Origin of the sequence: Pantoea sp. Lij88 (assembly GCF_030062155.1) — a bacterium.
In the GTDB taxonomy this organism is placed as follows: domain Bacteria; phylum Pseudomonadota; class Gammaproteobacteria; order Enterobacterales; family Enterobacteriaceae; genus Pantoea.
On sequence record NZ_CP118269.1, the window covers coordinates 1,496,290 to 1,957,662 of the forward strand.

Here is a 461,373-nt window from a genome sequence, read left to right on the forward strand (position 1 = left end):
TCACCGTAGTGGCACTGAGCGATAGTGCTGGCGTTGACCGGCATCGCGTAGCTGTGGACGAAGTAGAAATAACAACCTTCGTCGATGCCACGGAACAGATGATTGCCCGCCTGCGCGGTAATCTGGTTCCAGCCCATGTGCGGCAACGGCAGGCCGTGCGTGTCCATTAACGAAACCGGCTCATCGATAATGCCCAGCGTCGGTACGCCGCCATTTTCATCGCTGCCGCGACCCAGCAACTGCATGCCCAGACAGATGCCCAGCACGGGCTGGGTACAGGCTTTCACCAGATCGATCAGGTCACGCTCTTCCAGCTGATTCATTGCCGCCTGCGCGGTGCCCACGCCGGGCAGGAACAGTTTGTCGGCGCGCAGTACCACATCGGGATCGCGGCTCACTTCCGGGGTGTAGCCCAGACGTTCAATCGCCCACTTGACCGATGAGAGGTTGGCGCAACCGGTATCCATGATCACCACGTTCATCACAGCACTCCCTTCGAGCTCGGCAGGGTATTACCCTCAACGCGGATCGCCTGACGCAGCGTACGACCAAAGGCTTTAAACAGGCTTTCGACGCGGTGATGGTCGTTCTTGCCTTTGGTTTTCAGATGCAGAGTGCTCATCATGGCGTAGGAGAGCGAGCTGAAGAAGTGTTCGACCATCTCAGTACTGAGGTCGCCCACGCGCTGATAGTTGAACTCTGCTTTAAACTCGATGTGCGGACGGCCGGAGATATCCAGCGCGCAGCGCGCAAGGCATTCGTCCATCGGCAACACAAAGCCAAAACGGCCAATGCCGCGTTTGTCGCCCAGCGCTTTCAGCAGTGCTTCGCCCAGTGCCAGACCGGTATCTTCCACCGTGTGGTGATCGTCAATGTAGAGATCGCCTTTCACTTCGATGTTCATGCGGAAGCCGCCGTGCACCGCAATCTGGTCCAGCATATGGTCGAAGAAACCCACGCCGGTATTAATCTTGCTGCCGCCTTCACGGTCCAGCCACAGTTCGACCCGCACCTGGGTCTCTTTGGTGTTGCGCTGCACCAGCGCATGGCGGTCACGCTGCGTCAGACGCTGCTGGATGGTCTGCCAGTTCTCCCCGTCAGCACCGTAGCGGATAGGCTGGATGCCCATGTTCTCCGCCAGCTGCACATCGGTCAGGCGATCGCCAATGACATAACTGTGAGCCGTATCCAGCGCACCTTCTTTCAGCCAGGCTTCCACCATTCTGGTTTTCGGCTTGCGGCAGTCGCAGTGATCGTCCGGCAGGTGCGGGCAGATCAGCACATCGTCAAATGCGATGCCCTGAGAGGTCAGAACCTGCATCATCAGATTGTGCGGACCATCGAAATCGGCCTGCGGAAAACGGGAGGTGCCAAGACCATCCTGGTTGGTGATCATCACCAGGCGATAACCGGCGGCCTGCAGCGCCAGCAGCGCCGGGATAACGTCCGGTTCAAATGCCAGCTTATCCATGCGGTCCACCTGATAATCTTCAGGCGGCTCAGAGATTAACGTACCGTCGCGGTCAATAAAAAGGGTCTTCTGGCTCATGCTTGCTCCACAGAAAAGGCTTGCAGCGCGGCGATCACTCGTTCGCACTCTTCACGCGTGCCAATGGAGATGCGCAGGCATCCCGACAGGCCCGGATTTTTGTTCTGATCACGCAGGATAATGCCCTGATCCCATAAGGTTTTGAAGACTTTTGGTGAATCGGTAAAGCGCGCCAGCACATAGTTGGTTTCACTGGGGAAAACCTGCTCGACGCAGGCCAGCTGAGCCAGTTCAGTCTGCAGCCAGCCGCGATTCGCATTCAGCTGGGCCACATGCTCACGCATCAGCGCAACGCCTTGCTCGCTCAGCGCCTGACCGGCCACATCGGCCACCGGTGTGGCCAGCGGGTAGGGCGCAATCACCTTCATCAGCAGGTCGATTACCGGCTTATTCGCCAGCGCAAAGCCGCAACGCAGGCCCGCCAGCGCAAAGGCTTTTGACAGCGTACGCAGGATTACCAGGTGCGGATAATCCTTCAGCCAGCCGGTCAGGGCCGCCTGCGGGCAGAATTCAATATAGGCCTCATCCGCCACGACCAGCGCTTTACCCGCGGTCATCGTCAGCAGCTGACGGATGTCATCCTGATTAATCAGGTTGCCGGTCGGGTTGTTCGGGCTGCAAAGATAAACGACTTTGACGCCGTCCAGCTGTTCCGCGATAGCAGGCAGGTTCAGCTGCCAGTCGCTGAGCGCCGGGACGGTGCGGTATTCAATGCCGATGGTTTCGGCGCTGACGCTGTACATGCCATAGGTCGGCGGACAGAACAGAATCGCATCCTGACCCGGCTCACAGAAGGCGCGCATGATCAGTTCGATGGCTTCATCCGCGCCACGGCTGACCAGCACCTGCTCCGGCGTTAAGCCTGCGTAAGCGGCGTAGCGCTGAATCACCAGCTTAGGCTGACACTCCGGATAGCGGTTCAGCGTCTGCTGCGACAGCTCAAACGGCACCGGCAGCGGAAATTCGTTGGCATTGAGCCAGACATCTCCGTTCCCACCCAGACGACGCGCCGACATATAAGGCGTCAGGGCGCGCACATTCGCGCGCGCCAGCTGCTCAATATCCTGACTCATGCTTGCTCCTTCAGTGCGGCAACGCGCAGGGTGACGGCATTTTTATGGGCATCCAGCTGCTCGGCGGCAGCCAGGGTTTCAATCGTGGCGGCCAGATTCAGGAAGCCCTGCGGCGTAAGCTCCTGCACCGTCATGCGTTTCTGGAAATCGGCCAGGCCCAGGCTGGAACAGGTCGAGGTATAACCGTAGGTCGGTAACACGTGATTGGTGCCCGACGCGTAATCGCCTGCGGACTCCGGCGACCAGTCGCCTAAGAATACCGAACCGGCGCTGGTGATTGACTCCACCAGATCGCGCGGCTGACGGGTCTGCAGAATCAGGTGCTCCGGGCCGTAGAGATTCGAGATGGCGACGCACTGCTCAAGATCGCGCGCCACGATCAGGCGGCTGCTCTCCAGCGCCTGACGCGCCGTGGCCGCACGCGGCAACTCCGCCAGCTGTTGCTCCACCGCCACCGCGACCGCTTCGGCCAGCTTTAATGATGGCGTCAGCAGAATCACCTGCGAGTCGGGACCATGTTCAGCCTGTGAAAGCAGATCAGACGCGACAAATGCGGGTGTGGCACCTTCGTCAGCAATCACCAGCACTTCAGAGGGACCGGCTGGCATATCAATCGCCGCGCCATCGAGTCGCTGACTCACCTGGCGTTTCGCTTCGGTGACCCAGGCGTTGCCCGGGCCAAAAATCTTATCGACGCGCGGCACGGTTTCAGTGCCGAAGGCCAGCGCGGCGATGGCCTGTGCGCCGCCCACCTGAAACACCTCTTCTACGCCACACAGCTGCGCGGCATAAAGGATCTCATCGGCAATCGGCGGGGGGGAACAGAGCACCACGCGACCACAACCGGCGATACGGGCAGGGGTCGCCAGCATCAGCACGGTAGAGAAGAGCGGGGCGGAACCACCAGGAATATAGAGCCCGACCGACTTCACCGGGCGGGTGATCTGCTGGCAGCGCACGCCAGGTTGCGTCTCCACATCCACCGGCGGCAGAATCTGCGCGTTGTGGAAGGTTTCGATATTGCCCACCGCGACGGCCATCGCCTGCTTCAGCTCGTCACTCAGACGGGTGCTGGCTTCTGCAATTTGCTGCGGCGTCACGCGCAGGTTTTCCACCTGCGCTTTGTCGAAGCGGGCACTGAACTCGCGCAGAGCGTCATCACCGTTCAGCTTGACCTGCTCCAGCACGTTACGCACCGTCAGCGTAACGTTTTCAGAGGCGGCGATGGCAGGACGTAACAACAGCGCCTGCTGCTGTTCGGGGGTGCACTGCTGCCACTCAATCGGGGTAGAAAAGGCCATGGCTTACTCCATCATCTTCTCAATAGGCAGTACCAGAATCGAGCTGGCACCCAGTGCTTTCAGTTTTTCCATGGTTTCCCAGAACAGGGTTTCGCTGCTGACCATGTGCATCGCCACGCGGCTGACATCGCCTGCCAGCGGCAGCACGGTCGGACGCTCAGCACCAGGCAGCAGGCTGATCACTTCTTCCAGGCGCTCACTCGGCGCGTGCAGCATGATGTACTTCGATTCACGCGCTTTAATCACGCCCTGAATACGGGTCATCATCTTGTCGATCAGCTCCTGCTTGGCGGCAGGCATCTCGCCGTCACGCTGAATCAACACCGCTTTAGAACGATAGATCACTTCAACTTCACGCAGGCCGTTGGCTTCCAGCGTGGCACCGGTGGAGACCAGATCGCAGATGGCGTCTGCCAGACCGGCGCGGGTCGCCACTTCGACGGAACCGTTCAGTAGACAGGTTTTGAAGCTGACGCCTTTCTTGTCGAGGTACTGTTTGAGCAGGTGCGGATAGGAGGTAGCGATACGGGATTTATCGAGGCATTCCGGGCCGGTGTACTCGGCATCAGTCGCCATCGCCAGCGACAGACGGCAGCCGCCGAAATCCAGGCGGCGCAGGGTGAAGTAGCGTGGATCTTCACCCTGGGCACGGCGCGAGAGCAGCTCTTCTTCCAGCACGTTTTCACCGATGATGCCTAAATCGACCACACCATCCATCACCAGGCCAGGGATATCGTCATCGCGCACGCGCAGGATGTCGATCGGCATGTTCTCCGCAAACGCAATCAGGCGCTGTTGCTGAAGGTTGATTTTAACGCCGCAGCGCGCCAGCAGTTCGCGTGAATCATCACTTAAACGGCCAGATTTCTGCATAGCTATGCGTAAACGGGTGTTATCTAACATGGTTCCTGTCCTCTTAATCCTGTCCTGAATGTGTGGTTGCATCAGCCCATAAAAAAACCCCCGGAAGACGATCTTCCGGGGGTTCTCTTGCGTTCACACCACTGGAAGATCTTGAAAGTCTTCCAGCACCAATCGCCTGAAAGACTAGTCAGGATGATGGTGGTGATGATGGTTGAACTGAACGCGTGTCATAATAATCTCGTCGATGAATGAGTATTCATTTGTGGGGTTTAACCTAGCGAAGATGGCTGCGCTTGGCAACACTTTTTTAAACAGGCGGTTCGGAAAGCGCTGAAACAGGTTGTTCTGGTTTGCAATCCGGGGGCAAACTACGGTGAAGTCAGGGTTGATGTTTCACGTCAGGAGTCAAAATGAAGAAGGTCGCGATAGTGGGACTGGGCTGGTTGGGTATGCCGCTGGCCACGGCGTTAACCGCGCGAGGCTGGCAGGTCACCGGCAGCAAAACCACGCCAGACGGTGTTGAAGCCGCACGCCGTTGCGGTATCGAGGCGTTCCAGCTGGAACTGACGCCGGAACTGCAGTGTGAGGCCGCCGATATCGAGCCGCTGTTCAACGTTGATGCGCTGATCGTCACGCTGCCCGCCAGTCGCACCGCAGAAGGCGGCGAAGCTTATCTGCAGGCGGTACAGAATGTGGTCGATACCGCGCTGGTCTATAAAGTACCGCGCATCATCTTTACCAGCTCAACGTCAGTTTATGGCGGCAGCTCCGGCGTTAAACGGGAAAACAGCCCGCTGAATGCAGAAACGATAGCCGGTAAGACGCTGGTCAAACTGGAAAGCTGGCTGCACGATCTGCCGGGGACCAGCGTCGATATTTTGCGCCTCTCCGGTCTGGTCGGACCTAAGCGTCATCCGGGACGCTTCCTGGCCGGCAAGCAGGATGTCGCCAATGGCTCGCAGGGTGTGAATCTGGTTCACCTGGATGATGTGGTTGAGGCGATTACACTGCTGCTGCAGTCGCCGAAAGGGGGGCGGGTATACAACCTGAGTGCGCCGAAACACCCTACGCGTGACACCTTCTATCCTGCGGTTACGCGCCAGCTGGGTCTGCAGCCGCCGCAGTTCGCGCCGGAAGCGGTTAAAGACAGCGGCAAGCTGATTGATGGATTACGCATCTGTAACGAACTCGGTTTTGAGTACCGCTATGACGACCCGGTAAAAATGCCACTGGAGTGACAGACGGCTGGCATGATTGCGGGGGCAGGGTGACCCCGCCTAACGGGTTGAGCGATCTGTTCGCTACATAGTTACAACATACTAAAAGCACTTAAACGACACGGCAGAATGTGCCCTGCTGAAAGAACGGGGTTAAGCAGGCCAGACAGGAACGTCTGGCCCTCAGCCTCATACGCCTAATCGATCCCTCAGTGCGTACCACACCGCGCCCATCGCCGTCAGTGGCACCTTAAACCGCCGCCCGCCGGGGAACGGCAGGTGAGGGAGTCGGGCGAAGGCGTCAAACCGTTCGGCATCGCCGCGTAGCACTTCGCTGATGAGCTTGCCGGACAGATGAGTACTGGTCACGCCATGACCGCTGTCGCCCTGCATGAAATAGACATTTTTCTCCAGCCGGCCAAACTGCGGCATGCGCGACAGCGTCAGCAGGAAATTGCCGCTCCAGCTGAAGTCCAGCTTTACGTTCTGTAACTGCGGGAACGTGCGGAGCAGCTTGGGTCGAATCAATGCTTCAATATCAGCCGGTTCCCGAGCGCCATAGACCACGCCCCCGCCATACAGCAGCCGGTTGTCTGCGGTCAGGCGGAAGTAATCCAGCAGGTAGTTGCAATCTTCCACACAGTAGTTGTCTGGCATCAGCGACAGTGCCTGGTCGGGTGTCAGCGGCTCGGTCGCCACAATCTGCGAACCGCACGGCATGCTTTTCCTGCTCAGGCGCGGCTCCAGTTGCGGTGACAGATAGGCGTTTCCGGCGAAGATGACAAATTGCGCGCTGACCTCACCCTGGGCGGTCTTCACCCGGTTAGGCGTGCCATAAACTACCCCTGTCGCCGCAGACTGTTCATAGATGCGCCCGCCATGGCGCCGGATGGCTTCCGCCTCACCCAGCGCCAGATTCAGCGGATGCAGATGGCCACCGCGCCGATCCAGCAGCCCACCGACGTAGCGTTCGGTGGCGACTTCGCGGCGAATGGCGCGTTCGTCCAGCAGCTCCAGATCGTGATTGCCATACTGCTGCCACAACGATTTCTGTTTTTGCAGATGCGCCATCTGACGTGCATTCAGGGCCGCAAAAATGCCGCCAGGCCGGTAATCGCACTCAATCGCATACCGCTTAATACGATCGCGGATAATCTCAGCGCCTTCAAACATCATACCGCCCAGCATACGGGCGCTCTCTTTGCCGTAGCGCTGCTCAATCACATCCACGTCGCGGCTGTAGGAGTTCACCACCTGTCCGCCGTTACGACCGCTTGCGCCAAAACCGACCCGCGCCGCTTCCAGCACGACCACGTCGTAGCCGACCTCGGTCAGATGCAGCGCCGCAGAAAGACCGGTGAAACCGCCGCCAATAATACAGACGTCACACTGAATGCTCTCCTGTAAGGTCGGCCAGGGCGCATGCGGATTGGCAGTCGCAGCGTAATAACTCTCCACGTAATTCATAACAACCTCCGGAAGCGCCTAAAAATTAGCTGGCGTGTGGGCACTGACAATGCGGCAGGGAATTTCAGCACTGTTGGTGAAGCTGTGCGGTAAGCCGGTATCAATCACATAGCTCTCTCCGGCAGAGAGGTGAAACTGCTGTCCGTTGATGATCAGCGTAATTTCTCCTTCCAGCAGCGTGCCGGTCTCTTCCCCCGGATGACGCAGTTTTTCGCCGGTGCTGGCGCCGGGTTGATAGGTTTCCAGCAGCATCCCCAGCGTGCGCTGCGCACGACCATTGTCGATCAGCTTCAGCGAAACGCCCTGGCTGCCAATCTCCAGCAGATCGCCGGGGCGCACAATCACCTTCGGCTCCGTATCCGCTTTGGGTTCAGAAAAAAATTCTGACAGCGACAGCCCATAGACTTTCAGCAGCTTCTGCAGGGTGCTGACCGCCGGGCTGACTTTATCCTGTTCGATAGTACTGATAGCGCTGTGGGTCAGTCCGGCCAGTTCAGCAACCCGGCGTTGCGACAGCCCCATCGTCTGCCGGATTTGTGCCAGCCGTCGTCCCGGTGCCAGCGTGGCATCACTCATCAGCTTTTCCCCTGTGATAGCGAATGGCGGCCTGAATAAAGCCGCTGAACAGCGCCTGCGAACCCGCCGTGCTTTCCGGCTGCCACTCGGGGTGCCACTGCACCGCAAGGGCGAAGGGATGATGACGCAGACTCACCGCCTCAATCAGGCCATCCGGCGCGCGCGCTTCAACGCGCAGCTGCGGACCAGGCTCACGAACGCCCTGATGATGCAGTGAATTAACTCTGAGCGGGCTGTTGCTGTCCAGCAGTGTCCCCAGCACGCCATCCGGTTCGATAGTGACCTGATGGGCTGGCGCATACTGCTGATCCAGTGGCAGCGTCTCATCTTCATGATGACGCTGAAACGGCGGCTGCTCACTGACCTCCCGCCACAGCGCACCGCCATTGGCGACGACCAGCTCCTGCATTCCACGGCAGATGCCGAACATCGGCATTTTGTGGCTGGTGGCCCAGGTGATCAGCGAAAAAGCGAGACGGTCACGGCCCGGATCGGCATGGGGCTCTTCGCCCGCCTCGCCATAATGCCAGGGTTCGATATTGCTGGGACTGCCGGTCAGCAGAAGGCCATCCAGAACAGCCATAGCGTTTTCTAATAGATGAGGCGCATTCATCAGACTGTGGGGCAGGGCCAGCGGTACGCCGCCCGCAAGGACAACCGCATCGATATATTTGTTGTGAACGGTCTGGCTCACGTGACCGCCCAGATTTTTCTGGCACATCACTACGCCAATCAACGGCTTGTCAAAAATAATGCCCATCTTACGTCCTCGCATCACTGTTCGAAATATCTACCGAAAGGGCACGTCTGGCGGTTAAGTGTGCAATATTTTTTCAATCTAGCAATCTGCAGGTTGTTCTTCAAACAGATTTGTTACATTTGCACACTTTTTATGTTGGCGCTATGTTAGTGGTGTGGCTGTTATTTTGAGCATTACGCAAACCTAATAGGGGCGGGTGAGATCATGACTAACCTGGTAGAAGTAGAAGACTTTATGCTTCACAGTGAAGAGAAACGAACCAGCGCGTTCCAGCATGAGGTGAAAGCCTGGCTGGAACGCCATCCTGAAACGCAGTATGTCGACATCCTGTTAAATGATTTAAATGGTGTGTTCCGCGGCAAGCGCATTCCGGTCTCTGCGCTGCCTAAGCTGGAAAAAGGGTGTTATTTCCCCGCCTCGGTGTTCGCCATGGATATCCTCGGCAACACGGTTGAGGAAGCGGGACTCGGCCAGTCACTGGGCGAACCCGACAATCTCTGTCTGCCCGTCTCCGGTACCTTAGTTCCCTCCGCGTCTGACCCTCAACACATTGCGCAGCTGCTGTTAACCATGTGCAACCAAGATGGCACTCCCTTTGACGTTGAACCCCGAAATGTCCTTAACCGGCTGTGGCAACAGCTGCGTAACCGAGGTCTGTTCCCGGTGGTAGCGGTAGAGCTGGAGTTCTATCTGGTGGACAAAAAGCGCGATGCCGAAGGTTTTATCCAGCCGCCATGTTCCCCCGGCAGTGATGAACGCAACATGCAGAGCCAGGTTTACTCGGTGGATAACCTCGATCACTTCGCCGATGTGCTGCGCGATATTGACGATCTGGCGCGTCAGCAGGGCATCCCGGCCGATGGTGCGCTGGCAGAGGCCTCGCCCGGACAGTTTGAAATTAACCTGCATCATACCCGCGACGTGCTGCGCGCCTGCGACCATGCGGTACAGTTGAAGCGTCTGATTCGTCAGGTGGCGGAAAATCACGGTATGACCGCGACCTTTATGGCGAAGCCGTATGAGGAGTACGCGGGCAGCGGGATGCATGTGCATATCAGTATGCTGGATGCCGCCGATCACAATGCCTTCGCCTGCGATGACGGCAGCGATTCACCGCTGATGAAACGCGCGCTGGCCGGTATGATCGACCTGATGCCGGCTTCAATGGCGCTGCTGGCACCCAATGTGAATGCCTATCGCCGCTTTGTTCCGGACGCCTATGTGCCGTTACAGGCCTCGTGGGGTCATAACAACCGGACCGTCGCGCTACGGGTGCCATGCGGTGATACCGACAACCACCGGATTGAGTACCGGGTTGCGGGCGCAGATGCCAATCCCTATCTGGTGGTGTCGGCTATTCTTGCCGGGATGCTGCACGGGCTTGATACGCAGCTGCCGTTGCCACATCCGGTCACCGGTAACGGTCACCAAGCTGAGGGGCTGGCACTGCCGATCCGCCAGAGCGATGCGCTGTATGAGTTTGACAGCAGCTATCCGTTGCAGAAGTTACTGGGCGAACGCTTTGCCAGCGTCTGGCACAGCTGTAAGCACCATGAACTGATGCAGTTTGAGCGGCTGATTACGTCTACGGAAATCGACTGGATGCTGAAAAACGCCTGAAACGCCGGTTTTCCGGCACTTATGCGCGCTTTTTTTGCATAACATGCCCCGATGGGTTGTATTTCTGCCACGGCTTAGGGCAGAATACGCGGCCTGCAAAATCAGATGATAACCGACGCTCCACGCGCCGGTTATTTTTTTGCATCCAGTTTTATAAGAGCGTTTTTGCTGACTTAACCGAGGCCGGGCACGCACCCGGATAGATAAACACTGAAAACACGCATAAGCGTGAGATTGAGGATTACAAAGATGGGGATGTTTTTCACTCTGCCAGCCAACGCTGGTACGCGTTTTCGTGATGACTACGGCGCCGCGTTAACCGCTAACCTTACTCCCTGTCGCTTAATGCGCAGTTGCCCTGTGACCCAGCCCAGCCAGGTTGTCGCACATGGGGGACTGAAGCATGTCGCTTAATACCTCCGCCGCACCGCAGCGTGCGCAGCTCAAAAAAACACTCACGTTACTTCCGGTCGTCATGATGGGCTTAGCCTACATGCAGCCTATGACCCTGTTCGATACCTTTGGCATCGTTTCCGGTCTGACCGATGGTCACGTCGCCACCGCTTATGCTTTCGCGCTGATTGCGATTCTGTTCACTGCCGTGAGTTATGGTAAGCTGGTACGCCGCTTCCCCTCTGCGGGCTCCGCTTATACTTACGCTCAGAAGGCGATCAGTCCGCACGTCGGCTTCATGGTCGGCTGGTCATCACTGCTGGACTATCTGTTCATGCCGATGATCAACATCCTGCTGGCTAAAAACTATTTCGAATCGCTGGTGCCGGGCATCCCGTCGTGGATTTTCGTGGTGTTGCTGGTCGGCTTTATGACGCTCTCTAACCTCAAGGGCATCAAAACCGTCGCCAACTTCAACAGTGTGATTGTGGTGCTGCAGGTGGTGGTCATGGTCGGGATTACCGCGATGGTGATCTACGGTGTGGCAAGCGGCGTCGGGTCCGGCACGCTGGTGAGCAGCCGTCCGTTCTGGTCTGAGAATGCGCATGTGGTGCCGATGATTACCGGTGCGACCATACTCTGCTTCTCTTTCCTCGGCTTTGATGGCATCAGTTCGCTGTCGGAAGAGACCAAAGATGCAGAACGCACCATTCCGCGCGCTATTTTCCTGACTGCGCTGATTGGTGGTGTGATCTTTATCGCTGCGTCTTACTTCCTGCAGCTCTACTTCCCGGACATCACCCGGTTCCAGCACCCGGACTCCTCACAGCCTGAAATCATGCTGTTCGTGGCCGGTAAAGCGCTGCAGGTCGGCATTCTGATCTTCTCGGTGGTCACGGTGCTGGCATCCGGTATGGCAGCGCACGCTGGCGTATCGCGTCTGATGTATGTCATGGGCCGTGATGGCGTGTTCCCGGAGCGTTTCTTCGGTTACATCCATCCAAAATGGCGTACCCCGTCGCTCAACGTGCTGCTGGTCGGTGCGATTGCGCTGATGGCGATTAACTTTGATCTGGTAACAGCCACCGCGCTGATTAACTTTGGTGCGCTGGTCGCGTTTACCTTCGTTAACCTGTCGGTCATCGCGCAGTTCTGGGTCCGTGAGAAGCGTAACCGCACGCTGAAAGATCACGTTCAGTATCTGCTGCTGCCACTGCTGGGTGCACTGACGGTCGGCGCGCTGTGGGTAAACCTGGAAGAGAGTTCGATGGAGCTGGGCCTGATCTGGGCCGCCATCGGGATTATCTACCTGGCATTTGTGACCCGCAGCTTCCGTAATCCGGTGCCGCAGTTCAGCGAAGAAGTGTAATTGCGCTCACGTTGCCGCCTTCCCGGTCTTCCGGCAAGGCGGCAACGATTTAACTGGCCAGTACCAGCTCCCAGCTACCCGCACTTAATAACTCCCGTCCTGCCTCACTCAGCTTTTTGTCGGTCACCACGACATCAAACCTCTCCAGCGGTAACGCCAGAAACGTCGCAATCCTGTTGTATTTCGAACTGTCACTCAGCAGCACCCGTTTACTGCTCACCTCACTCACCGCCTGCTTTACCGTCACTTTATCTTCATCCGGCGTAAACAGGCCCCGCGGTCCCCAGCAGGAGGCGGAGATAAAGGCAATGTCGATGGCGAGATGTCGCAGGCTGCGTGCTGCCGACTCCCCGACACAGGAGCGGTTCTCCCGGCACACGGTGCCACCTGTGTGAATAACCCGGCACTGACTCGCCTCCATCAGCAGGTTCGCCACCATAAAATCATTGGTCACCACCAGCAAATCATCCCGATCCACCACTTCCCGCGCCAGCGCTAACGTAGTCGTCCCGGCATCCAGATAGATGCAGCTATTACGCGGAATATGGCGGGCGGCGGTGCGGCCAATGGCGCGCTTCTCATCATTGTAGAGCGCGCTTTTCGTCAGATGTGACGGTTCAGCCGCCAGCCGGTCGGCAGAGCGCACGCCGCCAGACACCGATAACACGGCACCTTGCTCCTCCAGTTTCTGCACATCACGGCGTATGGTCATATGTGACACACCCAGCCGCTCTGTGAGTTCTGCAATACTCACTACGCCACGATCGGCGACCAGCGCCAGAATCTGTTGATGACGTTCAACCGGAATCATATCTGCTCCCTGATAATTATCATTTTTTCACATTATAAAGTATCTGCCGGTTAACCAGAACAAAAAACAACAGCGGATAGCCCGGCGGCACCTGCTTTTCTGCGGTCAGGTACTGTCGCAGCTGTAAATCCGGCAATGTTAAAAATTGTTCCCTTTCACATCGATGATGTTTTTTTGTGAGGAGAGACACATTTTTACCGGCAGGAAGCTGGCAGGATTAACAGTAACAAACAAATAATCACTTAATTTAACAGTGGAGGCGTAACGTGCCAGCTGAAAACATCTGCGTTATCGGGTTAGGTTCTATGGGCATGGGGGCCGCGAAGTCCTGTCTGCGCGCCGGTCTTAATACCTGGGGTGTCGATCTGAATCCTGCCGCGCTGGAGACTTTACGCCAGGCGGGCGCGCGGGATGCGCAGTCATCCGCCGCAGCCTTTGCAGACCAGCTCGATGCCGTTTTGCTGCTGGTGGTGAATGCGCAGCAGGTAAACGCCATTCTGTTTGGTGAAGAGGGCCTGGCGGCAAAACTCCGCCCCGGCACGGTGGTCATGGTCTCATCCACGCTGTCCGCCCTGGATGCGCAGCAGATTGAGCAGCGGCTGGCCGGACATCAGCTGCTGATGCTGGATGCCCCGGTTTCCGGCGGCGCGGCCAAAGCGGCCAGCGGTGAGATGACGGTGATGGCCTCAGGCAGTGACGCGGCCTTTGCACAACTGCAGCCGGTGCTGGATGCGGTCGCGGCTAAGGTGTATCGCGTGGGCAATGAAATCGGCCTCGGATCAACCGTTAAAATTATTCATCAGCTGCTGGCGGGTGTTCACATCGCGGTGGGCGCAGAAGCGATGGCGCTGGCGGCGCGGGCCGGTATCCCGCTGGAAACCATGTATGAAGTGGTCACCAATGCGGCCGGTAATTCGTGGATGTTCGAAAACCGCATGCGGCATGTGGTAGACGGCGACTACAGTCCAAAATCGGCGGTTGATATCTTTGTGAAAGATCTCAACCTGGTAGCAGACACCGCGAAGTCGCTGCACTTCCCGCTGCCGCTGGCCTCAACCGCCCTCAATATGTTCACCGAAGCCAGCAACGCCGGTTATGGACGTGAAGATGACAGTGCGGTCATCAAAATCTTCAGCGGCATCACGCTGCCGCAGGCAGGGGAGAAAATCTGATGCGTCTTGGTGTCATAGCGGACGATTTTACCGGGGCCACGGACATCGCCAGTTTTCTGGTGCAGAACGGCCTGACCACCATTCAGTTCAACGGCATCCCGGCCCGCGAGGAACTCACCGGGGCGCAGGCGATTGTGGTCAGCCTCAAAAGCCGTTCCTGCCCGGCAGAGCAGGCGGTTGCGCAGTCACTGGCTGCGCTGGCGTGGCTGCAGAAGCAGGGCTGTGAGCGCTTCTACTTCAAATACTGCTCCACCTTCGACAGCACCGCACAGGGCAATATCGGTCCGGTGACCGACGCTCTGCTGAATGCGCTGGGTGAAACGCAGACGGTCATCTGTCCGGCGCTGCCGGTGAATGGTCGTACCGTCTATCAGGGCTACCTGTTTGTCGGCGACCAGCTGCTGTCAGATTCCGGTATGCGGCATCATCCGGTCACGCCAATGCACGACAGCAACCTGCTGCGTCTGATGACGGCGCAGGCGACAGGCAAGGCCGGGCTGATCGCGGCGGCACAGATCGATCAGGGCGCAGCGTCAGTGCGTCAGGCGCTGGGCGAGCTGGCGGAGCAGGGGATCAACTACGTCGTGACTGATACCCTGCATCAGGCGCATCTGCTAACGCTGGGCGCGGCGCTGAGCGATATGCGGCTGGTCACCGGCGGTTCCGGGCTGGCCATCGGTCTGGCGCGGCAGTGGGCGACGGCTGAGTCCGATGCGGAAGCGGAGCAGGCAGGCCGTCCGCAGGGCGATCGCGCCGTAGTCCTGTCCGGTTCCTGCTCGCAGATGACCCATCGTCAGGTGGCCGCGTATCGCCAGCTGGCACCCGCCTGCGAAGTCGACATTGATCAGTGTCTGGAAGAGACAGAGGGCTATGCCCGGCAGCTGTGCGACTGGGTGGAAACAAACCGTCATCAGGCGCTGGCACCGCTGCTTTATGCCACCGCTGATGCGCAACAGCTGCAGGTGATTCAGCAGCGCTATGGTGCGCAGCGCAGCAGCGAAGCCGTTGAGCAGCTGTTCGCCGCCGTCACCCGTGAACTGAAAGCTCGCGGCTGGCAGCGCTTTATCGTGGCGGGCGGGGAAACCTCCGGTGTGGTGGCGCAGAGTCTGGGCGTGACGGCTTTCCACATCGGTCCGACGATTTCGCCCGGCGTGCCCTGGGTTCGTGACATCCATCAGCCGCTCTCTCTGGCACTGAAATCGGGCAATTTTGGCGATGAAGATTTCTTCCGCCGCGCGCAAACGGAGTTTACTTATGACTGAATCTTTCTCTTTAGCGGAGCAGCAGGCGCGTGACGAGATGGTGCGTCTCGGCGCCTCGTTCTTTCGGCGCGGCTATGCCACTGGCTCGGCGGGCAACCTCTCAATGCTGCTGGAGGATGGCAATCTGCTGGCGACACCCACCGGCTCCTGCCTCGGTGAATTAAAGGGTGAGCGGCTGTCGAAAGTAACGCCTGAAGGCGAATGGCTCTCCGGCGACAAGCCCTCCAAAGAGATTGCGTTTCACCGCGCGCTTTACCTGAACAATCCCGACTGCAGGGCGGTGGTGCATCTGCATAGCCACTACCTGACCGCGCTCTCCTGTTTACAGGGGCTGAACCCGGAGAACTGCATTCGTCCGTTTACCCCCTATGTGGTGATGCGGGTCGGTGATGTGCCGGTCGTGCCTTACTACAAGCCGGGCGATGGACGACTGGCTGAGGATCTGGCGGCGCTGGCACCGCGCTACCGCGCCTTCCTGCTGGCGAATCACGGGCCGGTAGTGGTGGGCAAATCATTACAGGAAGCGGCAGACAACACCGAAGAGCTGGAAGAGACCGCCCGTCTGATCTTTACTCTGGGCGACCGCCCGATCCGTTATCTCAATGATGCCGAAGTGGCGGAATTAAGGAGCCGATAATGCCGAAGTTTGCTGCTAACCTCTCGACGCAGTTTACAGAATACCCTTTTGCCGAACGCTTCGCTGCCGCGGCTGAGGCCGGTTTCACGGCGGTCGAATTTCTGTTTCCCTATGACTATCCCGCCACGCAGATAAAACAGTGGCTCGATGATAATCATCTGCAACTGGTGCTGTTCAATACCGCACCGGGCAACGTCGCGGCCGGTGAGTGGGGCGTTTCTGCCATTCCCGGACGGGAAGCGGAGGCGAAGGCGGACATCGATCGCGCCCTGAGCTATGCGCTGGCGCTGAACTGTCCGCAGGTTCACATCATGGCGGCGACGGTGCCGCCGGACGCCGACCGTCAGCGCTACGTTGAAACCTTTATCAGCAACATGCGTTATGCGGCTGAGCGCTTTGCACCGCATGGCATCATCCTGCTGATAGAAGCGCTTAATCCGACCACTAAACCCAACTATCTCTACGCCAGCCAGTATCAGACGCTCGAGATGGTCGAACAGATCGACCGGCCCAATGTCTTCACTCAGCTCGACCTGTTTCACGCGCAGCGGGTGGACGGCAACCTCAGCCATCTGATTCGCCACTATGCCGGGCGCTATCGCCACGTACAGATTGCGTCGGCCCCGGATCGTCACGAGCCGGACGAGGGGGAAATCAATTATCCCTGGCTTTTCTCACTGCTGGATGAGGTCGGCTATTCCGGCTGGGTGGGCTGCGAGTATATCCCGCGCGGCAGCACGACCGAGGGTCTTGGCTGGTTTGCTCCCTGGAAGATAACCGCCTGATTTAACGCGCTCTGAAACCGGTGTTCCGGCACCGGCAGGGCGCGGCTTGCCCTTTATCCGGCCTTTTACCTGCTATTTCTGTACACCGATAACCCAAAAAATATAACAATTTCTGAGGTTTACCATGTCTACCGCACTGCTGTTAGCCATAGCGACCGCCAGCATCGTGATCCTGCTGCTGCTGGTCATCAAAGCCAAAGTTCATCCATTTGTCGCCCTGTTAATTGTCAGCCTGCTGGTGGCTATCGCAACCGGCATTCCGGCTGAGAAAATCATGGAGACGATTATCACCGGGATGGGCGGCCTGCTCGGTCACATCACCATCATCATCGTGCTTGGTGCCATGCTCGGGGCAATTATTGAAGCCTCGGGGGGCGCTGAATCGCTGGCGCAACGCTTCAGTAAAACGCTGGGGCTGAAGCGCACCGTCGCGGCTTTAACCATGGCGGCCTTTATCCTGGGCATCCCGGTGTTTTTCGAAGTAGGCTTTATCATCGTCATCCCGCTGATTTATGGCTTCACCAAAGTCGCGCGCGTCTCACCGCTGAAATTTGGCCTGCCGATGGCGGGCGTGATGCTGACAGTGCACGTGGCGCTGCCGACCCATCCAGGCGCCGCGGCTGCGGCCGGGATCCTGCATACCGACATGGGATGGCTGATGATGCTGGGTATCGCGATTTCAGTGCCGGTCGGGATCATCGGCTACTACGTGGCGAAAGTCATGAATCGTCGCCATTACCATCTGTCAGTGGAGGTGCTGGAACAGTTGCAGATGGCGAAGCCTGAGGGACAGGAAAAGAAAAATGAACCGGCCCCGCCGGGTGCGCTGACCATCAGTGGTCTGATTGTGGTGCCGATTGTGTTGATTGTGCTGGGAACCCTGTCTCACACGCTGCTGGCGGAAGGCAGTCTGCTGCGTAACGTCATGACCGTGATTGGCACACCGCCGATTGCCCTGTTGATTGCCTTAGGGCTGGCGGCCTGGCTGCTGGGTGTGCGGCGTGGCTGGAGTAAAGATAAGCTGGAAGATCTGACTGGCCGGGCCATTCCTACCTCAGCCAGCGTGATTCTGGTGGCCGGGGCTGGTGGGGCATTCGGCAAAGTGCTGGTGGAGTCGGGCGTGGGTAAAGCGCTGGCGATCACCCTTGAAACGCTGCATCTGCCGCTGGTGCCTGCTGCATTTATCCTGTCGCTGGCGCTGCGTGCGTCACAGGGCTCTGCCACCGTCGCTATCCTGACCACCAGCGGGTTGCTGACTCAGGCGGTGACCGGCGTGACGGACATGCAACGGGTTCTGGTCACCCTGGCGGCCTGTTTCGGCGGCCTGGGACTGTCGCATGTCAATGATGCGGGATTCTGGGTGGTCACCCGTTATCTGGGGCTTTCGGTGGCTGATGGTTTACGCACCTGGACGGTACTGACGACGATAATGGGATTAAGTGGTTTTGCGCTGACCTGGCTGGCGTGGACCGTGCTCTGATTCAGCATGATCAGAAACGCTGACCCGGCAGGGGATGCCGGGTCAGATTATATCAGTGTTTCAGGAGACCAGCTCCTGGGCATACAGATAGAGCGCTTTAAGCTGCCCAACCTTTTCTGCATCCGCTTCATGCAGATTTGCCAGGCCTTCCAGCTCCTGCATAAACGCCTGCACGCGCTCAGCATTCAGCACCTCACGGCGATGCTGCAACCAGCGTTGCTGCTCGGCATCATCCAGCGTGCCGGGGAAGTTACGTGCCCGGTAGCGGAACAGCAGTTTCGCCACGCGCGCACTCTCAAAGCTCAGATCCAACGCAGGCAGATTGGCGGGTGCGGTCTGGCGGATAATATTCATCCCGGCGCGGTCGGCATCACTGAAGAACCCATCATAGAGCTGCGTGTCCACGTCGTCTGACGGCGTAAACGGCTCCGCTTCGGCAAACAGTGTGACCAGTTTCTCCCGCACATCGGGCTGCTGACGCAGCAGCGTCAGATTCGCCAGACAGTGCTGACGGTCAATGCCCAGCCGGGCCGCATCTTCCGGGCGCAGCGTACTGGCAGGCGCCAGCACCGGACACTTATTGATATGCACCAGTTTGACCGGCACCGGCGGCAGATCGCCGAGATCGTTTTTCGGCGTGTAAAGACGCTCACGCAGCGTGTCGGCATCCAGTTGCAGCAGCGGCGACATATCGCCCGCCAGATCCACCACGATCAGCGCATTGCGGTTATCAGGATGCCAGGCCAGCGGCACGATCCAGCTGGTGTTACCGCGCGCGGCACCGAACATGCCGGAGACATGGACCAGCGGTTTCATCTGCGGGATGTCGATCAGGTTCATCAGCTTGTTTTTGTTACGATGGGTAAACAAAAACTCAAACAGTTTTGGCTGCTTCTCTTTGACCAGCTTCGCCATCGCCAGCGTGGCATACACATCGGACATCGCATCGTGCGCATTTTCATGGGACACGCCGTTGGCTTTGGTCAGATGCTCCAGCCGGAAGCTGGGAAAGCCTTCTTCATTCTCCGGCCAGTTGATTCCTTCGGGCCGCAACGCATAGCAGGCGCGCATCACGTCGAGCAGGTCCCAGCGTGAGTTGCCGTTTTGCCAGGCCCAGCCATAGGGATCGTAAAAGTTGCGATAGAAGATATTGCGCGTCACTTCGTCATCGAAACGCACGTTGTTGTAGCCCACCACACAGGTTTGCTCTGTGGTGAACAGCTTATGGATGCGTTCAGCGAACTCTGCTTCGATCACACCGCGACTCATCGCGATCTGCGGAGTAATGCCGGTAATCATCACCGCTTCGGGCTGAGGCAGATAGTCATCTGGCGGACGGCAGTAGAACACTTCTGGCTCGCCGACCGGATTGAACTCACTGTCGGTGCGCAGTCCGGCAAACTGGGCTGGCCGGTCACGAGAGGGGCTGGTGCCGAAGGTCTCGTAATCGTGAAAGAGGAAAGTGGGCTGTACGCGGTCGTTATTCAAATTTCATATCCGTTCATTGCGTTCACTGACTTTATGAACAGAAAGCCCACGGCTTTCTGTTCGCTCTGACTCTCTCTGCGCGCAGCAGGCTAAGTTATGATCGTTCTGTCTGATGCGCGCTGACTGTGAAGTCTGCTGTGTGGGACATTATAGCGGCTCCTGACGGCGGCTGACCCAGCCTCGTATGGTAAACCATATTCCGGCACGTCTGAAGTTAAGGGTTAAGCCTGCCTGAAGTCTGTTTTGCCGCCAGGCAGCAAGGACAGCCGCTTCAGACGCCTGAACCCGGATTGCCGGAGCCTGTACCCGTTCCGAAACCGGAAGCCGTTACACATTTTTTCAATGCCGGGCTGACTCCTCCCAGGCCATTTCACAGTACCAACCCGCCTCTTATCTTCCCTGATGACGCCAGCCGACAGGGGTAAGCCGCCAGCCACGATCATCTGAGATCGGCCCGGTTCATACTTTTTTTCAATTTATTCAAACCTTCACAACGCTTTTGCCGTAAAACGTGCGGCTGTTTCCGTTTCGTTTTCAGAAATTTTCTCTCCCCTGCAATTAAGGATGAAGTGTTGAAAAGGCGTCTGCTGTTCACCGTTACCGCTACTGTTTTCTGGGCCTCGCTGGCACAGGCTGATGCGATCCCCTTTCCTGTGACGCCTCCGGCGATTGATGCCGCTTCCTGGGTGCTGATGGATGCAACCACCGGGCAGGTGCTGACTGCAGGTAATCCCGATGAACGCCGCAACCCCGCCAGCCTGACCAAACTGATGACTGGTTATGTGGTCGATCGCGCCATCGACCAGAAAAAAATCAGTCGCGACGACATGGTTACGGTCGGGAAAGATGCCTGGGGGGCAGGTAATCCGGTCTTCAAAGGCTCCTCGCTGATGTTCCTGAAGCCTGGCGATAAGCTGAGCGTCCGCGATTTAAGCCGTGGTGTCATCATCGATTCCGGTAACGACGCCTGCGTTGCGCTGGCTGATTACGTGGCGGGCAGCGAAGCGAGCTTCGTCGGCATGATGAATCACTACGTTGAGAAACTCGGCCTGCAGAATACCCATTTTGAAACCGTGCATGGCCTGGATGCGCCGGGTCAGTTCTCCAGCGCGCTCGATATGGCGAAACTGTCACGCGCCATTATTGATGGCGAGCCTGACTTTTATGCCATGTACAGTGAGAAAACCCTGAGCTGGAACGGCATCACCCAGAACAACCGTAATGGTCTGCTGTGGGACAATAATCTGCACGTTGACGGGCTGAAAACCGGTCACACTGAGACCGCAGGCTTTAACATTATCGCCTCGAATGTGGTGGGCAAGCATCGCCTGATCGCCGTCGTGATGGGCGGTAAAAGCTCGAAAGGCCGCGAAGAGCAGGCGCGTAAACTGCTGGTCTGGGGCCAGAATACCTTCGATACCGTTCAGCTGTTCCATGCCGGTAAGAAGATTGGCAGCGAAAACGTCTGGTACGGCAACCCTCATCAGGTCGATGTAGGTACCGCAGACGACGTTTATCTCTCTCTGCCGCGCAGCGAAGTGCAGAACGTGAAGGCGAAGTACGTTATCGATCGCAAAGATCTGGAAGCGCCGCTGAAAGCCAACGAAGTGATTGGTGAGATTCAGGTGATGGATAAAGATCAGCAGATTGCGCATTATCCGCTGGTGGCGCTGAGTGCCGTCGAACCGGCCGGTGTCATTACCCGCCTGACGGATTATCTCAAGCAGAAGTTCTGATAAGCTGCGTGTCAGTACTAAAACGGGTAGCCTGCGGGCTGCCCGTTTTCATATTAAGACCCGGAACGGGTGACTCAGAGCCGGTAAAGGTTACACAGCCGTAATCAGTTGTTTTTAACTTCCGGGCAGACATGTGAGACGGATGTTGATAATTGTAAGCGAACGTCAAATCTGTTGGAAATATCCCGCCTGCGCTAAGCCTGAGCCTCGTTCAGGGTTAAGATAGCCCCCTTATGTTCATGCAACCGGAAAGTCACTTTGCGTCCTGATAAGCCCATATCAAAACTGGAGTTCTGGTTTTATCGCCATTACCGCTCCGTCCACGGCGTGCGCATCGCCATCGCCTTTATACTCTGCTTCATCTTTGTCCGCGCGACCCATATCCCGGAAGGCACCTGGCCGCTGATTACGCTGGTGGTGGTGATGGGGCCGATCTCCACCTGGGGAAATGTTTTTCCGCGCGCGCTGCAGCGTATCAGCGGCACGGTGGCAGGGTCCATCTCCGGTCTGATTGCCCTGAAGCTGGAGCTGATCTCCATGCCGATGATGCTGGCCTGGTGCGGCATCATCATGGTGATCAGCGGCTACCTGACGCTGGGTAAACATCCCTACATGGCGCTGTTAATCGGGATTACGCTGAGCGTAGTGGTGGGTGCGCCAACCGGCGATTTCACCATGGCGCTGTGGCGCGGCGGTGATGTGATTCTGGGATCGCTGATGGCGTTGCTGTTTACCGCGATCTGGGCGCAGCGTGCTTACACCCACTGGCGCATTCAGCTCTCTGACGCGCTGGCGGAAATGGCCAAGATCTATCACGCCGGTTTCTCGCCGAATCTGGTTGAGAAGCCGCGCCTCAACAAACCACTGGGCAAGTTGCTGAGCAGCGTTATTAAGATGCGGGCGCTGCTGGAGCCATCGAGCAAAGAGACGCGCATTCCGAAGTCGGTGCTTGAAGCCATTCAGACCATTAACCGTAATATGGTTAACACGATTGAGATGCAGATTAATGCCTGGTGGGCATCGCGCGAGAGCCATCTGATCATGCTCAATGCGCCTGCATTACGCCGCACCCAGCAGATGACCGAGAACACGCTGCGGGCGCTGTCGGTGATGGCGATTGAGGGGGAAACGGAAGAGGTGATTGCCAACAGCCATGAGCTGACCGAAATCAGCGGTGAACTGCGACGGCTGATCGCCGACGCGGGCAGCGAGGGTCTGGAGGAGACGCCAATCTATGGCTACGTCTGGCTGACGCTGGAACTGGCGAAACAGCTGGAGCGGATGACCGATCTGATGCGGATGGCGCTGCGCAAATAATCACCTCAGACAATGACTTAATGTGAAACCGGGTTTCTTTGCGCTAAGATAAGAGCCAGTCTGAATTTAGCTGTGAAAATTGCTTACCTGGCGGGCTAACCGCTAAGCTGATCGTTTTGACTCTCTCCCTGCGTCAGCAGGCTCAAAGAAAGGTGCCATCATGGAAAATGCCAAGCAGTCATTTCAGGACGTACTGGAGTTCGTGCGTATGTTCCGCCGCAAAAACAAACTGCAACGTGAAATCGTCGACAACGAGAAGAAAATCCGCGACAACCAGAAGCGCGTTCTGCTGCTCGACAACCTGAGCGAATATATCAAACCGGGCATGAGCGTTGAGGCTATTCAGGAAATCATCGCCAGCATGCGTGTGGATTATGAAGATCGCGTAGATGAGTACATCATCAAAAACGCTGACCTGTCTAAAGAGCGCCGCGAGCTGTCTAAAAAGATCAAAGCGATGGGCGTGGGCGAACACCCGAAAGCGTAAGGGCAGAAAGCAGAGCGTTCCCGCGCTGTGCGTCCCCTGCGAACCCGCTTCCACTCTGGTGGAGCGGGTTTTTTATTGCCCGCCTCAGCGCGGCGTTATTTGCCTGCCAGCCGGCGGGCAATGCCCTGTAACTGCTGTGACAGCGCCACTAAATCGACCTGCTTATCCGCCGGCGGGGCGGTGGTTTCGCGAATCACCAGCGTGGTTTCCAGCACGATGCCGGAAGCCTCTTCACCCTGAAGCCGGGCCAGCATCCGCTCAACGCTCTGCGCGCCAAGAAAATGCAAATCCTGCCGCACCGTGGTCAGCGGCGGCTGATACCACGCACTCTCGGCGGTATCGTCATAACCAATCACCGAAATCTCGCCGGGAATCGCCACGCCATACTGATGCAGCGCCCGCATCGCACCCAGCGCCATCTGATCATTCGCCACCAGCAGCGCCTGCGGCAGATCGTCGGGTAGCTGTGCCAGCAGCGCCTGATAGCCTGACTGCGCGCTCCAGTCGCCGCGCAGGGAACAGTGCGGCGTTAACTGATGATCGGCCAGCGCCTGACGCCAGGCATGCTCACGCTGACGGGCTGACACCGAACGCAGCGGTCCGTTCAACAGACCAATCTTGCGATGACCCAGCGCCACCAGATGTTCCACGGCGGCACGCGCGCCAGATTCATTCGGGTACTGACACTGCGCGACCGCCGCCTGCGGTTCGACATCCAGAAACAGCACCGGCTTACTGCCACACAGCAACTGGATCTGCTGCGCCTCATCCGCATCCAGCGGCAGATTAATCAGCAGTCCATCGACCCGCTGTGCCAGCAGTTCATTGACGGTGGCGGCCGCATCGTTACCGCTGTCCATCGCGATCACCAGATGATAGCCCGCACGCGCAGCACGCTGCTGAATCGCCGAGGCGATCTGCGCGGGTGCCATCAGGGCCAGATCGCTGGTGGCAAGTCCCAGCGTGCGCGTCGCCTTGCCCGCCAGCTGCTGGGCTACGCGGTTGGGCACATAATTGAGCTGCTGCATCGCCGCCTCAACCCTGTCCCGCGTGCGGGCTGACACCTGTTCAGAACGATTTAAAACACGTGAAACGGTTTGATATGAGACGCCGGCCAGTTGCGCGACATCATCGAGGGTCACGGAGCGGGAAGTCATTGAACTCTCCAGAATATGAAGCGGCGAGTGTAGCAAATTTTCCTGTTACGCTGCTGCTGCTGGCCACACTTTCATCGACGCGCTGACGGGGCCATTGCCGCACCCGGTCAGCGCAGTCGGCCGTTATTTAGCGCTGTTGCAGATAGACCTGCAGATTCACATCCACCGCATTCAGCAGCGGCGTGGACAGGCCATTTCGTTTCGCCCGCAGCAGCAGATCGCCTATCACCTGATCGGCTTCGATATCAAAGCCCTGGGTGAGATCGCGGTACATGGAGGAGGTCATCGGCGTGGAGGGATTATTCAGTAGCTCAAAAATGCGGGCGGTGACCGCCGGACGTGGCTGATAGCCCTCGGCAGTGATGACGGACAGAATCTCCGCAAAAATTCCCTGTAGCAGTGCTTCACCGCCGCGCGAGGTGAGGATCTGCTGAGTATTACCGCGCGCCAGGCAGCAGACGGCGCCGAGCGTGCTCAGCAGCAGCCACTTCTCCCACAGCTCATCCATGATGTTATCGCTGAACAGGGTATCAACCTGGCAGTCGCGCAGCGCCGCATCAACCCGCTGCAGCCGCGCATCGTTGTTGCCGTCCAGCGCGCCGTATAACAGCTGATGCAGTGGCGTCAGCTGGATCACTTCCCCCTCATCGCCCAGCGTGGCGTTGATTTTGCACAGGCCGCCAATCACCTTATCTTCGCCGAAACGCTGTTGCAGCGTCGCGATGTGCCGCATTCCGTTAAGAATGGGCATGATCAGCGTGTCCGGGCCGACCGCAGGCGCAATGTCATCCATCACCTGATCAAGGGCAAAGCTTTTTACCGTCACGATGATCAGGTCATAGTGTCCCGTCAGAGTGTTTGCCTGGGTCAGTTGCGGCTGTAACTTTTCAGTGCCCTGTGGCGTCTGCAACACCAGACCCCTGGCCTGAAGCTGCTGATAACGCCGTTCGCGCACCAGAAAGGTCACGTCCTGACCCGCCTGAGCCAGTCGGGTACCAAAATATCCACCGGTCGCGCCGGCACCTGCCATCAGAATGCGCATCCCGCTCTCCCTCTGCTGAAAACCTCTACCTTAAAACGCCGTGAACGGGCTTACCAGTCTTAACCTCCGTTGAAGCACACCGGGTAGCATGAAATAACAGGTCAGGAAAGCGTGAGCAGGGCGTTGATGATGCAGAGAAATCAGATTTTCCCGTTCTGAGGGGCGAAACAGCGTATGCATTACAGCCGGGTGACGCCCAGCGCGGCGGCCTGCTGTTCCCACGCCAGCACGCCCTGATAATCGTCCCGCTGTACCGGGCTGAATCCGCCGATCAGGTTGTCGTCGCAGACGGCACGAAAGGCGGGGTCACTCACCAGCTGATGCAGCACCGTGCGTAACGTCTCCAGCCGGCTCACTGATGTTGAGGCTGCGGTGATCAGCGGCAATCCGGGGGCGGCTGGCGTCTCACCGATGATATGCAGGCCACGCAGTTCTTCAGGTGCATAGCGCGCCAGCAGCGCCCAGCTGACGCAGTCAATCGCCGCGACGTCTGCCTGTGAATTACGCAGCGCCGCCAGCGACTGACGGTGCCCGCCGCTCAGCAACATCTGCGAAAACGTCACGCCCTGAAGCGCGGCCACCAGACGCAGCGCGTTATAACCGGAGTGAGAGTCCAGGCTGTTCGCCACGGCCCGCTGGCCGTTGAAATCGGCGAGCGTCACCTGTTTATCCTGCGCTATCAGCCAGCTGCGATAGTCCCGGCCGCTGCAGCCCGGTGCCTGATAGTGAAAGGTGCCGACCAGCTGCACCGCAGGCAGCTGGCTGACCAGCGGATAGCCGCAGGTCTGACTCAGCAGCAGCCGGTTATCCTGCCAGTGTGCCAGCAGATCGTCAGGCCAGACGGGTTGCGCGGCGATGCCGTGCTGCGCCAGAAGGGCAACCATTGCCTGCATCAGCGCCTGTGTAGCAGGCGGATGAATCGCATACATCGGCAAAGCGAGCAGGTCATTCATGCATTTTCTCCCCTGAGCGGCCCGGATGGACATTGACGCCAACCGGCCTGGCCCAGAACTGACGCAGCCAGGTCCGATAGCCCGCTACCCGAAAACCGTGGTTGCGCTGATAGTATTGATCGCGGTCGCGCAGATAGAGCGGGCGCAGGCCATACCACGGAACGCCAGGCAGATCGTGATGCACTGAATGGTAGTTCAGATTCAGGAACAGGATGCGCCACGGCCAGGCCGCTTCATTATTCACCGAGCGCGCCAGCGGATCGTCCGCCGCACGATGCTCGTAAAAGGAACGTATCTTGGTCAGCGCCAGCGCCGGATAGCTTACCGACAGCAGATACCAAAGCGGTGAAAATCCCTGCCGCGCGATCCAGTAAAACAGCACCGTCAGCAGCATTCCGTGCAGCAACCACATGCAAATTGCAGGTCGATCAAGGCGGCGCAGTGCCTGGCACATCCCGCTGAGGGTCGCCGCCACATCCAGTAGTGGGCCGAGCAGCAAACGTCCCGGAAAGGTGTTACGCAGATGAACCAGTTGCTGCTGCCAGCGCGGCAACTGTGCCCAGCGTGCAGCGGAAAAATAGTACGTTTCCGGATCTTCTTCCGGCTCGGTCAGGGTGTGATTGTGATGGTGGGCCAGATGAGAATCGCGGTAGAGCCCGTACGGATACCAGACTGCCAGCGGCAGGGTGCCGAACAGCTGGTTTATTCGCTGCCAGCGCGTGGGATGGCCATGGATCAGCTCGTGCTGCAGTGACATATACCAGGTGGTAAAGACGATCAGCAGCAGGGTAGCGGGCAGTCGTCCCAGCGTCTGCCAGTTAAGCATCACTGAGAACCAGCCGCCGTAAATCACGCCCATCAGCAGCCAGGTCGGCAGTTCGCTGCGCCAGAGCCAGCTGCGCGCGCGTTGTTTCAGCCAGGCGCGCTGCTGTAAAGAGAGATAACCGTTGTGCATCGTTCACCTGACAGCGGAAGCAAGAGTCTGGAGAGTGAAAGAAAGGGCGGACAAAGACAAAGTGGATAATCTGCTTAGCTATGTCGAAATTCCTGAATATGGCGCTTAAAGATATTGACTATCAGTTGCCGCGCGGAGGGCGTAACCTTTCCCTATCAAAAATTACCTATAGCCCACAGGCGTTTAGCGCCTGTCAGGAGAAATACAGATGAAAAATATTGGCTTCTTATCCTTTGGTCACTGGACGCCTTCGTCGCAGTCCGCCACCCGCACCGCGCAGGATGTGTTACTGCAATCGATTGACTTAGCGGTCGCCGCCGAAGAGCTGGGCGCAGATGGCGCTTACTTCCGCGTCCACCATTTTGCCCGCCAGCTCAGCTCGCCGTTTCCGCTGCTGGCTGCCGTGGCAGCGCGCACCAAAACGATTGAGATCGGCACTGGTGTCATCGACATGCGCTACGAAAACCCGCTCTACATGGTGGAAGACGCCAGTTCAGCAGACCTGATCTCCAACGGTCGTCTGCAGCTGGGTCTGAGCCGTGGTTCACCGGAGCAGGTGATCGATGGCTGGCGCTACTTTGGCTTTGAACCGAAAGCGGGTGAAAGCGATGCGGATATGGGCCGTCGCCACACCGAAGAGTTTCTGGAAGTGCTGCGCGGCGAAGGCTTTGCGAAGCCGAATCCACAGCCGATGTTCCCGAATCCGCCGGGCCTGCTGCGCCCTGAGCCGCTCTCTGAAGGCCTGCGTGATCGTATCTGGTGGGGCTCCGGCTCCAATGCCACCGCAGAGTGGGCCGCAAAAATGGGCATGAACCTGCAAAGTTCAACCCTGAAAGATGATGAAACCGGCGAGCCGTTCCACATTCAGCAGGCGAAACAGATCCGCGCCTACCGTGAGGCCTGGAAAGCGGCAGGGCATCAGCATGCGCCACGCGTCTCCGTCAGTCGCAGCATCTTTGCGCTGGTGAATGATATGGACCGCGCCTACTTTGGCCGCAGCGGCAACGACCAGGATTCCGTCGGCTTCCTCGATGAGAAAACCCGCGCCATCTTTGGCCGCAGCTATGCCGCAGAGCCGGAAGTGTTAATTAAGCAACTGGCGCAGGATGAGGCGATTGCCGAAGCGGATACGCTGCTGCTCACCGTGCCTAACCAGCTCGGTGTCGCCTACAACGCCCATGTGATCGAGGCGATTCTGAAGTATGTCGCCCCGGAACTCGGCTGGCGTTAAGTCACAGAGCGCCCTGGATAAGCAGGGCGCTGTCTGATTGCCCGGACGCGCAGACAGTGCACGTCCGGGCACTCTCTTCTGTAAAAGCGCTTTATTCCTTCCCGTTTTCTTCTGCTCCATGCCCTCAGCGTTATTTCTGGCGATCCATTTCTGGCCTCGCAGAGCGCTGCCCATAATGCTTTTCCGATGCGCCCGATTCTCTTATTTGTGACTTTTAATTTATCTGGTCACGCGCTTCGTGAGCCGATTCCGGCGCCTGTTGAGAATCAATCTGCTTTCTGTCTGTCTCTCTAATCCCGTAATGCAGCGTTTTAACTGCCCCCTTATCAGTGGAGAGTCTCTTTCCGCAATTTGTGACCATTGACAATATTGGTCACATGATATGAGAATGGCGGCACTCTCCTGCTTACTGTTGAAGGTCATCTATGCTCAGGTTCATTCCTGCCACTCTGGTTGTTTGTCTGCTGCCACTGGCGCTGTCGGGCTGTCGGGATAACGCGTCCAAAGCGGATCCGCGCACCCAGCCGCCCCTGGTCAGGGTAACGAAGGTCATCAGTGCCAGCGACGGGAGCCGTGCCTTTAGCGGCGTCGTGGTTGCCCGGGTTCAGAGTGACCTCGGTTTTCGGGTCTCGGGCAAAATCCTCGAAAGGCTGGTGGACAGCGGCCAGCGTGTGAAGCGTGGTCAGCCGCTGATGCGGCTCGACCCGGTCGATCTTCGGCTGCAGGCCCAGGCAGAGCAGCAGGCCGTTGCCGCTGCGCAGGCTCGGGTCAGGCAGACCCGCGCCGATCAGGCGCGTTACCGCACGCTGGTGGCAACCGGAGCCGTTTCCGTGTCGGCCTACGATCAGATTCGGGCTGCTGCGGCCACCGCGCAGGCTGATCTGAAAGCGGCGCAGGCGCAGGCCAGCGTGGCCGGTAACGCCAGCGGGTATGCGCTGTTACTGGCGGATGACGACGGTGTGGTGATGGCCACACTGGCGGAGCCAGGGCAGGTGGTGAGTGCGGGCGAGGCCGTCATCAGACTGGCCAGAGCCGGACAGCGTGAGGCAAGCGTGCAGTTGCCGGAGACCCTGCGTCCGGCTGTTGGTAGTGAGGCGCAGGCCACGCTCTATGGTGCGGGCAGTGCGCCGGTTTCTGCCCGACTGCGGCAACTGGCGGATGTGGCCGATCCGATGACGCGCACCTATGAGGCCAGATATGTGCTGGAGGGCGCACTGGCGAGCGCCCCGCTGGGTGCCACCGTTACGCTCTCGCTGACGAATAAACCGGCGCAACCGCTGCTGCAGGTGCCGCTGGCTGCGATCTACGATGCGGGTAAAGGACCCGGCGTCTGGGATATCACCGGTCAGCCCGCCACCGTTGCCTGGCGGCCGGTCACGGTTATCGCGATCGGTGACGAGGCGGCCACCGTGACCGGTCAGCTTAACGCCGGGGATAAGATAGTGGCGCTGGGCGCACATCTTTTGCAGCAGGGCGATCGCGTGCGGCCCGATGACGCTGATGTTGCCGGGAGTCAGCCATGAGCCACGGACGCTTTAATCTGTCAGCACTGGCCGTGCGCGAACGCGCCATCACGCTATTTCTGATCATCCTGATTACCGTGGCGGGTGTGCTGTCATTTTTCGAACTGGGACGGGCAGAAGATCCGCCTTTCACCGTAAAACAGATGACGATTATCTCCGCGTGGCCGGGTGCGACGGCGCAGGAGATGCAGGATCAAGTGGCCGAACCGCTGGAGAAGCGGCTGCAGGAGCTGAGGTGGTATGACCGCAGCGAAACCTATACGCGCCCCGGCCTGGCTTTCACCATGCTCTCGCTGCAGGACAAAACGCCGCCCTCTCAGGTTCAGGAGGCGTTTTACCAGGCGCGTAAGAAGCTGGGCGATGAGAGCAGAAATCTGCCCGCCGGGGTTGTCGGGCCGATGATCAACGATGAGTTCTCCGACGTGACCTTTGCACTGCTGGCGCTGAAGGCGAAAGGGGAGCCGCAGCGCCTGCTGGTGCGTGAGGCGGAATCGCTGCGTCAGCGACTGCTGCATCTGCCGGGTGTGAAAAAGGTCAACATTATCGGCGAGCAGAGTGAGCGCATCTATGTGTCGTTTTCACACGATCGGCTGGCGACACTCGGCATCACCCCCCAGACGATTTTTGCTGCGCTGAACGACCAGAACGTCCTGACGCCCGCGGGGTCGATTGATACTCAGGGGCCGCAGGTCTTTATCCGGCTGGATGGCGCGTTCGATAAACTGGAGAAAATCCGTGAGACGCCGATTGTGGCGCAGGGCAGAAGCCTGAAACTGGCGGACGTGGCCACGGTGACCCGGGGCTACGAAGATCCCGCCACGTTTATGGTGCGCAATCAGGGCGAACCGGCGCTGCTGCTCGGTATTGTGATGCGTGATGGCTGGAACGGTCTTGAGCTTGGCAAGGCACTGGCGGCCGAAACGGCCAGTATTAACCAGGCGATGCCGCTGGGAATGACGCTGACTCAGGTCACCGATCAGTCCGTCAATATCCGCTCGGCGGTTGATGAATTTATGGTTAAGTTCGTCGTGGCATTGCTGGTGGTGATGGTGGTCTGCTTTGTCAGTATGGGCTGGCGTGTCGGGGTGGTGGTGGCGGCGGCGGTGCCGCTCACGCTGGCGGTGGTGTTTGTGGTCATGGAGGCGTCCGGTAAAAACTTTGACCGCATCACGCTGGGATCGCTGATTCTGGCGCTCGGCCTGCTGGTGGATGACGCCATCATCGCCATCGAGATGATGGTGGTGAAAATGGAAGAGGGCTATGACCGCATCAAGGCGTCGGCTTATGCCTGGAGCCATACGGCGGCACCGATGCTGGCCGGCACCCTGGTCACCGCCGTCGGCTTTATGCCCAATGGTTTTGCACAGTCCACGGCGGGTGAGTACACCAGCAATATGTTCTGGATAGTCGGCATCGCCCTGATCGCCTCCTGGATCGTCGCGGTGGTGTTCACCCCTTATCTCGGCGTCAAGCTGCTGCCTGCCATCAAAACGGTGGAGGGCGGTCACGCAGCCATCTATAACACCCGCCATTACAACCGCTTCCGGCGACTGCTGACCCGCGTGATTGCCCGTAAAGGCTGGGTGGCAGGCGTGGTGATTGCTCTGTTCATCACCGCGGTGCTCGGCATGGCTCTGGTGAAAAAACAGTTTTTCCCCACCTCGGATCGACCGGAAGTGCTAGTTGAAGTTCAGCTCCCTTACGGCAGCGCCATTGAACAGACCCGGGCTGCCGCTGAAAAGGTTGAGACCTGGCTTAAACAGCAGCGTGAGGCAAAAATCGTCACCACCTATATTGGTCAGGGACCGCCACGTTTTTATCTGGCGATGGCACCTGAACTGCCCGATCCATCCTTTGCCAAGCTGGTGGTGCTGACCGACAGTCAGGACGCGCGGGATGCCCTGAAAGCACAGCTACGTACCGCCATCGCCAGCGGCCTGGTGCCTGAAGCGCAGGTTCGCGTGACGCAACTGGTGTTTGGGCCCTATTCACCTTATCCGGTGGCATGGCGGGTGATGGGGCCGGATCCGGCACGCCTGCGCGTGATTGCTAATCAGGTGGAAGCGGTGCTGCGGGCCAGCCCGATGATGAGGACGGTGAACACCGACTGGGGCGCACCCGTGCCGACGCTGCATTTCTCGCTGGATCAGAACCGCCTGCAGGCGGTGGGGCTGAGTTCGAGTGAGGTCGCCCGGCAGTTACAGTTTCTGCTGACGGGCGTGCCTGTCACCACGGTGCGGGAAGATATCCGCTCGGTCCAGGTTGTGGGGCGTGCCGCCGGGGAAATCCGGCGCGATCCGGCTAAAATCGCCGACTTCACGCTGGTAGGTGCTGCGGGTCAGCGTATCCCGCTGTCGCAGATTGGTGATGTGCAGGTAAAAATGGAAGATCCCCTGCTGAGGCGGCGCGACCGCACACCGACCATTACCGTCCGGGGTGATATTGCCGACTCCCTGCAGCCGCCGGATGTCTCCACGGCGCTGAATAAAACCCTGCAACCGATCATCGCAACACTGCCTGCGGGCTACCGTATTGAACTGGCCGGTTCGATAGAGGAGTCCGGTAAAGCCACCCAGGCGATGGCACCGCTGTTCCCGATTATGATAGCGATCACACTGCTGATCATTATTCTGCAGGTGCGCTCTCTGTCGGCGATGGTCATGGTCTTCCTCACCGCACCTCTCGGGCTGATTGGTGTTGTGCCGACGCTGCTGCTGTTCAGTCAGCCGTTTGGTATTAATGCGCTGGTCGGGCTGATTGCCCTGTCAGGCATTCTGATGCGTAACACGTTGATCCTGATAGGGCAGATTCACCATAACGAACAGGAGGGGCTGGCACCCTTTGCTGCGGTGGTGGAAGCGACGGTGCAGCGCGCGCGTCCGGTACTGCTGACGGCAATGGCGGCGATTCTGGCGTTTATTCCACTGACGCATTCTGTGTTCTGGGGGACGCTGGCGTACACCCTGATCGGCGGTACGCTGGGCGGCACCCTTATTACGCTGGTGTTCCTGCCTGCGATGTATGCGATCTGGTTCCGCATTCGTCTGCCGGACAGCAAAACGGCAGTTGTGAAACCCGCGCGGTCGGAATAGTCTCAGGGTGACGGCTGCCGCTTCGCTGCTTTTTTTAAGCACAGCGGCAGCCGTCGATTCATTGTCTCAAGCTTTTGAAGAAGGTGCATAAAAAGGTAAAAGCTATCAAACATATAGGATGAGACAGGTGTGCGATCCTGAAAATCCTCTATAGAGTAGCGATGAAAATACAAAAAAGAGGTGTGACCATGAGCAATTCCGTTGATGAAGATGCAAAAGATGCAAAGCCTATTGTCGAAGCCGATCGCGAAGCGCCTGAGAGCAAATGTCCTTTTCATGCGGGTAAACCACCCCAGTCAAATCAGGCTCCGGGCGGCGGCACAACCAACCGCGACTGGTGGCCAAATCAACTCCGGGTTGACCTGCTGAACCAGCACTCATCCCGTTCGAACCCGCTTGATGAATCCTTCGATTACCGTAAAGAATTTGCCAAATTAGATTACGCTGCGCTGAAAGCTGACATCAAAGGGTTGCTCACCGAGTCACAGGCCTGGTGGCCCGCCGACTGGGGCAGCTATATCGGCCTGTTCATTCGCATGGCCTGGCACAGCGCCGGAACCTATCGCTCCGTGGACGGACGCGGTGGTTCGGGCCGTGGTCAGCAACGTTTCGCACCGTTAAACTCCTGGCCGGACAACGTCAGTCTGGATAAAGCGCGCCGCTTACTGTGGCCGGTGAAACAGAAGTACGGTCAGAAAATCTCCTGGGCCGACCTCTATATTCTGGCGGGTAACGTCGCGCTGGAAAACTCAGGCTTCCGTACCTTCGGCTTTGGTGCCGGACGCGACGATGTCTGGGAACCGGATATGGATGTGAACTGGGGCGAAGAAGCCGCCTGGCTGGAACATCGCCATCCGGAATCCCTGGCGCAGTCGCCACTGGGCGCCACTGAAATGGGTCTGATCTATGTGAACCCGGAAGGCCCGGAACACAGCGGCGATCCTGCCTCTGCGGCTCCGGCTATTCGCGCCACCTTCGGCAACATGGGCATGAACGACGAAGAGATCGTGGCACTGATCGCAGGTGGACATACGCTGGGTAAAACCCACGGTGCCGCACCGGCCAGCCACGTCGGCGTCGATCCGGAAACCGCACCGATTGAAGCGCAGGGGCTGGGCTGGGTTAACAGCCACGGCACGGGCGTCGGCGCAGATGCGATCACCTCCGGCCTGGAAGTGACCTGGTCGCAGACCCCAACCCAGTGGAGCAACTACTTCTTCGAAAACCTGTTCAAATATGAGTGGGTCCAGACGCGCAGCCCGGCGGGCGCGATTCAGTTCGTGGCAGCTGATGCGCCGGACATTATCCCGGATGCGTTTGATTCCACTAAGAAACACAAACCGACCATGCTGGTCACCGACCTGACGCTGCGTTTTGACCCGGAGTTTGAAAAAATTTCGCGTCGTTTCCACAACGATCCGCAGGCGTTTAACGAAGCCTTTGCCCGTGCCTGGTTCAAACTGACGCATCGTGACATGGGGCCAAAAGCGCGCTACATCGGTCCTGAAGTGCCACAGGAAGATCTGATCTGGCAGGATCCGCTGCCTGCACCGGTTTATCATCCAACCGTGGCAGATATCGCGCAGCTGAAAGAGAAGATTTCGGCCTCCGGTCTCAGCGTCAGCGAGCTGGTGTCCGTTGCCTGGGCTTCGGCATCGACCTTCCGTGGCGGTGACAAACGGGGTGGTGCTAACGGTGCCCGACTGGCTCTGCTGCCGCAGCGTGAGTGGGACGTCAATGCCGTTGCAGCACGCGTGCTGCCTGCGCTGGAAGCTATTCAGCGCGAAGCCCACAAGGCTTCACTGGCAGATGTGATCGTGCTGGCGGGTATTGTTGGCGTTGAGCAGGCGGCGAAAGCGGCGGGTGTCTCAATCGACGTGCCCTTTACGCCGGGCCGTGTCGATGCGCGTCAGGATCAGACCGATATTGAGTCGTTCAATCTGCTGAAACCGCGTGCGGATGGTTTCCGTAACTACGGCACCGGCTTTGGTAAAACCACCACCGAAAGCCTGCTGATCGATAAAGCGCAGCAGCTGACCCTTACCGTGCCGGAGTTAACGGTGCTGGTGGGCGGGATGCGTGCGCTGGGCGCTAACTTTGATGGCAGCCAGCACGGTATCTTCACGCACAATGTGGGATCGCTGAACACGGACTTCTTCGTGAATCTGCTGGATATGCGCACTGAGTGGAAAGCCACCGATTCAACCAATGAGAAATTCATTGGACGCGATCGCGTCAGCGGCGAAACCCGTTTCACCGCCACGCGTGCTGACCTGGTGTTTGGTTCCAACGCGGTGTTACGCGCCTCGGCGGAAGTCTACGCCAGCAGCGACGCCCGCGAAAAATTCGTCAAAGACTTTGTCGCCGCCTGGACCAAAGTGATGAATCTGGACCGGTTTGATATCTGATAGCTGTTGACGTTGTTAAATCTGAAACCCGCTAATGTCAGCGGGTTTTTTTATAGGTTTAAGCGGGGTTATTCTGCTGATTAACGCTTCTGCATCACGTTTAAATTTCGGTCACAGCCAATAGCGTGATTCTTCGGGCAACATAATCAAGCACAACTTCCCGCGGTAATTCAGGCATGTGACTTTCGGTATACGTGTCGATAATAAGCTGATGTTGACTCACCACACCGGAAAGCCATTTTCGAGCCAGAGCCGGGTTAATATCCATGCCCTGCGCAAGCAGGATAAAGTCTGCGCCCAGATACTCCCCGTACTCTGAATTTATCCCCGGCGCGTTTCCTCCATCATTTTCTTCCCCTTCAAGCAGGGGCAAAGCTAAATACTCACCGAATGCTGCAGGGTAGGGCACTACGCTGATAAAGTCATAAACCGGGGCCAGAAAGGGAGAATTCTTTTCAGGAAGGATGATGCCGATATTGCGCAGATGAAAATCATTGTTGCCCAGCACATACGCATAAACGATGCGCAAAAAAAGGTCGCGCTTACTCTTTAAACTATTGCTGACTCTGGTATTCAGGAATTTAGCGGCCCTCTCATAACTGATGGCTTTATTATTACCAATCCTGCCATATTTATCGCCGAGACCCATCGCGCCATCCAGCTGTTCCTGATGTAATCTCGCGTTTTCTGCCTCTGAACGGTCATATCTTTTGATAACAAACGCCAGTTCACGTGGCCGATTTTCATCATGTCTGAAAGCCATCAGCCCGAATGGGGGAACATCAAATTTCAGACGCTGCATAACGCACATGGTGGCATGCTCGTTTTCTGCAAGGTGCGGATATTCTTCCGGAGAGGGTTTCAGAATATAGGTGCCGTCATTGCTGACGACGACCAGTTCTCCTTTTTCCAGGCGAAGTGACAGTTTAGGCTGATAGCCTGAAATGCTCATCCCTTTCTGACGTTCGGGGAGTTCCTGAATAAACTGACTGCGTGTGAAAGGCAGCGTAAGAGCCACGTCCTGGCTACCCAACAGATGCCGGATGCCTTTAGATGAGTAGCCGGTTTTCAACTCTGATTCTTTAAGACGGTTCAAAGTGATCAGGCAGCGCTCTGCATTCATGGTGTTATCTCTTTGAAAACGACAGCCCCAAGCATATCGTTACCATTTTTCATCAGTAAACCGAACAGATCGTTATCATCAATTTTTTGAATTTCAGAATAGCGTTTTCGCAGCCAGCCTTCGGGCGCTAAACCTTTAAAGAAAGGATGCAGGTCTTCACTTAAGTAGGGCTCTGGCCTTACCGGCATACTGAGAGATATCGCACAGCCGCGATAGGCTGGCAGATAGCAGAAAGTATAACCACTTTGCTCTTCACTCAACGTTCCTGCCAGTTTGTTGTAAAGCCACACTTCTATTTTTCGAGCCATACTTTTATACCCAGTTCTTTAAGCAAGGCATAAAGATTGATTGCCTTTGCAGAAGATGGCTTAGCGATCAGTCGTTTAAATGTCGAGAGTGACACACCGATCTGAATCGCCATCTCTTCGTAAGTGATATTTTGTCGCTTGAGTTCACTGACCAGGAGTTGTGGCAGTGTCTCAACTGTCAGGGGACTGAACACCAATCGAGTGTCCTGTTCTTCCGCTTTTATTGCCTCTTCTACAACTTGTGCACTAAGAGCTAATGGCGCTAATACCTCTCTCCGCTCTGACTCCGAAAGGCTTATCAGCGAAGCTTTAATCTCATTAAGGTTCATTTTTGACCTTTTATGCAATTTCAGCACGTTTATGATATGACATAGCTGAACTATAATGCGGAAAAGGTCATTTTTGAACCATTGGTTGGTATGATTTTAAAATTTTAAAACTGGAGGGTAAATTACCCTGATGAAAGGTCATTTATGACCCTTTGAGCGCGGATTGAGGATTTTGATTTAAGGAACAAGAGATCAAGTGTCAGAAATGAACTTTTCAGGTATGGCTGTTTTGAATGGTTAAGTCTCAGCTAATAACGAAAGGACCGGTAATTCGGAAGGGAAAAGAACTAATCAGGTACAAAAAATTTATCAAAAGAATAGAAAGCAAAAAGCCCGCTCAGTTTCCTGAGCAGGCTTTTCAAATTTGGCTCCTCTGACTGGACTCGAACCAGTGACATACGGATTAACAGTCCGCCGTTCTACCGACTGAACTACAGAGGAATCGTTTGAACGGGGCGCATAGTAACGGCCACGCAGGGCCATGTCAAAGCTCTTTTTCATAAATTCGCGCGACTGCTGAAATAGTCGCCATAATGCTGTGTTAAGCCCCGAAAGCATGGCCTGCAGGACCCGTGAGAGCAGTTAAAAAGCAAACGACGAACTGAGGTGTTTATGAGGTGTTCTGGCGCTGCGTGGCCCTTGTCAGACCGCACTACGCATGATTTAACCGGATTGTTTTTTATGGCCGTCACAAAGTCTCCATTCTGACTTTGTCAGCAACAAATATGAAACGTAGATTCCATTTCAACCCTGAACTGAATATCCGGAGTTGAAATGAACAAAGTCAGAATCGGCATGATTGGCAGCGGCTATATCGGGCGCTGCCACGCGATTGCCTATGCCCAGGCTCCCACCGTGTTTACACTGAAAGGCGAAATCGTGCGGGAGATGCTGGCTGAGGTGAACCCTGAGCTGGCGGCCCGACAGGCGGCGACCTTTGGTTTTGCGCGTTCCACAGGCGACTGGCGCGCGCTGGTGAGCGATCCGGCAATTGATGTGGTGGATATCTGCGCGCCTAACTTCCTGCATAAAGAGATGGCGCTGGAGGCGATACGCCACGGCAAGCATGTCTATTCAGAAAAGCCGCTGTCGCTGAGCGTGGCGGATGCGCAGGAGATGGTGGCGGCCGCTGAGGCGGCAGGGGTGAAAACGCTGGTTGGCTTCAACTATATGAAAAATCCCACCAGCCAGCTGGCAAAAGAGATTATTGCCAGCGGCGAGATTGGTGATGTGGTGCATTTCTACGGCACCCATAACGAGGACTATCTCGCCAGACCGGAAACGCCGCTCGACTGGCACTGCCAGAAAGCGCTGGCAGGGCTCGGCGCGCTGGGCGATCTGGCAGCGCACATCGTCAATATGGCGCACTACCTGGTCGGTGACATTGCAGAGGTGAGTGGCGACATGATGACGGTGATTACCTCACGGCCTGACCCGAAAGCGCCTTCTCGGCAGTTACCGGTAGAAAACGAAGATCAGGCCAGCGCGCTGCTGCGCTTCCATAACGGGGCGCATGGCGTGATTGAAACCTCTCGCATTGCCTGTGGCGCGAAGATGGGACTGACCTACGTCGTCACCGGCACCAAAGGCACGCTGCGTTACACCCAGGAGCGTATGGCGGAGCTGGAGCTTTATCTGCATGACGACCCCGTCGGGCGTCAGGGATTTAAAACACTCCTGACCGGGCCGGCACATCCGGACTACGCGAACTTCTGTGTTTCAGCCGGGCACGGCATCGGGTTTAACGATCAGAAGACGGTGGAGATCCGCGACCTGATCAACGGCATCGCGGCGGGCGATCGCATGTGGCCCGATTTCGCAGAAGGATTGCAGGTGCAGAAGGTGCTGGAAGCGATTGCGCACTCCGCTGAGCAGCGCCGCTGGATAGAGGTGTAGTGCAGAAGCTGAGTGACAGAGAGTATTGCTGTTTCGCTGATTAACGCAGGCGGGCAGGGCGGGAAGCTGTGGTTTCCCGCCCGTATACAGTCAGATCAGACCGCTTTTCTCCCACCACAATTTATCCAGCGCATAGAAGCGATCGCGCTGACTTTCAGGCTGGTTAAGATCGCGCTTCCACGGCTTCGCCAGAATATAGTGCAGGTTCTTCACCTCATCACCCTGCCAGAGACCGCTGTGCTGGAACGGCAGCGTTTTTAACGCATTGTAGATATAGGAGAGCGGTTTCCAGCGATCGGCAAACACTTCGTTCAGCAGATCCTGTTCGGAGAAAGGATAGGCGCTGAGATCATCAATCGCGGCAATCCGTTTTTCCAGGGCGTCGAACGTCGCATTGTCAGGCTTCAGCACCAGAAAACCGCCGTTCAGATAGTAGTCAACGCTCTCCGGAGCCTGCTCACCGCGTGCCTGCCAGGTGTAGTGACACTGCTCAGGCTGCCATTCTGGCGGATAAGAGGCAATCTGGTTCGGATTACAGCGGCAGGCGTGACAGGCGGCCAGCGGGTTATCGCCCAGATCCAGGGTAAACAGCTCATCCATATTCTGCAGCACCAGCATATCGGCATCCAGAAACACCACACGCTGATAATCGGTCAGCTGCCAGGCGCGCAGCTTGGTCCAGACCTCACCGAACTGCGCCGAGGCGTAATGCTGATCCAGATCGTCGCGCGGATAGAGTGGCTCGACCGGTTTAATCACGCAGCCTTCATCCTGCAGAATCTGACAGTCAGCTTCTGATATCGCCGACGTGGTCATTACCACCAGCGGCCACTTGCTGTGGCTCTCCTGCAGCGAACGGTGCAGCGCTTTCACGCCCACCAGATAATCGGGTTGTGTTAACAGCGTTACCCAGGCAAACATAGCGTTCCTCAATCAGTCAAAAAGTGGCGTGATGTAGTCATTCCCCAGTCGGCCCTGCGGGTCGAGCTGGCTGCGCAGGGCGCGGAAGGCGTCCCACTGCGGATAGATCTCACGCCAGTTGTAGCGTTCTTCGTCGTAATACTTGCCCCAGTGCGGGCGCCCGCCCTCTTCGGCCAGCAGTTTCTCCACCTCGGTCAGGAAGTGCAGGCCTTCCTGTGACAGCGAACCATCGTCGGCGTAATAGACCACAAAGCCGAAAAAGCAGGTTGGCTGGCCAGCAGCCGGGCTGAGCCAGGCCGACGAGGCACCGGTGCAGCGCAGAATAATCGGGTAGTGCATATGCGGACGGTTTTCGGCATACCACAATTTGATGCGGCGAATGATGGCCGGGGTTTTTGCCAGCGGCACGCCGATTTCTACATTAATCTGCGGCACTGCGATGCCACGGCAGAAAAGCTGATAGATGTCACCGGTAACATCGGTGAAGTCGCGAAAGCGGGTGACGGTGCGGAACTGTTTTCCGCCTTTGCCCTGGATCTGCGTATCGCGGTGCATATGCGCCAGCGTCTGGTCGATGGTGTCATTAAGACTGTCGTCAGCTTCGCCCTCATGTTCGACCACCTGGCGACCCTGCGCTTCATAACGCTGACGCTCTTCGTCACTCGCCTCGTGGGCGTTCCAGACGTGCATCAGGTTGTCGTCAACAAACCACCAGGCTTTGCTCAGCGGATAGTCGTTGTTCCACTGCAGCAGATCCTCTTCCAGCGTATCGGCTGATACGGCATTTTTGTGGCAGGTGAAGATCTGAAACGGCTGGGTACGCAGGGTTACTGCGGTGACGATGCCCAGTGCACCGAGCGAAACCTGTGCCGCCGGGAAGTCAGCATCGCCACGGACAAACTCTCGCACGCTGCCGTCGGCCAGCACCATACGGATGGCCAGCGCTTCATCGGCAATCGAACTCTGCTGCAAACCCTGACCATGCGTACCCGTCGCCATCGCACCCGCCAGCGTCTGAATCGCAATCACGCCCGGCGATGAGGCCAGCATGCGATTCATGTCGGTGAGGCTGCGATAAACCTGCTCAAGCGGGGTCGCGCCACCAAAGGTCACGCTCTGCTCATCACTGGCAAGCTGGCCGCTCAATGCGCTGAGATCGAGCAGCACATCGTCATCAGCGACATGCAGCATCCTGCCGGGCGACAGCTTGCTGCCAATCACACGAATCCTGCCGCGAGACTCGCGGATGATTTTCTGTAGCTCCGCTTCACTGGCGGGGCGCTGAACCTGCTGACGGCGGCCAATTTGCGCGTTCTGCGCCCAGTTCCACAGCGCATCATCATCGGGTTCTATATGGGTCTGGCGAAGCGGATAGAGGCGTGCGTCTCTGCTCACAACAGCATTCCTTATTATTGCATTTTCATGACAAGTGTAACTAAGCGTAGACTATGGATAAGCGGAGCCCGGCTGGCGGGCATTTATTTGCGGATATAACGTAATGTTGCGGTGACAGCGAGCTGACGATTGCGGCGAATACTCTCTTCTTCGCTGTTATCAGGGCTGAACAGGGCGTTGAAGGTATAGCGGTTTGAAACGTGGTGAACACAGATACTGCTGATCAGGCGATGGACATCGATGGTCTGCACATCGGCAGTGAACACGCCCTGTTGCTGACCGCGTGCCAGAATGTCATCCAGCAGATCCAGCGCGCTGCGGTTCAGCGCTTTAATCTGCGGCGACTGGGTGATGTAGCGACCGCGCAGCAGGTTCTCACTGCAGACCAGCCGGATAAAATCGGGATGCTCAACGTGATAATCAAAGCTGGCTTCCACCAGCCGCGTCATGGCCAGTTCCGGCTCCATCGCAGCCAGGTTCAGGCCGGTTTCATGCTGACGTATCTGCTGATAAACCTGTTCCAGCACCGCGATGTAAAGCTGCTCTTTGCTGCCAAAGTGATACACCACCATCCGTTTCGTGGTCTGCGCATGCTCAGCAATCTGCTCAAGCCTGGCGCCCTGCATACCAAACTCAGCAAAGGCTTTCAGTGCGCCTGCAATAATGCGTTTTTTCAGCCCTTCAGGGTCATTTTTACGTTTTGTGAGTTCTGACATGGTGCTCAATAAGGTGATTTTGACCGGGGAATGTTAGCACAGTGTCCGGAGGCTGCCCGTAACCGCTTATGCGGCAACCTGGCACAGCCCGGACGATTACAGGTATAATCCCGGACAAAATTTCACAGGTTCAGAGACGACAATGACAAAACTCACCTTGCAAGAGCAGATGCTGAAAGCGGGATTAGTATCCAGCAAGAAGATGGACAAGGTTCAGCGGACCGCTAAAAAATCCAGAGTCCAGGCGCGCGAAGCCAGAGCGGCGGTGGAAGACAACAAAAAAGCGCAGCTGGAGCGGGATAAGCAGCTGAACGAGCAGCAGAAGCTGGCTGTGCTGTCGAAAGAGTACAAAGCGCAGGTCAAACAGCTGATTGAAATGAACAAAATTGCCGTGGAGAGAGGCAACATCAGCTTCAACTTCACCGACAATAATCTGATTAAAAAGATCATGGTGGATAAGCCGACGCAGACTCAGCTGATTAATGGCCGTCTTGCGATTGCCCGCCTCGCCGCTGACGCGAATGGAGAGAGCCAGTACGCCATCATCCCGGCCAGCGTAGCGGATAAAATTGCCCAGCGTGATGCCAGTGCCATCGTATTAAACAGCGCATTAAGCGAAGAAGCACAGGATGAAGATGATCCTTATGCCGATTTCAAAGTGCCCGATGATTTGATGTGGTAATGACGCGCTGATGCACTCAGAACGCGCTGGCGGCAGAGAGTTGCATCGCCTCGCCGCTGACGGGATGAACAAATGTCAGCTCGCTGGCGTGCAGCATCAGTCTCTCTGCCTGCTCCGTGCCAGGCAGTGACAGTCCGCCGTAAAGATCACAGCCCAGAATCGGATGCCCCAGCTGCTGACAGTGAATGCGCAGCTGGTGGGTGCGTCCCGTTTCCGGCGTCAGTTCAACCCGCGTAACCGGCAACACCTCTCCCTCTTTCCCCTGAAAATAACTGCGTTCCATGACCCGATAGCGTGATCGCGCGGGTTTGCCCTGTATCTCGCATATCACCATGCGGGGAAACTGCGCCGGATCTTTGGCTATCGCGGCATCAATGATCCCTGAGTCATCGGCAAGGTGTCCGCACAGCAGTGCCTGATAGGTTTTGCCAACGCTGCGCTGGCTGAACTGCTGGCAGAGGGCGGCGTTAATCGCCTTGTTGCGTGCGACGACCATCAGACCGGAGGTGCCAAAATCGAGCCGATGAACCAGCGTACAGCCAGGGAAGAGCTTCACCAGCCGATGATGCACTGAATCGAGGTTTTGTGGATTTTTGCCGGACAGGCTCAGCAGCCCGCTGGGTTTATTGATCACCAGCAGATGCTCATCCTCGAAGAGGAGGGCAATCTCATCAAAGCAGGGTGGGGCGATAAACGTATCGATAATGGCAGACATCGGGCAACCGGCTGGTAAAGGGCACAGGATGATAACCGATTGCCTGGTCGGTGACGACGCCGGACCAGGCGATTACTCTTCAGTAATGGCTTCGCCGCTTTGTGTGGAGAGCGACTGGCTGGCCTGATGCGTTGCGAATCCACCATGGGCAGCAAACACTGAGCATACTGTCGCGGCTAACAACGTGAGAAGAACAGAGAGTTTCATGGTGGCATCCCGTGCTGATAAGACCAGCCAGTCTGGCAGGAAGGACGGCAGAGACAAACAGAACAATCCGGAAAAAAACATTTAGTACATTCGATCAGGAGGTTGCGCGATTTTTAGTGATTAATTCGGGCAGTTCTCGCTTTTAGAACTACAGTCTCTGGTGAGGTTGTCATCAATTCGTACCAAATGGAGGATTTTCTGTGTTATTTCGAGACGACGAGAAAGGCCACGTCATTATTGGCGAAGCGGCACTCAGCCTTGCCCTGGGTGAGAAAGAAATCAGTATCGCATCACTTTTTACCCAACTGGGTTTTATGGCGAAATCTGAACGCAACGAAGATCGGCTGACAAAAATCTCCGAAGCCAGAAGCTGGCTGAGCAGTTTTAAGTCACCGTCGGTTGCTCAAAAGCAGGTGCCGTACCTGCAGACTCTTGCAGGCCTGAACGAAGAACTGAACCAGCAGTAACTGAACTGACGCCAGTGGACGTAGTCCGGCTCCGGCCGGAAAACGACGAAGCGGACGACCTCAACGGTTGCGCGAAAGCGTATACCGGCCGGAGAAAATGTCAGGGACGACACTTCTCTCGCCATCGCGTTATACCCCCACCATACGGCTTTTCCTCTCTCCCGAACCCGAAATACAATCCGGCGCGAAACTGAGTATGGCGGAAGAGGTTATTCCTCTGGGAACGCTCTTTCAGCCAGCCCCATTGACATGAGACTGGCTGGACAGCATCAGGCCAGATAAAGCTTCGCTAACCGTTAAAAGCTTTCCCAGCTGGCGTCGGCGGAAGCCGTTACCGGCATCGCGGGAACTGAACGTGGTGCCAGAGCAGGAACAGTGCGATTCTGGCCTGGAGAAAGACGGAAGATGGCCACCGTTTTTTCCAGTTCTTCTGCCTGAGACTCCAGAGAGCTGGCTGCGGCGGAGGACTCCTCGACCAGCGCGGCGTTCTGTTGTGTCGTGGTATCCATCTCAGTCATTGCCGTAGCGATCTGTGAAATCCCGCGATTCTGCTCGTCTGAGGCAGCCGCAATCTCACCCATAATATCTTTAACCTGACTGACCGAGCGGACGATCTCATCCATGGTGGTGCCGGCGCGTTCCACAAATTCAGAACCGTCATGAACGCGGTCAAGTGACTCGCTGATCAGCGTTTCGATCTCCTTAGCCGCCAGCGCGCTGCGCTGTGCCAGATTCCTGACTTCACCGGCAACTACCGCAAACCCGCGACCCTGTTCACCGGCCCGTGCCGCTTCAACGGCGGCGTTAAGCGCCAGGATATTGGTCTGGAAGGAGATGCTGTTGATGACGTGAATGATTTCGCCGATTTTTCCTGAACTCTGGCTGATGCTGTTCATGGTGACGATCACGTCACGGATAATCTCACCACCGCGTCCTGCATTCACTGACGCATCGGTTGCCAGCTGACTGGCGTGGTGGGCGTTCTCCGCATTCTGTTTCACCGTCGAGGAGAGCTCTTCCATACTGGCAGCCGTCTGAACCACGGCGGCAGACTGCTGTTCGGTGCGGGAGGAGAGGTCGGTATTGCCTGCTGCAATTTCTGCCGAGGCACGTGCCACGCTGCTGACGCCATCACGTACGTGGGTGATGATGTTCTGCAGGCTGCTGTTCATTGCATCCACCGCCTGCATTAGCTGGCCTAACTCATCACCCCGTGTGGTTTTCAGTGAGGTGGTTAAATCACCGCTGGCAATACGCTGCGCGGCATTCAGTGTCTCTTTCAATGGCAGCGTAATGTTGCGGGTAATCCGCCAGGCGATCAGCAGGCTCAGGATGACGCAGGTCAGTGCGGCAAACGCAATACGCCACTCCGCCTGTTTGATAAATTCAGCGGATAGCTGGGACTGGAAAGCAAAGGTATCGGCCACCGCCGCATTGAGGCGCTCTGCGGTGGTGCTCAGACTTGCAGATTCCCTTTTTTCTTTCTCTGAAGCATCAACATAGCGCGTCAAAGGCTCGCGCTGCTGCGCCAGAGTGCTGATCACATTCCGCGTGGCCTCATCGATATTGGGCTGGGCGAAACTGTCCAGTTGCTCACTCAGAGTGGTGATTGCAGTGTATTCCTCAATGACCGCCTTTCGGGTGTTCTCTGAGGGCTTGTCGAGAAAGGCTTTTTCAACATTGGTCGCATCAAACAGCGCAGCGGCCATGTGCATGACCGGCAGCGCCGCATCGGGTGCCAGAGCCATATCGAGTGATTCGAACTGATGCGCCAGGACAATCAGGGCGCCCGGCTTTATAGCCTCAAAGGCAGCGGATGTTGCTTCCGCAGACGACACGAACTTCTCACGCTGAATCTTATACTCGTTGAGTAGCTGACCAATTGCCGCGACTTTCTGCTGACCTATATCATCCCACCTGAATCCATCCAGCCGTTTATAAAGGGCATCTAACTCATGCAGGGCCTGAACGTTCTGCGTGGCAAATTTAGGATCTTTGGTGTACTGGTAGAGGGTGCGATTAAGGCGGGCCTTGCTTAACGTGTTGACCATCTCCACGGTAATGGTGCGCCGGGCAGAGTTGTCTTTAATACTGCGAAAACAATCGAAAGCGATAGCGGTAATGGCGAGGGAGGCAGCGATGACGATGATAAAGCCGACGCCCAGTTTTTTCCCGATTTTAATATTTGAGATGCGTTGAGCAAGACCCATGAGGTTCACCTTTATTGAGGTTTCAGAAGCAAAAAAAGCATTAAATAAATCCAAAGATGATCTTCTTATCGTCAGGGTGAAATTATTCTTTAAAGTTATTTCAGATTGTGTCGGAAATTAATTAATTAGATATATATTGTTTTTCCTGGTAATTATCTGGTTGCTAATCTTACGGAGGTTTGTGCTTAACTATATGAATAAATTGAATTAATTTAATGTAAGTAATGTTTTTTCAAATTAACCCTCATTTTTTGATATAGATCAAACTTATGGCTGTGAAAGCGCCTCAGAAAATAATGGCTATTTTCAGATGATGAATTTGAAGGGGCGATATATTTAAAATATGGCTCTGAGGAAATAATTCTCTGACACGATTCAGTCGCGTCTGCATTCAGAAGGGTTGCACGCAGAAGACCGGAAGACGCACCTCACATAGACTACTCATCAATGCTACCGATCCTGACTGGCATCCGATAGAGTAGAACACCGACTCTTCAGAATGAGCAAAGCCAATGCCAGATTACTGTTTCTATACGCAGGGAAAACAGACTGTTGCCCTGGCAAGATTAAGCGTGAATCGCGCCGCAGATCTGCTGGCGCAGGGATATAAGAAAGAGGTTGAGGAAGTGCATGCCGCTGATGAAAAGCAGGCCATTGCACGCTTTGCAGATATAAGAAAAGACAATGCGATTGATCGACACAACTTTCTGGCTGGTGCGGGCACGATGCCGTGGATTGGGGTGCTCACAGCGCTGGCTGCTTTTCTCTTCTGGCGTAAAAAATAAATCTGCTTCAAGGCAGATCTGCAGAAAATAAGCGACCGATGATCTGACCTTACCCGTGCATCGCATTAACACAGGAAATCCTGCACCGGCGCTACCTTAAAAGGACTTATATGAAAAAAATCATCCTGATGCTGCTCTCAGTTGCTTTAGCAGGCTGTACGCCTCTTGCTCCCAGTGAATGTAATAAAAAGACGGCACTCGAAACCTGCAGCTATAACCAATCAGGCAAAGTAGGGGACAAGGATATCTATGGCCAGCAGGCGTCGGGCATTAAGAAAGCACTGGATGCCGCATTAACAGAGCCGCACGCCTGGAATGGAAAACGCTGTAATGCCCATCTGGATTTTAAAATTGATGGCACCCTGGATAATTTCATCGTCAAAGGGGGCGACAGAGATTACTGCAAAGCGTTAATCGAGGCGGCAAAACGTGCCAGATTCCCGGCTTTCACTGACCAGCACGTTTTCGATGTGATGGGATCAGCTCGCTGGAATATGGAAGGGCAACCCTGACAAAGCTTACACCGTTCAATCGAAAAGCCCGCCCGGATAACCCCTGGCGGGCTGCCTGACTTAAAGCAACGCCTGTATCACTCTCTGATCCCATCCGTCATCCTTCAGCACATCAGCGACAGCTCGCAAATCCGTGCAGCTTTAGTGTCTGCTTAACAGACATAACGGAACCCCTTTCTGACATGTCATCAAACTTCCGGTTGCCGATCGGGAATTCACACACTGGCTAAAAAGCTTTAACTATAAGGAGTAACGTGATGGGCAGAACGCTGGAACAGCTTATTGCGGATGAAAAACCGGAAGTCGTTGCCGACGCACAGGCCATGGCGACAGAAATCCTGCTCAACATACACCTTGCCGAGCTGCGTGAGAAAGTGCAGAAAACGCAGGTGGAAATGGCGCAGGCGCTGGGCATCACACAGCCGACCGTGGCGGGTATGGAAAAGCCGGGGCGTGACCTGAAGCTTTCCACGCTCAAACGCTACGTCGATGCGGCTGGGGGGAAGCTGCGGCTGGTGGTGGAGCTACCGGATGGTTCCCACTACGGGTTCGTGGTGTAAGCCACTCAGGCAGAAAAGCCATTCCTTTTGTACAAAGGGCTATTTTCTCCTGCCTTGATACCGATCCATATCACTGTTAATTAATAATTTTTCAATGGCATTAACATAGACTGAATATTATTTTCAGCAATTCACTGCACTACGCCCTCTTCGGAAGGCGTCCGGAGTTTCACGGTAAGCTGTCCATTTAGGCAGCGCAGCTCGCTCCACAAAAGTGTTTCCTGACTGGTTTCGGTACAGACCTTTATAGTTTACAGGCAGGTTTTGTTGCAAAAGCGAAGGATGGGATAGCTTTCTGAATCCCTCATTCCAATAAAGTGACTGAAACTCTCATAGATTAAGAGGGTGTATGCTGCTGAAGCAACAGGCATGCAGCATCAGCAGTTTCTGATGTCTCCATTACAGAATCACGTCACCACTTTTTGGACCGATGATGTGTTTCGGCAGTATCTCTTCATTACTATGTGAGTGATAAGTGGTGGCGTTACTAAATTCGCCGGTTTGCGATAGAAGGGGGGCGTTCATATCTCAGTTAGCCTGAGTAAAAGTCAGGTCAATATAGTTTGTACGAGCTATACAATCATAATTTCGAAACAGGTTGTACGCTGTCCTGAGGCCAGCAAGCTAGTTTCGACCGTCAGGCGGCCATGACATTCCCACTAACTGCGATACATCGTTCTGTCAGGCAGGGTATGACATTGCTTGGCTTTGCCGCTGCAAGTTGTCTCGTCATAGTTATAAGCACCAACAAGCTATTTGACTTGTTCCCTACTACAAGAGTTAGCTAGGCTAGATGTGGCAAAAGAAATCAATTAAGAAATGGATACTTTTATTATTCTGGATAGCATTAGAAATGCGGAGTGATTTTTTTCAAAAAGATTAAGTGTGTTTCGTTTTTTACATAGTTAATTGTGAGTTAGAGGTCTAGTTTTACTACGGTGAATGGCGTCATAAATATCTGATGGCCCCCGACACTTTACTAGTAGAGGGCGTCTAAAGTTATTTATCAGCTGTTTTTTTGATTTTATTTATCACAGGCTATTTCCCTCAAGTCGGTAGCGGGGAAGCTATATTCAGCACGGTATGCTTCTCCTCTGGATAAATATACTCTACCGTTCGAATCGGAAATTACGAAAACTTTTATTTTTCCTTTTGATGTTTGTTTGTTTGTGAGGTTTTCAGGGATGGAATACTTAACCATATCACTGTGATTATAACATCTGTATTGGAATCCTAATCCTATTTGTCGTGTTATCCCTTCTGAAGTGCCATTTGAAAATGCTGTCGCTATGTAAAAAACACAAGTAAAAGAAAAAAACATATAGAATAATATTCTGTTTTTATTGTGCTTTATTCTTTGATGCACATCCGCTAATCCTACACCAGAAAGTAGAAAGGTAATTATGAAAATAAATAGGGCCTGTAAAATGCCATTGAAGGAAAGCGTGCTCTCTATTTTAAAGTTTAATGCAATAGAAAGGAATATAAGGAGTGTATAGCTAATGACTAAAAGCAAAGATGAAAGTATAAAGAGTGTGAGTGTCTTCTGAGTTTTTTTCCATGAAATATTTACTCCAAAGACAATGACATGCTCTATCAAGGCAAAGATAAAAACAACAAAAGGGAAAAATATTAGTTTAAAAGCGCATAATGATGCAGCAATGCTGCATAAAAAGAAAAATAAAAAATAATTTATTTTTATATGCTTTATTTTTGCATGCTTTTCTTTAATTAAAATGTGGAAGTAAAGGCTTCTTGCTATTATGGGCGAAATAAAAAATGCAAGTAAGAAGAATGCAATTATTAAAGATAATATAAAAAAAGAAAAAGCACCATAACTTATCAATAAATTAGGCTGTATTAATTCTGTGAATTTAACGCCATGTCCGTTTGCATAACTGAACAAAAACCATGCGCCTGTTGTAGTACAAATGAAAATAATAATGGCAATTATCTTGTCGGCGTTTTTTAAAGCAAAAAGAGTGTTTTTTTTAAAAATGTACTGCACCAGTAAATCTCCTCTATTTAGTGAATTGCTATTGGGCGGCTGACTAACTGACCTTATAAACATTCATATGATAAAGTACCTCACTATCCAGTGCAAACTCAAAAGATTTAATCATGCTTTCATGAAAAAAATCACCAATGCAGCCCACCATCGTAATGAAAAGCGGTGTTCGACATAACGTTCCGCTTAATAAAAGTCAATCGCGTGAGGTTCATTACGATTCGGATAATTAGTAGTGATTTTTAATCTATTTAAATTTGGGTGGTGTTTTTTGAGAGTGAAAATGAGGATTTTACATTTATTCTCCGTGGTGTAACTTTCACCTCAGACAATGCTTTCAGATCTTCTTTTACAGTATGGTGCGACTTTTTAAATTAATTCAATACTGCAGGTAAAGCACGGCTCACTGGAACGAATGAAGGTCAGGTGGGTAACTTTGACCGCCAGTCGGGTAAACTATAGTCCATGATAAACGTTAATTCGTATCATCAGCTCGGGAGTATGTTCAGAGGGTAGAGCTTTACTGAGAGCACGTTTACTTTAAGTGATTGCATCAAAGTTTTCTGACCAATGTTGTAAGTAATAATGGCCGACTGTCGGTGTGACGTAATATTGCGGTGGAAAACTTTCAAACTTAAATTAAGGTGGCGTAGCATCTTCACTAAAACTATTTTCTTAAAAGGCTAATTTTGGTACTAAAAAACGTGGGTTTTCAGTGGAAACATATGGCGTTTTACAATTTTTTGGAAATTTTTCGGTTCTAACAACCGGAAGGTTTAGATATGTAATTATCTGAAATTTATTTATTAGTACAAGCCACTTCATGCCAACCGTTTAAAAAATAAATACAATTATCCATCCCTTTTTTCTATTTAAAATAACAAAAGTCGTACCTTTTAAAGAGGATTCGTTATTTTATCACTCTATCATATGGCATCAGATATACAGACGATAGAGTAGCGTCCTAACATCATGTGGTGCTTATCATCAAATGAGCCAGTATATTTAGCCTTTGGCATGAAAAACCGGAAGTCGTTGCTGAAGCACAGGTCATGGCGACAAAAATGCTGCTCAACATTCACCTTGCCGAACTGCGTGAGAAAGTGCAGAAGACACAGGTGGAAATGGCGCAGGCGCTGGGCATCACACAGCCGACCGTGGCGGGTATGGAAAAGCCGGGGCGTGACCTGAAGCTTTCCACGCTCAAACGCTACGTCGATGCGGCTGGGGGGACGCTGCGGCTGGTGGTGGAGCTACCAGACGGCTCGCACTACGGGTTCGTGGTGTGAGCCACTCAGGCGGAAAAGTCATTCCGCCGTGACCGACAAGTTAAATGCAAAAAGCCCGCTCAGGTTTCCCTGAGCTGGCTTTTCTAATTCTGGCTCCTCTGACTGGACTCGAACCAGTGACATACGGATTAACAGTCCGCCGTTCTACCGACTGAACTACAGAGGAATCGCTTGAACGGGGCGAATATTAGCGGCGCTAATCCCGCTTGTCAAAGCCCTGTTTACTGAATTGCGTTCAGATGCTCGTAAAAGCAGCGGTTTGGTGATTTTTACCTGATTCTGATGGATTTTCAAACTGCCAGCAGGATCTCACTTTGTGGGCATTTCTCAGTAGATGTTAGAGGCATGTCAAAGTTTTGTTATTTGCCGATGTTAAAACAACCGTTTCAGTGCTTTTATGATAAAAATTTCAAAACGAGATTAGATGGAATAAATAAACTGCTTATCATCACGGTCGTCACCATTGTCCGGAAGTGAAACAGCATTTTGAAAGTAACTGTTTGTAGATCAAGTGATTGTGAAAAGGAGTGGTCGATCACAAAAATAGCCAGAACCTGAAGTCTTACCTCAAATTTCCCGAAACAGACGCCAGTCAGGTTGGATGAATGTAAAAGATATTTTTCATTCGCAGTCACAGCCGCTGAGCAAGTTAACAAATAAGAAGGGTCCCTATGAACATTAAAAAAACGATTGTCGCCTCACTGTTAGCCTGCATGTTACCTGCCGCGGTTATGGCAAAAGATATCTCCGTTGGCGTCTCGATGGCGCTGTTTGATGACAACTTCCTGACCATTCTGCGCACTTCAATGCAGAAAGAGATGCAGAAAGATGGCGTCAAAGGACAGGTAGAGGATGCAAAGGGCGACGTTTCACAGCAGCTGCAGCAGGTACAAAACTTTATCGGTCAGGGTGTTGATGCACTGATCGTCAACCCGGTCGACACCAACGCGGTGAAACCGATTATGGATCAGGCGAGTAAAGCGGGCATCCCGCTGATCTTCGTGAACCGCCGTCCAGGCGCTGAGCTGACGGGCAAAATGGCCTATGTCGGTTCCGATTCAGAACTGGCCGGACGCTTACAGATGGAAGCGCTGGCTAAAGCGATGAACGGCAAAGGTAACGTTGCCATCCTGATGGGTGACCTGGCAAACGAAGCCACCCGCGACCGTACCAAAGGCGTGGAAGAGGTTGCCGCTAAGTTCCCTGGTATCAAAATCGTACAGAAACAGACCGCCAAATTTACCCGTAACGACGCGGTGGATGTGGTCAGTAACTGGATGACGGCCGGTGATCAGATCAATGCCATCGCCTCAAACAACGATGAAATGGCGATCGGTGCGCTGCAGGCGCTGGGTAAAAACCCGGACAAAATCCTGATTGCGGGCGTCGATGGCACGCCGGATGCACTGCAGATGCTGAAGCAGGGCAAGATGGTCGCCACGGTATTCCAGGATGCGCAGGGCCAGGGTGAAGGTGCGGTGCAGACGGCGATCAAACTGGTGAAGGGCGAGAAAGTGCAGAAAATCATCAACATCCCTTACCAGCTGATTACCAAAGACAACATGGAACAGTTTACCAATCGTAACCTGAAATAATCGTTCCCGACCCAGCTGTACGGAGGTGATGTATGAACGCGTTTGCGCTTGAAGCCGAAGGCATCAGCAAGTTCTTCCCCGGCGTTAAAGCCCTCGACAATGTGTCGTTGCGGGTGCGTCCGGGAACGGTACATGCCTTGATGGGCGAAAATGGCGCGGGCAAATCCACTTTAATGAAGTGCCTTATCGGGATGTATCGTCCCGATAAGGGCACCATCAAAATTAAAGGGGAGCCGGTGCAGTTTCAGGACACCATGGACGCGTTGCGTTCCGGCATTTCAATGATCCACCAGGAGCTCAACCTGGTGCCTTACATGACCGTCGCCGAGAATATCTGGCTGGGTCGTGAGCCGATGAAGTTTGGTTTTGTCGATCACGCCCGACTCAATCAGAAGACGCAGGAACTGCTTAACCGCCTGAATATCCGCCTGAAAGCCGATCGGATGGTGGGCGAGCTGAGCATTGCGTCGCAGCAGATGGTCGAGATTGCCAAAGCGGTCTCCTGGGATTCAGACATCGTCATCATGGATGAACCGACCTCCGCGCTGACCGAAACCGAAGTCGCGCACCTGTTTACCATCATTCGTGACCTGCGCGAGCAGGGTAAGGCGATCATCTATATCAGTCACAAGATGGATGAAATCTTCAATATCACCGATGAAGTCAGTATTTTCCGCGACGGTACCTGGATCGCCAGCGATCAGACGGCGAAATATACCCGTCAGTCGCTGATTACCCAGATGGTAGGCCGCGAACTGACGCAGCTGTTCCCGAAATTCAACAGCGCCATCGGGGAAGAGGTGCTGACGGTCCGTAATCTCACCTGCAAAGATCGTTTCACCGACGTCAGTTTCAGCGTGCGCCGGGGTGAAATCCTCGGCGTCGCCGGACTGGTGGGTGCCGGTCGCAGTGAGGTGATGGAGAGCCTGTTCGGCATGGAGAGCTTCGACAGCGGCGAGATCTTAATTGATGGCGTGCCGGTGACGATCGACTCACCCTCAACGGCGATTGAGAAGGGCATGGCGTTTCTCACCGAGGACCGCAAAAAGTCCGGGCTGTTTCTGGTGCTGTCGGTGATGGAGAACATGAGCATCGTCAACATGCCGGAGTACAGCGGCAAAAGCGGTTTTGTCAGCCATGTGAAGATGGCGCAGGACTGCATGGACCAGATCCGTCGGCTCAATATCAAAACGCCGACCATGGATCAGATCATCAACAACCTCAGCGGCGGTAATCAGCAGAAGGTTCTGATTGCCCGCTGGCTGCTGGCGCAACCGAAGATTCTGATTCTGGACGAACCGACGCGCGGCATTGACGTCGGTGCAAAAGCGGAGATTTACCGCTTAATCAGTGAACTTGCCAACCGTGGCGTGGCTATCATCATGGTCTCTTCTGAACTGCCGGAAATCCTTGGCATGAGTGATCGGGTGATGGTGATGCACGGCGGGCGTATAACCGGCATCCTCGATAAAGAAGAAGCCGATCAGGAAACCATTCTGTCGTTGGCATCCGAGTGAGGCGCGAGACCACTATGAGCAATATGAAAGCTACTGCCACTCCGGCAGCCCCGCAGCAACCCTCTTTTTTTGCCAGTCTGCGTCATAAATTGCCGAAAGATACCGGCATTTTTGTGGTGATGGTGGGGATTGCGTTGATTTTTGAAATGTTTGGCTGGTATGTGCGTGACCAGTCTTTCCTGCTCAACACCAACCGTCTGATCCTGATTGTCCTGCAGGTGGCGATTATCGGGATTATCGCGGTCGGCGTGACGCAGGTCATTATCACCACGGGTATCGACCTCTCCTCCGGTTCCGTCATCGCCCTGGCGGCGGTCGTGGCCGCGAGCCTGGCACAGACTTCTGACAGCCTGTCACCGATGTATCCGTCGCTGGTGAATATGCCTGCGGTAATCCCGATCGCGGCCGGTATCGGCGTCGGTTTGCTGGCGGGTGTGGTCAACGGTGTGCTGATTACCCGTACCGGTATTCCGCCATTCATCGCCACACTGGGCATGATGGTGTCGGCGCGTGGTCTGGCGCAGTATTACACCCAGGGTAATCCCATCAGCTTCCTGTCCGACGGCTTTACTTCAATCGGGCAGGGCGCAATGCCAGTGGTGATTTTCCTGGTCGTGGCGCTGCTGTTCCACATCGCCCTGAAACATACCCGCTACGGTAAGTATGTTTACGCCATCGGCGGCAACATGACCTCAGCGAAAGTCTCCGGTATCAACGTTAATAAGTATCTGATCATCGTCTACACCATTGCCGGCGCGCTTTCTGGCCTGGCGGGTGTGGTACTGGCGGCGCGTGTCAGCAGCGGCCAGTCAAGCATGGGGATGTCCTACGAGCTGGATGCGATTGCCGCAGCCGTTATCGGCGGCAGCAGCCTGATGGGCGGCGTGGGCCGTATCACCGGCACACTCATTGGCGCTGTGATCCTCGGTCTGATCAAAAGCGGCTTCACCTTCGTGGGTGTGGATGCGTACATTCAGGACATTATCAAAGGGATGATCATCGTGGCTGCGGTCTCTATCGACATGCATCGTAACCGCAAAAAACGTTAATCAGCAGGCGTTGCCTTCTTCCGTATGCGGGAGAGGGCAACGGTTGCTTTTTCCCCTCCGGTAGCTATCAGCGATAAGAAATCCCGCTGATAGCGGTTACATTTTCCGGCCCCTTCGTCACGCTACGCGTCAGGCGCGGCAAGCCTTCATCAGGTGCAATACGTTTCCACTGCACTAAAACTGTACAGCCTGTCATCACTTTTCTGCACGTCTGACTCGCAGCGTCTGCACTGTCACAGTGCGCCTGACCCCATCCCCTTATCTGTTCAGGCATTCCTGATGCTTATTAACCCTTAAGAGGTAATCAGAAACGCTTATTTTCCGGGCCGTTAGGAAAAATCTGGCGGGTAGCTGGCAAGTGTCGTTTAAACCTGGCCTGCATCTTGCAAAATCTCTGTTATCAGGGCGATGGGGTCTAACCCATTTCGCTATTCGGGGTGAGTGACGGAGGCAAGATGAATTTAAGACGACTGAAGTACTTTGTGAAAATCGTCGATATCGGCAGTCTGACGCAGGCAGCCGAAGTGCTGCACATCGCACAGCCTGCACTCAGTCAGCAGGTGGCGACGCTGGAGAATGAACTGGATCAGCAGTTACTGATCCGCACCAAGCGCGGCGTTACGCCAACTGAAGCCGGTAAGATTCTCTATGGTCATGCGCGCACCATTTTGCGCCAGTGTGAACAGGCACAGACGGCGGTCATTAACGCCGGTCAGGTGCTGAGCGGTCAGGTGTCGATTGGTCTGGCACCGGGTACGGCAGCATCCTCGCTGACGATGCCACTGCTGCAAACCGTCCGCGATCAGTTTCCGGAAGTGTTGGTCTACCTGCACGAAAACAGTGGCAGCGTACTGAATGAGAAAGTGATGAGCGGTCAGCTGGATATGGCGGTGCTGTACGATCGCGCTCCCACAGCCGGTATCAACAGCATGCCGCTGATGAAAGAAGATCTCTTCCTGGTCGGCGCCACCGATTATCCGGGTGCCAGTGTCGATCTGGCGGATGTCGCGCAGATGAGCCTGTTCCTGCCGCGTGACTACAGTGCCGTGCGCAAGCGCGTCGATGAGGCATTTTCACTGCGTCGCCTGAGCGCGCGCATCATCGGTGAGATCGAATCGATTTCAACCCTGACGTCAGCCATTTCCAGCGGCATGGGCGTCACCGTGTTACCTGAATCTGCCGCCCGTTCACTGGTGGGTTCGACGGATGCCTGGATGTCACGCATCAATAGCCCGTCACTGAGCCTGCCGCTGTCGCTGAACATCTCCGCCCGGTTACCGCTGTCACCTTCTGCACAAGCCGTGAAGAATATTCTGCTGTCGCTGCTGAACAAGCCGCTGAATGAGGAGCGGGAGTTGATGTTAGTAGGGTAAGGGGGGCGCTTGCAGCGGGCTGAGGCAATGCTTTGCAGCGGGCTGAGGTCAGGGTTTGCAGTGGGCTAAGGTCAGGGTTTGCAGCGGGCTAAGGTCAGGCTTTGCAGCGGTCTGAGTCTGAGCAGGTTACGCCCGCCAGGCGGTGGAGAGTTTGAGGTCGCCTGTGCAGGCGGACGCGTCAAGGGGCGTACGCCCGCCCCTTAACAATCCCGGCGTCCGGCTGCCTCCGCGCCCCGTTTCACGGGGTACCTTCGCCACGCCCTTCGGCCCGCGGACTGTCCGGACTCGCCATCCCTGGCTCGTGACGTCCTCTCGCCGACGTCCTGTCGGCTCATCCTTACCTCCGGTTGTTCCTCAGCGCTTCGGACGCCTCTCCCAACCCCCCCGCCTGCAAAATATTTATGTTTTTTTAGTGCTGCGTTGTCTGCTGTCCAGTGACAGCTCCGGAAACGTAAAGCGATGAGATACCCCACACAAAAAGAAGAAGTAACAGCGAGGGGTTGGGGAGGCCGTCAGAACCGCTGAGCGGATGAGGGATTTCAGGACGAGCGACATGGATGTCGCGAAGAGGCGGGTTCGCGCCAGGGATGGCGCGTCCCGGCGGTCCGTGAGAAATCCGGAAGAGGCGAAGGGACCGCGAAGCGGCGGTGAAGCAGGCCGGAGCCTGGGGGTCAAGGGGGCGCGGCGACTGGCGCCCCCTTGTTGGTCGCCTGCAGAGGCGTTACTGAAACTGCCCGGCCCGCCTGGCGAACGAAACCTTCTCATAGCCCGTTCGCGCAGCAAACACCCCGGCTTTTTCACATGCAGCCTGCAAGGCGAACGAAACCTTCCCGGCGCCCGTTCGCGCAGCGAACACTCCCAGCTTCAGCTCCGCAGCAAGCCCGTTCGCGCAGCGAACACCTCAGCGCATCCGCGCAACCATCCCCCCTTTATTCCCTAAAGTCATAAAGCCAAATTTTTTAGTATTTCCGGTTATCAATAATAGTTCTTACCATCAGAGAATCAGATTATGTAAAGGGAGGTAAATATCGTGAATTTCCAGCAGCTTAAGATCATCCGCGAGGCGGCCCGCTGTGAGTTTAATTTAACGGAAGTCGCTAACACACTGTTTACCTCCCAGTCGGGTGTCAGTCGGCACATCCGCGATCTGGAAGATGAGCTGGGTGTGGAGATCTTTATCCGTCGCGGTAAGCGTCTGCTGGGGATGACCGAACCGGGCAAAGCGTTGCTGACCATCGCCGAGCGCATCCTGGATGAGGCGGGCAAAGTGCGGCGGCTGGCCGATGTATTTACCAATGAAACCAGCGGCATCCTGACCATCGCCACCACGCATACTCAGGCGCGCTACAGCCTGCCGAAAGTGATCAAGGCGTTCCGTCAGCTCTATCCCAACGTCCGGCTTGAACTGAATCAGGGATCGCCGCAGGAAATCGTTACCATGCTGCTGGCGGGTGAAGCGGACATCGGCATCGCCAGTGAAATGCTGGTCAACAACAGCAGTCTGGCCGCCTTCCCCTGGTTCAGCTGGCATCACGCCTTGCTGGTGCCAAAAGGGCATGAGCTGGTGCAGAACCAGCCGGTCTCACTGAGCACCCTCAGCCGCTATCCCCTCATTACCTACCGGCAGGGCATCACCGGCCGGTCGCGGGTTGACCGTGCCTTCCAGACGGCGGGTTTGAAACCGGATATCGTGCTCAGCGCTCAGGACTCCGACGTGGTGAAAACCTACGTCAAACTCGGTCTGGGTGTCGGGATCCTGGCCGATCAGGCGTGTGAAACCGAAGAAAGTGAAGAGCTGGAGCGTCTGGATGCCACGCATCTGTTCGATGCCAGCACCGTCTGGCTTGGCCTCAAGCGCGGTCAGCTGCAGCGCAACTACGTCTGGCAGTTCCTGGAACTCTGCAACGCCAACCTGTCGCTGGAGGAGATTAAACGCCAGGCACTCTCCTACAGTAACGACGACGAACCGGTCATCGACTTCCAGATTTAATCACACCGCGCATCCCGCCGGATGCGCCCCCGTTCCCGCACGGCATAAAATTTCAAATCAGCGCGAAAAATTCGCTCAGTGACCTTTCTCACCCTGCACAACAACATCCTGCGCTGACCCGGCGCGATAAAGTGGAATTAACTGACCACGAGGGGATGTTATGTCGCGATTAAAACTTACCGATAGCGATTTGCTGCGCCAGCAGGCGCTGTTTGCCGGACGCTGGCAGGATGCGCATAAGGGCGCCACGCTGCCGGTTATCGATCCCGCCACGGGCGAAACGCTGGCCACGATTCCGGCGCTGGGCCGGGCAGAGACGGAACAGGCGATAACCTATGCGGAAACGGTGCGCATCAGCTGGGGCAAAACCCCTAATGCCAGCCGTGCCGCGCTGCTGGAAAAATGGCATCAGCTGATTGTGGAACATGCTGACGACCTGGCGATCATCATGACCGCCGAGCAGGGAAAACCGCTGGCAGAAGCCAGAGGCGAAGTGCTCTACGGCGCCAGTTTTGTGAAATGGTTTGCGGAAGAGGCGCGTCGCATCTACGGCGACACCATTCCCGCGCCCAGCGAGGACCGTCGCATTCTGGTGCTGAAACAGCCGGTTGGGGTTGCCGCCGCGATTACGCCGTGGAACTTCCCGATTGCGATGATTACCCGAAAGGTAGCCCCGGCGCTGGCCGCCGGATGTCCGATTATCGTTAAACCGTCGGAGTTAACGCCGCTCTCGGCGCTGGCACTGGCGGTGCTGGCAGAGCGCGCCGGTTTCCCGTCTGGCGTGTTGCAGGTGCTGACCGGCCTGCCCACGGAGATTGGTGCGGCGCTGACTGAAAGCCGCACGGTGCGTAAAATCTCCTTTACCGGTTCGACCCGCATCGGGCAGTTATTAATGCAGCAGAGCGCCAACAGCATAAAGCGCCTGAGTCTGGAACTGGGCGGCAACGCGCCACTGATCGTGTTTGATGATGCCGATATTGAGATTGCGGTCGCCGGCGTCATGCTCAGCAAGTTCCGCAACGCCGGGCAGACCTGCGTCTGTGCCAACCGCATTCTGGTGCAGCGGAGCATCTATCCGCGCTTCACCGCCCGACTGCTGGAGGCGGTCGCCACCCTGAAAGTGGGCGATGGCTTTGCGCCCGACAGCACCATTGGCCCGCTGATCAACAGCCGCGCGGTGGAGAAAGTGAATGGTCACATCGACGATGCGCTCAGTCAGGGAGCAACCCTGTTGACCGGCGGCATGAGCCAGGGCAACGGCACCTTCGTGCAGCCCACGGTACTCGGTGAGGTCACGTCCGGCATGCGCATCGCCCATGAAGAGACGTTCGGCCCGGTCGCGCCGCTGTTTATCTTTGATGATGAAGAGCAGGCGATCGCGATGGCGAACGACACGCCTTACGGCCTGGGAGCCTATTTCTTTACCGAGAATATCCGGCGGGCGTGGCGGGTAGCGGAAGCGCTGGAGTTTGGCATGGTCGGCTTTAATACCGGCGCAATTTCCCTGGAGGTTGCGCCGTTTGGTGGTGTGAAACTCTCCGGTATTGGCCGGGAAGGTTCCCGCTACGGAATTGATGAATATCTGGAACAGAAAACATTTCACATTGGCAGTCTGTAATTAAATATTAATAGAACGCCAGCCGGATGATCAGGCTGGCGTTTTTTTTTGCCTGATGCTCAGGATAATTTCTTTGGCGTCAAATAATAGTCTTTAAAAACGAAAGAATTTATCAGGGATGTGAGACCGGTCGGTAAATCGGCGGGGACCTGGCACTGTAATGAGCAGCCTGACCCCTTATATCCGCTTTGGTGCAATTTCCGTGCAGGTTGCACCAGCAGGGCGCATAAATTTTGTGAAGTAAATCATCTGTTTAATTGTTCGGCAATTCCGCAAAAAATCCCCCGGCAATACGGCAGAAAATTTTTTTGCGCTGTTTTAAACGCATTTTTATTTTTTGCCCGGCTGGCATACTTTCTGCATTAGCTTATTAACACCGCAGAAATCGGCCGTTGTAAACGCTAATAAATCAGCAACTGATGGGTGTAACAAATAAGGAATTCTTCCATGTTAAGTTTCGACCCTGAAAAAGTTTCTCTTCCGGCTGGCCATTATATTGGCGGCCAGCACTGCCAGAGCCAGGGCGCAGCCTTTGAGGTTAAACGTCCCTCTGATGGCCGGGTTTATGCCACGCTGCAGGACGCTACGCCGCAGGATGTCGATCGCGCTGTTTCCGTCGCGCATCAGGCACTGAAAACCAGCGGCTGGTCCGGCTGTCCGCCGCGTGAACGCGGCCGTGTGTTACGCCGCTGGGCCGATCTGATTGAGCAGGACCCGCTGCTGGCACAGCTGGAAGCGCTGGGTTCAACCCGCCCGATCAATGACGTCGTACTACACGAAATCCCGTTTACCGCTGAAGCGATTCGCTTCTATGCCGAATGCGCTGACAAATACAGCGGCGACCTCTTTCCTACCCGCGACAGCAGCCTCGGCATGCTGATTGCCGAACCGTATGGCGTTATCGCCGCGATTACCCCGTGGAATTTTCCGCTGTCGATGGCGTCGTGGAAATGCGGACCGGCGCTGGCGGCAGGCAATGCGGTCGTCCTCAAACCCTCTGAACTCACCCCGTTTTCTACCGTGCGCATGGCCGAACTGGCGATCCAGGCCGGTTTACCGGCGGGCGTGCTGAACATTGTGCAGGGCAGCGGTGCTGTAACCGGCAGCGCGCTGGTGACCCATCCGCTGGTGCGCAAAGTCTCCTTCACCGGCTCGACCGTAACCGGAAAGCGCATCATGAGCGATGCCGCGCAGCACGGCATGAAACCGGTGACGCTGGAGCTGGGCGGCAAAAGTCCGCAGCTGGTGTTTGATGATGCGGGCGACCTTGAGGTGCTGGCCCAGCGTATTCTGCGCGGCTTTACCGCCAACGGCGGCCAGGCCTGTGTCGCGGGCACCCGTCTTATTGTGCAGCGCAATATTGCCGACCCGCTGGTTGAGCGGCTGGCACAGCTCTGCCGCGAACTTAAACCGGGTGTCACCTGGCACGAAGAGAGTCGCTACGCGCCGCTGATCGACGAACGTCAGGGCAACAAAGTTTGCTCGGTGATTGAGGCAGCAAAAGCGCAGGGCGCAGAGGTGCTGGTGGGCGGAGAGCGTTTTGCCGACACCGAAAACGGCTGGTTCTGGCAGCCCACGCTGCTGAGCCACGTGGCGCAGGATAATCCGGCCGTGCAGCAGGAGATTTTTGGTCCGGTGCTGACGGTGCAGACCTTTGACGATGAAGAGCAGGGCCTGGCGATGGCCGCCCACGACACCTATGGCCTCTGCGCCGGTGTCCACACCCTGAGTCTGCCGCGCGCGCTGCGTGCGATGCGCGCCATCGATGCGGGCACGGTCTGGATCAACCGCTATGGCCGCTCCGGCGACTTCATCATTCCAACCGGCGGCTTCCTGGGTTCCGGCATTGGGAAAGACTTAGGGCGTCAGGCGTTTCAGGCCTGCCAGCGCCAGAAGAGTGTACTCATCGATTTCTAAGCGCAACTGACAAAGACGAGGCTGTTACATGGCACTGTTTAAACCGAAATTCATCACGTTTGACTGTTACGGCACGCTGATTCGCTTTGATATGGCGGGCGCCGCCCAACGCTGTTTCAGCGATCGTGTCGATCCGGATGCAATGAACGCGTTTACCGCTGACTTTGCCGCCTACCGTCTGGATGAGGTGCTCGGCGCATGGAAACCCTATTACGACGTGGTCAGTAATGCGATTCAGCGCACCTGCAAAAAGTGGGGCGTGAAGTGGGACAAAGCCGACAGCGACTTTATCTACACCGACTGCGCCAGCTGGGGTCCGCATCCCGACGTGCCCGCCGGGCTGGCAAAAGTGGCTAAGGAGTTCCCGCTGGTGCTGCTGACTAACTCGATGAAAGACCTGATCCCGCATCACGAACCGCGTCTGGGTGCGCCCATCTATATGACCATCACGGCCGAAGAGGCGGGGGCTTACAAGCCACAGATGAAAGGCTTCGAGTACATGCTGGATAAGCTCGGCTGCGGCCCGGAGGATATCCTGCATGTCTCCTCCAGCTTCCGCTATGACCTGATGACCGCCCACGATCTCGGCATCAAAAATAAAGTCTGGGTCAATCGCGGTCATGAACCGGCGAACCCTTACTACCAGTACACCGAAATCAAAGATATCGGCGGCCTGCCTGGCGTCGTCGGACTCTGAGGAATCCCCCATGAAACTGGAATCGTTCTGGCAGGCCACCGCTCCGGCCTTTACCGGTGCCGCCCGTGAACCGCTGCCCGCACAGGCGGACGTGGTGGTTATCGGCGGCGGCTTCACCGGCGTCTCGGCGGCGCTTAACCTGGCGCGCAGTGGCATCAGTGTGGTGCTGCTGGAGAGTGGTGACGTGATGAGCCAGGCCTCGGCGCGCAACGGCGGCCACTGCAATACCGGTGTGGCGCAGAACTTCGCCTCGCTGGTGGCAAGTCAGGGTCTGGAGCAGGCCAGTCGCTTCTACCGGGCGTTTGACGATGCGGTGAGCTACGTCCAGCAACTGATCCAGGATGAAGAGATCGACTGCGACTTCCGGTTGTGCGGCAAGCTCAAGCTCGCCAGCAAAGCGTCGCATATGGCCGGGCTGCGGGAGGCGTATGAACTGATGCGCCGCACCGTAGACCCGGAGATCGAACTGCTCGATAAAACGGCGGTGCGCGATGAGATCGCCAGCGATGATTTCCACGGCGGCCTGCTGCAGAAGCGTGGCGGTCAGATGCACATGGGTAAATTTGGCATCGGGCTGGCGGAAGCGGCGGCCCGCAGCGGCGCGAAAATTTTCCCGCATCACGCCGTGACGAAGTTAGAACGCCTGCAGGGTTATCAGCATCGGATACACACCGCGCAGGGCACGATTCTGGCGGATAAAGTGCTGATGGCGACCGGCTGCTCCAACGTCGGCCCTTTTCCCTGGTTCCAGCGCCGTATTGTGCCGGTCGGCAGCTTTATTGTAGTCACGGAAGCACTCGACCCGGCGCTGCTGCGTCAGGTGCTGCCCAATAACCGGACCTATGTGACGTCGCTGAATATCGGCAACTACTTCCGTACCACCGCCGACAGCCGGCTGGTGTTTGGCGGCCGCGCGCGGTTTGCCGTCAGCAACCCAACCTCCGATTCGCGCAGCGGCGAGATCCTCCGCCACGCGATGACGCAGATGCTGCCGCAGCTGGGTAAAGCTGGGGTGGACTACTGCTGGGGCGGCATGGTCGACATGACCGCCGACCGTCTGCCACACGCGGGTGAACAGGATGGCCTGTTCTATTCGCTGGGCTACAGCGGTCACGGCACGCAGATGTCGGTCTGGATGGGGCGGGTCATGGCCGACCTGCTGGCCGAAAAACGCACTGAAAATCCCTGGCAGCGCGACGCATGGCCCGCGCTGCCCGGTTATCACGGCAAGCCATGGTTTTTACCGCTCGCAGGACTCTATTACAAAGCAAAGGATCGCCTTTCATAACGTCCCGTCGGGTGCTGGCCGCCAGGTGTCCAGCACCGCCAGAAAAATAATCCCCGGTTCGCCTGACTATTGAGGGTACAGAGATGAGTAAATTTGATAATAAAGACGCCGATGCGGTAAATCCGGCACTGACGCGCATGATCACCGAAGGCTCGCTGTCACGTCGCAGCCTGATGAAAATCCTCTCCGCAGGTGCGGTGATGAGCAGCGGCCTGATCGGTTTTTCAGGGGAAGCACTGGCGGACGACAAGCCGGTCACAGGCGGTAAACTGCGGGCGGCGATGTCGAATTCCTCGGCCACCGATACACTCGATCCGGCCAAAAGTAACAACAGCGCGGACTACACCCGCCAGTTCATGTTCTACAGCGGTCTGACCGAGCTGGATAAAAACCTGATGGTGCAACCGGCGCTGGCTGAGTCGCTGGACTCCAGTGACGGCATCACCTGGCATATCAAACTGCGTAAAGGGGTCACCTTCCATGATGGCAAACCGCTGACCGCCAAAGATGTCATCTTCTCGCTCAGCCGCCACAAAGATCCGGCCATCGCCTCTATCGCTTTTAAGCTGGCCGATCAGTTCAAAACGTTCACCGCGGTCAACGATAATGAGGTGCAGCTGGAGCTGAACAGCGCCAACTTCGACGTCCCTTACATGCTGGCGACACCCCCATTTTTAATTGTGAAAGACGGCACCACCGACTTCAGCAAAGGCATCGGCACCGGTCCGTTTATCTGCAAAACCTTTATGCCGGGTACGCGCACCATCGGCACGAAAAATCCCAACTACTACAAGCCGGGTCTGCCGCATCTGGATGAGGTCGAGCTGATAGGCGTCACCGATGCCGCAGCACGTGTTAATGCCCTGATGTCGGGTGATCTGCAAATCGTGTCCACGCTGAGCGCTGCGGACTGCAAGCGTATCAAAGCCACCAGCGATTTTGGCGTGCTGGAGAGTAAATCGGGCATGTACACCAACCTGATTATCCGCACCGACATGAAGCCGGGCAGCAACGAAGATTTTGTGCTGGCGATGAAATACCTGCAGCCGCGTGAAATGCTGGTGAAAACGGTGCTGCAGGGTTATGGCGACGTGAGTAATGACACCCCGGTGCCGCCATGGCATCCGCTCTACAACGCCGACCTCAAACCGCGTCCGCTCGACGTGGAAAAAGCGAAGTTCCACATCAAAAAAGCGGGCATGGCCGGCTCCACGATAGAGATCATCACTACGCCGAATATCGAAGGGGCGAACGAAGGCGGTCAGCTGATCCAGCAGATGGCGCGCGGGGCAGGACTCAATGTGAAAGTGCGACGTGTGCCGTATGACGGTTACTGGTCTTCGCACTGGATGAAAGATCCGGTGGGATATGGCTCGATTAACCCGCGTCCGACGCTCGACATGCTCTTCTCACAGTTTTATCTCTCTACGGCACCGAACAATGAATCGGGCTGGAAAAATCCCCAGTTTGATCAGCTGGTGGTCGCCGCACGCGGTGAGCGCGATCAGGCAAAACGCAAGCAGATGTATGGCGACATGCAGACGCTGATTTATGACCACTGCGGCACCATCATTCCGACCTTTATCAGCTCCACCGATGGCTACAGCAAAAAGGTCAAAGGGGTCGAGGCCTGGCCGTCAGGCATGATGATGGGCTATCGCTTCCATGAGTTTGCCTGGCTGACCGCCTGATCTTAGCCTATCCCATTAGGCTATTCATAAGGAGTACGCCGATGAACCGATACATGATGTTCCTGATTGCCCGGCGGGTTGGCGCCGGCATCCTGACTTTGCTTATCGTCTCGGCGGTGGTGTTTTTCATCACCAGCCTGCTGCCGGGTGACGCGGCACAGATGATCCTCGGCCAGAACGCCACGCCGGAAACGGTGGCGGCGTTACGGCAGCAGCTGGGTCTCGATCAGCCTTTGCTGATGCGCTATATCCACTGGCTGACAGGCATGGTGCAGGGTGACTTCGGCACCTCGTTTGCCAGCCATCTGCCGGTCTCACAGCTGGTGGCGCAGCGTATTCCCGCCACTTTTGAACTGGCGGGCATCACCACGCTGATCTGCGTGCCGATGGCGCTGATCATCGGCATCATTGCAGCGATGAATCGCGGTTCCCGGCTCGATCGGGCGCTGGTTATCGGCACCATGGCGACGGTAGCCGTGCCGGAGTTTCTGGTGGCGACGGTGGCGGTACTGATTTTCGCCGTCAAGCTGCACTGGGTGTCGGCGATGTCGTTCGGCAGTCCGGACAGCGACCTGCTCAGCTACCTCAAAGCCTATGCGCTGCCGGTGCTGACACTCTGTTGCGTGCTGGTGGCGCAGATGGCACGCATGACGCGGGCCGCCATCATCAATCAGCTCGACAGCCCCTATCTGGAGATGGCGCTGCTGAAAGGGGTGTCGCCGCTTCGCGCCGTGCTGCGTCATGCGCTGCCTAACGCGGTCGGCCCCATCGCCAACGCGATCTCACTCAGCCTCTCCTATCTGTTTGGCGGGGTGATCATCATCGAAACCATCTTCAGCTATCCCGGTCTGGCCAGCCAGCTGGTGGACGCGGTCAGTAACCGCGACCTGCCGGTGGTGCAGCTCTGCGTGATGCTGTTCGCCGCCTGTTATCTGGTACTGCTGCTGGCGGCTGACATTCTGACTATCGCCTTTAACCCGAAATGGAGAAGCGCATGAATACTCTCTTGTTGCCCTGGCGTTTCTTTCAGGCGCTCTCCTGGTCAGGTCGGCTGGGTCTGATGATGTCGCTGTTCTGGCTGCTGATGGCCGTGTTCGGCACCCCGCTGGCGCCGCACAGCATTGATGACATCGGCGGCGGCCCACTGATGGGCGGCCTGACAGCCGATAACCTGCTGGGCACCGACTATCTGGGACGCGACATGCTCAGCCGTATTCTCTATGGCGCGAAGTTCTCAATCGGTCTGGCGCTGAGTGCGGCGCTGCTGGCCAGCCTGATCGGCACGCTGCTGGCGTTGCTGGCGGCGGTGACGGGACGCTGGCTGGAGGAGTTACTCGGCCGCGTCAACGACGCACTGCTGGTGCTGCCGGGCAAGGTGTTGTCGCTGATGATCGTCGCAGTATTTGGCTCCTCGCTGCCGATGCTGATCCTGACGGCGGTGTTCACCTACTGGCCGGGCGCCTTCCGTATCGCTTTTGCCATGGCCAGCTCGCTGCGCAGCATGGATTACGTCCGTGCCTCACGGCTGCGGGGCGAGAGCCGCTGGTATATCGCCATTCATGACATCCTGCCCAACATGGTGCACCCGATGCTGACGGACTTTGGCCTGCGCTTTGTCTACATCGTGCTGCTGCTGAGCGGCCTGAGCTTCCTGGGCCTGGGCGTGCAGCCGCCGTACGCCGACTGGGGCACGCTGGTACGTGAAAATATGCAGGGGCTGTTTGACGGTTCGCCTGCGGTGCTGATGCCCGCGCTGGCGATTGCCAGCCTGACCATTGGCGCCAACCTGTTTATCGACAGCCTGCAGGCGATGCGTCCGATGACGCTGGCGAAGGAGGGAGCATGAACGTGACACCACATACCGCCATGCCGGTGATTTCGGTAGATAAACTGCGTGTTACCGCGCAGACCGATCGCGGCGAAGAGATCGACCTGGTTTCCGACATTCACTTTACGGTGCAGAAAGGCGAGGTGCTGGCGCTGATTGGCGAATCCGGCTCCGGTAAAACCACCATCGCCATGGCGCTGATGGGCTATGCCCGCAGCGGCTGTCGCATCGCCGAAGGTAACATTCACGTTGCCGGCACCGACGTTAACAGTCTGACGCCGGGCCAGCTGCGCGCGTTTCGCGGCAACAAAGTTGCCTATATCGCTCAGAGCGCGGCGGCATCCTTTAATCCGGGGATGAAGATCCTCGACCAGGTGATTGAGCCGGTCGTTATCCACGGCACCCTGACCCGTAAAGCGGCGAAAGAGAAGGCGATTGGCCTGTTCCGCGAACTGGCGCTGCCAAACCCCGAGACTATTGGCGACCGTTTCCCGCACCAGGTGTCGGGCGGTCAGCTGCAGCGTCTGATGACGGCGATGGCGCTGATTGGCGATCCTGACGTCGTGATCCTTGATGAACCGACCACCGCGCTGGATGTCACCACCCAGGTCGAAGTGCTGAAAGCGTTTCGCCGCGTGGTCGTGCAGCGTGGCGTCACCGCGATTTACGTCAGCCACGATCTGGCCGTAGTCGCGCAGATGGCTGACCGGATTCTGGTACTGCTGCGCGGCAAAATGGCGGAGTATGGCAGCACCGAAAATCTGATTGGTGCGCCAAAGGCGGAGTACACCCGTTTACTGATGGACGCCGCGCGGCAGAAAGAGCGGCCCAGCAACTGGTGTCCGGCCGCCGCCGATATTCATCCGCTGCTGGAGGTGCGCGACCTCAGCGCAGGTTATGGCCCACGCGGTAATGACGGCCATCCAAAAGTGCGCATTCTGGAGGAGATCAACCTCAAGCTCTGGAAAGGACAGGCGATTGGTATTATCGGTGAATCAGGCTCGGGTAAAACCACCCTGGCGCACGCCATTGCCGGACTCAACGCCCCCAGTCACGGCCACATCCTGTTTAACGGCCACTACATTGCAGGCGATATGCAGAAACGCCCTGACAACGAGCTGCGCCGCATTCAGTATGTGTTCCAGATGGCGGATACTGCACTGAATCCGGCCCACAGCGTTGAACGCATCCTGTCGCGACCGCTGACGCTGTTTCACGGCCTGAGCGGCGCGGCGCGCCAGCAGCGACTTTATCAGCTGCTGGATCTGGTAAAGCTGCCGCGCAGCGTGCTGTGGCGGCGTCCCTGGGCGCTTTCCGGCGGGCAGAAGCAGCGCGTCAATCTGGCGCGTGCGCTGGCGGCTGAACCGGACCTGATCCTGTGTGATGAAGTGACCTCGGCGCTGGATACCGTGGTCGCCGCCGCCGTCCTCGACTTAATCAGCGAACTGCGGCGCGAGCTGGGGCTCTCGGTGATCTTCATCAGCCACGACATGCATGCGGTACGGGCGGTGTGCGACGAAATTGTGGTGATGAAGAGCGGTCGTATCGTGACTCAGCTGGCACGCAGTGATTATGACAAGCCGACCAGCGAGCTCTATTTCGAGCGCCTGAAACGTGCGGTGCCGGAGCTGCGTCAGGGCTGGCTGGATGAGCATGAAGAGATTTTAAAAGCAGAGTGAGTTAACGCGCTCTTATTTACCCGCCTGCACAGCACTGATGCATTGCGCAGGCGGCGCGGGTCTGGCACAGCGGCGATAGTGCCCTGAGCCAGATCAGATACTGACAACAGAGGTCATCTTGTTATGCCTGCACCGATTCGTTATGTACAGGACAGTGCGAATTTCCCCGATTCCGCCGATGTGGTGGTGATTGGCGCCGGTATTGCCGGTGCCGCAGCCACCTGGGAGCTGGCGAAGCAGGGACTGAAGGTTGTGCTGATTGAAAAAGGCCTGGTAGGGGCGGAACAGTCGAGCCGCAACTGGGGCTGGTGTCGCCAGCAGAATCGTGATGAGCGTGAGCTGCCGCTGATTATCTATGCGCTGCAACGCTGGGGTGAACTGAACGACGAAACCGGCGAAGAGCTGGGATTCCGCCGCAGCGGGCTGGTCTACGCCACGCAGGAAGAGTCGGACATCGCGGCCTGGGATAAGTGGATCCAGATGGCAAAAGGCTATGGCGTAAACAGTTCGATTCTTACGGCGGAACAGGCCAAAGCGATGACGCCCGGCAGCACCACCCAATGGCGGGGCGGCCTCTCAGCACCCACCGACGGCCACGCCGAGCCACGCCTCGCTGCGCCTGGCCTGGTGGCGGGTGCGCTGAAAAAAGGTGCGCTGCTGTTTCAGCAGTGCGCGGTGCGCGGGCTGGATATCGCCGCAGGTCGGGTCAGCGGCGTCTGGACCGAACGCGGTCTGATCAAAACCAGCCGGGTTATCTGCGCCGCTGGCGCCTGGACCTCGATGTTCTGCCGTCGTCACGGCATCGACCTGCCGCTGGGCAATGTGATTGGCACCGCCTTCCGCACGCAGCCCATCGAGCAGGCGATCGCCATGCCGCTTTACACGCCGGGCTTTGCCTGTCGGCCACAAATGGACGGCAGCTACACCGTCTCCGTCTCAGGGCGCGGGCGTCTGGAGCCGGGCGCGCAGGGGCTGCGCTATGCCCGCCAGTTCTATCCGACCTTTAAAAGCCGCCGCAAGAATCTCACCCTGAATCTCGGCCTGTCGCCATTCTTCAACGGCCCGGAAGCGATGGGGAAATGGGCATTTGACCGCGAGTCACCGTTTGAGCGTATGCGTATTCTCGATCCGGCAGCAGATGCAAAAATCGTGGAAGAGGGCCTGGCGGCGATGCGGCGTGAATACCCGGCGCTGGCGAATCTTAAGCTGGCGCAGTCGTGGGGCGGCATGATTGACAGCACCCCGGATGCGATTCCGGTCATCTCTACCGTGGCCAAACTGCCGGGGCTGGTGCTCTCGGCGGGTTACAGCGCCCACGGGTTCGGTATCGGACCCGGAGCCGGACGACTGGCCGCCGACCTGGCGACTGAGGCTACACCGATCGTTGATCCGACCCCTTACCGCTACAGCCGTCTGGTTGACGGCAGCGGACTTGAAACGCCAGGCATGATGTAAGGAGAGCTGTTATGAGCCTGACTATACGCGCAATGACGCCCGACGATCTCGACCAATGTTTCACCTTAACGCAGGCGCTGAAATGGCCCCACCGACGCGAAGACTGGGCGCTGGCGCTGCAACTGGGCGAGGGCACGGTGATTGAAGAGCAGGGTAAGCTGATTGGCAGCGCAGTACTCTGGCGCTGGGGCGACAGTGCCGCCACGCTGGGACTGATTATTGTTGATAACCAGCAGCAGGGGCGCGGCCTGGGCAAACAGCTGATGCTGGCGCAGCTGGAAAAACTGCCTGACTGTAATGTGCGTCTGCACGCGACCGAAATGGGCAAAGGCCTGTATGAAAAGCTCGGTTTTGTCAGCTGCGGTGAAATCCGTCAGCACCAGACCCGTGCAGTGACCACACTGCCTGACGTGGTGATCCCGGCGGGACTGCAGCTGCGACCCGCGACCCGGCTCGATCACGCCACGCTGGTGACGCTGGATCAGCAGGCAAATGGCATGCTTCGTCCGGCGCTGATTGAGCATTTACTGCGCGACTGCCAGACAGTGATTTTAGAGGATGCGCAGCAGCAGATTCAGGGCTTCGCCAGCCTGCGCCGCTTTGGTCACGGCTGGGCGATTGGCCCGGTAATAGCCGCGGATTTCCCGGCCGCTCAGGCGCTGGTCGCCTCACTGATGCAATCGCTGCAGGGGCAGTTCCTGCGCATTGATACCGACGGTGCGCTGCCAATGGCCGCCTGGCTGGAGAGTCTGGGCATTCCTCAGGTCGATGCGCCCACCACGATGGTGCGCGGCACGCCCTGGACGCCGCAGGGGATGCAGGCGTTTGGGCTGATGACTCAGGCGATGGCCTGATGCATATCGTTTATAAATCGGAGCCGGAACGTGGCCGGATCTGGCAGCGCTGGCTGGCGGAACAGGCGCCTGACATTCAGCTGCATATCTGGCCCGAAACCGGTGATCCGGCACAGGTTGAGGCGCTGGTCGCCTGGCAGCCCCCCGCTGACATTCCGGCGCTGTTTCCCCGGCTGAAACTGCTGTTCTCGGTGGGAGCCGGAGCCGATCAGTTTGATTTCACTGCGTTGCCGCCCGACCTGCCGGTGATCAGAATGATCGAGCCAGGCCTGACCCAGGGCATGGTGGAATATGTCACCTTCGCGGTGCTCGGCCTGCATCGCGACATGCCGCGCTATTTCAATCAGCAGCGCCAGCAGCAGTGGCTGGCCCACGCCGCCTTACCGGCCGCGCAGCGTCGGGTGGGCGTGATGGGCCTGGGCGAACTGGGGCAGGCCGCGTTAGCGCAGTTGGTCGCGCTGGGCTTTGACTGCGCAGGCTGGAGCCGCACACCGCGCGAGATCCCTGGCGTGCGCTGCTGGCACGGCGCGGATCAACTTGCTGACTTCCTGGCGCACAGCGACATTCTGGTCTGCCTGCTGCCGCTGACTGACACCACACAGGGGTTGCTGAATAAGACGCTGTTCAGCCAGTTGCCGCAGGGCGCGGCGCTGGTGCAGGCCGGACGCGGTCAGCAGCTCAATCATGACGATCTGCTGCAGGCGCTGGAAAGCGGTCAGCTCCGCGCCGCAGTGATTGACGTCACTGACCCGGAGCCGTTACCGGCGGGTCATCCGTTCTGGCACCATCCCGCCATCTGGCTGACACCGCACATCGCCAGCCAGACGCAGAATGAGAGCGCCATCGCGGCACTGCTGGAAAACCTGCGGCGCTACCAGCGTGGCGAGCCGCTACAGGGTGTGATTGACCGTTCGCGAGGATATTAAAATGGAACATTTAGTGGCACTGCGCCGCGACCTGCATGCGCATCCCGAACTGGGCTTTCAGGAGCTGCGCACCAGCGACATCGTGGCGAATTTCCTGCAGGAGCTGGGCATTGAGGTGCATCGCGGTATCGGTAAAACCGGCGTGGTCGGGATACTGAAGAAGGGCAGCAGTGAACGCATGATTGGCCTGCGCGCCGACATGGATGCGCTGCCAATGCAGGATCAAAGCGGCACCGACTGGCAAAGCCGGGCAGAGCAGGTGAGCCATGCCTGCGGCCACGACGGCCACATGGTGATGCTGCTGGGGGCCGCCGAACAACTGGCGCGCGATGTCAGCTTTGACGGCAGTGTCTGCTTTATCTTCCAGCCCGCCGAAGAGGGGCTGGCAGGCGCAAAAGCCATGATCGATGACGGCCTCTTCAGCCGCTTCCCCTGCGAAGCCGTCTACGCCATTCATAACTGGCCGGAACTGCCGCTCGGCCAGGTTCAGACCCGGCCGGGTGCCATCATGGCGGCGGCCGACCGCTTTGATATCCGGGTGGTGGGCGGGGGCGGCCACGCCGCACAACCGCACCTGACCAGCGATACGCTGCTGGCGACCAGTGAGCTGGTGGTGCAGCTGAACACCCTGGTCTCTCGCGCCCTGGATCCGTGCGAAACGGCGCTGCTCACCGTCACCCGGATGCAGGGCGGCTTTTCGCACAACATGATCCCGGCAGAGGCAAACATCACCGGCACGGTGCGTACCTTCAGCCCGGCGGCACAGGATACGATCGAAACGCGGCTGCGTCAGATGGCGGAGCACATCACCGCCGCCCATGGCCTGCGCGCAGAAGTGAACTATCAGCGGTACTACCCGGCGACGATTAACAGCGCGGCGGAAGCGCAGTTTTGCCTTGAGGCGCTGACGCAGGCGGGCATCCCGGCGGAGGCCGCGCCCAAGCCCGCGCTCACCTCGGAAGATTTTGCTTTTATGCTGCAGGCGCGCCCCGGTGCCTACCTGTGGCTGGGATCGGCTCCCTGTAAGCCGCTGCACCATGCTGCTTACGACTTCAACGATGCGCTGATCCCGCATGGCGTTAATGTTTTTGTCACACTGATTCGTCAGGCGCTGGCAGAGAAATTTCCCTGCTGAATGCAGCGGGATTTTGACAGGAAATGCCGCTGCCCGGGCAATTACGGCAGCGTGAGAAACCAGCAGGTTGCGATACTTGAGCCAACCGAACGATACGTGGATGAGGGTTTAAAATGCAGAATGTCATGGCAGAGCAGCAAGCATATTCCGATAACAGCCTGTTACTGGATGCACGCGAGCAGAATGTGCCGCGCGGTGTCGTTACCGCCCATCCGCTGGTGATCGAACGCGCCAGAGGCAGTGAAGTATGGGACGTAGAGGGCAATCGCTATCTCGACTTTGTCGGCGGTATCGGCGTGCTGAATGTCGGTCACAATCACCCGGCGGTCGTCAATGCGGTGACCCGCCAGCTCGGTCTGGTGTCTCACGCCTGTTTTCAGGTGGTGGCCTATCCGGGCTATATCGAGCTGGCGCAGCGGCTGAACAAACTGGTCGGTGGCGATGAGGCGTATAAGAGCGTCTTCTTCACCAGCGGCGCCGAAGCGGTGGAAAATGCGGTGAAAATTGCCCGCTCACACACTCAGCGCCCCGGTATCATCGCGTTTGATGGCGCGTTTCATGGCCGTACCCTGCTGGGTGTCACACTGACCGGCATGTCCGCGCCTTACAAACAGAACTTTGGTCCGTTCCCTGGCGACATCTACCGTCTGCCATTCCCGAACCCGCTGCACGGCATTACCGAAGCGGACTGTCTGAAGGCGATGGATCAGCTGTTCGCGGTGCAGATCCTGCCGGAGCGTGTGGCGGCGATTATCATTGAGCCGGTGCAGGGCGACGGCGGCTTCCTGCCCGCCGGGCCAGCCTTTATGCAGGCGCTGCGTCGCATCACCAGCCAGCACGGTATTCTGCTGATCTGCGATGAAGTGCAGTCCGGCTTCGGGCGCACCGGCACGATGTTCGCCTTCCAGCAGCTGGGGATCAAACCGGATTTAATCACCCTGGCGAAAAGCCTGGGCGGTGGTCTGCCGATTTCCGGCGTGGTGGGACGTGCAGAGATCATGGATGCGCCAACACCGGGCGGATTAGGCGGCACCTACGGCGGCAACGCGCTGGGCTGTGCGGCGGCGCTGGCGGTACTGGATCTGTTTGAGCATGAGAACCTGCTGCAGCGCTCCTGCCAGCTCGGCGAGCAGCTCAATGCCCGTCTGCGACAGCTGGCGGATAAATATGCCTGCATCGGTGACGTGCGCGGCGTGGGCTTTATGCAGGCGGTGGAAATCCTCGACTTCGAAACCGGTCGTCCCGATGCGGCGCTGACCCAGAAGATCCTCGACAGCGCCTGTCAGGAAGGATTGCTGCTGATCAAATGCGGCCTGCATCGCAACACCATCCGTTTCCTGGCGCCACTGGTGACCACCGACTCGCAGCTGGAAGAGGCGATGCATATCTTCGATATTGCGCTGGCGCGCGCGACTGGGCGGCTGGGTTAAACCCGTATTCCTCATTGATTTTGTTAGGGTAATTTGAAAATCTCCTGCTGGTATAACCACTGCGAAGCGCTGGCGCGTTTACCGTAAAGCGTGTTATATCATCGGGAGGTTCTGAACATTTGATTAAGCGCCTGGCCCAACAGGCTCTGACAATGAGGGGGGTGCTATGAACGGCTTAATGAAACTCGACCGCATCGACATCAACATCCTGGTGCAACTCCAGAAAGATGGCCGTATCAGCAACGTTAACCTCGCCGACGCCGTAGGCCTCTCGCCCAGTCCCTGTCTGCAACGGGTCAAACGTCTGGAGCAGGCCGGGTTTATCACCGGTTACGAAGCGCACATTAATCTCACCCGCATTACCGATTCGGTGACCGTCTTTACCGAAGTCACCCTGTCCGGCCATCGCCGCGAAGACTTTATGAAATTCGAAAGTGCGATGCGCGACGTCGATGAGCTGATGGAGTGCCATCTGATTACCGGCGGCTATGACTATCTGCTGCGCTTCATTACCCGCAGCATTGAACATTATCAGGAAGTGATTGAGAAGATGCTCGATGCGCAGATCGGCATCGATAAGTACTTCAGCTACATCGTGATTAAATCCCCAATCATGAAAAGCAGCGTGCCGTTGCGATCGCTGATCGGCAAGCATAATTCGGTCGAGTTCGGCGCATAACACGCGGTCGCCCCTCTTTCACGTCCACGGGAGAGAGGGCCGTCACCGCTTATCCTGTTATCTCGCTGCATAATTTACCCTTTCTCTCTCCACGTCATTTAACGCTGTAATCTGCTCTATTCGCCTCAGCATAAAATTTCTTTCCGCTGCAAAATTCAGCTGCTGCACCCGGTTTTGTGGCGCGCTACAGCCTCAACCGTCGGGCGAACCCTTTTACACTGAATTCAACTGATACAAGGAGTTGTCATGGACTCATTACAGATTGCTGACCAGCAGTGGCAGCGCGATGCGTTCACCGTCTCTACCGATCGCCAGCGGCTCGACCTGGCCTGGATCCACATCCAGCTGGCGGAGAAGTCCTACTGGGCCAAAGGCCAGCCGCTGGCCAAAACCGTACGTGCGATTGCCGGTTCACTGCCGTTTGGCCTTTATCATCAGCAGGAACAGATTGGCTTTGCCCGACTGATCACTGACTACACCCGCTTCGGCTGGCTGTGCGACGTGATGATTGATGAAAACTGGCGCGGTCACGGGCTGGGTAGCTGGCTGGCGACCTGTGTCCGCGAACACCCCGAACTGCAGACGGTGCATCGCTGGATGCTCTCAACCCAGGATGCCCATCAGGTCTATCAGCGGCTCGGCTGGCGTGTGGTGCAGCACCCCGACACGCTGATGGAATTCCCCCCCTCCTGACACCGGAGTTAACCCGATATGCGATACCGCGTTGGCGTGGATATTGGCGGATCCTTTACCGATTTCGTCGTGCTCGATCAGCAAACGAACCAGATCCACACCCTGAAAGTCCTGTCGCGTCCGGACAAGCCCGGCAGCGAAATCGTGACCGGGCTGGCGCAGTTTCAGCAGCATCAGGGTATCGATCCCGCTGAGATTGGCTACTTCACCCACGGCACCACGGTAGGGATTAACGCGGTGATCCAGCGGCGCGGCGTGCGGCTGGCCCTGTTCGCTACCGAAGGCTTCTGCGATGTGCTGGAGCTGGCCCGGCTGAAAATCCCCCATATTCATGATCTTTTCTCGCGGCGCGCAGCCCCCCTGATTACCCGCGACAGAGTGTTTGCCATCCGCGAACGCAGTGACGCACAGGGCAACGTGCTGCTCGCGCCTGATCGCCAGAGCGTGCTCGACGCCATTGCACAGGCGCGCGCCGCAGGCTGTCAGGGCATTGTGGTGTCGCTGCTGCACAGTTATCGCAACCGGCACAATGAAGCCGCGGTGAAAGCGATTATTGATGAGGTGGCGCCTGAACTGCTGACCTCCTGCTCCGCCGACATCTGGCCAATCATCCGCGAATATGAACGCACCATCACCGCCACCATCAACGCCTACGTGCAGCCGATGGTCATTCACTATCTGGAATCCTTTGAGCAGGCGCTGCAACGGCTCGGCGTGAAGCCCCCGCCGCGCATCACCAAATCCAATGGCGGGGTGATGGGTGTTGACCAGGCGAAACGCGAATGCGTGCAGATGGTGCTCTCCGGCACCGCCTCCGGGGTGATTGGGGCCAGCTATCTCGCCAGCGCCTGCGGTTTTGACAAAATCCTCAGCCTGGATATCGGCGGCACCAGCGCCGACGTGGCGGTGATCATCGACGGCAAAGTGGCGCAGGGCAACGGCGAAATCATCGGGGATTTTCCGATCTTTATTCCTTCTGTCGCCGTCACCTCGGTGGGTCAGGGCGGCGGGTCGCTGGCGTGGATCGACGGGCAGGGCGTCTTGCAGATGGGGCCGGATAGTGCCGGTTCGCTGCCAGGGCCGGTCTGCTTCCAGCGCGGCGGCACGCAGCCGACCGCCACCGATGCCTTTGCCGCCTGCGGCATGATGGGCCACGGTGCGCTGGGTTATAACGCGGTCACAGTGGATGTCGCCGCGGCCTGTGCGGCCTGGCAGCCACTGGCCGATGCGCTCGATATTTCGGTAGAGGAGACCGCCGAGACCGCTATCCAGCTGGCGATCTCCAGTATGTACAGCGACACCAGCGGTCTGCTGTCGCGTTTTGGACTCGATCCGCGTGAATTCTGGTTCCTTGCCTTCGGCGGCGCGGGTCCGATGATGGGTTGTTTTCTCGCCCGCGAACTGAATATGAAAGGGGTGATTGTACCGCCGACGCCGGGCGTGCTCTCCGCGCTGGGTGGGCTGGTGGCGGACATCCGCAATGACTTTATCCGCACGCTTTACGGCGATCTGACACCGGCGCTGGCGGACACCTTAGCCACTGAAGCCGAAGCCTTACGGCAGCGGGCCTGCGGCTGGCTGGTGCAGGAGCACGGCAGCGACATGCCTTACAACCTGCAGTTCAGCGCCGATATGCGCTATCGCGGTCAGTCGTTTGAGATCGACGTGCCGCTGGAGGAGAACTGGCTGACGCAGGCGGATTTCACTGCGCTGCATGACGCCTTTGATCGCCAGCACCAGCAGCTGTTTGGTCACTGTGACCCGCAGGCACCGGTGCAGCTGATCAACCTGCGGCTGGTTATCGCTTCACCGACGCCGAAACCGGTAATTAACCCGCTGGCACCTGCCACGGAACCGGTGCCGGTACTAAAGCAGACCAGAGCGTGGATTGATGGTGGCTGGCATCAGGTGGATTTGGTGCTGCGTTCTGTGCTGCGCGCCGGACATCAGCTCATCGGCCCGGTCATCATCGCCCAGGATGACTGCACCACCTGCGTACCGCCCGGCATGGGCGTCACGGTTGATTCATTCGGTAATCTGCTGATCACGGCGAGCGAGGCATAACATGGCGATTGATGGACGTAACTTACAGATCCTGGCGAACTACTGCGCCGCCGCTGCCGATGCGATGGCCTTCACCCTGATGCGCACCGCGCATTCTACTTTTGTGAAAGAGACGGAAGATTTTTCCTGCCAGATTGTCAGCCGCAGCGGGCTGGCGTTTGCCTCGCCGCGCAGCTTCGGCGCGCCCTGGTACAGCGGTATCGACTATGCGCCGGTGCTGGCGCTGATTGAAGAGTACGCCGACGGTGATATCTGCATCACCAATGACGCCTACGCCGGGAACGTCGCAACTCATTCACCCGATATCCACATCTGGAAACCGGTGTTCCATGAGGGTGAAATCGTCTGCTTCGTGGTCGGTCATATTCATAACACCGACGTCGGCGGCGCGGTGCCCGCCTCGCTGTCGCGCTCGCTGACCGATATCGTGCAGGAGGGGATCCGCATCCCGCCGCTGAAGATCATGCGCCAGGGGCAGCTTAACGAAGAGGTCGCCAGCATCATGCGGCTCAACGTGCGGGTGCCGGACCAGAACTGGGGTGATTTCAAGGCGCAGCTGGCCTCGGTGAACGTGGGTGAGCGCAAAATACACGACATCATTGCCCGCTTTGGCATCGATGATTTCCTGCAGGGCATTGAGGGCATTCTCGATTACGCCGAAGCGCAGGCGCGCAGCATTATCAGCACCATTCCCGACGGGGAATACTTTTATGCCGACTACGCCGATGAAGATGGCGAGGGCGGTTATCCCTGCCGCATCGCCATTACTCTGCGGGTGCAGGGCGATCGGCTGGAGCTGGACTACACCGGCAGCGACCCGCAGCTGGCTTCGTCGCTGAATATGCCGACCGGCGGGCGCGAGCGGCATCCGCTGGCGCTGGTGGGCGTCACCTATGTGCTCTCTACTCTTGATCGGTCTCTGCTGCTTAACGCCGGTACGCTGCGGCCAACCCGGGCGATCCTGCCGCCGGGCACGGTGATGAACTGTGAAGCACCCGCAGCGGTGGGGATGCGCTCGCTGACCTGTGCGCTGTCGCAGATTGCCACTGTCGGCGTCTTCTCGCTGGCGATGCCGGACCGCCTGCCCGCGAATTCACCGGGTGGCAACTCGATTATGAACATCCGTACCCAGACGCAGAACCGCAGCGTGGTCGCCTCGCTGGGACCGGTCGGCGGCGGCGCGGGTGGCACGCCCCGTCACGACGGTCCCGATGGCTCCGGCGGCCTGTCCGCCTTCCTGAAAAACACCCCAATTGAGATCAACGAAGCGGAAGTGCCGATCCGTTTTCATCGCTATGGACTGGCGCAGGACAGCGCCGGAGCCGGTCGCTATCGCGGTGGCCTTGCGACTGAAATGGCCTTCGAGATTTTCTCGCCCAATACCACCATTACCGCGCGGAACCGTAACCGGTCGGTGTTTGCCTCGGCGGGCGTGGTGGGCGGCCAGAGCGGAGCGCTGTCCTACTTTCGTACCCGGCGTGACGGCGAGGTCATCAATCATGGCAATACCGATGTGATCCACTGCCAGCCGGGTGACGTGGTTGAAGTGCGCGGCCCCGGCGCGGGCGGTTACGGCCTGCCGTCACAGCGTGATATTGAGGCGGTTATGCAGGATGTGCACTGTGGCTATCTCAGCGTCGCGGCAGCCAGAGCGCAGTATGGCGTGGTGGTTGTTGATAATCGCGTGGATCGGGAAGCGACAGAACGCCTGCGCGCCGCCATGCCGCAGCAGGCCGCGCACCATTTTGATCACGGCGAAGCACGCAGTCGCTTTGAAACGCTCTGGACGCCACAGCGTTATCAGGCACTGACCACATTCCTGGCAAGCGCGCCGGTCAGCTGGCGTCACTTCCTGAAAACCCAGGTATTCCGGGCGGTGGCACGGATAGGCGAAACGGCGGATATGAATCAAATATTCAGTGATTTGCGTCAGCGATACCCAGCCATGGCGAACAATTAACGGCGATTGCGCATCGTCTACTACGCTTTAAGTCTGCAAGGACTACGAGGGGAAACGCGACGATGAGCATGAAAACCAGTGATTTTTTTGTCCAGCGCCTGAAAGAGTGGGGCGTCACACGCATTTACGGCTATCCGGGAGACGGCATTAACGGCGTGCTGGGCGCCATCCAGCGCGCGAACGCTAAAGGCGACGGCATCGAATTTATTCAGGTTCGCCACGAAGAGATGGCGGCCTTTATGGCGGCCGGGCACGCGAAATTCACCGGTGAGCTGGGCGTCTGCCTCTCAACCGGCGGGCCGGGCGCAACCCATCTGCTGACCGGACTCTATGACGCCAAAATGGATCATGCTCCGGTGCTGGCGATTGCCGGACAGGCGGAAGCGACCGCGCGGGGTGCCAGTTACCAGCAGGAGATGAACCTGGATCGCATCTTCTCGGATGTGGCCAACTTCGTTCAGGAAGCTTCAACCACGACGCAGGTGCGCCATCTGCTGGACCGGGGCGTGCGCATCGCCAAAGCGCAAAATGGCGTAGCGGTAATCATTATCCCTAAAGATATTCAGGATGAGGAGTGGCAGCCACCGCAGCATCTGCACGGGTTTACCCATTCCGGCAGCGGCTATCAGCGTCCTAAAGTCATTCCTTACGAAGCGGATCTGCAACGCGCCGCTGAGGTGCTTAACGCCGGTAAAAAAGTGGCGATTCTGATCGGTGCAGGCGCACGTAACGCCGCCGTTGAGGTGGTGCAGGTCGCCAATGTATTGGGCGCGGGCGTGGCAAAAGCGCTGCTCGGCAAAGATGTGCTGCCGGACGATGCGCCGTTTGTCACCGGCTCGATTGGCCTGCTGGGTACGAAGCCGTCCTCCGATCTGATGAAGAACTGCGACACCCTGCTGATGATTGGTAGTGGCTTTCCGTGGACGGAATTCCTGCCGGAAGAGGGCAAGGCGCGTGCGGTGCAGATCGACATCGATCCCGCCATGCTGGGCCTGCGCTATCCCAGCGAAGTCAATCTGCATGGCGATGCGGCTGAAACCCTGCGCGCGCTGCTGCCGCTGCTGGAGCACAAAGAGGATCGCAGCTGGCAGGAGGATATCGCGGTTCAGGTGCGGGACTGGTGGACGCTCATGGAAGAACGCGCCATGGCACCCGCGAATCCGGTCAATCCGCAGCGGGTAGTGTGGGAGATGTCGCCACAGCTGCCGGACAACGCCATTGTTACTTCGGACTCCGGCTCCTGCGCCAACTGGTTTGCCCGCGACTATCGGGTAAAACAGGGGCAGCGCGCTTCGCTCTCCGGCGGTCTGGCCTGTATGGGCGCAGCGGTGCCTTACGCGATTGCCGCGAAATTTGCCCACCCGGAAAAGCCAGTGGTGGCGCTGGTGGGTGACGGTGCGATGCAGATGAACAACATGGCCGAGCTGATCACCATCCAGAAATACTGGCAGCAGTGGGCCGACCCGCGCCTGATCGTCTGCGTGTTCAACAACCAGGATCTCAATCAGGTGACCTGGGAGCAGCGCGTCATGGAGGGCAATCCGCGTTTTGACGCTTCGCAGCAGCTGCCGGATGTGAAGTACGCTGAGTTTGCTGAGTCGCTGGGGATGATCGGTATCTTTATCGATAATCCTGACGATCTGGCGGGGGCCTGGCAGCGTGCCCTCAGCGCCGATCGCCCTGTTTTGCTGGAGGTGAAAACCGATCCGGAAGTTGCGCCGTTACCGCCGCACATCACCTTTAAGCAGGCGAAAGCCTTTATGGCGTCGATGGTGAAGGGCGATCGCGGCGCGGCGCAGATCATCAGTGACACCGCCAGCCAGCTGTTTCATAAAAAGCATTAAGGGCTAAGTGGGGCGGTCGCGCCTCGCTAACCTTGATCCCCGGATGCTTTCGCGTCCGGGTCTTAAACCCCTTTATCACACTCAACGGGAGTCTTGTTATGACTGCTCATTCCAGCCCTGTCTGGTTAATCTCGGGATGTTCGACCGGTTTTGGTCGTGAACTGGCGCAGCAGACCATCGCGCGTGGCTTTAAGGTTGTCGTGACGGCGCGTGACACCGCGTCCATTGCCGATCTGGTTGAGGGACACGACAACGCACTGGCGGTGGCGCTGGATGTGACCCGGCAGGCGAGCATCGACCAGGCAGTCAAAGCGGCACTGGATGCGTTCGGCACCATTGATGTGCTGGTAAACAACGCCGGTTACGGCTATCAGAGTTCAGTGGAAGAGGGTGTGGAAAGCGAAATCCGCGCACAGTTTGATGCCAACGTCTTCGGCCTGTTTGCCCTGACCCGCGCCGTGCTGCCTGCGATGAGAAAGGCGCGCAGCGGCCACGTCATCAACATCACTTCGGTGGCAGGCTTAATTGGTTTCGCCAGCTCAGGCTACTACTCTGCCAGTAAGCATGCGGTAGAAGGCTGGTCCGATTCGCTGGCACTGGAAGCCGGTCCACTGGGCATTCACGTGACCTGTGTCGAGCCCGGTCCGTTCCGCACTGACTGGGCCGGACGCTCACTGCATCAGACGCCGAGCACCCTGCCGGAATATGCAGAAACTGCGGCTGCGCGGATGAAAGCCACCGCCGAATACAGCGGCACTCAGAAGGGCGATCCGGCGCGGGCCGCTACGGCGATGATCGCCATTACCGAACATGCCAACCCGCCACGCCATCTGGTGATGGGTGCCTGGGGCCATGACGCTGTGACCAGCAAGCTCAAAGAGCGTCTGGCTGAGATCGAAGCGTGGAAACAGACGTCGGTAGAGACGGATTTTCCGGAGTAAAGGTGAGTTGCGGGTGGCGTGAAGTCGCCTGAGGATGAACCAGATGCGGTTAAAAATACGAAAGGCCCATTTATCGGGCCTTTAAACGCTAATCGGGGATTTTAGCTTGCTGCCTCTCGCGCGCATTCAGCTCTTTCAGCTTACGGCGCAACAGGGCAGATGAGGAACGTTTTCTCGCCTGAGCTAACTGGGCTTGAATGGCGGGCAGATCGGGCCGGGCCAGCCACTCTGCAATCAAAAGTGCCCTTAACTCTTTATATCGGGTTTCAACCGGAGCCAAAGGGGTTGTTTCATCGTGTGTATCATAAAACGACATAGCAAGCTCTCCCTGTAGTCACTACTTTATAAGCCTGGAAACAGTCCGGGATTAAAGGTTGCGGCGCTTTTTTCGGCAACCCTGTTCGGCGATTGTAGCGTAGTTCATTTTTTAACCCAAGCATGGCGTCATAAATCTCTTCCAGAGGAGTAGGACGATTGCGTTCAACGATCTCGCCTGACGCAGGCTGGAAAACAAAACCGCCGATAGAGAAGCTTTCATGGTGTGCCATTAACGCAAGTACTACGCTTTTTAAAACGACTGCACTGCCTAATCCGGGAATGCTGATGTGGCGAAAATCGCTCAGGCACTCCAGACCATCGAACACGTCAAAACAGACCTCAGCCAGGCCATTAACCGGAAAGGAGATACCGGGTGGCATCTGATATCCGATGCGGGTAAAGGTCTGTTCATCTATCCGGTCGCCAACGATGACAGTGTAAGTTTCGCAACCGACAACAAAAACGTAGCTGTGATAAATCTGGCGGTCATAAATGAATCTTTTTCGTCTGATTTCGTAGTTTTCGAGATAAATATCTTCTTCAATGCGCACTTCTCATCCCTGCCGTAGCGTATGAATCCCTGAAACTCGATTTTTCAGTTCCTGCTCAGCATCGTCAAACATCCCTGGTAAAAGTGAGGTTATTCATTCCAGCATTTCAGCCGCCGTTGCGGATTAACAACATCGTTTTGTAAGCCAGCCCGCAAACCATTCACCTATGACGCCCCCTTATCGCGCAGCCCTGCGCCATCATCGTGCTGAAAAAATAAACAGCTGCCCGCTCCCGACATCATAAGAATTCGATCTTGTATCCCAGCCCGTATTCCATCTGGCATCCCTGCTTCAGACCGAACCGTTCACCGTTATCTGGCACGCTTCATGCACTCGCTAACGGGTACACTTTTGGCGAGGTAACCCATGTTTGACTCCTTATTAGACGAAGATGCCACCACGATGGCTGCACTGATCCGCAGCGGGGAAGTCTCGGCCTGCGAGCTGACCGGGGCGGCGCTGGCGCGGATGGAGCGGCGGGAACCGGCGATACAGGCCTTTTGTACCCCGACGCCGGAACGGGCGATGAAACAGGCCAGAGCCGTGGATGACCGACGGGCGCGCGGAGAAACGCTGGGCGCGCTGGCGGGCGTACCGCTGGCGGTAAAAGATTTAATCTGCACTGCAAACGTCAGAACCACCTCCGGTTCTGCGGCCTACAAAGACTTCGTACCGGAAGATGACGACATTACGGTGGAACGCCTGCTGGCCGCCGATGCCATTCTGCTGGGCAAAACCACTGCGCCGGAGTTTGGCTACAGCGGCGTCGGGCACAATCCGCTGTTCCCGTCGCCGCGTAATCCCTGGAATCTGGCGATGACGCCAGGCGGTTCCAGCGCCGGTTCCGGTGCGGCGGTGGCGGCGCGGCTCTGCCCGATTGCGCTGGGCAGCGACGGTGGCGGCTCGGTGCGCATTCCGGCGGCGCACTGCGGTATTTTTGGTTTCAAAGCGTCGATGGGGCGGGTGCCGTTGTGGCCCGGCTGCCGTGATGAACGCTATCCTGGCGTGTCGAGCTGGGAGTCGCTGGAACATATCGGGCCAATGACGCGCAGCGTGCGTGATGCCGCGCTGATGATGTCGCTGATGGCGGGGCCGGATATGCGTGACCGCCACTCGATCCCCTGCAGCGACGTTGACTGGCTGGGTGCACCAGAACATCTGCCCGGCAAACTCCGCATCGCTTTCAGCGCAGATTTTGGTTATGTGGCCGTTGACCCGGAAGTGCGGGCGGTGGTCAGTGCAGCGGTGCAGCGCTTTGCCGCTGAAATCGGTGCGGAACTGGAGCTGGCCGATCCCGGCTTCCCGGATCCGGCTGCCGCCTTTGGTGCGCTGGTGGCGATGGAGAGCGACCTCACCGGCATGCGCCAGATGATGGCGGAACAGGGTAGCGAGATGTCACCCCATCTGGTCGCCATGCTGCAGCGCGACTGGCGGGCGGAAAACTTCACCGATGCCATCGCCACCCGCAAAGCGGTCAGCAACAGCCTGTGGCGCTTTATGCAGCGCTTTGATCTGTTGATCACCCCAACATTGGCAGTGCCACCGTTCCCGCTGGGGATGCAGGGACCGGAGATCATCGATGGCCGTATGGTCCGCAACGATCACTGGCTCTCGTTCTGCTACCCGTTCAACTTCACCGGCCAGCCCGCCGCATCCGTGCCCGCTGGTTTCACCGCCAGCGGCCTGCCCGTCGGCTTGCAGATTGTCGGACGTCATCTTGATGATGCTTTAGTGCTGGCTGCCAGTGCCGCTTTCGAGCGCATTCAGCCGTGGAATCACCTTCAACCCGGAATCGCCCAATGAAAAAGTCTGATACACCTGCGCTGGAGCAGGAGTTTGAACATGAGCCAGTGCCGCTGTCGCACCGCCATTCAACCCGCTCCGTCTCAGCCGTCTGGTTTGGATTCCCGATGATCCTGACCAACGCGCTGTTTGGCGGCATCATCACCTGGCATCTGGGGTTCTGGCCCGCGCTGATCGCCATTCTGCTGGGCAACCTGGTGCTGTTCGCCTATGTCGGCGCGCTAAGCTGGTACGCCGGTAACACCGGGATGAACTTTGCTTTACAGGCCAGACGCACCTTTGGCAGCAAAGGCTACATCCTGGTCTCCGGTTTCCTCTCCACGGTGGTGATCGGCTGGTATGCCTTCCAGACCGGCCTTACCGGCACGGTCATCAATCAGACCTTTGGCTGGAATGCGCTGGCGGTCACGGCCTTTGCCATGATCCTCTATACCGGCATCACGTTCCTGGGCGTGCGGGCGCTGTCGGTGCTGGGGATGATCGCGGCACCGCTGTTTGTGGTGCTGGGGATGGTGGCGCTGTGGCTGATCAGCAAACAGCACGACTTCTCCATCGTGACGCAGTGGAAGGGCAGCGCCAGCGCAGCCGGTGCGATGAGCATGGGCACTGCCGTCACCATGGTGGTGGCCGGTTTTGCCGACTCCGGCACCATGACCGCTGACTTTACCCGCTGGTCAAAGAATGGACGTTCAGCGGTGATTGCCGCATTCTCTGCCTTCCCGGTCGCGAATGTGATCTCCTATCTGTTTGGCGTGGTGATTGTGGCAGTGGGCGCAGCGGTTGATCCACTGACCAACGGCGGCAACTTCCTGCCGATGCTGATGGGGCACAGCGCCTTTCTGTCGGTCGTCGCCTGCCTGTTTGTTTTTATCAATCTGGGATCGGTCTGTACCCACTGTCTCTACAATGGCGCGGTGGGCTTCAGTCATCTGTTCAGCAGCAAAATGCGGATCTGGACGCTGATCCTCGGGGCCATTGGCGGCGTGCTGGCGCTGGCGGGCGTCTGGTCCTATTTCCTGGAGTGGCTCAGCCTGCTGGGAATGGTTGTGCCGCCGTTTGGTGCCGTGATGATTGTGGATTTGATCTTTATGGCGCGCATCAGCGAGCAGCGTCCGGCGCAGCGTTTCCGTGGCACCGCGTTTGCCGCCTGGGCGATTGGCAGCCTGTGTGCGGTTATCGCCCACGTGGCTTTCCCGCAGTTCGGTGAAGCGGTGATTGGTCTGGTGACCGCTGCCATCAGCTACAGCGTGATCACTAAAATGCGCATGCCGCGCCCGGTAATGGAGAACAGCAATGCCCGACTACAGCGTTAATTCAACCCCTTACGCATGGCCGTTTGACGGAAGCTTTACCCCGGCTGACACGGCGCTGGTCGTGATTGATATGCAGACCGACTTCTGTGGCGTCGGCGGCTATGTCGATAGCATGGGTTATGACGTGAGCCTGACCCGTGCACCCATCGCCCCGTTGCAGCAGGTGCTGGCGGCGATGCGCGCCCGGCAGTTTCCGATTATCCATACCCGTGAAGGACACCGTCCCGACCTCAGCGATCTGCCTGCCAACAAACGCTGGCGTTCACGACGGATGAACGCCGGGATTGGGGATGTCGGACCGTGTGGCCGTATTCTGGTGCGCGGTGAGCCGGGCTGGGAGATTATCCCGGAACTGGCCCCGTTGCCGGGGGAAGTGGTGATCGACAAGCCGGGTAAGGGTTCGTTTTATGCCACCGATCTGGAGCTGGTATTGCGCAGTCGCGGCATCCGTAATCTGATCCTCACCGGCATTACCACTGACGTCTGCGTCCATACCACGCTGCGCGAAGCCAACGATCGCGGCTTTGAGTGCCTGGTGCTGTCCGATTGCTGTGCCGCGACAGAGCGGCGGCATCATGAGGCGGCGCTGAGCATGATCCATATGCAGGGCGGTATCTTTGGCGCGGTCGCCACATCTGCCGCGCTGCTGGATAGCCTGGGCATTTAGCCGCGCTCAGGCTATCCAGACAGGCGGTTAACCCTGCTGATCGGGCGCGGATGATTTCATCAGCGCGTCAAGCTGATCGGCAGGCACCGCCTGACTGAACAGATAACCCTGCAACTGATTACAGCCCGCATCCGCCAGCGCCGACATCTGTCCGGCGGTTTCCACGCCTTCTGCCGTCACCATCAGGCCCATGGCGTGACCCAGTTTTACCACCGATTCAACAATCGCCACTGAATTTTCCGCCACGCCCAGCGACTGGGTGAACGAGCGGTCGATTTTGATTTTATCCACCGGGAAGGTGCTGAGATAGTTGAGGCTGGAGTAGCCGGTGCCGAAGTCATCCAGCGCAATGCGGAAGCCCGCTTCCCGCAGCGTCACAATGATCTGGCGGGCTTCACGTTCATCCTCGATTAACACCCCTTCGGTGATCTCCAGCTCCAGCCGCTTCGGATCACCGCCATGCTCGCCGACAATCGCCATCACCCGCTCAACAAAGCCGCTGGAGCGGAACTGAACCGGCGAGACGTTAACCGCCACCAGCAGCTCGGGAAAACGCTGCTGAGTGACACAGGCTTCCGCCAGCACCCACTCGCCCAGCGGGATAATCAGGCCGGTCTCTTCAGCTATCGCGATAAATTCGCCGGGTGCAATCAGGCCGCGCGTCGGATGGTGCCAGCGCAGCAGCGCCTCAATGCCGACCATCTGCTGACCGCCCACATCCATCAGCGGCTGATACCACACCTCCAGTTCCTGACGGGTCTGCAGCGCCGTGCGTAAATCGTCGGCGATGGTCTGGCGGGTTCGCACCGATTCATCCATCGCCCGTTCAAACTGACGATAGCGCCCGCGTCCGCCACTTTTGGCTTCATACAGCGCAATATCCGCTTTGCGCATCAGCTCCAGCCGATCGATGCCATCTCTGGGTGCCAGCGCCAGCCCGATGCTGGCACCGCTCCAGACATCGTTGCCGAACAGGGTAAAAGGCTGGGCCAGCTCGTCGATAATGCGCTGCGCCAGGCTATTCACCTGACCGATATTATCGACCTCCGGCATCACCACGATAAATTCATCGCCGCCGATGCGTCCCACGGTATCGCTGGCCCGCACGATACGGCTCAGGCGCTGGGCCACGGCGATGATCAGCTCATCGCCAGCGTGATGGCCGTGTGTATCGTTGACGGCCTTAAAGCGGTCGAGGTCGATCAGCAGCAGGGCGACACGCTGATCGTTGCGCGTCGCCAGCGCCAGCGCCTGGGTCAGGCGGTCTTCAACCAGCGCACGGTTCGGCAGGCCGGTCAGCACATCATGAAACGCCAGATGCTGTGCCTGTGCCTCCGACGCGCCAAGCCTGAGCATCGATTGCGAGAGGTTGACTGACGAGTTCCAGAGTCGCCGCACCATATAAAGGCAGAGCAGGGATATCGCCAGCACGGCCAGCCCGGTAGACGGCCCGATGGTGCGCAGCATCTGCGCACCCGGACGGGAAGGGATCCAGTTCAGATAGCCGACCGCTTCGCCCGCCTGCGCGATCAACAGATAACGCGCATCGGTGCCCTGCTGAGGCGAGCCGTCGGAGAAATGCAGTCCCTGAAGCTGATTGCGTTCTGCCAGACCCGCCAGGTAGCCGTCATCAAGAAATTTCAGGCTCACCAGCCGGTAGTGCGGCTGGGCGTCGCTGTCGCGCTGGATGTTACCCACGGCCAGCGCTGCGGCACGGTTCGTCACACGCGCATAATCGGCGTTATCCTGACGCGCCGGATCTTTTACCAGCGGGCTTTTAAGCACGTCACCAATCAGCGGGTCGTTGTCCGCGGCGGAGACCCGCTGACCTTCACGCCAGACTCTGACAATCTGGTTTTGCGGGTCCAGCACCATAATCAGCTGATGGCCGAACATCTCATACAGCCACTGTCCGATGTTTTCATCCAGCCACCTGCCGCTGTTGCCCTCCGCCAGATGCTGCTCAAAGGGCCCCCAGCGCGACAGGCTATGCAGCTGGCGCAGATGCTCATTCAGACTCTGTGAAAAAGAGGCTTCAATCATCCGTTGCTGCTGATGCCGGGCCTCGGCATTAGTCAGTGAGGTACCCACAAACAGCGCAGCGCCTGCACCCACAAATGTCAGCAACAGGATAGCCACCAGCGGCACCAGCACTTCACGCAGGAAACTGCGGCGAAAATCAGAGGAAAGTTTAATGGTGTTAATCATATTGTTGTTTTTCTCAGCAGCAGGGGAACAGAATAAAAACTAGCAGATGCTAATAAATGTTTCACGTTAACCGTTGCGGTTAGTGAGTCTGGCAACGTTTTTTGTTACCGCCAGGCCGGGAAAGACTGAAGAGTGGGTGCAGGAGAGTGTGCGCTTTGTATCAGTTATTTTAATGAAGATGGTATGGCAGGTAGGTGACATAGAGGCCGGGATTGTGCACGGTTCTCAGAAGCGGTGAGCCTGATGCGCAGAAGCAGTGGTCATCCCATTACCGCGCATTTCCTGCCAACTTCGTCGCTATGGTTCATACTCATGAGCGCTGATTGTGTTACGAACGGATAACCGTGATGACAACGGTTACTGAGTTTGTCACTTAACTGACAGCCTGAGGTTGTCAGCTGACTGTAAGGGAAAATAATGCCATTGTTATTCGGTGAGTTATCTGGCTTCCCCTCATGGGTGCCTGTTGTATTACTCGTCTCGCTTTCATTTGTTGTGGGTTTCCTGGCCCGCCTTATCCTGCTCCGGTTCATCCGCTACTGGCAGATTCGTGACAGAAAGCTGTTCAAATCCCTGGAAAAGCACCTTAGCGGTTCCATGTTCTTTTTTATCCCGCTATTAATGATCAATGTCGGGATTAATTACATCGATTTCCATCCTGAATCACTTGATCTGATCACCAATATCATCAACGTCTTTATTATCATGTCATTCTGCTCGGTCTTAATACGGCTGACCCACGTGGCGCAGGATATGCTGTATATCCGCTATGACATTAATATTTCCAATAACCTTCGTGCGCGTAAAATTCGCACGCAGATTATCTATGTCAAAAAAGTCGTTATCGTCATCCTGGTGCTGTTCTGTGTTTCGCTGATTCTGCTGAGCTTTCCCGGCGTCCGTAAATTCGGTACCACTATTCTGGCCGGTGCGGGTGTGGCCGGTATCATTATTGGCTTTGCCTTACAGAAGTCGCTGGTTAACCTGTTCGCCGGTATTCAGATCGCCTTTACCCAGCCCATCAAGATTGATGATGCGGTAGTGGTGGAAAAAGAGTGGGGCTGGATTGAAGAGATTAACCTGACCTATGTGGTAGTTCGCATCTGGGATCTGCGCCGTCTGGTGCTGCCGATCACCTACTTCACTGAGAATCCGTTTCAGAACTGGACGCGCAACAATGCCCAGATTTTAGGCTCGGTGTTTCTCTATGTGGATTACTCGATGCCGCTGGAGCCGCTGCGCAAACATTTTGAAAAAGTGCTGAGTGAAACCAAGCTCTGGGATCAGGAAACCTCTGTGCTTCAGGTGACTGACACCACCGAAAAAACCATGACCATCAGGATGCTGATGACTGCCCAGAACTCCCCAATCGCCTTTGATTTACGCTGTTATGTGCGTGAGAAGATGATTGAATTTATTCAGCAGAATTACCCGGAAAGCCTGCCACAGGTGAGGGCGTCGCTGACGGATAGCGGGTCGGAGAAGGTTGGGAGAGGGGTGATGGAGTAGGGCGTTTTAGGTATTGGGAGCGGCAGTTTGATGAGATGTGTGAGCATCCTGATGGCTGTTGCTCCCTTCTTTATTAATAGGATGTGGGCGCTGGTGGATGTGTTCGCTTTGTGCCAAAAGCGGACGTTTGCCACATGGTTCAAGCCCATTGAGTGGGAGAAACTCTTGCACATATGAGCTGAATACTAGATGTTACAAACGTCCTTGTTGTGATGTTCTCAGATGAGGGTATCAGTGTTTTAGATACTAAAAACCTGCCCTTTGACCATCATTAACTATTTAAATGTAATAAAGAAGCGGTGTGCTCCCTAAAGCTGGAAATTATTTCATTAACTTCCTTTTTCGCTAGAGTTATATCTTCTATAACAGGATGCTCTATGTCTTGCCAATTGCGTCTCTCACCACAATCAACTAATTCAGACACTTTACCACCTAATACTCTAACAAAGTCTTTATTCGAGACGGCAAAAAAACATGCTCCAGACTCTAAAATTATTGTGGGTGAAGCTTTGAACTTGCCAATTCCCTCAGGATATTCATCTTCTGGCGTGGGTTGTGGATAAGCCATTTCATACAGGTATTTAAAAGCTTTATCCGTAGGTGCGTTAAATATTTCGTCATCGATTGGCATAGCTACAAGCGCATTTTCATGATCAACAACATCATCATAATCAACGAATAAGGTCGACGTGCGGATGTCATTAGGATACATATTGCCGTTTAAAAAGAAATAAAAGAAACCATTCTTTATAGACTCGCCCCACTGGGGAACATGTTCAATCCAGATTGCAAAGCGATAGGGATCACCGAAAATCATAATATTCCTCTTTCGAATCGCTTAACGATTCCGAGAATTTGTGCTCGGAGCACATCAATACGCCCCCTGATTCTTAGTATTTTTATATAGTAATCACTCATTCCAAACATTCTCCGCATCAATATCGGGATAGCCTCGGCTTTTGATCATGTCTCTGGCAAACTCTGCAGGTAATTCAATAGCAGTAGCATTATCTCGTATTGACTTAACATCCTCTCGGGTCAATTCTCGTCCGGAGTCCATCTCTCTATCTTCAAGCAGTTCAGCAAGAGCAGGAATAAACATAATAGCCATGGTTTGCCAGAATTCATAAATGATTTAATTTTTAATTTTTGCATAGATAACATGTCAAAGCATACCCTCAGAGCCACTACACAATTGAAAAAATTCATATTTAAGTCTGTTCGTAAGGTGAAAGTATCCGCTTCTCGCTCATAGCGGACCTTAGCCTGCCGCAATTCATTTTTCTGCCAGAAGCGGACGCTGAAGCCGTAATACCATCTTTGCATGATGCAACAGATGACGGTATGTTCATATTTTTCGTAAGATAAACAAAATCTGATAGGGAATTCATCAACCAGCAAGGATAATTGCCCATGCCAACCCCCACACTTACAACAGATCGGTTGCTTTTAAAACCACTAGTCGCCGAAGATGCTAAGCAGATCCAGACGCTTTATCCCCGCTGGGAAATAGTCCGCTATATGGTGGCATCGGTCCCCTGGCCTTATCCAGAGAATTACGTTAATAACGTTGCTCTGCCTGACATGGCGAAAGGAATTGCATGGTTCTGGACTATCAGAAATCGTGAGATACCAGATAAAGTCATGGGCTTGATCTGTCTTTACGATGAAGAAGATAACAATCGTGGATTCTGGCTCGCACCGGAATATCAGGGTCAGGGCTATATGCGTGAAGCTAGTATTGCGGCTACAGATTACTGGTTCAACGTGTTGAATAAGCCGGTGTTACGCGCACCTAAAGCAGCCCTTAACAGCCGCTCTCAGCGTATTTCGGTCACTAGCGGAATGCAGCTTATTAAAACTGTTAAGAAGGATTATGTCAGCGGCCTTCTGGATTCTGATCTTTGGGAAATCACCCGCGATGAGTGGAATGCTCGAAAATTTCAATGATATCAGGAATATCACGTCCGCTTCTCGCTTATAGAGGACCAAACCCTTTTTCGACCCAGATTTGCACTTCAACACTCTCCGAAACCCCGCTGATATCGTCACTCTGACCTGACCGAATTGAGTGATGTGGTCGCTTTAAATTCCTGCAGGCAGAGCCAATACTCAGCATAAGGTTCATACCATCCATTACAGCCAATGGCATGGTCTGACGGCCGCCCATCACTAACCCCCAACCCTAACGATCTCCTCTACGCACTCAACAGGCGATAACCGCGCCGTATCCAGCTTCAAATGTTCTCTTTTCCATGGCTCATAAACACGATCCACAACGGCCTGCCAGTCAGGTACTTTCAAGCCTGGAATATCAGAGATTCTTTTCTCTACACGCGCACGATGCTGTTCAGGATTCGAACAGAGGATTTCTATTTCCAGAAAGGGAACACCTGAAGATATCGCGATATCCCGAAAACTATCACGCACCAGATTAAGGTCATTCACCGAGTCAGTGACAACCGGTAATCCCAGTTTCAGGTTGTCCCGTGCAAGCGCATACAGGATGAAATAGCCTTCCGGGCCAATGTGCCTTGAAGCTGCTGAACCATTACGCAATGCCTGTTCGATCGTATCGACGCGTAAATACACCGCTTTTAATTTTTCAGATAATAGTTTAGCGATCGTGCTTTTTCCGCAACCCGGAAGGCCACTAAAAATGTAGAGCATAACGACTCCTGTTTTAACCTGCGCTCCAGTGGTAAAGCAGGCAATTTTAGAAATCAGGCTGTGCGAAATCATCCCAACGGATTATGAATGAATGCCACCGTTTTCCCGCAGCGAACGTTGATGATTCTGCAGAGCTATTCTTCTGGCAAGGCTTTAAGGTCTGCTGAGATAATTGCCGGAAGGTGTTGGGTAATCTTTTCTACGGGCCAGTCCCACCAGGCCAGCTTCTCCAGTGTCGAAATGGTTTCATCGCTAAAACGCTGTTTGATAACTCTTGCGGGATTGCCACCCACAACCGAATAAGCCGGGACATCCGACGTGACGACAGAGCGTGACGAGATGATCGCGCCGTTGCCGATGTTAACGCCTGGCATAATCAGCGCCTGATAACCCATCCAGACGTCATTCCCAATCACCGTATCGCCTTTATAGGGCAGATCGCCGGGCTGAGGCTGACCGGCTTCCCATCCGTTTCCGAAGATGTAAAACGGATAAGTGGAGAAGCCGGCCATGCTGTGGTTAGCCCCATTCATGATGAACTGAACGCCTTTTGCGATAGCGCAGAATTTGCCGATGATGAGTTTGTCGCCAATAAACGGGAAGTGATAAAGGACATTGCGCTCGAAGTTTTCTGCGTCTTCAGGGTCATCATAATAAGTAAAATCACCGATGATGATGTTGGGGTTCTTCACCGTGTTTTTGATAAAACAAACCTGAGGGAAACCTTCCATTGGATGGGGATTGGCCGGATCCGGTCCGTACATTTTCTTTCCTTAACGCTTAATGAGTTCGTGCCAGTGTACACCATGAAGGCCGTCGTCCCTTGCGCCTAAGCCCGACCTTAGTCACCCGCTCATCGCGTAACTGTCCCGGCTGTATCATCCGCTTCGATTTCCTGTTTCAGACGTGAGTCCGGCAAAGAGTCAGCCGATATACAACCGTTTCTCAATTCTCTATGTGTGCAAAGAAATCTAAATCCTATAAATTAAATTCTTCTGCATTCTGATAAAGAGTTTTACATGCTGACAGGACTCAATCACATCACCCTCGCAGTAAGCAACCTGGCCAGTAGCCTGAGCTTTTATACTGGCACTCTTGGATTCATCCCCAAAGCTGCATGGGATCATGGCGCTTATCTCTCGCTGGGCGAACTCTGGCTCTGTCTCTCTGTGGATACCGTCTCTGCTGGAAATGATTACACCCACTATGCATTCACTATTGCTGGTGACGAATTCGAGGTGTTCGTTGAGCGATTGAGAGCGGCGGGTGTGACAGAGTGGAAGCGCAATAAAAGCGAGGGGAAATCTTTCTACTTTCTAGACCCCGATGGCCACAAGCTGGAGATCCATGATGGCGATCTTGAAAGTCGTATCAGAGCTTGCCTGACTCAGCCCTATCAGGGAATGACATTCTTCTGATGGACTGGCTCTTCGCCGGGCAGCGAAAATGACGCGCAAGCAGGCGCCATAACTTCCTGTGTGGCGGCTTCCTGCCTCATCAATCACACTTATAAACACCTGCACTCTCCAGCCCCCACATTCACCCCACCTTCACCCCCGCGTCACGGTTCTGTCATCTGCGTCCCTCAGGCTAACACCATCCCGCAGCGTCTTATCACTGCGTTCACACTCTGTAACCCGTGAGGATTTCATCGTGATGGAGTTATCCAGACATCCGACCACTGTTTATCAGGCTGTTGCCGCGCAACTGGAGCAGGCGCTGAAAGAGCGCTACCGCTGCGGCGACTATCTTCCTTCCGAACAACAGCTGGCCGATCACTATGAGGTGAACCGCCACACGTTGCGTCGCGCTGTCGATGAGCTGGTGCACAAAGGCCTGCTGCAGCGCCGTCATGGCGTCGGCATCCTGGTGCTGATGCGCCCGTATGACTATCCGCTGCATGCCCAGGCGCGCTTCAGCCAGAACCTGATGGAGCAGGGGAGTCACCCGACCAGCGAACGGCTGCTGGCAGTGCTGCGTCCGGCCAGCAACGACGTCGCCAGTGCGCTGGGCATAAACGAGGGCGACAACGTCATTCATCTGCGCACTCTGCGCCGCGCCAACGGCTTGCCGCTCTGCCTGATCAACCATTTCCTCGCCGACCTCAGCTGGTGGCCGCAGCTTCAGCAATTTAACAGCGGATCGCTGCACGACTTCTTAGTGGAGCACACCGGCAAACAGCTGGTGCGCACCCAGACGCGTATCAGCACCCGCCGTGCGCAGGCGAAGGAGTGCCGGCAGCTGGACATCGCGCTGCATGCGCCGCTGCTCTGCGTGCGGACGCTGAACAAAACCAGTGATGGCGCAGTGGCGGAATACTCCGTCAGCCTGACACGCGGCGACATGATCGAACTGACTCTGGAGCACTAATGGAACAGCAAACGGATCGCCAGCGCTGGCTGTCGGTGCTGGCGCACAGCAGCGCCGCCTTGCTTGAACAGCACTGGCAGGCGCTTAACCTCCAGCCCGAGTTCACCCTGATCCGTCCGGCAGAGATCGGGCTGACGCGGTTACAGGCGCGGATGGGGGCCACCGGCAAACGCTTTGTGATGGGTGATGCCACGGTGACACGCGCGGTGGTGCAGTTGGGCGACGGCACCCTGGGTTACAGCTATCTGCTGGGGCGCGACAAAGCCCATGCCGAACGCTGCGCCCTGCTGGATGCGCTGTTGCAGCAGCCGGAAACCCGGCCACTGCTGGAAGAGAAGATTATTACCCCGCTGGCGGCGTGGCGCGATGAGCAGCGACAGCTGCGCGCCCGTGAAATCGCCAGCAGCAAAGTGGATTTCTTTACGCTGGTTCGCGGAGATAACTGATGACTTTACTGGCAAGTTTTAACCATCCGGTGGCGGATGCACAGCGCGCGTTTCGCCGCATTCTGAAAGCGATGAGCGAGCCGGGCGTGATGGTCTCGCTGCCGCTGCAACAGGGCTGGGGCGCACTGTCACCGGCCGCCACGGCGCTGCTGCTGACGCTGGTCGATCAGGAAAGCCCGGTCTGGCTGGATGCCCAAATCGACAACGAACAGCTGCGCAATAATCTGCGCTTCCACACTGGCGCGCCCATCACTTCGCAGCAGGATGCACCGTTCGCCCTGAGCCATGCGACAGCGCAGCCCGATCCGACGCAGTTCGCGGCAGGTGACAATATGTCGCCGGAGAAAAGCACCACGCTGATCATCGAAGTGCCGTCGCTGAATGGCGGATTAACGCTGCGCCTCTCCGGCCCTGGACTGCGGGAAACCCGTGCCATTGCGCCACAGCTGCCGGAAAGCGTACTGGAATATCTGCGCACCCGTCCGCATCCCTTCCCGCAGGGCGTCGATCTGATCTTCACCTGTGGCGAAGCAATGATGGCCGTGCCGCGCACCACCGTTGTGGAGGTGTGCTGATGTATGTCGCGGTGAAAGGGGGCGAAAAAGCCATCTCTAATGCTCACCAGCTGCAGGCCGATCTGCGACGCGGCGATCGGGCAGTAGCCGAACTCGGCTGTGACCAGGTGGCGCAACAGCTGGGCCTGGCCGTAGATCGGGTGATGACCGAAGGCGGGATATACGATCCGGAACTGGCCGCGCTGGCGATCAAGCAGGCCAGCGGCGATCTGGTGGAGGCGATTTTTCTGCTGCGCGCCTATCGCACCACATTGCCACGGCTGGCGGAGAGCACGCCGCTGGCGACCGGCGCGATGCGCATTGAACGCCGCATCTCGGCGGTCTATAAAGATCTGCCGGGCGGCCAGGTGCTGGGGCCAACCTATGACTACAGCCACCGTCTGCTCGACTTCACCCTGCTGGCCAATGGCGAAACGCCTGCCGCGCCGCGTGACGACCGCTCGATGCCTGAGCAGTGCCCGCACATGTTCAGCATGATGACCGGGGAAGGGCTGGCTGCGGCAGAGGTGGATGACGGCAGCGAGCCGGTTGATATCACCCGCGAGCCGATGCGTTTTCCCGCCTCACGCGCTGCACGGCTGCAACAGCTGGTGCGCGGCGACGAAGGTTTTCTGCTGGCACTGGGCTACTCGACCCAGCGCGGCTACGGCCGAACCCATCCGTTTGCCGGCGAGATCCGCACCGGCACTGTCAGCGTCAGCATCTGTCCCGAAGAGCTGGGTTTTGAGCTGGATATTGGGGAACTGCTGCTGACCGAATGTGAAATGGTCAACGGCGTCGCCCACAGTGACGATGCCGCGCCGCAGTTTACCCGTGGCTACGGGCTGGTGTTTGGCCGTGCCGAACGCAAAGCGATGGCGATGGCGCTGGTGGACCGGGCGCTGCAATGTCGCGAGCAGAATGAGCGCGTGACCAGCCCGGCGCAGGACGAAGAGTTTGTGCTGTCGCACGCCGACAACGTCGAAGCCGCGGGCTTTGTCTCGCACCTCAAGCTGCCGCACTACGTCGATTTTCAGGCCGAGCTGGCGCTGCTGAAACAGCTGCAGCACGATTATCAGGAGCGCAACCATGGCTGAACTCACCGGCTATAACAACGGCTATCTCGACGAGCAGACCAAACGCACCATCCGCCGCGCCATCCTCAAAGCGGTGGCGATCCCCGGCTATCAGGTGCCGTTCGCCGGACGCGAGATGCCGATGCCTTACGGCTGGGGCACCGGCGGCATCCAGATTACCGCCAGCGTGATTGGCGATCAGGATGTGCTCAAGGTGATCGATCAGGGCGCAGATGACACCACCAATGCAGTGTCGATCCGCCAGTTCTTTAAGCGGGTCAGCGGCGCGGCGACCACCGAGCGCACCGCCGATGCCACCCTGATTCAGACCCGCCACCGCATCCCGGAAACGCCGCTGGAAGAGGATCAGATCCTGATTTTCCAGGTGCCGATTCCCGAGCCGCTGCGTTTTATCGAACCACGTGAAACCGAGACCCGCACCATGCATGCGCTGGAGGAGTACGGCATCATGCAGGTGAAACTGTATGAAGATATCGCCCGCTATGGCCATATCGCCACCACCTACGCCTATCCGGTCCGGGTCAACGATCGCTACGTGATGGATCCCTCGCCCATCCCCAAATTCGACAACCCGAAGATGCACATGATGCCCGCGCTGCAGCTGTTTGGCGCCGGGCGTGAAAAGCGCATCTACGCTTTGCCGCCTTACACCCGCGTGGAGAGCCTCGACTTCGACGATCACCCCTTCACCGTTCAGCAGTGGGATGAACCCTGCGCACTGTGCGGCTCGCGCCATAGCTATCTCGATGAGGTGGTGATGGACGACCAGGGAACGCGGATGTTTGTCTGCTCCGACACCGACTTTTGCCATCAGCAGCAGGAACAGCAACATGCACAGTGAACAGCCGCTGCTTGCGGTGAACCAGCTCACCCATCTTTATGCGCCGGGCAAAGGGTTTGAGCAGGTCAGTTTTGATCTCTGGCCCGGCGAGGTGCTGGGGATTGTCGGCGAGTCCGGCTCCGGTAAAACCACGCTGCTGCAGAGCCTGTCGGCGCGTCTGACACCGCAGCAGGGCAGCATTCTCTATCAGAATCGCGACCTCTATCAGATGAGTGAAAGCGATCGCCGTCGCCTGCTGCGCACCGAGTGGGGCGTGGTGCATCAGCATCCGATGGACGGACTGCGTTCGCAGGTCAGCGCGGGCGGCAACATCGGCGAACGGCTAATGGCGACCGGACAGCGCCACTATGGCGACATCCGCGCCGAGGCGAGCCGCTGGCTGCAGGCGGTGGAGATTGATGCCGGTCGCATCGACGATCTGCCGACCACCTTTTCCGGTGGGATGCAGCAGCGTCTGCAGATTGCCCGCAACCTGGTGACGCAGCCGCAGCTGATGTTTATGGATGAGCCGACCGGCGGGCTGGATGTCTCGGTGCAGGCGCGACTGCTGGATCTGCTGCGGACGCTGGTGCGCGAGCTGAATCTGGCGGTGGTAATTGTCACCCACGATCTCGGTGTAGCGCGGCTGCTGGCACATCGCCTGCTGGTGATGAAACAGGGGCGGGTGGTGGAGAGCGGTCTGACCGACCGCGTGCTGGACGATCCTCATCATCCTTACACTCAACTGCTGGTCTCTTCGGTGCTCAATTAAATGACGACTCTCACTCCGCGCCTGCGTGTAGAAAATCTGTGTAAAACCTTTGTGCTGCACAACCAGAACGGCGCGGCGCTGCCGGTGCTGCACAACGCCAGCCTGACGGTAGGCGAGGGCGAATGCGTGGTGCTGCACGGTCACTCCGGCAGCGGCAAATCCACGCTGCTGCGTGCGCTTTACGGCAACTATCAGCCCGACAGCGGCCACATCCGCGTCGCACATCAGGGCGAGTGGATCGACATGGCGCAGGCATCAGCGCGGCAGATTATCGCCCTGCGTCGCGACACGCTGGGCTGGGTCAGCCAGTTTCTGCGGGTGATCCCACGCGTGCCAACGATTGAGATTGTGATGCAGCCGCTGCTGGAACGCGGTGTCGATCGCGAATTCTGCGAAGTGCGCGCCGCCGAACTGCTGACCCGGCTGAATGTGCCGCAGCGTCTCTGGTCGCTGGCCCCGTCCACCTTTTCCGGCGGTGAGCAGCAGCGCGTGAATATTGCCCGTGGCTTTATCGCCGACTATCCGGTGCTGCTGCTGGATGAACCCACCGCTTCGCTCGACAACGTCAACAGCGAGGCGGTAGTGAGCTTAATTGAACAGGCGCGCGCCCGTGGTGCCGCCATCGTCGGTATTTTTCACGATCGGGCGGTGCGCGAGCGGGTAGCCGACAGGCTGCACCTGATGCACCCGATCGATACAGGAGTGCAGGCATGATCATCAATAACGTCAGACTGGTGCTGGAAAACGAAGTGGTGAACGGATCGCTGGAGTTTCGCGACGAGCGCATCAGCAGCTTCAGCGAAACCACCAGCCAGCAGCCGGGTGCGCTGGACGGCGAAGGCGCCTGGCTGCTGCCGGGGCTGGTAGAGCTGCACACCGATAACCTCGACAAGTTCTTCACCCCAAGACCGAAAGTGGACTGGCCCGCGCACTCCGCGATGAGCAGCCACGATGCGCTGATGGTCTCCAGCGGCATTACTACGGTGCTGGACGCGATTGGCGTCGGCGATGTGCGCGACGGCGGGCACCGGCTGGATAACCTCAGCAAGATGATTGACGCCATCCGTGACAGCAACCGCAAAGGGCTGAACCGGGCCGAGCATCTGCTGCATCTGCGCTGTGAACTGCCGCATCCCACCACTGCGCCACTGTTTGAAGCGCTGATGGGCACGCCGGAGCTGGCGCTGGTGTCGCTGATGGACCATTCGCCGGGCCAGCGCCAGTACGCATCGCTGACCAAATATCGCGAATATTATCAGGGCAAATATCAGCTCAACGACGCCGAGATGGATCAGTTCGAGCACGACCAGCTCACCCTGGCGGCAGAGTGGTCGCAGCCCAATCGTCAGGCAATTGCCGGACTGTGCCGGGAACATGGCATCGCCATTGCCAGCCACGATGATGCCACGGCGGCGCATGTGGAAGAGTCCCATGCGGCAGGCAGCCGTATCGCGGAGTTTCCGACCACGCTGGAGGCAGCGCGTGCCTCACGCTATCGCAACATGCAGGTGCTGATGGGCGCGCCTAACATCGTGCGTGGCGGTTCGCACTCCGGCAACGTCGCCGCGTGGGAACTGGCGTCACATGGCCTGCTGAATATTCTGTCGTCCGATTACTACCCGGCCAGCCTGCTGGATGCGGCGTTCCGGCTGGCGGATGACGAGCGCAACAGCCTCGGCATGGCGCAGGCCATCGCGCTGGTGACCTGTAACCCGGCCCGTGCGTTAGGGCTATTCGATCGCGGTGTCATCGCCGAAGGCTGCCGCGCCGACCTGGTGCTGGCGCACACCGCACACGGCTACCCGCACGTGCGGCATGTCTGGAGCAAAGGCCGGCAGGTGTACTGATGGCGCGGCTGATCTGGCTTACCGGGCCCTCCGGCTCCGGCAAGGATAGCCTGCTGGATGCGCTGCGGGAGGCACCGCCGCCGCGTCTGCTGATCGCCCATCGCTACATCACCCGCGCCGCCGATGCGGGCGGTGAAAACCATGTGGCGCTGACTGAGGCGGAGTTTGAACGTCGCGCTGCACTCGGTCTGTTCGCGGTGAGCTGGGAGGCGCACGGTTTCCGCTACGGCATCGGCTGTGAGACGGAGCAGTGGCTGCTGCGCGGGCAGAATGTGGTGGTGAACGGTTCGCGGCTGCATCTGGCGCAGGCACAGGCCCGTTTTGGCGCGCAGCTGCTGCCGGTCTGTCTGCAGGTGTCACCCGCGGTGCTGGCGGCGCGCCTGCGTCAGCGCGGACGGGAAGATGAGACGGAGATCGCCCGGCGGCTGGCGCGCGCCGCCCAGCCGCAGCCCGATAGCCTTCTCCTCAACAACGACGGCGCGCTGGCGGATACCGTCTGCCAGCTGCGCCAGATACTGGAGGCGCATCAATGAAACTCACTTTTCTGGGTACCGGCGGCGTTACGGCGGCACCGCTGCCGGGCTGCGACTGTCGTGCCTGTCAGCGGGCGCAGCGCAACAGCGCCCATGCGCGTGCGCCCTGCAGCGCGCTGATTGAGTTCGGCCACGAACGGATCCTGCTGGATGCCGGTCTGCCGCTGCTGGCGTCGCGCTTCCCGCCCGGCACCCTGACGCGCATTCTGCTCACTCACTACCACATGGATCATGTGCAGGGCCTGTTTGCGCTGCGCTGCGCTGGGGAGTGGGCACGCCGATTCCGGTCTGGGGCCCGCCCGATCCACGTGGCTGTGACGACCTCTATAAACACCCTGGCCTGCTTGATTTCCGTCCCGCCTTAACTCCGTTTGTGGCGCACGCCTTCGGTGAACTGCAGGTCACACCGCTGCCGCTGCAACACTCGAAGCTGACGCATGGCTATCTGTTCGACTGGCACGATACCCGGCTCGCCTGGCTGTGCGACACCTGCGGGCTGCCGCCCGACACCGCCGACTTTCTGCGCGGCCAGCCGCTGGATCAACTGGTGATTGACTGCAACGATCCGCCGCGTGCCGAGCCGCGTAATCACAATGATCTGACCCAGGCGCTGGCGATAGCAGAGATGCTCCGGCCGCGTCAGACGTGGCTGACCCACCTTAGCCATGAGATGGATAACTGGTTAGCCGAAAACTCCTTGCCGGAGGGCGTGCTGCCTGCCCGTGACGGCCAGACATTGCTGTGCGGCGCGCACTGGCCTGTCACAGTTTGATCATCTGACTGTCATCCCGTATTCATCGCGTCACGCCTTAATAACCGGCAGAACGCAATCAGCGATGACGGAGAACACCATGGCACAGGCACTTCTGAAAACGGTGGTCGATAACGATCTGCCACCGGCCAGCCTCAGCGGACAAAAAGTGTTGTCGGTGCAGAAACTGAGCAAAGCCTACGGCGACACGCAGGTGCTGGATCAGGTCAGTTTCGACCTGCACGCCGGTGAGCTGGTGGCGGTGATTGGCCGCTCTGGCGCGGGAAAATCGACGCTGCTGCACATGCTCAACGGCACGATTAACGCCACGTCCGGTGCGATTATCAGCCTGCATGAGGGCGAAGCGGATCGTAACGTGGTCTCGCTCAACAGCCGCCAGATGCGCGAATGGCGCAGCCAGTGCGGCATGATCTTTCAGGATTTCTGTCTGGTGCCGCGCCTCGACGTGCTGACCAACGTGCTGCTGGGCCGTCTGAGCCAGACCGGCACGCTGAAGTCCTTCTTTAAAATCTTCTCTGACCAGGACCGGGCGCACGCCATCGAACTGCTGCAGTGGATGAACATGCTGCCGCAGGCGCTGCAGCGTGCGGAAAACCTCTCTGGCGGGCAGATGCAGCGCGTGGCGATCTGCCGCGCACTGATGCAGAACCCGAAAATCCTGCTGGCCGATGAGCCGGTGGCGTCGCTCGACCCTAAAAATACCAAACGCATCATGGATGTGCTGCGTCAGGTCAGCGAGCAGGGCATCAGCGTCATGGTCAACCTGCACTCGATTGAGCTGGTGAAAAGCTACTGCACCCGCGTGATTGGCATTCAGCGCGGCGTGGTGCTGTTTGACGGCCATCCTTCCCGACTCACCGACAGCCTGCTTCACCAGCTGTACGGTGATGAACTTAACCAAATCCATTAACGTCCACAGCAAGAGAATAATTACGAATGAAACTGACTTCTTTAGCACTTCTGACCAGTGTCATGGCGTTTGGTGTCAGCGCAGCGGATGCGCCGAAACAGCTTAATCTGGGGATTCTGGGCGGGCAGAACGCCACCCAGCAGATCGGCGACAATCAGTGTGTGAAGACCTTCTTTGATAAAGAGCTGGGTGTGGATACCCAGATGCGCAACGCCTCTGACTATTCGGGCGTGATTCAGGGGCTGCTGGGCGGCAAGATCGATATGGTGCTGAGCATGTCACCGGCTTCGTTTGCCTCGGTCTACATTCAGGACCCGAAAGCGGTAGACGTGGTGGGCATTGTCGTGGATGACAAAGATCAGTCACGCGGCTACCACTCTGTCGTCATCGTCAAAGCGGACAGCCCGTACAAAAAGCTGGAAGACCTGAAGGGCAAATCATTCGGTATGGCCGATCCTGACTCGACGTCCGGCTTCCTGATGCCAAACCAGGCGTTTAAGAAAATGTTCGGCGGCTCGGTGGATGACAAATATAACAACACCTTCTCCAGCGTCACCTTCTCTGGCGGCCATGAGCAGGACATTCTGGGCGTGCTGAACAATCAGTTTGATGGCGCCGTCACCTGGACCTCATTGGTCGGTGACTATAACAGCGGCTACACCTCTGGCGCGTTTGGCCGTCTGATCCGCATGGACCATCCGGACCTGATGAAGCAGATCCGCATTATCTGGAAATCGCCGCTGATCCCTAACGGCCCGGTTCTGGTCAGCAACAAGCTGCCCGCTGACTTCAAAGCGAAAGTGGTGTCGGCAATTAAAAAGCTGGATAAGGAAGATCACGCCTGTTTCGTGAAAGCGGTGGGCGGCGAGCAGCATATCGGTCATGCGACGGTCGCTGACTATAAAAGCATTATCGATATGAAGCGTGACCTGATGAAAGGCAGCCGCGGCTAAGGCCGACGACGCCCTGACTGTCCCCGCTCAGGCGGGGAGAGCGGGACGCGGCAACCCCGCCGGCGTCCCGCTGCATTAGCGCCGGAGATCCCCCTTTGACCGAATTCGAACACTACTACCAACGCATCCGCCGCCAGCAGAAACGTGACACGCTGCTCTGGTCACTGCTGCTGGTGGCACTCTATCTGGCGGCGGGCAGGGTGGCAGAATTTAATCTGCTTACCGTCTGGCAGTCGCTGCCGCACTTCTTCGACTATCTGCATGAAATCCTGCCGGTGCTGCATCTGCCGCTGCTGTTTGCCGACGGTAAGACCGAAGGCTCGCTGGCTTACTGGGGTTATCGTCTGCCGATTCAGCTGCCGCTGATCTGGGAAACGCTGCAGCTGGCGCTGGCCTCGACGCTGGTGGCGGTGGCTCTGGCGGCGGTGCTGGCCTTTTTCGCGGCCGACAATACCCAGACGCCGGTCAGCGTGCGGATGACGATTCGCGCTTTTGTTGCCTTTCTGCGCACCATGCCGGAGCTGGCGTGGGCGGTGATGTTTGTGATGGCGTTTGGCATCGGGGCGATCCCCGGTTTTCTGGCACTGGCGCTGCACACCGTGGGCAGCCTGACCAAACTGTTTTACGAGGCGATTGAGTCAGCTTCGGATAAGCCGGTGCGCGGCCTGGCCGCCTGTGGCGCCAGCAAGCTGCAGCGGATGCGCTTCGCCTTCTGGCCTCAGGTTAAACCGGTCTTTCTCTCCTACAGCTTTATGCGCCTGGAGATTAACTTCCGCTCCTCAACCATCCTCGGGCTGGTCGGCGCGGGCGGCATCGGCCAGGAGCTGATGACCAATATCAAACTGGACCGCTACGATCAGGTGAGTATCACGCTGCTGCTGATTCTGATTGTGGTTTCGCTGCTGGACACGCTATCCGGCCAGCTTCGTCGCCGTGTGACAGGAGATCGGACATGATAAGCCACGTACCGGATGTCGCCCTGCTGAAGCAGCAGCATCGTGAACTGTTCGCCGCCCAGCCGCGCTATCTGCGCCGCATCGGGCTGATGGCGCTGGCCGTGCTGCTCTATTACCTCTATTTCTTCTCGGTATTTGGCCTGGAGTCGTCGCGCCTGCTGATGGGCTGCCAGCAGTTGGGGCGCTATTTCCTGCGAATGTTTGTCTGGCACGACTTCCTGAACTGGCCGTTTGGCTACTATTTTTCACAGGTGGGGATCACCCTGGGGATTGTCTTTGCCGGGACGCTGACCGCCTCACTGCTGGCGCTGCCGCTGTCGTTTCTGGCGGCACGCAATGTGATGCACGATCGGGCGGCTAAACCGCTGGCGTTTATGATGCGCCGCTTGTTCGACGTATTACGCGGCATCGATATGGCGATCTGGGGGCTGATCTTCGTGCGTGCGGTGGGCATGGGGCCGCTGGCCGGGGTGCTGGCGATTATCCTGCAGGATGTCGGCCTGCTCGGCAAACTCTACGCCGAAGGGCACGAAGCGGTGGAACGTTCACCGGGTCGGGGTCTGGGTGCCGTAGGCGCTAACAGCCTGCAGAAACACCGCTTCGGCATCTTCACCCAGTCCTTCCCGCAGTTTCTGGCGCTGAGTCTTTACCAGATCGAGTCCAACACCCGCTCGGCGGCGGTGCTCGGCTTTGTCGGCGCGGGTGGCGTCGGCCTGGTCTACGCCGAGAACATGCGCCTGTGGAACTGGGATGTGGTGATGTTCCTGACGCTGATTCTGGTGGTGGTGGTGATGGTGATGGATGTCATCTCCAGCCGCCTGCGTAAGCGCTACATCAGTGGGAAGCCGGTGCCGTTGTGGCAGCCTGCTGCGCGCGATTAAGGCGCTCGCTGCGCTGCCAGGCGCGCTGCAGCGCCTGCACCAGCTGTGCCTGCTGCCAGGGTTTCGCCAGCCGTTCGCACAGTGGCAGCGTCACCGGCTGGTGGCGCAGGTCCTGACCGCTGATGAGCAGCGTCGCTAGCTGCGGCCAGTTCTGCTGCGCCTGGCGGATCACCTCCGCGCCGTTAATCTCGCCGGGCAGCATCAGGTCGCTGATCAGCAGGTCGATATCTGGTGTCTGGCGCAGCAGCGCCAGCGCCTCTTCACCGTCGCCACACTCCAGCGTCAGATAACCCAGCTGATGCAGATGCTCACACAGCGTCTGGCGCACCGCCGGTTCATCATCCAGCACCAGCACCAGCCGGTTGCTGGCCGCGTCAATGTCTGCCGCCATCTCAGCCTCACTGGGGGCAGGCGGTGGCGGGGCGATGAGAGTTGCGGCGGCGGCGTCCGTCGCGCGCGGCAACAGCAGCCGCACCGTGGTGCCCTGGCCCGGTGCGGTTTCGAGTTCGATCTGCCCGCCTGACTGCCGCACAAAGCCGTAAACCATCGACAGCCCCAGTCCGCTGCCACTGCCGGTCGCTTTAGTCGTGAAGAACGGCTCGAAAACCTGCTCGCGAACCTCGGCCGACATGCCACAGCCGTGGTCGATCACCTCAATTGTGACTCTGTCACGTTTTTCACCGCCCTCCGGACGGCGCTGATTCCAGATGCGCAGCCGGATCTCGCCGCTTTGCCGGTTCATGGCATCGCGCGCGTTCACCACCAGATTCATCAGCGCATTTTCCAGCTGGCTGGCGTCGATCCAGGCGGGCCAGCCGGGACGTTGCGCATCAATAATCAGCTGCTGTCCCGGCAGCAATGAGTGCTGCAGCAATCCCTGCAGATTATCCACCAGCGTCACCACCGACACCGCGCGCGGATAGAGCGCCTGCTTGCGCGAGAATGCCAGCAGACGCTGCGTCAGCTGGGCGGCGCGATCGGCGGCCTGCCGCGCCCGCTCAATCCGGGTCGCCAGCGGGCCGGGCATCAGCTGGCCTTCGGTCAGCGCCAGACTGCCGATAATCACCGCCAGCAGATTGTTGAAGTCGTGCGCCAGTCCGCCAGTCAGCTGACCGACCGCTTTCATTTTCTGGCTGTGCTGCAGCGCCTCCTCCAGCGTTTTCCGCGAGGTCCGGTCCAGCACGGTATTGACCATGCCACGGCGCGGAATCGGACTGAAGCGCAGTTCCAGCGTGCGGCCATCGGCCAGCCGGATCTCCTGCTGTTCACCGGGATCGTGCAGATCGACCGCCAGCGGAGCCAGCAGTTGCTGATAGTGGACGCCGCGATGCAGCTCACGCGGCGCAATGCCGAGCAGCTCCGCATACTGGGCGTTCCACACCACCAGTTGACCGTTGTTATCGAACAGGGCAAAGCCGTCGCGCATCGCCAGGAACGTGGACTCCAGCTGATTGCTCTTCTCCTTCAGCAGCCGCGAGGTGTGGGCCAGCGAGGCGGTATTGCGGGCAAAGACGTTAAACGCCCGCGCCAGTTCGCCCAGCTCGTCGCGCCGTTGCAGTCCCGGCACGCTGACGTTCTGCTCACCCTGCGCCAGCCGCGTCATCGCCCCGGCAATCGCCGTCAGGCTCGACCCGAGGTTGCGATAGATATAGATCCCGGCATAACCGGTGATCGCCAGCGCCAGCACCACAAACAGCGCAATAAAGCCGATGATGGAATCCAGTTCGTGGTGGGTGGCCTGGGTGCGCGCCTCGCTTTGCAGCGCGACCTGCTGCACCGACGCGTTGATATCGTCGTTCAGCATCGCCACCAGCGCTTTTACCCGGTAGGTGGCGTAGGCGATGGCCAGATCGCTCTGCTCCAGCGCCTCCGCCAGCGGCAGCAGACGCTGCTGTGTGGCGAGCAGTCGCTGCACATTCTCGCCGGTCACGCCCGTCAGCGGCACGTTGCGCCACGGGGTCATGACCTGCTGAAGTTGCTCAATGACGGCGATGGGTGACGGCGTACGGATGGCGATGGTGATCAGCCGTTCGGTCTGCTCACGCAGTGCGGCATCCGGCAGCGTCCGCTGTTCCCGCTGCACCAGCTGGTCGATGTGACCGAGCAGAATCTGCGCCTGCCACAGGTCGCTCAGCATGTTATTGCGCTGCAGATGCCGCTGATGGCTGTTCAGCAGCAGGCTGTTAATCGTCTGCTCCAGCATCAGGCTGCGGGCGCGGATCCGGGCGATGCGCTCCGGCTGACGGGCCGCCAGCGGCGCACTGGCCAGCAGGCTCAGCGACTGCTGTAGCGCCTGCTGATTCTGCTGCAGCCGCTGTGATTCACTCTGATACTCCAGCGCCCCGACTACCTGTGACAGCCGGACCGCCGCCGTCGCCACGTTGGCGGTGTCGCGCGCCAGCGCCAGGCTGCCGTTCATATCCGCCAGCGTCTGCGCCTGTGCCTGCTCCTGAATCGCCCCGGCATGACGAAAGCCGATGATCGCCACCACGCTCACCATCAGCGTGACCGACACCACCAGCAGATTGAACATCAACAGGCGTCCACGCGCCCCGGCCTGCCACGGATAACTGCGCTGCATCCCACGACCTCTTAATCACTGCAACGATGCGCCGAGTATAGGAGCGTGATGTCAGGCGTTTATGACAAATATGAATGGCCGCTGACATTTTCCGTTTATCTGGTGTTGCTTTACTGGCGGCTATCCACAGTTCGCAGGAGCGAGGCGATGACAGCCACACCGATACTGGAAATGCGGGGAATTACCCGACGCTTCGGCAATTTTTATGCCCTGAAGGGGGTCGATCTCACGGTGTATCCCGGTGAGGTTCACGCGCTCATGGGAGAGAACGGCGCGGGTAAAAGCACACTGATGAAGATTCTGGCCGGTGCCTATACCGCCAGCAGCGGGGAAATTCTCATTGAAGGCAAACCCTACGCCCTAAAAGGGCCGAAAGAGGCGCTGGCTGCCGGGATTACCCTGATTTATCAGGAGATCAACCTGGCACCCAACCTGACGGTGGCGGAGAACATTTTTCTGGGCAGCGAAATCGCCCCCGGCGGGCTGGTGAAGCGGCGGCAGATGGCCGAAGAGGCGCAGCGGGTGATTGACCGGCTCGGTGCGCAGTTCAGCGCCTGGGATCTGGTCAGTCGTCTGAGCATCGCCGAGCAGCAGCAGGTGGAGATCGCCCGTGCGCTGCAACGCAACAGCCGCATTCTGGTGATGGATGAGCCGACCGCCGCGCTCTCTAACCGTGAAACCGAACAGCTGTTCGCGCTGATTAAACGGCTGCGCAGCGAAGGCATGGCGATTATCTATATCAGCCACCGTATGGCGGAGGTTTATGAGCTGTCGGATCGCGTCAGCGTACTGCGTGACGGCGAGTATGTCGGCAGCCTGACACGTGACCAGCTGAACGCCAGCGAACTGGTGCGGATGATGGTCGGACGGCCGCTCAGCGACCTGTTCAACAAAGATCGCGGGATCCCTTCAGGCAACATCCGGCTGGCGATTAATCACCTGACCGACGGCGGCAAAGTGCATCCCAGCAGTCTGGAAGTGCGGGCCGGGGAGATTGTCGGGCTGGCCGGTCTGGTGGGCGCAGGCCGCAGCGAACTGGCACAGCTGATCTTCGGCGTACACAAGCCGAAAGCGGGCGAGATCTGGATCGACGGCGAGAAGGTCACCATTCATTCACCGCGTGATGCGATTGCGCGCGGCATTGGCTTCCTCACCGAGAACCGCAAAGAGCAGGGGCTGTTTCTGGAGATGGCCGCGCAGGAGAATATCGTGATGGCCACGCTGGAGCGTGATGCCAGCATGGGGCTGCTCAACCGCCGCAAAGGGCAAACCATCGCCAATGAGGCGATTGCCTCACTCAATATCCGCGTGCCCCACGCTCAGGTCCGGGCGGGCGGTCTGTCGGGCGGTAACCAGCAGAAACTGCTGATCTCACGCTGGGTGGCGATTGGCCCGCGCATCCTGATCCTCGATGAGCCGACGCGCGGCGTGGACGTCGGCGCCAAAAGCGAGATCTACCGCATGATGCAGGAGATGGCGCGACAGGGCGTGGCGATTTTAATGATCTCCAGCGAACTGCCGGAAGTGGTCGGGATGAGCGACCGCGTTTACGTGATGCACGAAGGCACCATCGTCGGTGAGCTGGAGGGCAGCCACATCAGTCAGGAAAATATTATGACGCTGGCAACCGGTGCGCATAGCGCGTCAGCAGGCGAAATCTAAGGAGACCACCATGACACAACTGGCCCGCACCAAAGCGCCGACGCTGAAACGCGCCCTGATGGGCGATCTGCTGCAAACGGTGGGTATTCTGCCGATTCTGATCCTGATCGTGGCGGTATTTGGTTTCGTCACGCCGAACTTCTTTACCGAAGCGAACCTGCTCAACATCACCCGTCAGGCGTCGATCAATATCGTGCTCGCGGCGGGCATGACCTTTGTGATTCTCACCGGCGGTATCGACCTGTCGGTGGGATCGATGCTGGGCACCACGGCGGTAGTGGCGCTGGTGGCGTCGCTGGATCCGATGCTTGCCTCGCTGACCATTCCGATGGCGCTGGGCGCGGGTCTGGTGATGGGGCTGTTCAACGGTATCCTGGTCGCCTGGGCCGGATTGCCGCCCTTTATCGTGACGCTCGGCACCTACACCGCACTGCGCGGAGCGGCTTATCTGCTGGCGAACGGCACCACGGTAATCAATTCCGATATCAATTTTGAATGGATCGGCAACGGCTATCTCGGGCCGGTGCCGTGGCTGATTGTGATTGCCTTTGCGGTGATCGCCCTCTGCTGGTTCATCCTCCGTCGCACCACGCTGGGCGTCCATATCTACGCGGTCGGCGGCAATATTCAGGCTGCACGTCTTACCGGTATCAAGGTCGGCGTCGTGCTGCTGTTTGTCTACGGCATGAGTGGTCTGCTGTCGGGGCTGGCTGGTCTGATGAGCGCCTCGCGACTCTACAGCGCCAACGGCAACCTGGGCGTTGGCTATGAGCTGGATGCCATTGCGGCGGTGATCCTCGGCGGCACCAGTTTTGTCGGCGGCATCGGCACCATCACCGGCACGCTGATTGGCGCACTGATTATCGCCACGCTGAATAACGGCATGACGCTGATGGGCGTCTCCTATTTCTGGCAACTGGTGATCAAAGGCGCGGTGATCATCATCGCGGTCCTGATCGACAAATACCGTACCCGTCATCATGTGAGTTGAGGCTTAAAAGGGCGGATGCGCCATTCAGCCTCCGCCACCCAAAAAACGCCATTAAGCGGTTGGCACCTTGAAAACAGCAGGAGAAGGTCTATGCGTTTTAATCCGATTGTAACCGGGCTGCTGGCGGCAACGCTGTTCAGCACCGGTATGGCTCAGGCAAAAGAACTCAAATCTATCGGCGTCACGGTCGGCGATCTGGCTAACCCCTTCTTCGTGCAGATCACCAAAGGCGCAGAGATGAAGGCGCGTCAGCTGGCGGGCGATAAGGTAAACGTGACGCTGGTCTCCAGCGGCTACGATCTCGGTCAGCAGGTGGGTCAGATTGATAACTTTATTGCGGCGAAAGTCGACATGATTATCCTCAATGCCGCCGACTCCAAAGGGATCGCCCCGGCGGTGAAGCGGGCGCGTGACGCCGGTATCGTGGTGGTGGCGGTTGACGTGGCAGCGGATGGCGCGAATGCGACCATCACCTCCGATAACACCGAGGCGGGCGCGATGGCCTGTAAATATATTTCTGACCGCCTGAAGAACAAAGGCAACGTGGTGATCATCAACGGACCGCCCGTCTCCGCCGTGCAGAACCGTGTTGAAGGCTGCATGAACGAGCTGAAAACCCATCCGGAGATCAAGCTGCTCTCCTCCAACCAGAACGCCAAAGGCAGTCGTGAAGGCGGACTGGAAGTCATGACCGGTCTGCTCTCGGCTAACCCGAAAATTGATGCGGTATTTGCCATCAACGACCCGACCGCGATTGGTGCCGACTTAGCGGCGAAACAGGCGCAGCGCAGTGAATTCTTTATCGTGGGCGTCGATGGATCGCCGGACGGGGAAGAGGCGCTGAAGCGCAAAAACTCACTGTTCGTCGCCACGCCAGCCCAGGACCCGCAGGTCATGGCAGCCAAAGCGGTCGAGATTGGCTATGACATCCTGCAGGGCAAACCGGCCCCGGATAAGCCGGTGCTGATCCCGGTGAAACTGATCGATCGTAATAATATCGGCAGCTATCAGGGCTGGACGGTGAAATAAGCGTTAATGCGGCACCTCCGGGTGCCGCCCTCAGGAAGCCACCATGCAACGTTCAGAGGTTAACTATTACCTGCAACATACCCGCGAGTTCTTCCGTCAGCAGGATGTGCATCTGCCGCGGTGGGCCGATTACAGCGTCAGTCAGTGGCGCGCCCAGGATCGCGAGGTGGCACAGGAGATTCTGGCGCTGCGGCTGGGCTGGGATCTCACCAGCTTTGGCGCGGCAGATTTTATGCACACCGGGCTGACGCTGTTTACCCTGCGCAACGGCTCGCCAGGCGGACAGCCGTGGCATAAACCCTACGCCGAGAAGATCATGCACGTGCGTGAAGGGCAGCTGACGCCGATGCACTATCATCCGCGCAAGATGGAAGACATCATCAATCGCGGCGGTGGCAACCTGATTGTCGAACTGCATAACCGCGAGGGTGACGGACTGGCTGACTCGCCGGTGGCGGTGTCGCTGGATGGCCTGCGCCAGATCCATGCGGCCGGAACACAGCTGCGGCTCTCTCCGGGTGAAAGCGTGACGCTGGAGGCGGGCATCTGGCACAGTTTCTGGGGTGAAAACGGCTTCGGCGACGTGCTGGTGGGCGAAGTATCAATGCCCAACGATGACGAAAACGACAATGTATTTCTGACGCCGCTGGCCCGTTTCAACCCGCTGCATGAGGATGAAGCGCCGCGCTGGCTGCTGTGTAATGACTATGCGAACGGCTTTCTCTGAAACGTCTTTCTCTGAAACGGTGTGCAGGCCCGCCAGGGGTTACGCGGCAGGCTGCATTAACCCTGCGATCCGATCCCCTGTAAGGGTTCAGCGCCGGTCAGCCTGAGTTTTCTGATGCTGCGGGCGGGCGGCTCGCCGAACAGCCGCGCATACTCACGCGTAAACTGCGTCAGACTCTCATAGCCCACATCAGCCGCGACGGCGGCGACATTGCCCGGTCGCAGCGCCAGCCCTTTGCGTGCCTCGTAAAGCCGCAGGTGTTTCTGATACTGCAGCGGCGAGAGTCCGGTGCAGGCCCGGAATCCACGATGAAACGCCGACAGGCTCATGCCTGCAATCGCTGCCAGCGCCTCAATGCGAAACGCGTCGGCATAGTGCGTGCGCAGCCAGACCAGCGCCTTCCTGATCTTCGCGAAATGCCCGTTCACCTCCGCCGCCTGACGCAGCACGCCGCCCTGCGGACCCTGCAACAGCCGGTAAAGAATCTCGCGCTCGACTAACGGGGCCATTACTCCTATCTCATCCGGCTTTGCCAGCAGGCGCACCATCCTCAGCCAGGCATCCGCGAGCGCCTCATCCACCCGGTTGACTGCAATACCACGCTTCGTCACAGGAAGATCGGTGACGGGCATCTGATGCAGCAGATCGCTGATGGCCGCGAAATCGAGCGTCAGACGCACGGCCAGATAAGGTGAGGTTTCGCTGGCAGCGGTAATGTCGCCGGTGGCGGGCAGATCGAACGACGCGGTAAACATCTCCCCGGCGGAATAGCAGATAGTGAGGTCGCCTACCTGCAGCCTTTTTTCCCCTTGCAGGATCAGGCTGACAAACGGCGAATAGATTTCCGGCGGCAGGGCCATCGGCTGGCTGACGCGATAAAAATCCACGCGCGGAATCGTCGTCGCAGTCAGGTCGTCAGCCGCGCATGCCAGCACTTCCTCTCTTAACGCCTCAAAACCCTTCATGTCACGCGTCTCCGGCGGGATTAGCGCCTGTGGGAAGAAAAGCAGGAACAGGCAAATTTTAGGCAGAATTGCAGCCGCCGCGCAACCGGCTGAGGATTATGCTCGTTTTCTGTCCGTTTTGCAGGAAGACGTTTAATGAACATCAGAGATTCAGTGATCATGATTACCGGCGCCTCGTCGGGAATTGGCGAAGCCACGGCGCGCGCAGCGCTGCAGGCCGGTTCGCGGGTTATCTTACTGGCGCGACGTAAACAGCGTATTGATGCCCTGGCTGAGACGTCCGTCAATGCACTGGCGGTCGCCTGCGATGTCACCCAGGCCGACGAGATTGAAAATGCTGTCAGACAGGGGCTGGCACGCTTTGGCCGGATTGATGTGCTCATCAACAATGCCGGGCAGGGGTTGTTTGCCTCTGTTGAGGAGATTGATACGGCGGCATTCAGGGCGCTGCTCGACCTTAACCTGATTGCTCCACTGATGATGATGCAGGCAGTGATCCCGCAGATGCGGGAGCAGAGCGCAGGCAGCATTATCAACGTCAGCTCCGGCGCGACGCTGGCGACCTATCCGGGATCGGCGGCCTACACCAGTTCTAAGGCGGGACTGAATATGCTCTCGGATGTGGCTCGGCTGGATCTGGCTGACGCCGGAATAACTGTTTCCACCATCTATCCGTTTGTGACTGCCTCGGAATTTTATCAGTCAGTGAAATCGGGACAGGAGGTCGCGACTGAGCAGAGCGCCGCATTCGCCGCGTTCGCTCACACTCCGGAACGCGTGGCCGAAACGATTCTCGCCGTCATCACAAGTGGTGAAGCGCAGGTCGATCTGGTGCCGCGCGCGTATGGCGGGAGTGACGATGGGTAGGATCGGGCCGCTGTTCGCCGGCCCGGCGGGGTGACTCAGGCGATCTGGCTGGCGCGCAGCGCGGTTTCGGGTTTCATCACGTCAGCCGAAAAGACGTAACCCAGCCCGCGGATGGTGCGGATCAGATCGGGCTGATGTGGGTTGGTTTCGATTTTGCGGCGCAGTCGCATGATCAGCACGTCGATGGTGCGGTCAAAGACATCTAGGCTTTCGCTATGGGTCAGCTCCAGCAGCTGATCGCGGGTCAGCACTTTGCGGGCGTGACGCACCAGCGCGCGCAAAAGGGTATATTCTCCCTGCGTCAGCGGCACCAGCTCACGCTGCGGATTAAACAGCTGGCAGCGGCCATCGTCCAGTTGCCAGCCGCCAAAGCGCCAGCCCGCCTGTTCGGGATCGGGCTGCGCAATCCGTCCGCTGCGACGCAGGGCCGCACGGGCGCGCGCCACCACCACGCGTGGATTAAAGGGTTTAGCGATGTAATCATCTGCCCCCATCTCCAGACCCACCACCATCTCCGCTTCCGAACCCATACCGGTCAGCATAATCACCAGCACTTCCGGTCGCTGCCGCTGAAGCTGCTGCAACACCAGTAATCCGTTGGTATCGGGCAGCATCATATCCAGCATCACCAGCGAGATTTCCGGGTGCTCGCTGAGCATCGATAGCGCCTCACGTCCCTGATGACAGCGGTAGACCGTTAACAGATGTTCACTTAACGCATCCTGCAGGACATCGCAGACAGCAGGATCGTCATCCACCACCAAAATCGCTGGCTTCATGGCGCGGCCTCAATGTTACGAAAGAGTTAATTCTGGAGTCTACACAGGCCAGAAAAGGTTGCTGAAGCAGCGTGCTGAAACGTGACCAGCTTCGCCTGTGAGAGTGCGGAAGCGTGCGCTGGCGCAGAGTTTTTCGGGGTTGCTCTTTTACCGCAGGAAAACGATTGCGCGGGATCGGTGCATTGCACCATAATCGCGCCTCGTTTTGGTTAGGAATCTTCTTAGGCGTGTCCGGCTCTGCCAGGTAATCGATTGCGTCGGTAGATGGCATGGCAATTGCTTTGGGCAGTGGGTAAGGCAGGGATTTCAGGCGGTTCTGGCACGCAGGTATGCAGCGGCCGGTATCCATGTCCCGGAAACAGAATAAATCAGCATGCAAACCCCTTTGGCAAGAGAGACTGATGTCTCCTGTATCGAGAGATGATGATGTTAGAAAAACTATTCAAACTCAAAGCGCATAACACCACGGTTCGTACCGAGATTATCGCCGGGATCACCACCTTCCTGGCGATGGCTTATATTCTGTTTGTGAACCCCAGCATTCTGGGCGCAACCGGCATGGACAAGGGCGCGGTGTTTGTTGCGACCTGTCTGGCGGCGGCGATTGGCTGCGTGCTGATGGGGCTGATTGCCAACTACCCGATTGCGCTGGCTCCGGGCATGGGACTGAACGCCTTCTTCACCTACACCGTCGTGCTGCACATGGGTTACACGTGGCAGGTTGCGTTGGGCGCGGTGTTTCTCTCGGCGGTGATTTTCTTCGCGATGTCGCTGTTTAAGATCCGTGAGTGGATTATTGCCAGTATCCCGCTGCCGCTGCGCGCCGGGATTGGTGCCGGTATCGGTCTGTTCCTGGCGATCATCGCGCTGGAAGGGGCGGGCATCGTGGTCGATAACCCGGCGACGCTGGTGGGCATTGGCGATCTGACTAAACCGGGGCCGCTGCTGGCGATGCTCGGCTTTGTGGTGATCGTGGTACTGGAAGCCCGTCGCGTAACCGGTGCGGTGCTGATTGGTATTCTGCTGGTGACCTTTATCTCGATGGGCATCGGTCTGTCGCCGTTTGCTGGTGTCTTCTCTGCGCCGCCGTCAATTGCACCGACCTTTTTGCAGCTGGATATTGCCGGGGCGTTTAACGTCGGCCTGATCAGCGTGATTTTTGCCTTCCTGTTTGTCGATGTGTTTGATAACACCGGCACACTGCTGGGCGTGACCAAACGTGCCGGTCTGGCGGATGAGCAGGGTAACGTGCCGAAGATGGGCCGTGCGCTGATTGCCGACAGTGCGGCTGCGCTGTTTGGCTCGCTGCTGGGCACCTCGACCACGACCAGTTATGTGGAATCGGCGGCGGGCGTCAGTGCCGGTGGCCGTACCGGACTGACCGCAATTGTGGTGGGTGTGCTGTTCCTGCTGGCGCTGTTCTTCTCGCCGCTGGCTTCCAGCGTCCCGGTTTATGCCACTGCGCCTGCGCTGTTGTTTGTCGCCGTACTGATGGCATCGGGTCTGGCGGATATTGACTGGAAAGATATCACGACTGCCGCGCCGGTCACCGTGACCGCGCTGACCATGCCGCTGACCTATTCCATCGCTAACGGCATCGCGTTTGGTTTCATTACCTGGACGCTGGTGAAGCTGCTGAGCGGTCGTGCGAAAGAGGTGAATGCGGCGCTGGTGATACTGTCGATTCTGTTTGTAATTAAGCTGGGTTGGCTGAGTGCTTAACTGATGCCTGGCGGCAGGGATGCTGCGCTGGCGGCGGGCCTGCACACTGAGCAGGTTACGCCCGCCAGGCGGTGGGGAGTTTGAGGTCGCCTGTGCAGGCGGACGCGTCAAGGGGCGGACGCCCGCCCCTTAACAATCCCGGCGTCCGGCTGCCTGCGCGCCCCGTTTCACGGGGTACCTTCGTCACGCCCTGCGGCCCGCGGACCGTCCGGACGCGCCATCCCTGGCGCGAAACGTCCTTTCGCCGACGTCCTGTCGGCTCATCCTTGCCTCCTGTTGTTCCTCAGCGATTTGGACGCCTCTCTTAAAACCCCTGTCGGTGGGTTTCTTTGCCGGTAGGGTGGATTCCGCCCGCTTAAAGCGAGGAAGAACTGTCTTGTTTCGCTTTGTGGGCGGATGCCTCTCCAGAGGCCCCGGCTGCATGTTCTGTGTTTCTTCTTTTGTACCGGGTAGCTTCTGACTGCTGACTTCAGTCTGACTGGATGGACGCCAGTATAATAATGCCCGGCAATATCAGCACCCCACTGGACTGTTTTATCCGTTTTTACGCGAGCCAGCGGTGAGTCTCACCCATAAAAAAGGCTTCCGGAGGGAGCCAGATAAAGCCGTTGTTCAACATTTAATATATCCCTGGTGAAGGATATAAAAAGTTATCGACCCTCTTTCAGCCCTATTAAGCGCACCCGTTGTAGATTTTATTTGCCGGGCATCACATTTTTATTTGTGTGTGTTTATTTATCAGCCAGCTATGAAAGTGTTCGTCTGCAGACAGGGAGCGCTTTGCGAAGCGGCGCTGTCAGAGAGCTTCCTTATTAAAGAGATGCGACTTAACTGCAATTTATAAAAAAACGATGCCGCGTAAAATGATGGTTTCCCATCATAATCCATAAAATAAAGGTGTAATATTTACGTTATTATTTTATTCGTAAAAAGAATTTTTGATCGTGACTTCCTCTGACCAATCAAATCATGCACTTGCCGCCGTGGATTTTTACCAGCCCTAAAAAATATTTTAACAGCCTGCCTGCTCCTGCTTCATGTCGAAAATGATGTTACTCCTGTACCTGTTGTTACCAGCAAAATTGCCGATAAATTCTGAACGTGAAGCTGAAACTCAAACGTTAGTCTGAAAATAGTTACCTCAGTACGGTTCTGGAAGTTTCCGGATTTTTCTTCTGAGGTTTTCTCTGACAGCGTCACTGCTGAAGCTGAATCAGCGCTGGCGTTTACAACGGCAATAAGAGAGTGCAGGGTAATGGAATGCAGAAAAAATATGAACTCGTGAAAGACATAAAGATACGTACTGACCTGTTACTTTTGCAGCTCAGCGAGGGGACGTATACCTCACTGGATGCATACATTAATAATTTAACTCATATCAGGCTGGCTTATTGTGAATACAATCCCTTCACCACCGATCCTGAGTTTCTCGCGTGGTTACAGCGAAAAGATGCCACCTTTCTGCCTGAAATTGCCCTTACAGGCAGGCTGATAATGGCGCTGCAAAATTTTTTCAGGTTAGCCATCAACGCAACCTAATAAGATGAAAGTAAACAAAGTACTAATCACTCTTTTGATCTGCAGCCGCATCGGTTTGCAATAAGGATTCAAGGAACTTTCTCTGCTGTTCCGTCAAATCGAGTCGCTTTATCTTTTGCACAAGTTCTTCCGGAGGAACGTCACCATAGCCGTCGTTCTTTTTACGATACTGGTCGGTCGCCAGAGCATGATTAAGGACAGAGAACAGCACAATCCAGAACAGCGCACAGAAGATCATCATCAATATCCACACAGTTCTTCGGTTCTTTTTCAAAGCAGGTGCTCCGGTTTTGTATTAATCAGTCAGACTGGTTCTGCTAACCTGAATTTAAAGGGGCGTGTGAATCCAAATCTTTAAGCTGAAGCAGTATGCACGGCTGATTTATCGGAGCAATACAGCCATAGTGGCCTTTTTGATATCTTTTAGTGAAAAATGGAAGGGCAAATATATGAAATTGCATCACCTGCGCTATTTCATTGCTGTAGCAGAAGAAGGACACTTTGGCCGTGCGGCTGAACGCTTAGGAATTGGCCAGCCCCCCTTGAGTTTGCAAATACAGCGTCTGGAAAAGCGGATACAAATAAAATTATTTCATCGCCGTTCCAGAGGAGTTGAACTTACTGAAGGCGGCAAGGTGTTACTCAGGCATGCACGACATATTCTGGCTAATGTTGATGATGCGTTGAATGACGTGCAACGCTTCAGGCGAAGTGAAAGTAACGAAATAAATACAGGCTTTGCAGGAGGAACCTGGTTCAATCCGGATGTGGCCGCTCGTCTCCGCCAGTTTAAAAGTCATCACACTGAACTACTGATGAAGTCCGTTCTGGCGGGGCATGCACCTGACCTGATCAGGAAACTTCTGGAGGGCAATGTGGATGCGGCATTTATTCGTCCGCTTACGGATACGCTGGATGGTATTGAGCTTACACCGGTTGTGCAGGAGCCTTTAGCTGTTGTATTACCTGTAAATCATCGGCTTGCTACGGCAGGCGGCGTTATTTCGCTGGACAGGCTGGCACCTGAAAATTTTGTTCTGTGCGAGAGAAACAACATCGGAAAACTGTCTGATGACCTTATGGCTGCCTGTCATCAGGCGGGATTTACGCCCCTGTGCGAACAGTATGCACTGCAGGTTGAGGCGATCATTCCCATGGTCAGTGCCGGTTTTGGTATTTCAATTGTCCCTGATTCTTTGCGAAACAGTTTACATGGCGGAGTCGTCTTTTTACCGCTTCAAAACCTGAAACTCAATACGGCTGTCTTACTCGCAACCCGACATCGTGATGCCTCGCCAGCTATTCACAAATTCAGGAAGGCGTTTGCGACGGTTTCTGCTGCCACCGGCTAAACCGTTCCGGACGTTATTTGTAAGGTTATTTTATAAATGCGCCTTATTTATTGTCTGCGGCTAAAAGCGTAATAAAAAAATGAACATGTGTTTTCTTTTGCTTTTTTTGTCGGGAGATCACTTCCTGCATATAACAGCCAAAGAGTCTCTCTGAGAAAGATATATGGACTTTTTATGACATAACCAGCAGGTCACAGGATGCAGGGTGTCACGCCGTAATAATTTCCCAGGCCATAAATATAAGATATCTGATTGCTTTAAAGCCATTGCTGGTGCGCTGACAGCGCCCCGGACGTTTGTGATTTAGATAACAATCCTCGCAATGGGTTATTAATCCTGATGTAAGCCTTTTACGTGATAAGTATTTACTGAAGTCAGAAAGAGATATGCCGATATATCACCATCGCCGACCCCTTTAAGGAATTATAATGAAAATCTCCACACGCCTCGGTTCCGGATTTGGCACGTTAATCATCTTCTTTTCCATCTGTATCGTTGTCGCTATTCATTCTCTGTATCAGGCTAAAACCACCCTCGAATCGGTTGTTCAGGGCGACATGAAAAAAACAAAACTCATTAATGAGCTAACCCTGGCGCAGCGCGACATGGCGATAACCGTCAGGAACCTGTCACTCTTTTCTGATCAGGCCCTTATTGAGGCGCAGTCGGAACGCCTGGTGAAACTAAAAGCCAAATTTGCGGCCAGCAGAGATCAGCTGAATAAGATGATTAGCGCGTCGGGTGACAGTGAAGAATTTAAAGCGTTGACGAAAATCACCGACAGCGAGAAGAATGCCCTGGACGCCTTCAGCAATACCGTTCCACTGGCACTCGCAAAAAACAGTGATATCACCGTTAAGTATCTGCTGGAAATCGTCCGGCCTGCGCAGGTTCCGTTGCTTGACGGATTAACCCAAATGACTGAAATCCTGACTCAGCAATCAGAGGCTTCAGTGGCTCAAAACGCGAAAACGACAGAAAGTGCCTGCATCATCCTGCTGACGCTTTTAGCGGCGGCGATTTTGTTTGGCACAGGCACGAGCGTTTACCTGATTCGTAAACTTATGCAGGAACTGGGCGATGAACCTGGTACAGCGCGAAATCTTGCTTATGCCATTACCAACGGGGATCTGACCACGCCGGTCAGGCTGAAGAAAAATGATACGCTCAGCCTCATGGCTTCGCTGAACAGCATGCAGGTACGACTGCGCGATGTTGTTTCAGAGATTAAATCAGGCTCTTCTTCAGTAGCCCTTTCTGCGAATGAAATTTCAGAAGGTAATAATGAGCTGGCCTCCCGTACTGAACAGCAGGCGGCGGCATTGCAGGAGACGGCTGCGAGTATGGAACAGCTGACCGCTACCGTACAAAGCAACAGCAAAACGGCCAGAGAAACGGCTAACTCAGCAAGAGAGACCGCGTCGATTGCTAAAAAAGGGGAAACTGACGTCAAACGAATGTCAGACACCATGAGTGATATTTCTAAGAGTGCGACTAAAGTCAGAGATATCACCGCCGTCATAGAAAGTATCGCATTCCAGACCAATATCCTTGCCCTCAATGCGGCGGTTGAAGCCGCACGCGCGGGAGAAACAGGACGCGGTTTTGCTGTCGTCGCCTCTGAGGTCAGAACGCTGGCACAGCGAAGCGCTACCGCTGCGAAAGACATCAAGACCCTGATTGAACAGGCGGTCGGGCAGGTCGATTGCGGCGTGGCCGTCGCCAGTGATACCGGCCAGAGCATTCTGAAAGTCGTGCACAGGGTGGATGAACTGGCAGAATCCATGGATGCCATTGCGCTGTCGTCGGCTGAACAAATGCAGGGGATTACGCAGGTGAGCATCGCTGTCAGTCAGATGGATGGGGTGACTCAAAACAACTCCGCTCTGGTCGAGGAATCTTCAAGTGCGTCACAGTCACTCTCTGATCAGGCACAGTCGCTCCGGCTGATTGTAGAGACCTTTAAAGTCTGAATTGTCCCGGCATGGCATGCGCTTTGGCTGAATTCCAAAGCAAGAGGCCGGGACTGCCTGTCAGCAGTACCGGCCTCTGTCGCATCAGGCGGTTAAAACCCTACCTGAAAGGCGGCTCATTAAACGTCCGCAGCTTACGCGAATGCAGCTTGTCGCCCTCGGCGCGCAGCAGCTCAACCGCGTGGATACCGATCTGCAGATGCTCCGAAATTGCGCCCTCATAGAAGCGGTTCGCCTGACCTGGCAGTTTGATCTCGCCGTGCAGCGGTTTGTCGGAAACGCACAGCAGCGTGCCGTAGGGCACACGGAAACGATAACCCTGCGCGGCAATGGTGGCGCTCTCCATATCGACCGCGACCGCGCGGCTCAGGTTAAAGCGCAGTGCCGACGCAGAGTAGCGTAACTCCCAGTTGCGATCGTCGGTGGTCACCACGGTGCCGGTGCGCAGCCGCTGTTTCACCTCTTCGCCTGGCATGCCGCTTACCGATTTGGTGGCGTCATACAGTGCGCGCTGCACTTCGGCAATGCTGGGCACCGGGATGTCTGGCGGGAGCACGCTGTCGAGCACGTGATCGTCACGCAGATAGGCGTGAGCCAGCACATAATCGCCGATTCGCTGACTTTCACGCAGGCCACCACAGTGACCAATCATCAGCCAGGCATGCGGACGCATCACCGCCAGATGATCGCAGATGGTTTTGGCATTCGACGGGCCGACACCGATGTTAATCAGCGTAATACCCCGGCGATTCGGTGAGGTGAGATGCCAGGCCGGCATCTGGTGCTTCTTCCACGCCAGATCGGAAAGCATCGACTCGCTGTCGGCGGTGTCGGCGGTCAGCACGACATCACCGGCGCAGGCCAGACTGTCGTACGGCGTACTGGGATCGCGCACCTGCTCGATTGCCCAGCGCACAAACTCATCAACATAGCGGGTGTAGTTGGTGAACAGCACAAACGGCTGGAAGTGCTCGACGCTGGTGCCGGTGTAGTGACGCAGGCGCGCCAGCGAGAAGTCGGTGCGCAACGCGTCGAAATGCGACAGCGGGAATTTGGCATCGGCGTGGAACAGACCATCGGTGGTCTCATCGCCAATCTGCGACAGTTCGGTGGTCGGGAAGTGGCGCGCGATACCGGCGCTCATGGTGCGATCCAGTGACAGGTCGGAGCCGTCGATCACGTAAGGATAGGGGATCTCCTGGCTGGACGGCACCACGTCGATCTCCAGCTCATACTCCTTCTCCAGCATCTGAAGCTGTTCCGAAATGTAGTGACGCAGCAACGCCGGGCGGGTGACGGTGGTGCTGTAGCTGCCGGTGTGGGTGAAACGTCCCCAGGCTCGCGTGCGATTCTGCTGCGGACCTTCGCCGTGCCAGCTGATGCGCAGCTCCGGGTAGACAAACAGTCCTTTCGCCCGATCGGCCTCATCCGGCAGCGTGCCGTTTTCGGTAAAGGCTTTAATCGCCGCGCGCAGCGCATCGACGGCGCCATCGTACAGACGTTCAAGTTCATCCAGCGCCTGCTGGCTGGTCAGGTTTTTCCGTAGTGTCGGCATGGTTTCTCCTTCCATTTTTTTCCGCAATTTGCCCCAAGCTTAGCGGGTTTGTTAGAGAGATTGGTGAAGAATCTGTGATCGCCTTTTTTTTGCGCTAACGACGCAGAAAATCTGAGCAGTGCGGTTTTAAAAGAAAATCCGGCGCGCTGAAATCCATTAAGAAAATCTTTACTATTTCAGCAGAGATATCATCTCTTTCAGACGCTCTTCAGGTGACAGCAGTGAGGCAAAGCAACCCGCAGCAAAGTATTAACATCCGATCATAACCGCAGGGAAATAATCAGCTTTGCTACAGCGGGCGGGGCAGGGAGGCAGAATCTGCCGTTACGGGATTAAAAAGTTTGTAACCATGATTAATTTGCGCCGGAAAGACTTTGCATATTTCTCTGCCCCCTATCATCATTAGATCTCCTGTCCAGTCTCTTCTGATTTGGTAATCCTTTGCAAAATCCCGGCGTAGCAGTGATGCAGGCGATCAGGCGCACGGCGTGGTATCCGAAACGCCGCTCTTATCGCACGCTCTACTGGCGTGAAATATCGCCATTAGCAGTGCCTATCTTTTTCGAGAACGCCTGTGTGCTGTTGATGGGCGTACTGAGCACCTTCCTGGTCAGCTGGCTGGGTAAAGAGGCGATGGCGGGCGTCGGCCTGGCCGACAGCTTCAACATGGTGATCATCTCGTTCTTTGCTGCCATCGATCTCGGTACCACGGTGGTGGTGGCGTTCAGCCTGGCAAAACGCAACGGCAAGCGCGCCCGCGCCGCTACGCGTCAGTCGCTGGCCATGATGACGATTCTCGCCTTTGTGCTGGTGATCGCCATTGAGTTCTGGGGCCATCTGATCGTGGATGCGATAGCCGGTGCTGCCGATCCCAAAGTCAAAGCGCTGGCGCTGAGCTATCTGCAGACCTCCGCCTGGAGCTATCCGGCGGCCGCCATCACGCTGATCGGCAGCGGGGCGCTGCGCGGTGCAGGCAACACCAAAATTCCGATGCTGATTAACGGCGGTATGAACATCCTCAACATCATCATCAGTAGCGTGCTGATTTATGGCTGCTTCTCGTGGGAGGGGTTGGGGTTTGTCGGTGCCGGACTTGGACTGACTATTACCCGTTATATCGGGGCGATCGCGGTGATTTACGTGCTGATGATCGGCTTCAACGCCTCCTTGAAAATCACGCTGTCGAGCTATTTCCGGCGCTGGAACAGCAGCATTCTGATGGAAGTTTTGGGCATCGGTGTGCCTGCCAGTATCGAGTCCGTGCTGTTCAACGGCGGTAAACTGCTGACCCAGGTGTTCGTGGCAGGGATGGGGACCAGCGAGATCGCCGGTAACTTTATCGCCTTCTCGGTAGCCTCGCTGATCAACCTGCCGGGCAATGCCCTGGGTTCCGCCTCGACCATTATTACCGGCACCCGTCTGGGCAGGAATCAGGTGTTTCAGGCGGAACGCCAGGTGCGGCATGTCTTCTGGCTGGCGACGTTGTGTCTGAGCGCGATCGCGCTGCTGACGGTGCCGCTGGCCGGGTTGCTGGCGCGCTTCTACACCAGCGATCCGGAAGTGATTAATGTGACGAAGCATCTGCTGTGGCTTAACGCGCTGTTTATGCCGCTGTGGGCCGCGTCCTGGGTGCTGCCCGCCGGACTCAAGGGCGCACGCGATGCGCGCTACACCATGTATGTCTCGATGTTCAGTATGTGGGGCGCGCGCGTGGTGGTCGGTTACGTGCTCGGCATTGTGCTGGGGATGGGCGTCACCGGTGTCTGGCTGGGGATGTTCCTCGACTGGACGGTGCGCGGCATCTTCTTCTGGTGGCGACTCAACAGCGGCAAGTGGCTTAACCGCTATCGCAAGATGATCGCTAAAACAGGGTAGCACTCGCTTTATGCCTTCCCCCGGCACAGGGGGAGGGCGCTGAATCTCATCTCCCCATCCAAAAATAACATCTTCGTCACATCTCCAGACTTCCGATCCGATTTTCAGTCAGTTGCACAAAGCCAGACTCCTCAGACAGGATTAGCGTAATGCCTGCTGCGCACTGACGCAGACAATACTTATAAAGGTGACCCTATGATCCGTCTGAAAACGGCGCTGGCACTCCTGCCGCTGCTGTGTAGCTGCCCGCTGTGGGCGACAACCTTTGTCTATGTGTCGAATGCCGAATCCGGCACCGTTTCCCGCTATCAGCTGAGTGAGGCGAACGGCAGCCTGCAATGGCGGGGCGATACGCCTGCCGGGAAAAAGATCATGCCGCTGGCGGCCAGCCCGAATGGTAAACGGCTCTATGGCGCGCTGCGCAGTCCGCCTTATTCGATCATCAGCTGGCGCGTCACTGGGCCGCATGGTGATTTGCAGAAACTGGCGGTAACGCCGGTTAAGGCCAGCTTTCCGTGGATCACCACCGACAGGAGCGGGCGCTATCTGCTGGGGGCCTCTTATGACAGCGATATCGTCACCAGCAACCGGATTGATGACAAAGGGATTGTGACACCCCAGGTCACGGGCGAGGTGAAAACCGGGCCACACGCCCATTCGGTGATCACTGACGTCAGCAACCATTCGCTCTACGTTGGCAACCTGGGCGCGGATCGGGTGCTGCAATATGCTTTTGCCAGTGACGGGGCCATCACGCCGCTGGGGACCGGTTTTGTTCAGGGCGAGAAGAACAGCGGTGCGCGGCATTCGGTGATATCGCCGGACAATCGCTTCCTTTATAACCTCGCGGAGATGAGCGGCACTATCACGCAGTTCCGGCGCGCTGCGGATGGCACGCTGACGGAGCTGAAACGCTGGCCGAATGCGGTGGCGAAGAAATATAACCTGCAGCATGGCGAGCAGCGCCCGGCGGGCTATAGCGATCCGACACCGCGCATCTGGGCGGCAGACATCAAAATCACGCCGGACGGGCAATTTATCTATGTGAGCGAGCGCACCTCCAGCACCGTCAGCGGCTACCGGGTTGATAAACAGTCGGGTGAGTTAACACTGATCGGCAGCTGGCCGGTAGAAAAACAGCCGCGCAGTATCGCGATTGATGCGCAGGGCAAATGGCTGATCGTGAGCGGAGAGAAGAGCGCCGTGATTGGCAGCTATGCCATCGATCCCGCCAGCGGCGAACTGAAACGGATCGCTGAAGCGCCGGCCGGTAAAGGCGCGAACTGGGTGACGCTGATAACGCAGTAAACGTATGGGAGCCAGTGTCTGAAGCTGGCTACACAATCAGGCAGGTGGCTTATGCCATTTCCGGCATAAGCAGCGCAGAAATTTTTGCTTCAGATTGCGCGCATAAGCAGGTTTACTCAGGTCATCAACCGATGCGGAGAACCTGAGATGAAACAGAAACTGATAGCCTGGTTTGAACAGCTGCTGAACGGCTCTGCGGCGGATGCGCACAGCCATGACATTAACGTTGAACTGCTGCTGCCGCTCAGCCAGCTGTATGGACTGGAATATTATCCGGCTGTGCATCGTTACCATGAAAAATAATGGTTGTTTTGTCTGGTTAAAGGCCCGCTGCTATGCGGGCCTTTTTGCGTTCTGGGGTGAGATAACAACCATCAGCGCTCATTACGAAAAACAGCCACCTCATCGCCTTTCATCCCCCTTAATACCCCAGCGCGGTTACATGAATGAGTAATCCTGTGCGGATGAATAGTCATAATTGCGTGTTTTTGCATTCATTCCCTTAACATTCATAAAACCCCCCACTCTCAAAGAAAGTGGTCAAAAAGCGGTGAATTTGCCTTAGAAAACAATATGTCACTGGGAATTTTACTTTTTCCATCAGGAGGTTGTTATTTTAAGTCAATAAGGAACTTCTGATTATTAAGGTGGTAATCTGCACGCCTGTGCTTACACAAACCTTACAATAAGCGTTGTTAACCCTTCGATGAAAATGCCTGAAACAGGGAAGTGGCTGGTTTTCGGAGCCAGTTTGTTTATCAGCAATCTCATGGCTGCGCCGGTTACGCCTGGCGACCTTGACGCTATTCAAAATCAGCAGCAGCAGCGCCTGGAGCAGAACCAGCAGCAGCGTGATGCTTTAACACAGGCGCACCAGGTTGAGCTGCAAACAACGGCGTCGGCGCCTGCCAGCGGTCCCTGTTTTGATATTCGGCAGATTATTCTGCAACAGGCGACATTAATCGCGCCGGATAAGCAGGCGAAACTCGTCGCGCCCTATATCAATCAGTGTCTGAGTCTGGCGCGCATTAATCAGCTGGTACGCGACATATCAGAATGGTATGTCCAGCGCGGATATATCACCAGCCGGGCTTTCCTGACAGAACAGAACCTTTCTCACGGCGTTTTGACTGTCACCGTGCTGGAGGGAAGGCTGGAAGAGATTCGTTTGCAGGGGGCCAGTTCACGTCAGTTGAAAATGGCATTCCCGACCGGTGCCGGTCGTATTTTAAATTTACGCGACATTGAGCAGGGTATGGAGCAGATAAACCGGCTACGCACCACACCGGTTCAGATTGAAATCATCCCATCGGCTAAGCCCGGTTATTCCATTGTCAATCTGACCAGTAAACCTGAATTTCCTCTGACGCTGGGCCTGAATATGGACAACAGCGGCCAGCGAAGCACAGGCATTGGTCAGCTCTCCGCCTCGCTGGTGGGCAACGACCTGCTGGGTGTTGCCGATCGCTGGTTTGTCAGCGGTGGCCGCAGCAGCGCGTTCAGCGACTGGCGCGATGCGCAAAATTTCCAGGCGGGCGTCAGCGTGCCTTATGGCTATGGACTGCTGGATTACAGCTATAGCTGGAGCAACTATCACAGCCGCTTTAACGCCAATAATTTCGACTGGTATAGCAACGGCGATAACATCTCTAACCGCCTCAGCGGCTCGTGGGTGCTGTTCCGCAACGGGGATATCAAAACCGGTGTTCAGGCGGGTCTGAACCATTACGTCAGCCATAACTGGCTGAACCAGACGCTGCTGCAAAGCAGCAGCCGCAAAATGACCAGCCTGCAGATTGGCTTTAACCATACGCAAAAAGTCGCAGGCGGGGTTGCCACGATCAACCCGATGCTGAGCCGTGGGATGCCGTGGTTCAATGCCGAAAGCGACAGCGGTAAAAGCGACGATTTACCGAAAGCTGAATTCCGCAAATGGAGTGTCAGCAGCAGCTACCAGCGGCCGGTGACTCAGAAGATATGGTGGCTCAGCAGCTTTTACGCCCAGTGGTCGCCCGATCGTCTGTATGGCAGTGAACGTCTGACGATTGGGGGTGAGAGCTCGGTTCGCGGTTACAAAGAACAATACCTGTCCGGCGATGTTGGCGGCTACCTGCGCAACGAACTCAATTACACGCTGTTTACCCTGCCCGCCATTGGCGAGGTCAGTACCACGCTGGCACTGGATGGGGGGTGGCTGCAGAGCGACAAACAGGATCGCTATGCAGCTGGCACGCTGTGGGGCAGTTCGCTGGGGCTTGGCACCCGAAACGCCCACGTCTCTACTCAGCTGTCGCTGGGCATCCCCGTCAGCTATCCCGATTACCTTGCGCCTGATCGCCTCAGCGTTTACGCGCGTATTGGACTCGTTTTCTAAAAAAAGGCCCCGATTATGGATGATCAATTAGCGCTTTCACTGCCGCGTCGTCTCCTGAGCTATCTCATCTGCTCGATGATCGCTTTTCAGCCCCTGCTGCCCGCCTTTTCGGCTGCGATAACGCCTGTAACACAGGGTACTCAGGTCGATGCTGCCGGTAATGGCGTGCCGGTCATCAACATCGCGACGCCGAATGCGTCAGGCCTGTCACACAACCAGTATCAGAATTACAACGTCGGCCAGGAAGGGCTGATTCTGAATAACGCAACCGGCCGGTTGACGCAGACACAACTGGGTGGACTCGTTCAGAACAACCCGAATCTGAAAGCGGGGCAGGAAGCCCGGGCGATCATCAACGAGGTGGTCGGGGCCAACCGTTCCCAGCTTCAGGGCTACACCGAAGTGGCGGGTAAAGCGGCAAACGTTATGGTCGCCAACCCCTATGGCATTACCTGTAACGGCTGCGGTTTTATCAATACGCCCAACGTTACGCTGACTACCGGTAAGCCGCAGCTGGATGCACAGGGCAATCTGCAATCGCTGGAAGTGACGAAGGGTGCCATCAGCATTGAGGGTAAAGGGCTGGATGGCAGCCAGGCTGATGCGGTCTCGATCATCGCGCGCGCAACAGAAATCAACGCGGGCATTCATGCCAAAGATCTCAATGTGACGCTGGGCGCAAACCGGGTCGGTGCTGATGGCAGCGTGACACCCATTGCGGGCGCGGGGGCTGCGCCATCGGTCGCCGTGGATACCGGCGCGCTGGGCGGCATGTACGCAAACCGCATCCATCTGGTCTCCAGCGAAAATGGCGTGGGCGTTAATCTCGGCAACCTCAATGCCCGCCAGGGCGATATGGTGCTGGATGCGCAGGGTCGGTTAAGCATCAACAACAGCCTGACCAGCGGCACGCTGAATGCAAAAGGCAGCAGCATCGCCCTGCAGGGAGAACATAAAGCCGGCGGCAACGTCGCGCTGACTGCGCAGCAGGATATCGCCTTAAATGGAGCCTCGTTGGGCAGCGACGCCTCACTGGATCTCAACAGTCAGGGCAGTATCACGCTCAAAGGCAGCAGCGTAAAAGCGGGCCAGAATGTGCGGCTCAACAGTGGCAGCCAGAGTGTTGATAACAGCAGCAGCGGTAGTGCGGTAGACGCGCTACAGCTCTCTGCCTCATCTCAGCTGGACAATGCCGGGCAACTCGCCGCAGCAAAAACACTCGATATCCAGGCTGCACAGATCACTAACAGTGGCAGCCTGGCCAGTAATGGGGACGTGCAGGTTCGCACTAACACCCTGCAACAGAACGGTAAGCTGCTGGCACAGGGTAAAAATACGGTAGTAGTCAGTGGACTGCTGAATAACCGCGATGAAATCAGTGGCGGCGACCTGAACATCCAAAGCGGGAGCCTTGATAACAGTGGCAAGTTGATCGGTCAGCGTCTGCAAATCGATGCCCCAATCCTGAATAACAGCGGCGCGATGGTGAGTAATGGCGAAGTCGTGATTAACAGCGATACGTTGCAACAAAACGGCTCGCTTTCGGCCGGGGGGAACGCGCAACTGACCGCGCGTAACTGGCTGGAAAATCAGGGAGCCATCAGCAGTCAGAACGCCCTGATTATGAACAGCGCCCAGCTGCGGAACTCAGGGTCATTAATCGCACCCAATCTGACCCTGACCGCCGGTCAAATCAGTAATGGCGGCCTGGTTCAGGGCAATACGCTGCTCTCTTTCAATACCGGACAGCTGGATAACCTGGCTGCGGGCACGATCAGCTCCGATAACGATTTTGGGCTTGCGCTGCCCCAGCTTAATAACAGCGGATTGATCACCAGCGGCAAAACACTGACGGTCTCTGGCGAACAGCTGAATAACAGCGGAGAGATCAACGCTGCCAGCCTGAACACCACCCTCAAAAATTTACATAATCAGCAGGGCGGTAAATTGCTGGCTGATGATCAGCTCCGGTTGCAGGGTGATGCGCTGAACAATCAGGGAACGATGGCTGCCGGAACGCTGAAAAGTGATGTCAGCCAGGTGACTAACAGCGGGACGGTCCAGGGCGATAAGGCATTATCGTTGCAGGGCAGCGCGTTGACCAACAGCGGCACGCTGCTCAGCGCGGGCCAGCTGAGTGTGCAACAGCAGACGCTGGACAACAGCGGACTAATGCAGGGTAAACAGTTGACAGTGAAGGCTGACCGCTGGCAGAACAGCGGCAATGCCCTGAGCGAAGCCGACGCCGATCTGCAAAGCGGCACCCTGGACAATGGCGGCAAAATTCTGGGACAGCAGGGCATCGCGCTGAAAGCGAACCACACCGATAACAGCGGCTGGCTGATTGCCCAGGCGCTGACGCTGCGTGGCGACATGATTAACAGTGGCCTGATTCAGGGTAATCAGCAGATTACGCTGGCAGGTAACCAGCTGGACAATCAGCAGGGCGGCCAGTTGCTGAGTGACGGTACGCTGAAGGGTGACTTCACTTCACTGACAAACCACGGTGCCATGCAGGCCGGGGAGATGACGTTAAACGCCGGGACATTGCAGAACGGCGGCACAGTTCGCGTCGGCAAAGCCTTAAACGCTGTGATTAACGGTGCGCTGACGAACAGCGGAAGTCTGCTCAGCCAGCAGCAGATGAATCTGCAGGCAGCGGAGATTGATAATCAGGGCACCCTGGCGGCGGATAACCTCAGCCTGCATGCGCCAGTACTCAGTAACGCGGGTCTGCTGCAGGGCAACAGCACCTTAACGCTCGATCATCAGCAGATCCACAACCTCCATGATGGCCAGTTAATCGCCGGGAGTCCGCTGACGCTGACGTCAGATCAGCTGGATAACGACGGGTTGCTGCAGGTTAACGGTGCGCTGACGGTCAACGGTAACCGTCTCAACAACAGCGGACGTCTGCTGAGCGATGACCTCAATCTTCAGATTGCCGATACGCTGAATAACAGCGGAACGGGTCAGATCGTGACCGGCCATCAGGCCGATCTGCATGCGCAAACCCTCACGAATAGCGGCCAGATCGCAGCCGGGCAACTCAGCGCCAGCGGCAACACGCTGGAAAACAGCGGGCTGCTGCAGGGCGACGCGCTGGTGGATCTCGGATTTGCTCAGACACTCAACCACAATAATGGGCAACTGCTGAGCGGCGATCGGCTGAGCGTTAAGGGTGGCAGCGCGACCAATGATGGCAGCTGGCAGGGTCAGCAACTCGACCTCACGCTGGATTCTCTCGATAACCGCGGCAGCATCAATGGCATCAGCGGCTTGCGCGCTGACATCGCCAGCGATCTGATCAACAGCGGCACGCTGGTCAGTCAGGGCAATAGCGACCTGAATGCCACTACGCTGCGCAACAGCGGCAAAATAATGGCGAACCAGCTGGGGTTGCAGAGCACCAGCCTGAACAACGACGGTCTGTTACAGGGCAGCTCGGCGTTGGCTGCTCAGGCCGATAACATCACGCAATCTGCCGGCGGCAAAACGCTGAGCGGAGGAATACTGACGCTCAATGCGGGCCAGCTCAACACCCAGGGTGTGCTGCAGGGCGAGCAGACGACGGTTAACGCGGACAACTGGCTGCATCAGGGATCGCTGCTGGGCAGCAAAGACCTGAACGTCAGCGTCAGCAATGAGCTGCATAACACCGGCTCTCTGATGAGCCAGGATAGTGCGCAGATCGTGGCTAATACACTGAACAACAGCGGCTCACTGCTCAGTGAAGGGGCGATGACGCTGAACGGCGCTGCGCTGAATAACAGCGGATCGGTTCAGGGTAAAACCCTGACCATTACCCCGGCCAGCGTCATGAATCAGGGCAGCCTGATCGGTCTGCAGGCATTAACGTTTGCAGCAATGCCACAGATGGCCGGGCGAATGCTGCTCACGGCGCTGGCCGCGCCATCACGTCAGCTGATTAATAATCAGGGCGGATCGCTGCTGACCCAGGGCACGCTGAACATCAACGGTGATGACGTTGTGAATAACGGCAGCTGGCAGGGTCAGCAGATCCTGCTCAATGCCCGACAGCTGACCAATAATGGCGCGATCCAGAGTGCAGATGCGCTGCAATTGATTCTGGCGGATCGCCTTGATGCGGGCGCGGGCAGCAAGATTTCAGCGAATGGCACTGCGGCACTGCAGGCACTGACACTGACCAATCAGGGCGAATGGATTGCCAGAAACCTGACGCTACAGGGCGACACGCTAAACAATAATGGCGCCGTGACCGGTGTTGATTCGCTGTCGGTTGACCTTAATGGTGCACTGACCCAGCAGCAGGATAAAACGCTGCTCAGCGCGGGCAGGCTGACGCTTCAGTCATCCTCGCTCAATAATGCCGGACGCGTACAGGGCGGCAACCTGCAGATCACCACGGGCGCGGTGGATAACAACGGACGTTTACAGGGTGATAATAGCCTGCTGGTTAATGCTGGTGGACGCATTACCAACGGCGGCAACGGCGCCATGATCACGCAAAACGCTCTGACGCTGACCGGGCCAGAACTGTTCAACTATGGCCTGATTCAGGGTAACGGCAACGGTGTCGCGACGATAACCGGCTTAACGCAAAATGAAGGCCGGTGGCTGTCGGGTGGCGCGCAGACTCTCAATACGCCGCAGCTGAATAACAACGGCTGGTTACAGGCGTCGCAGCTGATTCTCAATGCGACCCATGCCAGCAACAACGGTACGCTGCTGGCCGACGGCCAGGGTACGCTGACCGGCAATGGCTTCAGCAACCAGGGCACAGCCCAGGGCGGTAACCTTGAGGTTAATTATCAGCAGGTAAACAACAGCGGCACGCTGTTGGGTAACAACCGGCTAAGCGTGATGGCCGCTCAGGTTGGTCAGCAAAGCAGCGGTCGCCTGTTCAGCGGCGGCGACCTGCGGGTTCACAGCAACGGCTTTGACCAGAGCGGGCAGGTTGTGGCGCTGGGTAACGCCACGCTGGAAATCGCTAATGGCTTTACCGGTCGAGATATTCTGGCGGCGGGCGGGCGACTCACCGTCAGCAGTAATGGTGCCATAGACAACCAGGGCACGATGCAGGGCGGCGCGCTGACGCTAAGTGCAGGCGGCGATCTCACCAATAATGGTCAGCTCACCACGGGAACAGGTGACAGCGCGTTAAGTGGCAATCGTATCGCCATGAACGGTAATGGCAGTCTGCAGGGCGGCGGGAATATCAATTTAGCCAGCCGTAGCGATATCACCCTGGGCGGTTTCACGGGTACGCTGGGCAATCTGACCCTCAGCGCACCGGGCAGTATTGTTAATACCGCGCTGCTCTACGCGGCGGGTAATCTCTCTCTGTTTGCCAACAGTATTAAAAACCAGCGCGGCGACGTGCTGGCCGGTAACAGCTTGTGGATGCAGCGCGATGCAGCAGGCAATGCGAATGGCGAAGTAATTAATACCTCTGGCACCATTGAGTCGCAGAACGGCGATATCACGATTAATACGGGGCATTTGCTGAATACAAGGGATGGGTTGAGTGTTTCTGAAACGCATAGCGCTTCAAACCAGACGGGCTTAGGCGTAGACCTGATAAAGGTTCCAATCTCTGAATTTAAACCAGAGGAATACGGGGTATTCGTAAACTCAAGGAAAACATGTGATTCATGGGGTAAAAATGGGCAAGGTTGTAAAACTTCAACAGCTTATTACTACGTACCAACAAAAGAAGCCGCGAGTAAGAATTTTTCATTATCTAGCACTACTATAAACGTCACCAGTAATGGTGGTGCAGCTCGCATAGCCGCAGGACGTGATATTAATATAAGGGCAGGTTCGTTTGATAATCAGGCCAGTAATGTTCTGGCGCAGAGGGATATCTCTCTCTCTGGAAATCAATTGAACAACCAATCCTGGCAGGCTGGGACACAAAATACTTATTTTAATTATAAGTATGAAGGGATACTGTTTGATTACGCACATCTATATACAAGTACTAGTGAAAACGGTTATCAACAGACTTATGCTACTACCGGCTCTCGCAATAAGCCTAAAGTAAAATCAATAACATATACACTTTCAGATCAAGGGACGAGTTTTACCCCTGGAGAGTTATACCGGTCGGTTATCCAGGCCGGCGGCAATGTCTCCGCTAACTTCAGCGGCGATATCAGTAATACCAGCACCACTGCGAATGCCGGCTGGAGTGGTAATACGCTTTCTGCCCCCGCTTTACGCGGCTTAACCGCTGCAGGCACCGCTGGCGCGCAGTCGCATCAGCAACTGGCCACCGCCGACAAAGCCGCAATCAATACGCCGCAATGGCGCGATCAGCTCCAGAATGCACTGCAGCAGGTTAATGGCGCAGGGACGCTGGAGAGCGCTTCACAGGGCAGTGCACCGCTGACGCAATATGCTGCGGCGGGTAAAAACAACGCGGCACTGGGTAAAGCCATCAACCTGACAAGCGCTGCTCAGGGGCCTGCGTCGCTTCATAACTACAAGGCCGCTGAGGTTGATATCAGCGCCTATCCGTTACCTTCTGGTCAGAACGGCTACTTTGTCGCGTCGAACACCAATAGCCGCTATCTCATTACCGTTAACCCCAAACTCAACGGTCTGGGACAGCTGGATCAGAGTCTGTTCGGCGAGCTGAACGCAAAACTCGGCAAACAGCCTGCTACCACGCCATTACAGGAAACCCGCCCTCAGTACACTGACGAGAATGCATTCCTCGGCTCCTCTTACATGCTGAGTCGGCTGAACCTGAAGCCCGATTATGATTATCGTTTTCTCGGCGATGCGGCATTTGATACCCGTTATGTCAGCAATGCGGTATTGAACCAGACCGGCAACCGCTACATCAATGGCCTGGGATCCGATCTCGCCCAGATGCGCTATCTGATGGACAACGCGGCAGCGGCGCAGCAGTCGCTGGGCTTGCAGTTCGGTGTTTCACTCTCTGCTGACCAACTCGCCTCTTTAGACAAGAGCATGGTCTGGTGGGAAGCCACCACGATCAACGGTGAAACGGTGATGGTGCCGAAGCTCTATCTGTCGACAAAAGATGTGGAAATGCGCGATGGCAGCGTGATTGCGGGGAACAACGTAACGCTGAAAGGCGGGAACATCACCAACACGGGTAGTAGCGTGATGGCCAAAAACAATCTGACCATCGACAGCCAGAACACGCTCAGTAACCTCAACGCCGGTCTGCTCCATGCGGGTGGCGATCTGCAACTTAGCGCGTTGAACGATATCAACAACGTCAGCTCGACTATCAGCGGTAAAAAGGTGGCACTGGAGAGTGTCAACGGTGACATCAACAACCTGACCACGTCGCAGCTCTGGCATCTGGATGCAGACAACGGTAAGGGTGCGAAGAAATCCTATACCGAGACCTTGAGCGGGCCAACGGCGAGCATCACGTCACTTGATTCTCTGAGCCTCAAGGCGGGCAACGATATTGCTGTCACCGGCGCTAACCTCAAAGCAGGTGGCGATCTGCTGCTGAACGCCTGGAATGATATTGCCATCACCGGTAATCAGAACGTCACTGGCAGCGCGCAGTCCGGTTTCGGAAGCCGCTGGCAAAAGGTTGATGCGACCAGCACAACCACGGTCAACACGGTCGGCAGCCAGATCGCCGCAGGCGGCAACATGGCGATGCAGGCGGGTCACGATCTGACCGTTACCGCCAGCAGCATCAACGCCGGTAAAAACGCGGCGCTGGCAGCCGGTAACGATTTGAATCTCAACAGTGCGACGACCAGCCAGAATGAGGTGAAGGGCAAACGTGAAACCCATTCGACCGGTCTGGATCGCACGACGCTGACCAGTGGCGGCGATTTAGCACTCCAGGCCGGACGCGATATTAATAGCCAGGCGGCAGGCATTGCCGCAGACAAAGACGTCACCTTACAGGCAGGGCGTGACGTCAATCTGCTGGCGGCTGAAACCGGTTCTGGCAATAGCTACAAATCGGGTAAGAAGGTTGAGATTAATGAGTCGGTACGCCAGCAGGGCACTGAAATTGCTAGCGGTGGGAGTACGACGGTTAAAGCGGGCAGGGATGTGGTCGCGGAAGCGGCGAGAGCGGATGCGCGCGGCGATCTTGCTGTCCAGGCAGGACGCGACGTAGCTATCACTACGGCAACCGAAAGCGATTATCACTACGACGAAGATACAAAAGTTAAGAAAAAGCTTTTCTCTAAAAAAACCACACACACAGTTCATGAGAACTCAGCCACGACTGAACAGTCTTCGGCGTTAAGTGGTAACAATGTCGCGATCGTCGCCGGACGTGATGTGGCTGTAACGGGTTCCAGCGTGGTAGGCGATAACAACGTTGCACTGAAGGCAGGACGTGATCTTGCGATCACTGCGGCCACCGAAGAGCAGCATAGCTACAGCCTGAAAGAAACCAAAAAGAGCGGCATGATGAGTGGCGGAAGTATCGGCGTGACCTTCGGTAGCGCTTCTACTCGCCAGCAGCTTAATCGCGACGGCACCACCCAAAGCCAGAGCGCCAGCGCCGTAGGTAGCACTGGCGGTAGCGTCACGCTGATCGCCGGTAATAATGCCCACATTAGCGGCTCAGATGTCATCGCTAAAAAAGATATCAGCGTGGTCGGCGGTTCCGTTGATATTGATACGGGCAATGATCTTGTCAGTCGTCGTCAGGTTTATGAACAGAAGAAAAGCGGCTTAACACTCCAGCTTACCAGCCCAATTACCGATGCCTTATTAAGCCTTGGAGAACAGGCAAAATCTGCCAGTGAGGCCGGCGACGGTCGGCTTAAAGCACTGGGTGCGGTAAAAGCTCTGGAAAGTGGCTGGGCGATGTCTGGCGGAAAAGCCATGCAGTCTGGCCAGGCTATGGCAAACGGCAATATGAGTGACGCAGGGATTAAAATTGAGCTCAGCGTTGGCGCGAGTAAGAGTAAATCCTCATCGGAATATAACGCCAATGCCGTTAAAGGTAGCTCGCTCAATGGCGGCGGCAACATTGCGGTGGTGGCGACCGGCGCTAACGGCAGCAGCGGTGATATTACACTCTCTGGCAGCGGCATTACCGGCAAAAATGTCACGCTGGCAGCGGCGCACGATCTCAATCTCACGGCGGCAACCAATAACACCGAACAGAAAAGCAGCAATAAGGCTTCCGGCTGGAGTGGCGGTATTCATGTTGCGATAGGTAAAGAAACAGGCATTGGCGTACAGGCCAGCGGTTTTATGGCCAGCGGCAAGGAGAACGGCAAAACCACCGATTACGTCAACAGCCGTGTAAACGCCAGCAATGACCTCACCCTGAGCAGCGGTAACGATACGGTGCTGTCTGGCGCGCAGGCACTGGGTAATCGGATTGTTGCTGATGTTGGTCATGATCTGACGATGACCAGCCTGCAGGATACCGATGATTATCAAAGCAAACAGCAGAGCGCCAGCGGCGGCTTCAGCTTCACGTTCGGCAGCATGACCGGCTCCGCTGGCCTCAGTCTGAGCCAGAGCAAAGTGAACAGTGAGTACGCCAGCGTCGGCGATCAGAGCGGCCTGTTTGCAGGGAATGGTGGCTATGACATCTATGTTGGCAACCACACTCAACTGAATGGCGCGGTGATCGCATCAACGGCGCAGTCCGCGAACAATGCGCTCTCCACCGGCACGCTGGGCTGGACAGACATCGACAACCACGCTTCTTACAAAGCCAGTAGCTCATCCATCAGCATGGGTGGGGGTAACGAAGATAATAAAATGTCAGGCGGTGCGATGCCCACCTCTGCTAATACCCATGGCAGTGCATCTGGCACCACCCGTTCAGCTGTGGCGGACGGTACCATCACAGTACGTAACGGTCAGGCTCAGACACAGAACGTCGCAGACCTGAGCAGAGATACCGATAACGCCAACGGCCATATCGACAAGATATTCGACAAGGATAAGGTTTCACGCAAGCTTGAGTTCGCACAGGGAATTCAGGAGCTGGGCCAACGTGTAGCAGGCGATATCAGCAGCTACAAAATGCAGAGTGCTGAAAATGAGACCAAAGAAAGACTGCTTAAAGCAAACCCGCAACTTGCTGGTTATTCAAACGAGGAATTAAACACTCTAATCGTAAATGATCCCGGCTATAGGGCCGTTGCAGAAAAGTGGGGCACTGGCGGCAGCTATTCCATGGCAGCAGCAGCTGTGACCGGCGTTCTGGGTGGCCTTGGCGCAAGTAACCTGGGTGCAGCCGCAGCTGGTGGGATGGCACCGTATATCGCCAATAAAATTAAGCACGCAACCAGTACATTTGTCGACGGACAGGAGCAGACTAACGTCCTGGCTAACACCATGGCTCACGCGGTCGCGGGTGCAGTACTGGCTCAGCTGGCAGGAAACAGCGCAACAGCGGGTGCTGCGGGGGCTGCAGGTGGCGAGCTGATGGCCAGAGCTATTCTCAGATCGATGTACCCCGGCAAGCAGACCAGCGACCTGACGCAGGATCAGAAGCAGATTGTCAGTGCGCTCGGCCAGCTGGCAGCGCAGTTGTCTGCGGGTGTGGCATCTGGTTCTGTTGAGGGTGGGATTCAGGGCGCGGTTGCAGGGAAGAATGCGGTTGAGAATAATACGCTGGGAAGTGATGATGAAGATGATGAATTCCAGTTGGAGCACGGCAATCGCCCTGTAAAAATTATTTCTTTTACTCCGAAGAGAATTGGAGTGGTGGATGATGATGGCGATGTGAAGGGAATGGGCGGGATAATCGCTGGCGGTGCTAAAGGCGCAGGTACGTCTCTGGAGCGTGGTCTTGCCTACGATAACCCATCTAACCTTATCCAAAGCCGTGTAAGTGAAATTCAGTCACAAATACCTGCGAACTCTCAAGGCCGAATAACTATGGGTGTTGCGGTAGTAGAGGATGCCAATGGTGTTCGCTCTGTTCTGGTCAGTACAAGTGAACCTCGTGGCTATCTTCGTCCTGGAGTTAGTTTGCAAGAAGGCGAAAAAGTAGTTGTTGGAACTGGCCATGCAGAAGCGGATATTGTCAGCTATGCCAACGCTAACGGATTGAAAGTTGTTGATATCGGTGCGACACGTCCTGTCTGTGCATCATGTCAGAACGTAATTGAGCCGACAGGGGCCAATGTGTCAACGCCATTAAAACCACTGCCAAAGGCTAAAAAATGATTATGCGTTTAGAAATGGTTGAGAAAGGACTTGTAGAAAAACTTAAGTTGGTCAGCGAGGAGCAACGAAGAGTTGCTGTAAAAGTGGCTTGCGAACTTGCTTTTCAGGCTTGTCCAGTAGATGTGCCTATTGTTGTTGAGTCTCTTAGGCAACTACAGTCTGGTAATAAACTCACAACCGATCAGGTTTCTGGGCTAGATGCTTTAGCTGCACAGTTAGATGAGAAGTATTTTGACTTGCAAGACAACCTGGATGAAGGACAAAGCTTAAATCCAGATGGTCTTCAGTTGTTTAGTCAAGCTCGTGCTGTATCGGCGCTGTCCTTAGCTGGTGGAGAAAATTCGCTTATGAAAGCGACCGAAGCAATATATGAAGCATCGTCAGCCGTTGATGATGGAACTCATATTTTCAAAGCAGTTCATTCGGTTTTGCCAGAGTTTTAATCATCGGGTATTTTGCTTTGGTTGAGATCCGGCGCACTCTTGCGCCGGTATTTTCAGTTTCTGTTGCGCCCTGATTGCACTGTTTTTGCATCCTTTCTGCAGTCAAGTTGCATCCCTTTCCACCCATACTGACGACCTACGGTCTACCTGCTCAATAAGCCCCTATTACCCACCAAATACGAATCTTGGTAGTCCTAATAGTTCGTATATAAGAGTTATGCCTTCGGGAGCAACGCCTGTTCCGGGACTAGAAAATGGATATTGGATATGCGTTAAGAATGGTCAACCAACAAATCCAGCTACAGGGGGGTACTGGTACTCGAGGAGAAACACATGTACTACTCCCTGCAAATAGGATGCCACCAAAAAGGTTAGGTTAAATGATTACTGAGAATGAACTCCATGAATTTGAGGGGGCGATATTTACTGGGGTTACAGTTGGAATAGGGTCGTTGGTTTTGCTGTTCTCATCAGGAACACGCATACTGATCCAGTGTCCCTTTAGATGTGAGAAAAAAACTCATTTCATGTAGGGCATGGCGAGGATATATCAACAAGTAATCTCCTATTTTCATATCTTAATCAAAGGGTTGATTTATGCTCTTTGCTAGATGGTGAAATATTAAAATTGTTCTTTGGTAACGAGAGCAATATATATATCGTTCCAGAAAACAACGGCTTTGAATCTTATGTAATCACTACAAGCCAGGGTGATTATCCTGTAATTGCTTACTGATTGAAATCCCGGCTATCAAACCGGGATTTTACTTTTATGAGTCAGTTACCCTTCAGTCGTCAGGCGGATGATCAACTGCCCCGGCCAGGTGATCACCTCGATCTTCTGCCCGGTCGTAAATCCCAGTGCTTCCAGCCAGCGGCCTTTAGTGGTCAGTTGTGGCAGCGGGTTCGGCTGCATTAAACAATACTACACCTGGCGGCCAGTTAGGCGGGACATTTTTGATAACTCGACTAACATCCTGCCTTCAGTGCAGGGTCGAGTGTGGCGAGAAGCTGATATAGGGTTAAATAATATTATGTCAAGAGGCAACCAGCCAGGCACAAGATTGTTATACTCAAATGATGGTTTGCTTTATATTACGACTGACCACTATGGCACTGCGACTTCAATTGGTAAGTGGAAGTGAGTATGAATGAAATGATTTTAGATGGTTCAGAAATAGAAAATGAGCAGGGCTTCCATAAGTTTATGTCTAAGTTATTAGATTTTGGCCCTTATTATGGAACTAATCTTGAGGCTCTTGGAGATCGTCTAAGTAATGACGTGGAAAGGCCAGTAACAATAATATGGATAAACTCTGAGTAATCTAAACAATATCTTGGTGAATGCTTTCATAGAATTGTTCAGATCTTCGAGCAATCAAAACAACAAGATATTAAATTTAATTGGTCTGAGAGATTTGATTATATCTTAAAGTAATTATAATGCCGGTCAGTTGGCTGGGTTCTTGGCTACTAAGCCCTAAAATCCTCATCTTTCCAGCATCAAAACTGAGCTCATCAGGTGCGATGGTGAGCTCAAATTGGTCGCATTAGTGACGGGAGAGTCTGGATGGCGCGTGTCGCTGTGCTTCTTAATGGAACTCCATATAAAAAGTAGAATCCTATGTTCGAGGCAGGAGACTTCGTTTAATATCTGCGAGTTGTGTTCAAGTACTGCCTGTCGTTGCCCAGCGTTAATCGATTTTTTTATTTTGCGCCTGCAAAATCAGGCGACGGAATTATCCATTAACAAAGGACAGCATAATAAGCATATTCCCGGCACAAATGAATATAAGATCGCATCTGAAGCAGGGTTTAATAAGAGTATACTTTTTGTTCCTGCGGAGTCATTGCTTCCAAAGTTAGGAACAGGGCAGCAAGTTGGCAATCTCCCTGTGGGGAGTCCAGGTTCAAAGGAAAGAATTAATTATGGTCAGAATATTGGTAATTATATCGATCCACAGACAGGGGTGTCGGCTCCAACGACTAATGGAATAGTCCATTACCGAAAGAATGGTGTTCATATTGTTCCAGCAAGACTATCAGAAGAGTGATGAAGGATTCTTATGAATAGTAATGATTATTTTAAGCTGTCTGCTCAGCGGGCTTTACTTGGAAATATAACTAATAATATTAGAGCAATATCGGCACTATTGGAGGGTGATGACATTACTTTAAAATTTTTTTATGATGGAATCATCAGTGAAGATGATGAAGAAAATGCTTCCATAGTAGAAACCAAAATTATTGCTGATCTTGATGATAGTTCAGTTGTTCATACAGTTGTCACAAGGCTGGATTATCCTGAGCCAATAAAATGCAATGGCTTTTTACTTTATCTTAGAAAAGAATAAACACTAAACCCCGGCCCTGGTGCCGGGATTTTATTTTATAAGCCAGCTAGTTATCCTTCAGCCGACAGACAGATGATTAGCTGTCCCAGCCCGGTGATCACCTCGATCTTTTGCCCAGTAGTAAAGCACAGTGCTTCCAGCCAACGGCATTTAATGGTGAGCTGCGGCAGCGGATTCGACTTACCTTTATTAGGCCAGCATCCCTCTTTGCCAGCACTGTTTCCAGTAAACTCATTTTATTATCCCCTGAATAGTGATTTGTTAAGCCTTTTTGCACGCTCTGATTTTGTGAATAATAAACAGCACAATTATTGAACCTACGGTGGCAATCGCAATGCTGTATATATTGAAACCACTGACATTGCTAAAACCCAGAGCAGTACTGACTACACCGCCAATCAGCGCGCCGATAATGCCCAGAATCATGGTCATGAAAATGCCCATGTGTTCTTTACCTCGCATAATACATCTGGCGATAATTCCGGCAAGCAAGCCGAACAAAACCCATGACAAAATACCCATCATCTGCATCCTTCTTTTTATATAAATTACAACGTGTTGAACAGTGGTTTAATTCATGAAATAAAAGCAGGTGTATCGTACGCCGCGTAGTATTTGTCTGGCAATCCTGTTTTTTTAATTTAAGTAAACGTATCGGAAACAATAGGAAAGTGATGATGAGCATTCTGGATAATATTAAAAATATTGGCGATGAGTTGTTAAGTGCTGTAGTTAAAAATGTTGAAGATAAACCTGCAAGCCCAGCAGCAGGTAATCGCACGTATACCGTTAAATCCGGTGACACGCTCAGCGCAATCGCTAATCATTTCTACAATGATGCCTCGCAATATACGAAAATCTTTGAGGCGAATAAAAATCTTCTCAGCAGCCCGGACAAAATTGCGCCGGATCAGGTGCTGAACATTCCTGAATAATATGTCGCCGGAAGTTTGGGCCAGCTGGTGCATAGATTGCCCGGCTGGTTTTTTTCATTTTAAGCCGTCGTATTGATCACGAAAATTTGTGCAACGGCAGGATATTTCAGGTGACATCAGGCAGGGCGAAAAATCGGGGTCACTGAAAAGCAAAAAACCCGCTCAGGTTTCCCTGAGCGGGTTTTTCTAATCTGGCTCCTCTGACTGGACTCGAACCAGTGACATACGGATTAACAGTCCGCCGTTCTACCGACTGAACTACAGAGGAATCGTTTGAACGAGGCGAATATTAACGGCGTCGCTCTAAGGTGTCAACAGCAAAAAATACATTATCATTCAACTGGCTAGCTTTAACGCAAAGCGATCGTGATTTAAGCAGTTTGAGCCGGTTCAGCAGCAATTCGGGTCAGCGGATCCTGCTGGTAAAACTGTCGCAGATGCTGATACATGGCGGGAAAGCGTTCGGCCAGCAGAACCGGGGCCGTAAAGAAATATTCAGAGAGCACAGCGAAGCATTCAGCCGGATCGCTGGCGGCGTAGGGATCGATAGTGGCAGCCTGTTCGCCCACCAGTTCGACCTCACTCTCAATCTCCGCCATCGCAGCATGCAAATCCTTTTCCCACTGTGCAACGTCACGCAGCGGTATCACCGGAACGCCGCTGGTATAACCGCTGCCGCGCGCGTCCAGCTTGTGTGCGACTTCATGAATGACCAGATTAAAACCGGAGAGATCGAAAGAGTCCTGAATATCGAGCCAGTTGAGGACTACCGGTCCCTGCGTCCAGCTCTGGCCCGAGTGAACGGCGGGCGCGCTGTGAACCAGTCCGTGCTCATCCTGCCAGTGATCGTCAACTTCGAACGGCTCGGGATAGATGAGCACATCGTGAAAACCGTCCAGCCACTCCAGACCCAGTTTCAGGACAGGCAAACAGAAGAGCAGGGCGATGCGCACGCTGCGCAGCTCATCCAGCTGTGCGCCTTCCAGCGGAACCAGTTTTTTCTGTTGCAGAAAGCGCTTCGCCAGTTCAACCAGCGCCTGTTGTTCGGCATCACTGAGCGGGCTGAATACCGGCTGAGCCAGACCCTGCTGCCACGGCAGCGCAGCCAGCATGTCGTCATGCGTTTTCCAGGGCCATTTAAACATCGCAACTCCCGCACAGAACCGGTCTATTTCGCTATCCTGACGCGCCAGACATAAAAATGCCAGCATCGAATGCTGGCATCAACTATCTGACTGCAGGGCTGAAGGCTGTCTATTCAACCCGTTAGCGCAACCGTTGTCTGTGATTCAACCCGCAAAGCGCAGGGCTGATGCATCAGTTGCGTTCGATGCGCTGAAATTCAATGACCCAGACCCACGGATTCACTTCCCAGCTGGTCGCGCCGTACTGTTTTTCCCAGGCTTTGCGATACGCCTCTTTGGGTGATTCAGAGTTGGCATTCATGGTGAAGAAGTTATTCAGGAAGTGCGAATCGGTCTGAACGCCCTCGGCCCTGATGTCATCTTCACTGATGTCCTGAATCTTCTCTGCACGGACGCCGGTAATTTCAAGGTTGATGCGACTGGCCCAGCGCGGCATATGGATGGCGGTCTGCCAGCCAAACTCTTCGGCCTCCGGCGTGCTCAGCGCATGCTGTCCCAGCTCATTGCTGTCGGCACGATACTGGCAATACTCCGGCAGGCGGAACGGCGTCGGGTCACGTTCATACTCGGCCAGATCGCTCTCTGGCACCATCGGGCCACGCCAGGTTTCACGCACCCAGAGTATGTCACCCGGTTTGCCATAGGGGCATTGGTAGCTGATGTCGGTCATCGACATCATTTTGTAGCCATGCAGATGGTTAGCACTCACATCGAAGGCGTGTACGCCTTCATGATGATCCTGTCCCGGACCGAAAGCCTGAGTTTTCATAATGCGCCGGGTTTGCGTTTGCTGGCCAACCAACAGGGCACGAACACGCTGTTCGGAAAAAAGAATCGGCCGTTCTTTCATTGATTACCTCTTTTTATTAGTAGAACCCGGTTACTGCTGTAAAAATCCATTTGCTTCACATCTGAGAGTTAGCATAAAAGCTTTAAATCATTTTGCTTAATAATTTGTCGGCTGACAGTCACTTTAAAATTGTCACGTTCGGTATCAAAAACCACCAAAATGCAAAAAGCGCACCAACGCTTTTTACACAACGGGCTGAACGCGACGAACAGCCCGGATACAGTACGTTATAACGATAAAAATAGGAACCTTTTCAGACTTTCTCACCTGTCATTGCGCACAGTTTTACAATTAATCGCGTGACAAAAAAAAGTTCAGCAGGGTCCATATAATCGTTTATGGGCCTGCCAAACATTACAGCTGTTAAACTAATTTTCTTAGCAGAAATTCACTGAGTAAAGGCTGAAAACCGCCAAAATTGCGGTTATTGTGTAACAGAGATGCTATACAGATGATCCAGATCTCATTTTTCTGCCCGAAAACGCTGGCAGCGCCGCTCTTTTCAACAGCACTGTAAAAAAAGTGTCATTAGCCAGTCGCTATGATGGCTTGCCGTTCGCGCACTGATCGCGACAGCGAATCTGCTGTCGATCACTACAGGGAGATAGATTATGTCACTCACACTCTGGCAATCTCGCTATGAAAGCTGGTTTCAGGCGAACTGGGTCCACGACGACGGCGCGCACGATATCGCCCATCTGCGGCGTGTCTGGATGAGCGCACAGCGCATTATGGAGAGCACACCGGCTGATCCGCTGGTCGTGCTGACCGCCTGCTATTTTCACGATGTGGTGAATCTTCCGAAGAACCATCCGGAACGTCACCTCGCCTCGACCTACGCCGCAACGGAAACTCAGCGCATTCTGCAGCAGGACTTTCTCGATTTCCCTGCTGAGAAGATTGATGCGGTGATGCATGCCGTTAAAACCCACAGTTTCAGCGCCGGTATACCGCCTCAGACGCTGGAAGCTAAAATCGTGCAGGATGCTGACCGGCTGGAGTCGCTGGGGGCTATCGGGCTGGCGCGGGTCTTCTACACCGCCGGAGCGCTGAATCGCCCGTTGTTCGACAGTCAGGACCCGCTGGGTAAAGATCGCGAGCTGAATGATGTTAAGTGGACGCTGGACCATTTCCAGAAGAAGCTGCTGCGTCTGCCTGAAACCATGCATACCGAAACCGGCCGCATGCTGGCTGAGCATAACGCTGATTTCCTGGTGCGCTATATGGCGAAGCTTTATGCCGAGCTGCAGGGCAATCTGGTGGGAATGGATGAGGGCGTGTTGCGGGACTTCACGCCTTTGAAAACCGAATATTAAATTTTTATGACAGTATGTTAATCGAAACGGTCATCCGGTAGCGTGTAGCGATAACAAAAAAGGAGCTGCCCGATGACCGAAACTGTTAATTTAACGATTAAAATTGATCCTGAACTTAAAGAAACGATTAAACAGCTGGCGCTGGAAAACCAGATTTCAATGAGCCAGGAAATTGTGCAGCGTTTGCAGGCCAGTCTGGAAACGCCTCAACATCCGGCAATTGATAATCAGGACATCACTGAAGAGGGCGCTGAGGAATCGGCGGCCACTGACGTGAAGGACGCTGGATTAAGCGCGAGCGAGTTGAAGCAGATTCGTCTGCTGCTGAAGAAGCAGAGCAAGAAGAAGAAATAAAACAGAAACCCGTCGCAAGACGGGTTTTTGCATTGAAGAAAGGCTGGACCGTTTCGCTATGACACTGTGCCTGCTCAGGGAACACGGTCAGATCGGAAAGACGCAAAAGCCGCCATTCATGGCATGCCCGGCCCGCGCGATTACGCACCTCATCCCTGAGGTGCGCCCGTAAACGGGCCAACGCTTTGCGTTGTTCAAAAACGCTCCCAGCGTTTTTGTCCATGGCGCGGGACGCTTTCCTCTTCTGACCGTGTTCCCTGCGAGTTGAGCTTATTTGTTGCTGTGAGAATCGTCAGATGTAAGTTCTTCATCAGCCTGAAACCCGTCGCAAGACGGATTTTTTATTTCAGAACGATTACGACTTCAGCTGACGAATATGTGGCAGCAGCAGCTGCGCGACTGCCGCAAACACTGGCACCACCACCGAGTTACCAAACTGCTTATAGGCCTGGGTGTCCGAAACCGGAATGCGGAACGGCTCGCGACCTGGCACATCGAAGCCCATCAGGCGGGCGCACTCGCGCGGAGAAAGACGGCGCGGACGACGCGCCATGTTATCCGCATCCTGAAACTCCGCTTCACCCAGCGCGCTGTCCCAGCCGCGATCGATCAGAATCTCTGAGCCATCTTTGTAGTAACGCGCCGACAGCGTCCGCACGCAGCAGTTAAGATTGCGCGGATCGTTGAGGCCAAAGCCAAAGCCATTGCCTTTCGCTTTGTGTTTCTTCGCATACTGGTAGAGGTAGCGCCACAGCACCGGCGACAGAATATATTTGTCGTCTGGTGCGTCCTCCAGCAGGCTCTGCAGGCTGGGGACCTGCGCCGGGTAGAAACGGCGGATATCGCGCAGAGTGAAATCCTGCTTTTTCAGATCGCGGCGAATCCCCACCAGCACGATGCGTTCGCGATGCTGCGGCAGGAAGTGACGCGCATCGATCACTTTGGCATCCGGGCTGCCGGCTCCGGCATCGGCCACGTCATAGCCCAGCTCATCCAGCGTCTCCATGATAATGGCGAAGGTGCGGCCCTTATCGTGGCTCTTGAGGTTTTTCACATTCTCCAGCACAAAGAAGGGCGGCTTCTTGGCAGCCAGAATACGAGCGACATCGAAAAACAGCGTGCCCTGAACCTGACACTCAAAACCGTGTGCGCGTCCCAGTGCATTTTTCTTGCTGACGCCTGCCAGGGAAAAGGGCTGGCAGGGGAAACCGGCCAGCAGCACCTGATGATCGGGGATTGCGGCATCAATCGCGCGGTAAATCTCTTCATCATTGGTCAGACCTTCCGGCTGCGTGACCTGACGGATATCGGTGTTGAAGTGATGTTCCAGCGGATCGCTGTAGTGATTGGCTTTATAAGTGCGAACCGCCTCTTTATTCCATTCACTCGTAAAGACGCATTTGCCGCCGATCGCCTCGAATCCTTTTCGGATGCCACCAATCCCGGCAAAGAGATCGATAAAACGAAACTCAGGATTATCATAATGGGCCGGTCGGGTCGGCAGCAGACTCTGCAACAGCGACAGCTCCGCCTCACACAGCGACGGCAGGGCGCTTTTACCCTGTCGAATCCGGTTCAGCAGGGCGGGTGTCCAGCAGGAGAATCCCGCCTGCTGCAGGCGGGCCGTGAGATCACGAACCGAATAGATTGCCAGCACCTGCTGAAAAAGTTCAGATGTATCAGCAGATGGAAGTGCAGCAGAGAGTGGTTCAGCGAGGGCGGCGGGATGCATGCGTTTTTCCTTAACAGTAAGGTGCCTATGCTATCACTCCAGACGCTGTGAGGAAATTGCCGGGATGTGCCCTGCGACAGCTCTCCGGAAAGTTCTGTTTTTGCGGCGCATGCTCCGAAGTCGTCCTGCGGCGGCTTTCGCTTTTCGTGGCGCAGACTAAAGTTACTGAACCAGCAAAAAAGGAGAGGTTATGGCTGATGTTCACTCCAGCGAAACACGCAGCAAAAATATGCGTGCCATTCGCGCTCAGGATACGGCCATTGAGCAACGTATTGCGCTGTTGCTGAAAGACCGGGGGTTCAGCTTTCGCGTGCAGGATAAAAATCTGCCGGGTCGGCCCGATTTCGTTCTGACAGAACAGCAGGCGATTATCTTTGTTCATGGCTGCTTCTGGCATCGGCATCACTGCTATCTGTTTAAAATGCCGGCGACGCGCACCGAGTTCTGGACGGGAAAAATCAACAGCAATGTTGAACGTGACCGGCGCTATGTGCGCCAGCTGCACGAGGGCGGCTGGAAAGTGCTGATTATCTGGGAGTGCGCACTACGCGGCAAGCTGCGCCTGGGCGATCAGGACCTGCTGGAGCGGCTGGAGGAGTGGCTGCTGGCGATGTCGGAGAGTGCCGAGGTCGACCATCAGGGCATCCATCATTACAACGCCGATTGCTAATCAGGGACATAATTGGTTAGATCGGCGCTTTCTCCGTGGCCAGGAGCCTGAAATGAGCAGCATAAAACTGACGGTAAAACGCCTTTACCAGATTCGTGACGAGCGGATGGTAAACACCAAAGCGACCGCGCGGGTCTACTGCGGCGACAGGCTTATCGCCACGGAGGAGATCACCGGCCTGACCGAAAGCCCGGTCAGCAAATACTTGCATGCTGAAGGAGCAGCGGGTGAGGCGGTGCGGGTTGAGTGGGATTGTGAGGGCATCGCCGAGATGACCGTTACGGAAATTGAGCGCTGCCCATGTTGTCAACATAACGAACCAGACTAAGGATAAGATTTTGGCAGGCACCAGTTTACTGACTTTACTTGATGATATTGCAACACTTCTGGACGATATTTCCGTCATGGGGAAAGTGGCGGCGAAAAAGACCGCTGGCGTACTGGGCGACGATCTGTCGCTGAATGCACAGCAGGTCACTGGCGTAAAAGCCAACCGTGAGCTGCCGGTAGTGTGGGGCGTGGCCAAGGGATCGTTCCTCAATAAACTGATCCTGGTACCGCTGGCGCTGATTATCTCCGCGTTTGCGCCCTGGCTGATTACGCCGCTGCTGATGATCGGCGGGGCCTATCTCTGCTACGAAGGCGTGGAGAAGGTGATGCACACGCTGCAGCAGGACAAGCAGAGCAAATCGCCGGAAGCGCGCAAGCAGCGGCTCGATTCGCTGGCGAATCAGAATGCGGCAGAGTTTGAGAAGAAGAAGATCAAAGGCGCAGTACGCACCGACTTCATTCTCTCTGCCGAGATCGTCGCGATTACCTTAGGCATCGTGTCGGAAGCGCCGCTGCTCAATCAGGTGATTATCCTGGCGGGCATCGCGATTCTGGTCACCATTGGTGTGTACGGTATCGTGGCCGCCATCGTAAAAATCGATGACCTCGGCTTCTGGCTGCGTGAAAAAACCTCACGCCTTGCACAGGGGATTGGCAGCGTGCTGCTGGCTGCCGCGCCCTGGCTGATGAAAATTCTGTCGGTCGTCGGCACCATCGCGATGTTCCTGGTCGGCGGCGGTATCGTGGTGCATGGCATCGCGCCGCTGCATCATCTGATTGAGGAAGTCAGCAGCGGTTTCAGTGGCTGGATCGCGATGCTGCTGAGCAACGGCGCCAACCTGGTGCTCGGTTTTATCATTGGGTCGATCGTGCTGTTAGTGGTCAACCTTATTGCCAGAGTGCGCGGAAAATCGGTATAAAGCGCACTGTGATTTACGGTCAGGAGAATGACGATGAACGACGACATGTTTGAATTTGATATCGACGCGCAGCTGGAGCAGGCTGAAGCGAAAGCAGAGAAAAAAGCCAGCGAAGTGCCGGATGATCTCGGCGACGAAGCCGATTGCGAAGGCTGTAAAATCTGACGTCAACGTCAATACTTCATCAAAGCGGATAAGTTTTTTTATCCGCTTTTTTTATTTTCCGCATATCCAGCTGATTAATTCCGAATTTGCCCTTTTTTTGCGTGCCTTAACAGGCAAGGGTCAGCTTTGCCTGCTATAAAGACAATAATCACTCAGGTTAGTAACATCCATTTAAGGAGCGCAACATGGTTTTCGCAATCAGTGAAGAAGTGCAGCACAAGGAACAGGGACAGACGATGGTAGTGACCGGCTTTGCGAGTGGCATGGTGGAGTGCCGCTGGTATGACGGTTATGCCGTGCGCAGCGAAGCGTTTCGTAGCGATGAACTCTGCGCCCTGAATCCTGCGCAGCAGCTGGCAAGCTGATAACATCAGGCCTGTGGGTCCTGCGACCCGTCAGGCCCGCTTTCTGCTTCTCTGTGGCCCGGCACACTCCCTGTGCCGCCTGTGTCAGACGTTACCGTCGTTATCCTCTTCCACGGCCTGATAGATACGCTGCAATACGTCCGGGAACGCGGACTGCACACGACTCCAGCTGGGGATAAACGGCTTATCGTTAGGACGTTCAATAAAGGCCTGTCCCGCCTCCAGAATCGACTGGGTAAACATCTCTACCGCCGCCTCTTCGACGTGCTGATCAAACTTCAGCCCGTTCATCGCCGCCTCGTGGTTATATGTCTCCATCATATCCAGCGCATTACGGTAATAAGTTGCCTTAAGGACACGGAACGAGTCGCTGGTCAGCGGCACGCCCATGGTAGCGAGCTTACGCAGCAGTGACTGGACGATATCGCTGCTCATACGTTTCAGGCCGCCGGTGCCATCATCTTCTGCCAGTGGCTGGTGCTTGTGGTCATAATTATCGGCGATCTCAACCTGGCATGACTGACGGGTGGTGTAGTTACGATAAATCTCCGACAGCACGCCAATCTCCAGACCCCAGTCGCCCGGAATTTTAATGCCGTTCAGCACATGCGTTCGCATGGCGAACTCTCCGGAGAGCGGATAGCGGAAGCTCGACAGGTAATCCAGATATTCTGAATGGCCATAGACTTTCTGCAGCGAACGCAGCAGCGGCCCGACCAGCAGACGGCCTACGCGGCCATTGAGCTTGCCATCCGCGACGCGTGCATAGAAGCCCTTACAGAACTCATACTGAAACGCCGGGTTAGCCAGCGGGTAGAGCAGACGGGCCAGCATGCCGCGCTCATAGGTCACGATATCGCAGTCATGCAGCGCCACACAGCTGGTGCGGTCCGACGCCAGCGTATAGCCCGTGCAGAACCAGACATTACGGCCTTTACCGGGGTTAGTGGGCGACAGGCCCTCTTTATCCAGCTCCGCATCGATTGCCTTCAGACGCGGGCCGTCATTCCACAGAATGCGATGCCGTTGCGGCAGGCGGGAGAAAAAGTCGCGGGCAAACAGGAACTGGTCGCGGTCGGCGCGATCCAGGCCAATCACGATCTCATCCAGGTAAGGCACTTTCGCCAGCTCATCGACGATTTTCGTCAGCGCCGGGCCTTCAAGTTCGGAAAACAGCGATGGCAGGATCAGCCCCATTTTGCGTTTGCGGGCAAAGCGTACCATCTCTTTTTCCAGCGACTCCACGCTACGGTGGGTGAGGTTGTGGAAGTTAGTGATTACGCCATTCTGATAAAAGTCACTCATCGCATCATCCTTTTAATACCCGTGGGCAGCTTATTGAGGTTGAGTCAAAAAATAGTCCAGCCCTTCACGCCAGCCTTCGGGGCCATGATGAGCGGTATGATAGACCTGCTGCTGGTCGGCCCGGCTGAGTGTGACCGGTGTTTTACTGTAGCCCTTAATGACCACGGCATAATCAACCGCATCCAGCATCGGGGCATCGTTAGGCCCGTCACCCAGTCCGATGGTGGTGCGTGTCTCTCCGGGTGAGTGCGCCAGCAGCCAGCGCAGCGCTTCGCCTTTGCCGCTGCCTGCGGGCATGACATGCCAGAAACGGCCGCCTTGGGTCAGCGCCAGGCCTTCCGCCCGCAGCGCGTCATGGAACCGGTCAAAGGCGTCGTTACTATCGCGCCAGACAATCACTTCAGACGCATCGCGCTGACGCGACAGTTCTGCATCCGCCTCGCTCAGACCGGTCATTGAAGAAATTTCCGGATCAGAGAAGTCATGGAAGCCGGTAAAACGGTATTCAGCTTTCAAAGCAGCCAGCCGCTGACAGAGGGCGTCATAGGTCAGCGCGCTGTCGGGCAGCCGGATCCGCTGCTGATCGTGGGTTTGCACCACAGCGCCGTTTTCAGCAATAAACGGTGAGCCGCTGATGCCGAGCCTTTTTTGCAGAGGAATGATCTCGGCTGCGGTTTTGCTGGAACAGATCACCAGTGGAATCTCATGCTGTTTCAGCGTGGTGAGCCATTCGGTGGCCGCATCCCAGCGATAGGTATGATGGTCAAGTAATGAACCATCCAGGTCGGTGATAATCATTAACGGCTGGTGGAGATTAGGCATTCACAGCTCCTTTCATCACGTTCGCGGCTAAAGCAGCGATTTTTCAATATTATAGTTGAATATGGCTCACACTTTTTTTCCTGCGCCGCTGGGGCAAATTCCAGGATAATTCTTAAAACCGGAGGACACCAAAAGAGGGGGATGCATGAAGTGTGCAACGTTAAGTCACTGGCAGGCGCGGAGTTTTCGTCACGATTGCGTGATAATTACCCGATATGTTGCAGAAACGTGCATATCTGATACTTGTTTCGGAGTCGGGATAGCGTAATCTGCAGAGGTGTTAAGAATTCCCTGGTGTAACGAATTGAATTTTTTACCCGGCAATCATGCCGGGTATTTTTTTGAAATCGATTTCATCAACGCAATTGTCAGGCGCGATAGTTAGAAATGTCGATTTCAAACGCCTCCGCCAGTTCGGTGTAGGAGTAGTAAATCTCTCCTTCTACTTCCAGCCGTGGCGTCTGGCCCTGATCCATAAACTCCCGTATCTCTCCTGACGTTCTGGCCTGAATCGCCGCCAGTAACCCCTCGACATCAACCTGTAAATCCGACGGCTGACCTTCGCTGTGCTGTTTTTCGTCTGTCATTTTCAGACTCCTGAGAGCAAACAGAATATTCAGTATAGAACGCGATGCAGAAAGGCGGGGACGGGCAGATCGCAGGCAAAAAAAAGCCCGCGCTGCGCGGGCAAAATCCTTGTTACTTTCAGGTTGTGGCTGCACCTATGGGGGTGGTGCAGTAGAAGGAGTGTAAAGGCCAGGCGCGTAAGAAGTCTTGCGGTGAAATGTTAAGAAATTGCAAAATTCCGGACTTACTCAGATTTACCTGACTTTTCGCCTGAACAGAGCAGATTCAGCTATAGTTATTGATAAAGCTGATTTTTATCAATACCTAAAGGAATGGTTATGGACATCTTAAGAATTATTATCGCGATTCTGCTGCCTCCGCTGGGCGTATTCATGCAGGTCGGTTTTGGCGGCGCCTTCTGGCTGAACATCCTGCTGACGATCTGTGGTTATATCCCCGGTATCATTCATGCCGTCTGGGTCATTGCCCGCCGCTAACGCGCTGCATCGGCACGGTTCTTCGTTTAGACTGTACGCAGTAAATAATCAGGAGAACCGAAATGAAGGTAAATGACCGCGTCAGCGTCAAAACCGATGGCGGCCCGCGTCGCACTGGCACCATTCTGGCGATGGAGCCATTTAATGAAGGCACCATGTTCCTGGTAGCGCTCGAGGATTATCCGTTGGGCATCTGGTTTTTTAACGAGACTCATCAGCCGGATGGCATATTCGTTGAGCCTTACCAGGACGCCTGAATCTGACGCGCATTAAAAAAGCCGCATTTCCGACTGCCGGAAAGGCGGCTTTTTGCTGTTGGCGACTAAGCGGCTGAGGTCAGCTGCTTAACGTTATCCGGCATGATCTCAGAAGGTTTCCCAGTTATCAGTACCGGCGGCCAGCGCAGGACGTGGCGCCAGCGCCGGGGTTTTTAACGGGGCAGAGGCGCGAGGAGCCGCACCTGCGGTCGCAGGTGAATCCTGCAGGCGGAATGCGGCTACCGCCTGCGTCAGTTTACCCGCCTGATCTTCCAGCGAGGCTGCTGCTGCGGACGCTTCTTCCACCAGCGAGGCGTTCTGCTGAGTCACGTTATCCATCTCGGTGACCGCCTGGCTCACCTGCTGAATACCGCGGCTCTGCTCGTCTGACGCCGCGGCAATCTCCGACATAATATCGGTGACGCGACGAACCGCTTCGACAATCTCACCCATGGTGCTGCCGGCTTCGCCAACCTGATGGGAACCGTCATTGATCAGCGTGACCGACTCAGCAATCAGCGATTCAATTTCTTTAGCCGCCTGCGCACTGCGCTGGGCCAGACTCCGCACTTCACTGGCCACCACGGCAAAACCACGACCCTGTTCACCGGCACGCGCCGCTTCGACCGCCGCGTTCAATGCCAGGATGTTGGTCTGGAATGCAATGCTGTTGATGACGTTGGTGATCTCAGCGATCTTTTTCGAGCTGCCGGAGATATTGGTCATGGTTTTCACGACGCTATTGACCAGATCACCCCCGCTGCGCGCTTTACCGGAGGCATCCGCTGCCAGCTGGCTGGCATGATGGGCATTCTCGGCGTTCTGTTTCACCGTGGCAGTCAGCTGTTCCATGCTGGCAGCCGTCTGCTCCAGCGCCGCCGCCTGCTGCTCGGTGCGCGAAGAGAGATCGGTGTTGCCGGCTGAAATTTCGCTGGAGCCCTGATAAATCGCCACAGCGCCTTCACGCACCGTACCGACGGTGGTCACCAGCGACTGCTGCATCAGCTGCAGATTATGGATCAGCGTACCAATCTCACTGCGCCCAAAGGGCAGGGGAGCGGAGGTCAGGTCACCCTGAGCAATACGTTCGATACGCATCACCGACTGACGCAGCGGGTTAATCACCACGCGGCGCAGGAAGACAAAGGTCAGCAGCACCAGCACCAGTGCAGCACTGAACGCCACGGCCATAGAGATAAAGCCGATGCGCGACTGCTGATCTGCTTCGGCGGTAATGGCATTGGCACGGTCAGTACGAATCTTAATCGCCTTCAGTAGCACCGCGTTATAGTCTTCGTCCAGCTTGCGGGTAACGTCGGTTTCCTGCGCGATAATGCCCTCGAAGCTGCCCTGCTTACCGGCCTCGATCATCGGTATCAGGCCTTTATTAATGTAATCGTTGAAACGTGCCTGCAGCGTGGCGTCCAGTTCCGTGTCAGCCGGGGTCTTCACTTCACGTGCCTGATAGACGGCGAAGCCATCCTTTGCCTGCTGAATCCGTTTTTCAGCCGCAGCCACGTTGGCGCGAAATGCGTCCATGTCACCAATACGTGCGGCGGCACCGGCCTGAATAATCGTCAGGCGCGCAGTACGCAGGTGGTTTGAACTGTTAGAGAGGCCCATTCGGACCTGAATCTCGTCCGTGGCATCATCGAGGGAGTGATTACCTAAAATCAGAAAGTAACTGGCGACACCTATACAGAGTGCGAACAGCAGCAAAATGCCGCCGAAGATCAGGCTAAACAGCGGCACCAGGCGGAGATTCTGCCAGATGCCAGCGCTTTTCTGTCCATCATTATCTAATGCAGTGTTCATATCCTTGCTCTCTTGAGGCTGTTGTTATAAGGCATAACATCGGCAAAAGAGCGTAAAGGGTTAGCGGTAAGAGTGAGATGTGGATCGCAATTTTGAGCAAAAAAAAACCGGCCATCAAGGCCGGTTATTCAGGTTTTACGATCAGCGAATATTAACGTAAATACCCGAGGTCACATTATCGGTCAAACGCACCACATGATAAATAACCTGCTTATTATGGGTTTTGATTTTGCGTTTAATATTACCTTTGTGTGACGATACCGTTTTGGCCTTAATTTGCATTTTATCTGAGATCTGGATGGTATCATGACCTGACATCCACATCTTCAGCATGTTTGACTCAGTCTGGCTCAGGGTTAATGGATGAACATCCATGCCCGAAGAGATGCGGGCAGACTGGTTAAGCTTCTTCTGCAAATAGGTTCCGAGTAAAGAGTCCAGGGTCGATGTCTTCATCGCTTTTGACGTAATAATCAGGTTCTTACGAACGTAGAGATATTCTTCAAAATGGATATTGCTAATCGCCATGAATATAAAGAACAGCGTATCGGGATGCTGCGTAATAATAGTGCGGATACGTTCACTGGAATCTGGCTCATGAATGAAACAATCTTCATTAATAAAGACGACACCAGGGTTTAATTGCTCACATTTTTGCTGTAGTTGCTCAATATCGGAGACAGAAGAGATATTTTTCTTCTTAACTCCTTTTAAAGACATATAGTCTGATAATCCCAGGCGTGTGTAGTTGCAGGAATCCATAATAATAGTTGGCATAATAGCGACCCTCACCAATTTGTTATCCGTTTAAATCAACGATGAATACGCGTTGCGGTACGAGAGAGATTTCTTAGATACTTTTTTATTCTGCTCGTGCAGTTTGGCAACGGGCAAACGCCCGTAAAAGTCTTCATCCCTGACCCGTTCTGCAAAAAATTTGTGCTGCCATGACGTCACACATTCTCCGGCAATGGCGGGGAATGCCAGTGAAGTGCCGGAGATTCAGTAAAGCTCATTTTTTTGAGAGCTGTGTCACTATCCCTGAAAACAGGGGGTTTTCTGATAGGACAATTCTCAAAAACATTTGTTTTACGAAAGTGTGATGTCTCAGCGTGCGTTGACAATGCCGGAAAAAACATTTTTTAACAAGAAAAATCACTTAAAGTTTTTTTTCTTGAAAATACAGTGTTTTGCCGATTTTACCTGCACATTCACAGTCTGACAGCTTCTGTGAACCACCCCACTAAAATACGCGAAGCCCGGTTTAATAAGAATTATTTTCAGACTCTGCGCACGTTTATCAGAATTTCCTTAGTTGCATTCTGGAAAACATGGTTCTGAAAATGCATGGATGGTTTTGCGATACTTAAGTGTCGTTATGCAAAGGTAGTTAGAAACTTAATGTTCAGGGGCGGGATAGTTCTGTCAGGAACACGGCGAGTAAATCAAATATTTCACCGAACAAACGCTCACAGAACGGGGCTAGCAGGGGCATCAGCAAGCTGATGGTTAAAATTCCGACTGATAAGGTAATCGGGAAGCCAATTGCGAAGATTGATAACTGTGGTGAAACACGGTTTAACAAACCCAGTACCAGATTTACCATGAGTAACAAAACGATTAACGGCAGCGCTAACATCATGCCGTTAAGGAAAATTAATCCGCCCGACTTCACCAGCGCCATAAACGCATTGGCATTTATCGGCTCACCGCCAATCGGCAGCGTATGAAAACTGTCCACCAGCAGAGAAATCAGCCACAGGTGTCCGTTAAAGGTCAGGAACAGCAGCATCGCCAGCATGTCGAGAAAACGGGCCAGAACCGGCATGTTCAGACGGCTGCCAGGATCGAAAAAGGTGGCGAACGAAATCCCCATCTGCAAACCAATCACTTCCCCGGCAAGGCGCACGGCAGCAAAAGCGAACTGCATGGTGAAGCCAAGCGCAATACCAATCAGCATCTGCTGAATCAGCAGCAGAAAGCCTGGAGGCGAAAACAGGGTGACATCGACAGCCGGTAACAGCGGCATCACCAGCCAGGTGATCATCACCGCCAGACCGATTTTGACACGCTTGCTGATGGATCGTTCATTGAGGATGGGTGCGGTGGCGAATAACGCCATGATGCGCACCAGGGGCCAGAAGAACTGACTGACCCAATGAACCAGCTGGCTGCTATCGAGAGTAATCATCAGCCGATGATGTAAGGCAGGTTGGTAAAGACGGTGCGGATGTAGTCCAGCAGCAGATTCAGCATCCACGGGCCGGCAATGATACCGGTCGTTGCGACGGCCAGGATCTTAGGAATAAAGGATAAGGTCTGTTCGTTGACCTGGGTCGCCGCCTGGATAAGGCTAATCAGCAGACCGCTGACCAGGGCTGCCAGCAGCAGCGGGGCGGCCAGCATCAGGGCGACGCGCATCGCTTCCTGTCCCATTACCATTACTGATTCGGGTGTCATGTGTTGCTCCGGTAAGAAAAGGGGGATCAGGAGTAGAAGCTTTGCGCCAGTGAACCGACCAGCAGTTGCCAGCCATCGACCAGAACAAACAGCATCAGTTTAAACGGCAGCGCGATAGACGCTGGCGGGACCATCATCATCCCTAATGCCATCAGTACGCTGGCAACCACCAGGTCGATGATCAGGAACGGGATAAACACGGTAAAGCCAATCTGGAACGCGGTCTTCAGCTCGCTGGTGACATAAGCAGGCAGCAGGATACGCATCGGCACGGCTTCAGGACCGGCTATCGGGGCGGTGTTCGCCAGACGGGCAAACAGGGCTAAATCGGCTTCGCGGGTCTGACGCAGCATAAACTCGCGCAGCGGCTGAGCACCTTTATCAATCGCCACATCCATGCTGATCTTGTCCTGACTGAACGGCAGATAGGCGTCCTGATAAATTTTGTCGAAAGTCGGCGCCATAATAAAGAAGGTCAGAAACAGCGACAGTCCGAGCAGCACCTGGTTAGGCGGCGCCGATGGTGTGCCCAGGGCGTTACGCAGTAAACCAAACACAATGATGATGCGGGTGAAGCTGGTCATCATCAGCAGCACGGCCGGGATAAAGGTCAGCGCAGTGATAAAGACCAGCGTCTGAACCGGCAGTGACCAGCTCTGACCGCCATTCGGCAGTGAGTGACTCACCAGGCCTGGCAGCTGGGCATGGGCAACCGGTGCCAGTAACAGCAGTGGCAGTAAAGGAAGCAGTCGACGCATCATTGTGGTTTTCCGGGACGTTTAACCAGATTCTGTAACAGCTGACGAAAATCCTGCGGCGCACTGTTTACCGGCGTCACAGAGACCGGTTCACCCGGCGGCAGCGTATGCAGATGGGTAATCTGCTGTGCGGTGACGCCCAGCACCAGACGTGCATCAGGGGTATCGATAATCACCACCCGCTCACGCTGGCCCACGGAGACGCTGGCTGTCAGTTTGAGCTCCTGGCTGCTGACCTTTTTCGGCGCAAAGCCGACACGGCGCGCCAGCCAGGCGCAGGCCAGAATCAATAAGATAATCACGGCTAACACGCTGCTGACCTGAGCCAGCATAGAGCCGGTCGAGATCGCCTGAGCGTGCGGTGCAGCCGGTTGCAGCGTTTGATTCTGGCTATTCATAATGTGACTCTTAGCGACTCAGACGACGCATACGTTCAGAAGGGGTGATGATGTCGGTGATGCGAACGCCATATTTGTCGTTCACGACCACAACTTCACCCTGCGCAATCAGATAGCCGTTGATCAGAATGTCCAGCGGTTCACCTGCCAGGCCATCCAGTGACACCACGGAGCCCTGCGCCAGACGCAGCAGCTCTTTGATGGTCATCTTGGTGCGACCCAGTTCCACGGTGAGTTTCACCGGGATATCCATAATCAGATCGATATCCTGCAGCGATCCAGCGACATTACCGCTGTCGAATGATTTGAAGACGTCGTCGGTCTGCGGCGCACTGCTGCTGCCGACCTGCTCATTCATCGCTTCAGCCCACAGATCGTCCGCAGAGACATCGTCAGACGGTTTATTACTGTCAGTCATGGGGCTGTTCCTCGTTCAGCGAATTCAAAATCGGGTTAATCAGGTGTTCGACACGGAGCGCGTACTGACCATTCATCGTGCCATATTGGCTGGTTAATACCGGGACGCTATCGACATGCGCGATAATACGTTCAGGTTTCTCAATCGGCAGCACATCACCGGGTTTCAGCTGCAGGATCCGTGACAGACGCAGTGAGGTTTCGGCAAAGTGAGCAATCAGTTCCAGCTCAGAGTGCTGCACCTGTTTGACCAGGTTGTCGCGCCAGTGGTTATCTTCCTGACGGGAGTTTTCGAGCGGTGGGTTCACCAGCAGCTCGCGCAGCGGTTCAATCATTGAAAACGGGATGCAGATATTAAACTCACCCACCAGGTTACCAATCTCCACCTGGAACGGCGTGTTAACCACGATGTCGTTCGGTGAAGTGGTGATGTTGGTGAACTTTACCTGCATCTCTGAACGTACATACTCGACGTCCAGTGGATAAATGGCCTTCCATGCGTCGCTGTAACCATCCAGCGCCAGCTTCAGCATGCGGCGAATCACGCGCTGCTCGGTATGAGTAAACTCACGGCCTTCGACTTTAGTCGGAAAACGTCCGTCGCCACCAAACAGGTTGTCGACAGCGATAAACACCAGGCTCGGTGAGAACACGACCAGCGCGGTGCCGCGCAGCGGCTTCAGGTGGATCAGGTTCAGGTTGGTCGGCACCGGCAGATTGCGGGCAAACTCGTGATACGGCTGAATCTTGATCGCCCCGACGCTGATATCCGGGCTACGGCGCAGCAGGTTAAACAGCGCCATACGGAAACTACGGGCAAAACGCTCGTTAATAATCTCCAGCGCCTGCAAACGCTCGCGTACCACACGGCGCTGGGTATTCGGATCGTAAGGACGAATATCGCCTTCCGGTCCGTTTTGTTTCTTTTCTTCTTCCGCGCTGCCGCTGTCGCCGTTTAAAAGGGCGTCAATTTCAGCCTGGGAGAGAATGCTATCGCCCATTGATTCACCTCAAAATGAAGGCAGTAAACAGCACGTCGTTTACAGCCTGCGGAGGTTGACCTTTTACCAGCGGGGGTGTCAGCGCCTGTTTGATTTGTTCAACAAGCGCCTGTTTTCCTTGCTCAGTCGCCAGCGCCGCAGCACTCTGACGCGAGAGCAGCAGCAGCAAACGGCTGCGCACCTCAGGCAGATAGTCATTCATCCGACTCCGGGACTCCTCATCGGCCAGACGCAGGGTAAAGCCTACGTACAGCACGCGGTCAGGATCGTTGTCGGGATTGACCAGGTTAACCGTAAATGTATCAAGTGCAAAAAAGACCGGAGCGGGAGGCGGTTCTACTTTCGCCACCTCAGGCTTATCGCCCTCATGTTTATTCATCATTCGCCAGACTGCATAGCCTGCCACGCTGCAAGCGGCCAGCGTCAAAATAAGCAACACTGGTATTAAGAGTTTACGTTTGCTGCCTTTTGCTTTCGCGTTATCAGACATGGTGCAGTTACTTCCTGTGAATTATAGGCAAGCCTCTCGGCTCACGAGACAGATTATCCGCGTCTTAAGTCAAACCAATGGGTAGATAAGACGCGGGTTTTACGCTTACCTTCAGCGTTTGCCGCTGTCAGGCGAAAGTATCGACGGCGCTATTGCCGCTGACGCGAGCCTGAAGGGCGGCGGGAACGGCGATCGGCGTAATGTCGGTGTCACTGTCCTGGGAGAGGGAGAAGCGGCCATGCTGTCCATCGCGGCGCGCCTCCTGTTGCTGCTGGAATTGCTGGCCCTGCGCGGAACTGTCACTGCTCACCTGACTCTCGCCCAGGTTGATACCGCTTTCTGCCAGCGCGCTGCGCAGCTGCGGTATCGCGGCTTCCAGCGCCGCTCTGACGTGGCTATGACCGGAAACCAGATTAATTTGTGCCTGGTCGTTATCCAGTTTCAGGCTGATCTGGATAGCGCCAAGGTCTGCCGGATGTAAACGCAACTCCGCGTTCTGCTGGCCATTGCGACTGAACATCACAATCTGCTGACTCAGCGCCTGCTGCCACTCGTCGCTGCCCAGCTGTGAATTCAGCGTTGGCGTTGACGGGGTGCTGATGGTCGCGGAGGCGGTCACCGGAGCAGGCAGGCTGCTGGCGGTGGCGACGGGCATTGCATTGATCGTGTTGTCGCTGACGCTGGCTTTGATCGCGCCCTGATCATCCGGCTTAATCATATTGCTCAGCGCCTGCTGGAAACTGCTGTCGAGCGTCAGGCCATTGCTGGTCGCACTCTGCGCGGCGTTGTTGTTCTGGCTGGCGGCCGCTGTGACGGCAGGTTTGCCCTGGGCGTCGCTTCTGGCTGACGACTTCTCATCATCACCCTCTGCGTGGCTCTGCTGTGCGCTGTTCAGCAGTTGCGTCAGCGAGGTCTGACTTTTCCGGCCGGTGTCGGTCTGGGCAATCAGCTCGCCCGCCTCACTGCTGATCGGGGTCGACGGCGTCGCTGGCGGCGTTACCGCACCCGGTAACATGGCGAACAACGCCTGCACATTCTGCATGTCGGTGGCGCTTAAGGGTGCCACGTCCGGCTTGTCTTTATCATCGGCTGATTTTGACCCAGCTTTAATATTTTCAGGTTTAATCAGGGCGGTCAGCGCAGCAGGATTATCCAGCGCCGCCATCAGGGCATTCAGGGGTGCCTTAGGGCGCGCTTCATCGGCAGTTTCTGCTTTAGCGTCAGCAGATTGCGCCACTTTGCCATGCTGTTTAGCCAGACCAAGCAGCTGGTTTCCCAGCGCAGTCAGAAAGTCCTTAGGCAGGGCATCTTCGCCCGCAGCAAGGTCGGTTGAGACTGATGGTTCCGCGTCGGTTTTAACCGACGCTTTCATGACAATGTTTGGCAGCGTAATCATTCGCCTCTCCTCGATGCGGCCCGTTGGGCAAATTCATCCATCCGTTTCTGATCGAGACGGTTTTCCTGTCGTAATGCATTTTCCGCTGCGCGCGTTATCAGTGTCTGATAGGCGTTAAGCCGTTGCTGTTTGTCGCGCCAGTTGATCAGTGCCTGCTCCAGTCGCTGATTCCAGTTGTTGAGCTGGTTGCGGTGCTGCTCAATCGCTTTTTCCAGCGTCTGAATAAACTGGTGGTAGTTCGTCCAGCGCGTGCTGGCGATTCCGGATGACATGTCATCGTTGAGCTTGTTGCGATACTCGTCCTGATAATCGAGCAGCATTGTCAGCTGCTCATTAGCGGCATGCTGGCCGCGACGCATATCGCCTAAATAGATGGCGGCACGTTCGAGATCCTGCTCCGCTAAGTCGCGCAGCGTATCGATGGCATTTGCAGTTTTCATTGCGTTACCTCGCGTTAATCATGGTGACTAGCCAAACAGCGCATGCAGATGCAGGCTGGCGTCGTCGTAATCGCTGCGCTCAAAAATGCCCTGTTGCAGGAAGGCTTCCATCTGCGGGTAGAGCGTGATCGCTTTATCAAGCATGGGATCGCTGCCGGCGGCATAAGCGCCGACGCTGACCAGATCGCGGTTTCGCTGGAAACTGGAGAGCAACTGCTTGAACTGGCGCACCTGCGCATAGTGGTTCTCATCGATCAGCGAGGTCATCGCACGGCTAATCGAGGCTTCAATATCAATGGCCGGATAGTGGCCCGCTTCGCCCAGCCGACGCGACAGCACAATGTGGCCATCAAGAATGGCGCGCGCGGAGTCCGCAATCGGGTCCTGCTGATCGTCGCCTTCGGTCAGGACGGTATAGAAGGCGGTGATCGAGCCGCCGCCGTCGATGCCGTTACCGGCACGCTCAACCAGCGCAGGCAGTTTGGCGAACACGGAAGGCGGATAACCTTTGGTCGCTGGCGGCTCACCAATCGCCAGGGCGATCTCACGCTGCGCCATGGCGTAGCGGGTGAGGGAGTCCATAATCAGCAACACATGCTTGCCGCGATCACGAAAATCTTCTGCGATACGCGTGGCGTAAGCGGCACCCTGCATACGCAGCAGCGGCGATACGTCGGCCGGGGCGGCGATGACCACCGAACGGGCGCGGCCTTCAGCACCGAGAATGTTCTCGATAAAATCTTTTACTTCGCGGCCACGTTCGCCAATCAGACCGACCACAATCACGTCGGCTTTGGTGTAACGGGCCATCATGCCCAGCAGCACGCTTTTGCCCACGCCCGAACCGGCGAACAGGCCCATACGCTGCCCGCGACCGACTGTCAGCAGGGCGTTAATCGCGCGCACACCGGTGTCCAGTACATCGGTGATCGGCGTCCGCTGCAGCGGGTTAAACGGCGGCGTGTTCAGCGGCGCACGATAGCCGGTATCCGGTGACGGCAGGCCATCCAGCGGTCGTCCACTGCCATCGAGTACGCGGCCCAGCAGCTCCGGGCCCAGCATCATCTGTTTGCCCGCCTGCGGATTCTCACCGTTCTGGCGCGCATAAACCCGCGCACCCGGTAAGATGCCGTCCACTTCTTCCAGTGGCATCATCAGCAGCTTCTGACCATTGAATCCCACGACTTCGCTTTCGATTTCGCTGATGGTTTTGCCATCGTTGCGTTCGATCACGCAGGTCGCACCCAGTGGCAGCTGTAAGCCGGTCGCTTCCAGCACCAGGCCGGTGGCACGGGTCAGGCGGCCATAACGGCGTACCGGTTGCACCTGGGCGATGCGTTTTTCAAAGGCGTCGAGCGAGCCAAGCCAGCGATTCAGACGGGTGGTCATTAAATTTCTCCAGGTGCTGCAAGGCGGCAGAGTTCCTGCCAGCGCGTCGCGACGCTGGCATCCAGGTCGCCATCTTCTGCGCTGAGTTTGCAGCCGCCAGGATGCAGGGTGCTGTCAGCGATCAGGCGCCAGCCATGCAGATCCAGCGTCGGGCCCAGGGTCTGCTCAATACGCTGTAAATCATCCGGGTGAACACGCAGCTGCGGTTTGCCACTGAACATCGGCTCCTGCTGCAGTAAACCCTGAATCTGACGGAGCAGGGCAGTGCCATCCACCGTGGTCGCCTGACCGATTACTGAGCGAGCCGCTTCCAGCGCCAGCTGCATCAGGCGGGCAGCGATGACGCTGTCCAGGGATTCCAGCGTGTTCTGGAACTCCGTGACCAGCTGCTGCATCCGCGCCTGAAGGGGCGCCTGCTGCTGCTGCGCATCGGCCAGACCCTGCTGAAAACCGGCGTCGTAGCCCGCTTTCTGCCCTTCGGTCACACCCTGCTGATAGCCTTCGTTGTAACCCTGGCTCTGTGCTTCTTTACGCATCTGATGCTGCAGACGTTCGAGCTGCTGTTGCTGCTCATCAACGCCCTCTTCAGCTTCATAGATTTCTGGCTGCAGCTCAGGTTCAGGCTCATCAAAGCGGCCTAAATCGCTGGGCTGCCACAGCTGCCAGGGGCGGGCAGAAAATGCATCAGACATAAGTTTCCTCGCCACCACCAATCACCATCTCGCCCGATTCGGCCAGGCGGCGAACCACCAGCAGGATTGCTTTCTGTTCGTTTTCCACTGCGGACATACGGACCGGACCACGGTTGGACAGGTCGTCGCGCAGGATATCGGCCGCACGGGCTGACATGTTCTTGAGGAACTTCTCGCGCAGTGGCTGTTCGGCACCTTTCAGTGCAACCAGCAGCTGCTCGGATTCCACTTCCTGCAACAGACGCTGGATGCTGCGGTCGTCCACGGCCACCAGGTTTTCGAACAGGAACATCTCGTCGATAATTTTCTGTGCCAGTTCGCCATCGAAGTCGCGTACCGCTTCGATAACCGCCTCTTCCTGCTGCGTTTTCATCAGGTTGATGATCTCGGCTGCCGTTCTCACGCCGCCCATCTTCGCGCGCTTGAGGTTGGTGCCATCCAGCAGGCCGTTCAGTACTTCGGTCAGTTCGGCCAGCGCGGCTGGCTGCACACCACCGAAGGTCGCGATACGCAGCATCACATCGTGACGCAGACGTTCGTCGAACAGCGCCACGATATCCGCAGCCTGAGCACGTTTGAGGTGCACCAGGATGGTCGCGATGATCTGTGGATGCTCGTCGCGAATAAGGTCGGCGGCGGCCTGCGGTTCCATAAAGTTGAGCGTTTCCATGCCGCTGGTGGTTTCGCGTGTTTCGAGAATGTCCTCCAGCAGGCTGGAGGCGCGTTCTTCGCCCAGTGCACGTGTCAGCACCGAACGCAGGTATTCGTTCGAGTTCAGGCTCAGCGCCGCGAACTGCTCGGCATCCGCTTCGAACTCGCGCAGTACTTCGGTCAGCTGTTTATGGGACACCTGACGCATGTTGGCCATCGAGGCGCTCAGATGTTGCACTTCACGCTGGTTCAGGTGTTTGAAAACTTCCGCGGCGCGCTCTTCGCCAATGGTCATCATGAGGATGGCGCTTTTTTCGGTTCCGGTCAGACTCATAGCTCTTTACTCATCCATTCGCGAATTACCAGCGCGACAACGCGCGGATCGTTTTCTGACATGTCGCGGATGCGTTGACTCATCACTTCTGCGCTCATGCGGTTGTTAGACTTACGTTCCTGATCCAGCTCATCTTTGCTGAGCTGCACATTAAAGGCTTCTTCTTCCGGCTGTTCTGTCGCACGAGCGGCAATGGCTTCAGCAGCGGCTTTCTCTGCGGCCTGTTTGCGAACCAGGTGCGGACGAACCAGTTTGCGATAGAGGATGAAGGCCACCAGAGCAATCAACAGCCACTTACCGGCGTTCATCAGCTGATCAAAGAAGGACTGCTGTTGCCAGAAGGGCAGGTCGGTGGTCACTGGCTCTGTCGTGTTGAACTGCGAGTTCACTACGTTGATGCTGTCGCCACGCGTCTGGGAGTAGCCCATTGCTTCGCGGGTCAGGTCTTCAATCTGCTTCAGCTGCTGTTCGTTCAGCGCAACGGCTTTGCCTTTATCATCTGCACGGAAGTTCACGACCACGGCAACCGACAGGCGCTGTACGTCACCCACGTTGACTTTGGTATGACGGATGGTGCGATCCAGCTCGTAGTTCACCGTGTCGTCACGACGCGAGTTGGTGGGTCCTGAGCTGGCCGGTGCGGTGCTGGTGGTCTGGTTAGCGTTATTCGCTGCGTTGTTCTGACCATTCGCGGCCTGACCGTTGGCTGCAGTGTTGTTAGGCGTCGTTACCGGCGCGGTGTTAGCGGGCGCAGGCTGGTTAGAGAGTGCGCCCGGCACGCCGCCCGGATAAGGGCTGCCTGACTGATCGCTGGTGCTGGTCTGACGTGAACGAATCGCTGAGTTCGATGGGTTCGCGTTAGGCTGATATTTCTCGTCGGTCTGCTCGGCGGTATCGAAGTTAATCTGCGCGGTAACCTGTGCATGCACATTGCCCTGACCCAGAATCGGATTCAGGATGGCTTCAATACGTTGCTGATAACGCGCTTCCACTTCAGAAGAGTACTTCAGCTGCGCATCATTCAGATCGCGACCGGCGGAATCAGAGCGGGTCAGCAGGCGACCGGTCTGATCGACCACGGTCACGTTGCCCGGCGGTAAACCGGCGACGCTGCTTGAAACCATGTGGGCGATGGCCTGAATCTGACCTTCATCCAGCGTACGGCCAGGCTGCAGCGTTAAGGTGACAGAGGCGGATGGTGCTTTCTGCTCACGCACAAATAAGGTTGGTTTTGGCATCGCCAGATGAACGCGGGCGCTTTTAACCGGGCCGAGCGATTCGATGGTGCGGGCCAGTTCGCCTTCCAGCGCACGCTGGTAGTTAACCTGCTCGCTGAACTGGCTGATACCGAACTTCTCTTTATCCAGCAGCTCGAAGCCTACCGAGCCGCCTTTTGGCAGACCCTGCTGAGCCAGACGCAGACGCAGTTCATGCACGTTCGCTTCAGGCACCATTAATGCGCCGCCGTTTTCGGCGAAGCGATAAGGGATGTTCATCGCCGTCAGCTGCGTGACGATGGCACCGCCATCCTCATCAGTGAGGTTGTTATAAAGGACGCTATAAGATGGCTGTTTCGCCCAGAGCACCATCGCGATCACAATTGCCATGACGGCAGCAGCGGCGATGACTAAAGGAATACGCGGATTTGCGCGCAGGCGAGCAAACAGGTCACCGAAGCCTTTCTTTTCTTGTTCTGTTGTGGCGGCTGTACTCGCATTCATGACCGTTTCCTGCCTGACGTAATTGACCGGGTAAGTTGAGATGGCAAAACAGACTCCCTGACCTGCGTAGATAAAATTTCCACTTCAATGCCAGGCATTATTAGGTGTTAAGTAAAATTCGATGCCTGGATAAGGTAGGGTTTTTGATGTCATTTAGCGGCTTTGTCTCATTGACAACGTGCTAACTTTTGCTCACATCAAAAATATCATCCTCTTTATAAGGTATCGTTCATGTCCATTCAGGCAATTGATGGCGTACTGCAGCAGCTACAGGCGACCTCACTGCAGGCCAGTAACCGCAGCAGTGAATCCCCTAATCAGATCGATTTCGGCGCAACCATGAAAGCGGCGCTGGATAAGATCAGCGAGACGCAGACCACCGCACGCACCCAGGCGCAGGATTTTGAGATGGGGAAACCCGGCATCGCCCTGAATGATGTGATGGTCGATCTGCAGAAATCTTCAATCTCAATGCAGATGGGGATTCAGGTCAGGAACAAGCTGGTGTCGGCGTACAGCGAAATTATGAATATGCAGGTGTAGTTACTGCTCTCACAGAGAAGAGTCTCCCTGCCTGAGAGAGGATAGCGTGCTGCATTGTCAGCAGCTATGCCGATTACGATGCTGAGTCTGTGACCCTGTACTGGCGGTAATACAGGCGTCATTGACTATACTGCTGTTTATTAAGGGCCGTGCAGCAGGGAGCTCCCTCTTCAGCGTAGTCGGCTCATCACCCATCAGCAGGACGCCAACTCATGCTTAAAAAACTTATCCTTGTCGCATCGTTAATCAGCTTATCCGCTCCAGCCTTTGCTGCTACGCAGTGTGGGCCGTTCAATCTCAAAGCCGATAAAAGTGGCTGGTTCTCAGTGAACGGGGAACGTGCAAAAACCCAGAAAGTGACGTTTGCGAAAGAGAAGGGCGATTACGACAACGCCACGGTCAAGCTGCTGGTTAAAAACAGTAAAGCGCCGGGGATGGTGGATATGGAGCAGACGATGCGCAATGGCAAAGGCTTGCTGAGGGCGGAAATCGTTCGCACCAGCCAGAGTCAGATCCGAATCCGGGGTGACTATGATTGCGAGCCGGCTAAGTAGGAAATGAACACTCCTGACATTGTTCTGGCCCTGAAGTGGGCCTGACAAAATTTTCGGTGAGAGAAGTGAGTAAGGTTGTCAGGTAACACCTGGGTCCTGAACGGCCTGACAACTGATTTCATTACCTGAGCATTCGGGTTGCATACCCTGCCACTCTCACCAGGCATCTGACGGGTTTTTTACACGGCGCGATCATCGCTGAACCAGTTGCACTGATATCTCATACTATTGGCTCATAGTAAAACGTCGCGCTGGTCTGATTCTGGCAGAATGTTGCAGTTAAAACCCCACGTGTCACATATCCACGCATCCGCCCAGAAGAGTCAGGCTTTGCCTTAAAATCAGGCCATAATTATTTTCTCTATCAGCTAAACCATCCTGGTTATTTTGTCGACTAATACTCTCCGGATATCGGCTGTCTCACTCGTTTTAATCAAAAAATTGCGCTTAATATTGCTCGCATTACTGACTAAATGTAAAATCTGTCTTTATATTAATCATCCAATATCCTGACGTATCAGCTTTTTATTGTCCGGCTATATTGTTAGCCAGCTTACTATAAACACGGAAAGTTTAACGCAGTAAATTACACCATCCATCAGGCTTAACTGAAGCCGGCCTCACAATGAGAGGTTTACTCTCTGATATGCTCGCCGGGCAGAGGTGACCTGATGAAAATTTTACTCCTTAAGTGCCTCTGATTATTATGATTTATGACTGCTTCTTATACTATGACGAAGACATCCTGCTTGAGATGCGTCTGAACACGCTTGAGCATGTGGTTGACCGGTTTGTGATTGTGGAATCGCAATATACGTTTACCGGCAAACGCCGATGCAAGCTTAATTTTAATATTGAAAAGTTTGCCCGCTTCCGCGATAAAATTATTTATGTCGTCAATGATATTGAGCCTGTATTTTATCAGCAGGCCTTTAAATCGAATAGCTCTCTGGTTAAAGCGGGCGAAACAGATCCCTGGGAAAATGAATCCACTGCACGTAATCAGATCATGCAGGGCCTGGTCGGCGCACAGGATGACGATATTATTATTGTCTCAGACGTCGATGAAATTCCCCGGCCTGAAGCGATTAAAGCATTCAGCCATCGTCATCTTTGCACAACGCTGCATCAGCAGTATTTTAATTTTAAATTCAATGTCCGGGTATTAAACAACGACGGTACACCACGCTGTGCCACACTAGCGAAAATGGTGACCTTTAAGACCCTGCGCACCTTTTTCCTGGGCCAGCCTGAATTGCTGCGCAACGTTAAGCGCCGGGGTACCCCGATCCGCGAAAGCTGGTGGCGCCGTAAGTGGCTCAATGTCCGGACAAAGGTGATTAAAGAGGGTGGGTGGCATTTTTCATGGGTCATGAGCGATGCGCGCATCAGTGAAAAAATGGCGACAATCTCTCATACCGAACATAACTGTCCTGAATTCAACAATCCGGATCACATCCGGCGCTGCGTTGAGAACAATATTGATATCTGGAATCGTCCGCGAAGGATGGAGATCGTGCCGGTTACGACTGAACACTTTCCTGACTGGCTGGTCGAAAATCAGCATCGGCTGGCGGAACTGATTAAATCCTGACGCATACCAGCGCGCCCAACGGGCGCGCCTCTTGCACATCAGCCTGCTTTGTAAGGATCTTTCTTATCATCCTGACTGTCATCGTTTTTACGCGGCACTTCGCCATGATCTTTCGGGGCATCGGTGGCGGGATGATCATCTTCTTCATAAGCATTACCGGCATGTGGCGCGGCTTCGGGCAGGCTTTTGCTGACATCACCTTCTTTCTTACGTTCTTCATTCGTATTGTGCTTAAACATATTTCACTCCTTTTGTCCCAGTCCCTTAAGTCTAGACCAGCCCTGGAATCCCGCATTCGTATCAGATTGACGCCAAAAAAAGCCCGCCAGAGGCGGGCTAATCGGAGTTTCTCTCATACTGAACACGTCATTTTTCGATGTTCGGGTGTGTACAGCATGATCATGCTAACGGGGAATTGATGCGGCTGAAATGGACAAACCTGTCGTCTCGCTTGCGGCAGGTCACATTGTCGATAAAACCATCGATAAATAAATTCGATTGAACGGATTAATAAAAAGCATATAGTGAGCTGCGTTACCAGGAGATAGAAATTATGTTACGAGACTATTTAAAGATTGAAGCCGAAGATCAGTTAATCGAACAACGTTCGGTGAGCCTGAGAAATCGTGGTCAGGAAGAGGTCACCGAATGGATTATTGTTAATCGCCAGGGTGTCAAAAAAGGCGGTGTAACCCTGTTCGATAAACTCAGTACCCGTCGCTCATGGCCGGTGAATTACCGTATTATGCAGACCGATCTGCAGGGCAAGGTGATCGTGGATCAACTCACTGACGCCCTCTGAGTGCCCGCCCGGACCTTCGTTGTACGATAAAAAGTTAACCCGCGCCTGCGGGTTTTTTTATGGCTGGCGATAACGGCGTAACTCCACCAGCGTACCCAGTAGCGTCAGGCTATCCCGGCTGGAATGCAGTTCGGGAAAATTGATATTTACCGGTGCCAGTTCAAATAGCGTGACGCCATCTTCACTGTTGCGCTGACGCCAGGTCCGGAGCAGGGCGACCTGTTGCTGCAATGCCAGCACGCAGTCGCCGGGCTGAGGTGCCAGGCTGGGATCGATGATCACCACATCATCCTTCAGAATCGCGGGCGTCATCGCCTGTTCTTCCACCCGGAAGGCAAAGCTCTGCTGCGAAAGCGCCATGTCGTTGTGCATCAGCAGTTCATGCCGCACAGAACGGGTGTCATTCAGCCATTGCGCGACATCGCGCTGCGCCAGCAATGGGATCTGGTGCATACCACCATAAGCACTTTCACTGAAAACAGGTCCATCCCCATCTATCAGAAAAGCCGGGGCGCAGCCCAGCGCTTCGGCGAGCCGTAACAGGTTCTCACCACGCGGCAGCGTCTCCTCTTTTTCCCATTGCGAAATGGCTACATGGGACACTTTTACCTGTTGTGCCAATTGCTTCTGCGTTAACTGCAGTGATTTACGTCGGAGTCGGATGCGGTCACCCAGCGTTTCGTTTTTCATCAGCTTGACTTTTTGGTTGAGAGTGACTTAAGTATACTTAAGCGTGGTATTTAAGCAATCTTAAATTTCAGGCGGAGGACGTGGCTTATCAGCACGCAGTGTGTTCCAGAGACCTTACCGGACAAAGGGGTGTGGCATGGAAAGTAGTCTTATTACCAGTATGGGTGCGTTAGTTCTGGGTGGGGGCGCAGCAGCACTGTTCTGGAAACCGTTATTGGCGGGTATTGCGTCAATCGTAACCAGTAATCGGGCGGGCGGCGAAATTATAACCAGTTACAAAGAGCAGGTGGTGTTGCTGAAAGAGAGCAACCAGATGATGCGGGAGGAAAATGATGAACTGCGCGAACGGCACGACAGGAATCTGCGGCGTATCTCGACACTAGAAACCGATCTTCGGTTAATCAGAAACGCGGTGGGCATTTTACTGGCTATGACCGAAACCGATCACAACGATAAATTTCGTAATGAGATTGATCGGCTTATCTCAACTCTGGAGGATCGCAGCGATGGCAACGATTAACAGCACCAAGGCACCTATGTCATATCGACGCAAAGTTATCCTCGGCTGCATTCTGCTGAGCTGTTCGATGATTTGCATCCTGATGACGATTATTTTTCTTTACGTGAGTAACACCGCAAACCGGCGGGTCGAGGAGATTCGTGCGGATTATCGCGTGATAGCCGCGCGGCGTGATGACAGAGTGGAACTGCTGACCGATCAGGTTTCAGCGTTGCAGCGTAAGCTCGATGTGATACCGGATCGCGTCGCCGAAAAGACGGTCACCAAAGTTAAAGAGGTCGTCATTGTCAGTGAGGCGCCTGAAGCAAAACCGGCTCAGAAACCATAACTTCCGATTATTCTTAGTGCGGCTTCGCTATTATCGACTAGTTTTAAATCTCCGGGCGACATTTGTATCTGAATGCAGGCCCGCTGATTGGCCGGTTGATGAACCGCTAAGCCTAATCACTTTGGATAACTGACCAGAAGGAAATTTAGCATGAGCGATTCAACAGAAACCAAGACCAAAACTGATTATCTGCGTGACGTGACTTCTCAGCTAAAAGAGATGCGCCACTATGCGCAGACCAACACCGAAACCCTTTCCAGCCATTGGTTAGCGTTTGATGCCGGTGAGTATAAAGATAAGACCAACGCCGACCGGATCGATGCGTTGCTGAACAAGCAGGGTAAACTGCTGGAAGACCTGGATGCCGCTATTCAGGACATCGAGATTGAAATTAATCACAGCGAGCAGGAGAGCTAAGTCATCTCCCGCTAACTGATGCGGTGGCCGTTAAGGGATTAATCGGCCACCAGCCACATTTCCGCTTCGTCGAACATCTCTTCAACAATCCGCGCAACTGTCGCTTTATCGTTCTTACTCAAATCCGTATCAATCGCGTTACGCTCCATCGGCTTGACCTTAACTTCGATGTCAGGGAACACCCGATGCACCCGCTTTTCCAGCTCCTCACGAATCATCTCGCGAGCACCCGGTAAACCGGCAACGTTGCGCTTGTCATAAATCAACTCAACAAACATGATGGCAATCCATTCAGGGCAAAATCGCTGACATATAATACTGTAAATAAAAACAGTAGCAAGGCAGTGCGCCCTATTTCGCGAAAAATTTTATGTCGCGTAAACCGCGATCTTCGACTAGCAAAATACGCACGCATCGCGACATAATGACGGCTTACTTTTCAGGAGGTCCGCGATGCGACAACTGGTAATTGATATTCTGCTAAAACTGGCAAAGATGGACGTCGATGCAAAAGAATTGACGGCGCAGCTTGAAGCGCAGTCCCTGCTGGTTGCAGCGCTGCTGGTGCAGGCGAAACAGGACAACTCGCTGACCATTTCAGAAACGGTACAGGATGCCATTATTACCGCTTCGCAATCCTCGACCGAGTTTCTGCAGTCTGATGTTGACCTGCTGCTGACGCACATTAATCGTCTGCTCGCCGTCGCAAGTTATGTAGAAGTGAAAGGCAAAGCCACGGAAGAGAGAGAGTAGGGCCGGAGAAAATTCGCCTCTGGAGATTGAAGCCCGGCAACATCTCCAGAGGCAGTGCAGGCACACTGTGGGTGCCAGACATCTTCAGCGCAGCACTGATTACAGCTCGTTTTTAATGCAAAATTCTTCCCAGCTCATCCCCAGTGACTCAGCATGAGACTTGAGATAGGTCTCGATCGCTTCAGCCGCCACCGCTTTATCCGGCTCAGCCAGCTGAATAGAGAAAATCATCCCATCCAGATTCTTCTGACGCAAAAAGGCCGCATAGATGCGTTCGGCATGCCATTCGCGCAGCTGTCGCAGTGACAGATTAGCGGCACGGGCATCGCTCTCGGTTAATTCATCCAGTGCAGACTGAAAGTCGGGATGCGCGGTAAAAAACATCTCGCGTGCCTGGGCATAGTAGGCTTCTGGCGTTTTCATATTCATATTCCTGAAAGTCTGTTGCAGCGCGCCAGTGTAGCGGGTTGTCTCCCGCTTGTCAGGCGTGGCAGAGAACCCCATCCGCCAGCGATTTGCCGGTAAAAACGCTGACTCCTGACCTTGCTGCCGGTGAAATTGCGCTGTAATCACAGGCTGCGTCGTGTTTGAACACCCAGATATCTTGCGTAACGCGGTGGAAAAATTATAACGTAGCCGCCATTGACGTGATCTTAGGGATTAAACATGAAAAAGTGGATGCTGATTGCCGCGATGGCACTGAGTGGCTGTGCGCAAATCAACGATTATGAAAACGCGGTGCAGACGCCGGCGCCCGCTGATCTGCAGGGAACCTGGCAAACTGTCGGCCCACAGAGCAGCCTGATCAACGACAAGGCGATAGCCAGCGTGATCATTAATGCGGATGGCAGCACGCTGGATTGTCGTCAGTGGATGCGGGTGATCGCGAAGCCGGGCAAACTGACGCGTCTCGACGGCGATTATGTCAATGTGACACGTCAGCTGCGGGTGATGCCGCTGGTGGTGGAGAATGGTGAACTGAGTTACGACCGGCTGACCCTGCGTAAAGTGGCGCGTCCGACCGTCGAGTGTCAGCAGGCACTGGATGAAGTGGCGAAGCAGCCAAAAGCCGCCGTGATTCAGAACATCGAACCGCAACTGCTGCGCACCCCGATTACAGAAAACAACGCGAAGTCTTAACCGCCTGTCCATAAAAAAACCGCCCCGGCCGGGCAGAGCGCACTTACGCTCTTGCCTGCCGGGGCGGTTTTCGTTTTCACGGCGTCACTAATTCTGCCACTGACTTACTCTGCAACCACCCAGACGCTGACGCTGCCACCGTTACAGGCAAATACCGCGGTGCCGTGCTCATCGGCGGTAACCGTTTCTTCACGGTTCCCCAGATGATCGCGCCAGACCTTACCGGCAAAACCTTCACCCATCGGCACGCTTTTTTCGCCCGCATCGCCGTTCGACATGATGACGACACAACCCGGCTGCGTTTCAGTGCCGCTGCGGCTGAACGCCACGCAGTTGGGATGATCGAAATAGTCGGTCTGTACGCCCCAGCCATACTGCTGGCGCGCCCGGATTAACCCTTCCAGCTCCGGGATCACCGGCATCTCAATTTTGTACGTCTCGCCGTCGCCGCCTTCATCTTCATAGGTCGCCCCGAACAGATCGGGATAGAAAATGGTAGGGACACCCTGTTCACGCAGCAGGATGAGCGCATAGGCCAGCGGTTTAAACCAGGCTTCAACCGGCGCTTCCAGCGACTGCAGCGGCTGGGTATCGTGGTTGGCCACGATGGTCACAGCATGCCACGGGTCAGCCACGACCAGCGAGTTGGCAAAAATCTGGCTCATATCGTAGGCGCTGCCTGCGGTGGAGGCCTGATGGAAGTTCATGTGCAGTGGCGCATCAAACAGCATGGTTTTGCCTTCCACCTGATGCACATACTCCTGCAGCTTCTCGGTTTCAAACGACCAGTACTCCGCGACGATAAACATCGACTCCTCAGCGACTTCCTGAATATGCTCGATCCACTCTTTGTAGAACCAGGCCGGGATATGTTTTACCGCATCCAGACGAAAGCCGGTGCAGGGTACCTGTTCCATCACCCAGCGCGCCCAGTATTTCAGCTCTTCCCTGACCGCGTTGTTGCGGAAATCGATGTTGGCGCCCATCAGATAGTCGAAGTTGCCCAGCTCGTTATCGACCTGATCGTTCCAGCCTTCGGCGGTGTAGTCATTGATGATTTTGAATACGCCGTTTTCGTCCGGATTTTCGATGTGGTCTACGCCGCTAAAGCATTTGTGGTCCCAGACAAATTTTGAATATTCTCCGGCGCGGGCCGGGAAGGTGAATTTAGTCCAGGCTTCGCATTCGACGACCTCGTCGTAAATTTCGTCGCGGTTATCCGGATTGACGCGGTTCACGCTGATCGCCTCTTTCTCATCAGCGCCCATTTTATGGTTCAGCACCACATCCAGCAGCACGCCAACGTTGTGGCTGCGAAGGGCTTCTGTCGCTGCCAGTAATTGCGTTTTGTCGCCATATTTGGTGGCAACGCCACCTTTCTGATCAAATTCCCCCAGGTCGAACAGATCGTAGCTGTCGTAACCGACAGAATAGCCACCAGAACCCCCTTTGTAACACGGTGGCAACCACGCCATGGTGATACCAATTTCGCTGAGCCAGGCCGCGCGATCGGCGACTTCCGGCCACAGTTTGCTGCCATCCGGGTAATACCAATGGAAAAACTGTAATAACGTTGGGTTTTGCATGTACCACACTCCAGGGGATGATGAAAATCAAGTATGGAGTAAGCGGCAGAAAAGAGACGCCGCGCAGAGAAATAAATCTGGCGGCGTAGCAGAGCAGGGGATCAGGAGAGGGTTTCGCGCGGTACCATGACTAAGCCGCCCTGACTGCTGTAGGCGGACATGACCGATTTCTGACGGGTGTTCTGACCCACCAGCGAGGCCAGCTCATCCATTCTCGCCTGCAGCAGACGTTTCACTTCGCATTCGTTATCCAGAATACGGCGCAGCACCGGGCGTAACTGCTCCTGCGTCTGCGACGAGGGCGATACGGCGTCTGTCGATTCAGCTAAGTTCTGCACCGCACTGACATACTCCATCTCCCTGCTGATCAATTCATCCCATTCGCCCTGTGCTGCATGACGCAGCATTCCCTGGCTGAGATCGAGTAACTGTTGGTAAACGGTAATCAGATGCGGTGCAGTAGTCATTAAACGGCGTCCTGAATCATTGAGTGAACCACTTCTTTCCACGCGTCCGCGATATTGCGCAGCAGGCCTTCGACCTCCTCGACCGCTGCAACATCATTGTGCAGGTTGGCATGCAACAGGCGACGCGTCATGTAGTTGTAAAGATCCAGCAGATTGTCTGCCAGCTCATCACCACGGTTTTCAGTCAGACCCTCTTTCAGGCCCGCTTCGATAATATTGATTGCTTTGGAAATAGAGCTGCCTTTGCCTTCAATATTGCCATCCTGCATAAACAGACGGGCGCGGATTAACGCGCTCAGTGCACCGTCGAACAGCATACCAACCAGCTGCTGCTGGGTGGCGCTCATGACGGCGCTTTCGACGCCAATTTTTGCATAGGCTTTGGTGCCTGTAGCGCTGTACATGGTCACTCCTATGATTTATTAGAACTTGAGGTATCGAACTGTTGTGTCAGATACGTACTGGTCGAGTTGAGTTTGCTGATGGCCATATCCAGCTGGGTAAACTGTGTCTTGTAACGTGCGATATCCGCGTCAATGCGATCGCTGGTGGTGTTATACAGGGCGGTTAAGTTATTCAGTGTCTTGCTGACGCCATCGGTAGCGGCCTGAACAATCCCTTTAGACGATAACCAGCCCGTGACGTTAGTCGCGATTTTTGTGGTAATACCGGTGGTTTTACCGTCGCCCACGATCATCTCTTTTACGCCTGCGGCATCTTTATCCAGCGCAGCGCTGACCTTCGTCGCATCAATTTTCAATGAACCGGTCTGAGGATCGGTGGTGATGCCAATCTGTCCCAGCGATTTGTAGGAAGAGGAGCTCTGCGCATTGGTCAGCATGCTTTTCAGCTGCGTTTCAATCGTGCGCAATGTGCTGTCACCAATCAGGGCACCATTACTGGAGTCCTGAGAGTCCGTATTGGTATCAACCTTGGTGTATTTGGTCAGGGTATTGAACTGATCCAGCAACGAGTTATAGGCATCGACCCAGGCGCTGATGGCGCTTGACGCTTTTGAGGTGTCTTTAGTAATCGTCAGCGTCTGAGCGCCCGTTGTCTGCGCGGTCAGATTTAAGGTAATGCCTTCCAGCGCATCACTGATCTGATTGCTGCTGTTCTCAATCGCAACGTTGTTGACCGTAAGCTGGGCATTCTGTGCCGCAACGCTCTGCGTCATCGGATTGCTGCTGGCTGAGGCATCAAAGCCCACAATTCCCTGCAGCGTGCTGTCGCCGGTGACGGCAATCGTTGCTACCGCATTATCGCTGCCGGTTTTGTTAGCACTCATGGAAAGGCGGAAGCTGCCATCCGACACCTTAATAATGGTAGCGGTGACACCGGCATTGGCGCCGTTGATAGCATCACGCATACCGGTCAGCGAAGTCTGATCGCTGGAGAGGGTTACGCTTTTGCTGGAACCATCTTTTAAGGTAATCGCGATACTGCGGCTGGCCACAGAACTGTCGCCCAGTGCGGCGGTGTTGCTGCTCTGCACGGAGGAGGTCAGAACCTGCGCCTGCGCCAGCTGCGTCACGTTAATGGCGTATTTACCGGCCACGGTGCTGCCAGAGGTCGTCGCACTAAATGACGTCGAGCTGCTGACCGCGGTGGTGGCGGTAAACAGGTCGGCACTGTTCAGCTTGGTGTTCGCGGTTTGGAACGTCGTCAGTGAACTTTTCAGCGTCGCATAGGCACTGAGCTTGGCCGTATAAGCCGTCTGCTGTTTAGAAATGGGTGTAAGTGCAGCTTTTTCAGCGGTGGTCAAACTGTCAAGCATGGTGCTGAGTGGCAGGCCGGAGCCCACACCGAGATTGCTTATACTAGCCATGTTAATTCCTTTATAAGGTCGACAGAGAAATTGATACCTGGGTTATCGGCCTTGAATAAGGAAAGTTTAAAGTTATTTGCCTTAGGGTAATGAGGTAAATAAGCACTATAGAGAAGGGTAATTCAGCGGCTAGAAAATTAATGAATTAAGTCTAAAGAAGTTCGGGCCGATGGCGATAACTTAAAACGTGACAGGTTGAAGCAGAAAAATTCGCCTGGTACTAAAAAAATTCTAAAGGTTGTTAAACGGCAGACGATAACAACTTTGACGGCGCTGAAGCCGGCGGGTTGAAGCCCACACCTTAACCGAAAGACTTGATTAACAGGAAAATTCATCATGGCCCAAGTCATTAATACCAACAGCCTCTCGCTGATCACTCAGAACAACATCAACAAGAACCAGTCAGCTCTGTCTACTTCAATGGAGCGTCTGTCTTCTGGTTTACGTATCAACAGCGCGAAAGATGACGCTGCTGGTCAGGCAATTGCCAACCGTTTCACCTCTAACATCAAGGGCCTGACTCAGGCTGCTCGTAACGCCAACGACGGTATCTCTGCTGCGCAGACTACTGAAGGCGCGCTGTCAGAAATCAACAACAACTTACAGCGTGTTCGTGAGCTGACTGTACAGTCTCAGAACGGCACCAACTCTGATTCTGACCTGTCTTCAATCCAGGACGAAATCAAATCACGTCTGAGCGAAATCGACCGCGTATCTGGTCAGACTCAGTTCAACGGCGTGAACGTGCTGGCTAAAGACGGCGCAATGAAAATTCAGGTCGGCGCAAACGACGGCGAAACCATCAACATCGACCTGAAGAAGATTGACTCTTCTACTCTGGGCCTGTCTGGTTTCTCAGTTTCTAAAAACGCACTGAAAACCAGCGATTCTATTACTCAGATTGGCGACACCAGCGGCAAAATGGCGACAGTTGACCTGTCAGACGTTGCTACCAAACTGGGTGTTGATGCCAGCTCTCTGTCACTGCACAACGTGCTGGACAAAGATGGCGCTTCAACCTCTAACTACGTTGTTACCTCTGGTAGCGATAACTACGCTGTTTCTGTAGATAAAACTGCAGGTACTGGCGGCAAAGTTGAGCTGAACACGACTACTGTTAAATACAATGACGCAGTTAACGGTGTTTCTGGCGCAACTCAGGCTGGTCAGTTCGTTAAAGTTGGCGCTGACAGCACCGGTTCTGCAGTAGGCTTCGTAACTGTCCAGGGTAAAAACTACGTTGCTGGCGCAACGGGTACTGGTACTGATGTTCTTGCGAACAGCGGTTCAACGACTCCTACTGATGTTAAAACCGGCGACACCACTCCTATCGAACTGAGTTCGAAAGGCGCAACTGTTGCTACCGCACAGTTCGCAGGTGCAGCAACTAACGATCCACTGGCTATGCTGGACAAAGCTATCGCATCTGTCGATACCTTCCGTTCAAGCCTGGGTGCGGTACAGAACCGTCTGAACTCAGCGGTGACTAACCTGAACAACACCACCACTAACCTGTCTGCTGCACAGTCTCGTATTCAGGATGCTGACTACGCAACTGAAGTTTCCAACATGTCTAAAGCACAGATCGTGCAGCAGGCTGGTAACTCAGTATTGTCTAAAGCTAACCAGGTTCCACAGCAGGTTCTGTCTCTGCTGCAGGGCTAATCGCCTACAACCCTCATTCAAAACCCCGCCTCGGCGGGGTTTTTTTTATGCGTATGATTAGCATGTTTTTACCCTGTTTCTCAGTCAATCGATCCCTCTCTGATAATTTATCCTGACAACATACCTTATTCTTTTAAGTGCCTCTGTTGAGCAGGTAAAAATGAAAAATATTACTGTTGTGGAACCGCTTTTTGTCAGTGCCTTTCAATGTATTGGCAGTGAATGTCGCGATCACTGCTGCAAAGGCTGGAATATCAATCTGGATAAGCCGACGGTTAATCGCTATTTAAAATCGTCGCAGATCGAAATAAAAACCCTGGCCGTTGAAAACATCGATATCACCCGAAAAAGCTATGCCAGTTGGGGCACCATGAAGCTGACTGCATCAGGCAACTGCGCGTTTATGGATGAATCCCGTCTGTGCAAAGTCCACGCCAGTCTGGGCGCCTCCGCACTGAGCAATACCTGCGCCACCTATCCCAGAAAGTCCCGAATTTTCAAAACTGAGCAGCAAAAGACCCTGATGATTTCCTGTCCTGAGGCGGCCCGGCAGTTGTTAACCTCACCTGATGCGATGCTATTTGAGGAGACAATTAAACCTCAGGCTGAAACCTTCAAAGCGAAAAATCTCGATCAGCAAAAAAAGTTGCTGAATCTAATGTGTCTGAATATTGTTAAAGTCAGTGCTGAAAAGCTTGATGAAGGGTTCTACGCGCTGACGAGTTTTCTGCTGGGTGCTGAAAGAATAAGCCCTGAAAAAGATTGGCTGGAACAGATGGAACGCCATTTTTCTGCCGTGCTCGATAGTCTGGCTCAGGGCCATATCAGACAGCAGCTTGATCAGGTAAAGCCTGACCATAACCTGCAATGGTCTTTACTGATGAGATTGCAGGGCTGGTTCGGCGGAATGACGCACAAGCGGGCATTTCCTACCCTCTATCACTACCTCAATAAGCTGATTTACATTCAGACTGAAGGCGCTAAAACCGACCATGTCAGTCAGCCGATGATCCGGCTGGATACCGTCTGGCAGAAACAGGTTATGCCGTGGCTGGCTGAACGTCCGTGGATAATGAATAACTATATTCAGTACCGCATTTATGAGGATTTTTTCCCTAACGACGAAAGTCGCAGCCCGTTGATGAGTTTGTATCTTCTGACGGCAGAATGGTTCCTGCTTAAATCACTGATAGCCGCCACTGTTGAATTAGTCGGAACCATTGATGAGGAAGATATTATTAATATCATTTACAGCTTCCACTCGATAACCAAACATAATCCAGAGTCGGTGATGGCGTTCGTCGCCGAGATTAACAAGGTTAAGGTCAATGACGATCTGTCACTGATTTATCTGCTGAAATAATCCCGGATGGCGCAGATTCAGGAACGTGCAGCAACCGCCTGTTCCTGCCTCGGCGGCTAACCGTAAACATCGCCGCTGGCGTGCCGGTTTATTTTCACACCGTCACGCCAGGGCATTGGTACGCGATAGTCAGTCAACCACTGTCCAGAACCCTGACCACACTGGTGCAGGCGCGTTTTCTCTCACCCCTTAACACCCAACCTCGTTACAGTTCCCCCTCAGACTGCCGATAACTCTCTACAGAACAACATCCTTAATGATTTTCACTTTGTGGAGTGTCTATGCGCTTCAATTATGACCTGTTACCGGGCGAGCGGCTGACCTTCGAAGAGATCGCCCGGCGTTATGCCTTGCAATATCCTGATGACAAAGAGTTAACCGCGCGCGCCTTGCTGAGTCCGTCAACCGGCCTGCGCACGCTGAAAATCCGTGCCGTTTTCGCGCAGGAGGAGAGCAACAGTCCGCTGGAGGATCTGCTCTTCATCACGCATGACAATGAACGTAAAAATTACCTGCGTCGCTTTGAGCACTACCTGAAGCAGAATCTCTCTTTTCTCTATTTCCGTCGCAGCGAGAACGAGAAGCGTGAAAACCTGTGGAAGGTGATGGGCAGCAGCCAGGTCTTCGCGATGATCGATCCGCAATCTGCCACGGCACAAAATCTGCTGAACAGTCGCGGCTACAAACTGGTGATGATGCATCAGGATGATGATGACGCTTACTGGCAGCTCTTCAGTCCGCAGGCGGATCCCTGTTTTCCGCAGTCGCAGCGCATTCAGTTCATCGTGGTCCTGAGCACGCCGCAGCACAAAGTCCCGGTGGCGGTCATGCCGGGAACGGAAGTCGGGCGTCGCGTCAAAGCACGGGTGTTGCAGCGCGCCAGTCAGGCGGAATTCAACGCCGGTGTCAAAGCCCGCTATGGAGCCTGTGTGATGACCGGAACCGAGCTGACCGAACGCCCCGGCTGGCCGTGGGTGGAAGCCTGCCATATCGACACGCTGGAAGGGGATGACGGCGTGCTGGCCGATAACAGTATCGATAACGGCCTGTTTTTACGCAGTGATTTACAGCGTCTGTTTATTAACCGACTGATTAGCATTAATGGTGAGTCGGGAGAGATTCAGGTGCATCCTGGCGAGGAGGCGCGACAGCATATTGCGCCCTGGTATCAGGAGCTGGATGGTCGTATCTGCAGCCTGTGGGCCGCTGTGCCACCCGCCACGCGGCAACGGCTGCGCGCCCGTCGTTAATTCCCGCTGATGAGTGCAGAAGGATCTGCACTCTGACGTAACAAAAATGAAATAGCCTCGTTTTACCCCGCCTATTCAGTCAATCGAAAACGCTACAGAATTGGATAATCATGCCGATAACTTCATTAACGCAGGATAGTCAACGTGAACGATTTCTATACCGCCGAAGGCGTGATGGACAAGCATTCGCTCTGGCAGCGCTACGTGCCGCTGGTGCGTCATGAAGCGTTGCGTTTGCAGGTTCGCCTGCCGGCCAGCGTTGAGCTTGACGACCTGCTGCAGGCGGGTGGGATAGGGCTGTTAAATGCCGTAGAGCGCTATGACGCGCTTCAGGGTACAGCTTTTACCACCTATGCCGTGCAGCGTATTCGTGGCGCCATGCTCGACGAGCTTCGTAGTCGGGACTGGGCACCTCGCAGCGTGCGTCGTAACGCACGTGAGGTGGCCGGAGCAATGCACAGAGTGGAACAGTCGCTGGGGCGTTCTGCTTCCGAACAGGAAGTGGCGCAGCAGCTGAATGTTTCCATGGAGGAGTACCGGCAGATCCTGCTGGACACCAACAACAGTCAACTTTTCTCCTACGACGAGTATCGGGAAGAGCACGGCGACAGCGCGGAGCTGGTGACGGAAGGCCATGAAGAGGCTAATCCACTTCACCAGTTGCTTGAAGGGAGTCTGCGTGAGCGCGTCATTGAAGCGATCGAAGCGTTACCCGATCGTGAAAAGATGGTGCTGACACTGTACTACCAGGAAGAACTGAACCTGAAAGAGATTGGCGCGGTACTTGATGTGGGTGAATCCCGTGTCAGCCAGCTGCACAGTCAGGCGATTAAACGCCTGCGGGCCCGACTTGCGGGAGCGCGCTAGCAGTATCAGTTCCTGGCGATTCAAAATTATAAGAAACCGGGGACTCAGTAATGGGAGCCAAGACCAAGGCCAGACCGTTAAGTCGTTATCTTAAAGACTATAAACACAGCCAGAGCAATTGTTCACACTGTGGCAAGGTATTAGATCGAATGGCGCTCGTTTTTCGTGGCCAGATCATCAATAAAGAGGCCATCGCTCGGATGGACCAGATGATTGATGAGCAGCTGTGGCTGAAACTTCAGCCCGAACTGACTGCGCTTTGTCGTTTTTGCAGTGATATTTTTTGCAATACCCATCCTAATTACTTCGACATTATGGCGTTCAAACAGTATCTGTTTGAGCAGACAGAGATGAGCCCCAGCACGATTCGTGAGTATGTGGTGCGTCTTCGTCGACTGGATGAGATGCTGAAAGCCAAAAATTTCCCGGCCGACAGGCTTAAAGGAAATAGCTGGCATCAGTGTCTGGAAAGCGATTTGCCTGATGCCGGTAATAACAATTACCGCATCGCGCTGCGCAAGTACGATCAGTTCTTAGGCTGGCAGCAGGCGTAAACCTGATCTGCACCGATTGCTCCCCCGCGTGCCTGCGGCACGTTCTCCCTTTGCCCGCCAGCCGGGTAAAGGGAAGGGGGAGCACGGCGCTTCTTTCTCCCCGCATTTTACTGCCTGTTTCCCGGCACCCGTTTGCCATCACGTTAGTCTCACCGCATCTGCGGACACCTGAATCAGGGTGATCCTTTGCGTATCTTCTGCAACACTATAAAGATGATTCCAGTGCCCGAACGGAGGCCGCATTGTCTTTACATCTGTTACACCAGTTTCCCCGTCTTGAACTGCTGGGCGCACCGACGCCGTTAGAACATCTGCCACGGCTCTCCGACTATTTGGGTCGCGATATCTTCATCAAACGCGATGATTTCACGCCCGTGGCGATGGGCGGGAACAAGCTGCGCAAACTCGAATTTCTGGCGGCCGACGCGCTGCGGGAAGGTGCCGACGTGCTGCTGACGGCAGGCGCGATTCAGTCCAACCATGTGCGTCAGACGGCGGCGGTCGCGGCCCGTCTTGGCCTGAAGTGCGTAGCGCTGCTGGAAAACCCGATCGGCACCCATTCTGAAAACTACCTGAGCAACGGCAACCGTCTGTTACTGGAGCTGATGGACGCGGAAGTGATCATGGTGGATGCGCTGCACAATCCCACTGAACAGCTGGCTGAAGAGGCCACGCGCCTGGAAGCACAGGGCTTCCGCCCTTACATCGTGCCGGTCGGCGGCTCAAATGCGCTGGGTGCGCTAGGCTATGTAGAGTGCGCGCAGGAGATCGCTCATCAGAGTGAAGGCGTGGTCGACTTTGCCGCCGTGGTCGTGGCCTCAGGCAGCGCCGGCACCCATGCCGGACTGGCGGTCGGTCTGGAGCATCTGCTGCCGGAGACTGAGCTGGTCGGCGTCACCGTTTCACGCCAGGTTGGGGCGCAGCTGCCGCTGGTTGAGCGGCTGCGTCAGTCGCTGGCAGAAAACCTGGAAGTGCAGGCTAAGGCTCCCATTACCCTGTGGGATGACTATTTCGCGCCGCGCTACGGTGAGCCGAATGATGAAGGCATGGCTGCGGTAAAACTGCTGGCGCAGCTGGAAGGGATCCTGCTGGACCCGGTGTATACCGGCAAGGCGATGGCCGGACTGCTGGATGGCATCAGCCAGAATCGCTTCCGTCGTGAAGGGCCGTTGCTGTTTATTCATACGGGCGGCGCGCCGGCGTTATTTGCTTATCATCCTTCGGTCTGAGACAAGCGAATAAAACAGTTTATACTCCGTGCGTTATCATTTTGAACGGGCAGCGATAAGCCGTGCTGCCCTTATAAGAACACACACACAATACTGTCAATAATGGGGTGAATATGTCCTTTTCTCGTGCAGGTCGTCAGATGGTGATGGGCGTCATGGCTGTGGCGCTGATTGCCGGCGTCAACGTTAAAACCTTTGCAGCGGAAAATCTGCTGAACAAAATTAAAGAGCGCGGCACGCTGCTGGTGGGTCTGGAAGGCACTTATCCGCCATTCAGTTTCCAGGATGAAAAGGGCAAGCTGACCGGCTTCGAAGTGGAATTCGCAGAGCAGCTGGCGCAGCACATGGGCGTTAAGGCGAGCCTGAAACCGACCAAATGGGACGGCATGCTGGCCTCACTTGATGCGAAGCGCATCGATGTGGTGATCAATCAGGTGACGATCTCTGATGAGCGTAAGAAGAAGTATGACTTCTCCACGCCCTACACGGTCTCCGGCATTCAGGCGCTGACCATGAAAGCCAACGCAAACACCATCACCAAACCGGCCGATCTGGCGGGCAAGAAAGTGGGCGTGGGTCTGGGCACGAACTACGAACAGTGGCTGCGTGAGAATGTGAAAGGCGTGGACATCCGTACCTATGATGATGACCCGACGAAATATCAGGATCTGCGTTCTGGCCGTCTGAATGCCATCCTGGTCGACCGTCTGGCTGCGCTGGATCTGGTGAAGAAAACCGGCGATACCATGGCCGTCGCGGGTGATGCCTTCTCCCGTCAGGAGTCGGGCGTTGCGATTCGTAAAGGCAACGACGATCTGCTGAAAGCGATCGATCAGGCCATTGCTGATATGCAAAAAGATGGCTCGCTGAGCAAGCTGTCTGAGAAATGGTTTGGCGCGGACGTGACGAAATAATGCAGGAAAGTCTTCAACTGGTGCTGGATTCAGCACCTTTTTTATTAAAAGGCGCGCTGTTTACGCTTCAGCTCAGCATCGGCGGGATGTTCTTTGGTCTGCTGCTGGGCTTTATTCTGGCGCTGATGCGTCTGTCGCGTTTCTGGCCGGTTCGCTGGCTGGCGCGGATCTATGTCTCGATTTTCCGTGGCACGCCGCTGATCGCTCAGCTGTTTATGATCTATTACGGCCTGCCGCAGTTTGGCATTGAGCTGGATCCGATCCCCTCTGCGATGATTGGTCTTTCCCTGAATACCGCCGCCTATGCTTCAGAGTCTCTGCGCGGCGCAATTTCATCGATTGAGCGCGGACAGTGGGAAGCGGCAGCCAGTATCGGTATGACGCGCTGGCAGACCCTGCGCCGGGTTATCCTGCCTCAGGCAGCACGCACCGCGCTGCCTCCGCTGGGTAACAGCTTTATCAGCCTGGTGAAAGATACCTCGCTGGCGGCGACCATCCAGGTGCCGGAGCTGTTCCGTCAGGCGCAGTTGATCACCTCGCGCACGCTGGAAGTCTTCACCATGTATCTGGCGGCCTCGCTGATCTACTGGGTGATGGCAACGGTGTTGTCTGCGTTGCAGAACCGGCTGGAACAGCATGTTAATCGTCAGGATTCGGAGTCGAAATGAGCGCCATCGAAGTCAGAAAGCTGGTGAAATCGTTTAACGGCCAGACGGTGCTGCACGACATCGACCTTGATGTAGCCGCAGGTGAAGTCGTGGCGATTATCGGTCCCAGCGGCTCAGGTAAAACCACGCTGCTTCGCAGTATCAACCTGCTGGAAGTGCCGGATAGCGGCACCATCCGTGTCGGAGAGATTACCGTGGATGCGGCGCTGGCCCAGAGCAAGCAGAAAGAGCAGGTGCGTCGTTTGCGTCAGCAGGTCGGGTTTGTCTTCCAGAACTTCAATCTGTTTCCGCACCGTTCGGTGATGGAGAACATCATTGAAGGGCCGGTTATCGTCAAACGTGAAGCGAAGGCGGATGCAATAGCCCGCGCGCGCACGCTGCTGGAGAAGGTCGGGCTGCACGGCAAAGAAGAGAGTTATCCGCGCCGTCTGTCGGGTGGACAGCAGCAGCGTGTGGCGATTGCCCGTGCGCTGGCGATGCGGCCGGAAGTGATCCTGTTCGATGAACCGACCTCGGCGCTGGATCCGGAGCTGGTGGGCGAGGTGCTCAGCACCATTCGCGCGCTGGCCGAAGAGAAACGCACCATGGTCATCGTCACGCACGAGATGAGCTTTGCCCGCGATGTTGCTGACCGCGCCATTTTCATGGATCAGGGACGCATAGTGGAGCAGGGCGAGGCGAAAGCGTTGTTCAGTAATCCTCAGCAGCCGCGCACCCGTCAGTTCCTCGACAAATTTCTCAATCAGTAACGCCACTGCCTTCCCCGGAAGGCAGTTTTAACCCGTTTAACCCCCGCGTTTTCACGCCCTTATTGGCGGCTGTCAGCATAATTTCCGCTGCAATATCACAGGTATTTATTCGGCCGTTAAACCTTTTGGCACATCTGACAAATCTTTTCCTTTCATCGGATATTTATTGGCGTTTACTGCTGCCACTTTCTCTTATTTATATTTTGTCGATTATCAAGCGCTATTATCCTTTGCTCTCGTGACGGCGCTGATTATTCACTTATTGCCCGGCTGATTAATAAGTGTAAGGAAACGTTCGGCTAAGTAAATAACTGTGGCAACAGGACCAGTCAGCGGCTTTTAAGAGTTTCGCTACATTCATCATCGGTTCAATGGCGAATAATCGCTGGATAATCATAAAAGCAATACTGATTTCCTCGCTTTTACTTACCAGCATTCTGACCTACACAGCAGGAGTCATTGAATGAGCCAGACTAAATCAGACCAGATATTGTGGGTAGATACCCTGAAGGGCGCCTGCATATTGCTGGTGGTCCTGTACCACACGGTTTTACCCGGCTTTGAAGGGACGATGAAATACCTTACTGCCGGATGGTTTCCCGCCGAAATATGGATACAGTTTAATACGGTTCTGTCGCCGCTGCGTATGCCCGCCTTTTTCTTTGTGTCGGGATTGCTGGCGACCAATGGCATTATTAACCGGCCATGGAAACAGGTGTTTACCAGCCGCATCACTAATCTCTTTTATCTCTATATTCTGTGGGGCTTTATTCAGTGGTGGTCAATTATCGGTATCTCTACCGAAATTACCGGCCAGCGTATTTCACAGAATCTGAATGCTGCCTATGCCGGTTCGTTATTCGAATTTCTCAAGCTGACGTTTATGGCCATGAGTACGTCGTGGTATCTCTATGGGCTGGGACTCTATTTCCTCTGCGCCAAAGTGTTCCGTGAATATAAACTGGCCCTGGTCGCGGTGGCGATCGTGCTCAATTATCTGGCGGTTGAGAAAATAATCCCGTTCTGGGGACCTCAGAGCCTGGCGCAATATTTCCTGTTCTTCCTGCTGGGAGCGTTCTGGAGTCAGACCATGTTGCGCCTGAGTGAATGGCGGCGGGAGAACCTTATGCCGTGGGCACTACTGGCGGCAGTGGCCGGGATTCATGTGATATTCGGCCTCGATAAGAGTCTGTTCCTGTGTGTGCTGGCGGTTTTGTTCAGCATCGCCGCCTGCCGCTGGTTGAATCAGCATTTCAGCATGCGCTATCTCAACTGGGTCGGCCGCAATACACTGCAGATTTACGTCATCCACCGTATTTTTATCGAGTTCTTTGGGATGTCCGCGATTCTGTTTGCGCAGCGGCACCATCTGTTTGAGCAGGCCTGGTTTTCGTTCCTCTGGGCCTGTTTCTATCCGGTGGCGATCGTGGGGATTTGCTCGCTGTGTTCAGTGGCGATCTGGTCGCTGACCAACCGCGGAGTGGGGCAGTCGCTGTTTGTGTTTCCGACTTTGGTTAAGCGGGCGCATGGCAGGGGATGAGGTTTGCTTTGCAGCAAGGTGGGCGGTAGCTTCCACCCGGAAGCGGGCAGGGTACGCTTAGCAGCGGGCTGACCCTGAGAAGGTTACGCCCGCCAGGCTGTGGGCAGTTTCAGGTCGCCCGTGCAGGCGGACGCGTCAAGGGGCGGACGCCCGCCCCTTAACAATCCCGGCGTCCGGCCTGCTTCACCGCCGCTTCGCGGTCCCTTCGCTTCTTCCGGATTTCTCACGGACCGCCGGGACGCGCCATCCCTGGCGCGAACCCGTCTCTTCGCGACATCCCTGTCGCTCATCCTGAAATCCCTCATCCGCTCAGCGGTTCTGACGGCCTCCCCAACACCCTCGCTGTTATCTATCCTCATAAGGTTTAATATTTTATCGCTATAGGTTTTTGGGATGGCCTGTGATTATCTGGCCGTCAGACTGCTCTGCATTCCTGAAATCAAAAAATATTACAGGCGTGGGTTTGGGAGAGGCGTCCGAAGCGCTGAGGAACAACCGGAGGCAAGGATGAGCCGACAGGACGTCGGCGAAAGGACGGCACGAGCCAGGGATGGCGAGTCCGGACGGTCCGCGGGCCGCAGGGCGTGACGAAGGTACCCCGCAGAGCGGGGCGCGGAGGCAGCCGGACGCCGGGATTGTTAAGGGGCGGGCGTTCGCCCCTTAATACGACCGCCTGCACGGAGGACCTGAAACTGCCCACCGCCTGGCGGGCGGAACCCGCTCAGTGTGAGCCCGCTGCAAGGCGAACGAAACCTTCTCATAGCCCGTTCGCGCAGCGAACACCCCGGCTTTTTCACGTGCAGCCTGCAAGGCGAACGAAATCTTCCCGGCGCCCGTTCGCGCAGCGAACACTCCCAGCTTCAGCTCCGCAGCAAGCCCGTTCGCGCAGCGAACACTCACCCCCCTTAAGCGTCACTGTTACCCAATCGTCATCAGACTCGCATTACCACCAGCCGCCGCCGTATTCACACTCAGCGAACGCTCGATCAGCAGACGCTCCAGCAGCAGATTGGTCTCGCCACGGGCAAAGCCCTGCACCGACACAATCGCGCCGTCACGCGCCGCAATCTGTTCGCACAGGGTGCGCAGCTGATCGGCATCGCCGTGATAAATCACCGCATCAAACTCCGCCGTTAACGGGTCACGCGCCAGCGTAATGCGCGCTTTCACCGCATCAGGCAGCGAGGCGCGCAGGGCGCGATGCAGCTCATCGTCCTGCCACAGCGCTTTACTGCCGACGCTGGTGACTGCCGCCAGCTGGATTAACGCATCCTGCTCGTTGTCCGCCAGACAGAGCACCTGATCGCGCGGCAACAGCGAGAAGGTGTTGCGCTCGCCCGTCGGGCCGGGCAGCAGACGGACGACGCCCGCCTGTGCCAGCTCGCCATAGTGGTGGCAGAGTTCAGCCAGTTCCGGCCTGTCTTTGGCCCAGTTGCTGAGTGCCTGATGCGGTGCCAGCAGTGCCTGACGCAGCGTGCTATCCGCCGGGCGTTCGGCATCCTGACGATCAAAGGTCAGACGCAGCGCGCTATCCGGGCGATGGGCCAGCAGGCGGTAGAGATAGAGCGGACCACCGGCTTTCGGACCGGTTCCGGATAAGCCTTCGCCGCCAAACGGCTGCACGCCGACCACCGCGCCCACCATGTTGCGGTTGACGTAAAGATTGCCGACCCTGGCGTTTGCCGTGACCTGCGCGATGGTCTCGTCGATGCGGGTATGCACACCCAGCGTCAGGCCATAGCCGGAGGCGTTAATCTGCTCAACCAGCTTCGGCAGAGTAGTGCGGGTGAAGCGCACTACGTGCAGCACCGGTCCAAAAATCTCTTTATCCAGATCGCTGACCTGATTCAGTTCGATCAGCGTCGGCTTAACAAAGGTGCCGCTGTTCCACTCCCTGCTGTCCTGCGGGTTATCCTGCACCGCCTGATAAACCGTGAAGCCCTTGTTACGCATCGCCTGAATATGGCGATCGATATTGGCTTTCGCCTCGGCATCAATCACCGGGCCGATATCGGTTGAGAAGCGCTCCGGATTGCCCATGCGGCACTCCGCCATCGCGCCACGCAGCATCTTCAGCGTATGGTCAGCGACATCTTCCTGAATGCAGAGCAGGCGCAGGGCAGAGCAGCGCTGTCCGGCACTGTCGAAGGCAGAGGCGACGATATCGATCACTACCTGCTCCGTCAGCGCGGAAGAGTCGACGATCATCGCATTCATCCCGCCGGTTTCAGCAATCAGCGGCACCGGACGACCATGCTGGTCAAGGCGACCGGCCAGATTACGCTGTAGCAGCGTCGCGACCGCAGTCGAGCCGGTAAACATCACGCCACGCACCCGGTTATCCCCGGTCAGCTGTGCGCCGACGGTTTCACCCTGACCCGGCAGCAGTTGCAGCACGCCTGGCGGTACACCCGCATCCAGCAGGATCTGAACCGCCTGCGCAGCAATCAGCGGCGTCTGTTCAGCCGGTTTAGCCAGCACGCTATTACCCGCGGCCAGTGCGGCCGCAATCTGACCGGTAAAGATTGCCAGCGGGAAGTTCCACGGACTGATGCAGACCACCGGACCGAGCGGGCGATGGGTTTCGTTGTCGAAATCGTCGCGCACCATTCCGGCGTAGTAATAGAGGAAATCAACCGCTTCGCGCACTTCCGCGATGGCGTTGTTGTAGGTCTTGCCCGCTTCACGCACCAGAATGCCAAGCAGCTGCTGCATCTGGCCTTCCATAATCTGTGCGGCGCGTTCCAGAATCGCCGCACGCTCCTGCGGCGGGGTGGCAAACCAGATCGGTCCGCTGTTCACCGCGGCATCCAGCGCCGCAGAGACTTCCTGCTCTGTCGCTTCACGGACCTGGCCCACGCGATCGCCTGGTGCCGCTGGGTTCAGAATGTCGCGCAACGCGCCCGCACCCGCTTCACCGTCGATCATTGGCTCGGCCAGGCAGGGTTGTGCCGCGCTGCTCAGCAGGGCACTGGAAAGTGAGGCGAGACGGTGTTCGTTGGCCATATCCAGACCCGCAGAGTTGACGCGGTTCTCGCCATACAGCTCGCGCGGCAGCGGGATCTTCGGATGCGGCAGGCCAATAGCACCTTCGCTGGCACCCAGTTTCTCGACGGCGGTTACCGGATCGGCCACCAGCTCATCAATCGGCAGCGAGGTATCAGCAATGCGGTTTACGAATGAGGTGTTGGCTCCGTTCTCCAGCAGACGACGAACCAGATAGGCCAGCAGGGTTTCATGGGTACCGACCGGCGCATAGATGCGGCACGGACGATTAAGCTTGCCGTCCGCCACTTTGCCAACCACCTGCTCATACAGCGGTTCACCCATGCCGTGCAGGCACTGGAACTCATACTGACCGGGATAATAGTTATTGCCCGCCAGCTGATAAATCGCTGCCAGGGTGTGGGCGTTGTGGGTGGCGAACTGCGGATAGATCAGGCTGGGCACGGCCAGCAGTTTGCGGGCGCAGGCCAGGTAAGAGATATCGGTGTAAACCTTACGGGTGTAAACCGGATAGCCTTCGAGTCCTTCCATCTGGGCGCGCTTAATTTCGCTGTCCCAGTAGGCGCCTTTCACCAGACGGATCATCAGGCGACGGCGGCTGCGCTGCGCCAGATCGATCAGCTCATCAATCACAAACGGACAGCGTTTCATGTAGGCCTGAATGACGAAGCCGATGCCGTTCCAGCCTTCCAGCTCTGGCTCGAAACAGAGTTTCTCAAGCATATCCAGCGACAGTTCCAGCCGGTCAGCTTCTTCTGCGTCGATGTTAATACCGATGTCATAGGAGCGGGCCAGTAGCGTCAGTGATTTCAGAATAGGGTAGAGCTCTTCCATCACGCGCTCATACTGTGCACGGCTGTAGCGGGGATGCAGTGCGGAGAGCTTGATGGAGATGCCCGGGCCTTCATAGATGCCACGGCCATTCGACGCTTTGCCGATGGCATGTATCGCCTGCTGATAAGAGAGCAGGTAGGCTTTGGCATCACCTGCGGTCAGGGCCGCTTCGCCCAGCATGTCATAGGAGTAGCGGAAGCCTTTCTCTTCCAGCTTGCGGGCATTGGCCAGCGCTTCGGCAATGGTTTCACCGGTGACGAACTGTTCACCCATAAGCCGCATCGCCATATCCACGCCTTTGCGGATTAGCGGCTCGCCACCTTTCCCGATAATGCGGTTCAGCGAGCTTGAGAGGTTGGCTTCGTTGTGGGTCGAGACCAGACGGCCGGTAAACAGCAGGCCCCAGGTCGCCGCATTGACGAACAGCGACGGGCTGCGTCCCAGATGTGACTGCCAGTTGCCGTTGCTGATCTTGTCGCGGATTAACGCATCGCGCGTTGGCTTGTCGGGAATACGCAGCAGCGCTTCGGCGAGGCACATCAGCGCCACACCTTCATGAGAGGAAAGGGAGAACTCCTGCAGCAGGCTTTGCACCATGCCAGCGCGTCCAGTTGCCCCTTTCTGGTGCCGCAGCTTGTCGGCGAGCTGGTAAGCCAGCTGATGGGTTTTCTCTGCCAGCGCCGCCGGTAAGCGCGCCTGCTCCAGCATCATTGGCACCGCATCGGTTTCCGGACGACGCCACGCGGCGGTCACGGCTGAACGGGTCACTGACTGAGGTAAAATCTGCTCTGCAAAGTCGAGGAACGGCTGGTGCGTCTCCTCTGGCTGGACATCATCGGACTCCGCGGCTGCCTGGGCAGAAAGCGGGAACTCCGGCACGGCATCGCCGCTTTCCAGCTGGCCCAGGTAGTTAAAGATCGCCTGTTTGATCAGCCAGTGTGGCGTGCGATCGATACGCTGCGCAGCCAGTTTGATGCGCTCGCGTGTCGCGTCATCCAGTTTTACACCCATGGTGGTTGTAGCCATGACTCCAGAGCTCCTTGATAGTGGTTCGATACGGCGTTGGCTGCACTATCACTTAAGTTGCAACTTTGTGCAACCGTGTTAAATGTGAGCCAGTTAACACCCTTTTAAAGTCGCCGATTGTTAAATTTTGCAATGCGGCACGGATATTGCTGCAAGATCCTCGCCAGGTTGGCAGGCCCGATAAAATGCGGGTTTCAGGCAGGTAATACGGTGGTGCAACCGGATAACTGTGAGCGAGTGCAACCTATCAGCACGTTTTCACAAACGGTTAGTGAAATCACTGTAACGCCTGTGTTAAATCCATTGTGCGCACAACGCCTTTCCGGCAGGATACCGCGCCGCTGGGACATGACTGACGCCCAGACGAAGAAAATCGGCCCGTTCTGCCCCGTTCCGGCAGGCGGGTAGCTGGCGATTTCTCTGGGATATCAAATAATAAGTGGAGAGACAGATGAGTGTAAGTACACCAATGCTGGTGACCTTTTTGGTTTATATTCTTGGGATGGTATTAATCGGTTTTGCGGCTTATCGCTCGACCAAAAACTTCGATGATTACATCCTCGGTGGCCGCAGCCTGGGTAGCGTGGTCACGGCACTCTCTGCCGGTGCATCCGATATGAGCGGCTGGCTGCTGATGGGCTTACCGGGCGCCATCTTTATCTCCGGTATCTCTGAAAGCTGGATTGCGATTGGCCTGACTATCGGTGCCTGGCTGAACTGGAAAATCGTGGCGGGTCGCCTGCGCGTTCAGACCGAGCATCACAACAACGCGTTGACGCTGCCGGACTTCTTTACCAGCCGCTTTGAAGACCACAGTAAAATTCTGCGTGTGATCTCCGCTATCGTTATCCTGGTGTTCTTCACTATCTATTGCGCCTCGGGCGTGGTGGCCGGTGCGCGTCTGTTTGAAAGCACCTTTGGTATGAGTTACCAGACTGCCCTGTGGGCCGGTGCAGCGGCGACCATCCTCTATACGCTGGTGGGCGGTTTCCTGGCGGTGAGCTGGACCGATACCGTTCAGGCGAGCCTGATGATTTTTGCGCTGATCCTGACGCCGGTGTTTGTGATTATCGCGGTCGGCGGCTGGTCCGATTCGATGGCGGTGATTGAGGCGAAGAGCCTGGAAAACCTCGACATGCTCAAAGGGCTGAACTTCGTCGCGGTGATCTCGCTGCTCGGCTGGGGTCTGGGTTACTTCGGGCAGCCGCATATTCTGGCGCGCTTTATGGCGGCAGATTCACATCGTTCAATCCGTACCGCGCGCCGCATCGGTATGACCTGGATGGTGCTCTGCCTGGCAGGTGCGGTCGCGGTGGGCTTCTTTGGAATTGCCTACTTCCAGAACAACCCGACGCTGGCAACCGGCGTTAACGACAACGCTGAGCGTGTCTTTATCGAGCTGGCACGCATCCTGTTCAACCCATGGATTGCCGGTATTCTGCTCTCTGCGATTCTGGCGGCGGTGATGTCCACGCTGAGCTGTCAGCTGCTGGTCTGCTCCAGCGCCCTGACGGAAGACCTCTATAAAGGCTTCCTGCGTAAAAATGCCAGCCAGAAAGAGCTGGTGTGGGTAGGGCGTCTGATGGTGCTGCTGGTGGCGCTGATTGCAATCGCGCTGGCGGCTAACCCGGAAAACCGCGTGCTGGGCCTGGTAAGCTACGCCTGGGCGGGCTTTGGTGCGGCGTTTGGTCCGGTCGTGCTGTTTGGCGTCTGCTGGAAGCGCATGAACCGTAACGGTGCGCTGGCGGGTATGATTATCGGCGCGCTGACCGTGCTGGTGTGGAAACAGTATGGCTGGCTGGGCCTGTATGAAATCATCCCTGGCTTCATCTTTGCCAGCATTGCGATTGTGGTCTTCAGTCTGATGGGACGTGAGCCATCAGCTGAAGCGCAGCAGCGCTTTGCCGCCGCTGAGGCCGAATTCCAGACCAAATAAGCGAAGCGTTAACCGGCAAGGCCCGTCCCGCAAGGGGCGGGCCTTTTTGTTACAAAGATAAATCACCCAAAGATGAAATTATCTCCGCCAGTAACTTGTTTTTTTCGCAGCGATAATGATAATCGGTATCGTTTACACTTTACCTGTTTTTACTGTTTATTGACGCTGCTTAACATTTAAGAGGTTGGCGATGTTTGTTCCTTTTCTCATCATGCTGCGCGAAGGGCTCGAAGCCGCGCTGATTGTCAGCCTGATTGCCAGCTATCTCAAGCGCACCCAGCGCACCCAGTGGTTCCCGGCGATGTGGGCGGGCGTGTTTATCGCCGCTGCGCTCTGTCTGGGCCTGGGTCTGTTCATCAATGCCACCACCGGTGAGTTCCCGCAAAAAGAGCAGGAGCTGTTTGAAGGCATCGTGGCGCTGATTGCGGTAGTAATTCTTACCTCAATGGTGTTCTGGATGCGCAAAGTCGCCCGCAATATCCGGGTCGAGCTGGAGCAGGCGGTCGATCAGGCGCTGCAACGCTCCGGCCGGGGCGGTCTGGCGCTGGTGCTGATGGTGTTTCTGGCCGTAGCTCGTGAAGGGCTGGAGTCGGTGTTCTTCCTGCTGGCGGCCTTTACCCAGGATGTCGGTTATGCGCCGCCGATTGGCGCGGTGCTGGGGCTGGCAACGGCGGTCGTGCTGGGCATGCTGCTCTACTGGGGCGGTATCCGCCTGAATATGGCGCATTTCTTCCGCTGGACCAGCGTGTTCATCCTGTTTGTCGCCGCGGGCCTGGCAGCCGGTGCGATTCGCGCCTTCCACGAAGCGGGCTTATGGAATCGCTTTCAGGATGTGGCCTTCGATCTCAGCAATACCTTATCGACCCATTCGCTGTTCGGCACCCTGCTGGAAGGGATTCTGGGTTATCAGGAGACGCCAAGCGTCAGTGAAGTGACGGTTTACTTCGTCTACCTGATCCCGGCGCTGATTCTGTTCTTTATGCCTGCGCGTCCTGCTGCGTCGGCCACGGTTTAATCAGACAATTTTTGGGCGCGTCCGCCGCGCCTGCAACTTAACAGGGAATATCGAGATGACAATGCGTTTTCGCCGCAAGGCACTGCTGCTTCCTCTGCTGGCAATCTCCGCTTCCGCGGCTGCGGCGGTTCCTCAGGTTACCGTCAGCGTTAACGACAAGCAGTGTGAGCCGATGAGCTTAACGGTCAAGGCCGGCAAGACTCAGTTCCTGATTAAAAACAACAGCCAGAAAGCGCTGGAGTGGGAAATCCTGAAAGGCGTGCTGGTGGTTGAAGAGCGTGAGAACATCGCGCCGGGCTTCAGCCAGAAGCTGACCGCCAATCTGGAAGCGGGCGAATATGAGATGACCTGTGGCCTGCTGAGCAATCCCAAAGGCAAGCTGATTGTGAAGGGCGAGGGCACCGCGACAGGCAGCACTTCCGCACGTATGCAGCTTGAAGGCCCGATCACCGCCTATAAAGCGTATGTGACAGAGCAGGTGAACCAGCTGGTAAGCAACACCCAGGTGTTCACGGATGCGGTTAAAGCGGGTGATGTGGAAAAAGCCAAAGCGCTGTTCGCTCCAACGCGTCAGTACTACGAGCGCATTGAGCCGATTGCTGAGCTGTTCTCCGACCTCGACGGCAGCATTGATGCCCGTGAAGATGACTACGAGAAGAAAGCGGCCGATCCTAAGTTCACCGGTTTCCACCGTCTTGAGAAAGCGCTGTTCGCTGACAACAGCACCAAAGACATGGCGGACTACGCTGATAAGCTGAACAAAGATGTGAAAGATTTGCAGGTGCGCATCAGTGAACTGGCCTTCCCGCCAGCCAAAGTCGTCGGCGGCGCAGCCGGGCTGATTGAAGAAGTGGCCTCCAGCAAAATCTCCGGCGAAGAAGATCGCTACAGCCGTACTGATCTGTGGGACTTCCAGGCCAACATCGATGGCGCACAGAAAATTGTTGAACTGCTGCGTCCTCTGGTGAGCAAAGCGAATCCGCAGCTGCTGGCCAAGGTTGACGCCAACTTCAAAAAAGTGGATGCGATCCTGAGCAAATACCGCACCAAAACCGGTTTCGAATCCTATGAGAAACTGACCAGCGCCGACCGCAACGCGCTGAAAGGACCGATCACCGCGCTGGCGGAAGATCTTTCATTACTTCGTGGCACCCTGGGTCTGGATTAATCATGAGTCGTAAGGAAGATGACGCGCAGCCAGCGCGTCGTCGTTTACTGAAAGGTCTGGGCCTGCTGGGCGGTGCAGCGGCCATCGGCGGCGGCTGTCCGTTCCATGCCGCGGCTGCAGACAGTTTTTCGCCGGGTACGGTGACGCCGCAGGCGCGGCAGCAGACGCAGCCGTTTTACGGTCAGCATCAGGCGGGCATCACGACGCCTCAGCAGGCTTCCATGATGCTGGTGGCGTTTGACCTGCTCAGCAGCGACAAAGCCGAGCTGAAGCGTCTGTTTCAGCTGCTGACCCAGCGTATCGCCTTTCTCACTGCGGGCGGTCCGGCACCTGCGGTCACCAATCCGCAACTGCCGCCGATGGATTCCGGCATTCTTGGGGCGACTATCGCGCCGGATAATCTGACGATTACCGTGTCGGTCGGCAATGCGCTGTTTGATGAGCGCTTTGGCTTAGCGCCTCACAAGCCGAAAAAATTGCAGCCGATGACGCGCTTCCCCAATGATTCGCTTGATGCCAGTCAGTGTCATGGCGATCTGCTGTTGCAGATCTGTGCCAACACGCAGGATACGGTGATTCATGCTCTGCGCGACATCATCAAGCATACACCTGACCTGCTTGGCGTACGCTGGCGTCGCGAAGGCTTTATCTCCGATCACGCGGCACGCAGTCAGGGGCAGGAGACGCCGATCAATCTGCTGGGCTTCAAAGATGGCACCGCCAATCCGGATACCCACAATCCTGCGCTGATGAATCAGCTGCTGTGGGTAACCGCCGACCAGGATGAACCGGCCTGGGCGCGCAATGGCAGCTATCAGGCCGTGCGGCTCATCCGTTTTCACGTTGAGATGTGGGATCGCACACCGCTGGGTGAGCAGCAGACTATTTTTGGACGCGAGAAGCTGAGCGGCGCGCCACTGGGGATGAAGCATGAACATGACGTCCCGGATTACGCCCGTGACCCGGATGGCGATGTGATTGCACTGGATGCGCACATCCGTCTGGCGAATCCCCGCACGCCAGAGACCGCCAGCAGCCTGATGCTGCGACGCGGTTACAGCTACTCGGCGGGTATCTCCGCATCCGGCCAGCTGGAGATGGGGTTGCTGTTCGTCTGCTATCAGCACGATCTGGAGCGCGGTTTCCTCACAGTGCAGCAGCGTCTGAACGGCGAAGCGCTGGAAGAATATATCCGGCCATTCGGTGGCGGTTACTTTTTCGTTTTACCCGGTATCCCCGACGCCAGCCATTATTTAGCGCAGTCGTTGCTGGAAGCCTGATTAATTTTCAATCACGGTGGGCGAGCCGGTCTCCGGCCGCCCACATTTCAGTTTCAGCGCTTTGCTTGCTGAGTTTAAACTGAGATTTCGCGGGTGTACTGCTTATATAAAATATGCTAATCCACTGTAATACAGGGTTTTTACATTTTGGCGTAAAAGAAATACCGACCCGTGATGAGCAATTCCTTTGCCAGCAGTTAAAATTACTATTGCAAACCTCTAACGAAATGATGCACTTTATTCAACAGGCGTAATCGGATGTGTCGATGTATCACACTGGAGTTCGCGCATGGGTCGAGTCTTTTATGGAACGTCACTGTCACTGAATAAATTGCGCCTGACCGCGAGGGCAATTCTGCCTCGTTATTTCTCCCTCTCCTCAACCTATTCTTTTGTCTTATCGCATCCTGTTTTATCCGGTGTTCAGCCTCGCCACTGCGTTGCTGCATACCCACTATCCTGTCCTGTCATGGCTCTAAAGGAAGCCAACTGAAACCTCTAAAGCGTTCACGTAATCGCAACGGGCCACCGGCCTCGCGCGGGAAATGAAACCAACTGAAAGGTGCCACTATGGGAAGACAGAAAGCAGTGATCAAAGCGCGTCGTGAAGCCAGAAGAGTGCTTCGTAGTGACTCACGCAGTCATCGTCAGCGCGAAGAAGAGTCGGTCACTTCGCTGGTGCATATGAGTGGACTGGATGCAATTGGCATGGCGCGCGATACGCGCGACCGGTTACCGATTGAAGCCCGTAATGAAGCTCAGGCGCACTATCTTAATGCCATAGGAACGAAACAGCTGATCTTCGCAACAGGTGAAGCCGGATGCGGTAAAACCTGGATCAGTGCTGCGAAAGCAGCTGAGGCCCTGATTAATAAGGATATCGACAGGATTATCGTTACGCGCCCGGTACTTCAGGCAGATGAGGATTTGGGATTCCTGCCCGGTGATATTTCTGAGAAATTCGCCCCTTATTTCCGCCCGGTTTATGACATTCTGGTTAAACGTCTTGGCGCATCATTTATGCAATATTGTCTGCGTCCGGAAATTGCCAAGGTAGAGATTGCGCCCTTCGCCTATATGCGTGGCCGCACCTTTGAAAATGCTGTGGTGATTCTGGACGAGGCGCAGAACGTGACCGCCGCGCAGATGAAAATGTTCCTGACCCGACTGGGCGAAAATGTCACAGTCATTGTTAACGGCGATATTACCCAGTGCGACTTGCCCGCTGGGGTGCCTTCCGGTCTCGCGGACGCGCTGGCGCGTTTTGAAGAGGACGAGATGGTTGGCATTGTGCGCTTTGGCAAAGAGGATTGTGTGCGTTCTGCGCTGTGTCAGCGCACCCTGCACGCATACAGCTAGCGTTTGATTGAGTAGAAGTGTAGCGCCCAAACCCGGCTCCGGCCGGGTTTTCTTTTCAGGGTTCAGGGCGGTGCCCGCGGTCGTACTCACATACCGGTCAGCGTGCAACAGGCAAAAAAAAGAGCCTGAACTTTCGTTCAGGCTCTTCTCAGAAGATGGCGGTGAGAGAGGGGTTCGAACCCTCGATACGTTGCCGTATACACACTTTCCAGGCGTGCTCCTTCAGCCACTCGGACACCTCACCAGATTTACTTCACTGACCGCGCTGGGTCAACGGGGCGGTACTATAGGGAGTCGGCTGAAAACGGTCAAGCACTATTTTCCTCTTTTGATCTATTCGCTTAAGCTCTGAACGAATCGATTTACTGCGGCATAAAATCGGATATTTATGCCGCCTGTTCCGCCCCCTCAGACGCTAAATCAGCTCTTCACCCGATTCGCGAAACTTTTACGCAGCTTCTGCAGCTTCGGTGGGATCACCGCCATGCAGTAGCCATTGCGCTGGCCCGCGCCTTCCCAGTAATCCTGATGATAAGCTTCAGCGGGATACCACTCTTTCAGCGGCTCAATGGTTGTCACCACCGGCACATCATGATCGGCCTGAGCACGGGCAATAGCGGCGCGCGCTTCTGCTTCCTGTTCTGCATTCGCCGGGAAAATCGCTGAGCGATACTGGGTGCCGATATCGTTACCCTGACGGTTAAGCTGGGTCGGGTCATGCGTGACAAAGCTGATATCCAGCAGATCGCCGAAAGTCACTTTCTCCGGATCAAAACCAATGCGGATCGCTTCGGCATGACCGGTTGCACCGCTGCAGACCTGCTCATAAGTCGGATTAGGACGGGCACCGCCGGTATAGCCGCTTTCAACCGACTCAACGCCGATCACATCCTTAAAGACTGCTTCGGTACACCAGAAACAGCCGCCAGCGATAACTGCGTATTCGATTGCCATAATAATTTACTCCTGTCAGGTCGAAAGAGGTGAATGGGGGCGCGGCAGACCGCTTTCAACTAGATCAGCATCTCCGGTTTAAAATCTCCGCTCTTATCCAGCATTTTGTCGCTCATCACGCTGAAGCGGCCTTCGCCCGTGTAGTGCAGGGTGGCGGGATATTCCGGCTGCTCGGCGACGTGCGCTTTCACGATCTCAAAAATAAACAGGTTGTAGTTAGCGACCATCGAGTCGTCATAGAGCTGACACTCAAAGCTGGCAAAGCATTCGGCAATCATCGGCGCGCCCACCACCTGAGCCGGTTCAGGTGTCAGGCCAAAGGCCTCAAACTTATCAAGCTGGTCGCCGTGGCTGTTACCGATTGCTACGACTTCATCGATCAGCGAGGCCGAGGGGATGTTCAGGACGCACTGACCGCTGTTGCGAATCAGTTCATGGCTGTGATTCATTCCGGAAATCATGCAGCCGACCAGTGACGGCGAGAACTCCAGCACCGTATGCCAGCCGAGCGTCATGATGTCGTGCTGATCCTGATACTGGGAACTGAGCAGCAGCACCGGGCCGGGTTCAAGATATTTGCGGGCTTTGCTGACCGGGAAAGCATATTTGTGCATGCGTTGGCTCATGGCCTGACTCCTTAAACGGAAGGGTGCCATTAAGTGTAGAGCACGCTGCGGGTGCAGCAGGAGCGCCAGAGGTAAGAAATGCGAGGTGGAGGGTGGCGTGCGGGATGAGCCGACATTTTTACCGGCCGTATCGCGAGCTTAAGGTTTCCTTAATATACCGTCGCGATACTGCCAGTATTAACTGAGGATAATGCTATGAAAACTGCTCCTGTTACCCTGTCTGCACCGGCTTCGCGTCCGATGAGCGAATATGCTGCACTGCTGATTGCCGCAGCCACCGTTGTTCTGTTCCTGTCTGCCTGGTTCACCGCTTAAAACTTAACGACGGCCCGGCAACCGCTTCGGTCGCGACGATTCCCTAAGAAAAACTGAAACCGGTGTAGCTGGACGATGCGGCTGACAATGCTCAGCCCGAGTCCGATCCCGCCGTAACGACTGTCCATCCGGATAAACGCTTTACTCAGCTCGCCACTTTTACTCTCATCAATGCCGGGTCCCTCATCTTCCACCACCATCATGGGGTGGGGAGCCGATAACAGCTGCACGCTGATCGTGCTGTTATCCGGGCTGTAGCGATGGGCGTTCTCGACCAGATTACGCAGCAACATCTTCAGCAGCGTGGCATCCCCACGCACAAACTGCTCCTGCGGCAGATCGAGCAACAGCGTCTGCTGATGCGCCTCCAGCATAATGCTCAGTTCTGCCTCCATCGGCAGAATCACATCTTCGATCAGCCCGACGTTCTGATAGGTGCCGGACGTAAATGATTGCCCGGCACGCGCCAGATTCAGCAGTTGCGACACGCTGTGTGTCATCTGATCCAGGCGCTGCACCAGCGGCTGAACTTTGACATCGCTGTTACGCTCGATCAATTCCAGATGCAGACGTAATCCCGCCAGCGGCGTGCGCAGCTCGTGTGCCACGTCGGCAGTAAACAGCCGCTCGCGTTCAAGACTGGAGTTCAGACGCGCAACCAGCTGATTGATCGCCTGAGTGACCGCATCGATCTCATGGACCTGACTGTGGCAGGCGACCGGTTCGAGATTCTCTTCGCTGCGACTCTCCAGTTCCCGCTGCAGCTGATACAGCGGCCGGGTGATCCACTTCACCGCCTGATAGCAGAGCAGCAGCGTCAGGGTAATCATCACCAGACTAGGCACCGCCAGGCTGGCCACCGCTTCATGCACTTCACGCTTTACGTGACTGTCCATGTTGCGCTTCTGCAACTGCGCTTCTACCAGAAACTGGATCTGCTCTTTACTCTCATGCCACAGCCAGACCACGCTGATCACCTGGAATACCAGCAGGATCAGACCAATGGTCAGGATGAGTCGAAAGCGCATACTGCGGTGATCGAAACGTCTTATCATGTTGCCTCGCGAACGCCATCCTGCGTCACCAGTGCATACCCAAAACCGCGCACGGTGCGAATGGCGCTTTTGCCAATTTTGTCGCGCAGATTATGAATGTGCACTTCCAGCGTATTAGTAGAAGGCTCCGTCTCCCAGTTATAGATATCCTGGTAGAGAATTTCACGGTGTACCGGGTTGCCTGCCTTGAGCATCAGCCGCGACAGAATCGCAAACTCTTTCGGGGTCAGATCCAGCAGCACATCATTGAGCATGATCTGACGATGCGTCATATCCAGCGCCAGCGCACCCACTCTGACATGACTGTCGCCCTGATTAACGTGTCGACGGATCAGTGCGCGGATGCGTGCCAGCAATTCATCCAGCGAAAACGGTTTGATCAGGTAGTCGTCCGCGCCAGCGTCGAGTCCGGCAATGCGCTCGTTGATGGTATCGCGTGCGGTCAGGATCAGCACCGGCGTCATCTTCTTCTGGCGCCGCAGTCGTATCAGGAAATGCAGGCCATCTTCGTCCGGCAGGCCAAGGTCCAGCACCACCAGACTATACAGGCCGCTGGCGAAGTGCGCTTCAGCATCCCGCACCCGCGTCACGCCGTCACAGACATAGCCTTCGCCTTCCAGCGCCAGCATTAGTCCCTGCAGCAGCAGGGCGTCATCTTCTACTATCAGTATCTTCATCAGGGTTGGCTCCGACACGACGTCAAAATATCATCCGCAGGCACATATTCGTGGGTCGCGGTGCCGGTTAATCCCAGCATGGTTGAAAACAGATTATCCTGTGAAAAATCATCTGTCGCCGCCAGTTTATTCAGACAGCCGCGATTAACCGCATAACGTTTCTGGTAATCGTCGGAAAGCCAGATCAGCAGCGGCACATGTTTCTGGGTATCCGGCGCGATAGCATAGGGCAGGCCATGCAGGTAAGCCCCATTTTCACCCAGCGATTCACCGTGATCAGAAAGATAGACCAGGCTGGTGGTGAAGCGATCCTGATGCGCACGCAGTACATTGATCGCTTTATCGACGATGTGATCCACATTGACCAGCGTGTTGTCATACGTATTGATCAACTGCTGTTGCGAACAGTCCTGAATCTGGTTGGTGTCACAGGTCGGCTCAAACTGGCGGAACTGCGGTGGATAGCGATGGCTGTAAGTCGGGCCATGGCTGCCAATGGTGTGCAGCACAATCACCGCGTTGCCTTTTAACTGGCTGATGTACTCATCCAGTCCGTGGAACAGCACGTCGTCATAACATTCGCCATCAATACACATGCCGGGCAGGTTGAGGCTGGTCATATCCTGATGCGGAACGCGATCGCAGGCACCTTTACAGCCCCCGTCGTTCTCATTCCACAACACGCTGATCCCGGCGCGCTGAATCACATCCAGCAAGCCTTCCTGATGCGCGGCCAGCACATCATCATAATGAGCGCGTGGCATGTTGGAGAACATGCAGGGCACGGAAACCGCTGTCGCCGTGCCGCACGAGGTGGTGTGCGGAAAATAGATCACATCATCTTTCGCCAGCAGGGGATTGGTCAGACGACCATAACCGCCCAGCGAGAAGTTTTGCGCACGCGAGGTTTCGCCCAATACAAGAATCGTCAGATTCGGCTTGCCGCTGGCGCGGCTGGGTTGCAGGTGCGCATCTTCACCGATACGAATCAGCGGCGCGTTCTGCAACTGCTCATGCTTATACCAGGAGAGCGTTGCCGCAATGCTGTTAGACGGGCTGAGCGCTTTGACCAGCTCGCGGTTGTTGCGGAACAGCGAAGCGTAATCTTTATAGAAGAGCAGGGCGACCAGCACGATCAGCGCCGCTGAAAGCAGCACGCTGAGCAGTCGCGCCAGCACGCCGCGCCACTGCTGCTTTTTGATGCGCGGCCAGAACACCAGCAGCGCCATCAGCACGCCTGAGGTGAGCAGGGTGAGCAGCAGCTTCGGCGTAATCAGCGCAAAGGATTCGGACGCGGTGGTATCCATCATATTGGTGATCATCGAGCGATCGACCACGATGTTATAGGTCTGAATAAAGTACTGCGCCGATGCGGAGAGCAGAATAAACAGTGCGGCCAGCAGCCGATCCAGCCAGACAAACGAGGCCAGCGTAATCACGATGTTAATCACGCTAAAGGCGACCAGCGGCATTGATAAAAACACCAGCGTGGTATGCAGGTTGTCCAGCGGCATCACTGCCAGTACCTGACGGTAATAGGCAATATTAAGGAAAACCGCGATATAAACCGCAGCCAGAGTCAGCAACGTCAGGCGGCCAATCAACGGCCTTTTCAGGGTAAACGCCATGTGAGCAGGAACCAGAGTAATAAAAGTGTCATGAGAGTGCGCTTTCAATATTAGGAATACCTTAAGAAGCTTAAGGTTTGAGGCTGGCCCACTGTACAGAGAACAAGACGACGGAAACTCCAGACAGCAGCGGATCGGTTACGGCCTGCTGCTCTGAAGCAGTGCAGAACAGGATGGGATGTTTATGCTGATTTAACCGCAGCGGCTGGCATGAAACCTGCATCTTTCTGGCATAACCCCTGTTAATGACTACACTTAATGTGAAGATGTTCTCAGTCAGGAAGTATTGTCAGCAATGCGCTTGCAAGTTTGAGGAGAGTGACCTATCCAATCACCGCGTTTTATCCCTCAATCACCGCTTTATCAGAATTTCCCGCTTGCTGACCAGACTGCGTCAGGACATTCTTGTTTTAACTCAATGATTTATTAAAATTCGATTTTCAGGAGAAGTAACGTGACTCAAGCGGCAGACACCCATGCCAGGTATCCGACATTAAGCAGCGGGCAGTACGCCTTCTTTTTTGATGTCGACGGCACGCTGGCAGCGATTCAGTCCCGTCCCGAAGCGGTATTTATTCCTGAGCAGGTCATCGCACAACTCCGGCAGCTTTCTGCACTCTCTGGGGGTGCGCTTGCGCTGGTCTCCGGCAGACCTATAGAACAACTTGATGCGCTGGCCGCACCGTGGCATGGCCCGGCTGCGGGCGTGCATGGTGCAGAGCGCCGTGATGCAGAAGGAAATCTGCAACGCATCAGCCTGCCGGTCGAGGTCGAACAACCGCTCAGAACAGAACTGCAGGCGGCAATGGCTTCCTGGCCTGGCACGCAGCTGGAGATCAAAGGCATGGCCTTTGCCCTTCACTACCGTCAGGCGATGCAGCATGAGCAGGATGTGATGCGACTGGCCGAGCAGTCCGTGAAGCGCTTCCCCGGACTGGCGCTTCAGCCGGGAAAATGTGTGGTTGAGATTAAACCCGCAGGTATCGATAAAGGCGCCGCGATTGGCGACTTTATGCAGCAGTCCCCTTTTGCCGGACGTACGCCGGTCTTTATTGGCGACGACCTCACTGATGAGAAGGGCTTTCTGGCCGTCAACGAACGGCAGGGCGTCTCGATCAAAGTCGGCGAAGGTTCCAGCCAGGCCGATTATCGGCTGAATGATGTCGATGCGGTTTACGGCTGGCTGGAAAGAACATTATTACTATTAGAGCAAGACAACGTCGGTAAGGAGTTTAGGTTATGAGTCGTTTAGTGGTTGTATCTAACCGTGTCGCCATGCCAGATGGGTCTAAAACCAGCGCTGGCGGCCTGGCCGTCGGTATTCTCGATGCACTGAAAAGCACCGGTGGAATGTGGTTTGGCTGGAACGGTGAAATCAGCGAGTTCACAGGCGAAGACGTTGAAGACGTCAGGGTTCAGGAGCATGAGGGAATCGAGTATGCCTCGTTCCCGCTGAGCCAGAACGATTACGATCTCTATTATTGCCAGTTCTCCAATACGGTTATCTGGCCTGCCTTCCATTATCGTCTTGACCTGGTGCAGTTCCAGCGTGAAGCGTGGGAAGGGTATTGCGACGTCAATGATTCGGTGGCGCAGCGTTTAAAACCGCTGATCAAGCCAGATGACATTGTCTGGATCCACGATTATCACTTTTTACCGTTTGCCGCCGCACTGCGTCGGGCGGGCATTAATAACCGCATCGGTTTCTTCCTGCATATTCCGTTCCCGACGCCTGAAATCTTTAACGCACTGCCTCCGCATAAAGAGTTGCTGGAAATGCTGTGCGAATATGACCTGCTGGGATTCCAGACCGAATCCGATCGGGTGGCGTTCCTCGACAGCGTCAGCCAGCTCACGCAGCTGCAGAATAAGGGCGATAAAAAGCATCGCGCCTTTGGCAACACCTTTATGACTGAGGTTTATCCGATCGGGATTGAGCCAGACAGTATTAAAGAGATGGCCGAAGGGCCGCTGCCGCCGAAAATGGCTGCCATGAAGAAAGAGCTGGGCGATGCTCGCAATATCATTGCCTGCGAACGTCTCGACTATTCGAAAGGCCTGCCTGAGCGTTTCCTTGCCTATGAAGCGCTGCTGGAGAACTTCCCGGAGCATCGCGGCAAAATCCGCTATTCGCAGATTGCGCCAACCTCGCGTGGCGATGTGCAGGCGTATCAGGATATCCGTCATCAGCTGGAGACCGAAGCAGGGCGCATCAACGGTAAGTACGGCACGCTGGGCTGGACCCCGCTTTACTACCTTAACCAGCATTTCGACCGTCGCCTGCTGATGAAAATCTTCCGCCTGACCGATGTGGGTCTGGTCACGCCACTGCGTGATGGTATGAATCTGGTCGCGAAAGAGTATGTGGCAGCGCAGGACCCGGACGATCCGGGTGTACTGGTGCTGTCGCGCTTTGCCGGGGCAGCCAATGAGCTGACCTCTGCGCTGATCGTCAATCCTTATGACCGTGATGAAGTCGCCGCCGCGCTGGACAAGGCGATTACGATGCCGCGTACCGAAAGGATTTCACGCTATAACGACATGATGGCGGTATTGCGTAAGAATGATATTACCGCCTGGCGTGAAAGCTTCCTGAAAGACCTGGAACGCATTGATCCACGCAGCGTGGATCACAACACGGCCAATAAGGTCGCAACCTTCCCAAAACTCGCCTGATCTGAGTCCGGGCTAAGGTAGTAAAAGCAGCGATAACCGCATGGCGGTATCGCTGCTTTTTTTGGACCCCGATCACAGAAAGCCCGTCGCGTATCTGTTATCTCGGTCTGCGGCATGGCATGCAGACCCTTAAAATAGCTGCTTAGTGTGGCCCGATTCCTGCTAGCGCAGCCGTAAACCCCGTCATATCAGGCTCTGCCACTTTCTTTACCTTCAATACTCAAGTTTTTCTTCATCCTGCCGATAGTGATAGTGCCAGCGCATAATCCCCTGTTAATTCATTCGTCTTTCTTATGTAACCCCTTGTTACAATGGGTATCGTACCCTGTACAGACCCCTGTAGCTGTTAACGCCAGGTTGCCATAAATCTTCCATGATGCCGTAGAAACCTTAACGGTTTCATTACTCACCCTCTGCGATACTCCCCTTAAGTAACTAATTTAAAAGCAATTACCTCCTCTGCTCTCCAGCATAATCTTCTGATAACTCTCGTTTGGCTGGTTCTAAATAGGGAGTTAAAACGATTAACACCTGATATTCATTCCGGACTGCTCAAAGCGTCGAATAGCGATAGTTTTACCCCCTATTAAACCTTTCTCAGGACCAATTGGACTTAAAATCGGCCTTTTTTGCTCAAAAAATGAGCAGCCGGTAAGAAACCGTAAAGCTTTGCTGAAGAAATTTGCGTTAAAAGTGTGATCTGCGTCACACTTTATCTAAAATTACGCTTCCCTGTCGTTGTATGTCGAAATCAGACGATATAGATTTGCCTTGTTTTCGGAATAGTCCTAAAAAACGTAAGAAGATGTCACGGAAGATGTCCGGAACTCGAAAATAGAATGGCATGGATTTTCGACCTTCGGTGGGTCTGAAACCCACAAAAACAGAAGGCGAAAACTGTGACATTAATGTTATGTGAGTTTTTTTTGCCATCTTTTGATTTAACAAACAGCAGCTCGAACCGCAGATTTTAAATCTGCGATACAGTTACGTCGCATCTCTCAGGATGGAAAAATAATGAACACCTCTGAAGTACTCAAACATATTTATGACCTTAACTTGTCTTATTTACTGCTTGCGCAGCGTTTAATTAACCAGGATAAAGCTTCTGCAATGTTTCGCCTCGGAATTGACGAGAAAATGGCGAACGCGTTATCTGAATTAACCTTGCCCGAGATGGTAAAAATGGCGGAAACCAATCAACTGGTTTGCCAGTTCCGTTTTACCGAAAGCAGCACTATTAATCGTTTGACGCAGGAATCACGCGTGGATGATTTACAACAAATCCACACCGGCATTTTATTATCGAGCCGTTTACTGCGTAATGCGTCTAAAGATGAAGCGCCTGCTAAAAAGAGAGCAATGTCATGAGTGAGAAAAGTATTGTTCAGGAAGCACGTGATATTCAGCTCGCCATGGAGCTCATCACGTTAGGTGCGCGCTTACAGATGTTAGAGAGTGAAACTCAGCTGAGCCGTGGTCGTCTGATCAAGCTCTATAAAGAATTACGTGGCAGCCCGCCACCAAAAGGCATGCTGCCGTTCTCCACGGACTGGTTTATGACGTGGGAACAGAACATCCATGCTTCTATGTTCTGCAACGCCTGGAAGTTTTTACTGAAAACGGGCCTGTGCAGCGGTGTCGATGCCGTGATCAAAGCTTACCGCCTGTATCTTGAACAGTGTCCTCAATCGGACGAGGGCCCGCTGTTGGCGCTGACTCGTGCCTGGACCCTGGTCCGATTCGTTGATAGCGGTATGCTGGAACTGGCTGATTGTAAGAGCTGCAACGGCAGCTTTATTAACCATGCGCATCAGCCTGTTGGCAGCTTTACCTGCAGCCTGTGCCAGCCGCCATCACGTGCCGTAAAAAGACGTAAACTTTCTGCAGAACCTGCCGATATGTTTCCACAACTGCTGGATGAACAGGTTAAACACGCCGTTTAAATTTGTTCGCATTGTGGAAGCCATCCAGCAGCGGTTAATACCGCTGCTTTTTTTTTGCTTGCGGTTCAGGAATAACACCTGCGGCTCTCTGGCTTAACTTCCACCAACACGTTACGGACGTAAGGATATTTTTGTGCTGATAATTATAGGTTACCTGATTGTTTTAGGCTCCGTGTTGGGCGGATATGCGCTGGTAGGTGGCCATCTGGGCGCGCTTTATCAGCCAGCCGAATTATTAATGATCGGCGGTGCCGGTGCCGGTGCATTTTTAGTCGGCAACAACGGTAAGTCGATTAAAAAAACCCTGAAAGCGCTGCCTAAGTTATTTCGCGGCTCCAAGTACAACAAAGCCGTTTACATGGATTTAATGGCGCTGCTTTATCGCCTGATGGCGAAGTCGCGTCAGCAGGGGATGTTATCGCTGGAACGGGATATTGAAGATCCGAGCCAGAGTGAAATTTTTGCTAATTATCCCCGCATTCTTGCCGATAAACAGTTAGTAGATTTTATTACCGACTATTTGCGCCTGATGGTGAGCGGCAACATGAACGCCTTTGAAATCGAAGCGTTGATGGATGAAGAGATTGAGACCTACGAACACGAGTGTGACGTACCAGCGCAAAGTATATCTGCAGTCGGCGATGGTCTTCCCGCTTTCGGTATCGTTGCCGCGGTAATGGGCGTGGTGCATGCGCTGGCTTCGGCCGACCGCCCGGCCGCTGAACTCGGTGCGCTGGTGGCCCATGCGATGGTGGGAACCTTCCTGGGCATTTTGCTGGCCTACGGATTCGTCTCTCCGCTGGCGTCGGTACTGCGCCAGAAGTGTGCAGAAACCACCAAGATGATGCAGTGCATCAAGGTGACCCTGCTGTCGAGCCTGAATGGATACGCGCCGCAGATTGCGGTGGAGTTTGGTCGTAAGACGCTCTACTCCGCCGAGCGCCCATCGTTCAGCGAACTGGAAGAGCACGTACGTAACGCTAAGAACCCGGCTAAACAGACTTCAGACGAGGCTTCATGAAACACGGCAATCGCCCAATTGTGCTGATCAAAAAGCGCAAACATAAAGGCCATGAAGGCAGCCACGGATCGTGGAAGATTGCCTACGCCGACTTTATGACGGCGATGATGGCCTTTTTTATGGTGATGTGGCTGCTCTCTATCGCCAACCCGCAGGAGCTGGTGCAGATAGCAGACTACTTCAAGACACCGCTTAAGGTTGCACTGACCGGCGGGGCGCGCAGCAGCGACAGCGAAAGCCCGATCCCTGGCGGCGGTGATGATCCAACGAAAAAGATTGGCGAAGTGAACAAAGTCGTCGATATGGACGCGCAGAAACGCAAGCTGGATGAAATTCGCCTTAACCGCTTGCGTGAGAAACTCGACCAGCTGATTGAAGCGGATCCGCGCCTGAAAGCGCTGCGCCCGCATCTGATCATCAACATGGTGGAAGAGGGGCTGCGTATCCAGATTATCGACAGCCAGAATCGCCCGATGTTTAAAACCGGTCGGGCCGAGGTGGAGCCTTATATGCGCGATATTCTGCGTGCAATTGCGCCCATCCTTAACGACATCCCGAACCGCATCAGCCTGGCCGGACATACCGATGATTTTCAGTATGCCAACGGTGACAAAGGCTACAGCAATTGGGAACTGTCGACCGACCGCGCGAATGCCTCACGCCGTGAACTGGTCACGGGCGGCTTAGATAGCGGAAAAATTTTACGGGTGTTAGGCATGGCCGACACCATGAGCCTGAAAAATCGTGGCGGTAATGATGCCGTTAACCGCCGCATCAGCCTGCTGGTGTTGAACCACGACACCGAAGCGGCAATAGAAAAAGAGAACGCAGAAAGTGATGCCGTCCAGATCAGCGATCCGGCGGCCATTCAACAGATTACCGCACCTGCAACACCAGGCAGCGCGGTGAATACAGCAGCCCCCTCACAGCCGAGGTGATTCCCGTGAGTATGGACATCAGCGATTTTTACCAGACGTTTTTTGATGAAGCCGATGAGCTATTAGCGGATATGGAACAACACCTGTTGGGCTTAGACCCGCAGGAGCCAGATTCGGAACAGCTTAACGCCATCTTCCGTGCCGCTCACTCCATTAAGGGTGGGGCCGGAACCTTTGGTTTTACGGTATTACAGGAAACGACTCATATCCTGGAAAACATTCTGGATGGTGCTCGTCGCGGCGAGATGCAGCTCAGCACCGACATCATCAACCTGTTTTTGGAAACCAAAGATATTATGCAGGAACAGCTCGATGCTTATAAAACCGCGCAGGAGCCTAACGCGGAGAGCTTCAAATATATCTGTGAAGCACTGCGCCAGCTGGCGCTAGAGGCCAAAGGTCTGCCGGTTGACGCACCGGCCAGTGTTGCTACTGCCAGCGCAGAGCCTGCCAGCACCAGCGGCCTGCGTGTCCGCCTGATCGATCTCAAAGAGAAAGAAGTCGATCTGATGCTGGAAGAGATGAGCAATCTCGGCACCCTGACCAACGTGCAGAAGGGCAGCACCACGCTGGATGTCTGCATTGATGGCGTGGGCAAAGATGACATCGTGGCGGTGCTCTGCTTCGTGATCGACGAAGCGCAGATCCGCTTCCCGACCGAAGATGAAGCCGTGGACGAGCCGGCGGCTGTTGCTGCCGTCGCTGCACCGGTATTGGAAGAAGTTCACACCGCGACCGTCACCGAACTGCCAGTGGCAGCGGTGAAGCGTGAAAGTAAGCGCGCCGCAGCCCCTGCTAAAGCGAGCGAATCCACCAGCATCCGTGTGGCGGTGGAGAAGGTCGATCAGCTGATCAACCTGGTGGGCGAACTGGTGATTACCCAGTCCATGCTCGCCCAGCGTTCCGGCGAACTCGATCCGGTGGCGCACGGCGACCTGCTGAACAGCATGGGTCAGCTGGAGCGTAACGCCCGCGATCTGCAGGAATCGGTGATGTCGATTCGTATGATGCCAATGGAATATGTCTTCAGCCGCTTCCCGCGTCTGGTGCGTGACCTGGCAAGCAAGCTCGGCAAAGAGGTCGAACTGACCCTGCTGGGCAGCTCAACCGAACTCGATAAGAGCCTGATTGAACGCATCATCGATCCCTTAACGCACCTGGTGCGTAACAGTCTTGACCACGGTATCGAAACCCCAGAGAAACGTCTGGTGGCCGGTAAAGTGGCCACCGGTAACCTGACCCTGTCAGCGGAACATCAGGGCGGCAACATCTGCATCGAAGTTTCTGATGATGGTGCCGGTCTGAACCGTGAACGTATTCTGGCGAAAGCGCTCTCTTCCGGCCTGCCGGTTCACGAGAACATGAGCGACGAAGAAGTCGGCATGCTGATCTTCGCACCCGGCTTCTCTACGGCGGAGCAGGTGACGGATGTTTCAGGACGCGGCGTCGGTATGGACGTAGTGAAACGAAATATTCAGGAGATGGGCGGTCACGTCGAAATCGCCTCGAAGCAGGGCAAAGGCACCACCATTCGTATCCTGCTGCCGCTGACGCTGGCCATCCTTGATGGCATGTCCGTTCGCGTCGCCGATGAAGTCTTTATTCTGCCGCTGAATGCGGTGATGGAGTCGCTGCAACCGCGCGCCGAAGATCTGAAACCGATGGCCGGTGGCGAGTGCGTGCTGGAAGTGCGTGGCGAATATCTGCCGCTGGTTGAGCTGTGGAACGTCTTTGATGTGCAGGATGCCAAAACCGAAGCCACTCAGGGCATCGTCGTCATCCTGCAAAGTGCAGGCAAACGCTATGCGCTGCTGGTCGATCAGCTGATTGGTCAACATCAGGTGGTGGTGAAGAACCTGGAAAGTAACTATCGCAAAGTGCCGGGCATCTCAGCTGCCACCATTCTTGGCGATGGTAGCGTAGCGCTGATTGTTGATGTTTCAGCACTGCAATCACTTAACCGTGAAAAACGTGTGGCTGGCGCTGCCGCCTGATTGATAACGAAAGGGTAAATAACATGAATGGAATGGCAACCGTGACAAAAATCGCTGGCGAAACCGTCGGTCAGGAGTTTCTGGTCTTCACGCTGGGCGACGAAGAGTACGGCATCGATATCCTCAAAGTTCAGGAAATTCGCGGTTACGATCAGGTAACACGTATTGCGAATACCCCTGAATTCATCCGCGGTGTCACTAACCTGCGTGGCGTTATCGTGCCGATTATCGATCTGCGTGTGAAGTTTGCGCAGCCCGATGTTGAGTACAATGAAAACACCGTGGTTATCGTGCTGAATCTGGAAAACCGTGTGGTTGGTATCGTGGTTGACGGCGTCTCTGACGTGCTGTCGCTGACGCAGGATCAGATCCGTCCTTCACCGGAGTTCGCTGTGACCATGTCTACCGAGTATATGACTGGTCTGGGTGCTCTGGGCGATCGCATGCTGATTCTGGTCGACATCGAGAAGCTGCTGAGCAGCGACGAGATGGCGCTGGTTGATAACCTGCGTAGCGCATAATCGAATCATTACGGGCCGGTTCTGGCTGGCCCGTGATAGTTCCACTGAGTAATAATTTCTTTTAAATCATATAATAAAGCCTCGTCTCCCCCTAATTTCCTGCTTTTACCTGCCGATAATCCCTGAGTCACTTTTTAATTACCTACTTTGTTCAGGGTTACTCATGTTTACGAAAATCCGTGTTGTCACCAGCCTGCTGCTGGTGTTGCTGGTGTTTGGTCTGTTACAGGCCTTATCCGGCTCCATCTTTTACTCCGCATTAAGCCACGATAAGCAAAGCTTCGCCGTTTCCCAGCTGGCGATGCAGAATACGCAGTCACTCAATGACGCTTATATGAGCCTTAACCAGAGCCGCGTCCTGCTGACCCGCATTCAGCTGCGTATCGCCACCAGTAAACTGGATGGTAAAACGCCCGATGTCGCCTCGCTGTTTGAAGACAGTCAGCGCTTCCAGCAGGCGGCAGCGGGTTTCTACAAGACGTTCAAAGAGACGCCAGATACCCCAGGACAGGATGCGGAACTTAACAACCAGCTCGACCAGCGCTTCGGCGACTATTCGGGTGCGCTGAATAGCCTGCAGAGTGCGCTTCAGGTCAATGATATGGCGGCAGCCGCAAAAGCCCCGGTGGCACCGAGCCAGAGTGCATTTTTAACGTTGTATCGTGAGTGGCGCGCCGATCAGAGTCACCTGAGCACGCTGGGCGTGGCAGAGAACAGCAGTGCTTACAGCCGTATGATGTGGATCCTCTCCACCATCATGGCCGCCGTGGTTGCGGTGATCGTGCTCTGCTGGTTTGGCCTGCGCAAAATCGTGATGACGCCGCTGAACAGCAGCATCAATCATATTCAGCACATCGCCCAGGGCGATCTGACCCAGCCGATCGTGGTAGAAGGGCGCAACGAGATGACCCAGCTTGCGGCCAGCCTGCATGACATGCAGCAGTCTCTGGTGCGCACCGTAACTAACGTGCGTGAAGGATCGGATGCGATCTTTACCGGCGCCAGTGAGATCTCTGCCGGGAACAATGACCTCTCTGCCCGCACCGAACAGCAGGCGGCCTCACTGGAGCAGACGGCGGCCAGCATGGAGCAGCTGACTGCTACCGTGAAGCAGAACGCCGAAAACGCCCGCCAGGCCTCACAGCTGGCACTCAGCGCCTCCGAAACCGCAGAAAAAGGCGGCAACGTGGTGGCTGGCGTGGTGAAAACCATGAGCGAAATCGCCGGCAGCTCGAAGAAGATTGCCGATATCACCAGCGTGATTGATGGCATCGCATTCCAGACCAACATCCTGGCGCTGAATGCGGCGGTTGAAGCGGCGCGTGCCGGTGAACAGGGCCGTGGATTTGCAGTGGTCGCGGGCGAGGTGCGTAATCTGGCACAGCGCAGCGCCCAGGCAGCCAAAGAGATCAAAGGACTGATTGATGACTCCGTGAACCGGGTCAATGTGGGTTCGCAGCTGGTCGGCACCGCCGGGGAAACCATGAGCGATATCGTCAGTGCAGTTACGCGCGTCACCGACATCATGGGCGAAATTGCCTCGGCGTCGGATGAGCAGAGCCGTGGCATCGATCAGGTCGGTCAGGCGGTCACCGAGATGGATCGCGTGACCCAGCAGAACGCCTCGCTGGTGGAGGAGTCCGCTGCGGCGGCCGCTTCGCTGGAAGATCAGGCCAGCCGGTTAAGCCAGGCCGTGTCAGTGTTCAGAGTCAAACGTGAAGCCAGGCAGACGCTGACAAAGCATCTGCCGATTGCTGCGCCCGCCACGGCGGCGCTGGCACCCCGCAAAGCCCTGACCGCCCCGGTCAGTGATACGCACTGGGAAACCTTCTGATGTAAAGCTGCGCATCCTGCGGGATGCGCAGCTACCCCCTTTATTCCTCTGCTTAAAGCCAAACTCAGCAGCTCCTGCTGATAAAATTAATTACAAAAGCCACTTCTCTCCTGAAAGCGCCGAAAAGCGTTAATTAATCCCGAAAACCCGCCGATATAGCCGCTGCACCTAAATTAACCTGCAGGGGAACATGATGTTAAAAAAAATAAAAGTGGTGACCAGTTTAATCGCAGTCCTGGTTATCTTTGGCGCGCTCCAGTTAGTCGCTGGCAGCCTTTTCTGGTCAGCTCTCAATAAAGACAAAGAGTCCTTCGCGCTGTCGCAGGTCTCTAACCGCAATGTCACCGAGATGACTGACGCCTATATTTCACTGAATAACAGCCGCACCACGCTGAACCGCGGCATGCTGCGCTTACAGACCAGCATGGCATCGCAGATGAACGGCGGTCAGCTTGATGAGCTGATCAATAAAGCCAATAAGCAGCTGGTGGAAGCCGATCGCCACTACAAAATCTATTACCATTTGCCTACCACGCCCGGTCTTGATGAGAAGCTGGGCGACAAGCTGGAAGCCGACTACACCAATTACGAAAACGGCCTGAAAGCGATGGTAAAAAGTCTACAGGCTCGCGACCTGGAAGGCATGTTCAAACAGAACATTGAGCAGAAGCAGGTGGCGATGCAGGGCAGCTATGACAAATGGCGCGCACTTCAGACTGCACTTTCCGATCAGGGCATGGAAAAGAATCAGAAAGCCTTCACCCAGATGATGTGGCTGCTGGCCACCATTGGCGTTGTAGTGCTCGCGGTGATTATTACCTGCTGGTTTGGCCTGCGTCAGGTGCTGATTCAGCCGCTGCAACAGCTGCTGGCACAGATTCGCGCTATCGCCTCTGGCGATTTGACCCAGCCAATTGTGGTTGAGGGTCGTAATGAAATGAGCCAGCTGGCGGCAGGCATCCACGAGATGCAGCAGTCGCTGGTGATGACTGTCGGTAATGTGCGTGACGGCTCTGATGCCATCTTCACCGGTGCCAGCGAAATCGCCGCCGGCAATAACGACCTTTCATCCCGTACCGAAGAGCAGGCCGCCTCACTGGAGCAGACCGCAGCCAGCATGGAGCAGCTCACCGCCACGGTGAAGCAGAACGCTGATAACGCCCGTCAGGCGTCGCAGCTGGCGCTGACCGCCTCCGAAACCGCGCAGCAGGGCGGTAAAGTGGTCAATGGCGTCGTCACGACCATGAAAGAGATCGCCGGTAGCTCGAAGAAAATCGCTGACATCATCAGCGTCATCGACGGCATCGCTTTCCAGACCAACATCCTGGCGCTGAATGCGGCGGTTGAAGCGGCCCGTGCCGGTGAACAGGGTCGTGGTTTTGCGGTGGTTGCCGGTGAAGTGCGCAGTCTGGCACAGCGCAGCGCTCAGGCCGCCAAAGAGATCAAAGGCCTGATTGAAGACTCCGTCTCACGCGTCAACAGCGGTTCACTGCAGGTTGAAAGCGCCGGCAGCACCATGAATGAGATCGTGGGCGCGGTGACCCGCGTGACCGACATCATGGGTGAAATCGCGTCGGCGTCCGATGAGCAGAGCCGCGGTATTGAGCAGGTCGGTGTGGCTGTGACTGAGATGGATCGTGTAACCCAGCAGAACGCCTCACTGGTTGAGGAGTCTGCCGCCGCTGCCGCTGCACTGGAGCAGCAGGCCAGCGTACTGACCCAGGCCGTCTCCGTTTTCAAAATTTCCCGCGCCTGATTTCCCGCCTTTCACCCTGGCGGCGGCGTAAAGCCGCTGCCATGCATAAAGTTCCCCCCGACTCCGCCGATAAATAAACACGAATCGCTAACCAATGAGGTGTTTATGTTTAGTCGTGTACGAGTCGTTTCCGGCCTGCTGTGTGTGCTGGCGCTGTTTGCGCTGCTGCAGCTTTTTTCGGGCGGAATGTTTTTCAAAACTGTCAGTTCAGATAAAGAGAATTTTGCCTACAACCAGCGCCTGAATACATTGCAACAGGCGATGGGCACCTCATGGGTTTCGCTTGTTCAGGCGCGCAACACCCTTAACCGCGCCGGTATTCGTTTTCTCCAGGATGCACAGATGTCGGGTTCGGGTGCCAGCGTAAAAGAGCTGGTCGCACTGGCGGGCCAGGAGCTGAAAGAAGCCGAAGTCAACTATCAGATCTTTAACGATAACCTGTCTGAAAAAGGCAAAACCGCTGAGAACGTCCTGACGTTACAGGCGAACTACAAGGCCTACCACGATGCACTGGCGGAGCTGATGGTGTTCTTCACCAACGGCAACTTCAAAGGTTTTGTGGATCAGCCAACGCAGAGTTTCCAGGACAAGTTCCAGAAAGATTACAGCGCCTGGCTTGAGCACAACAAAGTGCTGGCACAGCAGGGCGTGGAAGCCAACCAGCAGGCGTACAGCCGCTCCATCACCATCGTCATCGCCACGCTGGCCGTGACGTTACTGATGATTATCCTGGTGTGGAACGTCATGCGTTCCGTGCTTATTCGCCCACTGCGTCAGAGCATTGAGCATATCCAGCACATTGCACGCGGCGATCTGACCCAGCCGGTTGAGATTAACGTGCGAAACGAAATCGGTGAGTTACTGACCTCGCTGCAGCACATGCAGCAGGAACTGGTGCGCACCGTGCGGACTGTGCGTGACGGCTCTGATGCCATTTATACCGGTGCCAGCGAAATCTCCATCGGCAATAACGATCTCTCTTCACGAACCGAACAGCAGGCCGCCTCGCTGGAGCAGACCGCTGCCAGCATGGAGCAGCTCACCGCAACCGTGAAGCAGAATGCTGAAAACGCCCGTCAGGCGTCGAAGCTGGCGCTGACCGCCTCTGAAACCGCGCAGCAGGGCGGTAAAGTGGTGGATGGCGTCGTCACCACCATGAAAGAGATTGCGGGCAGCTCGAAGAAGATTGCCGATATCACCAGTGTGATCGATGGCATCGCCTTCCAGACCAACATCCTGGCACTGAACGCGGCGGTTGAAGCGGCGCGTGCCGGTGAACAGGGTCGCGGTTTTGCGGTGGTTGCCGGGGAAGTGCGCAGCCTGGCGCAGCGTAGCGCTCAGGCCGCGAAAGAGATCAAAGGTCTGATCGAAGATTCGGTTAGCCGCGTTAATACCGGCTCGGTGCTGGTAGAGAGCGCCGGTGACACCATGAGCAACATCGTCAGCGCCGTGACACGCGTGACTGACATCATGGGTGAGATCGCCTCTGCATCCGACGAACAGAGCCGTGGCATTGACCAGGTGGGCCTTGCGGTGACCGAGATGGATCGCGTCACACAGCAGAACGCCTCACTGGTCGAAGAGTCAGCCGCAGCGGCTGCAGCGCTCGAAGATCAGGCAAGTCACTTAAAACAAGCGGTTTCAGTGTTCAATATTGGTAAAGAATTTGTCGCTCAGGCCGTTAACAAGACAACGGCGATGAAAACTCTCCAGTCAGAAGCACCGTTAGCCGTTGGTCGTCCGGCTGCTGCACGCAGCGACGACAACTGGGAAACCTTTTAATCGCCCGTGGCCCGGTCGCCGTTAAGCCGCCGGGCATCGCAGCAGAAAAATAATGTATTCAGTTCGGGCCAGGTGCAGAGATGAAAAAATCGACAATTTTAGATCAAAGTGAGACGACAACGCTGCTGTCGCAGATGGTGCAGCGTTTACCGCTCTCCGATACGCATTTTCGTCGTATCAGCCAGCTGATCTATCAGCGTGCCGGTATCGTACTGGCCGACCACAAGCGTGAGATGGTTTACAACCGTCTGGTTCGACGCCTGCGTACGCTGAACATCGATGATTTCGGTCGCTACCTGGCGCTGCTGGAGTCCGATCCGAACAGTGCTGAGTGGCAGGCGTTTATCAACGCCCTGACCACGAACCTGACCGCGTTCTTCCGCGAAGCGCATCACTTCCCGATTCTGGCGGAGCATGCACGTAAGCGTCAGGGCAATTTCAGCGTCTGGAGTACCGCAGCGTCAACCGGCGAAGAGCCTTATTCGATCGCTATGACGCTGGCGGAAGCGCTGGGCACCGGACCGGGGAAGTTCCAGGTTCATGCCAGCGATATCGACACCCAGGTGCTGGAAAAAGCGGTGGCGGGTGTGTATCGCCAGGAAGAGCTGCGCACGCTGTCACCCGCGCAAATGCAGCGCTACTTCCTGCGCGGCACCGGTCCTCATGCCGGCATGGTGCGGGCGCGTCCTGAGCTGACCAACATGGTCACGTACGCGCAGCTTAACCTGCTGGCCAATGACTGGGCGCTGCCGGGTCAGTTCGACGCAATTTTCTGTCGCAATGTGATGATCTATTTCGATAAAGAGACGCAGGAGAAGATTCTGCGTCGGTTTGTCCCACTGCTGAAGCCGGGCGGCATCCTGTTCGCCGGGCACTCAGAAAACTTCAGTCAGATCAGTAAAGAGTTCTGGCTGCGCGGGCAAACCGTCTATGGACTGACGAAGGAAAGATGATGAGCAAAATCACCGTGATGTGCGTAGATGACTCTGCGCTGATGCGGCAGTTGATGACAGAGATCATCAACAGCCATCCGGATATGGAGATGGTCGCTACGGCGCCCGATCCGCTGGTCGCCCGCGATTTGATTAAGCAGTTCAATCCGCAGGTGCTGACGCTGGATGTGGAAATGCCGCGCATGGATGGCCTCGATTTCCTCGAAAAACTGATGCGGTTACGGCCAATGCCGGTGGTGATGGTTTCATCGCTGACCGGGAAAGGCTCCGAAATCACCCTGCGCGCGTTGGAACTGGGGGCGGTGGATTTTGTCACCAAACCCCAGCTCGGTATCCGCGAAGGGATGCTGGCTTACAGCCAGATGATTGGTGACAAAATTCGTGCCGCTTCCCGTGCCCGTCTGCACAACCGTGCAGCGATGCCGGTGCCCGCGACACTGAAAGCGGGTCCGCTGCTGAGTAGTGAGAAGCTGATTGCGATTGGCTCCTCGACGGGCGGAACCGAGGCGATTCGCCATGTGCTGCAGCCATTACCGGCGACCAGCCCGGCACTGCTGATTACTCAGCATATGCCACCAGGCTTTACCCGCTCCTTCGCCGAGCGTCTGAACAAGCTGTGTCAGATCACGGTGAAAGAAGCCGAAGATGGTGAGCGTATTCTGCCGGGGCACGCCTACATCGCGCCAGGCGCAATGCACATGGAGCTGGCCCGAAGTGGTGCCAACTATGTGGTGAAACTGAATGAAGGGCCACCGGTTAACCGGCACAAACCCTCTGTGGATGTGCTGTTTAAATCAGTGGCAACGTACGCAGGACGAAATGCGGTAGGGGTCATCCTTACCGGAATGGGCAACGACGGTGCGGCCGGGATGCTGGAAATGCACCGGGCAGGTGCCTGGACTATCGCCCAGAACGAAGCCAGCTGTGTGGTATTTGGCATGCCGCGTGAGGCCATCGCCACAGGCGGCGTGAGCGAAGTCGTAGATTTAAGCAACATCAGCCAGCACATGCTGGCGAAAATTAGCGCCGGACAGGCATTGCGTATTTAACAGGCCCGTCCCGCCGGGCGAGACAACTCAGGAGTAGATATGGCTGATAAAAACATGCGCTTTTTGGTAGTAGACGACTTCAATACGATGCGTCGTATTGTGCGTAACCTGCTGAAAGAGCTGGGCTTCAATAACGTAGAAGAAGCGGAAGATGGTGTGGATGCCCTCGGTAAACTGAAAGCGGGTGGTTTCGACTTCGTGATTTCCGACTGGAACATGCCAAACATGGATGGCCTGCAGCTGCTGCAGACTATTCGTGCCGACGCGGCAATGAGTTCGTTGCCGGTGTTGATGGTAACCGCGGAAGCCAAGAAAGAGAACATTATCGCCGCCGCCCAGGCCGGTGCCAGTGGATATGTGGTGAAGCCATTCACCGCGGCGACCCTGGAAGAAAAGCTGGGTAAAATTTTCGAAAAACTGGGCATGTAAGGGGATGTGATGAGCGACTTTCCGAAACCAACTGAGGATGCCGCGGCACCCGACATCATTGCACGCATTGGCTCTCTGACGCGCATGTTGCGCGACAGTCTGCGCGAGCTGGGGCTGGATAAAGCCATTGCCGATGCAGCTGAAGCCATTCCTGATGCCCGCGATCGTCTGGATTATGTTGTGCAGATGACGGCGCAGGCCGCCGACCGTGCGTTGAACTGTGTCGAAGCAGCACAACCCCATCAGGATAAGATGGAAGCCGGAGCAACGCAGCTGAAAGGGCGGTGGGATGAGTGGTTTGAGAACCCGATTGAACTGGGTGATGCGCGGGAGTTGGTGACGGATACGCGCGCATTCCTCACCGCCGTGCCAGAGCACACTGCCTTTACCAACAAGCAGCTGCTTGAAATCATGATGGCGCAGGATTTCCAGGACCTTACCGGTCAGGTTATCAAGCGCATGATGGATGTGATCCAGGAAATCGAGCGCCAGCTGTTAATGGTGCTGCTGGAGAATATGCCAGAAGTCAGCGCTGAGAAGCGTCAGGTCGGCAACAGCCTGCTGAACGGTCCGCAGATCCACAACGATGCACCAGGCGTCGTGGCGAACCAGGATCAGGTTGATGACCTGCTGGACAGCTTAGGCTTCTAGTTTTCGTCCGCCTGCGGGCGGGCAAAGCTGCTGCAAAACAGACTAAACAGGGTCACCTTCGGGTGGCCCCGTTCTGCATTGTCAGATCCATCCCCGAAAGAACGCCTGTTTCCCCCTTCTTATCTCCGCTTTAACTTAAGCCAGATTTGGCATTCTAAGCTCAGAATTCCTGCCAACCGAGGTTTGTCGTGGCTGAAGATAGCGACGAAGACAAAACAGAATCGCCCACGGCCCACCGACTTGAGAAAGCGCGTGAAGAGGGCCAGATTCCGCGTTCGCGCGAACTGACATCCGTACTGATGCTGCTGGCCGGCATCATGATCCTGTGGATGGGCGGCAACATGATGGCGCACCGGCTGGCGGCGATGGTCGCCACCGGACTCCGGTTTGACCACGGCATGGTCAGAGACGACAAAATTATCGTCAGCCATATCGGCAGCCTGATCACACAGGCACTGATGGCGCTGCTGCCATTGATGGGCGGTCTGGTGCTGGTGGCTATCGCCGCGCCCATGCTGCTGGGCGGTATTGTTTTCAGCGGTAAATCGATCAAGTTCGACCTGAAGAAGATGAGCCCGATGGCGGGGTTCAAGCGGATGTTCGCGGCGCAGGCCTGGACCGAACTGTTTAAAGGCATCCTCAAGACTATCCTGGTCGGCTCGGTGGGCTGGTGGTACATCTTCAGCCACTGGCCTGAGATGCTGCGGCTGATCAGCGAAGCCCCCGTCACCGCGCTGATTCACGGCATGGAGATGATTGCGATCTGTTGTTCGCTGGTGATGCTGGGGCTGATTCCGATGGTGGGCTATGACGTCTTCTGGCAGCTGCACAGCCACTTTAAGAAGCTGAAGATGTCGATGCAGGAAATTCGCGACGAGCATAAGCAGCAGGAAGGTGACCCGCACGTTAAAGGGCGTATTCGTCAGCAGATGCGTGCCGCCGCGCGCCGCAGGATGATGGCGGATGTCCCGAAAGCCGACGTTATCGTCACTAACCCGACGCACTACTCGGTCGCACTGCAGTACAACGAGAAGAAGATGAGTGCGCCGAAAGTCGTCGCGAAAGGCGCAGGCGAGATCGCCCTGAGAATTCGTGAACTGGCTGCTGAACACCGCATCCCGGTTCTGGAAGCACCGCCGCTGGCGCGTGCGTTATATCGACATACCGAAATTGGTCAGCACATCCCCGGCGCGCTCTATGCGGCTGTGGCCGAAGTGCTGGCGTGGGTCTGGCAGTCGCGCCGCTGGAAGCGCGAAGGCGGCCTGATCCCAACCAAACCAAAAGACCTGCCGGTTCCGGCAGAGATGGACTTTGCAGGAGAGAGTAAAAACGATGGCTAATAACCTGGCCGCAAAACTACGTTTACCGGGCAACTTTAAAGATATGCAGTGGCAGGTGCTGGCGGGTCCGGTACTGATCCTGATGATCCTGTCGATGATGGTTCTGCCATTACCGCCGTTCATTCTCGATCTGCTGTTCACCTTTAACATTGCGCTGTCGATCATGATCCTGCTGGTGGCGATGTTCACCCAGCGGACCCTGGAGTTTGCGGCGTTCCCGACGATCCTGCTGTTCTCTACGTTACTGCGACTGGCGCTGAACGTGGCCTCAACCCGTATCATCCTGATGGACGGGCACACCGGTGCCGCCGCGGCAGGACAGGTGGTTGAAGCGTTCGGCCACTTCCTGGTGGGCGGTAACTTTGCCATCGGTATCGTGGTGTTTATCATCCTCGTCATCATCAACTTCATGGTTATCACCAAGGGTGCGGGCCGTATCGCCGAAGTAGGCGCGCGCTTTGTGCTTGACGGGATGCCCGGTAAGCAGATGGCGATCGATGCCGACCTCAACGCCGGTCTGATCGGTGAAGATGAGGCCAAACGCCGCCGTGCTGAAGTGACTCAGGAAGCTGACTTCTACGGTTCGATGGACGGTGCGAGTAAGTTCGTTCGTGGTGATGCCGTCGCCGGTATCATGATCATGGTCATCAACGTCATCGGCGGCCTGCTGGTGGGCGTGGTGCAGCATGGTATGGATGCGGGCCACGCGGCCGAGACCTATACGCTGCTGACCATCGGTGATGGTCTGGTAGCGCAGATCCCGGCGCTGGTTATCTCTACGGCTGCCGGTGTTATCGTGACGCGCGTCGCCACCGATCAGGATGTCGGCGAGCAGATGGTTACCCAGCTGTTCAAAGACCCCCGCGTACTGATGCTCAGCGCCGGTGTGATTGGCCTGCTGGGTCTGGTGCCTGGCATGCCTAACTTCGTCTTCCTGCTGTTCACCGCCGCCTTACTGGGTCTGGCCTGGTGGCTGCGTGGTCGCGAAGCGCAGCCGAAGAAGAAAGTAGAAGTTGCAGGCAGCATCAGCAACAAGACGGCGGACACGCCAGCGGCCACCGAAGCGTCGTGGACCGATGTGCAGCTGGAAGATACGCTGGGCATGGAAGTGGGCTATCGCCTGATTCCGATGGTCGATCATCAGCAAAACGGTGAGCTGCTGGGCCGTATCCGCAGTATCCGTAAGAAGGTGGCTCAGGATGTCGGTTTCCTGCCGCCGGTGGTGCATATCCGTGACAACATGGATCTGCCACCTGCACGCTATCGCATCCTGATGAAAGGGGTGGAGATTGGCAGCGGTGATGCCTATCCTGGCCGCTGGATGGCGATTAACCCGGGCACGGCTGCTGGCAGCCTGCCGGGCGAAGCGACCGTCGATCCAGCCTTTGGTCTGGCGGCGGTCTGGATTGACAGCGCGCTGAAAGAGCAGGCGCAGATTCAGGGCTTTACCGTCGTTGAAGCCAGTACCGTCGTGGCAACCCACCTCAACCATCTGATTGGCCAGTTCGCCAGCGAGCTGTTTGGCCGTCAGGAAGCACAGCAGCTGCTGGATCGTGTGACTCAGGAGATGCCGAAGCTGACTGAAGATCTGGTGCCGGGTGTGATTTCGCTGACCACGCTGCACAAGGTGCTGCAGAATCTGCTGGTGGAGCGGGTGTCGATTCGCGATATGCGCACCATCATCGAAACCCTGGCGGAGCATGCGCCGGTGCAGAGCGATCCACAGGAACTGACCAGCGTCGTGCGTGTCGCGCTGGGCCGTGCAATTACACAGCAGTGGTTCCCGGGTAATGAAGAAGTGCAGGTTATCGGTCTGGATTCCACGCTTGAGCGTCTGCTGTTGCAGGCGTTGCAGGGCGGTGGCGGACTGGAACCGGGTCTGGCCGACAGGCTGTTAAGTCAGGCACAGGCGGCATTGCAGCGTCAGGAGATGCTGGGCGCGCCTCCGGTGCTGCTGGTCAATCATCCGCTGCGTGCGCTGCTGGCGCGATTCCTGCGCCGCAATCTGCCTCAGCTGGTGGTGCTTTCTAATCTGGAACTGAGCGACAACCGCCAGATCCGTATGACTGCCACCATCGGAGGCAAATAATGCGCTGGCTGGTGACTGTCCTGTTGATGATGCCGCTGATGGCTCAGGCGGCAGGGGGGGCCTGGAGCGCCTCGGCCAACGGCCCGCTGCTGGCGAATCGTGGCAGCTGGCAACGGGCGCAGCCCCTGACGCCACCCGCCGATGTCGGTGGGGAAGTCAGCATCATTAACTGGCGTTATGAACTGAGCAGACCGGCCCCGTCTGGCCTGGAAGTGCGGCTGTGCGGCGAGCAGCGCTGCACGTCGCTGGAAGGCGCCAGCGGCACCACGCGCGGGCTGGCCCACCTCAACGCCGGTGAGACACTGCACATGGTGTTTGGTTTTGCCGGAAGCGGGGCGCTGCCACCGGGTTTACGGGTGGTAAGCAGCGAAGTGATGGTGAATTACGAGTAAGGCTGTTGTTGCTGAATTGACTGAAGGGGAGCCAGAGATCGATTTCTGGCTCCCTTTTTCGTGACGGTTCTGGCGGTTAACTGAAGTCAACGCTGTGTCAGATGATTCACCCGCTTCACATCCCGTCAGGAGCTGTGTGCAAGTGCGCAGTTTTTTTCAGGCATTAACGCCCTTCATTCCCTCCTCCGAATAGCGACCGCCTTTGACTTCAATCTGCTGATGAATCGCATTCAGCATAAGGATGTCCTGCTCTTCCAGCTCGATATCGGCGGCCTTCGCATTTTCCGTGAGATAAGCGATCTGTTTGGTGCCGGGAATCGGCACAATTTTTTCATACTGTGCCAGTAGCCAGGCCAGCGCAATTTGCCCGGTAGTCGCGTCGTATTTCTCCGCCAGCGGCGTCACCGCGTTGAGAAGCTGGAGATTGTGATCGATATTTTCCTGCTGAAAACGGGCATTGTTTTTGCGGAAATCACCTTCGGCAAAATCACTGTTTTTGCGGTATTTGCCGGTCAGGAAACCTCTGCCCAGCGGCGAATAGGGCACCAGGCCGATACCGAGCTTTTTCACCGTCGGCAGAATGTCTTCTTCGATGTCACGCGTCCAGAGCGAATACTCCGTCTGTAATGCGGCCAGCGGATGGATTGCCTGTGCGCGATTCAGCGTTGCAGCAGAGGCTTCACACAGTCCAATCCGGGCAATTTTTCCGTCCTGCACCAGCCGGCTTAGACACTGCATACTCTCCTCAATCGGCGTCGCCGGACTGATACGATGCAGATAAAAGAGGTCGATACGCTCGACGCCCAGCCGCTTCAGGGAAGCATGACAGCTGCGGGTAATGTAGTCCGGCTGATTGTTGATCGTGCGGGCATAGGCCTCATCCGCCGGACGCTCAATGCCACATTTGGTGGCGACGGTGAATTTCAGCCGCTCAGCCTGACTCAGCCCGGCAAGAAACTGGCCGATCAACGCCTCGTTGTGGCCGCGCCCGTAGAGATCGGCGGTATCGATAAAGGTGATATCCAGGTTGTGCAGCTGGCGGAGCAGTTGCAGGGAATGCCGATCATCGGTCTGACCGTAAAATTCGCTGAGCCCCATCGCGCCATAGCCGATGGCACTGACGTCCAGACCCTGAGTTAACGTTCGCTTTTTCATTATCTCTCCTCGTAAGTGAGACGCGATTGTTTCACTCCGCGCGCAGGCAATGAATTGCTCTTTCCGTCATGCAAAAAAGGTATCAGCGAAGGGGCGCTGCCGACAAATCGGGGCGGCGGCAGGCAGAACGATAAAGGGAAACTGCGCCTCAGCGGCGCGGACGGGCAGAGGCTTCGCCTTCAGCAGGCTGCGTGAGTACTTTCAGCGCACGGAGCACCGCCTCATTGCTTTCATCGGCGCGAACAGCCGCATAAACATTAATCGCCAGCTGCTGCGCCGCGTTTTCTGTCAGCGGGCGATAACAGAGTCCTGCCTGGTTAAAGGTGCATTTCGACTGCGGCATCAGGGCAAAGCCCTTGCCTCTGGCGATATGCGACAGCATCAGCATAGAATCATCCGGCTCTTTCACCCGACTCAGCGTGACGCTGAGCGTGGCGAAGTAGCGCTCACATTTATCGTAAAACTGCGGATTAGCACTGCGGGCAAACCAGAACAGCGGCAGATCCGCCAGCGCCTCCAGCGAGACTTTCTCTGCCTGACTGGCCGGGTGCGCCGATGGCATCGCGACAAGCAGCGGCTCGCGGTAAACCCAGGCGTAGTAGACGGCCTGTTCCGCTTCCGGCCCTTTTTCTCCGGTGAGGATCAGATCCAGGCTGTTTTTCGCCAGGCTTTGCAGCAGTTGAGCGGAGGTCAGGCTGGGCATCTCCATCTCATCGCGGGCGTGAAAACCGGCGAGCTGCTCATTAAGCGGCGCGATCAGTTCAAAGTTCAGCGTGCGGGTCAGCCCGATGCGCAGCCGTGCGGCGGCGGGCTGGGCTTCCTGCTTTAAGGCACATAATGCCGAGAGGATCGCTTCTGCTTTCGCAACCAGCGCACGGCCGGATTCGGTGAGCGTTACTTCATGCGTTGTGCGGCTGAACAGCGTCTGCCCAAGCAGATCCTCCAGACTTTGAATCTGGCGGGTAAGCGGAGGCTGCGTCATGCTGAGCCGTTCTGCGGCACGGCGAAAATTAAGCTCATGCGCAACAGCCAGAAAGCACTGCAACTGTTTAATGGTGGGGAGGTGGCTGCTGATGAGGTGCGCGGCGACAGACATAACACTCTCCTGCTGCGGAGATTTCGGGGAAGTTCCGAGAGGATAACGGAGAGGGAAATCCCTCTCCGTGTCAGAGATTACATGCGCTCGACGGTGTCGATACCCAGCGTATCCAGACCCTGCTTCAGCGTTTTCGCCGTCAGCGCAGCCAGCTGCAGTCGGCTCAGACGGGTTTCTTCTGATTCCGCGCTGAGGATCGGGCAGTGCTCGTAGAAGCCAGAGAACAGGCCAGCCAGATCGTAGAGATAAGCACACATCACGTGTGGCGTGCCGTCACGAGCGACCTGAGTGATGACCTCTTCGAACTGCAGCAGACGGGTAGCCAGCTGCGCTTCGCGCTCTTCGCTGATCACGATCGCGGCATCCAGCGAATCGGCATCAATGCCCGCTTTGCGGAATACGGAGAGCACGCGGGTATAGGCGTACTGCATGTAAGGCGCGGTGTTGCCTTCAAACGCCAGCATGTTGTCCCAGTCGAAGATGTAGTCGGTAGTACGGCTTTTAGACAGGTCAGCGTATTTTACTGCGCTGATGCCGACCACTTCTGCCAGCGTTTTCACTTCCGCTTCGCTCATCTCCGGGTTCTTTTCACGCACCAGCGTGTAGGCACGCTGATACGCTTCATCCAGCAGATCGGAGAGCTTGATGGTGCCGCCGCTACGGGTTTTGAACGGACGACCATCTTTGCCCAGCATCATGCCGAACGCATGGTGCTCCAGCGGCACAGATTCCGGCACATAGCCCGCTTTACGCACGATGGTCCAGGCCTGAACCAGATGCTGATGCTGACGTGAGTCGATGTAATAGAGCACACGATCGGCTTTCAGCGTTTCGTAACGATATTTGGCGCAGGCGATATCGGTGGTGGTGTAGAGGTAGCCGCCATCCTTTTTCTGGATGATGACACCCATCGGCTCGCCTTCCTTGTTCTGGAATTCCTCCAGAAACACCACGGTCGCGCCTTCGCTCTCAACCGCTAAGCCTTTCTGCTTCAGGTCGGAGACGATGCCAGGCAGCATATCGTTATAGAGACTTTCACCCATGACATCGTTGCGCGTCAGCGTCACGTTCATGCGGTCATAGATTTTCTGGTTCTGACTCATGGTGATGTCGACCAGTTTCTTCCACATCTGGCGGCAATATTCATCGCCACCCTGCAGTTTCACGACATAGCCGCGCGCGCGCTCAGCAAACTCAGGATCTTCATCATACGTGCGCTTGGCTTCACGGTAGAAGCCTTCGAGATCGGCCAGCGCCATTTCTGCATGATCTTCATTCTGCTGCTTTTCCAGGAACGCGATCAGCATGCCGAACTGTGTACCCCAGTCGCCCACGTGGTTGGCACGGATCACGTTATGACCGAGGAACTCCAGCGTACGCACCGCTGCGTCACCAATGATGGTGGAGCGGACGTGGCCCACGTGCATCTCTTTCGCAACGTTAGGCGCAGAGTAGTCGACCACGATGGTCTGCGGCTCGGCCAGCTGCACGCCAAGGCGCGGCAGACTCAGCGCTTCACGGGCGTGGATTGCCAGCCAGTTGTGGTCCAGGAAGATATTGATGAAGCCCGGCCCGGCGATTTCAACCTTGCTGGCGATGCCGGTCAGGTCGAGGTGCTGAATCACCGTTTCCGCTAATTGTCGCGGTGCCTGTCCCAGCTTTTTCGCCACGGCCATAATGCCGTTAGCCTGATAGTCTCCAAACTGAACCCGGGCGGACTGACGAACCTGCGGTTCGCAATCGGCGGGTGCGCCGGCTAAAACCATTGCCTGACTGACTTTTGCGGAAAGAAGTGCCTGAATATTCACCGAGTTACCTTCATGTGCTGAACAAGGCCCGGACCAGAACGCCGGGCTGTCATCATCTTGCCTGAGCGCATCGCGTAACGGATAGGCAGAAACGGATGGGGCAGACAAAACGGAAAAAAAATGAGGGGAAAAGTATACGTGAAATGTGGGTGAGCGTCAGCAGTTGGATGAAGCGGGGAAACAGAGCTAAAGAAGATGTTTCCCGGAGGCGTTAACGACGTCGCAGATGACGGCGAGGGTTCTTTACGCTTTTATCTTCGCGCACCTTCCAATGGCGGGAAATTGCAAATCCCATCAGTGCGATCAGGACAGCGACAACGATGAGCATAGACATAGAGCCATTCCTTTTGGTTGTGTTAGGTCAAATTTATAGGAAGGCGGGGAAGGCTGCAATTGTTTGCCCTTCAAATGAGAGTTATCTTATTGTATTAAAGAAGTTGATTTAAATCATGAATTTAAGTCACTTTCATCAAGCAACTCATGGTCCTAAACAGGAGATAAATCCGAAATGAAAGATGTTATTATACGGTTTTGCGTTAAATTTCAGTCCAAATAAGATGAATCTTACCATTTTGTGACGCCGGGCACGCGGCGCACAATAAACCAGAGTGATTATAAAAGCTAAACAAATAGAGAGGATTTAGGGTGGTGGAGCGATCTTTTCCGGCAGAATTGGATGATTTAAAGACAGATTTAGCGCGTTTTGAAGAATCGTTGCAAAATTTTGCGCAGCGACTCGGTTTGCGCCTTAACGATCTGGAAGTGGACCATATTTCGGTTCGATGTCATCAGGACACGACGGCAATGCGCTGGCAGCAAGGCCTGCAGCAGATTGGTACTGAGTTTTCGACGTCAATCATCAACGGACGGCAGATTTGCCTGTTTAAACTCTATGATCCGCTGGTCGTGGCGGGCAGGGAGATTGATGTGGTTGAACTGCCGTGGCCGGGTGAAAAGCGTTATCGCCATGAAGGCTGGGAGCATATTGAGGTGGTGTTAAGTGGCGATCATCAGACGCTGGGCATGCGTGCGATGGCATTACTGTCCGATGAGGCGCTGACGCAGCCGGGGATTTCCTTTAAAACCAGTTCACCGCAGGGCGAGAATGAACGTCTGCCCAATCCGACCCTGGCGGTGACGGATGGACAGACAACGATCAAGTTTCATCCGTGGCGACTGGAGGAGATTGTCGCCAGCGAACAGGGTTAAATGCGGGCGGCCACGGCGCGCTTCAGACGTGCGACGGCCTCATCCAGCAGGGCGCGGGTACAGCCGAAATTGAGCCGGACAAACTGGTCATTGCCAAACTCGCGTCCGGCCGTTAAGCCCAGTCCGTGCTTCTCAAAATAGAGGGCAGGGCTGGCGACACCCAGCGCGCTGGCGTCGATCCAGGCGAGGTAGGTCGCTTCCGGCGTGGCGACTGACAGGCCGGTCATCTTATTGACCTGCGACACCAGCCAGTCACGGTTGCTGCGCAGGTAGGCATTCTGCGCCTTCAGCCAGAGCTCACCTTCGCGCCATGCGGCTGCCGCTGCGGTGAGTGCCAGAATATCAACGTCCGGCACAATGCCGCGTCGCAACCGGTTAAAGCGCGCACGCAGTTCGGCGTTCGGGATAATGGCGATGGAGGCACCCAGACCCGCAATATTAAAGCTCTTGGAGGGTGACATCAGCGTCACACTGCGCTGGGCCGCATCTTCACTCAGTGAAGCAAACGGAATGTGCTGAACGCCCGGTTCCAGCAGCAGATCGCTGTGGATCTCGTCCGAACAGACAATCAGATTGTGCTTCTGCGCAAATTCAAGCTGCGCCTGCAGCTCCTCGTGGCGATAGACGGTGCCGCCCGGATTCTGCGGGTTACAGAGCATTAACAGCCGCTCTTTTCCGGTTATCTGACCTTCAGCCGCAGCCAGATCCAGCAGCCAGCGTCCCTCTTCCAGCGTTAAGGGCAGATTGACCTGCTCCCGCTCTGCCAGTTTTGCCGCACCGCGAAACGGCGGATAGATGGGAGTCGGAGCAATCGTCAGCTCGTCAGGCGCCGTGAACGCCCGCACGGCGAGATTGAGTCCGGTCACCACGCCCGGCAACACCACAATCCACTCCGGATTAACGTGCCACTGATAGCGTGAGGCGATCCATGCTACGGCGCTGTCGATAAATGCGACAGGCGTGTCGCCATAGCCAAAGATCCCATGTTCGGCGCGGGTTTTAATCGCGTCGATGATGCAGTCAGGCGATCGGAAATCTGTATCTGCCACCCACAACGGCAGAATGTCCTGGTCCGCATATTTGTTCCATTTAAGGCTATCGCTGTGACGACGGTCTATCCGTTGGTCGAAATTGAATGCCATAGTTAACTTTCCCGGTAAACTCATTCCAGCAGCCAGACTAACTGATGAATCTGCCTTGAACCAGAGTCATGTAAAGGAGAAGAGAATGACCACACTGGAAATTTGCTGCTATGGCGTGGATTGCGCCGTGACTGCACAGGAGGCGGGCGCCGATCGGGTGGAGCTTTGCACCGCACCGCGTGAAGGTGGCCTGACCCCCTCGGCGGGCATGTTGAATGCTGCCCGGCGTGAGGTTTCGATTCCGGTTCATCCCATTGTCCGGCCACGGGGTGGGGATTTTTGTTACAGCTCACGCGAATTCGAAGCGATGAAATCGGACGTGGCGTTAATCCGCGAACTCGGTTTTCCTGGCCTTGTGATTGGGATGCTGGATGAAGAGGCCCACATTCATCATGGTCAGATGCGGCAGATTATGGCGCTGTGTGACGGCATGGCCGTGACCTTTCATCGCGCCTTCGATCTCTGCCACAGCCCTAAGCGCGCACTGGAAGAATTAACGGATTTGGGCGTGGCGCGGATTCTGACATCCGGTCAGCAGCAGAGCGCTGAAAACGGAATTGCATTACTCAGGGAACTTAATGAGACCAGTACTGGTCCTATTATTATGGCGGGTGCCGGCGTTCGTCTCAGCAACCTGCAAAAGTTTCTCGACATGGGGATTGATGAAGTCCACAGCTCGGCCAGTCGCCTGATGGCATCGCCGATGCGCTACCGCAAAGCGGGCGTCTCCATGTGTTCAGAAGCCGAAACCGACGAGTTCAGCCGCTACTGTGTCGATGGCGATGTGGTTGAGGCAATGAAAAGCGTGATGCAGATGAGCACCGTCCGGGTCGCCTGAACCACAACAGATTTTGCCGCGCAGCACGCCGATCATTGACGTGGTGTTTGCAAGTACCAAACCCCAGTACCGCTTGCTGGGGTTCTTTTTGTGTAAAGCACGCTCCATTTGCCGTGACATCGTTTCGCCCGATTCAATTAAAATTTCCTGCCTTACTTAATAATTAATGTCATCCAGGACTTTAAGGCATTGCGGTAGCCTTACGCTCGCTTTATCCGTTACGCTGGCGCTTTGTCGCATCTCCGATTTTAAAAAGGCGATGCAGGATAAAATCAATCGCCGCCGTTCATCCCCACAGCGTTTACACTGAAAGCAACATCGCCTGGAACTGACCCTATGAAACGCAATCACATTCTTGTTTTAAGCCTGATGCTGACTGCCTGTGCCGGAAGCGCTGCGGCCAGCGCCTGTAGCCCGAACAATGCGGCCGTTGCTAACAGTAATAACCTGATTCTGCTGGGCGGTAACGCGAAAGGCGCGGTAAAGCAGGTAATTGCGGGTGAATTTGGCAAAGATGTGAATTCGCAAAAACGGGTGCTGGGGCAGTTTGACGCCTGTGGCGATCTGACGGTCGCTGACGTCAGCTATGACAAAAGCGAACGCAACGTCATCCTCAGCATGGAGCAACACATCGCCCGGGTGCAGGGCGGCTGGGTGGCGGAGTATGCTTATCTGGTCAAAGTGCTGAAAGAGGGCAAAGAGGTCGTTGTTGATAACCGACAGGGCACGATTAACTGGCAGAAAGGCCAGCATGGCACTATCACCAGCGCCTCCGACAGATTTACCAGCATGGGTAAAAGCGGCTTTACCGACACCACCTATCGTTACGATCGCCAGCTCCGGCTGGAGAAGAGCATAGCGCGTGGCAGCGATCCGCTGACCAACGGTGAATTTCACTATCACTGGAACCCGAAGGGGCTGGTGACACGGACCAGCTCTGCCCGGGGTACGGATGAATACACCTACGATCCCCAGTGGCGTGAAGTCCGACTGAATGGCACGGCGAATACACCGCTGAGCACCATCCGCTCGGTCGATGAGTGTCAGTCCTGGGATGAGATCGGCAACTGTACTCTTAGCTACCTGCATGAGACCGAAATCTTCACGCGGGGCACCATCGAACGTCACCTCAGTTCCGCCTACAAATATGAGTACTGGGACCAGCCTGCGGCAGCGGATGAATAATCTCTGTGAGTGTCTGCAGCCTGCAGAGTCATTCCGTGGGGAGGTGCGGCGAGACGGGCGTTGTCTCGCCGCTGAGCCTTAAGGTTTGGTGGCGACCAGCACGGCGCGCAGCGGAGCCGGGTAGCCCTCAACCGTTTTGCCAGGGTCTTCGGGATCGAGGAATTCGGCCAGTGACTCGCTGGTCATCCAGTCGGTACGGCGTTGCTCTTCCGTCGTGGTCAGGGCGAAATCGACAATCCGCACATCGACAAAGCCGCTTTTCTCCAGCCAGCTTTTCAGCGCCTCGGCGGAGGGGATAAAGAAGACGTTGCGCATCTGCGCATAACGCTCACCCGGCACCAGCACCTGATTCACATCGCCCTCAATCACCAGCGTCTCCAGCACCAGTTCACCGCCGCTCACCAGCTGATTTTTCAGCTGTAGCAGGTGATCCAGCGGGGAACGACGGTGATAGAGCACACCCATCGAAAACACGGTATCGAACGCCTGCAGCACGGGCAACTGCTCAATACCCAGCGGCAGCATGTGCGCCCGGCGATCGTCATTCAGCAGCTTACGCACCGCTTCGAACTGCACCAGGAACAGCTGCATCGGATCGATGCCGACGACCAGATGCGCACCCGCGCCGATCATCCGCCACATGTGGTAGCCGCTGCCACAGCCGACATCCAGCACCGTGCGGCCCGCGAGTGAGGAGATGTGCGGCAGCACGCGCTCCCACTTCCAGTCAGAGCGCCACTCAGTGTTGATGTGAGTGCCATAGAGGAAATAGGGCCCTTTGCGCCACGGCATCAGGTTGCGCAGGAGTTTCTCAATGCCCTGACGATGGCGATCGCTGATGTCATCGCGGTCGGCGGTGACGCTGTGCAGCAGGTCGAGCTTTTGCGGCTCCAGCAGCGGGAGGTACTCCAGCGACTTGTACCAGTCACGGAAGTGCCCATGCAGGTTTTCACGCTGCCACTCGCTGATTTGCGCCGGTAACACTTCCAGCCACTTCGCCAGCGGACCTACCGCAATTTGCTGATAAAAACGGCCAAAGTCGATCATTTCAACGCCACCAGAGATCCAAAATTAAAGCACTGGAACCAGAGTTCGGCGTGCGAGAAACCGGCCTGTTTCAGGCGGGCTTTATGAGCGTCAACGCTGTCAGTCAGCATGACATTTTCCAGCATGCTGCGTTTCTGGCTGATTTCCAGCTCGCTGTAGCCGTTGGCGCGCTTGAAGTCGTGATGCATATTGAACAGCAGTTCACCAATCTCAGCATCTTCAAAACTGAATTTCTCCGACAGCACCAGTGCACCGCCCGGTCTGAGTCCCTGCCAGATTTTTTCCAGCAGCGCCAGACGCGCCGGCGGTTCCAGAAACTGCAGCGTAAAGTTGAGTACCACCAGCGAGGCGTTCTCAATTTCAATGTCGCGGATATCCGCTTCCAGCACCGTGACCGGCGTGTCCGCGCGGAAGGTATCCAGATGACGACGGCAGCGCTCCACCATCGCCGGGGAGTTATCCACCGCGATGATCTGGCAGCCGGGCACATGAATATTGCGGCGCACCGAAAGCGTGGCGGCACCCAGCGAGCAGCCCAGGTCATACACCCTGCTGTCCGGGGTAACAAAACGTTCTGCCAGCATGCCAATCATCGAAATGATGTTGGAGTAGCCCGGCACCGAGCGCTGAATCATGTCAGGAAAGACTTCAGCTACGCGCTCGTCAAAAGTCCAGTCGCCCAGTTTTGCAATGGGCGCTGAGAAGAGTTGATCGCGGTCAGACATATCGAAAATCCGAAGAGACGACGGAAAGGGCGCTATTCTCGCAGAAAGTGGGGCGGCCTGCACCCCTTAACCCAGGACGGGTTAATGGAGCGTCAGCACCAGTTCCCACGGCAGATAGATGAGGTTGAAGATCACCATGCCGCACAGTGAAAACAGCGTCAGGAGCATGCCATATTTGCGGCCTGCCATGGCGCTGCTGCGTAAACCCCATGCATGCAGCAACCGGCTGATGAAGAACAGCAGGCCGGTGAGATGTACCATCCAGATGTCCGCGCCGTTCATCTCCATCATCACCAGCAGCAACAGCGCCATCGGAATGGTTTCGATGGCATTGCCGTGAATGCGAATTGCCATTTTCAGGTCGTGATAGCCGCCATCGCCATAGGCCACACGGTAGAAACGGCGATAACGCACCACGTCCATCGTAAACTTCATCACCAGTAATGCACCCAGTACCACGTATAACGCGCTAATCATTGTGACTCCGGTATCCATCCGTAAAGTGGCTATTCTAGCCAGCGTAATGGGCGCTGTCCTGTGCAGTCATCAAAACAGTGACGTCTGTTGCGGCCAGTCCGGTCCGCTGCCAATGCCGGGATCGATCTGCTGCAGTTGCGGCCACAGCGCCTGCACCAGCGGAAACACCTGGCCCATATCGGGCGTGTGCAGAAACAGCATGGCGTCGCCCTGTTGCTGCCACTCCGTCAGCTTGTCACGCCAGATCTGAAACAGCGGCACGCTCTCTTCCACGCTGTCGCTGCCGATAAAACGCACCATCGGCTGCGAGCCGGTTCGCAGGGCATGCGGCGGCACTTTGGGCTTCTGCGACCGCGCGACCAGTGCCGCCGGACTTTGCGAAGTGGAGGCGTGAACCGGACGGCTGTCGAGCATCACGCGATTGATGCCGCGCGCCAGCAATCCGCGATTCAGCGCCCGCTCGGCATCACCTTTGGCGAAGAAAGCCGGATGGCGGACTTCGACGCCGTAGTGAAAACGGCGCGGCAGGCTATCGAGAAAATGCCATAGGTCGTTGAGCTGTGCCGGAGAGAAGCTGGCGGGCAACTGCAGCCAGTACTGGCCAATGCGATCGGCCAGCGGCTCCATCAGGCGCAGAAAATCGGTCAGCAGGTCATCGCTGTGCTGCAGCGCCGCCTGATGGCTGATGGTATTAGGAAATTTAAAGCAGAAGCGAAACGCATCGTGCGTCATATCGCGCCAGCGCATCACCGTTTCCGCATTCGGCAGCGCATAAAGCGTGGTATTTCCCTCTACACAGTGGAAGTAGCGGGCATAGTCCGCCAGGCTCTCGATACCCCAGCGTTTCCAGTGTGAATGCTGCCACTGGGGCAGGCCAATACGAAGTGTCACGCGCGCTCCTGGCGGCAGGTTAAGATACCCCATTATCGGCTATGGTCAGGCAGGGGGGCAAATGCAGACAGGAAATCGGCGCTTTGGCGCGGATCTGCTTATCCTGCCTGGCTTTTTCCATTATAATGACCGCCATTTTTGCGACAGCATCGCAACAGGTAACGCGGCCGGATGCTGTCAGCTGCAGCGGCGAAGTTAAAAGGATAGTGTTATGCGTACAGAATATTGTGGACAGCTCAATCTGTCTCATGTGGGTCAGCAAGTCACGCTTTGCGGCTGGGTAAACCGCCGCCGCGATCTGGGCAGTTTGATTTTTATCGATATGCGCGACCGTGAAGGCATCGTGCAGGTCTTCTTTGATCCCGATCGCCAGGACGTCTTTAAGCTGGCTTCTGAACTGCGTAACGAATTCTGCGTCCAGATCACCGGCACCGTGCGTGCGCGTGATGAAAAGAACAAAAACAGCGACATGGCGACCGGTGAAGTCGAAGTGTTTGCCCATGAGCTGAATATCATCAATCGCTCTGAGCCACTGCCGCTGGACTCCAATCAGATCAACAGCGAAGAAGCGCGTCTGAAATACCGCTATCTGGATCTGCGTCGCCCTGAGATGGTGACGCGTCTGAAAACCCGCGCAAAAATCACCAGCTTTGTCCGCCGCTTTATGGATGACGAAGGGTTCCTGGATATCGAAACCCCGATGTTGACTAAGGCGACGCCAGAAGGCGCACGTGACTATCTGGTGCCAAGCCGGGTTCACAAAGGCAAATTCTATGCGCTGCCGCAGTCACCTCAGCTGTTTAAACAGCTGCTGATGATGTCCGGTTTTGACCGCTACTATCAGATCGTTAAATGCTTCCGCGATGAAGATTTACGTGCCGATCGTCAGCCAGAATTTACCCAGATCGACGTAGAAACCTCCTTTATGACCGCGCCACAGGTACGTGAAATCATGGAGCGTTTGATCCGCAATCTGTGGCAGGACGTGAAGGGCGTTGATCTCGGCGAGTTCCCGCAGATGACCTTTGCGGAAGCGATGCATCGTTACGGTTCCGATAAGCCGGATCTGCGTAACCCGATGGAGCTGGTGGACGTTGGCGACCTGCTGAAAAACGTGGAGTTCCAGGTCTTCTCTGGCCCGGCTAACGACGAAAAAGGCCGTGTTGCCGCGCTGCGCGTGCCGACCGGTGCGCAGCTGAGCCGTAAGCAGATTGATGAATATGGCAAGTTCGTAGAAATTTACGGCGCGAAAGGCCTGGCGTGGATGAAGGTTAACGTCCGTGCCGACGGTCTGGAAGGCGTGCAGAGCCCGGTTGCCAAGTTCCTGAATGCAGAGATCGTTGAAGGCATTCTGAGCCGCACCGGCGCTCAGGATGGCGACATCATCTTCTTTGGTGCCGATCGCGCCAAAGTCGTCGCTGATGCCCTAGGTGCGCTGCGCCTGAAAGTGGGTCGCGAGCTGAACATCACCGATGAAAAAGCCTGGGCCCCGCTGTGGGTGATCGACTTCCCGATGTTCGAAGAGGACGAGGAAGGCGGTCTGGCCGCGATGCACCATCCGTTCACTGCACCAAAAGAGATGAGCGCAGAAGAGCTGGCTGCGGATCCGACCCGTGCCGTGGCGAACGCCTACGACATGGTGATCAACGGTTATGAAGTGGGCGGCGGTTCAGTGCGTATCCACAACGGCAAAATGCAGCAGACCGTGTTCAGCATTCTGGGTATTGAAGAGCACGAGCAGCGCGAGAAGTTTGGCTTCCTGCTGGATGCGCTGAAGTTCGGTACACCGCCGCATGCGGGCCTGGCCTTTGGTCTGGATCGCCTGACCATGCTGCTGACCGGCACCGACAACATTCGTGACGTCATCGCGTTCCCGAAAACCACGGCGGCGGCCTGCATGATGACCGAAGCACCAAGTGAAGCGAACCCGGCTTCCTTGCTGGAGCTTGGCATCCAGGTGGTTAAAAAAGAAAAGCCTGAGAATAAATAATGGGCTATAAACACCCGGTTTCAGTGCTGGTAGTCATTTCGGCGCGCGATACTGGCCGGGTGTTGATGCTGCAGCGGCGTGACGATCCTACGTTCTGGCAGTCGGTCACCGGCAGCCTGGAAGCGGGGGAGTCACCGCTGGCGACCGCGTGTCGTGAAGTGAATGAGGAGATCGGCATCGACGTGCTGACCGAGCAGCTGGAGGTGGAGGATTGTCAGCGTCAAATCGACTTTGAAATCTTTCCCCATTTCCGCCATCGCTACGCACCTGATGTCACTCATAATCACGAGCACTGGTTCCGTCTGCAACTGCCGGAAGAGCGTGATGTGACGCTGACCGAGCATCTGGCGTTTCGCTGGCTGGCACCCGCTGACGCTGCAGCATTAACCCGATCATGGAGTAACCGCCAGGCAATTGAAGAATTTATCTGAATGCTCGCCATCGCCCGGTATTCCGGCGGCGAATAGATTAAATTTTATGAATCTGGTGAGTTTTAACAGGACTACACCAACATATTGAACAGTCAGGCGTCATCCACGCCGCGAAGTTGTTCACCGCCAGCGCGAAGTCGCACACGTACGTGACGTGAAGATAATGCGCGACGCTCGTCCCTCAGGGCATGCAGGTTGTCACTCACCTGGTTGAGCACGGACGGTAAACAGGCTCGCAGCCGGATAGCCTGCACCCTGTAAAAGATCGGAGAAAATTTAAAATGGCAGGACACAGTAAGTGGGCTAACACCAAACACCGTAAGGCGGCGCAGGATGCTAAGCGCGGCAAAATCTTCACCAAAATCATTCGTGAACTGGTGACCGCAGCCAAGCTGGGCGGCGGCGATCCGGGCTCAAACCCGCGTCTGCGTGCAGCGATGGATAAAGCGCTGGCGAACAACATGACTCGTGACACCATGGATCGTGCTATCGCACGCGGTGTGGGCGGCGATGACAACGCCAACATGGAAACCATCATCTATGAAGGTTACGGTCCGGGCGGCTCAGCCATCATGATTGAATGCCTTAGCGACAACCGTAACCGTACCGTGGGCGAAGTGCGTCATGCCTTCACCAAAACCGGCGGCAACCTGGGCACCGACGGCTCCGTCGCCTACCTGTTTAACAAGAAAGGCGTGATCTCCTATGCGCCTGGTCAGGATGAAGACGCGGTCATGGAAGCGGCTCTGGAAGCGGGCGGCGAAGACGTTGTTACTTATGACGACGGCGCCATTGATGTCTTCACCGCATGGGAAGAGATGGGCACGGTGCGTGATGCACTGGAAGCGCTCGGCCTCAAAGCGGACACCGCAGAAGTAGCGATGATCCCGACGACCAAAGCCGAAATGGATGCGGAAACCGCACCAAAACTGCTGCGTCTGATCGACATGCTGGAAGATTGCGACGATGTGCAGGAGGTTTATCACAACGGTGAGATCTCCGACGAGGTGGCGGAAACACTGTAATGGCGTCTGTCGCCCTGTTAACCGGAGAGGCGTAATGTCGATTATTCTGGGTATCGATCCCGGCTCACGCATCACCGGTTATGGTGTTATTCGTCAGACCGGCCGCCAGCTCACCTATCTGGGCAGCGGCTGTATCCGCACCAATACCACTGAGTTGCCCGCCCGCCTGAAGCTGATTTATGCGGGCGTCTGCGAAATCATCACGCAGTTTTCACCCGATTACTTCGCCATTGAACAGGTGTTTATGGCGAAGAATGCAGACTCTGCGCTGAAGCTCGGCCAGGCGCGCGGTGCCGCGATTGTGGCTGCGGTTAACCACGATCTGCCGGTATTTGAATATGCCGCCCGTCAGGTGAAACAGACCGTGGTTGGCATCGGCAACGCCGAGAAAAGTCAGGTGCAGCACATGGTGCGAACCCTGCTTAAGCTGCCAGCGAACCCGCAGGCGGACGCCGCCGATGCGCTGGCGATCGCTATCACCCACTGTCACGTGGCGCAGAATGCGTCACGCATGAGTGAAAGCAAGCTGGTGCTGACGCGCGGACGGTTGCGATCGGGTTAGCGGTCATGGCTCAGGTCTCACTCTCAGGCTGGATATTCATCCAGCCTTTTTTATGATATAAAATCCGCCACATTCGTTAGTTAAGGAAGCATTCAGGTGATAGGTCGTTTACGGGGCAATATTCTGGAAAAGCAGCCGCCACTGGTGCTGCTTGAGGCACACGGCGTCGGCTATGAAATTTACATGCCCATGACCTGTTTTTATGAGTTGCCTGAACTTCAGCACGAAGCGGTGATTTTTACCCACTTTGTAGTGCGTGAAGATGCGCAGCTGCTGTTTGGTTTTAACAGCAAGCAGGAGCGCGCGCTGTTTCGCGAACTGATTAAAGTCAATGGCGTCGGACCCAAGCTGGCGCTGGCGATCCTCTCCGGCATGTCGGCACAGCAGTTTGTGACTGCGGTCGAGAAAGAAGAGATCGCGTCACTGGTGAAACTGCCCGGCGTCGGTAAGAAGACGGCTGAGCGTCTGGTGGTCGAGATGAAGGATCGCTTCAAAGGGATGCACGGCGATCTGTTTGGCGGCGATTCAGCGTTTACGCTGACCACGCCGAGCGCCGAGCCGGAAACCAACGATGCAGAAGCCGAAGCGGTTGCAGCGCTGGTATCACTGGGTTATAAACCGCAGGAAGCGAGCCGTATGATCAGTAAAGTCGGTCGACCGGATGCGGATTGCGAAACCCTGATCCGCGAAGCGCTCCGCGCCGCCATTTGAGGTAAGTCATGATTGAAGCCGACCGCCTGATCTCCGCTGCCAGTATCAGCGAAGAAGAGGTTATTGACCGCGCGATACGCCCGAAGATGCTGACCGAGTATGTCGGTCAGCCGCAGGTGCGTGAGCAGATGGAGATATTCATCAAGGCAGCGCAACTGCGCGGTGATGCGCTCGATCATCTGCTGATCTTCGGTCCGCCCGGACTGGGTAAAACCACCCTGGCGAACATCGTGGCCAACGAGATGGGTGTTAATCTGCGCACGACCTCCGGTCCGGTGCTGGAGAAGGCGGGCGATCTGGCGGCCATGCTGACCAACCTTGAACCGCATGACGTTCTGTTTATCGATGAAATCCATCGCCTCTCACCGGTGGTGGAAGAGATACTCTACCCGGCGATGGAAGATTATCAGCTGGACATCATGATTGGCGAAGGCCCGGCTGCGCGTTCGATTAAGCTCGATCTGCCGCCGTTTACGCTGATCGGTGCCACTACCCGTGCAGGCTCGCTGACTTCGCCACTGCGCGATCGTTTCGGCATTGTGCAGCGTCTGGAGTTTTATCAGGTTAAAGATCTGCAGCACATCGTGAGCCGCAGCGCCGCCTGCCTGGGCCTGGCGCTGAGTGACGAAGGGGCATTAGAGATCGCCCGCCGCGCACGTGGCACACCGCGTATCGCTAACCGTCTGCTGCGTCGCGTGCGTGACTTCGCAGAAGTGCGGGCAAACGGTGACCTGAGCGGTGAAGTCTCGTGCAGCGCGCTGGATATGCTCAATGTAGACAGCGAAGGGTTCGATTACATGGACCGTAAACTGCTGCTGGCGATCATCGATAAGTTTATGGGTGGGCCGGTGGGGCTGGATAACCTGGCTGCTGCGATTGGTGAAGAGCGGGAAACCATCGAAGATGTGATTGAACCCTTCCTGATTCAGCAGGGCTTCATTCAGCGCACACCGCGTGGCCGGATGGCCACGCAGCATGCTTACCGTCACTTCGGCATGACGCGCGAAGAGTAGTTACATGGCCGGTTTGCGCACCATGCTGAAGATAAACAGGATGGCGGCGCAGAGCACCACTGAGGGTCCGGCAGGCGTGTCGTAGAACGCGGAGAAGGTCAGACCGCCAGTCACGGCGATTACGCCGATGACCACTGCGACGGCCGCCATGCCTTCCGGTGAGCGCACGAACCGGCGTGCGGTCGCCGCAGGGATAATCAGCAGTGAGGTGATGATCAGCGCACCCACAAACTTCATCGCCACCCCAATCGTCAGCGCCGTGACCAGCATCAGAATCAACCGGGTACGCTGGATGTTGACGCCATCGACCTGTGCCAGTTCCGGGCTGATGGTCATTGACAGCAGCGATCGCCACTGCCACGCCATCACCAGCAGCACAATCACCACGCCGCCACCCATCATCCAGAGATCGTCCGGCGTCACCGCCAGCAGGTCGCCAAACAGATACGCCATCAGATCGACGCGCACATTCTTCATCAGGCTGACGACCACCAGGCCCAGCGACAGCGCGCTGTGCGCCATAATCCCCAGCAGGGTGTCGATAGCCAGATGCGGACGACGCTCCAGCCACACCAGCCCCAGCGCCAGGCAGACCGTCACCAGAATGACCGCGTAGTAAGGATTGACGTTCAGCAGCAGGCCAAAGGCCACGCCGAGCAGGGACGCATGCGCCAGGGTATCGCCAAAATAGGACATCTTGCGCCAGACCACAAACGAACCCAGCGGACCGGCAGCCAGCGCTAACATCACGCCGCCTATCCAGCCCGGTAATAACAACTCAATCATGATGAACCCTGTCCTTTGCGTAAAACGATACGTCCCTGAAGGTCGTGACGATGATTATGATGATGACGGTAGATCGCCAGCTCTTCAGCGCCGCGCGGGCCGAACATAGCGATAAATTCCGGATGCTGCGAGACCGCTTCCGGGGTGCCGGAACAGCAGATGTGGTGGTTAAGACACAGCACTTCGTCAGTTTTGGCCATGACCAGATGCAGATCGTGGGAGACCATCAGCACACCGCAGTTCAGTTCCATGCGTAACTGGTTGATAAGGTCATACAGCGCAACCTGACCGTTCACATCCACACCCTGTGTCGGCTCATCGAGCACCAGCAACTGGGGATGATTCAGCAGGGCGCGTGCCAGCAGCACTCGCTGGGTTTCGCCACCGGAAAGCCTTTGCAGCGGGGAATGGAGCAGGTGACCGGCCTGAACACGTTTCAGGGCTGGCAGAATCTCGGCGTTTTTGCTGCCACGCGTCAGACGCATAAAACGTTCCACCGTCACCGGCAGGGTCGGGTCGATGTGCAGCTTCTGTGGCACATAGCCAATACGCAGACCGGGATCACGCTGAACCGAACCGGTCGTGGGGGCAAGCAGACCGAGCACCACACGCACCAGGGTTGATTTTCCGGCACCGTTGGGGCCCAGCAGGGTGAGGATGCGGCCAGGCTGCAATGCCAGGCTGACGCCTGATAACACATTGCGCTGGTTAAATTTTATCGAAACGTTATCGAGTGTGACAAGTGAGGTCATAGTATTTACAGGTTGCACAGAATTTCGAATGTTATAATATCACATTCCACCTCACGGTCACGATGGAATGACGCAATATGTTACATAATAAAAAGGGCGCAATTTTTGCCTTAACCGCTTTATCTGTTTCAGCTTTGTTTACCCTTCCTGCCCAGGCGAATGTCGTGGCTTCACTCAAACCGGTAGGTTTTATTGCTGCGGCCATTGCAGATGGCGTTACACCGGTTGAGGTGCTGCTGCCGGACGGTGCGTCTGAACACGATTACTCCCTGCGGCCCTCTGATGCAAAACGCTTAAAAAACGCGGACTTAGTCGTCTGGGTCGGGCCAGAAATGGAAGCCTTTATGGCGAAATCTGCCGCTGAACTACCGGCCCGGAAAAACCTCGCGATGGTGAACATCGACGGGATAAAACCGTTATTGATTAGCGGTGCTGAAGAGGAAGATGAACACACAGCGGAAAAATCCGAAGATCGGGATGCTGAGGCTCATCACCATCATCACGGCGAGTTTAATATGCACCTGTGGTTGTCGCCAGAGATTGCGCGTAAAACCGCGGTTGCAATCCATGGAAAATTATTGGAACTTATGCCACAAGATAAGGCCAAACTTGACGCCAACCTCCAGCAGTTTGAGGTAGCTTTGGCGGACACGGACAAACGCGTTAGCGCACAACTTGCTCCGGTAAGAAATAAAGGGTATTTCGTTTTTCACGACGCTTACACGTACTTTGAAAAGCACTACGGTCTTTCGCCCACCGGGCACTTTACCGTCAATCCTGAAATTCAACCGGGCGCTCAGCGTTTACACCAGATACGAACACAGTTGGTTGAGCAAAAGGCGGTCTGCGTCTTTGCTGAGCCACAATTCAGACCAGCAGTCATCGATGCTGTTTCCCGCGGAACGCAGGTGCGTAAAGGCACGCTCGATCCCCTGGGCACAGACATCAGCTTAGCCAAAGACAGCTATGTGAAATTCCTCTCACAACTGTCGAGCCAGTATGAAAGCTGCCTGAATGGAGCATGAGGAATAGGTAAAAGTGCAGCAGATAGCCCGCTCTGTCGCCCTCGCATTTAATAATTTGCCGCGCCCCCACCGCGTAATGCTGGGATCGTTAACTGTAGTCACTCTGGCCGTCGCTGTCTGGCGGCCTTACGTTTATCATCCCACCGATGATGTTACGCCCATCGTTAAAAACATTGAGCTGGATAAGAACACCTTCCGCACGCTGTTACCTGAAGCCAGTGAGCCGATCGATCAGAGCACACCGGAACCGGACGAAGAGCTGCCTGCGGACGATGTCGACACCGACGTGCCGGATACGGCAGGGGTTCACGACTACACCGTGTCATCCGGCGATACCCTGAGCAGCGCCCTGAATCAGTATGGCATCGACATCAGCGACATTAATGCGCTGGTGATGAGCGATCGCGATCTGCGTAATCTGCAGGTCGGTCAGCAGCTGAGCTGGACGCTGGATGACGATGGCGGCCTGAAAACCCTGAGCTGGGAAATTTCCCGCCGCGAGACCCGCACCTATGAGCGCACCCCAGCCGGTGGCTTTAAGATGGATGCGGAGATGCAGAAGGGCGAATGGCGCAACAGCGTGATGCAGGGCGAAGTGCGTGGCAGTTTTGCCGCCAGCGCCATGCGTGCAGGATTAAGCGGGGCAGAAGCCAGCGCCGTGATCAAGGCGATGCAGTGGCAGATGGATTTCCGTAAGCTGCGTGCGGGTGACCAGTTCAGCGTTCTGATGTCACGTGAAATGCTGGATGGTAAGAGTGCCCAGAGTCAGTTGCTGGGTGTGCGCCTGCGTAGCGGTGGAAAAGACTATTACGCTTTCCGCGCTGAAGATGGCAAGTTCTACGATCGCAGCGGCTCTGGTCTGGCCCGCGGCTTTATGCGCTTCCCGACGGTTAAGCAGTATCGCGTCTCGTCGAACTTTAATCCGCGTCGTCTTAATCCGGTCACTGGCCGTATCGCGCCACATAAAGGCGTCGACTTTGCGCTGCCAATCGGAACGCCGGTGCTGGCGGTGGGTGATGGTGAGATCGTCGTGGCGAAGAACGGCGGTGCCGCCGGTAACTATGTCGCTATCCGTCATGGCCGTCAGTATATGACGCGCTATATGCACATGAAGAAAGTGCTGGTGAAGCCAGGTCAGAAAGTGAAGCGTGGCGACCGTATCGGACTGTCCGGCAACACCGGACGCTCTACCGGGCCGCATCTGCATTTCGAAATCTGGATCAATAATCAGGCGGTCAACCCGTTAACGGCGAAGCTGCCGCGCATGGAAGGCCTGACCGGCAAAGATCGCAGCGATTACATGGCGCAGGTGAAATCCTGGCTGCCTCAGCTGGGTCTGAAGTAAGCGAATTTCGTCAAATCGCGCAAAAACCGACGGTTTCCCGTCGGTTTTTTGCTATCTGGCGCAGGATGATTGCAAATTTTCAGGTCGTCACTATCATAAGCCGGTCATTGCTTGAGGCGAGTGCATGGAAACCCGTAAAAAAAATAACACTGAATTTATTCCCGTTTTTGAACGTTCTTTTCTCAAACCTAAGTACTGGGGCAGCTGGCTGGCAATTGGTGCGCTGGCGGGTCTGGCTTATTTACCGCCGAAAGTGCGCGATCCGCTGCTGGGCCGTTTAGGGCGTTTCGCCGGTAAGCTGGCAAAAGGTGCACGTCGCCGTGCGCTGATTAACCTCTATTATTGCCTGCCTGAACTCAGCGAAGAGCAGCGTGCCACGCTGGTCGATGAGATGTTTGCGACTGCACCGCAGGCGATGGCAATGATGACCGAGCTGGTGCTGCGCGATCCTGCACGCATCCGGCAGCGCGTTGAGTGGCATGGTCGTGAAATCATCGACCAGATGAAAGCTGAGCAGCAGAATGTGATTTTCCTGGTGCCACACGGCTGGGCGGTGGATATTCCTGCCATGCTGCTGGCGTCAGAAGGCCAGAAGATGGCGGCCATGTTCCACAATCAGAGCGACCCGCTGCTGGACTATGCCTGGAATACGGCCCGTCGTCGTTATGGCGGCCGGATGCATGCCCGCAACGACGGGATTAAGCCGTTTATCAGTTCAGTACGTCAGGGTTACTGGGGATATTATCTGCCCGATCAGGATCACGGTGCCGAGCACAGCGAGTTCGTCGATTTCTTTGCTACCTACAAGGCGACGCTGCCTGCCGTAGGCCGACTGATGAAAGTGTGTCGCGCCCGCGTGGTGCCGCTGTTCCCGGTTTATAACAGCGAAACGCACAAGCTTGAGATTTATGTGCGTCCGCCGATGGACGATCTGCTGGAGGCAGATGATCACCAGCTGGCTCGCCGGATGAATGAAGAGGTGGAAGTGTTTGTTCGCCCACATCCCGAGCAGTACACGTGGATCCTTAAGCTGCTGAAGACCCGCAAAGAGGGTGATATCGAACCCTATTCGCGCAAAGAGCTTTATCCACGCAAATAGAAAAAGGCCGCTTTCGCGGCCTTTTTTGATCCTGAAGTTTACGCGCTGAAAACTCTGAAACGGAGCAGGCTTTGCTACGGGCGTATGCTCCCATCGCTTTGACCAGGGTAGCCGTCTGAGAAAAGCGACTGCGCCGCTTTTTACAACGCTTCCAGCCTGCTGCGACGTTTACGCTCGCGCATAAACAGGATCACCAGACCAAACCACAGCACGCCGCTGATAAAGTTAATCAGACAGAACCACAGCGTGCCGCCACTGAAGTAGCCGCTTTTCGCCAGTTCAATTCCCACCGCCAGCGTCAGAATACTGATCATCCCCAGCATCGCCGCTACGCTGCCTTTGCCTTCATTGCTGGCGTAGAGCGTCAGGCGATAGAGTCCGGCATTCACCATGCCAGCACCAAAGGCGTAAAGGCTCAGGCCTGCAGTAATCAGCAGATAACTGTGACCGTTGAGCAGGCTTGCTACCAGCGCCAGGCTCAGGCCAATCAGAATCGGCCAGGCGGCAAACTTTACCGGCTGTTCAATCGGCACGCGTCCGGCCAGTTTACTCAGCGTCAGGTTACCGGCGATCATCGCCAGAAACACGGGTAGCTGCAGCAGCGCGTACTGCATGCGTGACAGACCTTCGTCATGCATCAGGATCACCGGTGAAAGGGCAACCCAGGTGAGGATCGGGATGAACACCAGCCCGATAGCAAAGGAGCCATACATCACCAGCCGATCTTTCATCAGTCGGCCATAGTTGCGCGCCAGATTGGGCAGGGCAATGGAGTGGCTGCGGTCGCCTGCGGTTTCGGGCATCACGCGCCATAGCACCACAAAAGCGAGCAGGCTGCAGGCGGCGAACAGCCAGAACATGCTGCGCCAGCTGCCCACGGTAAGCCAGGCGGCTCCGGCCAGTGGCCCTGCCAGCGGAGCCAGCAGCGCTACGTTGGCCATCAGCGCCATCATGCGCACCGCCAGCGCCTCATCAAAGGCTTCCTGAATCGCGGCATAGCCGACCGCGCCAATAAAGCAGAGGCTGATGCCCTGAATAAAGCGCAGGCTGACAAATTCTTCTATCGAGCTGACCCAGTGCGTCAGCATACAGGCGACAGCAAAGAACAGGATGCCGAACAGCATCACCGGTCGCCGGCCAAACTTATCGGAGAGCGGGCCCAGCAGCCATTGCAGCACCACACCACCAATGAGGTAGGCGGTCAGCGAGGTGGAAACCCATTCAGGGCCGACGGAGAACTCATTAGTGACAATCAGCATGCCAGGCTGGATCATGTCGTGAGCAATATAGGTAGCAAACTCGAACAGCACTAACGCCAGAGGAAAGAGTAAAATTCGGCCGGTAAGCTGGCTGATGGGCTGGAAACGGGGCATCTTGCCTCCTTGTCAGAAAAGAAAACGCGACTGCCAGGCAGTCGCGTCGTTGATTCTACACCGACAATGTAAACCCGGGCGCAATTAATCCACGCGCAGGACACGGGTAGTGTTGGTGGTGCCGGTGGCGCCCATCACATCACCCTGCGTCACGATGACCAGATCGCCGGAGACCAGGAAGCCTTTGTCACGCAGCAGGTTAACCGCATCGTGTGCGGCTGCCACACCGTCGTTGTTACTGTCGAAGAACACAGGTGTAACACCGCGATAGAGCGCGGTGAGGTTCAGGGTGCGTTCATGACGTGACATTGCGAAGATCGGCAGGCCCGAGGTGATACGTGAGGTCATCAGCGGGGTACGGCCCGACTCGGTCATGGTGATGATCGCCGTAACACCCTGCAGGTGGTTCGCCGCATACATAGAAGACATGGCGATCGCTTCTTCGACGTTGTCGAACTGCACGTCCAGACGGTGCTTGGAGACGTTGACGCTTGGAATCTTCTCCGCGCCCAGACAAACCTTCGCCATCGCCGAGACGGTTTCAGCCGGATACTGACCCGCAGCGGTTTCCGCAGAGAGCATGACGGCATCGGTACCATCCAGCACGGCGTTCGCTACGTCCATGACTTCTGCGCGGGTTGGCATCGGGTTAGTGATCATCGACTCCATCATCTGGGTCGCGGTAATGATGGTGCGGTTCAGCTGGCGGGCACGGCGAATTAACGCTTTCTGAATGCCGACCAGTTCCGGATCGCCAATCTCAACGCCCAGGTCACCACGCGCCACCATTACCACGTCAGAAGCCAGAATGATGTCATCCATCGCTTCCTGGCTGGCTACGGCTTCGGCACGTTCCACTTTAGCGACCAGTTTGGCGTCACAACCCGCTTCACGCGCCAGGCGACGCGCCAGGTTCATATCTTCGCCACAGCGTGGGAAAGAGACGGCCAGATAATCGACGCGGATTTTGGCAGCGGTGATGATGTCCGCTTTATCTTTTTCGGTCAGCGCTTCAGCCGACAGGCCGCCACCCAGCTTGTTAATGCCTTTGTTGTTCGACAGCGGGCCACCGACAGTAACTTCGGTGAACACTTTCATGTCCTGAACTTCCAGCACTTTCAGCTGCACGCGGCCATCATCCAGCAGCAGGATATCGCCTGGCACCACATCTGCAGGCAGGCCTTTGTAGTCGATACCGACGCGCTCTTTATCACCTTCGCCTTTACCCAGGTTGGCATCCAGCAGGAAGCGATCGCCGATATTCAGGAAAACTTTGCCTTCTTTGAAGGTCGAAACACGAATTTTTGGTCCCTGGAGGTCGCCCAGGATAGCCACATGGCGACCCAGTTTTGCGGCAATCTCGCGCACTTTATCGGCACGTAACTGATGATCTTCTGGCGTGCCGTGAGAGAAGTTGAGTCGTACAACGTTCGCGCCGGCAGCGATGATTTTTTCTAAGTTATTATCACGATCGGTGGCCGGGCCGAGGGTTGTAACGATTTTGGTTCTTCTGAGACGTCTTGACATCGAGGACTCCGTTAACTGATTAGCGTGTCATGGACTGTGGACACGGCATGGTTATCTATTCTATATGATCGATGGGTTGTGATACGACTCACATTGTAAATGTGATGTTAATTTTTTTGCTGATCATCCTCTTCCCGAATGGTGTTCTTTTCGTAACGCGACGCTTTCAACGCCTCTTTCACACGTTTCAGGTTTTCCCGGAAGGGCGCACCCCGTTCCAGGGTAAAACCGGTCGCCAGCACATCGATCACGGTCAACTGCGCCAGGCGCGACACCATCGGCAAATAGACATCCGTATCTTCCGGTACATCAAGCACTAAAGCTATCGCGGCTTCATGGGCAAGGGGTGAATCGGGAGAAGTGATGGCAATAACGGTGGAACCGTTTACACGGGCCAGGCGAGCCAGTTCTACCATATTTTTTGTACGCCCAGTATGCGAAATGAGAACAAAAACGTCACCGGCTCGACTATTTATGCAACTCATGCGCTGGATCACAATATCGTCTGACCAGATGACCGGCAGATTAAAGCGCAGAAATTTGGTGAAAGCGTCATGCGCTACCACAGCGGACGCACCCAGCCCGAAAAAGGCGAGTTTGTCGGCCTGCGCGAGCAGGGTCACCGCCTGTTGCAGCTGTGAACTGTCCAGTTGATCGCGAACCCGCTGCAGCCCGGCCAGCGCCGAGTCGAAGATTTTGTGGCTGTAGTTCTCTACCGTGTCGTCGTCTTCAACGCCCCGGCTGACCCAGCTGCTGCCTTTTACCAGGCTCTGCGCCAGTTGCAGTTTAAAGTCGGGGAAGCCCCGCGCGCCCAGTCGGTGACAGAAGCGGTTCACGGTAGGTTCACTGACGCCGGCAATGCCAGCCAGGGTCGCGATGCTGGAGTGCATCGCCGCCTGCGGTTCAGCCAGAATCTGCCGGGCGACTTTCTGTTCCGCTTTGCTCAGCGCAGCGAACTGCGCCTCAATTTTTTCCAGCATATTCATAAGCTGATGACCATAATCACTTTTATCAATTTCAATTATCACTGTCGCAGGAGTCGATTAACAGAGACTATATCGCGCCAGCACCTGGCAAGCGCAACGGCTGACAAGTCGATAACCGTTTTTTTTGGGATACTTTGACCAGTGCCAGATTTTTCTGACACCAACAGAAACAGAAAAAACCGGCAATCCGCACGCGTCATCACACGCGCTTAGCACATCCGGTACAGAGTTAATGCGGTTGACCCGGCGAGTCGGTTTACCTGGCGCAGGGAAAAAAGTACATTGTGCTGAAAGAAAATAATAACCTGGACCCGGTGGCAGAGGATGCATCACCACCGGACTATCCTGCAACGAGGAGAGGAAAATGGCGGTAACACAAATAGCCCAGGCATGCGATCTGGTGATTTTCGGTGCCAAAGGCGATCTTGCACGCCGTAAACTGTTGCCTTCACTGTACCAGTTAGAGAAAGCGGGTCAGATCCACGAGGAAACCCGTATTATTGGTGTCGGCCGTGCTGAGTGGGATAAAGCGGAATACACCAAAGTGGTACGTGAAGCGCTGGAAACCTTCATGAAGGAGAAGATTGACGAAGCGCTGTGGGACAAACTCAGCAACCGTCTCGACTTCTGCAACCTCGATGTGAATGACACCACGCACTTCCCGAAACTGGGCAAGATGCTGGACCAGAAAAACCGCACCACCATCAACTATTTTGCGATGCCACCGAGCACCTTTGGCGCAATCTGTCAGGGCCTGGGCACCGCGAAGCTGAATGCCAAACCGGCGCGCGTCGTGATGGAGAAGCCGCTGGGCACCTCACTGGAAACCTCGCAGGAGATCAACGACAGCGTTGGCGAATACTTTGAAGAGAGCCAGGTGTTCCGTATTGACCACTATCTCGGCAAAGAGACCGTGCTTAACCTGCTGGCGCTGCGCTTCGCTAACTCCATCTTCGTGAATAACTGGGATAACCGCACCATCGACCACGTGCAGATCACCGTGGCCGAAGAAGTGGGTATCGAAGGCCGCTGGGGTTATTTCGATAAAGCGGGCCAGATGCGCGACATGATCCAGAACCACCTGTTGCAGATTCTGACCATGATCGCCATGTCGCCGCCGTCCGATCTCAGCGCCGACAGCATCCGTGACGAAAAAGTTAAAGTGCTGCGCTCGCTGCGTCGCATCGATCAGACCAACGTGCGTGAAAAAACCGTGCGCGGTCAGTACACCTCTGGCTTTGTGCAGGGGAAAAAAGTGCCAGGCTACCTGGAAGAAGAGGGTGCTAACAAGTCGAGCGCCACCGAGACCTTCGTCGCGATTCGTGTCGATATCGACAACTGGCGCTGGGCAGGCGTGCCGTTCTATCTGCGTACCGGTAAGCGTTTACCGACCAAGTGCTCTGAAGTCGTGGTCTACTTCAAAAATCCTGAGATGAACCTGTTTAAAGATTCTTACTCAGAGCTGCCGCAGAACAAGCTGACGATTCGTCTGCAGCCGGACGAAGGTGTGGATATCGAGATCCTGAACAAAGTGCCAGGTCTGGATCACAAGCACAAACTGCAGACCACTAAGCTGGATCTGAGCTACTCCGAGACGTTTAACCAGTCGCACCTGGCGGATGCTTACGAGCGTCTGCTGCTGGAGAGCATGCGCGGCATCCAGGCGCTGTTCGTACGTCGTGATGAAGTGGAAGCCGCGTGGACCTATGTGGATTCCATTATCGACGCATGGGCTGCAGATGGCGACTCTTCTAAGCCATATCAGGCAGGTACCTGGGGCCCGGTGGCCTCGGTGGCGATGATCACCCGCGATGGCCGCTCGTGGAATGAGTTTGAATAACTGAAGTGATGATGAAGCCCGCAACGCGGGCTTTTTTTTCGCCCTTAAACCGGTCCAGTCGGAATGCGTAAAAATGAACTGCCGTTTCAAAAATGGTCGAAGGATGATAGACGCTCAGGAAGCGGATCATGTATGGTAGTGACGCAATTTAAAGGGCAGGAGCCGAAGCTCCATGACCGGGTCGCAATCCCGGTGTTATCAAGAAAGGGGAACTGATGAAAAACTGGAAAACGAGTGCTGAACAGATTCTGACCACCGGACCTGTCGTGCCGGTCATCGTGGTGAATAAACTGGAACACGCCGTACCGATGGCGAAAGCGCTGGTGGCAGGCGGTGTCAGAGTGCTGGAAGTGACGCTGCGTACGCCGGTGGCGATGGATGCACTGCGTGCGATGATCAAAGAAGTGCCGGATGCGATCGTCGGTGCGGGCACAGTGATTAATCCGCAGCAGTTACAGGAAGTGACCGATGCCGGTGCGCAGTTTGTTATCAGCCCTGGCGTCACCGAATCACTGCTGAAAGCAGCGGTTGAAGGGCCGGTTCCGTTGATTCCGGGTATCAGCACCGTTTCTGAGTTAATGACGGGTATGGACTACGGTCTGCGCGAGTTTAAGTTTTTCCCGGCAGAAGCGAATGGCGGTGTTAAAGCGCTGCAGGCGATTGGCGGACCTTTCCCGCAGGTGCGTTTCTGCCCGACCGGCGGCATCTCTCCGGCTAACTACCGTGACTATCTGGCGCTGAAAAGCGTGCTGTGCATCGGCGGCTCCTGGCTGGTGCCTGACGACGCGCTGCAAGCGGGCGACTGGGATCGCATCACCCGCCTGGCACGCGAAGCTGTCGAAGGCGCGAAGTAAGTGATGGCGGTGAGCCTCTGCTCACCGCACACCTTTACCCCTTAACCGTGACCGCGGCAGCACTGGCAACTGCACGAGCAATCGCCTGAGTGGTGGTGTCACCGCTGGCGAGCGCCACACCTAAACGACGCTGCCCGCTGATCTCCGGCTTGCCGAACAGCCGCAGTTGCAGACCGGCACCCAGCGCCGCTTCGACATTCACAAACTGCACGTTCTGGCTGGTCAGCTGCGGCAGAATAACGGCAGACGCCGATGGCCCATACTGACGAATCCCACCAATCGGCAGACCCAGGAACGCCCGCACGTGCAGCGCAAACTCTGACAGATCCTGCGAAATCAGCGTCACCATACCGGTGTCGTGTGGACGCGGTGACACTTCGCTGAATACCACCTCATCACCACAGACAAACAGCTCAACGCCAAACAGGCCATAGCCACCCAGCGCCTTAACGACCTGCGCAGCAACATCCTGTGCCCGCTGCAGCGCCAGGTCACTCATCTGCTGCGGCTGCCAGGATTCACGGTAATCGCCATCTTCCTGACGGTGACCGATTGGCGCACAGAAATGAATGCCATCGACGGCGCTGATGGTGAGGAGGGTAATCTCAAAATCGAAGTTGACGACCCCTTCAACGATGACGCGACCGGCACCCGCACGGCCACCCTGTTGGGCATAGTCCCAGGCTTTATCGAGCTGGCTGGCATCGCGGATAAAGCTCTGACCTTTACCGGATGAGCTCATCACCGGCTTCACAATGCAGGGGAAACCGATCTCTGCGGCGGCTTCATCGAAGCGTGCCTTGCTGTCGGCAAAGCGATAGCTGGAGGTAGGAAGCGACAGCTCTTCAGCCGCCAGGCGACGAATGCCTTCGCGGTTCATCGTCAGCTTTGCGGCACGGGCGGTCGGAACCACGCGCTGGCCCTGCTGCTCCAGCTCAACCAGCGTATCCGTGGCGATGGCTTCGATTTCCGGTACCACAAAATCAGGCTTCTCTTCGGCTATCAGCGCAGCCAGCGCCGCGCCATCCAGCATGTTAATGACATGGCTGCGATGGGCCACGTGCATCGCCGGCGCATCGGGGTAACGATCAACCGCGATCACTTCCACACCCAGACGCTGACACTCCAGCGCCACCTCTTTACCCAGTTCACCTGAACCTAATAGCATCACGCGCGTCGCCGCCGGACGCAGCGCTGTTCCGAGAGTCGTCATACATTCCCCTAAGCAGTCAAAATTCGCGCGCAAGTATAAACGAAAACGATTGCGTTCTCATCTTTCTCCCGCTGACACCACTTTTTGCCGTACTTTTCCCGCTCTGACGTTTCCTGACATCCTTTTGGTCAGGATAGCGGCTGACATCCTGAAAGGAGTGAATGATGAATAACTGGTTACAACAGATTCAGTCGGTGCTGGCGAAGAAGAGCGGTGAGGGCAAATCGGGCGGCAGCTTAAGTGACATGCTGGCACCCGGTGCGCTCGGTGGTCTGGCCGCGATGCTGATTTCCAGTAAGTCGTCGCGCAAACTGCTGACCAGATATGGCGGAAAAGCCCTGATTGTGGGCGGTGGCGCGGCCGCAGGCGCAGTGTTGTGGAATAAATATAAACAGCGGGTCAGCGAAGCGCATCAGAATGAACCTGACTTTGGCGTGGCGCAGACGCCCGTTGATCTGCGCGCAGAACGTCTGGTGACGGCGCTGGTGTTTGCCGCCAAAAGCGACGGACACATCGACGATCAGGAACGGGCAGCCATTGAGCAGAACATTCATCAGTCCGGTTACGGCCAGGATGCGGAACAGCTGATTCAGAAAGCGATGAACCGCCCGCTGGATCCGCAGTGGCTCGCCGCCGATGTGAAAAACGAGGAAGAGGCGCTGGAGCTTTACTTCCTCAGCTGTGCCGCCATTGACGTTGATCACTTTATGGAGCGCAGTTATCTCTCCGCGCTGGGCGACGCGCTGAAAATCCCTCAGGATGTGCGCGACGACATTCAGCAGGATCTTGACGCTGAAAAAGCCCGTCTGCCCGCAAGTTAATCCCCCCGATTTTCCGCTGACGGGTCACAGGAGGTGATTCGCCAGCGGCAGCTTCTCTCGTCAAATCTGGCTTCCGGCTGCTGAAGTGTTACGCTTACAGATCATTGCGTTCACGGAGACGGATGGATGAAAGCACCCATCGCAAAAAAAATACCCCATGAGATGACGCTGCACGGTGAGACGCGCGTTGACGACTATTACTGGCTGCGCGACGACAAACGCGAAAACAGCGAGGTTCTTGATTACCTGCGTGCCGAAAATAATTACGGCAAAAAAATCATGTCGTCACAGCAGCCGCTGCAGGACCGGGTATTAAAAGAGATTATCGATCGGCTGCCGCCTGAGGATCACTCAGTGCCCTATGTGAAAAATGGCTACCGCTATCAGAGTCGCTACCAGACCGGTAATGAATATCCGGCTTATTACCGCCAGCCGGCAGCGAGTGAGGAGTCCGGTGAATGGAGCCTGCTGCTGGATGCCAATCAGCGCGCCTCGCACAGCGATTTCTATACCATGGGCGCGCTGCATATCAGCCCCGATAACCGGGTCATGGCGCTGGCCGAAGATTTCCTGTCGCGGCGGCAATATGGCATCCGGTTCCGCAACCTGGAGAGCGGCAGCTGGTATCCCGAAGTGCTGAGTAATGCCTCATCCAGTTTCGCCTGGGGCAACGATTCGCGCACCGTTTACTATGTGCGCAAACACCCGCAAACGCTGCTCTCTTATCAGGTCTGGCGACACGAGCTGGGCTCGCCACAGTCCGATGATCAACTGGTTTATGAAGAGCGGGATGACACCTATCATCTCAGCGTCCACAAGACCACCTCCAAACAGTTCATCATGATTGCGCTCTACAGTACCAATACCAGCGAAATTCAGCTGATCGATGCGAACTTCCCCGATGCGCAGCCGCATGTCTTTCTGCCGCGCCGTCGCGATCATGAATACAGCATCGACCATTACGATCATCAGTTTTTCATTCGCTCCAACCGGGATGGCAAAAACTTCGGGCTGTATCGCAGCCGTTATCTGGATGAGTCACGCTGGGAAACGCTGATCCCGGCACGGGAACAGGTGGTGATGGAAGATTTTCAGCTGTTCCGCGACTGGCTGGTGGTGGAAGAGCGTCAGCGCGGCTTGACCAGCCTGCGCCAGATTAACTGGGCCAGCGGCGAGACCAGCGGCATCGCCTTTGACGATCCGACCTATGTGACCTGGCTGGCTTACAACCCGACGCCGCGTACCAGCAAACTGCGCTACGGCTATTCATCGATGACCACACCGACCACGCTGTTTGAACTGGATATGGATACCGGCGAACGCCACATCCTGAAGCAGAGCCAGGTTAAAGGCTTTAACGCGGAGGATTACAAAAGCGAACATCACTGGATCAAAGTCAGCGATGGCACCGAAGTGCCGGTTTCGCTGGTTTATCACCGTAAACATTATCAGCCCGGTCATAATCCGATGCTGGTCTATGGCTACGGCGCCTACGGCAGCAGCATGGATGCCGATTTCAGCGTCAGCCGCCTGAGCCTGCTGGATCGCGGCTTTGTCTATGCGCTGATACAGGTGCGCGGCGGCGGTGAACTGGGACAGCAATGGTATGACGGCGGTCGTCTGCTCAACAAAATGAACAGCTTTACCGACTTTATCGATGTCACAAATGCCCTGGTGGCGCGCGGCATCGGCCACCCGGAACGGCTTTATGCGATGGGCGGCAGCGCGGGCGGCCTGCTGATGGGCGGGGTGATCAATATGGCACCGCAGCGTTTCCACGGCGTGGTGGCTCAGGTGCCGTTTGTCGATGTGGTCACCACGATGCTGGATGAGTCGATCCCGCTGACAACCGGCGAGTATGACGAGTGGGGCAATCCCAGCGATCCGGAATACTACCGCTACATCCGCCAGTACAGCCCCTATGACAACATTGAGGCAAAGGACTATCCCCACCTGCTGGTCACCACCGGCCTGCACGATTCACAGGTGCAGTACTGGGAACCGGCCAAGTGGGTGGCGAAGCTGAGATCGATGAAAACCGACAATAACCTGTTGTTGCTCTGTACCGATATGGATGCCGGTCACGGCGGCAAGTCTGGGCGCTACAAAGCTTATGAAGGGATTGCGATGGAGTACACCTTCCTGCTGGGACTGGCGCAGGGCACCTTACCGCCTACTCAGGATTACTGAGACTCCGACAGATATTTATTCAGCGCCTGCCGCAATGGCGGGCGCAGGTCGCTGACATTATTCAGTACCCACTTCAGGTAGCCCGGATCCTTCCTCGCAATCACCGCAATCGCCTGGCCGCGATATTTGCCGAACGGCAAAATGTCGTCGCGCTGGGCTGCCGGTTGTGAACGCACAATCATCTCGGAAGCGCTCCAGCCGGAGGTCTCCATAATCCGGATCAGCAGTGCGGCCGTGACATAGCAGTCATAGAGCGCGCGGTGCGCATGCAGGTCAGCGGGTGGCGTCACATCCAGCTTCAGCGAATGACGCAGTGCCTGGTTGCCATATTTAATGCCCGGCCAGAGCTGACGCGCCAGCTGCATGGTGCAGATCCATTCACCGTACATCTCCGGCAGCATCCGGCGATCGAAGCTGGCGTTGTGCGCTACGTAAAAGGCACTGCCGTAATAGCGCGGGATCGCCTCTTCAATGGTCGGTTTTCCGGCGACCATCGCTTCTGTGATGCGATGCACCGCCATCGCCTGACGGCTGATAGGGCGGTCGGGCAGGGTGAGATCGCTCATCGGATTCACAATCTGGCCGTTGATCACATCCACGGACGCAACTTCAACTACGCCGCCCTGCAGTCCGCAGGTTTCGGTATCGATCACGCGAAACATCATTGCTTCATCTTCGGTTCATAAGGAAGGCGCGACAGGCTGAGTGACGCCTGGCGGTATTGCATCAGACGCTGACGGAACCAGTCACGCAGCGCTTCGGGCTGCTCCTGCGCCACCATCTCCGCAACGACCGGCATGTTATAGCGCTCTTTAAACGCCACGCCAGCTGCCGCCAAATCGACATTGATCTTGTCTTTCTCTTCCTGGGACAGCACGGCAAGGTTATGGCTCATAATATTCTCCTGACGATAGCCGGCAAAAGTAATGTTTTCGGCGGTCTGAATCAAGGATAAGGATCGCACCGCGGGCCTCGACAGTGCAAATACAGCAGCGTATCCTTTTGCCACGTTTATCGCCCTGGCGGCGGTTAAAAGGATGATATTATGCAGAAAAAACCCATTTCCCGCATGGTTATCGCGATAGCGGCAGCCGGACTGATGGCGTTCAGCTCGCTGGCGGCGGCGCACGCTCATCTCCAGTCTTCCCTCCCGGCGGCCAAAGCGCAGGTCACGGCATCCCCCGACGCGCTGACGCTGAACTTCAGTGAAGATATTGAAGCGGCGTTCAGCGGCGTCACGCTGCTTGACGATGCACAGAAGCCGGTCGCGACCGCCAAAGCCCGCGTTGAATCGGGTCAGAAAAACCGGCTGATTGTCGGCCTGCCTCAGCCGCTGAAGGCGGGCAGTTATCAGGTCAACTGGCATGTGCTGTCGGTGGACGGACATAAAACCGCAGGAAGCTATCGCTTTAGCGTGAAGTAACCCGGTGAATACCCTCTGGATCCTGCTGCGCGGAGTGCATTTCGCCGCCGTGATGTTGCTGACCGGCAGCGCCTGTTACAGCGCGCTGCTTGCACCTAAACGCTATCGCCCCCTGCTGGCGCAACGGTTAAACCCGCTGGTGAAGGGGAGTGCGTGGCTGGCGCTGCTGAGTGCGCTGGCGATGCTGGCCTGCCAGAACGTGTTGATGAGTGGCGACAGCACTAACCTGACCGATAGCGACATCTGGCTGGCGGTGCTGGGAACGCACTTCGGTGCGGTGTGGCAGTGGGAAATGCTTTTTAGTGTTGTGGCCGTTGTCGCGCTATTACTGACCGGAAAGCTGCGTCAGCAGGTGTTACTGCTGGCAGGCGTGCTGCAACTGGCCTGCATGGCTCTGATTGGTCATGCCGCGATGCGCGATGGGTTGCCCGGTCTGCTTCAGCAGATCAACCAGGCAATGCATCTGATTGCGGCAGCGTTCTGGGTAGGTGGATTGTTGCCCTTGCTGCTGTTGATGCGTGAGGCGCGCCAGATCGATCGCCGCAGCGACGCTATCCGCACCATGATGCGGTTTTCGCGCTATGGTCATCTTGCGGTCGCGTTAACACTGCTGAGCGGCGTGATAAACAGCGTGATGATCGCAGGCTGGCCACTCATGTGGCACGATTCACGCTACAGTGTGTTGTTGCTCTGCAAAGTACTGCTGGTTGCCCTGATGGTGCTGGTGGCGCTGATCAATCGATACTGGCTGGTGCCGCGCTTTCGCCTGCCGGGCAGCGGGACGCAGCAAAAATTTATTCGCATGACGCAGCTTGAACTGCTGCTGGCGTGTGGAGTGGTTGGGCTGGTGAGCGTATTTGCCACGCTGTCACCAGCCTGAATGTGGTTTAAGAGAGAAAAGGGTAGTTATGTTGCTGAAGAAAGTGATCCCCGCAATCCTGTTGTTATCCGTATGCGGCCAGGCGCTGGCGGCACAAATCATTACCGTCAGCCGCTTTGAGATCGGTAAAGAGAAGTGGCCGTTTAACCGTGAAGAAGTGATGCTCACCTGCGAGAAAGATGGCGCGATGTTTGCCATCAACCCAAGCACGCTGATGACATACCCGCTGAACGACATCGCCGATACGCTGTTTAAAAACAAGCAGGTGAAAGCGCAGCCGATCAGCGTGATTCAGGCCGAAGACAAAGCGCATCCGGGCCAGATGATGAGCCTGCAGCCGATTGTCGAGCGCACCCAGGCGCTGTGCGGTAAATAAACCTCTCGGGTGCAGCCTCGCGCTGCGCCCAATCACGGATTTTTGCCGTTGCGATCACAAACTGATCCGGTTTATGGCCCTGATCCCCGCGTTTGCTGGCATTTCCACCGCGCTGTTCTAACCTTAAGTTGCAAGGCGACACCGCCTTCATAAATGCCAACTTTTAGCGCACGGCTCCTTGAGAGCCATTTCCCTGGACCGAATATAGGAATCGTATTCGGTCTTTTTTTGTTTTTATGATTATAAATTTTTTTTGTGATTGTTACGAAATACCCTGAATTCATAATATTCAATCCATACCATCATATATTCCTGACCGCTCATTTCGCGCGCTTCAGCAAATACTCCCATTCATGCATTACATTGGATCAGGTCTTCATGAAAGGGATACCGTTACTGATTTCGATAACGCGGGCACAGTGACGATAATCATTCATCCGGTACCCATTGAGTGAAGGTGTGCTCAGAAACACAGTTCATACAGAAGGGGATGCAGGTATTTTCAGGTCTCTAGCGGACGGACGGGCAGCTATCGAAGAATGATTGTTTTATCATCCTGTGGCACTATAAAGCAGCCATTATCATGAACGAGGGATCGAGAATGATTTCAGGAACAGCAGCACAACAGGAACCCGGACGTTACTACACATTTGAGTCAAGATTGCCTCAGGGCGTTTTTTTTGAGATTCGCCCCAGCCATTTAACAGGAAATGCAAAGCCCATAACAGATGAAACCAGCGGTATGTGTATCGGTTATTCGGTCGCACAGGCTCCAGGTTTGTGGCAGATTTATGATGTTCAGGGGCATTTTGTCAGGCTGGAAGAAGCGCCACTTGAAACACCGCTAATTGATCCAACTGACATTGCATTATTAGCGTTGGGGGTTTTTCGTATTCTTCGTACCGGACGGGTACTATTTGAAGCTGGATCACGTGCAGCAATTTCCGTAAAAATTAGTAAGAGTACAGTATCTCTTTTACGTGGGCGGCTGAAATTCGGGCTACATGCGCGCAATCTTAAAATGACGGAAACAGCCGCAGGCCATATGTACGACCCCGCTCGATATGTTCCTTTACAAATTCAGGAAAGGGCTATTCGTTATGGAAAGAGAATGCCAGATCCGCGGGAAGGTAAGGGGATGTTTCGATACGAAGCAGACATTTATAAATTGCGTTTCGATAAGCAGCTTCGGGAGTATGTCCATCAGAAATATAAATTTGAGGTGATTGTCAGAGAATCGGACTGGACAATATCTCATTTTAAATATTTTCATTAACAAACAGGAACATTTTTTATGTTTGATATCAGGAATGAGGAATTTACTTTCGCAATTGCACCATTTGAACGCGTAACAGATGATGAAGCCGATCCTGTTAACCATCACTGGGATTGGATACAGTCCTGGATTGAATTCTCGGTAAGTGGTCTGAAAGTGGCGTTTAAGACGGAGTTCACTGTCGGAGAGTTGAAGATGTTGAAAAAAGAATTTTCAGCTTTTCATCAGGCGATAATTGAGCGGAAAAAGCTAAAGTCGTTTAAATATCATAGTGATATTCGTCAGCTTGATATGATACTGACAAATGAAAATACTATTGATAGCGTAACTATTGATTTTATTCTCCGACCGGAACCCCATGCCGACAGTGTTCAGGTGAAAGGTAGTTTTGGTCTTAATGAAAGCTATTTTCCCGACATTTTGAAGCGACTTGATGAAATGATTGAATGGCAGAATTAAGCCGCTGGTTGTTTATCATTTTGTATGAATCCGCCCGGCGGCGACTTATGCAGACTGACTTTTTTGGCCATTCAAAATATGAAGATCCTGTAAGGCTCACAGGCTGAACACTTTGCACTTATTTTATCTTCTGAACGGAGGTTCATTTAGACATTTATCCTAACACCCTGTCAGGAGGATGCTGTGGTTAATAAAGAGGGGAAAGTCGAAGTTGCATTTTATGGGAATGGCTAAAATGAAAAAATTCATACTGTGGCTGATAAAATCTTTTTCTGATTGTGTGTTTTTAGCAATCATGGTGTCAGGGTTATATTTATTTGCACGGTTTATTACTGAGCATGCAGCGGTTCCTTGCTTAGTATGGATAATTGCTGTTTCGTATGCATATGTGAAATTTTATTCAAGAGGTTAGTTGAACAAGTGTTTCGACAAATGTACTGTCATGACTCCTCTCAGAACCATCACAATGACTCCTCTCAGAACCCTCACAATGATTCCAGCTGGAGTCAGCACGCCGGACCTGCTGCGCGAGCAAACAACACCATCCCCCACCTCCACCCCCAAAAACCGACCCCACTCGCAAAAGCCGCAACAACCCGCCCAGACCCGCACCCAAAGCTAACCTGTCATCTTGTCATCACTCCGGTTTGGCTTATTCTGGACCTTCAATCAGAAGGAGTAACGTTTATGAAAGCGGCAATTGCTAACAGTGAACACAAGGTTGAAGTGGTAGAGAAGACGCTGCGTCCTCTCAAAACCGGTGAAGCCCGGCTCAGGATGGAATGCTGTGGTGTATGCCATACCGATTTGCACGTGAAAAACGGTGATTTCGGCGATAAGACGGGCGTAACGCTGGGTCACGAAGGGATCGGTATCGTTGAGGAAGTCGCGCCGGATGTGACCTCGCTCAAGCCTGGCGATCGGGCCAGCGTCGCCTGGTTCTTTAAGGGCTGCGGTCACTGCGAATATTGTAACTCCGGTAACGAAACGCTCTGCAGAACGGTCATCAATGCCGGTTTTACCGCCGATGGCGGCATGGCTGAAGAGTGCATCGTGGTTGCAGACTACTCGGTTAAAGTCCCTGATGGACTCGATCCATTCGCCGCCAGTAGCGTGACCTGCGCCGGTGTCACCACCTACAAAGCGGTAAAAGTGTCAGAGGTCAAACCTGGTCAATGGCTGGCGATTTACGGTCTTGGCGGGCTGGGAAATCTCGCCCTGCAATACGCAAAAAATGTCTTTAACGCCAAAGTGATTGCCGTTGATGTGAGTGATGGGCAACTGGCACTGGCGAAAGAGATGGGGGCCGATCTGGTGGTTAACTCGGCCAGCGAAGATGCGGCCCGCATTATTCAGGAGAAAACCGGCGGAGCACATGCAGCAGTGGTGACGGCGGTGGCCAAAGCGGCCTTTAACTCCGCAGTGGATGCAGTAAGAGCAGGAGGGCGCGTCGTGGCCGTTGGACTGCCGCCGGAAGCGATGAGCCTGAATATCCCGCGTCTGGTGCTTGATGGTATCCAGGTGGTGGGATCGCTGGTCGGAACACGAAACGATCTGGCGGAAGCGTTCCAGTTTGCGGCAGAAGGGAAGGTGGTGCCGAAGGTGACCAAAAGGAAGATTGGTGAGGTCAATGACATCTTCGATGAAATGATTCAGGGCAAAATCCGTGGCAGGATGGTGATCGACTTTACCGGTCAGCCAGCGAAGTAAAATACAGAGAATTGCGTCAATGCCCGCCGCGTGCGGGCTTTTTTATGCCTGTAATTTCCATCAGAGCACTTCAGAGCACAATCCCTCTGACTATTAATAAACCCGGCTTTATGTTTCATAATGTGATTTTCACTTGCACTTTACCGGTAACATTATAGTTTATGGGTGAAAACTGATTACACACATACGAAGGAGGGTTATTTATGGCGAAGCATCACTTACTGAAATCCATTGAAATCGCAGCAATTGTGCTATTTGTCCTGATACTGGCGTATCTGGCTATTACGGGTCTGATGTCATCAACGGGCATGGATCACGCCTGGCCTTATCCCACTAAGTAACTGAGTGCTGCACCAGGGAAACCACAAAAAACATAAATAAAAATGACCCTTATACAGGGTATAAAAAACCCCGCGATTGCGAGGTTAATCAGAAGTTACACCAGACTCACTGACAGCAGCGTCAGCTCTTCAGTCTCCAGCGACAGGCTTTTTTTCGTTTCAAACATATAGGCTTCCAGCGCCTCCTCAACATCGTCGCCCTCGATAAAGGCGTGCGTGGTGACATGATTTTCACCTTTTGGCTTAATCACGTACGAAACAAACCATTTCTTCTTTTGCATGATGCTTATCCTCTTCTTTAAGGGTGATGCCGCAAAGCGGCAACAGTGCGCTTGTCCCCGGCGGACATTCAGCGGCAGTGTGTATTCTGGCCGACCAGGGCTACTCCAGCGGGGCAGGATGCAGCAGATCAATCACGTCATCGATTTCATTGCTGGCCGCGTGGCGATCAAGGGCTACCGCGTAGTAGCGTCCCTTGCAGTAGTGCTTTGTCACCGCCACCCGATGGCCGATATCGCTGTCAGCTTCACCACCGGTCAGGGTTTGCAGGTGCGGCGGGATAACCAGCTCACTTTCGAGTTGTTCTGATTCAATAATCACCGCGCCACCATCGGTGGATAGCAGCAGATGCTGAATGCTCATGTTCTCTCCTCTGAGTCAGATTGCTAACCGGAAAAGTGTAGTCCACCTCAGCAGGCGTGCTGGCGGCGGCACTTAATCATTGCCCGTGCAGGGCTGCTAACAGCATCAGAGCCAATAAAAAAAGCCCCAGTCAGGGGCTTTTTAATCATGATTATCAGCGAACTCAGCTGGTCTGATCGGCCAGCTTCGGCTTCAGCACACGTTTACCAATCTGGATACCCGGCTTCTCAACATACTTATAGAGCAGAGAGGCCAGCGCGTAGGTCACCGGGATGGCGGAGACGCAGACGATCAGGAAGCGCATCATGTCGCTCTTAAACTCAATATCTGTGTGCGTGAGCAGTAGTGCAATCATCGGGATGACAATCAGCAGGTGTAGCAGGTAGACCGAGAACGACACGTCGCCCAGCCACGTGCTGAGACGGTTGTTCAGCAGCTTACGCGGCAGAGCAATCAGCGTTGCCATCAGGCTGCCCTGCGGGTATTGCCACAGAATCGCGGTCATACCGACAATCATCAGCGCTTCCATAATGATCTGCAGCTTAATCGCGCCCAAGCCCATCGCGACGCTCGCCACCGGGCCAAGCAGCGCAAAGGCGACGTAGAGCAGCGATTTACGGCGAACCGCTTCGGCCATCAGCATGCCCGCCAGGAACATGTTGAGCTTAATCAGGATCATGGAAGGCATCTCAAACGCCTCATAATAATCCGCCAGCACATACCGCCCGGCGCAGCAGAGCGCCATGATGCCAATCAGCGAGGCTGCATAACCAAAGCGCAGCGTCACCAGCATGATGAACGGGAACAGCACATAGAACTGCATCTCCAGCCCGATGCTCCAGTCAGGCAGCACGGTATTAAAACCATATTCAGGCAGCAGGCCGAACAGGAAGCTGAAGTGGGTCAGGATGTTTGCCAGCGACTGGTCGGTGTAACGCGACGATTCAGTGGCGGTGCCGGAATAGAAATGAGCAATAGTGTCACGCATCTCGCCAAACCACGGGCCATAAATCAGCGCGATGATTAACAGCAGGTAGTAGAGCGGGGCTATACGGAAGAAGCGACGGATCCAGAACTTCTTAATGGTCTCCGCGCTCTGCCACGGCTCTTTCTGCTGACGTTCGACATAGTTTTTCGCCATCAGATAACCCGATAACAGAATAAACAGATCGACCCCGATGCCAGGCGATGAAATGAGCGTGATGTGGCAATGAACCAGTAAGCTGATATGGCCAACCAGTACCCAGAGAGACGCGATACCGCGCAAGCCCTCCAGCTCCGTAGACCAACCTCGTGTTGCAGACATATCTGTTCCTCGTTTTTATCCGACTTTCGGCGCTCACTAAGCCTTAAGGCAAGAGATATGTAAACGGGCCTTTACAAAAGTAAGAAGAATCCGAGCAGAGGAAAATGGAAGAAATCAACCGGAATGGGGCGGTAGAGCACGGGAAGTTAAGGGCGTGCAGTGGCACACCCTTAACCAGGATTACTGAATGGGAAAGCCTGTCAGGCCAGCTTTAACAGGATCATACCGGCCAGCAGCAGCGTCAGTCCGGCCCAGCCTTTCCGATTCAGTCGCTGACCAAATAACACCCATCCGGCCGCGACAGTGGCGATAATCCCAAAACCACCCCAGACCGCATAGGCGATCGACAGATCGATACCTTTGACCGCCTGAGCGAGTGCGCTGAATGCGAGCAGGACGCAGCAGAGCGATAGCAGACCGTGCAGCGGTTTCTTAAACCCATCAGAATATTTAAGGAATATATTGGCGGCAATCTCCAGCACGATAGCCAGCGCCAGCCAGGCAGCGTGGACGAAATCAGCGATGACCATGATTAACCTCCGCTGATGATTGGGTGCCGGTCTTGATCAACACAATCCCGACGATCAGCGTCATCAGTCCGCCTGTTTTCATGGCAGACAGCGCTTCATCAAACAGCAGCACGCTGAATAACGTAATCAGCATGATGCCGATCCCTTCCCACAGGGCATAGGCCACGCCCAGCGCGATACGTTTGATGGCAAAACTCAGCAGAATATAAGAACAGGCAATCATGACCAGCATCAGCAGGTAGCCAGAATGGCTGCCGTTCAGGCTGGACCACTTCATAAAAAGGGTACCAATAATTTCAGTGATAATAGCGAGTGACAGTAAAACCCAGGCGCGCATGGGTGCTCTCCAGCAACGATAAATGACGACCTGCCACAGTAAGGGCAGACTCAGAACAGTGTCGAAGTGGTGAGGGGACTACAGGGCGTCACGCCAGTGCTGATCGGCGACGTTCCAGCCAGAAAGGAAAGTGGGGGAAAGGTATGACATGAACATTCTGCGCATAAAATTTACGACGCATCCACATTGTTGCTTCTCATCAGTGGACGGATAGTGCCTCCGGTTAACTACACGCCGGATTTATACCATTCTGCGCATCATGAAATCAACAGCAGATGCTGCTTCGTTTGATGTCGGTTAAGGTTTGATGATTCGGGAATAGAAGATTATGCGAAATGATGTAGGGGGAAAGGATGCCTGAAAGAGAGGATGCGCTGAACAGTGAAAAAAAAAGCCAGGCAACAGCGTGCCTGGCTTAATTGCGTGACAATGTCACGTATTATTAGGCGCGCTGCGGCACCGTGCGAACGGGCGCATCACCCGCGACATAGTAAGATGCCGTGCTGCGCGGCAGTGGTTCGCGTCCGCGAATCTTGTCGGCAATCTTCTCACCGATCATGATGGTGGTGGCGTTCAGGTTACCGGTGATGATCAGCGGCATAATCGACGCATCGACCACGCGTAATCCTTCCAGACCATGCACACGACCTTCGCCATCCACGACGGCCATCGGGTCGTTACCCATCTTACAGGTGCCGCACGGGTGATAAGCGGTTTCGCCGTGGTTACGCACGAACTCATCCAGCTGCTCGTCCGTCTGGCAATCCAGTCCCGGACTGATTTCACGGCCACGATACTTATCCAGCGCCGGCTGGTTGATGATCTGGCGCGTGATGCGGATAGCATCTCGGAACTCATGCCAGTCCTGCTCATGCGACATGTAGTTAAACAGAATGGCCGGATGACGACGCGGATCGCGTGACTTCAGGCGCACATGACCGCGGCTCGGCGAGCGCATTGAGCCGACGTGACACTGGAAGCCGTGCGCATCAACGGCGTTGGAACCGTTGTAGTTAATCGCGACCGGCAGGAAGTGATACTGAATGTTCGGCCAGGTGAACTCTTCACGGCTGCGGATAAAGCCGCCCGCTTCAAACTGGTTGCTGGCGCCAATACCGGTGCCGTTAAACATCCACTCTGCACCGATTTTCGGCTGGTTCCACCACTTCAGGGCCGGATAGATAGAGACCGGCTCTTTGCACTCATACTGAAGATACATCTCCAGATGGTCCTGCAGGTTTTCACCCACGCCCGGCAGATCGTGAACCAGCGGGATGTCGAACTGCTTCAGCAGCTCAGGCGAGCCCACGCCAGAACGCTGCAGGATCTGCGGCGAGGCGATAGCACCGGCACACAGCAGTACTTCACGGCGAGCGGTGACTTTGTTAATGGTGTTGCTGTCGCCCTGCAGATACTCCACGCCAACCGCGCGCTTGCCGTCGAACACAATGCGATCGGTGGTGGCATGCGTGATGATCTTCAGGTTAGGACGGCCTTTGGCCATATCGAGATAGCCACGGGCGGTGCTGGAGCGGCGACCTTTTGGCGTTACGGTACGATCCATCGGACCGAAACCTTCCTGCTGATAGCCGTTCAGGTCGTCCGTGCGCGGATAACCCGCCTGCACGCCCGCCTCGATCATCGCTTCAAACAGCACGTTGTTGCCCGCTTTAGGCGTCGCGACGCACACCGGGCCATCGCCGCCGTGGAAATCGTTCGGGCCGATATCGCGGGTTTCCGCTTTACGGTAGTAGGGCAGGCAATCCAGATAGCTCCAGTTCTCCAGACCAGGCTCGCTGGCCCAGTTATCGAGATCCATCGCGTTACCGCGGATGTAGCACATGCCGTTAATCAGCGATGAACCGCCCAGACCTTTGCCGCGACCACACTCCATGCGGCGATTATTCATATAAGGCTCTGGCTCGGTCTCATACGCCCAGTTATAGCGTTTACCCTGCAGCGGGAAGGCGAGGGCCGCAGGCATCTGGGTGCGAAAATCAAAACGGTAATCCGGGCCGCCCGCTTCCAGCAGCAGAACGCTCACGTTGCTGTCTTCGGTCAGACGGGTAGCCAGAACGTTTCCTGCGGAGCCGGCTCCGATAACAATGTAATCAAATTCCATTCGTCGTTCCTCAGGTTAAGTGATTAAAAGACTGACTGAAAACGCGTCAGCTCAACCTGCACGGACTTCACCTGGGTGTAGCTCTGCAGTGTCATCAGGCCATTCTCACGGCCAATACCGGAGTGCTTGTAGCCACCCACTGGCATCTCTGCGGCTGATTCGCCCCACGTATTGATCCAGCAGATACCGGCTTCGATCTGATGAATCACGCGATGCGCTTTATTGAGATCCTGCGTCACCAGTCCGGCGGCCAGACCAAATTCGGTATCATTGGCGCGGCGGATCACTTCTTCTTCGGTTTCGTAGCTCAGGATCGACATGACCGGTCCGAAGATCTCTTCACGGACAATCTTCATCTCATCACGGCAGTCGGTGAACACGGTCGGCGCAACCCAGGCGCCCTGGTCGAAATCGCCACCGGTCAGACGTTTGCCGCCGCACAGGACGCGTGCGCCTTCAGCAATGCCGGACTCGATGTAGCGCATCACGTTGTCGCGATGGCTGAAGCTGACCAGCGGGCCAAAGTTGGTGGCCGGGTCACGCAGATCGCCAGCCTTAATGCGGGCAACGCGTTCGCTGATTTTCGCCTCGAAAGCCGCCTGGAGCTTTGCAGGAATAAAGACGCGGGTGCCGTTGGTGCAGACCTGACCGGAGCTGTAGAAGTTCGCCATCATGGCGATGTCGGCGGCCAGATCGAGGTCAGCATCATCAAAGATGATCAGCGGTGATTTACCGCCCAGTTCCATGGTGACCTCTTTCAGCGTTGAACCTGCTGCATTGGCCATCACTTTTTTGCCGCTGACGACGCCGCCGGTGAAGGAGACTTTGTCGATGCCGGGATGCTCAGTCAGCAACTGACCGGTAACCGAACCGATGCCCGGCAGCACGCTGAACACGCCATCCGGCAGGCCAGCTTCGGTGTAAATTTCTGCCAGCTTCAGGGCGGTGAGCGGAGTCATTTCGCTGGGTTTGAAAATCATCGCATTACCCGCTGCCAGGGCTGGCGCGGATTTCCACAGGGCGATCTGGATCGGGTAGTTCCAGGCACCGATACCGGCGACCACACCCAGCGGTTCGCGGCGGGTGTAAACAAACGAGGTGTCGCGCAGGGGGATCTGCTGACCTTCCAGCGCCGGAACCAGACCGGCGTAATACTCCAGCACGTCGGCACCGGTGACGATATCGACCGCGGAGGTTTCACTGTAAGGCTTACCGGTGTCGAGCATTTCCAGCTCTGCCAGCTCATCATTACGTTCGCGAAGGATATCGACAGCGCGACGCAGGATGCGCGAGCGCTCCATGGCGGTCATCGCAGCCCAGACTTTCTGGCCTTTTCTGGCGGCAGCAACGGCGCGATTGACATCTTCCTGGCCTGCGGCATGAACCTCTGCCAGCACTTCGCCGTTGACCGGGTTAATCGTCTGGAACGTTTCGCCAGACGCTGCGGCAACATAAGCGCCATCAATGTAGAGTTTATGCTCGGTGAATCGGGACATGTTTTCTCCTTCCGTTATTCGTGCTCGCCAGCCAGTTGCTGACGGATGAATTGGGTGGTCAGTGTGAGGGCGATAGCGGGATCAAATGGCTTACCGCTCAGCGCGGCACGCAGCCAGAGACCATCTATCAGGGCTGCCAGTCCGTGTGCGGCCAGTCGCGCCTTTTCCAGCGGCAGTTCACGCCGGAATTCGACCACCAGCATTGAGTAGAGCCGCCGGCTGCTGACCCGCTCCAGGCGATTAAGCTGGGGCTGATGCATGCTGCTCGACCAGAAGTCGAGCCAGGCTTTCATCACTGCCGTGTGCACCTGGGTTTCATCGAAATTCCCGTCAACAATGGCACACAGGCGCTGATCTGCCGGGGCATTGGCCAGCGGTTGTAACCGCGACAGGACCGCCTCACGCAGTTGACGCGTCACATCACGCATCGTGGCTTCCAGCAAGCCGTTCTTATCTTTGAAGTAGTGACTGATGATGCCGGTAGATACCCCCGCCCGACGGGCGATCTGGGCGATAGTGGCATCATTAATCCCCACTTCATTAATCGTGCTCAGGGTCGCATCAATCAGTTGCCGACGTCGTATCGGCTGCATCCCTACCTTTGGCATAGCTCCAGCTCCACCCTCAAATCGAGCCCCTATTTAAACTTTTTTTGATTGCACGTTCAATATAAAAAGAAAATTTGTTAGGATGCTGTTCTCGAAATGTAGCCAAAGCGAAACGGCAATGAGTGCTAAAATTGGCTGGTTTGCCACAACGATTAACAGGGAGTGACAGAGCGAAACAGGGCCGCACGGCCGGAAAACCGTGAACGGCAAGCCTTATCCATTGCGTATTTTCAGGACATTAACCAGAGGTAATCGATGAATAATCCACCTGCCGGTGAAAAAGACAGACTCAATCCCGTTGTATTTTATACCTCTGCCGGATTGATTCTGACGTTTTCACTTGTGACGATTCTCTACAGTGAACTGGCCGCGAGCTGGATCCTCAAGGCGGTAAACTGGGTTTCCGCCACCTTCGGCTGGTACTACATGCTGGCTGCCACGCTCTATATCGTGTTTGTGCTGTACATGGCCTGCTCGCGCTTTGGCTCGATCAAGCTCGGGCCGGAGCACTCCAAACCGGAGTTCAGCGTACTCAGCTGGTCCGCCATGCTGTTTGCTGCCGGGATTGGTATCGACCTGATGTTCTTCTCGGTCGCCGAACCGGTGACGCAATACATGCAGCCGCCGGAGGGCGCAGGGCAGACTCTGGAAGCCGCCCGCCAGGCGATGGTCTGGACGCTGTTCCACTACGGCCTGACCGGCTGGTCGATGTATGCACTGATGGGCATCGCGCTGGGCTACTTCAGTTACCGCTATAACCTGCCGCTGACTATCCGTTCCGCGCTCTATCCCATCTTCGGTAAACGCATCTATGGCCCGATTGGTCACACGGTAGATATCGCGGCCGTGGTCGGCACCATCTTTGGTATCGCCACCACGCTCGGCATCGGGGTCGTGCAGCTGAACTACGGCCTGAAAGTGCTGTTTGATATCCCGGAAGGCTTTACCGCACAGGCTGCGTTGATTGTCCTCTCCGTGGTGATCGCCACCATTTCTGTTACGTCGGGCGTCGATAAGGGGATTCGTTTTCTCTCCGAACTCAACGTGATCATGGCGCTGGGGCTGATTCTGTTTGTGCTGTTCTTCGGCAACACCGAGTTCCTGCTGAATGCGCTGGTGCTGAACGTGGGTGATTACATCAACCGCTTCATGGGCATGACGCTGAATACCTTCGCCTTTGATCGTCCGACGCAGTGGATGAACAGCTGGACGCTCTTCTTCTGGGCGTGGTGGGTGGCCTGGTCGCCGTTTGTTGGCCTGTTCCTGGCGCGTATCTCTCGCGGTCGTACCATCCGTGAGTTCGTACTGGGCACGCTGATTATTCCGTTCACCTTTACGCTGCTATGGCTGTCCGTGTTCGGTAATGCTGCGCTGTATCAGATTATTCACGGCAATACGGAGTTTGCGCAGGAAGTGATGAACCATGCGGAGCGTGGCTTCTACAGCCTGCTGGCGCAGTATCCGGCGTTCAAACTCAGCGCCTCGGTCGCCACCATCACCGGGATGCTGTTTTACGTCACCTCGGCGGATTCCGGCTCGCTGGTGCTGGGTAACTTCACCTCGCGACTGAAAGACATCAACAGCGATGCTCCGAACTGGCTGCGCATCTTCTGGTCTGTGGCGATTGGGGTACTGACCCTGAGCATGCTGATGACCAACGGGATCACGGCCTTGCAGAACACCACGGTGATCATGGGACTGCCGTTCAGCTTTGTTATCTTCTTTGTGATGGCGGGGCTGTTTAAATCCCTGAAGATCGAAGATCACCGCCGTGCCAGCGCCACGCGTGACACCGCGCCTTATCTGGCTCATGCGACCGATCGCCTGACCTGGAAAAAGCGTCTGTCGCGTCTGATGAACTACCCTGGCTCGCGCTATACCCAGCAGATGATGGAAAAGACCATCTATCCGGCGATGCAGGAAGTGGCGAAAGAGCTGGAGCTGCGTGATGGCCGCGTCACGCTGGAAAGCGTCGGGGCAGATGAGGCCAACCCGATTGGCTATCTGGATTTGCGCGTCCATCTGGGTGATGAGCAGGACTTTATCTATCAGGTCTGGCCGCAGCAGTATTCGATTCCGGGCTTTACCTATCGCGCCCGCAGCGGTAAGTCGACCTACTACCGGCTGGAAACCTTCCTGATGGAGGGCAGCCAGGGTAACGACTTAATGGATTACAGCAAAGAGCAGGTCATCATCGACATACTGGATCAGTATGAGCGACACCTGAACTTCATCCATCTCAACCGTGAAGCACCGGGCAGCAACATCAGCTTCCCGAGCGTGTAAATCCGGGCCCGTCAGCTGACTGCTGGCGGGCTTTTTTTTGCCATCGGCTGGGTGCAATGCTCCGTCGCCTGCCGAAATCGTCTATCTTTAGGGCTTTGCTGGCCTGATGCCTGAAAAGCATAGACAGGGAGTCATGATGGGAAAAATCTTCAGTACGTTTCTGCCGCTTTATACGACCACGCTGCTGATGCTGCTGGGTTCCGGTTTGCTGACCACCTATGTCTCTTTACGGCTGGCCAGCGAGCATGTCAACGGCGCGCTGATCGGCTCAATCATTGCGGCTAACTACATCGGACTGGTGATCGGCGGTAAAGTGGGACACAACCTCATTGCCCGCGTCGGCCATATCCGTGCCTATGTTGCCTGTGCCGGGATCATTACCGCCTCCGTTGCAGGTCATGGGCTGACAGACTTTATTCCGCTGTGGGTCTTCCTGCGTCTGATCATCGGACTCTGCATGATGTGCCAGTACATGGTGCTGGAGAGCTGGCTCAACGATCAGGCGGAATCGTCCCAGCGCGGCATGATTTTCGGCTTATATATGGTCGCCACCTATCTGGGCCTCAGTGGCGGGCAGGTGATACTGAGCCTGCAATCCGGCTTTGGGGTCACCACGCTGCTGATAGTGGCGCTCTGCTTCGCGCTCTGTCTGGTGCCGATTGCGCTCACCACCCGCACCCACGTCAGGCCGATGACGCCCGCGCCGATGGAGCTGGGCTACTTTATCCGCACCATCCCAAAACTGCTCGGTACCACGCTGGTGACCGGCATGGCGATTGGCGCGTTCTATGGCCTGGCGCCGGTTTACGGCAGCAGCAAAGGCTTTACCACCAGCCAGACCGGTTACTTTATGAGTCTCACCATTTTTGCCGGACTGGTGTCGCAGTTTCCGCTGAGCTGGCTGTCTGACCGCTTCGATCGTCAGCGGCTGCTGTTCATCATCGCCATCCTGTTTGCCGTGGCCTGCCTGCCGCTGGTGGTGCTGCCGCATCTGACCTTCCACTGGATGATTGGCATCGCCTTTGCCGCCAGCATGATGCAGTTTGCCCTTTATCCGTTGCAGGTGGCGCTGGCCAACGATCAGGTCGCCGCCGAACGCAGGGTGTCATTAACCGCCTGTCTGCTAATGGCGTTTGGTATCGGCGCCAGTATCGGACCGCTGGTGGTGGGTGCGCTGATGGAGCCGCTGGGCAGCAATATGCTCTATCTCTTCTTTATGCTCTGTGCGCTGGTGATTGGCGGCCTCAGTTTTGTGCGTGCGCCAGGTCCGCTTCCGACGACCGAAGTGCCGCTGCCGCACGTGGTGATGCCTGACAGTCTGGCGACCTCGCCACTCGGTGCCGCGCTGATCCCGACCCTGGAAGAGGAGGTGATTCATGCGTCGATGGGCGGTCAGGAGCCGGAAGAGGAAGGCAGGAGTGACGAAAGCGCGGCTGACGCAGAAGCACTGGCCGATGACGTCCCTGGGAATGAGCAACATAAATAGCGTCGGCGGGGCATGATGTCCCGATCTGGCGCACTCCTGTCCGGTTGCTGGCTCGACATTCGGGCCGGTAACCGCGATGCTCGTGTTTACCCCTTTTCAGGAGTCACACCATGCTGGAACTTCGCCCCAACTGTGAACGCTGCGACGTTGATCTGCCGCCATCCTCTCTGGCCGCTCGCATCTGCTCGTTTGAATGCACCTTCTGCGCTGACTGCGATGAGCATCTCGCGCATGTTTGTCCCAACTGCGGCGGTGAACTGGTCCGCCGTCCGGTGCGTCCGGCAGAGAAATTGCAAAAATACCCGGCTAAATTGCGCAGCTGATCTCAAATGACGACAAATACGACTCGGGCAGAATAGCCTGTCGTACCTGTTGTCGTTAAGATGAGTTTCGTCCCTTAAAGAGCTACCACCTTAACTGAGTGCCGGAGATAAGCGCCGGGAGGGACGCACCTTTCACCTCTTATTCATCCCGCTTCGCCCCGCACCTTTTTACTCTCTGGCCGCTTCTTTGCGCTTAGCTTTTCCGTTCGTCACGCCAGTTCATGGTCAGCCCTGACTATACTCTGAGGATATTTTCAGCAGAGAGGCCGGATGCAGCGATGGATTACCACGTCCTGAATGGCGCAGAGTGGCGACGGATCTGGGTGGTGGGCGATATTCATGGTTGCCGCCGCGAGCTGGATGCGTTGCTGGAACAGCATCAGTTTGACCGGCAGCAGGATTTACTGATTTCGGTTGGCGACATCATCGATCGCGGGCCGGACAGTCTGGGTTGTCTGGCGCTGCTCAAGGAACCCTGGTTTCGCTGCGTACGGGGAAATCATGAGGAGATGGCGCTGTCGGCGTTGCAGGGGCAGAAAATGGCGCTCTGGCAGATGAACGGTGGCGACTGGTTCTTTCGGCTGCGCGGCGCAGCATTAATTGCGGCGCGTCACGCGTTGCAGCGCTGTCGTGAGCTGCCGCTGATACTTCATCTGCAATTGGGTGAGCGCATTGTTGTAATTGCTCATGCGGACTATCCGGCCAGGGAATATGCGCTGAATAAGCCACTCGACTGGCAACAGGTGGTCTGGAGCCGTCAGCGGCTGGAGGGCATAGAGTCAGGGGAGGAGGCGGGCATCCGTGGCGCAGAGGCCTTTTACTTTGGTCACACGCCGCTGAAACAGCCGCTGACGATTGCCAATCTGCATTACATCGATACCGGCGCAGTGTTTGGCAATCATCTGACGATGCTGCAACTCAAGTGAGTTAACGGAACAGGCGTCCGTCGCGCACCAGTTCGCGTGGATAGCTGTTCTTGATGCGGGTGCCGACTTTTTTCGCCAGCCCCAGCGGCTGCTGCTGATACGTCACAATCATCTCATTGTTCGCGGGGGCGGTTTCCGGATAGATGTCCCGGCCGCGATACCACTCCTCCGCCTCTGCCGCCGTCAGCTCGAAGGTCTGCGTCGCATCAGGTTTTGCCAGTGCGATCACGGCTTCATGCTGCCAGCGATAGCCTTTGGCAAAGGTCTCTGCCAGCTTCAGGCCAATGCGTGAGAAGCGCACTTTGCCCAGCAACGGGGTGACGGCTTTGGGGAACAGCCAGATCTCTTTATCACGCTGCCACAACTCCAGCGAGTCATCCCATTTAATCGAGACGGCAGCGGCGGCCTGGACGATCTCACTTTCCAGCTTGCGGCTGAGGTGTGAGAAGGGCAGCTTACCGACTTTGTAGCCCGGCACAGGGAGGGGCTCGACCGACGCGGTTTTACGCAGACGGGCGACAAAAAAGCCTTCGCTGTCGAACATCTGCGGGAAGACGTGCAGATATCCCTCGGGCGTCGCGGCCTGCTCTGCACCCTCAAACAGCCCACTGAGCGGCTCGACGTCAACCGCGTCCGGATAGCGCTGCAACAGCCAGCTAATCACCTGCTGATTCTCAATCTGATTCAGGGTGCAGGTGGAGTAAACCAGCGTGCCGCCAGGCTTGAGTGCGTGAAACGCACTGTCGAGCAGATCGCGTTGAGTCGCGGCGATCGCTTCGGTGCTCGCCAGTGACCAGTTTTTCAGTGCGTCCGCATCTTTGCGAATCACCCCTTCGCCGGAGCAGGGCGCGTCGAGCAGTATTGCGTCGAACTGTTCCGGCAGGGCGGGCCCGAAGACCCGGGCGTCAAAGTGCGTTAAGGCACTGTTGCTGACGCCGCAGCGGCTGATGTTGGCGTGCAGCACTTTCACCCGGCTGGAGGAGAACTCGTTAGCCAGGATAATGCCCTGATTACCCATCCGCGCAGCAATCTGGGTGGTTTTGGAACCCGGTGCCGCCGCCATATCCATCACCGCGCTGACCTCTGATTGGGCATCAAACAGGGCCGTCACCGGCAGCATGGAGCTGGCTTCCTGAATGTAGAACAGGCCGCTGAGATGCTCAGCAACGCTGCCCAGCGGCAGGCTCTCATCTTCCCGGCTGATCCAGAATCCCTCTTCGCACCACGGCACCGGCGTCAGCTGCCAGTCATACCCGGCGGTCTGGCTCAGGAAATCGGCCACGCTGATCTTCAGGGTATTGACGCGGATACTGCGGCGCAGAGGCTGCTGACTATAGGCGATGAACTGCGCGAAGCTCGCCTCATCGGGCAGGCTCTGACGCATTAATGAGAGAAAATCGGCGGGGAAAAACGAAGAAGCATCTGACACGGGCACATTCCAGTTAAGGCAAAGGCGGCAGTGTACCATGAGGAAAGAAAACGGGCAGCCAGGCTGCCCGTTTGAGAGAGTGAATAACGTGAAGGCTCAGGGAGCATACGCCTTTCGCAAAGACGCTAAAGACGCCATCCCAGGCATGCTCAGCGCGGGCGATTACGCACCTCATCCCTGAGGTGCGCCCGTTGCCGGGCCAACGCGTTGCGTTGTTGAAAAACGCTCCCGGCGTTTTTGTCCATGGCCCGCGATGCTTTGCTACAGGCGTATACTCCCATCGCTTTACGTTTTGAGCCGTCTGAAAGACGCGGCCAGTTCAGAGTAAATTAGCGCGGAGACGGAATCGCCGTTCCCCAGTTACGCCACTCTTTCGGCGCTTCATCCTGCAGCAGGAAGTGTTTATCCGGGTTCGCCTGTGGTGCCAGCGGCACCGTTGGTGGCGTCGCAAACTGAATGCCACCGCGGATAAACTGCTGGAAGGTCCCGGTTTTCACCACGCCGCCCACCAGGCCGAAGTCGAGGTTGTAACCGGACGCCTGCCAGAACACCGAGTTATTACGCACCAGATGCTGATACTTCTTGCTGATGCGCAGGGCGATCTGCACGCGATCCGCCATCGTACCCAGCGACGTGCCGGTCACCGTACCCACTTCCACACCACGGAACAGCACCGGCGTACCCAGCGACAGTGAGCCGGCCTCGGTGGCATCCACATAGATGTTCAGGCCATTGAGATAGCGCGAATCGGTAATGGTGCTCTCCTGCAGCTCGAAGGTGCGCACCGCACCGCCTTTGCCGGGATCCACGTTAACGTAAGGCTGCAATAGGGTTTCCAGATGATTCACACCCGTGGCGGAAATCTCCGGTGAAACCACCGAGAAACGGCTTCCAAGGCGGGCGAAATCATTCACGTACTCCGGATAGAGCACCGCTTTCGCGACCACCTGATTGTTATCTTTGCTCAGCGACAGCGACTCAACCTGGCCGACATTAATACCCAGATAACGAATCGGCATACCGGCAGAGAGCTTGCTGGCGTCATAGGTGTGCAGCGTAATCTGACTGCCCACCGCGCGTGCCGCAGTCTCAGACGGATAGAGCACGCGTTTTGCCCCTTTGGCCGACTGCGCACCACTCATATTGTCGAAGCTGATTGCGCCTTTCAGCGCGCGATTAAGCGGCGATGCCTGTACCGTCAGGCCGCTGCCGTTGAGGCTGACGCGTGCGCCACCCTCAGCCCAGAACACGCTTTCGCTGGTCAGCAGCTTGCGATATTCCGGCTGGATATGGACGGCAATATCAAAGGCATCAGCGCGCGGCGTAACTTTGACAATCTCACCCACCTGATACTTACGGTAAAGCACCACAGAACCGGCCTGCACATCAGGCAGACTGTTGGCGGTCAGCATCAGCGTGGTAGAAGGGCCATCGCCGGTAATGCCTTCTTCTGCTTTTTCAGCATCGGCAAACAGCGGATAGGCGCTTTTCGGCGCACCCTTTTTGCCCGGATCCAGCCGGATACCGCCATCCACCCATTCACGGGCGCTGGCACCTAATACCTGCATGCCATCCAGACCAAACTTCACATCGAGACGGCTGTTAACGACAAATTTGCTGTCGCCATGCACCAGGTCGCGATTTTCAGGATTGACCGCCACCACGAAGTTGACGCCATTTTCATCCAGTGAACGCGATATCACCTGACCAATCTGCATGCCATGCAGCATCAGCGGCTGGCCCTGGTCGATACCGTAGCTCTCCGGCGCGCTGAGTTTAACCGTCAGCACGTTGGGTTTCTGCAGCAGCGTCTCATTGGACGCCAGCACGGTGAAGTGCTGCTGCGGCTCGCCTTCGCCCGGCACCAGTTCCAGCGTATTGCCGGTCAGCAGAGAGCTGAGGCTGGTATCCGTCAGGCTGATTTTCGGGCTGTGCATCTCAATACGGGTGCCGCTGCGCATCAGACCCACCACGGACGGATCGATGGTCAGCTCGCCAGTGACTTTGCCGCCATCCAGCAGGTTCAGTTTGGTCAGCGTACCGACCTCAAGTCCCTGGTACATCAGCGGGGTGCTGTCGGCCTTTAGATTTTTGCCGTCAGGCAGATCCAGCGTGATCTGCACGCCGCGCTGACTGTGCGCCAGGTCGGGATAGAGCCGGTAATTCTGCTCAGCTTTGGCCGTTTCAGCGCCCGGAGGTGAGTCAAACGCAATCGCGCCATTGACCAGCGCCGCCAGACTCTCCAGCTGTACCTTCGCCCCGCTCAGGCTGACGTCGGCATTCACGCCCGACACGTTCCAGAAGCGGCTGGTGGTCTTCACCAGATTGATAAAGCGACGGTCAATCAGCACATCAATCGCCACGCCATCGGCTTTATTATCAATGCTGTAGTCATAGACGCGGCCAACCGGGATTTTGCGGTAATAGACCAGCGAGCCGGTATTGAGTGAGCCCAGGTCCGGCGCATGCAGATGGATCATCAATTCGCCGGTATTCACGCGATATTTAGGCTGGGTATCCAGCGCGGTAAACGCCTCGCTGGGTTTACCTTTACCTGGCATCATCCCGATATAGTTACCGCCGACCAGCGCATCCAGACCGGAGACTCCCGCCAGTGAGGCTTTAGGCGTCACCAGCCAGAACTGCGTATCCTCACGCAGCGCGTCGCGCATGTCGCTCTTGATGCTGGCTTTAATCTGGATGCTGCGATAATCGTCGCTGAGATTAATGCCCTGCACGGTGCCCACTTCCACGCCCTGATAACGGATCGGGGTGCGACCCGGCACGATACCATCCGCCGTCTGGAAATTGATGGTGATGGTGGTGCCGCGCTCCTGATAGTTAGTCCAGAGCAGCCAGCACGCGATCAGCATCGCAATGATCGGCAGCAGCCAGAAGGGCGAAATTTTACGCTTATTGCGCAGCGTTGCGTTAGTCGGTGTAGTCGGCGTTTCCTGTTGCATGTGCATCCCAGAGCAGGCGGCTGTCCAGCCACTCAACAGACATAATGGTCAGGATGACGGCCGCGCCAAAAAACAGCGCCGCCGGTCCCATGGTAAAAGCCAGCAGCTGATCACGGTTGACCAGCGACATGGTTAACGAAATCACGAACAGATCGAGCATTGACCAGCGGCCAACCCAGGTGACAAACCGCAGCAACCGGATGCGGGTTCTCAGTCCCTGTTCACAGCGAAAATGAATACTGAGCAGCAGGGTCAGCATCACCAGCACCTTAATAAAAGGCACCAGGATACTGGCAATAAAGACAATGGCCGCCACCGGAATATTGCCTTCACCCAGCCCCAGGATACCGGAGAAGATAGTATCTTCACGCCGCGAGCCGTTGAGGTACACCACGGAAATGGGCATCAGATTGGCGGGGATTAGCAGCACAATCGAGGCGATCAGCGCGGCCCAGGATTTTTGCAGGCTGTGGCGGCGGCGGAAATCGAGCGGCGTATGGCAGCGCGGGCAGCGGCCCCGTTCGTCAGGGATGCTGGTGTTGTGACAGTTCAGGCAGACCTGCATATCGTCGCGGGCCATATTGCCGGGGCTTTGCGGGTAGAAATGCTCCCACAGCTGCTCCATATTCAGGTGGATCATCGTCAGCACGCTGAGCACCGTCAGGGCGATATAAGCCGCCAGCCCGTAGCCAATCTCAAGCGAAGCATAGTCCTGCACTTTAATTGACGCCACGGCAATGCCGATCAGATAGATATCGAGCATCACCCACTCTTTGAGCTTCTCCAGCATCAGCAATACCGGTCGCAGGTTCATGCCGAGCCGATTGCCGATGCCGAGATAGCAGATGCCCGCCACCAGTGTTACCGGCGCGCCAATGGTGCAGAACGCCACCATAGAGGCCGTTAACACATCACCCTGCTGGGTCATCTGAATCACGCCTTCCAGCACGCTGGCATTAATGCGCATGCCAAGCAGCCGGATATCCACCAGCGGCAACGAGAAAGCAAAGGGCATTAACACGATCATGGTAGCGGCCATCGCCATAAGACGGGTCATCGACCAGTCGCGACCACTGAGAATTTCGGCGTTGCAGCGGGGGCAATGTGCCGACTGATGCGATTTCACATCCGGTAAGGAAAAAAGGGTATCGCATTGCGGGCAACGCTGATAACGTGCGTGAGGCAATGTCTGGCTGATAGCGTGAATTTTCATAGGGTGATGCAATCTTCGCTCTTCAGAAGTAACAGATATCGGTCATTAAGACATTGTCTGTGTGCCTGTCTCGGGCATCACGCTTCGATCCACAGAATGCTAAGGGTATAGCAACTAACGCTATGATTCACCTTGTGGCTCTGGATATTTAAAACTTATTTTTAACGAACGGACTACATCACCCCGTTCAGATGTCATTGGTAACGGTTGAATAATGAACAAAACTGCCTTTTACGCCGATTTGAATCGCGATATGCGCGCCTTACTGGCGGGAGAAACGGCGTTCCTCGCCGCGATGGGAAACTTCAGCGCGCTGCTGTACGAACGTCTCGATGGCGTGAACTGGGCAGGTTTCTACCTGCTGACGGAAGCCGATACGCTGGTGCTGGGCCCGTTCCAGGGCAAAATCGCCTGTGTGCGCATTCCGGTCGGTAAAGGTGTGTGTGGCACGGCGCTGGCAGAAGAAAAAGTGCAGCGCGTAGATGATGTGCATGCCTTCCCGGGCCACATTGCCTGCGACGCAGCCAGCAATGCTGAGATTGTGATTCCTCTGAAAGTGAATGGCACTGTGGTTGGGGTGCTGGACATCGACAGCGTGGAGTACAATCGCTTTGACAGCGACGACGAATCGGGGCTGGTCACACTGACTGATGGGCTTTGTGAAGTGCTTGCGAACAGCGACTTAGAAAAATATCTGCAGCTGACGCGCAGCTAATCGACTGGATCACATGGCATTTAGCGATGTTGTCATTATAATGTCGCCTGTTCATGCCTGCGCTGGTCGGCAAACCCGTTGTAATCAGGAAATTTCATGGAAAATCAACCTAAGTTGAATAGCAGTAAAGAAGTCATCACTTTTCTGGCGGAGCGCTTTCCGCACTGCTTTAGCGCTGAAGGTGAAGCGCGTCCGCTCAAAATCGGTATCTTTCAGGATCTGGTAGAGCGTGTTCAGGGCGAAATGGGTCTGAGCAAAACGCAGCTGCGTTCCGCGCTGCGTCTTTATACGTCAAGCTGGCGTTATCTGTACGGCATTAAAGCCGGTGCTATCCGTGTCGATCTCGACGGCAACGCCTGTGGCGTGCTGGATGAGCAACATGTTGAGCATGCACGCAAGCAGCTGGAAGAAGCGAAAGCCCGCGTCCAGGCGCAGCGTGACCAGCAGCGCGCTGCACGCCGTGAAGCAGGCGAAAGCGAAGAGGGCGCTGCACCGCGTCGTCCACGTAAGCCCGCAGCGCGTAAGCCTGCAGAAGGTGATGCTGCGCGTAAACCGCGTCCGCAGACCACTGCAGCACCGCGTGCGACCGCTTCACAGCATCGCAAGCCAGCCCCACGTCCGGAGCAGGAAGCCCGACCCATCACTGATACCTCAACTTTGCAACCCGGCCAGAGTATTAAAGTTAAAGCAGGCAAAAGTGCGATGGACGCTACCGTTCTTGAAGTATCAAAAGACGGCGTTCGGGTCCAGCTCGCTTCCGGCATGGCAATGATTGTGCGCGCAGAACACTTGCAGTTCTGAAACGGAGGCTAACCCCGGCATGAACACCCTTTTTAAAGTTGGACTTATTGCGGGCCTGCTTTTAGCAGGCCCAACCTTCGGTGCGGAGAACATTACGCGCGCCGATCAGATTCCCCAGCTTCACGAAGACCCGCAGGACCCAACGGTCAGTGAGCGCGTCACATCGCGCTTTACCCGTTCTCATTACCGCCAGTTCGATCTGGATCAGAACTTTTCAGCGAAAATTTTTGATCGCTATCTGAACATGCTCGACTACAGCCACAATGTGCTGCTGGCGTCGGATGTGGCGCAGTTCGCCAGCAAAAAAACCACCGTCGGCGATGAGCTGCGCAGTGGCAAGCTGGATCTCTTTTACGATATTTATAATCTGGCGCAGAAACGCCGTTTTGAGCGCTATCAGTATGCGCTGACGGTGCTGGCGCGTCCGATGAACTTCAGCGGCAATGACACTATCGACATTGATCGTGCTAAAGCACCGTGGCCGAAAGATGAGGCTGAGCTGAATGCTCTCTGGGATGCCAAGGTCAAATATGACCAGCTGAGTCTGAAACTGGCAGGCAAAGACGACAATGAGATTCGCGACGTTCTGACCAAGCGTTACAACTTCGCGATCCGTCGTCTGGCACAGAGCAACGGTGAAGACGTTTTCCAGCTGGTGATGAACGCATTCGCCCGCGAAATCGATCCGCACACCAGCTATCTGTCGCCGCGTAACACCGAGCAGTTCAACACCGAGATGAGCCTGTCACTGGAAGGCATCGGTGCGGTACTGCAGATGGATGACGACTACACCGTCATCAACTCGATGGTGGCAGGCGGCCCGGCAGCGAAAAGCAAAGCCATTACCGTTGGCGACCGCATCGTGGGTGTCGGTCAGCCAGGCAAGCCGATGGAAGATGTGATCGGCTGGCGTCTGGATGATGTCGTGGCAAAAATTAAAGGACCGAAGGGCAGCAAAGTGCGCCTGGAAGTGCTGCCAGCCGGTAAGGGGACGAAAACCCGAACTGTGACGCTGACGCGTGAGAAAATCCGTCTGGAAGATCGCGCGGTCAAACTGACGATCAAAAATGTCGGCAAGCAGAAAGTGGGCGTGCTCGATATTCCCGGCTTCTATGTCGGTCTTACCGACGACGTGAAGGTTCAGCTGCAGAAACTGCAGAAACAGAATGTCGACAGCGTAGTGATCGATCTGCGTACCAACGGCGGCGGCGCGCTGACTGAAGCGGTATCGCTTTCCGGCCTGTTTATTCCGAGTGGTCCGGTGGTGCAGGTTCGCGATAACAATGGTCGGGTTCGTGAAGACAGCGATAACGACGGCGTTGTTTACTACAAAGGTCCGCTGGTGGTGCTGGTCGATCGCTTCAGCGCCTCAGCTTCTGAGATCTTTGCTGCCGCGATGCAGGATTACGGTCGTGCGGTGATTGTCGGCGAGCCAACCTTTGGTAAAGGCACCGTTCAGCAGTATCGCTCTCTGAACCGCATCTACGATCAGATGCTGCGTCCGGAATGGCCTGCGTTAGGCTCCGTTTCTTACACCATTCAGAAGTTCTATCGCATTAACGGCGGCAGTACTCAGCGTAAAGGCGTCACGCCGGATCTGCTGATGCCAACCGGCGTAGAAGCGGCTGAAACCGGTGAGAAATTTGAGGATAACGCGCTGCCGTGGGACAGCATTAAAGCAGCCTCCTATACCAGAACCGGTGATGTTAAACCGCTGGTTGCGCAACTGACTAAGGAGCATGCCGATCGTATCGCTCAGGATCGCGAGTTCCAGTACATCATGAAGGACATTGCGCGTTACAATGCCCTGAAAGATAAGCGCAATATCGTGTCACTTAATCTTGCTCAGCGCGAGAAAGAGAACCACGAAGATGATGCGTCACGACTGGAGCGAATCAACGCGCGCTATCAGGCCGAAGGCAAAAAACCGCTGAAAAATCTGGATGAGCTGCCGAAAGATTATAAAGAGCCGGATCCGTACCTCGATGAGACGGTGAAGATCGCTAACGATCTTGCGCAGTTGGAGAAATCCCAGCCAGACGCGCCAGCGGCCAAATAATCCGCTGTTGCCAGAAAAAGCACCGCTAAGCGGTGCTTTTTTTTGCGCACGCAAAAGTTTCCAGTAACCAATGATTAGCGCGCGTGAAGCCGCCTGCAGGCTGGGTTGCTCGCCAGGCGTGTCAGAATGTAAAGTTATGTCTTTTTAGGCACTTAAACGTTAAGGTCGCTTGAAAAGCCGCCCAATGCTCATAGGATATGGATCCGCGTATAGGCGCGTGAACTACTGAGGAAGATTAACAAAAATGATGCGTATTGCTCTTTTCCTGATGACCAACCTGGCTGTGATGTTGGTATTCGGGCTGATTCTCAGCCTGACAGGGATCCAGTCAAGCAGTGTTCAGGGCCTGATGATCATGGCAGGCCTGTTTGGCTTCGGCGGTGCGTTTGTTTCACTGCTGATGTCGAAGTGGATGGCGCTGCGATCGGTTGGCGGTGAAGTGATTGAACAGCCACGCAACGAAACCGAGCGCTGGCTGGTGGATACTATTGGCCGTCAGGCCCAGCAGGCGGGCATTGCAATGCCACAGGTGGCGATCTACCACGCACCTGACATCAACGCCTTTGCGACCGGCGCGCGGCGTAACGCCTCACTGGTTGCTGTCTCAACCGGTTTGCTGCAGAACATGAGCCGTGATGAAGCGGAAGCGGTACTGGCACACGAAGTGTCGCACATCGCTAATGGTGACATGATCACCATGACGCTGATCCAGGGTGTGGTGAACACCTTTGTGATTTTCGTTTCCCGTATTCTGGCGCAGATCGCGGCGGGCTTTATGTCCGGCAACCGTGATGGCGAGGAGAGCAGCAACGGCAACCCGCTGGTCTATTTTGCGGTGTCGATGGTGCTGGAGCTGGTGTTTGGTATTCTTGCCAGCATCATCACGATGTGGTTCTCGCGTCACCGTGAGTTCCATGCCGATGCCGGTTCAGCGAAGCTGGTCGGTCGTGAGAATATGATTGCGGCGTTACAGCGCCTGAAAACCAGTTACGAACCGCAGGAGCCGAGCAGCATGATGGCGTTCTGCATCAACGGTAAGGGCAAATCGTTCAGCGAGCTGTTTATGTCGCATCCGCCGTTAGATAAGCGTATTGAAGCCCTGCGCAGCGGTCAGTATCTGAAGTAGCGCTAAGCAGAGCAAAAAAAGGCGACCCACGGGTCGCCTTTTCTGTTTCTGCCATCAGGCGCGGGTCTGCGTCATGCGTGACACGCTCACCAGCGCCGCCACGGCGGCAAAGCTGCCTGCCAGTAACAGCGAAACATGCGTGCCACGTTCATCAAACAGATTAAACATCAGCGCGACCAGCGCGGCTCCCATACTCTGGCCCAGCAGACGCGCGGTACCCAGCATGCCGCTGGCGCCACCGCTGCGATTACGCGGAGCAGAGGTGACAATCGTGTGGTTGTTGGGTGACTGGAACAGCCCAAACCCGGCACCACACAGCATCATGCGCCAGATAATATCGCCATCGACTGGATTTGCCGGCAGCCAGGCGAGCAGGAACAGACCGGTGGCGAACATTGCCAGCCCGATACCGCCCAGCAGCCCGGCATGTACCCGCTCAATCAGCCGTCCGGCAATCGGCGCGAACACCATTGTCGCCAGCGGCCAGGGCGTCAGCAGTAAACCGGTTGCCACCTCACTCCGATGCAGGACGTTCTGCAGGAAGAAGGGTAGCGAAACCATTGCCAGCATCTGCGCGCAGAAGGAACAGACCGAGGTGCCCATCGACAGGCTGAAAATCGGAATACGCAGCAGATCAACCGGCAGCAGCGGCACCGCCATATTCAACTGACGACGAATGAAGAACCAGCCCACGACCAGCAGAACAACCACCTCTGACAGCACCAGCAGATGACTCTGGCCCTGAGCAAAACCGCTCAGTGCGGAGATGATCAGCCCAAAGAACAGGGCGTTCATGATCGCGCTGGGCACATCGAATTTCTGTGCCGTGGCTTTCTGCGGATTATCGGGCAGCGTGCGCAGCGCCAGCCACAGCGCAATCGCACCCAGCGGAACGTTAATCAGAAACAGCCATTTCCAGCTTGCTACCGACAGGATCGCGGCGGCCACCGTCGGGCCTGCTGCGGTCGAAACCGCCACCACCAGCGAATTGATCGCCATGCCACGTCCCAGATAGCGCTGGGGATAGATAATGCGTATCAGCGCGGTGTTCACACTCATCAGCGCCGCACCGCCTAGCCCCTGCAGCACGCGGGCAAAGGTCAGCATGGTGAGGGTGGTCGAGAAGGCGCAGAACAGTGACGTCGCTATAAACAGCGCCAGGCCCGTCTGGTAGACGCGGCGGTAGCCCAGCATATCGCCCAGAAAGGAGAGCGACAGCAGCGAGACGATAATCGCAATCTGATAGGCATTCACAATCCAGATCGACTGCGCCGGACTGGCATTCAGTTCACGCGAAATGGTAGGCAGCGCAACGTTGGCAATCGCGCCATCCAGCACGGCCATGGTCAGGCCCAGCGCGATGGTGACGATAGCCAGATAGCGCTGACGAGTCGGTAATCCATCCTGAGGAGGAGAGAGTGTCATAAGTTAATTACTAAAGAGGGTGAATATCATCATGCTAATGAAATTAGCACTGAAATGCAGCGATCGCAGAGATAAAAAACTGTCTTAAAATATGACTTAACGGTTAAAGCATTGCTGCCATCCTGTGCCTCACTCTATACTGACAGTCCGTTCCATTTTTTTTGAAACAGATTTAACAAGGTGCGCGATGTCTTCTGCTGAAAATGATAAACAGCCCGATTCCGTCTCTTCGGTACTCAAAGTGTTCGGCATTCTGCAGGCGCTGGGTGAAGAGCGCGATCATGGCATCACTGAGCTCGCGCAGCGCGTGATGATGTCAAAAAGCACGGTCTACCGTTTTCTGCAGACCATGAAGTCGCTGGGCTATGTCACGCAGGAAGGTGAGAGCGAGAAGTACTCCCTGACGCTGAAGCTGTTTGAGCTGGGTGCTAAAGCGCTGCAGAACGTCGATTTAATCCGCAGTGCGGATGTGCAGATGCGTGAGCTGTCGCGTCTGACCAAAGAGACGATTCACCTGGGGGCGCTGGAAGAGGACAGCATTGTCTACATCCACAAAATCGACTCGCTCTATAACCTGCGGATGTATTCGCGCATTGGCCGTCGTAATCCGCTGCATACCACCGCGATTGGGAAAGTGCTGCTCGCGTGGCGTGACCGTAGCGAAGTTGAAGAGATTCTGCGGGAGGTGGAGTTTAAGCGCAGCACGGCCAATACACTGTTAAGCGCGGAGGCGCTGATTACGACGCTGGATCAGGTCAGAGCGCAGGGCTACGGTGAAGATAACGAAGAGCAGGAAGAGGGATTACGCTGCCTGGCTGTGCCGGTATTCGACCGTTTCGGCGTGGTGATTGCGGGACTCAGTATCTCGTTTCCCACCATCCGTTTTTCAGAAGATGCCCGTCAGGATTATGTGGCGATGCTGCATCGCGCCGCGCGAACGCTTTCATCAGAGATGGGCTATCACGACTACCCGTTCTGAAAACAGCGGGCCATCCGGCCCGCTGTTATTGCTAATTATCGATCACTTCTCCGCTTTTCTTCAGCAACGGACAATCCGTCACGCCCACCACGCCACTATCAGTATGCAGATACTGTGCACTGATCACGCCGCGTGCGGTCAGATAGCTGCACTGCAGGCCAAGTCCGGCGGCGTTCTTCGTACTGCCGGTTAACACGCCATAGCCGGTAAACAGCATCGCCAGCCAGATCACCGCCAGCAAGCCTATTGTGCGAATAAACAGTTTCATTGTGTCTCCTTGTGAAAGATAACTCAGCGCTCCACCTGGTGCTGCCGGTTATGATGATATCAGCATGCCTCGCTTTTCTGACGGGATCGATCAGAGATAACTGAAACGGCAAAATCTGCATTGATGTTAACCCCATTATCTTTTGCGATAGCGACAGGTAGAATGAACGGTTGTTAAATTTCCACTGAGTTTTACGAGGCAGTTATGAATGAGTTAGCCGCAAATACGGGACCCCTGGTCAGCTATGGCCTGCTGGTCATTATTTTGATTGTGGCGTTTATCGCCTGGTTCTTCGTTAACCGGGCCAGCGTGCGCGCCGGTGAGCAAATCCGTTTACTGGAGTCTTTGCTGGAAGAGCAGAAGAAACAGAATCAGCTGCTGCGCCGACTGATTGAAATGCAGCCCGGTGCCGGGGATAAAAAAACCGAAGACGATAGCGAGAAGCGCGACTTTATCCGGTTGATCCCGGAACGTTAATCACAGCAGAGAGGCGGGATGGTCTGGAAAAATCCGTGGTATGACCGCAGTAAAGCGCACCACACGCCAGAGGGATTTCGTAATCCCGAACCGGAGTCGCGCAAGCCTGGCGATCTGCAGCGCTGGCGCAGGGAGCGCAAAGCGCAGGGGTTGCCGCAGCCACCGCAGCAGGGCTATGACGCGTTTATCGATCAATGGTGGCAGCCTGCCGATCTCAGCGGCAGTGACGATCGCATCTGGTGGCTGGGACATGCCGCTGTGCTGTTGCGGCTGAACGGGCAATATATCCTGATCGATCCCGCGCTCTCGTCACGCGCCTCGCCGCTGTCGTTTGCCGGGCCGCAGCGAAAAACACCAGCGCCGCTCAGCATCGCTGACCTGCCGCGTCTGGATGTCGTGTTGATTTCTCACAACCACTACGATCATCTTGATCGGCAGACGGTTAAAGCCATTGTCCGGCGGTTTCCGCAGGCCACCTTTATGGTGCCGCTGGGTCTGGCGGAGTGGTGCAGGGCGCGGGGCGTGAAAAACGTCCATCAGCTTGACTGGTGGCAGTCGTTAACGGTCGGCGACCTCTGCTTTGATGCGGTACCGGCACGGCACTGGAGCATGCGAACGCCTCGCGATCGAAACCGTTCGTTATGGTGCGGCTGGGTCGTGCGCTCTGCCTGCGTGCGCTTCTGGTTCTCGGGCGACAGCGGCTTCAGCGATAGCCTGCTGGCGATCCCGGCCCGTCTTGGCCCGTTCAGCCTGGCCGCTTTACCGGTTGGCGCCTATGCACCCAAATGGTTCATGGCGAGCCAGCATATGGATCCCGACCAGGCGGTGGCGCTGTGGCAGGCAGCAGGCAGGCCGCTTACGCTGCCTATCCACTGGGGCGTGTTCGAACTGGCCGATGAGTCGCTGGATGCGCCACCGCAGGAACTGGCGGACGCACTGCGGCGGGCAAACGAGCAGAATGGCAGTTTCGCGCCCTGGCGAATAGGCGAAAGCCGTGGGCTGAATAATGGCAGCCAGGAATTATCTTAAAGCCTCCGGGATAAACAAATCCCGGCGGTTTTTTATCTGATATCAATTTTTCAAATCAAAAGTTAAATTTTTAATAAGTAAAATCGGCTTCGTTGCTTTTATTTGGAGCAAGGCTAATGTGTCTCTCCTGCTTTTGGTGCAAAAAATGTGTTATCTGTACCAAATAAAAGGCGCTGTACAGGATTGAAGCCCGGTTTTTGATAACTGTCACCGTTACCGCTTCGCTTATTAATTCTGTTATTGCCATATTTGTGAAATATTAATTTCTTATGGTATCCATCGGGTTAGCTCCGCTAACCGGGGCAGGAGAGGGCGCAGGCTGCACTGAGGCGTTATTCGCGCGGGTATTTGTAAACCTCAGATAACAGGCAATGTGAGCCTTCCGGCAATTATGTGCGCAGGCCTGCTGAGGGCTTAAAAATGGCTTGCCATTATTTTTAGGATATGTGATAACAATTCCTGAGTTAAACGAGGTACAGTTCTGTTTATGCATGGCATCTTCAGTAAAGAAGTACGAGTAAAGACGTTGACGTTGAATACCGCTTCCTTGCCGAACCTTAATTAGTGCCTCATGCAGTAATGTCTCTGGTTTTTCTGTATGACAGCCTCCGGGCTAAATAAACATCTAAAGGAATTTGCAAAATGGCAAAGATTAAAGGTCAGGTTAAGTGGTTCAACGAGTCTAAAGGTTTTGGTTTTATCACCCCTGCTGACGGCAGCAAAGATGTGTTCGTACACTTCTCTGCAATCCAGGGCAATGGTTTCAAAACCCTGGCTGAAGGCCAGAGCGTTGAGTTCGAAATTCAGGACGGCCAGAAAGGCCCGGCAGCAGTTAACGTCACTGCTATCTGATTCGACTCCGCCTCGGTGCATTGCACCCTGACACGGAATCTTAAAGCCCTGGCTCTTCAGCCGGGGCTTTCTTTATGCTTCCGATGCGGAAACGTTAAGGTTACACTGCGCCGCGTTATCTGATGCCGGAGCACCTTATGTCCCTGATTTGCCCTCTTTGTCACTCTCCTCTGACCTTCACCGACCGCAGCTGGTGCTGTGAAAATCGCCATCAGTTTGATCAGGCGAAAGAAGGCTACGTCAATCTGCTGCCCGTTCAGCATAAACGGTCGCGTGAACCGGGTGACAGTGCAGAGATGATGCAGGCACGACGGGAATTTCTTGAGGCGGGCTACTATCAGCCGCTGCGTGATCAGGTGGTGAGCCTCCTCACGCCGGTGCTGAATCAGCCAGCGTGCAAAATCCTGGATATCGGCTGCGGCGAAGGTTACTACACCGCCGCACTGGCCGAGGCGGCAAGCCAGGATGGGCAGGTCTATGGACTGGATGTGGCCCGGATGGCCATCCGGCTGGCGGCAAAACGCTATCCTGCGGTGCGTTTCTGCGTCGCCTCCAGTCAGCGTTTACCTTTTGCCGATCACTCTCTGGATGCGGTGGTACGCATCTACGCTCCCTGCAATGAAGCGGAACTGGCGCGCGTGCTGAAGCCGGGTGGACGGGTGCTGACCGTCACGCCCGGCCCGCATCATCTGCAGCAGTTTAAGGCGCTGATTTACCGCGAAGTGCAGTTGCATGTGCCGGAGCAGAAAGCCTATCCCGGATTCACGCAGGTGACTCAGCAAGCGCTGCGATACCCGATGGCGTTAACTGGCGCCGCGGCCACGACCCTGCTGCAGATGACGCCGTTTGCCTGGCGGGCGCGGGAGGAGGTCTGGCAAACGCTGCAGCAGAGCGAGCAGTTCAGCTGCGATGCCGACTTTAGCCTGACTGTGTGGCAGCGCGACTAACGCGCCTCTACCAGGGTGTTATAGATGCGCTCCAGATCGTCGAGTTGCTGCACCGCAATCAGCAGCCGACGCTGTTCCAGCTGAATCACCAGAATGCCATCCTCAGAGAGATTCATGCCCTGAATCCGCCGGTAATCGATCCAGACACCGGCGTAAAACAACCCTTCATTCTTCATCAGCAGCGTGGGCTTTCGCAGCCAGAAGAGCCAGAAGGCCAGAAAACTCAGCACCATCAGCAGTGAGGTGGTGAGCTGCGGGCCGTGATGACTCACGTTGTTCCACAGCAGGATCAGCAGCAGGCCGATGAAAATCAGGCTGTCGGCTTTATGCTGCCTGCGCAGCGCAACCCGTAAGCGGGTGGGTCCATGCCGGCGCGGCAGAACGGCCTCATGGTAAACGGCAAACCCCATCAGGGCGACGATAAAACACGCAATTACCGCGTCGGTCAAAGACATCACATCTACCTCAAACAGGGTGAGCTCAGCCGGATGTGGCTCAGCTCACCACGCTTAAAAGCCGGGAGCGAAGGCTCCCGGCCGGGTGAAATTACAGACCGAGCAGGCCGATCCAGTAACCAAAGATACCGATAGCAAAGAAGCCAACGATAATCCACAGCGCGTTTACTTTACGGCGTAACAGCCACATACAGCCAAAGGTCAGCAGCAGCGGCACAATGCCCGGCATCAGCTGATCGAGGATCGACTGTACCGTGGTGACGGTAGTCTTTCCGGTGGAGTCAGTGATGCGCGACACCACCAGCGGGATGTTAACGTGCGTCCACTTGTTGACCAGCGCCCCCATGACAAACAGGCCCAGAATCGAGGCGCCCTCCGTGAGCTTCTGCAGAAAACCGCCGCCCATGTCGCTGACGATGTCGATCCCTTTGCGATAGCCATACGCCACGCCGTAATAGCGGGTCAGCAGGCGCGCCAGGTTAAACAGCACAAAGAACAGTAACGGACCCAGCAGACTGCCGCTCATTGCGATACCGGCACCCAGCGCAGCAAACACCGGACGCACGGTACCCCAGAAGATCGGGTCGCCGACGCCAGCCAGTGGTCCCATCAGGCCGACTTTCAGGCCGTTAATCGCCGCGTCGTCAATGGGTGCGCCATTGGCACGCTGCTCTTCCATCGCCATGGTAACGCCCAGTACCGGCGCGGCCACATAAGGGTGGGTGTTAAAGAACTCCAGATGACGCTTAATCGCCTGCTTGCGCGCATCGTTGTTTTCCGGATAGAGACGGCGGATCACCGGCACCATTGAGAAGCAGAAGCCCAGCGCCTGCATACGTTCAAAGTTCCATGAACCCTGGAACAGGTTAGAGCGCATAAAGACGGCGCGGACATCGCCGGGCGTCAGTTTCTTTTCGACTTTCGTAATATCAACCATGTGCTCACCTGTTCCTTAATCGAGTTCGTTATCAAGATCGTTTGCGGCTGCTGCACCATTAGGTGCGCCCGCCACACGGTTGTATTTCGGGCTGAGCTGAATGTAGAGCACTGCCATGACCACACCAATCACACCCAGCGCCACCAGGTTAAAGTTGGTGAAGGCCGCGGTGACAAAGCCGAGGTAGAAGAATGGCATCAGGTAGCCTGCGCGCATCATGTTGATGACCATCGCGTAACCGACCACCACAATCATGCCTCCGGCGATATTCAGGCCGTTGGTGACCACTTCAGGAATTGAACTGAGCAGGGCGTGAACTGCACTGGTGCCGACCGAAATCGCCACAATCAGCGCCGGGATGGCGATACGCATCGCCTGTAACAGCAGGGCAGAGACATGGATCCAGGAGATGGCGGTGAGATTCCCTTTTTCGGCGGCTTTGTCTGCCGCGTGCTGGAAGGCCACGGTCAGCGTACGCACGATAATGGTCAGCACCTGTCCGGCGGCAGCCAGCGGAATTGCCAGTGCGATACCGGCACCGACGCTCTGACCGCCAGCAATGACCAGAATGGTCGAGATGATGGAGGCGAGGGCGGCATCAGGAGCCACAGCGGCACCGATGTTCATCCAGCCCAGCGCAATCATCTCCAGCGTACCGCCGATGATAATGCCGGTTTTCATATCACCCAGCACGATACCAATCAGGGTACAGGCCACCAGCGGACGGTGAAACTGGAACTCATCCAGAATCGATCCCATACCGGCAATACAGGCGACAATAAAAATCAAAATAATTTGTAGCGAGGTTATTTCCATCATACTTCTTGTCCTCAGCAGGATAACGACGAGCCCGGAAACGCAGGCGCAGAAGTGCTTCTGTTATGCGTTAACTTTCGCAATCAGATCCATCATCTTCAGTTTCTGGTCACTGGAAACTTTACGCACTTCCAGTTCGATATTGCGTTCATTGAGTTTGCGGAAGGCGGCAATATCTTTTTCATCAACCGAGACCGCATTGTTGACCTGGGTTTTCCCCTGGCGGAACGCCATGCCGCCGATATTCACCGTTTTAATATCCACACCCTGTTCCACGACGCGCAGAACATCGGTGGGATTGGTAAACAGCAGCATCACGCGATCCTGACCATACTTCGGGTTATTCCACACCCGCACCATTTTATCGACATCCACCACATGGGCCGTCACCCCTGGCGGGGCAACCTGCGTCAGCAGGGTCTTACGCACATGATCTTTAGCGACTTCATCGCTGACCACAATAATGCGCTGAACGTTGGTTTCTTTTGTCCAGCGCGTCGCGACCTGGCCATGAATCAGACGGTCATCAATGCGCGTCAGCCCGATTTTCATGTGATCGCCGGGTGCCATCGGCTTAGCCGGTTGCGCCGCAGCGGCCGGTTTGACCGCAGCCGGTGCCGGTTCGGCCTCTTTGGCCTTCAGAGCTTTAACCCCTTCACGGCCCGTCTCCACGGCGATGGCGACCAGTTCGTCAAAGCCGGGATCGTCATCGCGCGCCATCAGGGTTTCGACCAGCATCGGGATATTGACCCCGGCGATGACCTCATGCTGGGGTTTATCGACCACGATACGGCTGGCCGCATTAAACGGGCTGCCCCCCCAGGTATCGACTAAAAACAGGACCCCTTTGCTGGTATCCAGTTCTGCCAGTCGTGCCTGATATTTTTCAATCAGTGTTTCTGCATTTTCACCGGGGACAAAGTCTATCCAGCCGACATTGTCCTGCTCGCCCAACAGCATTTCTGCTGTTTTCAGCAGTTGTTCCGCTGCCCAGCCGTGTGTACCAATTACTATCGCAATGGTCACGTGCTACCTCCGTTCGCTTGAGATGCTCATCTGAGTCAATGAACTGTATTGAGACATGCTTATCTGTGTTACCGGGTGATTCGACCTGCTGTGATAGCGTCGAAAAAACAGGGGTTAACACCGTCAAGGCGGTAAAGTCGCGATTTATTTTAGTGATCGAAAAAATAAATTTTGTGATGTCTGTCAGTTATTCATTCCGTTAATTCGCCAGTTGCCTGTTTTATGCGGCCGATCATTCCTCATGCAGATTGTAAAAATAAGAAAATTTTTTGACGCAATTCCCCGACCTGATACATTAACGTTCTGTTTATTACTCAGGAGTAACGGGCTTCAGCCCACCTTTATGGATCGTCACCGACGTCGCTTAATCTGTTCTTTGCGCCTGCTGGCGCGTCACCCTTCGCCTCGCGGCGTTTTCACCGCTTTACCGACCTTCCGGATGTCACGCTTCGCTGCGCTGATAAGCACCGGCTCACTCAGTTCCCTGTTCTGGAGTCATAAATAATGGAATTTTTATTCGACCCCTCAATCTGGGCGGGTTTGCTGACGCTCGTCGTACTGGAAATCGTGCTGGGTATTGATAACCTGGTGTTCATTGCCATTCTGGCCGACAAACTGCCGCCAAAGCAGCGTGATAAAGCCCGTTTAATCGGCCTGTCGCTGGCACTGGTGATGCGTCTGGGCCTGCTGTCGCTGATCTCCTGGATCGTTACGCTGACTACGCCTCTCTTCAGCGTAGGCGGTTTCAGCTTTTCCGGACGTGATTTAATCCTGCTGCTTGGTGGTTTCTTCCTGTTATTCAAGGCGACCATGGAGCTGCACGAGAGGCTGGAGAACCGTCAGCTTGATGGTTCCGCTAATCGGGGATATGCCAGTTTCTGGGCTGTGGTGTTACAGATTGTGGTGCTGGACGCCGTCTTCTCGCTGGATGCCGTGATCACCGCCGTGGGTATGGTTAACAACCTGCCGGTGATGATGACCGCCGTGGTGATTGCGATGGGTGTGATGCTGCTGGCGTCAAAACCGTTAACTAACTTCGTTAATGCGCATCCGACCGTGGTGGTGCTCTGTCTGAGCTTCCTGTTGATGATCGGTCTGTCGCTGGTGGCAGAAGGATTTGGCTTCCATATTCCGAAAGGTTACCTGTACGCGGCCATTGGCTTCTCGATTCTTATTGAGCTGTTTAACCAGATTGCGCGTCGTAACTTTATCCGGCATCAGTCTAATCGTCCGATGCGTGAGCGCACCGCAGAGGCGATTCTGCGACTGATGGGTGGCCGTAACCGTGCCCAGACAGCCAGCAACAGTAATAGCACCAGCAACACCAGCAGCAGCGAAGAGGCTGCGCGGGCAGAAGCGATGCCGCAGGAAGCGTTTAAAGATGAAGAGCGCTATATGATTAACGGTGTGCTGACGCTGGCGTCCCGCTCAATTCGCAGCATCATGACGCCGCGCGGTGATATCTCCTGGGTCGATGCGAATCGCCCGGTGGATGAGATTCGCGGTCAGCTGCTGGATACGCCACACAGCCTGTTCCCGGTGTGTCGGGGTGAGCTGGATGAGATCGTCGGCGTCGTGCGTGCCAAGGAGCTGCTGGTGGCGCTGGAGCACGGCACCGACGTCGCGACTTTCGCCGCTAACACGCCGACCATCGTGGTGCCGGAGACGCTGGATCCGATCAATCTGCTGGGCGTGCTGCGTCGTGCCAAGGGCAGCTTCGTGATTGTCACCAACGAGTTTGGCGTGGTTCAGGGTCTGATAACCCCGCTGGACGTGCTGGAAGCGATTGCGGGTGAATTCCCGGACGAAGATGAAACGCCGGATATCATTGCGGATGGTGATGGCTGGTTAGTGAAAGGCGGAACGGATCTGCACTCGCTGCAGCAACTGCTCGACTTCCATGAACTGGTCAATCCGACAGAAGACCACGCCTCGCTGGCGGGCCTGCTGATTGAGCAGAAAGGGCAGTTACCGCTGCCTGGCGATGTGATTGATATCACTCCGCTGCACTTCCAGATCATCGAAGCGACGGACTACCGTATCGATCTGGTGCGTGTCACTAAAGATAAACCGCACGACGAGGATGAAGAGAGTTAATGCTTCGCGTTGTTGCTGAGGCGCTGCCGGTCTGACCGGCAGCCCTGAATCTCCCCGACAGCCGCTGCTTCAATGCCGCGGCTGTTTTTTTGTCTGTGAGGGGAGTAAGGGCTGTACGGCGCTGAAGCTGAAATTATTGGTGGACATCAGCCTGATGCAGTAACAGCCATGCCGGAAAATCCTGCAGCGGCATCGGACGGGCAAAATAGTAGCCCTGCAGATGATCCACGCCGCGTTCACGCAGGTAATCCGCCTGCTCAGCCGTTTCCACCCCCTCGGCCACCAGACTGATATTCAGGCGCTGGGCCAGCGAAATCACCATATCCGTCACCGTGGCGTTAATCGCATCAGTGCCGATGGCTGCAGTGAAAATCTTGTCGATCTTCAGCACATCGGGCTGCAAATCTTTCAGGTAGGAGAGCGAGCTGTGACCGGTGCCGAAATCATCGATCGCCAGCCGGACGCCGATATCATGCAGTTGCGCAATCACCGACTGATCCACCACCGGCAGGGCATCCCGCTCGGTAAGTTCCACCACCAGTTTTGGCACTGGCGTAGCCGGCCACCAGATGTTTTGCAGATCCTCAAGAATGGCGCGGTCACGGAAATGACTGGCGGCAACGTTGATGGCGATATGGAAGGCGGGATCCCGGGGGAGCTGGGGTAATTCTCTCACCACCTCATTCAGCACAAAGCGCGTCAGCGGCTTAATCAGATTCTGGCGCTCGGCCAGAGGAATAAAGACGTCCGGCGCCACCCAGCCCTGACGGGCATTATGCCAGCGCAGCAGCAGCTCAATGCCGTCGCACTCACCGCTTCTGCTGTTGATCAGCGGCTGACAATAAACCATGAACTCTTTGGCGGTGATGCCATAACTGATTTGCCAGCTCAGGCTCATGCGATTTGCGGTCGCCAGCCAGACGATATAGCCCATCAGCAGACTCAGCAGCAGCGCCAGCGGCAGCTGTGAGGGAAGTGTCGCCAGCGCCAGCCGGGTCGGAGAAGGGCCATAGAGGGTCAGCGTAAACGGATAGCGCAGCGAGCCCTGCTCATAACTCACTTCATCGTCTGACGCCACCGTGGACTCAATCATTGGATTGCCATACTCAAGGCTCTCTCCGTTGACATTAAAAACGGCGCGTTCCACCCACGGCAACTGCGGTTCCAGCAGATAGTTGCTCATCATTTCGATGTTAATCACCTGCAAAATGCCGGAGCGGTTGTCCTGGCTTTTTGGCGTCCACAGCATCAATATCGGCGAGCCTTTCAGCAGATATTGATCGGTTGAAAGCGTCATACGCTGGCCGTTATAGGCGAGGTCGGGATAGGTCTGGCTGAAGGGGATATTACGGGGTCCGTAAACACTGGAGCAGTAGAGCACATCGTTATCCACCAGCAGGATCGCCCGCAGCGTCTGCAGAGAGGAAATTTTTTCAATCAGCGGAAAACGCACATCGTTACAGGGAACGCCAACCAGACCCAGCGTGTTATTGGCGGACACCTCCAGCGGTGAAAACATCCGGTCAAACCGCATAATGGCTTTGTCGGCGAAATCCATCGCCTGCTGTTCGATACGTGACTTCTCTTCAATATAGCGAAAGGCCAGCGTTAATATCATCACCACAAGGGCGATTGAAAGTGCAATAAGCAAACGCTTGCGTCTGAATTGTCCAACAAATTGCTGGGCCATAAACATCAGTATCCACCTTCCCAAAAAGCCACAATAAAGCAAAAATTACGGGGTAAGTATCGGCACGGCCAGGTCAATATTGAGGCCGGAACAGAGAAAAGCGGGTCTGGTAAGCTGCATAAGCCGGACGGCTGTGCGGAAATCACTCTACCGTTTAATCCTGCGCTGAGATAGCGCAGGATACGGATTTTATTACGTTTGCACGTAATTTTAACATTGAATCGTTTCGCTTAATCACACTGTACTTTAATCGCCAGGCCACCACGCGACGTTTCACGATACTTCGCGTTCATATCTTTGCCGGTTTCATACATGGTCTCGATGACTTTATCCAGTGAGACGCGGGGGGCACTGGTGCGACGAAGCGCCATGCGCGCCGCGTTAATCGCTTTAACCGAGGCAATCGCATTACGCTCAATGCAGGGCACCTGAACCTGACCCGCCACCGGATCACAGGTCAGCCCCAGGTTATGCTCCATGCCGATTTCAGCGGCCACGCAGACCTGCTCCGGACTGCCGCCCAGCAGCTCAGCCAGACCGGCGGCCGCCATCGAACAGGCCACGCCCACTTCACCCTGACAGCCCACTTCGGCACCTGAAATCGAGGCGTTCATTTTATACAGCACGCCAATGGCGCCAGAGGCGAGGAAATAGCGCAGGAAAATATCGGGCGTCACCGGCTCGATGAAGTGATCGTAGTACGCCAGCACCGCAGGCACGATACCGCAGGCTCCGTTTGTCGGCGCGGTCACCACACGTCCGCCCGCAGCGTTCTCTTCGTTGACCGCCAGCGCATACATATTGATCCAGTCGATAACAATCATCGGATCGCTGGAGTGCTTGTCAGAGGAAGTCAGCAGGCGACGCAGTGAAGCGGCACGACGCGGCACGCGCAGCGGGCCAGGCAACACGCCCTCGGTATTCAGACCGCGATCGATACAGGCCTGCATCGTCTGCCAGATGTTGGTGAAATAGGCGTGGATCTCATCGCGGCTGTGCAGCGCCAGCTCGTTTTTCATCACCAGGCCCGAGAGCGACAGACCGGTTTCACGGCAGTGCGCCAGCAGATCTTTGGCGGAGTGGAACGGCCAGGGCACAGAGACTTCATCAAGTGCTGACTGACCGAAGTGCTCTTCATCCACGATGAAACCGCCGCCCACGGAGTAATAGGTTTTCGACAGGATCAGCAGATCGCCCGCGAACGCCAGCAGGCGCAGGCCATTCTCATGCAAAGAAAGGTTTTCACTGCGGAACACCATGCCGCCTTCACGCGGGAAATCGACTTCATGCGCGCCTTTCGCCAGCAGCAGTCGCTCACGCTGTTCGACATCTTTAATAAACGCGGGGATCGCATCAATATCCACGGTGTCCGGCGATTCGCCCGCCAGACCCATAATAATGGCGATATCCGTGTGATGGCCTTTGCCGGTCAGAGACAGAGAGCCGTAAACATCCACGGCGATCCGGGTGACGTCCTGCAGCTTTCCCTGTTCGCACAGCAAATCCACAAACTGCTTACCCGCTTTCATCGGGCCGACAGTATGCGAACTCGAGGGGCCGATGCCCACTTTGAACATGTCGAAAACACTAATCACAGGTGACACTCCTCACAATTATTCTCAGTCTGCCGGGGCAGTTTATGGCGCCCATAGTAATAGTCATGCACCAGGAAAGAGCAGCTTTTCGCATGAAATAAACTTATCTAAACCAATAGAAAAAATTATAGCGCAGCCCGGCAGTTTACTGACGGGCCATTGAGGGAAAAACAGGCAAAACGGGGTCAGAATGCGATCTGAGCACTCAGTGAACGGATAATTCCTGCGGTCATGCCCCACACCAGATAATCCTGATAGCGCGACAGCCAGACCGGATGACGTACGCCAGCCCGATGCACCTCCAGCGCGCTGTAGCGGCTGAGCTGCAAAGCCTCGGCCAGCGGCATCTCAAAGGCGCTGCTGACTTCGTCCGGATTAATCGTTAACCGCACATCGGCCGGAATAATGCCCAGCACTGGCGTCACCTGAAAGCCCGTGCTGCTGGTGACGGCAGGCAGCGCGCCTAATATCTCGACCTGCTGCGGATCGATGCCGACCTCTTCCTGCGCCTCTCGCAGGGCGGTGGCGATCAGCGAGGCGTCGGTGTCATCCTGCATCCCGCCAGGAAAGGCGACCTGTCCGGCGTGTTTGCGCAGGGCGTGCGAGCGCTGTGTCAGCAACAGGCCCGGTTCAGGCCGCGCGACGATCGGTACCAGCACCGCCGCATGGCGTCCGGAGAGGCGCTGCGTGCTGCGGGCAGGCTGCTGCAACAGAAAACGGCTGCGGAAAACCTCAAGCGTCAGAGCCAACTGAACCTCCTGTCTGTTCCAGAGCCGGTAAAATCCGGCTGACTTTGTCGAGCGTCTCCTGATACTCCGCCTGCGGATCGCTGTCTGCCACCAGCCCGCCACCGGCGGCACAGTAGAGCTGCTGACCTTCGGCGATCAGTGTGCGGATAGTGATGCTGGTATCCATCCGGCCACACAGGCTGATATAGCCGATACTGCCGCACCAGGCATTGCGCCGATGCGGTTCCAGCTCATCAATGATCTCCATCGCCCGGATCTTGGGCGCACCGGTAATGGAGCCGCCGGGAAAACAGGCGCGCAGCAGATCGGTGGCCTGCAGGCTGTCAGGCAGCTGTCCCCGCACCGTGCTCACCAGATGATGCACGGCGGGGAAGGGTTCAACCACAAACAGCTCCGGCACCGTGACCGAGCCGGGCATTGCCACGCGGCCAATATCATTGCGCAGCAAATCGACAATCATCAGGTTTTCGGCCCGGTCTTTTTCCGCATGACGCAGCGACTCTGCCTGTTGTGCATCGGCAATCGGATCCTCGCAGCGTGGCCGGGTACCTTTGATCGGTCGGGTTTCGATCTGCCTGTTATTCAGCGACAGAAAGCGCTCTGGCGACAAGCTGAGGATCGCACTGTCAGGCAGGCGCAGAAAAGCGCTGAACGGCGCGCGGTTAGCCTGATTAAGAAGCGTAAACGCCTGCCACTCATCACCCTGATAACCCGCCTGAAACCGCTGCGCCAGGTTAACCTGGTAACAGTCACCGGCCTGAATATAGGCCTGAACCGCGGCAAAGCGCGCCGCGTAATCGTCATAGGTCAGATTAGAGCGCCAGCGACTGGTCAGTGAAAAGGGCATGACGTCGCGCGCGGGCCACTGCGCCAGCCAGGCGGCGCGTGCTTCGGCGTTGTTCAGTGCCACCAGGGTCAGGGTTTGCTGATGATGGTCGGCAATCAAGGCCCAGTCATAGATCCCCACCGCCATGTCCGGCGTTGTGAGATCGGCGGCGGCATTTTGGGGCAGCGACTCAAACCGGCGGCCCAGATCATAACCAAACAGGCCCAGCGCACCGCCCTGAAACGGCAGGGCCTCGCTGGCCGCGGGCGTGATGCCCAGCGCATCACACTGCTGCTGCACCAGCAGCAGCGGGTCGGCCGTCGATTCGGTCGTGCCGGTCTCGTCGCTGACGATGGTGATCGCATCACGGGTCACCAGCGTGGCGCGGGGATCGGCGGTCAGGATATCAAAGCGGTTATCGCTGTGACTGGCCTGCGCGGAGGAGAGCAGCATCGCCCAGGGCAGATGGGCAAGGGTGGCGAAACGCTGAGTCAGCGCATCCGGGGTATAATCAAGCGTGAGGGTTTCAACAATCATCGGGCAGACAAATCAGAAAGCAAAGAGGCGGTCAGACTGACATATTTTTTCCTGACTGGCACCTGTTAGTTCCACGTGGGATACTGTCTGACCCAACGCAGGAGTGAAACATGTTTATTGGATTACCGGCTCTCTCACATGAGCAGCAACAGCAGGCCGTCGAACGTATTCAGGAGTTGATGGCGGGTGGTTTATCGAGCGGTGAAGCGATCGCCCAGGTGGCGCAGGAAATCCGGCAGAATCACAAGGGCGAACGTGTCAGGGCGATGTTCGACGACGAAGATGACGAACACGAAGAAGCGTAACGCCCTGAATTATTAACGTGCGGCGATAATTTTAATTTCGATTTTGTACTTTGGATTCAGCAGCCCGGCCTGTACGGTACAGCGCACCGGCGCATTGCCTGGCGAGACCCAGGCGTCCCACGCGCGGTTCATGGCAGGGAAATCGGCTTTATCCACCAGAAACAGCGTCGCATCCAGGATCTTACTTTTATCACTGCCGAGGCGGGTCAGGATCGCGTCAATGACCGCCAGCGCATTGGCAGTCTGCGCTTCAGCGTCGGCATCCAGATTCTCTGGCACACTGGTGTAATAGATCGTGTCGTTATGAATAACGGCTTCGGACATGCGATGTTCCGGGTCAATGCGGGTAATACTCATCGGTTTCTCCCTGGTTAATTGCGCATTAGCCTGGCACACTCCTGATATCGCTGTCACCCCTATCGCTTTACAGGCAACGTTCAACAATCGCCTGTCTGTCCGCCATCACATCCGGGGACATCCTGAATGTGGTGAAATATTTCACATCGGCTCCTTTTCGACGGGGCGAAACATCTGCAAATATCGAATCTTCCCAGGTAAAGACGCTGATTTCGTTGCCGTTCGGCTGGGTGTGGGTGGTGTTATCCCGTGCAATGACGCTGGTGGTGGACCAGCCGCGATAGATACAGTCGCTGAGCTGAGGAACGGTGCGGGTGCTTTGACCCTGAAAAACAGGTTGCTGCAGACGAGCCTGTTCAGGGGTAGGAGCCTGGCAGCCGCAGAGCAGCAGCACGCCAGCCAGAGAGCCGATGCGGACATAGTTCATAACGTTCCTCCGCCTGAGTCAGGCAGTCGGGTTAAGGCCATCTGCTTCACACCGCCTGATCAGCAATGTTAAGCCAGTCTCAGCACGTCAGCCTACGGGTGCCACATCCCAACGGTAAGCTGATTTAATCATTATAATCCGGGCCGTTGTTTCCTCGCGGCGTTCCTCTGCATTTGATAACTGCATCACACTGTTACGCGGGCAGTTTCTGAGATGGGCTATCCAACTGAAATGACATTATCGGGTGGGAAGAGGCGCGGAATCAGGGGCGCTACCGGATTAAAAATGTTATAAATCAGCCGTGAAATCGCGCCACAGGATGAGGAGTAGAGCATGGCGAATACGCAGTATCTGTTTTGGGTTATGGCTGGCGCACTGACGCTGCTGTTTATTGTTATCGCGGCGTTTGTGGGTTTATCCAAAGGCACCAGGCCGGGAGTGATTACCTTTGCGGTGCTGTTCATCCTCATGCTGGCAGGCGCGCTTTATATACATCATTAGCGCCATGAGGTGAGGTCGTTTTCAGTCTCTTACAGCAATTTTACGTCTGGCTCACAGTTCAGGCGGAAAATGTGCGGCCGGTGATAACGGTTAACTATGCTCAGTTGAAATAGCAGCACCGCTATTTATCACCGGAGGTAATTATGTCTGAACGTCCTGATTACGATGAACCGCTGCCAGATGATGCCGAAATCTATCCGGAAGATGAAGAAGATGATGAGGAAAACGATCCGTCAGAAAAGGATGTTTAGCCCTCAGAAAAGGCTGTCTGACGACGTTCTGATCTTCTGAATGCTGGCCTGTACCGCAAAACCGCGCAAAACCCCGTGTCGCGCCGTTTTGCGGCTTTTTGGGTTCTTCGCTTTGCTTCTTTCCTCGCTGTTTCAGGCTTATGCCTGCCGAAAATCCCATCCGGAAATTGCACCCCCCGTTAATTCCCGCAGACTGTCCGGTGTATTCAGATAAACGTCTAAAAAATCCGCTTAAATAAAGCGGGTTATTCAGCGTTGTTAATTTAATTAACATCGATGAAAAATTTAAACTCTTTATTTATTCTGATTTTGATTTACCGCATTTTGTCACCTTGCTGATTTTAAGGTGAGCGGAATATTATTCCTGCCGCAAATGAGCTTATTAAGCAGGGAAAAAATGAAACGACTAAAAATGTTAAGTCTGGCTGCGGCGATCTCTTTCATCAGCGTAGCGGGGGCGGCAGAACCGCACTGGACGTATGAAGGCAAAGCCGGTCCGGCGCACTGGAGTGAACTGAGCAGTGACTTTCATCTCTGTCATGAAGGAAAATCTCAGTCGCCCATCAATATCAAAGATCCGATTGAGGGACATTTACAGGCCCTCGACCTGGCTTACCATACGTCAGCCGAGAAAGTGATCAACAATGGTCACACGATTCAGGTGACCGTTGATGAAGAAGATGACTTTGTTCTGGACAGTGAAAAGTTCACTCTGCGTCAGTATCACTTTCATACGCCGGGTGAAAACCAGATCAATGGGGAAACTTTTCCCCTTGAAGCGCACTTTGTACACAGCAAAGCGGATGGAGATCTGGCCGTGGTCGCGGTGATGTTTAAAGTCGGTAAAGCGAATCCCGCGCTGGCACCGTTGATTGCTGCAATGCCGAAAAAGGAAAACCAGCAGATAACCATTAATCGGCAGGTCAATCTGCGAGACCTCTTCCCGAAAGACCTGCACTATTATCGTTTCAGCGGCTCTCTGACAACGCCACCCTGCAGCGAAGGTATTCGCTGGCTGGTGATGAAACAGCCGGTCACGCTGTCTCAGGTACAGCTCGACGCCTTTAAGCAGGCGCTGAAAACCACCAACAATCGTCCGGTGCAGCATCTCAATGGTCGGATGATAGTCGAGTAATCACCGCGCTTCATGCACCCTGTGCGCCGCAGATTCGCCTTCAGGCGTAACGGCACAGCGAGCAGGACTTTTCAGGCGGCCACTAGCCGCCTTTTTTCACGTCTGCCAGAGACGATCCCGGGTCACTGGCTGACGCACCTGAAACCCCTTAAAATCGCTAAGCTTTTGATAAATATGAATTTTGATTTGTTGATCCAATACTGACATAATTACAGTGTTTTTGCCGTTCTTAGTGAGGGTATGTGGCAGACGATTTTGCAGTGGATGGCGCTCTGGCGCTGGCGATCGCAGGCTTTAAGCCGCGTGAAGCACAACGTGAGATGGCGCAGGCGGTATCTGAAGCCGTAAAACAGCAGGGTGAACTGGTGGTCGAAGCCGGAACAGGCACCGGTAAAACCTATGCTTACCTGGCACCCGCCTTGCGGGCCGGTAAAAAAGTGATTGTCTCCACCGGATCCAAAGCGCTGCAGGATCAGCTCTATGGCCGCGATCTGCCCACCATGGTTAAGGCGCTGAAGTTCAAAGGGAAAACTGCCCTGCTGAAAGGGCGCTCCAACTATCTCTGTCTGGAACGCATGGAACAGCAGTCGATGGCGGGCGGCGATCTCACCGTGCAGGCGCTGACCGATCTGGTCACGCTGCGCAGCTGGTCCTCACAGACCGAAGATGGCGACATCAGTAGCTGTGGGGGTGTCACCGAAGACAGTCCGGTCTGGCCGCTGGTCACCAGCACCAACGACAACTGCCTTGGCACCGACTGCCCGCGCTATAAAGAGTGTTTCGTGGTTAAAGCGCGTAAGCGCGCCATGGACGCCGATGTGGTCGTCGTCAACCACCACCTGTTTCTGGCTGACCTGGTGGTGAAAGAGGGCGGTTTTGGCGAACTCATTCCTGAAGCAGATGTGATGATCTTCGATGAAGCCCATCAGCTGCCTGATATCGCCAGTCAGTATTTTGGTCAGCAACTCTCCAGCCGTCAGTTACTCGATCTCGCTAAAGACATTATTACCGCCTACCGCACCGAAGTGCGTGATGCGCAGCAGCTGCAAAAATCCGCTGACCGCCTGGCGCAATGCGCGCAGGATTTCCGCCTGTCATTGGGCGATCCTGGCTACCGCGGTAATCTGCGCGAACTGCTGAGCGATAACCAGATTCTGCGTATGTTCACCCTGCTGGATGATGCGCTTGAGCTGTGTTACGACGTTATCAAACTCTCCCTCGGGCGTTCAGCCCTGCTGGACGCCGCCTTTGAGCGCGCCGCGCTTTACCGTACCCGGTTAAAACGGCTGCGGGCGATTAATGAGCCGGGCTATAGCTACTGGTATGAATGCACCTCGCGTCATTTTATCCTGGCCCTGACGCCGCTCTCGGTAGCCGAACGCTTCCGTGAGGTGATGGATAATCGTAAAGCCGCATGGATCTTTACCTCAGCGACCCTGGCGGTCGATGAGAAGATGGCCCACTTCGCCGAGCGGCTGGGTGTGAATGCGGCAAAGAGCCTGATTCTGAACAGCCCGTTCGACTTTGCGAAACAGGCCCTGCTCTGCGTGCCGCGCAATCTGCCTGAACCTAACCGTCCCGGCGGCGCACGCCAGCTGGCCGCGATGATGAAGCCGCTGATTGATGCTAATAAAGGGCGTTGCTTCTTCCTCTGCACGTCGCACCTCATGATGCGTGAGCTGGCGGCAGAATTTCGCGCCTCAATGACGCTGCCGGTGCTGGTGCAGGGTGAAACCAGCAAAGGTCAGTTACTGAAGCAGTTTATCGACAAGGGCAATGCCCTGCTGGTGGCGACCAGCAGCTTCTGGGAAGGCGTGGACGTACGGGGTGATGCCCTGTCGCTGGTCATTATCGACAAACTGCCGTTCACCTCGCCGGAAGATCCGCTGTTAAAAGCCAGAATGGAAGATTGCCGCATTCGCGGCGGCGATCCCTTTACGGATGTGCAGCTGCCGGATGCGGTGATCACCCTGAAGCAGGGCGTGGGACGGTTAATCCGTGACACCGACGATCGTGGCGTGCTAGTGATTTGCGATCAGCGGCTGGTCTCCCGTCCTTATGGCGCGCTGTTTCTCAATAGCCTGCCGCCGACGCCACGCACCCGCGACATAGACCGGGCCATCGCCTTTATCCGCCAGCAACCCGAACCAGACGCGTAATTTTATGCTAAGATGCGCGCCGTTTTCTTTCTTCTGAGGTAGTCATGTCAGCCCGAATTTTAGCGCTGGATACGGCGACAGAAGCCTGTTCAGCCGCCTTGCTGAATCAGCAACAGATTGATGCCCGATTCGAGATCGCCCCGCGCGATCACACCCAGCGTATTTTACCGCTGGTCGAGGAGCTCCTGCTGGCGCAGCAGCTGGAACTGACCGATCTGGACGCGCTCGCTTTTGGTCGCGGCCCCGGCAGTTTTACCGGCGTGCGGATTGGCATTGGTATTGCGCAGGGCCTGGCGCTGGGCGCCTCACTGCCGATGATTGCGGTCTCTACCCTGGCGACGCTGGCGGAAGGCGCAGGGCGTCTGCACGGGGCAACCCGGGTGTTAACCGCTATCGATGCGCGCATGGGTGAGGTCTACTGGGCCGAATATCAGCGTGACGCGCAGGGTGCCTGGCAGGGCGAGGCCAGCGAAAGCGTGCTGTCACCCGAGGCGGCACTGGCGCGGATGCAGGCGCTGTCTGGCGAGTGGATGACCGCTGGCACCGGCTGGCAGGCTTATCCAGCTCTGCAGCAGGGACACAATCTGACCCTGACCGCCAGTGACGTTACCCTGCCTGCCGCACAGGATATGCTGCCGCTGGCGACCCTTGCGCTGGCGCAGGGGAATACGCTGCTGCCGGAGACGGCAGAGCCGACGTATCTGCGAAATGAAGTCGCCTGGAAAAAATTACCTGGTCGGTAAAATGCACGCAACTTATTGTTATGCGTCCAGTCTAAGTCTTTACCTAACGGGAGAACGTCTATGTCGTCAATGTGTGGTAAAGGGCTTTCAGGTCTGCTGCTGACCTGTGTGCTGGCGTTAACCGGTTGTGTCTCCATTCCTGACACGCTGCAGGGCAGTTCACCTCAGCCGCAGCAGGATCTGTTGCGGGTCATGAGCGATCCTTCGCTCTTTGTCGGGCAGGAATCGCGCTTTGGCGGCAAGGTCGTGAATGTCACTAACCTTAACGGCAAAACCCGGCTTGAGATTGCGGCGCAGCCGCTGGATGACAGCGCCAGACCGCGTCTGGGTGCGGCCTCGGTTGGACGGATTTATGCGGACATCCACGGCTTTGTCGATCCGGTGGATGTGAAAAACCAGTATGTCACGGTGCTGGGTACGCTGAAGGGCACGGAGCAGGGCAAAATTGGTGAGGCAGATTACAAATTTGCAGTCATCGATGTGCGGGGTTATCAGCGCTGGCGCCTTGCTCAGCAGGTAACGGCACCGCCTCAGCCGATGGATCCCTGGATCTGGTACGGCCCGACACGCCATCGCGGCGGATACTGGGGACCGAATCCCTACTGGGGCATGGTCAACAGCGGCCCGACAGAGGTCCAGACAATACTGACCGAGTAATGTACAACGGATTTTATCCAGCCCGGTCGCGGTGCTCGCTGCCGGGCTTTTTATTGGCCTGATTTCTTAGCACGAAATTTAGTGATGCACTTCGCAACCTCAACATGCCGAAACAGGCAAACTGGTACAATCAGTTAAAATATTGTTAACAAACCAGATTGGCTGAGGCAGCGATGGAAATACAACATAATTATCGGGGTGGATCCTTGAATAAGGTTTGGCTGAAACGCTACCCGGCAGATGTGCCTGCCGAAATAAGTGCAGATCGTTACACCTCGCTGGTGGATCTGTTTGAGCAGGCTGCAAAACGTTACGCCGATCAACCCGCGTTCGTGAACATGGGTCAGAAGATGAGTTACCGTCAGCTGGAAGAGAAGAGCCGCGCATTTGCCGCCTATCTCCAGCAGCAGCTGGGCCTGAAAGCGGGTGACCGCGTGGCCCTGATGATGCCTAACCTGCTTCAGTATCCGGTGGCCCTGTTTGGTGTGCTGCGCGCGGGTATGGTGGTGGTCAATGTGAACCCGCTCTACACGCCGCGTGAGCTGAAGCATCAGCTTAATGACAGCGGAGCCAGCGCCATCGTCATCGTTTCGAATTTTGCCCACACCCTTGAAAAAGTGGTGGCCGACACCGCAGTGCGTCACGTCATCCTGACCCGCATGGGCGATCAGCTGGCGCCGATAAAAGCGACGCTGGTTAACTTTGTCGTCAAATATGTGAAGAAGCTGGTGCCGAAGTATCATCTGCCGGGTGCTATCTCCTTTCGCCAGGTCCTCGAAGTGGGCGCCACGCTCGATTATCAGCGTCCGACCGTCTCGAATGACGATCTCGCCTTCCTGCAGTACACCGGCGGCACAACCGGCGTGGCCAAAGGGGCAATGCTGACCCATCGCAACATGCAGGCGAATCTGGAGCAGACCCGCGCGACCTACGGCAAAGTGCTGCGCGACGGTAAAGAGTTTGTCGTCACCGCTCTGCCGCTTTACCACATCTTCGCGTTAACGGTGAACGGTCTGCTTTTCCTGGAGCTGGGCGGTCAGAATCTGCTGATCACTAATCCGCGTGATATTCCTGGCTTCGTGAAAGAGCTGGGGAAATTCCCGTTTACCGCGATCACCGGCGTCAACACGCTGTTTAACGCGCTGCTTAACGATGAGCAGTTCAATAAACTCGATTTTTCCACGCTGCGTCTCTCTGCCGGTGGCGGGATGGCGGTGCAGAAGGTGGTGGCTGAGCGCTGGGAAAAGCTGACCGGACACTATCTGCTGGAAGGCTATGGCCTGACCGAATGCTCTCCGCTGGTGTCGGTCAATCCGTATGATATCAGCTGTCATACCGGCAGTATCGGCCTGCCGGTGCCCTCGACCGATGTGCGGATTCTGGATGACGCGGGCAATGAAGTGCCGCCGGGTGAGCCTGGCGAGCTCTGTATCAGCGGTCCGCAGGTGATGCTGGGCTACTGGCAGCACCCGGAAGCGACAGCGGAAGTGCTGAAAAATGGCTGGCTCCACAGCGGTGATATTGTTACCGTTGATCAGGAAGGCTTTATTCGCATCGTAGACCGTAAAAAAGATATGATTCTGGTCTCCGGTTTTAATGTCTATCCGAATGAAATCGAAGATGTGCTGATGCAGCATCCGAAAGTGCGCGAAGCCGCGGCGATTGGTGTGCCCAGCGATCTTTCTGGCGAAGCAGTCAAAGTCTGCATCGTGAAAAAAGATGCGTCGCTGACCAAAGAAGAGGTGCTTGACCACTGCCGCCGTCAGCTGACCGGATACAAGGTGCCGAAAATCATTGAGTTTCGTGATGAGTTACCGAAGACCAACGTTGGCAAGATCCTGCGGCGTGAGCTGCGCGACGAGGCGAAACCCGGCGCGAGCTGAATCCGGGCAGGAATTGAGGTTGAACGCCGGCATGTCCGGCGTTTTTATTGTGTTTAACATGGAGCGCCGCGCGTTGTTGGCTGCGGTGGAAATCAGACGTGAACTATTCCCTTATTGACCAGGATGATCAGCTGGCTGACGTGTGTCAGAAAGCGCGCCAGCACGCGGCGGTGGCACTGGATACCGAGTTTGTCCGCACCCGCACTTACTACCCGCAGCTTGGCCTGATCCAGCTGTTCGACGATCATCAGCTGGTGCTGATTGACCCGCTGAATATCCGTGACTGGTCACCGTTTATTGCTTTACTGACCGACACCAGCGTCACCAAATTCCTGCATGCCGGCGGTGAAGATCTGGAAGTCTTCCTGCACCGTTTCGGCGTGCTGCCAACCCCGATGATCGACACCCAGATTCTGGCTGCCTTCTCCGGACAGCCACTCTCCTGGGGCTTCGCTTCGATGGTGGCGCATTTCACCCAGGTGGAACTCGATAAAAGTGAATCCCGTACCGACTGGCTGGCACGTCCTCTGACCCAGCGTCAGTGCGAGTATGCGGCGGCGGACGTGCACTACCTCCTGCCGATTGCCCGTCAGCTGATGATCAACACGGAAGAGGCCGGCAACATGGCGGCGGCGCTCAGTGAGTGCGATAACCTGTGTCAGCGTCGTCTCGACAGCCTGTCACCGGAGGAAGCCTGGCGTGATATCACCAATGCCTGGCAACTGCGCCCGCGTCAGCTGGCGGCACTCCAGCGGCTGGCGTCCTGGCGTCTGAAACTGGCGCGTGAAAAGGATATGGCGGTGAACTTTGTGGTGCGTGAAGAGCATCTGTGGAAAGTGGCGCGCTTTATGCCGGGTTCACTGGGTGAGCTGGATCATCTGGGGCTGTCAGGCCACGAAATCCGTTTCCACGGCAAAACGCTGGTGGCGCTGGTAGCCGAAGCGGAGGCGCTGGATGAGAGTGACTTGCCGGCACCGCTGGCCAATCTGATCGATCATCCGCACTACAAGCAGGTGTTCAAGGCGATGAAAGCGCTGGTGCAGCAGGTCAGCGAGCAGAGTGGGTTCAGTCAGGAGTTACTGGCGTCACGACGTCAGATTAATCAGGTATTAAGTCAGCACTGGGGCCTGAAGCCGCAGGGACGTCAGCCGGAGTTACTCACCGGATGGCGGGGCGAACTGCTGAAACCCGGCATAGAAGAAATTCTGGCGGGGTGTTAACCGGTTAAATTTCCCCTGCCAGAGCGCAGGGGAAATTCAGGAAACGGTCAGCGTCATTTAGTCACTTCATCCGTTTCCGGTAGCGTCACGTTCAGCTCCAGAATTGAGATATCATCACCTTTCTGATCGAGCTGAACCGTCACCATTTCTGGATCGATCTTCACATATCTGCAAATCACTTCCAGAATGTCGCGCTTAAGTTGCGGAAGATAGTGGGGCTCACTGTCGCCCCTTCTCCGTTCTGCCACGATAATCTGCAGCCTTTCCTTGGCTATATTGGCAGTGTTCTTCTTCCGGGATAAAAAGAAATCAAGTAATGCCATGGTTTATCCCCCGAACAGGCGTTTCAGGAAACCCTTCTTCTCTTCTTCGATAAAGCGGAAGGGGCGTACTTCACCGAGCAACCGTTCAACGGTATCGGCATAGGCTTTGCCAGCATCAGATTCGCCGTCAAGAATCACCGGCTCGCCCTGGTTAGAGGCACGTAACACCGATTGATCTTCAGGAATCACGCCGACCAGAGGAATGCGCAGGATTTCCAGCACATCTTCCATGCTCAGCATATCGCCACGGTTCACCCGGCCAGGGTTATAACGGGTCAGCAGCAGATGCTCCTTCACCGGGTCCTGACTGTTTTCAGCGCGACGGGATTTGGATGAGATGATGCCAAGGATACGGTCGGAGTCACGGACAGAAGAGACTTCCGGGTTGGTGGTGATAATGGCTTCATCGGCAAAGTAGAGCGCCATCAGTGCGCCGGTTTCAATCCCTGCGGGTGAATCGCAGACGATGAAGTCGAACTCCATTGCCGCTAAATCGTTCAGGACTTTTTCAACACCTTCACGGGTCAGTGCATCTTTATCGCGGGTCTGCGATGCAGGCAGGATGTAGAGCAGTTCGGTGCGCTTGTCGCGAATCAGCGCCTGGTTCAGTGTGGCATCGCCCTGGATGACGTTGACGAAGTCGTAGACCACACGGCGTTCACAGCCCATGATCAAATCCAGATTACGCAGACCGATATCGAAGTCGATGACAACCGTCTTTTTGCCTTTCTGCGCTAAACCGGTGGCGATGGCCGCGCTTGACGTGGTCTTACCAACGCCCCCTTTACCGGATGTAACTACAATAATGCGTGCCATAAATGTTGATTTCCTTAACAAAAGAAAAGGGGCCTAATTAAGTGTCTGGATAGTCAGCGCGCCATCCTGCAGGCACAGGCGCGCAGCTTTACCAAAAAATTCTTGCGGGATCTGATCCATGATCCAGTACTCTCCGGCAATCGAGACCAGCTCGGCCGCCAGGTTGGTACAAAAAATCTGGCAGTTCTGGTCACCGCTGGCACCTGCCAGCGCGCGACCACGCATCATGCCGTAAATATGAATGTTGCCATCGGCGACCAGTTCGGCGCCGGCGCTGACGCTGCTGGTGATAATCAAATCAGCGTCACGCGCATAAATCTGCTGGCCTGAGCGCACCGGGGTGTTCACGATGCGGGTTTTCGTTGCCACCGTCTCGGTTACAACCGGCTGAGGTTCAGGTATCGATGCCGGCTGTGGCGCTTCAGCGCGCGGTCTGGCCTCTTTACCTTCTGCCAGTACCGGCAGGCCTGCACGGGAGATCATGCGTTTCAGTGCGTCATTTTTGCAGCCGCTTACGCCGACGATGCGTAAACCGGTGGCGAGAATCGCCTGCTGCATCTGTTTCCAGTTAACATCGGCACTCAATGTGGCGACGTTAAGTACAACCGGGGCGTTTTTCAGGAAATCCGGAGCCTGGTCGATCTTGTCCTGGAGTGCCTTGCGAATCACCGCAGGGTCATGGTGATGCAAATGGACGACAGACAGGGTGAAACTGCTACCTTTGAATTCGATTGGCGTTTGCGACATCTGTCCCGACTCAGTCCTGTTTTCACTACCGTTAGCAAGGCGATGATAAAATCATCGTTGAAGCGCTAACGGTGAATATTCGAAGTTCTGCAAGCATGTTATAGTTACCGCTATATTCAGACAAGCCTCAACGCCGGTTAATTCGAGTAAAAAATATGTTTTGTGTGATCTACAGAAGCCCGTTACGTGACCAGACTTATCTTTATGTTGAAAAAAAGGACGATTTTTCGCGCGTTCCTGCAGAATTGCTGAAAGGATTTGGCAAGCCACAGCTGGCAATGGTGCTGAAGCTGGCGGGCCGCGACAGGCTGGCTAATGCGGATATCAATAAAGTGAAGCAGGGGTTGAGTGAGCAGGGCTATTATTTACAGCTGCCTCCGCCGATTGAAAGTCTGCTAAAAATTCATTTAGAGGCCGATAAAAAAGTTTAACTCGGATTCTTCTGTAAATATAAATCCTGTCGGTGCGATCCTGGCAGGATAATATTGTTCTGAAGCGGCGCAAAATTAACGGCGCAGCTTATCTGTTATACTCATTACTAAATTACCTGCGCATTTTTTTTCCCCGATTTGGTCGATTATTCAGCATTCCAGCGCCTCCATTTACGCTTTTTGACAAATTCCGCACACCGGACCGTTAAAAGGATCTTATTATCACGCCATGAGGTTGGCTCTCGATCAACGCATAAGCAAACATCAACCCGCCAGCAGCGCTGGCATCACACCTAACCTGAACAGGGGATGAGCATGTATCAGCATCGTAACTGGCAAGGCGCCTTGTTAGATTTTCCGGTCAGCAAAGTGGTTTGCGTCGGCAGTAATTATGCAAAACACATCAAAGAGATGGGCAGTGCAACACCAACTGAACCGGTGATCTTTATCAAGCCGGAGACGTCGCTGTGTGATTTACGCCAGCCGCTCTCGATTCCTGACGCTTTTGGCGAGGTCCATCACGAAGTGGAACTGGCGGTGCTGATCGGCGCGACCCTGAAGCAGGCGACTGAGGAGCATGTGGCTAAGGCGATTGCAGGCTATGGCGTGGCGCTGGATCTGACATTGCGTGACCTGCAGTCCGGGCTGAAAAAAGCGGGCCAGCCATGGGAGAAATCCAAGGGCTTTGATAACGCCTGTCCTGTCTCCGGTTTTATTCCGGTGTCTGAGTTCAGTGGCGACCCGCAGAATGTCGAACTGAAGCTGGTGGTGAACGGTGAAGTGCGTCAGCATGGCAATACCGAAGACATGATTCATAAAATCCTGCCGCTGATTGCCCACATGAGCCACTACTTTACCCTGCGTGCTGGCGATGTGATTCTGACCGGTACGCCAGAAGGGGTTGGTCCGATGCGTTCGGGTGACCAGTTGGAAGTCTCCCTGGCGGGTCACGGGATCAGCACACGCGTACTCTAAAAACTTGCATCACCGCAGCATAGGCTTTATAAGGTGCGGTTCAGGCACAAACCGGACAAATCATCATGACTGACACCCCTTTCTGGCAACAAAAACGCCTGGCACAAATGAGCGATGAGGAATGGGAATCCTTGTGTGATGGTTGTGGGCAGTGTTGCCTGAACAAGTTGCAGGATGCCGACACCGATGAGATCTATTTCACCAATGTCGCCTGCGATCAGCTCAATATTAAAACCTGCCAGTGCCGTAACTATGAGCGCCGCTTTGAACTTGAAGAGGATTGCATCAAGTTAACGCGTGAGAATCTGACCACCTTTAACTGGCTGCCGCGCACCTGTGCTTACCGGCTGCTGGGTGAGGGCAAAGATTTACCCGCCTGGCATCCGCTGCGGGCCGGTTCGAAAACCGCGATGCATGCGCAGCGTATTTCGGTGCGTTATATAGCAGTGCGGGAGAGTGAAGTGCGGGACTGGGAAGATCACATCATTGATCGTCCCGATCGCAACGGCTAAGCGCCGCGGCATCGACCCGAATAGCAAAAAGGCTGCCAGTGGCAGCCTTTTTTGATCTCAGCGACCAAAAAGATCGCGGCGTTTCGGTTTCAGGGGCTGGGCGATCAGCACCAGCGCCGCAACGAGCAGATAACCGGCGAAGACCCCGATCATCCACTGCGGCATGCTGAGCGTCAGGAACGTCCAGCTGCGTTCTGCGCAGTCACCGCTGGCCAGAAACACCGACGGCAGCCACTTATCCAGCGGTAATCCGCTTGGGAAGCGGGCAGCAAAATCACAGGTGGTGAACGGGTTAGGGTGCAGCTGAATCATTGTATGTTCGTAAGAGAGACGCAGACCTTCCCAGGCACTGTAGATCCACAGCGCCAGCGCCGCCAGACGCAATGGCGACTTCGGCGCAATTGCGCCCACCAGGCCCGCGCCCAGCACACCAAACAGCGCATTACGCTCATAGATACACATCACGCAGGGCTTAAGACCCATCACGTGCTGAAAAAAGAGTGCCGTCAATTCCAGTGCAAGAGCTGTCAGTACCAGTAATAACCAGGCTCCGCGACCCCGTGAACATTGATTCAGATATCGCAACATATTGCATTCCCTGTAAACGTTAATGCCACGCAGTGTAAACCAAAAGCGTTTACAAACCAGCCAGGGACAGGGAAAAATCGTGTGCAAACATGACCTGATTCTGATCCAGAGCAGGTTAAATGAGAATTGCTGGAGGCCGGAGCTGCGGATGCCATGTCAGCCAACAGGTGAAAATCGGGAAGGCTGAGCGTATCCGTCGCGATCGGCAGCAAGCGAAACGGCAGAGGCAGACCAGACGCGGCGAATAACCCGCGCTTCCAGAACGACATTTTGCGGCGCGGGTACACGCATCGTTTCAGCACGGAAAATCGTATCAAATGACACTCGTCTCAAAGCAGCAGAATTAACTGTCAGCCATTCTGAAATATGCGCCCGCGCCCGGTTTTAATAGTTATGCAGGCTATATCCGCTATAGGGCGTCTGGTATGATGAGTCCTCATCATGATTAGAAAAGCAACGAGAACACATTGCTATGGTTATAAAGGCTCAGAGTCCAGCGGGATTTGCTGAAGAGTATATTATTGAAAGCATCTGGAACAGTCGCTTTCCACCTGGATCGATTCTTCCTGCTGAGCGTGAGCTTTCTGAATTGATAGGGGTGACGCGCACCACCTTACGTGAAGTGCTGCAGCGCCTGGCGCGCGACGGCTGGCTGACGATTCAGCACGGCAAACCGACGCGGGTGAATGATTTCTGGGAAACGTCCGGGCTGAATATTCTGGAAACGCTGGCCCGTCTCGATCACGACAGCGTTCCGGTGCTGATTGATAACCTGCTATCTGTCCGCAGTAATATTTCCTCGATCTTTATCAGCCGTGCGCTGCGCCATCATCCGGACAAAGCGCGTGAAGTACTGGAGACGGTGAGTGCCGCAGCCGATCAGGCGGATGCCTATACCGAACTCGACTACCGGGTGTTCCGTGGTCTGGCGTTTGCTTCAGGTAACCCGATTTACGGTCTGATACTGAATGGCCTGAAAGGTCTCTACACCCGCGTTGGCCGTCACTACTTCTCTAATCCGGAAGCCCGTCAGGTCGCGCGCGATTTCTATCTCAAACTGCTGGCGCTGTGCGACAAAGAACCCGGACAGGATGAGATTGTGGACGTGGTGCGCAACTACGGCCGCCGCAGCGGGGAAATCTGGCATAGCATGCAGAAGAATCTGCCCGAAGACCTCGGCAACAAGCGCTAAAAAAACCGGACATCGCGTCCGGTTTTTTGTTTCTGACTGGTCAGCATTGTCGGTCAGAGTGAAGAACCGCGTGGTGGATTGCGATCCAGCAGCTCCACACTGCCATCCTCATTCTGCTGTTCCAGAATCACATCAAATCCCCACAGACGATGCACATGCTTCAGCACCTCGCGACGGCTCTTGTCCAGCGGCGTGCGACTCTGCGGCACATAGCGCAGGGTCAGCGAACGGTCACCGCGCACATCCACGTTATAGACCTGAATATTGGGTTCGAGATTACTCAGGTTGTATTGCGCAGAAAGCTGCTGGCGAATCGCCCGGTAGCCCGCCTCATCGTGGATCGCGGCGATTTCGAGATAGTTGTTGCGGTCATCATCCAGCACGGTAAACAGCCGGAAGTCACGCATCACTTTCGGCGACAGGAACTGGCTGATAAAACTCTCATCCTTGAACTCACGCATCGCAAAATGCAGCGTTTCTAACCAGTCTGAACCGGCGATATCCGGGAACCAGTAGCGATCCTCTTCGGTCGGCGACTGACAGATACGCTTGATATCCTGCATCATCGCAAAGCCTAAGGCGTAAGGGTTGATGCCGTTATACCACTGACTGTTATAGGGTGGCTGAAACACGACGTTGGTATGGCTGTGCAGGAACTCCATCATAAAGCGTTCCGACACTTTGCCTTCGTCATAGAGGTGATTCAGGATGGTGTAGTGCCAGAACGTCGCCCAGCCTTCATTCATGACCTGGGTCTGTTTCTGCGGATAGAAATACTGGCTCACCTTGCGCACGATGCGCAGGATCTCACGCTGCCATGACTCCAGCAGCGGCGCGTTCTTCTCCATAAAATAGAGCAGGTTTTCCTGCGGCTCAGAAGGGTAGCGCGCAGCTTCAAAGGCCACGGCTTCTGTCTCACGCCGAGGCAGCGTGCGCCATAGGGTATTCACCTGACTCTGCAGATACTCTTCACGGCTTTTCTGCCGCGCTTTCTCTTCCTGCAGAGAGATCTTCTGCGGGCGTTTATAGCGATCGACACCATAATTCATTAAGGCATGGCAGGAGTCGAGCAGTCGTTCAACCTCTTCAACGCCATAGCGCTCTTCGCAGTCACTGATATAGTTTTTGGCAAAAAGCAGGTAATCGACAATCGATCCGGCATCCGTCCAGCTGCGGAACAGATAGTTATTTTTGAAGAAAGAGTTATGGCCATAGCAGGCGTGCGCCATCACCAGCGCCTGCATGGTCATGGTGTTCTCTTCCATCAGGTAGGCGATGCAGGGGTTGGAGTTGATGACAATTTCATAGGCCAGGCCCTGCTGACCATGCTTATAGCGCTGCTCGGTCTCAATAAATTTTTTGCCGAATGACCAGTGCGAATAGTTTATCGGCATGCCGACGCTGGAATAGGCATCCATCATCTGTTCAGAGGTGATGACTTCGATTTGGTGCGGGTAGGTATCAAGCCGGTAGAGTTTAGCGACCCGATCGATCTCTGCTAAGTAGACATCGAGCAGTTCGAATGTCCAGTCTGGTCCGTCATTGAGTCGTTTGCTGTCTCTGATGGCTTCGTCAAAGATTGTCGTCATAGCGCACCTCTTTTTTGCAAACCGGCTGACCCGAAAGACAACCCGTTCTGGTTATTTAAGGCTTCATCCTGCAAAAGGGAACCCGAAAAAAACTGAGCGAACACAACAATGATAGCCCACTGTCGCTTATCCGAAATGCGAACTCAAACGAATTCTTTGGCACAAAATCATTAAGACGGGTGTGGCAGAGAATTTAATAGCCTTAAATTCGAACCTTATTTCAAAACGCGGAATATCATCCTGTTTATAAGCGGAATGTATGGGGTTGAAGCATTCTCCTGCCATGCGCAGATTTAACTGCTTCCGTTGTCATTTATTTCTGTGTTTATGGATTAAGGCGCATAAAGCGCTGAAATTGGCCGTGCGACAAGATTTTAGTTACCTGAAAAGTGAAAAAGATGTGAAATGGATGCTGAATTTATGGGGTGGTGTCCGCTGTGTAAATCCGCTGACTATCATCTTCTTAACAGTGAATTATGCTTTTACATGCCGGGTGGGGGAGCTATGCACGTTGTCATTCTTGGAAGTGGTGTGGTTGGCGTCGCAAGCGCCTGGTATCTGGCGCGTGCCGGCCATCAGGTCACCGTCATCGATCGTCAGCCCGCCGCGGCGATGGAGACCAGCGCAGGCAATGCCGGTCAGATCTCACCGGGCTATGCCGCACCCTGGGCAGCGCCTGGCGTGCCGCTGAAAGCGGTGAAGTGGATGTTCCAGCGCCACGCGCCGCTGGCTATCCGGCTCGATGGCAGCAGTTTCCAGTTAGAGTGGATGTGGCACATGCTGCGCAACTGCGACATCAACCACTATCAGCAGAATAAAAGCCGCATGGTGCGGATTGCCGAATACAGCCGTGACTGCCTGAAAGCGTTGCGCGCTGAGACCGGCATCGCCTATGAGGGCCGTCAGGGCGGAACGCTGCAGCTGTTCCGCACCCAGCAGCAGTTCGACAGCGCCAGCAAAGATATTGCGGTGCTGCGCGACGCGGGCGTGCCCTATGAGCTGTTAGAGGCGCATGAGCTGTCACGCGTTGAACCGGCGCTGGCGGCGACTCAGCATAAACTCACCGGCGGATTACGCCTGCCCAACGATGAAACCGGCGACTGTCAGCTGTTTACGCAGCGGCTGGCAAAAATGGCCGAAGAAGCGGGCGTGGTTTTCCGCTTTAATACCCCGGTCGATCATCTGCTGCGCGATGGCAATCGTATTTATGGCGTGAAGTGCGGCGAGGAGATCATCAAGGCGGACAGCTATGTAGTGGCCTTTGGTTCCTACTCCACCGCGCTGTTAAAAAACGTTATCGATATTCCGGTCTATCCGCTGAAAGGCTACTCCCTCACTATTCCGATTAAAAATCCTGACGCTGCCCCGGTTTCAACCATCCTGGATGAGACCTACAAAGTCGCGGTGACCCGCTTCGACGATCGTATTCGCGTCGGCGGGATGGCGGAAATTGTTGGTTTTAACACCAGACTCACCGAAGCGCGGCGGGAAACGCTGGAGATGGTCGTCAGTGATCTTTATCCTGAAGGCGGTCATGTCGCGCAGGCGAGTTTCTGGACCGGTCTGCGTCCGATGACGCCAGACGGTACGCCGATTGTGGGGGCCACACCGATCTCCAACCTCTGGCTCAATACCGGTCACGGTACGCTGGGCTGGACGATGGCATGTGGTTCGGGTCAGCTGCTGGCCGATCTCATTTCCGGTAAAAAGCCTGCCATTGCGGCGGATGACTTAGCGGTGTTCCGCTACTTACCCGGTTTCGCGGCGACCTCATCGCCGCTGCGTAACGCCAACGCAACTCGTTAAGTATTCAGGGAGAGAGAGGATGTCACGTCCGATTATCGCGACCATCAATCAGCAGGCGTTACGTCATAATCTGACGGTCGTTCGCCAGGCGGCGCCCGCATCGCGCGTCTGGTCAGTGGTCAAAGCTAATGCTTACGGCCATGGTATTGATCGCGTCCGCGAGGCGTTATCTGCCACCGACGGCTTTGCGCTGCTGAATATGGAAGAGGCGATTCTGCTGCGTGAGCAGGGCTGGAAGAAGCCGATTCTGCTGCTGGAGGGCTTCTTCAAGCCTGAGGATCTGCAGCTGATCGACCGCTATCGCCTGACCACCAGCGTGCACAGTAACTGGCAAATCAACGCGCTGGCCAGCGCCACACTTTCTGCGCCCGTTGATATCTATCTCAAAATGAACAGCGGCATGAACCGTCTGGGCTTTCGTCCGGAGCAGGTCAACGGCGCCTGGCAGAAGCTGCGGGCGCTGAGCAATGTCGGTGAGATGACGCTGATGGCCCATTTTGCCGATGCTGAAAATCCGCAGGGTCTGGTTGCCCCGCTGCAGCGCGTAGAGCAGGCGGCGGAGGGACTGAACTGCCCGCGATCGCTCTCTAACTCCGCCTGCACCTTATGGCATCCTGAAGCGCACTATGACTGGGTTCGCCCTGGCATCATTCTCTATGGCGCGTCGCCCAGCGGTGACTGGCAGGACATTGCCGGCAGTGGCCTGAAGCCGGTGATGACCTTAAGCAGTGAGATTATCGCGGTTCAGCAGTTACAGGCAGGCGATGGTGTCGGTTACGGCTACCGTTATCACGCCAGCACGGCGCAGCGGATTGGCGTGGTGGCCTGCGGTTATGCCGATGGCTATCCGCGTCATGCCCCCACCGGCACGCCGGTCTGTGTCGATGGCGTGATGACGCAGGTGGTGGGCGCGGTTTCCATGGATATGATTACCGTGGATTTAACCCCCTGTCCTCAGGCCGGCATTGGCTCCGCCGTTGAGCTATGGGGTGAGCAGGTGAAAATCGATCAGGTGGCAAAAGCGGCCGGAACGGTAGGGTACGAGCTGATGTGCGCGCTGGCACCCCGCGTTCCGGTTACCGTTATTTAAGCGCGGTCAGGCTGCCGCGCATCTTTCTGCTGCAGCGCCAGGCGATAAAGGCCAGCGCTGCACCCAGCAGCATCATCAGACTCAGCGACAGCTTTTCCGCTACCGGCAGCGCGACGATGACCAGACTGCCTGCCGCACCGCCTGCCATCTGAATGAACCCCTGCAGTGCTGACGCCACACCCGCCTGTTGCTGATACGGCTCCAGCGCATAGCTGGTGGCCGGTCCCACCGTAAAGGCCAGTCCGGCAACCGAGACCGCCACCGGGAACATGTAGAGCGCCCAGTGCGTCTGCATCTCTGCCGGGAAGATCTGCATCCCCGCCACCAGCAGCACCGCGCCCAGCAGCATGGTGAAGAATCCCATCGCCAGACAGAAAGGCCGACCCGCTTTGCGAATCGCTTTATTCACGAACATGCTGACGAACATAATCCAGAAACCATTGGCCCCGAAAGCAAATGAGAACTGGATCGGCGTCAGCCCGCCTTCGGTCATTAAAACCTGTGGAGCCAGCGACACATAGGTCAGCACCATGCCCAACGCACCGGCGTTGGCAAAGGCGAACGCCAGAAAGCGCGGCTGACGCAGGATTTCAGCGTACTGCTTAATCGGTAATCCTTTCACCCGCAGCGTATCCGCCGGGCGCGTTTCCGGCAGCCAGATAATTACCAGCAGCGTTATCAGCAGGCCATAGGCGCAGAGGAACCAGAAGGGTGCGCGCCAGTCAAAAGCGCTGGCCAGCAGGCCGCCCAGCAGCGGAGCCAGCGCCGGAACAATGTTCAGTGCACCGTTCAGGAAGCCATAGGCACGGGCGGCATCGTCGCCACTCAGGCGATCACGCACGCCGCTAAAGGCGACAACGGCGCTACAGCAGACGCCACAGCCCTGCACCAGGCGAGCCAGCACGAACAGCGGGAATGAGGTGGCGGTGGCGGCGATGGCGCTGCCGGTGATGTAGAGCGCCAGGCCCAGCAGGGCAATCGGCTTACGGCCATAATTGTCCACCAGCGGGCCGGTCACCAGCTGTCCCAGCCCCATCACCAGCAGAAACAGAGGAATGGTGGTCTGCACCAGGTTAACCGGCGTATCCAGCCCTTCTGCGATTTGTGGCAGCGTGGGCAAATAGAGATCGATGCCTAAGGGTGCCAGCAGCACCAGGCTTAATAACAGCAGAGTAAATTTTTGCATAACAACCAGAGGGTAAGCGTTCTGTTAAAAAACGATCGCAGAGGGTAATGATTCAGAGGCAAAAAAGATAGAGGAAGTCGTGCGGAAAGTGCGATGCCTGCTGTAAACAGGCATCGCATCGGGGGGCTTAGTAGGCGCCGTCGCGGCGTAACACCACGCCTGCCGTTTTGAACAGGATTGCGATATCGGTCCAGAGCGCCCAGTTTTTGACATACCAGGAGTCAAAGTAGACGCGGGTGTCATAGTCGATATCGTTGCGTCCGCTGACCTGCCACAGACCGGTCATGCCGGGCTTCGCCATCAGGTAGTAGTCAACATCACCGGCGTAACGCTCCAGCTCAGCTTCGATAACCGGACGCGGGCCAACCAGACTCATCTCGCCACGAATCACGTTCCACAGCTGCGGTAACTCATCCAGGCTGGTCTTACGCAGGAAACTACCAATACGGGTCACGCGCGGGTCATTCTTCAGTTTGAAATCTTTGTCCCACTCCATCCGGGCCGCTTCGCTGGTCGCCAGTAACTTCTCCAGCACCTCTTTGGAATTGGTCACCATGGAACGGAATTTCAGACATTTGAATTTTTTGCCATTCTGGCCCACACGTTCGTGACCATAAATCGCATTACCGCCGTCACGTTTCACCATGTAGCAGAGCAGGGCGAAGATCGGGCCGAGGAACAGCAGCAGCATCGACGCTACCACGATATCAAAGGCACGCTTCATGAAACGGGAAGAGTGTTTCGCCAGGTTATTGCTGACGCGCAGGATCATCACTTCATGGCTGAAGATAAACGACATGTCCGTGCCGTAAAGCGGCACACCGCGCAGCGTCGGGATCACAGAAACCGAACGACAGTTCATCTTCGACAGGAATTTCAGCCAGCGGTCGCGCATCGGCTGCTGCTCATACTCCATGGCGACAATAAACTGCACGTTGTCACGGTCAATGGTCTGCCAGTTAATGTCTTTCCAGGTAATGACGGGCACACCATTCACGCTCTGCTGAGCCGGAACATCATCGACAGAGATAAAGGCCTGAACGTTATAGCCCAGGATCTCTTCGCTCTGCAGCGCGGCATAGGCTTCAGTAGCGTTTTTGCCGGAACCAATAATGATGGTCTCTTTCTGCCACTGGCCCGCCTTGTTAATCGCGCGTTTAACCAGGGCACGCATCAGTGGCAGCAGCAGCAGGGCGTATGTCCAGCTGAAGACCCACACCATGCGGGAGAAATCCCATTTAGAGAAGGCGATCAGTGCAAGGTCGAGTAACGAGAAAACAAATAATGTTTTAACGATCTCTTTCAGCTCAAACCAGAAAGGTTTGCGATAAGTATAATGACGCAGGCGTACCCAGAACCAGCCGGTACACATCACTGACATAATAAACTGTGCCACAAAACGATATTCAATCTGATGCGGTGGAATAAACGTATCCAGCTCACCCCAAATACCTTGTATCGTGGCGGCAGATAAAAACAGTGCAAGGTTAAGTGCAATCAGATCGGAAAAGCTCAGGGCGAATTTCACGATGATATTTTTACGCGTGCCGCTCCATGAGCGGCTCGGGCTATTCATTATCAATGTACTTGCCATAAAACCTGCTCTCTTTCTCAAGTAAAAGATGGCCTGACCAGAATCAGGTACGCGCTCAGGAGTGGGCTCTGAAAAATTAAAAAATAATTTTCAGTCTGTTGCAGTCAGTAAAGCCAGTGCAGCTGCAAAAAAGATAACGATTAAAGCGTGACGGTACTCACGGAATGTTGCAGCATTGAGATTGAGTATGCAGGAGTTATTTGACAGAGTTAATACGGAAAAAATCTGAAAACATCAAAAGTGATTAAAGTTTTAAAAAGCTAAGTTGATGTTTATTTTGGATAAAATAAGGAAGGGGTCGTTTATAACCAAACTGTTTAAGACGCTTTTTAGGAATTACCGCCGAATCTTACGACTGGCGGTAGTGATAAAGGCTCAGGCTGGTTTCTTTAAAATCCAGCGGTCCTGCTGTTTATCGTAATGACCGATCTGCAGATTCACCGGTTCCCCGTCAATCCAGGCCGGCACGCTGGTATCGCGATCCCAGCCATCCAGTTGGGTAATTAAGCCGGGATTGGTGTGACAGGGGATACTGACGGTGTCGGCGTGCTCACTGTCAAGATCGGCATCTACAATCTCATAACGACCAATTTTAACCACGTGTCCCATTCATTTCTCCCGTTTTTACTGGCATAGACATTTAAGCTTAGCGTACTGAGAGAAAATAACGTGGCTGAATGATTAGGATTATTCCTTCTCTTCCGCCGGACGGACACCAATTTTCACGATGCGGTTATCTTCTTTCTCTGCGACGGTCCAGGTCAGCTGATTCCACTCGATCTGATCGCCAACCACCGGCGAGCCGCCCAGCATTGCCAGCACCAGTTGTCCCAGCGACTGCTGATCGTTGGTGCTCTCATCCAGCTCCAGCCCGTAAATCTGCGCCACGTCGCGCAGGCGGGCCTCTGCATCCAGAATAAAGTCACCGAAGAAACGCTGGTCGAGCGAGACTGGCGGCGACTGGCTGAACATTTTGCCCAGCGCCGGAAGATCGCGTTCGCGGCCGATCACACAGATAACGTCGTTCTCTTTCAGCCGCGTCCCGCCGTTGGGGTGCATCAGCACATTGTCACGGAACAGGGCAGCGATGCGCGTCTCGCGCGGCATCTGCAGGTCACGCAACGCGGCACCGACACACCATTTGTCAGCGCTGAGCTGATAGACAAACTGCTCCCACGGATTTTCCGGGTGAATGTCCAGGCCAATACGGCTGATCGGCGAGGCGGTAGGCGGCACCACCACTTTGGCTTTTTTCGCGGCAAAGCCCAGCGAGGTACCCTGCAGCATCAGGGAGACCAACACCACGAAGAAGGCGATATTAAAATAGAGCGAGGCGTTTTCTAAGCCGGCCATCATCGGGAAGACCGCCAGGATAATCGGTACCGCGCCGCGTAAGCCTACCCAGCTGATAAAGACCCGCTCGCGGGTAGTGAAGTTGCGGAACGGCAGCAGGCCAATAAATACCGACAGCGGACGCGCCACCAGAATCAGCCACAGCGAGAGGATCATCGCTGGCACCGCGATATGCCACAAATCAGACGGGGTGACCAGCAGCCCCAGCACAATGAACATGCCGATCTGACTCAGCCACGCCATGCCGTCAAAGGTCTGCAGAATGCCGTGACGGTTACGAATCGGGCTGTTGCCCAGTAAAAAGCCGCACAGATAAACCGCCAGGATGCCGCTGCCCTCTAACACGGTGGTCAGGGCAAAGACCAGAATGCCGCCACTTAACGCCAGCAGCGGATAAAGCCCCGGGGCCAGACTGATACGGTTAATCAACTGCTGCAGCGCCCAGCCGCCGCCCAGGCCTAACACGATGCCCAGACCGAACTGCTGCACCAGATGCACCAGGAACATCCAGTCAAGGCCGCTGCGGCCCTGTTCAATCATTTCAATCAGGGTAATGGTGAGAAACACGGCCATCGGATCGTTACTGCCCGATTCGATCTCCAGCGTGGAGCTGACGCGCTCATTCAGGCCTTTGTCTCCCAGCAGGGAGAAGACGGCGGCAGCATCTGTCGAGCCGATAATTGCGCCAATCAGGAAGCCCTGCATCATGTCGAGGTTAAACAGCCAGGCGGCCACCACACCGGTTAAGCCTGCGGTGATCATCACGCCGACCGTCGCCAGCGACAGCGCGGGACCCAGCGCGACTTTAAACGAGCTGGCTTTAGTCCGCATGCCGCCATCCAGCAGGATGATCGCCAGCGCCAGGTTGGAAATTAAGTAAGCCGCCGGATAGTTATCAAAAGCGATGCCGCCGATACCATCAATACCGGTCAGCATGCCCAGTGCGAGGAAGATAACCAGAATAGGGATGCCCAGCCGGGACGAGAAAGAGCTGAGCAGAATACTCGATGCTACCAGCACGGAACCGATGATAAAAAGACTGTAGACGATAGTGTGGTTCAAACCCGGTCTCCTGAGATATGACAGTGCGGTGCAGCAACTGCTGACAAATATCCATGCTATCTCTGAAAGATAATGTTTTATCAAGGAGTTGTCATTGTGAAAATGATCATTATACGAATTGCTTAACAGGGTATGGAATCAGATTAATGTGAAGAATGAGGGGGTTGGCAGGCAAGCGGCAGAAAACAGACCGTTTTAGCAGGTTATTCGGAAGATAAAAAAAGCCGGTGATTAACCGGCTTAGTGCATCAGGCTTCCGTTGCCTGTTTATGGAACAGCGATCGGAACACCGGATAGATATCTTCCGGCTCGCGAATATGCTCAATGGCAAAGTTATCAAACGTCGCCTGCAGATGCTCATACTCGCGCCACAGCGTCTGATGCGCACGGCGGGTGATCTCGATATAACTGTAGTAACGCACCACCGGCAGGATATGCTTCGCCAGAATCTCATGACAGAGCGGTGAGTCGTCGGCCCAGTTATCACCATCCGACGCCTGCGCCGCGTAAATATTCCACTGCGCCGGGTCATAACGCTCTTTCACTACCTCATCCATCAGTTTCAGCGCACTGGAAACGATGGTGCCGCCGGTCTCCTGAGAGTAGAAGAACTCCTGTTCATCCACCTCTTTGGCCTGGGTGTGATGACGGATATAAACCACATCGACATTCTTGTAGGTGCGGCTCAGGAACAGGTAGAGCAGGATATAGAAGCGCTTCGCCATATCCTTGGTGGCCTGATCCATCGAACCGGAGACGTCCATCAGACAGAACATGACGGCCTGGCTGGACGGCTCCGGGCGTTTCTCGAAGTTTTTATAACGCAGGTCAAAGGTATCGATAAACGGAACACGCTCGATGCGCGCCCGCAGCTCGGCGATCTCTTTGCGCAGCCGCTCCTCTTCCAGCAACTGAGCCGGTTCGGTTTTCTCAATTTCCTGCAGCGTCTCTTCCAGTTCGTGCAGCATGCGGCGTTTACCCGCCGTCATGGCCGTACGACGCGCCAGCGAGTTCTGCAGCGAACGCACGACGCTGATGTTGGCCGGTACGCCATTAGAGGTGAAACCGGCACGATGGGTCTTGTACTCATTCAACTGACGATGCTGGTTCCGGCGCAGGTTAGGCAGGGCGAGATCTTCAAACAGCAGGTCAAGATACTCATCTTTCGAGATCTGAAAGACGAACTCATCCTGTCCTTCACCATCCTGACTGGCATTGCCCTGACCACTGCCGCCACCGCCGCCACCCTGGGGCCGCTCGACACGGTCATTCTGCACAAAATGGTCGTTGCCCGGATGGACGCGATGGCGATTCCCGCCGCGTCCCTGATGGAAAATCGGCTCATTGATGTCGTCAATCGGGATCGAGACAGACTCACCGCTGCTCACGTCGGTCACCGAGCGTTTGTTAATGGCCTCGGAGATCGACTGCTTAATTTGCGACTTATAACGGCGTAAAAAGCGCTGGCGGTTAACCGCGCTCTTGTTTTTACCGTTAAGCCGGCGATCGATGAAATAGGCCATGGTATTCCCCCAAACTACATTGTAAGCAGGCCGGGCGAACCCGACCCTGTCAGACCGGTATCACTTACCGGCAAGCTTACAGACTCTTATCAGGACGATTTACGCACACGCAGATACCATTCACACAGCAGGCGAACCTGTTTGCGGGTATAGCCTTTTTCCATCATGCGATCGACAAAATCATCATGCTTTTTCTGCTCATCGGTAGAGGTCTTGGTGTTAAACGAGATCACCGGCAGCAACTCTTCCGTATTCGAGAACATTTTCTTCTCGATCACGGTGCGTAATTTCTCGTAACTGGTCCAGTTCGGATTGCGACCATTATTGTGTGCCCGGGCGCGCAGCACGAAGTTCACGATCTCGTTACGGAAATCTTTCGGGTTACTGATGCCAGCAGGCTTCTCGATTTTCTCCAGTTCTGCGTTGAGCGATTCACGATCAAACAGCTGTCCGGTATCGGGATCGCGATACTCCTGATCCTGAATCCAGAAGTCGGCATAGGTCACATAGCGGTCAAAAATGTTCTGACCATATTCAGAGTAGGATTCCAGATAGGCGGTCTGAATCTCTTTGCCGATAAACTCAGCATATTTCGGGATCAGATAGCCTTTGAGGTGCTCAAGGTATTTTTCTGCCTGGTCCTGCGGGAACTGTTCGCGCTCAATCTGCTGCTCCAGCACGTAGAACAGATGCACCGGGTTAGCGGCGACTTCGGCATGGTCGAAGTTAAACACCCGCGACAGGATTTTAAAGGCAAAGCGGGTCGAGAGACCGTTCATCCCCTCATCCACACCGGCGTAGTCGTGATATTCCTGCCAGGACTTCGCTTTAGGGTCGGTATCTTTCAGGCTTTCACCATCGTACACCCGCATTTTGGAATAGATACTGGAGTTCTCAGGATCTTTCAGGCGTGACAGGATAGAGAAGCGTGCCAGCGTTTCCAGCGTGCCGGGTGCGCAGGGCGAGGTCGCCAGCTCACTATGGTTAAGCAACTTGTCGTAGATTTTGATCTCTTCAGAGACCCGCAGGCAGTAGGGCACCTTGACGATATAGACACGGTCAAGGAACGCCTCATTATTCTTGTTGTTACGGAACGTCACCCACTCAGATTCGTTGGAGTGCGCCAGAATAATGCCGTTAAACGGCAGCGCCGAAATCCCCTCGGTACCGTTATAGTTCCCTTCCTGCGTTGCCGTCAGTAACGGGTGCAGCACCTTGATGGGCGCTTTAAACATCTCCACGAACTCCATGATGCCCTGGTTCGCGCGGCAGAGTGCACCGGAGTAGCCGTAGGCATCGGGATCGTTTTGCGCATGGTTTTCCAGTTTACGGATATCCACTTTACCCACCAGCGCGGAGATATCCTGGTTGTTTTCATCACCTGGCTCGGTTTTAGCGATCGCCAGCTGTTCCAGAATCGATGGCCAGACTTTCACGACTTTGAACCGTGAAATATCGCCCCCAAAGTCGTGCAGGCGTTTAGCGGCCCACGGCGACATGATCGTGCCGAGGTAACGACGCGGGACGCCATACTCTTTTTCAAGAATGTGGGCATCTTCCTGCGGGTTAAACAGGCAGAGAGGATGGTCATTAACCGGGCTGCGTTCGCCGTCGGCGCTCAGTACATAGATAGGCACCCGCTGCATCAGCGACTTAAGCCGTTCCGCCAGCGACGATTTACCGCCACCGACCGGACCCAGCAAATAGAGGATCTGTTTCTTCTCTTCCAGTCCCTGAGCGGCATGTTTCAGGTAGGAGACGATTTGTTCAATCGCTTCCTCCATGCCGTAAAACTCCTCGAACGCCGGATAGCGTCCCATCACACGGTTGGAGAATATTCTGGAAAGGCGTGGCTCCTGAGCAGTGTCGACCATTACCGGCTCTCCGATAGCCATTAACAGTCGCTCTGCAGCGTTGGCGTATGCACTGCGATCCTGCTTACAGATAGCAAGAAATTCCTGCAGTGTGAACTCTTCGTCCTTGGCAGCTTCATAACGCTGACGATAGTGATCGAATATATTCATAGCGATGCCCGTCCTTTCGTTTTTAGCACAGGTAAGGAGCGTAATTAGAGGCTTGTAGCAGCTCCCGGAAGATATTCTCTGTTGAGTACAGCAACCCTTATGCCAACCTGATCTTTTTTATCGGGATACACAACGTTTGTGGTTACTCTGCTCGGTCAAATTCTATGCTGTTACTTCTAACTGTAGATGGCTTCTAGGAAATTTCCTCCACGGGTTTGGGTGATTGAGGGGGTGATCAAGAGTAATTTGCGTTGTTGTGAGATGAGTTCATATGGGTGATGCTTTAACTTAACTTGTTTTTAACCTTTGATGCCACTTTCATCGATGCGTAACTTAAAGCAATTCGATATAAGTTAATCCAGCCGTAAAAAAACGTTAGACTTCCTGTTTGATTGTTATATTTATGGAATGAATAAATTGTGAACCAATTCAAATTTAAGACCCTTTTGGCACTTTTACCCTGTTATTTACTCAGCACGCATGTCAATGCCGCACCGCTTTCTTTGGGCGCGTCGGTCATCTACGCGGAGTCACCTTACCGCGGCGGTCAGGACCGGTACATTCCGCTTCCGGTGATCAATTATGAGGGTGAAGACTTCTGGTTCCGCAGCCTGCAGGGCGGTTACTACCTGTGGAAAGATCCCCAGAATCAGCTGTCGCTAACGCTGCTGGGTTCACCGCAGGAGTACAAACCGAGTGATAACGATCTCGGCGACATGAAAGGGCTGGATAAACGGCGCATGACGCTGATGGGTGGCGCAACCTATCGTCACACTGCTGACTGGGGGATTGTCCGCACTTCACTGCTGGGAGATGTGCTGAATAACAGCAATGGAATGATATGGGACCTGACTTACCTTTATCGTTTCCAGATGGGTGACTTCAGCCTGACGCCGGGCATCGGGGCGGTCTGGAACAGCGCCAATCAAAACCGTTATTACTACGGTGTGTCAGCGCATGAAAGCGCCCGTACCGGCATCAGCCGTTATAAGCCGGATGACAGCTGGTCACCTTATGTAGAGCTGAATGCCAGCTATCAGATTGCGCCACAGTGGAATGCCAGTCTGACAGGACGTTATGTCAGCTTCAGCAGTGAAATCAAAGACAGCCCGATGATCGATAAAAGCGGGCAGGCGTTAATCTGGACAGGTGTCAGTTACACCTTCTGATTACGCCTCATTAGCACCAAAAGAGGGCATTTACTGCCCTCTGTTCTTTTACAGGGCCCTGAAAAGGGGCGGGAGAGCAGAATGCGCAAAACGATTAACTTTGCTGGCTTCAATGACCTGCCTGTCATTGGGCAGGGCACCTGGTATATGGGCGAAAACCCGGCGCAGCGTGACACCGAAGTCGCAGCACTGCAGGCGGGTCTTGAGTGTGGTTTGCAGCTGATAGATACCGCCGAAATGTATGCGGATGGCGGAGCCGAAGAGGTGGTCGGGCAGGCCCTGCTGGGGCGTCGCGACGAGGCTCTGCTGGTGTCGAAGGTCTATCCGTGGAATGCAGGCGAAGTGGATGCCATCGAAGCCTGTGAGCGCAGCCTGCGCCGTCTGCAGACCGATTATCTTGACCTCTACCTGCTGCACTGGCGCGGTAATGTTCCACTGGAAGAGACCCTGCGTGCCATGGAACGCCTGCAGCAGCAGGGAAAGATCCGTCACTGGGGTGTCTCGAATTTTGACACAGACGATTTGGCCGAACTGTGGGATGAACCGCAAGGAGGTCAGTGCGCGACGAATCAGGTGCTCTACCATCTGGCGTCTCGTGGTATTGAATTTGATCTGCTGCCGGCATGTCAGCAGCGGGGAATGCCGGTGATGGCCTATTGTCCACTGGCACAGGCAGGACGGCTGCGTGACTCACTCTTTACCGACCCGGTACTGACGCAGATTGCACAGCAGAAGGGCATCAGTGTCGCGCAACTCCTGCTGGCCTGGGTGATCCGTCAGCCTGGAGTGATTGCCATTCCCAAAGCCAGTTCAGTGGTTCACGTGCAGGAGAATGCTGCGGCGCTGGCGGTCGTTCTGACCGATGAAGAGTTGCAGCTCATCGATCGCGCCTGGCCAGCACCACAGCATAAGGTACCGCTGGATATCGTTTAGCCGCTGATCTTGTCGCTGGTTACGGCTTTCTTCTTCAGGCGGAACGTCGTGGCCAGGCGTGCTGGCTTCTCACCTGCGCTGCGTAACGGTTTGCTGATGCGCGCCGTCTCTACGCAGACCATGGTTTTATAACCTTCATTCGCCATATCCGACATGCTGCAGGAGAGCTCCACACCCGGGTTCCACGTGACAACGTCACTCTGGTGGTGGTGATAAACCTCAATCTGCCGTTCACCCGCTGTATCATTGATAACCGAGCAATCGTCCGGGGCGGTAAAGATACGGTCGATGCGTCCCGGATAACGTTGCCTGCCGTCGCTGCTGGCAACCTCGCCGTTATTCACCTTGTCGATATAACTGGTGCCCAGACCGGAGACCTCAACACCGTTGATGTCGCTGACGGTGAAGTAGCTGTGCAGCGCTGCTGTCGCTTCATAGTCACCATAGGCTTCCAGTTCAATCTCACAATGCTGGCCCAGACGGAAGCGGGCAATGAGCGTAAACTCATGCGGCCAGAGCTTCAGCGTCTGTGCGTTGCTCTCCAGCACCAGCGTCAGCATCACGCCATCTTCATTCTCATCATGTGCCGTCAGCTTCCACGGCTGAACACGGGCAAAACCGTGCGCGGGCTCGCCTGCCGGGCCAAACCATGGCCAGCAGATCGGTACGCCGCCACGAATCGCTTTGCCCGGGGAGAAGAGACTCTTATCGCTCAGCCAGAGTACCGGCTTTTCGCCGCTCGGCTGCCAGGCAATCAGGTGCGCGCCCTGCAGTGTGATCGCTGCCCGCACCTTAGGGTGACTGATGACAATCGCCGGGAGTTCACCCACCTGACGCTGAGAGAGGTAAGGGGAGATCTGATTCACCACCGGCAGAGTAAACAGCTTATCTTGCATGTTCGATTCCTTCCTGTGCGGATAAAAAAAGGGCGACCGAAGTCGCCCTTATTCTCAATGATGTCTGGCTGCCTTATTTAGCAGAAACCAGTGCAATCAGGTCGAGAACTTTGTTTGAGTAGCCAGTTTCGTTGTCGTACCAGGAAACCAGTTTCACAAAGTTGTCGTTCAGCGCGATACCCGCTTTAGCATCAAACACTGAAGTCAGGATTTCGCCGTTGAAGTCGGTAGAAACCACGTCATCTTCAACGTAGCCCAGAACGTCTTTCATCTCACCTTCTGCAGCCGCTTTGATTGCAGCACAGATTTCTTTATAAGAAGCCGCTTTTTCCAGACGCACGGTCAGGTCAACAACGGAAACGTTAGGGGTAGGTACGCGGAATGCCATACCAGTCAGTTTACCGTTCAGCTCTGGCAGAACTTTACCAACGGCTTTCGCTGCGCCAGTTGATGAAGGGATGATGTTCTGCGATGCGCCACGGCCGCCGCGCCAGTCTTTGTGAGACGGGCCATCAACGGTTTTCTGGGTCGCAGTAGTCGCGTGAACAGTGGTCATCAGACCTTCAACGATGCCGAACTTGTCGTTGATGACTTTTGCAAGCGGTGCCAGGCAGTTGGTGGTACAGGAGGCGTTAGAAACGATATCCTGGCCATCATATTTGTCGAAGTTTGCACCACGAACAAACATTGGGGTGTCATCTTTAGATGGACCGGTCAGAACGACTTTCTTAGCACCTGCGGTGATGTGTTTACGCGCGGTTTCGTCGGTCAGGAAGATACCGGTTGCTTCAGCAACAACGTCAACGCCCACTTCATCCCACTTCAGGTTCGCTGGATCACGTTCGGCAGTAACACGGATTTTCTTACCGTTAACAACCAGTGCGCCATCCTGAACTTCTACGGTGCCGTCGAAACGACCATGAGTAGAGTCATACTTCAGCATGTACGCCATGTAATCCGCGTCCAGCAGGTCGTTGATAGCAACGATTTCGATGTCAGAACGCTTTTGAGCAGCACGGAAAACGATGCGACCGATACGGCCGAAACCATTGATACCTACTTTGATAGTCATATATTCCACCAGCTATTGGTTAGTGAATAAAAGGTTGCCTGTAAAATTACAAAAACCTTACCAGGCGTCAAGCGGAATCGTGTCAATTGTTGCGACAGGTCAATTCGCCTGATAGGAATAATTCGATGCGCAACCGCTTGCGCGCCGCCAATGATATCGCGTTTCGTCGAATCAATCGCCGAATATATAGGGATGCCCGGGATAAAAGGTGATCGAAGTCACAAATACGCTTAGCGATGGACGGCATGAAAGGGTGAGCACAAAAAAAGACCCGGGTTATGTTGATCATTTGTTAGAATAATAGTCGAATTTTTCAGAATGGCACTTCCCCGGAATCCTAAAAATGGCTAAAGACACCGCAACCGACGCAAAAATCGCCGAGCTGACAGAAATGCAGCGTTATGTGACACAGCAGCGCGGAACGGAACCGCCTTACAGCGGCGCACTCCTGCACAACAAGCAGGAAGGGATTTATCACTGCCTGGTCTGTGAGGCGCCACTTTTCCTCTCAGAAACCAAATATGATTCAGGCTGCGGCTGGCCGAGTTTCTACCAGCCAGTCAGTGACGATGCGATTCGCTACATTGAAGATGATTCACACGGCATGCAGCGTATTGAGATCCGCTGTGGCAGTTGCGATGCACATCTGGGTCATGTCTTCCCGGATGGCCCGCAACCGACCGGCGAACGCTACTGTGTTAACTCCGCCTCGCTGAATTTTACCGACGAGCAGGGCGAACAGACCAAAGGGTAACGGCGATGAAGGAACAACTTGAAGCAATGCTTGCGTCGATGACGCCTGAAGTCTATCAGCGACTGGCAACGGCAGTTGAGATTGGCAAGTGGCCGGATGGCGTGGCACTGACTCAGGAGCAGCGCGACAATTGCCTGCAGCTGGTGATGATGTGGCAGGCGAGGCACAACGACGCACCGCAGCACATGACCATTGCCAAAGGTGGCGAGATGGTGATGAAGTCGAAAAAAGAGCTGAAAGAAGAGTTCGGCATCGACCCGGATGTGACCCGCATCCATCTGCACTGATTGCATAAAAAAAGCTGGCGTCATGCCAGCTCCCTTTTTAAACCAGAATCGCGCCCTGAGCGGTCATCTGCGCAAAGGCGATCTCACTGTCTTCCGGATTCAGGTTCACACCGCGGCAGCCCTCTTTCACCACCTCAACGTGATATCCCAGCTCCAGCGCATCCAGCACGCTATATTTCACGCAGTAATCCGTCGCCAGACCCAGCATCACCAGATGGGTAATGCCACGCTCACGCAGCCAGCTGTCCAGCTCGGTTTTACGGCGATGACCATTGTCAAAAAAGGCGCTGTAGCTATCAACATCCTGATCTTCACCTTTATGGAACGTCGCATCAAACAGGGAACGATCCAGACCCGGATGAAAGTCCGCGCCCGTCGAGCCCTGAATGCCATGATCGGGCCACCAGATCTGCGCCAGACCATTTAACTCACCCAGCGTGTAGACTGGCTCGCCGGAAACCGAGGCAAAGCTGCCGTGATCGGCCGGGTGCCAGTCCTGCAGGGCCAGTACGCATTCCCCGTTTTCACGGAACATACGCGCGTAACGATTTGCCACCTCGACCGTGTGGTCGCCCTCATGGACTGCCATCGGGCCGCCGGGGCAAAAATCGTTCTGAATATCAATAATGATGAGTGCCCGCTTCATTACATGTTGCTCCGTTTCAGTCTTCGGTCAGTTCGCCGCGTAAATTCTGCTGCATCTTCGCGCGGATTTGATCGGCCGAAAGATCCTGGCTGAGTAAAAAGTGTAGCTTGGTTAACGCGGCTTCCACCGTCAGGTCAAATCCGCTGATCACGCCAGCCTCTTCCAGCGCATTGCCGGTGGCATATCCGCCCATATTGACCTTGCCAGAAATACACTGGGTGAGGTTCACCACGACGATGCCGCGCTCACTGGCCTGCTGGAGTTCGGCCAGGAATTCCTTGTTCTGTGGCGCGTTACCCACACCATAAGAACGCAGGATCAGGGCTTTCACCGGCTGACGCAGGAAGTTACGCACCACGTCTGCAGAAATCCCAGGATAGATGGTCACCACGCCAATAGGCTGAGGCGTTATGGTGTGAACCTTCAGTTCGCCCTGACCGGATGGGGCAGGCGGCGTATTGAGGCGGCGAATATGAATGCCCGCTTCCAGCAGCGCAGAAAGGTTTGGCGAAGCAAAGGCGTTGAAGCCGTCGGCATGGGCTTTGGTGGTACGGTTGCCGCGATAAAGGGTGTTATTGAAAAACAGTGACACTTCGCTGATCGGATAGTTGGCCGCGACATAGAGTGAATTTAACAGATTCTGCTGACCATCTGAACGCAGCTCTGCCAGGGGGATCTGCGACCCGGTCACGATCACCGGTTTGGCCAGATTTTCCAGCATAAAGGAGAGCGCGGAGGCGGTAAACGCCATGGTGTCAGTGCCATGCAGAATCACAAAACCATCGTAGCGATCGTAGTTTTGACGGATATCTTCGGCAATAGACTGCCAGTCTTCCGGGGTCATGTCGGAAGAGTCGATCAGTGGCTGATATTCATGGATGGTGAAATCAGGCATTTCGGGGCGGTGGAACTCGGGCATGTTGGCCAGCTGCTCTTGCAGGTGTCCGGAGACCGGAATATAGCCCTGCGCCGAGCGCTGCATACCGATTGTCCCGCCAGTGTAGGCTACGTAGATGTTTTTCTTTTGCATTAGAGAACTCAGACTCGCCATAAAACGCGCAGTATAAGGGGAATAGCGGGGAAATGCAGCCCGACCAGCGGCCGGGCTGAGAGGTTTATCGCACTTCGCCGCAGTTCAGGCAGAAGGCGTAACGGTTCTGAGGATCGTTCTGCTTGTCGAACAGACCCGGCTGGGCTTTCATGGCACTCATGACATCCAGCATCGGTGCGGGCAGCCAGGCTTTCAGCGTATCCGGCAATACCGCCTGCACAGAGGCGTTCATCTGGCTCAGCATCATATCCAGGAAGCTCGGGTCATCCTGATACCAGCTCAGCACAGGTTTACTGACTTTCGCCAGCTCGCCCGCTTTCTTCACGGCATCATCGAAGTCACCCAGCGCATCAACCAGGCCATTGGCTTTGGCATCGCTGCCGGTCCAGACGTGGCCCTGGGCAATCGCATCAATCTGCTCAGGCGTTTTATGACGTGACTTCGCTACCAGACCCACAAAGTTGCGGTAGCCATTTTCGATGGTCAGCTGCATCATCTGCTGCACTTCCGTCGGCAACGCTTTGGTGGTGGAGATATCCGCCAGCGGGGAGGTCGCAACACCATCCGTGTGCACGCCAATGCTGTCCAGACTGTTCTCCAGCGTATTGATCACGCCGAAGATACCAATCGAACCGGTCAGCGTGCTCGGGTTCGCCACAATGTAGCTGGCAGGCGTTGAGATCCAGTAACCGCCGGATGCCGCCATACCGCCCATAGACACCACAATCGGCTTGCCGGCTGCCTGAGCCGCCGCCAGCTCTTCACGAATCGCTTCCGAAGCCGTTACGCTGCCACCCGGACTGTTCACCCGCAGAATGATCGCTTTGATTTTCGGATCGAGACGCGCATCACGAATCTCAGCGGCCGTGGTGTCGCCACCGACGTTGCCCGGCGTCTCTTCGCCATCCATGATCGCTCCGCTGGCCATGACCACGGCGATGTTGCCATCCTGCTGCGAGGAGGCCTGTTTCACGCTGTAGTCATAGATGCTGACGCTGCGGTAATCGTTGCTCTGCTTATCCAGACCAAAGGTTTTCACCAGCTCTTCATCGGCCGCCGCACGGGAACCCAGCGCATCGACCAGCTTGTTATCCAGTGCATATTGCGCGGTATCGCCTTTCACCGCGTTTAATCCGGCAATAATCGCCGCTGCGCCAGGGAAAAGTTGTTCCGGGGTTATCTGGCGATTGGCTGCCACGGTGTTCAGGTAGTTCTGCCACAGCTGACCGACCCAGCGGCTGTCAGCATCCCGTGCAGCCGGGGACATATCATCACGCAGGAAGGGCTCAACCGCTGATTTATAGGTCCCGACACGGAAGACGTGCGAGGTCACTTTCAGCTTATCGAGCAGCGTTTTGTAATAGAGCCCGTTGGTGGCGAAACCATGCAGATCCACAGTGCCCTGTGGCGACAGATAGATTTTGGTGGCGAAGCTGGCAAGGTAATACTGCGCCTGGCTGTAGCTGTCGCCCAGGGCATAAATCGGCTTGCCACTGTCACGGAATTCACGCAGCGCTTTGCCTACGTATTGCAGCGAAGGCTGATCGCCACCGGCAAATTCACGTAAGTCGAGCACTATGCCTTTGATGTTGCTGTCGCCTTTTGCCTGGCGAATTGCGTCGACCACATCAAACAGCGAATTTTCCTGTAAACGGTCACTGCTGGCACCCAGCAGCTGGCGGCCGATTTTACTCAGACGGTTGCTCACTGATGGTTTATCCACCAGCACGCCGCTGAGATCGACTTTCAGTGCGCCTTGCTGGATTGGCGCTGAACTGCCGCCCGAACCGCTGACCTGCAACCAGATCCCAACACCCACCACAATCAATAAAATCAGGAAAATATTCAGAATAAATTCCCTGATAAAATTCAGTACCCGCCAGCTCCAGCGGAACAGACCTGCAATTATTCGCCACAATGTGCGCATCAGACTCTCCATAAATATGTAGCAGAAAGTGGCCGCCGCGCGGACCAGACTTCCCCGACGAGCTCATCCTAAAGAGCGGCGTGTTAAAAGTCAGCAGGAAATCACTGCGCACTGTTACAAAAAATCTGCCTGTGCCAGGATAACGGCAACATTACAGAGATCGGGAGAGAAACATGGACGCACTGGAGTTACTGGTCAACCGACGTTCGGCCTCACGCCTGACTGAGCCAGCACCCGCGGGTGATGCACTGGAAAACATCCTGCGGGCAGGCATGCGCGCCCCGGATCACGGCACGCTGCAACCGTGGCGCTTTATCATTGTGGAAAATGAAGGCCGCGATCGGATGAGTCAGCTGCTTGAAAAGGCAGCACGCGATAATCAGCTGGATGAAAAAGCGATTAACAAAGCGAGCCAGGCGCCGTTTCGCGCGCCGATGATTATCACGGTGGTGGCCCATTGTGAAGAGCACCACAAAGTGCCGCGCTGGGAACAGATCGCCTCGGCCAGCTGTGCCGTGATGGCGATGCAGATGGCGGCGCTGGCTCAGGGTTACAACGGTATCTGGCGAAGCGGTGCCTGGACCGATGACGAGCAGGTACGTCAGGCCTTTGGCTGCCGTGAACAGGATGCCATCGTCGGTTTCCTCTATCTGGGCACCCCGCAACTGAAATCCAGCACCACGGTGCTCCCGCCTGACACTGCGCCTTTCGTCCGCTACTTCTGATCTGCCTGTCCGGTTCAGGCAGGGTGCTTTTCAGCCCTGCCTGTTGCACGGTTCCTGTGCGAACGATCGCTAACACCGCGCGTCACGCTTACGCCAGCAGAGCAGCCAGGCTAACATAGCCCGCGAGATGCCAACCGACAGCGAACAACCGGTTATCACTGTGTTCCCCTGATGTTAAGGATGTCCTGATTCAATGCGTTTGTTTATTGCGGAAAAACCGAGCCTTGGGCGTGCTATCGCAGATGTGCTGCCGAAACCGCATCGACGCGGTGATGGATTCATTGCCTGCGGCAACGATCAGATCGTCACGTGGTGCGTCGGCCATCTTCTGGAGCAGGCGCAACCCGACAGCTATGACAGCCGTTATGCGCGCTGGTCGCTGGCCGATCTGCCAATCATTCCGGAAAAGTGGCAGTTAAAACCCCGTCCGTCGGTCGCGAAGCAGCTGAAAGTGGTTGAAGGTTTGCTGGCGCAGGCGAGCGAAGTGGTGCATGCCGGTGACCCGGATCGGGAAGGGCAGTTGCTGGTGGATGAGGTGCTCGATTACCTGAACCTGCCGGCTGAGAAACGCAAAAAAGTGCAGCGCTGTCTGATCAACGATCTCAATCCTCAGGCGGTGGATCGGGCCATAAACCGGCTTCGTGAGAATCGCGAGTTTATCCCGCTGTGCGTCTCTGCGCTGGCGCGCGCCCGTGCAGACTGGCTCTACGGCATCAACATGACCCGCGCCTGGACGCTGCTGGGCCGCAATGCGGGCTACGACGGTGTCCTGTCGGTTGGCCGGGTGCAGACGCCGGTGCTGGGGCTGGTGGTCCGCCGCGATGAAGAGATCGAAAACTTCGTGCCGAAAGATTACTTCGAAGTGAAGGCGCATATTATCACGCCTGATGGCACTCAGTTTATCGCCAGCTGGATCCCCAGCGAAGCCTGTGAGCCCTGGCAGGATGAAGAGGGCCGTCTGCTTAAACGCGCGCTGGCCGATCACGTGGTGGCGCGCATTACCGGCCAGCCCGCAATCGTCAGCGCCTATAGCGATAAGCGCGAAAATGAAGTGGCTCCGCTGCCGTTTTCTCTGTCCAGCCTGCAGATTGAGGCCGCTAAACGTTACGGACTCAGTGCACAGACGGTGCTGGATACCTGCCAGCGGCTCTATGAAACCCACAAGTTGATTACCTATCCCCGTTCGGACAGCCGCTATCTGCCTGAAGAGCATTTTGCCGGTCGTCATGCGGTGTTAAAGGCGATACAGGCGCATCAGTCACAGCTGACTCCTCCGGCCGATTTCGATGTCGATCGCAGAAACCGCTGCTGGGATGATAAAAAAGTCGATGCCCACCACGCCATTATTCCCACAGCTCGCTCCAGCGCGGTAAAGCTCAGTGAGAACGAACAGAATATCTATGAGCTGGTGGCGCGCCAGTATCTGATGCAGTTCTGTCCGGATTCGGTGTTCCGCAAATGTGTCATCGACCTTGATATTGCGGGCGGCAAATTCGTGGCGAAAGCGCGCTTCCTCGCAGAGGCGGGCTGGCGTGCGCTGCTGGGCAGCAAAGAGCGGGATGAAGAGAACGACGGCATGCCGCTGCCGGTGGTGGCGAAAGGGGATGAACTGCTGTGCGAGCGGGGCGAAGTGCTGGCGAAGCAGACCCAGCCGCCACGGCCGTTTACCGACGCCACCATTCTCTCCGCGATGACCGGGATTGCCCGTTTCGTTCAGGATAAAGAATTAAAGAAAGTGCTGCGTGCGACCGATGGTTTAGGAACGGAAGCCACACGCGCCGGTATTATCGAATTACTGTTTCGTCGTGGCTTCCTGGTGAAGAAGGGTCGCTACATCAATTCGACGGATGCAGGACGTGCTCTGATTCACTCGTTACCCGATCTGGCAGCGCGCCCGGATATGACCGCGCAGTGGGAGTCAACACTGACGCGTATCAGCGAAAAGGCCTGCCGCTATGATGAGTTCATGCAGCCGCTAGTGCAGACCTTAACCGGAATTATCCAGCAGGCGCGACAGCAGCCTGCGGCGCATGCCTTTCGGGGATTACCGTCCACCGGACAGAAACGTCCGGTGCGCAAAACCAGGCGTAAAGTGAAGGAGACGGAATGAGGCGTTATTCAGTATTACTGGTCGCAGTTTTGGCGCTGGCGACCAGCGCGGCACAGGCGAACAGTCGTTATCAGTCGATGCCACAACAGGGTAGCAACGGTGGGAACACCGATGTGGTGGTGGATATTCCGCCAGAAGCCTGGTCGCAGGCAGAGAGACGTCAGCCAGATTGTCTCCGCTGCTGTATCTTCGAGAACCGTAACTACACGGAAGGCGCGGTGGTGAAATCAGAGGGCGTATTACTGCAATGCACCCGGGATGAACACTCCATTGGCACCAACAACCTGATCTGGAAGATAGTGAAATAGTCGTCGCGTGGCGCTCTGCCACGCGACCGTCAGTTAAAAGCGGAAGGTTGACCAGATGGGTGCATGGTCAGAAGGTTTTTCCATGCTCCGGATGTCGTAATCAATGCCGGTCTCAATGCAGTGCGACGCCAGGTTTTTACTTGCCAGCACCAGATCGATACGTAACCCGCGATTATCATCAAACCCTTTCGAACGGTAATCGAACCACGAGAAACGATCCGCCACTTCTGGATTCTGCTCACGCCAGGTATCAACCAGTCCCCAGCTCAGCAGGCGATCCATCCACTCGCGCTCTTCCGGCAGGAAAGAGCATTTGCCGGTGCGGAGCCAGCGCTTGCGGCTATCTTCGCCAATACCGATATCCAAATCGGTGCTGCTGATATTCATGTCGCCCATAATCAGAACCGGTTTATCAGCAGGCAGATCGTCCGTCAGCAGACGCTGCAGATCGCGGTAGAATTTCTCTTTAGCCGGAAACTTGGTGGGATGGTCGCGACTTTCGCCCTGCGGGAAGTAGCCATTAATCACGGTGATGTCGCCGATCGGGCTGGGGATTTCCGCGATGATCAGGCGGCGCTGGGATTCTTCGTCATCACCAGGAAAGCCCCGGCTGACTGACACTGGCTGAGCTTTGGTTAATAGCGCCACGCCATAATGGCCTTTCTGTCCATGATAGAAGACGTGATAGCCGAGCTTTGACACCTCTTCCAGCGGGAACATCTCGTCATGAACCTTGGTTTCCTGCAGACCGATAACATCGGGCTGATGCTGTTCGACAAGCGCCTGAAGCTGATGCGGGCGGGCACGCAACCCATTGATGTTAAATGAAACAAATTTCATATGATCGACCATTGTTCAGCAAGTGATAGCCGCAGATGGTAGCGATTTTTAAGCATAAAGTCATGGCAGAACAGGGGAAGATTGTGCGAATTGGGTATGGGGATTAGCTGGCAGAACAGGGAGCTTCAGAATTCGTTTGGGATGGAGTGCGACATGCAAGATGGTGGTGGGAGAAGGATTCGAACCTTCGAAGTCTGTGACGGCAGATTTACAGTCTGCTCCCTTTGGCCGCTCGGGAATCCCACCAGAGATATTTGAAGAGGCTTAAGAGGATTCAGATTCAGATGGTGGTGGGAGAAGGATTCGAACCTTCGAAGTCTGTGACGGCAGATTTACAGTCTGCTCCCTTTGGCCGCTCGGGAATCCCACCATGGCCTGAATCTTTCTCTCTTAAAGCGGGGCGCATCATACCAAATGCGATAAGGGTGTAAAGCGCCCACTGGCAAAACCACAACTGTTTGCCCACTTTTTACGCGTAGCGCTGAATCTGCAGACAATTCAGCGCGCTGGCTGATTAAAGAATAATCGTACGGTTGCCGTAAACGAACACGCGCTGCCCCAGCACTTTATAAAGTGCGTTGCTCAGGACGTTCTTTTCTACGTCGCGACCGGCGCGCATCATCTCATCAGCGGTGTAACTGTGATCGACGTTAATCACATCCTGCATGATGATCGGGCCTTCATCGAGATTGTCATTCACATAGTGCGCGGTGGCACCGATGATCTTCACGCCGCGTTCATAAGCCTGATGGTAGGGGCGGGCACCGATAAAGGCGGGCAGGAATGAGTGGTGAATATTGATGATCTGGTTCGGATAACGCTGCACGAAAGCCGGGGTCAGAACGCGCATATATTTCGCCAGCACCACATAATCGGGCTGGTAGCGGTCAATCTCTTCCACCATGCGGTTATCATGCTCTTCCCGCGTCAGGCCTTCGTGGCTCACCAGCACAAACGGAATATCGAAACGCTCAACCAGCGAACGCAGCGTGTCATGGTTACCGATGACCGCCGCGATTTCCATATCCAGACCGCCAAATGCGCTCTTCATTAACAGGTCGCCCAGGCAGTGCGCCTCTTTGGTGACCAGAATCACCACACGACGACGCCCCGCGCAGTGCAGCTCACGCACAGAACCCTTTGGCAGGGCACTGTCGAGATCGGCGAGCAGGGTATTGTCGTTGAAAATCCCTTCCAGCTCGGTGCGCATGAAAAAACGCCCGGTGCGATGATCAACAAACTCATTGTTCTGCACGATATTGAGTTCGTGCTTGTAACAAATATTGGTGATTTTGGCGATCAGACCTTTTGCATCGGGACAAATGGTTCGTAAAACTTTTCTTTGCATGGTTTGCGCTTGCATCTCAATCGAGTCCTGTCAAAGCATTAGGGGTAAACCGCTGGGCAGCCGTCAGCTTAACCACAACATTTTTTGTATTTTTTGCCACTGCCGCACGGGCAGGGATCGTTACGCCCCACGGGCGGTTTTGTACCGTCAACATAGTACCAGCGTTGATCCTCGCGAAGAAAGCGTGAACACTCATGAATGGTGTGAATGTCAGTTTTCTCACGGTATCGCGCAAAAAAGGTGACGAAAGCTTCGTTCTCATGGCTTCCATGATTACAACGGGTTACATTCAGGCTAAGCCAATCGGTTCCCGGAAAACTTTCAGATAAAAGCCCTGACAACGCCGGATGACGTTTTTCAGGATGCCAGGTCGCAACCAGATAGTCCGCGTTCTGCTGGACATAAGCGCAATAACGGGATCGCATAAGTTGTTCAGCTGTAACAGGAATCTGGTTGCCCTGCAGAAAGGGCTCGCAACATACGCTATACTGCTCTCCGCTACAACATGGGCAGGTTTCTGACACATGATCTCCAGGGATTGATGAGTCGATTCAACAGGCGCGCTATGTTAGCTGACCCCACGTTGTGACGCTACGTATTGACGGCAGGACCAGATACAAATGAGAAAGGTAAAAATTGGATTGGCTCTGGGGTCTGGAGCGGCCAAGGGATGGGCGCACATCGGCGTGATCAACGCGCTGGAGCGTGCAGGTATTGAGATCGACGTCGTTGCGGGCTGCTCTGTCGGGGCATTAGTCGGGTCTGCCTATGTCAATAACCGCCTGCCGCTGATGCAGAAATGGGTCAGTGCATTTCGCTACTGGGATGTGATTCGCCTGATGGATGTCTCCTGGCAGCGTGGCGGACTGTTACGCGGCGAGCGGGTGTTCAGCCATGTCCGTCAGCTGATCCCCAACGAGGCGATTGAGCACTGTAATAAACCCTTTGGTGTGGTGGCGACTAACCTCAGTACCGGTCGCGAACTCTGGCTGACCGAGGGCGATCTGCATCAGGCCGTTCGCGCATCGTGCAGTATGCCAGGTTTATTGCCGCCGGTGGGCTACAATGGGTATTGGCTGGTGGATGGTGCCGTGGTCAATCCGGTGCCGATCTCACTGACCCGCGCCCTGGGGGCAGACATTGTGATCGCCGTTGATTTACAGCATGACGCGCATTTAATGCAGCAGGATCTCTTTTCCGTTACACCTCAGAACAGTGAAGAAGAAGCCGCAGCAGCGGCATTGAGTTGGGGTGGGAAGTTGCGACAGCGCCTGGTGAACTTCACCCAGCGCCGTGCTTCTCAGTCGCCTGGCGCGATGGAGATTATGTCCACCTCTATTCAGGTGCTGGAGAATCGCCTTAAGCGAAACCGCATGGCAGGCGATCCGCCTGATGTTTTGATCCAGCCGGTCTGTCCGCAAATTTCGACGCTGGACTTTCATCGTGCTGAAGAGGCTATCGAGGCAGGCAGGGCCGCCGTAGAGAAGAAAATGGATGAACTATTACCACTGGTCCGTGGCAGATAATGAAGTTGTTCATTCAAAGCGGTGACTTCGGGCAATTCTGAAAGGCGCAACTGCGTTTTATGAACCACTATTGAAATATCTGGTACGCAGGGGGAAAGAATGGAAAAACCACTACTCGGCAAAAAGATACTCATTGTCGAAGATGAGGCTGTTTTCCGTTCGTTGCTGGACCAATTTTTGTTATCGATGGGTGCTGTGACGTTACAAGCGGAAGATGGTCTGGAAGCAATTGCACAACTACAACAGCATACTGTCGACCTGATTATCTGCGATCTGGAAATGCCCCGTATGAGTGGCATCCAGTTCGTTGAGCACATTCGTACCCGTGGCAACGTCGTGCCGATTTTGATCATCTCGGCCACCGAAAACATGTCTGACATCGCCCATGTGCTGCGTCTCGGGGTGCAGGATGTGCTGCTCAAGCCACTGAAGAATTTCGAACGCTTCCGTGAAGCGGTCTATGAGTGCCTCTATCCCTCTATGTTCACCTCGAAAGTGGAAGAGGATGAGCAGCTGTTCCAGGACTGGGATGCGCTGGTTCGCGATCCGAAAGCCGCCGCCAAGCTGCTTAAGCAACTCCAGCCTCCGGTGCAACAGACGATTGCTAACTGTCGGGTCAATTACCGTCAGCTGACGATGGCGGAACAGCCTGGCCTGGTGCTGGATATTGCGGCGCTCTCTGACAAAGATCTGGCGTTTTACTGCCTGGATGTGACCCGTGCCGGTGACAACGGCGTGCTGGCGGCTCTGTTGCTGCGTGCGCTGTTCAATGGCCTGCTGCAGGAGCAGCTTACCGGGCAAAAACAGCGCTTGCCGGAGCTTAATGGGCTGCTCAGACAGGTCAATCTGCTGCTGCGTCAGGCGAACCTGAGCGGCCAGTTCCCGTTGCTGGTGGGGTATTATCACCGCGGTTTAAAAAACTTAATCCTGGTTTCGGCCGGATTAAACGCCACCCTTCATGTTCACGCCCATCAGATTCAGCTCAGTAATGGCGTCCCCCTTGGCACTATGGGCAGCACCCATCTTAACCAGATCAGTCAGCGCGCAGATAACTGGCAATGCCACGTCTGGGGCGCAGGCGGACGCATCCGGCTGATGCTCTCGACGGAAGAATAAACCGCAATAACACAGGAATTCTGGCGCTGAAGACAGGGCCAGAGTTTAGCTTTACAGTTGGGTAATAGTCTTAATTTCGACGGTTTGGTCCCTTCCAGGATAAATCCGTTCGATACTAACTGATATACTCATTTCCGATTTTAAACCGACATATCAAGTATTAACTTGAACGGCCTATGAGAGAGGTATCTTAATGTCTGCCAATAATACCAAAGTAAAAAAAGCGGTAATCCCGGTAGCGGGTTTGGGCACGCGTATGCTCCCGGCTACCAAAGCGATTCCAAAAGAGATGTTACCGCTGGTTGATAAGCCGTTAATCCAGTATGTCGTTAACGAGTGTATCGCTGCTGGCATCAACGAAATTGTGCTGGTAACGCATTCATCAAAAAATGCCATCGAAAACCACTTTGATACCAGCTTCGAACTGGAATCAATGCTGGAAAAACGCGTTAAGCGTCAGCTGCTGGACGAAATCCAGTCTATCTGCCCGCCACACGTTACCATCATGCAGGTCCGTCAGGGCATCGCAAAAGGTCTGGGTCACGCTGTTATGTGTGCACACCCACTGATCGGTGATGAGCCATTTGCGGTTATCCTGCCAGACGTCATCATCGACGAATACGAATCTAACCCAACCAAAGATAACCTGGCAGAAATGCTGAGCCGTTATGAAGAGTCTGGCCGCAGCCAGATCATGGTTGAGCCAGTTGCCGATGTGACTGCTTACGGTGTTGTCGATTGCCAGGGCGCAGAACTGAACCCAGGCGACAGCGCACCAATGGTCGGTGTGGTTGAGAAGCCTAAAGCGACAGAAGCGCCTTCAAACCTGGCTGTAGTGGGTCGTTATGTTCTTTCTTCAGACATCTGGCCACTGCTGGCTAAAACCCCTCCAGGTGCAGGCGGCGAAGTTCAGCTGACTGACTCCATCGCTATGCTGATGGAAAAAGAGACGGTTGAAGCGTATCACCTGAAAGGCGTGAGCCATGACTGTGGTAACAAGCTGGGCTACATGCAGGCTTTCGTTGAGTACGGTGTTCGTCATCCGGTATTGGGCAAAGATTTTTCTGAATGGCTCGATGGCGCAGTTGGCAACAAAAAGTAATTCATAAACACAGGATAACTCGATGAAAGTCACTGTATTTGGTATCGGCTATGTCGGTCTGGTTCAGGCTGCGGTGTTAGCCGAAGTCGGACATGACGTTCTCTGCATTGATGTCGACGCTAATAAAGTCGAAAATCTGAAAAAAGGCATCATTCCTATTTTCGAACCAGGTTTAACGCCGCTGGTAATGTCCAATTACGAAGCGGGTCGTCTGAAGTTCAGCACTGATGCTGAGCTGGGCGTAAACCATGGTGTTATGCAGTTTATTGCAGTGGGTACACCACCTGATGAAGACGGCTCAGCCGATCTGAAATATGTGACCGCCGTAGCGCGCACCATTGCGCAGTATATGAACGATCACAAAGTGGTTATCGACAAATCAACCGTTCCGGTTGGCACAGCAGACAAAGTTCGTGCAGTAATGACGGAAGCGCTGAAAGCGCGTGACGCCAACATCACTTTCGATGTGGTTTCAAACCCGGAATTCCTGAAAGAGGGTGCTGCAGTTAATGACTGTATGCGTCCGGAGCGTATCGTTGTCGGTACCGATAACGACGACGTGGTAGAACTGTTACGCGAGCTCTATGAGCCGTTTAACCGTAACCACGATCGCATGATCATGATGGATATCCGTAGCGCAGAGCTGACCAAGTATGCAGCAAACTGCATGCTGGCGACCAAAATCAGCTTTATGAACGAGATGTCTAACCTGGCTGAACGTTTAGGTGCGGATATTGAGAAAGTCCGTCAGGGTATCGGTTCTGATCCCCGCATTGGCTACCACTTTATCTATCCTGGCTGTGGCTACGGCGGCTCCTGCTTCCCGAAAGACGTGCAGGCGTTAATCCGTACCGCTGAGTCCATTGGCTATCAGCCACGTCTGTTACAGGCCGTGGAAGATGTGAATGACAACCAGAAAAACAAACTGCCTACCTTCATCAAGCGTCATTTCGGTGACGATCTGAAAGGTAAAACGTTTGCACTCTGGGGCCTGTCATTCAAGCCGAACACAGACGATATGCGTGAAGCCTCCAGCCGTGTGCTGATGGAAACGCTGTGGGAAGCTGGCGCATCTGTTCAGGCGTTTGACCCTGAAGCAATGGATGAAGCGCAGCGCATCTATGGTCACCGCAGCGATCTTAAGCTGATGGGTACCAAAGAAGCGGCACTGCAGGGCGCCGACGGTCTGGTCATCTGTACGGAGTGGCAGAACTTCCGTGCTCCTGACTTCGACATCATCAAAAATGCGCTGAAAGAAGCCGTGATTTTTGATGGTCGTAACCTGTATGATCCAGAGCGTATCAGCAAACGCGGTTTCGTTTATTATGCAATCGGCCGCGGAGCGTCTATTCAAACTGCATAATTAACGAGGGATTTATGAACTTTCTGGTCACCGGCGCCGCAGGCTTTATTGGTTTTCATGTCAGTCAGCGTCTGCTGGCCGCCGGTCACCAGGTTGTCGGTATCGACAACCTGAATGATTATTACGACGTAAATCTCAAGCATGCCCGTCTCAATTTAATTAAGGCCGATCCAGGTTTTACCTTTATTGAGATGGATCTGGCGGACCGTGACGCAATGGCGTCACTGTTCGACCAGAACACATTCCAGCGCGTTATCCATCTTGGCGCTCAGGCTGGCGTCCGGTACTCCATTGAAAACCCTCATGCCTACGCAGATTCCAATCTGATCGGTCACCTCAATATCCTTGAAGGCTGCCGTCATCATAAAATTGAACATCTGCTCTACGCGTCATCCAGTTCCGTTTATGGCCTGAATCGTAAGATGCCGTTCTCAACGGAAGACAGCGTTGATCATCCGGTTTCTTTATATGCGGCGACTAAAAAAGCGAACGAGTTAATGTCTCACACTTACTCGCATCTCTATCAGCTGCCGACTACCGGATTGCGCTTCTTTACCGTCTATGGTCCGTGGGGCCGTCCTGATATGGCATTATTCAAATTCACCCGCGCAATGATTGCCGGTGAAGCGATTGATGTTTATAACCAGGGCCAGATGAAACGCGACTTTACCTATATTGATGATATTGCCGAAGCGATTGTTCGTCTGCAGGATGTTATTCCGCAGCAGGATGATAACTGGACGGTTGAAACCGGTTCACCCGCAACCAGTTCCGCGCCTTATCGTGTTTATAATATTGGTAACAGTCAGCCTGTTACGTTGATGAACTATATCGAAGCGATTGAGAAAGCACTGGGGATTACAGCGAAGAAAAACCTGATGCCAATGCAACCTGGTGATGTACTGGAAACCAGTGCGGATACCGAGGCGTTGTTTAAGGCCATTGGTTTTAAACCGCAGACCGGCGTGGAAGAGGGCGTGAAAAATTTCGTTGACTGGTACCGCGATTTTTACCGCGTCTGATTAAAAGAAAAAGGAAGCTTCGGCTTCCTTTTTTGTTGCGCATCACACTGCCGCTAAAGCAGCAAAGTGGCGTACGGTTACAGTAAAAAATCGTCCAGCTTTTTACCCTGTTCTTCCAGCGCTTTTTTAATCACAGCCGGGGTGCGACCCTGACCGGTCCAGGTTCTGGACTCGCCTTTTTCATCGGTATAACCATATTTAGCCGGGCGCACTGAGCGTTTACCTTTTGCCGCAGCTCGGGGGGTGACGGTCAGCGTGCTAATCAGTTCATTCGGGTCGATTCCATCGGCCAGAAGCATTTCACGATACTGATTAAGCTTACGCGTGCGTTCTTCATTTTCTGCCTGAAAATGCGACTCTTCTTCGCGGCGTTCTTTTACCACCACGTCCAGTTTTTCCAGCATCTCTTCCAGTGTTTCTACGGAATACTCTCTGGCCTGGGCGCGCAGCGTACGGATATTATTAAGAACTTTTAGTGCTTCGCTCATTGTCCTGGTCTCTGAATAAGGGAAAAAGTTGTGTTGCCCGCTAATAGTAGTGGTGACATTAAATAACTTCAATCATAAAAAAGTTCTGACAGCTAATTACTTTGGTGACTAAAAATAAGGGTGGCTAAAAAATTCACGGTTATGCTGAATAAAAAAATATTTTCGTTTAGTTCGATATCAAATAAATTTAATGTATTTACGGCAGTAACAAAAATGTCATTCATTTTAGTGCGGGTAAAATAAGCAAAACTTATTCTCTGAAGTCGCGCACATAACAGGCACCGGAATCGGCCTTTAAGGTATTTAGGGATAGCCGTTACGCTTTATTCACCCATCAACCGCAGCGTATTGCGGGCGCTTTGTGTTAATATGCGCGCCATTCCGTTCAGTCCCGATGAAGATACGATCCTATGGCCCAACTCTATTTCTATTACTCTGCGATGAATGCAGGGAAATCGACCGCACTGCTGCAATCCTCCTATAACTATCAGGAGCGCGGCATGCGTTCGCTGGTTTACACCGCTGAAATCGATAATCGCTTTGGTGCCGGACAGGTGAGTTCCCGCATCGGACTTTCTTCGCCAGCCATGCTCTATAACGCGGAGACCTCGCTCTACAGCGACATTGCCGCTGAACATGCCGCGCAGCCGATTCACTGTGTACTGGTGGATGAAAGTCAGTTCCTGACGCGGGAGCAGGTTAAAGCGCTCTCTGATGTCGTAGACGATCTGGATATTCCGGTGCTCTGCTACGGCCTGCGCACCGATTTTCGCGGTGAGCTGTTCACAGGCAGTCAGTATTTACTGGCATGGGCGGACAAGCTGGTTGAACTCAAAACCATCTGTCACTGTGGCCGGAAGGCCAGCATGGTGTTGCGACTGGATAGCGAGGGAAAACCTTTCAGTGAGGGTGAGCAGGTCGTGATTGGCGGCAACGAAAGCTACATCTCCGTCTGCCGTAAACATTATAAGCAGGCGATAGAGCAGGGCTCATTGCAGGCGATTCATGGCGCACAGACACCACTGAATTAGCCGCATTGCTCAGGCAATAAAAAACCCGCCGAGGCGGGTTTTTTTATCTGAGAGTCAGAATGGCACTATCAGACTTTTTTAGCTTTCTTATCAGCCTTGATGCCTTTTACCGGCTGCTCAGCAACTGCCTGAGCGACGCTTGAGAACGGTTCAGTAAATTCACGACCGTAGAAAGTATCCAGCATAATCTGTTTCAGCTCAGCAATCAGCGGATAACGTGGGTTAGCGCCGGTACACTGGTCATCAAATGCATCATCGGCCAGTTTATCGACTTTCGCCAGGAAGTCCGCTTCCTGCACACCGGCTTCACGGATAGAGGTCGGGATACCGAGTTCTGTTTTGATTTCATCCAGCCAGGCCAGCAGCTTCTCAATTTTCTGCGCGGTGCGGTCGCCTGGTGCGCTCAGACCTAAGTGGTCAGCAATCTCGGCGTAGCGACGACGTGCCTGCGGACGATCGTACTGGCTGAAAGCGGTCTGTTTAGTCGGGTTGTCATTCGCGTTGTAACGAATGACGTTCGAGATTAACAGGGCGTTGGCAAGACCGTGTGGGATATGGAACTCTGAACCCAGTTTGTGCGCCATGGAGTGACAGACCCCAAGGAAGGCGTTGGCAAACGCAATACCGGCGATAGTGGCGGCATTATGAACGCGTTCACGCGCCACCGGATTTTTCGCGCCTTCGGCATAGCTGGCTGGCAGGTTCTCTTTCAGCAGTTTCAGTGCCTGCAGCGCCTGTCCATCAGAGTACTCATTCGCCAGCACGGAAACATAGGCTTCCAGTGCGTGGGTGACGGCATCCAGACCACCGAAGGCGCAGAGTGAACGTGGCATATCCATCACCAGGTTGGCATCGACAATCGCCATGTCCGGGGTCAACGCATAGTCAGCGAGTGGATATTTCTGGCCTGTCGCATCATCGGTGACCACGGCAAATGGGGTGACTTCTGAACCGGTACCGGACGTGGTGGTGATGGCAACCATGCGCGCTTTGACGCCCATTTTCGGGAACTTGTAGATACGTTTACGGATATCCATGAAACGTAATGCCAGCTCTTCGAAGTGGGTTTCCGGATGTTCATACATCACCCACATGATTTTCGCAGCATCCATTGGGGAACCGCCGCCCAGCGCGATGATGACATCAGGCTTGAAGCTGTTCATCTGCTCTGCACCTTTACGCACGATGCTCAGCGTCGGGTCGGCTTCTACTTCGAAGAACACTTCAGTCTCGATGCCGTGTGATTTCAGCACGCGGGTCACCTGGTCGGCATAACCATTGTTGAACAGGAAGCGGTCAGTGACGATAAAGGCACGCTTCGCGCCGTCGGTTGCCACCTCTTCCAGTGCAATTGGCAGTGAACCCCGACGGAAGTAGATGGATTTAGGAAGTTTATGCCACAACATATTCTCAGCTCGCTTGGCGACAGTTTTGGTATTGATCAGGTGTTTTGGACCGACGTTCTCTGAAATTGAGTTGCCGCCCCATGAACCACAACCCAGCGTCAGAGACGGCGCCAGTTTAAAGTTGTAGAGGTCACCGATACCGCCCTGTGAAGCAGGGGTGTTGATCAGAATACGTGCGGTTTTCATTTTGTCGCCGAAGTAGTGCACGCGCTCAGTCTGGTTATCCTGGTCGGTATAAAGACAGGAGGTGTGACCGATACCGCCCATGGCGACCAGTTTCTCCGCTTTACTGACCGCATCCTGGAAATCTTTTGCCCGATACATCGCCAGCGTCGGAGAGAGTTTTTCGTGAGCGAACGGCTCAGACTCATCCACAAGTTTCACTTCGCCAATCAGGATTTTGGTGCTCGGTGGCACGCTGAGTCCGGCCATTTCCGCAATTTTGTAAGCAGGCTGACCCACGATAGCCGCATTCAGGCCGCCGTTTTTCAGGATGATATTCTGCACGGCACTCAGTTCGGCACCCTGCAGCATGTAGCCACCATGGCTGGCGAAACGTTCACGCACGGCGTCATAGACCGAATCAACCACAATCACTGATTGTTCAGACGCGCAGATCACGCCGTTATCAAAGGTTTTCGACATCAGAATGGAAGCGACGGCACGTTTCAGATCGGCGGTTTCATCGATGACTACCGGCGTGTTACCGGCACCGACACCAATCGCTGGTTTACCGGAGCTGTAAGCCGCTTTCACCATACCTGGTCCGCCAGTGGCAAGAATCAGGTTGATGTCAGGGTGATGCATCAGCTGGTTTGACAGCTCAACAGAAGGGGCGTCGATCCAGCCGATGATGTCTTTGGGCGCACCGGCGGCAATCGCGGCCTGCAGGACGATGTCAGCAGCCTTGTTTGTCGCGTCTTTGGCGCGTGGATGTGGGGAGAAGATGATGCCGTTACGGGTTTTAAGGCTGATTAACGCTTTGAAGATGGCGGTTGAAGTCGGGTTAGTGGTCGGGACGATGCCGCAAATCAGACCAATGGGCTCAGCGATGGTGATGGTGCCGAAGGTATCATCAGTGGCTAACACACCACAGGTCTTTTCATCTTTATAAGCGTTGTAGATATATTCTGAAGCAAAATGGTTTTTGATCACTTTGTCTTCGACGATGCCCATACCGGATTCGGCAACGGCCATCTTGGCTAGCGGGATTCGGGCATCTGCGGCGGCGAGGGCGGCGGCACGGAAAATGGCGTCGACCTGTTCCTGAGAAAAGTTGGCATATTCACGCTGGGCTTTTTTAACACGTTCAACCAGTGCATTAAGTTCAGCGACATTGGTTACGGCCATGGTGTTCTCCTGAAGGAAGTTAAACTTTTTTAGTAAACAATCCTGCGTCCTGAGTATAGTCACGCTAAGATTCTGCGACTGAGTGGGCAGGAACACTAGGATTTTCAACTGTTTACTGAACAAGTCTTCTGTTGCCGGCAACAATGTTTTCTTCGCTGCCGCTAATACTTCCGTGATGAAAAGATTACCTGGTTTGGGGTAGGTCAATTTTGATGCAGATCAATTTAACCGTAAGCTGACACCTTTCAGCACACCTTTATTGTGCTGTTGAGTCAAATAGCTTCTCACTTCACTGCCGCCCCCCTGGCAGCGACTAAATCCAGCGACTTTTTGATCTCTGGCGTAAAGCGCTAAAGGTGCATTGATTCATCAGTATAAATAGCTGGGTCAGCGTATGGCGTCCGGGGCCGTTTTCACATACATTAGGCGCGTTTTCCCCCTGTGGTACGGAGTAAAGTCGTGAACCCTGCGCTGTTAGATTTATCAGGCTATATCAAATTTTTTGTCGGGCTGTTTGCGCTGGTCAATCCGGTGGGAATTATTCCGGTGTTTATCAGCATGACCCGTTATCAAGGCGTGGCTGAGCGTAATAAAACCAACCTCACCGCCAATCTGGCCGTCGCCATTATTCTCTGGACCTCACTTTTCCTCGGTGATGCGATTCTGCATGTGTTTGGCATCTCGATTGACTCTTTCCGCATTGCGGGAGGCATTCTGGTCGTCACCATTGCGATGTCGATGATCAGCGGCAAGCTGGGCGAGGATAAGCAAAACAAGCAGGAGAAATCAGAAACGGCGATTCGTGAAAGCGTCGGGGTTGTTCCGCTGGCGCTGCCATTGATGGCGGGGCCGGGTGCCATCAGTTCGACCATCGTCTGGAGCACCCGCTACCATAGCTGGCTGAATCTGCTGGGGTTCACCCTGGCGATAGCGATCTTTGCCTTCTGCTGCTGGTTACTGTTCCGCGCGGCACCGTTAATGGTGCGTATTCTTGGGCAGACCGGTATCAACGTGATTACCCGTATCATGGGTCTGTTACTGATGGCGCTGGGCATTGAATTTGTTGTGACAGGGATGAAGTCTATTTTCCCTGGCCTTCTCAACTAAACACTCACTTATTTCAGGCAGCGAAGTGAATTAATGATCCGTAATGGTGCAATAGAGCCATTTAATGCACCATTACGATGCAATTATTCGTGATGCTTAACAGAATCAGACGATTATAAATTTCATTACTGCGTGTCGGGTCACAGACTTTTTTTTGCGAAATAATGTCACTATTTTCACACAATATTCTCCTCTCTCATTTCCCGTCTGCCTCATAATCCGCCACGTTAAAGCCGCTCTCCTGAATTTCATCACGCTGAAGCCAGATTTTTCAATATAAATGCCAGAACAGGCGCAATTTGTCGCCGTATTCCGCCCCGCGCAGGGGTTTACAGCTAAATCGTCTATTTTTCATATTGATATGATATTTTCAGAACGAAAATTAACACTTCCGCTGCCTGACATCTCATGATAAAAGAGAATTAGTTAACATTTTCGTTATTTTGCTTTGGCGCCCCCTCACGGCTTCTGATAATTTTTGGCCCAGCGTGAATTTTTTTCTCCGAAAGCCCAAAGTGAGAACGCTTTTTGCTTAAGCCTATCGGGATACTTAATTAAAGGTTGGCGTTTCGGATGATTGGGATGAAGAATTTGCAGCAACAGCGGTCAACACTCGCAGGTGTTCTGTTATTGGCCTTTTCGCCGGCCTATGCCGCCACGGTTCCGCCAGGAACGACACTGGCCGCGCAACAGCAGATCGTGATCAATAACGGCAGTGAAGTCTCCTCGCTGGATCCACATAAAACCGAAGGCGTGCCGGAATCTAATATTATTCAAAACCTGCTGGATGGTCTGGTGAACACCGACAACAGCGGGAAGGTCGTGCCTGGCGTCGCCAAAAGCTGGGAAAACCCGCAACCCACCGTGTGGATTTTTACTCTGCGTGATGATGCGAAGTGGAGCAATGGTGAGCCGGTGACCGCCAGTGATTTCGTTTATAGCTGGCGTCGGCTGGTGGACCCGAAAACCGCGTCGCCTTATTCCAGCTATCCGCAGGCAGCCCATTTTACCAATATCGATGCCATCCTTGCCGGTAAAGCGTCACCCGATCAGCTGGGTGTCAAAGCGCTGGATGCCCATCGCCTGCAGATTACCCTGAGTGAACCGGTGCCTTACCTGGTGGCGATGTTAGCGCATACGGCGATGAAGCCGGTTTATGCGCCCGCCATTAAGCAGTGGGGCGATGCCTGGACCCGGCCGGGTCACTACATCGGCAATGGCGCTTACACGCTGGGCGACTGGGTGGTGAATGAAAAAATCGTCGTGAAGCGCAATCCTCACTACTGGGATAATGCGCATACGGTGATTGAGCAGGGGACTTTCCTGCCTATCGCCTCTGAAAACAGTGATATCAATCGCTACCGCAGCGGCGGCACGGACATCACCAACAGTGCGGTGCCACCGGAGATGTTTGGCAAACTGCGCAAAGAGCTGGGCGATGAAGTAAAGGTCAGCCCGCTGCTCTGCACCTTCTACTACGAAATTAACAACAAAAAGGCGCCGTTCACCGATGCACGTGTGCGTGCCGCGCTGAAAATGACTCTCGACCGTGAGGTGATAGCTAATAAGATCATGGCTCAGGGTCAGATTCCGGCCTACAGCCTGACACCGCCTTTCACTGCAGGCATAAAACTCACGCCGCCCGCCTGGTTCACCTGGACGCAGGCGCAGCGTAATGAAGCCGCGAAGAAGTTGCTCGCCGAAGCCGGCTTTGATGCCGCCCATCCGCTGAGCTTTACGTTGCTCTATAACACCTCTGATCAGAACAAACGGCAGGCGATTGCAGCCGCGTCAATGTGGCAGAAAAACCTGGGTGCGAAGGTGACCCTGCAGAATCAGGAGTGGAAAACCATGCTGGAGACCCGTCATCAGGCCCAGTATGACGTGGTCCGTGCGACCTGGTGTGCCGATTACAACGAACCTTCTACCTTCCTGAATATGCTGATCAGCAACGCCTCGATTAACACCGCGTTTTACAGCAGCGCGACCTTTGATCGTCTGATGGCGGAGACGCTGACGGCGGGCAGTGAGGCGCAGCGCGCCGACCTGTATCAGCAGGCTGAAACACAACTCGACAAAGACTCACCAATTGTGCCAGTTTACTACCGCGTAAGTGTGCGCCTGGTAAAGCCCTGGGTTGGCGGCTTTACGGGCAAAGACCCGCAGGACATGACAGACCTGAAGTACTATTTCATCAAACAACACTGATCTGATCGCCTGTTCGGCGAGACAGTCGGGAACGCATCAGCGTACAGACCATTTTGGGGTCAATCTCCCTGGTAACAGGCCAGGGAGCCCGGAGACGGGGGACGCCGGGGCAGAGCATCGCCACGGTGACGATAATAAAACTGGAGTGTAATAATGAACAACATCACGAAAAAAAGCCTGATAGCAGCGGGTGTTTTCGCCGCAGTGAGTGCTCTGGCAGGGAATGCGGCTCTCGCGGCCACCGTGCCTGCGGGCGTTGAGCTGGCCGCTAAACAGGAGCTGGTTCGCGGCAATGGCGATGAAGTCCAGTCGCTCGATCCGCACAAAATTGAAGGCGTGCCGGAAGACAACGTGGCGCGCGATCTTTACGAAGGTCTGCTGGTCAACGACAGCAACGGTAAACCCATCCCGGCCGTAGCGGAAAGTTACGAAAACAAAGATTTTAAAGTGTGGACTTTCCACCTGCGTAAAAATGCTAAGTGGTCCAACGGCGAGCCGGTGACCGCGCAGGACTTCGTCTACAGCTGGGAGCGTCTGGTCGATCCGAAAACCGCCTCTCCATACGCCAGCTATCCACAGTATGGTCATATCCTGAACGTCGATGACATCATCGCCGGTAAAAAACCGATTACCGATCTGGGCGTCAAAGCACTGGACGACCACACGCTGGAAGTCACGCTGAGTGAGCCGGTTCCCTATTTTGATAAGCTGCTGATCAACTCCGTGATGTCACCGGTTTACAAACCGGCGATTGAGAAGTTTGGCGATCAGTGGACGCAGCCACAGAACTGGGTCGGCAACGGCGCCTTTAAACTGGACGCGCACGTAATCAACGAGCGTATCACCCTGGTGCGTAACCCGAATTACTGGGACAACGAGCACACCGTGCTGAACAAAGTCACCTATCTGCCAATCAGTTCTGAAGTCAGTGACGTTAACCGTTACTTCTCCGAGAACGGCAGCGACATGACCTATAACAATCTGCCAATTGAGCTGTTTAAAAAGCTGCAGCGTGACAACGGTAAAGAGCTGCACATCGATCCTTATCTGTGCACCTACTACTACGAAATCAACAACCAGAAAGCGCCATTCACCGATCCTCGCGTCCGCGCGGCCCTGAAGCTGGGTCTGGATCGTGACATCATGGTCAACAAAGTGCTGGCGCAGGGCCAGAAGCCGGCCTACAGCTACACGCCGCCATCAACCGACGGCATGGAAATTCTGCCGCCAGACTGGTTCAAGTGGTCACAGGACAAGCGTAACGCCGAAGCGAAAAAGCTGCTGGCTGAAGCCGGCTACACCGCCGACAAACCGCTGACCTTTAACCTGCTGTATAACACCTCCGATCTGCACAAGAAGCTGGCGATTGCTGCCTCGTCGATCTGGAAGAAAAACATCGGCGTGAACATCAAGCTGGAAAACCAGGAGTGGAAAACCTTCCTGGATACCCGTCATCAGGGTAACTTCGATGTTTCCCGTGCGGCCTGGTGTGCGGACTACAACGAACCGACTTCCTTCCTGAACACCATGCTGTCAAACAGCAGCAGTAACACCTCGCACTATAAGAGCGATGCGTTTGACAAAGTGATTCGCGACGCGATTAAGGCCCCGGATGCTAAAGCCCGTGCGGCGGATTATCAGCAGGCCGAGCAGATCCTGGATAAAGACAGCACCATCGTACCGGTTTACTACTACGTGAATACGCGTCTGGTGAAACCGTATGTCGGTGGTTATACCGGTAAAGATCCACTGGATAAAACGCTGTCTAAAGACTTCTACATCATTAAACACTAATAGCATTCAGGCTATCAGCAGTGGCGGCGCGCCTCGCGCCGCCTTTTTTACTTTTTATATGTTGTGATGCAACAGCCTGGTAGGTACGGCAATGTTAAAATTCATCCTGCGTCGCTTGCTTGAAGCGCTTCCGACGCTGTTCGTCCTGATCACCATCTCCTTCTTTATGATGCGCCTGGCACCCGGCAGCCCGTTTACCGGCGAGCGCACCCTGGCCCCGGAAGTGATGGCCAACATTGAGGCGAAATATCACCTCAACGATCCCATCGGTAAGCAATATGTCGATTACCTGGTGCAGCTGGCGCACGGCGATTTCGGCCCTTCGTTTAAATACAAAGACTATTCGGTCAACTATCTGGTTGCGCATGCGTTCCCGGTCTCTGCCAAACTCGGCCTGGCCGCGTTCCTGCTGGCGGTGGTGCTGGGCGTCACGGCGGGTGTGATCGCCGCGCTTAAACAGAACAGTTTGTGGGACTTCGCGGTCATGGGGGTGGCAATGACCGGCGTGGTGATACCCAGTTTCGTGGTGGCGCCGCTGCTGGTTCTGCTGTTCGCCATCACCCTGAAATGGCTGCCGGGCGGCGGCTGGAATGGCGGGCAGTGGAACTACATGCTGCTGCCGATGGTGGCGCTGTCGCTGGCTTATATCGCCAGTATCGCGCGTATCACCCGGGGATCGATGATTGAAGTGATGCACTCCAACTTTATCCGCACTGCGCGCGCCAAAGGCTTACCGCTGCGCCGCATTGTGCTGCGTCATGCGCTGAAGCCCGCGCTGCTGCCGGTGATCTCTTACATGGGACCGGCGTTTGTCGGCATCATCACCGGTTCGATGGTGATTGAGTCGATCTACGGTCTGCCGGGCATCGGTCAGCTGTTTGTGAACGGCGCGCTGAACCGCGACTACTCACTGGTGATGAGCCTGACCATCCTGGTCGGTTTACTGACCATTCTGTTTAACGCGATTGTTGACGTGCTCTATGCCGTTATCGATCCAAAAATTCGTTACTGATTGCGGAGTTCGCCATGATGTTAAGTAAGAAAAACAGCGAAGCTCTTGATGTGTTCAGTGAGAAGCTGGAAGTAGAAGGGCGTAGTCTCTGGCAGGACGCGCGTCGTCGTTTTATCCATAACCGTGCCGCCTTAATCAGCCTGCTGGTGCTGTTAGTGATCACGCTGTTTGTGATTTTTGCGCCGATGCTGGCGCATTTCACCTACGACGATACCGACTGGGCGATGATGTCCTCACCGCCTGATACCACCTCCGGTCACTGGTTCGGCACCGATTCATCGGGACGTGACCTGCTGGTGCGTGTGGCGATCGGTGGCCGTATCTCACTGATGGTGGGCGTGGCGTCTGCGCTGATCGCGGTGATCGTGGGCACGCTCTACGGTTCGATTGCCGGCTATCTGGGCGGCAAAATCGACTCGGTGATGATGCGTATTCTGGAAATCCTTAACTCCTTCCCGTTTATGTTCTTCGTGATCCTGCTGGTGACCTTCTTTGGCCGCAACATCCTGCTGATTTTTGCCGCCATCGGCATGGTCTCATGGCTCGATATGGCGCGTATTGTGCGCGGCCAGACGCTGAGCCTGAAGCGCAAAGAGTTCATCGAAGCGGCGCATGTTGGTGGGGTATCAACCTGGAAAATCGTGGTGCGTCACATCGTACCAAACGTGCTGGGTGTGGTGGTGGTTTACGCCTCGCTGCTGGTGCCGAGCATGATCCTGTTTGAATCCTTCCTGAGCTTCCTGGGTCTGGGTACACAGGAGCCGCTGAGTAGCTGGGGTGCACTGCTGAGCGACGGGGCCAACTCAATGGAAGTGTCGCCGTGGCTGTTGCTCTGGCCGGCGGGGTTCCTGGTGGTCACGCTGTTCTGTTTCAACTTTATCGGCGATGGCCTGCGTGATGCCCTCGACCCGAAAGATCGTTAAGGAGTTTCCCGATGACTATTCATGAATTCCAGCCAGCAATGGCGGCCCGCGCGGGAAGCGAACAGCTACTTACGGTCAAAGATTTACGCGTGACCTTTGGCACGCACGATGGGGATGTCACTGCCGTCAACGACCTGAACTTCTCGCTGCGCGCCGGTGAGACGCTGGGCATTGTTGGCGAGTCCGGTTCCGGTAAGTCACAAACCGCTTTTGCCCTGATGGGGCTGCTGGCCAAAAATGGCCGCATTGGCGGTTCGGCGATGTTCAACGGCAAAGAGATCCTGAATCTGCCGGAGAGTAAGCTCAATAAGCTGCGTGCCGAACAGATCGCAATGATCTTCCAGGACCCGATGACCTCGCTGAACCCCTATATGCGGGTGGGCGAGCAGCTGATGGAAGTGCTTAAGCTGCACAAAGGCATGAACAGCGCGCAGGCGTTTGAAGAGTCCGTGAGAATGCTGGACGCGGTGAAGATGCCGGAAGCGCGTAAGCGCATGAAGATGTATCCGCATGAGTTCTCCGGCGGGATGCGTCAGCGCGTGATGATCGCCATGGCGCTGCTGTGCCGTCCAAAACTGCTGATTGCCGATGAGCCAACCACCGCGCTGGATGTCACCGTGCAGGCGCAGATTATGACGCTGCTCAACGACCTGAAGCGCGAGTTCAACACCGCCATTATCATGATCACGCACGATCTCGGTGTAGTGGCTGGGATCTGCGACAAAGTGCTGGTGATGTACGCCGGACGCACCATGGAGTATGGCAGCGCCCGTGATGTCTTCTATCAGCCAGCCCATCCATACTCGATTGGCCTGCTTAATGCGGTGCCGCGTCTGGATGCGATCGAAGGTGAAACCCTGACCACGATTCCGGGCAATCCACCGAACCTGTTGCGTCTGCCGCAGGGCTGCCCGTTCCAGCCACGTTGTCCGCACGCAATGGATATCTGCACCCAGGCACCGCCGCTGGAACCGTTTGGCAATGGCCGTCTGCGTGCCTGCTTTAAGCCGGTGGAGGAGTTAGTATGAGCACCGTAGCTGAAAAAAGAGTGTTACTGGAAATCGCCGATCTCAAGGTGCATTTCGACATCAAAGATGGCAAGCAGTGGTTCTGGCAGCCATCAAAAACCCTGAAAGCGGTGGATGGTGTCAGCCTGCGTCTGTATGAAGGGGAAACCCTGGGCGTGGTGGGCGAGTCGGGCTGCGGTAAATCGACCCTGGCGCGTGCCATTATCGGTCTGGTTAAAGCCACGGAAGGCCGTGTCGCCTGGTTAGGCCGCGATCTGCTGGGGCAGAGTGAAGAAGAGTGGCGCAAGGCGCGCAGCGATATTCAGATGATATTCCAGGATCCGCTGGCGTCGCTGAACCCGCGTATGACTATCGGCGACATCATTGCGGAGCCGCTGCGCACCTATCATCCGAAAATGGCGCGTCAGGAAGTCAAAGACCGCGTCAAAAATATGATGATGAAAGTCGGGCTGCTGCCAAACCTGATTAACCGCTATCCGCATGAGTTCTCGGGTGGTCAGTGTCAGCGTATCGGTATTGCCCGCGCGCTGATTCTGGAGCCGAAGCTGATTATCTGTGATGAGCCGGTGTCTGCGCTGGACGTGTCGATTCAGGCGCAGGTGGTGAACCTGCTGCAGCAGTTGCAGCGCGAAATGGGCTTGTCACTGATCTTCATCGCGCACGATCTGGCGGTGGTGAAACACATCTCTGACCGTGTTCTGGTGATGTATCTGGGGCATGCGGTGGAGCTGGGGACCTACAAAGAGGTCTATACCAATCCACAGCATCCTTACACCCGTGCGCTGATGTCTGCCGTGCCGATTCCCGATCCGGACAAGGAGAAGAACAAGCAGATTCAGCTGCTGGAAGGGGAGCTGCCGTCGCCGATCAATCCGCCATCAGGCTGCGTGTTCCGCACCCGTTGTCCGATTGCCGGTCCGGAGTGTGCGAAAACCCGTCCGCTGCTGGAAGGCAGCTTCCACCACGCGGTCTCCTGTCTGAAGGTCGATCCGCTGTAATGCAAAACGCCGGGCAACTGCCCGGCGTTTTCTTATCTGATTTGACGCTTACTCACGCCACAGGATATGACAGAGCTTGTGGTCTTTTTCGCGGCACAGCAGCACGCGTGCAAAGACGTCGGTAATCGGTTCACCGTCCGCTTCACCCAGCCCAATCACCACTTCGGCGAAAAAGTCCGGATTCAGATCGAAATCGACATGATCTTTCCAGTCTTCAGACGGATCAAACAGCTCCGCGCCACCGCGCTCTTCGAACTGCAGATTGAAGAGGATGACGTCTGCCGGATCAAGGTTGTCGACGGCCAGTTCGAGAAAGATATCGTAGGCTTGTTCCAGCGTTTCATCTTCGGTAAGGCGATTATTTAAATCCATAGTCTGTCCTGTCGGCCTGCGGCCATTTACACAATCTGGCTCGTTTTACAGTAAAGGGCTGAAGAAGTAAAACAGTCGTTCGACGATGCGCTGCCACCACGCACGTTTTGCCCAGCGCTTGCCATCCAGCAGGCGTGAACGGGCGATATAGTCATCCTGCACACAGGCGAGATCGCTGCCAAAACCGGCATCATCCACGACCAGCGTCACTTCAAAATTCAGCCATAAACTGCGCATATCGAGGTTCACGGTGCCCACCAGGCTCAGCTGTCCATCAACCAGCACGCTTTTGGTGTGCAGCAGTCCATCTTCAAACTGATAGATTTTTACACCCGCTTCCAGCATCTCACTGAAGAACGAGCGGCTGGCCCAGCCGACCAGCAGCGAGTCATTGTGACGCGGCACTATCACGCTCACGTTTACGCCACGCTGCGCGGCGGTGCAGATAGCATGCAGCAGGTCGTCGCTGGGCACTAAGTAGGGCGTGGTCATGATCAGCTGTTCACGCGCTGAATAGACCGCGGTCAGTAGCGCCTGATGGATCATATCTTCCGGGAAGCCGGGACCGGAGGCGATCACCTGTACCGTGTGGCCGCTCTCCTGTTCAAACGGCATGATGTTGCGATCGGGCGGCGGCGGCAGAATGCGTTTGCCGGTCTCAATCTCCCAGTCGCAGCTGAAAACAATCCCCATCGCGGTCGCCACCGGGCCTTCCATACGCGCCATCAGATCAATCCACTGGCCTACACCGGCGCTCTGTTTAAAGAAGCGCGGATCGACCAGGTTCATGCTGCCGGTATAGGCGATGTAATTATCGATCAGGACGATTTTACGATGCTGACGCAAATCCATCCGTCGCAGGAAGACGCGCAGCAGGCTGACCTGCAACGCCTCTACCACGTCGATACCGGCATTGCGCATCATGCCGACCCAGGGGCTGCGGAAAAAGTCGACGCTGCCGGCGGAGTCGAGCAGCAGCCGGCAATGAACGCCACGGCGTGAGGCCGCCATCAGCGATTCTGCGACTTCATCTGCCAGACCGCCGGGATGCCAGATATAAAACACCATCTCAATGTTATGGCGGGCCAGCTGAATATCACGAATCAGCGCCTGCATGACATCGTCGGAACTGGTGAGCAGCTGGAGCTGATTGCCTTTGACGCCCGCGATGCCCTGGCGATGGTAGCAAAGCTCAAACAGCGAACGGGCAACGTCGCTGTGCTCGGTGGCAAAAATTTCATGGCACTGCTTAAGATCGTTGAGCCAGCGGGCAGTCGACGGCCACATGGTGCGGGCGCGCTCTGCGCGACGTTTACCCAGATGCAGTTCACCAAACGAGAGATAAGCGATAATGCCCACCAGCGGCAGAATATAGATCACCAGCAGCCAGGCCATGGCCGATGTGACGGCCCGTCGCTTCATCAGCACGCGTAGCGTAACCCCGGCGATCAGCAGCCAGTAGCCAAATACCAGCAACCAGCTGAGCAGGGTATAAAAAGTGGTCATAAAGTGGACGTCCCGTTCGCGCTTTCGTCTGGCAAGTTTACGTGCAGATGGCGGCTAACGAAACCCTTTATCCCGGACATCCTGATACGAGATCCGATTTGGCATTACCAGAGAGATCTCTATAATGCTCTCGCGTATGACTCGCGTGTAGGACGTCAAAGAGGAAGTGATGAAACGAAGCAGAAATGAAGTGGCGCGCTGGAGAATGTTACGTCAGGCACATCGCCGCCGCTCCCGCTGGCTGGAAGGGCAGTCGCGGCGTTATAAGCGTATCCACAGCATCCGCCACCAGCTGGCACAGCAGCAGCGTCGCTCAATCCTGTTTATTACGCAGATCATCTGATTGATGAATCGCCGATTCAGGCTTCAAAAAAGCCCGATTCTGCCATCACCCGTCGCGCCATGGAGTGCTCCTGACGCGACGCGCCCCGATCGCTGACTTCACGCATCAGGCACTCCATCGTATCGCCCAGCGCCGTCGGCCTGCGGTAACCCACCCGATCGTACCATTCGTAAGACCAGCGACCCGATTTGCGCTGATAAAAGATCGTGAGCCACGCTGAGCAATTAGCAGGGTAACCACTCATGACTTCTATTCTGGGATCGCCAATCGCCGCAATCCGGGATAAAAGCGGATTGAGCAGAGTAAGGGCCTGGCCAGGATAAGTTTTATGCATAATTTGCCCGCGACTGTGCTGTGCATCCATTCAGAGGTTCAACTCACAAACGCTAAATGTAGACAGCTCTGGCAGATAATTCCTCTTCGCGGCTAAAAAAATGACGGGGCGATCGTTTTTTAATGCAAAAAGTCACCTTGAGGGGCTTTTTTAACGGGGATGTACAGCAGCAGAACAGAAAGTTGTACAACTTTACATTATCATAAGTCACTATTAATTAAGGTTTTATTAACAATAATGGCAGGAAGGGCGACATTCTGAACTAAATACCTGTACATGGGTGGCATTGTTGTATAACTTTGCCGTATCGGTTAGTCACCTGATTAGCCACCTTAAACAATTTAATGAGGGTAACCATGCAGACCAGCGTTCATATTCCCGCTTCCATCTCTGACCTTTCGGCTTATCTGCACAGCGCCGCACAGCCTTCCCAGCAGGCTATTCTGGGTTCTGTAGTGTCAGAAATTATCAGTTCTGGCCGTACCCTAAATCGTAAAGCGATCTGCTCGAAACTGATCGGCCGTTTACAGCATGTCACCAGCCCGGAAGAAGAGCAGCATTATCATGCGCTGATTAGCCTGATTCTCGATTAACAGAGGATTAACCCGCGAGACGCTGTGCTGACATCATCAGCGTGACGTTCACCAGCTGCAGTGCTGCGGCCAGCACGATCAGCATCACAATCCAGTGCTTTTTATTACGCCACCCCTGGCTGCGCCAGAGATAAACCGCGCCGCCAATAAGACCGGTAATAATGGCCAGCAGTCCCGGAATGATTATCTGCATCTTTACTCTCTTAACGATCACAACAAAAATGGCTTCTGTGCCAGACACAGAAGCCATTTTGACTGCATTTTTTCTGTCAGAAGACGCGTTTAAACGGCTTCACTGAAACCTGTTTGTAGACGCCCGCGGCAAAGTAAGGGTCATCCTGCGCCCAGGATTGCGCGGCTTCCAGTGACGGAAACTCAGCGATCACGGTGGAGCCGGTAAAGCCCGCCACGCCGGGATCGTTGCTGTCTACAGCAGGCATCGGGCCTGCGATGATCAGGCGTCCCTCTTCCTGCAGCAGTTTGAGACGCGCCAGATGAGCAGGGCGCACGGCGTTACGTTTTTCCAGTGACTCTGCAGTATCTTCTGCATAAATGACGTAAAGCACTAAGGAACTCCTGGTTATCAGAATTTTGCAACACGTTAAGGGATTGACGATTAGAGTGCAAACGAAACCTGAGGGCGGTTAATGGCTCAGCATAAAGGGCTAAAAAGCGCTTTTCTTCAGGCGGGATGGCGGGAGTTATTGAAACTGATTGCTATTTGCATTTAAAATCGCTGCTCTATTCAATCACTGCGACTGTTATGACCACGCTGACTATGCCACTACCTAAACGCACGCCTGTCTCCATGTTGTTGTCTGTTGCTCTGCATGGGGCCGTGATTGCCGGAATTCTGTATGCATCATTCCAGCAGGTGAGTGAGGTTCCTGAGGCGTCGCAGCCTATCAGCGTAACCATGGTCGCGCCTGACGTACAGCCCGAGCCTGCACCGGCCGTCGTGCAGCCGCCAGCACCCCAGCCCGAACCGCAGCCTGAACCAGAACCCCAGCCCGTGCCGGAACCCCCGAAAGCGGAGCCGGTGCCGATTCCCAAACCTGAACCGAAGCCAAAACCGAAACCCAGACCTGAGCACAAGCGGGAGCAGCCAAAACGCGAAGTGAAGCCGCGTCAGGAGAGCAAACCGCAGGCCGACCCGTTTAAGCAGGACGCGCCAGCGACGCAGCGCAAACCGACGACGGCGCCAAAAGCCACGCCGTCACCCACCGCGTCGGCATCAACCGGCCCGAAAGCCCTGAGCGTGAGTAAGCCTGGCTATCCGCAGCGCGCTTTTGCATTGCGGGTAGAAGGACGGGTACGGGTGAAGTTTGATGTGGAAAGCGACGGACGGGTAGACAACATTCAGATCCTTTCTGCCCAGCCGAGCAATATGTTTGAGCGGGAAGTGAAGCAGGCGATGAAAAAGTGGCGCTATGAAGAAGGAAAGCCGGGACAGGGGCTGACGATGAACATCGTGTTTAAGATTAATGGCGGTGCCAGCCTGGAGTAAAGCACCGGGTCAGGCAGAAACCGCCTGACCCGAACACTTAACCGGCAGGCTGCTGATTAGCGCGACCGGCTGGCAGAGGACGTGAATTGCCCTCATTATCGACCGCCACGTAGATAAAGACCGCTTCAGTAGCGCAGTAGGTCTGTCCAATCGGCTCAGACGACACTTTTTTAATCCACACTTCCACGTTAATCGTCATGGAACTGTTGCCGGTACGAAGACAGCTCGCATGACAGCTCACCACATCGCCCACCGCGACGGGCTTCATGAATGACATGCCGTCAACGCGCACCGTGACCACGCGTCCTTCAGCGATCTCTTTCGCCAGAATCGCGCCGCCCATATCCATCTGTGACATCAGCCAGCCACCAAAAATATCGCCGTTGGCGTTGGTATCGGCTGGCATGGCGAGCGTACGCAGCACCATTTCGCCTTGCGGCAATTTATGTTTTTCGCCCATTGCTTCCACTTTTTATGCAGGTGAATGCTAAAAAAATGCCCGGCGAACCGGGCAGATGATTATTTTTGTTCCTGCTGCGGCATCTGTCGCCAGATATAAAGCCCGCTCAGCAGAGTAAACAGTAAGGTCAGACCGGAGAGACCGAACACTTTAAAGTTAACCCAAAACGCCTGAGATAACCAAAATGCAACATAGATGTTCACCAGGCCGCAGATCAGGAAGAACAGCGCCCAGGCGACGTTGAGACGACGCCAGACCGCATCGGGCAGCTGCAGCTCCTTGCCCAGCATGCGCTGAATCAGCGTCTGCTGCATAAACCACTGGCTGTAGAGCAGGGCAGCGGCAAACAGGCTGTAGATCACCGTGACTTTCCACTTAATGAATTCATCGTTGTGGAACACCAGCGTCAGGGTGCCAAAAACGGCCACCAGCACAAAGGTGAAAATCGTCATCTTTTCCAGCTTGCGATAAAGCACCCAGCTGACAACCAGCGCCAGGCCGGTGGCCACAATCAGTGCGCCCGAGGCGACAAAAATGTCATACAGCTTGTAGAAGATGAGAAAAACCACCAGGGGGAGAAAGTCGAGTAGCTGCTTCATAGTTTTTCCATTCAGAGTTGCCTGCAAATGTGCCCGAAGGCACACCGTCAATCAACGTAACAGCATATAGAGCCGATAGAGATAGATAATCAACATCGCTGAAACCACATTGCCAGCTGCGGTGAAAATCACCGAAGAAACATTCAGCGGTAATACCGTCAGCGACGAGAAGAACAGCATGACAATTACTTTAGCCAGCAGCCAGAGCAGAATAGCGGGGGCAATCAGCCTTATATTCTTCCACGCCATCCGCATGCTGGCGCGCATCGCGGCAAAGACACCCATCTTCTCACTGGCGACCATGACCGGTGCCAGCGACAGCAGCATCGTCAGCAGAATGCCTGGCACCACCAGCACCATAAAGCCCAGTTGCGCCACCAGCGTCATCAGGAAGGTGAGCAGCAGCAGTTTGGGCAGCAGCGGGGCGGATGCACCAATCGCACGCAGCGCACTGACGCGCTGGCCGGAAGAGACCATCGGGATCAGATAGAGCATGCCGCCAAGCAGCAGCGTATTTCCCATCAGCGCCGCAAAGGTGCTGGCCGCCGAAGCGCGCAACAGCACCTGCTGCTGTTCCGGTGACATATTCTGCACCATCTCAAACAACGAACTGGCACTGTCATCGCCCTGCTGCAGGATTGCCATCTGATCGGCGCCGGGTGTCAGCACATGCACCAGCATGACGGTGACGAACGCGGCCAACAGCGACATCAACAGGACTGTAGAGAGTTGATGGCGCGCAAAATTTCCTGTGTCACGGTATAACGAGCTTGCCGTGATAGACATGTACTCTCCTTGGAGGAACCGGGTTAATTAACCCGGCGATTGTACATGTTCTGGCAGCTCCGGGGCACCCGGCAGGGCATAACTTTCTGTAATATGAGGTAAAGAGGGCGCAAAAAGTGCAGGAAGACCATAGCGCGCGCGGGCGCGATCGCAGGCTTCGTTATGGATACCCGCTTCACCCGACAGGGTAAACTCCCGACAGGGCGTCGGACGCTGTTCATAAATTCCACAGGAGACGCAGCCGCCAATGTCGCCCTGCAGCGCAACGCAACGGGGTGCAGCGCTGTTAGTGCCACGCATATTGCGCATAAACAGGTTAAGCGGCTCGGTGAGTTCAGTCGGCACCAGGCCACCCGCATCATCGGCTTCAGCCCAGTAAAATGAGACGCGGAAATGGGCGCAGCAGGCGCCACAGCTGACACAAGGGTTAGAAAGTTCACTCATTTGATCACCCGCCCCTCCCAGGGCATCGAACCAAAATCAACAATGAAGATAAGCAAAATAGGGCGGGCGATATTTTTCAGCAAGCGGAATTTTGCACCGCCTGTTAATGGCAAAATTGATCTAAATCAATCCATTGTTTTATAAGCACTTTATCGGAACGCTTATGAGTGCAATTTTATGTAAATCACGTTAAATAATTGCCAGCAAAAAAGCGGCGACGTTCGCTATTTTAACATTAAGCAAAGGAGTGAAGATGAAACTGGCAAAATGCGCGATGCTGCTGGCTCTGGCTCTGCCCCAGCTGGCGATGGCCCACGAAGCGGGCGACTTCTTTATGCGGGCTGGCAGCGCCACCGTCCGTCCCACGGAAGGTTCCGATAATGTGCTGGGGATGGGTGAGTTCAGCGCCTCCAACGACACGCAGCTGGGTCTGACCTTCACCTATATGGCAACGGATAATATTGGTGTCGAGTTACTGGCGGCCACGCCATTCCGTCATAAAGTGGGTCTCGGCCCGACCGGCACGCTGGCCACCGTGCGCCAGTTACCGCCCACGCTGATGGCGCAGTACTACTTCTTTGACAGTAAAAGCAAAGCGCGTCCTTACATTGGCGTGGGTATTAACTACACCACCTTTTACGATGCCGATTTCAACCAGACGGGTCGCGACGCGGGCCTGACCGATCTCAGCGTTAAGGATTCCTGGGGTATGGCGGGTCAGGTCGGTCTGGATTACCAGATTAACCGCGACTGGATGCTGAATGCGTCGGTGTGGTACATGGATATTGATACAGAAGTGAAGTTCAAAGCCGCTGGCGAGCAGCAGAACATCAATATGCGGGTCGATCCGTGGGTCTTCTTCTTTGGTGCGGGTTACCGCTTCTGATGAGAAAAAGGCCGCTGAATCAGCGGCCTTTTTATGTCAGTTAAGACGTTATTTGATCTGCATATTGTTGACGACCGACTTCACGCCTGGCACGCTGCGCGTAACCTGAACGGCACGATTCGCCATCTGTGGTGATGAAACAAAGCCGCTCAGCTGAACTTTACCTTTGAAGGTTTCTACGTTGATTTCAGTCGATTTCAGCGACTCATCTTTCAGCAGCTCACCTTTAACTTTTGTGGTCACCACGGTGTCATCAATATAGCCACCGGTTCCCTCTTTGGTTGCGGTTGGCGCACAGGCGCTCAGTGTCAGCGCAACAACGCCCGCCAGTACAGCACCTGTCAGCAGTTTAACGAATTTCATTGCTTTCTCTCCCTGTCACAAATTGGATGCGACGTTACCGTAACGGCGCATTGTCATTGTGGTGCAGATTTTGCAAAAAGGGCAAATAGCGGAATGAAAAAAAAGGAAACAAATCATGCCTTATCGCGTGATAAGGCATGATGGCAGGATTAACGGCTGGCGGCTTTAAGGCGGCTGACGAAATTCTTCAGTTCGCTCAGCATCACTTCGGGTTCTGCATGGTGTTTTTCAATGATTCTGACAATGGCAGAACCGGAGATAGCGCCTGCGGCACCGGAAGCGATCGCTTCTTTAACCTGCTCAGGTTCGGAGATCCCAAAGCCCTGCAGTGGCGGCGCGGCATTGTATTCACGCAGCTTGTCGATCAGATGCTTCAGCGGCAGGCTGGCGCGGTTTTCTGCACCGGTTACGCCCGCGCGTGACAGCAGGTAGGTGTATCCCCGTCCATGCGACGCGATCTCACGCAGCAGTTCATCGCTGGCGTTAGGCGGACAGATAAAGATTGGCGCGACGCCATGGCGCAGAGCCGCCTGGCGGAAAGGCGCTGACTCTTCAACCGGCACATCGGCCACCAGCACTGAATCCACCCCGGCTTCTGCACAGCGGGCATAGAACTCATCCACGCCGTTAGTGAAGACCAGGTTGGCGTACATCAGCAAACCAATCGGCAGCTCCGGGTATTTACGGCGAATAGTCGCCAGCATCTCAAAACACTGGCTGGTATTGGTGCCCGCCGCAAAGGCACGCAACGTCGCGTTCTGAATGGTCGGGCCATCCGCCAGAGGATCGGAGAAGGGAATGCCCAGCTCCAGCGCATCCGCACCGCCTTCAACCAGCGCATCAATCACACGCAGTGAAAGCTCAGGGGAAGGATCGCCCAGCGTAACAAAAGGAACGAAAGCGCCTTCGTTATTCGCTGACAGACGGGTAAAAAGTTGATTATAACGTTCCATCAGATTTCTCCCTGCGCTGTCAAAATGTCATGAACGGTGAAAATATCTTTGTCGCCACGGCCAGAGAGGTTAACCACAATCAACTGCTCTTTTTCCGGCTCAGCGTGTATCATCTTCATGGCGTGCGCCAGGGCGTGGGAAGACTCCAGTGCCGGAATAATCCCTTCCGCACGACAGAGCAGTTTGAAGGCGTCCATCGCTTCGTTATCGGTAATCGAGACATATTCCGCACGACCGATGCTGTTCAGGTGCGCATGCTGCGGGCCGACTGAAGGGAAGTCGAGACCGGCAGAGATCGAGTAAGACTCCTCAATCTGGCCATCATGGGTCTGCATCATCGGTGATTTCATACCAAAGTAGATGCCGACGCGGCCATGCTTAAGCGGTGCGCCATGCTCACCGGTTTCAATACCGTGGCCTGCAGGCTCTACGCCGATCAGCTTCACGCCCGGCTCGTCGATAAAGTCGGCAAACATCCCGATGGCGTTTGAGCCACCGCCCACACAGGCGAGGATGGCGTCGGGCAGACGGCCCTCTCTTTCCAGAATCTGCTTTTTAGTCTCTTCGCCAATCATGCGCTGGAACTCACGCACGATCGTCGGGAAGGGATGCGGACCCGCCGCGGTGCCGAGCATGTAGTGTGAAGTCTCGTAGCTGCCAGACCAGTCGCGCAGCGCTTCGTTACAGGCGTCTTTCAGCGTGGCGGAGCCGCTGTGAACCGGGATCACTTCTGCACCCATCAGACGCATACGGAACACGTTAGGGGACTGACGCTCGACATCTTTCGCACCCATATAAATGCGGCATTTCATGCCCAGCAGCGCACAGGCCAGCGCTGAAGCCACGCCGTGCTGACCGGCACCGGTCTCGGCAATGATTTCGTTTTTGCCCATACGCTTAGCTAACAGCGCCTGACCCAGCACCTGGTTCGTTTTGTGCGCGCCACCGTGCAGCAGATCTTCACGCTTCAGATAGAGGCGGGTTTTCGTGCCTTTGGTCAGGTTTTTGCACAGCGTCAGGGCAGTAGGACGACCCGCATAGTTCTTCAGCAGGTCGGTAAATTCGGCCTGAAACTCAGGATCTTTCTGGGCGTCGACAAACGCCTGTTCCAGCTGGCGCAGGGCTGGCATCAGGATCTGCGGAACATACATTCCGCCAAATTCGCCAAAGTAGGGATTCAGTAACGTCATCTTTTATCTTCCTTTCTCGGGCCCGCCGTTGAGCAGGCCAGGCAAATCAGTAGGCACGCAGCGTCTGAAACACCGCGGCAATTTTACGGGCATCTTTAATGCCAGGCGCGCTTTCCACGCCAGAGTTGAAGTCCAGCCCGGCACAGCCCAGCTGCGCGGCTTCAACACAGTTATCTGCGCTCAGGCCACCGGCCAGCAGCACATTGTTCAGGTTCTGACCCTGTAACAGCGACCAGTCGAAACGCTGTCCGGTGCCGCCATCGCCATTATCAAATACATAACGGTCAACGTGCGGCCAGTCGCGCGCCGGTAAAGCACCTTCAATACGCAGCGCCTTCCAGATTTGAATCTCTGCTGGCAGAGCCTCGCGCAGTTCGGCCACAAACGCCGGGGTCTCGTTGCCATGCAGCTGAACGGCTGACAGTGAAAGTGCCGTGGCTTGCGTGACAACGTCACTAACTGAGTGGTTGCGGAACACGCCCACGTAGCGCAGCGGCGCGGCGGCGATCACGGTTTGCGCGGTGGCGGTGTCAATCTGACGCGGTGAACCTTCAGCGAAGATCAGCCCGCCGTAAATGGCGCCGGCTTCATAGGTGGCACGCGCATCTTCAGCACGGGTTAAGCCGCAGACTTTATTGCTGCCCAGTGTGACGCGACGCACCGCGCCGGTCAGGTCCGCTTCTTCCATCAGAGCAGAGCCAATCAGGAAGCCATTTGCAAAGTGGCTCAGCTCGCGGATATCGGCATAGCTGTTAATGCCCGATTCACTGATCACCGTCACGCCGTGCGACAGACGTGGCGCCAGCTGACGGGTGCGGTTGAGATCGATAGAGAGGTCGCGCAGATCGCGGTTGTTAATCCCCACGACTCTGGCCTGCAGCGCGATAGCCCGCTCCAGCTCCTCTTCATTACTCACTTCAGTGAGAATGCCCATCTTCAGGCTGTGCGCCACGGCGGCCAGCTGACGATACTGCTCATCATCCAGCACCGACAGCATCAGCAGGATCGCATCCGCCTGGTAGTAGCGGGCCAGATAAATCTGGTAAGGGTCGATGATAAAATCTTTGCACAGCACCGGCTGGGTGATGGCGGCGCTGACAATCGGCAGAAAGGCGAAGTCGCCCTGAAAATATTTCTCATCGGTCAGCACGGACACCGCGGAAGCGTAGTGGCGATAAACCCCGGCAATGGCGGCCGGATCGAAATCCTCACGAATCACGCCTTTTGAGGGCGACGCCTTTTTACACTCCAGGATAAATGCGGTTCTTGCACCCTGCAGCGCGTCGTAGAAATGACGGCTGGCAGGTTCAATGCTGTTCTGAAAGGTGGAGAGAGGCTGCTGCTGCTGACGGGCTTCCACCCAAATCGCTTTGTCCTGAACAATTTTTTCTAACACGGTGCCTTTCATGATTATCCTCTTGCTGCCAGTGCGACTACACGCTCATAAGCCTGTCCGCTGCGGATGGCGTTAAGCGCCTGCTGTGCGTTTTCACGCAGATCTTCCTGACCGAATACTTTAAGCAACATCGCCACGTTAACGGCGACCGCCTCCTCATGGGCCTGCTGGCCATTACCCTGGAGTAAAGCCGTCAGAATGTCACGATTTTCTTCCGGCGTGCCGCCCGCCAGCGCCTCTTTGGGATGGAAGCCAAAACCGAAGTCTTCTGGCGAGAGCTGATAGCGGGTAATTTCCCCTTCACGCAGTTCAGCCACATGGGTCACATCGTGCAGCGCCACTTCATCCATGCCGCCACCGTGAACCACCGCCGCACGCTGATAACCCAGCACTTTCAGAGTCTGTGCAATCGGCATTACCAGTTCCGGGCTGTAGACGCCAATCACCGCCAGCGGAGGACGCGCCGGGTTGATCAGCGGACCTAACACATTAAACAGCGTGCGGGTCTTAAGCTGCTGGCGAACCGGCATCGCGTGGCGAAAGCCCGTGTGATACTGCGGCGCAAACAGGAAGCAGACGTTCAGATCGTCCAGCGCCTGGCGCGCCCGGTCAGCGGGCATATCGAGATTGATGCCAAAGGCGGCCAGCAGATCGGACGAGCCCGATTTGCTGGAGACGCTGCGGTTGCCGTGCTTCGCCACTTTCAGACCGCAGGTCGCGGCCACAAAGGCGCTGGCCGTCGAGATATTAATGCTGTTACTGCCATCGCCGCCGGTGCCCACGATGTCGGCAAACGCGTAGTCAGGGCGGGGAAACGGTTTGGCATCTTCCAGCAGCGCCGTAGCGGCACCGGCGATCTCTTCCGGCGTTTCACCGCGCACTTTCATGGCGACCAGCGCGGCAGCGAGCTGGGTTGGCTCCAGCTGTCCGGTAATAATGGCGCTGAACAGCTGATGACTCTCAGCCTGATTCAGCGTCTGCGCCTGGTAAAGTTTTTCCAGTGTCTGTTGCATCGTTATTCTCCCTGTTACTTCGCCAGCGCCCAGGCCAGCGTCTGCTCAAGCAGGCGCGCGCCCTGAGAAGTCAAAATCGATTCAGGATGGAACTGAAACCCGCAGACGCGATCGGTTTCATGGCGAACGGCCATTACCATCCCGTTGTAACTGGCGTTAACCGTCAGCTCATCCGGCGTGTTGCTGCCCACCAGCGAGTGGTAGCGCGCCACGGGCAGCGGATTGCTCAAACCCTCAAACATCGCCTCGCCGTCATGAACAATAGATGAGGCTTTACCGTGCAGGATCTCGCCTGCCTGACCCACCTGGCCGCCATAGGCCTCCACAATCGCCTGATGTCCCAGACAGATGCCGATAATCGGCAGACGGCCGCGCAGTACCCGCAGCAGCTCCGGCATACAGCCCGCATCTTTTGGCGCGCCGGGGCCGGGGGAGAGCATCAGCACCGGGTTTTCCATCCGCTGCAGCTGTTCAATTAACAGTTCTGCAGGCAGGTTGTTACGGTAGATCACCACGTTGTGACCAAAGGTCCGCAGCTGATCAACCAGGTTGTAGGTAAAAGAGTCGATGTTATCGAGCAGCAGAATATCGGCCATCAGAAGATCTCCTTGCAGTGATGGGCAGTCGCGATAGCGCGCAGAACGGCGCGGGCTTTATTGCGGCTTTCATCAGCTTCAGCCTGCGGATTGGAATCCAGCACCACACCGGCGCCCGCCTGAACGGTGGCGACGCCATCTTCGACATAGGCCGAACGAATAACGATACAGGTATCAAGATCGCCCTGAGCGGTGAAGTAGCCCACCGCGCCGCCGTAGCTGCCGCGACGGGTGCGTTCAGCACCGGCAATCAGCTGCATGGCGCGTACTTTTGGCGCGCCGCTCAGCGTGCCCATGTTCATACAGGCGCGATAGGCGTGCAGCACGTCGAGGTCGGCGCGCAGCGTGCCCACGACGCGGGAAACCAGATGCATTACAAATGAGTAGCGGTCGACTTTGGTCAGGTCAGCGACATAACGGCTGCCGGGCACGCAGATACGCGCCAGATCGTTACGCGCCAGATCCACCAGCATCAGATGCTCAGCCAGCTCTTTATGGTCGGTGCGCATCTCCAGCTCAATGCGGCTGTCGAGATCGCGGTCCAGTGAGCCATCCGCATGGCGGCCACGCGGGCGGGTACCGGCAATCGGGTAGATCTCAATCTGACGTGAGGTGGCGTCATACTTCAGCGAGCTTTCCGGCGATGCGCCAAACAGCGCGAAATCCTGATCCTGCATAAAGAACATATACGGGCTTGGATTGCTGTTTTTCAGTGTGTCGTAGGCGGCCAGCGGTGACGGGCACGGCAGCGAGAAGCGGCGTGACGGCACGACCTGGAAAATTTCGCCGATGCGAATCGCCTGCTGCATGGTGCGAACCACGTCGCAATACTCTTCATCGCTCTGGCTGGTGGTCAGCGTCATCTGTTCAACCTTTTGTACCGGCAGAGCAGGTGCTGGCTGCAGCATCTGGCCATGCAGCTGCTCAATGCGGCGCTGCAGACGCTGGAACTCGCTGGTGGACGGGCAGAACAGGCTGGCCTGCAGACGCGCACTGCGGGTCTGGTGATCGATCACCAGTAAGGTCTCTGCCAGATAGAAACAGTAGTCGGGGCAGCGCTGCTGGTTATCCAGCTCCGGCAGGGTTTCAAAACCGGCCACCAGATCATAAGCAAACAGGCCACCCAGCAGCACGGCTTCGCGCTCGTCGGCCGGGGAGTTAACCAGCTGTGGAATCAGACGCAGTGCATCAAACACCGACAGCGCCTTAAGGCGGGAATCTTCGTCCTGCTGATGATCGGTGCTCTGTGGGAACGTCAGTTCGCGGCCATCGGGACGGACCTGATTGCTGACGGAGGCGGGCAGAGCTTCATCCAGCAGCGGCAGCACGGCACGGCCATTTTCTGACAGTGCCTGCACGGTAACCGTATTACCCATGGCGCTGATGCGCAGCGCACTGTCGACAATCAGCAGACTTTTTAAATTGCGCTTGCTGTCGATGTCAGCAGATTCGAGCAGCAGGGTTGCCGGACGTGCGCCGCACAGCTGATGAAACACTGCGGCCGGATCTTCGCGATAGGGCGCGTTGCCGGTAATCAACTTCACTGTAGGTTTCGCATTTGGCATGATGATTTCTCTGAATTTCGCTCAAAAAAAAGCCCGCTCGGTGGCGGGCTCAGGTATTCGCACAGCATTTACGCAAAGTGTGCACGACCCAGTCGCCCGTTTTCGGGAACATCGCGCCAACCGTTTAAATGCGTGATTACACTAGCCATGATTGAATACCCGTTACGTGTGAACTTGTGTACTAGTTAACGGGTTCAGGGCGGAAATGTCAATAGCCTTTTTCACTGAGCGTTAAAATCGTTATCATGCTGGCCGGTTTAGTTTCAGCAGGAGTTCTCTTGAGCGATATCGCCCGTTTCCCGGTTTATGATTTACACAGCCACACGCGTGCCTCCGATGGTTTTCTGACGCCAGCCGCGCTGGTGCAGCGAGCCGTAGAGATGCGCGTCGGCGTACTGGCGATCACCGATCACGACAGCGTTGCAGGGGTAGAGGAAGCGCAGCAAACGGCACTCGACCACGATCTACCAATAAAAGTGCTGGCAGGCGCAGAGATCTCCACGCTGTGGGAGAACCATGAGATTCACATCGTGGGCCTGAATATTGATATCCACCATCCGGCGATGGTGACGTTTCTGGCAGGACAACACGCCTGCCGACAGACGCGGGCGGAAGAGATGGGTGAGCGACTCGCGAAGGCACGTATCCCGGATGCGCTGGCCGGTGCGATGCGACTGGCGGATGGCGGTATCATCACCCGTGGTCACTTTGCCCGTTTCCTGATTGAGCAGGGCAAAGCGGAAAATATGGTGCAGGTATTCAAAAATTATCTGGCGCGTGGCAAAACCGGCTACGTGCCGCCACAATGGTGTACAATTAAACAAGCTATTGATGCGATTCATCATTCTGGTGGTTGCGCCGTGCTGGCGCATCCTGGCCGTTACGGATTATCGGCTAAGTGGCTCAAAAGGCTGGTCGCCCATTTCCGCGAAGCGGGCGGCGATGCGATGGAAGTCGCGCAGTGCCAGCAGCCACCTAATGAGCGCACGACACTGGCGCAATACGCCAGAGATAACGAACTGGCCGCATCACAAGGTTCTGATTTTCATCAACCCTGCCCGTGGATTGAGCTGGGCCGCAAACTCTGGCTGCCCGCGGCGGTTGAGCCGGTCTGGGAACGCTTCCCGGATCTCGCGCCCCGCCTGGCAATCACGGAAAGGTGACACGAGGTTTTTATGAGTCAATTGTTTCACATTCATCCGGATAACCCACAGCCGCGCCTCATCAGTCAGGCGGTCGACTACCTGAATAAAGGCAGCGTCATCGTCTATCCTACCGATTCCGGTTATGCGCTGGGCTGTCGGCTGGAAGAGAAGGGCGCGATGGAGCGAATTTGCCGTATCCGTCAGCTCGACGGACACCACAACTTCACCCTGATGTGCCGGGATCTTTCGGAGCTGTCGGTCTATTCGCAGGTGGGCAACTCCGCCTTTCGCCTGCTGAAAAACAACACGCCGGGCAACTACACCTTTATTCTCAAGGCGACCAAAGAAGTGCCGCGTCGCCTGATGAATGATAAACGTAAGACCATTGGTCTGCGCGTACCCTCCAATCCGGTGGCGCTGGCGCTGCTGGAAGCGCTGAATCAGCCGATGATGTCGACCTCATTAATCCTGCCGGGCAACGATTTTACTGAGTCCGACCCGGAAGAGATCCAGCACAGCATTGGTAAGCTGGTTGATCTGATCATCGACGGCGGTACGCTGGGGCAACAGCCGACCACGGTGGTCGACCTGACCACCGATTCGCCGGAAATCGTGCGTGAAGGCGTGGGCGATACCCGCCCGTTCCTGTAATTAAGTCAGGTTTCAGACACCGCGGGTCGGTGTCTGAGCCAGATTCGCCTCTAACCAGTTCTTAAACTGACCGTAAGGAATATAAAGTGACACATCTTTCAGGATCACTTTATTATTACGACCGTTCTTAATCGAGTCAGAATAGCCAACAATAACGCCGCTCAGCGTATCATCACGGTTATAAACACCGCCGCCCGACATTCCCTGAACCACGCCTGCGTTAGACGCCATTGCGATACAGGGGCTTTTATTCCAGTCATTCCGGATTGCCGTGCGGGCTAAATTAACCCCGGTCGACTCCACCGGCATCGCGGAAATAAAGCTGTAGCCATACATTTTAACGGGATCGCCAATGTCACCGCTGCGGAATTTAGCCAGCGTTCTGGCATCATTCTTGTGATAAATAATCGCAAGGTCGCAATAAGGGTGATAAGACTTCACGCGCTGCACGGCGGTTTTAGCAACGTGCGCAGCCGTGAGGCTATATTCAGGCGTCAGAGGTATGCTGGTGCCCAGTGTGCCAAGACCGAGGATCGTCGGAATGCCAGTCACGCTCATATCTACGTGCTGCATCGCCGTACGACTGTACTCAGTGTGGCCCACAGAGCACCCGCTCAGGACCAGTGCAGCAAGCACCGGGCACAGAAACAGGTTTCTCATGATGGTTTTCTTTATTCAGGCATGTCGGGAAATCCCTGGTGAAGATTTTTGACATGCAAGCAAGGTTCATCACTGAACCGTATTAACGCAACAACTCCGGATGCGCCGGTTTATTGGATTAATGTAAAAACACTATTTTTATTAACGAATGACAAAAGCCAGACTGTAATGTCGCAGGACCGCTTTATCGCGGACTTTGCTTTTTTATTGTGCTAACGGGATTCAGTGTATCAGCTTAATAGTGTCGTACAATTTATTAAATCTTATAAAAACTAAATGTCATGAAAAATAGGGTTTTAAATACATCTGCCTTAAGAATAATCTGCCTTTTTCATATTCACCGCTCACTTATCATGGCTAAAATCAATCAGATGGTTTTTTATGCTGACTTTAATGTTTTTTGCAGGCGATTAAAAGCAAGAGCTAAACGGAGGAAGTGTAAGATAGTGTTAAGGTTTTCATCCTCAGAACATCACTTTGATGAAAAAAGAGTGGTTAGAAAATTTAATTGTCATTAGCTATAAAGTTTTTGAGACATTCATTTTATTAAACATATTTTCTTATCAGTTGGCCGGGCTTTATTTAAATCAGCATTAACAATTATCAGATCTCAAACTATCAGAGGCCGACCCTTCTTTATTGGCTATTAACGGATTTATAAAGCGCGTTACATCAGCGTTAAATGCCTGTATAATGGGGCAAACCTGCTAAGTTAACCTGTTGATTTAGAAAGGATTATCACCTAATTATGACGCCTGGGAAGGCGACAAAGAGGAAGCTCAATGAGCGAAAAGTTACAGAAAGTCTTAGCGCGTGCCGGTCATGGCTCGCGTCGTGAAATCGAATCAATGATTGCTGCTGGCCGTGTCAGCGTTGACGGCAAGATCGCCACCCTGGGCGACCGCGTCGAAAGCAGCAAATCCCTTAAAATCCGTATTGATGGCCATCTGGTATCGATTGCTGAATCAGCAACCGAAGTCTGCCGCGTGCTGGCTTACTACAAACCGGAAGGTGAACTCTGTACCCGCAGCGATCCTGAAGGCCGCCCGACGGTGTTTGACCGTCTGCCGCGTCTGCGCGGTTCACGCTGGATTGCCGTTGGCCGTCTGGATGTGAACACCTGTGGTCTGATGCTCTTCACCACCGACGGTGAACTGGCGAACCGCCTGATGCATCCGAGCCGTGAAGTGGAACGTGAATATGCGGTGCGCGTGTTTGGTCAGGTTGACGATGATAAAATTCGTCAGCTGAGCAAAGGCGTTCAGCTGGAAGATGGCCCGGCTGCGTTCAAAACCCTGAAGTTTGGCGGCGGCGAAGGCATCAACCAGTGGTACAACGTGACCCTGACTGAAGGACGTAACCGTGAAGTGCGTCGTTTATGGGAAGCGGTCGGCGTGCAGGTCAGTCGTCTGATGCGTGTCCGCTATGGCGACATCACCTTACCAAAAGGCCTGCCGCGCGGTGGCTGGACCGAACTGGATCTGCCTGCGGTGAACTACCTGCGTAACCTGGTGGAGCTGGATGATGAAACCGTCACTAAGCTGGTGGTCGAGAAAGATCGTCGTCGTACCAAGGCGAACCAGATTCGTCGTGCGGTGAAACGTCACAGTAAAGTGAGCAGCAGTCCCCGAACTCCACGTCGCAATCCGGGCAGCAAACGTAACTCCGGTTAATCCCGTTGTCCGATCGCGAAAAACGCAGCCTCAGGGCTGCGTTTTCTTTTTCTGCTACCAGTCAATTCCCTGCTGAGCTTGGATACCGGCATCAAACGCATGCTTAACTGGCCGCATCTCCGTTACCGTATCCGCCATCTCAGTCAGGCTGCGATGACAGCCGCGCCCGGTAATGATTACGCTCTGATGCGCCGGGCGCTGTTGCAGGGCGGTAATCAGGTCGTCCAGAGGCAGATAATCCATGCTGACCATATAAGTGATTTCATCGAGCACGACCAGGTCGAGCTGCTCATCGGCCAGCATCCGTTTTGCATGCTGCCACACGGCCAGACAGGCGGCGGTATCCGTTTCGCGGTTCTGCGTGTCCCAGGTAAACCCGGTTGCCATCACCTGAAACTCCACACCGTGCTGTTCCAGCAGGTTACGCTCGCCATTCGGCCAGTCACCTTTAATGAACTGAATGGCCGCCGCTCGCTTGCCATGACCGGTGGCGCGCAGTGCCGTGCCAAAGGCTGCGGTGGTTTTGCCTTTACCATTGCCGGTAAACACCATCAGGATGCCGCGAACCTCGGTGGCCGCCGCAATGCGCGCATCAACCTGCTCTTTTAACCGCTGCTGACGCTGTTGATGACGGTCGTCCGCCATTATTCCGCGGCTCCCGGTTTTCTGCCCGGTTGTGCATCAAAGCTGATACCGGTTTTGCGTCGGCTGTCATCACCCATCAGATAAAGGTAGAGCGGCATCAGATCGGCAGGGGTTTTCAGCTTATTTGCATCTTCCTGCGGGAAGGCACTGGCGCGCATTTTGGTGCGGGTCCCGCCCGGATTGATACAGTTTACCCGCAATGCCTGCGTCTTATACTCATCGGCCAGCACCTGCATCATGCCTTCGGTGGCAAATTTAGAGACAGCATAGGCGCCCCAGCCTGCGCGACCGGTGCGGCCTACGCTGGAGGTGGTAAACACCAGTGAACCGGCATCTGACTTCAATAACAGCGGCAACAGCGCCTGCGTCAGGAAGAAGGTGGCGTCCAGGTTGATGTTCATCACCTGCTGCCAGACCTGAGGGTCGAGTTCTGCCAGCGGCACAATTTCACCGAGGATACCGGCGTTATGCAGCACGCCGTCAAGACGCGGGAACTGCTGTGACAGTTGTTCTGCCACCTGCTGGCAACGTTCCGGTGTCGCTTCGGCCAGATCGAACACTACGGTGTGAGCAGGGCATTGATTAAGTTGACGGATGGCCTGTTCGACCTGCTGAAGTTTCTCAGGGTTACGGCCCATCAGGATCACTTCAGCGCCATAACGCGCGTAAGTTAGCGCCGCTTCGCGGCCAATGCCATCTGAAGCGCCAGTCACCAGGATAATACGGTGATTGAGCAGGTCGCTTTTCGGTTGATAATGCACAGCGGGTTCCTCCAGCGAAAACAGCATGATTCCGCTTTATGCCTGAATTTACGAATGGGCGCAATCGCCAACCCACGCATTCTGTGCCAGCTGCTGGCATTTCAGGCGACGGAGCAAAGCAAAACGGCTAAACTGGCGAACTGTTTTTGATTCTCTGTTACTAAGGCGACCTGATGGATTTTATTTCAACGTATGGACTGTTTTTAGCGAAAGCGGTGACTCTGGTGGTTGCCGTCGCTGCGATTGTCATGATTATCATGAATGCCGCGTTACGTAAGCGGGCACAAAGCGGTCAGCTTCGCCTGACACATCTGGGTGATGACTATCAGCAGATGAAAGAGGATTTACAGCTGGCAAAAATGCAGCCGCAGGCGCAGAAAGTCTGGCTGAAAAATCATAAAAAAAGTGAAAAGCTGAAAGCCAAAGCAGAAAAACAGGCGGCGAAGCAGGGCCGGACTGACAGTGTTAAACCCACGCTCTACGTGCTCGATTTTAAAGGCAGCATGGATGCCGGTGAAGTGGCGTCGCTGCGTGAAGAGATTTCAGCTGTGCTGGCTGTGAAGCAGCCGGGTGATGAAGTGCTGCTGCGGCTTGAAAGCCCGGGTGGCGTAGTGCATGGCTATGGCCTGGCGGCCTCTCAGCTGCAGCGCCTGCGCGATCAGGGTCTGCGCATTACGGCAGCGGTGGATAAAGTTGCAGCCAGCGGCGGATACATGATGGCCTGCGTGGCCGATCGCATTGTAGCTGCACCGTTCTCAATCATTGGCTCCATCGGCGTGGTTGCGCAGATCCCGAACTTCAACCGCCTGCTGAAACGAAACGATATTGATGTTGAGCTGCACACCGCAGGACAGTACAAGCGCACGCTGACGCTGTTTGGTGAGAACACCGAAGAGGGACGTGAGAAATTCCAGGAAGATCTCGACGAAACGCACCTGCTGTTCAAACAGTTTGTCCACCAGATGCGCCCGTCACTTGATATCGATAAGGTAGCCACCGGTGAACACTGGTATGGCCGTCAGGCGCTGGATCTGGGCCTGATTGACGAAATCGGCACCAGCGATGATCTGATTATCCGTCAGATGGATCAGTTCAACGTGCTCGGCGTCCATTACGCCCGCCGCCGCAAAATGATGGACCGCTTTACCCAGAGCGCCGGATCGGTGGCAGAGGGCCTGCTGCTGAAACTCTGGCAGCGCGGCGAGAAGCCAATGCTCTGATACGAAACCCGGCCTGTGCCGGGTTTTTTATTCCAGGTGGTAGAGCGGCGACAGCACCACGGCAAGGTGTTTAAAGACGTTAAATACCGCGGTGGTTTTTGTCGTTGGCAGTCCCTCCGCGTCCAGAAAAAACGGTCCGCGAAAGACCAGCACACCGGCCTGTTGAGTCACCTCATCCGCCTGCATACCCGCTAAATAATCGTCATGCTCCCTGATCAGCGCATTGGCCTTTTCCAGCAACGCCTGGCGGGAAATAGGCTGAGTCGTTCTCTCCATTTATTCGCTCCTTTTTGACAGCACCCAAATCCTTTCTATATTACTGGCGAGTCACGCGGTGTGACAAATCGGTCTGAACGATGAAAACCTGGCGTAAGTTCGGGCTGAGTGCTAATTAAGTTGCGTAACAGATTTTATCAGGTAGAGTGTGGGCGATTCCGATTTCAGGGATTTTGCACCAGGATGTGCGAAGAGTTCAGATTGAAAAAGCACGCTTTATCATGCAGTTGCATAACGCCACATCGTCTGATCTGAGATTGACCCCTCCGCCTTGAAATGTTAAACAGGCGCAGCAATATTGAACCCAATGGGTTTTTGGGCATCCAATCCTCTCCCGTTAAGCAGGATGTTTTCATTAGGTAAAGGTAAATATGGGTAAAGCACTCGTTATTGTTGAGTCCCCGGCAAAGGCTAAAACAATCAATAAATACCTGGGCAATGACTACGTGGTTAAATCCAGCGTCGGTCATATCCGGGATCTGCCGACCAGTGGTTCAACCGCGAAGAAGAGTGCTGACGCCTCGACTGAAAAGAAAGCCAAAGACGCTTCGACTGACAAGAAAGTCAAAAAAGTTAAAAAAGATGAGAAGGCCGCACTCGTCAGCCGCATGGGTGTTGACCCTTATCACGGCTGGGAAGCGGATTATCAGATTCTGCCCGGCAAAGAGAAAGTCGTTGCCGAACTGAAGGCGTTAGCCGCCAATGCTGACCACATCTATCTCGCAACCGACCTTGACCGCGAAGGGGAAGCCATTGCCTGGCACCTGCGGGAAGTGATTGGGGGCGATGACTCGCGCTTCAGCCGCGTGGTCTTTAACGAAATTACCAAGAATGCGATTCGTCAGGCGTTTGAAAAACCGGGCGAACTGAATATTGACCGGGTGAATGCTCAGCAGGCGCGTCGTTTCATGGACCGCGTGGTGGGCTATATGGTCTCGCCACTGCTGTGGAAAAAAATCGCCCGTGGTCTCTCTGCCGGCCGTGTGCAATCCGTTGCGGTTCGCCTGGTGGTGGAACGTGAACGTGAGATCAAAGCCTTTGTTCCCGAAGAGTACTGGGAAGTTAATGCCGCGCTGACCACGCCGAAAGGCGATGAGCTGTCGATGGACGTGACGCATAAAGGCGATAAAGCCTTCCGTCCGGTCAACCGCGACGAGACCTATGCCGCCGTCGCGCTGCTGGAAAAAGCGCGCTATGAGATCGTCGATCGTGAAGATAAGCCGACCAGCAGCAAGCCGGGCGCACCTTATATCACCTCGACGCTGCAGCAGGCTGCCAGTACCCGTCTTGGCTTTGGCGTCAAGAAGACCATGATGATGGCCCAGCGCCTGTACGAAGCGGGTCACATTACCTACATGCGTACCGATTCGACCAACCTGAGTCAGGATGCGGTCGCGATGGCACGTGGTTATATCGAAAGCCATTTCGGTAAAAAGTACCTGCCAGAAACGGCCATTACTTACGCCAGCAAAGAGAACTCCCAGGAAGCGCACGAAGCGATTCGTCCTTCTGATGTGGAAGTGGTGGCGGAACAGCTGAAAGATATGGAAGCGGATGCGCAGAAACTCTATCAGCTGATCTGGCGTCAGTTTGTTGCCTGTCAGATGACACCGGCCAAATATGACTCCAGCACCATTACGGCAGCGGCAGGTGATTTTAAACTCAAGGCGAAAGGCCGCATTCTGCGTTTCGACGGCTGGACCAAAGTGATGCCAGCGCTGCGTAAGAATGATGAAGATCGAACGCTGCCTGCCGTGACGGTGGGTGATGTTCTGGACCTGCAACAACTGCTGCCCGGCCAGCACTTTACCAAACCACCAGCGCGCTTCAGCGAAGCGTCACTGGTGCGTGAGCTGGAAAAGCGCGGCATTGGCCGTCCATCAACCTACGCTGCCATCACCTCGACCATTCAGGATCGTGGCTACGTGCGGGTGGAAAACCGTCGTTTCTATGCGGAAAAAATGGGTGAGATCGTCACCGATCGCCTGGAAGAGAACTTCCGCGAGCTGATGAATTACGATTTCACCGCCCGTATGGAGAGCAACCTCGACCAGGTGGCCAACAACGAAGCGCAATGGAAAGCGGTGCTCGACCACTTCTTCACCGACTTTACTCAGCAGCTTGAACTGGCTGAGAAAGATCCTGAAGAGGGTGGCATGCAGCCGAACCAGATGGTGCTGACCTCGATTGAGTGTCCGACCTGTAGCCGCCAGATGGGGATTCGTACCGCCAGTACCGGCGTTTTCCTGGGCTGTTCCGGCTATGCGCTGCCGCCTAAAGAGCGCTGCAAACAGACCATTAACCTGATTCCGGAAAATGAAGTTCTTAATATTCTGGAAGGGGATGATGCTGAGACCAACGCCCTGCGTGCCCGTCGTCGCTGCCAGAAGTGTGGCACGGCCATGGACAGTTACCTGATCGACAACGAACGTAAACTGCATGTCTGTGGTAATAACCCGGAGTGTGACGGTTACGAAATCGAGAAGGGCGAATTCCGCATCAAAGGCTATGACGGCCCGATAGTGGAGTGCGAGAAGTGTGGTTCGGAGATGCACCTGAAGATGGGACGCTTTGGTAAGTACATGGCGTGTACCAACGATGAGTGCAAAAACACCCGCAAGATTCTGCGTAGTGGTGAAGTCGCACCGCCGAAAGAAGATCCGGTTCCACTGCCAGAGCTGGCGTGTGAGAAGTCCGATGCTTACTTCGTGTTGCGTGACGGCGCAGCGGGCGTTTTCCTCGCCGCCAACACCTTCCCGAAATCACGCGAAACGCGTGCGCCGCTGGTGGAAGAGCTGCAGCGCTTTAAAGATCGTCTGCCTGAGAAGCTGAAATACCTGGCCGACGCGCCAGCGGCGGATCCGGACGGCAACAAAGCGATGGTGCGCTTCAGCCGCAAGACTAAACAGCAGTATGTCTCCTCTGAAAAAGAGGGCAAGGCAACGGGCTGGTCCGCCTTCTATATAGATGGCAAATGGCAGGTCGCGAAGAAGTAATCCACACAGGCCAGCGCTCGCTGGCCTTTTTCTGAGCCTTATATCAATCCGTTCTACTCTCTCACTTAAACTGATATAGTTGTTATAGCATTTCCGACCTTTCCTGATGCATAGCCTTTCTTTACCCTCGCGACTATACGTCAACCGGGGATGCGACTCTGTAACTTACCGGATGGAATAGATATGAAATTACAGCAGTTGCGCTATATCGTCGAAGTGGTGAACCATAATCTCAATGTCTCTTCGACAGCGGAAGGTCTCTACACCTCTCAACCCGGCATCAGTAAACAGGTGCGTATGCTGGAAGATGAGCTGGGCGTGCAGATCTTTGCCCGCAGCGGTAAGCATCTCACCCAGGTAACGCCGGCAGGGGAAGAGATCATCCGTATAGCGCGTGAAGTGCTCTCTAAAGTGGATGCGATCAAGTCGGTGGCCGGTGAGCATACCTGGCCGGATAAAGGCTCGCTCTATGTCGCGACCACGCACACGCAGGCGCGCTATGCGCTGCCAGGGGTGATCAAAGGCTTTATCGAGCGCTATCCGCGCGTCTCCTTGCACATGCATCAGGGGTCTCCAACTCAAATCGCCGAAGCGGTCTCTAAAGGCAATGCCGATTTTGCGATTGCCACCGAAGCGCTGCATCTCTATGACGATTTAATCATGCTGCCGTGCTACCACTGGAACCGGGCGATTGTCGTGACGGCTGACCATCCGCTGGCGGGGAAAGGGCAGGTGACTATCGAAGAGCTGGCTGAATATCCGCTGGTGACCTACACCTTTGGCTTCACCGGGCGTTCAGAACTGGATACGGCCTTCAATCGTGCAGGATTAACCCCACGCATCGTTTTCACCGCTACCGACGCCGACGTGATCAAAACGTATGTCCGGTTAGGTCTGGGTGTGGGTGTGATTGCCAGTATGGCGGTGGACCCGGTCGCCGATCCTGACCTGATTCGCATCGAAGCCGCCGACATCTTTACCAACAGCACCACCAAGATTGGCTTCCGCCGCAGTACCTTCCTGCGCAGCTATATGTATGATTTCATCCAACGTTTTGCGCCTCATCTGACGCGCGACGTGGTGGATACTGCCGTGGCGCTGCGCTCAAACGAAGACATTGAGGCGATGTTTAAAGATATCAAACTGCCGTTTAAATAGAGTTTACGCGCCACGCTTAAACTTAAGGCTGCCTGGAGCAGCCTTTTTTGTGTCCAGGGTTTAGCTCCAGACGAGACTCAAAAGTTTTTATGATTTTTTTGTAAATAAAACATTGATCACATGTTTCCCCATCGGGCTTTCTTAAATGCGAATTACAACACATTTTTAACTATGTGACTTTGCGACTCGCCAGGATTATTCCCATACTCCAGTTAAGAGCCGATGTGGGAAGCCAGTAAACATAAGGTTCTTAAGTGGTCTCTAAAGTTTTAAATGGATCTGTTTTTAAATTAACTCAAATTTATTAGCTGTCTGTTTAAATAAATATTTGTTCCGGAGTTAATGATTTCTAACGTTCCTGAAGCCTATTGATTAATACCGTTAATCGTTTTACTCAATAAAAATAACTGGATTTTTGGCCTTAACGCGTTTAGGATTCCTCCTAAATCTTAATCGATGTTATCAATCATTTTGTTGAGAGTGATTATCAAAAACTATGAATACACGACTGACTGTACAACCGGGTTTCCCGGCAAAAAGCACCAAGGTTGAGCGTACCGGCAACACCCGTCGCAACGCCTGGTTAACCGTATTCGCTGCCTCTGCGCTGTTCTGGGTAGTTGTAGCGTTAATGATCTGGCGTATCTGGGGCTAAAGCCATGTGGGCAAATACACTCAGCCATAAACGTTCCCTGAGCTCGCGTCAGCACAAGCCTGTTGCCTGTAAGGCAAAAGAAGCGCTTGCAAAGGACGAGAAAGTGTCTATCCCCGAGTCATGGGATTTGAGTGATAACCAGAGACTTTTTATTGAGTCGTTTCTGGACCCTAAAAACAAATAACGTTTTCATACCACCTGTTACCAACTGTTCTTTTATTACCGGAATTTCCGGCGGGCTTTTTAAATGCCCCTTTCCACATCCTGTACGACCAAAGGGTGTCACCTCTTAAATCAGGTGACCGCAAAAACTTTTACGCCCGATTCCGGCGAAGGAGTGAACCAAATGAATATGATAAAAATGTCCTGGCTCAGCGCGTATGCTTTCTCCTTTGCGTTCTGGTCTGCGGCGGTGTGGATAACGCTGTAATTTGAATTAAAATCACCTTTTTATGATGCCTCGTGACTTCACGGGGCATTTTCGTTTATGCGCGATTGTAGCAATTTGTGTTGTTATCAAAACGTTAACGAATTTGTGGTCTATCTTTAACATAAACCTTTGTCTCTCTAAGGTTTAAGGCCATGAACGAAAAAGGAGGAGCTATGTCGTCTACCCTACGCGAGCAGAGTCAGGAAATACTGCAGGTCGACACCAAAAAATATCACATCTTCAGTCTTCCCCGCGCGGCTCAACATTTCGGCAATATCGATAGCCTGCCCAAATCACTCAAAGTTTTGCTGGAAAATTTACTGCGCTGGCAGGATGGTGACTCCGTTACGGCAGAGGACATCCAGGCGCTGGTTGACTGGCAAAAAGATGCCCATGCCGATCGTGAAATCGCCTATCGTCCCGCCCGCGTATTAATGCAGGACTTTACCGGCGTTCCCGCCGTGGTTGACCTGGCGGCGATGCGCGAAGCGGTAAACCGTTTAGGCGGCGATGTGGCCAAAGTGAATCCGTTATCGCCGGTCGATCTGGTGATCGACCACTCAGTCACGGTCGATCATTTTGGCGACGATGACGCCTTTGAAGAGAACGTCCGGCTGGAGATGGAGCGCAACCATGAGCGCTACGTCTTCCTGCGCTGGGGGCAGAAAGCGTTTGATAAATTCCGCGTCGTGCCGCCGGGGACCGGGATCTGCCATCAGGTGAACCTGGAATATCTCGGCAAGGCGATCTGGCACGAAACGGTTAACGGTGAAGAGTACGCCTGGCCCGATACGCTGGTCGGCACGGATTCCCACACCACCATGATCAACGCGCTGGGCGTGCTGGGATGGGGAGTCGGGGGAATCGAGGCCGAAGCGGCCATGCTCGGTCAGCCTGTCTCCATGCTGATCCCGGATGTGGTGGGTTTCAAACTGACTGGCAAACTCAGGGCGGGTATCACCGCAACCGACCTGGTGCTGACCGTCACTCAGATGCTGCGTAAGCATGGCGTTGTGGGCAAATTTGTTGAGTTCTACGGTGATGGCCTGGCCGATCTGCCGCTGGCAGACCGCGCGACCATCGCTAACATGGCCCCGGAATATGGCGCGACCTGCGGATTCTTCCCGGTCGATGACGTCACGCTGAGCTATATGACACTGACCGGCCGCGATGCCGATCAGGTCGCCTTAGTGGAAGCCTATGCCAAAGCGCAGGGCCTGTGGCGTAATCCGGGCGATGAGCCGCGCTTTACCAGTACCCTGGCGCTGGATATGAACGAAGTGGAGTCGAGTCTTGCCGGACCAAAACGTCCGCAGGATCGGGTCTCACTGGGCGATGTGCCCGCTGCGTTTGATGCCAGCAACGAGCTGGAAGTGAATCAGGCGCAGAAACCCCATAAAAACGTCGAATATACCGACAGCGATACCGGCCTGACGCATACGCTGACCGATGGCGCGGTGGTGATCAGTGCGATTACCTCCTGTACCAACACGTCGAATCCCAGCGTGCTGATGGCGGCCGGCCTGCTGGCGAAAAAAGCGGTCGAGCGGGGTCTGAAACGCCAGCCGTGGGTGAAAGCTTCGCTGGCGCCAGGGTCTAAAGTGGTTTCCGACTATCTGGCCGTCGCGCAGCTGACCTCCTATCTCGACGAACTGGGCTTTAACCTGGTCGGTTATGGCTGTACCACCTGTATCGGTAACTCCGGACCGTTGAAAGATGAGATTGAGTCTGCGATCAAAGCGGGCGATCTTACGGTGGGAGCCGTGCTGTCCGGTAACCGTAACTTTGAAGGCCGTATTCATCCGCTGATTAAAACCAACTGGCTGGCGTCGCCACCGCTGGTGGTGGCCTATGCGCTGGCGGGTAACATGAAGATCAACCTGCAGACCGAGCCGCTGGGCCACGATCGTCAGGGCCAGCCGGTGTACCTGAAAGATATCTGGCCGTCACCGGAAGAGATCGCCACCGCCGTGCAGCAGGTCACCAGCGACATGTTCCACAAAGAGTACGCCGAAGTCTTCGATGGCACACCCGAGTGGCAGGAGATTAAGGTCAGTGAAGCGGCAACCTACGACTGGGATGAAGGCTCGACTTACATCCGTCTGTCGCCGTTCTTTGATGACATGGAGAAAAAGCCTAAGCCGGTGCAGGATATCCGAGGCGCACGGGTGCTCGCCTTGCTGGGCGACTCCGTCACCACAGACCATATCTCGCCAGCGGGCAGCATTAAGGCGGAAAGTCCGGCCGGGCGTTATCTGCTGTCACATGGTGTTGAGCGCAACGACTTCAACTCCTATGGTTCGCGTCGCGGTAACCATGAAGTGATGATGCGGGGTACGTTCGCCAATATCCGTATCCGCAATGAGATGGTGCCGGGCGTGGAGGGCGGTTACACCCGTCACTATCCGAGTGGCGAACAGCTGGCCATCTATGATGCGGCGATGAAGTATCAGGCGGAGGGTGTGCCGCTGGCGGTGATTGCCGGTCTGGAGTATGGCTCCGGTTCCAGCCGCGACTGGGCGGCCAAAGGGCCACGCCTGCAGGGCGTCAGGGTCGTGATCGCGGAATCCTTCGAGCGTATTCACCGCTCCAACCTGATTGGGATGGGCATTCTGCCGCTGGAGTTCCCGCAGGGCGTGACACGCAAAACTCTGGGGCTGACCGGTGAGGAGCGTATCGACGTGGAGAATCTTCAGGCGCTGACGCCAGGCTGCAGCGTGAAAGTAACGCTGACCCGTGCTGATGGAAGTAAGGAAGAACTCGACACCCGCTGTCGCATCGACACCGGTAATGAGCTGACCTATTACCGCAATGACGGCATCCTGCACTACGTTATCCGTAACATGCTGGACTGACAAAAAAGCCGGGGAGACCCGGCTTTTTCATTTATGACTTCGGCAGCAGATGCCCCATCTTTTCCGCTTTCGTATCCAGATAGTGCGCATTCTTCGGGTTACGCCCCACGACCAGCGGCACACGCTCAACGATGTTGATCCCGGCTTCGCTCAGGATCTCCACTTTGCGTGGGTTATTGGTCAGCAGACGCACTTCATTAACGCCCAGCAGTTTGAACATATCGGCGCACAGGGTGAAGTCGCGCTCATCGGCGGCAAAGCCCAGCTGATGGTTCGCTTCTACGGTGTCGTAACCTTTATCCTGCAACGCATAGGCGCGAATCTTATTCAGCAGGCCAATGTTACGGCCTTCCTGACGATGATAAAGCAGCGCGCCGCGACCCTCTTCTGCGATGGCATTGAGGGCGGCTTCCAGCTGAAAACCACAGTCGCAACGCAGGCTGAAGAGAGCATCGCCGGTCAGGCATTCGGAATGAACGCGCGCCAGTACCGGCTCGTTATCGTTAATATCACCAAAGACCAGTGCAACGTGGTCATGTCCGGTTGCCAGTTCTTCAAAACCAACCATCAGGAAATCTCCCCATGGCGTGGGCAGTTTGGCTTCTGCCACCCGTTTAAGCTGCATGTGACTCTCCAGAACCTTCAGAGGATGCACTATCATCATGATAGTGCACAGGCCGGTGTGGCCCGACAAACGTGCAATATTGTGCCACAACCCGCAAGCGGGCTGGTAATCTCTGATACCAATTGCAGTGATAAAGCACAATTATCCAATCGGCAACGGTTATGTTATTCTTTTTTAAGCTAAAGTTATGCAATTGTTGTCTTTTGACACCGGGATAAGGGAAGAGAAAGTTATGCAATTGTTGTCTTTTGACACCGGGATAAGGGAAGAGGATGTTTAAGATTTCGCGTCGTACCACCTTCGGAATGCTGGTGCTGCTGATCATACCGGTTACCGTCTGGCTTACCGGCTGGCGCTGGCAGCCGGGCGAAAGCAATGCGGTGCTGAAAGGTCTCTTCTGGATGACTGAAACCGTCACCAATCCGTGGGGGATTATTACCAGCGTGCTGCTGAGTGCCTGGATGCTCTGGTGCCTGCGCTTTCGCCTGAAGCCCGCCATTTTGCTGCTGCTGATCATGAACGCGACGATTCTGGCCGGGCAGTACACCAAATCCTTTATCAAAGAGCAGATTCAGGAGCCGCGTCCCTATGTGATCTGGCTGGAACAGCATCACGGCCTGGATGAGAAAACGTTCTACGAGCTGAAGCGCAAACAGCGCGGCGAGATGGTGACCTCACTGATTGCCGATGAGACGCAGATTCCAGGCTGGCTGAAACGGCACTGGGCGTTTGAAACCGGTTTTGCCTTTCCGTCGGGTCATACCATGTTTGCTGCCAGCTGGGCGCTGCTGGCATTGGGTCTGCTCTGGCCGCGTCGGCACTATAAAAGCGTGGTGGTGATCTTCCTGTGGGCCACTGGCGTGATGGCGAGCCGTCTGCTGCTGGGCATGCACTGGCCGCGCGATCTGGCAATGGCAACGGTCCTTTCCTGGATACTGGTTACCGTTGCAACGTGGCTGGCACAGCGTTTCTGTGGCCCGCTGACGCTGCCGCCGGAAGAGCAAAAAGAGGTGGCGCAGCGGGAGCCCTGATTGTAATTCTCCCTCAAGACCCCATATTATTAGGCAGGCCTGCGCAAAAGCGACTCGCCCGATGCTGCTGGGAGCAGCATTTTTGCTGGAGTTTTGGCATAATTCTACCTGACAACCTCACAACGGGATGCACTGTGAAATATTTGCTGATTTTTTTAGTAGTACTGGTCATTTTCATTATTTCCGTCACCCTGGGTGCGCACAACGATCAGGTCATTACTTTTAACTATCTGCTGGCGCAGGGTGAGTTCAGCATCTCGACCTTACTGGCATCACTGTTTGGCGCAGGTTTCGTGCTTGGCTGGATCATCTGCGGTCTGTTCTGGTTACGGACCCGCGTCTCTCTGGCGAATGCCAACCGGAAAATCAAGCGTATGCAGACCCAAATCGAGCAGAGTACCGCTCTGGCGACCACGCCATCTTCTCCGGCTGGCCGGGAATAATCCCCGATGCATGAATTGCTGTTTCTGTTACTGCCGGTGGCGGCTGCGTATGGCTGGTATATGGGCCGTCGCAGCGCACATCAGGACAAGCAACAGGAAGCCAACCGACTCTCTCGTGAATATGTCGCTGGCGTAAACTTCCTGCTCTCAAATCAGCAGGACAAAGCGGTCGATCTGTTCCTCGATATGCTGAAAGAGGACAGCGGCACGGTTGAAGCGCACCTGACGCTGGGTAATCTGTTCCGATCGCGCGGGGAGGTTGACCGCGCCATTCGCATCCATCAGGCGTTAATGGAAAGTGCTTCCCTGAGCTATGAACAGCGTCTGCTCGCCGTGCAGCAGCTGGGTCGCGACTACATGGCGGCCGGTTTATATGACCGCGCTGAAGATATGTTTAAGCAGCTCACCGACGAAACTGACTTCCGGGTGGGCGCGCTGCAGCAACTGCTGCTGATCCATCAGGCAACCAGCGACTGGCAACAGGCGATTGAGGTTGCAGAACGACTGGTTAAGCTCGGCAAAGAGAAGCAGAAAGGCGAAATCGCCCACTTCTATTGCGAACTGGCGTTGCAGGCGATGAGCAGCGACGATCTGGATCGCGCAATGAGCCTGCTGAAGAAAGGGGAGGCGGCCGATCGCAACAGCGCACGCATCTCTATCATGATGGGCCGTATTCTGATGGAGAAAGAGGACTTCGCCAAAGCGGTGGGTCATCTGCAGCGCGTGCTGGATCAGGATAAAGAGCTGGTCAGTGAAACGCTGGGTATGCTGGAAACCTGTTTCCAGCGGCTTAATCAGCCAGACGCCTGGGCTGACTTCCTGCAGCGCTGTGTGGAAGAGAACACCGGTGCGGCAGCGGAACTCTATCTCTCTGACATTCTTGAGCAGCAGCAGGGACCTGAAGCGGCTCAGAACTACATCAGTCGTCAGCTGCAGCGTCATCCTACGATGCGCGTGTTCCATCGCCTGATGGATTTAAACCTGCATGAAGCGGAAGAAGGGCGCGCTAAAGATAGCCTGATGGTGCTGCGTGACATGGTTGGTGAACAGATCCGCACCAAGCCGCGCTATCGCTGCCAGAAGTGTGGCTTTACCGCTCACGCACTCTACTGGCACTGCCCATCCTGCCGCACCTGGTCATCCGTTAAACCCATTCGCGGTCTCGACGGCCAGTAACAAGGCCGTTTCAGATTCATGGATAACACCCATTATAGTTACAACATACTATTTGTGTTATCTCCTTCCGGCCCTCAGCAAGAGTGCAGAAATTGCCGGGCAGAGGGGCAATGGCGATTGTGATGGTCAGACACCGCAGGTAGAATGCTTGCCGTTTGTCTATTGCGCCTGCGGGTGCCAACTGCAGAGGAAATGCCATGCCTTCACCCCACAACGTGACCGCTTCGCCGATTCTGGTCGCGCTGGATTATCATGACCTCGACAGCGCCCTGCGTTTCGTCGACCAGATCGATCCCCGCAGTTGCCGCCTGAAGGTGGGCAAAGAGATGTTTACGCTGTTCGGCCCCGCGCTGGTTAAAACCCTGCAGCAACGCGGCTTTGAAATCTTCCTCGATCTGAAATTCCACGATATTCCCAACACCACCGCACACGCCGTGGCGGCCGCGGCCGATCTGGGTGTCTGGATGGTCAACGTTCATGCCAGCGGCGGGGCGCGGATGATGAACGCGGCGCGTGAGGCGCTGCTTCCTTTTGGCCAGGATGCGCCGCTGCTGATTGCCGTGACCGTACTGACCAGCATGGATGCCGACGATCTCAAAGGGCTGGGCATCACGCTTTCTCCTGCCGAACAGGCAGAGCGACTGGCGAAGCTGACACAGTCATGCGGGCTGGATGGTGTGGTCTGTTCCGCGCATGAAGCCGTTCGCTTCAAACAGGTCCTGGGGCAGGACTTTGCGCTGGTCACGCCGGGGATTCGCCCGGCCGGCAGTGATGCAGGCGATCAGCGTCGCATCATGACGCCCCAGCAGGCGAAGCAGGCGGGCGTGGACTATATGGTCATCGGGCGTCCGATCACCCAGTCAGCCGATCCCGCTGCCACCCTGCAGGCGATCCTGCACAGTCTGGAGACACAGTAATGGCAGATGATAATCGACTGGTTTACTCCACCGACAGCGGGCGCATTACTCAGCCGGAGACCAAAGCGGAGCGGCCAAAAGGGGACGGCATTGTGCGCATCCAGCGTCAGACCAGCGGACGCAAGGGCAAAGGCGTCTGCCTGATCACCGGCATCGACCTGGATGACGCGGCACTGACGCTGCTGGCGGCGGAGTTGAAAAAGAAGTGCGGCTGTGGCGGTTCAGTCAAAGAAGGCGTCATCGAAATTCAGGGTGATAAACGCGATTTACTGAAAAGTCTGCTGGAAGCCAAAGGCATGAAGGTCAAACTGGCGGGCGGCTGAATAAAAAATCGGGCTACCAGAGTAGCCCGATTGTCATATAGATGCTTAGCGTAGCCGACTATTCTTTTAATAAGGTCCTTAGTGGACCTGATGACCGATAATACCACCGACAGCGGCGCCACCGACTGTGCCGAGTGCGCTACCATTGGTCAAGACTGAACCCCCAATCGCACCCGCGCCCGCGCCAATGGCGGTGTTGCGGTCACGCTTAGACCAGTTAGAACAGCCGCTCAGTGCAACAGCTAACGTGGTCGCCAGTACAACGGCAGTGATTCGTTTCATTGTTGTTGTCATACCCTTCTCCTTTGATGTGCTCACAGAGGCAACACTCTTAGTATAGCTCCGATATTTCCTCAGCCCGCTTGTGTCGCATCATTGCCGCATCCCTGACGGCATAGAAATGTGATCACCATGGACAAACCGTTTGTAGCGGGTGAGTCACAATGCCAGCCCGACTGAACAGGTCCACGCATTGCCTGAGAAGATTCTATGCGTTCTGCAAAAATTCCGAAGATAGATAATTCTGAAATCACGGCACATTTTTGCATTCACAGCCATTCCTTCTGCGTTTATAGCCATTTGCTCCATAACCCTTTGGCGTCCGACTCCGCAAAATTCAGGGACGATTGTCAGCAGGAGAAAAGGCATGCTGGAACATCTTAAACAACAGGTTCTGGACGCGAATCTGGATCTACCGAAATACAACCTGGTGACCTTCACCTGGGGCAATGTCAGCGCGATTGATCGCGAGCAGGGTTTGCTGGTGATCAAACCTTCCGGCGTGCGCTATGAGGTGATGAAGCGTGACGACATGGTCGTCGTCGATCTGGCGAGTGGCAGGGTCGTGGAAGGGGACAAACGCCCATCATCGGACACCGCGACGCACCGCGCGCTCTATCTCGCCTGGCCGGAAGTCGGTGGCATTGTCCATACTCATTCGCGTCATGCAACCATCTGGGCGCAGGCTGGACGACCGATTCCAGCCTGGGGAACCACCCACGCCGACGATTTCTATGGTGAGATTCCCTGTACCCGTGCAATGCGCAACGAAGAGATTCAGCACGAGTACGAGTGGAACACCGGTGAAGTGATTATCGAAACCTTCGCGCAGCGCGGATTGTCACCTTCGGCAATCCCTGGGGTGCTGGTCAACTCGCACGGCCCTTTCGCGTGGGGGAAAGACGCCCACGCCGCCGTGCACAGCGCGGTGGTGCTGGAGGAGGTGGCCTATATGGGCCTGTTCAGCCAGCAGCTAACCCCTGACCTGCCGCCAATCAACCAGACGCTGCTTGACCTGCACTACCTGCGAAAGCATGGCGAGAATGCCTGGTACGGGCAAAAATAACGCGCGGGACGCCATGGCGTCCCGTTTTTTTTGGTCTCTTTTGAGACTGGTATGGCGATCCCCATCATAGTTATCAAAACAACCTATCAACAAAAGTAAAACAGCGTTTCATTTCATCGAGGCGATCACTGTTTTGGTCACCTTAAGTCACTACTTTGCCTGCATCGCCTTCGGGCACTTCCTGCACCCACACTGGCAAAGCAAAGGTGACACCGCTATGCATATCAAACGGGCTATAGATAAAATTCCGGGCGGCATGATGCTCATTCCGCTGTTTATTGGCGCACTCTGTCATACCTTCTCTCCCGGAGCCGGGAAATACTTCGGTTCATTCACCAATGGTCTGATGACCGGCACCGTGCCGATTCTGGCCGTCTGGTTCTTCTGTATGGGCGCATCGATTAAGCTCAGCGCCACCGGAACGGTGCTGCGTAAATCGGGCACGCTGGTGCTGACTAAAATTGCCGTGGCCTGGGTCGTGGCCGCCATCGCCTCGCGGGTGATGCCGGAAAATGGGGTGGAAGTGGGGATGTTCGCCGGGTTATCGACGCTGGCGCTGGTGGCCGCGATGGATATGACCAATGGCGGACTCTATGCCTCCATCATGCAGCAGTATGGTTCTAAAGAGGAAGCGGGTGCCTTTGTGCTGATGTCGCTGGAGTCCGGGCCACTGATGACCATGGTTATTCTGGGCACGGCCGGAATCGCCTCGTTTGAGCCACACATCTTCGTCGGCGCGGTCCTGCCGTTTGTGGTGGGATTTGCATTAGGGAATCTTGATCCCGAGCTGCGCGACTTCTTCGGTAAAGCTGTACATACGCTGATCCCGTTCTTCGCCTTTGCCCTGGGTAACACCATTAACCTGGGGGTGATTGCGGAAACCGGGCTGCTGGGCATCATGCTCGGTATAGCCGTGATCATCATTACCGGTATCCCGCTCATTCTGGCCGATCGGCTGATTGGCGGCGGGGATGGCACGGCTGGCATCGCGGCATCCAGTACGGCAGGTGCGGCGGTGGCGACACCGGTGCTGATTGCCGAGATGCTGCCGCAGTTTAAACTGGTGGCGCCTGCGGCGACGGCGCTGGTTGCCACTTCCGTGATTGTGACCTCTGTTCTGGTACCCATCATTACTGCCATCTATTCAAAACGTCTTAAGCGTCTTCATGTTGCCGTCGGGCAGCGTGCCGCTATTAAGTAACCCACCTAATCAATCCCCGGCGCGCGAGTCGGGGATCACTCTGGATTTTGTGTTGTAAATCAATCTCTCATTTGGTCTGGCCTCACTCTGCATTACGCTGATGTGGCGTATTTAACGCATCAAAATATAAACAGAGGATGAGACAATGACAGTTATTAACCAAGCAACGTGCAGATTATTTACCGAAGTCGGCAACACCACGCAGTTAGTCGCCTATTACGAAGAAGGGCGTCGTACCATGTGGATGATGCTGCGTGCACAGCCCCGTCCGAGCTTCAACCATGAACTGATTGAGGAGATCATGAACCTGAGCTATGCCGCGCAGCGTTCCGGTCTGCCAATCGACTTCTGGGTCACCGGTTCACTGGTGCCGCAGATGTTCAACGCCGGTGGCGATCTGCGCTTCTTCGTCGAGTGCATTCGCAACAACCGCCGTGAGGCGCTGCGGGCCTATGCCCGTGCCTGCGTTGACTGCATCCATTCGGCAGCACGTGGGTTCGATACCGGCGCGGTGACGCTGGCGATGATTGAGGGCAGTGCGTTAGGCGGTGGATTCGAAGCGGCGCTGGCGCACCACTTCATTCTGGCGCAGAACAACGCGCGGATGGGCTTCCCGGAAATCGCTTTCAACCTGTTTCCCGGCATGGGCGGCTACTCACTGGTGGCGCGTCGTTCCGGCATGAAACTGGCAGAGGAGTTGATCTGTGAAGGAGAGTCCCACAGCGCGGAGTGGTATGAGACGCGTGGACTGGTGGATAAAGTCTTCCAGCCGGGCGACAGCTACCGTGCCACACGCACCTTTATCGATACGTTACGGCCAAAACTCAATGGCGTGCGGGCGATGCTGAAAGCGCGTCAGCGCGTGCTGCAATTGTCACGCGCCGAGCTGATGGATATCACCGAAGACTGGGTCGATTATGCGTTTACCATCGAACCCAAAGACATTGCTTACATGGAACGCCTGGTCCAGTTACAGAACCGCCACAGCGCATCACTGCGTAAAGCGGGTTAATCTGAACCAGCGTTAAACGCGGGCAGGATGCTTAGCCAGCCAATGCCCAAATTGTTCCGCGGGCATTGGTTTTGCGTAATAGTAACCCTGACGCCCATCGACACCACTTTTGAGGACAAACTTCTCTTCATCCGGGGTCTCAATACCTTCAGCAATCACCTGCAAATCGAGCGCCTTGGCGACGGCGACGATAGCACGCACCAGCGATTGTGAAACCGGCTGCTTGTTAATATCGCGGATAAAGCTCTGGTCGAGTTTAATCGCATTGATCGGCACACGGGCCAGCTGAGAAAGCGAAGAGTAACCGGTGCCAAAGTCATCCAGATGCACCTGCGCGCCCAGCTCCTGGAACTGCTTCATCAGCTTCAGCGCTTCGGTCTCATTCTCAATCAGACAGCTTTCAGTCAGCTCAATATCAATCGGACAGTCGGTGATATTCGCCTCGTGCAGCGCCTGTTTCAGGTCGGTGTAGATACTTTGATCGATCAGCTGACGTGCCGACACGTTGACGGCGACGCGCAGGAAAATGCCCTGCTGGCGCCAGAGGATAATCTGCTTCAGCACGTTGAGCATCACCCAGCGTCCCAGCGGCACAATCAGTCCCGACTCTTCGGCGTAGGGAATGAAATCAGCGGGAGAAACCAGACCCCGCTCAGGGGAGTTCCAGCGCACCAGCGCTTCGGCGCTGCGGACCTGGCCATCGCTGTCGATCTTCGGCTGGTAATGGACCAGCAGGTGATCCAGCTCCAGCGCCTTGCGCAGGTTGGTGTCCAGCCACAGATATTCAAAGACCCGCTGGTTCATCTCGGCCGCAAAGACGCAGAACTTGCCGCGACCGTTCTCTTTGGCGTGATACATCGCGGTATCCGCGTTACGAATCAGGCTCTCACGATCTTCGCCGTGCAGCGGCGCGAAGGCGATGCCGATAGAGCAGCCGCTGTATACTTCGATGAGTCCGATACGGAAAGGCTGACGCAGGCGCTCAAGAATGCGCGAGGACATCGCTTCCAGTGCCGCCTGGCTGGTGTGCTCAGCCAGCACCACAAACTCATCACCACCCAGACGACCCAGCGTCTGGTCTTTACCCAGACAGCTGAGAATTGCCAGCGAGACGGCCTGCAGTAACTGATCGCCGAACATATGACCGTAGGCGTCATTCACTTTTTTGAAATTATCGAGATCGAGATAGACCACACCGGTCTCATCGCTCTCCGCTCGCTCCAGCGCCAGGCTAATCTGTTGATGAATTGCGTTGCGATTAGGCAAACCGGTCACGGTATCGGTGTTTGCCAGCACCCGAAGGCGTTCCTGAGCCCGTCGCTCCTCTGTGATGTCTGTGCCAGAACAGATGAGGAAAATTTCATTTTTGCCACTGCCGCTGTGAACGAACTTATTACGAAACAAGAACAGTCGCTGGCCCTTTTTGGTTTTAACCCAGCGCTCGACTTCATAGGAGTTGCCGTCGCGGAAGAAGCCCGCAATGTTGCGTCGCGACTGTGAGGCTTCCTGTTTGGTCATAAACAGCTGAAAGACGTTGCGGCCAATAACCTCATGCTCATTCAGGCCGGTATATTCTTCACTCAGGCGGTTAAAACGCTGAATATTGCCGCGCTGATCGAGGATCACAATCACGGAGTTGGCTTCAGACACCACCTGTTCGGCGAATGAAAGACCCAGGGTTAAATCGCGGGCGACCGCAGACGTATCGCCCCAGGCTGAAGCCGTTCCTGCCCAGGAGGCCTGATTCACTTTGCGCCCGACAAAATGCATAGGCACATCAATGCCCTGCAGAGTCATGGTCAGATTGATACTTGAGGTGATGACCGGCATCGCGCGGATCATTGCGGCCTGGCCAGGTGTTAACGGCAGGGCGATATTGGTTTGTGACGACTCATCTTCGGCAAAATGCAACGCATCGCTGTCCGCCGTCAGACGCCAATGAGGGCTGGTTGTACCAAACAGCGTGTACAACAACGTTTGCCCGTGTTCATCGGTCATGGAAACTTCCTCCGGGAAGTGCTCTGCAGGCGTTATCTCATTATTTTAGCAACAGTATTCATCATCTGATGCAAGCACAAGATGCAAACTGAATATATTTTCCCATCCAGATAAGAATGGCACAAAAAAGCCCCGCCTGTGCGGGGCTGTTAAGGGCATTCAGCAGGGACATTTGCCCAGTTTACCCGCCTGGCTGGGGAAGCGGGCGTCCAGACAGTAACGGTGGAAATCACGCTCATTCATCGGCGGCTGATCGGGATGATGCAGACGCATATGCTGCAGATATTTTTGATAATCCTGCACGCCGACCATTAAGCGAAAGCACTGCTGCAAGCCGCGCCAGAATCCACGCCAGCTAAAGGTTTCAGGCGGTACGGAAAATGCCGGGTGGCAGCGGATGATCTGCCACTTCCCCTTAGGCCGGTGGGCCTGACAGATAGCATCAGACATGACGCACCTCCTTGTTGCGCAGTGCCACCGGCGTCTCGCTGGTGGTCGGTACCGAACTGTTCAGCGCGCGCCGAATCACAAAGAACGCCGAGACCAGCATGGTTACCGCCACCAGCATAAAGAAGGCACACAGCGCGGCGTTAATCTGATTGCTGAATACGATGGTCTGCATATCCGCCACGCTTTTTGCCGGCGCAATGATCACGCCTTCATCCAGCCCTTTGCGGAACTTATTAGCCTGCGCCAGGAAGCCGATAGACGGTTTCTCATGGAAGATCTTCTGCCAGCCTGCGGTCATCGAGGTAATAAACAACCAGACGGTCGGCAAAATCGTCACCCAGGCATAACGCTGCTTTTTCATTTTGAACAGCACCACGGTGCCAAGAATCAATGCCATCGACGCCAGCATCTGGTTGCCGATACCAAACAGTGGCCACAGGGTGTTAATGCCGCCCAGCGGATCGACCACGCCCTGATAGACAAAGAAGCCCCAGCCCGCGACCGCGACGGTCGTGCCTGCCATATTGCCGAGCCAGGAGCGGTTGTTCGCCATAGACGGCACCACCGTGCCGACCAGATCCTGCACCATGAAACGGCAGGCGCGGGTACCGGCATCCACGGCGGTCAGGATGAACAGCGCCTCAAACAGGATGGCGAAGTGATACCAGAAGGCCATCATCGCCCGGCTGTTAAAGATCTCGGTAATGATGTGAGCCATGCCCACGGCGAAGGTCGGCGCACCGCCTGCGCGGGAGAGAATCGAGCCTTCACCCACATCGCGGGCAATACCGCTCAGCATTTCTGGCGTGACGACAAAGCCCCAGCCGTTGATCACCTGAGAGGCGCTTTCAACCGTGGTGCCAATCAGCGCGGCCGGTGAGTTCATGGCAAAGTAGACGCCCGGATCCAGCACCGAGGCACAAATCAGCGCCATGATCGCCACAAAGGACTCCATCAGCATCGCGCCATAGCCAATAAAGCGGATATGGCTTTCCCGCTCGATTAGTTTTGGTGTGGTACCGCTGGAAACCAGCGCGTGGAAGCCAGAGATCGCGCCGCAGGCAATAGTAATAAACAGGAACGGGAACATTGCGCCGGAGAATACCGGGCCGGTGCCGTCGATAAATTTGGTCACCGCCGGCATTTTCATCTCCGGCATGGCAAAGACGATACCCACAGCCAGACCGACAATCACGCCGATTTTAAGGAAGGTCGAAAGGTAGTCACGCGGTGCCAGCAGCAGCCAGACCGGCAGCACGGAGGCGATAAAGCCGTAAATCACCAGCACCCAGGTCAGCGAAGTGCCTTTCAGGGTAAAGAAGGGGCCCCAGTAAGGATGCCGGGCTACGTCGCCGCCATAGATAATCGCCGCCATCATCAGCACAAAGCCAATCAGGGACACTTCGGCAATTTTACCTGGGCGGATAAAGCGCATGTAAACGCCCATAAACAGCGCAATCGGAATGGTGGCCGCGATGGTAAACAGGCCCCACGGGCTGTTCGCCAGCGCCTTCACCACCACCAGCGCCAGCGCCGACAGGATAATGATCATCACGCCCAGCGCCCCGAGCATCGTCACCACACCGGCAAATGCGCCCAGCTCCTGCCGCGCCATCTCGCCCAGCGAACGGCCATCACGGCGGGTGGAGATAAACAGGATCAGGAAGTCCTGAACTGCGCCTGCCAGCATGACCCCGACGAGGATCCAGATGGTGCCGGGCAGAAAGCCCATCTGCGCCGCCAGAATCGGACCGACCAGCGGACCGGCACCGGCAATGGCCGCGAAGTGGTGACCAAACAGCACCCATTTATTGGTCGGGACATAATCCAGCCCGTCGCTCAGCCGCTCGGCAGGTGTCATCCGGCGGTCGTCCAGTTCAAAAATATTGCGGGCGATAAACAGGCTGTAGAAGCGATAAGCGATGCTGTAACAGGCGACAGCGGCTATCACCAGCCAGACTGCATTGACGTGTTCGCCGCGGCTGAGGGCCAGCATGGCGAAAGCGCCCGCGCCGATTAACGCCACCACTAACCAGATCACACTGGTTTTGACGTTTTTCATGACTAACTCCTTGTGAGGACCGAGAGGGAAGCGATCGAAAACAACGAGTCAAACTTAATGTAATGGAATGTAAGTGAAAGTTAATCAGTGGAGAAGTGTGAAGCGGGGTACAAATTTAACGTTTCTGCAACGCGAGTGGGGCGGGAAAAGGCGGGATAACCAGGTTATCCCGCCAGATTGACGGCTTAATCAAAGACTATTCAGACCGCGGGACGGGCCACAACGCTGCGGGTTTCCATGCGAACTTCGGCGATGGTGACATCAATCACGTCAGTGACGCGGTACACCACTTCACCTTTGATCTGTACGCTGCCATTTTCCTGGCTCAGGACCATCTCATCACGCACCGCGTGAATGAACGGGGCCGGGATAAAGGCGACCGCGCCAAACTCCACCAGGCGAACGCGCATACCGCCGCGTGACACATCGATAATCTCGGCACTGAAGCGGCGGTCGGTAGCTGCGAACGGCGCCAGATAACGGGCGTAGAGCCAGTCACCCACATCACGTTCCGCCATGCGATTCAGGCGGCGACGTTCACTCATCGTCACCGTCAGCGCATCATCCGGACGTGCGATCTGCTCACCGCGAATAATCGCTTTCAGCAGACGATGGTTGATCATGTCGCCGAACTTACGAATCGGTGAAGTCCAGGTGGCGTAAGCCTCAAGACCCAGGCCGAAATGCGGGCCAGGCTCAGTGCTGATCTCAGCGAAGGTCTGGAAACGACGGATGCGGCTGTCGAGGAACTGGGTCGGCAGGGCGTCCAGCTCACGACGCAGCACGCGGAACCCTTCCAGCGTGGTGATTGCCTGCGCATCCACGGTAATACCGTGATTAGCCAGCACGGCAGCGGCCTGTTCAGCATTGGTGGCATCGAAACCGGCATGGACGTTGTAGATACCAAAGCCGAGACGATCGCGTAGCACTTTCGCCGCGCAGACGTTCGCCAGAATCATCGACTCTTCAACGATGCGGTTGGCGATGCGGCGAGGTTCCGCCACGATCTCCAGCACTTCGCCTTTTTCACCCAGCAGGAAGCGGTAATCCGGGCGGTCTTTAAACACCAGCGCGTGGGTCTGACGCCACTCGCTGCGCGCCAGACAGAGGCGGTGCAGCAGACGAATCTGTTCAGCAATCGCCTCACTGTCCGGCTGCCAGGTGCCGTTGTTTTCCAGCCAGTCAGAGACGTCGTCATAAGCCAGCTTGGCTTTGGACTCAATCCAGGCGGCAAAGAACTCAACGTCATCCCCTAACGTGCCATCGGCAGCTACGGTAACGCGGCAGGCCAGCGCCGGACGGCGCACATTCGGACGCAGCGAGCAGACATCATCAGAGAGTTCGCGCGGCAGCATCGGGATGTTAAAGCCCGGCAGGTAGTTGGTGAACGCACGCTGTGCCGCCAGCTTATCGAGCTGACTGCCTTCCGCCACATAGGCGGTCGGATCGGCGATAGCGATTGTCAGACGCAGCGTGCCATCATCCTGCGCTTCCACATAGAGCGCATCATCCATATCCTGGGTGCTGGCGCTGTCGATGGTGACGAAATCCAGCGCGGTCAGATCTTCACGCGTCAGATTTTCATCCATCATCTCGCCAAAGCTGACATCGGGCGCTTCACGCTCAAGGTTATGACGCGACAGCGTCACCCACCACGGCGCCAGATGGTCATCAGCTTTAACAATAAAATCAGTGAGTTCGGCATAAAAGCCGCGATCGCCTTTCAGGGGATGGCGACGCATTTCTGCCACGGCCCAGTCGCCATTCTCAAACTCATGGCTGACATCGCGTGCAGGGCGACACGGGATCGCATCCTTCAGCAGGGGATGATCCGGCACAATCGACAGACGATCGTCTTTCTTCTGGACCCGGCCAACAAAGCGGGTCAGGAACGGCTCAACCAGGGTTTCCGGCTCAGCGCTTTCGCGATCTTTGTCGCTGTGGATGACGGCGGTAATACGGTCGCCATGCATCACTTTCTTCATCTGCGGAGGCGGAATGAAGTAACTTTTCTGCGCATCGACTTCAAGAAAGCCGAAGCCTTTCTCGGTGCCTTTAACGACGCCTTCAGCACGAGGCGTTTGCGAATGGAGCTTTTGTTTCAGCTGCGCGAGCAGCGGGTTATCCTGGAACATAATTTTTACGTTTCGTGGCCTGATTGCGGCTGACAGTTTTACGCGAATCGACGCCGCGCGGCAAGGCAAAAAGCCGGACGAACCGGCTTTTCAGGGGGTGGTGAAAGGGCTATCAGGCGATACGCTGATCGGCCAGTGCTGAAGACAGTTCCAGCTTAACCGGCACCGATTTAGAGGTCGGCGTTCCGCTGTCATCACCGAAGCTGTTCAGCGGCACCAGCGGGTTGGTTTCCGGGTAATAGGCCGCGAGGTTACCGCGCGGAATATTGTAGGGAACCAGTTTGAAGCCGCTGACGCGACGGGTAATGCCATCATTCCACAGCGTCTCGATATCGACGTTCTGGCCTTCAGTGAAGCCCAGGTCTGCCATATCGTCCGGGTTGATGAACACCACTTCACGCTGACCAAACACACCACGGTAACGGTCATCAAGGCCGTAAATCGTGGTGTTGTACTGGTCGTGAGAACGCAGCGTCTGCAGAGTAAATGGCACGTCCTGATCCAGATTCGGGAACAGCGAGGTCGGCAGCGCCGAGGCGTTGAACTCCGCTTTCTGGCTCGGCGTATTAAAGCGCAACTCCGCAGCCGCATTGCCCAGATAGAAACCGCCCGGGATATCGCATTTTGCATTGAAGTCGGCAAAGCCCGGAATCGTCGCAGCAATGTGCTCACGGATCAGGTTGTAATCACCGGCCAGCTCGCGCCATTTCACTTTCTCATCACCCAGCACCGCCTGCGCGATACCGGCAACAATCCAGGTTTCAGAACGCTGTGTTTCCGCCAGCGGAATACCAATCCCTTCAGAGGCGTGCACCATGCTGAAGGAGTCTTCCACGGTAATAAACTGATTGCCGGTCGCCTGCAGATCGCGCTCGGTGCGGCCCAGCGTCGGCAGAATCAGCCCTTCGTGACCCGGCACCAGATGGCTGCGGTTCAGTTTGGTGCTGATGTGCACGGTCAAACCACAGCGTGACATCGCCTCTTCGGTACGCGGTGAATCCGGCGCGGCCGCGGCCAGGTTGCCACCCAGCGCGATCAGCACTTTCACTTCATCACGCAGCATCGCGTTCAGGGCTTCAACGGTGTTGTGGCCCGCTGCACGCGGTGGCTCGAAGTTGAAATGATCACCCAGCGCATCCAGGAAGGCTTTAGCCGGTTTCTCATCGATGCCCATCGTGCGGTTGCCCTGAACATTACTGTGACCGCGAACCGGGCAGAGGCCTGCGCCTTTTTTGCCCAGCTGACCAAACAGCAACTGCAGGTTGGTGATCTCACGAACCGTGTCGACAGAGTGTTTGTGCTGAGTGATGCCCATCGCCCAGGTACAGATCACCCGGTCCGCGCTCTGGTAAATCGCCGCCGCTTCCTGAATCTGCGCCTGCGTCAGGCCCGACTGCGCCACAATCTGCATCCAGCTGGTGTTATCGACCGCGTCGAGATAGGCCTCAATGCCGTTGGTTTTGGCATTGATAAAGGTCTGATCGAACAGGCCGCTTTCACCGGCTTCCAGACGGGCGCGATGGGTTTCCAGCAGGGATTTCACCATGCCGCGCACCGCTGCCATATCACCACCCAGGTTCGGCTGATAATAGGAGGAGCTGATGTTGCCCGCTTTCGAGGTCACGACTTCCAGCGGTTTCTGCGGATCGGCAAAACGTTCCAGACCGCGTTCGCGCAGGGTATTGAAGGTGACGATTTTCGCACCGTGATCGGCAGCATGACGCAGGCTGTGCAGCATACGCGGATGGTTGGTGCCGGGATTCTGACCGAAGACGAAAATGGCATCGGCGTGGTCGAAATCATCCAGACGAATGGTGCCTTTCCCGACGCCAATACTGCGCTTCAGACCGGTGCCGCTGGCTTCGTGGCACATGTTGGAGCAGTCAGGGAAGTTATTGGTGCCCATCAGGCGACCAAACAGCTGATAGAGCCAGGAGGCTTCATTGCTGGCGCGACCGGAGGTGTAAAGCTCCATCTGGTTCGGATGATCCATCGCCTTGATGTGCTGTGCGATCAGCGCAAAGGCATCATCCCAGCTGATAGGTTCATAGTGGTCAGTTTCCGCGTTGTAGCGCAGCGGATGGGTCAGACGTCCCTGATACTCCAGGAAGTAATCACTCTGGGTATAGAGCGTGGTCACGCTGTGTTTAGCGAAAAAGTCAGTATCGACCATACGGCGTGTCGCTTCCCACGTCACCGCTTTGGCCCCGTTTTCGCAGAAGCTGAAGGTACTTTTATTGTCATCACCCCAGGCGCAGCCCGGACAGTCAAAACCGCGTGCTTTATTCATGCGCATCAGGTTGCGCATATTTTTCAGGGCCGCTTTGCTGTCAAGAACGAAACGCGTTGTGGCTTCCAGTGAACCCCAGCCGCCCGCAGCCGCGCGATAGGGTTTGATTTGGCGTTTAAATTTCATATTGAGTGCAGGCTTTTATAGTAGGAATTATTGTTTGGTGTTTGTTATCAGGTTATATCCTGATGGTGAAAGGAAGTCTGCAGATATCCTCATACCTTGTCTAATTGATTGACATAATGGTGCGATAGCTGGCGTTTATCGTGCATCGGCCAGAAATGTGATGGTGGTCAGATTTTACCCGCCTTTAACGGGCTGATAACGGGAGTTCTCTCCACAACAGGCTAATACTTGCTGTTCACTATCAGAGAGGGCGCGACTCCATGAAACAGCTGACCAGCCAGATCCATGCGTTTGGCAAAGCGTTGATGATGCCAATCTCGGTCATCGCGGCCGCCGGTATTTTTCTCGGGCTGGCGGCGGCGATGCAGAACCCGGCGGTGACCGGCGATGCCTTTGCGCAGATGCAGGTGCCACAGTTAATCATTGGCTTTATTCGCAAGGTGGCAGGGGCGCTTTTCGCGAACCTGCCGGTCTTCTTTGCGGTGGCGAGTGCCATCGGACTGGCGAAAGCGGAAAAGCCTACCGCCGCCTTTGCTGCGGTGATCGGCTATATCGTGATGAACGTCGGCATCAGCGCCACCCTGGCGGCCAAAGGGATGACGGCGGCCACCACCACACCGGCAGCCCTGCAGCAGGCGGGCATGGATCAGACCACCGCCATGATGACCTCGGCGGAGTACATCAACATGCTCGGCGTCTTTACCTACAACATGAGCGTGCTGGGCGGGGTGATCGCCGGGCTGATCACGGTGGTGCTGCATAATCGCTTCTATACCCAGCAGCTGCCCACGGCGATCAGCTTCTTTGGCGGACGGCGTTTTGTGCCCATTGTCACCGTGGTCTGTCTGCCGCTGGTTGGGGTGCTGCTGGCGCTGATCTGGCCGACCATTGGCGACGGCATCGCCTGGATAGGCCAGATGATTGGCAAAAGCGGGCAGTATGGCGCGTTTCTGCTGGGCGCCTTTGAGCGCATTTTAATTCCCACCGGCCTGCATCACATCCTTAACGAAACCGTGCGCTTCACGCCGATAGGCGGCATGGCGGTGGTCGATGGCCAGACGGTTGTCGGTGCGCTGAACATCTTCAACGCTTCGCTGACCCATCCGGGGTCGATCCCCGATGAGACTTTGCGTACCGCCACGCAGTTTCTGGCGCAGGGCAAGATTCCGGTCATGATGTTTGGCCTGCCCGCGGCGGCGCTGGCGATCTACCACACCGCACGGCCAGAACATAAACAGCGGGTCAAAGCGCTGGTGATGGCGGGCGCGCTGACCTCGTTCACCACCGGCATTACGGAACCGCTGGAGTTCTGCTTTATCTTTGTCTCACCGGTGCTCTACCTGTTGCACGCTTTCTTAACCGGCCTGTCGTTTATGCTGATGTCGATGCTGCATCTGATGATTGGCAACGTGCAGGGCGGCGTCATCGACCTGGTGGTGTTCGGCATGCTGGGCGGCGCGAAAACCCACTGGTGGTGGACGCTGGCGCTGGGCGTGATCTATGCGCCGATTTACTACTATGCGTTCCGGCTGGTCATCACCCGGATGAATGTCGAAACCCCGGGCCGTGAATCGGAAGAGGAGAAACCGCAACAGGTCGCTGCGGATGAGCGGACGCAGGTGATCATCAGCGGACTGGGCGGGCAGACCAATATCGAGGATGTCGATTGCTGCTTTACCCGGCTGCGGGTGCGGGTTAAAGAGATGAATCAGGTGGTCGATCAGACGCTGATGAGCACCGGGGCCAACGGCGTTAATCGCGTCAGCGAGCACGATGTTCAGGTGATTTATGGCCCGCAGGTTGAGAAGATCGCTAACGACGTGAAAACAGCGCTGGGCGTGGCGTAACGACACTCCTTTTCAGACTTGATGACTTCGCTAACCGTCTGGCGCTCGCGGGCGGTTAGCCCCTCTGGTTGTACACAGACTGACCGCTGCCGTCCCGCTTATTGTAACTAAAAAAAGCCAGACCCTAATGGGCCGCGCCTTTCTGCCGATATAGCGACTAATCCTCCCGATTACTGGAACTGAGTCATGTCGTTAAAAAAATCCTCCCTGATTATTTTCTCCTTCCTGCTGGCGTTGTTTCTTACCAGCGTGGCGATTAGTACCTGGCTGCTGATTCAGAGCAATCACTCTCTGAATGCGGTTAACAAAGAGATCCGTGTGGTGCTCTCGGTCATCGATCCGATCAACCACAGCCGTACGCTGCGTGTGCGTCTGATGGAGTACATGAAGGAGATTGAGGGCAGCGATGCCAACAATCCCGCGACGCTGGACAGCGTGCGGACCGTGGCTGGCAAAGCCGATGCCGCGTTTCAGGCCTATATGAATGCGCCGCGTCTGCCGGGCGAAGAAGCGGACGCTGACGCCTACAGTCAGGCTTATCTGGCCTATCGCCAGCAGGGTCTGCAGCCGCTGATTGATGCGGCAGAGGCCCACGATCAGGTGCGCTTTAAAAGTCAGATCCCTAACGTAGTTCGCCTGGATCGTCAGTATGAAATCATTCTGGACCGTGTACTGGCACAGCATGAAACCTATGCCAAAAAACTGAACAGCGACGCACAGAGTCACTTCACCTCGGGCATCACGCTGCTGGGGCTGTTTGGCGTGCTGTTTTTCGCCATCATCGTCGCCATTTACATCTTCATGAAACGCTACGTTCTGTCGCCAATCAATGAAGCGCAGGAACACTGCAAGCTGATTGCGGCGGGCGTGCTGGATGCCACGGTGCCGGTGAAACCGGGTTCACGCAGTGAAATTCAGCTGCTGATGGGCTCGCTGGAACAGATGCGTAGCGCGCTGACCGCCATCATTCTTCAGGTGCGTGACTCAACCCGCTCAGTCTCAACGGCCTCGCAGGAAATTGCGGCAGGCAACATCGATCTCGCCTCCCGTACCGAACAGCAGGCCGCCGCGCTGACCGAAACAGCGGCCAGCATGGAGCAGCTGGGCGCAACGGTGAAACAGAACACCGAAAACGTCTTTGAAGCCTGCCGTCTGACCAGCGAAGCGGTGAAAAACGCGGAAAGCGGTGAGAAAGTCTCGCAGGAAGTGGTGACATCGATGGCGCTGATTAACGCCAGCTCGAAAAAGATTGAGGAGATCACCACGGTGATCGACAGCATCGCCTTCCAGACCAACATTCTGGCGCTGAACGCGGCGGTCGAAGCGGCCCGTGCGGGTGAGCAGGGGCGCGGTTTTGCGGTCGTGGCCGGGGAAGTGCGTAACCTGGCCCAGCGCAGCGCCACCGCAGCCAAAGAGATTGAGGGGCTGATTGCAGAGTCAGTCTCAATCATTCACGCCGGTTCCGATCAGGTCAGCCGGACCGGTGAGGCAATGAACGCGATTATCTCTTCGGTCAGCCGCGTGAATGTGCTGATGGAGCATATCTCTACCGCGTCTGATGAACAGAGTCGCGGCATTGGTCAGATTGAGCAGGCAGTTACCGAGATGGACAGCGTCACGCAGCAGAACTCGGCGCTGGTGCAGGAGTCTGCGGCGGCGTCTGCCTCGCTGGAAGAGCAGGTGCAGTATCTGACGCAGTCGATCTCCACCTTCCGTCTGGCAACACAGTAACCCGATCACTCCGCGCTGAGCGTATGCAGCGCGGAGTGATTAGCCCCGGTTGAGAACAGCACGCGGCAGAGAAAGGTGAGTTTATTTCCGCGCCTTGCGGCGGATGGGTAATCGGCGGATTATAGGGCTTTCCATTGAAGACAGGGTTGTCATGCTAATTAGCACCCATACCCGCAGCGACAGCGCCGATACCCGACTGGCCTGCACGCTGGCCGCTGCCGCAGGCGCGCTGAATACCGCAGCCTTTGAGATTGTCGGGTTCTTTTCAGCCAACATGACCGGGAACGTCTCGCTTTTGTCCGATCATCTGGCAAAAGCGAACCTGGGGCCGGGTCTGTTCTTCCTCTCTGTTGTCCTGCTGTTTATCGCCGGCTCCCTGTTTTCAACGCTGATTATCAATGCCGGGCACCGCAGAAACATTCGCACCATCTATGCCTTTGTCATTCTGATTGAGGGCACCGCCCTGATTGCACTCGGCGTGATTGAGAATCACTTTCCGCCGCTGTCGCCTGGCGTGGTGTTGATTATGAGCCTGAGTTTTCTGATGGGCTTGCAGAATGCGGTCGTCACGCGGATCTCCAATGCCCGCGTTCGCACCACCCATATTTCCGGCACGGCGACCGATATCGGGATCGAGCTGGCGATGCTGTTTGAGGTGCTGCGACGTAAAGCGTCACCGAAAGATGCGCCTCTCTATCTGGGCCGGTTGCGGCTGCACTGCCTGACTCTGCTGGCTTTTCTGGCGGGTGGGGTGGCCGGAATCGGACTTTACCGACTGCTCAGTTATGATTTTCTGCTGCCCGTTGGGTTCGGGTTAATCTGCCTGGCGCTGAATGCCATCTTTACTAAGCCCGCGAACCCCGGTAACGCGATGGTGTAATGGCCCGGTATCCTCTGCTGCCGGAATCAGGGCGGTGCTTAGCCCTGATTTCATCGTTTCGCGAGGCAAATGAACCGTGCGGTTAAACCATCCGGGCCTGCGCAGAGTAACATTCAGCCTTATACTCTGGTTGATCCTGCCGGTGAGACAGTGACACGAACAGCCTTCAACCTGCTGATGGATAATTAACATCGACATTAAACAACTTATTTATTTATGTAACCTGGAACGGGAGCGCCATTTCGGGCGGGCCGCAGAAGCCAGTTTTGTTACACAGCCAACCCTCTCGATGCGCCTGAAAAATCTGGAGCGCGAGCTGGGCCTGCCGCTGATTAACCGCAGCAATAACTTTGCCGGATTTACGCCGGAGGGCGATCGCGTGCTCGCGTGGGCTCGGGAGATCGTGTCGGTTTATCAGGGGCTGAAGCTGGAAGTCGAATCACTGAAACATGGGGTGAACGGCACGCTGCGGGTTGGCGTGGTGCCGCAGTGCAGTATGGCGTTGCCGCTGCTGCTGAAAGCGGTGCAGGCGCGTTATCCTCAGCTCGACTATCGCATTGCGGTGCTGAGTGCTGACCAGCTGCTGGAAGCCCTCAACAGCCACACCGTGGATGTCGGGATCGGCTTTTTTGAGATGGCGACGCTGCGGGAACTCCATTTTCAGACCGAGATGCTGGCAGACCGGGGCGTTGAGGCGGTATTCCATCCTGAGCATTTCCCGGCGCTGGTGGGCGAAACCCCGCTGACGCTGGATGAACTGGCTCAACAGCCGCTCTGTCTGGCGGAGCCGACGCGCTATTTCCGCCGCTACCTCGATATGGCTTTCCGCGAGGCAGGGCTGGTGCCCCGGGTGATTGTGGAGAGCGCCTCTATCATGCAGCTGATGCAGTGCGCGCAGGTCGGCCTGGGGCTGCTGGTGTCGCCAGTGGGGCATCTGCTGCCCGCGTCAATTCAGGGGCTGCAGCAGCGTGCGATTACGCTGCCGCCGATGGCGCGGCAGGCCGCGCTGGTGATAGCCGAACCGGGCCGTGCGACACCGCTGGCACAACACTTTTTCGACGAAGCACGCGGACTGCTGCCGGTTTAGCGCCGTTACTTCGCTTCACCCAGCGCGTAAAACAGGCGGCTGTTCCAGTTGCCTATCGCCACGCTCTGAATCAGTGCGAACAGCGCCTCAGCTTCCCAGCCTGCCTCCATTAGCGGTTGCAGATGGGCCGCGCTGAATCGCTCGGGCGAGCGGGTCAGCTGCGCCGCCAGCGCAACGATCTGTTGATCTTCACCTTTCAGACCCGCTTCTTCTACACCATCAATCAAACCTTCATTTCCGGTCAGCAGCCGGAACGCCCAGCGGCTGCCCAGAATACGGGCGACGGTTGCTTCAGCCAGCGTATTGTCATGCGAAAGGTGCTGACGAAGCTGCGCCCAGCCATAAAGCGCGGCGGGGTCATGGGCCAGCAGCCATACCGCCTCCTGCATGCCAGGCAGTGACTGACAACGGGTAACGGCAGCCAGTTGCTCTGCACAGGCATAACGCAACTCCAGCGGCTTCAGCACCGGCTGCCAGCGGGCAGGCTGGTCAAAACCGGTAGCGTCGGCGTCGGGTGGTGCGGTACTGCCGGGCAGCCAGCGAACCGGCTGGGCCTGCAGCGCCTGTAATCCGGCAACAACACGCGCCTGATAACTGACAAAGCCGATCACCTGATTCAGCGTCACAACATCGGGTTCGGTCAGGCCAACCGCATCCAGGGCGGTGATTGCGCTGGCGTTAATCAGCTCAGGCTGCATCGCCAGCTGGCGCGCATACTGCGTAATCTGAGTCAGGCGATTATTACTCTCGCGCGAAGAGTCAGGTCCGGGCAGCGGATTCAGGCGGGCAGAGTAGTGATTACAAAGCCGCTGTACACCCGCCACCTGCGCCACGGTCAGCGCGGTGCTGAGGCGATCGTAGAGCGTCAGGGTATGGGTGAGTGACGTCACCACGCGATCCGGGAACAGTAATTGTGCCAGATCGCGCGCTGCCAGCAGGGCCGGCTGATTCGTGCGCAGCAGGGCCTGAACCACGGCGTTATCGGCGTAGCATCCCAGCAGGAAACGGTCATCAATATGGGCGGCCTCGGGCACCAGCGGTGCGGCCTGAGAGGTACGTGGACTGGTCTGGCTCTCGTAAAACCAGTGGTTATGGCCCGGATAGCGGCGTTGTTCCATGATCAATCCTTTTGCAAATTCGGGTTCGGCATGCAGGCGGCAGATTCTGAAAATGTGCATAAACCGAAGGGCAGGCTTATCGTCGCTGATGGGCAGTCCGGGGCAAAAGAATGATCGGTGATAATTAATAGCGTTACGGTATAACGGGAGCGAAATCAGGCAGGAAGAGCGAGGCGGGAGCAGAGAAAAGGGCGAGCCAGGCTCGCCCTTACAGAACTTATTTCAGTTCCAGTTCGTTCATTGCGGCGATGCTGAAGCCGCCATCAACGTGTACCACTTCACCGGTGATGCCGCCAGCCAGGTCAGAGCACAGGAATGCTGCTGAGTTGCCGACATCTTCGATGGTAACGGTACGGCGAATCGGGGTAACCGCTTCGCAATGTTGCAGCATCTTACGGAAATCTTTGATGCCTGATGCTGCCAGGGTGCGGATTGGACCTGCAGAAACGGCGTTAACACGCACGCCTTCCGGGCCCATGGCGTTTGCCATGTAACGCACGTTAGCTTCCAGCGACGCTTTCGCCAGACCCATCACGTTGTAGTTCGGAATTGCGCGCTCAGCACCCAGGTAAGAGAGGGTCAGCAGCGCAGAATTTGGATTCAGCATCTCGCGGCACTCTTTGGCCATCGCGACGAAGCTGTAAGCACTGATGTCATGCGCGATTTTGAAGCCTTCGCGGGTAACGGCGTTCACGTAGTCGCCAACCAGCTGATCGCCTGGGGCGAAACCGATAGAGTGAACGAAACCGTCAAATTTCGGCCAGGTTTTTGCCAGTTCAGTGAACAGCGATTTGATGCTCTCATCTTCGGCTACGTCACATGGCAGCACGATGTCTGAACCCAAATCTTTGGCAAACTCTTCCACACGACCTTTTAACTTGTCGTTCTGGTAGGTGAAAGCCAGTTCTGCGCCCTGTTTGTGCATCGCCTGTGCAATACCGTAGGCGATGGAAAGTTTACTGGCAACGCCAGTAATCAGAATGCGCTTACCGGAAAGAAAACCCATAGCTGTAATCCTTATGGTCATTGTAGTTGGCGGTCGCATGATTAATAAGTAAGCGACCGACGTTAATCGACGTGCGGATTCTAGCACGTCTCTCATAAATCAGGTAAATCGGCCCGCAATTTCCGCGATATGCAGCAAAAATCAGCGCTCGCGCCGCCAGGCTTCGGCACTCAGTGCTTCGCCAAAATGGCTGCTGATCAGCCGTCGGGTCAGATCGTGCAGCGGGGAGGCCAGCACGTCAGCCGTGCCGCCGCGCTCGACCACTTCGCCCTGATGCATCACCAGCACTTTATCGCTGATGTGCTTCATCATGCCCAGATGCTGGGTGACATAGATGTAGGCAATCCCGTGCTTCTCCTGCAGTTCCAGCATCAGGTTCACCAGCTGGGACCGCATCGTCATATCCAGCGAAGCCAGCGCTTCATCGGCCACAATCACTTTGGGTTGCAGGATCAACGCGCGCGCCAGGCCCAGACGCTGTTTCTGACCGGGAGCCAGCATGTGCGGATAATAACCGGCGTGATCGCGCAGTAAGCCCACCTGACGCAGGGTAGCGATAATGCGTTTCTCGCGCTCTTCCGCATTCAGCCCGGTGTTGAGGCGCAGCGGGAACTCCAGGATCTGACTGATACGCTGACGCGGATTCAGTGAAGTAGAGGGATCCTGAAAAATCATGCGGATGCGCTGACTGCGGTAACCATAATCACCGAACGTCAGTGGATGATCGTCAATCAGAATCTCACCTTCAGTGGGCGCCACCATGCCGCTGAGCATCTTCGCCAGCGTGGACTTGCCGGAGCCGTTTTCACCGATAATCGCCAGTGTCTGTTTCTCACGCAGGGTAAAGCTGACCGACTTCACCGCCTCAACGTGCTGGCGGCGGAACAGGCCCGTGCGATAGCGGAAAGTTTTACTGAGATTGCGCACTTCCAGCAGGGTCTCCATGCTACTGGCCCTCCATGTTCAGCGGGAAATGACAGGCGAAGAGATGTGTTTTGCTGCCGGTGAGGCGAGGCGTTTCAATACACTTGCGCTGGGCATAAGGACAGCGTGGCCCCAGACGGCAGCCGATCGGCAGGCTTTCCAGCGACGGAATCGCGCCTGAAAGGGTATTGAGGCGGCTTTTGTGCGGCAGAGCGCGACCAAAATCCGGCATCGCCCGAATCAGCGCCTGGGTATAAGGATGATGCGGTGTACTCATTAAATCTTCGCTCTGAGCCGTTTCCACCGTCTGACCGCAGTACATCACGTTAATACGGTCCGCCCACTGGCTCATATTGCGCAGGTCATGGCTGATCAGCAGAATCGTGGTGTTATTGTTCTGGTTCAGGCGGCTCAGCAGGCGGAAAATCTGCGCCTGGGTGGTCGGTTCCATGGCATTCGTCGGCTCATCGGCAATCAGCAGACGCGGCTGATTAGCCAGCGCAATGGCGATCATCACTTTCTGACATTCGCCTTCAGTCAGCTCATAGGGGAAGCTGCGCATGATGTCTTTATGATCTTTGATGCCGACGCGATGCAGCAGTTCGATGGCGCGGGTTTTGCGCCAGAACCAGAAGCGTTTCAGCCACGGACCTTTATACGTCCAGCGCGGGATCACCTGCATCAGCTGACGACCGATGCTTTCAGAAGGATCCAGACAGGATTGCGGCTCCTGAAAAATCATCGAGACGTTATGCCCGATAATGCGGCGGCGCTCGCGCGTCGACAGGCGCAGCAGGTCCACATCATCAAATACCATGCGGTCGGCGGTCACGCGCCAGTTATCGTTGGTCACGCCGCAGATCGCCCTGGCGACCAGACTTTTACCGGAGCCGGACTCACCGACCAGGCCGCGGATTTCGCCTTCACCCAGCGTCAGGTTGACGCGATCGACCGCTTTGACCGGCCCGTCTGCGGTCATAAATTCAATGGTCAGATTACGAATATCGAGTAACGGCATTTATTCCACTCCCGCTTCGACGGCGCGACGGATGCCGTCACCGAGCAGGTTAACAATTAATACGCTGACCATCAGCGCCACGCCGGGCAGCATAACGGTCCAGGGTGCGACGTAAATCAGTTCCAGCGAATCGCCCAGCATCGCTCCCCATTCCGGGGAAGGCAGCTGCGCGCCCAGGTCGAGGAAGCCGAGTGCGGCAATATCCAGAATCGCCATCGACAGCGCGCGGGTAATTTCGGTGATCAGCAGCGGCAGAATATTGGGCAGGATGGCGTAGCGCAGAATATTGCGGCCGCGCGCACCATCAAGGCGTGCCGCTACCACATACTCTTTTTCCAGTTCATCATGCACGGCGCTGTAGATCTCGCGCACCAGACGTGGCATCAGCGCCAGCCAGACCGCCAGCAGCGCATGTTCCAGTCGCGGCCCGAGAAACGCCACCACGATAATCGCCAGTAACAGCGACGGAATAGAGAGAAGAGTATCGAGCACGTGGTTCATCACCGCCGAGCGGATGCCGTGCGTCATGCCCGCCAGCACGCCCAGCACCAGCGCACCGAGCGTAGCAAACAGCGTCACCAGAATCGCGGACCCCACCGTCGGGCCTGCGCCGCTCAACAGGCGGCTCAGAACATCGCGACCCAGATCGTCGGTGCCGAGAAAGAACGAAACGTCGCCGTAGCGCGACCAGGAGGGCGGCAGCAGCTGATAACCCAGGAACTGCTGGTCGATACCGTAAGGCGCGATCAGGCCGCCAAAAAGGCAGAGCAGCAGCAGCGCACCAAAGCCATACAGGCCGACCATCGAGATCGGATTGCCATAGAAATGGTGCCAGCTCTGACGAAACGCACTGGGCAGGCGTTTTTCGGCGTAGATATTATCGGAGGGCATACGTGTTCACTTTACTCTGCTTAACGTCGGGCAACATTGCTCTATAAAAATCATTCATATCAGGTGCTTGCCCCGCGCGTATGCTTGATGTTGCTTTGTCATCGATGACTCTGAATCGCTTTAATTTAACGGTTTTGTGCACAATTTTCCCGGCGTTTTCGCCGGGAGGGTAAGCCCGTTCAGCCTGTTTCAGGGGATTATCCGTCGATATCCCTGTCGCAGGCAAGGGAAGGGCGTCAGCAATTTCGATGCTGGATTACAGAGGGTTACGATCCGCGTCGGCAGATCAACGCATACTACGCTGGCCTGACCCTGGCTTTGGTTGGATGTCCATCAGGGCCATCGTCATGGGTGTGGTCCGGATTAGGCTCAATGATCACGATATAATCTTTACCTGTTCCGTCGCGGGTTAACGTCACTAAATCACCGGCAACAGGTTTGGTGTCAAACTCATGTTCCTCTTCAGCGCCAGTATCTTCAAAAATCACAGCGTATTTCATTTTCTGTCCTCTTTGTGATGGGCCGCGTCGTTACCTCGGTGTTTTTTGCTGAGGCTGACATGAAGAATTTTAGCCTGGTCTGAAAATACGCCTGTGATTAGTGGATGTTTTATTCCGGCAATGTCTCCGGATTCAGGCCGGCTGGGCATTAACGTTGCTGATCTCTTCAGCCTGTGCTGTCTGACACCGGCATCATCTTCGATCATGGCGAGATAGAAACCCTGGCGGGGTGTATGAAATTTCCATTCAGCAACATCGTGGCTCAACTCAGCGTTAAGAGTTTTATAAATTTTAAGCAAGCGTAACATTTTATTAGCCGCTCATTTCTCGTGACTTTACTATTATTCCTGCAAAAGTATGTTTTCATGCTGGATTTTCCTGCTCGCCGTCTGGCTTTATTTTGATGTGATGCGCCTGGCTTATTTAATATTGATGCCGGATTTTACCGGGTACGCTTGCAAGCCTTACCCTGTCTTCTAAAGTAAATATTGCAACACGAATATGGCCGGCATAACTGATTTATGCCGGTTGCCATCTCTGAATAGAAATATATCCAGGAGGATATTATGGCCGAACATCGTGGTGGTTCAGGTAATTTTGCAGAAAACCCTGAGAAAGCCTCTGAAGCAGGTAAGAAAGGCGGGCATAACAGCGGAGGTAACTTCGCTAATGACCGTGAAAAAGCGTCAGAAGCAGGCAAAAAAGGTGGTCAGAATAGCCACAGCGGCGGACGTAAATCTGAATAATCAGAAAAATATTTTCTGATTAAGCCGCAGGCCCTGGCATTTTTGCCGGGGCCTTGAATTTCATCCGTTACAATAAACTCCACGGTTATAAATGAAGGAAGATATTTAAGCATGCATGCCTGGAGACTGCTGGCGCGTTGCCTCTATTAATGTCGGCAGGATTTTATTTCCAGTGTCTCTTTATCTATATTGCATATAATCATTATCATTGGCTGAATTAAGCGAAGCAGGATGACAGAAATACTTTCCTTACAGGGATGACTGAAATTCAAAAAACCTTTTCAGCAACTGAATAGTCTCAAGCCGTAAATCCTGATGGCTTAACTTTTCTCCTGAACAAGCGGTCAGGCCCCTGAAAGTTTATTGCCTTTTCCTGTGCGTCTCAGGAGGCAATAGGCGCTTTCGTTGCCGGAGGGGTAATTCAAAAAAAGTTTATCTTCACTCAGCAAAACCTGAGAGAAAAGGCGCCAGGCACGCTGCACACCTTGTCGAACCCCAGCCGCGATTGTATCCGGTTAAAGCAACGTTATTTGCCTGAGTGAGCATCATTACGCTCTGGGTGAGGACTGCCTCGCGGCTTTCCCGTTCTGGCTAATTCACCAGACTCTCTCTATGATGATTTTTTCCCCGGATGTTTATCGGGAACGATCAATGGCTTAGGGAATTTTCCTCGCGATGACCTTGTTAAATGACCTCGATCTGCGTCAGCTGGAAGCCTTCTCGGCGGTAATTTCTGCGGGCAGTGTCACCGCAGCAGCCAGGGCGCTGAACCGCTCGCAGCCCGCTGTTACCCGCCTGATTCAGGAGTTAGAGCAGTCGCTGGGTTACCCACTCTTTATTCGCAATGGCCCGCGCATTCATCCCTCTGAAGAGGCGTTACAGCTGCATCAGTATGTGCAGAAAGCGCTGCTGTCATTGCAGCAGATCCGCTTACGCGCTCAGGAGATCGCGCATCAGCAGCATCGCCCACTCAGTATTGCTGCGACGCCCGCGCTGGCGGCCGGACTGCTGCCGCAGGCGCTGGCCGCACTGAACCTGCAAAACAAAGTGCAGATCATCAGTGAATCTGCCGAACAGACGGCGCATGCGGTGATCACCGCCGAAGCTGACATCGGTTTATGCAGTCTGCCGCTGGAGCATCACGCGGTCGAACTGCACTGGATTGGGCAGTCGCAGTGCGTGATTGCGCTGCCGGAAGACGATGAGCTGGCGGCGAACAGTGAGCTGTCGCTGAGCCAGCTGGCAGGCCGTCGTTTAATTGCCCCCTGGAGCCCGCAGCGCTTACGCGGGCGCTATGAAAAAGCGCTGAAGAAAGTCAAAGCGCCGCTGCTGGAAACCATCGAAACCAACTCGTCAGCGAATATTCTGGGCTGCGTGCGGGCGGGATTAGGCGTGGCGATCCTCGAACCGGTTACGGGCTGGGGTATGCCGCTGGCGGGTGTGGCGATCCGGCCGATTCAGGAAGAGATTCCCTACTTCTTTGGCGTGATTACGCCACAAGGCCGTCAGATTTCCAGCGCGACGCAGGCGCTGGTGGACGCACTGGCGGATGCGGCCGCGCAGCTGTTGCCGGGTTTTGAACGTCTGCCCGCCAGTGAACATCCGCGCATTATGAAGATTATCAATCAGGATTGATTCCGGCTGGCCTGTCACGGTCACCCCAGGGGTGGCCCTCACGTCTTACAATCAGGTGACGGGATGCGCGTTGAAAGACACCCCGGCACACCGCTATTGAAAACCCCCTTGTTTTCAACGCTTATAACTTTTCCTGCATAAGATATAAGAAATCCATTGGTCAGATGCTGAGCGCAATTCTTGACTCCGATTTGGGGCAAGAGGATTATGCGAAAACTTAGCTCTTATTATGTGTATTGATGATTGTTGGCCTCCTATTATGCATTTGTCGGATAATGGAAAGGCAGCGTTATCAGCGCGTTTTAACCGTTTTCGCTCGCCTTCAGGCGATCGCTGACACCAGGAAACTCTCTATGACGTATGCCGCCAAAGGGCTTGCCGCGCTGGAAGCTCAGCTACAGCAGGATCTGGAATTTCTGGAACTGCCCGCCAGACCCTGGGTACCTGAGCGCACTTATCAGCATGCCCCGGTACGGGATGTGGTGGTGATCGGTGCGGGCATGTGCGGTCTGGCAGCGCTCGCGAAATTACAGTTCACCGGCATCACCAATGTGGTGGCCTATGACGCTGCCCCCGCAGGGCTGGAAGGGCCGTGGATCACTTTTGCTCGCATGGAAACCCTGCGCTCGCCGAAAACGCTGCATGGCCCGGCACTCGGTCTCGCGCAGCTGACCTTCCGCGCGTGGTTCACGGCGCAGTGGGGCAACGAAGCATGGCAGGAACTGGACAAGATCCCTAAAGCGCAGTGGATGGATTACCTGATCTGGTATCGCAGGGTGCTGAATCTGCCGGTGCAGAATAACGTGCGCGTCAGCAATATCGCGCAGGCCGGGGATGTCATTGCGCTCGATCTGGACGGTGCCGAAACCGGCCGTGTCTACACACGCCGTCTGGTGCTGGCCACCGGGCGTTCAGGACTCGGCGGTTTTGCCGTACCCGATTTCCTGCAAGGCATCGACCGCCGGTTCTGGGCACACTCCGCCGATAACATCGATTTTGCCGCGTTACAGGGCAAACGCGTTGCCGTGATTGGTGCAGGCGCGTCGTCAATGGATAACGCGGCCACCGCCCTGGAGCAGGGCGCGAGCGCAGTGGACCTGCTGATTCGTCGTAAAGAGATGCCGCGTATTAACAAGATGACCGGCATTGGCAGCCAGGGCGTGGTGCACGGCATGCATCAGTTGCCGGACGCGTGGAAGTGGAAGTTTGTCGATTACACCGCTGCGATACAAACCCCGCCGCCGCGTTCTTCAACCCTGCGCGTCTCCCGTCATGAGAATGCGCGCTTCTTCCTCGACTGCGGCATTAATGCGGTTAAACAGGAGGCCGATGGCCTGCTGATTGACACCACCCAGGGCGCACTGCGCTATGACTTCCTGATCGCCGCCACCGGTTTCACCAACGATTTCCACGGCCGCCCGGAGTTTGCTGCTATCGCGCCGCACATCCGAAGCTGGGGAGACGGCCGGTATCAGCCTGAGATGGGGCAGGCGCGTCGCAGCCTGCTGGAAGCGCCTGATCTCGGGCCTTCATTTGAGTTCCGCGAACTGACGCCCGGTGCCTGCCCGATGCTGGCACATATCCACTGCTTTAATGATGCCGCGATGCTGACGCACGGCAAAGTCTCCGGCGATATTCCGGCAGTGAGCGCGGGTGCCGATCGTCTGGTGCGCGGCATTGCTGCCTCGCTGTTTGCCGATGACGTGGAGCAGCACTTCACCAGCTTACAGGCTTTTGACACCCCTGAACTGCAGGGCGATGAATGGGTGGATTCAACTCCACGACTAAAACAGGAGAGCGCGTTGTGAGCGACGTAATTGATCAGGCAGCCGGATTAACCCCCGATGAGGCGTTGTATCAGACACGCCGCCTGCGTCCCGAATTTGTTGAGGGCGCAGAAGCGTGTCGAGTGTCAGTGCTGACGCCGGAAGATGATCAGGGTTTATCTGCGGATCTGCGCATTGCGCTGGCCCAGCGCATGGCGGTACTGAACGGCGATGCGCCGCTGCAACGTGATTATCAGGCACAGCTGGCGGCGTTAAACCCGTCTGAGGCACTGCTGGCGCTTGCAGCGGGCGAAAAGGTGAGTGAGGAGCCGCTGGCAACGATTGCACGCCATGCTGACAGGGTGACACAGCAGCCGATTGAGGCGACCGAACAGCACATTCGCCTGCTGGAACAGGCCGGTTTAAGCAATCCGCAGATTGTCGCCCTCTCTGAACTGATCGCCTTTGTTAACTTCCAGACGCGCGTCGCGGCTGGATTACGTCTGATGAGGTCCGCATGATTCCGTCGGTTAATCTCAAGCCGCTGCACTGGCATCCGTATATCGCACCAGTGGATGTTGAACAGGCGACACCGGCGCAGCTCGATGCCATGAAAGTGACGCCGTCCAACAAGAAAATCTCCGAGTACGTGCGCACGCTGGTCCACGATCCTGAGAGCTACACCGCACGAACCGGATTATTCAACGCCATTATGTACGTTGAAGGCGGTCTGGATCGCGCGGATCGTGAGCTGGGCGCGCTGGGTGCTTCAATCGTTAACGGTTGCCGTTATTGTGCGGTGGTGCATGCGCGCCGTCATGCACAGCTGGCTGAGAGTGACGACGTGGTCAGCGCCATCTATTTTGACCGGGCGGATGTGCTGGGCGAACGCGACGCGGCGATCTATCACTTTGCCCGTCGTTTATCGGTCACGCCATCTGAAGCTACGCCGGACGATGTCGCCGCTCTGCGCGCCGTCGGCATGAACGATCAGGAGATTCTCGACCTGATCCACGCTGTCGCCATCTTTGGCTGGGCCAACCGTCTGATGCATGTGCTCGGCCATGCTGACCTGAACAAATAAGGGCTGCACCGGATGTTAGAACTCAACAATATTACGCTCGCTTACGGCAGCAATCCGATTCTGAAAGGCGTCGATCTGTCGGTAAAACGCGGCGATGTGGTGTCAATCATCGGGCCAAGCGGCACCGGGAAAACTACGCTGCTGCGCTGCATCAACTATCTGGCGAAGCCGTCAGCGGGGACGATTCAACTCGATCAGATCCGCATGGATTATCAGTCACCGGATAAAGCGGCGATTCAGGCGATTCGTCTGCGCACAGCCATGGTGTTTCAGCAGTTTAACGTCTTTAAAAACATGACGGTGCTGGAGAATGTGATGGATCCGCTGATCGTCATCCAGCGTAAAACGAAACAGCAGGCGCGCGACATCGCCGTGCAGGAGCTGGAGCGCGTCGGCCTGGGAGCGAAACGCGATCACTATCCGTCGCAGTTGTCCGGCGGCCAGTTACAGCGTACCGGAATCGCGCGTGCCCTGGCGGTGCGTCCGGATGTGATGCTGTTTGATGAACCGACCTCATCGCTCGATCCCGAGCTGGTGGGTGAAGTGCTGAAAGTGATTAAAGATGTGGCGTCATCCGGCATTACCTCGCTGCTGGTGACGCACGAAATGCAGTTCGCGAAAAGCATTTCGAATCGCATCGTGTTTATGGATCAGGGTGTGGTGGCTGCGGAGGGAACGCCTGTCGAGATGTTTGATAACCCAACGCTGCCGCGCCTTGCCCAGTTCCTCAACTCAGAAAAAGTATTCTAATAATCAAAGGAATCAGAGACATGCCTGCAATCAAAACCACATTACGTCGCCTGGCCGCGCCTGGCATCATCGCACTGGCCCTGATCAGCGGAAACAGCTTTGCTGACGCCGTACGCACCATCAAAATCGCTACCGCCGCGGAGTCCAAACCGCTGTCGTGGGGGGCGATCGGTCATGAGCCTGAGGGCTACGAGCCGGACGTGCTGAAAGCCATCAACGCGAAACTGCCACAGTACAAATTTGTGATGGAAGGCGCGGCGGATATCGCGCAGGAAACCGGCCTGGTGACCGGCAAATATGACATGGCGACGGGCGGATACTACAAAGCACCCGCGCGCAGCAAACAGTTCCTGATCCCGGATGCACCGATTGGTGCCAGCCTGATGAAGATCTACAGCCGCAGCGACAGCAATATCAACGGCATGAAAGATTTGGTCGGCAAGAAGATCGTGCCGGTGACCGCAGGCGGTGGCGTGTATAAGTTCGTTACCCAGTGGCAGCAGGATAACCCGAACGACAAAATCACCATCAAGGCGTCCAGCGCCGGCGTGCCTTACCCGGATCGCCTGAAAGAAGTGCAGAACGGGAAATATGATGCGCTGATCCTGCCTTCTAACCTGGGTGAGCAGACGGTGATCGACAACCAGAAGCTGGCGATCAAAGCCAGTGAGCCGGTGGTGATCAACAACACCTATGTGCTGATTCACCGTTCTGCAGAGAATCAGGCACTGAATGATGACATCACCAAAACACTGAAAGAGCTGAAGGCGGACGGCACGCTGGATAAGCTGGCGCAGAAGTGGTTTGGCGAAGACGTTACGAAGTACATGAAGTAACAGATTCACTGCGTCCGGCGCTGAGCCGGGCGCAGGCTGTCCTTTTTAGCAGGAGTGTTTCACCGTGAATCTATCCTCCATGATTCCAGAACTGCTGTCGGCGCTGCCTTTGACGCTCGGCATCATGTTTGTGGCGATGATTGTCGGGTTCTTTCTGGCGCTCATCGCGACGTTTTTCCGCGTGCGCCGTATCCCCGTGATTAGCCAGATGGCCGATCTCTATGTTTCCTATGCGCGCAGCGTGCCCGTGGTGCTGCAGCTGTTTGTCGCCTTCTATGGTATGCCACTCATTACCGATAACTTTGGCTTCAGCGACTTCTTCACGGCCAACGTGGCGGCGATGATCGGTCTGAGCCTGTATCACGGCGGTTATCTGTCGGAAGTGATGCGGCCGGCGTACCTGGCGGTTGAGCGGGGTCAGCACGATGCCACCGACAGCCTGGGCTACAGCTTCCGCCAGAAAATGCTGCGTGTCATCGGCCCACAGGCGGTGCACTTTGCGCTGCCGGGTTACGGCAATGCCATTATCTATCTGATTCATAACGTTGCGCTGGTGATGTACATCGGAGCCGCAGATGTGATGGCGACCGCGCACCTGATCATGGAACGCGATTACAACCAGTATCAGTTCGGCACCTATCTGGTGCTGGCCGTGCTCTATTCACTGCTGTGCGGTGTGGCGTGGCTGGTTATCCGCTTCTTTGAACAACGTCATGCGAAGTACAGCTCGAAGTCTGCGCCGCGCGTGAAGTTCACCACCAGCGTCTGAGTGAGGAAGAAAAACCATGTTTGATGCTGAGGTTTTGCTGCCAGACTTCTGGAGCATTCTGGATGCCGTGCCGGTAACGCTGCTGATGGCGGTGACGGTATTTATCTGTTCGACACTGTTAGGCGGGCTGTTTGCATTTATTGAGCATCGTCGCATTCCGGTGCTGCGCCAGCTGGTGATCACCTACAAAATCGCCTTCAAAGGCGTGCCGATGGTGGTGGTGATTTTCCTCGCCTATTACGGCCTGCCACCGGCGCTGCACTTTGTGGCCACGTTATTTGGCGTCGAGGTCAATGCCCATTCACTGCCGAACTGGGTGATCATCATTGTGGCGCTGAGTGCCTGCGTCGCGGCATTCCAGGCGGAAGTGTGGAAAGGGGCGCTGAACTCATTCGACAGCGGACAATCGGATGCTGCCCTGTCGCTCGGCTACAGCGGTGGACAGCTGTTTCGTCGTGTCATGTTCCCGCAGATTATCGTGGCGGCGATCCCCGATCTTGCGAATGCCTTTATGGTGATCATGAAAGCCCTGTCGCTGGCATTTGCCATCGAAGTGGTGGATATCTTTGCCCAGGCACAATTAACGGCGGCATTGAATTTCTATTACCTCGAAGCCTTCCTGATTGCGGTGGTGTTCTACATGGTGATTGCCTATGTCGTCACTAAGATTGCCGACAAAATTGAGGCGGCGCTGCGGGTGCGCACCTGATTTATCGCGTTGTAATGAAACGGCATCGCAATGTGGCTGATGCCGTTTCTTCAGATAAGTTAAGGGGATGTGATTTTCAGCACCCCGTGACTGACGGGTAATTGCGACAGACCAGAATGATTTTTTGACCCGAAACCTTTAGCCAGCATGAAGCTTAGAAAGTTTTATCAGGCTCAGCTGAGAAGTTTTTTAAAAAGTGTGAGCAATAACTGTCCATCGTCCCCAAGGGGCATGAAAAACGCTTCATCTGTTTTTTCAACAACCTTTACGGCCTGTCCCGCAAGCGTTCTGCCTGCTTCAGACACCACAATGACGTTTGAACGGATATCTTCCGGATGGGGGACGCGCTGAATATATCCCGATTTTTCGAGTGCCCGGACCACCTGCGAAATCGTCATGGTATCGCTGCCCGTCAGTTGTGACAGCCGTGCCTGAGTAAGGGCTTCTTTTCCCTGAAACCAGCTGGCCACTGCCAGAACAACGAATTGCGTATGTGTCAGTCCCAGAGGCTGCAGGGCAGTTCGCTGCTCACGCTGCCAGCGATTAGAGATTCTCCAGAGGAGAAAACCCGGGCTTTCGTCCGGCCCTTCAAAACTGCTGGGAAGAGGTTTACGGCTTTCAGACGTCATAGACTAAGCCTTTTGTTCTGCGAGATAGTGTGCCAGTCCGGCCATCACGTCCGGAAAGTCAGCGCTGATACCTTCTCCGAGCGCCTGAGCATCCGGTCCCTGTGTGCGTATTGCATAGACAAGCTGACACTGACCTGATGCTTCAATGCGATGCTCCACTCTGACCCGCGTCTCACCAATCAGTGTCTCATCAGTGAAATGTTGTTCGGCCGCGACATCAATGAGCCTGCTACGGATCATTTCCCCATCCGGCAACGCCATCGAAAACCACGTTCCCGCCTGAAATGCCCCCTCAAGCGCTATCGATTTAACGCCCGGATTCCAGTGTTTCCACGAGGAGGTGTCTGTAAACGCCTGCCAGATCTTATCCGGTGTGGCAGGGATAGGATGTTCATACGATTTATACCAGTGTTCAGCCTGAGTCATGTTCATCACCTGCAGTTAACATAAGTGAGCATATGATATGTGCACTTGCAATATCACAAGCCGTTTTCCTGTCAAAAGGAAACGCGGGGAGATGAGATGAGAAGCAATCTGGTGATCGACAACAGATGAACAAATGAATAACCAAAAAAAACCCGCCATAGGCGGGCAAATCGTTACAGTGCATTCAATAGAGAAGCTTTCTCGTGCACAACTCATGTGCACTTCATTTATCGACCGTAGTGGCAAAAACTTAAGGCATAACGGCATGCTGCTGATGCCGATGACCGGCAGTTTTTTGGCACAAAAAAGCCCGCGTTACGCAGGCATAAATTGCATCAAGAAAGGAAAATCGTAGCATCAGCTAAGGCTGACTCGCACACCATACAGTGTTCGGGTGCGATAGATAGTGATGAGGGAGTAAATAGCGAAGGGTGAGCACGATATGCAGGACGGGCATTAAAAAGCCCGCTCAGGGGCGGGCTCACCAAAACGAATCTGATTGCCTATTTACCATCAGCCCATTTCGTAATCTGATGATCAATTTTGTCATCAAGAAAATGGGTGAACTGACCCGACCCCGCCTTCACTAACAGTGCCATACAGGCAGCAAATACCAGTACCAGTAACACTCTGCTGAGACTCATAATCCTTCCTTGTATGAATAATCTGGCGGGTTTAACCGGACGAGTCCGGATACACGTTCCGATTAGCTGATGCGCTGCTTCATCTCGCGCTGATGTTTGTGATAATCCTCATCACACTCGCTTGAACAGAAAGCCGTATCGGCCACGACAGCTTCATCTTTGCACCAGATACATAAGCCGTTAGGGCTTTGGAGCTTACTCTTTCGGGCGGCCAGGGAGGCGGCGAGATGCGCTTCTTCGCGCTCCTGTGCCAGATCAACGTCATCCATAAATATTCAGAACCTCATCAAATTTTAACGATTTAAACACAAATCGTTCACCACAGAGAAAACTTTTGTGTACATGAAGGCGGGCCAGGAGGGCAATGACAGCCCATTAAAACAGTACCTGCCTGTTTTTAAACCACTTTATTTGGATATGAAAAGTCCTAGCGCAGGGCATACCACTCTTTATGTTTCAGCGGATTCATTGCCGCACCAATCACGTCAGAAATGACATTCACCAGAATCACCAGGCCGCCAATCACCATCACACCGGCTGAAATCGCCGCATAATCCTGCTGCCGAATCGCGTTGATCAGCCAGCGTCCCAGCCCCGGCCAGTTGAAGACCATCTCGGTGATCATCGCCAGCGTTATCATGGTGGAAAACTGCAGGCCCAGGCGCGGGATTACCGGCGGCAACGCATTATGCAGCACGTGACGGCGGATCACCGTAAAGCGCGACAGACCGCGCGTGGCAGCCGCTTTGACATAGTTTTTGTCCATCACGTCGCTGGTACTGTTGCGCAGCAGACGGATCACTTCCGTCGTCGGCGCCATCGCCAGTACCAGCACCGGTAAAATCAGGTGGGTCAGGGCGCTGATAATCATCTCATGTCGCCACGGCGACCGACTCAGCCAGGCGTCAATCAGCGCAAAGCCAGAGATATTCTGCACCGGATAGAGCAGGTCGTGGCGTCCCGACACCGGCAGCCAGCCCAGGGTCAGAGAGAAGAACAGCGTCAGAATCAGCGCCAGCCAGAAGATGGGCGCCGAGAAGCCAATCAGTGCCAGCGCACTGATGGTTTTATCCTGCCATTTATTGCGCATCACGCCGGCACAAATGCCCAGCGGGATCCCCACCATTAGCGCGAACAGAAACGCCAGGATACACAGCTCCATGGTGGCCGGGAACACCTCGCGCAGCTGCAGGCCAATCTCCTGACCGTTGGTGCTGGAGACGCCGAAATCAAACTGCAGCATCCCTTTAAACCAGAACCACCAGGCGTCAAAAAGGGCCGCGCCTTCCAGCGGCGCGTTAGGGGTAAAGTAGCTCAGGCTGAAGCTGACCAGCGACAGCAGAAACAGGGTAATGAGCAGCAGCAGCAGACGGCGCAGAATATAGATAATCACTTATTTACCCTCATCAGCATCACGATAAACCCCGGCAAACGAGGCGTTGCCAAACGGACTCAGCACCAGCCCTTTAATATCATGTCGAAACGCCTGAAGTCGTAAAGAGGATGCCAGCGGCAGCACCGGCAACTCCTGCGCAAGAATCAGCTGCGCTTTGTCATAGCTGTCGATGCGCCCGGCAAGCTGCTGCGATAACAGGGCATTCTGCAGCGTTTCGTCAAAGGCGGGAGAACACCAGTGTGCGTAATTGGTCTGCGATCGAATCGCCGCGCAGCTGAGCAGCGGCCGGAAGAAGCTGTCCGGATCGTTACTGTCGGTCGCCCAGCCGGACAATGTCAGGTCATGATTCATCGCCATCAGCTGCGCCTCCTGAAAACGGCCCTCAACCGGGACAATCGTCAGCCGTACGCCAACCTGTGCCAGATCGGCCTGTAACAGCTCGGCGGTTTTCAGCGGGCTGGGATTCCAGGACTGCGACGCGGCAGGCACCACCAGCCGCAGATGCAGATCGGTAATGCCCAGAGCCGCCAGTGCTGCGCGGGACTTCGCCGGGTCATAGCTGGTGATGCGCGCATCATTGTCATAAGCCCAGGAAGCGCGCGGCAATATCGAGGCGGCGGTTTCGGCCGTGCCGTAATAGATTGACTCCATCAACCGCTCATTGTTGATTGCCAGCGCCAGGGCGTGACGTACTTCAGGACGGTCGAGCGGTGGTTTGCGGGTATTAAAGGCCAGATAGGCGATGTTCATACCGGGACGCAGCGTCATCCGCAGGCGTGGGTCATCACGCAGGATGCTGAGCTGGCTGGCTGCGGGATAGGCCAGTACGTCGCACTCTCCGGTCAGCAATTTGGAAAGCCGCCCGGTGCCGCCAGAACCCAGATCGATCACCGCCTGCTGCAGACGCGGCACACCTTTCCAGTAGTGAGGATTGCGCGCCAGACGGATGTACTGGCCGGTGCGATATTCGCTGAGCTGATAAGGACCGGTACCCACCGGCTGTCGGTCCATCTCTTCCTGGCGGCCCTGAGCAGTAAGCTGGTCGGCATACTCTTTCGACAGCACCGGCGCATAGTGGGTCGCCATGTGCCACAGGAACGACGCATCCGGGCTGTTCAGCCTGAACTCAACCGTTCTGTTGTCGATCTTCTTCACGCTCTGCACTGAATCGGCAAACTGCAGGCTATCAAAGTAGGGATAGTTGCCGCCGTTGACGTTGTGCCAGGGGTGATTACGGTCGAACATCCGGGCGAAGCTGAATACCACGTCGTCGGCATTCAGCGCACGGGTAGGGCGGAACTGATTGGTCTGCTGAAACTGCACGCCGCTGCGCAGATGGAAGCGATACGTCGCGCCGTTATCGCGCACTTCCCAGCTCGACGCCAGATCGGGCTTAAGACGGTAGGTGTAGGGATCGACATCCAGCAGGCGGTCATAAAGTTGTGCCGACAGCGTATCGACAGTCAGCCCGCTGCTGGCCATCTGCGGATTAAAGGTGTTCAGCGTACCGCTGACGCAATACACAAAGCCGGTCTGGCGGATATCACCAGCAGGCGCTGACCACGCAGGGACACTCAACACGCTGAGGCTGAGCAACAGCGAACATAGTAGTTTTGACATAGAACTCAACGATTTTGAGGCATTAAACAGAGTGTATCGCAAAGCGGGCATTGACCCAAAACCTGCAACCGCTGCCAGCCGGTTTTTCATCCTTGTGACCCTGGAAAGAACGCACAGAAGGTGGGGTAATGAGAAATATTCTCAATAAGGTGTTTACAGATGATAATAAGAATGATTATTATTCATCTGCACTTCGACGGCGGCTCTGCCGGTGAAGAGCACGACATTGCTCACATTGCTTCCAGTATTGTTGCCCGCCTCATGGCGGGCTTTTTTTTGGCTTTTGCGGCGGCCTGAAGGGCAGGATCGCCTTTGAATGGGTTGGCGAATTAATTGCGATTTTGCGTGAAAAACACGTTGCTGAAAAAGAGAGTCAAAGCCGGTGCTATCTGTAAAGCCTCGCAATAACGTGCGGGAGACCTGCACAAAACCGGACTTAACTATTACAGAAACGCAGTTACTATATGCACAACTTCAGCTCACCCAGCGCCTGACAATGAATAAAATCCAGAAAAACGTTCAGGTTTTCCATTATGCCTCCTTTCGTTATCTCTTTATGGGGCGTCTGTTCACCGTACTGGGCAATGGAATCGCACCCATTGCGCTGGCTTTTGCGGTACTCGATATAGGGGGATCCGCCTCTGATTTAGGCGTGGTAGTGGCTTCCCGCTCCCTGTTCAACGTGCTGTTTCTGCTGGTGGGGGGTGTCGTTGCTGACCGCTATTCACGCAGTCGGGTGTTAGTTGTATCGGCGCTGGTTGCCGCTGTTTCTCAGGCTATCGTTGCGTGGTCTGTGCTTGATGGTTCAGCCACGGTAATCAGCCTCACCTTGCTGGGTGCTCTGAATGGCGCGGCAGCGGGGATTGCTTTGCCTGCTTCGTCTGCGCTGGTTCCGCAGGTCGTGCCTGCAAAGCACCTGCGACAGGCTAATGCATTAATTCAGCTCGGTGTTTATGGTGGCACGGTGATGGGGGCGTCGATGGGAGGCGTGATTACCAGCGCTGTCGGACCAGGCTGGGGACTGGCGATTGATGCGCTGGGCTTTGCGGCTTCCGCGCCGCTTTATTTCCTTATGCGCGTCAGCCCGAATAATGCCGGGACCACGCAAGGGAATATCCTGCGCGATATCAAAGAAGGCTGGGCAGAATTTGCCGGACGAAGCTGGATTTGGTCGATAGTCCTTCAGTTCGCCATTATCAACGTCGCGTTCAATGGAATTGTGGAGGTCTATGGCCCGATGATTGCCGACGCCTCTTTCGGGCGGGCGCAGTGGGGAATTATTGTGGCTGCCCATAGCGTGGGTTTAATTGCGGGTTCATTTCTGGCTATGAAATGGCATCCTCGTCGCGATCTCCTGATTGGCGCGATGATGGCGGGTCTGTGCGCACTCCCGATATTTATGCTGAGCCAGAATATACCAGCAGCAGGGCTGATAGTGGGTTTCTTTATTGCTGGCGTTTCATTAGGCCTGTTCGGCGTCACCTGGGCGCATTCATTACAGACTCACATTCCGGCGGATAAACTGGCACGCGTGTACGCTTATGATGCGATGGGTTCTTTTATTGCCATTCCCTTTGGACAACTGGTTGCGGGGCCGCTGGCGGCACAATATGGCATAGAGCGTGTCTTACTGATGTCAGCACTGGCCGTTGTCATTGTTACCGCTGCCGTCGGATGGGTTCCGGCCCTCAGGCAACCTGAACGAATGGGAACTAAGCCGTACAACACGTGATAGCAATTTTCCTTTATGACAAAGCAGCCGGGAATCAGCTTTTCATTTCTCCGGAAGGTAAGAAACCTTGCCAACAATCGCCTGCCTCGTTGAGATAATTCTTCATGAGGCAGGGTAAGCATTCCTCGGCGGGGGCGAATTAAATTTCCGCTTTTATATCGTGCTTCTTCATCATCGCGCGCAACTGATGATAAGTAACGCCTAATAATCCGGCGGCGCGACGCTGGTTATAGCGAGCCTGTTGCAGGCTGGCTTCCACCAGATCCCGCTCCTGCTGGTTCTGCCATTGACGCAGATCCAGCGGCAGAGCAGGCAGGCCGACAGTATCCGCGTTCTGACTGGCACGGATAACAGCAACCGGCTCAGGGCGTGAAGCAAACGGGTTAATGATGACGTTATCCAGCTGCTGTTCGCTGCTGTTATGACGATAGACCGAGCGCTCCACCACGTTCTTCAGCTCACGGACGTTGCCGGGCCAGTGGTAATCAAGCAGAGCCTGCTGCGCCCGTGGGGTAAAGCCGGGAAACAGTAACAGGCCAAGTTCGCGGCACATCTGGATAGCAAAATGCTCGGCCATCACCAGAATATCGCTGCGGCGTTCGCGCAGGGGCGGTAACTGCACCACATCGAAGGCCAGACGATCCAGCAGGTCCGCGCGGAATTTCCCCTCGGCTGCCAATGCGGGCAGGTCTTCGTTGGTGGCGCAGACCAGTCGCACATTCACCTGCAGAGAGTGATTGCCGCCGACGCGCTCCAGCTGCCCATATTCAATTACCCTGAGCAGTTTTTCCTGAACCAGCATCGGTGCTGTTGCCAGCTCATCCAGAAACAGCGTGCCGCCGTCGGCACGTTCAAACCGCCCGAGATGGCGTTTCTGCGCGCCGGTAAAGGCGCCCGCCTCATGACCAAACAGTTCAGAGTCGAGGAGATTCTCATTCAGCGCGGCGCAGTTCAGCGAAATAAACGGTCCCTGCCAGCGGTCAGAGAGATAGTGCAGACGGCTGGCAATCAGCTCTTTACCCGTCCCGCGCTCGCCAATCACTAATACCGGTTTTTCCAGCGGCGCCAGTTTGGAAACCTGCTCAAGCACCTCAAGAAAATTGTTCGACTCACCCAGAAGATTATCGTTAGTGCCTATCATGATGAATTTCGCCACCCCTTAATCATTTTCACTATCTTAAAACATGCGGGCGGGGCTGTAAAATATCAAATCCCTTTAAAAACAATGGTATGAAAAATTGGCACGCATCTTGTATTAGCTAAGCAGGACATCATGTTTTAAAACATTAAAAGAGGAACATTATTATGGGTATTTTTTCTCGCTTCGCTGACATCGTAAATGCCAACATTAATTCCCTGCTTGAACGTGCAGAAGATCCACAGAAACTGGTCCGCCTGATGATTCAGGAAATGGAAGACACCTTAGTGGAAGTACGTTCTACCTCTGCGCGGTCACTGGCTGAAAAGAAACAGCTGTCACGCCGCATTGAGCAGGCGGAAATTCAGCAGGCAGAATGGCAGGAAAAAGCCGAGCTGGCCCTGCGCAAAGATAAAGATGATCTGGCGCGTTCAGCGCTGATTGAGAAACAGAAACTCACCGATCTGATTGCCTCCCTGAAACAGGAAGTGGGCCAGGTTGAAGAGACGCTGGAACGCATGAAAGGTGAAATCAGCGAGCTGGAGAAAAAACTGACCGAAACACGTGCCCGTCAGCAGGCGTTAACTCTGCGTCATCAGGCGGCTTCTTCATCACGCGATGTTCGTCGTCAGCTGGACAGCGGTAAAATCGATGAAGCGATGGCGCGGTTCGAATCTTTTGAACGTCGCATCGACCACATGGAAGCGGAAGCAGAAAGCCACGGTTTTGGTAAGCCAAAAACGCTGGACCAGCAGTTTACTGACCTGAAAGCGGATGATGAGATCAGCCAGCAGCTCAACGCGCTGAAGGCAAAAATGAACCGCGGTGAGTAATTACCGACGTTGCAATAAGTGATTAAGGAGAGTCAATGAGCGCACTTTTTCTCGCCATACCCTTAACGATCTTCGTGCTATTTGTCGCACCGATCTGGTTATGGCTGCATTACAACAACAAACGCAACGGCGGTTCGGAACTGTCGCAAAGCGAAATCCAGCGCCTGCAGCGCGTCACGCAGGATGCGCAGCGGATGCGCGAACGTATTGACGCGCTGGAAGCGATTCTGGACGCCGAACATCCAAACTGGAGGCAGCCATGATGAAAGGCCGCAAGTTGTGGCGTAAGCCTGACGAAGGAAAGTTGATGGGCGTCTGCGCGGGCCTGGCAGAGTATCTCGACATTCCGGTTCGTCTGCTTCGGGTTATCGTGGTGTTATCGCTGTTCTTTGGTCTGTTTGTCTTCACGGTGATCGCCTATTTCGTGCTGGGTTTTGTGCTGGATGTGAAGCCCGCGAATGCTTATGAAGGCGAACGCCAGCCCAGCACCAGCGAGTTGCTGGACCAGCTGGAACGCGCCCTGCAGCAGGACGAGCGCAGCGTGCGCGACGTGGAACGCTATGTCACGTCTGAAACGTTCAGCGTACGCAGCCGCTTCCGCCAGATTTGATTTCTGATGCCGGGCCTGTTCAGGCCCGTCCGCTCTCTCAATGGAGGTGTTAATGTCTTTTTCGCGATCCACTGCTTTTCGTCACCGCGCGGCACCTGCATTGAAGTCGGCGGCTAAATTCATCATTATCAATGCAGTTACCTATGGTCCCGCCGGTGTCACTGGCTGGGCGGTGAAATCGGTAGCGCGACGCCCGTTACGTCTGCTGCTGGCTGTGGCGCTTGAGCCATTGCTGAAACGCGTGATGAACCGGGTGGCATCGCGCTTCATCAGGGAGAAAGATGAAAAGACTGCAAACTGAAATAATGGCGTTGATGAACCGTGGCGTTGATCGCCACCTGCGGCTGGCGGTTACCGGATTAAGCCGCAGCGGTAAAACCGCCTTTATTACTTCACTGGTTAATCAGCTTTTAACAGTTCACAGTGGCGCCCGATTGCCGCTGTTTTCCGTTGTGCGGGATGAGCGGCTGTTAGGTGTAAAACGGGTGCCACAGCGTGATATGGGCACGGCGCGTTTTACCTACGACGAAGGTCTGGCTCAGCTCTACAGCACGCCGCCCGCCTGGCCGACGCCAACCCGTGGCGTCAGCGAAATGCGCCTTGCGCTGCGTTACCGTCCCAATGATTCGCTGCTGCGCCACCTGAAAGAGACAGCGACACTCTATCTGGAGATTGTCGACTATCCTGGTGAATGGCTGCTGGATCTGCCGATGCTGGCGCAGGACTACCTCGCCTGGTCGCGGCAGATGAACGGACTGCTGCAGGGCGATCGTGCGGAGTGGGCAAAGCCCTGGCGCGCACTCTGTGAAAAACTTGATCCACTTGCCCCCGCCGATGAAACCCAGCTGGCAGAAATTGCGGCTGCCTGGACCGACTACCTTCATCGCTGTAAATCTGAAGGTTTACACTTTATTCAGCCCGGTCGTTTCGTGCTGCCTGGCGACATGGCCGGCGCGCCCGCGCTGCAGTTCTTCCCCTGGCCGACGGCTGATGAGGCGCAACTCACTAAACTGGCGCAGGCGGATAAAGGCAGTAACTTCAGCATGCTGCAACAGCGGTTCAACTATTACTGCCAGCATGTGGTGAAAGGCTTTTATAAAAATCACTTCCTGCGTTTTGACCGCCAGATTGTGCTGGTCGACTGCCTGCAGCCACTGAACAGCGGCCCGCAGGCGTTTAATGATATGCGTCTGGCGCTGACCCAACTGATGCAAAGCTTTCATTACGGTCAGCGCACCTTGTTTCGTCGGCTCTTTTCGCCGGTGATCGATAAATTGCTGTTTGCCGCGACCAAGGCGGATCACATCACCAGCGATCAGCACGGCAACATGGTGTCGCTGTTGCAGCAACTGGTGCAGGATGCCTGGCAGAACGCGGCGTTTGAGGGAATCAGCATGGACTGCATCGGGCTGGCGTCGGTGCAGGCGACGCAGAGCGGGCTGGTCGATCACCGTGGCGAGAAGATCCCGGCCCTGCGCGGCCATCGGCTGGATGATGGCGAGCCGCTCACCGTCTATCCGGGCGAAGTCCCGCCGCGTCTGCCCGGCAATGCTTTCTGGCAGCAGCAGGGTTTTCAGTTTGAACAGTTCCGGCCGCAGCAGCTCGACGTCGATCGCCCGCTGCCGCATATCCGCATGGATGCCGCGCTGGAATTTTTATTGGGAGATAAATTGCGATGAGTGATCCGCTGAAGCCGCGTATCGATTTTGCCCGCCCGCTGGATGAGAGCAGCAGCACGCCGCTGCGTCCGGCGCAGACCTTTGAAGCCGACGCGCAGGCTGCGTTTCTGGCGGTGCAGGATGAAGAGGTTGCTGTCGAAGAGGAGGGCGCCGGTGAGCGGGCGGTGGAAGCCGCGCTGAAACCTAAGCGCAGCCTGTGGCGCAAAATGGTGACTGCAGGTGCGCTGCTGTTTGGCGTCAGCGTGATTGCGCAGGGTGTGCAGTGGACACATGACGCCTGGCTGGCCCGCGACTGGTTTTCGCTGGGCAGCGGCGTAGCGGGCGTCCTGATCGTGCTGGCAGGTGTGGGCGCGCTGACCACCGAGTGGCGTCGTCTCTATCAGCTGCGTCAGCGTGCTGAGGAGCGGGATGTGGGCCGGGAGTTGCTGCACAGTCATGGCATTGGCAAAGGCCGGGCATTCTGCGAAAAACTGGCGCAGCAGGCGGAGCTGGATCAGGCGCATCCGGCTCTGCAGCGCTGGCACGCCTCGCTCCATGAGACCCACAATGACAGTGAAATCGTTCGCTTATATGCACAGCTGGTGCAGCCGGTACTGGATCGGCAGGCGCGGCGCGAAATCAGCCGTCATGCTGCGGAAGCGACATTGATGATTGCGGTCAGCCCGCTGGCACTGGTGGATATGGCGTTTATCGCCTGGCGTAATCTGCGGCTGGTGAATCGCATTGCAGCGATATATGGCATCGAGCTGGGCTACTTCAGCCGCATCCGGCTGTTCCGGCTGGTGCTGCTCAATATGGCCTTTGCTGGCGCATCGGAGCTGGTGCGGGAAGTGGGGATGGACTGGATGTCGCAGGATATTGCCGCCCGGCTTTCCACGCGAGCCGCGCAGGGTATAGGCGCAGGTTTGCTGACAGCCAGACTCGGCATTAAAGCGATGGAGCTTTGTCGTCCACTGCCGTGGCTGGAGCAGGATAAGCCTCGTCTCGGCGATTTCCGTGGTGAGCTGCTGGGCCAGCTGAAAGAGGCGTTACAGAAGGGCGGCAATAAGTCAGCCTGACGCTCTCGTGACAAAACAAAGGCGGCATTGCCGCCTTTGTTATTTACTGCGGTTGACGCAGTACCTGCCGCGAATCGATCGTCAGGCACTCACCCGGACAGGTAGATTCATCAGTGATCACCGGATCCGCGGGCAGCGTAAAGGCCATCCCATGTTTCTCCCGGATAAAATGCGCCATCCCGGCAAATGTCCATGACATGCTCAGGCCCAGCCCACCGAAATCATCATATTTTCGTAACGTCGCGACCTTCGGTAAATATTCACCGGTCAGGCGATAATAGAGCGCGCCCCTGAACTCTTTCGGTACCTGCTGCGTGATTGCCTGATCGAGCAGGGCAAATTCCTTCCGAGCCGGAACAGAGTAACCGTTAATCAGGTGACTGATTGCCAGCGAGGCCGCCGCGATGACCAGCAGTGCATAGAAAGCATTTTTCCATTTTAACTTTTTGCTGATTTCAAACAGGCCGAGGATGAACGCGCTGGAAGTGATCAGCGCACCGGCAATCAGCGTGCGGTAAGCCGCCATGCTTTCACTGACAATCAGATTGGGCAATGCGGCGATCAGCAGTAAGACGAACATCAGATAAAATTTGTCGTTGCCTGCGGCTTTAATTTTTTTAAGCCCGAAACCAATAACGATCGAAGAGATGATCACCGACACCGTTTTTGCGCCGAGGTCAAAGTTGCAGATAACGTTCTTCAGGTATTCCGTGAAAAACCATTTCAGCTTAACCGGGATGTCGTAGCTGAATGCTGAGCGGGGCAGCGTATGACCATAGAGCTGGACCGGCAGAACCTTCGAGGCGATCAGCGCGGCGAACATGCCTGCGCCAAGGACTATCAGAGAGATCAGCGCCCGCTTCCTGTCGATTTTTCTTTCTGAAAAGCAAAGATCCAGCGCGGCAAAAAAAGTAAAAGTCATTGCGGCCGGTTGATAGAGACAGAAAGCGATGGTCAGCAGGCAGAACGCTAACAGGCGGCAGGCCATTCCGGGCTTAATCGAAAGACGGTAGCTGGCACCCGCGAGTAAAATGGCAGCGACATAGGGAAAGCAGGATGCCCATGCGACGTACACCTGGAATGAAGGCAGCAGACACAGCAGTAACGCAAAGGTGATCCGCTGAGCCTGATTCTCCAGCAGTGCATCTTTCTGACACAGGCTGTAGATGTAATATCCGGTAAAAATAAGCAGAACAATCGCAACAGAACGCAGCAGCGCCAGCCTTTCTACGCTCTCCACCAGAAACGAGGCGCTGTACTGAATAATGCCATACACCGGCCTGCCGGATAACGTGTCCCAGTTTAAAATACTGAGCTTATCAAAGTTGGCCCAGTAGAGATTCGTCCAGTCATCAGTATAAGCGTAATGGGTTAAATAAGCGGGGCTGTAAGCAATCAGAAAAACGATCGCAATAAGCAAAAAAACCTTACGGCGTGTCAATCCGGTATCAGTGGCGAGCATCTTTCATCCTTTTTAATCTGACCCTGTTCTCTGCGCCTGAATGGGCAGTTTAATCGGTGTTCTGCGGTGAGTGAGTTTTTGCTGGCGCGGATTTTCGCAAAATATAGCGAGGCCGGTTTTTGGTTTCCATATAAATGCGGCCAATATATTCACCCAGCACGCCAATACCAATGAGCTGAACGCCACCGAGAAACAGTACGGAAACCAGAATAGAGGGATAGCCTGGCACCGGGTTACCGAACAGCAGTTTGTCCACGATCATCCAGAGTCCATACAGGAAGGCCAGCGAGGCGACTAAGAAGCCCAGATAAGACCAGATGCGCAGCGGAACGGTAGAGAAGGAGGTGAGTCCCTCCAGTGCAAGATTCCACAGTTTCCAGCCGCCAAATTTGCTACGGCCCGCGATCCGTTCAGTTCGCACGTACTCGACGATATCGGTCTGTCCGCCGACCCAGCTCAGGATGCCCTTCATAAAGAGACTCTTCTCAGGCAGGAGCTTGATGTTCTCAACCACTTCACGCGACATCAGCCGGAAATCACCAACGTTCTCCTCTATCTGCGGATGACTGATGCTGTTGTGCAGTTTATAAAACCAGTGGGCGGTTTTGCGTTTAAGATGACCATCGGCACTGCGGTCAATCCGCTTGGCTAACACGATATCAGCGCCTGCCTGCCACTTGCGGATCATCTCGGGAATAATCGCGATCGGATCCTGTAAATCCACATCAATCGGGATTACGGCATCACCAGTTGCGGCTTCCAGTCCGGCAAACAGTGCCGGTTCTTTGCCGAAATTACGAATAAACGACAGGCTGCGCACCAGTGGATCGCTCTGGCTGAGCTGGCTAATCAGCGCATGTGTTGCGTCTGTGCTGCCATCATCGATAAAAACGATCTCCACCTGCCAGGCGGCCAGCGCGTCCTCTTTTCTGACCGCGTTATAAAAAAGAGGGATGACATCCTCTTCATTAAATACCGGTACCACCAGAGAGATTTTCATTATTCTCCTTTGAATACGATAAAGCGGGAAAAGAGAAAGCCACACGCCAGACTGATAGCCGATGAGGCGACGAGCGTAATAAGCGGATAGAGGCCGAAACGATCGGCCAGATAACCTACGCTGAATGCCATCGCGCCCATAAAAACGACATAAAGACTATAACGCAAGGCGGTGGCCTGCTGTTTAAAGGTCCAGCGTGCATTTACAAAGAAAGAGAAAGTGACGGCCAGGCAAAAGGCAATCAGGTTTGCGGTCGACTGGAACAGACCCAGACTGAGGCAGATAAAAAAGGTCACCCAATGGATCAGGGTATTCACCAGACCCACCGTCAGATATTTTGCGAAGAAAGTCAGCATATTATAATCAATTCTAATCAGTTGGGAAAAATATACAGCAATCAGCCAGCCAGCAACAGTCCGGGGCTGACAAAGGCTGACAAACAGTGGCGAACCGGCTAATTCCGCAGGACAGTACAAAACGCCACCATACGCGCCAGGGCTGTCAACTTTTCCTGACAGATCCCTTTCTGCAGGTGCTTCACATAGCGTATTATTAACGAATCTGAACCTGATTAAGGCGAACGCAATGCGTCTGGAAGTGTTCTGTCAGGACCGTATCGGTCTGACGCGTGAACTGCTCGACCTGCTGGTGGCACGCAACATTGATTTACGCGGTATCGAAATCACGGCGCTTGGCCGCATTTACCTGAACTTTTCTGCACTGGAATTTGACGCCTTCAGTAATCTGATGGCGGAAATCCGGCGTACACCAGGCGTAACAGATGTGCGCACGGTAACGTACATGCCTTCTGAACGTGAACATCGTGCGCTCAGTGCGCTGCTGGTGGCGATGCCGGATCCGGTTTTCTCCATCGATCTGAAAAGCAAGGTTGAACTGGCTAATCCGGCCGCTCAGAACCTGTTTAATCTCGATGAAGAGAAGATGCGCAATTTCAGCGCGGGTAACCTGATCAACGGCTTTAACTTTATGCGCTGGCTGGAAAGCGATCGGGTTGAAGCGCAGGCGCAGCATGTGGTCATTGAAGGGCGCGATTTCCTGATGGAAGCGCGTCCTATCTACCTGCCGGGCGAAGAGGGCCAGAACGACAGGCCGGTGGGCGCGATGGTGATGCTGAAATCAACCGCCCGCATGGGCCGCCAGTTGCAGAATCTGGTGGTGACCGACGAATCGGAGTTCGACCACATCATTGCCGTCACGCCGAAGATGCGTCAGGTGGTCGATCAGGCGCGCAAGCTGGCGATGCTTGATGCGCCATTGCTGATTGTCGGCGACACCGGCACCGGGAAAGATATGCTGGCACGCGCCTGTCATCTGCGCAGCGCTCGCGGGAAAAATCCATTCCTGGCGCTGAACTGTGCCTCACTGCCCGACGACGTCGCGGAAAGCGAGCTGTTTGGTCATGCTGCCGGTGCCTATCCGAATGCGCTTGAAGGCAAGAAAGGCTTTTTCGAGCAGGCGAATGGTGGCTCGGTTCTGCTGGATGAGATTGGCGAGATGTCGCCGAGAATGCAGACCAAGCTGCTGCGTTTTCTCAACGATGGCACCTTCCGTCGCGTCGGCGAAGAGCATGAAGTGCATGTCAATGTGCGGGTGATCTGCGCGACGCAGAAGAACCTGATTGAGCTGGTGCAGCGCGGGGAGTTCCGCGAGGATCTTTTCTACAGGCTTAATGTGCTGACGCTGCAGCTGCCGCCTTTGCGCGATCGTCCACAGGACATTCTGCCGCTGACCGAAATGTTTGTTGCCAGATTTGCAGATGAGCAGGGCATGGCGCGTCCGCGTCTGTCGCCACAGCTCAATGCGTTTCTGACCCGCTATGCCTGGCCCGGCAATGTGCGTCAGCTAAAAAATTCCCTTTATCGCGCACTGACTCAGCTGGAAGGTTACGAACTGCGTCCGCAGGATATCGTGTTGCCCGAGCAGGCGCTGGATGTGTCACTGGGCGATGAGGCACTGGAAGGCACGCTGGATCAGATCACCAGCCGTTTCGAAAGGTCGATTCTGACGCGGCTCTATCTCTCTTATCCCAGCACCCGAAAGCTGGCAAAACGGCTGGGCGTGTCACACACCGCGATTGCTAACAAACTGCGGGAATATGGTCTGGGGCAGAAGCGTAACGAAAGCGAATAAGCGGCAGGAGAGGTGAGAAGCGGATAACCGGGTTATCCGCTTTTTTTATTACTTCAGCGCGGCCAGCGCAGCATCGTAATCAGGTTCAGTGGTGATTTCATCAACCAGCTGGCTGTAGATCACCTTATCGTTCTCATCCAGCACGATCACGGCACGAGCGGTCAGACCTTCCAGCGCACCATCGGCAATTTCCACGCCATAATCATACTTAAACTCTGAACCGCGCAGCGTCGACAGGGTCACCACGTTGCTCAGGTTTTCTGCGCCACAGAAGCGTGACTGGGCAAACGGCAGGTCAGCAGAGATGCATAACACTACGGCGTTATTCAGCTCGCTTGCAGCCTGATTAAACTTGCGCACTGATGATGCACAAACGCCGGTATCAACGCTTGGGAAAATGTTCAGAATTTTACGTTTTCCTGCATACTCAGAGAGCGCGACGTTAACCAGGTTTTTAGCGACCAGCGTGAAAGCTTTGGCTTTATCGCCAGCCTGAGGAAACTGACCTGCAACCGGTACGGCGTTACCCTGAAAATGAACAGTCTGAGACATAGTGATTCCTTTTGATGGTAAAAAAGATCTGACACAAAACGGCTAAAGATAGCCGTTGTTTATGACATAAATGTTAAGGGTTTACGAGTTCAATTGTGGAATTTAACGTGGCGGTCTGCCACTGCGTCACACATTGTGGAGTGGAAATGAGAACGGTAAAAAGTTATCCCGAAGCCTGGCCGTTACATACGCCGTTTGTCATTGCCCGTGGAACCCGGACAGAAGTTAAAGTGGTGGTCGTTGAAATTGAGGAGGATGGCGTCAAAGGCGTCGGTGAAGCCACGCCCTATGCGCGCTATGGTGAAAGCGAAGCCTCGGTGCTGGCACAAATCGCCACGCTGCTGCCTGCGCTGCAACAGGGGATGACGCGTGAAGCGCTGCAACAGGCGCTGCCTGCCGGGGCCGCCCGCAACGCCATCGACAGCGCACTGTGGGATCTTGCCGCACACCAGCAGAAGAGTAGCCTCTGGCAACTCAGCGGCGTCAGCGCACCTGAAGATGTGGTGACCGCGCAGACCGTCGGCATCGATACCCCCGAGGCGATGGCCAGCAGCGCACTGGCGCTGTGGCAGCATGGCGCAACGCTGCTGAAAGTGAAGCTGGATGATAATTTCATTACCGAACGGCTGATGGCGATCCGTGCCGCCGTGCCGGACGCGACGCTGATCGTGGATGCCAATGAGTCCTGGCACGCTGAAGGCCTGGCGGCACGCTGTCAGCTGCTGGCAGACATCAATGTGGCGATGCTTGAACAGCCTCTGCCAGCGGGTGAAGATGCGGCGCTGGAAAACTTTATCCATCCTTTGCCGATCTGTGCCGATGAGAGCTGTCATACCCGTGAAAGCCTTCCGTCACTGAGAGGGCGTTATGAGATGGTCAATATCAAGCTGGATAAAGCGGGCGGGCTGACCGAAGCGCTGGCGCTGGCGGATGCCGCCCAGCAGCAGGGCTTTGCGGTGATGCTGGGCTGCATGCTTTGCACCTCGCGGGCGATACGTGCTGCGCTGCCGCTGGTGCCGCAGACCCGCTTCGCCGATCTCGACGGGCCAACCTGGCTGGCGGTGGATGCAGAACCGGCGATCACCGTGCGCAACGGTCAGCTGATCATTGCTGCCAGCGCAGCAGGTTAACCATCATTTCAAGATAGGTCTCGGTGGCTTCATCCACCGAGATCACCGGCATTTCAGCGGTCACGCAGGGCAGGCTGAGATCATTACACCAACTGCCAAATGAGCCGGGCGTGTCATAACCGACGCTGCTGACGCGGGGAAGGCCGGTGTGGCTGGCCAGCCAGCCGCCAATTTCCACCTGATGCGGGTCGTCAATACAGCCCAGCGGTTCATGCCAGGAGACGATCCAGCGCGGTTTCAGCTGATGAATCAGGGCACAGAGCGCCTGGGTTTCGGGTTCGGATCCCGGATGCGAGCCGGTCGAGAGCGCCACATCGCGCGCATCGGCCGCGCTGTTCCAGCGATAAACTGTCTCGCCCGACTGCCAGTTTGCCGCCGGAAAGTTGCGGTTGAGATCGACGCCGTTTGCGTTAGCACGCAGCCCAAGCTGACAGCCATCAGGATTGACCGCCAGCACGACGTGGTGCCGACGCATGCCATCGGGCAACGTCCGTAATGCGGCGGAGAGGGTGGCGATGGCCGCATTCTCATCGCCATGGGTGCCGGCCAGGATCAGACCGCTGTCAGGATCGCCCAGCGGGGCCGGAAACCACAGCAGCGGTGCGCCCAGCACCGAGCGGCCATACTGCTGATACGGAACGTCCAGTTTGCCGCGCAGGGTACGCGGATGTAGTGGCGACATACTCATTTCCTCAGAGGGTTTTACTAAAAGTAGCGGAAAAGCCGTGCGCGGAAAATAGCTATTTATCTGTCAGCCATTTGCGATAAAGTGCCCTGCACAAGCTGCATCGGCAACAGACTGATGCAGCACTTCTTTGGGTAAAGGAGTGATAATGGTTAAGACCTTTCGCATGACGCTGGCAGCACTCTGTCTGAGCAGCATCCTCACACCCGCCATCGCGGCGAATCCACCCGCAGGCGCGCAGCTGGCTGAACAGCAGCAAATCGTCCGCCATATTAAAGATGAACCCGCTTCCCTCGATCCGCTTAAAGCGGTTGGACTGCCAGAAATTCAGGTGATTCGCGATCTGTTCGAAGGCCTGACGAATCAGGATGCGCAGGGCAAAATCGTGCCGGGCGTGGCGCAGAGCTGGAGCAGCAGTGATAACAAAACCTGGGTCTTCACCCTGCGCAACAACGCGCGCTGGTCGAATGGCGATCCGGTCACCGCTCAGGATTTTGTCTACAGCTGGCAGCGCCTGGTCGATCCTAAAAACAGTTCAGCCTTTGCCTGGTTCGCGGGCCTGAGCGGCATTGAAAATGCAGCGGCGATTACTAAAGGTGAAATGACGCCCGATAAGCTGGGTGTGGTCGCCCAGGGTAAATACCAGCTGAAGGTGACGCTGGATCGTCCGGTGCCGTGGTTCCCGGCGCTGGTGGCTAACGTGGCGCTCTTCCCGGTACCGCAGAAAATTATTGCGCAGGCGGGTGACAGCTGGACGGCACCCGGCAAACTGGTGGGCAACGGGGCCTATCAGCTCAGCGAACGGGTGGTGAACGAAAAGATCGTCCTGACCCGTAATCCTCACTACTGGGATGATGCGCACTCGGTGCTGACGAAAGTGACCTTTGTTCCGATTAATGAAGAGTCGAGCGCCACTAAGCGTTATCGTTCCAACGATATCGATATCACCGAATCCTTCCCTAAAAACATGTATGCGCTCCTGAAGAAAACGCTGCCGGGAGAGGTCTACACACCTGACCAGTTAGGCACCTATTACTACGCGTTTAACACGCAGAAAGGGCCGACGGCCGATGTACGGGTTCGCAAAGCGCTGTCATGGTCTATCGACCGTAAAGTGATTGCTGAAAAAGTGCTGGGCACGGGTGAGAAACCGGCGTGGCACTTTACGCCCGATGTGACAGCGGGCTTTAAGCCACTGCCTGTGTTCATGCAGCAGCACGATCAGGATACCCTGAATGCGCAGGCGAAATCGCTGCTCGCTGCTGCCGGTTACGGCCCCGGCAAGCCGCTGAAACTCAAACTGCTCTACAACACCTCAGAGAGCCATCAGAAGATAGCGATTGCCGTGGCCTCAATGTGGAAAAAGAACCTCGGTGTGGATGTCACGCTGGAAAATCAGGAGTGGAAAACCTACATCGACAGCCGTAACAGCGGGAACTTCGATGTGATCCGCGCCTCGTGGGTCGGTGACTACAACGAACCCTCGACCTTCCTGAATCTGCTGACCTCGGGTAACAGCAGCAACATCGCGCGCTTCAGCAACACGGATTATGATGCGGTTATCGCCAAGGCCAGCCGCGAAACCAGCGATCAGGCGCGTAACAGCGATTACAACCGCGCCGAGCAGATCCTGGCTGAGCAGGCTCCGATTGCCCCCATCTATCAGTACACCAATGGCCGCCTGATTAAACCCTGGGTCAAAGGCTATCCAATCACCAACCCTGAAGATGTCGCCTACAGTCGTGAACTGTGGATTGAGAAACATTAAACCTCTGGTGGCCGGTTACCCGGCCACCTGCTGACATCTTTCTACACAGCCCGGAGATTGCAACTCAGCGCACTCACGTTAGACTGTATCGTATTGATTTTAGTGGTGAGGCAACGTTGTGGACGTCATTGAAGGAAAAGCATTACAGGTTTCAGATGCGATCATTTCCTGCCAGCTGGATGGCAAGGGCGGGATGATCCCGATTGCTGAAGATGAAGTTATCGAGTGTGAACAGCCCTGCTGGCTGCATCTGAACTATACCCACAGTAAGAGCGCCGAATGGCTGCAGTCAACGCCACAGATCCCCGATGCCGTGCGTGACGCGTTAGCGGGCGACAGCATGCGTCCCCGCGTGAGCAGGCTGGGCGACGGATTTATGATCGTGCTGCGCAGCGTTAACCACAACACTGATGCACGTCGCGACCAGCTGGTGGTGATGCGGGTGTTCATCAACGATAAGCTCATCGTGTCGACCCGGCGGCGCAAAGTCTCGGCAGTCGATGAAGTGCTTACCGATTTGCAAAACGGTAACGGCCCGATTGACTGCGGCAGCTGGCTGGTGGATGTCTGTGATACGCTGACCGATCACACCAGTGAGTTTATCGAAGAGCTGCATGACAAAATCATCGAGCTGGAAGATGCGCTGCTTGATCAGCGGATGCCAGCCCGGGGCGAGCTGGGCCTGCTGCGCAAACAGCTGATTGTGATGCGACGTTACATGGCCCCGCAGCGTGATGTTTATGCCCGGCTGGCCAGTGAAAAACTCGCCTGGATGGATGACACCGAACGGCGCAGGATGCAGGAAATCGCCGATCGACTGGGACGCGGACTGGATGATCTGGATGCGGGCGTGGCGCGCACGGCGATTCTGGCTGACGAGGTTGCCTCTGCGATGGCGGAATCGATGAACCGCCGCACCTATACCATGTCGCTGATGGCGATGATCTTCCTGCCCGCCACGTTCCTGACTGGCCTGTTTGGCGTCAATCTGGGCGGCATTCCGGGCGGCGGATGGGAATATGGCTTCACTATCTTCTGTCTGCTGCTGGTGGTACTGGCGGTAGGGGTCGCGGGCTACCTGCGCAAACGACGCTGGCTGTAACGCGGGTGAGGTGAAATCAGCGGGAGCCACATTGGGTGAAGACAGTCCTGCCTGGTGGAATCAATATCTCATTAAGCAAGCAAAAGCTGATCGACATCAAGAACCCAATGTCGCTGCTGACGCAAACTCTCTCCCGCAGGTGAATGCAACGTCAAGCGATGGGCGTTGCGCTCCATATTGTCTTACTTCCATATTTAGAATTAATGCATAGCACATTTAATTCGTAACATGCCGGCCAGTGTGCCGGCTTTTTTTTGCCCGCCTGGCTGGAACGCCAATCCTTTCCTAAGCTTAAAGTCCATTCGCAAGAAAAGGAGTACGGCATGAGCGCGATTGTTAACAGCGAGCCGATCCCTACGGATCCAGTCCCGATTCCTGAACCGATTCCCCATCCGCCACCCCAGCCTGATCAGCCGGGCGATCCGGAATATCCGCCGATAATGGATCCACCGCCACACCGCAACATATAAAAAAAGGGCGTGCTGTCAGCAGCACGCCCTCTATCCTGCAAGGCAGTTATTTAATCTGAAGCACATCCAGACGCGCGCTCAGATCCGGCGCATCCTCTTCATCCGCCCGCCAGCCAACAGGCTGTAACGGCAACGTTTCACGGTCAAAAGCGAGATCGCCGCCATCAACGACCGCATCGCCATGCTTAATGCCCTTAAAATCGAACAGATTGATATCTGCCAGGTGCGACGGCACGACATTCTGCATCGCGCTGAACATGGTTTCGATACGGCCAGGATAACGCTTATCCCAGTCACGCAGCATATCGGCCACGACCTGACGCTGCAGGTTCGGCTGAGAACCGCAGAGGTTGCACGGGATAATCGGGAACTGACGCGCTTCTGAGAAGCGGATGATATCTTTCTCGCGGCAGTACGCCAGCGGACGAATCACAATCTGCTTGCCATCGTCGCTCATCAGC

Annotated in this window: 431 protein-coding genes, 6 tRNA genes, 5 pseudogenes and 2 other annotated features (2 of these 444 cut by a window edge); of the genes and pseudogenes, 255 read left to right on the forward strand and 187 right to left on the reverse strand. The window is 55.5% G+C overall.

The window, feature by feature from the left end:
- The 6 genes from hisH to hisL form a co-directional block, all read right to left on the reverse strand.
- Positions 1–482, reverse strand: partial view of an imidazole glycerol phosphate synthase subunit HisH gene (gene hisH, locus PU624_RS10690; RefSeq protein ID WP_008926061.1) — the 5' portion only. It extends 109 nt beyond the left edge of the window; the window shows 482 of its 591 coding nt (coding positions 1–482); the start codon lies at positions 480–482; its stop codon lies beyond the left edge, outside the window.
- A complete protein-coding gene (hisB, locus tag PU624_RS10695) occupies positions 482–1,549 on the reverse strand; it encodes a bifunctional histidinol-phosphatase/imidazoleglycerol-phosphate dehydratase HisB (protein WP_283547594.1) in 1,068 nt (355 codons plus the stop codon). Before hisB ends, hisH begins: the two co-directional genes overlap by 1 nt.
- Positions 1,546–2,622, reverse strand: coding sequence for a histidinol-phosphate transaminase (gene hisC / locus PU624_RS10700; RefSeq protein WP_283547595.1), 1,077 nt, complete (start codon positions 2,620–2,622; stop codon positions 1,546–1,548). The genes hisB and hisC overlap by 4 nt, the downstream gene beginning before the upstream one ends.
- On the reverse strand, positions 2,619–3,923 hold the full coding sequence (hisD, locus tag PU624_RS10705; protein ID WP_283547596.1) for a histidinol dehydrogenase: 1,305 nt from the start codon (positions 3,921–3,923) through the stop codon (positions 2,619–2,621). The genes hisC and hisD overlap by 4 nt, the downstream gene beginning before the upstream one ends.
- A 3-nt stretch (positions 3,924–3,926) precedes the next feature.
- Entirely contained in the window at positions 3,927–4,826 is a 900-nt protein-coding gene (gene hisG, locus PU624_RS10710; RefSeq protein WP_004571317.1) for an ATP phosphoribosyltransferase, read from the reverse strand.
- Between the two features lie 48 nt (positions 4,827–4,874).
- Positions 4,875–4,995 (reverse strand) — a sequence feature (His leader region).
- Positions 4,971–5,018 (reverse strand): his operon leader peptide, encoded by a 48-nt coding sequence (hisL, locus tag PU624_RS10715; protein ID WP_100396937.1) that lies wholly within the window; start codon positions 5,016–5,018, stop codon positions 4,971–4,973. Its footprint overlaps the feature before it by 25 nt.
- A gap of 179 nt (positions 5,019–5,197) precedes the next feature.
- Between hisL and PU624_RS10720 the strand changes: the two genes are divergently transcribed.
- Entirely contained in the window at positions 5,198–6,025 is an 828-nt protein-coding gene (locus PU624_RS10720; protein ID WP_283547597.1) for an SDR family oxidoreductase, read from the forward strand.
- A 168-nt stretch (positions 6,026–6,193) separates the two neighbouring features.
- Here PU624_RS10720 and PU624_RS10725 read toward each other — a convergent pair whose 3' ends face one another.
- The 3 genes from PU624_RS10725 to puuD are packed head-to-tail and all read right to left on the reverse strand — an operon-like array spanning position 6,194 to position 8,807.
- On the reverse strand, positions 6,194–7,471 hold the full coding sequence (locus tag PU624_RS10725; protein ID WP_283547598.1) for an NAD(P)/FAD-dependent oxidoreductase: 1,278 nt from the start codon (positions 7,469–7,471) through the stop codon (positions 6,194–6,196).
- 18 nt (positions 7,472–7,489) lie between these two features.
- A complete protein-coding gene (gene puuR, locus PU624_RS10730) occupies positions 7,490–8,047 on the reverse strand; it encodes an HTH-type transcriptional regulator PuuR (protein WP_283547599.1) in 558 nt (185 codons plus the stop codon).
- Positions 8,040–8,807: a gamma-glutamyl-gamma-aminobutyrate hydrolase gene (puuD, locus tag PU624_RS10735; protein ID WP_283547600.1), complete on the reverse strand. Its 768-nt coding sequence runs from the start codon at positions 8,805–8,807 to the stop codon at positions 8,040–8,042. Before puuD ends, puuR begins: the two co-directional genes overlap by 8 nt.
- A gap of 204 nt (positions 8,808–9,011) precedes the next feature.
- Between puuD and PU624_RS10740 the strand changes: the two genes are divergently transcribed.
- The gene (locus PU624_RS10740; RefSeq protein WP_283547601.1) at positions 9,012–10,427 is read left to right on the forward strand and encodes a glutamine synthetase family protein; all 1,416 of its coding nucleotides are present in this window, start codon (positions 9,012–9,014) and stop codon (positions 10,425–10,427) included.
- A 403-nt stretch (positions 10,428–10,830) separates the two neighbouring features.
- Complete coding sequence (locus PU624_RS10745) at positions 10,831–12,189, forward strand: APC family permease (protein ID WP_283547602.1); 1,359 nt, start codon at positions 10,831–10,833, stop codon at positions 12,187–12,189.
- Between the two features lie 49 nt (positions 12,190–12,238).
- On the opposite strand, the gene ygbI is transcribed toward PU624_RS10745, so the two are convergent.
- Positions 12,239–13,000, reverse strand: coding sequence for a DNA-binding transcriptional repressor YgbI (gene ygbI, locus PU624_RS10750; RefSeq protein WP_283547603.1), 762 nt, complete (start codon positions 12,998–13,000; stop codon positions 12,239–12,241).
- Positions 13,001–13,266: 266 nt separating this feature from the next.
- Here ygbI and ltnD point away from each other — a divergent pair, with 266 nt between their 5' ends.
- From ltnD to PU624_RS10775, 5 genes are all read left to right on the forward strand, one after another.
- The gene (ltnD, locus tag PU624_RS10755; RefSeq protein ID WP_283547604.1) at positions 13,267–14,172 is read left to right on the forward strand and encodes an L-threonate dehydrogenase; all 906 of its coding nucleotides are present in this window, start codon (positions 13,267–13,269) and stop codon (positions 14,170–14,172) included.
- Positions 14,172–15,434 (forward strand): 3-oxo-tetronate kinase, encoded by a 1,263-nt coding sequence (gene otnK, locus PU624_RS10760; RefSeq protein ID WP_283547605.1) that lies wholly within the window; start codon positions 14,172–14,174, stop codon positions 15,432–15,434. The genes ltnD and otnK overlap by 1 nt, the downstream gene beginning before the upstream one ends.
- Entirely contained in the window at positions 15,427–16,071 is a 645-nt protein-coding gene (gene otnC / locus PU624_RS10765) for a 3-oxo-tetronate 4-phosphate decarboxylase (RefSeq protein ID WP_283547606.1), read from the forward strand. Before otnK ends, otnC begins: the two co-directional genes overlap by 8 nt.
- Positions 16,071–16,856, forward strand: coding sequence for an HPr family phosphocarrier protein (locus PU624_RS10770; protein ID WP_283547607.1), 786 nt, complete (start codon positions 16,071–16,073; stop codon positions 16,854–16,856). Before otnC ends, PU624_RS10770 begins: the two co-directional genes overlap by 1 nt.
- Positions 16,857–16,980: 124 nt before the next feature.
- Positions 16,981–18,336: a GntP family transporter gene (locus PU624_RS10775; protein WP_283547608.1), complete on the forward strand. Its 1,356-nt coding sequence runs from the start codon at positions 16,981–16,983 to the stop codon at positions 18,334–18,336.
- Positions 18,337–18,396: 60 nt separating this feature from the next.
- Here PU624_RS10775 and sbcB read toward each other — a convergent pair whose 3' ends face one another.
- Positions 18,397–19,824: an exodeoxyribonuclease I gene (gene sbcB / locus PU624_RS10780; RefSeq protein ID WP_283547609.1), complete on the reverse strand. Its 1,428-nt coding sequence runs from the start codon at positions 19,822–19,824 to the stop codon at positions 18,397–18,399.
- A gap of 572 nt (positions 19,825–20,396) precedes the next feature.
- Between sbcB and dacD the strand changes: the two genes are divergently transcribed.
- The 3 genes from dacD to tmaR all read left to right on the forward strand — a co-directional run bounded on the left by dacD (position 20,397) and on the right by tmaR (position 23,364).
- A complete protein-coding gene (gene dacD / locus PU624_RS10785) occupies positions 20,397–21,560 on the forward strand; it encodes a serine-type D-Ala-D-Ala carboxypeptidase DacD (RefSeq protein WP_283547610.1) in 1,164 nt (387 codons plus the stop codon).
- Between the two features lie 258 nt (positions 21,561–21,818).
- Complete coding sequence (locus tag PU624_RS10790) at positions 21,819–22,877, forward strand: FUSC family protein (RefSeq protein ID WP_283547611.1); 1,059 nt, start codon at positions 21,819–21,821, stop codon at positions 22,875–22,877.
- A gap of 160 nt (positions 22,878–23,037) precedes the next feature.
- Positions 23,038–23,364: a PTS system regulator TmaR gene (gene tmaR / locus PU624_RS10795; protein ID WP_004571340.1), complete on the forward strand. Its 327-nt coding sequence runs from the start codon at positions 23,038–23,040 to the stop codon at positions 23,362–23,364.
- A gap of 95 nt (positions 23,365–23,459) precedes the next feature.
- Here the strand turns inward: tmaR and PU624_RS10800 are convergent, their stop codons facing one another.
- The 4 genes from PU624_RS10800 to PU624_RS10815 form a co-directional block, all read right to left on the reverse strand.
- On the reverse strand, positions 23,460–24,521 hold the full coding sequence (locus tag PU624_RS10800; protein WP_283547612.1) for a LacI family DNA-binding transcriptional regulator: 1,062 nt from the start codon (positions 24,519–24,521) through the stop codon (positions 23,460–23,462).
- 127 nt (positions 24,522–24,648) lie between these two features.
- Positions 24,649–25,563 (reverse strand): ketopantoate reductase family protein, encoded by a 915-nt coding sequence (locus tag PU624_RS10805; RefSeq protein WP_283547613.1) that lies wholly within the window; start codon positions 25,561–25,563, stop codon positions 24,649–24,651.
- A gap of 179 nt (positions 25,564–25,742) precedes the next feature.
- Entirely contained in the window at positions 25,743–26,516 is a 774-nt protein-coding gene (locus tag PU624_RS10810) for a phosphate/phosphite/phosphonate ABC transporter substrate-binding protein (RefSeq protein ID WP_283547614.1), read from the reverse strand.
- Positions 26,509–27,471 (reverse strand): fatty acid desaturase, encoded by a 963-nt coding sequence (locus PU624_RS10815; protein ID WP_283547615.1) that lies wholly within the window; start codon positions 27,469–27,471, stop codon positions 26,509–26,511. The genes PU624_RS10810 and PU624_RS10815 overlap by 8 nt, the downstream gene beginning before the upstream one ends.
- Before the next feature lie 208 nt (positions 27,472–27,679).
- On the opposite strand from PU624_RS10815, the gene PU624_RS10820 reads away from it, so the two are divergent.
- From PU624_RS10820 to katG, 4 genes are all read left to right on the forward strand, one after another.
- Positions 27,680–28,702, forward strand: coding sequence for an LLM class flavin-dependent oxidoreductase (locus PU624_RS10820; RefSeq protein WP_283547616.1), 1,023 nt, complete (start codon positions 27,680–27,682; stop codon positions 28,700–28,702).
- Positions 28,703–29,127: 425 nt separating this feature from the next.
- Positions 29,128–30,225, forward strand: a complete 1,098-nt coding sequence (locus tag PU624_RS10825) for an efflux RND transporter periplasmic adaptor subunit (protein ID WP_283547617.1) — start codon at positions 29,128–29,130, stop codon at positions 30,223–30,225.
- On the forward strand, positions 30,222–33,317 hold the full coding sequence (locus PU624_RS10830; RefSeq protein ID WP_283547618.1) for an efflux RND transporter permease subunit: 3,096 nt from the start codon (positions 30,222–30,224) through the stop codon (positions 33,315–33,317). Before PU624_RS10825 ends, PU624_RS10830 begins: the two co-directional genes overlap by 4 nt.
- Before the next feature lie 188 nt (positions 33,318–33,505).
- Complete coding sequence (katG, locus tag PU624_RS10835; protein WP_283547619.1) at positions 33,506–35,725, forward strand: catalase/peroxidase HPI; 2,220 nt, start codon at positions 33,506–33,508, stop codon at positions 35,723–35,725.
- A gap of 100 nt (positions 35,726–35,825) precedes the next feature.
- On the opposite strand, the gene PU624_RS10840 is transcribed toward katG, so the two are convergent.
- The 4 genes from PU624_RS10840 to PU624_RS10855 form a co-directional block, all read right to left on the reverse strand.
- Positions 35,826–36,848: a type II toxin-antitoxin system HipA family toxin gene (locus tag PU624_RS10840; protein ID WP_283547620.1), complete on the reverse strand. Its 1,023-nt coding sequence runs from the start codon at positions 36,846–36,848 to the stop codon at positions 35,826–35,828.
- Positions 36,845–37,156, reverse strand: a complete 312-nt coding sequence (locus PU624_RS10845; protein ID WP_283547621.1) for a HipA N-terminal domain-containing protein — start codon at positions 37,154–37,156, stop codon at positions 36,845–36,847. The genes PU624_RS10840 and PU624_RS10845 overlap by 4 nt, the downstream gene beginning before the upstream one ends.
- A complete protein-coding gene (locus PU624_RS10850) occupies positions 37,141–37,485 on the reverse strand; it encodes an XRE family transcriptional regulator (RefSeq protein ID WP_283547622.1) in 345 nt (114 codons plus the stop codon). Before PU624_RS10850 ends, PU624_RS10845 begins: the two co-directional genes overlap by 16 nt.
- A 365-nt stretch (positions 37,486–37,850) precedes the next feature.
- Positions 37,851–37,926, reverse strand: a tRNA-Asn gene (locus tag PU624_RS10855).
- A gap of 333 nt (positions 37,927–38,259) precedes the next feature.
- Between PU624_RS10855 and PU624_RS10860 the strand changes: the two genes are divergently transcribed.
- Complete coding sequence (locus PU624_RS10860; RefSeq protein WP_283547623.1) at positions 38,260–39,381, forward strand: Gfo/Idh/MocA family protein; 1,122 nt, start codon at positions 38,260–38,262, stop codon at positions 39,379–39,381.
- 90 nt (positions 39,382–39,471) lie between these two features.
- On the opposite strand, the gene PU624_RS10865 is transcribed toward PU624_RS10860, so the two are convergent.
- From PU624_RS10865 to PU624_RS10875, 3 genes are all read right to left on the reverse strand, one after another.
- The gene (locus tag PU624_RS10865) at positions 39,472–40,302 is read right to left on the reverse strand and encodes a glycosyltransferase family 8 protein (RefSeq protein ID WP_283547624.1); all 831 of its coding nucleotides are present in this window, start codon (positions 40,300–40,302) and stop codon (positions 39,472–39,474) included.
- Positions 40,303–40,314: 12 nt separating this feature from the next.
- Positions 40,315–41,697, reverse strand: a complete 1,383-nt coding sequence (locus PU624_RS10870; protein WP_283547625.1) for a D-arabinono-1,4-lactone oxidase — start codon at positions 41,695–41,697, stop codon at positions 40,315–40,317.
- Between the two features lie 83 nt (positions 41,698–41,780).
- Complete coding sequence (locus tag PU624_RS10875) at positions 41,781–42,413, reverse strand: TetR/AcrR family transcriptional regulator (protein ID WP_283547626.1); 633 nt, start codon at positions 42,411–42,413, stop codon at positions 41,781–41,783.
- A gap of 142 nt (positions 42,414–42,555) precedes the next feature.
- On the opposite strand from PU624_RS10875, the gene PU624_RS10880 reads away from it, so the two are divergent.
- Positions 42,556–43,095, forward strand: a complete 540-nt coding sequence (locus tag PU624_RS10880; RefSeq protein WP_283547627.1) for a DUF2058 domain-containing protein — start codon at positions 42,556–42,558, stop codon at positions 43,093–43,095.
- A 16-nt stretch (positions 43,096–43,111) separates the two neighbouring features.
- Here the strand turns inward: PU624_RS10880 and PU624_RS10885 are convergent, their stop codons facing one another.
- Entirely contained in the window at positions 43,112–43,810 is a 699-nt protein-coding gene (locus PU624_RS10885) for an RluA family pseudouridine synthase (protein WP_283547628.1), read from the reverse strand.
- Between the two features lie 407 nt (positions 43,811–44,217).
- On the opposite strand from PU624_RS10885, the gene PU624_RS10890 reads away from it, so the two are divergent.
- Entirely contained in the window at positions 44,218–44,484 is a 267-nt protein-coding gene (locus PU624_RS10890) for a hypothetical protein (RefSeq protein WP_283547629.1), read from the forward strand.
- A 296-nt stretch (positions 44,485–44,780) separates the two neighbouring features.
- Here the strand turns inward: PU624_RS10890 and PU624_RS10895 are convergent, their stop codons facing one another.
- Positions 44,781–46,694, reverse strand: a complete 1,914-nt coding sequence (locus PU624_RS10895) for a methyl-accepting chemotaxis protein (RefSeq protein ID WP_283547630.1) — start codon at positions 46,692–46,694, stop codon at positions 44,781–44,783.
- Positions 46,695–47,206: 512 nt separating this feature from the next.
- Between PU624_RS10895 and PU624_RS10900 the strand changes: the two genes are divergently transcribed.
- From PU624_RS10900 to proR, 3 genes are all read left to right on the forward strand, one after another.
- Positions 47,207–47,479 carry a hypothetical protein gene (locus PU624_RS10900; RefSeq protein ID WP_283547631.1) on the forward strand — a complete coding sequence of 91 codons (273 nt, stop codon included), beginning with the start codon at positions 47,207–47,209 and terminating at the stop codon, positions 47,477–47,479.
- A gap of 110 nt (positions 47,480–47,589) precedes the next feature.
- Complete coding sequence (locus PU624_RS10905) at positions 47,590–47,991, forward strand: cell envelope integrity TolA C-terminal domain-containing protein (protein WP_283547632.1); 402 nt, start codon at positions 47,590–47,592, stop codon at positions 47,989–47,991.
- A 257-nt stretch (positions 47,992–48,248) separates the two neighbouring features.
- A complete protein-coding gene (proR, locus tag PU624_RS10910) occupies positions 48,249–48,551 on the forward strand; it encodes a transcriptional regulator ProR (protein WP_033733169.1) in 303 nt (100 codons plus the stop codon).
- Positions 48,552–49,575: 1,024 nt separating this feature from the next.
- On the opposite strand, the gene PU624_RS10915 is transcribed toward proR, so the two are convergent.
- A complete protein-coding gene (locus PU624_RS10915) occupies positions 49,576–50,559 on the reverse strand; it encodes a hypothetical protein (RefSeq protein ID WP_283547633.1) in 984 nt (327 codons plus the stop codon).
- A 1,001-nt stretch (positions 50,560–51,560) separates the two neighbouring features.
- Between PU624_RS10915 and PU624_RS10920 the strand changes: the two genes are divergently transcribed.
- Complete coding sequence (locus tag PU624_RS10920; RefSeq protein WP_283547968.1) at positions 51,561–51,848, forward strand: helix-turn-helix domain-containing protein; 288 nt, start codon at positions 51,561–51,563, stop codon at positions 51,846–51,848.
- 90 nt (positions 51,849–51,938) lie between these two features.
- On the opposite strand, the gene PU624_RS10925 is transcribed toward PU624_RS10920, so the two are convergent.
- Positions 51,939–52,014 (reverse strand) — tRNA-Asn (locus PU624_RS10925).
- A gap of 505 nt (positions 52,015–52,519) precedes the next feature.
- On the opposite strand from PU624_RS10925, the gene PU624_RS10930 reads away from it, so the two are divergent.
- The 24 genes from PU624_RS10930 (at position 52,520) to PU624_RS11045 (ending at position 84,071) form a co-directional block, all read left to right on the forward strand.
- Complete coding sequence (locus tag PU624_RS10930) at positions 52,520–53,443, forward strand: sugar ABC transporter substrate-binding protein (protein WP_283547634.1); 924 nt, start codon at positions 52,520–52,522, stop codon at positions 53,441–53,443.
- 32 nt (positions 53,444–53,475) lie between these two features.
- A complete protein-coding gene (locus tag PU624_RS10935; protein WP_283547635.1) occupies positions 53,476–54,960 on the forward strand; it encodes a sugar ABC transporter ATP-binding protein in 1,485 nt (494 codons plus the stop codon).
- A gap of 23 nt (positions 54,961–54,983) precedes the next feature.
- Entirely contained in the window at positions 54,984–56,009 is a 1,026-nt protein-coding gene (locus PU624_RS10940) for an ABC transporter permease (RefSeq protein WP_170933484.1), read from the forward strand.
- A gap of 455 nt (positions 56,010–56,464) precedes the next feature.
- Positions 56,465–57,382: a nitrogen assimilation transcriptional regulator NAC gene (nac, locus tag PU624_RS10945; RefSeq protein WP_283547636.1), complete on the forward strand. Its 918-nt coding sequence runs from the start codon at positions 56,465–56,467 to the stop codon at positions 57,380–57,382.
- Positions 57,383–58,412: 1,030 nt separating this feature from the next.
- Entirely contained in the window at positions 58,413–59,372 is a 960-nt protein-coding gene (gene cbl, locus PU624_RS10950) for an HTH-type transcriptional regulator Cbl (RefSeq protein WP_090959778.1), read from the forward strand.
- 160 nt (positions 59,373–59,532) lie between these two features.
- On the forward strand, positions 59,533–60,990 hold the full coding sequence (locus PU624_RS10955; protein ID WP_283547637.1) for an NAD-dependent succinate-semialdehyde dehydrogenase: 1,458 nt from the start codon (positions 59,533–59,535) through the stop codon (positions 60,988–60,990).
- Between the two features lie 447 nt (positions 60,991–61,437).
- Positions 61,438–62,907 (forward strand): aldehyde dehydrogenase family protein, encoded by a 1,470-nt coding sequence (locus PU624_RS10960; RefSeq protein ID WP_283547638.1) that lies wholly within the window; start codon positions 61,438–61,440, stop codon positions 62,905–62,907.
- Between the two features lie 28 nt (positions 62,908–62,935).
- Positions 62,936–63,604, forward strand: a complete 669-nt coding sequence (locus tag PU624_RS10965; protein WP_283547639.1) for a haloacid dehalogenase type II — start codon at positions 62,936–62,938, stop codon at positions 63,602–63,604.
- Positions 63,605–63,614: 10 nt separating this feature from the next.
- Positions 63,615–64,892, forward strand: coding sequence for an NAD(P)/FAD-dependent oxidoreductase (locus PU624_RS10970; protein ID WP_283547640.1), 1,278 nt, complete (start codon positions 63,615–63,617; stop codon positions 64,890–64,892).
- 83 nt (positions 64,893–64,975) lie between these two features.
- Positions 64,976–66,583 carry an ABC transporter substrate-binding protein gene (locus PU624_RS10975; RefSeq protein WP_283547641.1) on the forward strand — a complete coding sequence of 536 codons (1,608 nt, stop codon included), beginning with the start codon at positions 64,976–64,978 and terminating at the stop codon, positions 66,581–66,583.
- A gap of 41 nt (positions 66,584–66,624) precedes the next feature.
- Positions 66,625–67,581: an ABC transporter permease gene (locus tag PU624_RS10980; RefSeq protein WP_283547642.1), complete on the forward strand. Its 957-nt coding sequence runs from the start codon at positions 66,625–66,627 to the stop codon at positions 67,579–67,581.
- Complete coding sequence (locus PU624_RS10985) at positions 67,578–68,429, forward strand: ABC transporter permease (protein WP_283547643.1); 852 nt, start codon at positions 67,578–67,580, stop codon at positions 68,427–68,429. Before PU624_RS10980 ends, PU624_RS10985 begins: the two co-directional genes overlap by 4 nt.
- On the forward strand, positions 68,426–70,090 hold the full coding sequence (locus PU624_RS10990) for an ABC transporter ATP-binding protein (RefSeq protein ID WP_283547644.1): 1,665 nt from the start codon (positions 68,426–68,428) through the stop codon (positions 70,088–70,090). Before PU624_RS10985 ends, PU624_RS10990 begins: the two co-directional genes overlap by 4 nt.
- Positions 70,091–70,213: 123 nt before the next feature.
- Positions 70,214–71,545, forward strand: coding sequence for an NAD(P)/FAD-dependent oxidoreductase (locus PU624_RS10995; RefSeq protein ID WP_283547645.1), 1,332 nt, complete (start codon positions 70,214–70,216; stop codon positions 71,543–71,545).
- Positions 71,546–71,556: 11 nt separating this feature from the next.
- On the forward strand, positions 71,557–72,399 hold the full coding sequence (locus PU624_RS11000) for a GNAT family N-acetyltransferase (protein WP_283547646.1): 843 nt from the start codon (positions 71,557–71,559) through the stop codon (positions 72,397–72,399).
- The gene (locus PU624_RS11005) at positions 72,399–73,325 is read left to right on the forward strand and encodes a 2-hydroxyacid dehydrogenase (protein ID WP_283547647.1); all 927 of its coding nucleotides are present in this window, start codon (positions 72,399–72,401) and stop codon (positions 73,323–73,325) included. The genes PU624_RS11000 and PU624_RS11005 overlap by 1 nt, the downstream gene beginning before the upstream one ends.
- 1 nt (position 73,326) lies before the next feature.
- On the forward strand, positions 73,327–74,460 hold the full coding sequence (locus tag PU624_RS11010) for a M20 aminoacylase family protein (RefSeq protein ID WP_283547648.1): 1,134 nt from the start codon (positions 73,327–73,329) through the stop codon (positions 74,458–74,460).
- Positions 74,461–74,573: 113 nt separating this feature from the next.
- A complete protein-coding gene (gene gabT, locus PU624_RS11015) occupies positions 74,574–75,890 on the forward strand; it encodes a 4-aminobutyrate--2-oxoglutarate transaminase (protein ID WP_283547649.1) in 1,317 nt (438 codons plus the stop codon).
- A gap of 166 nt (positions 75,891–76,056) precedes the next feature.
- A complete protein-coding gene (locus PU624_RS11020) occupies positions 76,057–76,569 on the forward strand; it encodes an Lrp/AsnC family transcriptional regulator (RefSeq protein WP_283547650.1) in 513 nt (170 codons plus the stop codon).
- 246 nt (positions 76,570–76,815) lie between these two features.
- The gene (locus PU624_RS11025; protein ID WP_283547651.1) at positions 76,816–77,262 is read left to right on the forward strand and encodes a GNAT family N-acetyltransferase; all 447 of its coding nucleotides are present in this window, start codon (positions 76,816–76,818) and stop codon (positions 77,260–77,262) included.
- An 18-nt stretch (positions 77,263–77,280) separates the two neighbouring features.
- Positions 77,281–79,326 (forward strand): hydantoinase/oxoprolinase family protein, encoded by a 2,046-nt coding sequence (locus tag PU624_RS11030; protein ID WP_283547652.1) that lies wholly within the window; start codon positions 77,281–77,283, stop codon positions 79,324–79,326.
- A gap of 1 nt (position 79,327) precedes the next feature.
- Entirely contained in the window at positions 79,328–81,286 is a 1,959-nt protein-coding gene (locus PU624_RS11035) for a hydantoinase B/oxoprolinase family protein (RefSeq protein WP_283547653.1), read from the forward strand.
- A gap of 62 nt (positions 81,287–81,348) precedes the next feature.
- Positions 81,349–83,130: a thiamine pyrophosphate-requiring protein gene (locus tag PU624_RS11040; protein WP_283547654.1), complete on the forward strand. Its 1,782-nt coding sequence runs from the start codon at positions 81,349–81,351 to the stop codon at positions 83,128–83,130.
- A 98-nt stretch (positions 83,131–83,228) separates the two neighbouring features.
- Positions 83,229–84,071, forward strand: a complete 843-nt coding sequence (locus PU624_RS11045; RefSeq protein ID WP_283547655.1) for an oxidoreductase — start codon at positions 83,229–83,231, stop codon at positions 84,069–84,071.
- A gap of 88 nt (positions 84,072–84,159) precedes the next feature.
- Here the strand turns inward: PU624_RS11045 and PU624_RS11050 are convergent, their stop codons facing one another.
- Together PU624_RS11050 and PU624_RS11055 are read right to left on the reverse strand one after the other, a co-directional pair.
- Positions 84,160–84,387, reverse strand: coding sequence for a hypothetical protein (locus PU624_RS11050; protein ID WP_283547656.1), 228 nt, complete (start codon positions 84,385–84,387; stop codon positions 84,160–84,162).
- Positions 84,374–84,940, reverse strand: a complete 567-nt coding sequence (locus PU624_RS11055) for a hypothetical protein (protein WP_283547657.1) — start codon at positions 84,938–84,940, stop codon at positions 84,374–84,376. The genes PU624_RS11050 and PU624_RS11055 overlap by 14 nt, the downstream gene beginning before the upstream one ends.
- A 366-nt stretch (positions 84,941–85,306) precedes the next feature.
- Here PU624_RS11055 and PU624_RS11060 point away from each other — a divergent pair, with 366 nt between their 5' ends.
- From PU624_RS11060 to biuH, 3 genes are read left to right on the forward strand one after another with little or no spacing between them, the layout of a single operon-like run.
- Positions 85,307–86,743: an amidase gene (locus PU624_RS11060; RefSeq protein ID WP_283547658.1), complete on the forward strand. Its 1,437-nt coding sequence runs from the start codon at positions 85,307–85,309 to the stop codon at positions 86,741–86,743.
- The gene (locus tag PU624_RS11065) at positions 86,740–88,056 is read left to right on the forward strand and encodes a purine-cytosine permease family protein (protein ID WP_283547659.1); all 1,317 of its coding nucleotides are present in this window, start codon (positions 86,740–86,742) and stop codon (positions 88,054–88,056) included. The genes PU624_RS11060 and PU624_RS11065 overlap by 4 nt, the downstream gene beginning before the upstream one ends.
- Positions 88,037–88,723 carry a biuret amidohydrolase gene (biuH, locus tag PU624_RS11070; protein ID WP_283547660.1) on the forward strand — a complete coding sequence of 229 codons (687 nt, stop codon included), beginning with the start codon at positions 88,037–88,039 and terminating at the stop codon, positions 88,721–88,723. The genes PU624_RS11065 and biuH overlap by 20 nt, the downstream gene beginning before the upstream one ends.
- Before the next feature lie 27 nt (positions 88,724–88,750).
- Here biuH and PU624_RS11075 read toward each other — a convergent pair whose 3' ends face one another.
- Positions 88,751–90,931, reverse strand: coding sequence for a putative bifunctional diguanylate cyclase/phosphodiesterase (locus tag PU624_RS11075; RefSeq protein ID WP_283547661.1), 2,181 nt, complete (start codon positions 90,929–90,931; stop codon positions 88,751–88,753).
- 417 nt (positions 90,932–91,348) lie between these two features.
- Here PU624_RS11075 and PU624_RS11080 point away from each other — a divergent pair, with 417 nt between their 5' ends.
- A complete protein-coding gene (locus PU624_RS11080; RefSeq protein WP_283547662.1) occupies positions 91,349–92,440 on the forward strand; it encodes a mechanosensitive ion channel family protein in 1,092 nt (363 codons plus the stop codon).
- Positions 92,441–92,711: 271 nt separating this feature from the next.
- Here PU624_RS11080 and PU624_RS11085 read toward each other — a convergent pair whose 3' ends face one another.
- Positions 92,712–93,257, reverse strand: a complete 546-nt coding sequence (locus PU624_RS11085) for an immunity 42 family protein (protein WP_283547663.1) — start codon at positions 93,255–93,257, stop codon at positions 92,712–92,714.
- Positions 93,258–93,350: 93 nt separating this feature from the next.
- A complete protein-coding gene (locus tag PU624_RS11090; protein WP_283547664.1) occupies positions 93,351–93,551 on the reverse strand; it encodes a hypothetical protein in 201 nt (66 codons plus the stop codon).
- A 302-nt stretch (positions 93,552–93,853) separates the two neighbouring features.
- Here PU624_RS11090 and PU624_RS11095 point away from each other — a divergent pair, with 302 nt between their 5' ends.
- Positions 93,854–94,390, forward strand: a complete 537-nt coding sequence (locus PU624_RS11095) for a GNAT family N-acetyltransferase (RefSeq protein WP_283547665.1) — start codon at positions 93,854–93,856, stop codon at positions 94,388–94,390.
- Positions 94,391–94,612: 222 nt separating this feature from the next.
- On the opposite strand, the gene PU624_RS11100 is transcribed toward PU624_RS11095, so the two are convergent.
- Positions 94,613–95,110 (reverse strand): P-loop nucleotide/nucleoside kinase family protein, encoded by a 498-nt coding sequence (locus tag PU624_RS11100; protein WP_283547666.1) that lies wholly within the window; start codon positions 95,108–95,110, stop codon positions 94,613–94,615.
- A 134-nt stretch (positions 95,111–95,244) separates the two neighbouring features.
- Positions 95,245–95,874, reverse strand: coding sequence for a Vat family streptogramin A O-acetyltransferase (locus PU624_RS11105; RefSeq protein ID WP_283547667.1), 630 nt, complete (start codon positions 95,872–95,874; stop codon positions 95,245–95,247).
- Between the two features lie 255 nt (positions 95,875–96,129).
- Here PU624_RS11105 and fos point away from each other — a divergent pair, with 255 nt between their 5' ends.
- The 15 genes and pseudogenes from fos to phnE (PU624_RS11180) all read left to right on the forward strand — a co-directional run bounded on the left by fos (position 96,130) and on the right by phnE (PU624_RS11180) (position 108,021).
- Entirely contained in the window at positions 96,130–96,528 is a 399-nt protein-coding gene (gene fos / locus PU624_RS11110) for a fosfomycin resistance glutathione transferase (protein WP_283547668.1), read from the forward strand.
- Between the two features lie 238 nt (positions 96,529–96,766).
- Entirely contained in the window at positions 96,767–97,480 is a 714-nt protein-coding gene (gene phnF / locus PU624_RS11115) for a phosphonate metabolism transcriptional regulator PhnF (protein WP_283547969.1), read from the forward strand.
- The gene (gene phnG, locus PU624_RS11120) at positions 97,480–97,926 is read left to right on the forward strand and encodes a phosphonate C-P lyase system protein PhnG (protein ID WP_013358340.1); all 447 of its coding nucleotides are present in this window, start codon (positions 97,480–97,482) and stop codon (positions 97,924–97,926) included. Before phnF ends, phnG begins: the two co-directional genes overlap by 1 nt.
- Entirely contained in the window at positions 97,926–98,501 is a 576-nt protein-coding gene (phnH, locus tag PU624_RS11125) for a phosphonate C-P lyase system protein PhnH (RefSeq protein ID WP_283547669.1), read from the forward strand. Before phnG ends, phnH begins: the two co-directional genes overlap by 1 nt.
- A complete protein-coding gene (locus tag PU624_RS11130; protein ID WP_283547670.1) occupies positions 98,501–99,577 on the forward strand; it encodes a carbon-phosphorus lyase complex subunit in 1,077 nt (358 codons plus the stop codon). The genes phnH and PU624_RS11130 overlap by 1 nt, the downstream gene beginning before the upstream one ends.
- Positions 99,570–100,418, forward strand: coding sequence for an alpha-D-ribose 1-methylphosphonate 5-phosphate C-P-lyase PhnJ (locus PU624_RS11135; RefSeq protein WP_008926903.1), 849 nt, complete (start codon positions 99,570–99,572; stop codon positions 100,416–100,418). Before PU624_RS11130 ends, PU624_RS11135 begins: the two co-directional genes overlap by 8 nt.
- Complete coding sequence (phnK, locus tag PU624_RS11140; protein ID WP_013358336.1) at positions 100,408–101,169, forward strand: phosphonate C-P lyase system protein PhnK; 762 nt, start codon at positions 100,408–100,410, stop codon at positions 101,167–101,169. The genes PU624_RS11135 and phnK overlap by 11 nt, the downstream gene beginning before the upstream one ends.
- Positions 101,170–101,883, forward strand: a complete 714-nt coding sequence (phnL, locus tag PU624_RS11145) for a phosphonate C-P lyase system protein PhnL (protein ID WP_283547671.1) — start codon at positions 101,170–101,172, stop codon at positions 101,881–101,883.
- Positions 101,880–103,016, forward strand: coding sequence for an alpha-D-ribose 1-methylphosphonate 5-triphosphate diphosphatase (gene phnM / locus PU624_RS11150; RefSeq protein ID WP_283547672.1), 1,137 nt, complete (start codon positions 101,880–101,882; stop codon positions 103,014–103,016). Before phnL ends, phnM begins: the two co-directional genes overlap by 4 nt.
- The gene (phnN, locus tag PU624_RS11155) at positions 103,016–103,549 is read left to right on the forward strand and encodes a ribose 1,5-bisphosphokinase (RefSeq protein ID WP_283547673.1); all 534 of its coding nucleotides are present in this window, start codon (positions 103,016–103,018) and stop codon (positions 103,547–103,549) included. Before phnM ends, phnN begins: the two co-directional genes overlap by 1 nt.
- Positions 103,546–104,321 (forward strand): annotated as a pseudogene (phnP, locus tag PU624_RS11160) (phosphonate metabolism protein PhnP). Before phnN ends, phnP begins: the two are co-directional and overlap by 4 nt.
- 79 nt (positions 104,322–104,400) lie before the next feature.
- Positions 104,401–105,231: a phosphonate ABC transporter ATP-binding protein gene (phnC, locus tag PU624_RS11165; protein WP_283547674.1), complete on the forward strand. Its 831-nt coding sequence runs from the start codon at positions 104,401–104,403 to the stop codon at positions 105,229–105,231.
- Positions 105,232–105,257: 26 nt separating this feature from the next.
- Positions 105,258–106,184 carry a phosphonate ABC transporter substrate-binding protein gene (phnD, locus tag PU624_RS11170; protein WP_283547675.1) on the forward strand — a complete coding sequence of 309 codons (927 nt, stop codon included), beginning with the start codon at positions 105,258–105,260 and terminating at the stop codon, positions 106,182–106,184.
- Between the two features lie 95 nt (positions 106,185–106,279).
- Positions 106,280–107,140, forward strand: coding sequence for a phosphonate ABC transporter, permease protein PhnE (gene phnE / locus PU624_RS11175; RefSeq protein WP_010670882.1), 861 nt, complete (start codon positions 106,280–106,282; stop codon positions 107,138–107,140).
- Entirely contained in the window at positions 107,137–108,021 is an 885-nt protein-coding gene (gene phnE / locus PU624_RS11180; protein WP_283547676.1) for a phosphonate ABC transporter, permease protein PhnE, read from the forward strand. Before phnE (PU624_RS11175) ends, phnE (PU624_RS11180) begins: the two co-directional genes overlap by 4 nt.
- Here phnE (PU624_RS11180) and PU624_RS11185 read toward each other — a convergent pair.
- Entirely contained in the window at positions 107,975–110,602 is a 2,628-nt protein-coding gene (locus tag PU624_RS11185) for an ATP-binding protein (protein WP_283547677.1), read from the reverse strand. The two genes, phnE (PU624_RS11180) and PU624_RS11185, sit on opposite strands and share 47 nt — an antisense overlap.
- A 147-nt stretch (positions 110,603–110,749) precedes the next feature.
- On the opposite strand from PU624_RS11185, the gene PU624_RS11190 reads away from it, so the two are divergent.
- From PU624_RS11190 to PU624_RS11205, 4 genes are all read left to right on the forward strand, one after another.
- The gene (locus PU624_RS11190) at positions 110,750–112,264 is read left to right on the forward strand and encodes a sugar ABC transporter ATP-binding protein (RefSeq protein WP_283547678.1); all 1,515 of its coding nucleotides are present in this window, start codon (positions 110,750–110,752) and stop codon (positions 112,262–112,264) included.
- Positions 112,265–112,274: 10 nt separating this feature from the next.
- Positions 112,275–113,255, forward strand: coding sequence for an ABC transporter permease subunit (locus PU624_RS11195; RefSeq protein ID WP_179895426.1), 981 nt, complete (start codon positions 112,275–112,277; stop codon positions 113,253–113,255).
- 90 nt (positions 113,256–113,345) lie between these two features.
- The gene (locus PU624_RS11200) at positions 113,346–114,284 is read left to right on the forward strand and encodes an ABC transporter substrate-binding protein (protein ID WP_283547679.1); all 939 of its coding nucleotides are present in this window, start codon (positions 113,346–113,348) and stop codon (positions 114,282–114,284) included.
- A gap of 43 nt (positions 114,285–114,327) precedes the next feature.
- The gene (locus PU624_RS11205; RefSeq protein ID WP_283547680.1) at positions 114,328–115,011 is read left to right on the forward strand and encodes a D-lyxose/D-mannose isomerase; all 684 of its coding nucleotides are present in this window, start codon (positions 114,328–114,330) and stop codon (positions 115,009–115,011) included.
- 56 nt (positions 115,012–115,067) lie between these two features.
- Here the strand turns inward: PU624_RS11205 and PU624_RS11210 are convergent, their stop codons facing one another.
- Positions 115,068–115,976 (reverse strand): AraC family transcriptional regulator, encoded by a 909-nt coding sequence (locus tag PU624_RS11210; RefSeq protein ID WP_283547681.1) that lies wholly within the window; start codon positions 115,974–115,976, stop codon positions 115,068–115,070.
- 135 nt (positions 115,977–116,111) lie between these two features.
- Between PU624_RS11210 and PU624_RS11215 the strand changes: the two genes are divergently transcribed.
- Positions 116,112–116,843, forward strand: coding sequence for an SDR family oxidoreductase (locus tag PU624_RS11215; RefSeq protein WP_283547682.1), 732 nt, complete (start codon positions 116,112–116,114; stop codon positions 116,841–116,843).
- A 35-nt stretch (positions 116,844–116,878) separates the two neighbouring features.
- Here the strand turns inward: PU624_RS11215 and PU624_RS11220 are convergent, their stop codons facing one another.
- Positions 116,879–117,622, reverse strand: a complete 744-nt coding sequence (locus tag PU624_RS11220; protein ID WP_283547683.1) for a response regulator — start codon at positions 117,620–117,622, stop codon at positions 116,879–116,881.
- A 423-nt stretch (positions 117,623–118,045) separates the two neighbouring features.
- Between PU624_RS11220 and PU624_RS11225 the strand changes: the two genes are divergently transcribed.
- Positions 118,046–119,344, forward strand: coding sequence for an NCS2 family permease (locus PU624_RS11225; protein WP_197042348.1), 1,299 nt, complete (start codon positions 118,046–118,048; stop codon positions 119,342–119,344).
- A gap of 1,260 nt (positions 119,345–120,604) precedes the next feature.
- Positions 120,605–120,883 carry a hypothetical protein gene (locus tag PU624_RS11230; RefSeq protein WP_283547684.1) on the forward strand — a complete coding sequence of 93 codons (279 nt, stop codon included), beginning with the start codon at positions 120,605–120,607 and terminating at the stop codon, positions 120,881–120,883.
- A 22-nt stretch (positions 120,884–120,905) separates the two neighbouring features.
- On the opposite strand, the gene PU624_RS11235 is transcribed toward PU624_RS11230, so the two are convergent.
- The gene (locus tag PU624_RS11235; RefSeq protein WP_283547685.1) at positions 120,906–121,157 is read right to left on the reverse strand and encodes a hypothetical protein; all 252 of its coding nucleotides are present in this window, start codon (positions 121,155–121,157) and stop codon (positions 120,906–120,908) included.
- Between the two features lie 175 nt (positions 121,158–121,332).
- Here PU624_RS11235 and PU624_RS11240 point away from each other — a divergent pair, with 175 nt between their 5' ends.
- Entirely contained in the window at positions 121,333–122,235 is a 903-nt protein-coding gene (locus PU624_RS11240; protein ID WP_283547686.1) for a LysR family transcriptional regulator, read from the forward strand.
- A gap of 428 nt (positions 122,236–122,663) precedes the next feature.
- On the forward strand, positions 122,664–124,208 hold the full coding sequence (locus tag PU624_RS11245; protein WP_283547687.1) for a methyl-accepting chemotaxis protein: 1,545 nt from the start codon (positions 122,664–122,666) through the stop codon (positions 124,206–124,208).
- A gap of 100 nt (positions 124,209–124,308) precedes the next feature.
- On the opposite strand, the gene PU624_RS11250 is transcribed toward PU624_RS11245, so the two are convergent.
- Positions 124,309–125,763, reverse strand: coding sequence for an AMP nucleosidase (locus tag PU624_RS11250; protein WP_283547688.1), 1,455 nt, complete (start codon positions 125,761–125,763; stop codon positions 124,309–124,311).
- Positions 125,764–126,228: 465 nt separating this feature from the next.
- On the opposite strand from PU624_RS11250, the gene PU624_RS11255 reads away from it, so the two are divergent.
- From PU624_RS11255 to PU624_RS11280, 6 genes are all read left to right on the forward strand, one after another.
- Complete coding sequence (locus PU624_RS11255; protein ID WP_283547689.1) at positions 126,229–127,638, forward strand: EmmdR/YeeO family multidrug/toxin efflux MATE transporter; 1,410 nt, start codon at positions 126,229–126,231, stop codon at positions 127,636–127,638.
- Between the two features lie 195 nt (positions 127,639–127,833).
- Positions 127,834–128,946, forward strand: a complete 1,113-nt coding sequence (locus PU624_RS11260) for a lactonase family protein (RefSeq protein ID WP_283547690.1) — start codon at positions 127,834–127,836, stop codon at positions 128,944–128,946.
- 147 nt (positions 128,947–129,093) lie between these two features.
- Positions 129,094–129,249 (forward strand): hypothetical protein, encoded by a 156-nt coding sequence (locus PU624_RS11265; RefSeq protein WP_283547691.1) that lies wholly within the window; start codon positions 129,094–129,096, stop codon positions 129,247–129,249.
- Positions 129,250–129,652: 403 nt separating this feature from the next.
- Positions 129,653–131,320 (forward strand): ShlB/FhaC/HecB family hemolysin secretion/activation protein, encoded by a 1,668-nt coding sequence (locus PU624_RS11270; RefSeq protein ID WP_283547692.1) that lies wholly within the window; start codon positions 129,653–129,655, stop codon positions 131,318–131,320.
- Between the two features lie 15 nt (positions 131,321–131,335).
- Positions 131,336–142,462 carry a hemagglutinin repeat-containing protein gene (locus PU624_RS11275; protein WP_283547693.1) on the forward strand — a complete coding sequence of 3,709 codons (11,127 nt, stop codon included), beginning with the start codon at positions 131,336–131,338 and terminating at the stop codon, positions 142,460–142,462.
- Positions 142,459–142,905, forward strand: coding sequence for a hypothetical protein (locus PU624_RS11280; protein ID WP_283547694.1), 447 nt, complete (start codon positions 142,459–142,461; stop codon positions 142,903–142,905). The genes PU624_RS11275 and PU624_RS11280 overlap by 4 nt, the downstream gene beginning before the upstream one ends.
- 781 nt (positions 142,906–143,686) lie before the next feature.
- Here PU624_RS11280 and PU624_RS11285 read toward each other — a convergent pair.
- Positions 143,687–143,818: pseudogene (locus PU624_RS11285) on the reverse strand (SymE family type I addiction module toxin); the annotation flags it as partial.
- 234 nt (positions 143,819–144,052) lie between these two features.
- On the opposite strand from PU624_RS11285, the gene PU624_RS11295 reads away from it, so the two are divergent.
- The 3 genes from PU624_RS11295 (at position 144,053) to PU624_RS11305 (ending at position 145,259) form a co-directional block, all read left to right on the forward strand.
- A complete protein-coding gene (locus tag PU624_RS11295; RefSeq protein WP_283547696.1) occupies positions 144,053–144,229 on the forward strand; it encodes a barstar family protein in 177 nt (58 codons plus the stop codon).
- Between the two features lie 271 nt (positions 144,230–144,500).
- Positions 144,501–144,959: a polymorphic toxin type 50 domain-containing protein gene (locus tag PU624_RS11300; RefSeq protein ID WP_283547697.1), complete on the forward strand. Its 459-nt coding sequence runs from the start codon at positions 144,501–144,503 to the stop codon at positions 144,957–144,959.
- A gap of 12 nt (positions 144,960–144,971) precedes the next feature.
- Positions 144,972–145,259 carry a MafI2 family immunity protein gene (locus tag PU624_RS11305; RefSeq protein WP_283547698.1) on the forward strand — a complete coding sequence of 96 codons (288 nt, stop codon included), beginning with the start codon at positions 144,972–144,974 and terminating at the stop codon, positions 145,257–145,259.
- Between the two features lie 50 nt (positions 145,260–145,309).
- Here the strand turns inward: PU624_RS11305 and PU624_RS11310 are convergent.
- Together PU624_RS11310 and PU624_RS11315 are read right to left on the reverse strand one after the other, a co-directional pair.
- A pseudogene (locus PU624_RS11310) lies at positions 145,310–145,462 on the reverse strand (SymE family type I addiction module toxin); the annotation flags it as partial.
- A 58-nt stretch (positions 145,463–145,520) separates the two neighbouring features.
- Positions 145,521–145,781, reverse strand: a complete 261-nt coding sequence (locus tag PU624_RS11315) for a GlsB/YeaQ/YmgE family stress response membrane protein (protein WP_283547970.1) — start codon at positions 145,779–145,781, stop codon at positions 145,521–145,523.
- 146 nt (positions 145,782–145,927) lie between these two features.
- Here PU624_RS11315 and PU624_RS22235 point away from each other — a divergent pair.
- Positions 145,928–146,194: pseudogene (locus tag PU624_RS22235) on the forward strand (LysM peptidoglycan-binding domain-containing protein); the annotation flags it as partial.
- Between the two features lie 192 nt (positions 146,195–146,386).
- Here the strand turns inward: PU624_RS22235 and PU624_RS11325 are convergent.
- The 3 genes from PU624_RS11325 to PU624_RS11335 form a co-directional block, all read right to left on the reverse strand.
- A tRNA-Asn gene (locus PU624_RS11325) sits at positions 146,387–146,462 on the reverse strand.
- Positions 146,463–146,565: 103 nt separating this feature from the next.
- Positions 146,566–147,339 carry a DgsA anti-repressor MtfA gene (gene mtfA / locus PU624_RS11330; RefSeq protein WP_283547699.1) on the reverse strand — a complete coding sequence of 258 codons (774 nt, stop codon included), beginning with the start codon at positions 147,337–147,339 and terminating at the stop codon, positions 146,566–146,568.
- Between the two features lie 172 nt (positions 147,340–147,511).
- On the reverse strand, positions 147,512–148,189 hold the full coding sequence (locus tag PU624_RS11335; RefSeq protein WP_283547700.1) for an ASCH domain-containing protein: 678 nt from the start codon (positions 148,187–148,189) through the stop codon (positions 147,512–147,514).
- Between the two features lie 611 nt (positions 148,190–148,800).
- On the opposite strand from PU624_RS11335, the gene PU624_RS11340 reads away from it, so the two are divergent.
- Positions 148,801–149,505, forward strand: a complete 705-nt coding sequence (locus PU624_RS11340; RefSeq protein ID WP_283547701.1) for a phosphohydrolase — start codon at positions 148,801–148,803, stop codon at positions 149,503–149,505.
- A 72-nt stretch (positions 149,506–149,577) separates the two neighbouring features.
- Positions 149,578–149,859: an Arc family DNA-binding protein gene (locus tag PU624_RS11345; RefSeq protein ID WP_283547702.1), complete on the forward strand. Its 282-nt coding sequence runs from the start codon at positions 149,578–149,580 to the stop codon at positions 149,857–149,859.
- Positions 149,860–150,214: 355 nt separating this feature from the next.
- Here the strand turns inward: PU624_RS11345 and dcm are convergent, their stop codons facing one another.
- Positions 150,215–151,591, reverse strand: coding sequence for a DNA (cytosine-5-)-methyltransferase (gene dcm, locus PU624_RS11350; protein WP_283547703.1), 1,377 nt, complete (start codon positions 151,589–151,591; stop codon positions 150,215–150,217).
- Between the two features lie 190 nt (positions 151,592–151,781).
- Here dcm and PU624_RS11355 point away from each other — a divergent pair, with 190 nt between their 5' ends.
- From PU624_RS11355 to PU624_RS11375, 5 genes are all read left to right on the forward strand, one after another.
- Positions 151,782–152,261, forward strand: coding sequence for a very short patch repair endonuclease (locus PU624_RS11355; protein WP_283547704.1), 480 nt, complete (start codon positions 151,782–151,784; stop codon positions 152,259–152,261).
- A gap of 52 nt (positions 152,262–152,313) precedes the next feature.
- Entirely contained in the window at positions 152,314–152,589 is a 276-nt protein-coding gene (locus PU624_RS11360; protein ID WP_283547705.1) for a hypothetical protein, read from the forward strand.
- 10 nt (positions 152,590–152,599) lie between these two features.
- Positions 152,600–153,511 carry a DUF808 domain-containing protein gene (locus PU624_RS11365; protein ID WP_283547706.1) on the forward strand — a complete coding sequence of 304 codons (912 nt, stop codon included), beginning with the start codon at positions 152,600–152,602 and terminating at the stop codon, positions 153,509–153,511.
- Between the two features lie 33 nt (positions 153,512–153,544).
- The gene (locus PU624_RS11370; RefSeq protein ID WP_003854444.1) at positions 153,545–153,676 is read left to right on the forward strand and encodes a hypothetical protein; all 132 of its coding nucleotides are present in this window, start codon (positions 153,545–153,547) and stop codon (positions 153,674–153,676) included.
- Positions 153,677–153,861: 185 nt separating this feature from the next.
- Positions 153,862–154,041, forward strand: a complete 180-nt coding sequence (locus PU624_RS11375) for a YodC family protein (protein WP_283547707.1) — start codon at positions 153,862–153,864, stop codon at positions 154,039–154,041.
- 84 nt (positions 154,042–154,125) lie between these two features.
- Here PU624_RS11375 and PU624_RS11380 read toward each other — a convergent pair whose 3' ends face one another.
- The 3 genes from PU624_RS11380 to PU624_RS11390 form a co-directional block, all read right to left on the reverse strand.
- Positions 154,126–155,346, reverse strand: coding sequence for a glycosyltransferase family protein (locus tag PU624_RS11380; RefSeq protein WP_283547708.1), 1,221 nt, complete (start codon positions 155,344–155,346; stop codon positions 154,126–154,128).
- A 30-nt stretch (positions 155,347–155,376) separates the two neighbouring features.
- Complete coding sequence (locus PU624_RS11385) at positions 155,377–156,168, reverse strand: mannosyl-3-phosphoglycerate phosphatase-related protein (RefSeq protein WP_283547709.1); 792 nt, start codon at positions 156,166–156,168, stop codon at positions 155,377–155,379.
- A 368-nt stretch (positions 156,169–156,536) separates the two neighbouring features.
- Entirely contained in the window at positions 156,537–156,755 is a 219-nt protein-coding gene (locus PU624_RS11390) for a DUF2525 domain-containing protein (protein WP_283547710.1), read from the reverse strand.
- 318 nt (positions 156,756–157,073) lie between these two features.
- Between PU624_RS11390 and PU624_RS11395 the strand changes: the two genes are divergently transcribed.
- Both PU624_RS11395 and dsrB read left to right on the forward strand, forming a co-directional pair.
- The gene (locus tag PU624_RS11395; protein ID WP_003854456.1) at positions 157,074–157,232 is read left to right on the forward strand and encodes a YqaE/Pmp3 family membrane protein; all 159 of its coding nucleotides are present in this window, start codon (positions 157,074–157,076) and stop codon (positions 157,230–157,232) included.
- 62 nt (positions 157,233–157,294) lie between these two features.
- Positions 157,295–157,489 carry a protein DsrB gene (gene dsrB / locus PU624_RS11400; protein WP_283547711.1) on the forward strand — a complete coding sequence of 65 codons (195 nt, stop codon included), beginning with the start codon at positions 157,295–157,297 and terminating at the stop codon, positions 157,487–157,489.
- A 108-nt stretch (positions 157,490–157,597) separates the two neighbouring features.
- Here the strand turns inward: dsrB and PU624_RS11405 are convergent, their stop codons facing one another.
- From PU624_RS11405 to fliF, 15 genes are all read right to left on the reverse strand, one after another.
- On the reverse strand, positions 157,598–159,304 hold the full coding sequence (locus tag PU624_RS11405; RefSeq protein WP_283547712.1) for a methyl-accepting chemotaxis protein: 1,707 nt from the start codon (positions 159,302–159,304) through the stop codon (positions 157,598–157,600).
- A gap of 141 nt (positions 159,305–159,445) precedes the next feature.
- Positions 159,446–160,081: a transcriptional regulator RcsA gene (gene rcsA, locus PU624_RS11410; protein ID WP_283547713.1), complete on the reverse strand. Its 636-nt coding sequence runs from the start codon at positions 160,079–160,081 to the stop codon at positions 159,446–159,448.
- A gap of 628 nt (positions 160,082–160,709) precedes the next feature.
- A complete protein-coding gene (fliR, locus tag PU624_RS11415; RefSeq protein ID WP_283547714.1) occupies positions 160,710–161,495 on the reverse strand; it encodes a flagellar biosynthetic protein FliR in 786 nt (261 codons plus the stop codon).
- Positions 161,495–161,764 (reverse strand): flagellar biosynthesis protein FliQ, encoded by a 270-nt coding sequence (gene fliQ / locus PU624_RS11420; RefSeq protein ID WP_003854466.1) that lies wholly within the window; start codon positions 161,762–161,764, stop codon positions 161,495–161,497. The genes fliR and fliQ overlap by 1 nt, the downstream gene beginning before the upstream one ends.
- A 26-nt stretch (positions 161,765–161,790) precedes the next feature.
- Entirely contained in the window at positions 161,791–162,522 is a 732-nt protein-coding gene (gene fliP / locus PU624_RS11425) for a flagellar type III secretion system pore protein FliP (RefSeq protein ID WP_031593200.1), read from the reverse strand.
- A complete protein-coding gene (gene fliO / locus PU624_RS11430) occupies positions 162,522–162,920 on the reverse strand; it encodes a flagellar biosynthetic protein FliO (RefSeq protein ID WP_090960002.1) in 399 nt (132 codons plus the stop codon). The genes fliP and fliO overlap by 1 nt, the downstream gene beginning before the upstream one ends.
- A gap of 10 nt (positions 162,921–162,930) precedes the next feature.
- Positions 162,931–163,338: a flagellar motor switch protein FliN gene (gene fliN, locus PU624_RS11435; RefSeq protein WP_283547715.1), complete on the reverse strand. Its 408-nt coding sequence runs from the start codon at positions 163,336–163,338 to the stop codon at positions 162,931–162,933.
- Positions 163,331–164,338 (reverse strand): flagellar motor switch protein FliM, encoded by a 1,008-nt coding sequence (fliM, locus tag PU624_RS11440; RefSeq protein ID WP_003854473.1) that lies wholly within the window; start codon positions 164,336–164,338, stop codon positions 163,331–163,333. The genes fliN and fliM overlap by 8 nt, the downstream gene beginning before the upstream one ends.
- A gap of 4 nt (positions 164,339–164,342) precedes the next feature.
- The gene (fliL, locus tag PU624_RS11445; RefSeq protein WP_283547716.1) at positions 164,343–164,828 is read right to left on the reverse strand and encodes a flagellar basal body-associated protein FliL; all 486 of its coding nucleotides are present in this window, start codon (positions 164,826–164,828) and stop codon (positions 164,343–164,345) included.
- A gap of 127 nt (positions 164,829–164,955) precedes the next feature.
- Positions 164,956–166,224 carry a flagellar hook-length control protein FliK gene (locus tag PU624_RS11450; protein WP_283547717.1) on the reverse strand — a complete coding sequence of 423 codons (1,269 nt, stop codon included), beginning with the start codon at positions 166,222–166,224 and terminating at the stop codon, positions 164,956–164,958.
- Positions 166,221–166,664, reverse strand: a complete 444-nt coding sequence (gene fliJ / locus PU624_RS11455; RefSeq protein WP_003854478.1) for a flagellar export protein FliJ — start codon at positions 166,662–166,664, stop codon at positions 166,221–166,223. The genes PU624_RS11450 and fliJ overlap by 4 nt, the downstream gene beginning before the upstream one ends.
- Positions 166,665–166,691: 27 nt before the next feature.
- A complete protein-coding gene (gene fliI / locus PU624_RS11460) occupies positions 166,692–168,053 on the reverse strand; it encodes a flagellar protein export ATPase FliI (RefSeq protein WP_136198748.1) in 1,362 nt (453 codons plus the stop codon).
- Complete coding sequence (fliH, locus tag PU624_RS11465; protein WP_283547718.1) at positions 168,053–168,745, reverse strand: flagellar assembly protein FliH; 693 nt, start codon at positions 168,743–168,745, stop codon at positions 168,053–168,055. Before fliH ends, fliI begins: the two co-directional genes overlap by 1 nt.
- A complete protein-coding gene (fliG, locus tag PU624_RS11470) occupies positions 168,738–169,730 on the reverse strand; it encodes a flagellar motor switch protein FliG (RefSeq protein WP_090960019.1) in 993 nt (330 codons plus the stop codon). Before fliG ends, fliH begins: the two co-directional genes overlap by 8 nt.
- Complete coding sequence (fliF, locus tag PU624_RS11475; RefSeq protein WP_283547719.1) at positions 169,727–171,451, reverse strand: flagellar basal-body MS-ring/collar protein FliF; 1,725 nt, start codon at positions 171,449–171,451, stop codon at positions 169,727–169,729. The genes fliG and fliF overlap by 4 nt, the downstream gene beginning before the upstream one ends.
- Before the next feature lie 231 nt (positions 171,452–171,682).
- Here fliF and fliE point away from each other — a divergent pair, with 231 nt between their 5' ends.
- From fliE to PU624_RS11490, 3 genes are all read left to right on the forward strand, one after another.
- Positions 171,683–171,994 carry a flagellar hook-basal body complex protein FliE gene (gene fliE, locus PU624_RS11480; protein WP_090960026.1) on the forward strand — a complete coding sequence of 104 codons (312 nt, stop codon included), beginning with the start codon at positions 171,683–171,685 and terminating at the stop codon, positions 171,992–171,994.
- A gap of 212 nt (positions 171,995–172,206) precedes the next feature.
- Positions 172,207–172,548, forward strand: coding sequence for an STY1065/STY2022 family phage-derived protein (locus PU624_RS11485; protein WP_283547720.1), 342 nt, complete (start codon positions 172,207–172,209; stop codon positions 172,546–172,548).
- A gap of 706 nt (positions 172,549–173,254) precedes the next feature.
- Complete coding sequence (locus tag PU624_RS11490) at positions 173,255–174,142, forward strand: glycosyltransferase family 17 protein (RefSeq protein ID WP_283547721.1); 888 nt, start codon at positions 173,255–173,257, stop codon at positions 174,140–174,142.
- A 38-nt stretch (positions 174,143–174,180) separates the two neighbouring features.
- Here the strand turns inward: PU624_RS11490 and PU624_RS11495 are convergent, their stop codons facing one another.
- Positions 174,181–174,381, reverse strand: coding sequence for a hypothetical protein (locus tag PU624_RS11495; RefSeq protein WP_283547722.1), 201 nt, complete (start codon positions 174,379–174,381; stop codon positions 174,181–174,183).
- A 314-nt stretch (positions 174,382–174,695) separates the two neighbouring features.
- Between PU624_RS11495 and PU624_RS11500 the strand changes: the two genes are divergently transcribed.
- Positions 174,696–174,944: a hypothetical protein gene (locus PU624_RS11500; RefSeq protein ID WP_283547723.1), complete on the forward strand. Its 249-nt coding sequence runs from the start codon at positions 174,696–174,698 to the stop codon at positions 174,942–174,944.
- 57 nt (positions 174,945–175,001) lie between these two features.
- Here the strand turns inward: PU624_RS11500 and PU624_RS11505 are convergent, their stop codons facing one another.
- Positions 175,002–175,634, reverse strand: a complete 633-nt coding sequence (locus PU624_RS11505; RefSeq protein WP_283547724.1) for a helix-turn-helix domain-containing protein — start codon at positions 175,632–175,634, stop codon at positions 175,002–175,004.
- A 136-nt stretch (positions 175,635–175,770) separates the two neighbouring features.
- On the opposite strand from PU624_RS11505, the gene PU624_RS11510 reads away from it, so the two are divergent.
- The 3 genes from PU624_RS11510 (at position 175,771) to PU624_RS11520 (ending at position 176,899) form a co-directional block, all read left to right on the forward strand.
- A complete protein-coding gene (locus tag PU624_RS11510; protein WP_283547725.1) occupies positions 175,771–176,154 on the forward strand; it encodes a hypothetical protein in 384 nt (127 codons plus the stop codon).
- Positions 176,141–176,482 (forward strand): hypothetical protein, encoded by a 342-nt coding sequence (locus PU624_RS11515; protein WP_283547726.1) that lies wholly within the window; start codon positions 176,141–176,143, stop codon positions 176,480–176,482. Before PU624_RS11510 ends, PU624_RS11515 begins: the two co-directional genes overlap by 14 nt.
- Before the next feature lie 150 nt (positions 176,483–176,632).
- On the forward strand, positions 176,633–176,899 hold the full coding sequence (locus tag PU624_RS11520) for a hypothetical protein (RefSeq protein WP_003854505.1): 267 nt from the start codon (positions 176,633–176,635) through the stop codon (positions 176,897–176,899).
- 38 nt (positions 176,900–176,937) lie between these two features.
- Here the strand turns inward: PU624_RS11520 and PU624_RS11525 are convergent, their stop codons facing one another.
- Complete coding sequence (locus tag PU624_RS11525; RefSeq protein WP_003854508.1) at positions 176,938–177,177, reverse strand: DinI-like family protein; 240 nt, start codon at positions 177,175–177,177, stop codon at positions 176,938–176,940.
- Positions 177,178–177,352: 175 nt separating this feature from the next.
- On the opposite strand from PU624_RS11525, the gene iraP reads away from it, so the two are divergent.
- On the forward strand, positions 177,353–177,652 hold the full coding sequence (gene iraP / locus PU624_RS11530; RefSeq protein ID WP_283547727.1) for an anti-adapter protein IraP: 300 nt from the start codon (positions 177,353–177,355) through the stop codon (positions 177,650–177,652).
- A gap of 99 nt (positions 177,653–177,751) precedes the next feature.
- On the opposite strand, the gene PU624_RS11535 is transcribed toward iraP, so the two are convergent.
- On the reverse strand, positions 177,752–178,075 hold the full coding sequence (locus tag PU624_RS11535; RefSeq protein WP_008926858.1) for a DUF6388 family protein: 324 nt from the start codon (positions 178,073–178,075) through the stop codon (positions 177,752–177,754).
- A gap of 243 nt (positions 178,076–178,318) precedes the next feature.
- Between PU624_RS11535 and yedD the strand changes: the two genes are divergently transcribed.
- Complete coding sequence (gene yedD / locus PU624_RS11540; protein ID WP_283547728.1) at positions 178,319–178,792, forward strand: lipoprotein YedD; 474 nt, start codon at positions 178,319–178,321, stop codon at positions 178,790–178,792.
- 104 nt (positions 178,793–178,896) lie between these two features.
- Here the strand turns inward: yedD and amyA are convergent, their stop codons facing one another.
- The 4 genes from amyA to fliD form a co-directional block, all read right to left on the reverse strand.
- Positions 178,897–180,378 (reverse strand): alpha-amylase, encoded by a 1,482-nt coding sequence (gene amyA / locus PU624_RS11545; RefSeq protein ID WP_283547729.1) that lies wholly within the window; start codon positions 180,376–180,378, stop codon positions 178,897–178,899.
- 101 nt (positions 180,379–180,479) lie between these two features.
- Positions 180,480–180,845 (reverse strand): flagella biosynthesis regulatory protein FliT, encoded by a 366-nt coding sequence (gene fliT / locus PU624_RS11550; RefSeq protein WP_283547730.1) that lies wholly within the window; start codon positions 180,843–180,845, stop codon positions 180,480–180,482.
- Positions 180,845–181,249 carry a flagellar export chaperone FliS gene (fliS, locus tag PU624_RS11555; RefSeq protein ID WP_283547731.1) on the reverse strand — a complete coding sequence of 135 codons (405 nt, stop codon included), beginning with the start codon at positions 181,247–181,249 and terminating at the stop codon, positions 180,845–180,847. Before fliS ends, fliT begins: the two co-directional genes overlap by 1 nt.
- 8 nt (positions 181,250–181,257) lie before the next feature.
- Positions 181,258–182,673, reverse strand: a complete 1,416-nt coding sequence (fliD, locus tag PU624_RS11560) for a flagellar filament capping protein FliD (RefSeq protein ID WP_283547732.1) — start codon at positions 182,671–182,673, stop codon at positions 181,258–181,260.
- A gap of 336 nt (positions 182,674–183,009) precedes the next feature.
- Between fliD and PU624_RS11565 the strand changes: the two genes are divergently transcribed.
- The 10 genes from PU624_RS11565 (at position 183,010) to PU624_RS11610 (ending at position 193,472) form a co-directional block, all read left to right on the forward strand.
- Positions 183,010–184,338, forward strand: coding sequence for a FliC/FljB family flagellin (locus PU624_RS11565; RefSeq protein WP_283547733.1), 1,329 nt, complete (start codon positions 183,010–183,012; stop codon positions 184,336–184,338).
- 160 nt (positions 184,339–184,498) lie between these two features.
- Positions 184,499–185,701, forward strand: a complete 1,203-nt coding sequence (fliB, locus tag PU624_RS11570) for a flagellin lysine-N-methylase (protein ID WP_283547734.1) — start codon at positions 184,499–184,501, stop codon at positions 185,699–185,701.
- 281 nt (positions 185,702–185,982) lie between these two features.
- Positions 185,983–186,951: an HNH endonuclease signature motif containing protein gene (locus PU624_RS11575; RefSeq protein ID WP_283547735.1), complete on the forward strand. Its 969-nt coding sequence runs from the start codon at positions 185,983–185,985 to the stop codon at positions 186,949–186,951.
- A 144-nt stretch (positions 186,952–187,095) separates the two neighbouring features.
- Positions 187,096–187,818: an RNA polymerase sigma factor FliA gene (locus PU624_RS11580; protein WP_003854529.1), complete on the forward strand. Its 723-nt coding sequence runs from the start codon at positions 187,096–187,098 to the stop codon at positions 187,816–187,818.
- Between the two features lie 50 nt (positions 187,819–187,868).
- Positions 187,869–188,372 carry a flagella biosynthesis regulatory protein FliZ gene (gene fliZ, locus PU624_RS11585; RefSeq protein ID WP_179895473.1) on the forward strand — a complete coding sequence of 168 codons (504 nt, stop codon included), beginning with the start codon at positions 187,869–187,871 and terminating at the stop codon, positions 188,370–188,372.
- 242 nt (positions 188,373–188,614) lie between these two features.
- Positions 188,615–189,601 carry a D-cysteine desulfhydrase gene (locus PU624_RS11590; RefSeq protein ID WP_283547736.1) on the forward strand — a complete coding sequence of 329 codons (987 nt, stop codon included), beginning with the start codon at positions 188,615–188,617 and terminating at the stop codon, positions 189,599–189,601.
- 113 nt (positions 189,602–189,714) lie between these two features.
- Positions 189,715–190,515 carry a cystine ABC transporter substrate-binding protein gene (gene tcyJ, locus PU624_RS11595; protein WP_283547737.1) on the forward strand — a complete coding sequence of 267 codons (801 nt, stop codon included), beginning with the start codon at positions 189,715–189,717 and terminating at the stop codon, positions 190,513–190,515.
- Entirely contained in the window at positions 190,515–191,183 is a 669-nt protein-coding gene (tcyL, locus tag PU624_RS11600) for a cystine ABC transporter permease (RefSeq protein ID WP_003854540.1), read from the forward strand. The genes tcyJ and tcyL overlap by 1 nt, the downstream gene beginning before the upstream one ends.
- The gene (gene tcyN / locus PU624_RS11605) at positions 191,180–191,932 is read left to right on the forward strand and encodes an L-cystine ABC transporter ATP-binding protein TcyN (protein WP_283547738.1); all 753 of its coding nucleotides are present in this window, start codon (positions 191,180–191,182) and stop codon (positions 191,930–191,932) included. The genes tcyL and tcyN overlap by 4 nt, the downstream gene beginning before the upstream one ends.
- Before the next feature lie 463 nt (positions 191,933–192,395).
- The gene (locus tag PU624_RS11610) at positions 192,396–193,472 is read left to right on the forward strand and encodes an acyltransferase family protein (RefSeq protein ID WP_283547739.1); all 1,077 of its coding nucleotides are present in this window, start codon (positions 192,396–192,398) and stop codon (positions 193,470–193,472) included.
- Between the two features lie 918 nt (positions 193,473–194,390).
- On the opposite strand, the gene putA is transcribed toward PU624_RS11610, so the two are convergent.
- Positions 194,391–198,338, reverse strand: a complete 3,948-nt coding sequence (gene putA / locus PU624_RS11615; protein ID WP_283547740.1) for a trifunctional transcriptional regulator/proline dehydrogenase/L-glutamate gamma-semialdehyde dehydrogenase — start codon at positions 198,336–198,338, stop codon at positions 194,391–194,393.
- A 451-nt stretch (positions 198,339–198,789) separates the two neighbouring features.
- On the opposite strand from putA, the gene putP reads away from it, so the two are divergent.
- The 5 genes from putP to phoH all read left to right on the forward strand — a co-directional run bounded on the left by putP (position 198,790) and on the right by phoH (position 205,096).
- Positions 198,790–200,274, forward strand: a complete 1,485-nt coding sequence (gene putP, locus PU624_RS11620) for a sodium/proline symporter PutP (protein WP_283547741.1) — start codon at positions 198,790–198,792, stop codon at positions 200,272–200,274.
- A gap of 190 nt (positions 200,275–200,464) precedes the next feature.
- Positions 200,465–201,289, forward strand: coding sequence for an iron uptake transporter permease EfeU (efeU, locus tag PU624_RS11625; RefSeq protein WP_283547742.1), 825 nt, complete (start codon positions 200,465–200,467; stop codon positions 201,287–201,289).
- 55 nt (positions 201,290–201,344) lie between these two features.
- Entirely contained in the window at positions 201,345–202,457 is a 1,113-nt protein-coding gene (gene efeO / locus PU624_RS11630) for an iron uptake system protein EfeO (protein ID WP_283547743.1), read from the forward strand.
- Positions 202,458–202,459: 2 nt separating this feature from the next.
- The gene (efeB, locus tag PU624_RS11635) at positions 202,460–203,737 is read left to right on the forward strand and encodes an iron uptake transporter deferrochelatase/peroxidase subunit (protein WP_283547744.1); all 1,278 of its coding nucleotides are present in this window, start codon (positions 202,460–202,462) and stop codon (positions 203,735–203,737) included.
- Positions 203,738–204,307: 570 nt separating this feature from the next.
- Positions 204,308–205,096, forward strand: a complete 789-nt coding sequence (phoH, locus tag PU624_RS11640; protein WP_003852284.1) for a phosphate starvation-inducible protein PhoH — start codon at positions 204,308–204,310, stop codon at positions 205,094–205,096.
- Positions 205,097–205,252: 156 nt separating this feature from the next.
- Here phoH and PU624_RS11645 read toward each other — a convergent pair.
- The 6 genes from PU624_RS11645 to eptA all read right to left on the reverse strand — a co-directional run bounded on the left by PU624_RS11645 (position 205,253) and on the right by eptA (position 210,351).
- Positions 205,253–205,340: transfer RNA gene (locus tag PU624_RS11645), tRNA-Ser, on the reverse strand.
- A gap of 176 nt (positions 205,341–205,516) precedes the next feature.
- Positions 205,517–206,050 carry a peptide-methionine (S)-S-oxide reductase MsrA gene (msrA, locus tag PU624_RS11650; protein ID WP_283547745.1) on the reverse strand — a complete coding sequence of 178 codons (534 nt, stop codon included), beginning with the start codon at positions 206,048–206,050 and terminating at the stop codon, positions 205,517–205,519.
- 59 nt (positions 206,051–206,109) lie between these two features.
- Positions 206,110–206,676: a flavin reductase family protein gene (locus tag PU624_RS11655; RefSeq protein WP_283547746.1), complete on the reverse strand. Its 567-nt coding sequence runs from the start codon at positions 206,674–206,676 to the stop codon at positions 206,110–206,112.
- 311 nt (positions 206,677–206,987) lie between these two features.
- A complete protein-coding gene (gene pmrB / locus PU624_RS11660) occupies positions 206,988–208,046 on the reverse strand; it encodes a two-component system sensor histidine kinase PmrB (protein WP_283547747.1) in 1,059 nt (352 codons plus the stop codon).
- Positions 208,043–208,723: a two-component system response regulator PmrA gene (gene pmrA / locus PU624_RS11665; RefSeq protein WP_136198260.1), complete on the reverse strand. Its 681-nt coding sequence runs from the start codon at positions 208,721–208,723 to the stop codon at positions 208,043–208,045. Before pmrA ends, pmrB begins: the two co-directional genes overlap by 4 nt.
- Positions 208,723–210,351 (reverse strand): phosphoethanolamine transferase EptA, encoded by a 1,629-nt coding sequence (eptA, locus tag PU624_RS11670; RefSeq protein WP_283547748.1) that lies wholly within the window; start codon positions 210,349–210,351, stop codon positions 208,723–208,725. The genes pmrA and eptA overlap by 1 nt, the downstream gene beginning before the upstream one ends.
- A gap of 454 nt (positions 210,352–210,805) precedes the next feature.
- Here eptA and otsB point away from each other — a divergent pair, with 454 nt between their 5' ends.
- The 18 genes from otsB to flhE all read left to right on the forward strand — a co-directional run bounded on the left by otsB (position 210,806) and on the right by flhE (position 231,722).
- The gene (gene otsB / locus PU624_RS11675; RefSeq protein WP_283547749.1) at positions 210,806–211,594 is read left to right on the forward strand and encodes a trehalose-phosphatase; all 789 of its coding nucleotides are present in this window, start codon (positions 210,806–210,808) and stop codon (positions 211,592–211,594) included.
- Positions 211,591–213,027 carry an alpha,alpha-trehalose-phosphate synthase gene (otsA, locus tag PU624_RS11680; RefSeq protein WP_283547750.1) on the forward strand — a complete coding sequence of 479 codons (1,437 nt, stop codon included), beginning with the start codon at positions 211,591–211,593 and terminating at the stop codon, positions 213,025–213,027. Before otsB ends, otsA begins: the two co-directional genes overlap by 4 nt.
- 1,017 nt (positions 213,028–214,044) lie before the next feature.
- Positions 214,045–214,398, forward strand: a complete 354-nt coding sequence (flhD, locus tag PU624_RS11685; protein ID WP_283547751.1) for a flagellar transcriptional regulator FlhD — start codon at positions 214,045–214,047, stop codon at positions 214,396–214,398.
- Complete coding sequence (flhC, locus tag PU624_RS11690) at positions 214,395–214,973, forward strand: flagellar transcriptional regulator FlhC (RefSeq protein ID WP_283547752.1); 579 nt, start codon at positions 214,395–214,397, stop codon at positions 214,971–214,973. Before flhD ends, flhC begins: the two co-directional genes overlap by 4 nt.
- A 133-nt stretch (positions 214,974–215,106) precedes the next feature.
- The gene (motA, locus tag PU624_RS11695; RefSeq protein ID WP_161733169.1) at positions 215,107–215,994 is read left to right on the forward strand and encodes a flagellar motor stator protein MotA; all 888 of its coding nucleotides are present in this window, start codon (positions 215,107–215,109) and stop codon (positions 215,992–215,994) included.
- Entirely contained in the window at positions 215,991–216,932 is a 942-nt protein-coding gene (motB, locus tag PU624_RS11700; RefSeq protein WP_090960134.1) for a flagellar motor protein MotB, read from the forward strand. The genes motA and motB overlap by 4 nt, the downstream gene beginning before the upstream one ends.
- A gap of 11 nt (positions 216,933–216,943) precedes the next feature.
- Positions 216,944–218,926 (forward strand): chemotaxis protein CheA, encoded by a 1,983-nt coding sequence (gene cheA, locus PU624_RS11705; protein ID WP_283547971.1) that lies wholly within the window; start codon positions 216,944–216,946, stop codon positions 218,924–218,926.
- A 23-nt stretch (positions 218,927–218,949) separates the two neighbouring features.
- On the forward strand, positions 218,950–219,447 hold the full coding sequence (gene cheW / locus PU624_RS11710) for a chemotaxis protein CheW (protein WP_090960141.1): 498 nt from the start codon (positions 218,950–218,952) through the stop codon (positions 219,445–219,447).
- A 163-nt stretch (positions 219,448–219,610) separates the two neighbouring features.
- Positions 219,611–221,281 (forward strand): methyl-accepting chemotaxis protein, encoded by a 1,671-nt coding sequence (locus PU624_RS11715; RefSeq protein WP_283547753.1) that lies wholly within the window; start codon positions 219,611–219,613, stop codon positions 221,279–221,281.
- Positions 221,282–221,474: 193 nt separating this feature from the next.
- Positions 221,475–223,037 carry a methyl-accepting chemotaxis protein gene (locus PU624_RS11720; protein ID WP_283547972.1) on the forward strand — a complete coding sequence of 521 codons (1,563 nt, stop codon included), beginning with the start codon at positions 221,475–221,477 and terminating at the stop codon, positions 223,035–223,037.
- 105 nt (positions 223,038–223,142) lie between these two features.
- Positions 223,143–224,819 (forward strand): methyl-accepting chemotaxis protein, encoded by a 1,677-nt coding sequence (locus tag PU624_RS11725; RefSeq protein ID WP_283547754.1) that lies wholly within the window; start codon positions 223,143–223,145, stop codon positions 224,817–224,819.
- Between the two features lie 80 nt (positions 224,820–224,899).
- On the forward strand, positions 224,900–225,772 hold the full coding sequence (gene cheR, locus PU624_RS11730; RefSeq protein WP_090960153.1) for a protein-glutamate O-methyltransferase CheR: 873 nt from the start codon (positions 224,900–224,902) through the stop codon (positions 225,770–225,772).
- Positions 225,772–226,821, forward strand: a complete 1,050-nt coding sequence (locus PU624_RS11735) for a protein-glutamate methylesterase/protein-glutamine glutaminase (RefSeq protein WP_283547973.1) — start codon at positions 225,772–225,774, stop codon at positions 226,819–226,821. Before cheR ends, PU624_RS11735 begins: the two co-directional genes overlap by 1 nt.
- 39 nt (positions 226,822–226,860) lie before the next feature.
- Positions 226,861–227,250 carry a chemotaxis response regulator CheY gene (gene cheY, locus PU624_RS11740; RefSeq protein WP_010258559.1) on the forward strand — a complete coding sequence of 130 codons (390 nt, stop codon included), beginning with the start codon at positions 226,861–226,863 and terminating at the stop codon, positions 227,248–227,250.
- A 9-nt stretch (positions 227,251–227,259) separates the two neighbouring features.
- Positions 227,260–227,901, forward strand: coding sequence for a protein phosphatase CheZ (gene cheZ / locus PU624_RS11745; RefSeq protein ID WP_283547755.1), 642 nt, complete (start codon positions 227,260–227,262; stop codon positions 227,899–227,901).
- A gap of 188 nt (positions 227,902–228,089) precedes the next feature.
- Positions 228,090–229,241 (forward strand): flagellar biosynthesis protein FlhB, encoded by a 1,152-nt coding sequence (gene flhB, locus PU624_RS11750; RefSeq protein WP_283547756.1) that lies wholly within the window; start codon positions 228,090–228,092, stop codon positions 229,239–229,241.
- Positions 229,234–231,330: a flagellar biosynthesis protein FlhA gene (gene flhA, locus PU624_RS11755; protein WP_283547757.1), complete on the forward strand. Its 2,097-nt coding sequence runs from the start codon at positions 229,234–229,236 to the stop codon at positions 231,328–231,330. Before flhB ends, flhA begins: the two co-directional genes overlap by 8 nt.
- Entirely contained in the window at positions 231,330–231,722 is a 393-nt protein-coding gene (flhE, locus tag PU624_RS11760; protein WP_283547758.1) for a flagellar protein FlhE, read from the forward strand. The genes flhA and flhE overlap by 1 nt, the downstream gene beginning before the upstream one ends.
- Before the next feature lie 156 nt (positions 231,723–231,878).
- On the opposite strand, the gene PU624_RS11765 is transcribed toward flhE, so the two are convergent.
- From PU624_RS11765 to PU624_RS11780, 4 genes are all read right to left on the reverse strand, one after another.
- A complete protein-coding gene (locus tag PU624_RS11765; RefSeq protein WP_283547759.1) occupies positions 231,879–232,877 on the reverse strand; it encodes an aldo/keto reductase in 999 nt (332 codons plus the stop codon).
- A gap of 148 nt (positions 232,878–233,025) precedes the next feature.
- Positions 233,026–233,973, reverse strand: a complete 948-nt coding sequence (locus tag PU624_RS11770) for a LysR family transcriptional regulator (protein ID WP_283547760.1) — start codon at positions 233,971–233,973, stop codon at positions 233,026–233,028.
- A 77-nt stretch (positions 233,974–234,050) separates the two neighbouring features.
- Complete coding sequence (argS, locus tag PU624_RS11775) at positions 234,051–235,781, reverse strand: arginine--tRNA ligase (protein WP_283547761.1); 1,731 nt, start codon at positions 235,779–235,781, stop codon at positions 234,051–234,053.
- A 211-nt stretch (positions 235,782–235,992) separates the two neighbouring features.
- Positions 235,993–236,115, reverse strand: a complete 123-nt coding sequence (locus PU624_RS11780; protein WP_009089698.1) for a hypothetical protein — start codon at positions 236,113–236,115, stop codon at positions 235,993–235,995.
- Positions 236,116–236,429: 314 nt separating this feature from the next.
- Between PU624_RS11780 and PU624_RS11785 the strand changes: the two genes are divergently transcribed.
- A complete protein-coding gene (locus PU624_RS11785) occupies positions 236,430–236,990 on the forward strand; it encodes a VOC family protein (protein WP_283547762.1) in 561 nt (186 codons plus the stop codon).
- Here the strand turns inward: PU624_RS11785 and PU624_RS11790 are convergent.
- Entirely contained in the window at positions 236,987–238,132 is a 1,146-nt protein-coding gene (locus PU624_RS11790; RefSeq protein ID WP_283547763.1) for a MalY/PatB family protein, read from the reverse strand. The genes PU624_RS11785 and PU624_RS11790 overlap by 4 nt on opposite strands.
- An 85-nt stretch (positions 238,133–238,217) precedes the next feature.
- On the opposite strand from PU624_RS11790, the gene cutC reads away from it, so the two are divergent.
- On the forward strand, positions 238,218–238,970 hold the full coding sequence (gene cutC / locus PU624_RS11795) for a copper homeostasis protein CutC (RefSeq protein ID WP_283547764.1): 753 nt from the start codon (positions 238,218–238,220) through the stop codon (positions 238,968–238,970).
- Positions 238,971–239,306: 336 nt separating this feature from the next.
- Positions 239,307–240,155: a hypothetical protein gene (locus PU624_RS11800; RefSeq protein WP_283547765.1), complete on the forward strand. Its 849-nt coding sequence runs from the start codon at positions 239,307–239,309 to the stop codon at positions 240,153–240,155.
- A 78-nt stretch (positions 240,156–240,233) separates the two neighbouring features.
- On the opposite strand, the gene cmoB is transcribed toward PU624_RS11800, so the two are convergent.
- The 4 genes from cmoB to PU624_RS11820 form a co-directional block, all read right to left on the reverse strand.
- Positions 240,234–241,202: a tRNA 5-methoxyuridine(34)/uridine 5-oxyacetic acid(34) synthase CmoB gene (cmoB, locus tag PU624_RS11805; protein ID WP_283547766.1), complete on the reverse strand. Its 969-nt coding sequence runs from the start codon at positions 241,200–241,202 to the stop codon at positions 240,234–240,236.
- Positions 241,199–241,927 carry a carboxy-S-adenosyl-L-methionine synthase CmoA gene (cmoA, locus tag PU624_RS11810; protein WP_283547767.1) on the reverse strand — a complete coding sequence of 243 codons (729 nt, stop codon included), beginning with the start codon at positions 241,925–241,927 and terminating at the stop codon, positions 241,199–241,201. Before cmoA ends, cmoB begins: the two co-directional genes overlap by 4 nt.
- Positions 241,928–242,008: 81 nt before the next feature.
- Positions 242,009–242,404, reverse strand: coding sequence for an MAPEG family protein (locus tag PU624_RS11815; protein WP_283547768.1), 396 nt, complete (start codon positions 242,402–242,404; stop codon positions 242,009–242,011).
- A 69-nt stretch (positions 242,405–242,473) separates the two neighbouring features.
- Positions 242,474–243,295, reverse strand: coding sequence for a DUF72 domain-containing protein (locus PU624_RS11820; RefSeq protein ID WP_283547769.1), 822 nt, complete (start codon positions 243,293–243,295; stop codon positions 242,474–242,476).
- Positions 243,296–243,506: 211 nt separating this feature from the next.
- On the opposite strand from PU624_RS11820, the gene aspS reads away from it, so the two are divergent.
- The 6 genes from aspS to ruvB all read left to right on the forward strand — a co-directional run bounded on the left by aspS (position 243,507) and on the right by ruvB (position 249,027).
- Positions 243,507–245,285, forward strand: coding sequence for an aspartate--tRNA ligase (aspS, locus tag PU624_RS11825; RefSeq protein WP_283547770.1), 1,779 nt, complete (start codon positions 243,507–243,509; stop codon positions 245,283–245,285).
- Entirely contained in the window at positions 245,285–245,716 is a 432-nt protein-coding gene (gene nudB / locus PU624_RS11830) for a dihydroneopterin triphosphate diphosphatase (protein WP_283547771.1), read from the forward strand. Before aspS ends, nudB begins: the two co-directional genes overlap by 1 nt.
- Before the next feature lie 281 nt (positions 245,717–245,997).
- Positions 245,998–246,741 carry a YebC/PmpR family DNA-binding transcriptional regulator gene (locus tag PU624_RS11835; RefSeq protein WP_090960203.1) on the forward strand — a complete coding sequence of 248 codons (744 nt, stop codon included), beginning with the start codon at positions 245,998–246,000 and terminating at the stop codon, positions 246,739–246,741.
- A 34-nt stretch (positions 246,742–246,775) separates the two neighbouring features.
- Positions 246,776–247,303 (forward strand): crossover junction endodeoxyribonuclease RuvC, encoded by a 528-nt coding sequence (ruvC, locus tag PU624_RS11840; protein ID WP_283547772.1) that lies wholly within the window; start codon positions 246,776–246,778, stop codon positions 247,301–247,303.
- A 96-nt stretch (positions 247,304–247,399) separates the two neighbouring features.
- Positions 247,400–248,014, forward strand: a complete 615-nt coding sequence (gene ruvA, locus PU624_RS11845) for a Holliday junction branch migration protein RuvA (RefSeq protein ID WP_010670803.1) — start codon at positions 247,400–247,402, stop codon at positions 248,012–248,014.
- An 8-nt stretch (positions 248,015–248,022) separates the two neighbouring features.
- The gene (ruvB, locus tag PU624_RS11850) at positions 248,023–249,027 is read left to right on the forward strand and encodes a Holliday junction branch migration DNA helicase RuvB (protein ID WP_283547773.1); all 1,005 of its coding nucleotides are present in this window, start codon (positions 248,023–248,025) and stop codon (positions 249,025–249,027) included.
- On the opposite strand, the gene znuB is transcribed toward ruvB, so the two are convergent.
- Together znuB and znuC are read right to left on the reverse strand one after the other, a co-directional pair.
- Positions 249,028–249,813 carry a zinc ABC transporter permease subunit ZnuB gene (gene znuB / locus PU624_RS11855; RefSeq protein ID WP_033732923.1) on the reverse strand — a complete coding sequence of 262 codons (786 nt, stop codon included), beginning with the start codon at positions 249,811–249,813 and terminating at the stop codon, positions 249,028–249,030.
- Positions 249,810–250,565 (reverse strand): zinc ABC transporter ATP-binding protein ZnuC, encoded by a 756-nt coding sequence (znuC, locus tag PU624_RS11860; protein ID WP_283547774.1) that lies wholly within the window; start codon positions 250,563–250,565, stop codon positions 249,810–249,812. The genes znuB and znuC overlap by 4 nt, the downstream gene beginning before the upstream one ends.
- Before the next feature lie 77 nt (positions 250,566–250,642).
- On the opposite strand from znuC, the gene znuA reads away from it, so the two are divergent.
- The 3 genes from znuA to lpxM all read left to right on the forward strand — a co-directional run bounded on the left by znuA (position 250,643) and on the right by lpxM (position 254,034).
- On the forward strand, positions 250,643–251,590 hold the full coding sequence (znuA, locus tag PU624_RS11865; RefSeq protein WP_283547775.1) for a zinc ABC transporter substrate-binding protein ZnuA: 948 nt from the start codon (positions 250,643–250,645) through the stop codon (positions 251,588–251,590).
- A 13-nt stretch (positions 251,591–251,603) separates the two neighbouring features.
- Complete coding sequence (gene mepM / locus PU624_RS11870) at positions 251,604–252,935, forward strand: murein DD-endopeptidase MepM (RefSeq protein WP_283547776.1); 1,332 nt, start codon at positions 251,604–251,606, stop codon at positions 252,933–252,935.
- Between the two features lie 124 nt (positions 252,936–253,059).
- Positions 253,060–254,034 carry a lauroyl-Kdo(2)-lipid IV(A) myristoyltransferase gene (gene lpxM, locus PU624_RS11875; RefSeq protein WP_283547777.1) on the forward strand — a complete coding sequence of 325 codons (975 nt, stop codon included), beginning with the start codon at positions 253,060–253,062 and terminating at the stop codon, positions 254,032–254,034.
- A gap of 140 nt (positions 254,035–254,174) precedes the next feature.
- Here lpxM and PU624_RS11880 read toward each other — a convergent pair whose 3' ends face one another.
- The 3 genes from PU624_RS11880 to PU624_RS11890 form a co-directional block, all read right to left on the reverse strand.
- Positions 254,175–255,407 carry an MFS transporter gene (locus PU624_RS11880; protein ID WP_283547778.1) on the reverse strand — a complete coding sequence of 411 codons (1,233 nt, stop codon included), beginning with the start codon at positions 255,405–255,407 and terminating at the stop codon, positions 254,175–254,177.
- 84 nt (positions 255,408–255,491) lie between these two features.
- Positions 255,492–256,934, reverse strand: a complete 1,443-nt coding sequence (pyk, locus tag PU624_RS11885; protein ID WP_010258665.1) for a pyruvate kinase — start codon at positions 256,932–256,934, stop codon at positions 255,492–255,494.
- Between the two features lie 107 nt (positions 256,935–257,041).
- Entirely contained in the window at positions 257,042–257,920 is an 879-nt protein-coding gene (locus PU624_RS11890) for a MurR/RpiR family transcriptional regulator (RefSeq protein ID WP_283547779.1), read from the reverse strand.
- A gap of 364 nt (positions 257,921–258,284) precedes the next feature.
- Here PU624_RS11890 and zwf point away from each other — a divergent pair, with 364 nt between their 5' ends.
- Both zwf and PU624_RS11900 read left to right on the forward strand, forming a co-directional pair.
- A complete protein-coding gene (gene zwf / locus PU624_RS11895) occupies positions 258,285–259,760 on the forward strand; it encodes a glucose-6-phosphate dehydrogenase (protein WP_090960230.1) in 1,476 nt (491 codons plus the stop codon).
- 215 nt (positions 259,761–259,975) lie between these two features.
- Positions 259,976–260,614: a bifunctional 4-hydroxy-2-oxoglutarate aldolase/2-dehydro-3-deoxy-phosphogluconate aldolase gene (locus tag PU624_RS11900; RefSeq protein ID WP_283547780.1), complete on the forward strand. Its 639-nt coding sequence runs from the start codon at positions 259,976–259,978 to the stop codon at positions 260,612–260,614.
- A gap of 34 nt (positions 260,615–260,648) precedes the next feature.
- Here PU624_RS11900 and purT read toward each other — a convergent pair whose 3' ends face one another.
- Positions 260,649–261,827, reverse strand: coding sequence for a formate-dependent phosphoribosylglycinamide formyltransferase (gene purT / locus PU624_RS11905; RefSeq protein ID WP_283547781.1), 1,179 nt, complete (start codon positions 261,825–261,827; stop codon positions 260,649–260,651).
- A 164-nt stretch (positions 261,828–261,991) separates the two neighbouring features.
- On the opposite strand from purT, the gene PU624_RS11910 reads away from it, so the two are divergent.
- Together PU624_RS11910 and PU624_RS11915 are read left to right on the forward strand one after the other, a co-directional pair.
- Positions 261,992–262,648 carry a tellurite resistance TerB family protein gene (locus PU624_RS11910; protein WP_283547974.1) on the forward strand — a complete coding sequence of 219 codons (657 nt, stop codon included), beginning with the start codon at positions 261,992–261,994 and terminating at the stop codon, positions 262,646–262,648.
- A 126-nt stretch (positions 262,649–262,774) separates the two neighbouring features.
- Complete coding sequence (locus tag PU624_RS11915) at positions 262,775–264,838, forward strand: prolyl oligopeptidase family serine peptidase (protein ID WP_283547782.1); 2,064 nt, start codon at positions 262,775–262,777, stop codon at positions 264,836–264,838.
- Here PU624_RS11915 and exoX read toward each other — a convergent pair.
- Positions 264,832–265,503: an exodeoxyribonuclease X gene (gene exoX, locus PU624_RS11920; RefSeq protein WP_283547783.1), complete on the reverse strand. Its 672-nt coding sequence runs from the start codon at positions 265,501–265,503 to the stop codon at positions 264,832–264,834. The two genes, PU624_RS11915 and exoX, sit on opposite strands and share 7 nt — an antisense overlap.
- On the reverse strand, positions 265,500–265,733 hold the full coding sequence (locus tag PU624_RS11925; protein WP_033733020.1) for a DNA polymerase III subunit theta: 234 nt from the start codon (positions 265,731–265,733) through the stop codon (positions 265,500–265,502). Before PU624_RS11925 ends, exoX begins: the two co-directional genes overlap by 4 nt.
- Before the next feature lie 150 nt (positions 265,734–265,883).
- Here PU624_RS11925 and copC point away from each other — a divergent pair, with 150 nt between their 5' ends.
- The 7 genes from copC (at position 265,884) to PU624_RS11960 (ending at position 271,303) form a co-directional block, all read left to right on the forward strand.
- A complete protein-coding gene (gene copC, locus PU624_RS11930; RefSeq protein ID WP_283547784.1) occupies positions 265,884–266,261 on the forward strand; it encodes a copper homeostasis periplasmic binding protein CopC in 378 nt (125 codons plus the stop codon).
- A 4-nt stretch (positions 266,262–266,265) separates the two neighbouring features.
- Positions 266,266–267,141, forward strand: a complete 876-nt coding sequence (gene copD / locus PU624_RS11935; RefSeq protein ID WP_283547785.1) for a copper homeostasis membrane protein CopD — start codon at positions 266,266–266,268, stop codon at positions 267,139–267,141.
- 28 nt (positions 267,142–267,169) lie between these two features.
- The gene (locus PU624_RS11940) at positions 267,170–267,517 is read left to right on the forward strand and encodes a YebY family protein (protein WP_010670792.1); all 348 of its coding nucleotides are present in this window, start codon (positions 267,170–267,172) and stop codon (positions 267,515–267,517) included.
- Positions 267,518–268,118: 601 nt separating this feature from the next.
- Entirely contained in the window at positions 268,119–268,793 is a 675-nt protein-coding gene (locus PU624_RS11945; protein ID WP_283547786.1) for a hypothetical protein, read from the forward strand.
- Between the two features lie 18 nt (positions 268,794–268,811).
- Positions 268,812–269,252 (forward strand): WapI family immunity protein, encoded by a 441-nt coding sequence (locus tag PU624_RS11950; RefSeq protein ID WP_283547787.1) that lies wholly within the window; start codon positions 268,812–268,814, stop codon positions 269,250–269,252.
- A gap of 687 nt (positions 269,253–269,939) precedes the next feature.
- Positions 269,940–270,962 (forward strand): alcohol dehydrogenase AdhP, encoded by a 1,023-nt coding sequence (gene adhP, locus PU624_RS11955; RefSeq protein ID WP_283547788.1) that lies wholly within the window; start codon positions 269,940–269,942, stop codon positions 270,960–270,962.
- A gap of 203 nt (positions 270,963–271,165) precedes the next feature.
- Positions 271,166–271,303: a hypothetical protein gene (locus PU624_RS11960; protein ID WP_283547789.1), complete on the forward strand. Its 138-nt coding sequence runs from the start codon at positions 271,166–271,168 to the stop codon at positions 271,301–271,303.
- Positions 271,304–271,398: 95 nt separating this feature from the next.
- Here the strand turns inward: PU624_RS11960 and PU624_RS11965 are convergent, their stop codons facing one another.
- The 8 genes from PU624_RS11965 to betI form a co-directional block, all read right to left on the reverse strand.
- Positions 271,399–271,584, reverse strand: a complete 186-nt coding sequence (locus PU624_RS11965) for a hypothetical protein (RefSeq protein WP_283547790.1) — start codon at positions 271,582–271,584, stop codon at positions 271,399–271,401.
- A gap of 100 nt (positions 271,585–271,684) precedes the next feature.
- Positions 271,685–271,945, reverse strand: a complete 261-nt coding sequence (locus PU624_RS11970) for a hypothetical protein (protein ID WP_283547791.1) — start codon at positions 271,943–271,945, stop codon at positions 271,685–271,687.
- Positions 271,946–272,108: 163 nt separating this feature from the next.
- Positions 272,109–273,251 (reverse strand): acyltransferase family protein, encoded by a 1,143-nt coding sequence (locus PU624_RS11975; RefSeq protein WP_283547792.1) that lies wholly within the window; start codon positions 273,249–273,251, stop codon positions 272,109–272,111.
- A 200-nt stretch (positions 273,252–273,451) separates the two neighbouring features.
- Complete coding sequence (mdtI, locus tag PU624_RS11980; protein ID WP_090960284.1) at positions 273,452–273,781, reverse strand: multidrug/spermidine efflux SMR transporter subunit MdtI; 330 nt, start codon at positions 273,779–273,781, stop codon at positions 273,452–273,454.
- Positions 273,768–274,118, reverse strand: coding sequence for a multidrug/spermidine efflux SMR transporter subunit MdtJ (gene mdtJ / locus PU624_RS11985; RefSeq protein WP_283547793.1), 351 nt, complete (start codon positions 274,116–274,118; stop codon positions 273,768–273,770). The genes mdtI and mdtJ overlap by 14 nt, the downstream gene beginning before the upstream one ends.
- Before the next feature lie 442 nt (positions 274,119–274,560).
- Entirely contained in the window at positions 274,561–276,240 is a 1,680-nt protein-coding gene (gene betA / locus PU624_RS11990) for a choline dehydrogenase (RefSeq protein WP_283547794.1), read from the reverse strand.
- 23 nt (positions 276,241–276,263) lie between these two features.
- Positions 276,264–277,736 (reverse strand): betaine-aldehyde dehydrogenase, encoded by a 1,473-nt coding sequence (gene betB, locus PU624_RS11995; RefSeq protein ID WP_283547795.1) that lies wholly within the window; start codon positions 277,734–277,736, stop codon positions 276,264–276,266.
- 14 nt (positions 277,737–277,750) lie between these two features.
- Complete coding sequence (gene betI / locus PU624_RS12000) at positions 277,751–278,344, reverse strand: transcriptional regulator BetI (protein ID WP_283547796.1); 594 nt, start codon at positions 278,342–278,344, stop codon at positions 277,751–277,753.
- A gap of 255 nt (positions 278,345–278,599) precedes the next feature.
- Here betI and PU624_RS12005 point away from each other — a divergent pair, with 255 nt between their 5' ends.
- The 4 genes from PU624_RS12005 (at position 278,600) to PU624_RS12020 (ending at position 283,365) form a co-directional block, all read left to right on the forward strand.
- Positions 278,600–280,630, forward strand: coding sequence for a choline transporter (locus PU624_RS12005; protein WP_283547797.1), 2,031 nt, complete (start codon positions 278,600–278,602; stop codon positions 280,628–280,630).
- Between the two features lie 136 nt (positions 280,631–280,766).
- A complete protein-coding gene (locus PU624_RS12010; protein ID WP_283547975.1) occupies positions 280,767–282,116 on the forward strand; it encodes an MFS transporter in 1,350 nt (449 codons plus the stop codon).
- 110 nt (positions 282,117–282,226) lie between these two features.
- On the forward strand, positions 282,227–282,439 hold the full coding sequence (locus PU624_RS12015; RefSeq protein ID WP_179895544.1) for a DUF1272 domain-containing protein: 213 nt from the start codon (positions 282,227–282,229) through the stop codon (positions 282,437–282,439).
- 278 nt (positions 282,440–282,717) lie between these two features.
- Positions 282,718–283,365: a metallophosphoesterase gene (locus tag PU624_RS12020; protein WP_283547798.1), complete on the forward strand. Its 648-nt coding sequence runs from the start codon at positions 282,718–282,720 to the stop codon at positions 283,363–283,365.
- 1 nt (position 283,366) lies between these two features.
- Here PU624_RS12020 and rsmF read toward each other — a convergent pair whose 3' ends face one another.
- The 3 genes from rsmF to yebS form a co-directional block, all read right to left on the reverse strand.
- A complete protein-coding gene (gene rsmF, locus PU624_RS12025) occupies positions 283,367–284,794 on the reverse strand; it encodes a 16S rRNA (cytosine(1407)-C(5))-methyltransferase RsmF (RefSeq protein WP_502921580.1) in 1,428 nt (475 codons plus the stop codon).
- Between the two features lie 329 nt (positions 284,795–285,123).
- A complete protein-coding gene (locus PU624_RS12030; protein WP_283547800.1) occupies positions 285,124–287,757 on the reverse strand; it encodes a PqiB family protein in 2,634 nt (877 codons plus the stop codon).
- The gene (yebS, locus tag PU624_RS12035; protein WP_283547801.1) at positions 287,726–288,970 is read right to left on the reverse strand and encodes a membrane integrity lipid transport subunit YebS; all 1,245 of its coding nucleotides are present in this window, start codon (positions 288,968–288,970) and stop codon (positions 287,726–287,728) included. The genes PU624_RS12030 and yebS overlap by 32 nt, the downstream gene beginning before the upstream one ends.
- A gap of 214 nt (positions 288,971–289,184) precedes the next feature.
- On the opposite strand from yebS, the gene msrC reads away from it, so the two are divergent.
- The 4 genes from msrC (at position 289,185) to htpX (ending at position 293,671) form a co-directional block, all read left to right on the forward strand.
- The gene (msrC, locus tag PU624_RS12040; RefSeq protein WP_033732889.1) at positions 289,185–289,685 is read left to right on the forward strand and encodes a free L-methionine (R)-S-oxide reductase MsrC; all 501 of its coding nucleotides are present in this window, start codon (positions 289,185–289,187) and stop codon (positions 289,683–289,685) included.
- Positions 289,686–289,781: 96 nt separating this feature from the next.
- Complete coding sequence (gene proQ / locus PU624_RS12045; protein ID WP_003852676.1) at positions 289,782–290,486, forward strand: RNA chaperone ProQ; 705 nt, start codon at positions 289,782–289,784, stop codon at positions 290,484–290,486.
- A 19-nt stretch (positions 290,487–290,505) separates the two neighbouring features.
- A complete protein-coding gene (prc, locus tag PU624_RS12050) occupies positions 290,506–292,545 on the forward strand; it encodes a carboxy terminal-processing peptidase (protein ID WP_283547802.1) in 2,040 nt (679 codons plus the stop codon).
- 244 nt (positions 292,546–292,789) lie between these two features.
- Positions 292,790–293,671: a protease HtpX gene (gene htpX / locus PU624_RS12055; protein WP_283547803.1), complete on the forward strand. Its 882-nt coding sequence runs from the start codon at positions 292,790–292,792 to the stop codon at positions 293,669–293,671.
- Between the two features lie 54 nt (positions 293,672–293,725).
- Here the strand turns inward: htpX and PU624_RS12060 are convergent, their stop codons facing one another.
- Positions 293,726–295,096, reverse strand: a complete 1,371-nt coding sequence (locus PU624_RS12060) for an MFS transporter (RefSeq protein WP_283547804.1) — start codon at positions 295,094–295,096, stop codon at positions 293,726–293,728.
- A gap of 187 nt (positions 295,097–295,283) precedes the next feature.
- Here PU624_RS12060 and kdgR point away from each other — a divergent pair, with 187 nt between their 5' ends.
- Positions 295,284–296,075, forward strand: coding sequence for a DNA-binding transcriptional regulator KdgR (gene kdgR / locus PU624_RS12065; RefSeq protein WP_283547805.1), 792 nt, complete (start codon positions 295,284–295,286; stop codon positions 296,073–296,075).
- A gap of 31 nt (positions 296,076–296,106) precedes the next feature.
- Here kdgR and PU624_RS12070 read toward each other — a convergent pair whose 3' ends face one another.
- Positions 296,107–296,343 (reverse strand): YobH family protein, encoded by a 237-nt coding sequence (locus PU624_RS12070; RefSeq protein WP_090960331.1) that lies wholly within the window; start codon positions 296,341–296,343, stop codon positions 296,107–296,109.
- Between the two features lie 204 nt (positions 296,344–296,547).
- Between PU624_RS12070 and PU624_RS12075 the strand changes: the two genes are divergently transcribed.
- From PU624_RS12075 to rlmA, 4 genes are all read left to right on the forward strand, one after another.
- Positions 296,548–296,820 (forward strand): YebO family protein, encoded by a 273-nt coding sequence (locus tag PU624_RS12075; protein ID WP_283547806.1) that lies wholly within the window; start codon positions 296,548–296,550, stop codon positions 296,818–296,820.
- A gap of 18 nt (positions 296,821–296,838) precedes the next feature.
- Entirely contained in the window at positions 296,839–297,849 is a 1,011-nt protein-coding gene (locus PU624_RS12080; protein WP_283547807.1) for an MBL fold metallo-hydrolase, read from the forward strand.
- Positions 297,850–298,491: 642 nt separating this feature from the next.
- A complete protein-coding gene (gene cspE / locus PU624_RS12085; protein WP_003852684.1) occupies positions 298,492–298,701 on the forward strand; it encodes a transcription antiterminator/RNA stability regulator CspE in 210 nt (69 codons plus the stop codon).
- A gap of 137 nt (positions 298,702–298,838) precedes the next feature.
- Positions 298,839–299,648 (forward strand): 23S rRNA (guanine(745)-N(1))-methyltransferase, encoded by an 810-nt coding sequence (gene rlmA / locus PU624_RS12090; protein WP_283547808.1) that lies wholly within the window; start codon positions 298,839–298,841, stop codon positions 299,646–299,648.
- Here the strand turns inward: rlmA and PU624_RS12095 are convergent.
- The 4 genes from PU624_RS12095 to manX all read right to left on the reverse strand — a co-directional run bounded on the left by PU624_RS12095 (position 299,645) and on the right by manX (position 302,882).
- Entirely contained in the window at positions 299,645–300,103 is a 459-nt protein-coding gene (locus tag PU624_RS12095; protein ID WP_283547809.1) for a DUF986 family protein, read from the reverse strand. The genes rlmA and PU624_RS12095 overlap by 4 nt on opposite strands.
- A 91-nt stretch (positions 300,104–300,194) precedes the next feature.
- Positions 300,195–301,040: a PTS mannose transporter subunit IID gene (locus PU624_RS12100; RefSeq protein ID WP_283547810.1), complete on the reverse strand. Its 846-nt coding sequence runs from the start codon at positions 301,038–301,040 to the stop codon at positions 300,195–300,197.
- A gap of 15 nt (positions 301,041–301,055) precedes the next feature.
- Positions 301,056–301,856 (reverse strand): PTS mannose/fructose/sorbose transporter subunit IIC, encoded by an 801-nt coding sequence (locus PU624_RS12105; RefSeq protein WP_283547976.1) that lies wholly within the window; start codon positions 301,854–301,856, stop codon positions 301,056–301,058.
- A 63-nt stretch (positions 301,857–301,919) separates the two neighbouring features.
- The gene (gene manX / locus PU624_RS12110; protein ID WP_283547811.1) at positions 301,920–302,882 is read right to left on the reverse strand and encodes a PTS mannose transporter subunit IIAB; all 963 of its coding nucleotides are present in this window, start codon (positions 302,880–302,882) and stop codon (positions 301,920–301,922) included.
- 504 nt (positions 302,883–303,386) lie between these two features.
- Between manX and PU624_RS12115 the strand changes: the two genes are divergently transcribed.
- A complete protein-coding gene (locus PU624_RS12115; protein ID WP_283547812.1) occupies positions 303,387–304,979 on the forward strand; it encodes a TerC family protein in 1,593 nt (530 codons plus the stop codon).
- Between the two features lie 133 nt (positions 304,980–305,112).
- Here the strand turns inward: PU624_RS12115 and pdeD are convergent, their stop codons facing one another.
- From pdeD to pabB, 4 genes are all read right to left on the reverse strand, one after another.
- Positions 305,113–306,675, reverse strand: coding sequence for a cyclic di-3',5'-guanosine monophosphate phosphodiesterase PdeD (gene pdeD, locus PU624_RS12120; protein WP_283547813.1), 1,563 nt, complete (start codon positions 306,673–306,675; stop codon positions 305,113–305,115).
- 224 nt (positions 306,676–306,899) lie between these two features.
- Positions 306,900–308,264, reverse strand: a complete 1,365-nt coding sequence (locus tag PU624_RS12125) for an L-serine ammonia-lyase (RefSeq protein ID WP_283547814.1) — start codon at positions 308,262–308,264, stop codon at positions 306,900–306,902.
- 185 nt (positions 308,265–308,449) lie between these two features.
- Entirely contained in the window at positions 308,450–309,013 is a 564-nt protein-coding gene (locus PU624_RS12130) for a CoA pyrophosphatase (RefSeq protein WP_283547815.1), read from the reverse strand.
- Entirely contained in the window at positions 308,997–310,376 is a 1,380-nt protein-coding gene (gene pabB, locus PU624_RS12135; RefSeq protein ID WP_283547816.1) for an aminodeoxychorismate synthase component 1, read from the reverse strand. Before pabB ends, PU624_RS12130 begins: the two co-directional genes overlap by 17 nt.
- A 110-nt stretch (positions 310,377–310,486) precedes the next feature.
- On the opposite strand from pabB, the gene PU624_RS12140 reads away from it, so the two are divergent.
- Positions 310,487–310,681: a YoaH family protein gene (locus PU624_RS12140; protein WP_283547817.1), complete on the forward strand. Its 195-nt coding sequence runs from the start codon at positions 310,487–310,489 to the stop codon at positions 310,679–310,681.
- A 12-nt stretch (positions 310,682–310,693) separates the two neighbouring features.
- Here the strand turns inward: PU624_RS12140 and PU624_RS12145 are convergent, their stop codons facing one another.
- A complete protein-coding gene (locus PU624_RS12145) occupies positions 310,694–311,038 on the reverse strand; it encodes a RidA family protein (protein WP_003852699.1) in 345 nt (114 codons plus the stop codon).
- Between the two features lie 67 nt (positions 311,039–311,105).
- Positions 311,106–311,465 carry a hypothetical protein gene (locus PU624_RS12150; RefSeq protein ID WP_283547818.1) on the reverse strand — a complete coding sequence of 120 codons (360 nt, stop codon included), beginning with the start codon at positions 311,463–311,465 and terminating at the stop codon, positions 311,106–311,108.
- A 333-nt stretch (positions 311,466–311,798) separates the two neighbouring features.
- Here PU624_RS12150 and PU624_RS12155 point away from each other — a divergent pair, with 333 nt between their 5' ends.
- The 7 genes from PU624_RS12155 to rnd all read left to right on the forward strand — a co-directional run bounded on the left by PU624_RS12155 (position 311,799) and on the right by rnd (position 320,014).
- A complete protein-coding gene (locus tag PU624_RS12155) occupies positions 311,799–311,966 on the forward strand; it encodes a hypothetical protein (RefSeq protein ID WP_283547819.1) in 168 nt (55 codons plus the stop codon).
- Between the two features lie 648 nt (positions 311,967–312,614).
- Positions 312,615–313,352 carry a carbonic anhydrase gene (locus PU624_RS12160; protein WP_283547820.1) on the forward strand — a complete coding sequence of 246 codons (738 nt, stop codon included), beginning with the start codon at positions 312,615–312,617 and terminating at the stop codon, positions 313,350–313,352.
- Between the two features lie 242 nt (positions 313,353–313,594).
- Positions 313,595–315,511: a DNA repair helicase YoaA gene (gene yoaA / locus PU624_RS12165; RefSeq protein ID WP_283547821.1), complete on the forward strand. Its 1,917-nt coding sequence runs from the start codon at positions 313,595–313,597 to the stop codon at positions 315,509–315,511.
- 44 nt (positions 315,512–315,555) lie between these two features.
- On the forward strand, positions 315,556–316,254 hold the full coding sequence (gene tsaB, locus PU624_RS12170; protein WP_283547822.1) for a tRNA (adenosine(37)-N6)-threonylcarbamoyltransferase complex dimerization subunit type 1 TsaB: 699 nt from the start codon (positions 315,556–315,558) through the stop codon (positions 316,252–316,254).
- Between the two features lie 60 nt (positions 316,255–316,314).
- Positions 316,315–316,911 carry a Slp family lipoprotein gene (locus PU624_RS12175; protein ID WP_283547823.1) on the forward strand — a complete coding sequence of 199 codons (597 nt, stop codon included), beginning with the start codon at positions 316,315–316,317 and terminating at the stop codon, positions 316,909–316,911.
- A 206-nt stretch (positions 316,912–317,117) separates the two neighbouring features.
- Positions 317,118–318,794 (forward strand): long-chain-fatty-acid--CoA ligase FadD, encoded by a 1,677-nt coding sequence (gene fadD, locus PU624_RS12180; protein ID WP_283547824.1) that lies wholly within the window; start codon positions 317,118–317,120, stop codon positions 318,792–318,794.
- Positions 318,795–318,892: 98 nt separating this feature from the next.
- Positions 318,893–320,014 carry a ribonuclease D gene (rnd, locus tag PU624_RS12185; RefSeq protein ID WP_283547825.1) on the forward strand — a complete coding sequence of 374 codons (1,122 nt, stop codon included), beginning with the start codon at positions 318,893–318,895 and terminating at the stop codon, positions 320,012–320,014.
- 53 nt (positions 320,015–320,067) lie between these two features.
- Here the strand turns inward: rnd and minE are convergent, their stop codons facing one another.
- From minE to minC, 3 genes are read right to left on the reverse strand one after another with little or no spacing between them, the layout of a single operon-like run.
- On the reverse strand, positions 320,068–320,337 hold the full coding sequence (gene minE, locus PU624_RS12190) for a cell division topological specificity factor MinE (protein WP_008925314.1): 270 nt from the start codon (positions 320,335–320,337) through the stop codon (positions 320,068–320,070).
- 3 nt (positions 320,338–320,340) lie between these two features.
- Entirely contained in the window at positions 320,341–321,153 is an 813-nt protein-coding gene (gene minD, locus PU624_RS12195) for a septum site-determining protein MinD (RefSeq protein ID WP_090960400.1), read from the reverse strand.
- A 33-nt stretch (positions 321,154–321,186) separates the two neighbouring features.
- Positions 321,187–321,900 carry a septum site-determining protein MinC gene (gene minC / locus PU624_RS12200; protein WP_283547826.1) on the reverse strand — a complete coding sequence of 238 codons (714 nt, stop codon included), beginning with the start codon at positions 321,898–321,900 and terminating at the stop codon, positions 321,187–321,189.
- A 155-nt stretch (positions 321,901–322,055) separates the two neighbouring features.
- On the opposite strand from minC, the gene PU624_RS12205 reads away from it, so the two are divergent.
- From PU624_RS12205 to ycgN, 3 genes are all read left to right on the forward strand, one after another.
- Entirely contained in the window at positions 322,056–322,331 is a 276-nt protein-coding gene (locus PU624_RS12205) for a YcgL domain-containing protein (protein WP_283547827.1), read from the forward strand.
- Positions 322,332–322,646: 315 nt separating this feature from the next.
- On the forward strand, positions 322,647–323,306 hold the full coding sequence (locus tag PU624_RS12210; protein WP_283547828.1) for a fumarylacetoacetate hydrolase family protein: 660 nt from the start codon (positions 322,647–322,649) through the stop codon (positions 323,304–323,306).
- A 65-nt stretch (positions 323,307–323,371) separates the two neighbouring features.
- Positions 323,372–323,818, forward strand: coding sequence for a cysteine cluster protein YcgN (ycgN, locus tag PU624_RS12215; RefSeq protein ID WP_090960412.1), 447 nt, complete (start codon positions 323,372–323,374; stop codon positions 323,816–323,818).
- 57 nt (positions 323,819–323,875) lie between these two features.
- Here ycgN and dsbB read toward each other — a convergent pair whose 3' ends face one another.
- Positions 323,876–324,406, reverse strand: coding sequence for a disulfide bond formation protein DsbB (dsbB, locus tag PU624_RS12220; RefSeq protein WP_283547829.1), 531 nt, complete (start codon positions 324,404–324,406; stop codon positions 323,876–323,878).
- A 472-nt stretch (positions 324,407–324,878) separates the two neighbouring features.
- On the opposite strand from dsbB, the gene fadR reads away from it, so the two are divergent.
- Positions 324,879–325,598, forward strand: coding sequence for a fatty acid metabolism transcriptional regulator FadR (gene fadR, locus PU624_RS12225; RefSeq protein WP_090960416.1), 720 nt, complete (start codon positions 324,879–324,881; stop codon positions 325,596–325,598).
- Positions 325,599–325,651: 53 nt separating this feature from the next.
- Here the strand turns inward: fadR and PU624_RS12230 are convergent, their stop codons facing one another.
- Positions 325,652–327,187, reverse strand: coding sequence for a SpoVR family protein (locus PU624_RS12230; RefSeq protein WP_003852729.1), 1,536 nt, complete (start codon positions 327,185–327,187; stop codon positions 325,652–325,654).
- 504 nt (positions 327,188–327,691) lie between these two features.
- Here PU624_RS12230 and PU624_RS12235 point away from each other — a divergent pair.
- Both PU624_RS12235 and dadX read left to right on the forward strand, forming a co-directional pair.
- Complete coding sequence (locus PU624_RS12235) at positions 327,692–328,993, forward strand: D-amino acid dehydrogenase (RefSeq protein ID WP_283547830.1); 1,302 nt, start codon at positions 327,692–327,694, stop codon at positions 328,991–328,993.
- 19 nt (positions 328,994–329,012) lie between these two features.
- The gene (dadX, locus tag PU624_RS12240) at positions 329,013–330,083 is read left to right on the forward strand and encodes a catabolic alanine racemase DadX (protein WP_283547831.1); all 1,071 of its coding nucleotides are present in this window, start codon (positions 329,013–329,015) and stop codon (positions 330,081–330,083) included.
- On the opposite strand, the gene PU624_RS12245 is transcribed toward dadX, so the two are convergent.
- From PU624_RS12245 to yeaG, 6 genes are all read right to left on the reverse strand, one after another.
- A complete protein-coding gene (locus tag PU624_RS12245) occupies positions 330,076–331,269 on the reverse strand; it encodes a multidrug effflux MFS transporter (protein WP_283547832.1) in 1,194 nt (397 codons plus the stop codon). The genes dadX and PU624_RS12245 overlap by 8 nt on opposite strands.
- Positions 331,270–331,396: 127 nt before the next feature.
- On the reverse strand, positions 331,397–332,863 hold the full coding sequence (wbaP, locus tag PU624_RS12250; protein WP_179895581.1) for an undecaprenyl-phosphate galactose phosphotransferase WbaP: 1,467 nt from the start codon (positions 332,861–332,863) through the stop codon (positions 331,397–331,399).
- A gap of 375 nt (positions 332,864–333,238) precedes the next feature.
- Positions 333,239–333,472 carry a DUF1480 family protein gene (locus PU624_RS12255; protein ID WP_090960434.1) on the reverse strand — a complete coding sequence of 78 codons (234 nt, stop codon included), beginning with the start codon at positions 333,470–333,472 and terminating at the stop codon, positions 333,239–333,241.
- Positions 333,473–333,550: 78 nt separating this feature from the next.
- The gene (locus tag PU624_RS12260; RefSeq protein ID WP_283547833.1) at positions 333,551–335,278 is read right to left on the reverse strand and encodes a potassium/proton antiporter; all 1,728 of its coding nucleotides are present in this window, start codon (positions 335,276–335,278) and stop codon (positions 333,551–333,553) included.
- Positions 335,279–335,526: 248 nt separating this feature from the next.
- A complete protein-coding gene (locus tag PU624_RS12265) occupies positions 335,527–336,801 on the reverse strand; it encodes a YeaH/YhbH family protein (RefSeq protein ID WP_003852738.1) in 1,275 nt (424 codons plus the stop codon).
- 89 nt (positions 336,802–336,890) lie between these two features.
- Complete coding sequence (yeaG, locus tag PU624_RS12270) at positions 336,891–338,825, reverse strand: protein kinase YeaG (protein ID WP_003852739.1); 1,935 nt, start codon at positions 338,823–338,825, stop codon at positions 336,891–336,893.
- 419 nt (positions 338,826–339,244) lie between these two features.
- Here yeaG and PU624_RS12275 point away from each other — a divergent pair, with 419 nt between their 5' ends.
- Both PU624_RS12275 and PU624_RS12280 read left to right on the forward strand, forming a co-directional pair.
- Positions 339,245–339,994 (forward strand): MipA/OmpV family protein, encoded by a 750-nt coding sequence (locus tag PU624_RS12275; protein WP_283547834.1) that lies wholly within the window; start codon positions 339,245–339,247, stop codon positions 339,992–339,994.
- A gap of 81 nt (positions 339,995–340,075) precedes the next feature.
- The gene (locus PU624_RS12280) at positions 340,076–340,927 is read left to right on the forward strand and encodes an aldo/keto reductase (RefSeq protein WP_283547835.1); all 852 of its coding nucleotides are present in this window, start codon (positions 340,076–340,078) and stop codon (positions 340,925–340,927) included.
- On the opposite strand, the gene PU624_RS12285 is transcribed toward PU624_RS12280, so the two are convergent.
- Both PU624_RS12285 and gapA read right to left on the reverse strand, forming a co-directional pair.
- Positions 340,924–341,823: a D-hexose-6-phosphate mutarotase gene (locus PU624_RS12285; RefSeq protein WP_283547836.1), complete on the reverse strand. Its 900-nt coding sequence runs from the start codon at positions 341,821–341,823 to the stop codon at positions 340,924–340,926. The two genes, PU624_RS12280 and PU624_RS12285, sit on opposite strands and share 4 nt — an antisense overlap.
- A gap of 73 nt (positions 341,824–341,896) precedes the next feature.
- Positions 341,897–342,895, reverse strand: a complete 999-nt coding sequence (gene gapA, locus PU624_RS12290; RefSeq protein WP_003852747.1) for a glyceraldehyde-3-phosphate dehydrogenase — start codon at positions 342,893–342,895, stop codon at positions 341,897–341,899.
- A gap of 343 nt (positions 342,896–343,238) precedes the next feature.
- Here gapA and msrB point away from each other — a divergent pair, with 343 nt between their 5' ends.
- Together msrB and PU624_RS12300 are read left to right on the forward strand one after the other, a co-directional pair.
- Positions 343,239–343,649, forward strand: coding sequence for a peptide-methionine (R)-S-oxide reductase MsrB (gene msrB, locus PU624_RS12295; protein WP_283547837.1), 411 nt, complete (start codon positions 343,239–343,241; stop codon positions 343,647–343,649).
- Positions 343,650–343,654: 5 nt separating this feature from the next.
- Positions 343,655–343,936: a YeaC family protein gene (locus PU624_RS12300; protein ID WP_283547838.1), complete on the forward strand. Its 282-nt coding sequence runs from the start codon at positions 343,655–343,657 to the stop codon at positions 343,934–343,936.
- A gap of 37 nt (positions 343,937–343,973) precedes the next feature.
- Here PU624_RS12300 and pncA read toward each other — a convergent pair whose 3' ends face one another.
- The 3 genes from pncA to sppA all read right to left on the reverse strand — a co-directional run bounded on the left by pncA (position 343,974) and on the right by sppA (position 347,560).
- Positions 343,974–344,582: a bifunctional nicotinamidase/pyrazinamidase gene (gene pncA / locus PU624_RS12305; RefSeq protein ID WP_283547839.1), complete on the reverse strand. Its 609-nt coding sequence runs from the start codon at positions 344,580–344,582 to the stop codon at positions 343,974–343,976.
- A gap of 16 nt (positions 344,583–344,598) precedes the next feature.
- Positions 344,599–345,612 (reverse strand): asparaginase, encoded by a 1,014-nt coding sequence (ansA, locus tag PU624_RS12310; protein WP_283547840.1) that lies wholly within the window; start codon positions 345,610–345,612, stop codon positions 344,599–344,601.
- An 85-nt stretch (positions 345,613–345,697) separates the two neighbouring features.
- The gene (gene sppA, locus PU624_RS12315) at positions 345,698–347,560 is read right to left on the reverse strand and encodes a signal peptide peptidase SppA (RefSeq protein ID WP_283547841.1); all 1,863 of its coding nucleotides are present in this window, start codon (positions 347,558–347,560) and stop codon (positions 345,698–345,700) included.
- Between the two features lie 173 nt (positions 347,561–347,733).
- Here sppA and PU624_RS12320 point away from each other — a divergent pair, with 173 nt between their 5' ends.
- The 3 genes from PU624_RS12320 to PU624_RS12330 all read left to right on the forward strand — a co-directional run bounded on the left by PU624_RS12320 (position 347,734) and on the right by PU624_RS12330 (position 350,703).
- Entirely contained in the window at positions 347,734–348,285 is a 552-nt protein-coding gene (locus PU624_RS12320; RefSeq protein ID WP_283547842.1) for an NAD(P)H nitroreductase, read from the forward strand.
- Between the two features lie 193 nt (positions 348,286–348,478).
- On the forward strand, positions 348,479–350,395 hold the full coding sequence (locus PU624_RS12325; RefSeq protein WP_283547843.1) for a DNA topoisomerase III: 1,917 nt from the start codon (positions 348,479–348,481) through the stop codon (positions 350,393–350,395).
- On the forward strand, positions 350,392–350,703 hold the full coding sequence (locus PU624_RS12330) for a DUF1496 domain-containing protein (RefSeq protein ID WP_283547844.1): 312 nt from the start codon (positions 350,392–350,394) through the stop codon (positions 350,701–350,703). Before PU624_RS12325 ends, PU624_RS12330 begins: the two co-directional genes overlap by 4 nt.
- 33 nt (positions 350,704–350,736) lie before the next feature.
- Here PU624_RS12330 and xthA read toward each other — a convergent pair whose 3' ends face one another.
- The 5 genes from xthA to PU624_RS12355 all read right to left on the reverse strand — a co-directional run bounded on the left by xthA (position 350,737) and on the right by PU624_RS12355 (position 353,415).
- A complete protein-coding gene (xthA, locus tag PU624_RS12335; protein WP_283547845.1) occupies positions 350,737–351,543 on the reverse strand; it encodes an exodeoxyribonuclease III in 807 nt (268 codons plus the stop codon).
- 161 nt (positions 351,544–351,704) lie between these two features.
- Positions 351,705–351,789 (reverse strand) — tRNA-Tyr (locus PU624_RS12340).
- A 39-nt stretch (positions 351,790–351,828) separates the two neighbouring features.
- Positions 351,829–351,913: transfer RNA gene (locus PU624_RS12345), tRNA-Tyr, on the reverse strand.
- A gap of 144 nt (positions 351,914–352,057) precedes the next feature.
- The gene (gene purU, locus PU624_RS12350; RefSeq protein WP_283547846.1) at positions 352,058–352,906 is read right to left on the reverse strand and encodes a formyltetrahydrofolate deformylase; all 849 of its coding nucleotides are present in this window, start codon (positions 352,904–352,906) and stop codon (positions 352,058–352,060) included.
- A gap of 53 nt (positions 352,907–352,959) precedes the next feature.
- The gene (locus tag PU624_RS12355; protein ID WP_283547847.1) at positions 352,960–353,415 is read right to left on the reverse strand and encodes a YchJ family protein; all 456 of its coding nucleotides are present in this window, start codon (positions 353,413–353,415) and stop codon (positions 352,960–352,962) included.
- A gap of 96 nt (positions 353,416–353,511) precedes the next feature.
- Between PU624_RS12355 and rssA the strand changes: the two genes are divergently transcribed.
- The 5 genes from rssA (at position 353,512) to PU624_RS12380 (ending at position 359,020) form a co-directional block, all read left to right on the forward strand.
- Positions 353,512–354,417: a patatin-like phospholipase RssA gene (gene rssA, locus PU624_RS12360; RefSeq protein ID WP_283547848.1), complete on the forward strand. Its 906-nt coding sequence runs from the start codon at positions 353,512–353,514 to the stop codon at positions 354,415–354,417.
- Between the two features lie 99 nt (positions 354,418–354,516).
- The gene (gene rssB, locus PU624_RS12365; RefSeq protein WP_283547849.1) at positions 354,517–355,533 is read left to right on the forward strand and encodes a two-component system response regulator RssB; all 1,017 of its coding nucleotides are present in this window, start codon (positions 354,517–354,519) and stop codon (positions 355,531–355,533) included.
- A gap of 193 nt (positions 355,534–355,726) precedes the next feature.
- On the forward strand, positions 355,727–356,635 hold the full coding sequence (galU, locus tag PU624_RS12370) for a UTP--glucose-1-phosphate uridylyltransferase GalU (protein ID WP_086905923.1): 909 nt from the start codon (positions 355,727–355,729) through the stop codon (positions 356,633–356,635).
- Between the two features lie 22 nt (positions 356,636–356,657).
- Positions 356,658–357,998, forward strand: a complete 1,341-nt coding sequence (locus PU624_RS12375) for a UDP-glucose dehydrogenase family protein (RefSeq protein ID WP_283547850.1) — start codon at positions 356,658–356,660, stop codon at positions 357,996–357,998.
- 14 nt (positions 357,999–358,012) lie between these two features.
- Positions 358,013–359,020, forward strand: a complete 1,008-nt coding sequence (locus PU624_RS12380; RefSeq protein ID WP_283547851.1) for an NAD-dependent epimerase — start codon at positions 358,013–358,015, stop codon at positions 359,018–359,020.
- 77 nt (positions 359,021–359,097) lie between these two features.
- On the opposite strand, the gene hns is transcribed toward PU624_RS12380, so the two are convergent.
- A complete protein-coding gene (hns, locus tag PU624_RS12385; RefSeq protein WP_283547977.1) occupies positions 359,098–359,508 on the reverse strand; it encodes a histone-like nucleoid-structuring protein H-NS in 411 nt (136 codons plus the stop codon).
- 410 nt (positions 359,509–359,918) lie between these two features.
- Between hns and tdk the strand changes: the two genes are divergently transcribed.
- On the forward strand, positions 359,919–360,539 hold the full coding sequence (gene tdk, locus PU624_RS12390; RefSeq protein ID WP_283547852.1) for a thymidine kinase: 621 nt from the start codon (positions 359,919–359,921) through the stop codon (positions 360,537–360,539).
- 68 nt (positions 360,540–360,607) lie between these two features.
- Here the strand turns inward: tdk and adhE are convergent, their stop codons facing one another.
- A complete protein-coding gene (gene adhE, locus PU624_RS12395) occupies positions 360,608–363,295 on the reverse strand; it encodes a bifunctional acetaldehyde-CoA/alcohol dehydrogenase (RefSeq protein ID WP_283547853.1) in 2,688 nt (895 codons plus the stop codon).
- Between the two features lie 459 nt (positions 363,296–363,754).
- On the opposite strand from adhE, the gene PU624_RS12400 reads away from it, so the two are divergent.
- The 7 genes from PU624_RS12400 to oppF all read left to right on the forward strand — a co-directional run bounded on the left by PU624_RS12400 (position 363,755) and on the right by oppF (position 372,365).
- Positions 363,755–364,402 (forward strand): YchE family NAAT transporter, encoded by a 648-nt coding sequence (locus tag PU624_RS12400; RefSeq protein WP_161733986.1) that lies wholly within the window; start codon positions 363,755–363,757, stop codon positions 364,400–364,402.
- 582 nt (positions 364,403–364,984) lie between these two features.
- Positions 364,985–366,610, forward strand: coding sequence for an ABC transporter substrate-binding protein (locus tag PU624_RS12405; RefSeq protein WP_283547854.1), 1,626 nt, complete (start codon positions 364,985–364,987; stop codon positions 366,608–366,610).
- A 153-nt stretch (positions 366,611–366,763) separates the two neighbouring features.
- Positions 366,764–368,404: an oligopeptide ABC transporter substrate-binding protein OppA gene (gene oppA, locus PU624_RS12410; RefSeq protein WP_283547855.1), complete on the forward strand. Its 1,641-nt coding sequence runs from the start codon at positions 366,764–366,766 to the stop codon at positions 368,402–368,404.
- A gap of 91 nt (positions 368,405–368,495) precedes the next feature.
- Positions 368,496–369,416, forward strand: coding sequence for an oligopeptide ABC transporter permease OppB (gene oppB, locus PU624_RS12415; protein WP_283547856.1), 921 nt, complete (start codon positions 368,496–368,498; stop codon positions 369,414–369,416).
- 14 nt (positions 369,417–369,430) lie between these two features.
- A complete protein-coding gene (gene oppC, locus PU624_RS12420) occupies positions 369,431–370,339 on the forward strand; it encodes an oligopeptide ABC transporter permease OppC (RefSeq protein WP_283547857.1) in 909 nt (302 codons plus the stop codon).
- An 11-nt stretch (positions 370,340–370,350) separates the two neighbouring features.
- Positions 370,351–371,367, forward strand: a complete 1,017-nt coding sequence (locus tag PU624_RS12425; protein WP_283547858.1) for an ABC transporter ATP-binding protein — start codon at positions 370,351–370,353, stop codon at positions 371,365–371,367.
- Complete coding sequence (gene oppF / locus PU624_RS12430; RefSeq protein ID WP_090960519.1) at positions 371,364–372,365, forward strand: murein tripeptide/oligopeptide ABC transporter ATP binding protein OppF; 1,002 nt, start codon at positions 371,364–371,366, stop codon at positions 372,363–372,365. The genes PU624_RS12425 and oppF overlap by 4 nt, the downstream gene beginning before the upstream one ends.
- 48 nt (positions 372,366–372,413) lie before the next feature.
- On the opposite strand, the gene PU624_RS12435 is transcribed toward oppF, so the two are convergent.
- A complete protein-coding gene (locus PU624_RS12435) occupies positions 372,414–372,737 on the reverse strand; it encodes an HI1450 family dsDNA-mimic protein (protein ID WP_003853921.1) in 324 nt (107 codons plus the stop codon).
- A gap of 45 nt (positions 372,738–372,782) precedes the next feature.
- Complete coding sequence (cls, locus tag PU624_RS12440; protein ID WP_283547859.1) at positions 372,783–374,243, reverse strand: cardiolipin synthase; 1,461 nt, start codon at positions 374,241–374,243, stop codon at positions 372,783–372,785.
- Between the two features lie 169 nt (positions 374,244–374,412).
- Between cls and PU624_RS12445 the strand changes: the two genes are divergently transcribed.
- Positions 374,413–374,586 (forward strand): YciY family protein, encoded by a 174-nt coding sequence (locus PU624_RS12445; RefSeq protein ID WP_090960525.1) that lies wholly within the window; start codon positions 374,413–374,415, stop codon positions 374,584–374,586.
- A gap of 16 nt (positions 374,587–374,602) precedes the next feature.
- Here PU624_RS12445 and PU624_RS12450 read toward each other — a convergent pair whose 3' ends face one another.
- Positions 374,603–374,920, reverse strand: a complete 318-nt coding sequence (locus PU624_RS12450) for a hypothetical protein (RefSeq protein ID WP_283547860.1) — start codon at positions 374,918–374,920, stop codon at positions 374,603–374,605.
- A 356-nt stretch (positions 374,921–375,276) separates the two neighbouring features.
- On the opposite strand from PU624_RS12450, the gene ycgZ reads away from it, so the two are divergent.
- Complete coding sequence (gene ycgZ, locus PU624_RS12455) at positions 375,277–375,513, forward strand: regulatory protein YcgZ (RefSeq protein WP_283547861.1); 237 nt, start codon at positions 375,277–375,279, stop codon at positions 375,511–375,513.
- 7 nt (positions 375,514–375,520) lie between these two features.
- Here the strand turns inward: ycgZ and PU624_RS12460 are convergent, their stop codons facing one another.
- Together PU624_RS12460 and PU624_RS12465 are read right to left on the reverse strand one after the other, a co-directional pair.
- On the reverse strand, positions 375,521–375,706 hold the full coding sequence (locus PU624_RS12460; protein WP_283547862.1) for a hypothetical protein: 186 nt from the start codon (positions 375,704–375,706) through the stop codon (positions 375,521–375,523).
- Positions 375,707–375,782: 76 nt separating this feature from the next.
- Positions 375,783–376,079, reverse strand: a complete 297-nt coding sequence (locus PU624_RS12465) for a YciI family protein (RefSeq protein WP_003853909.1) — start codon at positions 376,077–376,079, stop codon at positions 375,783–375,785.
- Between the two features lie 197 nt (positions 376,080–376,276).
- Here PU624_RS12465 and tonB point away from each other — a divergent pair, with 197 nt between their 5' ends.
- The gene (gene tonB / locus PU624_RS12470) at positions 376,277–377,020 is read left to right on the forward strand and encodes a TonB system transport protein TonB (RefSeq protein WP_283547863.1); all 744 of its coding nucleotides are present in this window, start codon (positions 376,277–376,279) and stop codon (positions 377,018–377,020) included.
- A gap of 37 nt (positions 377,021–377,057) precedes the next feature.
- On the opposite strand, the gene yciA is transcribed toward tonB, so the two are convergent.
- The 4 genes from yciA to PU624_RS12490 are packed head-to-tail and all read right to left on the reverse strand — an operon-like array spanning position 377,058 to position 379,309.
- Positions 377,058–377,480 (reverse strand): acyl-CoA thioester hydrolase YciA, encoded by a 423-nt coding sequence (yciA, locus tag PU624_RS12475; RefSeq protein ID WP_003853906.1) that lies wholly within the window; start codon positions 377,478–377,480, stop codon positions 377,058–377,060.
- Between the two features lie 59 nt (positions 377,481–377,539).
- Entirely contained in the window at positions 377,540–378,079 is a 540-nt protein-coding gene (locus PU624_RS12480; protein WP_283547864.1) for a septation protein A, read from the reverse strand.
- Between the two features lie 51 nt (positions 378,080–378,130).
- Complete coding sequence (locus PU624_RS12485) at positions 378,131–378,865, reverse strand: YciC family protein (RefSeq protein ID WP_283547865.1); 735 nt, start codon at positions 378,863–378,865, stop codon at positions 378,131–378,133.
- 27 nt (positions 378,866–378,892) lie between these two features.
- Positions 378,893–379,309 carry a YkgJ family cysteine cluster protein gene (locus PU624_RS12490; protein WP_283547866.1) on the reverse strand — a complete coding sequence of 139 codons (417 nt, stop codon included), beginning with the start codon at positions 379,307–379,309 and terminating at the stop codon, positions 378,893–378,895.
- Positions 379,310–379,562: 253 nt separating this feature from the next.
- Here PU624_RS12490 and ompW point away from each other — a divergent pair, with 253 nt between their 5' ends.
- The gene (gene ompW, locus PU624_RS12495; RefSeq protein WP_283547867.1) at positions 379,563–380,195 is read left to right on the forward strand and encodes an outer membrane protein OmpW; all 633 of its coding nucleotides are present in this window, start codon (positions 379,563–379,565) and stop codon (positions 380,193–380,195) included.
- A 48-nt stretch (positions 380,196–380,243) separates the two neighbouring features.
- On the opposite strand, the gene PU624_RS12500 is transcribed toward ompW, so the two are convergent.
- The 6 genes and pseudogenes from PU624_RS12500 to PU624_RS12525 form a co-directional block, all read right to left on the reverse strand.
- On the reverse strand, positions 380,244–380,558 hold the full coding sequence (locus PU624_RS12500) for a BON domain-containing protein (protein WP_003853895.1): 315 nt from the start codon (positions 380,556–380,558) through the stop codon (positions 380,244–380,246).
- Positions 380,559–380,707: 149 nt separating this feature from the next.
- Positions 380,708–381,511: a tryptophan synthase subunit alpha gene (trpA, locus tag PU624_RS12505; protein WP_283547868.1), complete on the reverse strand. Its 804-nt coding sequence runs from the start codon at positions 381,509–381,511 to the stop codon at positions 380,708–380,710.
- The gene (trpB, locus tag PU624_RS12510; RefSeq protein ID WP_283547869.1) at positions 381,511–382,701 is read right to left on the reverse strand and encodes a tryptophan synthase subunit beta; all 1,191 of its coding nucleotides are present in this window, start codon (positions 382,699–382,701) and stop codon (positions 381,511–381,513) included. Before trpB ends, trpA begins: the two co-directional genes overlap by 1 nt.
- Before the next feature lie 46 nt (positions 382,702–382,747).
- Entirely contained in the window at positions 382,748–384,109 is a 1,362-nt protein-coding gene (gene trpCF / locus PU624_RS12515) for a bifunctional indole-3-glycerol-phosphate synthase TrpC/phosphoribosylanthranilate isomerase TrpF (protein ID WP_283547870.1), read from the reverse strand.
- 2 nt (positions 384,110–384,111) lie between these two features.
- Positions 384,112–385,706: pseudogene (gene trpD, locus PU624_RS12520) on the reverse strand (bifunctional anthranilate synthase glutamate amidotransferase component TrpG/anthranilate phosphoribosyltransferase TrpD).
- The gene (locus PU624_RS12525) at positions 385,706–387,271 is read right to left on the reverse strand and encodes an anthranilate synthase component 1 (protein ID WP_283547871.1); all 1,566 of its coding nucleotides are present in this window, start codon (positions 387,269–387,271) and stop codon (positions 385,706–385,708) included. Before PU624_RS12525 ends, trpD begins: the two are co-directional and overlap by 1 nt.
- 23 nt (positions 387,272–387,294) lie before the next feature.
- Positions 387,295–387,396: a sequence feature (Trp leader region), on the reverse strand.
- Positions 387,397–387,549: 153 nt separating this feature from the next.
- On the opposite strand from PU624_RS12525, the gene rnm reads away from it, so the two are divergent.
- A complete protein-coding gene (gene rnm, locus PU624_RS12530; RefSeq protein ID WP_502921581.1) occupies positions 387,550–388,434 on the forward strand; it encodes an RNase RNM in 885 nt (294 codons plus the stop codon).
- 12 nt (positions 388,435–388,446) lie between these two features.
- On the forward strand, positions 388,447–389,067 hold the full coding sequence (locus tag PU624_RS12535; RefSeq protein WP_283547873.1) for an L-threonylcarbamoyladenylate synthase: 621 nt from the start codon (positions 388,447–388,449) through the stop codon (positions 389,065–389,067).
- A 12-nt stretch (positions 389,068–389,079) separates the two neighbouring features.
- Here the strand turns inward: PU624_RS12535 and PU624_RS12540 are convergent, their stop codons facing one another.
- Positions 389,080–389,727 (reverse strand): serine protease, encoded by a 648-nt coding sequence (locus tag PU624_RS12540; protein ID WP_283547874.1) that lies wholly within the window; start codon positions 389,725–389,727, stop codon positions 389,080–389,082.
- Positions 389,728–390,509: 782 nt separating this feature from the next.
- Between PU624_RS12540 and rluB the strand changes: the two genes are divergently transcribed.
- Positions 390,510–391,400, forward strand: a complete 891-nt coding sequence (gene rluB, locus PU624_RS12545) for a 23S rRNA pseudouridine(2605) synthase RluB (protein WP_283547875.1) — start codon at positions 390,510–390,512, stop codon at positions 391,398–391,400.
- A 54-nt stretch (positions 391,401–391,454) separates the two neighbouring features.
- Here rluB and cobO read toward each other — a convergent pair whose 3' ends face one another.
- Both cobO and PU624_RS12555 read right to left on the reverse strand, forming a co-directional pair.
- Positions 391,455–392,045: a cob(I)yrinic acid a,c-diamide adenosyltransferase gene (gene cobO, locus PU624_RS12550; RefSeq protein ID WP_283547876.1), complete on the reverse strand. Its 591-nt coding sequence runs from the start codon at positions 392,043–392,045 to the stop codon at positions 391,455–391,457.
- Positions 392,045–392,806 (reverse strand): YciK family oxidoreductase, encoded by a 762-nt coding sequence (locus PU624_RS12555; protein WP_283547877.1) that lies wholly within the window; start codon positions 392,804–392,806, stop codon positions 392,045–392,047. The genes cobO and PU624_RS12555 overlap by 1 nt, the downstream gene beginning before the upstream one ends.
- Before the next feature lie 173 nt (positions 392,807–392,979).
- Here PU624_RS12555 and sohB point away from each other — a divergent pair, with 173 nt between their 5' ends.
- Positions 392,980–394,026, forward strand: a complete 1,047-nt coding sequence (sohB, locus tag PU624_RS12560) for a protease SohB (protein ID WP_283547878.1) — start codon at positions 392,980–392,982, stop codon at positions 394,024–394,026.
- Positions 394,027–394,053: 27 nt separating this feature from the next.
- On the opposite strand, the gene PU624_RS12565 is transcribed toward sohB, so the two are convergent.
- On the reverse strand, positions 394,054–394,302 hold the full coding sequence (locus tag PU624_RS12565) for a YciN family protein (RefSeq protein ID WP_283547879.1): 249 nt from the start codon (positions 394,300–394,302) through the stop codon (positions 394,054–394,056).
- Positions 394,303–394,673: 371 nt separating this feature from the next.
- Here PU624_RS12565 and topA point away from each other — a divergent pair, with 371 nt between their 5' ends.
- The 5 genes from topA (at position 394,674) to acnA (ending at position 402,396) form a co-directional block, all read left to right on the forward strand.
- Complete coding sequence (gene topA / locus PU624_RS12570; protein WP_283547880.1) at positions 394,674–397,298, forward strand: type I DNA topoisomerase; 2,625 nt, start codon at positions 394,674–394,676, stop codon at positions 397,296–397,298.
- A gap of 183 nt (positions 397,299–397,481) precedes the next feature.
- Entirely contained in the window at positions 397,482–398,456 is a 975-nt protein-coding gene (cysB, locus tag PU624_RS12575) for an HTH-type transcriptional regulator CysB (protein ID WP_003853865.1), read from the forward strand.
- A 496-nt stretch (positions 398,457–398,952) separates the two neighbouring features.
- The gene (locus PU624_RS12580; protein ID WP_003853864.1) at positions 398,953–399,111 is read left to right on the forward strand and encodes a YmiA family putative membrane protein; all 159 of its coding nucleotides are present in this window, start codon (positions 398,953–398,955) and stop codon (positions 399,109–399,111) included.
- A gap of 4 nt (positions 399,112–399,115) precedes the next feature.
- The gene (locus PU624_RS22310; RefSeq protein ID WP_502921582.1) at positions 399,116–399,295 is read left to right on the forward strand and encodes a YciX family protein; all 180 of its coding nucleotides are present in this window, start codon (positions 399,116–399,118) and stop codon (positions 399,293–399,295) included.
- Between the two features lie 419 nt (positions 399,296–399,714).
- Positions 399,715–402,396: an aconitate hydratase AcnA gene (gene acnA, locus PU624_RS12585; protein ID WP_283547881.1), complete on the forward strand. Its 2,682-nt coding sequence runs from the start codon at positions 399,715–399,717 to the stop codon at positions 402,394–402,396.
- A gap of 31 nt (positions 402,397–402,427) precedes the next feature.
- On the opposite strand, the gene ribA is transcribed toward acnA, so the two are convergent.
- Positions 402,428–403,021, reverse strand: coding sequence for a GTP cyclohydrolase II (gene ribA / locus PU624_RS12590; RefSeq protein ID WP_010244482.1), 594 nt, complete (start codon positions 403,019–403,021; stop codon positions 402,428–402,430).
- Positions 403,022–403,293: 272 nt separating this feature from the next.
- Here ribA and pgpB point away from each other — a divergent pair, with 272 nt between their 5' ends.
- The 5 genes from pgpB to yciH all read left to right on the forward strand — a co-directional run bounded on the left by pgpB (position 403,294) and on the right by yciH (position 406,911).
- Positions 403,294–404,052: a phosphatidylglycerophosphatase B gene (gene pgpB, locus PU624_RS12595; RefSeq protein WP_283547882.1), complete on the forward strand. Its 759-nt coding sequence runs from the start codon at positions 403,294–403,296 to the stop codon at positions 404,050–404,052.
- 134 nt (positions 404,053–404,186) lie between these two features.
- On the forward strand, positions 404,187–404,495 hold the full coding sequence (locus PU624_RS12600; RefSeq protein WP_010244487.1) for a LapA family protein: 309 nt from the start codon (positions 404,187–404,189) through the stop codon (positions 404,493–404,495).
- 6 nt (positions 404,496–404,501) lie between these two features.
- Positions 404,502–405,671 (forward strand): lipopolysaccharide assembly protein LapB, encoded by a 1,170-nt coding sequence (gene lapB / locus PU624_RS12605; protein ID WP_283547883.1) that lies wholly within the window; start codon positions 404,502–404,504, stop codon positions 405,669–405,671.
- 197 nt (positions 405,672–405,868) lie between these two features.
- On the forward strand, positions 405,869–406,588 hold the full coding sequence (pyrF, locus tag PU624_RS12610) for an orotidine-5'-phosphate decarboxylase (protein ID WP_283547884.1): 720 nt from the start codon (positions 405,869–405,871) through the stop codon (positions 406,586–406,588).
- Positions 406,588–406,911, forward strand: a complete 324-nt coding sequence (gene yciH, locus PU624_RS12615) for a stress response translation initiation inhibitor YciH (RefSeq protein WP_039660138.1) — start codon at positions 406,588–406,590, stop codon at positions 406,909–406,911. The genes pyrF and yciH overlap by 1 nt, the downstream gene beginning before the upstream one ends.
- Before the next feature lie 78 nt (positions 406,912–406,989).
- Here the strand turns inward: yciH and osmB are convergent, their stop codons facing one another.
- A complete protein-coding gene (gene osmB / locus PU624_RS12620; protein WP_003853848.1) occupies positions 406,990–407,205 on the reverse strand; it encodes an osmotically-inducible lipoprotein OsmB in 216 nt (71 codons plus the stop codon).
- Between the two features lie 352 nt (positions 407,206–407,557).
- Between osmB and araD the strand changes: the two genes are divergently transcribed.
- From araD to PU624_RS12635, 3 genes are all read left to right on the forward strand, one after another.
- Positions 407,558–408,256, forward strand: coding sequence for an L-ribulose-5-phosphate 4-epimerase (araD, locus tag PU624_RS12625; protein ID WP_283547885.1), 699 nt, complete (start codon positions 407,558–407,560; stop codon positions 408,254–408,256).
- Between the two features lie 217 nt (positions 408,257–408,473).
- Positions 408,474–409,457, forward strand: coding sequence for a 2-keto-3-deoxygluconate transporter (gene kdgT, locus PU624_RS12630; protein ID WP_283547978.1), 984 nt, complete (start codon positions 408,474–408,476; stop codon positions 409,455–409,457).
- A 145-nt stretch (positions 409,458–409,602) separates the two neighbouring features.
- Complete coding sequence (locus tag PU624_RS12635) at positions 409,603–410,469, forward strand: crotonase/enoyl-CoA hydratase family protein (RefSeq protein WP_003853843.1); 867 nt, start codon at positions 409,603–409,605, stop codon at positions 410,467–410,469.
- 12 nt (positions 410,470–410,481) lie between these two features.
- Here the strand turns inward: PU624_RS12635 and pdeR are convergent, their stop codons facing one another.
- The 5 genes from pdeR to PU624_RS12660 all read right to left on the reverse strand — a co-directional run bounded on the left by pdeR (position 410,482) and on the right by PU624_RS12660 (position 419,530).
- Entirely contained in the window at positions 410,482–412,467 is a 1,986-nt protein-coding gene (gene pdeR / locus PU624_RS12640; protein WP_283547886.1) for a cyclic di-GMP phosphodiesterase, read from the reverse strand.
- A 159-nt stretch (positions 412,468–412,626) separates the two neighbouring features.
- On the reverse strand, positions 412,627–412,917 hold the full coding sequence (locus PU624_RS12645; RefSeq protein WP_283547887.1) for a YbdD/YjiX family protein: 291 nt from the start codon (positions 412,915–412,917) through the stop codon (positions 412,627–412,629).
- Entirely contained in the window at positions 412,910–414,979 is a 2,070-nt protein-coding gene (locus PU624_RS12650; protein WP_283547888.1) for a carbon starvation CstA family protein, read from the reverse strand. The genes PU624_RS12645 and PU624_RS12650 overlap by 8 nt, the downstream gene beginning before the upstream one ends.
- A 200-nt stretch (positions 414,980–415,179) precedes the next feature.
- Positions 415,180–417,114 carry an exoribonuclease II gene (locus PU624_RS12655; protein WP_283547889.1) on the reverse strand — a complete coding sequence of 645 codons (1,935 nt, stop codon included), beginning with the start codon at positions 417,112–417,114 and terminating at the stop codon, positions 415,180–415,182.
- Positions 417,115–417,226: 112 nt separating this feature from the next.
- The gene (locus tag PU624_RS12660) at positions 417,227–419,530 is read right to left on the reverse strand and encodes an FdhF/YdeP family oxidoreductase (protein WP_283547890.1); all 2,304 of its coding nucleotides are present in this window, start codon (positions 419,528–419,530) and stop codon (positions 417,227–417,229) included.
- A gap of 260 nt (positions 419,531–419,790) precedes the next feature.
- Between PU624_RS12660 and PU624_RS12665 the strand changes: the two genes are divergently transcribed.
- The 4 genes from PU624_RS12665 to PU624_RS12680 all read left to right on the forward strand — a co-directional run bounded on the left by PU624_RS12665 (position 419,791) and on the right by PU624_RS12680 (position 425,075).
- Positions 419,791–421,377: a PTS transporter subunit EIIC gene (locus PU624_RS12665; RefSeq protein ID WP_283547891.1), complete on the forward strand. Its 1,587-nt coding sequence runs from the start codon at positions 419,791–419,793 to the stop codon at positions 421,375–421,377.
- Positions 421,378–421,563: 186 nt separating this feature from the next.
- Entirely contained in the window at positions 421,564–423,108 is a 1,545-nt protein-coding gene (locus tag PU624_RS12670; protein ID WP_283547892.1) for a methyl-accepting chemotaxis protein, read from the forward strand.
- Between the two features lie 151 nt (positions 423,109–423,259).
- Entirely contained in the window at positions 423,260–423,988 is a 729-nt protein-coding gene (locus PU624_RS12675; RefSeq protein ID WP_283547893.1) for a YoaK family protein, read from the forward strand.
- 190 nt (positions 423,989–424,178) lie between these two features.
- Entirely contained in the window at positions 424,179–425,075 is an 897-nt protein-coding gene (locus PU624_RS12680) for a LysR family transcriptional regulator (protein WP_283547979.1), read from the forward strand.
- A 5-nt stretch (positions 425,076–425,080) separates the two neighbouring features.
- On the opposite strand, the gene PU624_RS12685 is transcribed toward PU624_RS12680, so the two are convergent.
- The 7 genes from PU624_RS12685 to PU624_RS12720 form a co-directional block, all read right to left on the reverse strand.
- Complete coding sequence (locus PU624_RS12685) at positions 425,081–426,193, reverse strand: CMD domain-containing protein (RefSeq protein ID WP_283547894.1); 1,113 nt, start codon at positions 426,191–426,193, stop codon at positions 425,081–425,083.
- A 217-nt stretch (positions 426,194–426,410) separates the two neighbouring features.
- Entirely contained in the window at positions 426,411–427,199 is a 789-nt protein-coding gene (fabI, locus tag PU624_RS12690; protein WP_283547895.1) for an enoyl-ACP reductase FabI, read from the reverse strand.
- 141 nt (positions 427,200–427,340) lie between these two features.
- Positions 427,341–428,144: a putrescine export ABC transporter ATP-binding protein SapF gene (sapF, locus tag PU624_RS12695; RefSeq protein WP_090960654.1), complete on the reverse strand. Its 804-nt coding sequence runs from the start codon at positions 428,142–428,144 to the stop codon at positions 427,341–427,343.
- 1 nt (position 428,145) lies between these two features.
- Positions 428,146–429,141: a putrescine export ABC transporter ATP-binding protein SapD gene (gene sapD, locus PU624_RS12700; RefSeq protein ID WP_283547896.1), complete on the reverse strand. Its 996-nt coding sequence runs from the start codon at positions 429,139–429,141 to the stop codon at positions 428,146–428,148.
- On the reverse strand, positions 429,142–430,032 hold the full coding sequence (gene sapC / locus PU624_RS12705; protein ID WP_179895655.1) for a putrescine export ABC transporter permease SapC: 891 nt from the start codon (positions 430,030–430,032) through the stop codon (positions 429,142–429,144). It lies immediately after the preceding gene.
- 296 nt (positions 430,033–430,328) lie between these two features.
- The gene (locus PU624_RS12715) at positions 430,329–430,532 is read right to left on the reverse strand and encodes a hypothetical protein (protein WP_283547897.1); all 204 of its coding nucleotides are present in this window, start codon (positions 430,530–430,532) and stop codon (positions 430,329–430,331) included.
- Positions 430,529–430,840, reverse strand: coding sequence for a hypothetical protein (locus PU624_RS12720; RefSeq protein WP_283547898.1), 312 nt, complete (start codon positions 430,838–430,840; stop codon positions 430,529–430,531). Before PU624_RS12720 ends, PU624_RS12715 begins: the two co-directional genes overlap by 4 nt.
- Positions 430,841–431,098: 258 nt before the next feature.
- Between PU624_RS12720 and PU624_RS12725 the strand changes: the two genes are divergently transcribed.
- The 9 genes from PU624_RS12725 (at position 431,099) to PU624_RS12765 (ending at position 438,827) form a co-directional block, all read left to right on the forward strand.
- Positions 431,099–431,278, forward strand: coding sequence for a con-10 family general stress protein (locus tag PU624_RS12725; protein WP_279767717.1), 180 nt, complete (start codon positions 431,099–431,101; stop codon positions 431,276–431,278).
- A 675-nt stretch (positions 431,279–431,953) separates the two neighbouring features.
- Positions 431,954–432,913: a LysR family transcriptional regulator gene (locus PU624_RS12730; RefSeq protein ID WP_283547899.1), complete on the forward strand. Its 960-nt coding sequence runs from the start codon at positions 431,954–431,956 to the stop codon at positions 432,911–432,913.
- 353 nt (positions 432,914–433,266) lie between these two features.
- The gene (locus tag PU624_RS12735; RefSeq protein ID WP_283547900.1) at positions 433,267–434,721 is read left to right on the forward strand and encodes an NAD(P)-binding domain-containing protein; all 1,455 of its coding nucleotides are present in this window, start codon (positions 433,267–433,269) and stop codon (positions 434,719–434,721) included.
- Positions 434,718–435,200: a CMD domain-containing protein gene (locus PU624_RS12740; protein ID WP_283547901.1), complete on the forward strand. Its 483-nt coding sequence runs from the start codon at positions 434,718–434,720 to the stop codon at positions 435,198–435,200. Before PU624_RS12735 ends, PU624_RS12740 begins: the two co-directional genes overlap by 4 nt.
- Positions 435,197–435,763 (forward strand): peroxidase-related enzyme, encoded by a 567-nt coding sequence (locus tag PU624_RS12745; protein WP_283547902.1) that lies wholly within the window; start codon positions 435,197–435,199, stop codon positions 435,761–435,763. The genes PU624_RS12740 and PU624_RS12745 overlap by 4 nt, the downstream gene beginning before the upstream one ends.
- 12 nt (positions 435,764–435,775) lie before the next feature.
- Positions 435,776–436,513: an amino acid ABC transporter ATP-binding protein gene (locus tag PU624_RS12750; protein ID WP_064690880.1), complete on the forward strand. Its 738-nt coding sequence runs from the start codon at positions 435,776–435,778 to the stop codon at positions 436,511–436,513.
- 20 nt (positions 436,514–436,533) lie between these two features.
- Positions 436,534–437,349 (forward strand): transporter substrate-binding domain-containing protein, encoded by an 816-nt coding sequence (locus PU624_RS12755; protein ID WP_283547903.1) that lies wholly within the window; start codon positions 436,534–436,536, stop codon positions 437,347–437,349.
- 79 nt (positions 437,350–437,428) lie between these two features.
- A complete protein-coding gene (locus PU624_RS12760) occupies positions 437,429–438,118 on the forward strand; it encodes an amino acid ABC transporter permease (protein ID WP_283547980.1) in 690 nt (229 codons plus the stop codon).
- 16 nt (positions 438,119–438,134) lie between these two features.
- On the forward strand, positions 438,135–438,827 hold the full coding sequence (locus tag PU624_RS12765; RefSeq protein WP_034823323.1) for an amino acid ABC transporter permease: 693 nt from the start codon (positions 438,135–438,137) through the stop codon (positions 438,825–438,827).
- A 173-nt stretch (positions 438,828–439,000) separates the two neighbouring features.
- Here the strand turns inward: PU624_RS12765 and PU624_RS12770 are convergent, their stop codons facing one another.
- Positions 439,001–439,456: a MarR family winged helix-turn-helix transcriptional regulator gene (locus PU624_RS12770; protein ID WP_283547904.1), complete on the reverse strand. Its 456-nt coding sequence runs from the start codon at positions 439,454–439,456 to the stop codon at positions 439,001–439,003.
- 3 nt (positions 439,457–439,459) lie between these two features.
- A complete protein-coding gene (locus PU624_RS12775) occupies positions 439,460–439,882 on the reverse strand; it encodes an SRPBCC family protein (RefSeq protein ID WP_283547905.1) in 423 nt (140 codons plus the stop codon).
- 133 nt (positions 439,883–440,015) lie between these two features.
- Between PU624_RS12775 and PU624_RS12780 the strand changes: the two genes are divergently transcribed.
- Positions 440,016–440,237, forward strand: coding sequence for a hypothetical protein (locus PU624_RS12780; protein ID WP_283547906.1), 222 nt, complete (start codon positions 440,016–440,018; stop codon positions 440,235–440,237).
- A gap of 148 nt (positions 440,238–440,385) precedes the next feature.
- Here the strand turns inward: PU624_RS12780 and PU624_RS12785 are convergent, their stop codons facing one another.
- The 4 genes from PU624_RS12785 to sapA all read right to left on the reverse strand — a co-directional run bounded on the left by PU624_RS12785 (position 440,386) and on the right by sapA (position 443,542).
- Positions 440,386–440,526 (reverse strand): hypothetical protein, encoded by a 141-nt coding sequence (locus PU624_RS12785; protein WP_283547907.1) that lies wholly within the window; start codon positions 440,524–440,526, stop codon positions 440,386–440,388.
- 62 nt (positions 440,527–440,588) lie between these two features.
- On the reverse strand, positions 440,589–440,795 hold the full coding sequence (locus PU624_RS12790) for a TraR/DksA C4-type zinc finger protein (RefSeq protein ID WP_283547908.1): 207 nt from the start codon (positions 440,793–440,795) through the stop codon (positions 440,589–440,591).
- Between the two features lie 158 nt (positions 440,796–440,953).
- On the reverse strand, positions 440,954–441,919 hold the full coding sequence (gene sapB / locus PU624_RS12795) for a putrescine export ABC transporter permease SapB (RefSeq protein WP_283547909.1): 966 nt from the start codon (positions 441,917–441,919) through the stop codon (positions 440,954–440,956).
- A complete protein-coding gene (gene sapA, locus PU624_RS12800; RefSeq protein WP_283547910.1) occupies positions 441,920–443,542 on the reverse strand; it encodes an ABC transporter substrate-binding protein SapA in 1,623 nt (540 codons plus the stop codon).
- A gap of 171 nt (positions 443,543–443,713) precedes the next feature.
- On the opposite strand from sapA, the gene PU624_RS12805 reads away from it, so the two are divergent.
- Both PU624_RS12805 and PU624_RS12810 read left to right on the forward strand, forming a co-directional pair.
- Entirely contained in the window at positions 443,714–443,839 is a 126-nt protein-coding gene (locus PU624_RS12805) for a hypothetical protein (RefSeq protein WP_283547911.1), read from the forward strand.
- A gap of 199 nt (positions 443,840–444,038) precedes the next feature.
- Complete coding sequence (locus tag PU624_RS12810) at positions 444,039–445,274, forward strand: MFS transporter (RefSeq protein ID WP_283547981.1); 1,236 nt, start codon at positions 444,039–444,041, stop codon at positions 445,272–445,274.
- 139 nt (positions 445,275–445,413) lie between these two features.
- Here the strand turns inward: PU624_RS12810 and pspF are convergent, their stop codons facing one another.
- A complete protein-coding gene (gene pspF, locus PU624_RS12815; RefSeq protein WP_283547912.1) occupies positions 445,414–446,415 on the reverse strand; it encodes a phage shock protein operon transcriptional activator in 1,002 nt (333 codons plus the stop codon).
- Positions 446,416–446,579: 164 nt separating this feature from the next.
- Here pspF and pspA point away from each other — a divergent pair, with 164 nt between their 5' ends.
- The 6 genes from pspA to PU624_RS12845 are packed head-to-tail and all read left to right on the forward strand — an operon-like array spanning position 446,580 to position 450,592.
- A complete protein-coding gene (pspA, locus tag PU624_RS12820; RefSeq protein WP_283547913.1) occupies positions 446,580–447,245 on the forward strand; it encodes a phage shock protein PspA in 666 nt (221 codons plus the stop codon).
- 35 nt (positions 447,246–447,280) lie between these two features.
- Positions 447,281–447,508, forward strand: a complete 228-nt coding sequence (gene pspB / locus PU624_RS12825) for an envelope stress response membrane protein PspB (protein ID WP_003853799.1) — start codon at positions 447,281–447,283, stop codon at positions 447,506–447,508.
- Complete coding sequence (gene pspC, locus PU624_RS12830) at positions 447,505–447,855, forward strand: envelope stress response membrane protein PspC (RefSeq protein WP_283547914.1); 351 nt, start codon at positions 447,505–447,507, stop codon at positions 447,853–447,855. Before pspB ends, pspC begins: the two co-directional genes overlap by 4 nt.
- Before the next feature lie 52 nt (positions 447,856–447,907).
- Positions 447,908–448,156, forward strand: a complete 249-nt coding sequence (pspD, locus tag PU624_RS12835) for a phage shock protein PspD (RefSeq protein ID WP_010670225.1) — start codon at positions 447,908–447,910, stop codon at positions 448,154–448,156.
- Entirely contained in the window at positions 448,137–449,534 is a 1,398-nt protein-coding gene (locus PU624_RS12840; protein WP_283547915.1) for a YcjX family GTP-binding protein, read from the forward strand. Before pspD ends, PU624_RS12840 begins: the two co-directional genes overlap by 20 nt.
- Complete coding sequence (locus tag PU624_RS12845) at positions 449,531–450,592, forward strand: YcjF family protein (protein WP_283547916.1); 1,062 nt, start codon at positions 449,531–449,533, stop codon at positions 450,590–450,592. Before PU624_RS12840 ends, PU624_RS12845 begins: the two co-directional genes overlap by 4 nt.
- Before the next feature lie 43 nt (positions 450,593–450,635).
- Here PU624_RS12845 and PU624_RS12850 read toward each other — a convergent pair whose 3' ends face one another.
- Genes PU624_RS12850 through PU624_RS12860 form a run of 3 tightly spaced genes read right to left on the reverse strand, consistent with a single transcriptional unit; the run spans position 450,636 to position 453,410 of the window.
- Positions 450,636–452,054, reverse strand: a complete 1,419-nt coding sequence (locus tag PU624_RS12850; protein WP_283547917.1) for a hypothetical protein — start codon at positions 452,052–452,054, stop codon at positions 450,636–450,638.
- Positions 452,055–452,103: 49 nt separating this feature from the next.
- A complete protein-coding gene (locus PU624_RS12855; RefSeq protein WP_283547918.1) occupies positions 452,104–453,054 on the reverse strand; it encodes a glycosyltransferase family 2 protein in 951 nt (316 codons plus the stop codon).
- Complete coding sequence (locus tag PU624_RS12860) at positions 453,054–453,410, reverse strand: GtrA family protein (RefSeq protein ID WP_283547919.1); 357 nt, start codon at positions 453,408–453,410, stop codon at positions 453,054–453,056. Before PU624_RS12860 ends, PU624_RS12855 begins: the two co-directional genes overlap by 1 nt.
- A 229-nt stretch (positions 453,411–453,639) precedes the next feature.
- On the opposite strand from PU624_RS12860, the gene tyrR reads away from it, so the two are divergent.
- The gene (gene tyrR / locus PU624_RS12865) at positions 453,640–455,205 is read left to right on the forward strand and encodes a transcriptional regulator TyrR (RefSeq protein ID WP_090960730.1); all 1,566 of its coding nucleotides are present in this window, start codon (positions 453,640–453,642) and stop codon (positions 455,203–455,205) included.
- 48 nt (positions 455,206–455,253) lie between these two features.
- On the opposite strand, the gene tpx is transcribed toward tyrR, so the two are convergent.
- A complete protein-coding gene (gene tpx / locus PU624_RS12870; protein WP_283547920.1) occupies positions 455,254–455,757 on the reverse strand; it encodes a thiol peroxidase in 504 nt (167 codons plus the stop codon).
- A 146-nt stretch (positions 455,758–455,903) separates the two neighbouring features.
- On the opposite strand from tpx, the gene ycjG reads away from it, so the two are divergent.
- Complete coding sequence (ycjG, locus tag PU624_RS12875; RefSeq protein WP_283547921.1) at positions 455,904–456,887, forward strand: L-Ala-D/L-Glu epimerase; 984 nt, start codon at positions 455,904–455,906, stop codon at positions 456,885–456,887.
- On the opposite strand, the gene mpaA is transcribed toward ycjG, so the two are convergent.
- The gene (gene mpaA / locus PU624_RS12880; protein ID WP_283547922.1) at positions 456,862–457,569 is read right to left on the reverse strand and encodes a murein tripeptide amidase MpaA; all 708 of its coding nucleotides are present in this window, start codon (positions 457,567–457,569) and stop codon (positions 456,862–456,864) included. The two genes, ycjG and mpaA, sit on opposite strands and share 26 nt — an antisense overlap.
- A 151-nt stretch (positions 457,570–457,720) precedes the next feature.
- Here mpaA and PU624_RS12885 point away from each other — a divergent pair, with 151 nt between their 5' ends.
- From PU624_RS12885 to PU624_RS12895, 3 genes are all read left to right on the forward strand, one after another.
- Positions 457,721–459,340: a peptide ABC transporter substrate-binding protein gene (locus tag PU624_RS12885; protein WP_283547923.1), complete on the forward strand. Its 1,620-nt coding sequence runs from the start codon at positions 457,721–457,723 to the stop codon at positions 459,338–459,340.
- 118 nt (positions 459,341–459,458) lie between these two features.
- Positions 459,459–460,442 carry a zinc transporter ZntB gene (gene zntB / locus PU624_RS12890; protein ID WP_283547924.1) on the forward strand — a complete coding sequence of 328 codons (984 nt, stop codon included), beginning with the start codon at positions 459,459–459,461 and terminating at the stop codon, positions 460,440–460,442.
- A 323-nt stretch (positions 460,443–460,765) separates the two neighbouring features.
- Positions 460,766–460,912, forward strand: a complete 147-nt coding sequence (locus PU624_RS12895; RefSeq protein WP_283547925.1) for a hypothetical protein — start codon at positions 460,766–460,768, stop codon at positions 460,910–460,912.
- A gap of 46 nt (positions 460,913–460,958) precedes the next feature.
- Here the strand turns inward: PU624_RS12895 and ttcA are convergent, their stop codons facing one another.
- On the reverse strand, positions 460,959–461,373 hold the 3' end of the coding sequence (ttcA, locus tag PU624_RS12900) for a tRNA 2-thiocytidine(32) synthetase TtcA (protein ID WP_283547926.1). The gene runs 521 nt beyond the window's last position; 415 of the gene's 936 nt are visible here — the last part of the coding sequence; its start codon lies off the right edge, out of view; the stop codon is at positions 460,959–460,961.

Bases quoted from the DNA above. Each gene is read 5' to 3' on its own strand.
- PU624_RS12790 (WP_283547908.1), bottom strand. From the start codon at position 440,795: ATGGATGACGTTGATCTGGCACAGGAGCGCGAAGAAGCGCATCTCGCC.
- PU624_RS12285 (WP_283547836.1), bottom strand. From the start codon at position 341,823: ATGCAAGATAAGCTGTTTACTCTGCCGGTGGTGAATCAGATCTCCCCT.
- PU624_RS12840 (WP_283547915.1), top strand. From the start codon at position 448,137: ATGAAAAGACTGCAAACTGAAATAATGGCGTTGATGAACCGTGGCGTT.
- PU624_RS11010 (WP_283547648.1), top strand. From the start codon at position 73,327: ATGGAACATTTAGTGGCACTGCGCCGCGACCTGCATGCGCATCCCGAA.
- PU624_RS11565 (WP_283547733.1), top strand. From the start codon at position 183,010: ATGGCCCAAGTCATTAATACCAACAGCCTCTCGCTGATCACTCAGAAC.
- PU624_RS11065 (WP_283547659.1), top strand. From the start codon at position 86,740: ATGAAAAAGTCTGATACACCTGCGCTGGAGCAGGAGTTTGAACATGAG.
- PU624_RS12235 (WP_283547830.1), top strand. From the start codon at position 327,692: ATGCACGTTGTCATTCTTGGAAGTGGTGTGGTTGGCGTCGCAAGCGCC.
- PU624_RS12320 (WP_283547842.1), top strand. From the start codon at position 347,734: ATGGACGCACTGGAGTTACTGGTCAACCGACGTTCGGCCTCACGCCTG.
- fliR (WP_283547714.1), bottom strand. From the start codon at position 161,495: ATGATTACTCTCGATAGCAGCCAGCTGGTTCATTGGGTCAGTCAGTTC.
- PU624_RS12265 (WP_003852738.1), bottom strand. From the start codon at position 336,801: ATGGCCTATTTCATCGATCGCCGGCTTAACGGTAAAAACAAGAGCGCG.
- PU624_RS12810 (WP_283547981.1), top strand. From the start codon at position 444,039: ATGAATAAAATCCAGAAAAACGTTCAGGTTTTCCATTATGCCTCCTTT.
- ygbI (WP_283547603.1), bottom strand. From the start codon at position 13,000: ATGATTCCGGTTGAACGTCATCAACAGATTCTGGCGCTGGTCGCCGAT.
- fliS (WP_283547731.1), bottom strand. From the start codon at position 181,249: ATGTACAGCGCTACAGGCACCAAAGCCTATGCAAAAATTGGCGTCGAA.
- rlmA (WP_283547808.1), top strand. From the start codon at position 298,839: ATGTCCCTGATTTGCCCTCTTTGTCACTCTCCTCTGACCTTCACCGAC.
- PU624_RS11375 (WP_283547707.1), top strand. From the start codon at position 153,862: ATGGTTTTCGCAATCAGTGAAGAAGTGCAGCACAAGGAACAGGGACAG.
- phnD (WP_283547675.1), top strand. From the start codon at position 105,258: ATGAAACTGACTTCTTTAGCACTTCTGACCAGTGTCATGGCGTTTGGT.
- PU624_RS11735 (WP_283547973.1), top strand. From the start codon at position 225,772: ATGAGCAAAATCACCGTGATGTGCGTAGATGACTCTGCGCTGATGCGG.
- lapB (WP_283547883.1), top strand. From the start codon at position 404,502: ATGCATGAATTGCTGTTTCTGTTACTGCCGGTGGCGGCTGCGTATGGC.
- minC (WP_283547826.1), bottom strand. From the start codon at position 321,900: ATGTCGCAAACGCCAATCGAATTCAAAGGTAGCAGTTTCACCCTGTCT.
- PU624_RS22310 (WP_502921582.1), top strand. From the start codon at position 399,116: ATGTGGGCAAATACACTCAGCCATAAACGTTCCCTGAGCTCGCGTCAG.
- PU624_RS10985 (WP_283547643.1), top strand. From the start codon at position 67,578: ATGAATACTCTCTTGTTGCCCTGGCGTTTCTTTCAGGCGCTCTCCTGG.
- PU624_RS10930 (WP_283547634.1), top strand. From the start codon at position 52,520: ATGAACATTAAAAAAACGATTGTCGCCTCACTGTTAGCCTGCATGTTA.
- trpCF (WP_283547870.1), bottom strand. From the start codon at position 384,109: ATGAAAGGCACCGTGTTAGAAAAAATTGTTCAGGACAAAGCGATTTGG.
- PU624_RS11450 (WP_283547717.1), bottom strand. From the start codon at position 166,224: ATGATTACGCTGCCAAACATTGTCATGAAAGCGTCGGTTAAAACCGAC.
- minE (WP_008925314.1), bottom strand. From the start codon at position 320,337: ATGGCATTACTTGATTTCTTTTTATCCCGGAAGAAGAACACTGCCAAT.
- PU624_RS11305 (WP_283547698.1), top strand. From the start codon at position 144,972: ATGAATAGTAATGATTATTTTAAGCTGTCTGCTCAGCGGGCTTTACTT.
- PU624_RS11085 (WP_283547663.1), bottom strand. From the start codon at position 93,257: ATGATTTTCGGTGATCCCTATCGCTTTGCAATCTGGATTGAACATGTT.
- PU624_RS12480 (WP_283547864.1), bottom strand. From the start codon at position 378,079: ATGAAGCAGCTACTCGACTTTCTCCCCCTGGTGGTTTTTCTCATCTTC.
- PU624_RS11960 (WP_283547789.1), top strand. From the start codon at position 271,166: ATGGCGAAGCATCACTTACTGAAATCCATTGAAATCGCAGCAATTGTG.
- PU624_RS11390 (WP_283547710.1), bottom strand. From the start codon at position 156,755: ATGACAGACGAAAAACAGCACAGCGAAGGTCAGCCGTCGGATTTACAG.
- PU624_RS10875 (WP_283547626.1), bottom strand. From the start codon at position 42,413: ATGTCAGAACTCACAAAACGTAAAAATGACCCTGAAGGGCTGAAAAAA.
- PU624_RS11025 (WP_283547651.1), top strand. From the start codon at position 76,816: ATGGACTCATTACAGATTGCTGACCAGCAGTGGCAGCGCGATGCGTTC.
- flhE (WP_283547758.1), top strand. From the start codon at position 231,330: ATGCGCTGGCTGGTGACTGTCCTGTTGATGATGCCGCTGATGGCTCAG.
- PU624_RS10725 (WP_283547598.1), bottom strand. From the start codon at position 7,471: ATGAATTACGTGGAGAGTTATTACGCTGCGACTGCCAATCCGCATGCG.
- PU624_RS11250 (WP_283547688.1), bottom strand. From the start codon at position 125,763: ATGCCGACACTACGGAAAAACCTGACCAGCCAGCAGGCGCTGGATGAA.
- PU624_RS11215 (WP_283547682.1), top strand. From the start codon at position 116,112: ATGAACATCAGAGATTCAGTGATCATGATTACCGGCGCCTCGTCGGGA.
- PU624_RS11940 (WP_010670792.1), top strand. From the start codon at position 267,170: ATGTTGCTGAAGAAAGTGATCCCCGCAATCCTGTTGTTATCCGTATGC.
- znuC (WP_283547774.1), bottom strand. From the start codon at position 250,565: ATGACCTCACTTGTCACACTCGATAACGTTTCGATAAAATTTAACCAG.
- PU624_RS12325 (WP_283547843.1), top strand. From the start codon at position 348,479: ATGCGTTTGTTTATTGCGGAAAAACCGAGCCTTGGGCGTGCTATCGCA.
- araD (WP_283547885.1), top strand. From the start codon at position 407,558: ATGCTGGAACATCTTAAACAACAGGTTCTGGACGCGAATCTGGATCTA.
- PU624_RS12150 (WP_283547818.1), bottom strand. From the start codon at position 311,465: ATGAACTATGTCCGCATCGGCTCTCTGGCTGGCGTGCTGCTGCTCTGC.
- PU624_RS10905 (WP_283547632.1), top strand. From the start codon at position 47,590: ATGAAAAAAATCATCCTGATGCTGCTCTCAGTTGCTTTAGCAGGCTGT.
- acnA (WP_283547881.1), top strand. From the start codon at position 399,715: ATGTCGTCTACCCTACGCGAGCAGAGTCAGGAAATACTGCAGGTCGAC.
- PU624_RS11075 (WP_283547661.1), bottom strand. From the start codon at position 90,931: ATGATTAACACCATTAAACTTTCCTCTGATTTTCGCCGCAGTTTCCTG.
- PU624_RS12735 (WP_283547900.1), top strand. From the start codon at position 433,267: ATGACGTATGCCGCCAAAGGGCTTGCCGCGCTGGAAGCTCAGCTACAG.
- PU624_RS11220 (WP_283547683.1), bottom strand. From the start codon at position 117,622: ATGAAGCCAGCGATTTTGGTGGTGGATGACGATCCTGCTGTCTGCGAT.
- PU624_RS12425 (WP_283547858.1), top strand. From the start codon at position 370,351: ATGACTATTCATGAATTCCAGCCAGCAATGGCGGCCCGCGCGGGAAGC.
- msrA (WP_283547745.1), bottom strand. From the start codon at position 206,050: ATGGCAATCGAATACGCAGTTATCGCTGGCGGCTGTTTCTGGTGTACC.
- iraP (WP_283547727.1), top strand. From the start codon at position 177,353: ATGCGACAACTGGTAATTGATATTCTGCTAAAACTGGCAAAGATGGAC.
- nac (WP_283547636.1), top strand. From the start codon at position 56,465: ATGAATTTAAGACGACTGAAGTACTTTGTGAAAATCGTCGATATCGGC.
- proR (WP_033733169.1), top strand. From the start codon at position 48,249: ATGGGCAGAACGCTGGAACAGCTTATTGCGGATGAAAAACCGGAAGTC.
- flhC (WP_283547752.1), top strand. From the start codon at position 214,395: ATGAGTGAGAAAAGTATTGTTCAGGAAGCACGTGATATTCAGCTCGCC.
- pspC (WP_283547914.1), top strand. From the start codon at position 447,505: ATGATGAAAGGCCGCAAGTTGTGGCGTAAGCCTGACGAAGGAAAGTTG.
- PU624_RS12775 (WP_283547905.1), bottom strand. From the start codon at position 439,882: ATGACTCAGGCTGAACACTGGTATAAATCGTATGAACATCCTATCCCT.
- PU624_RS11915 (WP_283547782.1), top strand. From the start codon at position 262,775: ATGAAAGCACCCATCGCAAAAAAAATACCCCATGAGATGACGCTGCAC.
- ycgZ (WP_283547861.1), top strand. From the start codon at position 375,277: ATGCAGACCAGCGTTCATATTCCCGCTTCCATCTCTGACCTTTCGGCT.
- oppC (WP_283547857.1), top strand. From the start codon at position 369,431: ATGATGTTAAGTAAGAAAAACAGCGAAGCTCTTGATGTGTTCAGTGAG.
- fliL (WP_283547716.1), bottom strand. From the start codon at position 164,828: ATGTCTGATAACGCGAAAGCAAAAGGCAGCAAACGTAAACTCTTAATA.
- PU624_RS11040 (WP_283547654.1), top strand. From the start codon at position 81,349: ATGAGCATGAAAACCAGTGATTTTTTTGTCCAGCGCCTGAAAGAGTGG.
- PU624_RS11245 (WP_283547687.1), top strand. From the start codon at position 122,664: ATGAAAATCTCCACACGCCTCGGTTCCGGATTTGGCACGTTAATCATC.
- pspF (WP_283547912.1), bottom strand. From the start codon at position 446,415: ATGATAGGCACTAACGATAATCTTCTGGGTGAGTCGAACAATTTTCTT.
- PU624_RS11510 (WP_283547725.1), top strand. From the start codon at position 175,771: ATGGAAAGTAGTCTTATTACCAGTATGGGTGCGTTAGTTCTGGGTGGG.
- cls (WP_283547859.1), bottom strand. From the start codon at position 374,243: ATGACCACTTTTTATACCCTGCTCAGCTGGTTGCTGGTATTTGGCTAC.
- PU624_RS12450 (WP_283547860.1), bottom strand. From the start codon at position 374,920: ATGCATAAAACTTATCCTGGCCAGGCCCTTACTCTGCTCAATCCGCTT.
- PU624_RS11370 (WP_003854444.1), top strand. From the start codon at position 153,545: ATGAACGACGACATGTTTGAATTTGATATCGACGCGCAGCTGGAGCAG.
- PU624_RS12635 (WP_003853843.1), top strand. From the start codon at position 409,603: ATGACAGTTATTAACCAAGCAACGTGCAGATTATTTACCGAAGTCGGC.
- sapC (WP_179895655.1), bottom strand. From the start codon at position 430,032: ATGCCCTCCGATAATATCTACGCCGAAAAACGCCTGCCCAGTGCGTTT.
- PU624_RS11195 (WP_179895426.1), top strand. From the start codon at position 112,275: ATGACACAACTGGCCCGCACCAAAGCGCCGACGCTGAAACGCGCCCTG.
- PU624_RS11000 (WP_283547646.1), top strand. From the start codon at position 71,557: ATGAGCCTGACTATACGCGCAATGACGCCCGACGATCTCGACCAATGT.
- PU624_RS10990 (WP_283547644.1), top strand. From the start codon at position 68,426: ATGAACGTGACACCACATACCGCCATGCCGGTGATTTCGGTAGATAAA.
- PU624_RS11385 (WP_283547709.1), bottom strand. From the start codon at position 156,168: ATGCCTAATCTCCACCAGCCGTTAATGATTATCACCGACCTGGATGGT.
- PU624_RS11815 (WP_283547768.1), bottom strand. From the start codon at position 242,404: ATGATTAGCGCGTTATACGTGGTACTGGGTGCATTACTGGTGATGAAG.
- PU624_RS11965 (WP_283547790.1), bottom strand. From the start codon at position 271,584: ATGCAAAAGAAGAAATGGTTTGTTTCGTACGTGATTAAGCCAAAAGGT.
- PU624_RS12140 (WP_283547817.1), top strand. From the start codon at position 310,487: ATGTTTATTGGATTACCGGCTCTCTCACATGAGCAGCAACAGCAGGCC.
- PU624_RS11610 (WP_283547739.1), top strand. From the start codon at position 192,396: ATGAGCCAGACTAAATCAGACCAGATATTGTGGGTAGATACCCTGAAG.
- PU624_RS11950 (WP_283547787.1), top strand. From the start codon at position 268,812: ATGTTTGATATCAGGAATGAGGAATTTACTTTCGCAATTGCACCATTT.
- PU624_RS11100 (WP_283547666.1), bottom strand. From the start codon at position 95,110: ATGCTCTACATTTTTAGTGGCCTTCCGGGTTGCGGAAAAAGCACGATC.
- PU624_RS11925 (WP_033733020.1), bottom strand. From the start codon at position 265,733: ATGAGCCATAACCTTGCCGTGCTGTCCCAGGAAGAGAAAGACAAGATC.
- PU624_RS12525 (WP_283547871.1), bottom strand. From the start codon at position 387,271: ATGCCAAATGCGAAACCTACAGTGAAGTTGATTACCGGCAACGCGCCC.
- PU624_RS11135 (WP_008926903.1), top strand. From the start codon at position 99,570: ATGGCTGAACTCACCGGCTATAACAACGGCTATCTCGACGAGCAGACC.
- PU624_RS11190 (WP_283547678.1), top strand. From the start codon at position 110,750: ATGACAGCCACACCGATACTGGAAATGCGGGGAATTACCCGACGCTTC.
- PU624_RS12015 (WP_179895544.1), top strand. From the start codon at position 282,227: ATGCTGGAACTTCGCCCCAACTGTGAACGCTGCGACGTTGATCTGCCG.
- PU624_RS12715 (WP_283547897.1), bottom strand. From the start codon at position 430,532: ATGAAATACGCTGTGATTTTTGAAGATACTGGCGCTGAAGAGGAACAT.
- PU624_RS12255 (WP_090960434.1), bottom strand. From the start codon at position 333,472: ATGGGACACGTGGTTAAAATTGGTCGTTATGAGATTGTAGATGCCGAT.
- PU624_RS11050 (WP_283547656.1), bottom strand. From the start codon at position 84,387: ATGTCGTTTTATGATACACACGATGAAACAACCCCTTTGGCTCCGGTT.
- PU624_RS12500 (WP_003853895.1), bottom strand. From the start codon at position 380,558: ATGAAATTCGTTAAACTGCTGACAGGTGCTGTACTGGCGGGCGTTGTT.
- otsA (WP_283547750.1), top strand. From the start codon at position 211,591: ATGAGTCGTTTAGTGGTTGTATCTAACCGTGTCGCCATGCCAGATGGG.
- fliB (WP_283547734.1), top strand. From the start codon at position 184,499: ATGAAAAATATTACTGTTGTGGAACCGCTTTTTGTCAGTGCCTTTCAA.
- PU624_RS12565 (WP_283547879.1), bottom strand. From the start codon at position 394,302: ATGGAGAGAACGACTCAGCCTATTTCCCGCCAGGCGTTGCTGGAAAAG.
- adhP (WP_283547788.1), top strand. From the start codon at position 269,940: ATGAAAGCGGCAATTGCTAACAGTGAACACAAGGTTGAAGTGGTAGAG.
- PU624_RS10980 (WP_283547642.1), top strand. From the start codon at position 66,625: ATGAACCGATACATGATGTTCCTGATTGCCCGGCGGGTTGGCGCCGGC.
- PU624_RS12895 (WP_283547925.1), top strand. From the start codon at position 460,766: ATGAGCGCGATTGTTAACAGCGAGCCGATCCCTACGGATCCAGTCCCG.
- mpaA (WP_283547922.1), bottom strand. From the start codon at position 457,569: ATGTCGCCACTACATCCGCGTACCCTGCGCGGCAAACTGGACGTTCCG.
- exoX (WP_283547783.1), bottom strand. From the start codon at position 265,503: ATGATGTTTCGCGTGATCGATACCGAAACCTGCGGACTGCAGGGCGGC.
- cheY (WP_010258559.1), top strand. From the start codon at position 226,861: ATGGCTGATAAAAACATGCGCTTTTTGGTAGTAGACGACTTCAATACG.
- PU624_RS11790 (WP_283547763.1), bottom strand. From the start codon at position 238,132: ATGGCATTCAATTTCGACCAACGGATAGACCGTCGTCACAGCGATAGC.
- PU624_RS10810 (WP_283547614.1), bottom strand. From the start codon at position 26,516: ATGAATGACCTGCTCGCTTTGCCGATGTATGCGATTCATCCGCCTGCT.
- znuA (WP_283547775.1), top strand. From the start codon at position 250,643: ATGTTACATAATAAAAAGGGCGCAATTTTTGCCTTAACCGCTTTATCT.
- PU624_RS12380 (WP_283547851.1), top strand. From the start codon at position 358,013: ATGAACTTTCTGGTCACCGGCGCCGCAGGCTTTATTGGTTTTCATGTC.
- fliF (WP_283547719.1), bottom strand. From the start codon at position 171,451: ATGAATGCGAGTACAGCCGCCACAACAGAACAAGAAAAGAAAGGCTTC.
- PU624_RS11030 (WP_283547652.1), top strand. From the start codon at position 77,281: ATGCGATACCGCGTTGGCGTGGATATTGGCGGATCCTTTACCGATTTC.
- pyk (WP_010258665.1), bottom strand. From the start codon at position 256,934: ATGTCAAGACGTCTCAGAAGAACCAAAATCGTTACAACCCTCGGCCCG.
- PU624_RS11045 (WP_283547655.1), top strand. From the start codon at position 83,229: ATGACTGCTCATTCCAGCCCTGTCTGGTTAATCTCGGGATGTTCGACC.
- PU624_RS12175 (WP_283547823.1), top strand. From the start codon at position 316,315: ATGTCGTCAATGTGTGGTAAAGGGCTTTCAGGTCTGCTGCTGACCTGT.
- rssB (WP_283547849.1), top strand. From the start codon at position 354,517: ATGGAAAAACCACTACTCGGCAAAAAGATACTCATTGTCGAAGATGAG.
- sohB (WP_283547878.1), top strand. From the start codon at position 392,980: ATGGATTTTATTTCAACGTATGGACTGTTTTTAGCGAAAGCGGTGACT.
- PU624_RS11240 (WP_283547686.1), top strand. From the start codon at position 121,333: ATGAAATTGCATCACCTGCGCTATTTCATTGCTGTAGCAGAAGAAGGA.
- phoH (WP_003852284.1), top strand. From the start codon at position 204,308: ATGGGAAGACAGAAAGCAGTGATCAAAGCGCGTCGTGAAGCCAGAAGA.
- PU624_RS12650 (WP_283547888.1), bottom strand. From the start codon at position 414,979: ATGAAAAACGTCAAAACCAGTGTGATCTGGTTAGTGGTGGCGTTAATC.
- PU624_RS11020 (WP_283547650.1), top strand. From the start codon at position 76,057: ATGAACGGCTTAATGAAACTCGACCGCATCGACATCAACATCCTGGTG.
- PU624_RS11280 (WP_283547694.1), top strand. From the start codon at position 142,459: ATGATTATGCGTTTAGAAATGGTTGAGAAAGGACTTGTAGAAAAACTT.
- PU624_RS12145 (WP_003852699.1), bottom strand. From the start codon at position 311,038: ATGAGTATTACCCGCATTGACCCGGAACATCGCATGTCCGAAGCCGTT.
- aspS (WP_283547770.1), top strand. From the start codon at position 243,507: ATGCGTACAGAATATTGTGGACAGCTCAATCTGTCTCATGTGGGTCAG.
- PU624_RS10845 (WP_283547621.1), bottom strand. From the start codon at position 37,156: ATGGCTCGAAAAATAGAAGTGTGGCTTTACAACAAACTGGCAGGAACG.
- PU624_RS10940 (WP_170933484.1), top strand. From the start codon at position 54,984: ATGAAAGCTACTGCCACTCCGGCAGCCCCGCAGCAACCCTCTTTTTTT.
- PU624_RS12805 (WP_283547911.1), top strand. From the start codon at position 443,714: ATGATTATTATTCATCTGCACTTCGACGGCGGCTCTGCCGGTGAAGAG.
- PU624_RS10900 (WP_283547631.1), top strand. From the start codon at position 47,207: ATGCCAGATTACTGTTTCTATACGCAGGGAAAACAGACTGTTGCCCTG.
- dcm (WP_283547703.1), bottom strand. From the start codon at position 151,591: ATGCATCCCGCCGCCCTCGCTGAACCACTCTCTGCTGCACTTCCATCT.
- minD (WP_090960400.1), bottom strand. From the start codon at position 321,153: ATGGCACGCATTATTGTAGTTACATCCGGTAAAGGGGGCGTTGGTAAG.
- fliM (WP_003854473.1), bottom strand. From the start codon at position 164,338: ATGGGCGATAGCATTCTCTCCCAGGCTGAAATTGACGCCCTTTTAAAC.
- yedD (WP_283547728.1), top strand. From the start codon at position 178,319: ATGAAAAAGTGGATGCTGATTGCCGCGATGGCACTGAGTGGCTGTGCG.
- PU624_RS11835 (WP_090960203.1), top strand. From the start codon at position 245,998: ATGGCAGGACACAGTAAGTGGGCTAACACCAAACACCGTAAGGCGGCG.
- oppB (WP_283547856.1), top strand. From the start codon at position 368,496: ATGTTAAAATTCATCCTGCGTCGCTTGCTTGAAGCGCTTCCGACGCTG.
- hisG (WP_004571317.1), bottom strand. From the start codon at position 4,826: ATGTTAGATAACACCCGTTTACGCATAGCTATGCAGAAATCTGGCCGT.
- yebS (WP_283547801.1), bottom strand. From the start codon at position 288,970: ATGAAAATTCACGCTATCAGCCAGACATTGCCTCACGCACGTTATCAG.
- fos (WP_283547668.1), top strand. From the start codon at position 96,130: ATGCTGACAGGACTCAATCACATCACCCTCGCAGTAAGCAACCTGGCC.
- PU624_RS12720 (WP_283547898.1), bottom strand. From the start codon at position 430,840: ATGTTACGCTTGCTTAAAATTTATAAAACTCTTAACGCTGAGTTGAGC.
- PU624_RS10880 (WP_283547627.1), top strand. From the start codon at position 42,556: ATGACAAAACTCACCTTGCAAGAGCAGATGCTGAAAGCGGGATTAGTA.
- pspA (WP_283547913.1), top strand. From the start codon at position 446,580: ATGGGTATTTTTTCTCGCTTCGCTGACATCGTAAATGCCAACATTAAT.
- PU624_RS12755 (WP_283547903.1), top strand. From the start codon at position 436,534: ATGCCTGCAATCAAAACCACATTACGTCGCCTGGCCGCGCCTGGCATC.
- yeaG (WP_003852739.1), bottom strand. From the start codon at position 338,825: ATGAATATATTCGATCACTATCGTCAGCGTTATGAAGCTGCCAAGGAC.
- PU624_RS11975 (WP_283547792.1), bottom strand. From the start codon at position 273,251: ATGTCTGCAACACGAGGTTGGTCTACGGAGCTGGAGGGCTTGCGCGGT.
- PU624_RS12005 (WP_283547797.1), top strand. From the start codon at position 278,600: ATGAATAATCCACCTGCCGGTGAAAAAGACAGACTCAATCCCGTTGTA.
- PU624_RS12670 (WP_283547892.1), top strand. From the start codon at position 421,564: ATGTCGTTAAAAAAATCCTCCCTGATTATTTTCTCCTTCCTGCTGGCG.
- PU624_RS12105 (WP_283547976.1), bottom strand. From the start codon at position 301,856: ATGGAAATAACCTCGCTACAAATTATTTTGATTTTTATTGTCGCCTGT.
- PU624_RS10800 (WP_283547612.1), bottom strand. From the start codon at position 24,521: ATGACTTCCCGCTCCGTGACCCTCGATGATGTCGCGCAACTGGCCGGC.
- PU624_RS11515 (WP_283547726.1), top strand. From the start codon at position 176,141: ATGGCAACGATTAACAGCACCAAGGCACCTATGTCATATCGACGCAAA.
- wbaP (WP_179895581.1), bottom strand. From the start codon at position 332,863: ATGGCAAGTACATTGATAATGAATAGCCCGAGCCGCTCATGGAGCGGC.
- mdtJ (WP_283547793.1), bottom strand. From the start codon at position 274,118: ATGCGCGCCTGGGTTTTACTGTCACTCGCTATTATCACTGAAATTATT.
- galU (WP_086905923.1), top strand. From the start codon at position 355,727: ATGTCTGCCAATAATACCAAAGTAAAAAAAGCGGTAATCCCGGTAGCG.
- PU624_RS12850 (WP_283547917.1), bottom strand. From the start codon at position 452,054: ATGCTCGCCACTGATACCGGATTGACACGCCGTAAGGTTTTTTTGCTT.
- PU624_RS12685 (WP_283547894.1), bottom strand. From the start codon at position 426,193: ATGGAACAACGCCGCTATCCGGGCCATAACCACTGGTTTTACGAGAGC.
- nudB (WP_283547771.1), top strand. From the start codon at position 245,285: ATGGGCTATAAACACCCGGTTTCAGTGCTGGTAGTCATTTCGGCGCGC.
- fliT (WP_283547730.1), bottom strand. From the start codon at position 180,845: ATGACTACTGCACCGCATCTGATTACCGTTTACCAACAGTTACTCGAT.
- kdgR (WP_283547805.1), top strand. From the start codon at position 295,284: ATGTCTTCTGCTGAAAATGATAAACAGCCCGATTCCGTCTCTTCGGTA.
- PU624_RS12660 (WP_283547890.1), bottom strand. From the start codon at position 419,530: ATGAAATTTAAACGCCAAATCAAACCCTATCGCGCGGCTGCGGGCGGC.
- PU624_RS10865 (WP_283547624.1), bottom strand. From the start codon at position 40,302: ATGTTTGCCTGGGTAACGCTGTTAACACAACCCGATTATCTGGTGGGC.
- hisB (WP_283547594.1), bottom strand. From the start codon at position 1,549: ATGAGCCAGAAGACCCTTTTTATTGACCGCGACGGTACGTTAATCTCT.
- PU624_RS11185 (WP_283547677.1), bottom strand. From the start codon at position 110,602: ATGCAGCGCAGTTATCCGTGGCAGGCCGGGGCGCGTGGACGCCTGTTG.
- PU624_RS12080 (WP_283547807.1), top strand. From the start codon at position 296,839: ATGGTCTGGAAAAATCCGTGGTATGACCGCAGTAAAGCGCACCACACG.
- phnH (WP_283547669.1), top strand. From the start codon at position 97,926: ATGACTTTACTGGCAAGTTTTAACCATCCGGTGGCGGATGCACAGCGC.
- phnG (WP_013358340.1), top strand. From the start codon at position 97,480: ATGGAACAGCAAACGGATCGCCAGCGCTGGCTGTCGGTGCTGGCGCAC.
- cobO (WP_283547876.1), bottom strand. From the start codon at position 392,045: ATGGCGGACGACCGTCATCAACAGCGTCAGCAGCGGTTAAAAGAGCAG.
- PU624_RS10720 (WP_283547597.1), top strand. From the start codon at position 5,198: ATGAAGAAGGTCGCGATAGTGGGACTGGGCTGGTTGGGTATGCCGCTG.
- PU624_RS12160 (WP_283547820.1), top strand. From the start codon at position 312,615: ATGAAACGACTAAAAATGTTAAGTCTGGCTGCGGCGATCTCTTTCATC.
- hisC (WP_283547595.1), bottom strand. From the start codon at position 2,622: ATGAGTCAGGATATTGAGCAGCTGGCGCGCGCGAATGTGCGCGCCCTG.
- PU624_RS12745 (WP_283547902.1), top strand. From the start codon at position 435,197: ATGATTCCGTCGGTTAATCTCAAGCCGCTGCACTGGCATCCGTATATC.
- phnN (WP_283547673.1), top strand. From the start codon at position 103,016: ATGGCGCGGCTGATCTGGCTTACCGGGCCCTCCGGCTCCGGCAAGGAT.
- PU624_RS11210 (WP_283547681.1), bottom strand. From the start codon at position 115,976: ATGAAGGGTTTTGAGGCGTTAAGAGAGGAAGTGCTGGCATGCGCGGCT.
- phnC (WP_283547674.1), top strand. From the start codon at position 104,401: ATGGCACAGGCACTTCTGAAAACGGTGGTCGATAACGATCTGCCACCG.
- gabT (WP_283547649.1), top strand. From the start codon at position 74,574: ATGCAGAATGTCATGGCAGAGCAGCAAGCATATTCCGATAACAGCCTG.
- PU624_RS11575 (WP_283547735.1), top strand. From the start codon at position 185,983: ATGCGCTTCAATTATGACCTGTTACCGGGCGAGCGGCTGACCTTCGAA.
- phnM (WP_283547672.1), top strand. From the start codon at position 101,880: ATGATCATCAATAACGTCAGACTGGTGCTGGAAAACGAAGTGGTGAAC.
- xthA (WP_283547845.1), bottom strand. From the start codon at position 351,543: ATGAAATTTGTTTCATTTAACATCAATGGGTTGCGTGCCCGCCCGCAT.
- puuD (WP_283547600.1), bottom strand. From the start codon at position 8,807: ATGGGCATTATTTTTGACAAGCCGTTGATTGGCGTAGTGATGTGCCAG.
- PU624_RS10955 (WP_283547637.1), top strand. From the start codon at position 59,533: ATGTCGCGATTAAAACTTACCGATAGCGATTTGCTGCGCCAGCAGGCG.
- phnF (WP_283547969.1), top strand. From the start codon at position 96,767: ATGGAGTTATCCAGACATCCGACCACTGTTTATCAGGCTGTTGCCGCG.
- PU624_RS10820 (WP_283547616.1), top strand. From the start codon at position 27,680: ATGAAAAATATTGGCTTCTTATCCTTTGGTCACTGGACGCCTTCGTCG.
- fliN (WP_283547715.1), bottom strand. From the start codon at position 163,338: ATGACTGACAGTAATAAACCGTCTGACGATGTCTCTGCGGACGATCTG.
- purT (WP_283547781.1), bottom strand. From the start codon at position 261,827: ATGACGACTCTCGGAACAGCGCTGCGTCCGGCGGCGACGCGCGTGATG.
- PU624_RS12730 (WP_283547899.1), top strand. From the start codon at position 431,954: ATGACCTTGTTAAATGACCTCGATCTGCGTCAGCTGGAAGCCTTCTCG.
- PU624_RS11725 (WP_283547754.1), top strand. From the start codon at position 223,143: ATGTTTAGTCGTGTACGAGTCGTTTCCGGCCTGCTGTGTGTGCTGGCG.
- hns (WP_283547977.1), bottom strand. From the start codon at position 359,508: ATGAGCGAAGCACTAAAAGTTCTTAATAATATCCGTACGCTGCGCGCC.
- PU624_RS11765 (WP_283547759.1), bottom strand. From the start codon at position 232,877: ATGAAAAAGCGAACGTTAACTCAGGGTCTGGACGTCAGTGCCATCGGC.
- ompW (WP_283547867.1), top strand. From the start codon at position 379,563: ATGAAACTGGCAAAATGCGCGATGCTGCTGGCTCTGGCTCTGCCCCAG.
- PU624_RS12760 (WP_283547980.1), top strand. From the start codon at position 437,429: ATGATTCCAGAACTGCTGTCGGCGCTGCCTTTGACGCTCGGCATCATG.
- fliO (WP_090960002.1), bottom strand. From the start codon at position 162,920: ATGAATAGCCAGAATCAAACGCTGCAACCGGCTGCACCGCACGCTCAG.
- osmB (WP_003853848.1), bottom strand. From the start codon at position 407,205: ATGACAACAACAATGAAACGAATCACTGCCGTTGTACTGGCGACCACG.
- pmrB (WP_283547747.1), bottom strand. From the start codon at position 208,046: ATGATAAGACGTTTCGATCACCGCAGTATGCGCTTTCGACTCATCCTG.
- PU624_RS12885 (WP_283547923.1), top strand. From the start codon at position 457,721: ATGGTTAAGACCTTTCGCATGACGCTGGCAGCACTCTGTCTGAGCAGC.
- PU624_RS12765 (WP_034823323.1), top strand. From the start codon at position 438,135: ATGTTTGATGCTGAGGTTTTGCTGCCAGACTTCTGGAGCATTCTGGAT.
- kdgT (WP_283547978.1), top strand. From the start codon at position 408,474: ATGCATATCAAACGGGCTATAGATAAAATTCCGGGCGGCATGATGCTC.
- rssA (WP_283547848.1), top strand. From the start codon at position 353,512: ATGAGAAAGGTAAAAATTGGATTGGCTCTGGGGTCTGGAGCGGCCAAG.
- ribA (WP_010244482.1), bottom strand. From the start codon at position 403,021: ATGCAGCTTAAACGGGTGGCAGAAGCCAAACTGCCCACGCCATGGGGA.
- pspD (WP_010670225.1), top strand. From the start codon at position 447,908: ATGTCTTTTTCGCGATCCACTGCTTTTCGTCACCGCGCGGCACCTGCA.
- biuH (WP_283547660.1), top strand. From the start codon at position 88,037: ATGCCCGACTACAGCGTTAATTCAACCCCTTACGCATGGCCGTTTGAC.
- PU624_RS12665 (WP_283547891.1), top strand. From the start codon at position 419,791: ATGAAACAGCTGACCAGCCAGATCCATGCGTTTGGCAAAGCGTTGATG.
- PU624_RS11720 (WP_283547972.1), top strand. From the start codon at position 221,475: ATGTTAAAAAAAATAAAAGTGGTGACCAGTTTAATCGCAGTCCTGGTT.
- pdeD (WP_283547813.1), bottom strand. From the start codon at position 306,675: ATGTTTATGGCCCAGCAATTTGTTGGACAATTCAGACGCAAGCGTTTG.
- ycjG (WP_283547921.1), top strand. From the start codon at position 455,904: ATGAGAACGGTAAAAAGTTATCCCGAAGCCTGGCCGTTACATACGCCG.
- sapF (WP_090960654.1), bottom strand. From the start codon at position 428,144: ATGGAGACCCTGCTGGAAGTGCGCAATCTCAGTAAAACTTTCCGCTAT.
- fliG (WP_090960019.1), bottom strand. From the start codon at position 169,730: ATGAGTCTGACCGGAACCGAAAAAAGCGCCATCCTCATGATGACCATT.
- znuB (WP_033732923.1), bottom strand. From the start codon at position 249,813: ATGATTGAGTTGTTATTACCGGGCTGGATAGGCGGCGTGATGTTAGCG.
- PU624_RS11500 (WP_283547723.1), top strand. From the start codon at position 174,696: ATGTTACGAGACTATTTAAAGATTGAAGCCGAAGATCAGTTAATCGAA.
- purU (WP_283547846.1), bottom strand. From the start codon at position 352,906: ATGCAAGCGCAAACCATGCAAAGAAAAGTTTTACGAACCATTTGTCCC.
- PU624_RS10885 (WP_283547628.1), bottom strand. From the start codon at position 43,810: ATGTCTGCCATTATCGATACGTTTATCGCCCCACCCTGCTTTGATGAG.
- PU624_RS12010 (WP_283547975.1), top strand. From the start codon at position 280,767: ATGGGAAAAATCTTCAGTACGTTTCTGCCGCTTTATACGACCACGCTG.
- motB (WP_090960134.1), top strand. From the start codon at position 215,991: ATGAAACACGGCAATCGCCCAATTGTGCTGATCAAAAAGCGCAAACAT.
- PU624_RS11335 (WP_283547700.1), bottom strand. From the start codon at position 148,189: ATGAAAGAACGGCCGATTCTTTTTTCCGAACAGCGTGTTCGTGCCCTG.
- putA (WP_283547740.1), bottom strand. From the start codon at position 198,338: ATGGCTACAACCACCATGGGTGTAAAACTGGATGACGCGACACGCGAG.
- PU624_RS12540 (WP_283547874.1), bottom strand. From the start codon at position 389,727: ATGAGAAACCTGTTTCTGTGCCCGGTGCTTGCTGCACTGGTCCTGAGC.
- ansA (WP_283547840.1), bottom strand. From the start codon at position 345,612: ATGCAAAAGAAAAACATCTACGTAGCCTACACTGGCGGGACAATCGGT.
- fabI (WP_283547895.1), bottom strand. From the start codon at position 427,199: ATGGGTTTTCTTTCCGGTAAGCGCATTCTGATTACTGGCGTTGCCAGT.
- PU624_RS11205 (WP_283547680.1), top strand. From the start codon at position 114,328: ATGCAACGTTCAGAGGTTAACTATTACCTGCAACATACCCGCGAGTTC.
- PU624_RS10975 (WP_283547641.1), top strand. From the start codon at position 64,976: ATGAGTAAATTTGATAATAAAGACGCCGATGCGGTAAATCCGGCACTG.
- PU624_RS10935 (WP_283547635.1), top strand. From the start codon at position 53,476: ATGAACGCGTTTGCGCTTGAAGCCGAAGGCATCAGCAAGTTCTTCCCC.
- dadX (WP_283547831.1), top strand. From the start codon at position 329,013: ATGTCACGTCCGATTATCGCGACCATCAATCAGCAGGCGTTACGTCAT.
- cmoA (WP_283547767.1), bottom strand. From the start codon at position 241,927: ATGTCTGACCGCGATCAACTCTTCTCAGCGCCCATTGCAAAACTGGGC.
- PU624_RS11345 (WP_283547702.1), top strand. From the start codon at position 149,578: ATGACCGAAACTGTTAATTTAACGATTAAAATTGATCCTGAACTTAAA.
- pgpB (WP_283547882.1), top strand. From the start codon at position 403,294: ATGTTTAAGATTTCGCGTCGTACCACCTTCGGAATGCTGGTGCTGCTG.
- adhE (WP_283547853.1), bottom strand. From the start codon at position 363,295: ATGGCCGTAACCAATGTCGCTGAACTTAATGCACTGGTTGAACGTGTT.
- flhA (WP_283547757.1), top strand. From the start codon at position 229,234: ATGGCTAATAACCTGGCCGCAAAACTACGTTTACCGGGCAACTTTAAA.
- PU624_RS12060 (WP_283547804.1), bottom strand. From the start codon at position 295,096: ATGACACTCTCTCCTCCTCAGGATGGATTACCGACTCGTCAGCGCTAT.
- cspE (WP_003852684.1), top strand. From the start codon at position 298,492: ATGGCAAAGATTAAAGGTCAGGTTAAGTGGTTCAACGAGTCTAAAGGT.
- dsrB (WP_283547711.1), top strand. From the start codon at position 157,295: ATGAAGGTAAATGACCGCGTCAGCGTCAAAACCGATGGCGGCCCGCGT.
- PU624_RS11535 (WP_008926858.1), bottom strand. From the start codon at position 178,075: ATGAAAACGCCAGAAGCCTACTATGCCCAGGCACGCGAGATGTTTTTT.
- PU624_RS11520 (WP_003854505.1), top strand. From the start codon at position 176,633: ATGAGCGATTCAACAGAAACCAAGACCAAAACTGATTATCTGCGTGAC.
- PU624_RS10830 (WP_283547618.1), top strand. From the start codon at position 30,222: ATGAGCCACGGACGCTTTAATCTGTCAGCACTGGCCGTGCGCGAACGC.
- PU624_RS12435 (WP_003853921.1), bottom strand. From the start codon at position 372,737: ATGGATTTAAATAATCGCCTTACCGAAGATGAAACGCTGGAACAAGCC.
- PU624_RS10970 (WP_283547640.1), top strand. From the start codon at position 63,615: ATGAAACTGGAATCGTTCTGGCAGGCCACCGCTCCGGCCTTTACCGGT.
- pspB (WP_003853799.1), top strand. From the start codon at position 447,281: ATGAGCGCACTTTTTCTCGCCATACCCTTAACGATCTTCGTGCTATTT.
- flhD (WP_283547751.1), top strand. From the start codon at position 214,045: ATGAACACCTCTGAAGTACTCAAACATATTTATGACCTTAACTTGTCT.
- phnE (WP_283547676.1), top strand. From the start codon at position 107,137: ATGATAAGCCACGTACCGGATGTCGCCCTGCTGAAGCAGCAGCATCGT.
- PU624_RS11525 (WP_003854508.1), bottom strand. From the start codon at position 177,177: ATGTTTGTTGAGTTGATTTATGACAAGCGCAACGTTGCCGGTTTACCG.
- cheZ (WP_283547755.1), top strand. From the start codon at position 227,260: ATGAGCGACTTTCCGAAACCAACTGAGGATGCCGCGGCACCCGACATC.
- tcyL (WP_003854540.1), top strand. From the start codon at position 190,515: ATGCAGGAAAGTCTTCAACTGGTGCTGGATTCAGCACCTTTTTTATTA.
- rluB (WP_283547875.1), top strand. From the start codon at position 390,510: ATGAGCGAAAAGTTACAGAAAGTCTTAGCGCGTGCCGGTCATGGCTCG.
- PU624_RS12490 (WP_283547866.1), bottom strand. From the start codon at position 379,309: ATGAGTGAACTTTCTAACCCTTGTGTCAGCTGTGGCGCCTGCTGCGCC.
- PU624_RS11395 (WP_003854456.1), top strand. From the start codon at position 157,074: ATGGACATCTTAAGAATTATTATCGCGATTCTGCTGCCTCCGCTGGGC.
- PU624_RS11255 (WP_283547689.1), top strand. From the start codon at position 126,229: ATGCAGGCGATCAGGCGCACGGCGTGGTATCCGAAACGCCGCTCTTAT.
- PU624_RS10815 (WP_283547615.1), bottom strand. From the start codon at position 27,471: ATGCACAACGGTTATCTCTCTTTACAGCAGCGCGCCTGGCTGAAACAA.
- PU624_RS12725 (WP_279767717.1), top strand. From the start codon at position 431,099: ATGGCCGAACATCGTGGTGGTTCAGGTAATTTTGCAGAAAACCCTGAG.
- katG (WP_283547619.1), top strand. From the start codon at position 33,506: ATGAGCAATTCCGTTGATGAAGATGCAAAAGATGCAAAGCCTATTGTC.
- PU624_RS12205 (WP_283547827.1), top strand. From the start codon at position 322,056: ATGTTTTGTGTGATCTACAGAAGCCCGTTACGTGACCAGACTTATCTT.
- PU624_RS11910 (WP_283547974.1), top strand. From the start codon at position 261,992: ATGAATAACTGGTTACAACAGATTCAGTCGGTGCTGGCGAAGAAGAGC.
- betB (WP_283547795.1), bottom strand. From the start codon at position 277,736: ATGTCCCGATTCACCGAGCATAAACTCTACATTGATGGCGCTTATGTT.
- pyrF (WP_283547884.1), top strand. From the start codon at position 405,869: ATGCCTTCACCCCACAACGTGACCGCTTCGCCGATTCTGGTCGCGCTG.
- yciH (WP_039660138.1), top strand. From the start codon at position 406,588: ATGGCAGATGATAATCGACTGGTTTACTCCACCGACAGCGGGCGCATT.
- PU624_RS11295 (WP_283547696.1), top strand. From the start codon at position 144,053: ATGAATGAAATGATTTTAGATGGTTCAGAAATAGAAAATGAGCAGGGC.
- ruvB (WP_283547773.1), top strand. From the start codon at position 248,023: ATGATTGAAGCCGACCGCCTGATCTCCGCTGCCAGTATCAGCGAAGAA.
- rcsA (WP_283547713.1), bottom strand. From the start codon at position 160,081: ATGCCAACTATTATTATGGATTCCTGCAACTACACACGCCTGGGATTA.
- htpX (WP_283547803.1), top strand. From the start codon at position 292,790: ATGATGCGTATTGCTCTTTTCCTGATGACCAACCTGGCTGTGATGTTG.
- putP (WP_283547741.1), top strand. From the start codon at position 198,790: ATGAGTGTAAGTACACCAATGCTGGTGACCTTTTTGGTTTATATTCTT.
- PU624_RS11880 (WP_283547778.1), bottom strand. From the start codon at position 255,407: ATGCCCCGTTTCCAGCCCATCAGCCAGCTTACCGGCCGAATTTTACTC.
- tdk (WP_283547852.1), top strand. From the start codon at position 359,919: ATGGCCCAACTCTATTTCTATTACTCTGCGATGAATGCAGGGAAATCG.
- PU624_RS11405 (WP_283547712.1), bottom strand. From the start codon at position 159,304: ATGAACACTGCATTAGATAATGATGGACAGAAAAGCGCTGGCATCTGG.
- mdtI (WP_090960284.1), bottom strand. From the start codon at position 273,781: ATGGTCATCGCTGATTTCGTCCACGCTGCCTGGCTGGCGCTGGCTATC.
- PU624_RS12070 (WP_090960331.1), bottom strand. From the start codon at position 296,343: ATGAAACTGTTTATTCGCACAATAGGCTTGCTGGCGGTGATCTGGCTG.
- sapD (WP_283547896.1), bottom strand. From the start codon at position 429,141: ATGCCGTTACTCGATATTCGTAATCTGACCATTGAATTTATGACCGCA.
- PU624_RS12580 (WP_003853864.1), top strand. From the start codon at position 398,953: ATGAATACACGACTGACTGTACAACCGGGTTTCCCGGCAAAAAGCACC.
- PU624_RS12030 (WP_283547800.1), bottom strand. From the start codon at position 287,757: ATGCAACAGGAAACGCCGACTACACCGACTAACGCAACGCTGCGCAAT.
- ycgN (WP_090960412.1), top strand. From the start codon at position 323,372: ATGACTGACACCCCTTTCTGGCAACAAAAACGCCTGGCACAAATGAGC.
- fliH (WP_283547718.1), bottom strand. From the start codon at position 168,745: ATGTCTGATGCATTTTCTGCCCGCCCCTGGCAGCTGTGGCAGCCCAGC.
- PU624_RS11095 (WP_283547665.1), top strand. From the start codon at position 93,854: ATGCCAACCCCCACACTTACAACAGATCGGTTGCTTTTAAAACCACTA.
- PU624_RS10770 (WP_283547607.1), top strand. From the start codon at position 16,071: ATGCCGAAGTTTGCTGCTAACCTCTCGACGCAGTTTACAGAATACCCT.
- msrC (WP_033732889.1), top strand. From the start codon at position 289,185: ATGAACAAAACTGCCTTTTACGCCGATTTGAATCGCGATATGCGCGCC.
- mtfA (WP_283547699.1), bottom strand. From the start codon at position 147,339: ATGTTTAAATGGCCCTGGAAAACGCATGACGACATGCTGGCTGCGCTG.
- PU624_RS10965 (WP_283547639.1), top strand. From the start codon at position 62,936: ATGGCACTGTTTAAACCGAAATTCATCACGTTTGACTGTTACGGCACG.
- oppF (WP_090960519.1), top strand. From the start codon at position 371,364: ATGAGCACCGTAGCTGAAAAAAGAGTGTTACTGGAAATCGCCGATCTC.
- PU624_RS12115 (WP_283547812.1), top strand. From the start codon at position 303,387: ATGGAATTTTTATTCGACCCCTCAATCTGGGCGGGTTTGCTGACGCTC.
- topA (WP_283547880.1), top strand. From the start codon at position 394,674: ATGGGTAAAGCACTCGTTATTGTTGAGTCCCCGGCAAAGGCTAAAACA.
- PU624_RS10805 (WP_283547613.1), bottom strand. From the start codon at position 25,563: ATGCGCATTCTGATGGCAGGTGCCGGCGCGACCGGTGGATATTTTGGT.
- proQ (WP_003852676.1), top strand. From the start codon at position 289,782: ATGGAAAATCAACCTAAGTTGAATAGCAGTAAAGAAGTCATCACTTTT.
- sapA (WP_283547910.1), bottom strand. From the start codon at position 443,542: ATGTCAAAACTACTATGTTCGCTGTTGCTCAGCCTCAGCGTGTTGAGT.
- fliI (WP_136198748.1), bottom strand. From the start codon at position 168,053: ATGACCACCCGTCTGAATCGCTGGCTTGGCTCGCTCGACGCCTTTGAA.
- phnL (WP_283547671.1), top strand. From the start codon at position 101,170: ATGACGACTCTCACTCCGCGCCTGCGTGTAGAAAATCTGTGTAAAACC.
- PU624_RS10745 (WP_283547602.1), top strand. From the start codon at position 10,831: ATGTCGCTTAATACCTCCGCCGCACCGCAGCGTGCGCAGCTCAAAAAA.
- otnC (WP_283547606.1), top strand. From the start codon at position 15,427: ATGACTGAATCTTTCTCTTTAGCGGAGCAGCAGGCGCGTGACGAGATG.
- ruvC (WP_283547772.1), top strand. From the start codon at position 246,776: ATGTCGATTATTCTGGGTATCGATCCCGGCTCACGCATCACCGGTTAT.
- betI (WP_283547796.1), bottom strand. From the start codon at position 278,344: ATGCCAAAGGTAGGGATGCAGCCGATACGACGTCGGCAACTGATTGAT.
- PU624_RS11200 (WP_283547679.1), top strand. From the start codon at position 113,346: ATGCGTTTTAATCCGATTGTAACCGGGCTGCTGGCGGCAACGCTGTTC.
- PU624_RS12460 (WP_283547862.1), bottom strand. From the start codon at position 375,706: ATGCAGATAATCATTCCGGGACTGCTGGCCATTATTACCGGTCTTATT.
- pabB (WP_283547816.1), bottom strand. From the start codon at position 310,376: ATGATTGTTGAAACCCTCACGCTTGATTATACCCCGGATGCGCTGACT.
- PU624_RS11715 (WP_283547753.1), top strand. From the start codon at position 219,611: ATGTTTACGAAAATCCGTGTTGTCACCAGCCTGCTGCTGGTGTTGCTG.
- PU624_RS10850 (WP_283547622.1), bottom strand. From the start codon at position 37,485: ATGAACCTTAATGAGATTAAAGCTTCGCTGATAAGCCTTTCGGAGTCA.
- PU624_RS12855 (WP_283547918.1), bottom strand. From the start codon at position 453,054: ATGAAAATCTCTCTGGTGGTACCGGTATTTAATGAAGAGGATGTCATC.
- PU624_RS12780 (WP_283547906.1), top strand. From the start codon at position 440,016: ATGAATAACCAAAAAAAACCCGCCATAGGCGGGCAAATCGTTACAGTG.
- tsaB (WP_283547822.1), top strand. From the start codon at position 315,556: ATGTCAGCCCGAATTTTAGCGCTGGATACGGCGACAGAAGCCTGTTCA.
- cheW (WP_090960141.1), top strand. From the start codon at position 218,950: ATGAATGGAATGGCAACCGTGACAAAAATCGCTGGCGAAACCGTCGGT.
- PU624_RS11780 (WP_009089698.1), bottom strand. From the start codon at position 236,115: ATGTCTATGCTCATCGTTGTCGCTGTCCTGATCGCACTGATGGGATTT.
- PU624_RS12230 (WP_003852729.1), bottom strand. From the start codon at position 327,187: ATGACGACAATCTTTGACGAAGCCATCAGAGACAGCAAACGACTCAAT.
- trpB (WP_283547869.1), bottom strand. From the start codon at position 382,701: ATGACGTTACTGAATCCCTACTTTGGCGAATTTGGCGGAATGTATGTT.
- PU624_RS12770 (WP_283547904.1), bottom strand. From the start codon at position 439,456: ATGACGTCTGAAAGCCGTAAACCTCTTCCCAGCAGTTTTGAAGGGCCG.
- tcyN (WP_283547738.1), top strand. From the start codon at position 191,180: ATGAGCGCCATCGAAGTCAGAAAGCTGGTGAAATCGTTTAACGGCCAG.
- PU624_RS11260 (WP_283547690.1), top strand. From the start codon at position 127,834: ATGATCCGTCTGAAAACGGCGCTGGCACTCCTGCCGCTGCTGTGTAGC.
- PU624_RS11495 (WP_283547722.1), bottom strand. From the start codon at position 174,381: ATGTTTAAGCACAATACGAATGAAGAACGTAAGAAAGAAGGTGATGTC.
- PU624_RS11655 (WP_283547746.1), bottom strand. From the start codon at position 206,676: ATGAGCCAACGCATGCACAAATATGCTTTCCCGGTCAGCAAAGCCCGC.
- fliQ (WP_003854466.1), bottom strand. From the start codon at position 161,764: ATGACACCCGAATCAGTAATGGTAATGGGACAGGAAGCGATGCGCGTC.
- cmoB (WP_283547766.1), bottom strand. From the start codon at position 241,202: ATGATCGACTTTGGCCGTTTTTATCAGCAAATTGCGGTAGGTCCGCTG.
- oppA (WP_283547855.1), top strand. From the start codon at position 366,764: ATGAACAACATCACGAAAAAAAGCCTGATAGCAGCGGGTGTTTTCGCC.
- cheR (WP_090960153.1), top strand. From the start codon at position 224,900: ATGAAAAAATCGACAATTTTAGATCAAAGTGAGACGACAACGCTGCTG.
- tpx (WP_283547920.1), bottom strand. From the start codon at position 455,757: ATGTCTCAGACTGTTCATTTTCAGGGTAACGCCGTACCGGTTGCAGGT.
- PU624_RS11380 (WP_283547708.1), bottom strand. From the start codon at position 155,346: ATGAGTGACTTTTATCAGAATGGCGTAATCACTAACTTCCACAACCTC.
- fadR (WP_090960416.1), top strand. From the start codon at position 324,879: ATGGTTATAAAGGCTCAGAGTCCAGCGGGATTTGCTGAAGAGTATATT.
- sppA (WP_283547841.1), bottom strand. From the start codon at position 347,560: ATGCGCACATTGTGGCGAATAATTGCAGGTCTGTTCCGCTGGAGCTGG.
- PU624_RS12075 (WP_283547806.1), top strand. From the start codon at position 296,548: ATGAATGAGTTAGCCGCAAATACGGGACCCCTGGTCAGCTATGGCCTG.
- tcyJ (WP_283547737.1), top strand. From the start codon at position 189,715: ATGTCCTTTTCTCGTGCAGGTCGTCAGATGGTGATGGGCGTCATGGCT.
- pdeR (WP_283547886.1), bottom strand. From the start codon at position 412,467: ATGACCGATGAACACGGGCAAACGTTGTTGTACACGCTGTTTGGTACA.
- fliD (WP_283547732.1), bottom strand. From the start codon at position 182,673: ATGGCTAGTATAAGCAATCTCGGTGTGGGCTCCGGCCTGCCACTCAGC.
- PU624_RS11005 (WP_283547647.1), top strand. From the start codon at position 72,399: ATGCATATCGTTTATAAATCGGAGCCGGAACGTGGCCGGATCTGGCAG.
- PU624_RS10960 (WP_283547638.1), top strand. From the start codon at position 61,438: ATGTTAAGTTTCGACCCTGAAAAAGTTTCTCTTCCGGCTGGCCATTAT.
- PU624_RS12155 (WP_283547819.1), top strand. From the start codon at position 311,799: ATGGCGAATACGCAGTATCTGTTTTGGGTTATGGCTGGCGCACTGACG.
- PU624_RS11130 (WP_283547670.1), top strand. From the start codon at position 98,501: ATGTATGTCGCGGTGAAAGGGGGCGAAAAAGCCATCTCTAATGCTCAC.
- prc (WP_283547802.1), top strand. From the start codon at position 290,506: ATGAACACCCTTTTTAAAGTTGGACTTATTGCGGGCCTGCTTTTAGCA.
- cutC (WP_283547764.1), top strand. From the start codon at position 238,218: ATGACCACACTGGAAATTTGCTGCTATGGCGTGGATTGCGCCGTGACT.
- otnK (WP_283547605.1), top strand. From the start codon at position 14,172: ATGCGTCTTGGTGTCATAGCGGACGATTTTACCGGGGCCACGGACATC.
- PU624_RS11770 (WP_283547760.1), bottom strand. From the start codon at position 233,973: ATGTCTGTCGCCGCGCACCTCATCAGCAGCCACCTCCCCACCATTAAA.
- betA (WP_283547794.1), bottom strand. From the start codon at position 276,240: ATGGAATTTGATTACATTGTTATCGGAGCCGGCTCCGCAGGAAACGTT.
- PU624_RS12645 (WP_283547887.1), bottom strand. From the start codon at position 412,917: ATGTCTGATGCTATCTGTCAGGCCCACCGGCCTAAGGGGAAGTGGCAG.
- PU624_RS11900 (WP_283547780.1), top strand. From the start codon at position 259,976: ATGAAAAACTGGAAAACGAGTGCTGAACAGATTCTGACCACCGGACCT.
- PU624_RS12405 (WP_283547854.1), top strand. From the start codon at position 364,985: ATGAAGAATTTGCAGCAACAGCGGTCAACACTCGCAGGTGTTCTGTTA.
- PU624_RS11270 (WP_283547692.1), top strand. From the start codon at position 129,653: ATGAAAATGCCTGAAACAGGGAAGTGGCTGGTTTTCGGAGCCAGTTTG.
- PU624_RS11505 (WP_283547724.1), bottom strand. From the start codon at position 175,634: ATGAAAAACGAAACGCTGGGTGACCGCATCCGACTCCGACGTAAATCA.
- PU624_RS11225 (WP_197042348.1), top strand. From the start codon at position 118,046: ATGATGTTAGAAAAACTATTCAAACTCAAAGCGCATAACACCACGGTT.
- PU624_RS12860 (WP_283547919.1), bottom strand. From the start codon at position 453,410: ATGCTGACTTTCTTCGCAAAATATCTGACGGTGGGTCTGGTGAATACC.
- PU624_RS12020 (WP_283547798.1), top strand. From the start codon at position 282,718: ATGGATTACCACGTCCTGAATGGCGCAGAGTGGCGACGGATCTGGGTG.
- gapA (WP_003852747.1), bottom strand. From the start codon at position 342,895: ATGACTATCAAAGTAGGTATCAATGGTTTCGGCCGTATCGGTCGCATC.
- hisD (WP_283547596.1), bottom strand. From the start codon at position 3,923: ATGGCCTTTTCTACCCCGATTGAGTGGCAGCAGTGCACCCCCGAACAG.
- pmrA (WP_136198260.1), bottom strand. From the start codon at position 208,723: ATGAAGATACTGATAGTAGAAGATGACGCCCTGCTGCTGCAGGGACTA.
- PU624_RS12375 (WP_283547850.1), top strand. From the start codon at position 356,658: ATGAAAGTCACTGTATTTGGTATCGGCTATGTCGGTCTGGTTCAGGCT.
- PU624_RS12245 (WP_283547832.1), bottom strand. From the start codon at position 331,269: ATGCAAAAATTTACTCTGCTGTTATTAAGCCTGGTGCTGCTGGCACCC.
- PU624_RS11800 (WP_283547765.1), top strand. From the start codon at position 239,307: ATGAAACGCAATCACATTCTTGTTTTAAGCCTGATGCTGACTGCCTGT.
- PU624_RS11485 (WP_283547720.1), top strand. From the start codon at position 172,207: ATGCTTAAAAAACTTATCCTTGTCGCATCGTTAATCAGCTTATCCGCT.
- lpxM (WP_283547777.1), top strand. From the start codon at position 253,060: ATGGAAACCCGTAAAAAAAATAACACTGAATTTATTCCCGTTTTTGAA.
- efeB (WP_283547744.1), top strand. From the start codon at position 202,460: ATGAGTCGTAAGGAAGATGACGCGCAGCCAGCGCGTCGTCGTTTACTG.
- cysB (WP_003853865.1), top strand. From the start codon at position 397,482: ATGAAATTACAGCAGTTGCGCTATATCGTCGAAGTGGTGAACCATAAT.
- cheA (WP_283547971.1), top strand. From the start codon at position 216,944: ATGGACATCAGCGATTTTTACCAGACGTTTTTTGATGAAGCCGATGAG.
- PU624_RS11340 (WP_283547701.1), top strand. From the start codon at position 148,801: ATGTCACTCACACTCTGGCAATCTCGCTATGAAAGCTGGTTTCAGGCG.
- PU624_RS10895 (WP_283547630.1), bottom strand. From the start codon at position 46,694: ATGGGTCTTGCTCAACGCATCTCAAATATTAAAATCGGGAAAAAACTG.
- PU624_RS12300 (WP_283547838.1), top strand. From the start codon at position 343,655: ATGAAGGAACAACTTGAAGCAATGCTTGCGTCGATGACGCCTGAAGTC.
- PU624_RS10995 (WP_283547645.1), top strand. From the start codon at position 70,214: ATGCCTGCACCGATTCGTTATGTACAGGACAGTGCGAATTTCCCCGAT.
- tmaR (WP_004571340.1), top strand. From the start codon at position 23,038: ATGGAAAATGCCAAGCAGTCATTTCAGGACGTACTGGAGTTCGTGCGT.
- PU624_RS12210 (WP_283547828.1), top strand. From the start codon at position 322,647: ATGTATCAGCATCGTAACTGGCAAGGCGCCTTGTTAGATTTTCCGGTC.
- PU624_RS10840 (WP_283547620.1), bottom strand. From the start codon at position 36,848: ATGAATGCAGAGCGCTGCCTGATCACTTTGAACCGTCTTAAAGAATCA.
- PU624_RS11060 (WP_283547658.1), top strand. From the start codon at position 85,307: ATGTTTGACTCCTTATTAGACGAAGATGCCACCACGATGGCTGCACTG.
- PU624_RS11105 (WP_283547667.1), bottom strand. From the start codon at position 95,874: ATGTACGGACCGGATCCGGCCAATCCCCATCCAATGGAAGGTTTCCCT.
- PU624_RS12535 (WP_283547873.1), top strand. From the start codon at position 388,447: ATGAGTCAATTGTTTCACATTCATCCGGATAACCCACAGCCGCGCCTC.
- PU624_RS12750 (WP_064690880.1), top strand. From the start codon at position 435,776: ATGTTAGAACTCAACAATATTACGCTCGCTTACGGCAGCAATCCGATT.
- fliJ (WP_003854478.1), bottom strand. From the start codon at position 166,664: ATGAAAACTGCAAATGCCATCGATACGCTGCGCGACTTAGCGGAGCAG.
- PU624_RS10775 (WP_283547608.1), top strand. From the start codon at position 16,981: ATGTCTACCGCACTGCTGTTAGCCATAGCGACCGCCAGCATCGTGATC.
- efeO (WP_283547743.1), top strand. From the start codon at position 201,345: ATGACAATGCGTTTTCGCCGCAAGGCACTGCTGCTTCCTCTGCTGGCA.
- amyA (WP_283547729.1), bottom strand. From the start codon at position 180,378: ATGCAAAACCCAACGTTATTACAGTTTTTCCATTGGTATTACCCGGAT.
- PU624_RS10825 (WP_283547617.1), top strand. From the start codon at position 29,128: ATGCTCAGGTTCATTCCTGCCACTCTGGTTGTTTGTCTGCTGCCACTG.
- copC (WP_283547784.1), top strand. From the start codon at position 265,884: ATGCAGAAAAAACCCATTTCCCGCATGGTTATCGCGATAGCGGCAGCC.
- PU624_RS11265 (WP_283547691.1), top strand. From the start codon at position 129,094: ATGAAACAGAAACTGATAGCCTGGTTTGAACAGCTGCTGAACGGCTCT.
- pncA (WP_283547839.1), bottom strand. From the start codon at position 344,582: ATGAAGCGGGCACTCATCATTATTGATATTCAGAACGATTTTTGCCCC.
- PU624_RS12675 (WP_283547893.1), top strand. From the start codon at position 423,260: ATGCTAATTAGCACCCATACCCGCAGCGACAGCGCCGATACCCGACTG.
- PU624_RS12485 (WP_283547865.1), bottom strand. From the start codon at position 378,865: ATGTCTATCACGGCAAGCTCGTTATACCGTGACACAGGAAATTTTGCG.
- PU624_RS11090 (WP_283547664.1), bottom strand. From the start codon at position 93,551: ATGGCTATTATGTTTATTCCTGCTCTTGCTGAACTGCTTGAAGATAGA.
- PU624_RS11970 (WP_283547791.1), bottom strand. From the start codon at position 271,945: ATGAGCATTCAGCATCTGCTGCTATCCACCGATGGTGGCGCGGTGATT.
- efeU (WP_283547742.1), top strand. From the start codon at position 200,465: ATGTTTGTTCCTTTTCTCATCATGCTGCGCGAAGGGCTCGAAGCCGCG.
- PU624_RS11355 (WP_283547704.1), top strand. From the start codon at position 151,782: ATGGCTGATGTTCACTCCAGCGAAACACGCAGCAAAAATATGCGTGCC.
- PU624_RS11300 (WP_283547697.1), top strand. From the start codon at position 144,501: ATGGAACTCCATATAAAAAGTAGAATCCTATGTTCGAGGCAGGAGACT.
- phnK (WP_013358336.1), top strand. From the start codon at position 100,408: ATGCACAGTGAACAGCCGCTGCTTGCGGTGAACCAGCTCACCCATCTT.
- PU624_RS11360 (WP_283547705.1), top strand. From the start codon at position 152,314: ATGAGCAGCATAAAACTGACGGTAAAACGCCTTTACCAGATTCGTGAC.
- tyrR (WP_090960730.1), top strand. From the start codon at position 453,640: ATGCGTCTGGAAGTGTTCTGTCAGGACCGTATCGGTCTGACGCGTGAA.
- PU624_RS11035 (WP_283547653.1), top strand. From the start codon at position 79,328: ATGGCGATTGATGGACGTAACTTACAGATCCTGGCGAACTACTGCGCC.
- PU624_RS11315 (WP_283547970.1), bottom strand. From the start codon at position 145,781: ATGGGTATTTTGTCATGGGTTTTGTTCGGCTTGCTTGCCGGAATTATC.
- yciA (WP_003853906.1), bottom strand. From the start codon at position 377,480: ATGGGCGAAAAACATAAATTGCCGCAAGGCGAAATGGTGCTGCGTACG.
- tonB (WP_283547863.1), top strand. From the start codon at position 376,277: ATGACCACGCTGACTATGCCACTACCTAAACGCACGCCTGTCTCCATG.
- PU624_RS11230 (WP_283547684.1), top strand. From the start codon at position 120,605: ATGCAGAAAAAATATGAACTCGTGAAAGACATAAAGATACGTACTGAC.
- fliP (WP_031593200.1), bottom strand. From the start codon at position 162,522: ATGCGTCGACTGCTTCCTTTACTGCCACTGCTGTTACTGGCACCGGTT.
- PU624_RS12095 (WP_283547809.1), bottom strand. From the start codon at position 300,103: ATGTCTTTGACCGACGCGGTAATTGCGTGTTTTATCGTCGCCCTGATG.
- PU624_RS12100 (WP_283547810.1), bottom strand. From the start codon at position 301,040: ATGGTTGATATTACGAAAGTCGAAAAGAAACTGACGCCCGGCGATGTC.
- PU624_RS12845 (WP_283547916.1), top strand. From the start codon at position 449,531: ATGAGTGATCCGCTGAAGCCGCGTATCGATTTTGCCCGCCCGCTGGAT.
- PU624_RS12785 (WP_283547907.1), bottom strand. From the start codon at position 440,526: ATGAGTCTCAGCAGAGTGTTACTGGTACTGGTATTTGCTGCCTGTATG.
- PU624_RS10860 (WP_283547623.1), top strand. From the start codon at position 38,260: ATGAACAAAGTCAGAATCGGCATGATTGGCAGCGGCTATATCGGGCGC.
- trpA (WP_283547868.1), bottom strand. From the start codon at position 381,511: ATGGAACGTTATAATCAACTTTTTACCCGTCTGTCAGCGAATAACGAA.
- fliE (WP_090960026.1), top strand. From the start codon at position 171,683: ATGTCCATTCAGGCAATTGATGGCGTACTGCAGCAGCTACAGGCGACC.
- msrB (WP_283547837.1), top strand. From the start codon at position 343,239: ATGGCTAAAGACACCGCAACCGACGCAAAAATCGCCGAGCTGACAGAA.
- PU624_RS12330 (WP_283547844.1), top strand. From the start codon at position 350,392: ATGAGGCGTTATTCAGTATTACTGGTCGCAGTTTTGGCGCTGGCGACC.
- PU624_RS12655 (WP_283547889.1), bottom strand. From the start codon at position 417,114: ATGTTCCAGGATAACCCGCTGCTCGCGCAGCTGAAACAAAAGCTCCAT.
- PU624_RS10740 (WP_283547601.1), top strand. From the start codon at position 9,012: ATGACTAACCTGGTAGAAGTAGAAGACTTTATGCTTCACAGTGAAGAG.
- dsbB (WP_283547829.1), bottom strand. From the start codon at position 324,406: ATGTTGCGATATCTGAATCAATGTTCACGGGGTCGCGGAGCCTGGTTA.
- PU624_RS11890 (WP_283547779.1), bottom strand. From the start codon at position 257,920: ATGAATATGCTGGAAAAAATTGAGGCGCAGTTCGCTGCGCTGAGCAAA.
- puuR (WP_283547599.1), bottom strand. From the start codon at position 8,047: ATGAGTGATGCCACGCTGGCACCGGGACGACGGCTGGCACAAATCCGG.
- PU624_RS11080 (WP_283547662.1), top strand. From the start codon at position 91,349: ATGCCATTGTTATTCGGTGAGTTATCTGGCTTCCCCTCATGGGTGCCT.
- eptA (WP_283547748.1), bottom strand. From the start codon at position 210,351: ATGGCGTTTACCCTGAAAAGGCCGTTGATTGGCCGCCTGACGTTGCTG.
- PU624_RS11490 (WP_283547721.1), top strand. From the start codon at position 173,255: ATGATTTATGACTGCTTCTTATACTATGACGAAGACATCCTGCTTGAG.
- PU624_RS12280 (WP_283547835.1), top strand. From the start codon at position 340,076: ATGCGCAAAACGATTAACTTTGCTGGCTTCAATGACCTGCCTGTCATT.
- PU624_RS11275 (WP_283547693.1), top strand. From the start codon at position 131,336: ATGGATGATCAATTAGCGCTTTCACTGCCGCGTCGTCTCCTGAGCTAT.
- zwf (WP_090960230.1), top strand. From the start codon at position 258,285: ATGGCGGTAACACAAATAGCCCAGGCATGCGATCTGGTGATTTTCGGT.
- fliZ (WP_179895473.1), top strand. From the start codon at position 187,869: ATGGGAGCCAAGACCAAGGCCAGACCGTTAAGTCGTTATCTTAAAGAC.
- PU624_RS12445 (WP_090960525.1), top strand. From the start codon at position 374,413: ATGAAACGAAGCAGAAATGAAGTGGCGCGCTGGAGAATGTTACGTCAG.
- PU624_RS11945 (WP_283547786.1), top strand. From the start codon at position 268,119: ATGATTTCAGGAACAGCAGCACAACAGGAACCCGGACGTTACTACACA.